This is a genomic window from Amycolatopsis cynarae, assembly GCF_026802195.1.
In the GTDB taxonomy this organism is placed as follows: Bacteria; Actinomycetota; Actinomycetes; order Mycobacteriales; family Pseudonocardiaceae; genus Amycolatopsis_E; species Amycolatopsis_E rhizosphaerae.
On record NZ_CP113836.1, the window covers coordinates 4464560 to 4921128 of the forward strand.

The 456569-nt window shown below is 70.8% G+C and carries 417 protein-coding genes, 8 tRNA genes, 5 pseudogenes, 3 CRISPR repeat arrays and 1 riboswitch (2 of these 434 running past the window's edge); of the genes and pseudogenes, 163 read left to right on the top strand and 267 right to left on the bottom strand.

The genetic code is table 11. The annotated features are described in order from the left end of the window. On the bottom strand, positions 1 to 627 hold the 5' end (the start) of the coding sequence (locus ORV05_RS21310) for an RHS repeat-associated core domain-containing protein (protein WP_268753783.1). Its footprint begins 9081 nt before the window's first position; the window shows 627 of its 9708 coding nt (coding positions 1–627); the start codon lies at positions 625 to 627; its stop codon lies off the left edge, out of view. Between the two features lie 254 nt (positions 628 to 881). On the opposite strand from ORV05_RS21310, the gene ORV05_RS21315 reads away from it, so the two are divergent. Both ORV05_RS21315 and ORV05_RS21320 read left to right on the top strand, forming a co-directional pair. After that, positions 882 to 2114, top strand: coding sequence for an acetyl-CoA acetyltransferase (locus tag ORV05_RS21315; protein WP_268753784.1), 1233 nt, complete (start codon positions 882 to 884; stop codon positions 2112 to 2114). 148 nt (positions 2115 to 2262) lie between these two features. Next, positions 2263 to 2853 (top strand): TetR/AcrR family transcriptional regulator, encoded by a 591-nt coding sequence (locus ORV05_RS21320; RefSeq protein ID WP_268753785.1) that lies wholly within the window; start codon positions 2263 to 2265, stop codon positions 2851 to 2853. A 7-nt stretch (positions 2854 to 2860) separates the two neighbouring features. Here ORV05_RS21320 and ORV05_RS21325 read toward each other — a convergent pair whose 3' ends face one another. Further along, a complete protein-coding gene (locus tag ORV05_RS21325) occupies positions 2861 to 4021 on the bottom strand; it encodes an SMI1/KNR4 family protein (protein ID WP_268753786.1) in 1161 nt (386 codons plus the stop codon). Positions 4022 to 4158: 137 nt separating this feature from the next. Here ORV05_RS21325 and ORV05_RS21330 point away from each other — a divergent pair, with 137 nt between their 5' ends. From ORV05_RS21330 to ORV05_RS21345, 4 genes are all read left to right on the top strand, one after another. Beyond that, entirely contained in the window at positions 4159 to 5136 is a 978-nt protein-coding gene (locus ORV05_RS21330; protein WP_268753787.1) for an amidohydrolase family protein, read from the top strand. Between the two features lie 14 nt (positions 5137 to 5150). Further along, a complete protein-coding gene (locus ORV05_RS21335; RefSeq protein WP_268753788.1) occupies positions 5151 to 5900 on the top strand; it encodes an SDR family NAD(P)-dependent oxidoreductase in 750 nt (249 codons plus the stop codon). A 64-nt stretch (positions 5901 to 5964) separates the two neighbouring features. Continuing rightward, entirely contained in the window at positions 5965 to 6819 is an 855-nt protein-coding gene (locus tag ORV05_RS21340; RefSeq protein WP_268753789.1) for an SDR family NAD(P)-dependent oxidoreductase, read from the top strand. Positions 6820 to 6939: 120 nt separating this feature from the next. Further along, positions 6940 to 8427 (top strand): SDR family NAD(P)-dependent oxidoreductase, encoded by a 1488-nt coding sequence (locus tag ORV05_RS21345; protein WP_268753790.1) that lies wholly within the window; start codon positions 6940 to 6942, stop codon positions 8425 to 8427. A 93-nt stretch (positions 8428 to 8520) separates the two neighbouring features. Here ORV05_RS21345 and ORV05_RS21350 read toward each other — a convergent pair whose 3' ends face one another. The 9 genes from ORV05_RS21350 to ORV05_RS21390 all read right to left on the bottom strand — a co-directional run bounded on the left by ORV05_RS21350 (position 8521) and on the right by ORV05_RS21390 (position 18239). Then, a complete protein-coding gene (locus ORV05_RS21350; RefSeq protein ID WP_268753791.1) occupies positions 8521 to 9366 on the bottom strand; it encodes an SDR family NAD(P)-dependent oxidoreductase in 846 nt (281 codons plus the stop codon). After that, complete coding sequence (locus ORV05_RS21355; protein WP_268753792.1) at positions 9338 to 10129, bottom strand: SDR family NAD(P)-dependent oxidoreductase; 792 nt, start codon at positions 10127 to 10129, stop codon at positions 9338 to 9340. The genes ORV05_RS21350 and ORV05_RS21355 overlap by 29 nt, the downstream gene beginning before the upstream one ends. Before the next feature lie 3 nt (positions 10130 to 10132). Beyond that, complete coding sequence (locus ORV05_RS21360) at positions 10133 to 11101, bottom strand: ketoacyl-ACP synthase III (RefSeq protein ID WP_268753793.1); 969 nt, start codon at positions 11099 to 11101, stop codon at positions 10133 to 10135. Next, a complete protein-coding gene (locus tag ORV05_RS21365) occupies positions 11095 to 12132 on the bottom strand; it encodes a ketoacyl-ACP synthase III (protein ID WP_268753794.1) in 1038 nt (345 codons plus the stop codon). Before ORV05_RS21365 ends, ORV05_RS21360 begins: the two co-directional genes overlap by 7 nt. Further along, on the bottom strand, positions 12129 to 13757 hold the full coding sequence (locus ORV05_RS21370; protein WP_268759846.1) for a CoA-transferase: 1629 nt from the start codon (positions 13755 to 13757) through the stop codon (positions 12129 to 12131). Before ORV05_RS21370 ends, ORV05_RS21365 begins: the two co-directional genes overlap by 4 nt. Before the next feature lie 215 nt (positions 13758 to 13972). Beyond that, positions 13973 to 15259, bottom strand: coding sequence for a beta-ketoacyl-[acyl-carrier-protein] synthase family protein (locus ORV05_RS21375; RefSeq protein ID WP_268753795.1), 1287 nt, complete (start codon positions 15257 to 15259; stop codon positions 13973 to 13975). Between the two features lie 29 nt (positions 15260 to 15288). Then, on the bottom strand, positions 15289 to 16083 hold the full coding sequence (locus tag ORV05_RS21380; protein WP_268753796.1) for an enoyl-CoA hydratase/isomerase family protein: 795 nt from the start codon (positions 16081 to 16083) through the stop codon (positions 15289 to 15291). Positions 16084 to 16169: 86 nt separating this feature from the next. Then, on the bottom strand, positions 16170 to 16811 hold the full coding sequence (locus ORV05_RS21385; protein ID WP_268753797.1) for a response regulator transcription factor: 642 nt from the start codon (positions 16809 to 16811) through the stop codon (positions 16170 to 16172). Between the two features lie 573 nt (positions 16812 to 17384). Continuing rightward, positions 17385 to 18239: a hypothetical protein gene (locus tag ORV05_RS21390; protein ID WP_268753798.1), complete on the bottom strand. Its 855-nt coding sequence runs from the start codon at positions 18237 to 18239 to the stop codon at positions 17385 to 17387. Positions 18240 to 18514: 275 nt separating this feature from the next. Here ORV05_RS21390 and ORV05_RS21395 point away from each other — a divergent pair, with 275 nt between their 5' ends. From ORV05_RS21395 to ORV05_RS21415, 5 genes are all read left to right on the top strand, one after another. Next, on the top strand, positions 18515 to 19279 hold the full coding sequence (locus ORV05_RS21395; RefSeq protein ID WP_268753799.1) for a crotonase/enoyl-CoA hydratase family protein: 765 nt from the start codon (positions 18515 to 18517) through the stop codon (positions 19277 to 19279). Positions 19280 to 19288: 9 nt separating this feature from the next. Further along, on the top strand, positions 19289 to 20140 hold the full coding sequence (locus ORV05_RS21400) for an acyl-CoA thioesterase (RefSeq protein ID WP_268753800.1): 852 nt from the start codon (positions 19289 to 19291) through the stop codon (positions 20138 to 20140). A gap of 2 nt (positions 20141 to 20142) precedes the next feature. Further along, positions 20143 to 21237 carry a CaiB/BaiF CoA transferase family protein gene (locus ORV05_RS21405; RefSeq protein ID WP_268753801.1) on the top strand — a complete coding sequence of 365 codons (1095 nt, stop codon included), beginning with the start codon at positions 20143 to 20145 and terminating at the stop codon, positions 21235 to 21237. Between the two features lie 238 nt (positions 21238 to 21475). Further along, positions 21476 to 22441: a pirin family protein gene (locus ORV05_RS21410; protein ID WP_268753802.1), complete on the top strand. Its 966-nt coding sequence runs from the start codon at positions 21476 to 21478 to the stop codon at positions 22439 to 22441. A gap of 89 nt (positions 22442 to 22530) precedes the next feature. Then, the gene (locus tag ORV05_RS21415; protein WP_268753803.1) at positions 22531 to 24267 is read left to right on the top strand and encodes a pyruvate dehydrogenase; all 1737 of its coding nucleotides are present in this window, start codon (positions 22531 to 22533) and stop codon (positions 24265 to 24267) included. On the opposite strand, the gene ORV05_RS21420 is transcribed toward ORV05_RS21415, so the two are convergent. Beyond that, positions 24244 to 24843, bottom strand: coding sequence for a TetR/AcrR family transcriptional regulator (locus ORV05_RS21420; RefSeq protein ID WP_268753804.1), 600 nt, complete (start codon positions 24841 to 24843; stop codon positions 24244 to 24246). The genes ORV05_RS21415 and ORV05_RS21420 overlap by 24 nt on opposite strands. Positions 24844 to 24951: 108 nt before the next feature. On the opposite strand from ORV05_RS21420, the gene ORV05_RS21425 reads away from it, so the two are divergent. Beyond that, a complete protein-coding gene (locus tag ORV05_RS21425; RefSeq protein WP_268753805.1) occupies positions 24952 to 26946 on the top strand; it encodes a fatty acid desaturase in 1995 nt (664 codons plus the stop codon). Here ORV05_RS21425 and ORV05_RS21430 read toward each other — a convergent pair. Continuing rightward, entirely contained in the window at positions 26934 to 27842 is a 909-nt protein-coding gene (locus ORV05_RS21430; RefSeq protein WP_268753806.1) for a LysR family transcriptional regulator, read from the bottom strand. The genes ORV05_RS21425 and ORV05_RS21430 overlap by 13 nt on opposite strands. A 70-nt stretch (positions 27843 to 27912) precedes the next feature. Here ORV05_RS21430 and ORV05_RS21435 point away from each other — a divergent pair, with 70 nt between their 5' ends. Then, positions 27913 to 28632 (top strand): SDR family oxidoreductase, encoded by a 720-nt coding sequence (locus ORV05_RS21435; RefSeq protein WP_268753807.1) that lies wholly within the window; start codon positions 27913 to 27915, stop codon positions 28630 to 28632. A gap of 155 nt (positions 28633 to 28787) precedes the next feature. Here ORV05_RS21435 and ORV05_RS21440 read toward each other — a convergent pair whose 3' ends face one another. Continuing rightward, positions 28788 to 29432, bottom strand: a complete 645-nt coding sequence (locus ORV05_RS21440; protein ID WP_268753808.1) for a TetR/AcrR family transcriptional regulator — start codon at positions 29430 to 29432, stop codon at positions 28788 to 28790. Positions 29433 to 29556: 124 nt separating this feature from the next. Here ORV05_RS21440 and ORV05_RS21445 point away from each other — a divergent pair, with 124 nt between their 5' ends. Then, entirely contained in the window at positions 29557 to 30441 is an 885-nt protein-coding gene (locus tag ORV05_RS21445) for a YwqG family protein (RefSeq protein WP_268753809.1), read from the top strand. 22 nt (positions 30442 to 30463) lie between these two features. On the opposite strand, the gene ORV05_RS21450 is transcribed toward ORV05_RS21445, so the two are convergent. Next, the gene (locus ORV05_RS21450; protein ID WP_268753810.1) at positions 30464 to 31792 is read right to left on the bottom strand and encodes a nicotinate phosphoribosyltransferase; all 1329 of its coding nucleotides are present in this window, start codon (positions 31790 to 31792) and stop codon (positions 30464 to 30466) included. A 126-nt stretch (positions 31793 to 31918) separates the two neighbouring features. Here ORV05_RS21450 and rtcA point away from each other — a divergent pair, with 126 nt between their 5' ends. The 4 genes from rtcA to ORV05_RS21470 all read left to right on the top strand — a co-directional run bounded on the left by rtcA (position 31919) and on the right by ORV05_RS21470 (position 35703). Then, positions 31919 to 32983, top strand: a complete 1065-nt coding sequence (gene rtcA, locus ORV05_RS21455; RefSeq protein WP_268753811.1) for an RNA 3'-terminal phosphate cyclase — start codon at positions 31919 to 31921, stop codon at positions 32981 to 32983. A gap of 48 nt (positions 32984 to 33031) precedes the next feature. After that, a complete protein-coding gene (locus ORV05_RS21460) occupies positions 33032 to 33934 on the top strand; it encodes an ADP-ribosylglycohydrolase family protein (protein ID WP_268753812.1) in 903 nt (300 codons plus the stop codon). A 50-nt stretch (positions 33935 to 33984) separates the two neighbouring features. After that, positions 33985 to 34917, top strand: coding sequence for a MerR family transcriptional regulator (locus ORV05_RS21465; RefSeq protein WP_268753813.1), 933 nt, complete (start codon positions 33985 to 33987; stop codon positions 34915 to 34917). Between the two features lie 156 nt (positions 34918 to 35073). Beyond that, positions 35074 to 35703, top strand: a complete 630-nt coding sequence (locus ORV05_RS21470) for a LysE/ArgO family amino acid transporter (RefSeq protein ID WP_268753814.1) — start codon at positions 35074 to 35076, stop codon at positions 35701 to 35703. 10 nt (positions 35704 to 35713) lie between these two features. Here ORV05_RS21470 and ORV05_RS21475 read toward each other — a convergent pair whose 3' ends face one another. The 3 genes from ORV05_RS21475 to ORV05_RS21485 form a co-directional block, all read right to left on the bottom strand. Further along, entirely contained in the window at positions 35714 to 36253 is a 540-nt protein-coding gene (locus ORV05_RS21475; protein ID WP_268753815.1) for a GNAT family N-acetyltransferase, read from the bottom strand. 73 nt (positions 36254 to 36326) lie between these two features. Next, the gene (locus ORV05_RS21480; protein ID WP_268753816.1) at positions 36327 to 38264 is read right to left on the bottom strand and encodes a S9 family peptidase; all 1938 of its coding nucleotides are present in this window, start codon (positions 38262 to 38264) and stop codon (positions 36327 to 36329) included. Positions 38265 to 38304: 40 nt separating this feature from the next. Next, a complete protein-coding gene (locus ORV05_RS21485) occupies positions 38305 to 39279 on the bottom strand; it encodes a TerC family protein (protein ID WP_268753817.1) in 975 nt (324 codons plus the stop codon). Positions 39280 to 39535: 256 nt separating this feature from the next. Here ORV05_RS21485 and ORV05_RS21490 point away from each other — a divergent pair, with 256 nt between their 5' ends. The 4 genes from ORV05_RS21490 to ORV05_RS21505 all read left to right on the top strand — a co-directional run bounded on the left by ORV05_RS21490 (position 39536) and on the right by ORV05_RS21505 (position 44584). Next, a complete protein-coding gene (locus ORV05_RS21490) occupies positions 39536 to 42391 on the top strand; it encodes an alpha/beta fold hydrolase (protein WP_268753818.1) in 2856 nt (951 codons plus the stop codon). Further along, the gene (locus ORV05_RS21495) at positions 42388 to 43344 is read left to right on the top strand and encodes an ABC transporter permease (RefSeq protein ID WP_268753819.1); all 957 of its coding nucleotides are present in this window, start codon (positions 42388 to 42390) and stop codon (positions 43342 to 43344) included. The genes ORV05_RS21490 and ORV05_RS21495 overlap by 4 nt, the downstream gene beginning before the upstream one ends. Positions 43345 to 43369: 25 nt before the next feature. Further along, the gene (locus ORV05_RS21500; RefSeq protein WP_268753820.1) at positions 43370 to 44131 is read left to right on the top strand and encodes an enoyl-CoA hydratase/isomerase family protein; all 762 of its coding nucleotides are present in this window, start codon (positions 43370 to 43372) and stop codon (positions 44129 to 44131) included. Positions 44132 to 44194: 63 nt separating this feature from the next. Next, the gene (locus tag ORV05_RS21505) at positions 44195 to 44584 is read left to right on the top strand and encodes a VOC family protein (RefSeq protein WP_268753821.1); all 390 of its coding nucleotides are present in this window, start codon (positions 44195 to 44197) and stop codon (positions 44582 to 44584) included. 67 nt (positions 44585 to 44651) lie between these two features. Here ORV05_RS21505 and uvrB read toward each other — a convergent pair whose 3' ends face one another. From uvrB to ORV05_RS21520, 3 genes are all read right to left on the bottom strand, one after another. After that, positions 44652 to 46811 carry an excinuclease ABC subunit UvrB gene (gene uvrB, locus ORV05_RS21510; RefSeq protein WP_326938075.1) on the bottom strand — a complete coding sequence of 720 codons (2160 nt, stop codon included), beginning with the start codon at positions 46809 to 46811 and terminating at the stop codon, positions 44652 to 44654. Between the two features lie 64 nt (positions 46812 to 46875). After that, the gene (locus tag ORV05_RS21515; RefSeq protein WP_268753822.1) at positions 46876 to 47133 is read right to left on the bottom strand and encodes a hypothetical protein; all 258 of its coding nucleotides are present in this window, start codon (positions 47131 to 47133) and stop codon (positions 46876 to 46878) included. A 187-nt stretch (positions 47134 to 47320) separates the two neighbouring features. After that, positions 47321 to 48580 carry a PucR family transcriptional regulator gene (locus ORV05_RS21520; RefSeq protein WP_268753823.1) on the bottom strand — a complete coding sequence of 420 codons (1260 nt, stop codon included), beginning with the start codon at positions 48578 to 48580 and terminating at the stop codon, positions 47321 to 47323. A 59-nt stretch (positions 48581 to 48639) separates the two neighbouring features. On the opposite strand from ORV05_RS21520, the gene ORV05_RS21525 reads away from it, so the two are divergent. Together ORV05_RS21525 and ORV05_RS21530 are read left to right on the top strand one after the other, a co-directional pair. Beyond that, positions 48640 to 49167, top strand: a complete 528-nt coding sequence (locus ORV05_RS21525; protein ID WP_268753824.1) for a DUF402 domain-containing protein — start codon at positions 48640 to 48642, stop codon at positions 49165 to 49167. A 59-nt stretch (positions 49168 to 49226) separates the two neighbouring features. Next, entirely contained in the window at positions 49227 to 50024 is a 798-nt protein-coding gene (locus ORV05_RS21530; RefSeq protein WP_268753825.1) for a methyltransferase domain-containing protein, read from the top strand. 45 nt (positions 50025 to 50069) lie between these two features. On the opposite strand, the gene coaE is transcribed toward ORV05_RS21530, so the two are convergent. Continuing rightward, on the bottom strand, positions 50070 to 51254 hold the full coding sequence (gene coaE, locus ORV05_RS21535) for a dephospho-CoA kinase (protein ID WP_268753826.1): 1185 nt from the start codon (positions 51252 to 51254) through the stop codon (positions 50070 to 50072). 168 nt (positions 51255 to 51422) lie between these two features. Between coaE and ORV05_RS21540 the strand changes: the two genes are divergently transcribed. Next, positions 51423 to 51635, top strand: a complete 213-nt coding sequence (locus tag ORV05_RS21540; RefSeq protein WP_144586140.1) for a hypothetical protein — start codon at positions 51423 to 51425, stop codon at positions 51633 to 51635. 63 nt (positions 51636 to 51698) lie between these two features. On the opposite strand, the gene ORV05_RS21545 is transcribed toward ORV05_RS21540, so the two are convergent. The 4 genes from ORV05_RS21545 to ORV05_RS21560 form a co-directional block, all read right to left on the bottom strand. After that, the gene (locus ORV05_RS21545) at positions 51699 to 52838 is read right to left on the bottom strand and encodes a S1 family peptidase (RefSeq protein WP_268753827.1); all 1140 of its coding nucleotides are present in this window, start codon (positions 52836 to 52838) and stop codon (positions 51699 to 51701) included. 184 nt (positions 52839 to 53022) lie between these two features. Then, positions 53023 to 54186, bottom strand: a complete 1164-nt coding sequence (locus tag ORV05_RS21550; protein ID WP_268759848.1) for an LCP family protein — start codon at positions 54184 to 54186, stop codon at positions 53023 to 53025. Positions 54187 to 54347: 161 nt separating this feature from the next. Next, positions 54348 to 55217 (bottom strand): SMP-30/gluconolactonase/LRE family protein, encoded by an 870-nt coding sequence (locus tag ORV05_RS21555; RefSeq protein WP_326938076.1) that lies wholly within the window; start codon positions 55215 to 55217, stop codon positions 54348 to 54350. 2 nt (positions 55218 to 55219) lie between these two features. Further along, positions 55220 to 55945, bottom strand: coding sequence for a FadR/GntR family transcriptional regulator (locus ORV05_RS21560; protein WP_268753828.1), 726 nt, complete (start codon positions 55943 to 55945; stop codon positions 55220 to 55222). Between the two features lie 160 nt (positions 55946 to 56105). Here ORV05_RS21560 and ORV05_RS21565 point away from each other — a divergent pair, with 160 nt between their 5' ends. Genes ORV05_RS21565 through ORV05_RS21580 form a run of 4 tightly spaced genes read left to right on the top strand, consistent with a single transcriptional unit; the run spans position 56106 to position 60290 of the window. Next, complete coding sequence (locus tag ORV05_RS21565) at positions 56106 to 57200, top strand: sugar ABC transporter substrate-binding protein (RefSeq protein WP_268753829.1); 1095 nt, start codon at positions 56106 to 56108, stop codon at positions 57198 to 57200. Positions 57201 to 57205: 5 nt separating this feature from the next. Beyond that, positions 57206 to 58234, top strand: coding sequence for an ABC transporter permease (locus ORV05_RS21570; protein WP_268753830.1), 1029 nt, complete (start codon positions 57206 to 57208; stop codon positions 58232 to 58234). After that, complete coding sequence (locus tag ORV05_RS21575; RefSeq protein WP_268753831.1) at positions 58231 to 59064, top strand: ATP-binding cassette domain-containing protein; 834 nt, start codon at positions 58231 to 58233, stop codon at positions 59062 to 59064. The genes ORV05_RS21570 and ORV05_RS21575 overlap by 4 nt, the downstream gene beginning before the upstream one ends. Positions 59065 to 59099: 35 nt before the next feature. Beyond that, positions 59100 to 60290 carry an aldose epimerase family protein gene (locus ORV05_RS21580; protein ID WP_268753832.1) on the top strand — a complete coding sequence of 397 codons (1191 nt, stop codon included), beginning with the start codon at positions 59100 to 59102 and terminating at the stop codon, positions 60288 to 60290. A 64-nt stretch (positions 60291 to 60354) separates the two neighbouring features. Here ORV05_RS21580 and ORV05_RS21585 read toward each other — a convergent pair whose 3' ends face one another. The 3 genes from ORV05_RS21585 to ORV05_RS21595 form a co-directional block, all read right to left on the bottom strand. Beyond that, entirely contained in the window at positions 60355 to 61569 is a 1215-nt protein-coding gene (locus ORV05_RS21585) for an MFS transporter (RefSeq protein WP_268753833.1), read from the bottom strand. Continuing rightward, positions 61553 to 62425, bottom strand: coding sequence for an EamA family transporter (locus ORV05_RS21590; protein WP_268753834.1), 873 nt, complete (start codon positions 62423 to 62425; stop codon positions 61553 to 61555). The genes ORV05_RS21585 and ORV05_RS21590 overlap by 17 nt, the downstream gene beginning before the upstream one ends. Positions 62426 to 62587: 162 nt before the next feature. Next, positions 62588 to 63250, bottom strand: a complete 663-nt coding sequence (locus ORV05_RS21595; protein ID WP_268753835.1) for a mycothiol-dependent nitroreductase Rv2466c family protein — start codon at positions 63248 to 63250, stop codon at positions 62588 to 62590. A gap of 78 nt (positions 63251 to 63328) precedes the next feature. Here ORV05_RS21595 and ORV05_RS21600 point away from each other — a divergent pair, with 78 nt between their 5' ends. Beyond that, positions 63329 to 64231, top strand: a complete 903-nt coding sequence (locus tag ORV05_RS21600; protein ID WP_268753836.1) for a LysR family transcriptional regulator — start codon at positions 63329 to 63331, stop codon at positions 64229 to 64231. On the opposite strand, the gene ORV05_RS21605 is transcribed toward ORV05_RS21600, so the two are convergent. From ORV05_RS21605 to ORV05_RS21645, 9 genes are all read right to left on the bottom strand, one after another. Further along, positions 64228 to 64857: a pyridoxamine 5'-phosphate oxidase family protein gene (locus ORV05_RS21605; protein WP_268753837.1), complete on the bottom strand. Its 630-nt coding sequence runs from the start codon at positions 64855 to 64857 to the stop codon at positions 64228 to 64230. The genes ORV05_RS21600 and ORV05_RS21605 overlap by 4 nt on opposite strands. Positions 64858 to 64925: 68 nt before the next feature. After that, a complete protein-coding gene (locus ORV05_RS21610; protein ID WP_268753838.1) occupies positions 64926 to 65096 on the bottom strand; it encodes a hypothetical protein in 171 nt (56 codons plus the stop codon). Then, positions 65077 to 65376 (bottom strand): DUF3140 domain-containing protein, encoded by a 300-nt coding sequence (locus ORV05_RS21615; protein ID WP_268759850.1) that lies wholly within the window; start codon positions 65374 to 65376, stop codon positions 65077 to 65079. The genes ORV05_RS21610 and ORV05_RS21615 overlap by 20 nt, the downstream gene beginning before the upstream one ends. Positions 65377 to 65444: 68 nt before the next feature. After that, positions 65445 to 65708: a DUF3618 domain-containing protein gene (locus tag ORV05_RS21620; RefSeq protein ID WP_268753839.1), complete on the bottom strand. Its 264-nt coding sequence runs from the start codon at positions 65706 to 65708 to the stop codon at positions 65445 to 65447. After that, complete coding sequence (locus tag ORV05_RS21625) at positions 65695 to 66126, bottom strand: phage holin family protein (protein ID WP_268753840.1); 432 nt, start codon at positions 66124 to 66126, stop codon at positions 65695 to 65697. Before ORV05_RS21625 ends, ORV05_RS21620 begins: the two co-directional genes overlap by 14 nt. Positions 66127 to 66234: 108 nt before the next feature. Next, on the bottom strand, positions 66235 to 68010 hold the full coding sequence (gene ctaD / locus ORV05_RS21630; protein WP_268753841.1) for an aa3-type cytochrome oxidase subunit I: 1776 nt from the start codon (positions 68008 to 68010) through the stop codon (positions 66235 to 66237). A 127-nt stretch (positions 68011 to 68137) separates the two neighbouring features. Beyond that, entirely contained in the window at positions 68138 to 68857 is a 720-nt protein-coding gene (locus ORV05_RS21635) for a metallophosphoesterase family protein (RefSeq protein WP_268753842.1), read from the bottom strand. Further along, positions 68854 to 69111 carry a BON domain-containing protein gene (locus ORV05_RS21640; RefSeq protein WP_268753843.1) on the bottom strand — a complete coding sequence of 86 codons (258 nt, stop codon included), beginning with the start codon at positions 69109 to 69111 and terminating at the stop codon, positions 68854 to 68856. The genes ORV05_RS21635 and ORV05_RS21640 overlap by 4 nt, the downstream gene beginning before the upstream one ends. Further along, positions 69108 to 69701 carry a nucleotidyltransferase family protein gene (locus ORV05_RS21645; protein WP_268753844.1) on the bottom strand — a complete coding sequence of 198 codons (594 nt, stop codon included), beginning with the start codon at positions 69699 to 69701 and terminating at the stop codon, positions 69108 to 69110. The genes ORV05_RS21640 and ORV05_RS21645 overlap by 4 nt, the downstream gene beginning before the upstream one ends. A 124-nt stretch (positions 69702 to 69825) precedes the next feature. Between ORV05_RS21645 and ORV05_RS21650 the strand changes: the two genes are divergently transcribed. Both ORV05_RS21650 and ORV05_RS21655 read left to right on the top strand, forming a co-directional pair. Next, entirely contained in the window at positions 69826 to 70197 is a 372-nt protein-coding gene (locus ORV05_RS21650) for an ATP-binding protein (protein WP_144591486.1), read from the top strand. Between the two features lie 203 nt (positions 70198 to 70400). Further along, positions 70401 to 70781 (top strand): STAS domain-containing protein, encoded by a 381-nt coding sequence (locus ORV05_RS21655; RefSeq protein ID WP_268753845.1) that lies wholly within the window; start codon positions 70401 to 70403, stop codon positions 70779 to 70781. Between the two features lie 127 nt (positions 70782 to 70908). Here ORV05_RS21655 and ORV05_RS21660 read toward each other — a convergent pair whose 3' ends face one another. From ORV05_RS21660 to ORV05_RS21715, 12 genes are all read right to left on the bottom strand, one after another. Beyond that, the gene (locus ORV05_RS21660) at positions 70909 to 72171 is read right to left on the bottom strand and encodes a UDP-glucose dehydrogenase family protein (protein WP_268753846.1); all 1263 of its coding nucleotides are present in this window, start codon (positions 72169 to 72171) and stop codon (positions 70909 to 70911) included. Beyond that, complete coding sequence (locus tag ORV05_RS21665) at positions 72164 to 73105, bottom strand: glycosyltransferase family 9 protein (RefSeq protein WP_407652526.1); 942 nt, start codon at positions 73103 to 73105, stop codon at positions 72164 to 72166. The genes ORV05_RS21660 and ORV05_RS21665 overlap by 8 nt, the downstream gene beginning before the upstream one ends. Continuing rightward, positions 73102 to 73788, bottom strand: a complete 687-nt coding sequence (locus ORV05_RS21670) for an SDR family oxidoreductase (RefSeq protein WP_268753847.1) — start codon at positions 73786 to 73788, stop codon at positions 73102 to 73104. Before ORV05_RS21670 ends, ORV05_RS21665 begins: the two co-directional genes overlap by 4 nt. After that, complete coding sequence (rfaE2, locus tag ORV05_RS21675; protein ID WP_268753848.1) at positions 73781 to 75160, bottom strand: D-glycero-beta-D-manno-heptose 1-phosphate adenylyltransferase; 1380 nt, start codon at positions 75158 to 75160, stop codon at positions 73781 to 73783. Before rfaE2 ends, ORV05_RS21670 begins: the two co-directional genes overlap by 8 nt. Then, the gene (locus tag ORV05_RS21680; protein WP_268753849.1) at positions 75157 to 75720 is read right to left on the bottom strand and encodes a D-sedoheptulose-7-phosphate isomerase; all 564 of its coding nucleotides are present in this window, start codon (positions 75718 to 75720) and stop codon (positions 75157 to 75159) included. Before ORV05_RS21680 ends, rfaE2 begins: the two co-directional genes overlap by 4 nt. Continuing rightward, positions 75717 to 76727 carry a glycosyltransferase family 9 protein gene (locus ORV05_RS21685; RefSeq protein ID WP_268753850.1) on the bottom strand — a complete coding sequence of 337 codons (1011 nt, stop codon included), beginning with the start codon at positions 76725 to 76727 and terminating at the stop codon, positions 75717 to 75719. Before ORV05_RS21685 ends, ORV05_RS21680 begins: the two co-directional genes overlap by 4 nt. After that, positions 76721 to 78205: an HAD-IIIA family hydrolase gene (locus ORV05_RS21690; RefSeq protein ID WP_268753851.1), complete on the bottom strand. Its 1485-nt coding sequence runs from the start codon at positions 78203 to 78205 to the stop codon at positions 76721 to 76723. The genes ORV05_RS21685 and ORV05_RS21690 overlap by 7 nt, the downstream gene beginning before the upstream one ends. After that, positions 78202 to 79824, bottom strand: coding sequence for a carbamoyltransferase family protein (locus ORV05_RS21695; RefSeq protein WP_268759852.1), 1623 nt, complete (start codon positions 79822 to 79824; stop codon positions 78202 to 78204). Before ORV05_RS21695 ends, ORV05_RS21690 begins: the two co-directional genes overlap by 4 nt. Positions 79825 to 79869: 45 nt before the next feature. Then, positions 79870 to 80823, bottom strand: a complete 954-nt coding sequence (locus ORV05_RS21700) for an NAD-dependent epimerase/dehydratase family protein (RefSeq protein WP_268753852.1) — start codon at positions 80821 to 80823, stop codon at positions 79870 to 79872. 202 nt (positions 80824 to 81025) lie between these two features. Beyond that, entirely contained in the window at positions 81026 to 82246 is a 1221-nt protein-coding gene (locus tag ORV05_RS21705) for a glycosyltransferase (protein ID WP_268753853.1), read from the bottom strand. 22 nt (positions 82247 to 82268) lie between these two features. Continuing rightward, positions 82269 to 83234: a glycosyltransferase gene (locus ORV05_RS21710; protein WP_268753854.1), complete on the bottom strand. Its 966-nt coding sequence runs from the start codon at positions 83232 to 83234 to the stop codon at positions 82269 to 82271. A gap of 60 nt (positions 83235 to 83294) precedes the next feature. Continuing rightward, positions 83295 to 83723 (bottom strand): DUF4383 domain-containing protein, encoded by a 429-nt coding sequence (locus tag ORV05_RS21715; protein ID WP_268753855.1) that lies wholly within the window; start codon positions 83721 to 83723, stop codon positions 83295 to 83297. 145 nt (positions 83724 to 83868) lie between these two features. On the opposite strand from ORV05_RS21715, the gene ORV05_RS21720 reads away from it, so the two are divergent. The 3 genes from ORV05_RS21720 (at position 83869) to ORV05_RS21730 (ending at position 87518) form a co-directional block, all read left to right on the top strand. Then, a complete protein-coding gene (locus ORV05_RS21720; protein ID WP_268753856.1) occupies positions 83869 to 84657 on the top strand; it encodes a SigB/SigF/SigG family RNA polymerase sigma factor in 789 nt (262 codons plus the stop codon). Between the two features lie 93 nt (positions 84658 to 84750). Next, positions 84751 to 87288 (top strand): ATP-dependent Clp protease ATP-binding subunit, encoded by a 2538-nt coding sequence (locus tag ORV05_RS21725; protein WP_268753857.1) that lies wholly within the window; start codon positions 84751 to 84753, stop codon positions 87286 to 87288. Further along, positions 87285 to 87518 (top strand): DUF6480 family protein, encoded by a 234-nt coding sequence (locus ORV05_RS21730; RefSeq protein WP_268753858.1) that lies wholly within the window; start codon positions 87285 to 87287, stop codon positions 87516 to 87518. The genes ORV05_RS21725 and ORV05_RS21730 overlap by 4 nt, the downstream gene beginning before the upstream one ends. Positions 87519 to 87570: 52 nt before the next feature. Here the strand turns inward: ORV05_RS21730 and ORV05_RS21735 are convergent, their stop codons facing one another. Both ORV05_RS21735 and ORV05_RS21740 read right to left on the bottom strand, forming a co-directional pair. Beyond that, the gene (locus ORV05_RS21735; protein WP_268753859.1) at positions 87571 to 88413 is read right to left on the bottom strand and encodes an SCO6745 family protein; all 843 of its coding nucleotides are present in this window, start codon (positions 88411 to 88413) and stop codon (positions 87571 to 87573) included. Continuing rightward, positions 88410 to 88910 carry a PaaI family thioesterase gene (locus ORV05_RS21740; protein WP_268753860.1) on the bottom strand — a complete coding sequence of 167 codons (501 nt, stop codon included), beginning with the start codon at positions 88908 to 88910 and terminating at the stop codon, positions 88410 to 88412. The genes ORV05_RS21735 and ORV05_RS21740 overlap by 4 nt, the downstream gene beginning before the upstream one ends. Before the next feature lie 76 nt (positions 88911 to 88986). Between ORV05_RS21740 and ORV05_RS21745 the strand changes: the two genes are divergently transcribed. From ORV05_RS21745 to ORV05_RS21755, 3 genes are read left to right on the top strand one after another with little or no spacing between them, the layout of a single operon-like run. After that, positions 88987 to 89583 carry a TetR/AcrR family transcriptional regulator gene (locus ORV05_RS21745; RefSeq protein WP_268753861.1) on the top strand — a complete coding sequence of 199 codons (597 nt, stop codon included), beginning with the start codon at positions 88987 to 88989 and terminating at the stop codon, positions 89581 to 89583. A gap of 46 nt (positions 89584 to 89629) precedes the next feature. After that, positions 89630 to 90364: an HAD family hydrolase gene (locus ORV05_RS21750; protein ID WP_268753862.1), complete on the top strand. Its 735-nt coding sequence runs from the start codon at positions 89630 to 89632 to the stop codon at positions 90362 to 90364. Continuing rightward, the gene (locus ORV05_RS21755; protein ID WP_268753863.1) at positions 90361 to 92745 is read left to right on the top strand and encodes a glycoside hydrolase family 65 protein; all 2385 of its coding nucleotides are present in this window, start codon (positions 90361 to 90363) and stop codon (positions 92743 to 92745) included. The genes ORV05_RS21750 and ORV05_RS21755 overlap by 4 nt, the downstream gene beginning before the upstream one ends. 13 nt (positions 92746 to 92758) lie before the next feature. On the opposite strand, the gene ORV05_RS21760 is transcribed toward ORV05_RS21755, so the two are convergent. Continuing rightward, the gene (locus ORV05_RS21760) at positions 92759 to 92950 is read right to left on the bottom strand and encodes a hypothetical protein (protein ID WP_268753864.1); all 192 of its coding nucleotides are present in this window, start codon (positions 92948 to 92950) and stop codon (positions 92759 to 92761) included. Positions 92951 to 92981: 31 nt separating this feature from the next. Then, positions 92982 to 93758, bottom strand: coding sequence for an Fpg/Nei family DNA glycosylase (locus ORV05_RS21765; protein ID WP_268753865.1), 777 nt, complete (start codon positions 93756 to 93758; stop codon positions 92982 to 92984). Between the two features lie 136 nt (positions 93759 to 93894). Between ORV05_RS21765 and ORV05_RS21770 the strand changes: the two genes are divergently transcribed. Then, on the top strand, positions 93895 to 94296 hold the full coding sequence (locus tag ORV05_RS21770; RefSeq protein ID WP_268753866.1) for a nitroreductase family deazaflavin-dependent oxidoreductase: 402 nt from the start codon (positions 93895 to 93897) through the stop codon (positions 94294 to 94296). Here ORV05_RS21770 and ORV05_RS21775 read toward each other — a convergent pair. The 4 genes from ORV05_RS21775 to ORV05_RS21790 all read right to left on the bottom strand — a co-directional run bounded on the left by ORV05_RS21775 (position 94268) and on the right by ORV05_RS21790 (position 98561). After that, positions 94268 to 95308: an LLM class F420-dependent oxidoreductase gene (locus ORV05_RS21775; RefSeq protein WP_268759853.1), complete on the bottom strand. Its 1041-nt coding sequence runs from the start codon at positions 95306 to 95308 to the stop codon at positions 94268 to 94270. The two genes, ORV05_RS21770 and ORV05_RS21775, sit on opposite strands and share 29 nt — an antisense overlap. A gap of 138 nt (positions 95309 to 95446) precedes the next feature. Beyond that, positions 95447 to 96271 carry a sugar phosphate isomerase/epimerase family protein gene (locus tag ORV05_RS21780; protein WP_407652527.1) on the bottom strand — a complete coding sequence of 275 codons (825 nt, stop codon included), beginning with the start codon at positions 96269 to 96271 and terminating at the stop codon, positions 95447 to 95449. Beyond that, positions 96271 to 97416 carry a dihydrodipicolinate synthase family protein gene (locus ORV05_RS21785; RefSeq protein WP_268753867.1) on the bottom strand — a complete coding sequence of 382 codons (1146 nt, stop codon included), beginning with the start codon at positions 97414 to 97416 and terminating at the stop codon, positions 96271 to 96273. Before ORV05_RS21785 ends, ORV05_RS21780 begins: the two co-directional genes overlap by 1 nt. Beyond that, positions 97413 to 98561, bottom strand: a complete 1149-nt coding sequence (locus ORV05_RS21790; RefSeq protein ID WP_268753868.1) for a Gfo/Idh/MocA family protein — start codon at positions 98559 to 98561, stop codon at positions 97413 to 97415. The genes ORV05_RS21785 and ORV05_RS21790 overlap by 4 nt, the downstream gene beginning before the upstream one ends. Before the next feature lie 89 nt (positions 98562 to 98650). Between ORV05_RS21790 and ORV05_RS21795 the strand changes: the two genes are divergently transcribed. After that, a complete protein-coding gene (locus ORV05_RS21795; RefSeq protein WP_268753869.1) occupies positions 98651 to 99670 on the top strand; it encodes a LacI family DNA-binding transcriptional regulator in 1020 nt (339 codons plus the stop codon). A 47-nt stretch (positions 99671 to 99717) separates the two neighbouring features. Here the strand turns inward: ORV05_RS21795 and ORV05_RS21800 are convergent, their stop codons facing one another. The 7 genes from ORV05_RS21800 to ORV05_RS21830 form a co-directional block, all read right to left on the bottom strand. Further along, positions 99718 to 100827, bottom strand: a complete 1110-nt coding sequence (locus tag ORV05_RS21800) for a Gfo/Idh/MocA family oxidoreductase (protein ID WP_268753870.1) — start codon at positions 100825 to 100827, stop codon at positions 99718 to 99720. A gap of 2 nt (positions 100828 to 100829) precedes the next feature. Beyond that, the gene (locus ORV05_RS21805) at positions 100830 to 101399 is read right to left on the bottom strand and encodes a hypothetical protein (RefSeq protein WP_268753871.1); all 570 of its coding nucleotides are present in this window, start codon (positions 101397 to 101399) and stop codon (positions 100830 to 100832) included. Between the two features lie 4 nt (positions 101400 to 101403). After that, on the bottom strand, positions 101404 to 102252 hold the full coding sequence (locus ORV05_RS21810) for a carbohydrate ABC transporter permease (RefSeq protein ID WP_268753872.1): 849 nt from the start codon (positions 102250 to 102252) through the stop codon (positions 101404 to 101406). Positions 102253 to 102461: 209 nt separating this feature from the next. Continuing rightward, entirely contained in the window at positions 102462 to 103418 is a 957-nt protein-coding gene (locus ORV05_RS21815; protein ID WP_268753873.1) for a carbohydrate ABC transporter permease, read from the bottom strand. After that, positions 103415 to 104683: a Gfo/Idh/MocA family protein gene (locus tag ORV05_RS21820; protein ID WP_268753874.1), complete on the bottom strand. Its 1269-nt coding sequence runs from the start codon at positions 104681 to 104683 to the stop codon at positions 103415 to 103417. The genes ORV05_RS21815 and ORV05_RS21820 overlap by 4 nt, the downstream gene beginning before the upstream one ends. Further along, the gene (locus tag ORV05_RS21825; RefSeq protein WP_268753875.1) at positions 104680 to 105606 is read right to left on the bottom strand and encodes an alpha/beta hydrolase; all 927 of its coding nucleotides are present in this window, start codon (positions 105604 to 105606) and stop codon (positions 104680 to 104682) included. The genes ORV05_RS21820 and ORV05_RS21825 overlap by 4 nt, the downstream gene beginning before the upstream one ends. Before the next feature lie 18 nt (positions 105607 to 105624). Continuing rightward, positions 105625 to 106908, bottom strand: a complete 1284-nt coding sequence (locus ORV05_RS21830; RefSeq protein WP_268753876.1) for an ABC transporter substrate-binding protein — start codon at positions 106906 to 106908, stop codon at positions 105625 to 105627. A gap of 414 nt (positions 106909 to 107322) precedes the next feature. Here ORV05_RS21830 and ORV05_RS21835 point away from each other — a divergent pair, with 414 nt between their 5' ends. Beyond that, positions 107323 to 110046, top strand: a complete 2724-nt coding sequence (locus ORV05_RS21835) for an exo-rhamnogalacturonan lyase family protein (protein WP_268753877.1) — start codon at positions 107323 to 107325, stop codon at positions 110044 to 110046. 108 nt (positions 110047 to 110154) lie between these two features. On the opposite strand, the gene ORV05_RS21840 is transcribed toward ORV05_RS21835, so the two are convergent. Beyond that, positions 110155 to 111771, bottom strand: coding sequence for a DUF885 domain-containing protein (locus tag ORV05_RS21840; RefSeq protein ID WP_407652790.1), 1617 nt, complete (start codon positions 111769 to 111771; stop codon positions 110155 to 110157). Continuing rightward, positions 111771 to 113435, bottom strand: a complete 1665-nt coding sequence (locus tag ORV05_RS21845) for a DUF885 domain-containing protein (RefSeq protein ID WP_268753879.1) — start codon at positions 113433 to 113435, stop codon at positions 111771 to 111773. The genes ORV05_RS21840 and ORV05_RS21845 overlap by 1 nt, the downstream gene beginning before the upstream one ends. Before the next feature lie 125 nt (positions 113436 to 113560). Between ORV05_RS21845 and ORV05_RS21850 the strand changes: the two genes are divergently transcribed. Next, positions 113561 to 114547 (top strand): AsnC family protein, encoded by a 987-nt coding sequence (locus ORV05_RS21850; protein ID WP_268753880.1) that lies wholly within the window; start codon positions 113561 to 113563, stop codon positions 114545 to 114547. 189 nt (positions 114548 to 114736) lie between these two features. Here the strand turns inward: ORV05_RS21850 and ORV05_RS21855 are convergent, their stop codons facing one another. From ORV05_RS21855 to ORV05_RS21895, 9 genes are all read right to left on the bottom strand, one after another. Then, complete coding sequence (locus ORV05_RS21855; RefSeq protein ID WP_268753881.1) at positions 114737 to 115663, bottom strand: RluA family pseudouridine synthase; 927 nt, start codon at positions 115661 to 115663, stop codon at positions 114737 to 114739. Then, positions 115660 to 116235 carry a signal peptidase II gene (gene lspA / locus ORV05_RS21860; RefSeq protein WP_407652791.1) on the bottom strand — a complete coding sequence of 192 codons (576 nt, stop codon included), beginning with the start codon at positions 116233 to 116235 and terminating at the stop codon, positions 115660 to 115662. Before lspA ends, ORV05_RS21855 begins: the two co-directional genes overlap by 4 nt. A gap of 26 nt (positions 116236 to 116261) precedes the next feature. Then, the gene (locus tag ORV05_RS21865) at positions 116262 to 117602 is read right to left on the bottom strand and encodes an aminotransferase class V-fold PLP-dependent enzyme (protein ID WP_407652528.1); all 1341 of its coding nucleotides are present in this window, start codon (positions 117600 to 117602) and stop codon (positions 116262 to 116264) included. A 32-nt stretch (positions 117603 to 117634) separates the two neighbouring features. Beyond that, positions 117635 to 117749: riboswitch (SAM riboswitch) on the bottom strand. Between the two features lie 63 nt (positions 117750 to 117812). Then, complete coding sequence (locus ORV05_RS21870) at positions 117813 to 119291, bottom strand: potassium/proton antiporter (RefSeq protein WP_268753883.1); 1479 nt, start codon at positions 119289 to 119291, stop codon at positions 117813 to 117815. A 107-nt stretch (positions 119292 to 119398) separates the two neighbouring features. Next, positions 119399 to 119665, bottom strand: a complete 267-nt coding sequence (locus tag ORV05_RS21875; RefSeq protein ID WP_268753884.1) for a DUF167 domain-containing protein — start codon at positions 119663 to 119665, stop codon at positions 119399 to 119401. Continuing rightward, on the bottom strand, positions 119665 to 120354 hold the full coding sequence (locus ORV05_RS21880; protein ID WP_268753885.1) for an ArsR/SmtB family transcription factor: 690 nt from the start codon (positions 120352 to 120354) through the stop codon (positions 119665 to 119667). Before ORV05_RS21880 ends, ORV05_RS21875 begins: the two co-directional genes overlap by 1 nt. An 81-nt stretch (positions 120355 to 120435) precedes the next feature. Continuing rightward, positions 120436 to 122034, bottom strand: coding sequence for a penicillin-binding transpeptidase domain-containing protein (locus ORV05_RS21885; protein ID WP_268753886.1), 1599 nt, complete (start codon positions 122032 to 122034; stop codon positions 120436 to 120438). 58 nt (positions 122035 to 122092) lie between these two features. Then, positions 122093 to 125287 carry an isoleucine--tRNA ligase gene (gene ileS, locus ORV05_RS21890; protein WP_268753887.1) on the bottom strand — a complete coding sequence of 1065 codons (3195 nt, stop codon included), beginning with the start codon at positions 125285 to 125287 and terminating at the stop codon, positions 122093 to 122095. A gap of 243 nt (positions 125288 to 125530) precedes the next feature. Further along, the gene (locus ORV05_RS21895) at positions 125531 to 126859 is read right to left on the bottom strand and encodes an MFS transporter (RefSeq protein ID WP_268753888.1); all 1329 of its coding nucleotides are present in this window, start codon (positions 126857 to 126859) and stop codon (positions 125531 to 125533) included. A 64-nt stretch (positions 126860 to 126923) separates the two neighbouring features. On the opposite strand from ORV05_RS21895, the gene ORV05_RS21900 reads away from it, so the two are divergent. Next, positions 126924 to 127679, top strand: coding sequence for an ArsR/SmtB family transcription factor (locus tag ORV05_RS21900; protein WP_268753889.1), 756 nt, complete (start codon positions 126924 to 126926; stop codon positions 127677 to 127679). A gap of 12 nt (positions 127680 to 127691) precedes the next feature. Here the strand turns inward: ORV05_RS21900 and ORV05_RS21905 are convergent, their stop codons facing one another. The 8 genes from ORV05_RS21905 to ORV05_RS21940 form a co-directional block, all read right to left on the bottom strand. Then, positions 127692 to 128330, bottom strand: a complete 639-nt coding sequence (locus ORV05_RS21905; RefSeq protein ID WP_268753890.1) for a hypothetical protein — start codon at positions 128328 to 128330, stop codon at positions 127692 to 127694. Positions 128331 to 128432: 102 nt separating this feature from the next. Then, positions 128433 to 129260 carry a DivIVA-like cell division protein Wag31 gene (gene wag31 / locus ORV05_RS21910; protein WP_268753891.1) on the bottom strand — a complete coding sequence of 276 codons (828 nt, stop codon included), beginning with the start codon at positions 129258 to 129260 and terminating at the stop codon, positions 128433 to 128435. Between the two features lie 51 nt (positions 129261 to 129311). Continuing rightward, a complete protein-coding gene (locus tag ORV05_RS21915) occupies positions 129312 to 129596 on the bottom strand; it encodes a YggT family protein (RefSeq protein ID WP_407652529.1) in 285 nt (94 codons plus the stop codon). 177 nt (positions 129597 to 129773) lie between these two features. After that, positions 129774 to 130376, bottom strand: a complete 603-nt coding sequence (locus ORV05_RS21920; RefSeq protein ID WP_144586969.1) for a cell division protein SepF — start codon at positions 130374 to 130376, stop codon at positions 129774 to 129776. Between the two features lie 65 nt (positions 130377 to 130441). Next, entirely contained in the window at positions 130442 to 131191 is a 750-nt protein-coding gene (locus ORV05_RS21925) for a YggS family pyridoxal phosphate-dependent enzyme (protein WP_268753892.1), read from the bottom strand. Positions 131192 to 131337: 146 nt separating this feature from the next. Next, positions 131338 to 132045: a peptidoglycan editing factor PgeF gene (pgeF, locus tag ORV05_RS21930; protein WP_268753893.1), complete on the bottom strand. Its 708-nt coding sequence runs from the start codon at positions 132043 to 132045 to the stop codon at positions 131338 to 131340. Positions 132046 to 132086: 41 nt separating this feature from the next. Next, positions 132087 to 133358, bottom strand: coding sequence for a cell division protein FtsZ (gene ftsZ / locus ORV05_RS21935; RefSeq protein ID WP_268753894.1), 1272 nt, complete (start codon positions 133356 to 133358; stop codon positions 132087 to 132089). Between the two features lie 275 nt (positions 133359 to 133633). Next, the gene (locus ORV05_RS21940; protein ID WP_268753895.1) at positions 133634 to 134140 is read right to left on the bottom strand and encodes a DinB family protein; all 507 of its coding nucleotides are present in this window, start codon (positions 134138 to 134140) and stop codon (positions 133634 to 133636) included. 58 nt (positions 134141 to 134198) lie between these two features. On the opposite strand from ORV05_RS21940, the gene ORV05_RS21945 reads away from it, so the two are divergent. Beyond that, on the top strand, positions 134199 to 134633 hold the full coding sequence (locus ORV05_RS21945; RefSeq protein WP_268753896.1) for an OsmC family peroxiredoxin: 435 nt from the start codon (positions 134199 to 134201) through the stop codon (positions 134631 to 134633). A gap of 58 nt (positions 134634 to 134691) precedes the next feature. On the opposite strand, the gene ORV05_RS21950 is transcribed toward ORV05_RS21945, so the two are convergent. The 8 genes from ORV05_RS21950 to ORV05_RS21985 form a co-directional block, all read right to left on the bottom strand. Continuing rightward, positions 134692 to 135474, bottom strand: a complete 783-nt coding sequence (locus ORV05_RS21950; protein ID WP_268753898.1) for a cell division protein FtsQ/DivIB — start codon at positions 135472 to 135474, stop codon at positions 134692 to 134694. Between the two features lie 13 nt (positions 135475 to 135487). Then, positions 135488 to 136894 (bottom strand): UDP-N-acetylmuramate--L-alanine ligase, encoded by a 1407-nt coding sequence (gene murC, locus ORV05_RS21955; RefSeq protein WP_268753899.1) that lies wholly within the window; start codon positions 136892 to 136894, stop codon positions 135488 to 135490. Beyond that, complete coding sequence (gene murG / locus ORV05_RS21960) at positions 136891 to 137913, bottom strand: undecaprenyldiphospho-muramoylpentapeptide beta-N-acetylglucosaminyltransferase (RefSeq protein ID WP_268759857.1); 1023 nt, start codon at positions 137911 to 137913, stop codon at positions 136891 to 136893. The genes murC and murG overlap by 4 nt, the downstream gene beginning before the upstream one ends. A 74-nt stretch (positions 137914 to 137987) precedes the next feature. Further along, a complete protein-coding gene (ftsW, locus tag ORV05_RS21965) occupies positions 137988 to 139415 on the bottom strand; it encodes a putative lipid II flippase FtsW (protein ID WP_268753900.1) in 1428 nt (475 codons plus the stop codon). A 70-nt stretch (positions 139416 to 139485) separates the two neighbouring features. After that, the gene (murD, locus tag ORV05_RS21970; RefSeq protein ID WP_268753901.1) at positions 139486 to 140880 is read right to left on the bottom strand and encodes a UDP-N-acetylmuramoyl-L-alanine--D-glutamate ligase; all 1395 of its coding nucleotides are present in this window, start codon (positions 140878 to 140880) and stop codon (positions 139486 to 139488) included. 3 nt (positions 140881 to 140883) lie between these two features. Beyond that, on the bottom strand, positions 140884 to 141963 hold the full coding sequence (mraY, locus tag ORV05_RS21975; RefSeq protein WP_268753903.1) for a phospho-N-acetylmuramoyl-pentapeptide-transferase: 1080 nt from the start codon (positions 141961 to 141963) through the stop codon (positions 140884 to 140886). Further along, positions 141960 to 143465, bottom strand: a complete 1506-nt coding sequence (locus ORV05_RS21980) for a UDP-N-acetylmuramoyl-tripeptide--D-alanyl-D-alanine ligase (protein ID WP_268753904.1) — start codon at positions 143463 to 143465, stop codon at positions 141960 to 141962. Before ORV05_RS21980 ends, mraY begins: the two co-directional genes overlap by 4 nt. 4 nt (positions 143466 to 143469) lie before the next feature. Beyond that, entirely contained in the window at positions 143470 to 145014 is a 1545-nt protein-coding gene (locus tag ORV05_RS21985) for a UDP-N-acetylmuramoyl-L-alanyl-D-glutamate--2,6-diaminopimelate ligase (protein ID WP_268759858.1), read from the bottom strand. Between the two features lie 325 nt (positions 145015 to 145339). Between ORV05_RS21985 and ORV05_RS21990 the strand changes: the two genes are divergently transcribed. Next, positions 145340 to 146866, top strand: a complete 1527-nt coding sequence (locus ORV05_RS21990) for a tetratricopeptide repeat protein (protein ID WP_268753905.1) — start codon at positions 145340 to 145342, stop codon at positions 146864 to 146866. Between the two features lie 10 nt (positions 146867 to 146876). On the opposite strand, the gene ORV05_RS21995 is transcribed toward ORV05_RS21990, so the two are convergent. From ORV05_RS21995 to ORV05_RS22030, 8 genes are all read right to left on the bottom strand, one after another. Beyond that, positions 146877 to 148772 carry a peptidoglycan D,D-transpeptidase FtsI family protein gene (locus ORV05_RS21995; RefSeq protein ID WP_268753906.1) on the bottom strand — a complete coding sequence of 632 codons (1896 nt, stop codon included), beginning with the start codon at positions 148770 to 148772 and terminating at the stop codon, positions 146877 to 146879. Further along, positions 148772 to 149524 (bottom strand): hypothetical protein, encoded by a 753-nt coding sequence (locus ORV05_RS22000; protein ID WP_268753907.1) that lies wholly within the window; start codon positions 149522 to 149524, stop codon positions 148772 to 148774. The genes ORV05_RS21995 and ORV05_RS22000 overlap by 1 nt, the downstream gene beginning before the upstream one ends. 78 nt (positions 149525 to 149602) lie before the next feature. Further along, positions 149603 to 150553, bottom strand: a complete 951-nt coding sequence (gene rsmH / locus ORV05_RS22005; protein WP_268753908.1) for a 16S rRNA (cytosine(1402)-N(4))-methyltransferase RsmH — start codon at positions 150551 to 150553, stop codon at positions 149603 to 149605. A gap of 178 nt (positions 150554 to 150731) precedes the next feature. Further along, positions 150732 to 151163, bottom strand: a complete 432-nt coding sequence (gene mraZ, locus ORV05_RS22010; protein WP_268759859.1) for a division/cell wall cluster transcriptional repressor MraZ — start codon at positions 151161 to 151163, stop codon at positions 150732 to 150734. A gap of 265 nt (positions 151164 to 151428) precedes the next feature. Beyond that, the gene (locus tag ORV05_RS22015) at positions 151429 to 152190 is read right to left on the bottom strand and encodes an ESX secretion-associated protein EspG (protein WP_268753909.1); all 762 of its coding nucleotides are present in this window, start codon (positions 152188 to 152190) and stop codon (positions 151429 to 151431) included. Beyond that, positions 152187 to 152744 carry a PE-PGRS family protein gene (locus ORV05_RS22020; protein ID WP_268753910.1) on the bottom strand — a complete coding sequence of 186 codons (558 nt, stop codon included), beginning with the start codon at positions 152742 to 152744 and terminating at the stop codon, positions 152187 to 152189. Before ORV05_RS22020 ends, ORV05_RS22015 begins: the two co-directional genes overlap by 4 nt. Further along, a complete protein-coding gene (locus ORV05_RS22025) occupies positions 152744 to 153316 on the bottom strand; it encodes a DUF3558 family protein (RefSeq protein ID WP_268753911.1) in 573 nt (190 codons plus the stop codon). The genes ORV05_RS22020 and ORV05_RS22025 overlap by 1 nt, the downstream gene beginning before the upstream one ends. Beyond that, on the bottom strand, positions 153306 to 153644 hold the full coding sequence (locus tag ORV05_RS22030; protein ID WP_268753912.1) for a hypothetical protein: 339 nt from the start codon (positions 153642 to 153644) through the stop codon (positions 153306 to 153308). The genes ORV05_RS22025 and ORV05_RS22030 overlap by 11 nt, the downstream gene beginning before the upstream one ends. A 288-nt stretch (positions 153645 to 153932) precedes the next feature. Here ORV05_RS22030 and ORV05_RS22035 point away from each other — a divergent pair, with 288 nt between their 5' ends. From ORV05_RS22035 to ORV05_RS22045, 3 genes are read left to right on the top strand one after another with little or no spacing between them, the layout of a single operon-like run. After that, positions 153933 to 155003, top strand: a complete 1071-nt coding sequence (locus ORV05_RS22035) for an AAA family ATPase (protein WP_268753913.1) — start codon at positions 153933 to 153935, stop codon at positions 155001 to 155003. A 5-nt stretch (positions 155004 to 155008) separates the two neighbouring features. After that, positions 155009 to 156280, top strand: a complete 1272-nt coding sequence (locus ORV05_RS22040) for a DUF58 domain-containing protein (protein WP_268753914.1) — start codon at positions 155009 to 155011, stop codon at positions 156278 to 156280. Further along, positions 156277 to 158757: a transglutaminase TgpA family protein gene (locus ORV05_RS22045; RefSeq protein WP_268753915.1), complete on the top strand. Its 2481-nt coding sequence runs from the start codon at positions 156277 to 156279 to the stop codon at positions 158755 to 158757. The genes ORV05_RS22040 and ORV05_RS22045 overlap by 4 nt, the downstream gene beginning before the upstream one ends. A gap of 90 nt (positions 158758 to 158847) precedes the next feature. Here ORV05_RS22045 and ORV05_RS22050 read toward each other — a convergent pair whose 3' ends face one another. The 3 genes from ORV05_RS22050 to ORV05_RS22060 all read right to left on the bottom strand — a co-directional run bounded on the left by ORV05_RS22050 (position 158848) and on the right by ORV05_RS22060 (position 161430). Continuing rightward, positions 158848 to 159231: a DUF3040 domain-containing protein gene (locus ORV05_RS22050; protein ID WP_268753916.1), complete on the bottom strand. Its 384-nt coding sequence runs from the start codon at positions 159229 to 159231 to the stop codon at positions 158848 to 158850. 116 nt (positions 159232 to 159347) lie between these two features. Next, positions 159348 to 160646, bottom strand: coding sequence for a DNA polymerase IV (gene dinB, locus ORV05_RS22055; RefSeq protein ID WP_268753917.1), 1299 nt, complete (start codon positions 160644 to 160646; stop codon positions 159348 to 159350). Positions 160647 to 160683: 37 nt separating this feature from the next. Further along, positions 160684 to 161430, bottom strand: a complete 747-nt coding sequence (locus tag ORV05_RS22060) for a methyltransferase domain-containing protein (RefSeq protein ID WP_268753918.1) — start codon at positions 161428 to 161430, stop codon at positions 160684 to 160686. 142 nt (positions 161431 to 161572) lie between these two features. Between ORV05_RS22060 and ORV05_RS22065 the strand changes: the two genes are divergently transcribed. The 4 genes from ORV05_RS22065 (at position 161573) to ORV05_RS22080 (ending at position 165326) form a co-directional block, all read left to right on the top strand. Continuing rightward, complete coding sequence (locus ORV05_RS22065) at positions 161573 to 162451, top strand: ParA family protein (protein ID WP_268753919.1); 879 nt, start codon at positions 161573 to 161575, stop codon at positions 162449 to 162451. Beyond that, entirely contained in the window at positions 162451 to 163251 is an 801-nt protein-coding gene (locus tag ORV05_RS22070) for a DNA-formamidopyrimidine glycosylase family protein (RefSeq protein WP_268753920.1), read from the top strand. The genes ORV05_RS22065 and ORV05_RS22070 overlap by 1 nt, the downstream gene beginning before the upstream one ends. A 422-nt stretch (positions 163252 to 163673) precedes the next feature. Next, positions 163674 to 164231 carry a GNAT family N-acetyltransferase gene (locus tag ORV05_RS22075; RefSeq protein ID WP_268753921.1) on the top strand — a complete coding sequence of 186 codons (558 nt, stop codon included), beginning with the start codon at positions 163674 to 163676 and terminating at the stop codon, positions 164229 to 164231. A gap of 63 nt (positions 164232 to 164294) precedes the next feature. Then, positions 164295 to 165326, top strand: a complete 1032-nt coding sequence (locus ORV05_RS22080; protein ID WP_268753922.1) for a quinone-dependent dihydroorotate dehydrogenase — start codon at positions 164295 to 164297, stop codon at positions 165324 to 165326. 106 nt (positions 165327 to 165432) lie between these two features. Here ORV05_RS22080 and ORV05_RS22085 read toward each other — a convergent pair whose 3' ends face one another. From ORV05_RS22085 to ORV05_RS22120, 8 genes are all read right to left on the bottom strand, one after another. Continuing rightward, positions 165433 to 167088 (bottom strand): allophanate hydrolase-related protein, encoded by a 1656-nt coding sequence (locus ORV05_RS22085; protein WP_268753923.1) that lies wholly within the window; start codon positions 167086 to 167088, stop codon positions 165433 to 165435. Between the two features lie 133 nt (positions 167089 to 167221). Continuing rightward, complete coding sequence (gene pspM, locus ORV05_RS22090) at positions 167222 to 168139, bottom strand: phage shock envelope stress response protein PspM (protein WP_268753925.1); 918 nt, start codon at positions 168137 to 168139, stop codon at positions 167222 to 167224. 12 nt (positions 168140 to 168151) lie between these two features. Continuing rightward, positions 168152 to 168991 carry a PspA/IM30 family protein gene (locus tag ORV05_RS22095; protein ID WP_268753926.1) on the bottom strand — a complete coding sequence of 280 codons (840 nt, stop codon included), beginning with the start codon at positions 168989 to 168991 and terminating at the stop codon, positions 168152 to 168154. Positions 168992 to 169272: 281 nt separating this feature from the next. Further along, positions 169273 to 169722 (bottom strand): helix-turn-helix domain-containing protein, encoded by a 450-nt coding sequence (locus ORV05_RS22100; protein WP_268753927.1) that lies wholly within the window; start codon positions 169720 to 169722, stop codon positions 169273 to 169275. A gap of 157 nt (positions 169723 to 169879) precedes the next feature. After that, positions 169880 to 170374 carry a CinA family protein gene (locus ORV05_RS22105; protein WP_268753929.1) on the bottom strand — a complete coding sequence of 165 codons (495 nt, stop codon included), beginning with the start codon at positions 170372 to 170374 and terminating at the stop codon, positions 169880 to 169882. Next, positions 170371 to 171003, bottom strand: coding sequence for a CDP-diacylglycerol--glycerol-3-phosphate 3-phosphatidyltransferase (gene pgsA / locus ORV05_RS22110; RefSeq protein WP_268753930.1), 633 nt, complete (start codon positions 171001 to 171003; stop codon positions 170371 to 170373). Before pgsA ends, ORV05_RS22105 begins: the two co-directional genes overlap by 4 nt. Beyond that, positions 171003 to 172442, bottom strand: a complete 1440-nt coding sequence (gene rimO / locus ORV05_RS22115) for a 30S ribosomal protein S12 methylthiotransferase RimO (protein WP_268753931.1) — start codon at positions 172440 to 172442, stop codon at positions 171003 to 171005. Before rimO ends, pgsA begins: the two co-directional genes overlap by 1 nt. A 4-nt stretch (positions 172443 to 172446) precedes the next feature. Further along, positions 172447 to 176289 (bottom strand): AAA family ATPase, encoded by a 3843-nt coding sequence (locus tag ORV05_RS22120; protein ID WP_268753932.1) that lies wholly within the window; start codon positions 176287 to 176289, stop codon positions 172447 to 172449. 105 nt (positions 176290 to 176394) lie between these two features. Between ORV05_RS22120 and ORV05_RS22125 the strand changes: the two genes are divergently transcribed. Further along, a complete protein-coding gene (locus ORV05_RS22125) occupies positions 176395 to 176907 on the top strand; it encodes an amino-acid N-acetyltransferase (protein ID WP_268753933.1) in 513 nt (170 codons plus the stop codon). A 78-nt stretch (positions 176908 to 176985) separates the two neighbouring features. Continuing rightward, positions 176986 to 177594: a hypothetical protein gene (locus tag ORV05_RS22130; RefSeq protein ID WP_268753935.1), complete on the top strand. Its 609-nt coding sequence runs from the start codon at positions 176986 to 176988 to the stop codon at positions 177592 to 177594. Between the two features lie 95 nt (positions 177595 to 177689). Here ORV05_RS22130 and ORV05_RS22135 read toward each other — a convergent pair whose 3' ends face one another. Beyond that, positions 177690 to 180290 (bottom strand): FtsK/SpoIIIE family DNA translocase, encoded by a 2601-nt coding sequence (locus ORV05_RS22135; RefSeq protein ID WP_268753936.1) that lies wholly within the window; start codon positions 180288 to 180290, stop codon positions 177690 to 177692. A gap of 129 nt (positions 180291 to 180419) precedes the next feature. On the opposite strand from ORV05_RS22135, the gene ORV05_RS22140 reads away from it, so the two are divergent. Then, positions 180420 to 181229: a lysophospholipid acyltransferase family protein gene (locus ORV05_RS22140; RefSeq protein WP_268753937.1), complete on the top strand. Its 810-nt coding sequence runs from the start codon at positions 180420 to 180422 to the stop codon at positions 181227 to 181229. Positions 181230 to 181375: 146 nt separating this feature from the next. Here the strand turns inward: ORV05_RS22140 and ORV05_RS22145 are convergent, their stop codons facing one another. The 6 genes from ORV05_RS22145 to thyX all read right to left on the bottom strand — a co-directional run bounded on the left by ORV05_RS22145 (position 181376) and on the right by thyX (position 188418). Beyond that, complete coding sequence (locus tag ORV05_RS22145) at positions 181376 to 183082, bottom strand: ribonuclease J (protein ID WP_268753938.1); 1707 nt, start codon at positions 183080 to 183082, stop codon at positions 181376 to 181378. 64 nt (positions 183083 to 183146) lie between these two features. Then, positions 183147 to 184160: a 4-hydroxy-tetrahydrodipicolinate synthase gene (dapA, locus tag ORV05_RS22150; protein WP_268753939.1), complete on the bottom strand. Its 1014-nt coding sequence runs from the start codon at positions 184158 to 184160 to the stop codon at positions 183147 to 183149. Between the two features lie 132 nt (positions 184161 to 184292). Next, entirely contained in the window at positions 184293 to 185780 is a 1488-nt protein-coding gene (locus ORV05_RS22155; protein WP_268753941.1) for a serine/threonine-protein kinase, read from the bottom strand. 88 nt (positions 185781 to 185868) lie between these two features. After that, complete coding sequence (locus tag ORV05_RS22160) at positions 185869 to 187107, bottom strand: Nramp family divalent metal transporter (RefSeq protein ID WP_268753942.1); 1239 nt, start codon at positions 187105 to 187107, stop codon at positions 185869 to 185871. Between the two features lie 172 nt (positions 187108 to 187279). Continuing rightward, complete coding sequence (locus ORV05_RS22165) at positions 187280 to 187669, bottom strand: ACT domain-containing protein (protein WP_268753943.1); 390 nt, start codon at positions 187667 to 187669, stop codon at positions 187280 to 187282. Continuing rightward, a complete protein-coding gene (gene thyX / locus ORV05_RS22170; RefSeq protein ID WP_268753944.1) occupies positions 187666 to 188418 on the bottom strand; it encodes an FAD-dependent thymidylate synthase in 753 nt (250 codons plus the stop codon). The genes ORV05_RS22165 and thyX overlap by 4 nt, the downstream gene beginning before the upstream one ends. A 122-nt stretch (positions 188419 to 188540) precedes the next feature. Here thyX and ORV05_RS22175 point away from each other — a divergent pair, with 122 nt between their 5' ends. Further along, positions 188541 to 189086 (top strand): toxin-antitoxin system HicB family antitoxin, encoded by a 546-nt coding sequence (locus ORV05_RS22175; protein WP_268753945.1) that lies wholly within the window; start codon positions 188541 to 188543, stop codon positions 189084 to 189086. Beyond that, positions 189083 to 190006 (top strand): DUF4097 family beta strand repeat-containing protein, encoded by a 924-nt coding sequence (locus ORV05_RS22180; protein WP_268753946.1) that lies wholly within the window; start codon positions 189083 to 189085, stop codon positions 190004 to 190006. The genes ORV05_RS22175 and ORV05_RS22180 overlap by 4 nt, the downstream gene beginning before the upstream one ends. A gap of 22 nt (positions 190007 to 190028) precedes the next feature. Here the strand turns inward: ORV05_RS22180 and ORV05_RS22185 are convergent, their stop codons facing one another. Next, positions 190029 to 191252: a winged helix-turn-helix domain-containing protein gene (locus ORV05_RS22185; RefSeq protein ID WP_268753947.1), complete on the bottom strand. Its 1224-nt coding sequence runs from the start codon at positions 191250 to 191252 to the stop codon at positions 190029 to 190031. A 50-nt stretch (positions 191253 to 191302) separates the two neighbouring features. On the opposite strand from ORV05_RS22185, the gene ORV05_RS22190 reads away from it, so the two are divergent. Next, on the top strand, positions 191303 to 191860 hold the full coding sequence (locus ORV05_RS22190) for a GNAT family N-acetyltransferase (protein WP_268753948.1): 558 nt from the start codon (positions 191303 to 191305) through the stop codon (positions 191858 to 191860). A 324-nt stretch (positions 191861 to 192184) separates the two neighbouring features. Here the strand turns inward: ORV05_RS22190 and ORV05_RS22195 are convergent. Next, a pseudogene (locus ORV05_RS22195) lies at positions 192185 to 193009 on the bottom strand (glycosyltransferase family 87 protein); the annotation flags it as partial. A gap of 111 nt (positions 193010 to 193120) precedes the next feature. Beyond that, positions 193121 to 193651: a GtrA family protein gene (locus ORV05_RS22200; RefSeq protein ID WP_268753949.1), complete on the bottom strand. Its 531-nt coding sequence runs from the start codon at positions 193649 to 193651 to the stop codon at positions 193121 to 193123. A 135-nt stretch (positions 193652 to 193786) separates the two neighbouring features. Here ORV05_RS22200 and ORV05_RS22205 point away from each other — a divergent pair, with 135 nt between their 5' ends. After that, positions 193787 to 194308, top strand: coding sequence for a YqaA family protein (locus ORV05_RS22205; protein ID WP_268753950.1), 522 nt, complete (start codon positions 193787 to 193789; stop codon positions 194306 to 194308). 28 nt (positions 194309 to 194336) lie between these two features. Here ORV05_RS22205 and ORV05_RS22210 read toward each other — a convergent pair whose 3' ends face one another. From ORV05_RS22210 to ORV05_RS22265, 12 genes are all read right to left on the bottom strand, one after another. Continuing rightward, positions 194337 to 194789, bottom strand: a complete 453-nt coding sequence (locus tag ORV05_RS22210) for a hypothetical protein (RefSeq protein ID WP_268753951.1) — start codon at positions 194787 to 194789, stop codon at positions 194337 to 194339. Further along, positions 194786 to 195550: a 4-hydroxy-tetrahydrodipicolinate reductase gene (gene dapB, locus ORV05_RS22215; protein ID WP_268753952.1), complete on the bottom strand. Its 765-nt coding sequence runs from the start codon at positions 195548 to 195550 to the stop codon at positions 194786 to 194788. The genes ORV05_RS22210 and dapB overlap by 4 nt, the downstream gene beginning before the upstream one ends. Next, positions 195547 to 196896: a M16 family metallopeptidase gene (locus tag ORV05_RS22220; protein WP_268753953.1), complete on the bottom strand. Its 1350-nt coding sequence runs from the start codon at positions 196894 to 196896 to the stop codon at positions 195547 to 195549. Before ORV05_RS22220 ends, dapB begins: the two co-directional genes overlap by 4 nt. A gap of 93 nt (positions 196897 to 196989) precedes the next feature. Further along, positions 196990 to 199266, bottom strand: coding sequence for a polyribonucleotide nucleotidyltransferase (locus ORV05_RS22225; RefSeq protein WP_268753954.1), 2277 nt, complete (start codon positions 199264 to 199266; stop codon positions 196990 to 196992). Between the two features lie 227 nt (positions 199267 to 199493). Beyond that, a complete protein-coding gene (gene rpsO / locus ORV05_RS22230) occupies positions 199494 to 199763 on the bottom strand; it encodes a 30S ribosomal protein S15 (protein WP_144589395.1) in 270 nt (89 codons plus the stop codon). 124 nt (positions 199764 to 199887) lie between these two features. Then, on the bottom strand, positions 199888 to 200409 hold the full coding sequence (gene thpR / locus ORV05_RS22235) for an RNA 2',3'-cyclic phosphodiesterase (protein ID WP_268753956.1): 522 nt from the start codon (positions 200407 to 200409) through the stop codon (positions 199888 to 199890). Between the two features lie 2 nt (positions 200410 to 200411). Next, complete coding sequence (locus ORV05_RS22240; RefSeq protein WP_268753957.1) at positions 200412 to 200891, bottom strand: helix-turn-helix domain-containing protein; 480 nt, start codon at positions 200889 to 200891, stop codon at positions 200412 to 200414. 196 nt (positions 200892 to 201087) lie between these two features. Next, the gene (locus ORV05_RS22245) at positions 201088 to 202053 is read right to left on the bottom strand and encodes a bifunctional riboflavin kinase/FAD synthetase (protein ID WP_268753958.1); all 966 of its coding nucleotides are present in this window, start codon (positions 202051 to 202053) and stop codon (positions 201088 to 201090) included. 194 nt (positions 202054 to 202247) lie between these two features. Next, positions 202248 to 203090, bottom strand: coding sequence for a tRNA pseudouridine(55) synthase TruB (gene truB / locus ORV05_RS22250; protein ID WP_268759860.1), 843 nt, complete (start codon positions 203088 to 203090; stop codon positions 202248 to 202250). 103 nt (positions 203091 to 203193) lie between these two features. Then, the gene (locus ORV05_RS22255; protein WP_268759861.1) at positions 203194 to 204510 is read right to left on the bottom strand and encodes an MFS transporter; all 1317 of its coding nucleotides are present in this window, start codon (positions 204508 to 204510) and stop codon (positions 203194 to 203196) included. Positions 204511 to 204952: 442 nt separating this feature from the next. Next, entirely contained in the window at positions 204953 to 206263 is a 1311-nt protein-coding gene (locus tag ORV05_RS22260; protein WP_268753959.1) for an MATE family efflux transporter, read from the bottom strand. A gap of 34 nt (positions 206264 to 206297) precedes the next feature. Then, the gene (locus ORV05_RS22265; RefSeq protein ID WP_268753960.1) at positions 206298 to 207278 is read right to left on the bottom strand and encodes a DHH family phosphoesterase; all 981 of its coding nucleotides are present in this window, start codon (positions 207276 to 207278) and stop codon (positions 206298 to 206300) included. A gap of 24 nt (positions 207279 to 207302) precedes the next feature. Between ORV05_RS22265 and ORV05_RS22270 the strand changes: the two genes are divergently transcribed. Then, complete coding sequence (locus ORV05_RS22270; protein ID WP_268753961.1) at positions 207303 to 208334, top strand: TRM11 family SAM-dependent methyltransferase; 1032 nt, start codon at positions 207303 to 207305, stop codon at positions 208332 to 208334. Between the two features lie 60 nt (positions 208335 to 208394). Here the strand turns inward: ORV05_RS22270 and rbfA are convergent, their stop codons facing one another. The 6 genes from rbfA to rimP form a co-directional block, all read right to left on the bottom strand. Further along, entirely contained in the window at positions 208395 to 208853 is a 459-nt protein-coding gene (gene rbfA / locus ORV05_RS22275) for a 30S ribosome-binding factor RbfA (protein WP_268753962.1), read from the bottom strand. A 20-nt stretch (positions 208854 to 208873) separates the two neighbouring features. Next, positions 208874 to 209167: a DUF503 domain-containing protein gene (locus ORV05_RS22280; RefSeq protein WP_144592195.1), complete on the bottom strand. Its 294-nt coding sequence runs from the start codon at positions 209165 to 209167 to the stop codon at positions 208874 to 208876. Positions 209168 to 209230: 63 nt separating this feature from the next. After that, positions 209231 to 212221 (bottom strand): translation initiation factor IF-2, encoded by a 2991-nt coding sequence (gene infB / locus ORV05_RS22285; protein WP_268753963.1) that lies wholly within the window; start codon positions 212219 to 212221, stop codon positions 209231 to 209233. Positions 212222 to 212338: 117 nt separating this feature from the next. Beyond that, positions 212339 to 212677, bottom strand: a complete 339-nt coding sequence (locus tag ORV05_RS22290) for a YlxR family protein (protein ID WP_268753964.1) — start codon at positions 212675 to 212677, stop codon at positions 212339 to 212341. A 23-nt stretch (positions 212678 to 212700) separates the two neighbouring features. Continuing rightward, positions 212701 to 213726 (bottom strand): transcription termination factor NusA, encoded by a 1026-nt coding sequence (gene nusA / locus ORV05_RS22295; protein WP_268753965.1) that lies wholly within the window; start codon positions 213724 to 213726, stop codon positions 212701 to 212703. Next, positions 213723 to 214277, bottom strand: coding sequence for a ribosome maturation factor RimP (rimP, locus tag ORV05_RS22300; RefSeq protein ID WP_144593137.1), 555 nt, complete (start codon positions 214275 to 214277; stop codon positions 213723 to 213725). The genes nusA and rimP overlap by 4 nt, the downstream gene beginning before the upstream one ends. A 107-nt stretch (positions 214278 to 214384) precedes the next feature. On the opposite strand from rimP, the gene ORV05_RS22305 reads away from it, so the two are divergent. Continuing rightward, positions 214385 to 215317 (top strand): ferritin-like domain-containing protein, encoded by a 933-nt coding sequence (locus tag ORV05_RS22305; RefSeq protein WP_268753966.1) that lies wholly within the window; start codon positions 214385 to 214387, stop codon positions 215315 to 215317. An 86-nt stretch (positions 215318 to 215403) separates the two neighbouring features. On the opposite strand, the gene ORV05_RS22310 is transcribed toward ORV05_RS22305, so the two are convergent. From ORV05_RS22310 to ORV05_RS22320, 3 genes are read right to left on the bottom strand one after another with little or no spacing between them, the layout of a single operon-like run. Next, positions 215404 to 216036, bottom strand: a complete 633-nt coding sequence (locus ORV05_RS22310; RefSeq protein WP_268753968.1) for a hypothetical protein — start codon at positions 216034 to 216036, stop codon at positions 215404 to 215406. Positions 216037 to 216069: 33 nt separating this feature from the next. Then, positions 216070 to 217083, bottom strand: coding sequence for an aminotransferase class V-fold PLP-dependent enzyme (locus ORV05_RS22315; protein ID WP_268753969.1), 1014 nt, complete (start codon positions 217081 to 217083; stop codon positions 216070 to 216072). Positions 217084 to 217092: 9 nt separating this feature from the next. Beyond that, positions 217093 to 217698, bottom strand: a complete 606-nt coding sequence (locus ORV05_RS22320; protein ID WP_268753970.1) for a TetR/AcrR family transcriptional regulator — start codon at positions 217696 to 217698, stop codon at positions 217093 to 217095. A 60-nt stretch (positions 217699 to 217758) separates the two neighbouring features. On the opposite strand from ORV05_RS22320, the gene ORV05_RS22325 reads away from it, so the two are divergent. Next, positions 217759 to 218862 (top strand): Gfo/Idh/MocA family protein, encoded by a 1104-nt coding sequence (locus tag ORV05_RS22325; RefSeq protein ID WP_268753971.1) that lies wholly within the window; start codon positions 217759 to 217761, stop codon positions 218860 to 218862. On the opposite strand, the gene ORV05_RS22330 is transcribed toward ORV05_RS22325, so the two are convergent. Next, positions 218780 to 220285: an ArnT family glycosyltransferase gene (locus ORV05_RS22330; RefSeq protein WP_268753972.1), complete on the bottom strand. Its 1506-nt coding sequence runs from the start codon at positions 220283 to 220285 to the stop codon at positions 218780 to 218782. The genes ORV05_RS22325 and ORV05_RS22330 overlap by 83 nt on opposite strands. A gap of 289 nt (positions 220286 to 220574) precedes the next feature. Here ORV05_RS22330 and ORV05_RS22335 point away from each other — a divergent pair, with 289 nt between their 5' ends. Further along, complete coding sequence (locus tag ORV05_RS22335; RefSeq protein WP_268753973.1) at positions 220575 to 221333, top strand: rhomboid-like protein; 759 nt, start codon at positions 220575 to 220577, stop codon at positions 221331 to 221333. Positions 221334 to 221344: 11 nt separating this feature from the next. Then, positions 221345 to 222118, top strand: coding sequence for a tyrosine-protein phosphatase (locus ORV05_RS22340; RefSeq protein WP_268753974.1), 774 nt, complete (start codon positions 221345 to 221347; stop codon positions 222116 to 222118). Positions 222119 to 222121: 3 nt separating this feature from the next. On the opposite strand, the gene ORV05_RS22345 is transcribed toward ORV05_RS22340, so the two are convergent. The 3 genes from ORV05_RS22345 to cysD form a co-directional block, all read right to left on the bottom strand. Further along, the gene (locus ORV05_RS22345; RefSeq protein ID WP_268753975.1) at positions 222122 to 222634 is read right to left on the bottom strand and encodes a pyridoxamine 5'-phosphate oxidase family protein; all 513 of its coding nucleotides are present in this window, start codon (positions 222632 to 222634) and stop codon (positions 222122 to 222124) included. Between the two features lie 5 nt (positions 222635 to 222639). After that, positions 222640 to 224493 (bottom strand): adenylyl-sulfate kinase, encoded by a 1854-nt coding sequence (gene cysC / locus ORV05_RS22350; RefSeq protein ID WP_268753976.1) that lies wholly within the window; start codon positions 224491 to 224493, stop codon positions 222640 to 222642. 62 nt (positions 224494 to 224555) lie between these two features. Further along, a complete protein-coding gene (cysD, locus tag ORV05_RS22355; protein WP_268753977.1) occupies positions 224556 to 225467 on the bottom strand; it encodes a sulfate adenylyltransferase subunit CysD in 912 nt (303 codons plus the stop codon). A 59-nt stretch (positions 225468 to 225526) separates the two neighbouring features. On the opposite strand from cysD, the gene ORV05_RS22360 reads away from it, so the two are divergent. Beyond that, entirely contained in the window at positions 225527 to 226000 is a 474-nt protein-coding gene (locus tag ORV05_RS22360) for a nuclear transport factor 2 family protein (RefSeq protein WP_268753978.1), read from the top strand. A 124-nt stretch (positions 226001 to 226124) separates the two neighbouring features. Here the strand turns inward: ORV05_RS22360 and ORV05_RS22365 are convergent, their stop codons facing one another. Further along, on the bottom strand, positions 226125 to 227012 hold the full coding sequence (locus ORV05_RS22365) for a helix-turn-helix domain-containing protein (RefSeq protein ID WP_268753979.1): 888 nt from the start codon (positions 227010 to 227012) through the stop codon (positions 226125 to 226127). 81 nt (positions 227013 to 227093) lie between these two features. On the opposite strand from ORV05_RS22365, the gene ORV05_RS22370 reads away from it, so the two are divergent. The 3 genes from ORV05_RS22370 to ORV05_RS22380 all read left to right on the top strand — a co-directional run bounded on the left by ORV05_RS22370 (position 227094) and on the right by ORV05_RS22380 (position 230321). Continuing rightward, a complete protein-coding gene (locus ORV05_RS22370) occupies positions 227094 to 228257 on the top strand; it encodes a hypothetical protein (RefSeq protein ID WP_268753980.1) in 1164 nt (387 codons plus the stop codon). Further along, entirely contained in the window at positions 228257 to 229033 is a 777-nt protein-coding gene (locus tag ORV05_RS22375; RefSeq protein WP_268753981.1) for an SDR family oxidoreductase, read from the top strand. Before ORV05_RS22370 ends, ORV05_RS22375 begins: the two co-directional genes overlap by 1 nt. A gap of 118 nt (positions 229034 to 229151) precedes the next feature. After that, a complete protein-coding gene (locus tag ORV05_RS22380; RefSeq protein ID WP_268753982.1) occupies positions 229152 to 230321 on the top strand; it encodes a sulfotransferase family protein in 1170 nt (389 codons plus the stop codon). Positions 230322 to 230324: 3 nt separating this feature from the next. On the opposite strand, the gene ORV05_RS22385 is transcribed toward ORV05_RS22380, so the two are convergent. Beyond that, positions 230325 to 231872, bottom strand: a complete 1548-nt coding sequence (locus ORV05_RS22385; RefSeq protein ID WP_268753983.1) for an FAD-dependent monooxygenase — start codon at positions 231870 to 231872, stop codon at positions 230325 to 230327. A gap of 72 nt (positions 231873 to 231944) precedes the next feature. Between ORV05_RS22385 and ORV05_RS22390 the strand changes: the two genes are divergently transcribed. Further along, on the top strand, positions 231945 to 232670 hold the full coding sequence (locus ORV05_RS22390; RefSeq protein WP_268753984.1) for a TetR/AcrR family transcriptional regulator: 726 nt from the start codon (positions 231945 to 231947) through the stop codon (positions 232668 to 232670). Positions 232671 to 232914: 244 nt separating this feature from the next. Here ORV05_RS22390 and ORV05_RS22395 read toward each other — a convergent pair whose 3' ends face one another. Beyond that, on the bottom strand, positions 232915 to 233805 hold the full coding sequence (locus ORV05_RS22395) for a LysR family transcriptional regulator (protein WP_268753985.1): 891 nt from the start codon (positions 233803 to 233805) through the stop codon (positions 232915 to 232917). Positions 233806 to 233905: 100 nt separating this feature from the next. Between ORV05_RS22395 and ORV05_RS22400 the strand changes: the two genes are divergently transcribed. Together ORV05_RS22400 and ORV05_RS22405 are read left to right on the top strand one after the other, a co-directional pair. Then, entirely contained in the window at positions 233906 to 234757 is an 852-nt protein-coding gene (locus ORV05_RS22400) for an alpha/beta fold hydrolase (RefSeq protein WP_268753986.1), read from the top strand. Then, positions 234754 to 235536, top strand: coding sequence for a 2-keto-4-pentenoate hydratase (locus ORV05_RS22405; RefSeq protein WP_268753987.1), 783 nt, complete (start codon positions 234754 to 234756; stop codon positions 235534 to 235536). The genes ORV05_RS22400 and ORV05_RS22405 overlap by 4 nt, the downstream gene beginning before the upstream one ends. Before the next feature lie 324 nt (positions 235537 to 235860). On the opposite strand, the gene ORV05_RS22410 is transcribed toward ORV05_RS22405, so the two are convergent. After that, positions 235861 to 236757, bottom strand: a complete 897-nt coding sequence (locus tag ORV05_RS22410) for a LysR family transcriptional regulator (protein WP_268753988.1) — start codon at positions 236755 to 236757, stop codon at positions 235861 to 235863. 142 nt (positions 236758 to 236899) lie between these two features. Here ORV05_RS22410 and ORV05_RS22415 point away from each other — a divergent pair, with 142 nt between their 5' ends. The 3 genes from ORV05_RS22415 (at position 236900) to ORV05_RS22425 (ending at position 239751) form a co-directional block, all read left to right on the top strand. Beyond that, on the top strand, positions 236900 to 237799 hold the full coding sequence (locus ORV05_RS22415) for an SDR family oxidoreductase (protein WP_268753989.1): 900 nt from the start codon (positions 236900 to 236902) through the stop codon (positions 237797 to 237799). A 17-nt stretch (positions 237800 to 237816) separates the two neighbouring features. Next, entirely contained in the window at positions 237817 to 238548 is a 732-nt protein-coding gene (locus ORV05_RS22420) for an SDR family oxidoreductase (protein ID WP_268753990.1), read from the top strand. Positions 238549 to 238710: 162 nt separating this feature from the next. Then, positions 238711 to 239751: an AI-2E family transporter gene (locus tag ORV05_RS22425; protein WP_268753991.1), complete on the top strand. Its 1041-nt coding sequence runs from the start codon at positions 238711 to 238713 to the stop codon at positions 239749 to 239751. A 19-nt stretch (positions 239752 to 239770) separates the two neighbouring features. Here ORV05_RS22425 and ORV05_RS22430 read toward each other — a convergent pair whose 3' ends face one another. The 3 genes from ORV05_RS22430 to ORV05_RS22440 are packed head-to-tail and all read right to left on the bottom strand — an operon-like array spanning position 239771 to position 242639. Beyond that, a complete protein-coding gene (locus ORV05_RS22430) occupies positions 239771 to 240568 on the bottom strand; it encodes an ABC transporter ATP-binding protein (RefSeq protein ID WP_268753992.1) in 798 nt (265 codons plus the stop codon). Beyond that, entirely contained in the window at positions 240565 to 241617 is a 1053-nt protein-coding gene (locus ORV05_RS22435) for a FecCD family ABC transporter permease (RefSeq protein ID WP_268753993.1), read from the bottom strand. The genes ORV05_RS22430 and ORV05_RS22435 overlap by 4 nt, the downstream gene beginning before the upstream one ends. After that, positions 241614 to 242639 carry a FecCD family ABC transporter permease gene (locus ORV05_RS22440; protein ID WP_268753994.1) on the bottom strand — a complete coding sequence of 342 codons (1026 nt, stop codon included), beginning with the start codon at positions 242637 to 242639 and terminating at the stop codon, positions 241614 to 241616. Before ORV05_RS22440 ends, ORV05_RS22435 begins: the two co-directional genes overlap by 4 nt. Before the next feature lie 95 nt (positions 242640 to 242734). On the opposite strand from ORV05_RS22440, the gene ORV05_RS22445 reads away from it, so the two are divergent. Further along, positions 242735 to 243709 carry an ABC transporter substrate-binding protein gene (locus ORV05_RS22445; RefSeq protein ID WP_268753995.1) on the top strand — a complete coding sequence of 325 codons (975 nt, stop codon included), beginning with the start codon at positions 242735 to 242737 and terminating at the stop codon, positions 243707 to 243709. On the opposite strand, the gene ORV05_RS22450 is transcribed toward ORV05_RS22445, so the two are convergent. Then, positions 243699 to 245429: a homocysteine S-methyltransferase family protein gene (locus ORV05_RS22450; protein ID WP_268753996.1), complete on the bottom strand. Its 1731-nt coding sequence runs from the start codon at positions 245427 to 245429 to the stop codon at positions 243699 to 243701. The genes ORV05_RS22445 and ORV05_RS22450 overlap by 11 nt on opposite strands. 235 nt (positions 245430 to 245664) lie before the next feature. Between ORV05_RS22450 and ORV05_RS22455 the strand changes: the two genes are divergently transcribed. The 3 genes from ORV05_RS22455 to ORV05_RS22465 all read left to right on the top strand — a co-directional run bounded on the left by ORV05_RS22455 (position 245665) and on the right by ORV05_RS22465 (position 249149). After that, positions 245665 to 245738: transfer RNA gene (locus ORV05_RS22455), tRNA-Ile, on the top strand. 104 nt (positions 245739 to 245842) lie between these two features. After that, positions 245843 to 247117 (top strand): site-specific integrase, encoded by a 1275-nt coding sequence (locus ORV05_RS22460; protein ID WP_268753998.1) that lies wholly within the window; start codon positions 245843 to 245845, stop codon positions 247115 to 247117. Positions 247118 to 247293: 176 nt separating this feature from the next. Next, positions 247294 to 248415: a CRISPR direct-repeat array (repeat unit 37 nt; unit sequence GCAGCGCTGGCTCTCCGGAGCCAGCGAGGATCGCAAC). A 185-nt stretch (positions 248416 to 248600) separates the two neighbouring features. Further along, complete coding sequence (locus ORV05_RS22465; RefSeq protein ID WP_268753999.1) at positions 248601 to 249149, top strand: NUDIX domain-containing protein; 549 nt, start codon at positions 248601 to 248603, stop codon at positions 249147 to 249149. Here the strand turns inward: ORV05_RS22465 and ORV05_RS22470 are convergent. Then, a complete protein-coding gene (locus tag ORV05_RS22470) occupies positions 249135 to 250265 on the bottom strand; it encodes a tetratricopeptide repeat protein (protein ID WP_268754000.1) in 1131 nt (376 codons plus the stop codon). The genes ORV05_RS22465 and ORV05_RS22470 overlap by 15 nt on opposite strands. A gap of 165 nt (positions 250266 to 250430) precedes the next feature. After that, positions 250431 to 250820: a helix-turn-helix domain-containing protein gene (locus ORV05_RS22475; protein ID WP_268754001.1), complete on the bottom strand. Its 390-nt coding sequence runs from the start codon at positions 250818 to 250820 to the stop codon at positions 250431 to 250433. Positions 250821 to 250989: 169 nt separating this feature from the next. On the opposite strand from ORV05_RS22475, the gene ORV05_RS22480 reads away from it, so the two are divergent. From ORV05_RS22480 to ORV05_RS22500, 5 genes are read left to right on the top strand one after another with little or no spacing between them, the layout of a single operon-like run. Continuing rightward, entirely contained in the window at positions 250990 to 251268 is a 279-nt protein-coding gene (locus ORV05_RS22480) for a helix-turn-helix domain-containing protein (protein WP_268754002.1), read from the top strand. Continuing rightward, a complete protein-coding gene (locus ORV05_RS22485; RefSeq protein ID WP_268754003.1) occupies positions 251265 to 251585 on the top strand; it encodes a WhiB family transcriptional regulator in 321 nt (106 codons plus the stop codon). The genes ORV05_RS22480 and ORV05_RS22485 overlap by 4 nt, the downstream gene beginning before the upstream one ends. Beyond that, positions 251585 to 251914, top strand: a complete 330-nt coding sequence (locus ORV05_RS22490) for a hypothetical protein (protein WP_268754004.1) — start codon at positions 251585 to 251587, stop codon at positions 251912 to 251914. The genes ORV05_RS22485 and ORV05_RS22490 overlap by 1 nt, the downstream gene beginning before the upstream one ends. Further along, the gene (locus ORV05_RS22495; protein ID WP_268754005.1) at positions 251911 to 252633 is read left to right on the top strand and encodes a hypothetical protein; all 723 of its coding nucleotides are present in this window, start codon (positions 251911 to 251913) and stop codon (positions 252631 to 252633) included. Before ORV05_RS22490 ends, ORV05_RS22495 begins: the two co-directional genes overlap by 4 nt. After that, on the top strand, positions 252630 to 254726 hold the full coding sequence (locus ORV05_RS22500; RefSeq protein ID WP_268754006.1) for an FtsK/SpoIIIE domain-containing protein: 2097 nt from the start codon (positions 252630 to 252632) through the stop codon (positions 254724 to 254726). Before ORV05_RS22495 ends, ORV05_RS22500 begins: the two co-directional genes overlap by 4 nt. 143 nt (positions 254727 to 254869) lie before the next feature. On the opposite strand, the gene ORV05_RS22505 is transcribed toward ORV05_RS22500, so the two are convergent. Both ORV05_RS22505 and ORV05_RS36375 read right to left on the bottom strand, forming a co-directional pair. After that, positions 254870 to 255223: a winged helix-turn-helix domain-containing protein gene (locus ORV05_RS22505; RefSeq protein WP_268754007.1), complete on the bottom strand. Its 354-nt coding sequence runs from the start codon at positions 255221 to 255223 to the stop codon at positions 254870 to 254872. Then, complete coding sequence (locus ORV05_RS36375) at positions 255220 to 255573, bottom strand: hypothetical protein (protein ID WP_326938077.1); 354 nt, start codon at positions 255571 to 255573, stop codon at positions 255220 to 255222. The genes ORV05_RS22505 and ORV05_RS36375 overlap by 4 nt, the downstream gene beginning before the upstream one ends. A 214-nt stretch (positions 255574 to 255787) precedes the next feature. Between ORV05_RS36375 and ORV05_RS22515 the strand changes: the two genes are divergently transcribed. Then, positions 255788 to 256936 (top strand): tetratricopeptide repeat protein, encoded by a 1149-nt coding sequence (locus ORV05_RS22515; RefSeq protein WP_268754008.1) that lies wholly within the window; start codon positions 255788 to 255790, stop codon positions 256934 to 256936. Between the two features lie 26 nt (positions 256937 to 256962). Further along, a CRISPR array of direct repeats spans positions 256963 to 258686; the repeat unit is 37 nt; unit sequence GTTGCGATCCTCGCTGGCTCCGGAGAGCCAGCGCTGC. A gap of 131 nt (positions 258687 to 258817) precedes the next feature. Here the strand turns inward: ORV05_RS22515 and cas2 are convergent. Genes cas2 through cas5c form a run of 6 tightly spaced genes read right to left on the bottom strand, consistent with a single transcriptional unit; the run spans position 258818 to position 264076 of the window. Further along, complete coding sequence (cas2, locus tag ORV05_RS22520; RefSeq protein WP_268754009.1) at positions 258818 to 259108, bottom strand: CRISPR-associated endonuclease Cas2; 291 nt, start codon at positions 259106 to 259108, stop codon at positions 258818 to 258820. Further along, positions 259108 to 260124 (bottom strand): type I-C CRISPR-associated endonuclease Cas1c, encoded by a 1017-nt coding sequence (gene cas1c, locus ORV05_RS22525; RefSeq protein WP_268754010.1) that lies wholly within the window; start codon positions 260122 to 260124, stop codon positions 259108 to 259110. Before cas1c ends, cas2 begins: the two co-directional genes overlap by 1 nt. Continuing rightward, a complete protein-coding gene (gene cas4 / locus ORV05_RS22530) occupies positions 260117 to 260758 on the bottom strand; it encodes a CRISPR-associated protein Cas4 (RefSeq protein ID WP_268754011.1) in 642 nt (213 codons plus the stop codon). The genes cas1c and cas4 overlap by 8 nt, the downstream gene beginning before the upstream one ends. 8 nt (positions 260759 to 260766) lie before the next feature. Further along, positions 260767 to 261654, bottom strand: coding sequence for a type I-C CRISPR-associated protein Cas7/Csd2 (cas7c, locus tag ORV05_RS22535; protein WP_268754012.1), 888 nt, complete (start codon positions 261652 to 261654; stop codon positions 260767 to 260769). Continuing rightward, positions 261651 to 263414: a type I-C CRISPR-associated protein Cas8c/Csd1 gene (gene cas8c, locus ORV05_RS22540; protein WP_268754013.1), complete on the bottom strand. Its 1764-nt coding sequence runs from the start codon at positions 263412 to 263414 to the stop codon at positions 261651 to 261653. Before cas8c ends, cas7c begins: the two co-directional genes overlap by 4 nt. Then, the gene (gene cas5c, locus ORV05_RS22545; protein WP_268754014.1) at positions 263414 to 264076 is read right to left on the bottom strand and encodes a type I-C CRISPR-associated protein Cas5c; all 663 of its coding nucleotides are present in this window, start codon (positions 264074 to 264076) and stop codon (positions 263414 to 263416) included. Before cas5c ends, cas8c begins: the two co-directional genes overlap by 1 nt. A gap of 431 nt (positions 264077 to 264507) precedes the next feature. On the opposite strand from cas5c, the gene ORV05_RS22550 reads away from it, so the two are divergent. Further along, positions 264508 to 264807: a hypothetical protein gene (locus ORV05_RS22550; RefSeq protein WP_268754015.1), complete on the top strand. Its 300-nt coding sequence runs from the start codon at positions 264508 to 264510 to the stop codon at positions 264805 to 264807. A 17-nt stretch (positions 264808 to 264824) separates the two neighbouring features. On the opposite strand, the gene cas3 is transcribed toward ORV05_RS22550, so the two are convergent. The 4 genes from cas3 to ORV05_RS22570 all read right to left on the bottom strand — a co-directional run bounded on the left by cas3 (position 264825) and on the right by ORV05_RS22570 (position 275570). Next, on the bottom strand, positions 264825 to 267014 hold the full coding sequence (cas3, locus tag ORV05_RS22555) for a CRISPR-associated helicase Cas3' (RefSeq protein ID WP_268754016.1): 2190 nt from the start codon (positions 267012 to 267014) through the stop codon (positions 264825 to 264827). 399 nt (positions 267015 to 267413) lie between these two features. Beyond that, positions 267414 to 269540: direct repeats of the CRISPR family, unit length 37 nt; unit sequence GTTGCGATCCTCGCTGGCTCCGGAGAGCCAGCGCTGC. Positions 269541 to 270801: 1261 nt separating this feature from the next. Further along, complete coding sequence (locus ORV05_RS22560) at positions 270802 to 271284, bottom strand: hypothetical protein (RefSeq protein ID WP_268754017.1); 483 nt, start codon at positions 271282 to 271284, stop codon at positions 270802 to 270804. 1 nt (position 271285) lies between these two features. After that, positions 271286 to 271828: a polymorphic toxin-type HINT domain-containing protein gene (locus tag ORV05_RS22565; RefSeq protein WP_268759862.1), complete on the bottom strand. Its 543-nt coding sequence runs from the start codon at positions 271826 to 271828 to the stop codon at positions 271286 to 271288. Further along, positions 271728 to 275570 carry an RHS repeat domain-containing protein gene (locus ORV05_RS22570; protein ID WP_268754018.1) on the bottom strand — a complete coding sequence of 1281 codons (3843 nt, stop codon included), beginning with the start codon at positions 275568 to 275570 and terminating at the stop codon, positions 271728 to 271730. The genes ORV05_RS22565 and ORV05_RS22570 overlap by 101 nt, the downstream gene beginning before the upstream one ends. Here ORV05_RS22570 and ORV05_RS22575 point away from each other — a divergent pair. The 3 genes and pseudogenes from ORV05_RS22575 (at position 275555) to ORV05_RS22585 (ending at position 279303) form a co-directional block, all read left to right on the top strand. After that, positions 275555 to 276052: a tyrosine-type recombinase/integrase gene (locus ORV05_RS22575; protein ID WP_268754019.1), complete on the top strand. Its 498-nt coding sequence runs from the start codon at positions 275555 to 275557 to the stop codon at positions 276050 to 276052. The genes ORV05_RS22570 and ORV05_RS22575 overlap by 16 nt on opposite strands. A 343-nt stretch (positions 276053 to 276395) precedes the next feature. Further along, the gene (locus ORV05_RS22580; protein ID WP_268754020.1) at positions 276396 to 277478 is read left to right on the top strand and encodes a hypothetical protein; all 1083 of its coding nucleotides are present in this window, start codon (positions 276396 to 276398) and stop codon (positions 277476 to 277478) included. Positions 277479 to 278090: 612 nt separating this feature from the next. After that, a pseudogene (locus tag ORV05_RS22585) lies at positions 278091 to 279303 on the top strand (IS256 family transposase). A 164-nt stretch (positions 279304 to 279467) separates the two neighbouring features. Here the strand turns inward: ORV05_RS22585 and ORV05_RS22590 are convergent. After that, positions 279468 to 280067: a TetR/AcrR family transcriptional regulator gene (locus ORV05_RS22590; protein ID WP_268754021.1), complete on the bottom strand. Its 600-nt coding sequence runs from the start codon at positions 280065 to 280067 to the stop codon at positions 279468 to 279470. Between the two features lie 127 nt (positions 280068 to 280194). Between ORV05_RS22590 and ORV05_RS22595 the strand changes: the two genes are divergently transcribed. Both ORV05_RS22595 and ORV05_RS22600 read left to right on the top strand, forming a co-directional pair. Beyond that, a complete protein-coding gene (locus ORV05_RS22595; RefSeq protein ID WP_268754022.1) occupies positions 280195 to 281055 on the top strand; it encodes an alpha/beta fold hydrolase in 861 nt (286 codons plus the stop codon). A 233-nt stretch (positions 281056 to 281288) separates the two neighbouring features. Beyond that, the gene (locus tag ORV05_RS22600; protein WP_268759863.1) at positions 281289 to 281531 is read left to right on the top strand and encodes a hypothetical protein; all 243 of its coding nucleotides are present in this window, start codon (positions 281289 to 281291) and stop codon (positions 281529 to 281531) included. A 299-nt stretch (positions 281532 to 281830) separates the two neighbouring features. Here ORV05_RS22600 and ORV05_RS22605 read toward each other — a convergent pair. Together ORV05_RS22605 and ORV05_RS22610 are read right to left on the bottom strand one after the other, a co-directional pair. Beyond that, positions 281831 to 282650: pseudogene (locus tag ORV05_RS22605) on the bottom strand (IS5 family transposase). Positions 282651 to 282873: 223 nt separating this feature from the next. Beyond that, positions 282874 to 283341: a MarR family winged helix-turn-helix transcriptional regulator gene (locus ORV05_RS22610; RefSeq protein ID WP_268754023.1), complete on the bottom strand. Its 468-nt coding sequence runs from the start codon at positions 283339 to 283341 to the stop codon at positions 282874 to 282876. Between the two features lie 117 nt (positions 283342 to 283458). Between ORV05_RS22610 and ORV05_RS22615 the strand changes: the two genes are divergently transcribed. Next, entirely contained in the window at positions 283459 to 284334 is an 876-nt protein-coding gene (locus tag ORV05_RS22615) for a DODA-type extradiol aromatic ring-opening family dioxygenase (RefSeq protein WP_268754024.1), read from the top strand. Positions 284335 to 284408: 74 nt separating this feature from the next. Beyond that, the gene (locus tag ORV05_RS22620; protein ID WP_268754025.1) at positions 284409 to 285044 is read left to right on the top strand and encodes an FMN-dependent NADH-azoreductase; all 636 of its coding nucleotides are present in this window, start codon (positions 284409 to 284411) and stop codon (positions 285042 to 285044) included. Positions 285045 to 285147: 103 nt separating this feature from the next. On the opposite strand, the gene ORV05_RS22625 is transcribed toward ORV05_RS22620, so the two are convergent. Next, positions 285148 to 285294 (bottom strand): hypothetical protein, encoded by a 147-nt coding sequence (locus ORV05_RS22625; RefSeq protein WP_268754026.1) that lies wholly within the window; start codon positions 285292 to 285294, stop codon positions 285148 to 285150. A gap of 264 nt (positions 285295 to 285558) precedes the next feature. Further along, on the bottom strand, positions 285559 to 286401 hold the full coding sequence (locus ORV05_RS22630; RefSeq protein WP_268754027.1) for a TIGR03620 family F420-dependent LLM class oxidoreductase: 843 nt from the start codon (positions 286399 to 286401) through the stop codon (positions 285559 to 285561). A gap of 99 nt (positions 286402 to 286500) precedes the next feature. Between ORV05_RS22630 and ORV05_RS22635 the strand changes: the two genes are divergently transcribed. Next, a complete protein-coding gene (locus ORV05_RS22635) occupies positions 286501 to 287379 on the top strand; it encodes a LysR family transcriptional regulator (protein ID WP_268754028.1) in 879 nt (292 codons plus the stop codon). 414 nt (positions 287380 to 287793) lie between these two features. On the opposite strand, the gene ORV05_RS22640 is transcribed toward ORV05_RS22635, so the two are convergent. Further along, a complete protein-coding gene (locus tag ORV05_RS22640) occupies positions 287794 to 288168 on the bottom strand; it encodes a hypothetical protein (RefSeq protein ID WP_268754029.1) in 375 nt (124 codons plus the stop codon). 272 nt (positions 288169 to 288440) lie between these two features. Here ORV05_RS22640 and ORV05_RS22645 point away from each other — a divergent pair, with 272 nt between their 5' ends. The 7 genes from ORV05_RS22645 (at position 288441) to ORV05_RS22675 (ending at position 297815) form a co-directional block, all read left to right on the top strand. Further along, on the top strand, positions 288441 to 289250 hold the full coding sequence (locus tag ORV05_RS22645; protein ID WP_268754030.1) for a hypothetical protein: 810 nt from the start codon (positions 288441 to 288443) through the stop codon (positions 289248 to 289250). A gap of 263 nt (positions 289251 to 289513) precedes the next feature. After that, positions 289514 to 294700, top strand: a complete 5187-nt coding sequence (locus ORV05_RS22650) for an AAA domain-containing protein (RefSeq protein ID WP_268754031.1) — start codon at positions 289514 to 289516, stop codon at positions 294698 to 294700. 340 nt (positions 294701 to 295040) lie between these two features. After that, the gene (locus ORV05_RS22655) at positions 295041 to 295748 is read left to right on the top strand and encodes a hypothetical protein (protein WP_268754032.1); all 708 of its coding nucleotides are present in this window, start codon (positions 295041 to 295043) and stop codon (positions 295746 to 295748) included. A 39-nt stretch (positions 295749 to 295787) separates the two neighbouring features. Beyond that, positions 295788 to 296102: a type VII secretion target gene (locus ORV05_RS22660; protein ID WP_268754033.1), complete on the top strand. Its 315-nt coding sequence runs from the start codon at positions 295788 to 295790 to the stop codon at positions 296100 to 296102. A 22-nt stretch (positions 296103 to 296124) separates the two neighbouring features. Further along, a complete protein-coding gene (locus ORV05_RS22665) occupies positions 296125 to 296871 on the top strand; it encodes a hypothetical protein (protein WP_268754034.1) in 747 nt (248 codons plus the stop codon). Beyond that, positions 296868 to 297323, top strand: coding sequence for a hypothetical protein (locus tag ORV05_RS22670; RefSeq protein ID WP_268754035.1), 456 nt, complete (start codon positions 296868 to 296870; stop codon positions 297321 to 297323). The genes ORV05_RS22665 and ORV05_RS22670 overlap by 4 nt, the downstream gene beginning before the upstream one ends. A 96-nt stretch (positions 297324 to 297419) precedes the next feature. Continuing rightward, the gene (locus tag ORV05_RS22675; RefSeq protein ID WP_268754036.1) at positions 297420 to 297815 is read left to right on the top strand and encodes a hypothetical protein; all 396 of its coding nucleotides are present in this window, start codon (positions 297420 to 297422) and stop codon (positions 297813 to 297815) included. A 249-nt stretch (positions 297816 to 298064) separates the two neighbouring features. Here ORV05_RS22675 and ORV05_RS22680 read toward each other — a convergent pair whose 3' ends face one another. Then, positions 298065 to 298295, bottom strand: a complete 231-nt coding sequence (locus tag ORV05_RS22680; RefSeq protein WP_268754037.1) for a hypothetical protein — start codon at positions 298293 to 298295, stop codon at positions 298065 to 298067. Between the two features lie 140 nt (positions 298296 to 298435). Here ORV05_RS22680 and ORV05_RS22685 point away from each other — a divergent pair, with 140 nt between their 5' ends. Together ORV05_RS22685 and ORV05_RS22690 are read left to right on the top strand one after the other, a co-directional pair. Then, on the top strand, positions 298436 to 299689 hold the full coding sequence (locus ORV05_RS22685; protein ID WP_268754038.1) for a sensor histidine kinase: 1254 nt from the start codon (positions 298436 to 298438) through the stop codon (positions 299687 to 299689). Next, complete coding sequence (locus ORV05_RS22690) at positions 299677 to 300339, top strand: response regulator (protein ID WP_268754039.1); 663 nt, start codon at positions 299677 to 299679, stop codon at positions 300337 to 300339. Before ORV05_RS22685 ends, ORV05_RS22690 begins: the two co-directional genes overlap by 13 nt. A 53-nt stretch (positions 300340 to 300392) precedes the next feature. Here ORV05_RS22690 and ORV05_RS22695 read toward each other — a convergent pair whose 3' ends face one another. After that, positions 300393 to 301211 (bottom strand): CPBP family intramembrane glutamic endopeptidase, encoded by an 819-nt coding sequence (locus ORV05_RS22695; protein ID WP_268754040.1) that lies wholly within the window; start codon positions 301209 to 301211, stop codon positions 300393 to 300395. Here ORV05_RS22695 and ORV05_RS22700 point away from each other — a divergent pair. Then, the gene (locus ORV05_RS22700) at positions 301210 to 301491 is read left to right on the top strand and encodes a DUF6959 family protein (RefSeq protein WP_268754041.1); all 282 of its coding nucleotides are present in this window, start codon (positions 301210 to 301212) and stop codon (positions 301489 to 301491) included. The genes ORV05_RS22695 and ORV05_RS22700 overlap by 2 nt on opposite strands. 322 nt (positions 301492 to 301813) lie before the next feature. On the opposite strand, the gene ORV05_RS22705 is transcribed toward ORV05_RS22700, so the two are convergent. The 5 genes and pseudogenes from ORV05_RS22705 to ORV05_RS22730 form a co-directional block, all read right to left on the bottom strand. After that, complete coding sequence (locus ORV05_RS22705) at positions 301814 to 302233, bottom strand: hypothetical protein (protein WP_268754042.1); 420 nt, start codon at positions 302231 to 302233, stop codon at positions 301814 to 301816. 617 nt (positions 302234 to 302850) lie between these two features. Further along, complete coding sequence (locus ORV05_RS22710) at positions 302851 to 303507, bottom strand: VC0807 family protein (protein ID WP_268754043.1); 657 nt, start codon at positions 303505 to 303507, stop codon at positions 302851 to 302853. Then, the gene (locus ORV05_RS22715) at positions 303504 to 304049 is read right to left on the bottom strand and encodes a TetR family transcriptional regulator (RefSeq protein ID WP_268754044.1); all 546 of its coding nucleotides are present in this window, start codon (positions 304047 to 304049) and stop codon (positions 303504 to 303506) included. The genes ORV05_RS22710 and ORV05_RS22715 overlap by 4 nt, the downstream gene beginning before the upstream one ends. 211 nt (positions 304050 to 304260) lie before the next feature. Continuing rightward, positions 304261 to 304452 (bottom strand): annotated as a pseudogene (locus tag ORV05_RS22720) (hypothetical protein); the annotation flags it as partial. A gap of 527 nt (positions 304453 to 304979) precedes the next feature. Continuing rightward, positions 304980 to 305759, bottom strand: a complete 780-nt coding sequence (locus tag ORV05_RS22730; RefSeq protein ID WP_268754045.1) for a hypothetical protein — start codon at positions 305757 to 305759, stop codon at positions 304980 to 304982. Positions 305760 to 306176: 417 nt separating this feature from the next. Here ORV05_RS22730 and ORV05_RS22735 point away from each other — a divergent pair, with 417 nt between their 5' ends. Continuing rightward, positions 306177 to 307001, top strand: coding sequence for a DUF72 domain-containing protein (locus ORV05_RS22735; protein ID WP_268754046.1), 825 nt, complete (start codon positions 306177 to 306179; stop codon positions 306999 to 307001). A 22-nt stretch (positions 307002 to 307023) separates the two neighbouring features. Here ORV05_RS22735 and ORV05_RS22740 read toward each other — a convergent pair whose 3' ends face one another. Further along, positions 307024 to 307317: a GNAT family N-acetyltransferase gene (locus ORV05_RS22740; RefSeq protein ID WP_268754047.1), complete on the bottom strand. Its 294-nt coding sequence runs from the start codon at positions 307315 to 307317 to the stop codon at positions 307024 to 307026. A gap of 183 nt (positions 307318 to 307500) precedes the next feature. Here ORV05_RS22740 and ORV05_RS22745 point away from each other — a divergent pair, with 183 nt between their 5' ends. Beyond that, a complete protein-coding gene (locus ORV05_RS22745; RefSeq protein ID WP_268754048.1) occupies positions 307501 to 308190 on the top strand; it encodes an MFS transporter in 690 nt (229 codons plus the stop codon). A 305-nt stretch (positions 308191 to 308495) separates the two neighbouring features. Here ORV05_RS22745 and ORV05_RS22750 read toward each other — a convergent pair whose 3' ends face one another. Then, positions 308496 to 309443, bottom strand: coding sequence for an AraC family transcriptional regulator (locus tag ORV05_RS22750; protein ID WP_268754049.1), 948 nt, complete (start codon positions 309441 to 309443; stop codon positions 308496 to 308498). A gap of 86 nt (positions 309444 to 309529) precedes the next feature. On the opposite strand from ORV05_RS22750, the gene ORV05_RS22755 reads away from it, so the two are divergent. After that, positions 309530 to 310510, top strand: coding sequence for an NADP-dependent oxidoreductase (locus ORV05_RS22755; protein WP_268754050.1), 981 nt, complete (start codon positions 309530 to 309532; stop codon positions 310508 to 310510). Positions 310511 to 310710: 200 nt separating this feature from the next. Here ORV05_RS22755 and ORV05_RS22760 read toward each other — a convergent pair. From ORV05_RS22760 to ORV05_RS22810, 11 genes are all read right to left on the bottom strand, one after another. Beyond that, positions 310711 to 310784, bottom strand: a tRNA-Arg gene (locus tag ORV05_RS22760). A 73-nt stretch (positions 310785 to 310857) separates the two neighbouring features. Further along, a tRNA-Leu gene (locus tag ORV05_RS22765) sits at positions 310858 to 310931 on the bottom strand. Positions 310932 to 310964: 33 nt separating this feature from the next. Beyond that, positions 310965 to 311040 (bottom strand) — tRNA-Thr (locus ORV05_RS22770). 11 nt (positions 311041 to 311051) lie between these two features. After that, positions 311052 to 311125: transfer RNA gene (locus ORV05_RS22775), tRNA-Leu, on the bottom strand. A gap of 74 nt (positions 311126 to 311199) precedes the next feature. Beyond that, a tRNA-Arg gene (locus ORV05_RS22780) sits at positions 311200 to 311273 on the bottom strand. A gap of 5 nt (positions 311274 to 311278) precedes the next feature. Beyond that, positions 311279 to 311362 (bottom strand) — tRNA-Tyr (locus tag ORV05_RS22785). Between the two features lie 147 nt (positions 311363 to 311509). Beyond that, positions 311510 to 311579, bottom strand: a tRNA-Trp gene (locus tag ORV05_RS22790). A gap of 268 nt (positions 311580 to 311847) precedes the next feature. Beyond that, positions 311848 to 312504, bottom strand: coding sequence for a GNAT family N-acetyltransferase (locus tag ORV05_RS22795; RefSeq protein ID WP_268754051.1), 657 nt, complete (start codon positions 312502 to 312504; stop codon positions 311848 to 311850). 15 nt (positions 312505 to 312519) lie between these two features. Then, positions 312520 to 313473: an alcohol dehydrogenase catalytic domain-containing protein gene (locus ORV05_RS22800; RefSeq protein ID WP_268754052.1), complete on the bottom strand. Its 954-nt coding sequence runs from the start codon at positions 313471 to 313473 to the stop codon at positions 312520 to 312522. Positions 313474 to 313491: 18 nt separating this feature from the next. After that, positions 313492 to 314205: a hypothetical protein gene (locus tag ORV05_RS22805; protein WP_268754053.1), complete on the bottom strand. Its 714-nt coding sequence runs from the start codon at positions 314203 to 314205 to the stop codon at positions 313492 to 313494. Positions 314206 to 314245: 40 nt separating this feature from the next. Beyond that, positions 314246 to 315841, bottom strand: a complete 1596-nt coding sequence (locus ORV05_RS22810) for a carboxylesterase/lipase family protein (protein ID WP_268754054.1) — start codon at positions 315839 to 315841, stop codon at positions 314246 to 314248. Between the two features lie 140 nt (positions 315842 to 315981). Between ORV05_RS22810 and ORV05_RS22815 the strand changes: the two genes are divergently transcribed. From ORV05_RS22815 to ORV05_RS22825, 3 genes are all read left to right on the top strand, one after another. After that, positions 315982 to 317217, top strand: coding sequence for a sensor histidine kinase (locus ORV05_RS22815; protein ID WP_268754055.1), 1236 nt, complete (start codon positions 315982 to 315984; stop codon positions 317215 to 317217). Further along, the gene (locus ORV05_RS22820) at positions 317214 to 317912 is read left to right on the top strand and encodes a response regulator transcription factor (RefSeq protein ID WP_268754056.1); all 699 of its coding nucleotides are present in this window, start codon (positions 317214 to 317216) and stop codon (positions 317910 to 317912) included. The genes ORV05_RS22815 and ORV05_RS22820 overlap by 4 nt, the downstream gene beginning before the upstream one ends. A gap of 85 nt (positions 317913 to 317997) precedes the next feature. Next, a complete protein-coding gene (locus ORV05_RS22825; RefSeq protein WP_268754057.1) occupies positions 317998 to 318618 on the top strand; it encodes a hypothetical protein in 621 nt (206 codons plus the stop codon). Positions 318619 to 318666: 48 nt separating this feature from the next. Here the strand turns inward: ORV05_RS22825 and ORV05_RS22830 are convergent, their stop codons facing one another. Both ORV05_RS22830 and ORV05_RS22835 read right to left on the bottom strand, forming a co-directional pair. Then, positions 318667 to 319272: a hypothetical protein gene (locus ORV05_RS22830; protein ID WP_268754058.1), complete on the bottom strand. Its 606-nt coding sequence runs from the start codon at positions 319270 to 319272 to the stop codon at positions 318667 to 318669. A gap of 185 nt (positions 319273 to 319457) precedes the next feature. Further along, positions 319458 to 320288 carry a DUF4190 domain-containing protein gene (locus tag ORV05_RS22835; protein ID WP_268754059.1) on the bottom strand — a complete coding sequence of 277 codons (831 nt, stop codon included), beginning with the start codon at positions 320286 to 320288 and terminating at the stop codon, positions 319458 to 319460. Positions 320289 to 320544: 256 nt separating this feature from the next. Between ORV05_RS22835 and ORV05_RS22840 the strand changes: the two genes are divergently transcribed. Beyond that, the gene (locus tag ORV05_RS22840) at positions 320545 to 320994 is read left to right on the top strand and encodes a DUF4232 domain-containing protein (RefSeq protein ID WP_268754060.1); all 450 of its coding nucleotides are present in this window, start codon (positions 320545 to 320547) and stop codon (positions 320992 to 320994) included. Between the two features lie 266 nt (positions 320995 to 321260). Here ORV05_RS22840 and ORV05_RS22845 read toward each other — a convergent pair whose 3' ends face one another. Continuing rightward, complete coding sequence (locus ORV05_RS22845; protein WP_268754061.1) at positions 321261 to 321959, bottom strand: hypothetical protein; 699 nt, start codon at positions 321957 to 321959, stop codon at positions 321261 to 321263. 283 nt (positions 321960 to 322242) lie between these two features. On the opposite strand from ORV05_RS22845, the gene ORV05_RS22850 reads away from it, so the two are divergent. The 3 genes from ORV05_RS22850 (at position 322243) to ORV05_RS22860 (ending at position 325930) form a co-directional block, all read left to right on the top strand. Then, the gene (locus ORV05_RS22850) at positions 322243 to 323412 is read left to right on the top strand and encodes a GyrI-like domain-containing protein (protein ID WP_268754062.1); all 1170 of its coding nucleotides are present in this window, start codon (positions 322243 to 322245) and stop codon (positions 323410 to 323412) included. A gap of 625 nt (positions 323413 to 324037) precedes the next feature. After that, positions 324038 to 325294: a serine hydrolase domain-containing protein gene (locus ORV05_RS22855; protein WP_268754063.1), complete on the top strand. Its 1257-nt coding sequence runs from the start codon at positions 324038 to 324040 to the stop codon at positions 325292 to 325294. A 33-nt stretch (positions 325295 to 325327) separates the two neighbouring features. After that, complete coding sequence (locus ORV05_RS22860) at positions 325328 to 325930, top strand: VanZ family protein (RefSeq protein ID WP_268754064.1); 603 nt, start codon at positions 325328 to 325330, stop codon at positions 325928 to 325930. Positions 325931 to 325998: 68 nt separating this feature from the next. On the opposite strand, the gene ORV05_RS22865 is transcribed toward ORV05_RS22860, so the two are convergent. Next, positions 325999 to 326949, bottom strand: a complete 951-nt coding sequence (locus ORV05_RS22865; RefSeq protein ID WP_268754065.1) for a GNAT family N-acetyltransferase — start codon at positions 326947 to 326949, stop codon at positions 325999 to 326001. A gap of 170 nt (positions 326950 to 327119) precedes the next feature. Further along, positions 327120 to 327800, bottom strand: coding sequence for a TetR/AcrR family transcriptional regulator (locus ORV05_RS22870; protein ID WP_268754066.1), 681 nt, complete (start codon positions 327798 to 327800; stop codon positions 327120 to 327122). A gap of 68 nt (positions 327801 to 327868) precedes the next feature. Here ORV05_RS22870 and ORV05_RS22875 point away from each other — a divergent pair, with 68 nt between their 5' ends. Together ORV05_RS22875 and ORV05_RS22880 are read left to right on the top strand one after the other, a co-directional pair. Then, on the top strand, positions 327869 to 328975 hold the full coding sequence (locus tag ORV05_RS22875) for an FAD-dependent oxidoreductase (RefSeq protein ID WP_268754067.1): 1107 nt from the start codon (positions 327869 to 327871) through the stop codon (positions 328973 to 328975). 347 nt (positions 328976 to 329322) lie between these two features. Then, positions 329323 to 330924 (top strand): helix-turn-helix transcriptional regulator, encoded by a 1602-nt coding sequence (locus ORV05_RS22880; RefSeq protein WP_268754068.1) that lies wholly within the window; start codon positions 329323 to 329325, stop codon positions 330922 to 330924. A gap of 54 nt (positions 330925 to 330978) precedes the next feature. Here ORV05_RS22880 and ORV05_RS22885 read toward each other — a convergent pair whose 3' ends face one another. Beyond that, the gene (locus ORV05_RS22885) at positions 330979 to 332130 is read right to left on the bottom strand and encodes a Dyp-type peroxidase (protein WP_268754069.1); all 1152 of its coding nucleotides are present in this window, start codon (positions 332128 to 332130) and stop codon (positions 330979 to 330981) included. A 61-nt stretch (positions 332131 to 332191) separates the two neighbouring features. On the opposite strand from ORV05_RS22885, the gene ORV05_RS22890 reads away from it, so the two are divergent. Then, complete coding sequence (locus tag ORV05_RS22890) at positions 332192 to 333547, top strand: right-handed parallel beta-helix repeat-containing protein (RefSeq protein ID WP_268754070.1); 1356 nt, start codon at positions 332192 to 332194, stop codon at positions 333545 to 333547. 7 nt (positions 333548 to 333554) lie between these two features. Here ORV05_RS22890 and ORV05_RS22895 read toward each other — a convergent pair whose 3' ends face one another. Further along, positions 333555 to 334334: a hypothetical protein gene (locus tag ORV05_RS22895; RefSeq protein WP_268754071.1), complete on the bottom strand. Its 780-nt coding sequence runs from the start codon at positions 334332 to 334334 to the stop codon at positions 333555 to 333557. Positions 334335 to 334580: 246 nt separating this feature from the next. On the opposite strand from ORV05_RS22895, the gene ORV05_RS22900 reads away from it, so the two are divergent. Next, complete coding sequence (locus ORV05_RS22900) at positions 334581 to 337022, top strand: SdrD B-like domain-containing protein (RefSeq protein WP_268754072.1); 2442 nt, start codon at positions 334581 to 334583, stop codon at positions 337020 to 337022. Positions 337023 to 337122: 100 nt separating this feature from the next. Here ORV05_RS22900 and ORV05_RS22905 read toward each other — a convergent pair whose 3' ends face one another. Then, entirely contained in the window at positions 337123 to 337638 is a 516-nt protein-coding gene (locus ORV05_RS22905; protein ID WP_268754073.1) for a hypothetical protein, read from the bottom strand. Beyond that, the gene (locus ORV05_RS22910) at positions 337635 to 337925 is read right to left on the bottom strand and encodes a hypothetical protein (protein WP_268754074.1); all 291 of its coding nucleotides are present in this window, start codon (positions 337923 to 337925) and stop codon (positions 337635 to 337637) included. The genes ORV05_RS22905 and ORV05_RS22910 overlap by 4 nt, the downstream gene beginning before the upstream one ends. A 61-nt stretch (positions 337926 to 337986) precedes the next feature. Here ORV05_RS22910 and ORV05_RS22915 point away from each other — a divergent pair, with 61 nt between their 5' ends. After that, positions 337987 to 338883, top strand: a complete 897-nt coding sequence (locus tag ORV05_RS22915) for an SDR family oxidoreductase (RefSeq protein WP_268754075.1) — start codon at positions 337987 to 337989, stop codon at positions 338881 to 338883. Between the two features lie 105 nt (positions 338884 to 338988). Here the strand turns inward: ORV05_RS22915 and ORV05_RS22920 are convergent, their stop codons facing one another. Further along, positions 338989 to 339747 (bottom strand): S1 family peptidase, encoded by a 759-nt coding sequence (locus tag ORV05_RS22920; RefSeq protein ID WP_268754076.1) that lies wholly within the window; start codon positions 339745 to 339747, stop codon positions 338989 to 338991. A 191-nt stretch (positions 339748 to 339938) separates the two neighbouring features. On the opposite strand from ORV05_RS22920, the gene ORV05_RS22925 reads away from it, so the two are divergent. Both ORV05_RS22925 and ORV05_RS22930 read left to right on the top strand, forming a co-directional pair. Further along, a complete protein-coding gene (locus ORV05_RS22925) occupies positions 339939 to 340487 on the top strand; it encodes a SigE family RNA polymerase sigma factor (RefSeq protein ID WP_268754077.1) in 549 nt (182 codons plus the stop codon). Beyond that, on the top strand, positions 340477 to 341331 hold the full coding sequence (locus tag ORV05_RS22930; RefSeq protein ID WP_268754078.1) for a hypothetical protein: 855 nt from the start codon (positions 340477 to 340479) through the stop codon (positions 341329 to 341331). The genes ORV05_RS22925 and ORV05_RS22930 overlap by 11 nt, the downstream gene beginning before the upstream one ends. 21 nt (positions 341332 to 341352) lie before the next feature. Here the strand turns inward: ORV05_RS22930 and ORV05_RS22935 are convergent, their stop codons facing one another. Continuing rightward, on the bottom strand, positions 341353 to 341637 hold the full coding sequence (locus ORV05_RS22935; RefSeq protein ID WP_268754079.1) for a hypothetical protein: 285 nt from the start codon (positions 341635 to 341637) through the stop codon (positions 341353 to 341355). Positions 341638 to 341779: 142 nt separating this feature from the next. Then, on the bottom strand, positions 341780 to 342247 hold the full coding sequence (locus ORV05_RS22940) for a MarR family winged helix-turn-helix transcriptional regulator (protein ID WP_268754080.1): 468 nt from the start codon (positions 342245 to 342247) through the stop codon (positions 341780 to 341782). A 76-nt stretch (positions 342248 to 342323) separates the two neighbouring features. On the opposite strand from ORV05_RS22940, the gene ORV05_RS22945 reads away from it, so the two are divergent. Continuing rightward, positions 342324 to 343175, top strand: coding sequence for an SDR family oxidoreductase (locus ORV05_RS22945; RefSeq protein ID WP_268754081.1), 852 nt, complete (start codon positions 342324 to 342326; stop codon positions 343173 to 343175). Positions 343176 to 343185: 10 nt separating this feature from the next. Here ORV05_RS22945 and ORV05_RS22950 read toward each other — a convergent pair whose 3' ends face one another. Continuing rightward, the gene (locus ORV05_RS22950; RefSeq protein ID WP_268754082.1) at positions 343186 to 344046 is read right to left on the bottom strand and encodes an ATP-grasp domain-containing protein; all 861 of its coding nucleotides are present in this window, start codon (positions 344044 to 344046) and stop codon (positions 343186 to 343188) included. Between the two features lie 83 nt (positions 344047 to 344129). On the opposite strand from ORV05_RS22950, the gene ORV05_RS22955 reads away from it, so the two are divergent. Continuing rightward, a complete protein-coding gene (locus ORV05_RS22955; protein ID WP_268754084.1) occupies positions 344130 to 345128 on the top strand; it encodes a hypothetical protein in 999 nt (332 codons plus the stop codon). 34 nt (positions 345129 to 345162) lie between these two features. On the opposite strand, the gene rho is transcribed toward ORV05_RS22955, so the two are convergent. From rho to ORV05_RS22970, 3 genes are all read right to left on the bottom strand, one after another. Then, positions 345163 to 346230: a transcription termination factor Rho gene (gene rho / locus ORV05_RS22960; protein WP_268754085.1), complete on the bottom strand. Its 1068-nt coding sequence runs from the start codon at positions 346228 to 346230 to the stop codon at positions 345163 to 345165. Positions 346231 to 346528: 298 nt separating this feature from the next. After that, positions 346529 to 347281 (bottom strand): hypothetical protein, encoded by a 753-nt coding sequence (locus ORV05_RS22965; protein ID WP_268754086.1) that lies wholly within the window; start codon positions 347279 to 347281, stop codon positions 346529 to 346531. After that, complete coding sequence (locus ORV05_RS22970; protein WP_268754087.1) at positions 347278 to 347589, bottom strand: PadR family transcriptional regulator; 312 nt, start codon at positions 347587 to 347589, stop codon at positions 347278 to 347280. Before ORV05_RS22970 ends, ORV05_RS22965 begins: the two co-directional genes overlap by 4 nt. Before the next feature lie 51 nt (positions 347590 to 347640). Here ORV05_RS22970 and ORV05_RS22975 point away from each other — a divergent pair, with 51 nt between their 5' ends. Together ORV05_RS22975 and ORV05_RS22980 are read left to right on the top strand one after the other, a co-directional pair. Next, on the top strand, positions 347641 to 348876 hold the full coding sequence (locus tag ORV05_RS22975; protein WP_268754088.1) for an alpha/beta hydrolase family protein: 1236 nt from the start codon (positions 347641 to 347643) through the stop codon (positions 348874 to 348876). A gap of 30 nt (positions 348877 to 348906) precedes the next feature. After that, complete coding sequence (locus ORV05_RS22980) at positions 348907 to 349770, top strand: alpha/beta fold hydrolase (protein WP_268754089.1); 864 nt, start codon at positions 348907 to 348909, stop codon at positions 349768 to 349770. A gap of 4 nt (positions 349771 to 349774) precedes the next feature. Here the strand turns inward: ORV05_RS22980 and ORV05_RS22985 are convergent, their stop codons facing one another. After that, the gene (locus ORV05_RS22985) at positions 349775 to 351265 is read right to left on the bottom strand and encodes a hypothetical protein (RefSeq protein WP_268754090.1); all 1491 of its coding nucleotides are present in this window, start codon (positions 351263 to 351265) and stop codon (positions 349775 to 349777) included. A 143-nt stretch (positions 351266 to 351408) separates the two neighbouring features. Here ORV05_RS22985 and ORV05_RS22990 point away from each other — a divergent pair, with 143 nt between their 5' ends. Beyond that, complete coding sequence (locus ORV05_RS22990; protein ID WP_268754091.1) at positions 351409 to 352353, top strand: glycoside hydrolase family protein; 945 nt, start codon at positions 351409 to 351411, stop codon at positions 352351 to 352353. Positions 352354 to 352401: 48 nt separating this feature from the next. Here the strand turns inward: ORV05_RS22990 and ORV05_RS22995 are convergent, their stop codons facing one another. The 4 genes from ORV05_RS22995 to ORV05_RS23010 all read right to left on the bottom strand — a co-directional run bounded on the left by ORV05_RS22995 (position 352402) and on the right by ORV05_RS23010 (position 356741). Beyond that, complete coding sequence (locus tag ORV05_RS22995) at positions 352402 to 354180, bottom strand: ABC transporter ATP-binding protein (RefSeq protein WP_268754092.1); 1779 nt, start codon at positions 354178 to 354180, stop codon at positions 352402 to 352404. A gap of 8 nt (positions 354181 to 354188) precedes the next feature. After that, on the bottom strand, positions 354189 to 355151 hold the full coding sequence (locus ORV05_RS23000) for a dimethylarginine dimethylaminohydrolase family protein (protein WP_268754093.1): 963 nt from the start codon (positions 355149 to 355151) through the stop codon (positions 354189 to 354191). A 13-nt stretch (positions 355152 to 355164) separates the two neighbouring features. Continuing rightward, positions 355165 to 355866 (bottom strand): phosphatidylserine decarboxylase, encoded by a 702-nt coding sequence (locus ORV05_RS23005; RefSeq protein WP_268754094.1) that lies wholly within the window; start codon positions 355864 to 355866, stop codon positions 355165 to 355167. 419 nt (positions 355867 to 356285) lie between these two features. Continuing rightward, positions 356286 to 356741 carry a MerR family transcriptional regulator gene (locus tag ORV05_RS23010; protein ID WP_268754095.1) on the bottom strand — a complete coding sequence of 152 codons (456 nt, stop codon included), beginning with the start codon at positions 356739 to 356741 and terminating at the stop codon, positions 356286 to 356288. Positions 356742 to 356766: 25 nt separating this feature from the next. Here ORV05_RS23010 and ORV05_RS23015 point away from each other — a divergent pair, with 25 nt between their 5' ends. The 5 genes from ORV05_RS23015 to ORV05_RS23035 all read left to right on the top strand — a co-directional run bounded on the left by ORV05_RS23015 (position 356767) and on the right by ORV05_RS23035 (position 362892). Next, complete coding sequence (locus tag ORV05_RS23015) at positions 356767 to 358215, top strand: MFS transporter (RefSeq protein ID WP_268754096.1); 1449 nt, start codon at positions 356767 to 356769, stop codon at positions 358213 to 358215. A gap of 39 nt (positions 358216 to 358254) precedes the next feature. Beyond that, positions 358255 to 358686, top strand: a complete 432-nt coding sequence (locus ORV05_RS23020) for a Fur family transcriptional regulator (protein WP_268754097.1) — start codon at positions 358255 to 358257, stop codon at positions 358684 to 358686. 31 nt (positions 358687 to 358717) lie between these two features. Further along, on the top strand, positions 358718 to 360949 hold the full coding sequence (katG, locus tag ORV05_RS23025; RefSeq protein ID WP_268754098.1) for a catalase/peroxidase HPI: 2232 nt from the start codon (positions 358718 to 358720) through the stop codon (positions 360947 to 360949). Positions 360950 to 361068: 119 nt separating this feature from the next. Further along, positions 361069 to 362175, top strand: a complete 1107-nt coding sequence (locus ORV05_RS23030; RefSeq protein ID WP_268754099.1) for a hypothetical protein — start codon at positions 361069 to 361071, stop codon at positions 362173 to 362175. A gap of 249 nt (positions 362176 to 362424) precedes the next feature. Beyond that, positions 362425 to 362892, top strand: coding sequence for an NlpC/P60 family protein (locus ORV05_RS23035; RefSeq protein ID WP_268754100.1), 468 nt, complete (start codon positions 362425 to 362427; stop codon positions 362890 to 362892). Between the two features lie 3 nt (positions 362893 to 362895). On the opposite strand, the gene ORV05_RS23040 is transcribed toward ORV05_RS23035, so the two are convergent. Beyond that, positions 362896 to 363294 carry an SRPBCC family protein gene (locus ORV05_RS23040; protein WP_268754101.1) on the bottom strand — a complete coding sequence of 133 codons (399 nt, stop codon included), beginning with the start codon at positions 363292 to 363294 and terminating at the stop codon, positions 362896 to 362898. Positions 363295 to 363423: 129 nt separating this feature from the next. Here ORV05_RS23040 and ORV05_RS23045 point away from each other — a divergent pair, with 129 nt between their 5' ends. Both ORV05_RS23045 and ORV05_RS23050 read left to right on the top strand, forming a co-directional pair. Then, positions 363424 to 364575 (top strand): glycosyltransferase, encoded by a 1152-nt coding sequence (locus tag ORV05_RS23045; RefSeq protein WP_268754102.1) that lies wholly within the window; start codon positions 363424 to 363426, stop codon positions 364573 to 364575. Continuing rightward, complete coding sequence (locus ORV05_RS23050) at positions 364572 to 365066, top strand: hypothetical protein (protein WP_268754103.1); 495 nt, start codon at positions 364572 to 364574, stop codon at positions 365064 to 365066. Before ORV05_RS23045 ends, ORV05_RS23050 begins: the two co-directional genes overlap by 4 nt. On the opposite strand, the pseudogene ORV05_RS23055 reads toward ORV05_RS23050, so the two are convergent. After that, a pseudogene (locus ORV05_RS23055) lies at positions 365038 to 366677 on the bottom strand (APC family permease). The gene ORV05_RS23050 and the pseudogene ORV05_RS23055 sit on opposite strands and share 29 nt — an antisense overlap. 194 nt (positions 366678 to 366871) lie before the next feature. Here ORV05_RS23055 and ORV05_RS23065 point away from each other — a divergent pair. Next, entirely contained in the window at positions 366872 to 367039 is a 168-nt protein-coding gene (locus ORV05_RS23065) for a hypothetical protein (RefSeq protein ID WP_268754106.1), read from the top strand. A gap of 55 nt (positions 367040 to 367094) precedes the next feature. Here the strand turns inward: ORV05_RS23065 and ORV05_RS23070 are convergent, their stop codons facing one another. Continuing rightward, complete coding sequence (locus tag ORV05_RS23070) at positions 367095 to 367568, bottom strand: RrF2 family transcriptional regulator (protein WP_268754107.1); 474 nt, start codon at positions 367566 to 367568, stop codon at positions 367095 to 367097. A gap of 87 nt (positions 367569 to 367655) precedes the next feature. Between ORV05_RS23070 and ORV05_RS23075 the strand changes: the two genes are divergently transcribed. Continuing rightward, a complete protein-coding gene (locus ORV05_RS23075; protein ID WP_268754108.1) occupies positions 367656 to 368396 on the top strand; it encodes an SDR family oxidoreductase in 741 nt (246 codons plus the stop codon). 170 nt (positions 368397 to 368566) lie between these two features. Continuing rightward, entirely contained in the window at positions 368567 to 369280 is a 714-nt protein-coding gene (locus ORV05_RS23080; protein WP_268754109.1) for a VIT1/CCC1 transporter family protein, read from the top strand. A 259-nt stretch (positions 369281 to 369539) separates the two neighbouring features. Here the strand turns inward: ORV05_RS23080 and ORV05_RS23085 are convergent, their stop codons facing one another. The 7 genes from ORV05_RS23085 to ORV05_RS23115 form a co-directional block, all read right to left on the bottom strand. Then, positions 369540 to 369929 carry a VOC family protein gene (locus ORV05_RS23085; protein ID WP_268754110.1) on the bottom strand — a complete coding sequence of 130 codons (390 nt, stop codon included), beginning with the start codon at positions 369927 to 369929 and terminating at the stop codon, positions 369540 to 369542. Further along, positions 369926 to 370273: an ArsR/SmtB family transcription factor gene (locus tag ORV05_RS23090; RefSeq protein WP_268754111.1), complete on the bottom strand. Its 348-nt coding sequence runs from the start codon at positions 370271 to 370273 to the stop codon at positions 369926 to 369928. The genes ORV05_RS23085 and ORV05_RS23090 overlap by 4 nt, the downstream gene beginning before the upstream one ends. A 21-nt stretch (positions 370274 to 370294) precedes the next feature. Continuing rightward, on the bottom strand, positions 370295 to 371446 hold the full coding sequence (locus ORV05_RS23095) for a cation:proton antiporter (RefSeq protein ID WP_268754113.1): 1152 nt from the start codon (positions 371444 to 371446) through the stop codon (positions 370295 to 370297). Between the two features lie 37 nt (positions 371447 to 371483). Further along, positions 371484 to 371723 carry a hypothetical protein gene (locus tag ORV05_RS23100; RefSeq protein WP_268754114.1) on the bottom strand — a complete coding sequence of 80 codons (240 nt, stop codon included), beginning with the start codon at positions 371721 to 371723 and terminating at the stop codon, positions 371484 to 371486. Between the two features lie 133 nt (positions 371724 to 371856). Continuing rightward, complete coding sequence (locus ORV05_RS23105) at positions 371857 to 373026, bottom strand: alkaline phosphatase family protein (protein ID WP_268754115.1); 1170 nt, start codon at positions 373024 to 373026, stop codon at positions 371857 to 371859. Between the two features lie 223 nt (positions 373027 to 373249). Beyond that, a complete protein-coding gene (locus tag ORV05_RS23110; RefSeq protein WP_268754116.1) occupies positions 373250 to 375607 on the bottom strand; it encodes an alkaline phosphatase family protein in 2358 nt (785 codons plus the stop codon). A gap of 215 nt (positions 375608 to 375822) precedes the next feature. Next, positions 375823 to 377319: a phospholipase D-like domain-containing protein gene (locus ORV05_RS23115; RefSeq protein ID WP_268754117.1), complete on the bottom strand. Its 1497-nt coding sequence runs from the start codon at positions 377317 to 377319 to the stop codon at positions 375823 to 375825. 24 nt (positions 377320 to 377343) lie between these two features. Between ORV05_RS23115 and ORV05_RS23120 the strand changes: the two genes are divergently transcribed. Continuing rightward, entirely contained in the window at positions 377344 to 377529 is a 186-nt protein-coding gene (locus ORV05_RS23120) for a hypothetical protein (RefSeq protein WP_268754118.1), read from the top strand. Here the strand turns inward: ORV05_RS23120 and ORV05_RS23125 are convergent. Genes ORV05_RS23125 through ORV05_RS23140 form a run of 4 tightly spaced genes read right to left on the bottom strand, consistent with a single transcriptional unit; the run spans position 377493 to position 381397 of the window. After that, positions 377493 to 378161 (bottom strand): response regulator transcription factor, encoded by a 669-nt coding sequence (locus ORV05_RS23125; protein ID WP_268754119.1) that lies wholly within the window; start codon positions 378159 to 378161, stop codon positions 377493 to 377495. The genes ORV05_RS23120 and ORV05_RS23125 overlap by 37 nt on opposite strands. Positions 378162 to 378165: 4 nt before the next feature. Continuing rightward, a complete protein-coding gene (locus ORV05_RS23130) occupies positions 378166 to 379323 on the bottom strand; it encodes a sensor histidine kinase (protein WP_268754120.1) in 1158 nt (385 codons plus the stop codon). A 14-nt stretch (positions 379324 to 379337) separates the two neighbouring features. Further along, entirely contained in the window at positions 379338 to 380921 is a 1584-nt protein-coding gene (locus tag ORV05_RS23135; protein ID WP_268754121.1) for a multicopper oxidase family protein, read from the bottom strand. Beyond that, a complete protein-coding gene (locus ORV05_RS23140; RefSeq protein ID WP_268754122.1) occupies positions 380918 to 381397 on the bottom strand; it encodes a COX15/CtaA family protein in 480 nt (159 codons plus the stop codon). The genes ORV05_RS23135 and ORV05_RS23140 overlap by 4 nt, the downstream gene beginning before the upstream one ends. Positions 381398 to 381608: 211 nt before the next feature. Between ORV05_RS23140 and ORV05_RS23145 the strand changes: the two genes are divergently transcribed. Genes ORV05_RS23145 through ORV05_RS23155 form a run of 3 tightly spaced genes read left to right on the top strand, consistent with a single transcriptional unit; the run spans position 381609 to position 383998 of the window. Beyond that, complete coding sequence (locus ORV05_RS23145) at positions 381609 to 382100, top strand: hypothetical protein (RefSeq protein WP_268754123.1); 492 nt, start codon at positions 381609 to 381611, stop codon at positions 382098 to 382100. Positions 382101 to 382136: 36 nt separating this feature from the next. Beyond that, positions 382137 to 383375: a sensor histidine kinase gene (locus ORV05_RS23150; RefSeq protein ID WP_268754124.1), complete on the top strand. Its 1239-nt coding sequence runs from the start codon at positions 382137 to 382139 to the stop codon at positions 383373 to 383375. Beyond that, positions 383372 to 383998 (top strand): response regulator, encoded by a 627-nt coding sequence (locus tag ORV05_RS23155; protein ID WP_268754126.1) that lies wholly within the window; start codon positions 383372 to 383374, stop codon positions 383996 to 383998. Before ORV05_RS23150 ends, ORV05_RS23155 begins: the two co-directional genes overlap by 4 nt. Before the next feature lie 175 nt (positions 383999 to 384173). Here ORV05_RS23155 and ORV05_RS23160 read toward each other — a convergent pair whose 3' ends face one another. After that, positions 384174 to 385136: an N-acetylmuramoyl-L-alanine amidase family protein gene (locus ORV05_RS23160; RefSeq protein ID WP_268754127.1), complete on the bottom strand. Its 963-nt coding sequence runs from the start codon at positions 385134 to 385136 to the stop codon at positions 384174 to 384176. Between the two features lie 352 nt (positions 385137 to 385488). Between ORV05_RS23160 and ORV05_RS23165 the strand changes: the two genes are divergently transcribed. The 4 genes from ORV05_RS23165 to ORV05_RS23180 are packed head-to-tail and all read left to right on the top strand — an operon-like array spanning position 385489 to position 392234. Further along, entirely contained in the window at positions 385489 to 389241 is a 3753-nt protein-coding gene (locus ORV05_RS23165; RefSeq protein WP_268754128.1) for a CHAT domain-containing protein, read from the top strand. A 52-nt stretch (positions 389242 to 389293) separates the two neighbouring features. Then, positions 389294 to 390901, top strand: coding sequence for an Hsp70 family protein (locus tag ORV05_RS23170; RefSeq protein WP_268754129.1), 1608 nt, complete (start codon positions 389294 to 389296; stop codon positions 390899 to 390901). A gap of 10 nt (positions 390902 to 390911) precedes the next feature. After that, positions 390912 to 391571, top strand: coding sequence for a hypothetical protein (locus ORV05_RS23175; RefSeq protein ID WP_268754130.1), 660 nt, complete (start codon positions 390912 to 390914; stop codon positions 391569 to 391571). Between the two features lie 3 nt (positions 391572 to 391574). Continuing rightward, positions 391575 to 392234 (top strand): RES family NAD+ phosphorylase, encoded by a 660-nt coding sequence (locus ORV05_RS23180; protein WP_268754131.1) that lies wholly within the window; start codon positions 391575 to 391577, stop codon positions 392232 to 392234. Positions 392235 to 392268: 34 nt separating this feature from the next. On the opposite strand, the gene ORV05_RS23185 is transcribed toward ORV05_RS23180, so the two are convergent. The 10 genes from ORV05_RS23185 to grpE form a co-directional block, all read right to left on the bottom strand. After that, a complete protein-coding gene (locus ORV05_RS23185) occupies positions 392269 to 392898 on the bottom strand; it encodes a flavin reductase family protein (RefSeq protein WP_268754132.1) in 630 nt (209 codons plus the stop codon). 138 nt (positions 392899 to 393036) lie between these two features. Beyond that, on the bottom strand, positions 393037 to 393654 hold the full coding sequence (locus ORV05_RS23190) for a vWA domain-containing protein (RefSeq protein ID WP_268754133.1): 618 nt from the start codon (positions 393652 to 393654) through the stop codon (positions 393037 to 393039). A gap of 9 nt (positions 393655 to 393663) precedes the next feature. Further along, positions 393664 to 395199: an Hsp70 family protein gene (locus ORV05_RS23195; protein ID WP_268754134.1), complete on the bottom strand. Its 1536-nt coding sequence runs from the start codon at positions 395197 to 395199 to the stop codon at positions 393664 to 393666. After that, the gene (locus ORV05_RS23200; protein ID WP_268754135.1) at positions 395184 to 395372 is read right to left on the bottom strand and encodes a hypothetical protein; all 189 of its coding nucleotides are present in this window, start codon (positions 395370 to 395372) and stop codon (positions 395184 to 395186) included. The genes ORV05_RS23195 and ORV05_RS23200 overlap by 16 nt, the downstream gene beginning before the upstream one ends. Further along, positions 395369 to 396982 carry a TRAFAC clade GTPase domain-containing protein gene (locus ORV05_RS23205; RefSeq protein WP_268754136.1) on the bottom strand — a complete coding sequence of 538 codons (1614 nt, stop codon included), beginning with the start codon at positions 396980 to 396982 and terminating at the stop codon, positions 395369 to 395371. Before ORV05_RS23205 ends, ORV05_RS23200 begins: the two co-directional genes overlap by 4 nt. A 3-nt stretch (positions 396983 to 396985) precedes the next feature. Continuing rightward, a complete protein-coding gene (locus ORV05_RS23210; RefSeq protein ID WP_268754137.1) occupies positions 396986 to 399436 on the bottom strand; it encodes a GAP1-N2 domain-containing protein in 2451 nt (816 codons plus the stop codon). Next, complete coding sequence (locus ORV05_RS23215) at positions 399433 to 400623, bottom strand: zinc ribbon domain-containing protein (RefSeq protein WP_268754138.1); 1191 nt, start codon at positions 400621 to 400623, stop codon at positions 399433 to 399435. Before ORV05_RS23215 ends, ORV05_RS23210 begins: the two co-directional genes overlap by 4 nt. Next, entirely contained in the window at positions 400623 to 403295 is a 2673-nt protein-coding gene (locus tag ORV05_RS23220; RefSeq protein WP_268754139.1) for a hypothetical protein, read from the bottom strand. Before ORV05_RS23220 ends, ORV05_RS23215 begins: the two co-directional genes overlap by 1 nt. Positions 403296 to 403297: 2 nt before the next feature. Beyond that, a complete protein-coding gene (locus ORV05_RS23225) occupies positions 403298 to 404971 on the bottom strand; it encodes an Hsp70 family protein (RefSeq protein WP_268754140.1) in 1674 nt (557 codons plus the stop codon). Continuing rightward, positions 404964 to 405605, bottom strand: coding sequence for a nucleotide exchange factor GrpE (gene grpE / locus ORV05_RS23230; RefSeq protein ID WP_268754141.1), 642 nt, complete (start codon positions 405603 to 405605; stop codon positions 404964 to 404966). Before grpE ends, ORV05_RS23225 begins: the two co-directional genes overlap by 8 nt. A 272-nt stretch (positions 405606 to 405877) precedes the next feature. Between grpE and ORV05_RS23235 the strand changes: the two genes are divergently transcribed. After that, the gene (locus ORV05_RS23235) at positions 405878 to 406762 is read left to right on the top strand and encodes a helix-turn-helix transcriptional regulator (RefSeq protein ID WP_268754142.1); all 885 of its coding nucleotides are present in this window, start codon (positions 405878 to 405880) and stop codon (positions 406760 to 406762) included. A gap of 47 nt (positions 406763 to 406809) precedes the next feature. On the opposite strand, the gene ORV05_RS23240 is transcribed toward ORV05_RS23235, so the two are convergent. From ORV05_RS23240 to ORV05_RS23250, 3 genes are all read right to left on the bottom strand, one after another. Further along, positions 406810 to 408078 (bottom strand): helix-turn-helix domain-containing protein, encoded by a 1269-nt coding sequence (locus tag ORV05_RS23240; RefSeq protein WP_268754143.1) that lies wholly within the window; start codon positions 408076 to 408078, stop codon positions 406810 to 406812. Beyond that, positions 408075 to 409067, bottom strand: a complete 993-nt coding sequence (locus tag ORV05_RS23245) for a TIR domain-containing protein (protein ID WP_268754144.1) — start codon at positions 409065 to 409067, stop codon at positions 408075 to 408077. Before ORV05_RS23245 ends, ORV05_RS23240 begins: the two co-directional genes overlap by 4 nt. A gap of 117 nt (positions 409068 to 409184) precedes the next feature. Further along, on the bottom strand, positions 409185 to 409778 hold the full coding sequence (locus tag ORV05_RS23250) for an NUDIX domain-containing protein (RefSeq protein WP_268754145.1): 594 nt from the start codon (positions 409776 to 409778) through the stop codon (positions 409185 to 409187). A 426-nt stretch (positions 409779 to 410204) separates the two neighbouring features. Here ORV05_RS23250 and ORV05_RS23255 point away from each other — a divergent pair, with 426 nt between their 5' ends. Continuing rightward, the gene (locus tag ORV05_RS23255) at positions 410205 to 411308 is read left to right on the top strand and encodes an ISAs1 family transposase (RefSeq protein WP_268754146.1); all 1104 of its coding nucleotides are present in this window, start codon (positions 410205 to 410207) and stop codon (positions 411306 to 411308) included. Between the two features lie 256 nt (positions 411309 to 411564). Here ORV05_RS23255 and ORV05_RS23260 read toward each other — a convergent pair whose 3' ends face one another. The 3 genes from ORV05_RS23260 to ORV05_RS23270 are packed head-to-tail and all read right to left on the bottom strand — an operon-like array spanning position 411565 to position 414468. After that, positions 411565 to 412332 (bottom strand): MBL fold metallo-hydrolase, encoded by a 768-nt coding sequence (locus tag ORV05_RS23260; RefSeq protein ID WP_268754147.1) that lies wholly within the window; start codon positions 412330 to 412332, stop codon positions 411565 to 411567. Next, entirely contained in the window at positions 412329 to 413648 is a 1320-nt protein-coding gene (locus ORV05_RS23265; protein ID WP_268754148.1) for a glycosyltransferase 87 family protein, read from the bottom strand. The genes ORV05_RS23260 and ORV05_RS23265 overlap by 4 nt, the downstream gene beginning before the upstream one ends. 34 nt (positions 413649 to 413682) lie before the next feature. Continuing rightward, a complete protein-coding gene (locus tag ORV05_RS23270) occupies positions 413683 to 414468 on the bottom strand; it encodes an alpha/beta fold hydrolase (protein ID WP_268754149.1) in 786 nt (261 codons plus the stop codon). 145 nt (positions 414469 to 414613) lie between these two features. Between ORV05_RS23270 and ORV05_RS23275 the strand changes: the two genes are divergently transcribed. The 3 genes from ORV05_RS23275 to ORV05_RS23285 all read left to right on the top strand — a co-directional run bounded on the left by ORV05_RS23275 (position 414614) and on the right by ORV05_RS23285 (position 417378). Then, the gene (locus ORV05_RS23275) at positions 414614 to 415465 is read left to right on the top strand and encodes a helix-turn-helix transcriptional regulator (protein WP_326938078.1); all 852 of its coding nucleotides are present in this window, start codon (positions 414614 to 414616) and stop codon (positions 415463 to 415465) included. A 168-nt stretch (positions 415466 to 415633) separates the two neighbouring features. Then, complete coding sequence (locus tag ORV05_RS23280; protein ID WP_268754150.1) at positions 415634 to 416167, top strand: PadR family transcriptional regulator; 534 nt, start codon at positions 415634 to 415636, stop codon at positions 416165 to 416167. Beyond that, a complete protein-coding gene (locus tag ORV05_RS23285; protein ID WP_268754151.1) occupies positions 416164 to 417378 on the top strand; it encodes a cytochrome P450 in 1215 nt (404 codons plus the stop codon). The genes ORV05_RS23280 and ORV05_RS23285 overlap by 4 nt, the downstream gene beginning before the upstream one ends. On the opposite strand, the gene ORV05_RS23290 is transcribed toward ORV05_RS23285, so the two are convergent. Further along, positions 417379 to 418128, bottom strand: a complete 750-nt coding sequence (locus ORV05_RS23290) for an MBL fold metallo-hydrolase (RefSeq protein WP_268754152.1) — start codon at positions 418126 to 418128, stop codon at positions 417379 to 417381. Positions 418129 to 418259: 131 nt separating this feature from the next. Continuing rightward, on the bottom strand, positions 418260 to 420179 hold the full coding sequence (locus ORV05_RS23295) for a glycoside hydrolase family 3 protein (RefSeq protein ID WP_268754153.1): 1920 nt from the start codon (positions 420177 to 420179) through the stop codon (positions 418260 to 418262). 532 nt (positions 420180 to 420711) lie between these two features. Between ORV05_RS23295 and ORV05_RS23300 the strand changes: the two genes are divergently transcribed. Further along, on the top strand, positions 420712 to 422370 hold the full coding sequence (locus tag ORV05_RS23300; RefSeq protein WP_268754154.1) for an L-lactate permease: 1659 nt from the start codon (positions 420712 to 420714) through the stop codon (positions 422368 to 422370). 4 nt (positions 422371 to 422374) lie between these two features. On the opposite strand, the gene ORV05_RS23305 is transcribed toward ORV05_RS23300, so the two are convergent. Then, positions 422375 to 422722 (bottom strand): Rieske (2Fe-2S) protein, encoded by a 348-nt coding sequence (locus ORV05_RS23305; protein ID WP_268754155.1) that lies wholly within the window; start codon positions 422720 to 422722, stop codon positions 422375 to 422377. A gap of 135 nt (positions 422723 to 422857) precedes the next feature. Between ORV05_RS23305 and ORV05_RS23310 the strand changes: the two genes are divergently transcribed. After that, positions 422858 to 424900 carry a S9 family peptidase gene (locus tag ORV05_RS23310; RefSeq protein ID WP_268754156.1) on the top strand — a complete coding sequence of 681 codons (2043 nt, stop codon included), beginning with the start codon at positions 422858 to 422860 and terminating at the stop codon, positions 424898 to 424900. A 75-nt stretch (positions 424901 to 424975) separates the two neighbouring features. Beyond that, a complete protein-coding gene (locus ORV05_RS23315) occupies positions 424976 to 425605 on the top strand; it encodes a TetR/AcrR family transcriptional regulator (RefSeq protein ID WP_268754157.1) in 630 nt (209 codons plus the stop codon). 61 nt (positions 425606 to 425666) lie between these two features. Here the strand turns inward: ORV05_RS23315 and ORV05_RS23320 are convergent, their stop codons facing one another. The 3 genes from ORV05_RS23320 to ORV05_RS23330 all read right to left on the bottom strand — a co-directional run bounded on the left by ORV05_RS23320 (position 425667) and on the right by ORV05_RS23330 (position 428960). After that, on the bottom strand, positions 425667 to 427634 hold the full coding sequence (locus ORV05_RS23320) for a hypothetical protein (RefSeq protein WP_268754158.1): 1968 nt from the start codon (positions 427632 to 427634) through the stop codon (positions 425667 to 425669). A gap of 2 nt (positions 427635 to 427636) precedes the next feature. Then, positions 427637 to 428053, bottom strand: coding sequence for a hypothetical protein (locus tag ORV05_RS23325; protein WP_268754159.1), 417 nt, complete (start codon positions 428051 to 428053; stop codon positions 427637 to 427639). Positions 428054 to 428408: 355 nt separating this feature from the next. Next, a complete protein-coding gene (locus ORV05_RS23330) occupies positions 428409 to 428960 on the bottom strand; it encodes a TetR-like C-terminal domain-containing protein (RefSeq protein WP_268754160.1) in 552 nt (183 codons plus the stop codon). Positions 428961 to 429039: 79 nt separating this feature from the next. Here ORV05_RS23330 and ORV05_RS23335 point away from each other — a divergent pair, with 79 nt between their 5' ends. Beyond that, a complete protein-coding gene (locus ORV05_RS23335) occupies positions 429040 to 430278 on the top strand; it encodes an MFS transporter (RefSeq protein ID WP_268754161.1) in 1239 nt (412 codons plus the stop codon). A 22-nt stretch (positions 430279 to 430300) separates the two neighbouring features. On the opposite strand, the gene ORV05_RS23340 is transcribed toward ORV05_RS23335, so the two are convergent. Both ORV05_RS23340 and ORV05_RS23345 read right to left on the bottom strand, forming a co-directional pair. Next, positions 430301 to 430495 carry a 4-coumarate--CoA ligase family protein gene (locus tag ORV05_RS23340; RefSeq protein ID WP_144591106.1) on the bottom strand — a complete coding sequence of 65 codons (195 nt, stop codon included), beginning with the start codon at positions 430493 to 430495 and terminating at the stop codon, positions 430301 to 430303. A 328-nt stretch (positions 430496 to 430823) separates the two neighbouring features. Beyond that, on the bottom strand, positions 430824 to 433427 hold the full coding sequence (locus ORV05_RS23345; RefSeq protein ID WP_268754162.1) for a LuxR C-terminal-related transcriptional regulator: 2604 nt from the start codon (positions 433425 to 433427) through the stop codon (positions 430824 to 430826). A 558-nt stretch (positions 433428 to 433985) separates the two neighbouring features. Between ORV05_RS23345 and ORV05_RS23350 the strand changes: the two genes are divergently transcribed. The 3 genes from ORV05_RS23350 (at position 433986) to ORV05_RS23360 (ending at position 437905) form a co-directional block, all read left to right on the top strand. Next, on the top strand, positions 433986 to 435392 hold the full coding sequence (locus ORV05_RS23350) for a polysaccharide biosynthesis tyrosine autokinase (RefSeq protein ID WP_268754163.1): 1407 nt from the start codon (positions 433986 to 433988) through the stop codon (positions 435390 to 435392). Between the two features lie 373 nt (positions 435393 to 435765). Next, positions 435766 to 436971 carry a DegT/DnrJ/EryC1/StrS family aminotransferase gene (locus ORV05_RS23355; protein WP_268754164.1) on the top strand — a complete coding sequence of 402 codons (1206 nt, stop codon included), beginning with the start codon at positions 435766 to 435768 and terminating at the stop codon, positions 436969 to 436971. Positions 436972 to 437164: 193 nt separating this feature from the next. Then, a complete protein-coding gene (locus tag ORV05_RS23360; protein ID WP_268754165.1) occupies positions 437165 to 437905 on the top strand; it encodes a GAF and ANTAR domain-containing protein in 741 nt (246 codons plus the stop codon). Between the two features lie 11 nt (positions 437906 to 437916). On the opposite strand, the gene ORV05_RS23365 is transcribed toward ORV05_RS23360, so the two are convergent. Both ORV05_RS23365 and ORV05_RS23370 read right to left on the bottom strand, forming a co-directional pair. Then, positions 437917 to 439080, bottom strand: coding sequence for a beta-ketoacyl synthase N-terminal-like domain-containing protein (locus ORV05_RS23365; protein ID WP_268754166.1), 1164 nt, complete (start codon positions 439078 to 439080; stop codon positions 437917 to 437919). Between the two features lie 111 nt (positions 439081 to 439191). Then, a complete protein-coding gene (locus ORV05_RS23370; protein WP_268754167.1) occupies positions 439192 to 439623 on the bottom strand; it encodes a DUF6431 domain-containing protein in 432 nt (143 codons plus the stop codon). Between the two features lie 112 nt (positions 439624 to 439735). On the opposite strand from ORV05_RS23370, the gene ORV05_RS23375 reads away from it, so the two are divergent. Together ORV05_RS23375 and ORV05_RS23380 are read left to right on the top strand one after the other, a co-directional pair. After that, positions 439736 to 442510 (top strand): sensor domain-containing protein, encoded by a 2775-nt coding sequence (locus ORV05_RS23375; protein WP_268754168.1) that lies wholly within the window; start codon positions 439736 to 439738, stop codon positions 442508 to 442510. Between the two features lie 268 nt (positions 442511 to 442778). Continuing rightward, entirely contained in the window at positions 442779 to 443387 is a 609-nt protein-coding gene (locus ORV05_RS23380) for a hypothetical protein (protein ID WP_268754169.1), read from the top strand. A gap of 15 nt (positions 443388 to 443402) precedes the next feature. Here the strand turns inward: ORV05_RS23380 and ORV05_RS23385 are convergent, their stop codons facing one another. Both ORV05_RS23385 and ORV05_RS23390 read right to left on the bottom strand, forming a co-directional pair. Continuing rightward, positions 443403 to 444158 (bottom strand): response regulator transcription factor, encoded by a 756-nt coding sequence (locus tag ORV05_RS23385; RefSeq protein ID WP_268754170.1) that lies wholly within the window; start codon positions 444156 to 444158, stop codon positions 443403 to 443405. Continuing rightward, positions 444155 to 445222 carry a sensor histidine kinase gene (locus ORV05_RS23390; protein WP_268754171.1) on the bottom strand — a complete coding sequence of 356 codons (1068 nt, stop codon included), beginning with the start codon at positions 445220 to 445222 and terminating at the stop codon, positions 444155 to 444157. Before ORV05_RS23390 ends, ORV05_RS23385 begins: the two co-directional genes overlap by 4 nt. Positions 445223 to 445414: 192 nt before the next feature. Here ORV05_RS23390 and ORV05_RS23395 point away from each other — a divergent pair, with 192 nt between their 5' ends. After that, positions 445415 to 446173 (top strand): matrixin family metalloprotease, encoded by a 759-nt coding sequence (locus tag ORV05_RS23395; RefSeq protein ID WP_268754172.1) that lies wholly within the window; start codon positions 445415 to 445417, stop codon positions 446171 to 446173. Between the two features lie 87 nt (positions 446174 to 446260). Continuing rightward, the gene (locus ORV05_RS23400; RefSeq protein WP_268754173.1) at positions 446261 to 447781 is read left to right on the top strand and encodes an MDR family MFS transporter; all 1521 of its coding nucleotides are present in this window, start codon (positions 446261 to 446263) and stop codon (positions 447779 to 447781) included. A 6-nt stretch (positions 447782 to 447787) separates the two neighbouring features. Here ORV05_RS23400 and ORV05_RS23405 read toward each other — a convergent pair whose 3' ends face one another. Together ORV05_RS23405 and ORV05_RS23410 are read right to left on the bottom strand one after the other, a co-directional pair. Continuing rightward, positions 447788 to 448021 carry a dodecin gene (locus ORV05_RS23405; RefSeq protein WP_268754174.1) on the bottom strand — a complete coding sequence of 78 codons (234 nt, stop codon included), beginning with the start codon at positions 448019 to 448021 and terminating at the stop codon, positions 447788 to 447790. 135 nt (positions 448022 to 448156) lie between these two features. Then, positions 448157 to 449545 (bottom strand): OFA family MFS transporter, encoded by a 1389-nt coding sequence (locus ORV05_RS23410; RefSeq protein ID WP_268754175.1) that lies wholly within the window; start codon positions 449543 to 449545, stop codon positions 448157 to 448159. Between the two features lie 262 nt (positions 449546 to 449807). Between ORV05_RS23410 and ORV05_RS23415 the strand changes: the two genes are divergently transcribed. After that, positions 449808 to 450431: a class I SAM-dependent methyltransferase gene (locus ORV05_RS23415; RefSeq protein WP_268754176.1), complete on the top strand. Its 624-nt coding sequence runs from the start codon at positions 449808 to 449810 to the stop codon at positions 450429 to 450431. A 6-nt stretch (positions 450432 to 450437) separates the two neighbouring features. Here ORV05_RS23415 and ORV05_RS23420 read toward each other — a convergent pair whose 3' ends face one another. Both ORV05_RS23420 and ORV05_RS23425 read right to left on the bottom strand, forming a co-directional pair. Next, positions 450438 to 451217 carry an HpcH/HpaI aldolase/citrate lyase family protein gene (locus ORV05_RS23420; protein ID WP_268754177.1) on the bottom strand — a complete coding sequence of 260 codons (780 nt, stop codon included), beginning with the start codon at positions 451215 to 451217 and terminating at the stop codon, positions 450438 to 450440. Further along, positions 451214 to 452047, bottom strand: a complete 834-nt coding sequence (locus ORV05_RS23425) for a hypothetical protein (RefSeq protein WP_268754178.1) — start codon at positions 452045 to 452047, stop codon at positions 451214 to 451216. The genes ORV05_RS23420 and ORV05_RS23425 overlap by 4 nt, the downstream gene beginning before the upstream one ends. 124 nt (positions 452048 to 452171) lie before the next feature. On the opposite strand from ORV05_RS23425, the gene ORV05_RS23430 reads away from it, so the two are divergent. Next, the gene (locus ORV05_RS23430) at positions 452172 to 453338 is read left to right on the top strand and encodes an acyl-CoA dehydrogenase family protein (RefSeq protein WP_268754179.1); all 1167 of its coding nucleotides are present in this window, start codon (positions 452172 to 452174) and stop codon (positions 453336 to 453338) included. Then, complete coding sequence (locus ORV05_RS23435) at positions 453338 to 454069, top strand: GntR family transcriptional regulator (RefSeq protein WP_268754180.1); 732 nt, start codon at positions 453338 to 453340, stop codon at positions 454067 to 454069. The genes ORV05_RS23430 and ORV05_RS23435 overlap by 1 nt, the downstream gene beginning before the upstream one ends. 2 nt (positions 454070 to 454071) lie before the next feature. Here ORV05_RS23435 and ORV05_RS23440 read toward each other — a convergent pair whose 3' ends face one another. The 3 genes from ORV05_RS23440 to ORV05_RS23455 are packed head-to-tail and all read right to left on the bottom strand — an operon-like array spanning position 454072 to position 455204. Next, on the bottom strand, positions 454072 to 454359 hold the full coding sequence (locus ORV05_RS23440; protein ID WP_326938079.1) for a DUF202 domain-containing protein: 288 nt from the start codon (positions 454357 to 454359) through the stop codon (positions 454072 to 454074). Next, positions 454356 to 454718, bottom strand: a complete 363-nt coding sequence (locus tag ORV05_RS23450) for a YidH family protein (RefSeq protein ID WP_407652535.1) — start codon at positions 454716 to 454718, stop codon at positions 454356 to 454358. Before ORV05_RS23450 ends, ORV05_RS23440 begins: the two co-directional genes overlap by 4 nt. Positions 454719 to 454772: 54 nt before the next feature. Continuing rightward, positions 454773 to 455204, bottom strand: coding sequence for a low affinity iron permease family protein (locus tag ORV05_RS23455; RefSeq protein WP_268754181.1), 432 nt, complete (start codon positions 455202 to 455204; stop codon positions 454773 to 454775). Positions 455205 to 455313: 109 nt separating this feature from the next. On the opposite strand from ORV05_RS23455, the gene ORV05_RS23460 reads away from it, so the two are divergent. Next, complete coding sequence (locus ORV05_RS23460; protein WP_268754182.1) at positions 455314 to 455862, top strand: hemerythrin domain-containing protein; 549 nt, start codon at positions 455314 to 455316, stop codon at positions 455860 to 455862. On the opposite strand, the gene ORV05_RS23465 is transcribed toward ORV05_RS23460, so the two are convergent. Beyond that, positions 455863 to 456216 (bottom strand): hypothetical protein, encoded by a 354-nt coding sequence (locus tag ORV05_RS23465; RefSeq protein ID WP_268754183.1) that lies wholly within the window; start codon positions 456214 to 456216, stop codon positions 455863 to 455865. 123 nt (positions 456217 to 456339) lie between these two features. Further along, on the bottom strand, positions 456340 to 456569 hold the 3' portion of the coding sequence (nrfD, locus tag ORV05_RS23470) for an NrfD/PsrC family molybdoenzyme membrane anchor subunit (RefSeq protein WP_268754184.1). It continues 763 nt past the right edge of the window; 230 of the gene's 993 nt are visible here — the last part of the coding sequence; the start codon falls outside the window, past its right edge — the gene reads right to left on this strand; it ends in the stop codon at positions 456340 to 456342.

Sequence of the window (456569 nt, forward strand, 5' to 3'; positions counted from 1 at the left end):
GGACAGCCCGAAGGACACCTGACGGCCGCCGCCCGTGCTGACCGCGGCCAGTTCGCCGCGATCGGCACGGGGCGCGAACCGCAGGCCGACCGAGTCCGCGGTGTTGCGCCAGCCGTCGGCGTCCGCGGTGAGCCGGGTGTCGATGGGCGCCCAGCCGTCCGGGGTGCGGTAGTTGACCGGCACCGAGGAGAACTCGGTGGTCTCGGTCCCGTCGGTGTTGGTGTAGGTGCGGTCGTAGGCGTCGCGGGCCTCGGGGATCTCCTTGCTGGTCGCGGCGTCGAAACCGTGCCGGGGAACCTCGGGTGCCGCGGCGAGTTCCGCGCTGTTCTGCGCGGTGTTCCAGGTCAGCGCCGGATAGGCGCTCCTGAGCGAGGCGGGCACGGTGCGGTTCTTCCCGCTGCCCTCGACATGGCTGCCGCCGCCCGCGGCGGTGCCCCAGCGCTGCCCCGGTCCGTGCGCGGCGCCGCCGCGCCCGTCCGGGCCCGCGCTGCCGGGCAGGCCCACGATCGCGTCGCCCGCCGTGCCTGCCAGCAGGGCCACCGTGAGCCCCAGCGCCACCAGCTTCGCGGGCCAGGACGCCCACAGCAGTCCCAGGATCCCGAGCCTTCGCGTGTTCCGCCGCCCCATGGCCCCCGCCTTCGTTTCAAGATCAAACGGGGTGAACCTACGTCGCGAACCTTTAAGTTCACTTCTCGCCGGCTTTGGACGCGCTTTGCTGGAACATCCTATGTGGACCGCCACACCGCCGGGCGTGCGCGTTTCCCCCTCATCCCCTCGAGATGACGGCGCACACCGCGCCGCCGTCGCGGGTTGTCAAAGTCCCCGCCGCGCGCGACACTGTACGTACGTTTATACAGTTACCATAAGCGGGAGGTCGGGCCGTGCGCGAACCGGTCTACGTGCTGGGCGGGAGCCAGACGGACTTCGCCAGGAACTGGTCCAAGGACAGCGACAACGCGCTCTACGAGATGCTCGAGGAGGCCGTCGCCGGTTGCCTCGACGCCACCGGAGTGGCCCCGGAGAAGGTGGAGACCGCCCACGTGGCGAACTTCGGGGCGGAACTGTTCGCCGCCCAGGCCCACCTCGGCGCCATGGTGCCCATGCTGCAGCCGTCGTGGTCTTCCCTGCCCACCAGCCGGCACGAGGCCGCGTGCGCGTCCGGGAGCACGGCGGTCCTCGCGGCGATGGCCGAGATCGAAGCGGGCCGCTACGACCTGGCGCTGGTCGCCGGGCTCGAACTGATGCGCAACGTGCACAGTGAGCAGGCCGCTCGGCACCTCGGCAGCGCCGCGTGGACCCGGGAGGAGACCGGCGACGACGTCCTTCCCTGGCCCGGCCTGTTCGACCGCATCGCCGGGGAGGTGGAGCGCCGCCACGGGCTCGACCGGGCTTACCTCACCCGCATCGCGGAGATCAACCGCGCCAACGCCCGGCGCAACCCGCTCGCCCAGACCCGGGCCTGGACCAACGACGCGGCGCAGTTCGGCGACGACGAGGTGGTCAATCCCGTGGTGGCGGGCCGTATCCGCAAGAGCGACTGCGGCCGGATCACCGACGGCGCCGCGGTGGTGCTGCTGGCGAGCCGCCGGTTCGCCGAGCAGTGGGCACGGCGCCGGTCCGCCCCGCAGGCCGGGGTCATCCGGGGCTGGGGCCACCGCACCGCACCGCTCCCGCTGGCCGCGAAGCTCGCCCTCAGCGCGGACGGCGGGCACCTGTTTCCCAACGTGCGCCAGGCGATCACCGACGCCTACCGCCGCGCCGGGATCGACGGCCCGCGCGAACTCGACGTGATCGAGACCCACGACTGCTTCACCGTCAACGAGTACGTCGCACTCGAACACTTCGGGCTGACCGAGCCCGGGCGCGCCTGGGAAGCCGTCGAGGACGGGCGGATCGAGTTCGGCGGGAGCCTCCCGGTCAACCCCTCCGGCGGCCTGATCGGGGCGGGCCATCCGGTGGGCGCGACCGGGGTGCGCATGCTGCTCGACGCCCACCGCCAGGTCACCGGCACCGCGGGCGGGTACCAGGTCGACGGGGCGCGCACCGCAGCCACCCTCAACATCGGCGGCAGTTGCAGCACCGCGGTGAGTTTCGTGGTCGGCGCGGCGGACTGAAGCGGGGGTGGCGCACCGCCGCCTCGGCGATATGAACGCTCATAGACCCGCTCGGCTATCGTGGAGGCCGTCACCGACCAGCGCGCGCCACGCGCCATCGACCGCCGACGGGGTGAGAATGCCGGGGAGGACCAGGGCTCGGGCACGAGTGGCATCGGATCGGCATCCCCGTGAACGGCTTCAGGAGGCGGGCACCCGGCTGTTCCACGAGCGGGGTTTCCACGCCACTTCGGTCCGGGACATCACCGAGGCCTGCGGGCTGACCTCCGGCTCGCTGTACAACCACTTCGAGTCGAAAGAGGACGTCCTCTACTCGATCATCATGGAGGCCCACGCCGCGCTCGACCGCAACCTCGACGCGGTGCCCGCCGACGCGCCCCCGGCGCAGCGGCTGCGCGGCCTGGTGGAGGTGTTCGTCCTGCATCACACGAGGCTGAGCCGGGAGGCGACGGTCGGCGACGAGTGGCGCGCGCTGGACGAGGACCACCGCAAGGAGGTCCGGGAGAACCGGCTGCGGGTGCGGGCCCGCTTCGAGGACGTCCTGCGCGCCGGTGTCGCCTCGGGCGAGTTCGTCCTCCCCGCACTGCCGGACGGCGATCCCGCCCGTATCGCCGCGATGGCGTTTCTGGACATGTCCTTCCGGGTCGCGGGCTGGTTCCACGCCGAGGGCCCATTGTCGGACACCGAGTTCTCCCGTTTCTACGCCGAACTGATCGTGCGGTCCGTCCTCGCCCACTGACCGGACTTCAGGCACCTCCTCTCTTGGTCGCCAGCAGTTCGCGGCCCCGTTCGGGGGTGAGGGCAGCGGCCAGGACCGGGTCGGCGAGCAGCGCGACCGGGGCGACGTGGTCGGCCGTGCGGGGCCGCCAACGGGGCATCGCCTCCCGGATCGCCGTCCAGAGCGCGTCGGTGTCGTCCGCGTGCGCGGCACGGGCACGGCGGATCGGTTCGTCGAACTCCGGATTGCCGTAGACGAAGCCCTGCCCGGCCACGCGGAACCGGGGCTCGTGCTCGGAGAACATTGCCGTGATCTCCGGTCGCTCACCGATCATCGCCGCGTCGAGCACGGAGAAGGAAGGGGCCTCGTGGAGGTGCTCGTGGAACAGGTACGGCAGGAACTCCTCGGTGAACAGCGGGTCCGCGAGGAAACCGTCGGGCTGGAACGACGGGTGCAGCAACTGCCCCAGCAGCTGCCGGGCCTCGTCTCCAAGCCCGAGGAACAACAGGATCTGAGCGCGAAGCACGGTGGCCCGCACCCGCCCGAAGTCCTCGGCCCGCTCCAGAACCGCGGCGGCGTCGTCGGTGTTCCCGGCGAGCACGTCCAGCCGCGCCTGCTCGACCCGGGCGTCCCACGAGTCCCGGGTCTCGCCCTCGGGCCGGCGCAACTGGTGGAACTCGGCGTACAGGTCCTCCATCAGCTCGGTGAACGAGGCGAACCGCTCCGGCGGCTCGGCCCGCCACGAGAACAGGCTGTATGCGGCCCACTCCCCGGCCTCGTCGACGTCACCGGGGTCGAGGAACAGGATGCCGGCGTCGGCGTCGGCGGAAAGCAGTAAACCGCGGGTGAAACGGTTGCCGTTGTCCGGATCGGGATTGTCCTCCTCCCACAGGTCCTCCCAGTCCTCCCAGTACGGCTCGTGATCACGCAGCCAGCCGAGGTCGGACGTGTCCCGCATCCGGAACACGAAGCCGCCCGCGTCGCGCCAGCCGTTCGTGGTCAGCAGGAACTCCCGGTACGAGGGGGGCAGGCGCACGCCGAGCCGCGCCTCGGCCGCGGCAACCTCGTCCTCGGTCGCCGGTGCGAACCCGAGCCAGCGGTCACGCAGCACCGCGGAGTCGAGTTCGTCCGGTTCGGCCGCGCTGATCCACTCCTCGCTCCACCGGGTCAGCCATGGTTTCCAGTCCATGAGGCCAAGATGCCGCAAGGGTCCGACAAAACGGTGAGCGGGACGCGATCGCCCTCTCGTGCGCTGGCGTCGCGCCGGACGAGCCAGTAACCTACTCACGTACTGTATGAACGCTCGTACAGATTCGGGGTGGGGACATGGCGGCGGAAGCGGGCCCCCGGCCGGTCATCGACATGGCCGGGATGCTGCTCGACCGGGAGTGCTGGGAGGCCTACCTGCTCGGCTTCGCCGAGACCGCCGAAGACTACTTCCGCGTGTTCGGCCCGCGGCTGTCCCGCATGGCGGGGCTGGACCCCCGCGAATTCGCCGCACTGGCCCGCCGCGATCCCCAGGACGCGGTCACCTGGCTGCTCTCCGGCGGCGCCTTCGATCTCGACCTCGACGCCTACGCCGCCCGGCTGGCCGGTGAGGGCGTGCGCCACCAGGTCCTGCTGAGCAACTACCGTCCGCTGCGCGGCGGCGGCGTGGTCAACGACCGGGTCGCCGAGTTCGTGGCCAAACACCCCACGCTGTTCGAGGGCTGGGGTTGCGTGGATCTGTCCGATCCGGACGGTGCGATCGCGGAGATCCGGCGCTGCGCGGGACAACTGGGTATGCGGGGCGCGGCCGTGTCGCATTTCCTCACCGCCGCCGATCCGCTGTCCGAGGGAGCCCACGCCTTCTACGACGTCCTCGAAGAACTGGGCCTGCCGCTGTGGGTCCACACCGGCCACAACCTGTCCTCCCGGCTGCGGATGGACTGGTGCACCTGGCGGGAACTCGACGCGATCGCCGTCCGCCACCCCGGCCTGGTCCTGGTGGCCGGGCACGGCGGCTGGCCCTGGATCCCCGAGATGATGGCCCTGTGCCAGCGGCACCCCAACGTGTACCTGGAGTTCTCCACCTACCGCCCGCACCAGATGAAGCAGCCGGGATCGGGCTGGGAACCGCTGTTCGCCCACGGCACCTCCACCGTCCGCCACAAGATCCTCTTCGGCGGCCTGGAATGGATCCACGGCCGGACCACCGGGCAACTGGCCGCCGAGGCCGCCGAGTTCGACATCGACGAGCGCTGCCGCGAGGCCTGGCTCTACGGCAACGCGGCGAGACTGCTCGGCTGGGAAGAACCGAGCTGAACGGGGGCACGCCGATGGGATCCTCTTTGGACGGCCGGGTCGCGCTGGTGACCGGCGCCGGACGGGGCATCGGCGCGGCGATCGCCACCCGGCTGGCCGCCGACGGTGCCGCCGTGGCCGTCAACGACCTCGACGCGGCCACCGCACAGGCCACAGTGGACCGAATCCGCGAAGGCGGGGGCGGCGCCGTCGCGGTCCCCGGAGACATCGGCGAACCGTCCCTCGCCGGGCGGATCGTCGAGGGCACCGTCGGCGAACTGGGCGCGCTCGACGTGCTGGTGAACAACGCGGGCATCCTGCACCGCGTTCCCTTTCGCGAGTACACCGCCGGACAGTGGCATCGCATCCTCGCGGTCAACCTCAGCGCGCCGTTCTTCCTCGCGCAGGCCGCGGTGGACCACCTCGCCGCCTCCGGCCACGGCGCGATCGTCAACATCTGCTCGGTGGCGGTGACCGGCTTCTTCCGCCAGATCGGCTACGACGCCTCGAAGGGCGGTCTCCTCACGCTCACCCGGTCGCTGGCGGTCGAGCTGGGGCGCGAAGGCATTCGCGCCAACGCGGTCGCCCCCGGTTTCGTGGACACCGAGATCGCCGAAACCGGAGACCTGGCGAAGGTGCGCAACAAGACGGTGGCCACCCTCCCCCTGCCCCGGGCGGGACAGCCCCACGAGGTGGCGGACGCGGTCGCGTGGCTCGCCTCCGACGAGTCCCGCTACGTCACCGGCCAGCTCGTGCACGTCGACGGCGGCTGGTTCCGGCACTAGTTCCGGCACTGAGAACACCGAACACCGAACACCGAACACCGGCACAGGAAAGGAGAACGACGCGATGAACAGCAGTCCAGCGGCACGCCTGGCGGGCCGGGTCGCGCTGGTCACCGGGGCGGCCTCGGGGATCGGGGCCGCCACCGCACGCCGGCTGAGCGCCGAAGGAGCATCCGTCGTCCTCGCCGACATCGACGCCGACGGCGCGAAGAAGGTGGCCGAGGAGATCACCGCGGCGGGCGGCGAAGCGACCGGGATGGCCTGCGACCAGACCGACCTCGGCCAGGTGGAGGACCTGTTCTCCCCGGCATCACCGCTGCGGGACCGCCTGGACATCTGCGTGGCCAACGCCGGGTGGGGCCGGTTCGGTCCCTTCCTGGAGATCCCGCTGCCGGTGTGGCGGAAGACCTTCGACGTCAACGTGACGGGCACGTTCTCGGTGTGCCAGGCAGCGGCCCGGCACATGGTGTCCCTCGGTCGTGGCGGGTCCATTGTGGTCACCTCCTCGTGCGGGGCGGTGAACCCGGTGGCGCTGTTCGCCGCGTACTGCTCGGCGAAGGCGGCGCTGAGCATGATGGTCACGGTGATGGCCTACGAGCTCGGCCAGTACGACATCCGCGCCAACGCCGTGCTGCCCGGCGTGACCGAAACCGCGATGACCAACGCGATGCTCGCCGACGGCGGGAAGGCCTACACCGAAGCGGAATCACCGCTGGGGCGCAACGGCAGGCCGGAAGACATCGCGGCCGCGGTGGCGTTCCTCGCCGGGGACGACGCGGCGTTCGTCACCGGCGCCAACCTGCTGGTCGACGGCGGGGCGACCGCCTTCTCCCCCGGCTGGTTCGGCACCGACTTCCGACGGCGGCACGAAACGGCCTGGATGCCGCGCCACGCGCAGTGGAGCCCGGGCCCGGCCTGACCCGGTACCGGCGGTCACCATCGGCCCCGCCACTGGGTACCCGCGGGCCGATGGCAGGCCGGGAAGAGCCCCCTACCGTGGGGAAGGGACAACACCTTCACAGGGAAACGGGGCCGTTCCATGACCAAGCCGGTATCCCCCTCGCTGCGGCCGTGCGCGTCGCGGGCCGAAGTGGACGCGCCGCACGACACCGCCGGGGAGTGCCTGCGGGAACTGGTGTCCGGCATCGGGTTCACGCTCGACGCCGGTCGCAACGGTACGAGTGATTCCGCGTTCTGCGCCCTGCAACTGGGAAACGCGCTCTACGGCGCTCCCGCGCCACCCGCCGCACTCGACCGGGCGCGGGTGCGGGAAGTGGCGGACCGCATGGCGGCGCGGGGCGGCGGGCGCATGGTGCTGGTCACCGATTTCACCACCGTGCCCGCCGGCACCGCCGATCCCGGGGACGCCGCCCGGCAGGCGGCGGACCTGCACTGGTGGCGGCAGTGGGCCGCCAGGGCCGCCCGGCACGGCGTGCGGATGAACGTGATCAAGCTGGGCTACTCGCCGTTCCTGGGCCACGCGCTGCCCGAACAGGCCCGATCCGACCTGTTCGCCCACCAGATCGTGCGGCGCCCCGTGGTGGCGGCCGACCTTCGCAACGCGCTCACGCTGCTGCTCAGCGCGGGTCTGGACACCATGGTCGGCGAGGTCCTGCCGCTCGACGGCGGGCTGGAGACGACGCTCGTGTCCGCCGCGCCCGCGGGTTCGGTCCGCGCGGACGACTCCACGATCCCGCCCGAGGAGCCCTGGTCGCTGGCCGGGCGCACGGTGCTCGTCGCGGGCGCCAGCAGCGGGATCGGGGCCGCCACCGCCGTCGAACTCGCGCGCCGCGGCGCCGATCTCGTGCTGGCCGCCCGCCGCGAAGCCGAACTGGAGGCGACGGCCGAACAGGCGCGGGCCGTCTCCGGAAGTCGCGTGTGGACGGTCCGGGCCGACCTCGGGGTGCCGGGAGCTGCGGGCGAGCTCGCCGACATCGCGGTCCGCGCGGCGGGCGCGGTGCACGATCTCGTCTACACGGCGGGAGTCCTCGTCCGCGACGATCCGCGCACGGACCTGCCCGGGCCGCGGGAGCGGGCCTTCCGGGTCAACGCACTGTCCTATGCGGACCTCGCGGAAGCGCTGGCTTCGCAATGGGCGCGCAACGCGCACCGCGGATCCATCGTGGGCGTCTCGTCGTCGAGCGCCACCATCGCGCTGGTGCCCGGGCTGTACAGCTACAGTTCGAGCAAGGCGGCGATGGAGCAGCTCAGCCTGCATCTGGCGGCGACCTTCGCCCGCTACCGTATCCGGGTCAACGCGGTGATCCCCGGGTTCGTCGACACGCCGATGGCGGCGACCGCGGACCCGGCCTTCGTGCGCACCTCGATGAGCCGCGTGCCGGTGGGCCGGTCGTCGGCCCCCGAAGACCTCGCCGCCGCCATCGCGTACCTGGTGAGCCCCGGGTCGAGCCTGCTCAGCGGCGCCAGGATCCGGGTGTGCGGCGGGATCGCCACGCTCGGCCCGCTGCCGGACCGGCAGCCCCAGCACCCACCCGCCGAGCCCGCCGCGGCTCACTCCGGCCGGTAGGCAGCGAGCCGTGAAGGGTCCCTTCACAGCCATATCGGCTGTGAAGGGACCCTTCACGCGAACCCGCAGCCCCAGGAACGTGGGACACGCCGGTCAGGCGCTGCCGCCGTCGACGGAGAACGCCTCGCCGGTGATGGCGCGGGCGCCGTCACTGAGCAGGAAGGCGGTCAGGTCGGCCACCTCGTCCGGTTCCACGAGCCGCCGCAGGTTCGTGTTGCGCACAGCGCTGCGCCAGTAACGCTCCCAGGTGAGCTCCGGTGTCCCGCCGAACCTGCGCATACTGGCCACGAAACTGCCGCCCAGTTGCCGTTCGTCGCGCAGCATGCCGGTGTCGGTCAGGCCGGGACACACCGCGTTGACCCGCACCTGGTACGGCCCGGTCTCCATGGCGAGGCACCGGACGAGCCCGTTGACCCCCCATTTCGACGCCGAGTACGCCGAGGTCGCGGGGGACCCCCGCTTGCCGGCGGAGCTGGAGACGAGCACGATCGCCCCCGACCGGCGCCGCATCATGCCGGGCACCACCACCCGGCAGAACCGGAAGGCTCCGTTGAGGTTGGTGTCGACGGTGGCCATCCACGACCGTTCGGTCTGCTCGCACAGGAAGGTCTGGCCGGTCGCGGTCGCCGCGCTGTTCACCGCGAGCGCGACCGGGCCGAAGCGGTCCTCGATGCCGTCGACCGCGGTGGACAGGCGGTCCAGGTCCCGTACGTCGGCGCTGAAGTAGCAGGCCCGCCCGCCCGCCGCGTCGATCTCCTTCGCCACGGTGCGCAGCCGTTCGAGGTTGCGCCCGATCAGCCCGACGGGGACGCCCGCACCGGCCAGCCGCAGCGCGATGCTGCGCCCGATGCCGCTGCCCGCCCCCGTGACCACGGCCGCCCCGTCGGGGAACCGGCCGGAGAGCCACCTTCTAGTCGATTCGTCCGGGAAATCCGCCACCGTGCACCTCCAGCACCGTTCCGGTCAGGTATTCGTTGTCGATCGCGTGCACGATCGCGGCCGCGACCTCGTGCTCGGCCGCGAACCGGCCCAGCGGGACATGCCGGCGCAGCCGTTCCAGGTAGGCGGCGTGCCGGGGCCGGCTCGCGCACTTGGCGCGCAGGGCCTCCCCGTCCACCACCCCGGGCGCGACGCACACCACGCGGATGCCGTACTCGCCGAGTTCCAGCGCCCAGCTGCGGGTGAGGGAGACGACCCCCGCCTTCGCCGCCGAGTAGGCGGACTGCCCCCACGAGCCGGGCCAGGTGGAGCTGGCGACGGTGACCAGCACTCCCCCGGTTCCCTGCCGCGCGAACGCCTTCGCGGCGGCGCGCCCGACGAGGAACGTGCCGGTCAGGCACAGGTCGACGATGTCACGCCACTCCTGTTCGGGATGGGTCCGCCAGTCCTGTCCGTCCTCTTCGGGCGGTACCAGGAGCCGGCGTGACAGGTTGCGCCCCGCGGTGTGGACGCAGGCCGTGAGCGGGGTGCCGTCCAGCCGGGCGAACAGTTCCGCGACGCTGCTCGCCGAGGTGACGTCGACCGGCAGGGTCCGCAGTGGACACCCCTCCCGTTGCGCCGACCGGGCCAGTTCGTCCAGCCGCCGCGACGGCCGGGCGGCGGCCACCACCGGCCTCCCCGCCCCGGCCAGCTCCCGGGCCGTGGCCAGGCCGATCCCGCCGCTGCCGCCCACGACGAGCGTGACACCGTCTCCGGAGGACACGGCTCACCCGACCCGGTAGAGCATGGCGCCGTAGTACCACCCGGCCCCGATGGCCGGGCTGAGCACCAGGTCACCGGGCCGGAACCGGCCCGCACCCCGTTCCTCGGCCAGCACGATCGGGATCGAGGCGCTGGAGGTGTTGCCGCGCTCCTGGAAGTTCACCACGAACTTCCCCGCGGGCACGCCGAGCGCCTCCCGGACCCGGTTGTGCACCACGTCCGTGCCGGGATGCGGCACCACCCAGTCCACTGTGTCCATGTCGAGACCGTTGCGCCGCAACAGTTCGCCGCTGACCTCGACGATGCTCGACACGGCGTGCTCCGGCAGGTCCTTCTGGCTGCGCACCCATCCGTGCGGCGCCGGGGCGGACACCACCTTCGCTCGTTCCCCGTCACTGCGCAGCACCAGGTCGATCAGGCCGGGATTCTCCGGACGCTTCGACAGCACCACGGCACCGGCCGCGTCCCCGCAGACCAGTTCCCCCTTGCTGCCGGGACGCGCTCGGCGGCTGAACTGCTCGGAGCAGACGACGAGCGCGTGCCGGGTGTGCGGCAGCGTGTTCAGGTGCGCCGCGGCGATGCCCGTGGCGTGGATGAATCCCGTGCAGGCGCCCGAAACGTCGAACGCCAGCGTGCGCGGGCAGCCGAGCAGCGCCGCCGTCTCCGGCGCGTGCTCGGGGACGAACGGCGGCACCGTCCAGCTGGCCAGCACCACCAGGTCGAGTTCCGCCGGGGCGAGCCCGGCGTCGGCGACCGCGAGCCTGCCCGCTTCGGCGCCCATGTACGGGATGGTTTCGTTCTCGCTGCTGCGATGCCGGGCGCGCACCGAGACGGTGCCCAGTACGGAGGCGTCGATCGGGTTGTCGCCGCCGCGGGAGAAGTCCTCGTTGACGATCCGGTCCCGGGGGTAGTAGAGCCCGAACCCGGTCAGCGCCACCCCGGTGGCGGCCCACGGACTACGCTGGTTCAGCATGCGCGGATGTCCCTTTCCGCCCGCTCGCCGGGCAGTCCGTAGTGGAAGATCATCGCGCCCCAGCTGAACCCCCGGCCGACGCTCATCGCCAGAATCCGGTCGCCCCGGCGGACCCGTCCGTTGTGGACGTTCTCGGACAGGCACCCCGGCACGCTGACGCTGGAGGTGTTGCCCCGGCGGTCGATGTTGACCAGCACCCGTTCCCGCGGCGGATCGAGCAGCCCGACCACCTCGTTGATCATGTTGATGTTGCCCTGGTGCGGGATGACCCAGTCCAGTTCGTCCCAGCCGCGGCCCGCGCGGCGCAGTGCCTCCCAGCTCGCTTCGGCGAGGAAACCGGCGCCGATCGCCCCGACCACCTTCCCCTTCATCATCATCTTGTCCTCGTCGTCGATGTCGAAGGCGTCGAAGTGCTCGGCGTCCGACCGCAGGACCACGGCGTCCAGACCGGACGGTCCGTCTTGCCGCCGCCACACCGCGGCGGCGGCCCCGCCGCCGAACAGCGCCGCGTTGCGGTAACGGAAGTTCAGGATGGGCAACGGGTTTTCCGCGCAGACCACGAGCACGGTGCCGACGTCGAGGCTGCTGAGCAGCCCCTGCGCCACGGTGCTGGCATGCAGGAAACCCACGCAGGCCACCCCGGTCACGTCGAAACCGAAGGCGCGGTCCGCGCCGAGCCGTTTCTGCAGGGGCAGCGCGAGGTCGGAGTAGCGGTTGCCCGCCGTGGTCGGGTTGACCCGCGGACGGGCGGTCGCCGTGGTGGCCACGATGACGTCGATGTCGTCCGCGGTCACGTGTGCGTCCTTCATCGCCAGTGTGGCGGCCCGCTCCGCCATGTCCACGTGGTGCCTGCCCGGTGGCGGCCAGTGCCGCGCCCCCACCCCGGTGTGGCGGCGGATCCAGGCATCGTCGATCCCGAGCGCGGGGTGCTCGGTCTCGAAGTAGCGGTTGGTCACCGGGTCGCCGGGGAAGTCGTGGCCGACTCCGGCGAGCACGACCGGCGCCGGTCGGGCCGCGGCGGTGGGGATCATCGATAGACTCCTTCCGGATCGAACTCGCGCAGCGTGCCGATCTCCTTGTCGCTGAAGGGTTTTTCCGGTTCCACCGGGGTGTCGAGCACGGGCCAGCGGGTCCGCTCGCGCAGCGTGGTGATCGGGTCGGCCGCCGGATCCCCGGCCGGCGGGAGCCAGCTCCTCAGGACGAATGGTTCGTCCGCTCCCCCGCGCGCCAGCCGCCCGTACTGGGTCGCCACCGTGTGCACGTTGTGCCCGGGGCAGGTGGCGAAGGCCACGCGCGGCACGAACCGCCGCGGTGACGCCGCCGCGACCACCAGCGTGTCCAGGTGGCTGGCGAAGTCGTTGGCCCCGCCCGAACCCACCAGGAAGGCACCGTCGGCGGTCCGGCTGCTGTTGATCCGCCCGCCCGCGTCGATCTCGCCCGCGGACAGCACGGCCAGTGCCCGGCCGCGGCCGCCGGAAGCCAGCGCGCCCAGTACCTCCAGCGTCCCGGCGTGGTCCCGGCAGCGCGCCGCATGCCGTTGGGAGAACAGGAAAACGTCACCGGGCGCGGCCTGCAGGTCGACCAGGCCGAGTTCGGCGTGCAGCTGCACGGGGCAGCCCCGCTCCCGCAGTTGCGCCGCGGCCAGCCACGCGGCGAGGTGCGAGGTGCCGATCCCGGCCAGGATCGCGCGGTACCCGCGTTCGAGCACACGGTCCACAATGGCCCGTGCGGCCAGCAGCACGTGCCGCTCCCGCCACGTCGGTTCCCCGCCCGCCGGATGGCTGGCGGGGAACCGGCCGTCGCGCAGCCGCGCCAGCCGGTCCCCGCCGAGGCGGCGCATCATCGCGTCCTGGCCCGGCACCTCGGTGACCCAGCGGCGGTACCAGTCCTCGCGCCCCTCCGGCGTGGCACACGCCCGCGCCAGGTCCACCAGGAAGTCGTAGTCGTCGAGGTAGCCCTCGAACCGGCCTTCCGGCCAGGGCGGCAGGCCCTGGGGATGCGCCCCGTACGGGCAGGGGGCGAGCGCGAGCACCCGGTCCGCCGGGATCGACACCCCGCCGCGCGGCGGGGTGTCCACGACCATTTCGACCGTGGCGACCACGCCCACCCGCGCGGCCATCGCCCCCCACCAGCCCTCGCCTACCGGGCCGTTGAGGTAGAGATTGCCCTGCCGGTCGGCGAAAGTGGCGTGCAGCAGCGTGACGTCCGGGCACAGCGCCGGGATCACCACCGCACCCCGCCCCGCCCCGGTGAGCCGACGGCTGCGCCCGTGCTTTTCGTGCAGGGCCTCGAGATCCGTCCCCACCAGCGACGTGGTCACCGCGACCGGGTTCCCGCCCGCCCCCGCGATCAGCCGCTGCAGCAGGGTCAGCAGGCTCCACTCCTCGACGGTGAACGGATCTCCCTGCGGCAGGCGGGAATAGAGCGGGTTGGGACGCGACGACGGATAGGTGTCCCCGGCGAACCCCGTGATCGCGTGCCGCACCAGCCCCGCCATCGTCCAGGCGTGCAGGTTGGCGTGGAAGGCGTTGCTGCTCACCGTGAACGAGGCCCGCCCCGCCAGCGTCCGCGCGGCGACGCGGAGCAGCGCGTTGGGCCGCGACATCGTCGACGCCACGTGCACCGTCATCCCGTCCCGCAGGTGGTCCCGGCACATCCTTGACAAGTGCTGATAGAAGCGCGGCCGGTCGGCTCGCCTGACCGGGGCTCCGCCAGTGTCGATCACGCCGCCTCCAGTGCCTTGCGGGACACCCGCACCCGGTCGGCCAGCGTGACCGGGGGCTCCGCCAGTGTCGATCACGCCGCCTCCAGTGCCTTGCGGGACACCCGCACCCGGTCGGCCAGCGTGACCGGGGGCTCCGCCAGTGTCGATCACGCCGCCTCCAGGGTCATCGCCGAGCTCTGGCTACCGATGGCGAACGACAGCGACATCGCGTGCCGCAGTCCGGTGGGCCGCGCCCCCTCCTGCACGTGGTCGTGATCGCACTCGGGGTCGACCTCGACGCAGTTCGCGGTGGGGGCGAGGCACTGGTGGTGCAGCATCAGCGCGGTCGCGGCGCAGTTGAGCACGCCCGACCCGCCCAGCAGATGCCCGAAGATCGGTTTGATCGAACCCAGCGGCGGCCAGGCGGACACCCGGTCGCCGAACACCTGCGGCATGGCCCGGCTTTCCGCCAGGTCGTTGTACCGCGTCGCGGTGCCGTGCCCGCACAGGTAGCCGAGCGCTTCGGGTCTCAGGCCCGACGCGGCCAGCGTCCGCGCGATCATGGCGGCCGTGGTGCGGCCGGACAGGTCCATCCGCGTGGCGTGCCCGGCCTCGCTCAGGCTCGTCACCGCCCCCACCCGCGCGTACGGGTCGCGTCCGCGGCGGCGCGCGTGCCCGGCCGTCTCCAGCACCAGCGCGACCGCCCCTTCGCCGAAGGCGAACCCGTCACGGCGACGGTCGTACGGCTTGATCGTGGTACGCGGATCGCCTTCGGCCCGCGACAGCACCCGCGAGGTCGGCGACGAGTAGAGCCGCAGCATCTCGGGCACGAACGGCGCCTCGTACCCGACCGCGACCACCACATCGCCGCTGCCGGCGCGAAGCAGTTCCGCCCCCAGCCCGATCGCCTGGTGCCCGCCCACGCACGCGTTGCTCAGCGTCGTCACCATGCCACGGGCCCCCAGCCGGATCGCGCTCAGCGCGGCCGGGGTTCCCGGCAGGGAAGCGAAAATCGCCTCCTCCACGTCGATCGGCGGATACCGCGGGTCCGGCACGCGGCCGGCACAGGTCTGCGACCACCATTCGATGGGCCCCCGTGAGCAGGAGCCGATCACCGCGAGCCGGTCCGGATCGACGTCGCCGGGCCGCACCCCGGCGTCGGCGCACGCCTGCTCGACCGCGGCGAGCACCATCAGGATGTCCCGGCTGTACCGCTTGGCGTGGTTGTCGGGCAGATCGGGCAGGTGCCGCCGGTGGTCGAAGCCGGTCACCCGCGCCCCCGCCCGGCAGCGGCCCGCCGCTCCCGGGCCACCGCGGAGTTCGTCGGGCAGCGTCCGCACCTGCGAATCCCCCGCCGCCAGCACCCGCCAGGCCTCGTCCTTGCCGGTGGCCCCGGGCAGGAGGAAGCCCAGCCCGCTGATGACCACGTCCGTCGAAGCACCGTTTCCGTGCATGCTCAGTCCCTCTCCTGGCGCGGCCCGGCTCAGCGGCCGCTGAACCGGGGCCGGCGCCGTTGCAGTACGGCCCGGGTCCCCTCGACGCTGTCGTGCACTTCCGCCCAGCACCGCCGGTGGAACTGGTTCTGCAGGCGCAGGGCCTGCCGTGCGGGCACGCTTTCGCACCGTTCCCTGAGTTCCTTGAACAGCGCGATGGCGCGGGTCGGCCCCTCGGCCAGTTCCTGCGCCAGTGCGGCGGCCGTGGCCGCCACGGCCTCGTCGTCGGGCGCGACCCGGTGCAGCAGTCCCAGACGCAGCGCCTCGGGCGCTTCGACCAGACGGCCGGTCAGGTACAGCTCGGTGGCGCGGTCGGCGCCGACGACCCGGCTCAGCATGGCGAAGATGCCGGAATGCCCCACGCGGATCAGCCCGCAGCCCAGCCGGGTGCCGGGGCCGCCCACCCGCAGATCGGCGGCACAGGCCAGTTCCGTGCCTGGCCCGACCGCGACTCCGGAAACCGCCGCGATCACCGGCTTTCCGGCGGCGAGAATCTCTTCGCAGACCCGGAGGTAGAACGCGTCCCCGGTCTCCCGGCAGGCCGGGAGCAGGCTGTCGTCGCCGTTGAGATGGCGCTCCAGCGCGTCGAGATCATCCCCCGAGCAGAAAGCCCGTTCGGTCCCGCCGAGCACGATCGCCCGGACCGAACGAGCCCGCGCGGCCTCGGTGACGTGGCAAAGCAGTTCGTGCCCGGTGGCGTAGTCCAGGCTGTTGCGCTGTTCGGGCCGGAAGAGCGTGATCGTCCGAACGGCACCGTCGTCGCTGACCAGCACGGGCTCTGCCATGGGTTCCCTCTCCTCTTTCACACCGCGTCGATGTTTTCCATTCAACGGGTGATCCCGGGGCGGGAACAGTTCGCGGCGGTACCCTTTCAGCCCCCCGCCGGGTACTGGTGGTACCCCGGCGAAGCGCTTGCACCGCGGTGAAGACCGAGCTTGCGGAACAAATCCCGACGACTTTTCACCGAATGCTTCTGGAGCACCCTGCTCACGTAGTTCTTGACCGTCTGCGGCGCGAGGTGGAGCTCCTCGGCGATTTCCTCGTTGGACAACCGGTCGAGCATGAGCCCGAGGATTTCCTTTTCACGCCGCGTGAATCCTCCGTGACATTCCGGACGCGGCAGCCGGGACGGAGACTTTCTGCTGCCGAGCACCCACGATCGGTGACCGTCCACTGCGGACCGGATCACGTCCACGATCTCCCGGCAGCTGGCCGAGGTGTCCACGAAACTGTCCGCACCGGCGTTGACCGCGGCGGCCACCGAAGCGGGCCCGCTGTCCGGGCTCATCACGATGACCGAGGTGGGGACGGGATTTCTCTTCACCAGCCGGCACAGTTCGGCGGCGGCGGGCACCTTTTCCATTTCCAGCCCGGTGACCAGAAGATCCGGTCTGCGCCCGTGCATCTGTCTGAGCGCTTCGCCGGGCGAGTCGGCCTCGCCGACGACCTCGATCCCGGGAAGCTTCGCCAACAGCGAGCGCAACGCGTAGCGCACCAGGGACTGTTCGTCCACGATCACCACGGTGGCCACCCCTGGTGGCCGGCCGGCCTGGCCTCGTAGTTCCCTACCCGAAGTTCCGGCCTCACGCGCGTGCGGCATGGCAGCCACCGACATGACGAATCGCCCTCCCACTCCTCGCTCCTGCTCGATCGGCTCGCGGGCGTCACCGCGGCAGCTTTGCCGGTGACAGCTCCGAAACCACGGTCCCCACAGTGCGCCCCGCCGCGATCGGCAGACGCTGATCCCGGGGACGTCCTCGTTCCCCGTGCCCAGGTTCCCCGTTCTCCGCGCGGCAGACAAGTCGCTTCCGTGGAGACCGTTCCCGGAGGTGCCCGGAAGCTCGGAATTCGAATCCGCTGGATCGAGCCAGCGAAACGCGCCCCCGGCGGCCACCCCGGGGCAGCCGTCCGTCGCGAGCCGGGAATTTTCCTTACTGATAAAGGGCTTTCTCACGAGACCGGGGAAATCACCCCGCTCAAGGAAGGCGCTTTTCACCGGAAACGAGAGCGGGAAGCTCGGCCGTCACGGGGGCTTCTTCCACCAGGAGCGGGCGGGCGCGAACTCCCTCCACTGTAGACGTTCGCGCTATCCGCCCGCCCGTACCCCCGTGATCGCGAAGCGCTCCACGTCCGCCACGTGGCCACCGGTGGACACCGCGATGGTGAGCACGGTGCCGGGCGGGGCGGTGAACCCCACGGTGACCGCCCAGGGGGCCTGTTGGCCGCCCGCCGGGACCCCGCCGCGCTCACCGGCCAGCCCCCGCGGTTCGCGAACCTGCACGCGGAGGCTTTCGTCGACCCCGGTGATGGCGCCCCCGACGGTGACCGGCGAGGTCACCGTCGTGCCGTAACCGGGCCGGGTCACCGTCAAGGTGGTGTCCTCCGTGCCGACCACCTCCCAGGGCGCGTCGCCGCCGGTGCCCAGCTTCGCCAGGTGGACCACCGCCGCCGTGGCGGGGTTCCCGTTCGGCAGCCGGTAGCCGACCCCGACCCAGGCCTCGGTCCCGGCGGTGCGGCGGCCGGTGATCTGGTCGATCCCGGCGAAGCCGAGGTAGCCCTGGGCGAAGGACTGCGCGGTCAGCGCCGGGTCGAGGTGCCACGGCTGGTGCCCGCCCTGCCGGTAGGAGGCCTGCCACGCCGCGGCGTCGGCCGCCCCGGAGAACGGCCACAGCGGCTGGTAGGCGAACGCGGGCGCGGCCGTCGAAGGCGTCGTGACCGTAGAGGGCACAGACGGCACCACGGTCGGCACCACCGTCGGCACCACGGTCGGCACCGGCACCGTGGTGGCGGGCCCGGTGGCGTTCTGCCCATCCCCGCGAGGCCACAGCGTCACGGCTGCGACGGCGCCCGCGACGACCACCGCGACCGCCGCCGCGGCCCCGATGATCCGGCGGCGTCTCGCCGGTTCGTCGCGGGGAGCCGGATCCTTCTGCTCTGTCATGGCTTCATCACCTCGCTCCCACCCTCCAGGTGCCGAGCCGTGACCCCGCAGAGACGGAAGTCCCCGTTTTCTCCGCCGAAAGCCCCCACAGGGTGCGGGCGTTGGCCGTGAAGGGTCCCTTCACAGCCGATTCGACCGTGAGGGGACCCTTCACGGCTCGCTCCAGCCCCGGGGTCGGCCTCCTCGCACAGCCGAAGAGATCACGAAGCCATTGACCGATGGCCCCGGATAGATTAGTGATGCTAAGGGCTTTCCCGGGCAAAGGAGCTACTGCGATGGCGGACGACGTTCTGGTCGACGAGCGCGACCGGATCCTGGTGATCACGATCAACCGGCCCGCCGCGCGCAACGCCATCGACGCGTCCGTGACCCGCGGCGTGGCCGCGGCGCTGGACCTGCTCGACGAGCGCAAGGACCTGTCGCTGGGCATCCTCACCGGGGCCGGTGGCACGTTCTCCGCCGGAATGGACCTCAAGGCCTTCCTGCGGGGCGAGCAGTGCTCGCTGCCGGGCCGCGGTCTCGCCGGGATGACCGAGCGGCCCCCGGCGAAACCGATGATCGCGGCGGTGGAGGGATACGCGCTGGCCGGGGGCTGCGAACTGGTGCTGGCCTGCGATCTGGTGGTGGCCGCCTCCGACGCCCGGTTCGGCATCCCCGAGGTCAAGCGGGGCCTGGTGGCCGCGGCGGGCGGCCTGCTCCGGCTGCCGCGCCGGATCCCGCAGCAGCTGGCCATGGAATACGCCCTGACCGGCGACTTCTTCTCCGCCGCCGACGCGCACCGCTACGGACTGGTCAACCGGCTCACGCAGCCGGGTGAGGCACTGGCGGGCGCGCTCGAGCTCGCCGGGCGGATCACCGCGAACGCCCCGCTGGCGATCCAGGCGACCAAGGAGGTCATCACCCGCTCGGCCGAGTGGCCCGCGGGTGAGGCGTTCGCCCGGCAGCAGGAGGTGGCCGGCCCGGTGTTCACCTCGGCGGACGCCCGCGAAGGTGCCCGGGCGTTCGCCGAAAAACGCGCGCCGGTGTGGCGCGGCGAGTAAAGGATGCCGATGTCCTCTTCTGTCGATGCGGCGCCGTCCGAGGCGCCGGGCCTGCTGCCCCTGCTCGACGTGCTCGACCTCGAACCCGTCGAACTCGACATCTACCGCAGCCGCCGTGCCGGCGAGCCGGGGTTCCGGCTCTTCGGCGGCGAGGTGTGCGCCCAGGCCCTGGTCGCCGCCGAGCGGACCACGGCCCCGGAATGCCGCCCGCACTCCCTGCACGCCTACTTCCTGCGCCCCGGCGACACGGGGGTCAAGGTGGTGTTCCGGGTGGACCGGCTGCAGGAGGGGCGCACCTTCCGGCGCCGCAGGGTGACCGCGATCCAGCACGGCGAGCCGATCCTGTGCCTGGAAGCCTCGTTCACCACCGACCGGTCCGGCACCGACCACCAAGTGAGCGCGCCGGTGGCCCCGGCCCCCGAGGACTGCGAGCCGTTCCTGTGGCGCTTCCCGGCGGGCTGGCCGCTCCAGCCGGGGGACGTGTTCGACGTCCGGCCCGCGACCACCGAAACCCGGGCGCACCGGCGGCTGCTCGAAGACCTGTGGTTCCGGCCACTGGGCGAAGACACCGAAGGCCGGGTGAGCCCGGCCGCGGTGCTGACCTACTTCAGCGACCTGACCTTCGTTTCGGCGCTGCTGCGGCCCACCGGCCGCACCGACGTCGACCACATGACCTCGCTCGACCACGTGCTGTGGTTCCACAACGAGGTCAGGCTCGACGACTGGCTGTACTTCACGAAGAACAGCCCGGCCGTGGGTACCCTGCGGGGCCTGGCCGAAGGCCGGATCTTCCACCGCGACGGGACGATCATCGCCACCGTCGCCCAGGAGGGTCTCATCCATGCGAAGCGGGAGTCCTGAACATGCCGGGTCCGTTGACGGGGTTGCGAGTGGTCGAGCTGGCGGGGATCGGTCCCGGTCCCCACGCGGCGATGGTGCTCGCCGATCTGGGCGCCGAGGTCGTCCGGGTGGAGCGGCCCAGCAAGGGGTTCGACCCGACCGGTGACCACGCCGACCACCTGCTGCGCAACCGCCGCTCGGTCGCCGCGGATCTCAAGTCCGGCGAGGGCCGCGAGCTCGTCCTGCGCCTGGTGGCGAAGGCCGACGTGCTGCTGGAGGGCTACCGGCCCGGGGTCGCCGAACGGCTCGGCGTGGGACCCCGGGAATGCCTCGACCGCAATCCGGGCCTGGTCTACGGCCGGATGACCGGCTGGGGCCAGGAAGGCCCGCTCGCCGACCGGGCCGGGCACGACATCAACTACATCTCCCTCACCGGCGCGCTGCACGCGATCGGGCGGTCCGGGGAGCGGCCGGTGCCACCGCTGAACCTGGTCGGCGACTTCGGCGGCGGGTCGATGCTGCTGGTGGCCGGGGTGCTCGCGGCGCTGTGGGAGCGGCAGCGATCCGGCCGGGGCCAGGTTGTGGACGCCGCGATGGTCGACGGCGCGAGCGTGCTGCTGCAGATGATGTGGGCGTTCCGCGGCGCCGGGAGCTGGAGCGACCGCCGGGGCGTGAACCTGCTGGACGGCGGTGCGCCCTACTACGACACCTACACCTGCGCGGACGGCCGCTGGATCGCCGTCGGCGCGCTCGAGCCGCAGTTCTACGCCGCGTTCCTGGCGGGGCTGGGCCTGGACGGCGAGGACCTGCCCGACCAGGGCGACCGGTCCGGCTGGCCGATCCTGCGGGCCCGGTTCACCGAGGTGATCGTGAGCCGGACCCGGGACGAGTGGGCGAAGATCTTCGACGGCACGGACGCCTGCGTGACCCCGGTGCTGTCCTTCGACGAGGTCGCCTCCCACCCGCACATGTCCGCCCGCGAGTCCGTCATCACCCTCGACGGCGTGACCCAGGCCGCTCCCGCACCCCGGTTCTCCCGCACCCCGGCGGCCCGGCCCACCTCCCCGCGCCCCGCCGGTGCCGACACCGAGGCCGTCCTCGCCGACTGGAACGCCTGACCCGGCACCTCCGGTGGCTCCGGCAGAGTCGCTGGGTGATGTGGGCGTGTCCCACGCTGGTGCGCTTGGGTCAACGTCTGCCGTGAAGGGTCCCTTCACAGTCGATCCGACCATTAGGGACCCTTCACGGCTTTCCCCGGAACGTTCGTGTGCGTCTCCCCCTGCCCGGGAATGCGCGCGGGCCGGGTAACGTTTTGCGTGGAAGATGTTGAGCGTCGAACTACCCGAGGAGATCGCGATGCCAGCCATCACCGCCGACGTCCTGACCCTGCCGCGAGTCGCCGAACCCGACCCCACCGCCGCCGAGCGCCCGGTGCGCGCGGTTACCACCGCGCCCACCGGCTACGAGGGCGAGGGCTTCCCGGTGCGCCGCGCCTTCGCGGGCGTCTCCAGCGCGGTGCTCGACCCGTTCATCCACATGGACCAGATGGGCGAGGTCGAGTACGCGCCCGGCGAGCCGAAGGGCACGCCGTGGCATCCGCACCGAGGGTTCGAGACCGTGACCTACATGCTCGACGGCGTGTTCGAACACGCCGACTCCCACGGTGGCGGCGGGTTGATCACCAACGGCGACACGCAGTGGATGACCGCGGGTTCCGGGATTTTGCACATCGAGAAGCCGCCGGAGCACCTGGTGGTCTCCGGTGGGCTGTTCCACGGTGTGCAACTGTGGGTCAACCTTCCCCGGGCGAGCAAGTTCACCGCGCCCCGCTACCAGGACATCCGGGCCAAGCAGGCGAAACTGCTGTCCTCCTCCGACGGGGGCGCGCTGCTGCGGGTGATCGCGGGCGAACTCGGCGGCCACGAGGGTCCCGGTTCGACCTACACCCCGATCACGCTGGTCCACGCGACGGTCAGCCCCGGCGCCCGGCTGCGGGTGCCCTGGCGTGCGGACTTCAACGCGCTGGGCTACGTGCTGGCGGGCACCGGCACGGTCGGCGCCGACGACCGTCCGATCCACAAAGGACAGCTCGCGGTGTTCGGTGCCGGAGGCGCGCTGACCTTCGCCGCCGCCACCCGCCAGCCGGTGGCCGAACCGGACCTCGAGGTGCTGCTCCTCGGCGGCCTGCCGATCCGTGAACCGGTGGTGCAGTACGGCCCGTTCGTGATGAACACGCGCGAAGAGGTCGTCAAGGCCTTCGAGGACTACCAGGCCGGACGCTTCGGCGTGATCCCCGCCGAACACCTCCCCCACACCGACTGAGCGCACGGCGGGAAATCCCCGCACTGCGGCCCGGCCGTGCCGCCACCACAATCGACACGAGGTGATCGCGATCGGAGGGGAGGCGGGGGATGGCGCGCACGGTCGCCGAGCAGTTCGTGCAGGTCCTCGTGCAGGCCGGGGTTTCGCGGATCTACGGGGTGGTGGGCGACAGCCTCAACCCGGTCGTCGACGCGATCCGCCGCACCCGCGGCATCGAGTGGGTGCACGTGCGCAACGAGGAGGCGGGGGCGTTCGCGGCCGCCGCGGAGGCCCAGTTGACCGGGCGGCTCGCGGTGTGCGCGGGCAGTTGCGGCCCCGGCAACACGCATCTGGTGCAGGGCCTCTACGACGCACACCGCTCGGGAGTGCCGGTGCTGGCGCTGGCCTCGCACATCCCGTCCAGCCAGATCGGCACCGGCTTCTTCCAGGAAACCCATCCGGAGCGGCTGTTCGTGGACTGCAGCGGCTACTGCGAGCAGATCATCGACGCCGGTCAGATGCCGCGCGTGCTGCGCGTCGCCATCCAGCGCGCGCTCTCCGGCGGCGGGGTCTCGGTGCTCGTCCTGCCGGGCGACATCGCCCACCGGGAGGCGGGCAATCCCACGGGTACCGGCGATTTCGTGACCGAACGGGGCACCCTCGTCCCGCCGGAGAGCCAGGTCGGCGCGCTCGCCGGGGCGCTCAACAGCGCCCGTACCGTCATGCTGTTCTGCGGGGCGGGGGTCGCCGGTGCCCACGAGGAGGTGCTGCGGCTGGCCGGACGACTCTGCGCACCGGTCGGGCATTCCTTGCGGGGCAAGGAATGGATCCAGTTCGGCAATCCCTACGACGTGGGCATGAGCGGCCTGCTCGGTTACGGTGCCTGCTACCGGGCGATGCACGAGGCGGAACTACTGGTACTCCTGGGGACCGATTTCCCCTACGATGCCTTCCTCCCGCAGGCCCGCACCGTCCAGATCGACCACGACGCGAGCCGGCTGGGCCGTCGCACGCCGCTCGTGCTCGGGGTGCACGGGGACGTGCGGGAAACCCTGCGCGCGGTGCTTCCCCTGGTGGAACAGAAATCGGATCGCACCTTCCTCGACGGGATGCTCACCGAACACCTGCGTTCGCTGGAGGGCGTGGTGGACGCCTACACCCGCAACGTCGAGCGGCACGTGCCCATTCACCCCGAATACGTCGCCGACGTTCTCGACCAGCTTGCCACCGACGATGCGGTGTTCACTGTGGACACCGGGATGTGCAACGTGTGGGCGGCCCGCTACCTCACCCCCAACGGCAGGCGCCGGGTGATCGGCTCGTTCCTGCACGGCAGCATGGCCAACGCGCTGCCGCACGCGATCGGCGCCCAGTTCGCCTTTCCCGGCCGCCAGGTGATCTCGATGTCCGGCGACGGCGGCCTGGGCATGCTGCTGGGCGAACTGCTCACCGTCCGCCTGCACGACCTGCCGATCAAGATCGTCACCTTCGACAACTCCTCGCTGGGCATGGTCAAACTCGAAATGCTGGTGGACGGGCTGCCCGACTACCAGACCGACCACCGCGCGGTGGACTACGCGGCGATCGCGCGCGCCGCCGGGCTGCACGCGCTGCGGGTGACCGATCCCGCCGACGTGCACGAGGCGCTCGCCGAGGCGCTGGCGCACCCGGGACCTTCGCTGGTCGATGTCGTCACCGATCCGAACGCCCTGTCGATCCCGCCGCACATCACCACCGCGCAGTTGAGGGGTTTCGCGCTGGCGGCGGGCAAGGTGGTGCTCACCGGCGGGGTGGGCAGGATGATCGAACTGGCGCGGTCGAACCTACGGAACATCCCCCGCCGCTGAGGAGACCGGGGGCGCCTGAAGTGCCCCGCGCACGACCCAGGTGGCCTGTGCGACCGCGTGTTCTATCGGCCCCGAGGGCTGGGTGAGGTGGCTCAGCGTGAGCCGGACGACCACTTCGACGAGGGTGGCCAGGCAGTCCGGCGACAGGCCCGCGTCCGCGTAGAGCGTGCGGGCGTGGACGAGCACGGTTTCCACCGCGCGCGCGAGCACCGGCTCCGGGTTGGTGGTGAGCAGGGGGAGCAGATCCTGCTCCCCCACGTGGGGGGCGGCGAGCACGGCTTTGAGCAGTGGGTCGTCGGCCGCGGCTCGCAGTACGTAATCGACCGCCGCCCCGATGCCCGCGGCCGCGTCGGCCCCGTGGGCGTGCAGGTGTTCGACGACGCCGGTGAGGAAGCGATCGGCGTGCCTGCCGATGATGGCCTTGGCCAGCACGTCCCTGGCCCCGATCTCCTTGTACACCATCTGCCTGCTGACCCCGACGCGGCGGGCGAGCTGCGACATGGTGACCCGGTCCCAGCCGTGGTTGCAGATCAGCTCCACACCGGCGTCCAGGATCCGTTCACGGAGCGTGCCCATGGGCGCCAGCGTACAGCGACCGGACGGCCGGGCAAGGTGGTTGACAATCAAGGCTGTTTTGTCAACCATTACTCCGGTTGGCCGCACGCGATCGGACAAGGTGGTTTGATGGGCGTACCAGTGCTGAGCGAGCCGGAATCCCTGGCTGTGCGCCGGGGCGTCCCGGACCCCGGAGTGGCGCTGCCCCGCGTCAGCCTCCCGACGACCGCGCTGTTCGGCGCCTCCCTCACCGGGTGGGCCGTGGCGACCTGGCTGGTGCTCGGCACCTCGGCCGCTCCCTGGCTGACGATCCCGCTGCACACGCTGGTCACCTTCACCATGTTCACCGTGCTCCACGAGGCGAGCCACCACGCGGCAGGCCGGGCGCGGCACGTCAACAGCGTGCTGGGCAGGCTCGCGATGCCCTTCGTCGCCTGCTACGCGGGATTCGGCATGATCCGGTACCTGCACCTGGAACACCACCGCAACACCAACGAAGCGCTCGACGCCGATCCGGACGCCTGGACCAGTCACGGCCCGTGGTGGCAGTGGCCGTTGCGCTGGCTGACCATCGACTTCTGGTACGCGCGTTTCTATCTGCGCAGGGCCCGTCGCCGCCCCCCGGCGGAGGTTGCCGAGGCGTTCTCCGCGCTGGTCCTCACCACGGTGGGCGTGACCTTCGCGATCGCCACCGGGCACCTGTGGCAGCTCGCGGTGATCTACCTGATCCCGCAACGCCTCGGGCTCGGCGTGCTCGCCTGGTGGTTCGACTGGCTGCCGCACCACGGCCTGCCGGAAACCGCCGCGCAGAACCGTTTCCGCGCCACGCGGATGCGCGTCGGGCTGGAGTGGCTGCTGACTCCGGTGCTGCTGTACCAGAACTACCACCTGGTGCACCACCTGCACCCGGCGATCCCGTTCTACCGCTACCTGCAGGCCTGGCGCCGCAACGAAGAGGCCTATTTGGACCGTGAGGTGCCGATCTCCACCGCGTGGGGGCGGGAGCTGACCCCCTCCGAATACCGCGCGTGGCGGCGGATCACCGGTTCCTACCAGCCGGGCGCGACCGGTGACCGGATGACCTTCCACGAGCTCAAGGTCGCCGAGGTGCGCCCGCTGACCGCGGACAGCGTTTCGATCGGCTTCACCGTGCCCGCGGAACTGGCCGCGCACTTCCGGTTCACCCCCGGCCAGCACGTGACCGTGCGGAAGGTGCTCGACGGCCGGGAGATCCGCCGGACCTACTCGCTGTGCACCGCCGCCACCTCGGAGGTGGTCCGGATCGCGGTGAAGCGGGTGCCCGGCGGCGTGATGTCGGATTTCCTGACCACCGGGCTGCGGGCGGGTGACCGACTCGAGGTGCTGCCGCCCGCGGGCCGGTTCACGCTCGAAGGAGCGCCGGGACGCCACTACGGCGCCATCGCCGCGGGCAGCGGCATCACCCCCGTCATCTCGATGCTGAGCACCGTGCTCACCGTCCACGGCACCGCGCGGTTCACGCTGCTCTACGGGAACCGCTCGGCGGAGACGACGATGTTCTCCGACGAACTGAGCATGCTCGCGCGGCGGTTCGAGGGGCGCCTGCGGATCCTGCACTTCCGGAGCGAACCCGGCGGTGAGACCAGTACCGGTACCGGCTTCGAGGAGTACATGCCGGGCCGGATCGACTCCGCCCGGCTCTCCACACTCGTGTCCGATCGGCTGTCCGATGTGGACAGCTGGTACCTGTGCGGACCGCAGGAGCTGGTCGAGAACGCCCGTGAAGTGCTTCGGGGGAAACAGCACACCAGCATCCACTTCGAACTGTTCCACGCCACCGCCCGGCCGCCCATCGCCGCCACGGCCACCCCCTGCATGATCACCGCGACGGTGCGGGGCACCCTGGCGACGGCGTCGGGCACCGGCGCCGAGTCCGTGCTGGAATCGCTGTTGAGGGCCGATGTGGACGTTCCCTACGGCTGCCTCGGCGGCGCCTGCGGCACCTGCCGGGCCAAGCTGCTCCAGGGCCGGGGTGAGCACGAGCAGAACCACGCACTGTCCGAAGAGGACCTCGCCGACGGTTACGTGCTCACCTGCCAGCTCCGCCCCGCCAGTGCCCGGCTCGACCTCGACTACGACGCCTGATCGAGCCGGGCGCGGACGTGGTCGGGCAGCACGCAGATCGTTTCGCTCAGCAGGTCGGCGAAGGCCGCGGTGAGCGCATCCGGCCTGCTCCGGGTGTAGGCGGCGAGCCTGCGGGTCACCGGCGGATCGGGACGCACCACGTGACCGTCGAACTGCGGCGGTAGCAGGTTCGCCGGCACCAGCGCGGGCCCGATCCCCGCCTCGGCCAACAGGGGTGCCGCCGCGGTCTGCTCCGTGCGGATGGCCACCCTGGGCTGGAAACCGGCCTGGGCGCAGGCCGCGTCGAGGACCTCGGCGAGCCCGTTGCCCGGGGCGTAGTGCACCCAGCCCCTCCCGGCCAGCTCGCGCAGGGCGAACCGGGGCGCGGGCGGCGGACCGGTGGCGGGCAGGACCACGACGAACTCCTCCACCCCGAGTTCCCGGATCGGCCCCGTCCACTGGTCCGGGACCGGCCCGACGGCCAGATCCGCCTCCCCCGCCAGCATCGCTTCGGCCAGTTCGGCGGTGTGCCGGTGTTCGTGCAGCCGCACCTGGATCTCCGGATGGCGCCGGCGCCAGGCCCGCAGCACCGGGGGCAGCACCCCGAGCGTGACCGAGTAGACGGTGGCCACCTCCAGTTCCCCGGCTTCGAGGCCGCCCGCCTGCCGGGCCGCGCAGCGCGCGCGCTCGGCGTCGGCCAGCGCGGCCTGGGCGTGCGGCAGCATCGCCCGCCCCATGGGCGTGAGGCGGACCGCGCGCGGCAGGCGTTCCAGGAGCGGACCGCCGACGGCGTGTTCGAGCGCGCGGATCTGGTGCGACAGTGCGGGCTGCGTCACGTGCAGCACCTCGGCCGCCCGAGTGAACGACCCCTCGGCCACGACGGTGACGAGGTACTCCAGCTGCCGCAAGGTTGTCATGAGCATAGTTTATGACATCGCCAAGAAACTTCACTTGGACTTATCGGCTTGCGGGCCGGAGGCTCGGGTCATGACTCTTTCCCTGACCGGCCGGCGCCTGATCATCATTGGCGCCGGCTCCCACACCGGCCGCCTGCTCGCCCGCACCGCCGCCGCCGAGGGCGCCGAACTCGTGCTCGCCGGGCCGGATCCGCGCAAGCTCGAATGGACCGCGGGCGAGATCTCCTCCCCCGTCACGGTGGCCCCGGTCGACCTCGCCGACGAGGAGTCGATCGCCGGGCTCGCCGCCAAGGCGGGCCGGTTCGACCACCTGATCTCCACCGCCGCGATGCCCGCCAACGGCCCCGTGGCCGAACTCGACCTCACCGCGGTGCAGCGCGCCTTCTCCGCCAAGGTGATCGGGCCGCTGCTGCTCGCCAAGCATCTCGCCGGGCAGGTGGCCGAGAACGGCTCGTTCACGTTCTTCTCCGGGGTCGCCGCCTGGCGACCGTCACCCGGCCGCGCGGTCATGGCGACCGCCAACGGCGCACTGGCCTTCCTGGTGGAGGCGCTGGCCGTGGAGCTGGCACCGGTGCGGGTCAACGCGATCTCGCCCGGGATCGTCGACTCCGGCGCCTGGGACAAACTGGGGGCGGACAAGCAGGAGTTCCTGCGCGCCACCGCGGCGAAGAACCCGGCGCGGCGCGTCGGCAGCACCGAAGACCTGGTGCGCGCCGTGCTGTTCGCGCTCACCAGCCCGTTCGTCACCGGAACCGTGCTGCACGTCGACGGCGGCGGCCGCCTCGTGTGACGCAGCGGGCACCCTCGCCGGCGGCTCGGCCGGTGTTCGGTCGCTGACGTGAGGGGTCCCCTCACGGTCGTAACGGCTGCGAGGGGACCCCTCACGGGAAAGCGGGCCAGGCCCTGGTGCTGGCCCGGATCCTCGCGCGGAACTGAGCGCGCGTATCAGCGGGGATCGAGTCCGAGCAGCCGGGCGACGAGGGCGATCTGGTCGGCATAGTGACGCACGAACTCCGGGGAGCCGGGATCGGCTCCGCAGACGCCCTCGATGACGTGCGGCAACGTGGTGGTCGCCATCGCGGCGGCCATCAGCATGATCGTCAGACAGGCCGGGTCCACTTCGGACGGCAGATGCCCCGCCGCCTGCAGGGCGCGGATCTCGTCGACGCTGCCCCGCATCCGCTGCGAACGGGGCGCCTGGTCGGGGTCGGTCTCCGGACCGGCGTACTCCAGACCGCTCCACGCCAGCAACCGCACGCCCTCGGGATTGTCCAGCGCCTCCAGCACATACCGGCGGAGTTGCTCCGGCAGGGGCGTGCCGGGTGGCACCAGTTCGCTTTCCCGCTGCCGCCAGCCTTCCGATATGGCGCGGTAGAGACCTTCCTTGCCGTCGAAGTAGTAGGAGATCAGCTGCTGGTTGACGCCGGCCCTGGCCGCGATCGCGCTGATCCGGGCGCCCGCGTAGCCGTGCGCGGCGAACTCGGCCGTCGCCGCGTCCAGGATGAGCTTGCGGGTGCGCTCCGGATCGCGCTGCCGCTCCTGCGGCTTCGGCGAGCGGCGTGGCTTCGACCGGGCCTTCTGCGAAGACACGACGTCACTATACACACGGCTGCCAGTGGCAACCGTGCACTTGAATCAGCCAAACGAACGGTCAATACACCGTGGTGACCGGCCCGCCGGATCATCGCGGTCCGGCCATGGAATTCTTCGCCCCGTGTCGACTCGCGAGCAACTGGAGCGGATCGCCCGCTCCCACCTTCCCGAAGCCGTCGCCGAGCGGTGGATCGCCCTGATCCGGCCCACGCTCCGGCTGCGCCCGGCGGGCCCGGAAGAGGCACCCGCCGGCCGTCTCGGCGGCGTCCCCGCCGTTCCCGGCGATTTCGCCTGGCCGGAATGGCCGGGCCAGGGGCCGTTGAACCTGGTGGCCTCGATCGACTGCGGCCGGCTTCCCGCCGGTTGCCTCGATCCCGCGCTGCCGTCCGCCGGAACCCTGCTGTTCTTCTACTTCGACGAAGGAAACCGGACGAGTCAGGAAGAATTCGTCCCCCCGGTGGGGACCTGGGATCCGGAGACCCTCGCCGGCGCCCGGGTCGTCCACGTCCCCGCCGGGGTACCCGTCGCGGTCCGCGGACTACCCGGCGGTGTCGACCCGTACCAGGAAGTACCGCTCGCGGCGGAGGCCACGGTCACCGGTCCGGACTTCTCGCACCCGGTCTTCCGTGACGCCTGCCGCGACCTGCCCGAAAAGGACCGCGCCTTTCTGGACGACTGGTCCAACGGCGAGGCCTTCGGTGATGCCTTGGATGAGCGGTTTCAGCCACCGATGCATCAACTCGGCGGCTACGCTTTCCCGATCCAGAACCCGGTCGAAACCGAGGTCGGCTTCGCCCATGTCCCCGAGAACAGTGGCGACAGAGCCCAGCGCTGGAAAGCGGCCGAAGAAGAGGGAAAACGCTGGGTGCTGCTGGCGCAGATCGACTCCGATCCCGCCGCGGGCATGATGTGGGGCGACGCGGGGATGCTCTACTGGCTGATCCGGCGCGAAGACCTCGCCGCGGGCGATTTCCCGGCCGCCTCCTTCACCTGGCAATGCTCATAGCGCACACAGGCTCGTCACGGTCTCACTCACCCGGCGGCGGGAGTGTGCGGAGTGTCCGGGCCAGTAGGTCGTCCAGCCGTGCGGATCGCCGAACGGGGACGGGTTCGGGGTCGCGCAGCCGCAGCGCGGCTTCGGGGAGCCAGGCCAGGTCGTGCTCGAAACGTGTGCGGGCATCGAAGAGTTCGTGCCCGCTCCCCACTCGTTCACCGGCCCACATGACCCTGGTGAGCAGCGGCCGGTAGCCCTCGAGCGGCGGCTCGGTGCGCAGGGCGAGCACGTCCGGCTCGCCGGGCTCGCCGCGGTACACCTGTTTCGGACCGGGAAGGGTGGCCTTGCCCGGCGAGCGTTTCATGAGCGGTCTGCCCGCGTACTCGACGAGTTTGTAGGCGGTGTCCAGGGAGGGCGCGTCGGCGGAGACCCCCATTTTCGTGCCCACGCCATAGGAATCGATGGGGGCGCCCGCCGCGGTGAGCCGGGCGATGGCATGCTCGTCGAGCCCGCCGCTGGCCATGATCCGCGCGTCCGGCAGGCCCTCGTCGTCCAGGATCTTCCTGGCCGCACGGGACAGGGCGTCGAGATCGCCGGAGTCCAGCCGCACCCCGACGCGTTCGCCCGGCAGATCCAGCGTCTTCGCGACGTCGGCGGCCGTCAGCACACCGGCCGGGGTGTCGTAGGTGTCCACAAGGAACACCGCCGCTTCCGGAAAGTCCTCGGCGAAGGCGCGAAACGCCTCCCGTTCGCCGGCGAAAGCCTGGACGTAGGAATGCGCCATCGTGCCGACCGGACGCAGCCCGAACCGGGCCGCGGACGCCACGTGGCTCGTGCCCGCGAAACCCACCATCGCCGACAACCGGGCGGCGGCGAAGGCGGCGTTCACCCCGTGGGTGCGGCGGGCCGAGAAGTCCACCAGTTCGGCTCCGCCCGCGGCGATCCGGCACCGGGCCGCCTTGGTGGCCACGGCGGTGGAAAAGGTCACGAAGTTCAGCAGCGCGGTTTCCATCAGCTGGGCCTGCGGCAGCGGCGCGGTGACCTCCAGCAGCGGCTCGTCCGGAAACACCGCGCTGCCCTCCGGAATCGCCCACACGTCACCGTCGAAAACCAGGTTCGCCAAGGCGTCGAGGTCATCGTCCGGCAGCCGGAGTTCCTCGCGCAGATAGTCCAGTTCCTCGTCGTCGAAGTGGAACCGCGCCAGGAAGTCGAGGCAGTCGGCGAGTCCGGCGCACACCAGGAATCCGCGATCGCGCGGGAGCGCCCTGGCGAACAGGCTGAACGTCGCGGGCCCGGTCATCCCGCGCCGCAGATAACTCGCCGCCATCCGGATCTCGTAAAGATCGGTGTGCAGCCCCGTCATACCGCACCCTCCCCGCTTTCGTCGAGCCTTGCAGCCCGCCCCCGGCGGCCGGAGGAGGACTTGGTCCCCGAACGGGGACCCCAAGGGCCCCTGACAGCTCCGGGCCGGGCGCGCACCATCGAGGCCATGGACGACCAACCCGTTGTCCGGGTCGACGGATCTCTGCACGCCGGGAGCGGGAGCATCGTTCGCCAGGCCGTCGCCTACGCCGCGCTGACCGGCCACGCCGTGCGCCTCACCCAGGCGCGCGCCCGGCGCCGCCCACCGGGCCTGCGCCCGCAGCACGTGCGCGCCGTCGAAGCTCTCCGCGATCTCGTCGGCGGAACCCTCGACGGTGCCGCCGTCGGCTCGACCACCGTCGGGTTCTCGCCGGATCGCCGCTCTCCCCAGGGTCGCTACCGCTGGGACATCGGGTCCGCGGGCTCGGCCACCGCGCTGGCGCTGGCGGTGCTGCCGGTCCTCGCCCGCCGCGGGCGGGGCGTCGAGGCGGAGATCCGCGGCGGCCTGTTCCAGGACTTCGCCCCCTCGATCTTCCACCTCCAGCATGTCGTGCTGCCCCTGCTGGCCCGGATGGGCGTGGACGCGCGCCTCGACCTGGTGCGGCCCGGTTATCTCCCGGCCGGGGACGGCGTCCTCCGGCTCACCGTCTCGCGGGCCCCACAGCGCCTGCACGCGATCACGCTCGATCATCCCGGGCCGGTCCGGTCGGTGTGGGGCATCGCGCTGTCGTCCCATTTGGACGAACGGCAGGTGTCGGCCCGGATGGCGCGCGCCGCCCGCGCCGTAGCCGCCGCGCACGGGTTCGACGCCACGATCGACGAGCGCAGCGAAACCACCGCCACGCATGCCGGGGCGGCCCTCGCGCTGTTCGCCGACCGCGACCGCGGCATACGGCTCGGCGCGGACAGCGTCGGCGCCCCGCACCGGCGGGCCGAGACGATCGGTACGAGAACCGCCCGCCACCTGCTCGCCGAAGTCGACGGCGGCGCCACCCTCGACCGGTTCGCCGCCGACCAGGTGATCCCCTTCGCGGCCCTGGCCGACGGCGACACCCTGTTCCGGGTGCGATCGGTCACCGCGCACCTGACCACCGGTCTCTGGCTGGCGTCGCTGTTCCTCGATGTCCGGGCGGACCTGGCGAACGGCCGGGTCCTCGTCCACGGCAGCGGCCATGAAGACCGGTTTCCGTAGTCCCGCCACTGCCGGAACCACCTGTTCCTGTGCCATGCTGACGAGCACATGACCACCGACCGCCGCGCTCGCGCCCTGGACTCGCTCCACGGCCTCGCCCTCGGGGATGCACTCGGTTCCCAGTTCTTCGTTCCCACCAACCGCACGGCGCTGGAACTGCGACGCCCGCCGCCCGCGCCCTGGCAGTGGACCGACGACGCCGAGATGGCCTGCTCGGTCGTCGCCGTCCTGCTGCGGCACGACCGCATCGATCAGGACGCGCTGGCGGCCGCCTTCGCCGCCCATCACGACTTCGACCGGGGCTACGGGCCCGCGATGAACCGGCTGCTGCGGCTGATCCGCCAGGGCGGTGCCTGGCGCGAGCTGTCCCGCGAACTGTTCGACGGCCAGGGCTCGTGGGGTAACGGGGCCGCCATGCGGGTCGCCCCGGTCGGCGCCTGGTTCGCCGACGACCCCGAGGAGGCCGCCCGCCAGGCGGCGCTGTCGGCCGAGGTCACGCACGCCCACCCCGAAGCCGTCGCCGGTGCGGTCGCCGTGGCCGTCGCCACCGCCCTCGCGGCCGGTAGCGCCCCGCCCGGGCCGCGCGAGTTCCTCGACACGGTGCTGCGGATGACACCGCCCGGCCGGGTCCGCCACGGAGTGTGGGCGGCCCGCGGCCTGGCGCACGTCCCCTCGGCGAAGATCGCGGTGCACCAGCTCGGCAACGGCCGCCACACCAGCGCCTGGGACACCGTCCCCTATGCGCTCTGGGCCGCCGCCCGCCATCTGGACGACTACGAACAGGCCATCTGGACCACCGCCAGTACCGGTGGTGACGTGGACACCACCTGCGCCATCGTCGGCGGCATCGTCGCCGCTCGCGTCGGCCGGGCCGGGCTGCCCGCCCACTGGCGATCCGCCTGCGAACCGCTGCCCGGCTGGGCCGGGGCCACCGGCGCCCCGCGTTCCTGAGTGGGCCGCGGGCTTGCCCCTCCCCCAAGGGGAGGTGGGAGGGTGACGCCATGGACGGCGCCCCGTGGTATTCGATCGGAGATCTGGCCCGGCGCACGGGGCTGACCGTCAAGGCGATCCGGTTCTACTCCGACCGCGGGATCGTGCCGGCGGCCGGGCGCAGCCCCGCCGGCCACCGCCGCTACGACCTCGCTGCCGTCGCACGCCTGGATCTCGTGCGGACCCTGCGGGAGCTGGGGCTGGACCTGGCCACGATCCGCAAGGTGGTGGACCGGGAGATCTCGCTGCCCGAAGTCGCGGCAGCGCACGCCGAAGCCCTGGCCGTGCAGATCCGGCTGCTGCGCCTGCGGCGCTCGGTCCTCGTGGCGGTCGCCTCTCGCGAATCCACATCACAGGAGATGAAACTCATGCACCAGTTGGCCAAGCTCTCCGAGGACGAACGCCGGCACCTGATCGAGGACTTCCTCCGCTCCACCTTCGGCGGCCTTGACGACGCCGCCTTCACGGGAATCACGCGGTCGATGACGCCCGAGCTGCCCGACGACCCCGAGGCCGGGCAGGTTCAGGCGTGGCTCGAACTGGCCGAGTTGTCCCAGGACCGCGGCTTCCGCGACAGCATGCGGCGCCTGGCCGAGCACCACACCGCCGAGTGCGCCACCGGCGCCACCCCGGTCCCGGGTCCCGACCTCATCGCGATGGTCCGTGACGAATCCCGGGCGGCCCTCGCGGCCGGTCTGTCCCCTGACTCGCCGGAGGCCGGTCCGGTCGTGACCGCCGTCACGACCCGGTACGCCCGGATCCTGGACCGTCCCGACGACAGGGAGTTGCGGCGCCGGCTGCTGGCCCGGGTCGGGGACGCGAACGATCCCCGGCGGGAGCGCTACCTCCGGCTGCTGGCGGTGGTCAACGGCTGGGCTGCCCCGGAGAGTCCGGCTCCGGCGCTCGGCTGGTTCCTCCGGGCACTGCGCGCCCACCCGCGCTGAGCCCGCGCGGCATTAATCGCTTGTCCGTGGGGAATCTCCCGGCGATGATCGCACCATGACTGCGATCCTCTCCCCGACTGTGGTGCCGTCCCGTGCTGTTTCCGTTACGGGCCAGCAACAGTCGACCGTTCCGGGGAGGCCCGTCAGGCCGCTGGCGTGACCGCCGTCGTCCTCGCGGGGCTGCTGGCCGGTTACGGCATCGCGATCCCGGTCGGCGCCATCGGTGCCTATCTCGTCGGGTTGACCGCGCGGACCTCGCTGCGCGTCGGCGCGGCCGCGGCTCTGGGCATCGCGACCGTGGACGGCGTCTACGCCCTGGTGGCCATGTTCGGCGGCGGCCCGCTCGCCGAGATGATCGCCCCCGTCGCGGGCGTGCTGCGGTGGATCGCGGCCGGTGTGCTGCTCGCGGTGGCGGTCCAGGTCCTCCACAGTGGACTGCGCCGGTACCGGGCTTCGGCGGCACAGGCACCCCCGCGCCCCGAAGACGCACCGAGTCCGGCCCGGGCGTATGCGGCCTTCCTGGCGATGACCCTGCTCAACCCCACCACGATCATCTACTTCGTCGCGGTGGTCCTGGGCGGCCAGGCCCGGGTCGCGGACACCTGGACGGAGCGCTCGGCCTTCGTGACCGCAGCGTTCCTCGCGTCGGCGAGCTGGCAGCTCCTCCTGGCCGGTGGCGGCACCTTACTGGGCCGGGTGCTCACCGGGCGGCGCGGTCAACTGGGCACGGCGCTCCTCTCCGGCTCGGTGATCGCCTTCCTCGCCGTGCACACCCTGTGGAGCTGAGCCCGGAGTCCTATTCGGACTTCCGAAGCGAACGGGAGTAACGGATCTTGGGGGCCGGGCGGTCACCGATCCCGGCGTCCTTGACGACCTCGTCGGGGCGCCAGCCGCGGGCTTCGTAGAACCGGCGCGCCCGCTCGTTGCCCGCCAGCACCCACAGGACCGCGTGCTCGAACCCGTGTGCCACCAGGTGGTCCAGGGCGGCGCGATGCGCGGCGGAACCGGCACCGCGGCCCCAGCCCGCCGGATCGGCGTAGAGCGCGGTCAGTTCCCCCGTGCGGAGGCCGGGACGCCGGTCACCTTCGTCGCGCGCTCGCGTGACGCCCGAGTAGGCCCCGATCCGGGAATCCGTGCCGACCGCCACGAACAGCGCGGCGGGCTCGGCGAGGTCACGCACGGTCTCCGCCCACCGGACCGCCCTGGCGCCGGTGTCTATCGCGGCGAGGGTGGACTCGGCGATGAGACCGCGATAGGCGTGCCGCCACGCGTCCACGTTGATCTCGGCGATCCGGTCGGCGTCGGCCGCCACCGCGGCCCGCACGGTCCATTCCATGCCCCGATTCTCCCCCGGCGCGGCAACGGGTTTTTCCCGCGCGCACGAGGCCGATCGTGCGCGCGGGAAACCGTCACAGGTGGCGCGACCACCATTCGAGCACGGCCTCGAACCGCTGAACCCGGTGCCGGGGCCGCCCGGAGCGGCTCAGCTCGTGTCCTTCGCCCGGGAAGAGCAGCATCTCGACCGGGGTGCCGTTGTGCTTGAGCGCCACGAACATCCGCTGCGCCTGCTCGATCGGGCACCGCCAGTCCTGCTCGGAATGGGCGATGAGGAACGGGATGCGGATTCGGCCCGCGTGGCTGAGCGGGCTGCGGTCCAGCTGGGCCGTCAGGTCGTCGCCGATGTAGGCGTCGACGAAGTTCCAGCCGATGTCCGAGCTGCCCACCATGGAATCCCACGCGTTGACCGCGCGCTCGCTCCACGCGGCGCGGAACCGCTCGCCGTGGTGGGCGGCCAGCCAGCCGGTCATGAACCCGCCGTAGGAGCCACCCATCACCCCGACCCGGGAGGCGTCGAGACCGGGATCTTCGAGCGCGGCGTCGAGCAGCGCCAGCAGATCGTCGGCGTCCACCGTGCCGAGGGCGTGCACGATGGCCCGGCCGTGGCTTTCGCCGTACCCGGCGGACCCGCGCGGATTGCCCATCACCACCGCGTAACCGGCCGAGGCGTAGACCTGGACCTCGTCGAACAGTCCCCAGTCGTAGGCCGCGAACGGACCCCCGTGCACCACGAGCAGCACGGGATGCGGGCCCTCGCCCTCCGGGCGGAGCAGCCAGCCGTGCACCCCGTAGCCGTCCGGAGCGGTCGCCGTCAGTTCTTCGACCGGCCGGAGTCCCTGGTCGCGCAGGGGTTTCGACCAGTCCGTGAGCACGCGCTGGGTTCCGTCGGCGATCAGCACCAGTTCACCGGCGCTGCCGGGGGTGGCCACCACGGCGGCGACGCGCTCGCCGTCGACAGTGAAGGCGCGCACCGCGGCCCGCTCCCCGGCCACCGGCCGCAGCTTCTCCAGCGGCGCCGCCTCGGCCTCGGCGGGCACCGCGCGCAACTCGACCGCGCCCCGGTTCAGCACGGCCACCAGCACCTCGTCCCCCACCAGCACGGGGGCACCGGCGGCCGCGGCGCAGTGCACCGTTTCGGCGTCGGTCAGCCGCCGCGGCACCGCCGGTTCCCGGTCGTCGCGCAGCGTCGCCGTCCAGAGGCCCGGGTTGCGGGCCTCGGCACCCGGCCAGGTGAACTCGGCGCCCACGAACCAGATCCGGCCGTCGGGGGACACCCCTGCCCTGTCCACGCTGCCCGCGGTGCGCACGGCGAGCCACGGCTCGCCCCCATCCGCGGGAACCGCGTACAGATCGGTTTCCTCGCTCTCGGCCGCGCCCCAGTCCCGGAGCGCGACGACCAGGACGGTCTCGCCGTCGGGCAGCCAGACCGGGGCGCCGACATCGACGCGGTCGTCGGTCAGCGGGACCGGGTCCACCGCCGGATCTTCGGTGGTGTCCACGACGAACAGCCGTTCCCGGCGGTCGCCGAGGAAGCCGATGTCGTCGATCCGGTAGTCGAAACGCGTGATCCGCCGGGGGGCCTCCTCGGCCGGTTCGAGCCTTTCGCCGCCCTCGGTGGGAAAGCCGTACCGGCCGGGCTCCGGCACCCGCGCGGTGAAGGCGATCCGGCGGGAGTCCGGCGCCCACACCGGCGCGCCGGCGCCGAGCGGCAGCGCGGTGAGCCGCCGCGCGTCGCCGCCGCCTGCCGGTATCACGTGCAACTGCGGACGGTCCTTCGCCGTCTCCGCGCGCAGGAACGCCACCCAGCGGCCGTCCGGGGAGATGGCCGGGGCGCTGTCGCGCTCCCCGTGGGTCCAGCGGCTCACCTCACCGTCGAGACCGGCGCGCCACAGCACGCCGCGGTAGGCGTTGCCCTCCAGGTGGGGAGTCGACAACCCGGCGAGCAGCAGGTCCCCGTGCAGGGCCGGCATCCCGGGTACGGCCAGGTGTTCGAGGTCGGTTGGACGCATTCCCCGAACCTAGCAGGTCATTAGCCTTGCTAAAAAGATTTCAGGAGGCCGCCGGCGAATGCTCCGCGACCGCCGCGTCCCGGCGCACCTTGAGCAGGCTCGCCACCGTGGTCAGCGTCAGCACGCCCACGATCACCCCGAGCGAGACCCAGTTGTTGATGTCCAGCCAGTCCGGGACCACGTGGTACTCGTGCAGCGCGTGCAACACCAGTTTCGCGCCGATGAACGCGAGGATCACCGCCAGCCCGTAGGACAGGTACACCAGCTTGTTCACCAGGCCGCCGAGCAGGAAGTACAGCTGCCGAAGGCCCATCAGCGCGAAGGCGTTGGCGGTGAAGACCAGGAAGGCCTCCTGGGTGATGCCGAAGATCGCCGGGATGGAGTCGACCGCGAACAGCAGGTCCGCGCTGCCGATCGCGATGATCACCAGGAACATCGGGGTCATCATCCGCCTGCCCCCGCGGCGGACGAACATCCGGTGCCCGTCGTAGGAGTCGCTGACCGGGTACAGCCTGCGAGCCCACCGCGTGACCGCGTTCTCCCGGTATTCCTCGTGCTCGTCGTTGCCGCGCAGCATGCTCACGGCCGTCCACAGCAACACCCCGCCGAAGAGGAAGAAAACCCACACAAACTGTGCGATCAGCGCGGCGCCGACGGCGATGAACACGCTGCGCATGGCCAGCGCGAGCAGGATGCCCACCAGCAGCACCCGGTGCTGGTGGATGGCGGGCACCTTGAACGAGGCCATGATGATCATGAAGATGAACAGGTTGTCCACCGACAGCGAGTACTCGGTCAGGTAGCCGGTGAAGAACTCCACCCCCGGGTCGTGCCCGGCGAAGATCCACACGCCCGCCCCGAAAAGGATCGCGCAGAAGACGTAGAACGCCACCCAGCGGAGAGCCTCCCTGGCGGTCACCTCGTGCGGTTTGCGGTCCACGATCACCAGGTCGATGGCGATCAGGACGAGCAGACCGGCGACGGTCGAAGCCCACAGCCACAGGGGGACGGTCATTTACGCACAACCTCCGGATAGCGCGCACAGCAGCTAGCCGGAGGTCTCTTCCGCAGGGTGACCACCCTGCCGACGGTGCCGGGGGTCCCGAAAGACCGCCGTGCTGACGACACCGCCGCGAAGGAATACTCCCCTCCACGTCTATCCACCATCATCACCGATGTCCGATTCGATGGCCAGCTTAGGTAACCCTTATCACCCAGGTGGCGTCCTGGGCGCCGGACGGTTCTCAGGAAACGTCACCTACCGTCATGGGGTGCCCCGCATCCCGCTCCCGCGCACCCGCCGTGGCCGCTGGCTCGCCCTGGCCGCCGTGGTGCTCGTCCTCGCCGCGGCCGGTCTGGTCTGGGCCCGCTCCGGCAGGCAGTCCCCGCCCGTGGCGACCAGGGACGCCGTCGTGGCCGTCCCGGCCGCGCCCGGCTCGGCCGAGCAGGTGCGCCTGGACACCACGCTCTACCTGCCCGCGCGCACCCCGGCCCCGGCGGTGCTGCTGCCGCACGGATTCGGCGCGGACAAGACCAGCGTGGCCGGGCCCGCCCAGGAACTGGCCCGCCGCGGGTTCGTCGTGCTCACCTATTCGGCGCGCGGCTTCGGCCGCAGCACCGGGCAGATCGGGCTCGACGACCCAGATCTCGAGGTGGCCGACGCCCGCGCGCTGATCGACCGCCTCGCCGCCATGCCCGAGGTCCGGCAGGACGCCCCGGGCGACCCGAGGGTCGGCGTCGCCGGGGCCTCCTACGGCGGCGCGCTCGCACTCCTGCTCGCCGGCTACGACAAGCGCGTCGACGCGATCGCCCCCGAGATCACCTACAACGATCTGGCCCAGGGCCTGATCCCGAACTCCGCGGCGGCCGCGGCGCCGCAGGCGGCCACTCCGGCCGCCGGTGCCTTCGGCGGCGACGGGGTGTTCAAACGCTCCTGGGCCGGGCTGCTGTTCTCGGCCGGTTCTCCTGGCTCCGGCGCCGGTGGCCTCGGCAGCGAGGCACCCGAACCGGGACAGCAGTCCGGCGGCACCGGGCAGACCGGTGCGAGCGGGTCCTCGACGGCCGCGGGGGCCGCGCCGCCCGCCTCCGCCCAGCAGCCCCCGGCGCCGTCCACGCTGTGCGGCCGGTTCACCGCCGAGATCTGCCAGGCCTACACCGAGCTCGCCACCACCGGGCAGGCGAGCACGCACACCATCGACCTGCTGCGCCGCGTCTCCCCCGCCTCGGTCACCGGCCGGATCACCGTGCCCACGCTGCTCGTGCAGGGCGAGAACGACACCCTGTTCGGCCTCGACCAGTCCGACGCGAACGCCCGCCAGATCGCCGCGGCGGGCGGCAAGGTGCAGCAGATCTGGTACGCGGGCGGCCACGACGGCGGCTCGCCGGGCCCCCAGCTCCGTGCCAAGATCGCGGACTGGCTGTGGTTCCAGCTCACCGGGGAGGGCACCAACCCGGTCGGCGGCTTCTTCTACGACGTGCAGGGCTCGCTGCGCGCCTCCGGCGCCCCCTCGGTCCGGGTCGTCGAAGCCGGTGGGTATCCGGGCCTGTCCGGCGGCGGCACGGACCGGCAGCAGGTGGCGCTGTCCGGCGGGCCGCAGAACATCGTCAACCCGCCCGGCGGGACCCCGGCGGCCATCAGCGGGATGCCCGGGCTGAACGGCCTGGCCGGCTCTTCCCGGGTCACCGGGCTGTTCGGGATCGACCTCCCCGGCCAGTCGGCCCGGTTCACCTCGGCCCCGCTGGACAAGCAGCTGCTGGTCGCCGGGTCACCGACGGTCCGGCTGCGCCTCTCGGGGAACAACCCCGGCGCGACCCTGTTCGTGAAGCTCTACGACGTCAACCCGGACGGCACGCGCACCCTGCCGTCCAACGCCGTCGCCCCGATCCGGGTCGCACTGCCCAGCGGCGGCAGCCCGGTCGAGGTCACGGTGACCCTGCCGGGCGTGGTGCGCCCGGTGGAGTCCGGGCACTCGCTGCAACTCGTGGTCGCCACCACCGACCAGGCCTATGCGACCCCGGTGGCCCCGGCCGCCTACCAGGTCGCGCTGGACGGCGGCCTGTCCGTGCCGACGATCCCCGGGACGGCCGTCGGCGCCGGGTGGCCGACGGGCAGCCTGCTGGCCCTCGCCGGGATCCTGGCCGCGGCGGCCGTGATCGCGCTGGCCGCGGCGGTGCGCCGCCGTCGCCGCATCCGGCGGCCCGAACCCGGGCTGGCCGCGGTGCCGCTGGTGATCAGCGGCCTCACCAAGTCCTATCCCGGCGGGCTCACCGCGGTGAACGGACTGTCCTTCCGCGTCGAGCGCGGCCAGGTGCTGGGCCTGCTCGGTCCCAACGGCGCGGGCAAGACCACCACGCTGCGGATGCTGATGGGCCTGATCACGCCCACCGCGGGCGAGATCAGGGTGTTCGGGCACCTCGTCGGCCCCGGCGCCCCGGTGCTGTCGCGCATCGGGTCCTTTGTAGAGGGTTCCGGTTTCCTGCCGCACCTGTCGGGCACCGCGAACCTGCGGCTGTACTGGGACGCCACCGGGCGCCCGCGCGAGAAGGCCCATTTCACCGAGGCGCTGGAAATCGCGGGCCTCGGCGACGCGGTGCACCGCAAGGTCCGCACGTACAGCCAGGGCATGCGGCAGCGCCTGGCGATCGCGCAGGCGATGCTCGGCCTGCCGGAGCTGCTCGTGCTCGACGAACCGACCAACGGGCTCGACCCGCCCCAGATCCACCAGATGCGCGAGGTGCTGCGGCGCTACGCGGCCACCGGCCGCACCGTCGTGGTGTCGAGCCACCTGCTGGCGGAGGTCGAGCAGACCTGCTCGCACGTGGTCGTCATGCACCGCGGGAGGCTGGTCGCCTCCGGCGAGGTGGCCGACATCGCCGCCGCGGGCGGCGAGGCGACCTTCCGGGTGGACGACGCGGAAGCGGCGGCGGCGGCCCTGCGCGCGGCCGGCGGCGTGTCGCAGGTGGACGTCGACGGCGATCTGGTGCACGCGGACCTGGACGGCCTGCCGCGGGCGGAGGCGGTCGCGGCGCTGGTCAGGGCCGGGATCGCGGTGGAACAGGCGGGCCCGCGGCGGCGGCTGGAAGACGCCTTCCTCCGCCTCGTCGAGACGAAGGACGAACTGACATGAGCGCAGGCCAGGCCCCGAACGGCGGGGCCGCCGGGCACGGTGTGCACACCGATCCGGCGGCGCTGGACGAACTGACCGAAGCGGCGCGGCACGAGCACGACGAGGTGGGGCCGGATGGCGCGGTGGCGGGCTACCGCGCCATCCGGACGCTCCGGCTGTCGGTGGAGCTGCGGCGCCAGCTGCGACGGCGGCGCACCCAGTTGGTGCTCGGCTTCGTGATGGTGCTGCCGTTCATCCTCGTGCTGGCGTTCCAGGTCGGGCAGTCCAGCCCGAACCGCCGCTCGGGCGGGTTCGTCGACCTCGCCACCGCGAGTGCGCCGAACTTCGTGGTGCTGGCGCTGTTCGTGGCGGGCGGCTTCCTGCTGCCCACGATCGTCGCGCTGTTCTTCGGCGACACCGTGGCGAGCGAGGCCTCGTGGTCGAGCCTGAAGTACCTGCTGGCGATCCCGGTGCCGCGGCACCGGGTGCTGCGGCAGAAGGCGGTCGCGTCGGGACTGCTGTCGCTGGGGGCGCTGGTGCTGCTGCCCCTGGTGTCCCTGGCGGTCGGCCTGCTGTGGTACGGGGCGGGCGACGCGATCAGCCCGACCGGGGACGCGATCCCGTTCGACCGGAGCCTGCTCGTGCTGGCCGCGGCGATCGGCTACCTCGTGATCCAGCTGGCCTGGGTGGCGGCGCTCGCGCTGCTGCTGAGCGTGTCGACCGACGCCCCGCTGGGCGCGGTCGGCGGGGCGGTGCTGGCGGCGATCCTGTCGCAGATCCTGGACCAGATCACCGCGCTGGGCAGTCTGCGCAACTACCTGCCGACGCACTACGCCTACGCGTGGATGGACCTGATCGCCACCGACGTCGACTGGACGAACATCGCGGCGGGCGTGCTGTCCGCGGTCGCCTACGCGACCGTGCTCGGCCTGCTGGCCGCCCGCCGGTTCGCCGTCAAGGACATCACCAGCTGAAACGTTCACCACCTACAGTGGAACCGTGTCACCGATTGCCGTGGAGGACGACGGCCCCGTCGCAGTGCTGAGGATGCGGTGCGGCCCGGCGAACCTGCTGGACGAGACGGTGTGCCGGGAACTGGCGGCGCGAGTCGACGGCCTCTCGGCAGGCGGGCACCGGGCCGTGGTGCTGACCGGACGGCCGGAGGTGTTCTCGGCCGGGTTCGATCTGCGGCGGCTGCGGGCCGGAGGCGCACCCTACGTCCGCCGGTTCCTCCCCGCGCTGTCGGACGCACTGCTGGCGCTGTTCGGGTTCCCCGGCCCCGTCGTCGCGGCCGTCAGCGGGGACGCGCTGTCCGGCGGCGCGGTGCTCGCCGCCGCCTGCGACCGCCGCGTGATGAGCGCGGAGCGCGGCCGGTTCGGGCTGACCGACCTGGCCGCGGGCCTGCCGTTTCCCCTGGTCGCGATGGAAATCCTGCGATGCGCCTACGGCAGTCGCCGCCTGCCGGAGCTCGTACTGGCCGGAAGGCCCTGCGCGGGCCCCTCGGCACTGGCCCTCGGCCTGGTCGACGGACTCGCCGCGGACACCGAGGTGCTGCCCCGCTCGGTCGAGATCGCCACCCGGCTGGCGGCGGTGCCCCCGCGCGCGTTCACGCATACCAAGGCGCAACTGCACCGGCCGTTCGACGAGCGGATCGGCGAGCACCGGGCGGCCGACGACGCGTACGTGGAAATGCTCTGGGCGGCTCCGGAAACCCACGCGGCGATCGATGCCTACCTGCGGCGGGCCGGAGAACCGGGCTGAGCGATCCGGGCCCACGGCGGTAAAATTCCCGCATCACTCTTCCTTGCACCGCAGGAGGCGCCGATGCCTCGTCCGGTCCACTTCGAGATCCACGCGACCGATCCGGAGCGTGCGATCACGTTCTACACCACGGTTTTCGACTGGACGTTCGAACGCTGGGACAACGCCCCGTACTGGCTCATCAGTACCGGGGACGGGCCGGGAATCGACGGTGGACTCGTGCCACGGCAGGGACCGCCACCGGACGAGGACGCCCCGCTCAACGCCTACCCCAGCACGATCGAGGTCGACGACCTGGACACCATCGTCCGGCACGTACGGCAAGCCGGGGGGAAGGTCGTGGTGCCCCGGTGCGCGATCCCCCGTATCGGGTGGCTGGCCTACTGTACCGACACCGAGGGCAACCTCTTCGGCCTCCTCCAACCCGACGAAAACGCCACCCGAGTCCCCTGAGTCCCACGCCCGGCGGGCCCTTCCGGAGCGGCACGCGGCCGTGGCACCGCCGGCCGTGGGACCCGGGCTATTTGAGCCCGGCGGCGTCCATGCCGCGGAGTTCCTTCTTGAGGTCGGCGATCTCGTCGCGCAGGCGGGCGGCCAGTTCGAACTGCAGGTCGCGGGCGGCCTGCATCATCTGGTCGGTCATGGACTGGATCAGATCCGCCAGTTCCGCCCGTGGCATGGACGAGACGTCGCGATCGACCAGCACGCCGGAGCTCCGGCCACCGCCACCCTGCTCGGGCTTCTTGCCCCGGGAGACATTGCGGCCCGAACCGCCGACCTCGATCTCCCGCTCGGAATCCTCCGCCTCCGAGTAGACCCGGTCGAGGATGTCGGCGATCTTCTTCCGCAGCGGCTGCGGGTCGAGGCCCCGCTCGGTGTTGTAGGCGACCTGCTTGGCGCGCCGCCGGTTGGTCTCGTCGATCGCGTACCGCATCGAGTCGGTGATCTTGTCCGCGTACATGTGGACCTCACCGGAGACGTTCCGGGCGGCCCGGCCGATCGTCTGGATCAGCGAGGTGCCGCTGCGGAGGAAGCCCTCCTTGTCCGCGTCGAGGATGGCCACCAGCGACACCTCGGGCAGGTCGAGCCCCTCCCGCAGCAGGTTGATGCCGATCAGCACGTCGAAATCGCCCGAACGCAGCTGCCGCAGCAGCTCGACCCGGCGCAGGGTGTCCACCTCGGAGTGCAGGTACCGGACCCGGATGCCGAGTTCGAGCAGGTAGTCGGTGAGGTCCTCGGCCATCTTCTTGGTCAGGGTGGTGACCAGGACCCGCTCGTCGCGGTCGGCGCGCGCCCGGATCTCGTGCACCAGATCGTCGATCTGCCCCTCGGTGGGCTTGACGATCACCTCCGGGTCCACCAGCCCGGTCGGCCGGATGACCTGCTCGACGAACTCGCCCCCGGTCTGCCCCATCTCGTACGGGCCGGGTGTGGCCGACAGGTACACCGTCTGGCCGATCCGGTCGCTGAATTCCTCCCAGGTCAGCGGCCGGTTGTCCAGTGCGCTGGGCAGCCGGAACCCGTGTTCCACCAGGGTGCGCTTGCGGGAGGCGTCGCCCTCGTACATGCCGCCGATCTGGGGCACCGTCACATGCGACTCGTCGATGACCAGCAGGAAGTCTTCGGGGAAGTAGTCGATCAGGGTGGCCGGTGCCGAGCCCGCGGGCCGTCCGTCGACGTGCCGCGAGTAGTTCTCGATCCCCGAGCAGAACCCGACCTGCCGCATCATCTCGATGTCGTAGCTGGTGCGCATGCGAAGCCGCTGAGCCTCCAGCAGCTTGCCCTGCTTCTCCAGCTTGGCCAGTTGCCCGGCCAGTTCGGCCTCGATGCCGGCGATGGCCTTCTCCATCCGCTCCGGCCCCGCCACGTAGTGGGTGGCCGGGAAGATCCGTACCTCGTCGACCTCCCGCACGATCTCGCCGGTCAGCGGGTGCAGGTAGTAGAGCTTGTCGATCTCGTCGCCGAAGAACTCGACGCGGATCGCCAGCTCCTCGTAAGCCGGAATAATCTCGACGGTGTCCCCGCGGACGCGGAAGGTGCCGCGGGCGAAGGCGATATCGTTGCGGGTGTACTGCACGTCGACGAGCGCGCGGAGGAACACGTCGCGCTCGACCTCGGTGCCCACCTCGAGCTTGGCTGAGCGGTCGAGGTAGGACTGCGGGGTACCGAGGCCGTAGATGCAGGACACCGAGGCGACCACGATGACGTCCCGGCGGGACAGCAGGTTCATGGTCGCGGAGTGCCGCAGCCGCTCCACGTCGTCGTTGATCGACGAGTCCTTCTCGATGTAGGTGTCGGTCTGCGGAACGTAGGCTTCCGGCTGGTAATAATCGTAGTAACTGACGAAGTACTCGACCGCGTTGTGCGGGAACAGTTCGCGCAGTTCGTTGGCCAGCTGCGCGGCCAGCGTCTTGTTCGGCGCCATCACCAGCGTGGGCCGCTGCACGCGCTCGATCAGCCAGGCCGTGGTGGCGGACTTGCCGGTACCGGTGGCCCCGAGCAGCACGACGTCCTTTTCGCCCGCCCTGAGCCGCCGCTCCAGCTCGTCGATCGCGGCGGGCTGGTCACCGGCGGGCCGGTAATCGCTGACGACCCGGAACCGGCCGTCCGAGCGCGGGATCTCGGAGACCGGGCGGAACTCGGACTGGGCGAGCACGGGGTGTTCGGTTGCGAAAGCCACGGCACCAGCCTAGGCCCGCCCACCGACATTTTCCGGCGGCCCGGCAGCGGTCCGGCGCAGGAGTTCAGCGCAACCGGCGGCAGGCGCGGCGGGCGGAGCGGGTCAGGCAGGCCTCGCAGGGCATCCCGCCGATGCGGTCGAGCACCTCGACATCGCCCGGCACGAGCAGTTCGCCGCACAGGGCGACGAGGTGCTCGGGGATGGGCCCGAACTCGGGGATCGGCACGATGTGGCACACGCGTTTGCACTCTCCGACCACACCTCGGCGGAGGCGGACGACCGCCACGACTTCGGTCGGCTCGGCGTGGATGACGTTCCCCATGCGTGAAGCCTAAACCGGAATAATCGTGGAATCTTCGTGCCGGGAACCCAATGATCACTCGGTCGGCTGGTGCCAAGGACCGAAACGGTCTCGACTTTGACTATCGGAGGCCCCACCATGGACCGACCGTCACGGCCCTCGCCGCCGGATGACCCGGCTGGCCGGATCGGCCGTCCACCCGTACGGGTTAGCGCGTGAGGAGGACCGCCCCGCCGAGCCGGTGGCACAGCTTGAGCGCGAGCTCGATGTCCAGCCTGCTCTCGGCCACCGGCCTGCCGAGGATCTCCTCCGCCTTGCGGACGCGGTACTGCACCGAGTTCTTGTGCATGGTCAGCCTGCCCGCCGCCGCCGTGTAGCTGCTGCCGGTGGCCAGGAAGACGCGCAGCGTCTCGCGAAGCCGTTCGTGCTGCTCGTCGCCGGTGGCCAGCTCGCCGAGCGTTTCGGCGACCCAGGTGCGGGCCGCGGCCAGGTCGGAGGTCATCAGCGCGATCGCGCCCACGTCGCGGAAGGTCAGGACGCGCCCGCAGTGCTCCCCGGCCGCGGTGGCCAGCGCGTGCACGCGCATCGCCTGGCGGTGGCTGCGGCGGAACCCGTCGACGCCCTCCCCCGGCTCGCCCAGCACGAGCCGCACCGCGGGATCGGCCTTGGCGAGCACCCGCTCGACGTGCTCCTCGCCGGGCAGCGCCGGAGCCGACAGCGGGAACCACACCCAGGCGCACAGCTCGTCGACCGGCACGAACAGCGGTTCCCCCGCGGTGGGCAGGTCGGCGGCGATTTCGCCCGCCACCAGTTCCAGGCTGCCCAGCGCGTTGCCGTGGGCGGGGTCGAGCCCGTGCCAGACGATCACGGCCAGGTGCGTGCCGCGCAACCGGTAGCCGATCGCGGCCTCCGTGGCGTCGAGTTCGGCGCCGCCGCCCTCCAGCAGGGATCGCACGCGGGCGGCGCGCATGGCGCTGCGGTTGAGCAGCCACCGGTCGCGTTCCTCCTGGTAGGCCGACACCACCTGCTGGGTTACCCGGTCGATGAAGGTGAAGGTGATGGTCAGCGCCTTGCCGAGCGCGGCGCCGAGCAGGACCGGATCCGGCATCAGCTCCGGTGCCACGGCGATGGCGTGGTTGAGGATCGCGGTCTGGCCGAGGTAGTAGGCGCGGATCAGGTCGATGACCGGGATACCGCGCTGCGCGAGGCGGCGCGCGTACTCCATCGCCGCGGCCGGCGCCTCCACCCGCGCGGGGTCGATGCCGTGCTGGAAGATCCGCAGAGCGGTGTCTATGTTCTGGTACAGGCTCGCCGAAAGGAGGCTGACCACACTCTCGTCGTCGTGCACGAGGTTGGGCAGCTCGCGGGCGTACAGCTTCACCAGGTCGCCGGTCAGCTCCGCGGTCCGCGCACTGAGGCGGGCGGCGAGGCGGGCGATGTTGTCGGTGACGACCGCTTCGTCCAGCACGCGATCACCCTACCCGCGTGACACTCGTTTTCGGCCTGTAAACCGGCGAAGATGACCCCATGACAGAGCACGCGGAAGCGATCCATCCGCCGAAGATCGAAACCTTCGACCTGGCTGCCGGAACCAACACCGATCCGAAGGGGAACGTCCGGGAGGTCGAGGAATACCGCGTCACCGATTTCGGCCTGTACCTCGCGCGCCCCGCGCCCGGGCGGGCCCAGTTCCACTACCTGGAGTCGTGGTTGCTGCCCGGGCTCGGCCTGCGGCTGACCGATTTCTGGTTCTCCCCGGGACACGAGCTCGACCAGGACTTCTACCTCGACGTGGTGACCGTGGAAGCGGACGGGACCACCTGGCGCACCACCGACTGGTATCTGGACCTGATCACGCGCGAAGGCCGGGGCCTCGAGGTGCTCGACACCGACGAGTTGCTCGCCGCTTCGTCGGCCGGCCTGATCAGCCCGGCCGAGGCACGGCATGCCCTGGAAGTCACCTACGACACCGTCGAGGGCCTGGCATCGCACGGGTACAAGCTGCACGAGTGGCTGTCCACGATGGACATCGAACTCACTTGGCGCCGCCACTGATTTCTCACAATATGAGATTGCGCTCCCGAAATGCGGGATGACCGAGTAGTGTCACGGCCATGGCCCGCTACACGCATGGACACCACGAAGCGGTGCTGCGCTCGCACGCCGTCCGCACGGCCGAAGACTCCGCCGCCTACCTCCTGCCGCACCTGCGCCCGGGGATGGCGCTCCTCGACGTCGGGTCCGGCCCGGGCACGATCACCGCGGATCTCGCCGCCCTGGTGACGCCGGGCGAGGTGACCGCGCTCGAACCCACCCGCGAGGCGCTCGCGCTCGCCGAACGCACCGCGGCGGAGCGAGGTGCGCGGAACATGCGTTTCGACACCGGGGACGTGCACTCGCTCCCCCACCCCGATGGCCGGTTCGACGTCGTGCACGCCCACCAGGTGCTGCAGCACGTGCACGATCCCGTGCTCGCCCTGCGGGAGATGCGGCGGGTGCGCACTCCGGACGGTGTGGTGGCCGCCCGCGACGCCGACTACGCGGCGATGACCTGGTATCCCGAGATCCCCGCCCTCGACGAGTGGCTGTCGGTGTACCGGCGCACCGCGCGGCACAACGGCGGCGAACCGGACGCCGGGCGGCGCCTGCTGTCGTGGGCACGGAAAGCCGGTTTCACCGACATCACCGCCAGCGCCTCGGTGTGGTGCTACGCCACCGCCGAGGAACGGGCGTGGTGGGGCGGGCTGTGGGCCGACCGGATCCTCGAATCGGCCATCGCCGGGCAGGCCGTGTCCTACGGCTACGCCACCCATGCCGACCTGAAGCGGATTTCCGAGGGCTGGCGTGAGTGGAGCGAGGCACCCGACGGCTGGTTCTCCGTCCTGCACGGCGAAATCCTCTGCCGGGGCTGACCCCGTCCGTCCCCCGCCCCCGGGGCCGCGGCCGGTGCTCGTGCCTCAGACCGTCCAGCCGGTCTCCGCGGCCCAGGCTTCCGCCCGTTCGAAGGCGGCGTTGACCCAGCCCTGCTTCTCGGTGGCGTAACCGGCGCCGTTTCCGTCGTTCGCGTGGGCCTCGGCGAGCTTCCGCTTCACCGCGGCATAGGCGTTCCGCTCCGCGGGGCTGGCCCGCAGCCAGGCCGGGAACAACAGGGCAAGCCGCCACGCGGGCGTCTGGAGCGTGCGCACGTGCAGGTTCACCTGCCTGCCCGGATCCGCGCCGAAGTGGAACCGCTTCACCCACGGTTCCGCCCCGCCCTGCGGGTCGTCGAACCACTCGCCTTCGGCCCGGGGGAACCCGGCGTCGGACAGGGCGGCGGCGAGCGCGTCCGCGTCCTCCACTGTGGACACAGTGAGCTGGAGGTCCAGCAGGTCCTTGGCGGGCAGCCCGGGCACCGAGGTCGAGCCGATGTGGTCGGCGCGCACGGCGCGCTCCCCCGCCGCCATCCGGATCCGCGCCAGCGCGCGCTCCGCCTGCACCGGCCACGCGGGGTCGTAGCGCACGACGACCGGCGATTTCGGCGGGCGGGGACGGCGCAGCCGGATGTTGGCCTCGAACGGGACGAGCCGGTCCGCCCACAGCCGGTCCACCTCGGCCAGCACGAGGTCCGGCGTGCCGCCGTTGTCGAGCCACACGTCGGCCGCGGCACGGCGCTGCTCTTCGCTCGCCTGCGCGGCGATCCGCGCCCGCGCGTCGTCCTCGCTCATCCCGCGGATTTCCACCAGCCGCCGGATCCGCGTTTCCACCGGGGCGTCGACCACCAGTACCAGGTGGTAGGCGGCGCCGAGGCGGCCCTCCACCAGCAGCGGGACGTCGTGCACCACGATCGCGTCCGGCGGGGCCGCCGCCATCAGCTCCGCGGTCCGCGCACCGATCAGCGGGTGCAGGATGCCGTTGAGCCGCTGCCGGGACGTCTCGTCGGCGAACGCGCGCGCGGCCAGCGCGGGACGGTCCAGCGTTCCTTCCGCGGTCAGGATCTCCGGCCCGAACGCCTCGGCGAGCGCGGCGAGCCCCGGGGTGCCCGGCTCCACCACCTCCCGGGCCAGTGCGTCGGCGTCGATCAGCACCGCCCCGTGTTCGGCGAGCCTGGTCGCGACCGTCGATTTGCCGGCACCGATCCCGCCGGTGAGTCCCACGCGCAGCATGGCCGCATTCAACCAGGCCCGGCCAGGCCCGCACCCCACCGCCGTCTCGCGCACGCGCCGCAGCGCGCCGTAATCGAACCGATACGGCTGACACGCCGCTTCGCCTACGACGATCCTGTGCCGCCGTTGGTACGGTCGCGGCGGGAAAGTCGTCCAAACGGAGGAACGATGCCCGCGAGCAAGCACGTCGGGAAGCACCGGCTCGGTACGCCGGGGCTGGTGCACTGCGTCCAGCATCGCCCGGTGGCCCTGGCGCTGGAGGATTACCGGCGTACCTGGCTCACCGCGCTCCTCGTGCCCGCCAAACACAGCCTGGCCGGGCTGCGCCGCCGCGCCGCCATGGCCGCGCACGAACGCGCCTGGATCCCGGCCACCACCTGACGACGCGAGGGCGGGGCTCCCGGCGCCTGCGTGCCGGGAGCCCCGCCGTCTTTCGCGTCCGGCTCAGCCCGTGACCAGGGTCAGGCCGTAGGCGGAGAGGATCTCGTTCACCGGCTGGAAGAACGTGGTGCCGCCGGAGGTGCAGTCACCGGAGCCCCCCGAGGTGACCCCCTGGGCCTGGCTGCCGCTGACCCACGAACCGCCCGAGTCGCCGGGCTCGGCGCAGGCGTTGGTCTGGGTGAGCCCGCTGACCGTGCCTTCCGAGTAGTTCACCGTCTGGTTCTTGGCCTGGATGGTGCCGCAGTGCCAGCCGGAGGTGGATCCCGACCGGCACACCGAGGCGCCGACCGCGGCCGCGGTCGAGCCGGTGACGGTCACGTCGCCGTTGCCGTAACCATCCACAGTGGACGTGGGTGTCCAGCTCGAGTCCGTCTGGACATAGGAGTAGTCGTTGCCGGGGAAGGACGAGGCGGCGAAGGTGCCCATCGAGGAGCCGTCCGGCCCGGTCACCGAGTCGCCCGCGCTGCCGCAGTGGCCCGCGGAGACGAACCCGCCCTCGACCGAAAAGCCCACCGAACAGCGGGCCGCGTCGTTGATGTAGTAGGCGTCACCGCCGATGACGTCCCCGGACAGGAGCCGGGGAGCCGCGGTGGTGGTGTCCACCCGCACCGGGCCGGCCGCCCTGGCCTGGTCGAGGAAGCGCTGCACGGCCGGGTTCGCCGCCGCGCCCTGGCGGACGGTGACGACGACGGTGTTGGCCCGTTCGTCGACGTACCAGCCGGTGACCTCCTTGGGGGCGGAACGGCCCGCGAAGGCGTCGATCGCGGCCTTGGCCGCGTCGAGCGCGGCCTCGGTGCGGGCCACCGTGACCGCCTCCGCCCCGGCCTCCCGCACGGCGGCCGTCTTGGCCGCGTCGGTGACGGCGACGGCGAGCCTGCCGGTGGCGGCGTCGTACCAGGAACCGCCGAAAGCGGCCCCGGCCGCGGCCCGCGCGGCCGGTTCCACCGCGGTCGCTTCGGCCTCGTGGCGAAGCCGGTCCTGGACCTGCGCAGCGGTCAGGCCGAAGTCCCGCTGCATTGCGGTGAGCACGGGCTGGGTGGCGAGCGGAGCGGCGGTAGCGGCGGGGGCGAGGCAGACCGCCATGACCGCACCGGCCACCAGGCCGGCCACTCCGGTCGCCCGGGCAAGTTTGGTTCGCTTCATCGGATCGCTCTCTTCGTCGGGGAGCAGGGACCGGGTCGCGCGACCACGCCCCGAGTCTCGCGCCCGTCACCCCGTTCCCGAAACCCGGCGAAAGTAGGTTGGTTAATAACCCATCTTTCGTCGGAAAGCGCTTACGACAGGACCGTCACCCCCGCCGCAGGGGCTGGGGCCAACACCCGAGCCGTCAGTTCACGCAGTCGGAGAGGTCGGTGTCGGACGCGCTGGAGATCAGGGAGCTCACCGTGGAGGTGGGTGGTTCACCGCTTTCCGCCGCCCGTGCCACGGCAGGTGCCGAGGAGGTGGCCGAGGACGAGGAAGACGAGGACGAGGACGACGGGGACGAGGCCGCGGCCCCGGGGCCGCCGAGCAGGGCGCGCAGGAAAGCCTGTACCTGCACCGGGTCCACCTTCACCGCGTCGCCGTCGTAGCGAGTCTGCAGGCTCAGCGACTGCACCGGGATGGTCTTGAAGGTGATCCCCCCGGCGGCGAGCGTGCGCATCTGCTGGGCGAACCGCAGGATGTCCCAGCCCTGGTCCAGCAGCACCGACTGCTGGACCGCGGTGACCAGCGCGCTCAGCTTCACCGGATTGGCCAGCGTGCCCGCGTCGAGCACCATCTTCGCCGCGCCGGACAGGAAGGCCTGCTGCCGGGCGATCCGGTCGAGGTCACCGGCGGGCAGCCCGTGGCGCTGCCGCACGAATGCCAGCGCCTGCGCCCCGGACAGGACCTGCCTGCCCGCGGGGAAGTTCGCACCGGAGTAGGTGTCCCGCACCGGCGCCTTCAGGCAGACCGGCACGCCGCCCACGGCCAGGCTGAGCTGGTAGAACCCGGCCAGGTTCACCGCCGCGTAGTGATTGATCCTCAGCCCGGTGAACTGCTGGACGGTCTTGATCGCCACCCTGGCACCGGCCTGGTCCGCCAGCCGTTCGCGTTCGGCGCCGGTCACGCCACGCGCGGTCAGCCGGCCCCATTCCGCGTTCCTGCCGTAGCTGTACGCGGAGTTGATCTTGTGTTTGCCGTAGTTCCCGGCGATCTCGACATAGGAGTCGCGGGGAAGGGACACCGCCGTCGCCTCACCCCCGCCCTCGGGGATGTGCACGACGATCATCGTGTCGGTGGTGTCACCGCCGTCGGAGGCGTCCCCGGCATGTAGCAGGTCGAGCAGGTCCTGCGGCAGCGGGTTGCCCTGGACGTCGGTGCGGCTGTCGATCCCGACGAGCAGGATGTTCTGCTCCGGCACCGAGACCGACTCGGTCTCCGGCGGGAGCTGCGCCGACGGTTCGATCACGTCCGCGGTGGCCATCCCGGTGGACAGCCGCTCCAGTTGCGTCCAGCCGTACCCCGTCATGCCGAGCACCAGCACCGACGCCAGCCCGAGCACGGTGCACGCGACAGGTTTCCAGCGCACGCCGGCCCTCCCCCAGGTTCACCCGATCCAGTGAGTCCATCATCCAGATCTTTTCTGACAGTTTCCTGTGAACCCGGAAATTCCCTGCCGTGAACTTCGGATCACCGATCGGCCGGGGCGGCGAACGGGAGCACGGGAAGGCCGCGGACGCCGGGACGGTACCGGAACAGCGCCCCGGCCTCGGGCTCCGCGCCGCCGGGCACGCCCTGCCGGGAGGTGGTGATGTACAGCTCGTTCAGATCCGGGCCGCCGAACGTGCAGGCGGTGACGTGGCGGGCGGGCAGGGGCACCTTCTCTTCGAGCCGTCCGCCCGGGGTGTAGCAGCCGACGGCCGACCCGCCCCACAGCGCGATCCACAACCGTCCGTCCGCGTCGACCGTCATCCCGTCCGGGGCCCCGCCGCCGGCGGGGAGGCGCAGCAGGGTGCGACGGCCGGTCAGTCCGCGAGCCGGGTCGTAGTCGAAGGCATCGACCCGGTGGGTCGGGCTGTCGATGTAGTAGGCGGTGCCCCCGTCGGGGCTGAACGCGAAACCGTTGGAGACGGTGACACCGGTGAGCACCGTCGTGACCGTGCCGTCCGGATCGAGGCGGTAGAGGCTGCCCGCGCCGGTCCGCTCGTCGTAGGCCATCGATCCACAGTAGAACCGGCCGTCCGGATCGCAGCCGCCCTCGTTCATCCGCACCCCCGGCTCACCGAAGACCTCGACGAGCGGACGGACGTGCGCCAGCGACGGGTCCGCGATCGCGAAGCCGCGTTCGACCGCGAGCAGCGCGCGGCCGTCCGTGCAGGGCCGGACCACCGCCGCGACCTCCCCGACGTGGCTGCGGCGCACCCGCTGCGTGGCGGGGTCGAGTTCGAGCACGTCGCCCGCCAGCATGTCGACCCAGCGCAGTCCGGGCCAGCCCGCGTACCACACGGGCCCTTCCCCGTGCTGGGCAACGGGTTCCGTGATCTGCTCCACTGTGGACACGGTTATTCCCCCACCATTTCGCGAACCGCCTGCGTCGTGGTCTCGATGAGCCGTTTCATTGCGCGGAACGCGGCGACCGGCCGGTGCCCGCGGACGGCGACGAGCACCGCGTGGTGCAGCGGCAGGGTGGCGGCGACGCCGCCGGGCGCGTGGGAACTCGCCTCGAGTCCGTGGTGCAGGCTCGCCTCCAGCAGCCGTCCGAGCTGTTCGATCAGCTGGTTCCCACTGGCGCGCAACAGGATCAGGTGGAACGCGAGATCGGCCGCGACGAACTCCTCCTCCGCGCCGGGCAGCTTCGGTGCGTGGGACTCCATTCGGGCGTAAGCGCTTTCCAGCACCGCGAGCTGCTCGTCGGTGGCCCGCTCCGCCGCCAGCTTCGCCGCGCCCGGCTCGACCATCAGCCGCAACTCCAGCAGATCGCCGAGGAAACCGGCCCTGCCGAGCTGACCGTGCCAGGTGAGAACCTCGCGGTCCATCAGGTTCCACTGCTCGCGCGGCAGCACTCGAGTGCCCAGCCGAGGCCGGGCTTCCACCAAGCCCTTGGCGGCCAGGGCCTTCACCGCCTCCCGCACCCCGCCGCGGCTGACCCTGAGCTGCGCGGCGAGTTCTGTCTCGTTGGGCAACTGGCTGCCGTCGGACAACTCGCCCGAAACGATGCGCCGGCCCAGCCACTCCACGACCCGCCCGTGGATGGTGCGATGCCTGCCGAGTGGCCCCTCCTGCGTCATACCCACGGACTATACGGCCGCTCCGGCGCTGGGCGGCACCGGAGCCGGAGGGAGGAGGTGCGCGATCAAGCCTTGACTGAATCGACGAATCATCCAATGATTCAGGCACGCTGAAGCGCCCTGACCCGAGTTCCCCGCCGACGTGGATGGGTGGTTGACCATGAGCGAACAGTCCCCGGCCTCACGCAGGACCCTGCTGAAGGTTTTCGGAGCCGGTGGCGGTGCGGTGGCCGCGAGCGCCCTGCTGGCCGCCTGCAACGGAGTCCAGAACAAGACCGGCACCGGCGGTGCCGGAGCGTTTCCCGCCACCGGAGCGTGGCGGTTCGTCTTCATCAACCATGTCACGACCAACTCGTTCTTCGTGCCCACGAAGAACGGCATGGCCGACGCGGCGAAGCTGCTCGGCCTGCCCGAACCGCAGTGGACCGGCTCGGCCGAAGGCAACGTCGCCGAGATGGCTTCGGCGTTCTCCACCGCGATCAACGGCAACGCGGACGGCATCGCGATCGCGCTGACCGACAGCAACGCCTTCGTCGACCCGACGAAACGCGCACTGGCCAAGGGGATCCCGGTGGTGGCCTACAACGCGACCGCGCCGGGGAACTACCCGCTGACCTACGTCGGCCAGGACCTCTACCAGTCCGGGTACCTGATGGGGCGGCGCATCGCCGCCGACGTCACCTCCGGCACCATCCTGGTCGGCATCTCCCAGCCCGGCGGCAACAACGTGCAGCCCCGGCTCGACGGCATCGTCGCGGCGCTCAAGCAGGCGGCCCCCGCGGTCACCGTGCTGCCCATCAACACCGGTGCCGAGCAGGCGAACGAACTCAACGCGATCACCGCCGCCTACGACGGGCACCCCGACGCCAAGGGGATCTACGCGGTGGACGCCGGAAGCACCGCCTCCATCGCCCAGCTCATCGCCACCCGGAACCTGCAGGGCAAGGTGCACGCCGGCGGGTACGACACACTTACGGACACCCTCAAGGGCGTCGGCTCCGGGGCACTGGACTTCACCATCGACCAGTCCGCCTACCTGCAGGGTTTCCTGACCGTGCTCTACCTCTACCTGTTCCGGCTGTCCGGGACGCTGGTGTCTCCCCCGGCCACCGACACCGGCCTCACGTTCGTCACGAAGGACAACGTGGGCCCGTACCTGTCGGCCGACAGCCGCTTCGAGGGCGGGCCGAAGGCGGATCTGGTCCCGATGCCGGCGTCGATCCCGCTGCCCGCCGCGACCACGCTCACGCGGTGACGGGGATGGCCACGACGGAAACGCCAGCCGTCCCGGCCGCCACCGCGGCCCGCGGCGGGTTCCTGCCGGGACTGATCCGGGTCCGGGAGTTGAGCATCCTGCTGGTGACGGCCGCCGCGGTGGTCTACTTCGCCCTCACCAGCGGGCCGGGGTTCGCCACCTCGGAGAACTACCACACCATCGCCCAGTACGTGGCGCCCTGGGCGATCGTGGGCGCGGGCGAGGTGCTGGTGCTGATCTGCGGGCAGATCGACCTGTCCGCAGGGTTCGTGTTCACGCTGGCCCCGTTCGTGCTGGTGCTGTTCGCCAACAACGGCTGGCCGCTGTGGGCCGCGCTGATCGGCGCGGTCGCGGTCGGCACCGGGATCGGGGTGGTGAACGGGTTGATCCACACGTGGTTCGGGCTGTCGTCGTTCATCACCACGCTCGGCATGGCCTTCCTCCTGTGGGGCCTGTCGCTGATCGTTTCGGGCGGTTCGCCGGTGAGCGCGCCGCACGACGGGGTGATGGCCGTGTTCGGCGGCTGGGGCTGGTCGGAGTTCCTGTGGGCGCTCGTGGTGGTGGCCGTCATGCAGGTGGTGCTGTCCACCACCCGGTTCGGCGTGGCCACGCGCGCGACCGGCGGAAACCCGGTCGGCGCCGCGGAATCCGGCATCCGCACCAGCCGGGTCAAGGTGATCTGCTTCGCGATCACCGGGGGGCTGGCGGGATTCGCCGGGATCCTGCAGGGCACCCGGGTCGGCTCCTACGACCCGACCAACGGCGGGTTCAACACGATGTTCTACGCGGTGGCGGCCGCGGTCATCGGCGGGACCGCCCTGCTCGGCGGTTCCGGCACGGTGATCGGTGCGTTCCTCGGCGCCTTGCTGCTGGGCCTGGTGTACGACGGGTTCAACCTCACCGGCATCAGCGCGAACGCGTTCTACGTGGTGCTCGGTGTCGCGATCCTGGTGGCCGCGCTGCTGAACGTGTACCTCACCCTGCTGCGGAAACGACTGGGCTCCCCGAACCCGGGTCAACGGAGGCGGTCATGAGCGACACTGGCGAAGCCCCTACCCAGGACCGCCGACCGGGCGCGGGTGCCCCGCACAACACCGAGGCGGTCATGAGCGACACACCTCCCTTGATCGCGGCGGAGCACGTGAGCAAGCGGTTCGGTCCGGTGCAGGCGCTGCGGGACGTCAACCTTTCCGTGCGGCGCGGCGAGATCCTGGGCCTCATCGGCGACAACGGGGCCGGAAAGTCCACTTTGCTCAAGATCCTCACCGGCTACCACCGGCCGGACGGCGGGCGGTTGCTGTTCGAGGGCGAACCCGTACTGCTGAAGTCCGTGACGCATGCCCGCTCGCTCGGTATCGAAACGGTGTTCCAGGATCTCGCGCTGGTCAACGATCTTCCGGTGTACCTCAACCTGCACCTGAACAAGGAGCTGGTGCACCGCCCGCTGCCCTTCCTGCGCCGCAGGGAAATGAAGCGCCGGGCGCGGGAGGCGCTGGACGCGATCGGGATCAGCATCCCGTCGGTGACGGCCGAGGTGGGCCAGCTCTCCGGCGGGCAGCGGCAGGCGATCGCGGTGGCGCGGTCGGTGTACTCGCACGGCGCGAAACTGCTGCTGCTCGACGAACCGCTCGCGGCGATGGGCGCCAAGGAGGGCGGGCTGATCCTGCGGCTGCTGGCGCAGCTCAAACAGCGGGGCGATCTCGCCATCATCCTCATCGCCCACAACTACAGCCAGGTCGTGGACGTCTGCGACCGGGTAAACCTGTTGCAGCACGGGGAAATCACCTTCGACCAGCGGTCGGAGGACACCTCCGTGGCCGAACTGCTCGAACTCGTGCACGCGGAATACCGTCTCAACGGCTGAATCGCCGTCCTCGAACAACCGGGAGGTGCCTGATCATGCGAGGGAAAATCGCGTTCGCGGTGGGCGTGCTGACCGCGGCGACAGTAGGGTTGTCCGGCGTGACCTCTTCCGCCGCACCGGGATCCGCGGCCTCGCCGCCGACCATCAGCAAGGAGTACTTCGGGCAGGCCGACGGCACCGCCGTCTACCGCTACACCCTGGGCAATGCCAGGGGCATGCGGGTGCGGATCCTCAGCTACGGCGGGATCATCCAGACCCTGGAGGTACCCGACCGGCACGGCCACCGGGCCAACGTGGTGCTGGGTTTCCCGACCCTGGCCGACTACGTCGCGAAGAACAGCCCGGCCGCCGGGGGCGGGGTGTACTTCGGCGCGCTCGTCGGCCGCTACGCCAACCGCATCGCCAAGGGCACCTTCACCCTCGACGGGCGGACCTACCACCTTCCGGTCAACAACAACGGCAACAGCCTGCACGGCGGCACCTCGGGCTTCGACCAGAAGGTGTGGGGCGCCGAGGAGGTCCCGGCGATCTCCGGGCGGGGTACGGCGGGGCTGCGGCTGAGCCTGACCAGTCCCGACGGGGACCAGGGCTATCCGGGCACGTTGCGCGCGACGGTGACCTACACGCTGGACAACGAGAACCGGCTGTCGATCGACTACCGGGCCACCACGGACAAGCCCACGGTCGTCAACCTCACCAACCACACGTACTGGAACCTCGCCGGGGAGGGCTCGGGCACGGTGTACGACCAGCGGCTGCAGCTCGACGCCGGGCGCTACACCCCCACCGACGCCACGCAGATCCCGACCGGTGAACTGGCCCCGGTGCAGGGCACCCCGTTCGACTTCCGCGCGCCGGTCCCGATCGGGGCGAGGATCAGCGACAACGATCCCCAGCTGCTCACCGGCCAGGGCTACGACCACAACTGGGTGCTGGACTCGGGCGGCGGACCGGTGCCCACCGTGGCGGCGCGCGCGACCGACCCGGGCAGCGGCCGCTCGCTGACCGTGTCGACCACCGAGCCGGGGATCCAGTTCTACTCGGGCAACTTCCTCACCGGCACCCTCGTGGGCACGGGCGGGAAGATCTACCGCCAGAGCGCCGGTTTCGCATTGGAGACCCAGCACTTCCCCGACTCGCCGAACCACCCGGAGTTCCCCAGCACCGTGCTGCGGCCCGGGCAGACCTACCACTCCACCACCGTCTACACCCTCGGCACCGACTGAGCCCTGGCCGTGGCCGTGAGGGGATCCCTCACGGCCACGTCCTGTGTCAGGCCCCCGGCCGGCGTCAGCCGCTGGTGGCCGGCTCCTCCTCGGGGATGGGGCTTGAGGTCTTGCGGCGAGTGCCGAGCGTGACGAGCACCGACGCCGCCGTCAGTGCGATCCCGAACCAGATGACGGCTCCGACACCGAGACTGTCGGCGACCAGTCCGCCGAAGAGCGCCCCGAGCGCGATGGACGTGTTGTATCCCAGCGTGTTGATCGACATCGCGGCTTCGAACGTGTCGGGGGCGGCGGCGAGCGTGATGGTGATCTGGCACAGGTTCGCGGCCCCGAACGAGGCTCCCCAGACGGCCAGGCAGACGATCGAACCGGCCTGAGTGTGGCCGAGCGTGAGCAGCAACAGCAAGGACCCGGCGAGCCCGGCGCAGGCGGCGATGAAGCTGCCCCGCAGGTTCTTGGTGACGGTGTGACTGGCGATGAAGTTTCCGATCGCGCCGCCGAGTCCGTAAACGATCAGCGACAAGGCCACATACGCGGGCGTGGCGGAGGAGTTCTTCTCCAGCCAAGGACGCACGAACGTGTAGGCCCCGAAATGACCGAGCACGTACAGCACCACGGTGATCATCACAACGCGCAGCCGCACGTTCACCAGCGGGAGCTTGAAGACCTCCCGGGCCGAAACCGCGTTCTGCGACGGCAACGACGGTATCAGCGCGGCAACCGCAAGGCACACCAGCGCGCTGAGGCCGCTCCAGATGACGAACGTGGTTCGCCAACTGGTCAGGTTTCCGAGATAGGTCCCCAGCGGCATGCCCGCCACCGTGGCGATCGAGATGCCGGACAGGGCGATGGCGGCCGCTCTGCTGCTGTGGCGTTCGGGTACCAGCCGCATCGCCATGCTCACGCCGATCGCCCAGAAGACCCCGTTGGCGAATCCCATGACGAGCCGCGCGGTCAGCACCAGCGGGTAATTCGGCGAGACGCCGGTGATCAGGTTTCCCAGTGCCAAGATCGCCAGGAGTCCGGACAGGAGTACACGCCGGTTCACGCGCCTGGTCCAGGCCACGATGAACGGTACGCCCAACCCGGCCGAGACCCCGTACAAGGTGACCATCAGCCCGGCGGCGCCCACCGAGATGCCGAGGCTGTCGCCGACCGGAGTGAGCAGACCGACCGGCATCAGCTCGGTTGTGACGAAGGTGAACAAGCTTGCCGTGATGACGGCAACACCCAGCCATGACCGCGCGGTCGAGTGCGGGTGTTCATCGCGTGTGATCATTTTGTCTCTCTGTCGCGTGCTCAGGGCTTGGCATTGCCGGGACCAGCTCGCCGGGGCGGCTTGCTCGTCCGTCGGGCTGCCGGATTTGCGCGATCACCACGGCGCCGATGATCACGAGGATTCCGGCAAGCTGCGTGATCGACAGGGTCTCGTGCCGGAACAGGTATCCGAGGATCGTCGCGACGACCGGACTGCCCAGGGCGAGGAAGGAAACCGCCGTCGCAGGCAACCGCGCTATCCCGCGGAACCAGATCGCATAACTGATGAGGGCGCCCAGCGAGATGAGGTAGCCGAACCCGAGGATGTTGGCGCCGTTGAGTTTGTCCGGCAACCCTTCGACGGCCAGCGTGAAGGGCAACGACACTCCTCCGCCTGCGGTGAGTTGCCAGCCGGTGAAGGGAAGCAGCCCCACACCGTCCGGGCGTCCCCACAGTTTGGTCAGCGTGATGCCGGTGGCCATGCAGACCGCCGCGGTCACCGCGGCCAGGACACCGGGCACGTCCACGGTCGCCGTTCCCTTGAACACGAGCAACACCACACCGACCACGCCGAGGACGCACGCCAGCAGATGCACTGGCCGGACCCTGTCCCCGAGGAACAGCGCCGCCAGGATCAGGACGACCATCGGCTGGACCGCCATGATCATGGCTGCCACTCCCCCCGGCAGGCGGTAGGCGGCGACAAACAGCAGGAAGTTGAACGCGCCGATGTTGAGCGTCCCGAGTACCAGGGCGCGCCATAGCCAGATTCCGGTCGGCAGGACGCGGGCGAAGGCCAGCAGGATCAGGCCCGCGGGAAGCGCCCGCACGGTGGTGGCCAGCAGCGGGCGATCCGGCGGCAGCAGCTCGGTGGTCACCAGGTAGGTGCTTCCCCAGATCGCCGGGGCCACTGCCGTCACGCCCGTGGTCAGGAATGGACGGCTTCCCTTCACCGCGCACCACGCTTCTTGCCGGAACGACCGGCGCAACCCGTCCTGTCTGCGTTCACGTTCACTCATTACTCCCTGGACGGAGGTGCGCTATTCGAAAAGGGCTTCGCGGGTACGGGCACGTTTGAGTTCGAAGAAGCCATCGGTGCCCGCCACGGCGAGGACGCCGTCCCAGAGGCGTCCCGCAGCCTCGCCGCGCGGGCTGGGAGAGACCACCGGGCCGAAGAACGCGACGAGCTCGCCGTCGGTACCGGGAACGTGGATCACGGGAGTGCCCACCTCGGTACCGACGGGGTCCAGACCGGCGTGGTGGCTGGCGCGCAGCGCCTCGTCGTAGCCGGTGTCGTCCGCCGCCTCGGCGAGTCCGGCCGGCAAACCGGCATCGGCCAGGGCGGCGAGCACCATGTCCCGGCCCAAGCCGGCCTTCTGGTGATGGATCCGGGTTCCCATCGCCAGGTAGAGCGCCCTCAGCACCCCGGGACCGTGCTGCTGCTCGGCCGCGATGCAGACACGCACCGGCCCCCAGCCCTCGACCATGCCCCGCCGGTACTTCTCCGGCACTTCCCGTCCGTCGTTGAGCACCGACAGGCTCATCACGTGAAAACGCACTTCGACGGGTCGCACCCGTTCGACCTCCAGCAGCCAGCGGGAGGTGATCCACGCCCACGGGCAGCGCGGGTCGAACCACAGGTCCGCGGTGGTGGCCGCGCTGCCCACCCCGCCGGAAACCGTTTGCGCTTGCGGAATTCCCATGTCCTCAGTCTCACCAGAAACGATCAATGAGTCCAATACATAGTTGTCATTTCATCGATCGAGATTCATCATTGATCCATGGAGCTTCAGCAGATGCGTTACGTCGTCGAGGTCGCCGAGACGAACAGCTTCACCCGCGCCGCCGAACGATGCCGGGTCGTGCAGTCCGCCCTGAGCCACCAGATCGCGCGCCTGGAACGGGAACTGGGCGCGAAGCTGTTCGAACGCACCAGCCGCCGGGTTCGACTCACCCCGGCCGGGGCGGCGTTCCTCCCCGCCGCGCGACAGTGCCTGGATGCCGCCGACCGCGCCGCCGCCGAGGTGGCCGCGGCCGTGGGCGAGGTACGCGGACGACTGGCCGTGGGACTGATCCCCACCGTCGCCGCGGTCGACATCCCGGGCGCACTGCGCGACTTCCGGCAGCGATACCCGGCGGTGCGCATCAGCCTGCGCGTGGGCGCCAGCGAGAACCTCGTCGAGCAGGTCAAGCAAGGAGCCATCGAGGTGGCGTTCCTCGGGCTGCCGACCACGGCGCGCCCCGAAGGCGTCGCGGCCCACGAGCTCGGACGCGACCGGCTCGTCGCCGTGGTCGCGCAGGACCATCCCCTCGCCGCCGAACCAGCGGTCACCCTGCGCAGGCTTGCCACCGAGGTGTTCGTGGACCTCCCGGCCGGGACGGCCGGACGCATTCAGTCCGACCTGGCCTTCTCGGCCGCCGGTCTCAGCCGTGACGTCGCCTTCGAAGTGACCACCGCGGACTACATCGCTCGACTGGTCGCGCCGGGACTCGCCGTCGCGATGCTCCCGTCCGCGTACGTGCCTCAGCTCACCGGCGCGTCCGTGACCACGATCGAGGTCACGGACGCGCCGGCGCGGGTCGAACACGTCGCCTGGAGCCGCGTCAACCTCACGCCTGCGGGGAAAGCCTTCCTCGGCATTCTCGGCATCCCCACTACGGGATCAGCTGTCGAGACCGGTTAGCCGTACAGGTGGTCGGCGTAGGAAGGGCCGTAGTACCGCTCGAGTTCTTCGAGGGAATCCTCGGGGCGTTCGAGAGCCTTCGCGATCTTGGCCCGGGTGGGGAGCGCCTCGGGGCGCCAGGTCTCCGGCCGCCACAGTTTCGAGCGCAGGAACGCCTTGGCGCAGTGGTGGAAGACCTGCTCGACCTCCACCAGGAGCGCCAGCGGCGGGCGGTGCCCCTCCACCGCCATCGCGTCGAAGAACGGCGCGTCCCGGATCAGGCGGGCGCGGCCGTTGACGCGCAGCGTGTCCCCCCGTCCGGGAATGAAGTAGAGCAGCCCGACGTGCGGATTGGCCAGCACGTTGCGCAGCCCGTCGATGCGACGGTTGCCGGGCCGGTCGGGGATGGCGATGGTGGTGTCGTCGAGTACGAGCGTGAACCCGGCGGGATCGCCCTTCGGCGAGACGTCGCAGGCGCCGTCGGCGCCGGCCGTCGCGATCAGGCAGAACGGCGATTCCGCCAGCCACTGCCGGTCCATCTCGTGCAGCCGGGGGCGTTCCTTCCGGAGCGCGGACGGCTTCGGCGCCCCCACTATCTCCCGGAGTTCGTCCTCGGACCCGACCTCAACCACCCCATCCAACTCCACGCCCCCACCCTAAAGCCTGTTCGAAGTGGTTTGCGTGGCGGTGCGGGTCGGACTCGGGCCGGGTGGGGTCAGGCCGGGGGGCCTGCGAGCGGAACGTCGGGATCGTCGTCGGCGGGGGGCTCGGGGTCACGCCATTCCTCGGCGCGGCTCGACCGGTTGCCCCGGATGGTGCCCTCCAGTTCGTGCTTGAGCTCCTCGTCCTCGCGGGGAGAATGCTTGTCACTTCCGCGCTGCTGCATCACGCACCTCTTTCAGCGGGTCATGGCCCAGCGACATCAGGCGGTGACGCCAGTTTTCCTGCCCCGCCTTCGGTTCCGGTTCCTCCCCGCGCTCGGCGTGGATCCGGTCCACCACCCGGCGCATGGTCCGCTCGTCGTCGGCGGTCAGGTCGCCCCGGCGTTTCTGCAGGATCTCCAGCACGTGCTGCCCGGTGGGCGTGCCCGAACGGTCGGGCAGTTCCTCCGTGTCCTGGTGTGCCGAACGCGTGCGCAACCACTCGCTCAGTTCGCGGGAGGACATGTTCACCAGCCGGTGGAACTCCTCCCACAGCCCGGTGTCCACCTCCACATGCCGTGACACTCCTCGTCTCACCTCCAGCCGGACCAGTACCGTGCGCGGGCAGGCTTCGCCGGGATCCGGCTCCTGTTCAGGACCTGCCGGATGACCAGCACCGTCACCATGCCCACCATCACGCCGATGCTCGTGGCGAGCGCGAAGCGCTGGGTGGTGCGGGCGGTGTCGGTGACCTTCTCCGCCAGTGCCTGCGTCGTCTGGCCGAGTTCCTGCCGCGTCAGCTCCAGGTCGAGCCGCGCCTCTTCCACGTCGCGCGGGAAGGTCTCACGATCGGCCATGGCGGCGGCTCCCTTCGCGGATCACCTGCATGTCCTTGGCCATGCCCTCCACGGCCTCCCTCGGCAGCGGCGGGATCGCCGACTTCAACTGGCTGCCGCCCACCAGCAGCGCGATACCGCCGACGAGGACCAGGAATCCGCCGATGATCAGCGCGGCGGCCCAGCCGGGCAGGACCAGCGCCACCGCCAGCACGGCGGCGGCGACGAGGGTGGCGCCTCCCAGCAGGGCGATGACACCCGCGGCACCGGCGACCCCGGCGCCGACCCCGGCGCGGCGCCCCTTCGCCTTCAGCTCCGCCGTGGCCAGCCGCAGCTCGTCACGGACCAGCCGGCGCATCTGGTCCGACAGGTCCTGGACCAGCTGGGCGATGGAGCGATCTTCCACGGGTGCCGGGCTTCGTCCTGTTTGCGCAGTCATCGTCGCCTCCTCCGCGTCGGTTCGGGAGACGGCTACCCGGCGGAGGGTGCCTTAACCACGGGAGCCTCGATCACGGGGCCCAGTCACGGGCACCGGGCCCCGGAATGCTCAGGCATGGCCGCCGCCGTGCGGTGTGCTGGCGTCGGCGGCCTTCTCCGACAGCGTTTCCCTCGCCTGGGCGTGGGGCACGGCCTTACCGGTGAACGTGATGTGTCCCTGGGCGCGCAGGCGCTCCACCAGGTGCGGGTAGTGCATCTCGAAGGCGGGCCGCTCGGACCGGACCCGCGGCAGTTCCAGGAAGTTGTGCCGCGGCGGCGGGCAGGTGGTGGCCCATTCCAGCGAGTTGCCGAAGCCCCACGGGTCGTCGACCTCGACCGGTTCGCCGAAGCGGTAGCTACGCACCACGTTGTAGATGAACGGCAGCATCGAGGCACCCAGGATGAACGCCCCGATGGTGGAGATCGTGTTCAGCAGGGTGAACCCGTCGGTGGAGAGGTAGTCGGCGTAGCGGCGGGGCATGCCCATGTCACCCAGCCAGTGCTGCACCAGGAACGTGGTGTGGAACCCGATGAACGTGGTCCAGAAGTGGAACTTGCCGAGCCGCTCGTCGAGCATCCGGCCGGTCATCTTCGGGAACCAGAAGTACACGCCGGCGAAGGTGGCGAACACGATCGTGCCGAACAGCACGTAGTGGAAGTGGGCGACCACGAAGTAGGTGTCGGTGATGTGCCAGTCCAGCGGGGGCGACGCGAGCAGCACCCCGGTCAGCCCGCCGAGCAGGAAGGTCACCATGAACCCGACCGACCACAGCATCGGGGTCTCGAAGGTGATCTGCCCCTTCCACATGGTGCCGATCCAGTTGAAGAACTTGATCCCCGTGGGCACCGCGATGAGGAAGGTCAGCATCGAGAAGAACGGCAGCAGCACGGCACCGGTGGCGAACATGTGGTGCGCCCACACCGCGAAGGACAGCGCGGTGATCCCGAGGGTCGCGAAGACCATCAGTCGGTAGCCGAACAGCGGTTTGCGGGAGAACACCGGCACGATCTCGGTGACGATGCCGAAGTAGGGCAGCGCGATGATGTAGACCTCGGGGTGCCCGAAGAACCAGAACAGGTGCTGCCACAGGATCGCCCCGCCGTTGGCCGGGTCGAGGGCGTGGGCGCCGATGATCCGGTCGGCGCCCAGCGCGAACAGGGCCGCGGTGAGGATCGGGAACACCGCGAGGATCAGGACGCTGGTGAACAGGATGTTCCAGGTGAAGATCGGCATCCGCCACATGGTCATGCCCGGGCAGCGCAGGCACACGATCGTGGTGATCATGTTGACGGCGCCGATGATGGTGCCGACACCGGCGATACCCAGGCCGAAGATCCACAGGTTCCCGCCGATCCCCGGCGTGTGCATCGCGTCCGACAGCGGTACGTAGGCGGTCCAGCCGAAGTCGGGAGCGCCGCCCGGCGTGATGAACGAGCTCATCGTGATCGTGGCACCGAACAGGTACAGCCAGTACGACAGGGCGTTGAGCCGGGGGAACGCGACGTCGGGCGAACCGATCTGCAGCGGCAGCACGAGGTTGGCGAACGCGAACACGTTCGGCGTGGCGTACAGCAGCAGCATGATCGTGCCGTGCATGGTGAACAGCTGGTTGTACTGCTCGTTCGACAGGAACTGCAGGCCGGGCCGGGCCAGTTCGGCCCGCATCAGCAGGGCGAGCACCCCGCCGATGATGAAGAACGCCAGCGAGGTCACCAGGTACATCGCGCCGATGACCTTGTGGTCGGTGGTGCGCGCCAGGCGCACCAGGGCGTTGCCCCGCCGGTGGCGGACCGGGAGTTCGTACCGGTTGCCCACCACTACGGGGCGGGCGCGCAGTTCGGTCATCTCATCCCTCGCCTTCGTCGCGCACGGTGCCCGGTCGGCTTACCCACCGTCCTGCAGAACCCAAACTCGTTTCAAGGCCCCATTCTCACGCCGACGGGGTGGAACCGCACGTCGGAGCGGAAGACGATCAGCTTCCGGGGACGAGGCCGTAGCTGGCGAACGCGCTGCGGATGACCGGCTGGGCAACGTTGCGCACCCGCACTCCGCCCGGGGTCACGCCCTGTTCGCAGCCGAAATGCGCGTGCCCGTGGATCGCCAGGTCCACCCCGCATTCGTCGATCACCTCACCCAGTTGATAACACCCGAGAAACGGGTAGATCTCGGGCGGTTCGCCCCGGAGGGTCTCCGGAATGGGTGAATAGTGGGTGAGCGCGATGCGCACGTCGGCGTCGAGTGAGGCAAGTGCCTCCCGCAGCCGTTCGGCTCGCTCGATCGTGTGACTGACAAAGGCCTTCATTTCCCGCTCGCCGAAATTGCTGGCGCATTTCCCGGCGAATCCGCCGCCGAACCCCTTCACCCCGGCGATGCCGAGCCGCCGCCCGTCCACCTCGAGGGTGACCGCGTCGCCCTCGAGCACGCGAATGCCGTGGTCCCCCAGGAGTTTGGCGATGTCGTCGGCCTGGTCGCCGTGGTGGTCGTGGTTGCCGAGGACGGCGACCACGGGCGCGTCCAGGCCGCCGAACTCGGCCGCGGCGACCCGGGCCTCGTCCAGGGCACCGTGCCGGGTGAGATCACCGGCCAGCAGCAGGACGTCGGCGTGCTCCCCCAGGTGTTCCAGCGCGGGCCGCAGCGAGCCCGCCGCGTCCTGGCCCAGATGCACGTCGCCGACGGCGGCGATCCTGATCACCGCAGTTCCTCCCGCCTCGACGGCTCCCGGGTGTCGGCCACCCGCACGTCGTTGCGCACCTCCACCTGCGGGAGGAGCTCGTGCAGGACCCGTTCGAGATCACCGCGCCGCTCTTCGGTGGCGACCTCTCCGGAGAGGTGGACGCGCGAGCCGCGGACGTTGACGCGGATCCCGAGTTCGGCGGTCCGCGGATCCTCGGCCAGCGCCCGCCGCACGTGGGCGACCAGGTACTGGGGCGCGTCGGTTCCGGTCATGTCCGATTCCCTTCGGCGGTGTCGGGAGCACCGACGCCGGCGGCGGTCACCTCGGCCACCGACAGCCCCTCGACAAGGGTGAGAAACGCCTGCGCGTAAGGTGATCCGGCGGTCTCGGCGGCCACCCGGTCCCAGTCGATCTGCTCGCGCAACCCGCGCGCGATCGGCAGCAGCGGGGTGAAGTCGCAGCGGTGGGCGGTGAGCACCAGGAGTTTGTCGACCATCAGGTCGGTGGCGTCGAGCACCGGGGCCAGCGCGGGCCCGATCCGCAGCGGTTCCGCGCGCGCCAGCAGTTCCGCCATGTTGCCGCGGTAGTTGGGCCGGAAGATCAGGTCGACGAGCACGTTTCCGTCGTAGACCTTCCGCAGCCAGTTCTCCGGCGGGTCTTCCGGGCGCATGCCCGCCGCGACCAGTGCCCTGGTCGCGGTTTCCACGTCCTGTTCCAACAGGAAGATGTCGACGTCGTGCTCGGAGGGCGGCCCGCCCCGGGCGTAGACCGCCAGACCGCCCGCGACCGCGAATTCCACTTCCTCGGCCGACAGCGTGGTGACGACCTTGGTCAGCGTGCGAAGCAGCGCGCGCTCATCCATAACGGGCGGGTACCCTGCCGCCCGGCCCCGAAACGGGGTCTACATCGGACAGTGCCCGGTGTTTCCCCCTCCGTGGCCACGGGTATCAGACCGCCGTCAGGATCAGTCGCAGGGAGAGAACCGGATGCGCACTCGCGCGGAGATAACACTGGCCCGGGCACCCGAGGCCGCTCGTCATGCGCGCCGGTTCGTCGAAGGGGTCTGCGCCGTCTGGCGGCTCGGCGCGCTGACCAGCGACGCCGAGACGGTGGCCAGCGAACTGGTGGAAAACACCTTGCAGCACACCGAATCCCGGCCGCACCTGCGGCTCGAGCTCGGTTTGGCAGGCGAGCTCACCGTCTCCGTCTCCGACGACAATCCCGGCCACGCGCGGATCAGGAAGCCCGACCGCCGCGGGGGTTTCGGACTGCGACTGGTCGAGAAAACGGCGGCGGATTGGGGGTGTACGACCACCGGCGCCCGGGGGAAAACCGTGTGGGCGAAGCTAATCGCTTGAATTGCGTTCAGCATTACCGGTGGTAGCAGGCAGTTAACCCGCTCTTGCCTTGCGTGCAACCCGGTCACGGCCGTACGGTCGAGAACGTAGCGGTTGAGAAACCAGCCGTGCCGGGAGAGTGATTTCCGCACTCGACCGGCGGGGAGCATCTGCCAGACGGCGAACGCTCTTCCCCCTCGACACACCGACAGATCGGAAGAGCCGTGCACACTATCAGCGACGTCCGCATCGAAATCTCGCGGCGGCGGGACGGCATCGCGCTGGCCCGCACGGCCGGTGAACTCGACGCTCTCGGTGCCCCCGTCCTGCGAGCGTGCCTCAACGAACGCATCAGTACCGATCGCAGTTTCGTACTCGACCTCGACGAGGTCACCTTCCTCGGCTCCGCCGGCCTGGAAGTCCTGCTCGACGCGCAGGACAGCGCGGCCCGCCACCGGGTGCCCTGGGCGCTGGTGGGCAACAGCCGTCCGGTGGCTCGCCCATTACGGGTGACTGGCCTCGCCGCCCGCCTCCCGCTGTCACCCAGCGTCCCCGCCGCGATCCTGAGACTCACCGCCACCAGTTCGGTCGTCGGCATTCGTTAAAGCGTGTATCAACCTGGCTTGGGCAAGCCGACAGCGTGGCGCAAGCGGCTCCGCCGCTTCGAAACCGCGACCCCGCGCTGGCCCTCACCGACTTCGATACACACCCTTTAGTCTCTGGTTCCGTTCGTTACCGCCCGCCCAGCGGCAGACAGGTCAGCCCGCAGGACCGCAGCTTCACCGGATCCAGCAGCCGCCGCGTGTCGATGACGGCGTCCCCTTCCGCCAGTCCCGCGAGCTGCGCCCAGTCCAGCGCGGTGAACTCGGGCCACTCGGTCAGCACGACGATCGCCGCCGCCCCCTTCGCGACCAGGCTCGGGTCGTCCACCGCCTGCACCGGCGCCACCTGGGGGCTCGCGGCGGGCACCGCCGGGTCGTAGCCGGTCAGCACCGCCCCCTCGGCGGCCAGCCGCCGCGCCACCGCCAGTGCCGGTGAATCCCGCAGATCCGAGGTCCCGGCCTTGAAGGTCAGGCCGAGCAGGCCGAGGCGAACCCCGTCGAGACCGCCGGCGCCCACCACCTCGCGGACCTTGTCCGCCACCCGTCCCGGTTGCCGCTCGTTCACCGCGACCGCGGCGCGCAGCAGCGCGGGATCCACGCCGAGCTCGGCGGCCGAACGGGCCAGCTCCGCGGTGTCCTTGGGCAGGCACGAACCGCCCCAGCCGGGGCCGGGATCGAGGCAGGCGGGCCCGATCCGCGCGTCCAGTCCCATCACCCGGGTCACGGCGCCGACGTCCGCGCCCGCCTGCTCGCACAGCTCCGACAGCACGTTCACATAGGACAGCCGCAGCGCGAGATAGGCGTTGCTCGCATACTTGGCCAGCTCCGCGCTCGCCGGGCCGGTGCGCACGACAGGGGCGCCGAGTCCGGCGTAGAGCGCGGCGGTGCGCCGCGCGGCCGCGCCGTCGTCGCTGCCGATCACCACCCGTCCGGGGTGGAGGAAGTCCCCCACGGCGTGCCCTTCCCGGAGGAACTCCGGATTGCTCACCACCGGATGGTCCGGCCAGGCACGGGCGAGCCTGTCCGCCGTCCCGATCGGGACAGTCGACTTGACGACCAGCACGGTACCGGGGCGCAGCACCGGCCGTAGCGCGTCCACGGCACTGTCGAAGCCACTCAGATCCGCCTGGCCGCCTTCCCCCATCGGCGTGGGCACACAGACGAACACGAACTCCGCGGAGGCCAGCTCGCGGTGGTCGGTGGTGTAGCGCGGGCCGGACACCAGCTCCGCCAGGCCCGGTTCGGCGATCGGCACCTCGCCCCGGCGGAGCCGGGCGACCTTCGACTCGTCGATGTCCACACAGGTCACCGAATGGCCGAGCCGGGCGAGGCAGGCCGCGGTGGTCAGCCCCACGTAACCCGCGCCGAGCACCCCGATCGCGTGGCTAGGCATGCGGCACCTCCTGCCGCACCAGCTCGGCGGCCTCCAGCACGTCGGCCGGGGTGATCCGGAGCAGGCCCGGGCCGGGCGCGTCGGCGAAGGGGTCGCCGGGGCATCCGGACCACAGCACCGCGTGGCGGTCTCCGGTGTCCGGCGGCGGGCCCCAGCGCGACGGCGACACCGGACCGAAGAGCAGCACCGACGGGGTGCGGTAGGCGGTGGCCAGATGCCCCACGCCGGTGTCGCCGCAGACCACCAGCGCCGCGTCCGCGACCAGCGCCGCGAGCGCGGCCAGGCCGGTCCGCCCCGCCAGCACCGCGTCCGGGCCCAGACCGGCCCGCCTCGCGACGGAACCGGCGAGTTCGCGTTCGGCGGCGCTGCCGGTCACCACGACGCGACGGCCCCGCGCCGCCAGAGCACCGGCGACCTCGGCGAACCGCGCCGCGGGCCAGCGGCGGGCGCCGAAGGCCGCACCGGGATGCACCACCACCGCGCCCGGGGCCGGGCTGGGCACGGCGGGCCGGGCGAGCGCGAGGTCGTCCGGATCGGCCGCGATGCCGTGGTGGGCGAGCAGGCGGCACCAGCGCCGTGCCTCCCGCATCCGGGGTTCCCACGCCGGTCCGTGGACAGCCGGATGGTCCGGATGGCGGTGGGTGAGCAGCCGCGACGGCCGGGTGCGCAGCAGGTCGGTGATGCTTTCCGGACCGCTGCCGTGCAGGTTGACCGCGACCGAGGGCGGCTCGCCCGCCCACGCCAGCTCCCCGAGACCGCCCGTGGGCAACACCTCGTCCACCGCGCCGGTGAGCGAGGCCAGTTCCCCCAGCGCGCCGGGCGCGGCCAGCACGATCCGCGCGCCGCCGAAGGCGGCCCGCAGCCCCCGCAGCGCGGGCACCGCCACCAGCAGGTCGCCCACGCCCAGCGCCCGCAGCACCAGGACGGTGGTCACGGCCAGGAGCCCTCCTCCGAGGAGGCCACCACCATCTCGCGCACCTCGCACCCGGGAGGCTGGGACAGGGCGAACAGCACCGCCTCCGCCACGTCCTCCGGCCGGTTGAGCTTGGCGTCCGGCGGCGGTTTGTACTGCTCGTCCCGGCTGTCGAAGAAGGCGGTGTGCATACCGCCGGGCACCAGCAGGGTCACCCCGACCTGCCCCGCGGTTTCCGCCGCCAGTGCCCGGGTGAACCCGACCACCCCCCATTTCGAGGCGCAGTAGGCGGTGGCGTCGCCGACCGCCCTGATCCCCAGCGTGGAGGCGACGGTGACCATCGTGCCGCGCGAGCGCCTGAGGAACGGCAGCGCGGCCCGCACCACGGCCGCGGTACCCAGCAGGTTCACCCGCACCACCCGCTCCCAGTCCGCTGTGGACACTCCGTCGAGCGGTCCGGGGAAATCGATCCCGGCCGCGGTGAACACGGCGTCGAGCCCGCCCTCGGCCTCGGCCAGCCCGGTCACCGCCCGTTCCGTGGCGGCCGTGTCGGTGAGGTCGGCCACGGTGTGCCGCACCCCGTCGGCGGGACGGTTGCGGTCGAGCACCAGCGGCCTGCCCCCGGCCCCGGCCACGGCCCGCACGACCGCCGCGCCGAGCCCGGAGGCCCCGCCGGTGACCAGCACCCTGCCCGGATCATCCATTGTGGACTCCCTCCAGAATCCGCGTCGTCGAGTAGCCCTCGACGATCGGCACGAACACGATTTCCCCGCCGTGCCGCCGCACCACCTCGGCCTCGGGCAGCTCGGTCCCGGCGTAGTCGCCGCCCTTCACCCAGACGTCCGGGGCGAGCAGGTCCAGCAGCGCGGCGGGCGAAGGCTCGTCGAACACCGCCACCGCGTCCACCGGCGCCAGCGCCGACAGCACCTGGACCCGGTCGGCCGCGGGCACCACCGGGCGGGCGGGGCCCTTGAGCCGCCGCACCGAGGCATCGGAATTGACGCACACGATCAGGGCATCGCCGAGGGCCCGCGCCTGCCGCAGCAACGAGATATGCCCGGGGTGCAGCAGGTCGAAGCAGCCGCCGGTGGCCACGACCCGGCCGCCCCGCCGCCGCACCCGTTCGGCGAGCTCCAGCGCTACCGGAGCGCGCCGGGGCTCGCGGTAGGCGGGTTCCGGCACCGGCACCGGTTCCGACACCGCCGTGGCCGCGCCCGCCGCGACGAAGCGCGCGGCGGCCTCGACCGCCTCCCGCACCGCCTCGGCCGGATCCGCGCCTTCGCCCAGCGCGGCCGCCACCGCCCCGGCGAACCGGTCACCCGCGCCGCAGGTGTCGGGCCGCAGGCCGGCGGGCATCCGCGCGGAGGGCGGCACCCCGAAGGACCGCACCCCCTCGGCGCCCGCCAGCACCGCGCCGCGCGAACCGAGCGTGACCGCCACCTCGGCGCCCCACTCGGCGCGCAGCGCGGCCGCGACCTCCGCCGGCTCCCCGTGCCCGCCGGCGAAGCGCGCCGCCTCGGCCTCGTTCGGGGTGACCAGGCGGGCCCCCGGCACGGGGCGGCCGCCGCGCGGATGCGGATCCCACACCACCGGAACCCTCGTGGCCGCCTCCGCAATCAGCCGCCGCAGCCCCGGATGGCCCACCACGCCGCGCCCGTAGTCGGCGACCAGGACCGCCGAAGCCCGGCTCAGCGCCGAAGCCACCCGTTCCCCGACCGGCCCGTCCGCCACCCGACCGCCCCCGCGGTCCAGCCGCACCACCGGCTGCCCGCCCGCGCGGACGCGGGTCTTGCAGGGGGTTTCCCCCCGCAGCGGTAACGCGCACAACTCGACCTCGCCGTCGAGCAGGCCCGCCAGCCGTACCCCGGCCTCGTCCCGGCCGAGCGCGGTGACGAGCACGACCTCGCCCACCGTGCGCGCCGCCAGCCGCGCGGCCAGCCCCGCTCCCCCGGGCCGCTGCCACTGCCCCGCCACGTCCACCACGGGCACCGGCGCCTCCGGGCAGAGCCGGTCGGCGGTGCCCTCGACGTCCACGTCGAGCACGGCATCGCCGATCACGACCAGTGCCGGCCTCACGAGGCGACCCCCAGCGCCTCGTCCAGGGCCGCGCACAGCGCGTGCACCACCGCCAGATGTGCCTCCTGCACCGTGCCGGTGTGGGGCGCGTCCACCGCGATCACGTCGTCGCACACCGCGGCGAGCGCGTTGGGCAGCGGACCGGTCAGCGCCCAGGTGGTCAGCCCGGCCTTCTGGGCGATCTTGGCCGCGGCGCACACGTTCTGGCTGCGCCCGCTGGTCGACAGGGCGACCAGCACGTCCCCCGGTCTGCCGTGGGCGCGCACCTGGCGGGCGAACACCTCGTGCTCGCCGTAGTCGTTCACGATCGCCGTCGCCGCCGACGTGTCGGCGTGCAGGGCGATGGCCGACAGCGGCTGCCGGTCGTTGACGAACCGCCCGACCAGCTCACCGGTCAGGTGCTGCGCCTCGGCAGCGCTCCCGCCGTTGCCGCAGGCCAGCAGCCTGCCGCCCCCGTCGAGCACCCCGGCGAGGTGACGGCCCCAGCTCTCGATCTTCGGGACCTGTGCGCCCAGCCTTTCCAGCACGGCGGTCAGGGCTGAAAACCGCTCTTCGATCACGCTGCACCTCCCACTTTCACCACCGCCTGGCACACTTCGTCGGGCAGCACCCCGGCCAGGCAGGGATGGCCAGGCACCGGGCAGGTACGGGCACGGGTACCGCGGCAGGGCGCCTCCTGGTCGCCGAGCAGCACGACCGGCACGCCGTAGGGTGCCCACCGGGCGGCGGGCACCACGGGCGCGAACAGCGACACCACCGGCGTGCCGACGGCCGCCGCCAGATGCGCGGGACCGGTGTTCGGCGCGACCAGCACGCGCGCGCCCGCCAGTACCGCGGCCAGTTCACGGAATCCGGTCCGGCCCCCGAGGTCGAGGGCGGCACCGCCGGAGACCTCGGCGGTCAGCGCGGCCTCGGCGGCGCTGCCGGTGACCACCACGCGGTAGCCCTCGGCGGCGAGCATCCGCACCGCCTCCGCGCACCGGTGCGCGGGCCACTGCCGGGCCGGGACGGACGCGGCCGGGTGGACCACCACGTATCCCGGCTCGCCGACCAGCCCCGACACGTCGGGCAGCGGCCCGCGCACGGCGAGCCTGCCGTCGTCGCCCGGCGGCAGGCGGAACCCGGCGGCTTCGGCCAGCGACAGCGCCCGCTCCGCCTCCGGCGGATCGCCGTCGATCCGGTGCCGCAGGTCGAGCAGCGAACCGGGGTAGTCCTCGCTGATCGCGCCGATCCACGGCACGCCGCACTGGCGCAGCAGCAGCGCCAGTGGCAGCGGCGACTGGTGGAACGACGTGCTGATCAGCGCCAGGTCGAACGCCTGGGCGGCGATCCGGCCGGTCAGCGCGGCCAGGTGCGCGGCGGTGACCGGCGGGGGTTGCGGGTCGATCCACGGGGCACACCACTCGATCACCCGGTCGACCCCGGGCAGCAGCCCGGCCGCGACCCGGCCGTGCGGGCCGGCGAGCAGGGTCACCGAGTCCGCGCCCGCGGCCACCGCCCGCACGCACGGGCCGGTGAGCAGCACGTCACCCGCGTTGTCCAGCCGCGCCACCAGTGCCTTCACCATGCCCGCTCCCCCAGTGCCAGTCCGGTCGCCTCGTCGAGGTCCCGGGCGAGGTACGGGGCCCGCTCGATCTCTTCCGGGCGGGTCCGCGCGGTGGGCACCAGGATGGCCTTCGCACCCGCGGCCAGCGCGGCTTCCACGTCGGCGCCGATGTCCCCGATCACCACGCACCGCCGCGGGTCCGCGCCCAGCGCGCGGGCGGCCCGCTCGATCAGCCCCGGCCGCGGTTTGCGGCAGGCACAGCCGTCCGCCTCGCCGTGCAGGCAGACCTGCCAGGTGTCGAACGGCCCGAGCAGCTCGTCCACGCGGGCGTTCACCTCGGCCAGCTGCCGTTCGGTGATCAGCCCGCGGGCCACCCCGGACTGGTTGCTCACCACCCCGATCGGCACCCCCGCCGCCCGCAACCGCCGCAGTCCCCGCTCCGCACCTGGCATCGGGCGCACCAGCTTCGGATCCGACAGGTAGGGCTCGTCGACGATCAGCGTGTCGTCCCGGTCGAACAGCACCGCGTCCGGACCGCTCGGCGGGCGGCGGGCGGCGAGCTCGCCCTTGGCCCGGGCCCAGCAGGCCGCGGGCGGGATCAGCGCACTGGTCACCGCCATGCGCGCCATCTCCTCGGGCGTGCGGGGGCCGGGCAGGGTGCGGCGGAGTGCGAACTCCGCGGTCAGCGCCAGCCACACCGCGCCCGCCCTCGTCGCCGCGCGTCCCCTGCCGCGCAGCGCCAGTCCGAGCGCCGCCAGTCCCGATGCCGTGGACACCGCGTGCCAGGGCAGCCGTCCCGGACCGGCTTCGGTCAGCTGGCGCCACGCGTTGCCGAACTTCCGCCGCAGCAGCGCGTCGTCGGCGTTGCCGCGCTGGGCGCGGACGCTGGCGAAGAAGCCGGACCGCCGTGCGGGGTGCACGCTGATCCGGGCCCCCCGCACCAGCTCCATGCCCGCCATCCGCACGCGCAGCGCGAGATCCGCGTCTTCCCGGTAGGCACGCGGAAAGCGCTCGTCGAAACCGCCCACCGCGACCAGCGCGGCGCGGCGGTAGGCCATGTCGGCGGTGATCCAGCGCGCGGCCGCCAGTCCCGCCGTGCCGCGTTCGTCGTCGGACGGGCGGCGCCCGCCGGGGGGCGGGGGCACCACGATGCGGCCCTGTGAACCGCCGACCCGGCCCGGCAGGCCGTCCAGATCGGCGGCCAGGCGCGCGGGCCAGTCCGGCGGAGTGCGCACGTCGTCGTCCAGGAAGGCGATCCACTCGCCGCGTGCGGCGCGCCAGCCGGTGTTGCGGGCCGCGGCGGGACCGCGCCCGCCGGAGACCAGCACGCGCACGGGCGCCGAAAGCGGGGGAAGCCGCAGGGGCGGGCCGGAGCGGCGGTCGTCCACCACGATGATCTCCACGGGCGCGGGCCCCTCCCCGGAGTCCACACCGGACAGCAGGGTGACCAGCGACGGCCGTCCGGTCGTCGGGATCACCACCGAATACCGCGGCGTCACCGCGGCCTCCGCACCACGAACGGGCCGATGGCCAGCAGGTCGATCGGGCTGGCGCCGAAACACTCCAGTGCGTCACGGGGATCGTCGACCATCGGGCGGCCCGCCGTGTTGAAGCTCGTGTTCACCACCACCGGCACTCCGGTCCGCGCTTCGAACTCCCCCAGCATCCTCGCCAGCAACGGTTCCCGCGCCGCGTCGACGGTCTGGATCCGGGCGGTACCGTCCACATGCGTCACCGCGGGGATCCTCGGCCGCCAAGCCTCGGCCACCTCGTGCACGAAAAGCATGTAGGGACTGGGAATCGGGCCGCGCCGGAAGATCTCCGGCGCCCGCTCGAGGGGCACCATCGGCGCCACGGGCCGGAACTGCTCACGGCCCTTGACGTCGTTGAGCCGCTCGAGGTTTTCCGCGTGCCCCGGATGCGCCAGCAGCGACCGGTGGCCCAGCGCGCGCGGGCCGTATTCGGCCCTTCCCTGGAACCACGCCACGATTTCGTCGGCGGCGAGGGATTCGGCCACGGTGGCGGCCAGATCGCGCGGCCGCTCGTAGGGCACCTTCGCGCGTTCCAGCCAGACCTGTATCTCCTCATCGGAAAAGCCGCGCCCGAGGTCCACTCCGGACAGCCGCTGGGCGGGCTCGCCGAACTCCGCGGCCAGGTGCAGTGCCGCGCCCAGCGCGGTACCCGCGTCCCCGGCCGCCGGCTGCACCCAGATCTCCTCGAACGGTCCCTCCGCGAACAGCCGCGTGTTGGCCACGCAGTTGAGTGCGGTGCCCCCGGCCATGACCAGCCTGCGCTGCCCGGTCTGCTCGTGCAGCCAGCCCGCCAGTTCCAGCAGCACCCCTTCGACGAGCCGCTGCACACTGGCCGCCAGATCCGCGTGTTCGGGCAGCAACTCTGCGGTGCGGCGTGGCGCGTAGTCCTCCCACGTCACGGGGTCCGTGCGGAAACCGCCGTCCCCGGTGGTGGCCACGCGACCGGCGAGGCCGGGCAGAAACCGCGGCTCGCCGTAGGAGGCCAGCGCCATCACCTTGTACTCGTCGCTGGAGCGCGCGAACCCGAGGTGCTCGGTGACCTCCTCGTAGAGCAGCCCCAGGGAATGCGGCAGCCTCTGCGCGGCGAGCTCGACCAGTTTGCCGTCCCGGTACTCACCGGCCAAAAAGGACAGACGCTCGCCCCGGCCGTCGGCCACCAGCACGGCGGTGTCGCCGAACGGTGCGGCCAGTCCGGCCGAAGCCGCATGCGCGACGTGGTGGCGGACGAACCGCACGACGCCGGGATCCAGGCCCGGCAGCGCGGTGCGGAGAAAGTGCGGGGCCCGCTGGGCGTAGAGGGTGCGCAGCTCTTCCCAATCCGCGTCGTGCCCGGCGAGCCCCGGTTCGACGAAGGCGGGATCGTAGGAGTAGCCGACCAGGTCGAGATCCGCGGGCGAGAGCCCGGCCTGCGCCAGGCACCATCGCGCCGCCTGCTCCGGCAGTTCCCAGGTGGAAAACGGCACCGGGCGCTTGCCGTGCTTGCGCCTGCTGAACCGCTCCTCCTCGGCGGCGGCGACCACCCGGCCGTCCACCACGAGGGCGGCCGCCGGATCGTGGAAAACCCCGTTGATCCCGAGAATCCGCATGGTCACCTCCACTTCTTCCGCTACCGCTACCCTGGGCAGTGATGTCTAAACGGGACTGAAACGGGCCGAGAACCACGCCACCGTCCTGGCCAGGCCGTCGTCGAGGCCGACTTCCGGACACCAGCCCAGTTTCCGTTGGGCCAGCGTGATATCCGGGCACCGACGGCGCGGATCGTCCTGCGGGCTCGGCAGATACGTCATCGGCGAACCGCTCCCGGTCACGCTGCGGATTTTCCCGGCCAGTTCCCGTAACGAGATTTCTTCGGGGTTGCCGATGTTGACCGGACCGGCCATACCGGACTCCGCCAGTGCGCGCAGTCCACGCACGGTGTCGTCGACATAACAGAGTGAGCGGGTCTGCGTGCCGTCCCCGGTGATCGTCATCGGGGCACCGGTCAGCGCCTGGTGGATCAGCGTGGGCACGGCCCTGCCGTCGTGGGCGCGCATGCCGGGACCGTAGGTGTTGAAGATCCGGGCGATCGCGGTGTCCGTGCCGTGCACGCGGCGATGGGCCTCGGTGAGTGCCTCGGCGTAACGCTTCGCTTCGTCGTAGACACTCCGCGGCCCGACCGGATTCACGTGTCCCCAGTAGGTTTCCCGCTGGGGATGGCGGAGCGGATCGCCGTAGACCTCACTGGTGGACGCGAGCACGAACCGGGCGTTGCCCGCCCTGGCCAGTTCCAGTGCGTGCTCGGTGCCGAAAGCCCCGGCCCGCAAGGTTTCCAGCGGCAACCGGTGGTAGTCGGGCGGGGAGGCGGGACTGGCCAGGTGCAGCACCAGGTCGGCCTGCCCGGTGACCGGCAGTCCCCGGCTCGCGTCGGCCTCGATCCACCGGAAGCCCGGGCGGCCGAGCAGCCCGGCGAGGGCCGGGACTTCGCCGGTGCAAAGGTTGTCCACACAGGTCACCGAGATCCCGTCGTCCAGCAGAGACGCGCACAGGTGCGAGCCGAGGAACCCGGCTCCCCCGGTGACGACGGCATGCGTGAACGTTTTTCCCATGATCTCTCGCTTACCCGTCGTCGGTACCGGCAAACCGAGCGGAGGTACTTCTTCTCCTCCTTCTTCTCCCGTCCTATGAGGACCGGGCGCGAACCAGAACCGTGAGGGGTCCCCTCACGGTCGCATTTCCTGTGAGGGGACCCCTCACGGCAGGGTCCGGCCCGGTGCGGAAGGAGAATCACGCCGCGGAGCGGGCGGCGCTTCAGGCCTGCCCGGCGGCGGCGTGCGAGGAGGCGGGCGCCTCGGCCAGCGCCTTTTCGTAGACCCGCAGGATGTCGGTGGCGATGCGGTCCCAGGAGTAGCGCGAGCGCGCGCGGTCCATCCCGGCGACGCCGTAGGCCTCCCGGACCGCCGGATCGTCCAGCAGGCGGCGGAGGGTGGTGGCGAGCACGTCGGGCCGCTGGGGCGGCACCAGTTCGCCGGTGACGCCGTCGACCACGGTGTCGGTCAGCCCGCCCACGGCGGCCGCGACGACCGGGATGCCGGAAGCCATCGCCTCTAGCGGCACGATGCCGAACGGCTCGTACCACGGGGTGCACAGCACCAGGTCGGCCGAGCGCAGGAGCTCCGGCATCTCCGCGCGGCCCACCTGCCCGAGCAGGTGCACGCGGTCGCCCACGCCGCAGCGCCGCGAGAGTTCCCGCAGGCGGCGGGCCTCGGGATCGTCGGCGAGCCTGCCCTGCCCCGGCCCGCCCGCGATGACGAGTTCGGTGTCCGGCACCCCGGCCAGCGCGGCGATCGCGGTCGCGAAACCCTTGCGCGGCACCAGGCGGCCGACGCTGACGATCCGGTGCGGCGCGCCCCGCGGCGCCTTCGGCCCCTCCGCGGTGAACCGGGTCAGGTCCACCCCGCACGGCACCACGGACATCCGGGGGCGAGGCAGGCCGAGCCGGGCCAGCTCGAACACCTCGTCCGAGCAGGTGGCGGCCACGCGTGTGGCGCTCTTGCCGATCAGGCGCTCCAGCTGCACCCGTTCCGGCGGGCTGGTGTCGGCCGCGCCCTGGTACCGGCGCTTGACCACCCCGAGAGCATGAAAGGTCTGGACCACAGGCAGGTTGATCTCCCGGGCGGCGAGCGTCGAGGCGAGTCCGGACATCCAGAAGTGCGCGTGCACCACGTCCGGCTGCTCGCGGCGCCACTCGTCGGCGAGGAACCGGCCGAAGTCCGCCATATGCGGCAGCAGCTCGTCCTTCGGCAGGCGTTCCGGCGGCCCCGCGGGCACGTGCACCACCTGGTAGCCGCCCCGGGTACGGACCCGCTCGCGCTGGTGCCGGTCGTCCCGTCTGGTGTAGACGGTGACCTCGTGTCCCTGGCGGCACAGTGCCGAGGACAGCTCGGCCACGTGCACGTTCTGGCCCCCCGCGTCGACTTCGCCGAGCGTCGCCAGTGGATTGGCGTGTTCGGAAACCATCGAGATCTTCATGCACTACCTCCCGATGTCGGCCTCACCCGGTGGTGACCCGGTCCAGCAGGTCGTCCCAGTTGCGGAGGAAGGCGTCCAGACCGTAGTGGGCCAGCGCGAACTCCCGTGCGTACTTCCCCATCCGGTGGGCGAGCTCCGGTTCGGCCATCAGTTCACGGATCCCCCGGGTCAGCTCCGCGACGTCGGCGGAGACGAACCCGGCCTCTCGCGGCACGGCGCGGGTGACCTCGGTGCCGGCGACCGCGACCATCGGCATCCCCAGGTGCATCGCCTCGAGCAGCGAGAGGCCGAGGGAGGTCCATCGGGGGGTGTGCAGGTACAGGCGGCACCGCCCGAGTGCGGTGTGGAGGTCCGGATGCGGCAGGTCGCCGCGCGCCCGCACCCGCTCGCCCAGGGCGAGCTTGTCCACGCCCATGCCGAACACGTCCAGCGGCGCCGCCTCGGCGAACGCGGGCAGCAGGTCCGTGCCGACCGCCCGGCCCCGCCGCACCGGCTCGTTGATCACCACCGCGGCCCGCGGCTCCTCGCCGGTGTACCGCTCGCCGGGATCCACCACCCCGTGTTCGATGACGGTGGTGGGCGCCTTCCCCGAATCCCACATCAGCCGGTTGAAGTGCGTGACGTGCACCAGGGTGATGTGGTCGTGGCCGCAGAGGAAGTGCCGGGTGCGCGGCACGTCGCCGGCCGGAGTGTTGTGCTCCACGAACACGGCGGGCACGTCCCGCCCGGCCCGCAGTCCCGTCCAGCGCCGGAGGAGGTCGATCTCCTCGCGCCGCTGCAGCACGACCACGTCGGCACCGGCCTCGCGGAGCTCGTCGGGCGTCAGTTCGCGAGCCTGCCCCGGCCAGTGCCGTCCGGCCCGGCCCAGCCCCCACGGGCCGCCCGCGGGCAGCTTCGGCAGAAGGTACTCGTGACGGCCTCGCACGAAGGCACCGGTCCACGAACCGTGAACGTGCCAGACAAGCACACGGAGCCGCTTTTCGTTCACCCACCTCATGTTCGAGTCATTCACCGACAGCGAAGGAGTTAAACACCGTGAGCAGCACTGCTACTCCTTGTGACCGGAGCTCACACGATCAGGGGTGGTTCGCTGCGGCCACAGCCCCATCGCCAACCCCGCGACGGCGGTCAGCCCGTGCAGGGTGTCGTCCTCCCAGCCCAGCGCGGCGACTCCGTACTCCAGATTCTCGGTCTCACCGGTGCCAGTGGACAGTACTCCGTAGACGGTCAACCCGGCCATGCCGAAGAACAGCACGAGCCCGAGCACCTGGGCGTAGATCCGGCGACGGGCGCACCCCAGCGCGACCAGCCCGATCGCGGTGCGCACCAGATCCAGGATCGGATCGGTGTGCAGGCCCAGAAACCTCTGCCCGCCCGCGAAGAACCCTCCGATGCCCAGTGCGAGGTAGACCACCCCGATCACCAGGGACAGCATCTGTGCGACCGCCGCGTCGCGCTGGCCGCTTTGCCCGGCCATACCCGCACCTCCTGGTCGATTCCGGTTGCCCGTCACCGGGTTCCCCCGCGTGTGTCGGGCGAACCAGGTGTGAAGAACCGGTCACCGGGGTAGCCAGGACCATGCGACCTGACGACCGAATCGCGACCGCGCGGAGCAGCCGACGGTGAGCGAGTCACGGACCGCCGAGACCGTCGCCGACACGGGAACCGAAGAAGTCTCGAAGTTCGTCCAGCTGGCCGCCACCGAACCCGGTGACCCGCGGCGGGAACGCCTGCGCACCGAACTGGTCACCGAATACCTGTCCGTGGCCGAGCACATCGCGCGCCGCTTCAGCGGCCGCGGCGAGTCCTACGACGATCTGGTGCAGGTCGCGCGGGTGGGCCTGATCAACGCGGTGGACCGCTTCGAACCCGACCGCGGTACCGATTTCCTGTCCTTCGCGGTGCCCACGATCATGGGCGAGGTGCGCCGCCACTTCCGTGACGCGAGCTGGTCGGTGCGCGTGCCGCGACGGCTGAAGGAACTGCACCTGCAGATCGGCCAGGTCAGCGGCGAACTCGGCCAGCGCCTGGGCCGCGCCCCCACCCCCACCGAGATCGCCCGTGCCCTGGGCCTGAGCGTCGACGAGGTCAGCGAGGGCCTGCAGGCGGGCAACGCCTACTACGCGATTTCGGTGGACAAACCCGCCGGCGAGGAAAGCGAATCCGCTTCACTGGCCGACACACTGGGCGAAGAGGACAGCGGCATCGAATCGGTGGAGAACCACGAAGCGCTGCAACCGCTGCTGCGCGAGCTCCCCCAGCGGGAACGCACGATCCTCATGCTGCGCTTCTTCGGGAACATGACCCAGACCCAGATCGCCAAGCGCGTGGGCATCTCGCAGATGCACGTGTCCCGGCTGCTCGCGCAAACCCTCCAGCACCTGCGGGACAAGCTCACCGAGGAGCCCTGAAGCGCCGTTTCACCGTCGTGACCGACGGGTAGCCGACCACCGAACCCCGCGGCCGGTGGTGCACGGCCGGCACACCCAGGACCAGGAGTCTTCATGACCGGTTTCTTCCCCGGCGGCGCCGGGGGGTCCAGCCCGTTCGACCAGTTCCTGGCGCAGTTCTTCGGCCAGTCCCTGCCCGAACGCCGTCCGCATCCGGTGGACATCACGCGGCTGCTGACCAACCAGGCCCGCGAGCTCATCTCGGACGCGGCGACGAAGGCGGCCGAACAGGGCCGCACCGACGTGGACACCGAGCATCTGCTCTGGGCGGCCGCGCAGATGCCGGCGACCCGTCAGCTGATGGAGAACTCGGGGGCGAAACCGCAGGAAATCGCCGAGGAGATCGACCGGCTGGGCGGCGGCGAAGGCGGCCGCCCGAGCACTCCGAGCACCCCGGCCACGCTCGCGCCCGGCGCCAAGCGGGCGCTGCTCGACGCGCACAACATCGCCCGCAGTCTCGGCTCGTCCTACATCGGGCCGCAGCACCTGCTGCTGGCGCTCGCGGTGAACCCGCAGTCGGAGGCGGGCCGCATCCTGGCGCGGTCCGGCGCCACCCCCGAGTCGCTGCAGGGCCCGCCCGCGGAGCGGGGTGCCGCGCAGGGCACGCAGCGGCAGCGCACCGACACCCCGACGCTGGACCAGTACGGCCGCGACCTGACCGCACTGGCCCGCGAAGGCGGCATCGACCCGGTCGTCGGCAGGGACGAGGAGATCGAGCAGACCATCGAGGTGCTTTCCCGCCGTACCAAGAACAATCCGGTGCTGATCGGGGAGGCCGGGGTCGGCAAGACGGCCATCGTGGAGGGGCTGGCGCAGCGGATCGCCGACGGCGACGTCCCCGACACCCTGACCGGCCGCCGCGTGATCCAGCTCGACCTGACCGGCATGGTGGCCGGCACCCGCTACCGCGGCGACTTCGAGGAACGGATGACGCACCTGCTGGAGGAGATCCGATCGCATTCCGCCGACCTCATCGTGTTCATCGACGAACTGCACACCGTGGTCGGCGCGGGCGCCTCGGAGGGCTCGCTGGGCGCGGGCAACATGCTGAAACCGGCGTTGGCCCGCGGTGAACTGCACGTGGTCGGCGCGACCACACTGGACGAGTACCGGCAGCACATCGAGCACGACCCGGCACTGGAACGCCGGTTCCAGCCGATCCTGGTGCCCGAACCGACCGTCGACGACACCGTCGCCATCCTGCACGGGCTGCGCGACCGCTACGAGGCGCACCACCAGGTCCGGTTCACCGACGAGGCGCTGGTGGCGGCGGCCGACCTGTCCGACCGGTACCTGACCGACCGGTACCTGCCGGACAAGGCGATCGACCTGATCGACCAGGCCGGGGCCAGGGTGCGGCTGCGCTCGGGACGGCGGCCCAGCGGCGTCCGGGATCTGGAAAACCGGCTGGAACAACTCACGCGGGACAAGGACCAGGCGGTGGCCGAAGAGGATTTCGAGCGGGCTTCCCGGCTGCGCGACCAGATCGCCGGGCTGCGCGAGCGCCTGCGCGAGGCGAACACGAACGAGCGGCCCTCGGGGGCGCTGGAGGTGACCGCCGAGGACATCGCGGAGGTGGTCTCGCGGCTCACCGGGGTGCCGGTCAGCCAGCTCACCGAGGCCGAACGCGACCGGTTGCTGCGGCTCGAAGAACACCTGCACGGCCGGGTCATCGGGCAGGACGAGGCGGTGGCCGCGGTAGCCGAGGCGGTGCGCCGCTCCCGCGCCGGACTGTCCGAACCGAACCGTCCCTTCGGGAGCTTCCTGTTCCTCGGCCCCACTGGCGTGGGCAAGACCGAACTCGCGCGGGCACTGGCGGAGGCGCTGTTCGGCGACGAGGACCGGATGATCCGGATCGACATGTCCGAGTACGGCGAGCGGCACACCGTGTCCCGCCTCATCGGCGCTCCTCCCGGCTACGTCGGCTACGAGGAGGCCGGCCAGCTCACCGAGGCGGTGCGGCGGCGGCCCTATTCCGTGGTGCTGTTCGACGAGGTGGAGAAGGCGCACCCGGAGATCTTCAACGTGCTGCTGCAGGTGCTCGACGACGGGCGGCTGACCGACGGCCGGGGGCGCACGGTGAACTTCACCAACACCGTGCTGATCATGACCAGCAACATCGGGTCCGAGCTGATCGTCAGCGGCACGCAGGGCGCGCTCGGGTTCGCGCCGGCCCGCGAGGCCGACACCGAACAGCCGCTGCGGGAGCGGCTGCTGCGGCGGCTGCGGGAACAGTTCCGGCCCGAGTTCCTCAACCGGATCGACGAGATCATCGTGTTCCGCAAGCTCGACGCCCGGCAACTGGAGCAGATCACCGAACTACTGCTGGAGCACACGCGGCGGCGCGCGCACGCCCAGGACGTCACGATCGAGTTCACCCCCGAAGCGGTGAGCTGGCTGGCGCGCGCGGGATACCAGCCGGAGTTCGGTGCCCGGCCGATGCGCCGCACCATCCAGCGCGAGCTGGACAACCGGCTGTCCACCATGATGCTGCGCGGCGATGTCGGACCGGGGTCGAGCGTGCGGGTCTCAGCCGGGGAAGAGGGACTCACCTTCGACGTGTCGGCCGGGGCGGGGAGGGGGCTGCCGTGACCACTCCCCCGCCCGACCCCGACCCCGGCCGCACGCCCGGTCTCGAGCCCGGCGGCGGCGTCAGCCCGGGTGACACCCCGCCCGAGTCGGGCCAGACCTCGGGGGTTTCCCATCGGGAACCCACCGCGCCGAAGGTGATCCCGGTCGCCACGATCGTGGTCTCCATCCTGCTGGCCCTCGTCGTCGCGGCTCTGATCATCGGCCTGGCCGTCGGCTGGCTGCGCGTCTGATACGACCGCGAGGGGCCCCCTCACGGCACGGCGGGGGCCGACACGGCCGCCCTCACGGGGCGGGGGCGCCGACCGGGTTGGGCAGGGGCACCGCGCCGGGGACCAGACGCCGGGCGAACGGGCGGAGGAAGTCTTCCAGCCAGGCGAGTTCGGCCGTCGTCGCGCCGCCATACGCGGCTTCGGAGAGTTCGTCGGTCCGTCGTTCGATGTGCTCGCGCAGCCGCGCCCCCTCGCCGGTCAGTGCCCCTTCCGCAGTGACCAGGCCCCGGGCGGCGAGGCGGTCCTGCGCGGCGGACCACTCCTCGTCGGTCCAGCCGCGGTTGGGCGCGGTGAGTCCGCGGCTGCCGTCGGCCGCGTCGCGCAGGACGTGCGCTTCCAGCCCGCCGATGCCCTCGGAAACCAGGGTCACGACGTGCCCGTCCCCGCGGTGCTCGCGCAGCGCCGTGGCGCCCTGCCACACCGCGGCGAGCGGGTCGTCCGGCCACGGCAGGACGGCGTTGGCCCGGCCCAGCGCGCGCCCGTCCCAGTCGCCCGTCTCCACGATCCGGCGCAGGAGCGCCGCCGCCTCGGCCGTCCGCGCCTGCTCGCCGAACTCGGGCACACGAGTGTGCAGCGCGGTGACCGCGCCGGTCAGCCGGGCGGCCAGCGCCCGGTCCGGGGAGACCTGGGCCCAGACCGACGGCAGCGAGCGGGCCAGGAACGACGGCGCGAAGTTGTGGAACACCGCCGTCACCGCTCCGAGGCTCGCCTCGCCCAGTGGGGCGGCACGGGTGGCCACATAGCCGCGCCAGAAACCACGCAGGCCCGCGGCTTCGTGCGCGGCCTTCGCCTCCGGCGTGAAGTAGGTGACGTCGTGCAGGGTCTCCAGCACGGCCCACAGCGAACGCACGCTCATGGCTGGATCACCAGGCAGGTGCTGGAGGCGGTGGCGAGCAGGACGTCGTTCTCGTCGCGCAGCTCCCCTTCGGCGAAGGCGATGCGGGAGCCGCTCTTCACGACGCGGCCCCGTGCGCGGATCTCGCCCGAGGCCGTGGTGATGGCCCGGATGAAGTTGATCTTCAGTTCGACCGAGGTGTAGCCGACTCCGGCGGGCAGTGTCGAGTGGACCGCGCAGGCCACGGCCGAGTCGAGCATGGTGGCCGCGACACCCCCGTGCACCGTGCCGATCGGGTTGTACAGCGACTCGTCCGGCGAGGCGGCGAAGACCACCTCGCCTTCGCGCACGCTCTCGACGCGCATGCCCAGGTGGGAGGAGATGGGCGCGCCGGGAATCCGGCCCTCGGCGATCGCGGTGAGGTAGTCCAGGCCGGTCATCGTCCGCGCCAGTTCGGCGCTGGGCAACGGATCCTGCCAGCTGATCGTTTTCTGCCGCACCGCGTGTTCGACCGTCACGGGTCACTCCTTCTATGACGACTGTCCTAACCGCGAGCATTGACTATGACGGTCGTCCTAGTCAAGACTGGGCCGCGTGACCGGACCCAGCACTCGGGAGCGCATGATCGGCACCGCCATGCGGCTGTTCCGCCGCGAGGGCTACACGGCGACGTCCTGGCGGCGACTCGTGGACGAGGCGGGCACCCCGTGGGGCTCGGCCTACCACCACTTCCCCGGCGGCAAGGAGGAACTGGGCGTCGCCGCGGTGGAATTCGGCGCCGAGTACGTGCTGACCACCTTGCACCGCGCGTTCGAGCGGCACGAGTCGGTGGCGGACGCGGTGGCCTGGTGGTACCGCAAGGCCGGGCAGGCACTGGCCGCCGACGGCTACCGCGACGGCTGCCCGATCGCCACGCTCACCCTGGAGACGGCCAACGCCTCCCCCCGCCTGACCGCGGCCTGCGCGAAGGCGTTCCACCGCTGGCACACCGAGGTGACGGAGCAGTTGTGTCAGCGCGGTTACGCGGCCGATGACGCCGAAGACCTCTCCCTGGCCATCATGAACAACCTGCAGGGCGCCCTCCTCCTGTCACGGATCCGCCGCGACACGGCCCCGCTGTCCGCGGCGGCCCGTCACGTCGCGATCCTGCTGGCCGCCGCCCCCATCAACCCTTCACCGGGCGCCGTATAGGGCGTTATACGTGCGCCGGAGCCCGTTCGCAGGTACCGTGCGTGGCATGATCGGGTTGCCCGACGGAATCTCCGCCTGCCTGTTCGATCTCGACGGCGTACTGACCGGGACGGCGTCGCTGCACCGTGAAGCCTGGAAACAGACCTTCGACGCGTTTCTGCGCGTTCGGGACGGCGAGCGCTTCCTTCCGTTCACCGACGAGGACTACGCCGAGTACGTGGACGGCCTTCCCCGCGCCGACGGGGTCCGCAAGTTCCTGGCCTCCCGGGGGATCAGCCTGCCGGAGGGCGAGCCCACCGACCCGGTGGACGCCCCCACCGTCAACGGCATCGGCAAGCGCAAGAACGAACTGGTCCTGCGGATCATGGCCGAGCGCGGGGTCCGGCCGTACCCGGGTTCGGTCCGTTTCCTGGAGGCCGCCCGCGAGGCCGGCCTGTCGATCGCGGTGGTCACCTCCTCCGCCAACGGGGCCGCGGTACTCGACGCGGCGGGCCTGAGCGGCTTCGTCCAGGCCCGCATCGACGGGATCGTGATCCAGCGCGATCATCTGCGCGGCAAGCCCGCGCCCGACTCCTTCCTCGCGGGAGCCAAGGCACTGGGGGTGGCGCCGGAGCGGGCCGCCGTGTTCGAGGACGCCCTGGCCGGCGTGGAGGCGGGCCGGGCGGGCGGCTTCGGCTGCGTGGTCGGGGTCGACCGCGCGAACCAGGCCGGGCAGCTGCGCGCGCACGGCGCCGACATCGTGGTCGAGGATCTGGCCGAACTACTGGGGGAAAAGCCATGAGCATGCCGGTTCGCGGGTACGAATGCGCGCCGTGGGAACTGCGCTGGCGCGGCCTGGCCGTCGACCAGCTGCAGCGGACGGAGTCGGCTTTCGCGCTGTCCAACGGGCACGTCGGCATCCGCGGCACGCTGGAGGAGGGCGAGCCACGCGGCCTGCCCGGCACCTACCTCAACGGCTTCTACGAGGAGCACGAACTGCCCTACGCCGAGGGAGGCTACGGCTATCCCGAAGCGGGGCAGACCATCGTCAACGTGACCGACGGCAAGATCATCCGGCTGCTGGTCGAGGACGAGCCCTTCGACATGCGCTACGGGGTGGCCACCGTGCACGAGCGCGTGCTGGACTTCCGCCGCGGCACACTGACCAGGCTCACCGAATGGGAATCGCCCACCGGCCGCCGGGTCCGGGTCCGCACCCAGCGGCTGGTGTCGTTCACCCAGCGCGCCGTGGTGGCCCTGCGCTACGAGGTGGAGCCGCTGGACGACGACATGCAACTGGTGCTGCAGTCGGACCTGCTGGCCAACGAACCCATCGAGCGGGACACCAAGGACCCGCGCGTGGCCGCCGCGCTGGAGGCCCCGCTGCGCGCGGAATTCTCCCTCGCGGAGGACTACCGCGCCGTGCTGGTGCACCAGACGAAGCGGTCCGGGCTGCGGATGGCGGCCGCGATGGACCACCAGATCGAGGCCCCCGACGGCCTGCGCACCGGGATCACCGCCGAGGACGATCTGGCCCGGCTCACCGTCGCGGTGGACGTGCCGCGCGGGAAACGCCTGCGGCTGACCAAGTTCCTCGCCTACGGCTGGTCGCAGCAGCGGTCGATCCCGGCGCTGCGGGCCCAGGTCGACGCGGCGCTGGCCGGGGCGCTGCAGACCGGCTGGGACGGACTGCTCGCCGAGCAGCACGCCTTCCTTGACGACTTCTGGGCGACCGGCGACGTCGAGGTCGACGGCGATCCCGAACTGCAGCAGGCCGTCCGGTTCGCGCTGTTCCACCTCCTCCAGGCCGGGGCCCGAGGGGAGAGCCGCGCGATCCCCGGCAAGGGACTGACCGGCCCCGGCTACGACGGGCACGCCTTCTGGGACACCGAAACCTTCGTCCTGCCGGTGCTGACCTACACGGTGCCCGAGGCGGCCCGCGACGCCCTGCGCTGGCGTCATTCCACATTGGACAAGGCGAAGGACAGGGCCGGGCAGCTGGGGCTGCGCGGGGCGGCCTTCCCGTGGCGGTCCATCAACGGCGCCGAATGCTCGGCCTACTGGCCCGCGGGCACGGCCGCCTTCCACGTCAGCGCCGACATCGCCGAGGCCACCGCCCGCTACCTTGCCGTCACCGGGGACCGCGAGTTCGAACGCCAGGCGGGCACCGAAATCCTCGTCGAAACCGCCCGGCTGTGGGCCTCACTGGGGCATTTCGATTCGCACGGCCGGTTCCGGATCGACGGGGTGACCGGCCCGGACGAGTATTCGGCGGTGGCGGACAACAACGTCTACACCAACCTGATGGCGCACCGGAACCTGCGGGAGGCAGCCGCCTCGTGCGAGCGCATGCCGGAGGTGGCCTCGGCGCTCGGCGTCACCGAGGCCGAAGCGGGCACCTGGCGGGAAGCGGCGGACCGGATCTACGTCCCCTACGACGACGAACGCGGCGTGCACCCGCAGTCGGAGGGTTTCACCCAGCATCTCGACTGGGACTTCGCCGCCACCCCGCCGGACGCCTACCCGCTGCTGCTCAACTACCCGTACTTCGACCTCTACCGCAAGCAGGTGGTGAAGCAGGCGGATCTCGTGCTGGCCATGCACATGTGCGGCGACTCGTTCACCCCGGAAGAGAAGGCGCGCAATTTCGCCTATTACGAGGCGAGGACCGTGCGCGACTCCTCGCTGTCGGCGGGCACGCAGGCGGTGATCGCCGCCGAGGTGGGGCATCTGGACCTCGCCTACGACTACCTCGGCGAAGCCGCGCTGACCGACCTGCACGACGTGCATCGCAATGTCCGCAATGGACTGCACATGGCGTCGCTGGCGGGCGCCTGGCACGGCGTGGTCGCCGGTTTCGGCGGGATGCGGGACCACGAGGGCGAGCTCAGCTTCGCCCCCAGGCTCCCGTCCGCACTGGCCAGGATCGAGTTCCGGATGTGCCTGCGGGGCAGCAGGTTCGCGGTGGAGATCCACGCCGACCGGGCGAGCTACCGGCTGCTGTCCGGCAAGTCGGTGGAGATCAGCCACCACGGCACCCCGTGCACCGTGACCGAGGTGCCCGTCACCCTGCCGATCCCGCCGATCGATCCCGGCCCGCCGCCCACTCAGCCGGCGGGCCGCGCCCCGGCCCGGCGCCATCCCGCGCACCTGCGGACGGCGGCCCCGGCACCCCAGCCCTGAGGAAGAACGCGGCTCAGTCGGGAGGCTCGGGGATCGCGGCTTCCTGTGGCGTCTCGCCGCGGCCGGGCGGCTCGACCTCGTCCCGGTTGGGCGGCTCGTCGACGTCCTTGGTGTTCTCCAGGCCCAGATCGGGGTGGTGCAGCCGGGGGAAGTCCGGGGGCAGCGGCGGCTCGGGGGTGACGGGGCGCTTCTTCTTCTCGCTCATGCCCCCGGCATAGGCGCCTTCGCGGGATTCGTCAACCGGGCTGGCACTGCGGGCACCACACGGTGCCCCGGCCGCCCAGCCGCGCGTGGCTCAGCGTCGCCCCGCAACGGGGGCACGAGCCCGACGGCTCGTCGCGGCGGCCGGTCAGCCACGACGGACGGGGCGGGACGCACCCGGCCTTCACCGAGGTCCGCAGCACCGAGCGCATCGTGCCGTGCAGCCGCCGGAAGTCCCCGGGTTCCAGGGTCGCGACCGAGCGGCGCGGGTTGAGCCGGGCCTGCCAGAGGATCTCGTCGGAGAGGAGGTTGCCCAGCCCGCTCAGCACCGCCTGGTCCACCAGCGCGGCCTTGAGCTGCCGTCGCGCCGGGAGCAGTTCCGGCAGTTGCCGCTGCGACACCTCCAGCGCGTCCGGCCCGTTCCCGGCGAGCAGCCGCGCCAGTGCGGCCTCGTCGGCCGCGAGGCGTAGTCCCTGGAGCTTGCGCATGTCGCGGTAGCGCAGCTCTCCGTCGTCGAAGACGAAGACCACCCGATCATGGGGATGCGGCTCGCCGTCCTCCCAGCGCAGCGACCCGGTCATGCCGAAGTGGAACAGCATGGTCTGGTTCCGTCCCGCCACCGGGGCGAGCAGCCATTTGCCGAGACGGCGGGGAGGGCCGAACCGTTGCCCGATCAGGGTCTCCCGTACCCGGTCCGGGGTGACGTCGCGCAGGACCTGCGCGTCCCGGACCACGACATCGCGGATGGGGCGGTCCACGGCGTGTCCGGCAAGCACGCGGCGGAACCCTTCCACATCGGGCAGTTCCGGCACGCCCCGTACGTACCCCGCCCCTACGCGTCCAACCCTGCGCCGGTGGCTGTGAAGGGTCCCTTCACGGCTCACCCCTTACGGTCATCATAATTCACCGCGTGTTGATTTCCGCCGGGCGGACGGGCAGGCTGACGGCATGGTGCTTTCGCGAAAAGTGGCCCGGTTCAACCGGGTGGCCACCAACCGGGCGACCAGGCTGATCACCGGCAGGATGCCCGGATTCGGCACGATCGTGCATCGCGGGCGGCGCTCGGGGCGCGTCTACCGGACCCCCGTCAACGTCTTCGGCACGCCCACCGGGTACGTCGTCGCCCTCACCTACGGGCCGGGCAGCGACTGGGTGCGCAACGTGCTGGCGGCCGGGGGCTGCGAGCTCGAAACCCGGGGCCACACCGAGGAACTGACCGCCCCGCGCGTCGTGCACGACGAGGCGCGGTCGGCCATGCCGTTCGTGCCGCGCCAGGTCCTGGGCCTGGCGCGGGTGACGGACTTCCTCTACGTGGACCGGGTCAGTCCAGCATCTCGCGCAACTGGCTGACCACCTCGACGCGGCGCTCCACGCCCGGCTCGAGCAGGGTCGCCTGCAGCGTGGTCACCCCGGCCTCGGCATAGGCCGCGAGCCGCTCCTTGACGTAGCTCGCCGGGCCGATCAGCGTGATCGCCTTGAGCAGGTCCTCGGGCACCGCGGCCGCGGCCTCGTCCTTCTTGCCGTCCAGGTACAGGTCCTGGATCTTCTTGGCCTCGGCCTCGTAGCCGTAGCGGCAGGCCAGGTCGTTGTAGAAGTTCTTGCCGCGCGCACCCATGCCGCCGACGTAGAGCGCCACCATCGGGCGGATCCAGTCGATCATGTGGCCGACGTCCTCGCCGATCGCGACCGGGGCGCCCACCACCACGTCGAGCTCACCCAGCGAGGGGTCGCGCTTGGCCTTGCCCTCGGCGAGCGAGGCACCCCAGATGGAATCGGCCTTCTCCGGGTGGAAGAAGATCGGCTCCCAGCCCTCGGCGATCTCGGCGGTCATCGCCACGTTCTTCGGGCCGAGCGAGGCCAGCACGATCGGGATGCGCTCCCGCACCGGCTGGTTGATCAGCTTCAGCGGCTTGCCCAGTCCGGTGCCCTTGTCTGCGGGCAGCGGGATCTGGTAGTAGCGGCCCTCGTGGACGACTCGCTCGCGGCGCCACACCTGGCGGCAGATGTCCACGATCTCCCGGGTCCGGCCCAGCGGCGCGTCGTAGCGCACCCCGTGGAAGCCCTCGATCACCTGGGGGCCCGAGGCGCCCATCCCGAGGGTGAACCGGCCGCCGGAGACGAAGTCGAGCCCGGCCGCGGTCATCGCGGTGAGGGTGGGCGTGCGGGTGTAGATCTGCAGGATGCCCGAGGCGAGCTCGACCCGTTCGGTCCTGGCGGCGAGGTAGCCCAGCTGGCTGACCGCGTCGAACGAGTAGGCCTCCGGCACGAACACGATGTCCAGCCCGGCCTTTTCGAGCTCGACGATGTCCGCCACGCTCTCCGCGAAACCTCCGGCGTAGGAGATCTGGGTGCCGATCCGCATCATTGCCGCCTTCCCACAGGTGAGCGCCCGCTTAGTCGATGCTCACCCTACACGGATGCAGCGCACATCGCGCACCCCAGCCGGTCCGTCCATCAAAGGCTGCCGAACCCAGCCGGTCGCCCCTGAACCCCACGGGCGTCACACCACCAGTTCGAGGTACCGCTGTTTCATGGTCGCCAGCACCTCGTCGCCCGGCGTGGCCCACACCTCGGCGTTGAACAGCTCCACCTCGATGTCGCCGGTGTACCCCGCCGCGAGCACCGCCTCGGTGAACGGCCGGAAGTCCACGTGGCCCTCGCCCATCATCCCCCGCCCGAGCAGCACGTCCGCGGGCAGCGGGGTGAGGAAGTCGCACACCTGGTAGCTGGCGATCCGGTCCCCCGCGCGGGCGATCTGGCCGATCGCCTCGGGATCCCACCACAGGTGGAAGGTGTCCACGACCACCCCGACCTGGCCGGCGGGGAACCGCTCCGCCCAGTCCAGCGCCTGCCGCAGCGTGGACAGCACCGCGCGGTCCGCGCAGTACATCGGGTGCAGCGGCTCCAGCGCCAGCCGCACCCCACGCTCCCCGGCGTACGGGGCCAGCTCTCCCAGCGCGTCGAGTACCCGGGCGCGCGCCCCGGGCAGGTCCTTCGAACCGGCGGGCAGGCCGCCCACCACCATCACCAGGCAGGGCGCGCCCAGCGCGGCCGCCTCGTCGATCGCGCGCCGGTTGTCCGCGAGCGCTTCGGCCCGTGCGCCGGGCTCTTCCGCGGTGAGGAAACCCCCGCGGCACAAGGAGGACACGCGCAGTCCCGCGTCGGCGACGAGCTTGGCCGCCGCGGCCAGGCCGGTCTCGGCGACCGGCTCGCGCCACAGGCCGATCGAGCCGAGCCCGGCCCGCACGCAGCCGTCGACCGCCTCGGCCAGCGACCAGTGCTTCGTGGTCATCTGGTTGAGCGACAGCCGTTCCAGGCCGGACATCACGCCACCCCCGCCACGGTCAGGAAGGCCCGCATGCGGTCCGCGGCCAGTTCCGGGTCGGGCAGCAGGCCGAGCGCGTCGGCCATGCGGTAGGCCTGCGCGAGGTGCACCACCGACCGGCCACTGGCCAGCCCGCCGACCATGGTGAACCCCGGCTGGTGCCCCGACAGCCAGGCGAGGAAGGCGATCCCGGTCTTGTAGTAGTAGGTCGGCGCGGCGAACAGGTGGCGCGCCAGCGGCACGGTCGGTTCCAGCACCTCCCGGTAGCCCGCGAGATCCCCGGCGTCGAGCGCCTGCAGCGCCGCCGACGCGGCGGGCGCGATGGCGGCGAACACCCCCAGCAGGGCGTCGCTGTGCCCTTCCTCGTCGCCCCGGATGAGTGCGGGGTAGTTGAAGTCGTCACCGGTGTACAGGCGCACTCCGGCGGGCAGGGCGCGCCGCAGCCGCACCTCGTGCGCGGCGTCGAGCAGCGACACCTTCACACCGTCCACTTTGGCCGCGTGTTCGGTGACCAGTGCGACAAACGATTCGGTGGCGGCGTCCAGCCCGGCCGAGCCCCAGTACCCTTCCAGCGCCGGGTCGAACATCGGGCCGAGCCAGTGCAGGATGACCGGTGCGGAGACCTGGCCGAGCACCCTGCCGTACACGGCGTGGTAGTCGCCGGGCCCGGCGGCCACGGCGGCGAGCTGCCTGCTGGCCATCAGGATCACCCGTGCGCCCGCGTCCTCGACCACCGCGACCTGCTCCAGGTAGGCGTGCACCACCTCGTCCACTGTGGACGCCTCGGGCGCATGGTCGGTGCCCGCCCCGGCCGCGATCCGGCCGCCGCACGCCCGGGCCTCGGCGGCCGAACGGCGGATCAGTTCCCGGGTGGCCGCCCAGTCCAGCCCCATCCCGCGCTGGGCGGTGTCCATCGCTTCGGCCACGCCGAGACCGTAGGAGCACAGGTGGCGGCGGAAGGCGAGGGTGGACTCCCAGTCGACGGCCGCGGGCGCGCCGGGGGTGTTCTCGCCGAACCGGTCGGCGACGACGTGCGCGGCCGCGTAGGCGATCCGGGCGGACGGAGGCGTGGCCGGTCTGGCCCACGCCCGGGGCGTGCCCGGGGTGTGCTCGGTGAAAGTGCCGTCCGGCTGGGGAATCTTCACGGCCGCAGCTCCGCCAGCGCCACCCGGGAGCCCGAAGCGGACGACCGGAGCCCGGCGTCGGCGAGCCGGATGCCCCGCGCACCGGCCAGGAAGTCGTACGGGTGCGGGCCGTCCTCGACGACATGGCGCACGAACTGCTCCCACTGCGCCTTGAACCCGTTGTCGAACTCCTCGTTGTCCGGCACCTCCTGCCACTGGGCGCGGAAGTCGTAGGCGGCGGGCAGGTCCGGGTTCCACACCGGTTTCGGGGTGGCCGACCGGTGCTGCACGCGGCAGTTGCGCAGGCCGGCCACCGCGCTGCCCTCGGTACCGTCCACCTGGAACTCGACCAGCTCGTCCCGGTTCACCCGCACGCACCAGGAGGAGTTGATCTGCGCGATGACCCCGCCGTCGAGTTCGAAGATGCCGTAGGCGGAGTCGTCCGCGGTGGCGTCGTACGGCTTCCCCTGCTCGTCCCAGCGCCTCGGGATGTGCGTGACCGCCTTGGCGGTGACCGCCTCCACCCGGCCGAAGAGGTTTTCCAGCACGTAGTTCCAGTGGCAGAACATGTCGACGACGATGCCGCCGCCGTCCTCGGCACGGTAGTTCCACGACGGGCGCTGCGCGGGCTGCCAGTCGCCCTCGAACACCCAGTAGCCGAATTCGCCGCGCACGGAAAGGATCCGGCCGAAGAACCCGCCGTCGATCAGCCGTTTCAGCTTGAGCAGGCCCGGCAGGTACAGCTTGTCGTGCACCACCCCGTGTTTCACCCCGGCCGCGGTGGCGCGGCGAGCCAGTTCGAGCGCCTCTTCGACGGTCTCGGAGACGGGTTTTTCGGTGTAGATGTGCTTGCCCGCCTCGATCGCGGCGAGAATCGACTTCTGCCGGACCCGGGTCAGCTGCGCGTCGAAGTAGACGTCGACCCCGGGGTCGGCCAGGGTGGCCGCCAGGTCCGTCGAAATCCGCTCGATGCCGTGGCGGCGCGCGATTTCGGCGAGCTTCGCCTCGCTGCGGCCGACGAGCACGGGCTCGAGTTCGACCCTGCTGCCGTCCGACAGCGTGACGCCGCCCTGCTCCCGGATCGCCAGCACGGACCGCACCAGGTGCTGGCGGTAGCCCATGCGGCCGGTGACACCGTTCATCGCGATGCCGAGCCGTTTCGTCATCCCAACCTCATTTCTTGGAAAGCGCTTTCCACACTACCTTGCGCGTTTCTGGTGGCAAAGAGCACGAACGGATCGCGTACGCTGCACCCGTGATCAGTGATGTGACGCTGTCCGACGTGGCAAGGGCCGCGGGAGTTTCCCTCGCGACCGCTTCCCGCGTCCTCAACGGCAGCACCCGCACCGTCGGCGCCGCGCTCCGCCAACGCGTGCTGGACACCGCGGAAAAGCTGAACTACGCCCCGAACGCGGCCGCACAGGCCATGGTGCGCGGCCATCTGAACGTGGTCGGCGTGGTGGTGCACGACATCACCGACCCCTATTTCTCGGCGGTCGCCTCGGGTGTGATGCTCGCCGCGGAGGAGGCCGGGCTCGTGGTCGCGCTGTCCAGTACGCGGCACCGCCCCGAACGGGAAGCCGAATACGTCGCGGCATTCCGGCGGCAGCGGGCCCGCGCGGTCGTCCTGATCGGCAGCAGGACCACCGACCGGTCCTCGCTCGAGGAGCTCCGCGCCGAGATCGAGCGGTTCGAGGCCGGTGGCGGACGGGTGGCGGCGGTCAGCCAGCGCAGGCTGAACGTGGACACCGTGGTGATCGAGAACCGCGCCGGGGCGCAGGCGCTGGCCGAGGCGCTGGTGGGGCTGCGGTACCGCCGGTTCGCCGTGCTCGCCGGACCCTCCACTGTGGTCACCGCGAAGGACCGGCTGGCCGGTATCCGGGCCGGGCTGGCACGGCACCGTGTGCCGTTGGCGGAGGACAACGTCGTCCACGGGGACTTCACCCGCGACGGCGGCTATCGCGCGATGGAGGAGTTGCTGTCCCGCAAGAACGACGTCCAGTGCGTGGTGGCGGTGAACGACGTGATGGCCGTCGGCGCGATGGCGGCCCTGCGCGACCGCGGATTCCCGTTGCCGGAAAGGATGGCGGTGGCCGGATTCGACGACATAGCGACGCTGCGCGACGTCACGCCCCGGCTCACCACGGTGCGCATCGACCTGCAGGGCGTGGGCGAGACCGCGATGCGGCTGCTGCTCGACGAGCCCGCGGGGGCGCCCCGCGTGCGCCGTACCCGCGGCGAGGTGATCCTGCGGGAAAGCACGCCGCGCCGCTGAAACCCCGGCCACCCGGCCGTGAGGGGTCCCCTCACGGCACAGCCGCTTCACGGCAGCCACCCGGCCCAGGGGGCGCCCAGCTCGCGGAAGGTCGCCAGCCGCTCGGCGGCCTGGGCGAGCACCGCCTCGATCCCCGGCAGGCCGACCCACTCGCCCTCGCGCCGCACGAAGCGGCCGGGGATCCGTGCGGGCTCCGGCGCGAGCCGGACCGCCTCCAGCACCCGCATGAACGCGCCCGCATCGTCCAGAGCGGACCGCAGCGGCACCGCCGGATCGTCCAAATGCGACAGCAGGTTCTCCAGCGGCGAGATCCGCGGGAACCGGGTCGTCACACCGTCGACGGTGAGCAGGTCCTCGGTGTAGGCGAGCTCGGCCCGGCCGCGGCTTCCGTGCACCACGACCACCGGCTCGGCCTCCTCCACCGCGCACAGCGTCACCGCGACCACGATCACGGTGCCGTGGCGGGTGCGCAGGCGCAGGCAGGAGGTGTCGTCGGCCTCGATGTCCCGGCAGCGCCACAGTTCCAGCTCACACGAGACCACGTCCTCGACGCCGGTGCTGCCGTCCACCGCCAGCGCGGTGGCGACGGCATGCGCGAACGGATTGGTCAGCGCGCCGTCCACCACCGGCTGCCCGTCCAGCGTGCGGCGGCCCGCCCAGGCCGCCCGCCGGTAGTAGGCGTCCGTGCGCGACCAGGCGCCTCGGACCCCGATGCCCCGCAGGTGGCCCAGCTCCCCGTCCCGCACCAGGGCGGCCAGCCGCGCGACCGCCTCGGAACCGAGGCTCTGGAAACCCAGCTGGCACACCAGTCCCCGATCGCGGACGGTCTTGCGCAGTGCCTGCCACTGCGCCAGCGCCGGCACCGGGGGCTTCTCCAGCAGCAGGTGCGCGCCGGCGTCCAGCACCGCACGGGCCAGCCGGTCGTGGGTGGGAATCGGGGTCGCGACGATGCCCACGTCCGGCCGCGTCTCGGCCAGCAGCGCGGGCAGATCGGCCCGCACCGGCCGGTCCCCCACCAGCTCCCGCCCCTCCGCGTCCAGTTCGGCGATCTCGCACACCCCGGCCAGTTCCACGCGCCCGGCCCGTTCCAGTTCCGCGAGCTGACGCAGGTATCCCCGGCCGTAGCCGGACGCGCCGGCCAGCACCACCCTCCGCACCGCTACCGCCGTCCCGTCACGGCCACCGCGGCGAGCACCAGCAACCCGGGTGCGATGAGCACGAAGGCCGGTGCCTGCACGACCACCACGACGAGCACCGCCACCGCGACGGCGATCATCAGGCTGCCGCGCCAGTCCCGCACCGTCTCCTCGGCTCCGGCCGGAACCAGCTCCCGCCACCGCCGTCCCGGCGCCCACGACACCGCCGCGCGCAGGCCCGCCACGACCAGCCCGGCCAGCACCGCGCCCAGCAGCCAGCCGAAGGGCCTGCCGCCGGGAAGCCCGCCCAGCACCGCCAGCACGTCCAGCCCGCCGGCCGCGAGCAGGCCCAGCGGAAGCAGCACGGCGAACGGATCCCGCAGCGCCGAACCGAACAACCGCAGGTACCGGCGCAGCGACGGGGTGCGCTCGGCGCGCACCAGATCCCGCAGCAGCACCGAAGCGGCGGCCGCCGCGGCCGGCGCGGTCAGCAGCGGCAGCGACGTCACGCACACGAACACCCCGATCAGCAGCACCTCCGCCGCGAGCGCCAGCGGGCGCACGCGCGGGGGGTGCCCCACGGCCTTGGTCACCGTCTCATCCCTTCAGTCCGGAGGTCGCGGCCCCGTCCACCAGGAACCGCTGGAAGGCCAGGAAGAACAACCCGATCGGCACCAGCGCCAGCACCGACATGGCGAACATCGGCCCGAACGCCGACTGCGTCGTCTGGTCCACAAAGGTCTGCAGGGCCAGCGGAAGGGTGAAAGTGGACGGATCGTTGAGATAGATGAGCTGGGTGAAGAAGTCGTTCCAGGTCCAGATGAAGGTGAAGATCGCGGTGGTGATCATGGCAGGCCGCAGCAGCGGGGCGACCACGTAGCGGAAGGTCCGCAACGGCCCGCACCCGTCGATCGTGGCCGCCTCGTCGAGTTCGCGGGGCAGCCCGCGGACGAACTGCACCATGAGGAAGACGAAGAACGCGTCGGTGGCCAGGAACTTCGGCAGGATCAGCGGCCAGAACGTGTTCACCATCCCCAGCTTCTGGAAGATGATGTACTGCGGGATCAGCACGACGTGCTGAGGCAGCATGATCGTGGAGATCATGAACCCGAACATCGGTCCCCTGCCCCGGAAATGCAGCCGCCCGAAGGCATACCCGGCCAGTGAGCACGAGATCACGTTGCCTGCCACCGCACCCACGGAAACCAGCAGCGAGTTCAGGAAGTAGTGCCAGACGCCGTACCCGGCGACACCGGAAAACACTTCGGCGTAGTTGCCGCCCGTCGGATGCCGGGGCAGCAGGGCCAGAGTGGACACCACCTCCACGGCCGGTTTGAACGACGTGGAGATCAGCCACACGATCGGATACAGCAGCACCAGCAGGATCGCGATCATCAGGATGTGCCACAGCACCGGCCTGCCGCGACGGACGCCGATCGCCGTCATCTCTCCTCCAGTAATTTGCGGGACACCCGCACCCGGTCGGACCGATAACCCGCTGCGCGATTGTCGGTCATCGGTCCTCCAACAATCTGCGGGACACCCGCACCCGGTCGGACCGATAACCCGCTGCGCGATTGTCGGTCATCTCTCCTCCAGTAATTTGCGGGACACCCGCACCCGGTCGGACCGATAACCCGCTGCGCGATTGTCGGTCATCGGTCCTCCCCTCCGTAGAAGACCCACCGGCGCGAGCTCCGGAACACCAGCACCGTGATGGCACCGACCGCGAGCAACAGCACCCACGCCATCGCCGAGGCGTAGCCCATCCGGAAGTCGGTGAACCCGCGCTGGTACAGGTACAGCGTGTACAGCAGCGTCGAATCGCTCGGGCCGCCGCGCCCGCTGCTGACCACGAACGCGCCGGTGAACGCCTGGAACGCGTGGATGGTCTCCAGCACCAGGTTGAACAGCAGCACCGGCGAAAGCATCGGCAAGGTGATCGAGAAGAACCGGCGGGCCGCACCCGCGCCGTCGAGTTCCGCCGCCTCGTACAGTTCCCTGGGCACCTGTTTGAGTCCCGCCAGGAAGATCACCATCGGTGCGCCGAACTGCCAGACCGCCAGCGCGACCACGGTCAGCAGGGCGTACTGCGGCTGGTCCACCCAGCCGCCGGTGTGGATGCCCAGCGCCGACAGCAGGCGATCGGCCGTCCCGTCCGTGGCGAACATCGCCCGCCACACCAGCGCGACGCTCACGCTCGCGCCCAGCAGCGACGGTGCGTAGAAGGCCGAACGGTACAGCCCGGTGCCCCGGCGCGCGCGGTTCAGCAGCATCGCCACCGCCAGTGCGAGCGCGAGTTTCAACGGCACCGACAGCACCACGTAGCGGACGGTCACCCCCACCGCGTGCCAGAACCGGTCGTCGGCGGTGAACAGGGTGACGTAGTTGCCGAACCCGATCCAGTTCGGCGGATCGAACAGGTCGTAGTCGGTGAACGACAGGTACAGCGAAGCGAGCATCGGGCCGATGGTCAGCAGCGCCACCCCGATCATCCACGGGGTCAGGAACACGTAGGCGGCCCCCTGCCGCCGCGTCCGCTTCCGGCGGGCGGCGGGTGTCGCGGCACGCCGGTCCGGTGGCGCCGCCGGGCTCAGCACGGACTGGGTCATCCTCGTCTCCCCTCGGGTGCGGCGACCGGTTCACCGGTGATCCGCCGCAGTGCCGCGGCGGCGTCCACGACCCCGCCGGTGGCGATGCTTTCGTTGGCGCACAGGCCGATCACGGCCGAGCGGATGCCGTCGCGCAGCCCGGCCGCCCGGCCGAGGGGGTCCGCGGCCGGTTCGTCGAGTACGTCGGCGAGCAGCCGAACGTCCCCTCCGCCGTGCGCACCGTCGACCGGCGGCAGCTCCACCCGGTACGGCCGGTTCCACTGTGGACGCACGGTGACGGTGGAGACCGGCGGCGGGATGTCCGGAGAGCCGGAAAGCCGGGCGGCCGCCTGTGCGCTGCCCGGACGGGCCCACTCGCTTTCCTGCACCACGAGTTCGAGCCTGCCCCCGGCACCGTTGAACGAGACCCGGTAGCCCTCCCACGGCGAGTAGGCGGTGAGGTGGTAGGTCAGGCTCGCCCCGGTGCGGAACCGGGCCACCACCGCAACATCGTCCTCTATGGATACTCCCGGATCGAAGGGGCTCAGGTCGCGGCGGTAGCCGCCGGGCGCGCCACCGTAGAGCCGCTCCAGCCGGGGTGAATCGGTGAGCTCCAGTGCGAACCGGCCGTCCCCGGTACCCGGCCGGTAGTGGAACAGGCGGCCTTCGGCGAAGACCCGGACCGGTTCGGCGTCGAGCCACCATGAGACCAGGTCGAAGTGGTGCGCCGACTTGTGCACCAGCAGGCCGCCCGAACGGCGCTTGTCCCGGTGCCAGCGCCGGAAGTAGTCGGCCCCGTGGTGGGTGTCCAGGCACCATTCGAAGTGGACGGATCCGATCTCGCCGATCACGCCGGAAGCCAGCAGTTCCTTGACCTTGGCGTGCACCGGGTTGTAGCGGTAGTTGAAGCCGACGCGGACCCGGCCCGCGCTCGCCCGCTCGGCCAGGAAGATGCGCCGCAGATCCTCCGCCGTGGTGGCCAGTGGCTTCTCCACCACGACGTCGCAGCCCGCCCCCAACGCCGCCACCACATACCCGGCATGGGTGGAGTCCGGCGTGCACACGACCACGGTCTCCGGCCGCACCCGGCGCAGCACGTCCGGGAAATCCCCGGCCGGATACTCCGGAACCGGCGGATACCCGGCCTCGGTGAGCCACTCGTTGTGCACCCGCATCCGCTGCCCCGTGGTGTCGCAGAACGCGGCGAGGCGGCCGCGGGCGGCCAGCCCGCGGACCCACAACTCGGCGCGGGAGCCCAGGCCCACCACCAGCGCCCCGCCCGTCACCCCGCCAGCCTTTCCGCCAGCGTCCGCACGTAGAAGTCCGTGACACGGCGGGAAACGGCAGCGTCGGGCACCACCGCGTCGAACCCGTGGAACGTCCCCGGCACGTCCTCGAGGATCACCTCGACCCCGGCCGCGGACAGCCGGTTCGCGTACTCGATCGCCTCGTCGCGCAGTGGATCCAGCTCCGCGACCACGATCATCGCCGGGGGCAGGCCGGACAGGTCCTCCGCCCGGGCGGGCGCGGCGTAGGCGTCGGGAGTCCGCCCCGCCAGGTAGGTCCGCCACATCACCACGTTCGACCGCGCGTCGAACACGGGAGCCGGCACGGTCTCCCTCGCCGAGGCGGTGGCACACCGGTCGTCCAGCACCGGATAGACGAGCAACTGGAAGGCCAGTGGCGGACCGCCCCGGTCACGCGCCTTCAACGCCACCCCGGCGGCCAGGCAACCGCCGGCGCTCGCCCCCGCGATCGCGATCCGGGCCGGATCCACGCCGAGATCGCCGGCGTGGGCGGCCACCCAGTCCAGCGCCGCCACGGAATCGTCGAGCCCGGCCGGGCACGGATGCTCCGGGGCCAGCCGGTAGTCGACGTTGACCACGAGGGCGCCGGCCTCGTCGCTGATCCGCGCGCACAGCGCGTCCGTGGCGTCGAGGTCACCGAGGATGAAGGCCCCGCCGTGCAGCCAGACCACCGCGGGGATCCCGTCGCGGCCGCGCGGCCGGTACAGCCGTACCGGTACCGGTACGTCGCCGTCGAGCCTCCGCTCGGTCACCTCCAGCCGGTCGCGCCCGGGGTAGGCCGGGCGCGCGGCGTGCCGCTCGCGGTTGAGCGCGCGCGCCGCGGCGGGATCGGCGAGGTTGCCCGGCGGCAGATCCACTGCCGCCGCGGCGAGTTCGGGATCCAGGAGGACGGAGTAGGTCATCGGTTTCGGCTCCTGTCGCTACTGACTCAACGACTGCTGGGCGGACTGCACGACCCGTGCCGCGCCGTCGGCGACACCGACCCGGCCGAAGATCACGTCGTCGTAGGTGCGCTGGAAGTCCCGTTTGACCGCGGCCGATCCGCTCGGCCACAGCCCGGTGGCCGAGCCGATCCGCCCGGCGACGGACTTCTCGTAGTCGCACACCGCCTTGTCGCCGCCCTGCGCCGCCCCGCAGACCGCGTCGCGGGTCTGGGTGTTGGGCGGCAGGCCCCTGGTGGTGCCGAGGATCCGGCCCGCGTCGGGGTCGTTGGTGAGGAAGTCCAGCAGCTTCACCGCGGCGTCCTTGTGCGCGGACCGCTGGGTCACCGCGAAGGTCACCGGCGGCATCGCGGCCATGCCGGACTCCGCACCGTCACTGGGCAGCGAGGCCGCCTTGACACCGGGACCGAAGGAGGACAGGTAGGCGGTCAGGCTGGAGTCGTAGTTGATTTCCGAGGCCGACTTCTTCGTCACCATGCCCGAGTTCTGCATGGAACCGTCCATTTTGGTCGTCGCGGCCGGTGCGGTCGCCGCACCGCGCTGGCGGAGACCGCCGGTGAGGTTCCAGAACTGCTCGAGGTCGGCCGCGGTGAAACCCACCTTGCCGTCGTCGGTGTAGAGCTTCTTGCCGTTCTGGTGCAGCCAGACCTCGAACCAGTCGATCGCCCAGCCGAAGTCGGTGGTGCCCGCGGTGCCGGTGGCGCCGATCCTGGCCATCGCGTCGCCGAACTGCTGCCAGGTCCAGCCCTGCCCGGCGGCGGGCGCGCTCACCCCGGCCTTGGCGAAGGCGTCCGGGTCGTAGGCCAGCATCTGCGTGGTCTGCCCGCCCGGGATCGCGTACTGCCTGCCGTCGATCTTGCCCCCGGCGAGCAGGGCGGGCGGCACGCTCGCGGTGGCGAGCTGCTTGCCCAGGTAGGAGTCGAGCTCGGCCAGCGCGTGCCGATGTTCGTATTCGCCCAGGGTGGCGCGGTCCAGCTGGATCAGGTCCGGCGCGGCACCGCCCGCCACCTGCGTGGACAGCTTCTGGAAATAGGCGTCGTAGGCGGCGTACTCGGTGTCGACCTTGATGCCGGGGTTTTTCTCCATGAACTTCTGCACGGCCGCCTTCGTGGCGTTCGCCCGGTCCTGGTTGCCCCACCAGACGAACCGGATGGTCGTGTCGCCGCCACTGCCGCTGCCACAGGCCGCCAGCGCGCCGGCGGAGGCCAGCGCGATCACCGCGACGAGGCCTCTCACCGCCATCCGGGAGAGCCGTCCGCTCATCGCTTTCTCCTTCCAGGGCGGCCGTCCCGAGGCCGGCTACCGGATCTTCGTTGAATCGGTTCAAGACACCGTAGGTGGCCGCCATCACGTCGTCAACCCTTGTCGGCAACACTACGCAAAGTAGCTGCCTGACCTGCGGGAACACGCTTTCCCGCCACGCCTCGCAGGCAGCCTCCGGTCCGCCGAGGGTAACCACAGGATCCCGGGTTTGGAAAGCGCTTTCCACAACCACTCTCCGAGGTCGGGGCGCACGGGGTACGCACTTGACAAGGTTCTCGAGGGAGGGATTGAATCGCTTCACTGCCGCCCGTCGACCCCGCGGCAGTCCTCGCGTCCGACCGTTCGTTCTCCCTTCCCGCCCCGGATCCGGGGCGGGTGAATTCGGTGTGCGCCCGATCCGCCCGGAGGCCAAAGATGTCCCCGAAATCCCCCTTGAGCAGGCGCGGCTTCCTCGGCGGCATGTCCGCCGCGGCCGCCGCCGCGGCACTTTCCCAGCTCGGCCAGGCGACCGCCGCCGCCGAGGACGGCAAGGTCCCCCCGGCCGCTCCCGGCCCCGTCGATCTGCACTGGCTCGACGGCACCCCCGCCGCCAGCACGGGCAGCGCGTTCGGTGTGCCCTGGCCGAAGGGCACGCTGGCGAAGGAAACCACCCTCAGCCTCGTCGCCGCCGATGGAACAGCCGTTCCGGTCCAGTCCTGGCCGCTCGCCTTCTGGCCCGACGGTTCGGTGAAGTGGTCCGGGCACGCCGTCTCTTCCCGCCCGCGCGCGGACAGCTTCCGGCTCCAGGCGGGCACTCCCGCCGCGCCCGCGGTGCCGGTCACCGTGCAGCGCTCCGACACGGAGGTCACGCTCTCCAACGGCACCGTCGAGGTCCGCGTCGCCACCGGCGGTCCCGTGGTGATCCGCGCGCTGAGCCGGGGTTCGCGGCTCACCGCGCAGGACGGCACGCTCGTGCTCCTGCTCCAGGACCAGCCCGACGATGCCGCCGACAGCGCTTCGCCGCGCCGCGAGGAGTGGGTGGGCATTGTGGAGGACGTGGAGGTCGAGCAATCCGGGCCGGTCCGCGCGGTGCTGAAGGTGACCGGGCGCTACCGGCGCGACCGCGGCCAGGACAAGGGCGGGCCAGCGATCCTGCCGTGGACGCTGCGGATCTACCTCGCCGAGGGTGGCGAATCGATCCGGCTGGTGCACAGTTTCCTTTGGGACGCCGACGAAAACCACACCTTCGTGCGGGGGCTGGGACTGCGGCTGTCCGTCCCCATGACCGACGAGCCGCACAACCGGCACCTGCGCTTCGGCACCGCCTCGGGCGGGGTGTGGGGCGAACCGGTGCGCGTGCTGACCGGGTTGCGGCGCGACCCGGGAGCCGCCGTGCGCAAGGCGCAGATCGACGGCACCGCCACCCCGCCCGTCGCCCAGTGGAGCCAGCAGGTCCGCGACGGCTACCAGCAGCTCGCGCTGTGGAACGATTTCACGCTGTTCCAGGAATCGGCACGCCATTTCGCGGTCTGGAAACGCACCGGCGGCACCGCCTGCTGGCTCAAGCACGCCGGACGCGGCGACCGGGCGGCGGGCTTCGGCTACGCCGGCGGTGTCAGCGGCGGACTGGGCTTCGGCATGCGGGACTTCTGGCAGCGGTTCCCCCGTTCCCTCGACGTCCGGAACGCGGCCGCCGGCATCGCCACCGTGACCCTGTGGTCGTACTCGCCGCTCGCCCCGGCCATGGACCTGCGGACCTACGACTCGGTCGCGCACGGGCTGAACCTGTCCTATGAGGACGTCCAGGACGGGTTCGCCACTCCGCAGGGCATGGTGCGTTCGACGGAGATGACATTGTGGGCGATGGCTTCGACACCGTCACGGGACACCGTCGCGGCGCTCTCGGCCACGCAGACCGCACCCCCGCAGATCGTGGCCGCCCCGCAGACCTACCACGGCGCCGGCGTGTTCGGCCGGTGGAGCCTTCCCGACCGCGGCACTCCCGCCCGCGCCAGGCTCGAGGACTCGATCGCGCAGGACGTGGCCTTCTACGCGGGGCAGGTCGATCAGCGCGAGTGGTACGGCTTCTGGAACTACGGCGACATCATGCACACCTACGACGCCGACCGCCACGAATGGCGTTACGACGTGGGCGGGTACGCCTGGGACAACGCCGAACTGGGCAGCGACGCTATGCTGTGGTACGCGTTCCTGCGCTCGGGAGACCCCCGCGCCTTCCGGCTCGCGAGAGCGATGACGCAACACGTGTCCGAAGTGGACACCCACCATAGTGGTCGCTTCGCGGGTCTCGGCTCGCGGCACGCGGTGGTGCACTGGGGCGACGGCGCCAAGGAAGCGCGCGTGGGAGAGTCGTTCACCAAGCGGTTCTGCTACTACCTCACCGCCGACGAGTTGCTCGGCGAGCTGATCCGGTCGTCCCTGCGGGCCGACGAAACGCTGCGCACCATCGACCCGCTGCGCGAGGTGCTGCCGCCGCAGACCGTCGCCCCCGCGCGGGTGCGCATCGGCCCGGACTGGTACGCGCTGGTGAGCAACTGGATGACCGAATGGGAGCGCACCGGCGATCCGCGGTGGCGCGACCGCATCGTCACCGGCATGCGCGACATCGCCGCCTTCCCGGCCGGGCTGTTCACCGGCGAGGCGGGCGGGGCGGTGGGCTTCGATCCCGCGACCGGGCACCTGGTCAACCTCGGCAAGGGCGATTTCGACGGCGGGTACAACCTGGCGATGGCGTTCCTGGGCGAGCAGATCCTCTGGGAGGCGCTCGACCTGGTCGACGTGCCCGATTTCCGGCAGACCTACCTGGACTTCGCGCGCTACGTCCAGGCCCCCTCGGCGGACAAGATCGCGCGCTACGGCCGCGACTTCAACCCGGGAGTGTTCAAGACGATCTACTCGCGCGTCACGGCCTGGGCCGGGGAACAGTTGAACGACCCGGTGCTGCGCAAGCGGGGCTGGGACCAGTTCACCTCCGACCCCGCCGGTCAGCCCTGGCCCGCGCCGGTGCAGGCGGGCGGCACCGCCGTCGCGAGCGCGGTGCAGGAGATCCCGAAGGGCGACTTCGCCACCAACGACGCCGCGCAACGCACCCTGGCGATCATCTCACTGCTGGCGATCGCCCCCCAGGAAGCACCCTGACACGCTCCCCTTCCGGAGTGCTCGAGCGGGGCCTGTCTGCTCCGAATCATTCGAAGCAAACAGGCCCCGCTGCACGCACGGCCGAGCCGCTGCGCGAGGCGAGAGGTGTCAGGACTGGCTGCGCGTCCAGGTTTCGACCACGGTGCCGAGGACGGACAGCGGCAGGTTGCCCCCGCCGAGCACGACGTCGTGGAAGTCCCGGATGTCGAACTTCCCGCCCAGCGCCCGTTCCGCCTCGCCCCGGATCCGCTGGATCTCCAGGCGCCCCACCATGTACGACAGCGCCTGGCCCGGGCAACCCGCGTAGCGGTCGATCTCGGCCTCGATCTCCATCGGGGCCATCGGCGTGTGGTCGGTGAGGTAGTCCACCGCCTGCTGACGGCTCCAGCCCAGGGCGTGCAGACCGGTGTCGACCACCAGGCGGCCCGCCCGCATCGAGTCCTGGGTCAGCATGCCCAGCCTGGCCAGATCGGAGGTGTACAGGCCCATCTCGTCGGCGAGCCGTTCCGCGTAGAGGCCCCAGCCTTCGACGAAGGCGTTGACGTCGGCGATGCGGCGCAGCAGCGGGAGCCCGGACAGCCCCTGGGCGAGCGAGATCTGGAAGTGGTGCCCCGGCACGGCTTCGTGGTAGGCGATGGCCTCGGCCGTGTGCCGGAATCGTTGTTCCGCCTGGAAGGTGTTGGCATAGTAGGTGCCGGGGCGCGACCCGTCCAGCGCGGGTTCGATGTAGTACGCGATGGTGCCGCCGTCGGCGTCGCTCTCCGGCACGGCCCTGACTTCGCACCGCTGCTCCGGCACGGTGCGGAACCAGCGGGGGGCCATCTCCTCGGCCCGACGGATCGCCGTCCTCGCCGAGGCGAGCAGTTCTTCACCGCTGGTCCAGCGCAGCGCCGGGTCTGTCCGCAGCCGGTGGAAGATCTCCGGCAGTTCACTGGTGCCGAACACCCGCGAGCCGAGTTCCCGGTACTCTTCCGCCAGCGATTCGATCAGCTCCAGGCCGGTGTCGTGCAGTTCCCGTGCGCCGCGGCCGGTAGTGGTGTGCACCCGGATCAGGCCCTGGTAGCGCTGCTCACCCCCGGGCTGCCAGCACAGTCCCGCCCGTTCCGCGGGCAGGGCCCGCGGTTTCACCTCCGTGGCCAGGAAGTCCCGGTAGCGGCGCAGCGCCTGGTAGACCATGCCGGTGAGCAGCCGATCCCGCTCGTCCGCGAACCCGGGCACGTCGGCGTCGAGCCGCAACGGGCCCGCCGCCCGGTCGGCCAGAAAGCGGTCGAAATAGGCGATGCCCATGTCCACCAGGAAGCCCGGCGGCACCAGTTCCCCGCGCTGCCGCTCGATCACGTGGTCCACAAAGGACGGCAGCGCGGCCAGCCGGGCGAGGAAGCCCCGGGCCCGGTCCGGATCGGTCGGTTTCGCCAGCGGGAGTTCCAGCAGCACGCGCTGCACGGGCGCGTCGAAGGAATCGCTGACCAGGAACTCGGGCAGCCGCGCGTCGAGCAGGTCGACCGCCGCCTGGGCCTGCTGGATCACCACCTGCCGCGTCACCGCGTCGCCCTCGGCCCCGGCCGCGCGCTCCGCCAGTTCCCGGTAGCGGGCCCGCAGCCGCCGCTCGGCCTCCGGGCCGAGGTCCGGCAGCCGGTCGTGCTCGCCGGGCAGCCCGAGGACGGACGCACGCACCGGGTTCGCTTCGAAGGCGAGCCCGAGGAGCTCCTCGGCGAGCTCGTCGATCACGAAGCCACGCTCCGCACCCAGTCCTCGACCACGGCGTCGAGCACCGACATCGGCAGGGCGCCACCGCCGAGCACCACGTCGTGGAAGGCGCGGATGTCGAACTTCTCGCCGAGCGCGTCGGCGGCCTTCCGCCGGATCCGCAGGATTTCCAGGCGCCCCACCATGTAGGACAGCGCCTGCCCCGGATAGGCGATGTAGCGGTCGACCTCGGACTCGATCTCCACCTTCGGCATCGGTGTGTGCTCGGTGAGGTAGTCCACGGCCTGCTGCCTGCTCCAGCCCTTGGCGTGCAGCCCGGTGTCGACCACCAGCCTGCCCGCGCGCATCGAGTCCACGGTGAGCATGCCCAGCAGGGCGAGGTCGCCGGAGTACAGGCCCATCTCGTGCGCGAGGCGCTCGGTGTAGAGCCCCCACCCCTCGGTGTAGGCGTTGAACTCGCCGATCCGGTGCAGCAGCGGGAGATCGGTCAGCCCGAGCTGGGTGGACAGCTGGAAGTGGTGCCCGGGAATGGCCTCGTGGAAGGCGATCACCTCGGCGGTGTGCCGGAACCGTTCGGAGACCTGGTGGGTGTTGGCGAAGTAGGTGCCGGGCCGGGATCCGTCCATGGCGGGCGGCAGGTAGTAGGCGGCGGACGCGCCCGGTGCCTCGGCGGCCGGGACCGGCTCCACCACCCACGAATGCGGCGGAATGCGGCCGAACCAGCGCGGCGCGGCCTCGGCGGCGCGCTCGATCGCCGACCGTGCCGTGTCCAGCAACTCGTCGGCGTCCTTCCAGCGCAGTTCGGGATCGGTGCGCAGGCGCTCGAAGATCTCCGGCAGTGCGCTGGTGCCGAAGACCCGCGAGCCGATCTCGGCGTACTCCCGGGCGAGGTCGTCGATGAGGCGCAGCCCGGTCTCGTGCAGTTCTTCGGGGGTCCGGTCGGTCGTGGTGTGTGCGCGCGCCGCGGCGGCGTACATCTCCTCGCCCCCGGGCAGCCAGCACAGCCCCGGCTTGTCCAGCGGGCGGCCGTGCGGCGCGATCTCGCGTTCCAGGACGTCGCGGTAGGCGGCGAAGGCCGGGCGGACCACGTGCTCGACCAGTTCGGCACGCCGGGCGGTGAGCTCCTCGGACGGCAGGACCTGGCGCAGCAGCGGGTCGGCGGCGGGATCTGCGGCACCCGCGAGATAGCGGTCCAGGTGCGCGATCGCGGCGGCCACCAGATGCGCCACGGGTACCCGCCCGGCGGCCACTCCGGCGCGATGACGGTCGGCGGCCTGCTCCAGGTGCCGCGGGATCGCGGCGAGCCGTCCGAGCTGCCGCTCGGCCTGCTCGGGGGTGGTCACGCCGACCATCGGCAGGATCGTCAGCAGACTGACCGCGGGCGCGATGAACAGGTCGGTCACGGTGTACTCGGCGGAGTGCGTGGCGAGCCGGTCGAGGATGCCGCGCGCCTGGGCCACCAGTACGTCGCGGGTCACCCGGTCCTGCGCCGTTTCCGGCTCCAGCTCCTCGGCCCGGCGGACGAACTCCTGCAGCGTCGCGCGCTGCTCCTCCTCCGCGGCTTCGGTGAGCTCGGCGAGCCCCTCCCGGTCGGAGTCGATCCCCAGCACGGCGGGCCACAACGGTTCGGCGTCGAAAAGCGCTTCCACGAACTCGTCGGCCAGTTCGGCAACCTCGGTCATGGCGCCAGCCTAGAGCGCGGGACGGCCTTGCCGCCGGGGTTTTCCCCGGGCCGCGGCGGTTCGCCACGCCCCAGCGGGCACCACATGAGTCCCGCGCCCGGGGGCACGCGGTAGCGTTCCGGGTTGTGGCCGTGACCGATCCCGTGGATGCCCGCCTGCTCGCCGCGCTGGCCGACCTGGGCAAGGCCGCCGTACACGAACTCGCGGCCCGGGTCGGGATGGACCCGCGCGAGGTCGCCTACCGGCTCGTCGCGCTCTCCGGCAGTGGGTTGCCGCTGCTGGTGGGCGTGGAAAGCGATCCGAACGGCCTGCGCGCGGCGCTCGCGGGCGGCTGGTCCCGGCCCGGGCAGCCCCCTCCCCCCGCCCCGGCTCCCACGCCGCCTCCCACCCCCGCTCCCGGGCCAGGGGTGGCGGGAGTGCCGTCGGGCGCCTATGGCGTGCCTTCCGGGGTTTACGGCGTGCCCTCGGGCCGCTATCCGGCGCACGGGGCCGGGCAACCGGTGCAGGGCGTGCCGTCGGGCCGCTACCCCGCTCCCCTGCCCGCACGGCCACCGGCACCGCAGGCGCCACCCGCCGTCCAGCGTCCGCAGCCACCCGCCCCCCTCGACCCGGTGATCAGCACCTGGGGCCCGCCGCAGACCGCGTCCTGGGCCCGCGGTGACCAGCGCGCCGCCCCGTCCGGCCCGGTGCGGCGGACGGGCCGGATCGGCGAGGCGCTGAACACCCAGGGTCTCGAGGGTGAGCAGCTGTCGGTGCAGTTGCTGGAGGTGCAGGATCCGGCGGACTTCCTGTTCGCCGCCGCGGGCTACCGGCTGGAGGAGGGCGAGCGGGCCATCGTGGTGCACACCGAGATCACCAACCGCGGCGCCATCCCGTTCGTGTCCCTGCCGGACAACTACCTCGAACTGCTCACCGCCGAGGGCAGGGCGATCACGAAGGCCCCGGTCTCCCTGACCTCCCGGCCGCCGCACAAGATCGGGGTGCAGCCGGGCGAGACCGCCGGGGGGCACACCGTCTACGTGGTCCCCGAAGCCACCCGCGTGGTCTCGCTGCGCTGGAGCCCCCGCCCCGAACCCGACGAGCGCACGCTCACCTGGTCCCTGGACGACTGACCCCCGGCCGGGGCCGTGGCGAGAGCCGTGAAGGGCCCCTTCACGGCCAACGGCCGTACGTCGTCCCAGTGTTGGGTGCCCTGAAGGTGGCCTTGAGGGTCATAAACGCCCTCAACGCCACCTTGGGGCAGGTCCCGCTTGGAGGAACGCCGCCCCTGTCCGGCCGCTGCCGGCCAACGGCCGTACGGGTCAGGAGTCGGCGCGGAGGATGTCCAGTGCGTGCTTGAGGTCGTCCGGGTAGTCGGCCTCGAACTGCACCCACCGCCCGTCGGCGGGGTGCGCGAAGCCGAGGGTGCGGGCGTGCAGCCACTGCCTCGACAGGCCGAGCCTGCGCGACAGCACGGGATCGGCGCCGTAGGTGAGGTCGCCCACGCAGGGATGCCGCACCGCGGCGAAGTGCACCCGGATCTGGTGGGTGCGGCCGGTCTCCAGCTTGATGGCCACCAGCGAGGCCGCGCGGAACGCTTCGACCACCTCGTAGTGCGTGACGCTGGGACGGCCCCCCGCGACCACGGCGAACTTGTAGTCGTGGCGGGGATGGCGGTCGATCGGCGCGTCGATGGTGCCGCGGGTCGGGTCCGGATGGCCCTGCACGACGGCGTGGTAGCCCTTGTCCACGGTGCGTTCCTTGAACGCGCGCTTGAGCACGGTGTAGGCGTGCTCGCTCTTGGCCACCACCATCACCCCGGTGGTCCCGGCGTCCAGCCGGTGCACCACGCCCTGCCGCTCCGCGGCACCGGAGGTGGAGATGCGCAGCCCGGCGGCGGCCAGCCCGCCGACCACGGTGGGCCCGGTCCAGCCCGGGCTGGGGTGCACCGCCACGCCGACCGGCTTGGACACCACCACGATGTCGTCGTCGTCGTGGAGGATGCGCAGGCCCTCGACGGGCTCCGCGACCACCTGGACGTGGTTCTCCGGCTCCGGCAGCGTGACCTCGAGCAGCCCGCCCGCGGTCAGCCGGTCGGACTTGCCCGCCGGGTGCCCGTCGAGCAGCACCTCACCGGCTTCGGCGAGTTCGGCCACCACCGTCCGGGACAGCCCCAGCAGCTTGGCGAGCCCGGCGTCCACGCGCATCCCGTCGAGCCCGTCGGGGACGGGCAGCATCCGCGCCGTCATTTGCGGCCCCGGACGGTTCCGTCGTAGTCGCGGCCCAGCACCGACAGCAGCACGATCAGGGCGCCGCCCACGCAGATGCACGAATCCGCCACGTTGAACACCGGGAAGGCCTCGGCGTTGGGGGCGAACACGGAGATGAAGTCGACCACGTGCCCGCGCAGCGGGCCCGGCGCGCGGAAGAGGCGGTCGATCAGGTTGCCCAGTGCGCCGGCGAGCACCAGGCCGAGCCCGACCGCCCAGCCCGCCGAGCGCAGGCGACCGGCGAACCAGATGAGGGTGCCCACCACGGCGATCGCCACCAGCGCCAGCACCCAGGTCATCCCGGTGGCCATGGAGAAGGCCGCACCGGGGTTACGGACGAGCTGGAGGTAGACCAGGCCGCCGAGGAGCTTCACCGGCTCCCGTCCCTCCAAATTGGACACGACGAGGACCTTGGTGAGGATGTCGAGCGCGACCGCCGCAAGGGCGACGGCGGCGAGCAGACCCACCCGCCGCTTCGGCGCCTGCGGGGCCGGTTCCTCCCCGGAGCTGGTCTCGGGCTGCGATCGGTTTTCGGTGCTCACCCGGACCATTGTCCACGCCGGGCCGTCCGCCCTGCTCACCCGGCCAGGAACGGGGGCAGCGGGCGCGGGTCCGGCACGGGCGCCCAGCGCCCGGCGGGGCGGCCGTAGGTCCAGCGGGCACCCCGCGCGACGATCTGCCGCAGCGCCAGCACCAGCCGGTCGATGTGCTCTTCGGTGGTGCCCAGGCCCAGGCTCACCCGCACCGCCTGCGCGCCCTGCCCGGCCAGCCTGCGGGTGGCGATGTGCGCGCAGAACGCGCCGTCCCGCACACCGATGCCGTATTCGGCCGACAGCACCGCCGACAGCCAGCCCGGTTCGAAGCCGTCGAGGGTGAAGCTCACGGTACCGGTCCGGTCACTCTCGTCGTCGAACAACCGCAGTTCGGCCAGCCCCGGCACGGCGGCCAGCCCGGCCCGCAGGCGCTCCAGCAGCGCGTGCTCGTGCGCCTCCAACGCGTCCCAGTGCGCCCCGAGCTGCTCGCAGGCGACCGCGAGGGCATGGACGCCGACGATGTTGGGTGAACCGGCCTCGTGCCGTTCCGGGCCGGTGTGCCAGGTGACGCCGACCCCGGTCTCGTGCCGGGTGACGGCCTTGGTGGCGCCGCCACCGGCCAGATACGGCGTGGCGGCGCGCAGCCAGTCGGCGCGGCCGATCAGGGCGCCCGCCCCGAACGGCGCGTACAGCTTGTGGCCCGACAGCACGACGTAGTCGACGTCGAGGCCGGTCAGCGAGATCGGGCGGTGCGGGGCGAGCTGCGCCGCGTCCAGTGCGGTGCGGGCGCCGTGCCGCCGGGCGACCGCGGCGATCTCGGCCACCGGCAGGGTTTCCCCGGTCACGTTCGACGCGCCGGTCAGCACCACCAGCCGCGGCCCGGCCGGGCAGCCCGCCAGCGCCCGCTCCACCGCGGCGACGGCCGCGAGCCGGGTGCGTGGCGCCGGGATGCGGACCACGTTCGGGCCGCGCCACGGCAGCAGCGCCGCATGGTGCTCGGTGTCGAACAGCACCACCGAGGTGTGCCGGGGCAGGGCGCGCGCCAACAGGTTCAGGGCGTCGGTGGTGTTGCGGGTGAAGATCACGGTGTCCCGGTCGCGCGCGCCGGCGAACTTCCGCAGCACCTCCCGTGCCCGCTCATAGACCCTTGTGGACACTTGCGAGGCGAAACCGGCGCCGCGGTGGGCACTGGCGTACCACGGCAGGAAGGCGTCCACGGCGTCGCGGACCGCGGCCAGGCACGGCGCGCTGGCCGCGTGGTCGAGATTGGCGTAGCCGGTCTCTCCCCCGGTCACCAGCGGGACGCGGGTGCCCAGCACGGCCGGGATGTCCTGCCGGACACGGATTTCGGTGCTGTCGATGGTGCTGCCGACGGTGAGCGTCACGACGTCTCCTGGACGACCCAGGGACCCCGGGGGGTCCGCGCTTGCCCGCCGCACCGCGCGGCGGACCAGGTCCTCACCCGGGGCACCCCACCGCGGTAGGAGGGTTGCCGGCCAGCGAGCCGGGGCTTCGCGCTGGCACTCATGACCTGTGGGCAGCCTAGCCGAATGGGCCGGGACGAGGCGACCGGCGACCGGATGGTGGGACGGCGGTCAGCGGCCCGATTCGCCGCGCCAGCGCGCCAGCGGGCCCGCCCGGTCCACCGCGCGCAGCCGCCGCTCGGCGGTTTCGAGCGCCGATTCGGTGGCCACCACCAGCAACTGGTCGCCCTCCTGCAGCCGGGTGGTCCGCTGCGGGGTGAAGCTCTTCCCGTCGCGCACGATCAGGCTCAGCGACGCCCCCGCGGGCAGGCGCAGCTCGGTGAGGTAGACGCCGTGCAGCCGGGATCCCCGCTGGATGCGGACCTGCAGCAGCGCCGCCTGGAGCTCGTCCAACGCCGCGGAGTCCACCTCGATCTCCTTCGGCTCGGTCTCGGCGGACAGGCCGAGCACCCCCGCCAGCCTGCTCAGCGTCGTGCCCTGCACCAGGGTGAGCACGACGACCAGCACGAACACCGCGTCCACCAGCCGCTCCGCGTCCGGCAGGCCGAGGGCGAGCGGGATCATGGCGAGCACGATGGGCACCGCCCCGCGCAGTCCCGCCCAGGACAGGAACACCTGCTCCCGCCAGGGAACGCGGAACGGCAGTTGCGACACCAGCACCGACAGCGGCCGGGCGAGCAGCAGCACCACCGCGCCCGCCACCAGGCCCGGCACCACCGCGTACAGCAGGCGTTCCGGGGTGGCAAACAGGCCGAGCAGCACGAACAGCCCGATCTGCGCGAGCCAGCCCATGCCCTCGGCGAAGGACACCGTGTCGGAACGGTGCGGCAGGCGGGCGTTGCCCAGGATCAGCGCGGCGACGTAGGTGGCGAGCAGTCCCGACGCGTGGGCGAACTGGCCGCAGGCGTAGGCGACCACGCACATCGCGACCGTCGCGAGTGGATAGAGACCGGTGGCGGGCAATGCGGCGCGCCGCAGGGCCCACGCCCCCAGCCAGCCCAGTGCCGCCCCCACCGCGAGACCGGCCAGTAGTTCGTAGACCACCAGCAGGGGCAGCGTCCAGTCCAGCCGCGAACCCTCGGCGAGCACGACCACGGCGATGTAGGCCGGGGCGTCGTTGAGGCCGGACTCGATCTCCAGCGCGCCCACCAGCCGCCGCCGGATGCCGAGCGTGCGCAGCACCGAGAACACGGCGGCCGAGTCGGTGGAGGCGAGCACGGCACCCCACAGCAGAGCCATGCGCCAGTCCAGGCCCAGCAGCCAGTGCAGTGCCGCCCCGGTGATCGCCACGCTCAACCCAACGGCCACAGTGGACAGAGCGATTCCCTGCGCCAGCGCGGGTTTGACCGACGACCAGCGTGTGGTCAGGCCGCCTTCGGTGAGGATCAGCACCAGTGCGGCGAGTCCGAGCGACTGGGTCAGCGTGGGATCGGTGAGCTGGATACCGAAACCGGCCTTGCCGAGCAGCACCCCGAGCAGCAGGTAGAGCAGCAGCGAGGGAAGGCCGACCCGGGTGGAGAGCCGGACCGCGAGCACGGAGGCCAGCAACACGGCCGCGCCCAGCCCCAGCACGACCGGAAGTTCCGCCACCGCACCTCCCCTGCCGACCCGCCTCCCTTCAAGGATAAGGGTTCGGCAATACGTCCCGGATTCGGCCCGGGCGCGCCGGAAAGACCGCCATCGGCCGTCCGAAGTGGTCAGCTCCGGCGAAGGGAGTCCAGCAGCTCACCCAGTCCGGGCGGCGCGTCGGCCAGTTCGATCAGCTTCTCGCGCGCGCGTTCACCGCGTACCACCACGATGTCGCGGCTGCGCACGCCCAAGGCCTTGGCCAGCACCTTGCACACCGCCTCGTTGGCCTTGCCCTCCACCGCGGGTGCCTTCACCGACACGATCAGCGCACCGCCGTGTTCCCCGCCGACCGCATCCCGTTTCGCACCCGGTTTCACGCGGATCGTGAAGCGCATCAGGCGGTCACCGCCCCGGCGAGCACCGTTTCCCCGACACCGAGGCGGGCGAACGGCCCGGTCCGGCGGAGGACGATCGCGCGGTGCGGTTTCCGGTCCAGCCAGCCCTCGGCCACGGCGTGGCCGAGCAGCGCCGCTCCCAGCGCCCCGCCGAAGTGCTCACGGCGCTCTGTCCAATCCAGACACTCCCGCAGCAGCGGCCGGTCCCGGGGCGCGGGCACCGGCACGCCCAGCTCCGCCAGCACCTCGCGCCCCCGCGCGGTCAGCGTCAACCCGGAAGCGAGATCGACCAGCCCAGTGCGCAGCATGCCGTCGCGGACGGCCACCCCCAGTGCACCGGCGAGATGGTCGTAGCAGGTGCGCGCGAACGACAGCCTGCGCGCCCGCACCGACTCGCGCAGGCCCTGCACCGGCCTTCGTTCGGCGTGCTGCGCCAGCTGCTCGATGAGCTCGGCCACCTGCGGGTCGGTGATCCGCACGTAGCTGTGCCGTCCCTGGCGGGCCCCCGTGACGAAACCGGCGTCCCGCAACCGCGTGACGTGCTCGCTCGCCGTGGACGGACTGATCCCGGCCGCCTTGGCCAGCTCCCCCACGGTCCAGGCGCGGCCGTCGAGCAGGGCCAGGCACATCGTGGCCCTGCTCTGGTCGGCGAGCACGGCGGCGACCTCGGCCAGGGCGAGGGTGTTCATGCTCTTACCGTAGGGCAGCTTTGTTTCGGCCGTCGCCGACACGGTGCGCTTGTGGGCACTGCGGTGGGCCTGGCCGGGGATTCAGCCGAGCCGGGACAGGAAGGACGCCGAGGCCGCCACCGCCGGTTTGGACGAGTTGGTGCCCAGCAGCAGCACCGCGAACGCGACATCGTCCCGGTAACCGGCGAACCAGCCGTTCGCGCCGCTGCCGTCGCCGAACTGCGCCGTCCCCGTCTTGCCGAAAACCCGGCCACTGCCCTGAAGGGCGGTGGCCGTGCCGTTCGTGACGACCTCGCGCATCATCGACCGCAGCGCGCCGACGACGGCGTCCGGCGGCCCCTGGTAACCGGTGTTGACCGTGGTGGCGCGGTCGTGCCACAGCTTCGGCGTGACCGCCTTGCCCGCGGCCACGGTGGCCGCCATCAGTGCCAGCCCGAGCGGGCTGGCCTGCACGGTGCCCTGGCCGATGGCGTCCTCGACCTGGGCGGCGGAGTCCCGCGCCGCGACCACCTTGCCCAGTTCGGTGTCGATCCCGGGAATGGTGAAGTCGGCGTTGAGGCCGAACTGGTCCGCCGCGCGGGCCAGTGCGTCGGCGGACAGCCCCGAGGCCAGCTGGGCGAAGGTGGTGTTGCAGGAATGCGCGAAGGCCGAGTGCAGCGGCAGCGGGGCGAAGGAGAACTCGTCGTCGTTGGGGATCCTCCGCTGCCCGATCTGGGCGCTGCCGGGGCAGGGCAGGACGGTGTCCGCGGTGGCCGCGCCCCGTTCCAGTGCCGCGGCCGCGGTGACGATCTTGAAGGTGGATCCGGGCGCGTAGAGCCCGCTGAGCGCGGTGGGGGCACCCCCGGCCGCACCGTTCTGCGCGACGGCGAGGAGATCTCCGGTGGAGGGCTGGATCGCCACCAGCATCGCCGGGGCACCCTGGGCGTCCACGGCGGCCTGCGCGGCGGCCTGGACGGCGGTGCTCAGCGTCGAGACCAGCGGCCCCTGGACCGGTTGTCCCTCGCTGTACAGGGTTTTTTCGGTGCCGTCCGCCTGCTCGAGCAGCACGGCCCAGCCCTGGGCCGCCTCCCCGGCGACCCGGGCCATCCCGGGGGCCAGCAGGGGCGCGACGGCGGCGCCGTTGGGCTTGGCCCCGTCGGACTGCCAGGTCAGCAACGGTTTGCCGTCGCGGTCGGCCACCGCGGTGCCCCCGCCCGAGGAGTGCACCGCGAACCGCTCGCCGGGGCCGAGTTCCGGATGGATCAACGACGGGACGAAATGCACCTTCCAGCCGTCCCCGGCGCGGACCAGCGACAGGGTGCTGTCGTAGGTCCACACCCGGGACGAGCCGAGCGTCCAGCTCACCTTGAAGGTGGCGCTGCTGCCGGAAACCTGCCGCAGCGTGATCTTGACGGCGGTCCCGCCGAGCGCGGAGGAGGCGGCCTGCAACGCGACGGCAGCGCCACCGGGATCGTCGGTCAGCGCCCCGGCCGCCCCGGTGTCGTTTCCGGCCCACGCCCGCAGGAAGGCGGCCGCGACCTCGGACGGGTCGGCCGCGGCGGTGGTGGCCCGGACGTCCGTGGTGCCACCGGCCGCATCGCCGCTCCCGCCGCCGCGCAGCACGAGCACCGCGGCCACCATGATGGCGACCACGGCGATCGCGCCGCCGGCGAGAACCGTTTTCCGGACCACCGGACGCATGATCAACCCCCCAGTCGTTCACCGGGGATATCGATCATGCTGTCCGGTTCGTTACGGTTCAGGCCGCCTTGGCCACCCGCACCGAGACCTTCACCCCGTCGCCGACGGTCCCCTCGGAACCGCCTTCCACCGCGCCGTAGGCGACCGAGACCGCGAGGGTCTCCCCGGCCACGAACTTCTCGTGCGGCTGCACCGCCTCGACCACGTCGGCCGGGGCGTCCACGGTCAGCTCGATGCGGTCGGCCACCTCCAGCCCGGCCTCGCGGCGGGCCTGCTGCACCACGCGCACCAGGTCGCGCGCGAGCCCTTCGGCGGCCAGTTCGGCGGTGACCTCGGTGTCCAGCAGGACCAGCCCGGAGCCCTCCGGCAGCTCGGCCGCCGCCGTCGCGCCCTTGACGTCCTTGGCCACCAGGCGCCGCTCGTACTCGCTGTCGAGCAGTTCGATCCCGGCCGCGACCACGGCGCCCTCCGGCGAGGTCGTCCATTCCCCCGCCTTCACCGCCTTGATCACCTTCTGCACGTCCCGGCCGAGCCGCGGCCCGGCGGCCCGCGCGTTGACCGCGACCTCGAAGGCGCCGTGCGCGGCGACGTCGGTGCTCAGCTCGACCGCCTTGACGTTGACCTCGTCGGCGATCAGGTCGGCGAACGGGCGCAGCGCCTCGGCGTCGCCTGCCGCCACCAGCAGCCGTGCCAGCGGCAGCCGCACGCGGAGCTTGTTCGCCTTGCGCAGCGACAGCGCCGACGAGCACACCTGGCGGACCCGGTCCATGGCCCGCACGAGGGGGGCGTCCGCGGGCAGTTCGTCGACCGTGGGCCAGTCGGTCAGGTGCACCGAGCGCTCACCGGTCAGCCCCCGCCACACCGCTTCGGTGGTCAGCGGCAGCAGCGGCGCCACCGTCCGGCAGGTCACCTCCAGCACGGTGTGCAGAGTGTCGACCGCGTCCCGTTCCCCGGCCCAGAACCGCTCGCGGGAACGGCGCACGTACCAGTTCGTCAGGACCTCGAGGAAGTCACGGACAGTGGTGCACGCGCCCGCGATGTCGCAGACGTCCAGTGCGGCCCCGACGTCGGTGACCAGCTCGTTGGTCTTGGCCAGGATGTAGCGGTCGAGCAGGTGCTTCGAGTCGGTCCGCCAGCGGCCCTCGACCCCCTCGGCATTGGCGTAGAGCGCGAGGAAGTAGTACGAGTTCCACAGCGGCAGCACCGCCTGGCGCACCGCGTCGCGGATGCCCTTGTCGGTGACGACGAGGTTGCCGCCGCGCAGGATCGGGCTCGCCATCAGGTACCAGCGCATGGCGTCGGAACCGTCGCGGTCGAACACCTCGTTGACGTCCGGGTAGTTCCGCAGCGACTTGGACATCTTCTGGCCGTCGGAGCCCAGCACGATGCCGTGCGAGACGCACATGCGGAACGCCGGACGGTCGAACAGCGCGGTGGCCAGCACGTGCAGCAGGTAGAACCAGCCGCGGGTCTGTCCGATGTACTCGACGATGAAGTCGCTCGGGTAGTGGTGCTCGAACCATTCCGCGTTCTCGAACGGGTAGTGCACCTGGGCGTAGGGCATCGACCCCGAGTCGAACCACACGTCGAACACGTCGGGGATGCGGCGCATCGTGGACTTCCCGCTCGGGTCGTCCGGATTGGGCCGGGTCAGCTCGTCGATGTAGGGCCGGTGCAGGTCCGTCGGCCGCACGCCGAAGTCCCGTTCCAGCTCGTCCAGCGAGCCGTACACGTCGATCCGCGGGTAGGCCGGGTCATCCGAGATCCACACCGGGATCGGCGTGCCCCAGTAGCGGTTGCGGGAGACCGACCAGTCCCTGGCGTTCTCCAGCCACTTCCCGAACTGGCCGTCCTTGACGTGCTCGGGGTACCAGGTGATCTGCTGGTTCAGCTCGACCATGCGGTCGCGGAACTCGGTCACCTTGACGAACCACGACGACACCGCGCGGTAGATCAGCGGGTTGCGGCAGCGCCAGCAGTGCGGGTACGAGTGCTCGTAGGTCTCGTGCCGCAGCAGCACCGCGCCCTGCTGTGCCGCCGAGCCCGTGCCGTTCTTGAGGTCGCGGATGATGTCGGGGTTGGCTTCGAACACCTGGCGGCCCTGGTAGTCCGGGACGGTGGCATCGAAGCGCCCCTTGGCGTCCACCGGGGTGACCGGGGTGATGCCCGCCGCGTCCGCCGCGGCCTTGTCGTCCTCGCCGTAGGCGGGCGCCATGTGCACGACGCCGGTGCCGTCGCCGGTGGTGACGAAGTCCGCCAGCAGGATCCGGTGCGAGTTCTCGGCGCCGACGAAGTACGGGAACGGCGGATCGTAGGACAGCCCCGCCAGCGCGGCACCCTTGTAGCGGGCGACGACCTTCGGCTCCTCGCCCAGTTCGCGCGCGTACGCCGGGACACGGGCCTCGGCGAGCACGAAACGCCGCCCCGGCTGGGTTTCCGGCTCCACCACCACGTAGTCCACGTCCGGGTGCACCGCGGCGGCCTGGTTGGAGGGCAGGGTCCACGGCGTGGTGGTCCAGATCAGCAGGTGTGCGCCGACCAGGCCGGGGTGGGCCTCGCTGCCGTGCAGGCGGAACCCGACGGTGACCGCCGGGTCCTGCCTGCTGGCGTAGACGTCCTCGTCCATCCGCAGTTCGTGGTTGGACAGCGGCGTCTCGTCCCGCCAGCAGTAGGGCAGCACCCGGTAGCCCTCGTAGACCAGGCCCTTGTCCCACAACTGCTTGAAGGCCCAGATCACCGATTCCATATAGGACAGATCGAGGGTCTTGTAGTCGTGCTCGAAGTCCACCCACCGTGCCTGGCGCGTGACGTAGTCCTGCCACTCGCCGGTGTAGCGCAGCACCGATTCGCGGCAGGCCCGGTTGAACTCGGCGATGCCCATGTCGTCGATCTGCGACTTGTCGGTGATGCCCAGCTGCCGCTCGGCCTCCAGCTCCGCGGGCAGGCCGTGGGTGTCCCAGCCGAACCGGCGTTCCACGTGCTTGCCGCGCATGGTCTGGTAGCGCGGCACGATGTCCTTGACGTAGCCGGTGAGCAGGTGGCCGTAGTGCGGCAGGCCGTTGGCGAAGGGCGGGCCGTCGTAGAACACGTACTCGTTGGCCCCGTGCGCGCCCGGGTCACGGGCGTCGATGGTGGCCTGGAAGGTCCGGTCGGACTCCCAGTACTCGAGCACCCGCTTTTCGAGGGCGGGAAAGGACGGCTGGGACTCCACCTGGCCCGGCGTCTGCCCGCCCAGCTGAGCCTTCGGGTACATCGGCGTTCTCCTCGCGGTTTTCGTCGCTCTCGCACGGATCCTGTGATCCCCACGGGGACGAGACGCGCCGGCGGGCACGTTCCGCGGTACCACCCCGCTTGCCCACCCGGAGGTGGGCCGCTCATTGGACGGCTGTCACGGGCCGCACCCGTCCGGTTCTACTGAGGCGCCCCGCCCTCGGCGGGTACCCGTTCTTCCGGAGGCTCCCCGGTGATGGCCGGATCGACGCCGTAGGCCTCCAGGCTATCGCACCGTGCGAACGGTCAGCGCGATGGCCGCCACCCACACCGCCGCTCCGAGGAGTCCTGCGGTGTGCAGACCGGACACGAAGGCCGCCGGGTGGGCGGGTTCTCCCGCCACGGCGCCGAACACGGCGGTGCCGATCGCGCCGAAGGCCTGCCGTGCGGTGTTGTTGACCCCGCTGGCGGCCCCCGCGTACTCCCCCGGTGCCCCGCCCACCGCCGCCGCGACCACCGCCGCGGTCAGCAGGCCCATGCCGAGGCCGAGGCCGAACCAGGTGGGCAGCACGGTCAGGTACCCACTGTCCGGCGAGACCCGCAGCAGGTTGAGCAGGGCGACGGCGCCCAGCGCCAGGCCCGCGATCATCAAGGGCCGCGGCCCGAACTTCCCGGTGAGCCGCCCGGTCACCGGGGCCATCAGCGACAGCGGGAGGAAGCCGGGCAGCAGGCGTACGGCGGCGGACAGCGGCGGGTAGCCGAGCACCCCCTGCAGGTAGAGGGTGAGCACGAGGATCATGCCCAGCCCGACGAAGTTCATCGCCCCGGCCACCAGGTTCGCGCCGGTGAACTGCCGCGAGCGCACCAGGGCGGGCGGCAGCATCGGGTCCGCGGCCCGGCGCTCGGCGAGCACGAAGGCCGTCGCCGAAACCACCGCGAGCACCGCGGCGGCCACCGCGCCCTGGATCACCGCGTACACCAGTGCGGCCAGTGCGACCGCCCCGGTCACCGCGCCCGCGAAGTCGGGGCGGCGGCCGGGCTCCCGCGACTCGGGCACTACACGCAGCGTGGCCGCGATCGCCACCGCGACCAGCGGCACGTTGAGCCAGAACAGCACACGCCAGCTCCAGGCGGCCACCAGCAGCCCGCCCAGCACGGGCCCGCCGGCCAGTGCCAGCGCCGAGACACCCGCCCACACACCCAGTGCCCGCGCCTGCTCGCGCCGCCGCGGGTAGGCGCGGGTGATCACGGCCAGGGTGCCGGGCAGCAGCAGCGCGGCCCCGAGCCCCTGCAGAAGGCGGAAGGAGACGAGCACCGGTCCGGAGGGGGCCAGCGCACAGCCCGCGGACGCGGCACCGAACAGCGCGAACCCGCCGACCACGACCCGCCGGTGCCCCACGACGTCCCCGAGCGCGCCCCCGGAGAGCAGGAACGCGGCGAGCACGACCGCGTAGCCCGCCACGATCCACTGCAGGGTCGGCAGGTCCGCGCCGAGACGGGCACCGATGGTGGGCAGGGCCACGTTCACGACGGTGACGTCGAGCTGGACCAGGAACATGCCCGCGCACATGGTGAGCAGGAGGGCAGTGCGCGTGGTGGTGGTCTGCCGGATCATGCCCCCAGCACACCGCGGGAAAACTTCCAGCGGGACGGAAGTGTCGCGGGGGCATCCTGGAGGCATGACGGGTGGAGACGCCGATATCGCCGCCACGGCCGCACTGTTCGCCGATCCGGCCCGGGTGCGGGTACTGGCCGCGCTCGCGGACGGCCGGTCGCTGGCCGCCTCGGTGCTGGCGGGGGAAGCCGGGCTGTCCGCACAGGGCACGAGCGCGCATCTGGCGAAACTGCGGGAAGCGGGCCTGGTCACCGTCGAGCGGTCCGGCAGGCACCGGTTCTACCGCCTGGCCGGACCGGAGGTCGCCGAGGTGATGGAGACGCTCGCGCGGTTCGCCCCGCCGCAGCCGGTGCGCTCGCTCAGGGCGGGCACGCGCGCCCAGGCGCTCCGCTTCGCCCGCACCTGCTACGACCATCTGGCGGGACGGCTGGGTGTCGCGGTCACCTCGGCACTGCTGGAGGCCGGGGCGCTCGCGGCCACCGACGGTGTCCGGTCCACCCGGCGGCGGGAGGGCGATCGTCTTTCCGCCCCGCTCGCGGCGCATCCCTACACGCTCGGTCCCGAGGCGCAGCCGGTGTTCAGGTCGCTCGGCGTGGACGTCGACGCGGTGCGACGGCGGAAACGGCCCCTGCTGCGGTTCTGCCTCGACTGGTCCGAGCAACGCCACCACCTCGCCGGAGGCCTCGGGGCGGAACTCGCGGTGGCGATGGAGCGGCTGGGCTGGATCGAGCGGCGCGCACCCGGGCACCGGGCGGTGCGCCTGACGGATCGGGGCGCCCTCGAACTGGACGCCCGTTTCGGTGTCACGCTCGCCGCGTGACCCTTCCGTTCGTCAGGAGGCGGGCTCGGTGCGGTGAGCGGCGATGAGCCGGGCGTCGGGGGTGCAGCGGGCACACGGGGTGAAGCCCAGTTCCCGTGCTTCCTTGACCACCAAGGGAATCGTGGCTCGGGCCTCGAGCCAGGCACAGTCGGGGAAGTGGTACCGCGGGTACTCGTCGACCACGACCACCTCGGTCTCCAGCCGGGCCACCACCTGCGCGTCCTCCGGGGCCGTCGGCTCCTCACCGGGCCCCCCGGCCGACTCGCCAGGCCCGCCGCGCTCGGCGGCATCGCTGCCCTCGGCCTCGGCACCCTCGCCACCGGGCGGGCTCACCTCGGTGACTTCGGTGACCTCACCGGCCTCGCCGATCTCGGTGGCCTCAGTGGCCTCAGTGGCGTCACCGGCCTCCTCACCGAGCCTCAGCGTCCGGGTGGGAGCGGACTTGTCCGGCCCCACCCCGTCCCCGCCGGCCTCTTCGGTCTCCGGCCGGCGACGGCGGCGGCGCCGACGCAGGTAGTCCACCACCAGGAACAGCCCTGCCAGCACCGACAGCCCGATGGACACCCAGGCCCACAGCGCGTTCGCGGTGATCAGTGCCGCGATCAGCAACCCCAGCGCGGCCAGGACCAGGATGAGCACGATGTAGAGCACGGTGCATTACAGCACGGGCAACCCCTCGGGCGGTCCCGACCCTCCGCACAGGAGCGCCGGAACCGCTACCCGGCGCGACCCGCGGGCCGCGCCTGGGCGGGGTCAGCCCGCCTCGGCGCGCGGCCCGAAGGAGTAGCCCTGTCCGCCGCCCGAGCCGGAGCCCGAACCGCCGGAGGTCGCCGACGCCGGGGCCGCGGAGCCGCGGTCGTCGAGTTCCCGCAGCTGGGATTCGAGGAAGCCCCGCAGCCGCGTGCGGTACTCCCGCTCGATCGTCCGCAGCTCCTCGATCTTCTTGCCCAGCGTGGTCTTCTCGCCGTTGAGGTTGTTCATGGTCTCGGTGTACTTGCGCTGCGCCTCGCGTTCCATCGAGGTCGCCTTGTCGCGCGCCTGACGCTCCAGGGTCTCGGCCCTGGTCCTCGCGTCGTTGAGCATCGTTTCGGCACGCGTGCGCGCCTCGTTCACCATCGAATCCGACTTGGCCCGCGCGTCGGAGAGCAGTTGCTCCGACTTGGCGCGCGCCTCGGCCAGCATGCCGTCGGACTCGGTCTTGGCCTCGGCGGTGAGCCGGTCGGCCATCTCCTGGGCCAGGCCCAGCACCTTGGCGGCCTGCACGTTGGGCTCGCCCGCGTCCATCGCGTGCGACTGGGTCTGCTCCACGGGCGACGGCGGCGGCACCGGGGCCAGGCGCCGCGGGGCCTCCTCACGCACCGCGCCGGCGCGAGCGGCTTCGAGATCGCCCCGGGTGCTCTCCAGTTCGGCATCGAGCTGCTCGACCTGCTGACGCAGCTCGTTGTTGTCCTCGATCAGCCGTGCCAGCTCGGTCTCCACCAGGTCGAGGAATGCATCCACCTCGTCCTCGTTGTAGCCCCGCTTGCCGATGGGTGGCTTGCTGAACGCGACGTTATGCACGTCAGCGGGGGTCAACGACATCAGATCACCTCACGCACTCCATGGCCTGCTCCGACTTCCCGGATTCCCCGATCATCCGGGATATGCCAGTTGCATCAGGAAGGACACAACCAACAGCAGCACCATAATCGATAAGTCCAGTCCGGCGCCGCCAATCCGAACCATCGGAATGATCCGCCGGACTAGCCGGACCGGTGGGTCGGTCACTGTGTAGATGGTCTCGAGCGTCACCGCAACCCCGCCGGCGGGCCGCCATTCGCGCGCGAAGAAACGGACGAGTTCGACCACGACACGCACTGTGAGCAGCAGCCAGAAGACGAACAGCACGTAGTAGACGGCCAGCCGGAAGACATCCACGACACCCACTCTGCCACACGCTCGGCGTGGCCCGGACATCCCTCGGGTCCGGTGTGTCCGGGTGCCGTAATCCAACTGTGATTTATCCAACTGTCTCACCCGAATGGAGTAGCGTCTCACCGTGAGTCAGCAGGCAATTACACTCGACCGTGCACTGAGGGCGTCCGAACGTCACGTTCAGTGACGAAGGAAGAGGCCGCCCTCCGCGATCCGACGACGGTCCTCGGCGGTCACTTCGATATCCGGCGGCGACAGCAGGAAGACCTTGTTGGTCACCTTGTCCATCGAACCCCGCAGCGCGAAGGCCAGCCCGGCCGAGAAATCCACCAGCCGCTTGGCGTCGGCGTTGTCCATCTCGGTCAGGTTGATGATCACCGGCACGCCCTCGCGGTAGGCCTCCCCGATGGCCCGCGCGTCCAGAAAGCTGGTGGGGTGCAGGGTCGTGATCCGGCTCAACGGGTCTCGCTGCGCCGCACGCGCCGCCTCCGGTACCGGGCGCAGCCGCGCGACGGGCTCGGGCTGCCGGTCCACGGCCAGCGCCCCGTGCACCGTGGGCTCGCGGGACGGCCGTGAGCGGACCGCCTCGTCCTCGTATTCGGCAGCGCGGTAGCGTCGCCGTGAGCGCGCCGGCGGATCTTCCTCGTCATAACCTTCGTAGCCGTCCTCGGCGTACTCCCGCCGGTAGTCACCGGCCCCCTCATAGCCGTCGTAGGATTCGTAGCCGTCCCCGTCGGCCGGGATCATGCCGAAGTATGCCTTCAGCTTCTGCAGCGCACTCATGCCTCTCCCTGCCGCTCCCTCACCCTGCTCACCCGGCCATAATGGAGCCCCTCCGGGTGATCTCGCTAGGGCGAGGCTAAACCGCGCCCGCCGAGCAGCGCGGTTCCGACACGCACACAGGTCGCCCCCCGGGCGATCGCCTGCTCCAGATCACCGCTCATACCAGCGGAAACCTCCGACGCACCGGGATGGTCGCGCCGCAGCCGCCCGGCGACTTCAGCCAGGCGGGCGAAGGCCTCGGCCGGATCGGCGCCCAGCGGCGCGACGGCCATCACGCCCCGCAGGTCCAGCCCCCCGGCCCCGGCGATGTACCCGGCGAGGGCGTCCAGTTCGGACAACGGGCAGCCGCCGCGGGCGGGATCGGCGTCGAGACTGGCCTGGATCAACACGGCCAGCGGCGGCCTCCCCTGCGCCCGCACCGCTTTGGCCAGCGCGTCGGCGAGCCGGATCGAGTCCACCGACTGCACCTCGTGGGCCCACCGCACCACCGACCGTGCCTTGTTCCGCTGCAACCGGCCGACCATATGCCAGCGCACCCGGGCCTCCGGCCGCAGCTTCGCGACCTCTTCGGCCTTCGGGCCTGCCTCCTGATCCCGGTTCTCCGCGAAATCGGTCAGTCCCAGATCGGTGAGCAGCGCGACGTCGGAGGCCGGGAACGTCTTCGTCACCGCGAGCAGGCGCACTTCGTCCCGGCGGCGCCCGGCAGCGGCACACGCCCGCTCGATCCGGGCCTCGACCGCGGCCAGCGCCTCCGCCAGTTCCGCCTTCCGCTCCTCACCACCCACGCAGGCGGCGGCTTCGCCATGATCGCTCATGCGACCTCCAGTGTCCTGCGGGGCACCCGCACCCGGTCGGCCCGCATGAGCGGCGGCTTCGCCATGATCGCTCATGCGACCACCAGTGTCCTGCGGGGCACCCGCACCCGGTCGGCCCGCATGAGCGGCGGCTTCGCCATGATCGCTCATGCGGCCTCCGTCTCCGTCCAGGTGACCGCCGCGATCCGGCCGGTGGTGCCTTCCCGCCGGTAGCTGAACAGGCTGGGCTCCTCGGCGGTGCACCGCGGGTCCACGCCGATCCTGCCCACGCCCGCCTCGGCGAGCTGACGCCACAACCCGGCACGCAGGTCCAGACCGGGCGTGCCCCTGCGGGTCCGGCTGGCACTGCCCGGCAGGTGCTTCTCCACGTCAGCGGCCATCTCGGCCGGGACCTCATAGCATTCGCCGCAGATGGACGGCCCCAGCAGCGCCTCGATGCGACCGGGCTCGGCACCCAGTTCGGTCATCGCCTTCACCGTCGCCGGAAGGATGCCGATCCGCGCCCCGACCCGGCCCGCGTGGGCCGCCGCGACGACCCCGGCCTCCGGATCGCCCAGCAGCACCGGCACGCAGTCCGCCACCAGCACCGCCACGGCCACCCCGGGGGTCGCCGTGACGAGCGCGTCGGTGGCCTCGGCCGGGCCCCGTTCGGTGCCGTCCACGACGGTCACCGTGCGCCCGTGCACCTGCTCCATCCACGCGATCCGGTCCAGCCCCAGCTCCCCGGCGAGCCGTTTCCGGTTCGCCGCCACGGCCCGGGGATCGTCCCCGACGTGATCACCAAGGTTGAACGACGCGAACTTCCCCGTCGACACCCCGCCGTCGCGGGTCGTCACCACTCGCCTGACACGCACCCCTTCACCTTCCCACGCCGCCGGACGGCCGGTGGCGCGGGTCAGCGGCGCATGAAGGGCGGGACGTCCACCTCGTCGTCGGTGGGGTCGTCGGTGACCGGGACGGCACGGCTGGGCAGGGCGCCCGGTGTGGTGCGGGAACCGGGGTAGCTGCGGCTGCCCGGGCCCGGCTGCGGCAGGGACGGCGTCTGCGATGCCGGGTAGCTCGGGGCCGGGCTGCGCGGCGGGGTCACCGGCGGGAACGCGTTCGAGGCGGGCGGGGGCGGCGTCGACGGCGTGGGCGCGGTGCGCACCTGGCCCGCCTCGGCCGAGGCCGTGGTGGACCGGGAACCGACCGTCGGCGGCTCCAGCTTCTTGTGGGTGGGGGCGCCGGCGTCGAACCCGGCGGCGATCACGGTCACCCGCACCTCGTCGCCGAGCGAGTCGTCGATGATCGTCCCGAAGATGATGTTGGCGTCCGGGTGGGCCGACTCCTGCACCAGCGAGGCGGCCTCATTGATCTCGAACAGACCGAGGTCCGAGCCGCCCGCGATGGACAGCAGCGCGCCGTGCGCGCCCTCCATCGAAGCCTCGAGCAGCGGGGAGTTGATCGCCTTCTCCGCGGCCTGCACGGCCCGGCCCTCACCACGGGCCGAACCGATGCCCATCAGCGCGCTGCCCGCCCCCGACATCACGCTCTTCACGTCGGCGAAGTCGAGGTTGATCAGACCCGGGGTGGTGATCAGATCGGTGATGCCCTGCACACCGGAGAGCAGCACCTCGTCGGCGGAGCGGAAGGCGTCCATCAGGCTCACCCCGATGTCGCCGAGCTGCAGCAGCCGGTCGTTGGGAATGACGATCAGCGTGTCGCACTCGTTGCGCAGCGCCTGGATGCCGTCCTCGGCCTGCTTGCCGCGACGCTTGCCCTCGAAGGTGAACGGCCGGGTGACCACGCCTATGGTCAGCGCGCCGAGCTTGCGGGCGATCGAGGCCACCACCGGCGCCCCGCCGGTGCCGGTGCCGCCGCCCTCACCCGCGGTCACGAAGACCATGTCGGCGCCCTTGAGCACCTCCTCGATCTCCTCGCGGTGGTCCTCGGCCGCCTTGTGCCCCACCTCGGGATTGGCCCCGGCGCCGAGACCGCGGGTCAGCTCGCGGCCGATGTCGAGCTTGACATCGGCGTCGGACATCAGCAGTGCCTGCGCGTCGGTGTTCACCGCGATGAACTCGACACCCTTGAGGCCGACCTCGATCATGCGGTTCACGGCGTTCACGCCGCCACCGCCGATGCCGACGACCTTGATCACCGCGAGGTAGTTGTGCGGGGGCGTCATCGGGTCCGCCTTCCTGATCGTAAGTACTCGTACCGCTCGCCAGAAACCGACACGGCCGACACGGGGCACCAGCCAAAACCCTCAACCTAAACTCAAGGCTTAGAGTTATGTCAACTTCCAGCTTGGTGCAGGACGGTAGGGATCAGGCACGCCGGAATCCAGCAGCCACGCCGCGTGTCGCCGAGCCCGGTGCAAAATCACCGGGCGGCACAGCGGAACACACGGCGGAACCGGCCCGTGCGGCGGTCCTGGCGGTCACCACTTTCCCGCGAAGATCACTCTCCGGTCAAGCCGTCGGTCATTTCCCGCAACAGATCCAGGTGCCCGGCGTGCCGCGCGGTCTCTTCGATCAGGTGGATCAGCACCCAGCGGAGGTTGATCGTGCCGCCGCGGAAGGGGACCTCGTCCTCCAGCGCGAGCTTCGCGGTGATCTCCCGGCTCCGTTCGCACTGGCGCTCGTACCCGGCCAGCAGTTCGCTCATCGGCTTGCCCAGGGCGAGGCGGAACTCGGCATCGCGATCCTCCTCCAGCGCGTCCTTCCAGGAATCGGGCCGCCCGTCGAGTACCACGCCGAACCAGTACTCCTCGACGTAGGTGAGATGCTGCAGGAGACCGGCGACCGTGGTGAGTTCGCTCGGCACCAGGCTGCGGCGCGCCTGCTCGTCGGACAGGCCCCCGCACTTCCACGTGACGGTGCCGCGCAGGTAGTCGAGGAAGGCGGTCAGCTGCTCCCGCTGCCCGCCGGAGAACGCGGGCTCAACCCGCTTGGGTGCGTCGGTCATGGCCCGGAGTCTGCCATCGTGGTACGACAGCCGGCCCGATTTCCCGCCAGGAGGAGCCATGACGATCCGCACCGCGACGACCCGCTGGACGGGCGATCTGCGCAGCGGCACCGGCCACGTCACGTTCGTCTCGTCGGGCGCCGGAGAGTTCGACGTGACCTTCCCGTCGCGCACCGAGAGCCCCGACGGGAAGACCAGTCCCGAAGAGCTGATCGCCGCCGCGCACTCGTCCTGCCTGGCGATGAACCTCTCCGGGGTACTGGCCAAGGAAAACCTGGTCGCCGACGCGATCGACGTCCGGGCGGAGGTCACCCTCGGCCCGGCCACCGGTGGCGGCCTGGAGATCAGCGGCATCGCGATCACCCTCCGCGCCACCGTCGACGGGGTCGACGCGGACGCCTTCGCCGAACTGGCCAAGACCGCCGAACGCACCTGCCCCGTCAGCAAGGCCCTCGCCGGCACCACCATCACCCTCGACGCCGCCCTGGCCTGAAACGCCGCGATTCCGCGTCGCCGTGAGGGGTCCCCCTCCCGGCACTGGAGCCTCGGGGTCAGGAGATGGTGGGCAGTTCGGGGCTGGCCACGTCGTAGGTCTTGCCTTCGCGGGTGAGCAGGACGGCCAGCACCTTCGCCTTGCGGTCGGGGTCCTCCGCGCTCCCCCAGCGCACCACCTTCCCGTTGGCGAGGGTGAACTCCACACCCCCCGGCGTCTTCGCCCGCACCGTGGCGACCTGGGTCTTCAGCTCGGGCGGCAAGGACCGCAGCACGGCGGTCACCGAGCGCGTCACCGGATCGTCCGGCGCGACGCGGGCCAGGCTCAGCTCGGGCAGCTTGTCCGGCCGGTTCTTGACCGTCTTGTAGTCCAGCCCGGTCCCGTCCACCAGGTGCACCCCGTCGGCGGCGGCGAAGAAGGCGACCGGATCGCGTTCGGTGACGGTGATCAGGACCGTGGACGGCCACGACCGGCTCACCTCCACCGAGGCCACACCGGGCAGCTGGGCGACCCGTCCGGCGATCTCCCCGGTGTTCAGCAGCAGCATCGGGGCCCGGTCCGGCACTTGGGCGGCGGCCCTGATCTGGTCCACGGGAACGGCGGCCGCCCCGCTCACCTCGACGGTGCGCACCCCGAACAGCGAGGTGAAGCACACCACGTACGCGAGGGCGAGCACGGTGACCACGGTCAGCAGCGCCACCCACCGGCGCCGCAGCGCACGGCGACGCAACGCGGCCCTGGTCTTCGGACGAGCGGGCTGGGGAGGGCGCCTCCGGTCGGGCCGCCCGGTGCCGCGCCGCGTGGCCGGTCCGCGCCGCTGCCCGCGCTCCCGCGTGACCATCAGGCCGCCGCCCTCACCGGAGGGCGTCCTCGCCGGAGCGCCGGTCGAGCTCGGCGAGGATCTCGGGGCCGAGCTGGGTGACGTCGCCCGCGCCCATGGTGACCACCAGGTCGCCGGGTTTGACCAGGTCCGCCACCAGCGGCACCACCCGGTCGAACGCGGGCTCGTAGTGCACCCCGGCACCGGCGACGCGGTCGGCGATCAGCGCGCCGGTCACCCCCGGCTCCGGTTCCTCCCGTGCCCCGTAGACGTCGAGCACGACCACCTCGTCGGCCAGCCCGAGGGCGCGGGCGAACTCCGTGGCGAAGGTCCTGGTGCGCGAGTACAGGTGCGGCTGGAACACCACGAGCACGCGGCCGCTGCCCGCGGCCTGGCGCACCGCCCGCAGCTGGGCGGCCACCTCGGTCGGGTGGTGGGCGTAGTCGTCGTACACCCGCACGTCACCGGAGCGACCCTTGAACTCGAAGCGGCGGCGCACCCCGCCGAAGGCCGCCAGGCCCTCGACGAGCCCGTCGACCGGGGCGCCGAGTTCGGCTCCGGCCAGCAGCGCGGCCACCGCGTTGAGCGCCATGTGCTCGCCGGGCACCGCGACCCGCACGTCCAGTTCCTGGCCGAGCAGCGAAATCCGCACCAGCCCGCCGGTCTCGGCAGGCCGGTAGTCGAGCACGCGCGCGTCCCGCTCGCCGGTCACGGAGCGGCCGTAGCGGACCACGCGCGTGCCCGCGGCCTCCGCCTCGGCGCCCAGCGCGTCCGCCGCGGGGTCGTCGCCGCACACGATCAGCAGGCCGCCCGGCCGGATCCGCCGCGCGAACGCGGAGAACACCGCCGCGTAGGCCTCGGGGGTGCCGTGGTGGTCGAGGTGATCCGGCTCGACGTTGGTCACCACCGCCACGGACGGCGAGTAGGTGAGGAACGAGCCGTCGCTCTCGTCGGCCTCGGCGACGAAGATGCCGCCCTCGCCGTGGTGGGCGTTGGCGCCGGATTCGTTGAGATCCCCGCCGATGGCGAAGGACGGGTCCAGCCGGCAGTGCTGGAGCGCGACGGTGAGCATCGACGTGGTGGAGGTCTTGCCGTGGGTTCCGGCGATGCAGGCCACCCGGTGCCCCTCCATCAGCAGCGCCAGCGCCTGCGCCCGGTGCAGCACCGGGATCCCGCGCTCGCGTGCCGCGGCCAGTTCGGGGTTGCTGTCCTTGATCGCGGTGGAGACCACCACCGCCGACGGGTCGCCGAGGTTCTCCGCCCGCTGCCCGATCTCGATGCGCGCGCCCTGCGCCCGCAGCGAGAGGAAGGCCCGGGAATCCTTGGCGTCGGAGCCCGAGATCCGCGCGCCGCGGGCGAGCAGGATCCGCGCGATCCCGCTCATGCCCGCCCCGCCGATGCCGATCAGGTGGGCCCGGCCCAGCTGTTCCGGAACGCTCATTTCGCCGCCTCCAGCACGATCCTGGCCAGCACCTCGTCGGCTTCGCGGTGGCCGAGACCGACCTGCGCGGCGCTCATCTTCGCGATCCGGTCCGGATCGGTGACCAGGGGGATGACCAGTTCGGCCACCTTCGCCGCGGTGAGGTCCGCGTCGTCGATCAGCAGGGCCGCGCCCGCGTCCACCGCGGGCCGGGCGTTGACCGCCTGCTCGCCGTTCCCGTGCGGGAGCGGGACGAACACCGCGGGCAGGCCCACCGCCGACACCTCCGCCGCGGTCATCGCGCCCGACCGGCACAGCACCAGGTCGGCCGCCGCGTAGGCGAGGTCCATCCGCTCCAGGTAGGGCACCGGGACGTACGGCGGCCGGCCCGGGAACTCCTGCACGGCCAGGGTGTTCTTCGGGCCGTGGGCGTGCAGCACGCCCACCCCGGCGTCGGCGAAGTCCTTCGCCGCGCCCGAAACGGCGGTGTTGATCGAGCGCGCGCCCTGGGAGCCGCCGAACACCAGCAGCGTCGGCGCGTCCGGGTCCAGCCCGAAGTGCTTCCGGGCCTGCGCCCGCAGCGCGGCGCGGTCCAGCGAGGTGATCGACCGCCGCAGCGGGATCCCCACCACCTCCGCGTTCGGCAGCGGCGTCCCGGGCACCGCGACCGCGACCCGGCTGGCGAACCGGGCGCCGACCCGGTTGGCCACCCCCGGGGACTGGTTGGCCTCGTGCACCACGATCGGCACCCGCCCGCGCGCGGCCAGGTACGCCGGCAGGGAAACGTAACCGCCGAAGCCGACGACCACGTCGGCCCCGACCCGGTCGAGCACCTCCCGCGCCCGCTTCACCGCGTCCCGCACCTTCAACGGCAGCCGCAGCAGCTCCGTGGTGGGTTTGCGCGGCAGCGGCACCGGCGGGATCAGTTCCAGCGCGTACCCGCGCGCCGGCACCAACTCGTTCTCCAGCCCGCGCGCCGTGCCCAGCGCGATGACCGTGGCGTCGGGCCGCAGCCGCTTCACCGCGTCGGCCAGCGCCATCGCGGGTTCGATATGTCCGGCGGTGCCGCCCCCCGCCACCACGACGGTGGGGGCTCGTCCGGTTACGGCCTGGCTCACGTGGTCCCTCTCCGTGTCGAACGTCTACCGTAGTCCGGCGCCGCGCGGCGGCGCTCCGCTGGCTGGGCGGAGCGGGTGCCCCGTGCGGACGGCCGTGCCCGCTTCGGCGTCGCCACGCGCCCGCCGGAACGCCGCCTGGTGGGCGGCCGGTACACCTCGGGTGCGGGAAGCCGCAGCAGACGACCGAATTTACCCGGTCCCTGGGAGCGCAGCGCCGCGACGGACTCCGGCTCGTGCCGGGCCGCGTTGGCCAGCAGCCCCATCAGGAACATGGTGACCCAGATCGAGGTGCCGCCCGCCGAGATCAGCGGCAGCGTGACCCCGGTGACCGGCAGCAGGCCGACCACGTAGCCGATGTTGATGCCCGCCTGGGACACCGTGAACACGGTGAGCGTGCCGGCCACGATCCGGATCCAGGGGTCCAGATTACGGGTGGCGATGCGCAGGCCCACGATGGCCAGGCCGATGAACAGCCCGATCACCACGATGCAGCCGATGAAGCCCAGTTCCTCGCCGATCACGGCGAAGATGAAGTCGTTCTGCACGTTGGGCAGATAGGCCCATTTGGACGGTCCCTGGCCCAGGCCCTTGCCGAACAGGCCCCCGTCGGCCAGCGCGTACTTCGCCTGCGTGGCCTGGTAGGCCGCGCCGCTGGTGTCGGAGCCGGGCGAGAGGAACGACAGCACGCGCGACTGCCGGTACCCGGCGGTCAGCGCCAGCGTCACCGCCCCGGCCACCCCGCCCGCGAACAGCACCGCGAACAGCCGTTTCGGCGCGCCGGCGAACCACAGCAGCGAGGCCAGCACCACGCCGAGGGTGATCGTTCCGGACAGGTTCGGCTGCGCCATCACCAGCGCGAAGATCACCAGCGCGACCGGCACCACGGGGACCAGCAGATGCCGCCACTGGTGCAGCATCGCGTACTTGGTGACCAGGACATGGGCGCCCCACAGCGCGAGCGCGACCTTGGTGAACTCGACGGGCTGCACGGAGAAGCCGCCCAGCACGAACCACCGCTGTGCCCCGCCGCCCGACGAACCGAGCGGGGTGAGCACCAGTGCCAGCATGAGCAGGCAGACCAGCACCGCGGTCGAGGACAGCGCCCGGGTGCGCCGCAGGGGCAGCCGCAGGCCGATCCAGAACACCACCGCCCCGGTGACCACGAACACCAGGTGCTTTTTGAACAGCGAGTACACGCCGGAGCCGGTGGCCGGGTCGACCGAGGCGACCGACGAGGCCGAGAGCACCATCACCACGCCGATCGAGGTGAGCAGGCCGGTCAGCGCCAGCACCAGGTGGAAGTCCGCCAGCGGGCGGGACAGCCACGCGGTCAGCGCGGAGTAGACCCCGGCGGCACGGCCGTCCTGCCGCTTGCGCCGGGGCCTGCGTTGGCTCGTTCCGGTCTTGTCCTCAACCGCGGTCACTCGCGTGGTCTCCCTGCCCGGTCACCGGCGCCGCCCGGCGCGCTGCCTGCCCGCGGTGAGGCTCAGGCGCTCAGGCACCGGCCTGCCCCTCCGCTCCGGAGAGCGCTCTCACCGCTTCGGCGAAGGCGTCACCGCGGTGGGCGTAGTCCCGGAACATGTCCAGCGAAGCCGCGGCCGGAGCCAGCAGCACGACGTCGCCAGGGCGCGCCAGTTGCCGCGCCGCCTCCACCGCCGCTCTCATGGGCTCATCGTCACCCGAAGCGACGCGCCGCACGGGGACATTCGGCGCGTGTCGCGCGAGAGCGCCCGCGAACACCTCGGCGTCCACGCCCAGCAGTACCGCACCGCGCAGGCGGGGACCCACCACGGCGACCAGGTCCTCCACCGACGCGCCCTTGAGCTGTCCCCCGGCCACCCACACCACGTCCGGGTGGGCGAGCAGGGAACCGGCCGCGGCATGCGGGTTGGTGGCCTTGGAATCGTCTATGTAGCGCACCCCGCCCGCATCGCCCACCTCGACCGCGCGGTGCGCACCGGGCCGGAAGGCACGCAGCCCATCACCGACCGCGGCGGTGGGCACGCCGTAGGCGCGGGCCAGCGCGGCGGCGGCCAGCGCGTTGGCGAGGTTGTGCGGGCCCGCCGGGCGGACCTCGGGCGCCGAGCACAGCTCCTCGGCGTGCCGGGCCGGGTCGTCGACGAAGGCCCGGTCGATCAGCAGGTCCTCGACCAGGCCGAGTTCGCCCTGGTGCGGAGTGTCCAGGCGGAAGCCGATGCGGCGGGCACCGCGGGGCGCGTGGTCCTCGGCGAGCTTCGCCGACCACGGGTCGTCGGCGTTGTGCACCACGGTCGCGGCATGGGCGTGGATCCTGCCCTTGTCGGCGGCGTAGGCCTCGAGGCTGCCGTGCCAGTCCAGGTGGTCCTCGGCGACGTTGAGCACCACCGACGCGTGCGGCGCGAGGGTGCTCGACCAGTGCAGCTGGAAGCTGGACAGCTCCACGGCCAGGCAGTCGTACCCGGCCTGGACCGCGTCGAGCACGGGGAAACCGACATTGCCGCATGCGATGGCGTGCACGCCGGCGGCACGCAGGATCGACTCCAGCATCCCGACCGTGGTGGTCTTGCCGTTGGTCCCGGTCACCGCGAGCCAGGTGGGCGGGTGCTCCCGCGTCCGCCCGACCCGCCAGGCCAGTTCGACGTCGCCGATCACTTCGATGCCCGCGCGCGCGGCGGCGGTCAGCAGGGGCGAGGAGGGCCGCCAGCCGGGGCTGGTGACCACCAGACCGGTGCCCTCCGGCGGCTCGGCCAGCCCGGGCACGAGGGTGGCGCCCAGTCCCTCCAGCTCGGCGAGCCGGGCGGCGTCGCCGTCGGTGACGGTGACGTGCGCGCCCAGCGCGAGCAGCGCGGGCACCGCCGAGCGGCCGGTGACCCCGGCCCCGGCCACCAGGACGTTCGTTCCGGCGAACACCGGCTAGCCTCCCGCGCCCAGTTGTTCGCTGTAGAACAGCCCGAGGCCGAACATGCAGCAGATGGCGGCCAGCAGCCAGAACCGGATGATCACCGTGGTTTCCGCCCACCCGGCCAGTTCGAAGTGGTGGTGGAACGGGGCCATCCGGAACAGCCGCCGCCGCGTGGTCCGGAACACCGCGATCTGCAGCACCACCGAGATCATCTCGACCATGAACAGGCCGCCGATGACGATGGCCAGCAGTTCGGTGCGGGTGGTGATGGACAGGCCGGCGACCAGACCGCCCAGCGCGAGCGAGCCGGTGTCCCCCATGAAGATCTTGGCGGGCGCGGCGTTCCACCACAGGAACCCGCAGCAGGCGCCGGTGGCGGCCGCGGCCACCACGGCCAGGTCCAGCGGGTCCCGCACGTCGTAGCAGGCGGGCTGCGGGCTGACCACGCAGGCCAGGCGCGCCTGCCAGAAGGAGATCACCACGTAGGTGGCCAGCACCATGGCGGAGGTGCCGCCCGCCAGGCCGTCGAGGCCGTCGGTGAAGTTCACCGCGTTCGACCAGCCGGAGATCACGATGTAGCAGAACACCACGAACAGCACGGACGGGAAGGTGATCAGCGCGATGTCACGGACGTAGGAGAGGTTGCGCGAGGCCGGGGTAAGCCCGGTCCGGTCGGCGAACTGCAGCGCCAGCACGCCGAAGGCGACCGCCACCACCAGCTGGCCGACGAGCTTCGCGGTCTTGTTCAGGCCGAGGTTGCGCTGCTTGCGGATCTTGATGAAGTCGTCGAGGAAACCGACCACGCCCAGGCCCACGGCCAGAAACAGCACCAGCAGCCCGGACGCCGAGGGCGCGTCCCTCCCGGAGGCGAGCCAGTTCACCAGGTGCGCGGTGAAATAGCCGACCACCATCGCGACGATGATCGCCACCCCGCCCATGGTCGGAGTGCCGCGCTTGGACTTGTGGCCCTGGGGGCCTTCCTCGCGGATCTCCTGACCGAAACCCTGCCGGGAGAAGACCCGGATCAGGTACGGCGTGAGCAGAATGGAGACCAGGAGACCAATCGCCGCCGCGATCAGAATGCTGATCACGCAACACCATCCTTACCGTTCGAAGTGCCCGAGGAGTCCCGGCCGGAGGCGCGGTCCTCGATCAGGGCGTCGGCCACCCGCCACAGCCCGGCGACCTTGGAAGCCTTGACCAGCACGACGTCACCGGGGCTCAGCTCGGCACGGAGGAGGGCGATGGCGCCCTCGGTGTCGGGCACCAGAACCGACTCCTCACCCCAGGAGCCCTCGTGACTGGCTCCCTGGTGCATCGCGGCGGCCTGGTCACCGACCACCACGAGCCTGCTGATGTTGAGCCGGACCGCGAGCCGGCCGATCTCGTCGTGCGCCCTCACGCTATCGGCACCCAGTTCGCCCATGACACCGAGGACCGCCCAAGATCGACGGCCCCTGCTCATCGAGGCCAGTGCCTTGAGCGCGGCACGCACCGATTCGGGGTTGGCGTTGTAGGAGTCGTTGAGCACGGTCACCCCGTCGGGCAGGGTGGTGACCTCCATCCGCCGCGCCGAACGGCGTTCCACAGTGGACAGGCGTGCGGCCACTTCGGACACCGTGGAGCCGAGTTCCAACGCGACCGCGGCGGCCGCGAGCGCGTTGCCGACGTGGTGCTCGCCGTGCAGCGGAAGAGTCACCTGCGCCTGCCCCTCGGCGGTCACCAGGCGGAAGGAAGCGCGTGCGTGCTCGTCGAGGGTGATGTCCTCGGCCCGGACGTCGGCGCCGGGGTGCTCACCGACCCGCACCACCCTGGCGCGGGTGCGGGACGCCATCGCCGCGACGAGCGGATCGTCCGCGTTGAGCACGGCGAGCCCGTCCTCCGGAAGCGCTTCGACGAGCTCGCCCTTGGTCTGCGCGATGCCCTCGCGGGAACCGAACTCCCCCACATGGGCGCTGCCGACGTTGAGCACCACGCCGATCCGGGGCGGGGCGATCGCGGCCAGCTCCGCGATGTGGCCGGGCCCGCGCGCGGACATCTCGAGCACGAGGTGCCGGGTGGTCTCGTCGGCCCGCAGCGCGGTCCACGGATGGCCCAGCTCGTTGTTGAACGAACCGGGCGGCGCCACCGTGGGCCCGAGCGGTTCCAGCAGCTGCGCGATCAGGTCCTTGGTCGAGGTCTTGCCGGACGAACCGGTCACCCCGACCACGGTGAGCCCGTGCGAGGCCAGTTCGGTCACCACGTGGCGGGCCAGCTTCCCCAGCGCGGCCAGCACCGCCGCGCCGGTGCCGTCGCGGTCCCCGGCCAGCGCGACCGACCGCTCGTGCGCCTGCCCGGGCGGCAACGGTGGCGCGAGCACCGCGGGCGCGTCGACAGGCCTGCCCGCCAGCACCCCGGCCGCCCCCGCCTGGACCGCCTGCGCGGCGAAGTCGTGCCCGTCGGCCTTCTCCCCGGGCAGCGCCACGAACAGGCCGCCGGGGGTGAGCTCACGCGAGTCGAATTCCACGCTGCCGGTGACCACCGGGCTGCCGTCGGTGCGGTGCAGCCGCCCGCCGACGATCCCGGCGATGTCCGCCAGACTGAGCGAGATCAAGTGCTTACTCCTGTTGTCCTTCGAGCCGGCGCCGGATGGCGGCGGCCAGCTCGTCACGGTCGGAGAAGGGATGCACCACACCGGCGACCTCCTGGCCGGTTTCGTGTCCCTTCCCCGCGATCAGCACCACATCCCCCGGGCCGGCGAACCCGACCGCCTGGACGATCGCCGCGCGCCGGTCCCCGATTTCGAGCACCCGTCCCCCGGTACCCGCCGAGCGCGCCCCCGCCAGCATCGCGGCGCGGATGGCCGCCGGATCCTCCGACCGGGGGTTGTCGTCGGTGACGATCAGCACGTCGCTGCGCCGCGCCGCGGCCTCGCCCATCAGCGGGCGCTTGCCGCTGTCGCGGTCGCCGCCGCAGCCCAGCACCGTGATGATCCGTCCCTCGGTGCGGGCCCGCAGCGCGTCCAGTGCCTCGGCGACGGCCGCGGGCTTGTGCGCATAGTCCACCACAGCGGCGAAGTCCTGGCCGAGGTAGACCCGTTCCATCCGCCCGGGGACCTCGACCGCGGCCAGTCCCGCGACGATGTCGTCCATGCCGACCCCGGCGGCGTCCAGCATCGCGGCCGCCAGCAGGGCGTTGGCGACGTTGAAGGTGCCCGGCAGGGGCAGCGTCGCCCGTGCCGAACGCCCGCGCGGGCCGTGCAGGGTGAACGCCTGCTCCCCGGTCGGGGTGCTCGACAGCTCGCTCACCGTCCAGGCGGCCTCGGCCCCGGCCTCGGTGGACACGGTGACCGTGTGCGGGGTGACCAGCGCCTGTCCCCAGGCACTGTCCACCACCACGATCTCGGTGGTGGAACGGCCGTCGAACAGCAGGGACTTGGCGGCGAAGTACTCCTCCATGTCCCGGTGGAAGTCCAGGTGGTCCTGCGAGAGGTTGGTGAACGCGCCGACGGCGAACCGGGTGCCGTTGACCCGGCCCAGTGCGAGCGCGTGGCTCGACACCTCCATCGGCACGTGGGTCACGCCCTGTTCCGCCATCACCGCGAGCAGCGCCTGCAGGTCCGGGGCTTCGGGCGTGGTGAAGGCGCTGGCCAGCCGCTCCCCCGCGATCCGGGTCTCCACGGTGCCGATCAGGCCGGTGGTGTGGCCCGCGGCACGCAGCCCGGACTCGACCAGGTAGGAGGTGGTGGTCTTGCCGGAGGTCCCGGTCACGCCGAGCACCGCCAGCCGCAGCGAGGGCTCGCCGTAGATCCACGCGGCGACCGAGCCGAGCACGGCGCGGGGATCGGGGTGCACCAGGACCGGGACGGCGGCGTCGCGCACCGCGGGCCGCTCGGCGCCTTCGGCGTCGGTGAGCACGGCGGCCGCGCCGGCGGCGAGCGCCTCGGCGGCGAAGTCCGCACCGTGCACCCGCGCCCCGGGCAGCGCGGCGAACAGGTCGCCCGGCAAGACGTGCTGGGCGCGCAGTGTGGCACCGGTGACGGCGACTTCGGCGCTCTCGGCGGCCTCCCCGGCCTCGGCGGGCAGGATCAGCCGGGCATCGGCGCGGGCGGCCAGGGTGGTGAGCCCGACCGGCTCGATCCGCGCGGGGCGTGGAGGCGCGATCGCGGCCTTGACCGGGTTTTCCGGGACCGGCCGCGGCGTCGTCGTGCTGCCGTGGTTGTTCCCGTGGTTGTTGACCGACACGCCCGGAAGGTTACCGACGGCACGGCAGGCCGCGGCGAGCCGGTGCGCCTTGCGCACCGATCGCCACCGGCGGGAAGGACACCCATACCGCACCCCGCCGCACCTCGCACTTCTGCCGCCGGGCCGCGGGTTCGGCTGGTCCCGGCCGGGCCCGGTGAGCAGGTGCGGCACCCGGGTGGGTGACCGGGCGCTACGGTTCGATCACGCGGACCGGCTGTCGTGAGGGGAAGGGGATCGGCTCTGCATGAACACGTCTGTCGTGGAGGCCCTGCACCGGTGGGACGCGGGCGATCGCCGTGGTGGCGAACAGGCATTACGGGTGCTCACGGGGTCCACCGATGCGGAGGTCGCCTCGGCGGCGGGCCTGGGACTGGCCCTTCGGCAGCTCCTCACCGCTCCGGAGGACGCGGTCACCACGTGCCGCCGCGTGCTGGAGGGCACGCCATCGGGTGATCTGCCGCGGATCCTGCTGGTGCTGGGCTGGGCGAACCTGGCACTGGATGCCCCGGAGGCCGCGTCGAACCCGCTGCGGCTCGCCGCCGGAAGCCAGGGCGACGTGGCCGGACCTGCCGCGCTGCTGTGCGGATTCGTGTCCTTTCTGCTCGACGACGCCCGGGCCGGGCTCGGGGCATGGCACCGGGCGCTGAGCGCGGGCGGCCACGAGCTCCCGGAACTGCTGCGAAACCTGGACTTCACCGAGGACGTGGCGGCTCAGGTGCGTGACGACAGCGTCTGGTCCCCCCTCGAATGGGGCCGGATCCTGCTGGATCCCGGCGCGCCCCCGGTGCTGCCGGGGTTGCTGAGGCGCTGGAACGCGGACCACGGCTTCTGGGCGGCACTGGCGTTGCACGCGCTGAACGCCGGTCTGGGAAACCGGCCGGCGGCCCGTCGCGCGGCCGAACAGGCGGTGGCGCTGGATCATCCGCGCCTCGCCGCGTCGGCCTGGCTGGCCCTGGCCGAGTCACTGGTCCAGTCGCAGGAGCGCGCCGCGGCCATGGATGCCTTACGCCAGGCCGTCCGGACCGCCCGTGCGGACCCGCTCCCGATCCCGCAGTTGTCCGACTTGTTCGCCGCCCCGGGCGCCGAGCCTCGTGCCGATGTGATCACCAGGGCGACAACCCTTCTCGGTGTGCTGCAGCGAGAAGCGGGCGACCTCGAGGCAGCCCTGGCGACCCTGGCCGGCGTCGCGGAAAGCGAAGACCCGGATGCGATCCTCGCGCACGCCCAGACCCTGCGCTTGACCGGTCACCACCAAGCGGCCCGCGCCGCGTTGTTGAAACTGGCCGGGCTCGGCACGGAACACGCCACCGCCGCCCGGTACGACCTGGGTGTGCTGGCCTACCGGGACGGCGACGACGACTCGGCGCGCGAATGGTGGCTGCGGGTCGCCGACAGCGACGACCCGCAGCGGGCGCACGACGCGAGGAACAACCTCGGCCTCCTCGCGAAGCGGCGCCGGGACCTGCCCGAGGCTCTGCGCTGGTTCGGGCGCATCGCCGAGTCCGGGCACGGCGACGCTCCTCTCGCGGCGGCGCATCTCGGCGAACTGTGCTACCAGCTGGGCGACAAGCCCGCGGCGCTGAGGTGGTACCGGCACGCCCTCGAGCGGACCGGCGATCCGGAACTCGTCGCGGAGGCCGCCTGCCGGGCAGGCGAGATCCTGCTCGACCGGGGCGAGCGAACGGCCGCCCGGCCGCTGCTCGAACGCGCCGTCGCGACGGGGGACGCGACCTTCGCCGGGCAAGCCGCCTCCCTGCTGGACCGGAGGTGAACCGGCCGGATCAGCTGTCGGCGACGAGGCGGATGTACGGGCTCGGCTCGGGCGACAGCGGGATCTGGTAGCGCTGGGTGAGGTAGGAAGCGATGTCGTGGAACAGCGGTGCCGCGGAGTGGCCCACCGGCAGCGTGGTGTCGGGCGCGTCGAGCCGGATCCCGACGACGAACCGCGGGTTGTCGGCGGGCAGGATCCCGGCGAAGGTGATGTTGTACAGCGTGTCGCTGTAGGCCTTGGTGACCGGGTTGACCTGCTGGCCGGTGCCGGTCTTGCCGGAGATCTGGTAGCCCTCCAGCGCGGCGGTGGGCGCGGTGCCGCTGTTGCCGCCCTTGCCGCTCTGCGTGACCGCGCGCAGCATATCCCGCACCGTCTTCGCCGTCTCCGGGCTGGCCACCCGCTCCGTGGCGGGCGCGGGCTCGGGGATCACCGTGCCGTCCGGTTTGACCTCCTGCTTGACGATGCGGGGCTGCACGCGCAGTCCGTCGTTGGCGATCGCCTGGTACATCCCGGCCATCTGCACCACCGTCATGGAAAGCCCCTGGCCGATCGGGAGGTTGCCGAAGGTGCTGCCGGTCCAGCTGGACTTCGGCGGCACGGAGCCGCGGCTCTCGCCGGGCAGTCCCATCCCGGTGTCCTGGCCGATGCCGAACCGCTTGAGGTAGTCCACGTACTTGTCCGGACCCACCTTCTGGGCGAGCAGCAGCGTGCCCACGTTCGACGACTTCGCGAAGATCCCGGCCGTGGTGTAGTCGACGGTGCCGTGCACCCACGCGTCGTGCACCGTCGCGTCGGCCACCTTGAGCGAGCCCGGCACCTCGTTCGCCGCGTCGGGTGTGGTGAGCCCGAGGTCGATGGCCGCGGTCGCGGTGACGACCTTGTTCACCGAGCCCGGTTCGTAGGGCGTGGTCACCGCCTGGTCGTTCATCAGTTCGGGGGTGTAGGTGCCCCTGTCGTTCGGGTTGAACGTCCGGTCGTCGGCCAGCGCGTAGATCTCCCCGGTCCTGGCGTCCATGACCACCGCGCTGCCGCCCTTGGCGTGCGAACGGGCGACGTAGTCGGCGAGCTGGCGCTGCACCATGTACTGCACGTCCGAATCCAGGGTCAGCACCAGGTCGTTGCCCGGGACGGCGGGCTGCACGTCCCGTTCGGTGCCCGGGATGATCGTGTTGCTGCCCTGCGCGGTGTCGGCGACCCTCTGGCCGGCCTGCCCGGCGAGGTCGTCGTCACGGGTCATCTCGAGCCCGGCGATGCCGTGCAGGTTGTGCTTGGAGACGTCCTGGTCCTCGGTGCGCCAGTTCGCCAGGCCGACCACGTTGGAGGCCAGGTCGTCGCCCGGGTACTCGCGGGCGGCCTGCTTCTCGGTCGCGATCTCGGGGAACTCCTTGCGGATCTCGTCGGCCACCGACGGTTCCACGTCCTTCGCCAGGTAGGTGAAGGCCCGGTCGCTGTTGAAGGCGTCGAGCAGGTCCTTCTCGGTGACCTTTCCGGCGAGCTTTCCCGCGATGAACCTGGCCGCGGCCGCCGCCCTGGTCGCGAAGTTCTGCCCCTGCCCGGGGTTGCGCTGCGCGTACTCCTCCCAGGTGCGGCGCATCTGCCTCGGGTTGACCGACAGGGCCCGGGTTTCCACGCTGAAGGCCAGTTCCACCCCGTTGCGGTCCAGAATGGACCCCCGTTGCGCCGGGACGGTGATGGTGGTGGTGCGCTGGCTTTCCGCCTTGGCCGACAGCTCTTCGGCCTGGAACCCCTGGACGAACACGAGCCGGAGTCCGGCGATGACCAGCACCGCGACCAGCACCACCCGCACCGCCACGTAGCGGCCCTTGCCTGTGGCCACGCTCGGCCTTCCCGCCACCTTCCGCACCCGTGCGCGGTAGGCGCGGCGCCGTGCCTCCCGGCCCGTCATCACTGCCCTCCCGTCTGCGGCGGCGCGACCACCGACTGCTGCGCGTCGCCCTGCGCCACGTCCCCTTCGATGGGCGCGGCGTTCGTCGTGGGCGACGGGGTCTGGGTCTGCCCGGCGGGCTGCCCCTGATCGGGCTGTCCCTGCCCCGGTCCGGTTGGCTGGGTCTGGCCGGGCGGCTGGGTCTGGGCGGGCGGCGGCGGCGGGGTCGTCACCGGGGCGGTGGCCTTGTGCGGGTCGCCGACCACGCCGATCGAGCCGTCGGGGCGGACCATCAGGTGGGCGGGGTCGTCGGCGGGCACCATGCCCAGCGCCTTGGCCCGCTCGGCCAGTGAGGAGGGCGAGCCCGCCTGGCCCACCGCGCGTTGCAGCCGCTCGGACTGCTCGGCCAGGTTCGCGTTCTCCTCGCGGATCTGCTCCAGGCGGTAGGAGTCGGCGATGGCCTGGGTGGACAGCAGCAGCGTGGTGGCGATCCCGGCGGCCAGCAGCACCATCACCAGCAGCACGAAGGAGGCCCGGGATTTCGGCAGGCCCAGCCGGAAGCCGCGCTGCCGGGCCGGGGCCGCGGCCTTCCCGGCCCCGGTCCCGGTTTTGGTGGCCTTGCGGGAGCCCTCGGCGCGCTGCGCACGGCGGGCGTACGCGCGCTCGGCGGCCGTGCTGCGCTGACCTGCGGTACGGGTGCGCTCGGCGCGCCGGGTTTCACGCGGGGTGGCTTCGCCCGGGGTGTTCCGGGGGGACCGGGCGGGCGCTGTCATGGCGCGTCCTCCTGATTCTCGCCGCGGCTCCCGGTCGAGGGCGGCCGCGCGGGGCGGGGCGGGCAGTGAGCGCGCTGATCACGCGCTCGCTTCCTTGATGCGTTCGGCGGCGCGCAGGCGGACCGAGGCGGCGCGGGGGTTGTGTTCGACCTCGTCCTCGCCGGCCTTCTCCGCACCGCGGGTCAGCAGTTTGAGCTCCGGCCCGTGCCCGGGCAGCTCCACCGGCAGCCCCGGCGGGGTGCGCGAGGTCGCCAGCGCGGCCAGTGCCTGCTTGACGATCCGGTCCTCCAGGGACTGGTAGGACTCGACCACGATGCGGCCGCCGACCGACAGGGCCGCCAGCGCGGCCGGGATGGCCCGGCGCAGCACCTCCAGTTCGCCGTTGACCTCGATCCGCAGGGCCTGGAACGTCCGTTTGGCCGGGTGTCCCCCGGTCCGCCTGCTGGCCGCGGGCACCGCGTCGTAGAGCAGCCGCACCAGGCGCTCGCTGCGGGTGAAGGGTTCCTTGTCCCGCTCGGCCACGATCGCCTTGACGATCCGCTGGGCGAAGCGCTCCTCGCCGTAGTCGCGCAGGATCCGCACCAGCTCACCCGGGGGGTAGGTGTTGAGGACGTCGGCGGCGGTGGGCCCGCTGGTCGGGTCCATCCGCATGTCGAGCGGAGCGTCCCTGGCGTAGGCGAAACCGCGGTCTTCCACGTCGAGCTGCATCGACGAGACACCGAGGTCGAACAGCACGCCATCCACAGTGGACAGCCCGAGATCGTCGAGGACCCGCGGGATGCGGTCGTACACCGCGTGCACGAACTCGACGCGGTCGCCGTGGCGGGCCAGCCGCTCCCGGGACCGGGCCAGCGCCTCGGGATCCCGGTCCAGCGCGATCAGCCGCAGCTGCGGATGCGCGGACAGCAGCGCGTCCGAGTGCCCGCCCAGCCCGACCGTCGCGTCGATCAGCACGGCCGGGCGCCCGGTCAGCGCCGGTGCGAACAGCTCGAGTACCCGCGCCAGCAGCACGGGCACGTGTTCCGCCATCGAAAAACCCCCTCAAACAAGCTCGGATGCCGTCAGGTCCCCGCCCGCCCGCCACGAACCTGGTGCCGGGGAAGGTGCACCAGGGCCGCTGAGCGGACAGAGGCCTCACGGCATCCGAGTCCAGCCATACTCACCGGAACCCACGCCCCCCGACGGCGTGAGTGCCGTCCGGGCGCCTCTAGAAGACGCCCGGCAGTACCTCCTCCTGCGCCTTCGCGTAGCTGTCCTCGTGCTCCTCCAGGTAGGTCTGCCACGCCTGCGCGTCCCAGATCTCCAGCCTGGTGATGGCACCGATGACCACGCACTCCTTGCTCAGCCCGGCGTACCGGCGCAGTTCCGGCGCGATCGGGATGCGCCCCTGCCCGTCCGGGCGTTGCTCGTCCGTTCCGGCGAACAGGTAGCGCTGGTATGCCCGCACCGCTTCGTTGGTGAACGGTGCGTCGGCGACCTTGCGGGCCATCTGCTCGAACTCCGCGCGCGGGAAGACATAAAGGCAATGATCTTGCCCCTTGGTGACCATCAGCCCACCTGCCAGCGCGTCCCGGAACTTGGCGGGCAGCGTGAGCCGCCCCTTGTCGTCCAGCTTGGGGGTATGGGTGCCGAGGAACACCGGCCCCACCTCCCCGGGGCCTCCCTTCCGCCCCACTGCGCACCACCGTACCCCACTTTTCACCACAGTCAACGCCGACAGTGTCCACTTCCGAGCGAACTCGCGACTGTTTTCGCAGGTGAGAACCGGTGGGGTCGGGTGGGGGGCGCGAAGGCCACAGCGCCGGTCCTCCCCGTGACGAGGGGTCCGGAAGGGCCCCGGGGGGCCGGAAACGGCGCTCGAGAGGCACCGGGTGGAGGAAGGTGGGGAGGCTGCTTCCTGGGGATTAGGGGCGGGGATCGGCGGCGAACTCGGCCAGCCTGCCGGCGACCCTGGCGGCGTCGGCGGGCAGCAGACTCACCCAGTCCCGGCCGCCGCGGCCCGGTTCCACGGTGCCGAAGTAGGTGCCGACGTCGGTGCGGAACCAGCTCACCCCGCCCACCCGGCGCAGCCGCGAACCCTCGCGAACCCTCACCGAGAACTGCCCGGCGCCGGACACCGGCCTGGCCTGGATCGCCAGCACCTCGCGGAGCTGCCGTTCGCAGGCCGCCGACCCGGCCCCGGCGCCCGCACTGAACACGGGATCGGCCAGCGACGCGCCGAGCACCTCGGCGGGCAGGCTGATGCCGAAGCCGGGGCCGGGCTCCCACGGCGCCAGCAGGCCCACGATCGACGAGAAGACCTCACCGTCCCGCAGCGAAGACAGCCCGATGGTCCGGCTCGGCTGCGCGGCGAGCACTCCGCGCTTCCCCGCGATCGCGGCCACCGCGCGCAGCGGGGTCTCGTCGCCCAGGGCGGGCAGTGCCTCGCATTCGACGTACATCCGCGCCTCGGCCAGTTCCGTCAGCCGCTCCCGCAGCACCGGATCCGGCCGCCCGCCCGCGGCCAGGCCCCGGGCGGCGAGGTTGGCGTAGACCGTCTCGCGGATTTCGTCCCGTTCCCGCGCGGTCGCCCCGACACCGGGCACCGAAAGCGGCGGTGGCGGCGGGCAGCGGAAATCCAGGTCCTGCCACAGGATGTCGAACGCCGAGGCGGACACCTCGATCAAGAGGCCCCCCGCGCCGGCCGCGCCTCGAACCCGACGGCGGGCACCGCGGCGCGCAGTGCGGCGTCCCGGCTGTTCATCACGTCCACGGCCTTGAGCCGGGCAGCCTCGGCCTCGGCGCGGCGCTCGTCCATCGCGTCCGACAGCCCGAGCAGCGCCAGCACGTCCCCGCTGCCCACCGCTTCGCGGATCATCGCGCCCGGGTCGTAGCCCACCGGGGGCGGCATCTCGGCCCTCGCCCTCGCGGCGATGCCCGCCTGCTCGGTGACCGCGGCGGCGAGCCTGGACGAGGTGTCCCCCGCCCGCCGGGACCAGTCCGCCGCCCGGGCGAGGGTGGCCCGCACCGCATCCCCCGCCTGCCCTTCCCAGTGCTCCCTGCTGAGCCCGGCCACCTGGCTCAGCACGCCCGCCGACTGCCGCAGGCGCTCGGCCAGACCGGCCCAGGCTGCGCCCAGCTCGCCCGCCGCGGCCGGGTCGTTACCCGCGCCGACCTCGGCCGCCATCGCCTCGTGGGTGTAGGACTCGTAGCGCCGCACCGGCTCGGGTATCGGTTCCATCACCGCTCCTCGGGCAGTTTCGGTTCGATCAGCTGCGCCACCGTGGCGGCCCGCTGGCAGGCCAGCCTGGTGTCCCGGAAGTTCGTGTTGGTGATGTCCACCTGCGCCGTGGCCTTCCCGCCCGCCGCCAGCAGCACCGCGCAGGTCCCGTCGCCGGATCCCGGCACCTTGATCGCCGCATGCCCGCCGACGGTCGTTTTGGTGCCCCCCGACGGGTGCAGATCGGTCAGGGCCGCCGTCTCGTCCAGGGTCACGGTGAGGCCGAAGGTGCCCGGCTCGGTCCAGTCACAGGCACGGGCGGAACCGATGGTCTTCGCCCGGCCCGCCGACGTCAGCCCGGCGGCCGACCGCTCGGCCGGGGTCATCAGCTCGCACGGCGACAGCGCGGCGACACCGGTCAGCGACGCGGTGACCGGCGGGACGACCGGGCTCGTGCCCTGGCTCGGGCTCTGGCCGGCGCCCGGGGCCGCCGCGGGGGAAGCCTTGGCGCCGCACCCGGCGAGCAGGCAGCCCGTGAGCAGGCCGCACGCGAGCAGTACCGGCAGCGCGGCCCGCCCCCGCTCAGCCGCCATGGCAGTCGACACCGGCGGCGGCCTCGTCGTCGGCGTCGGAGTAGCGCTTGAGCGCCTTGGTGATGTCCGAGCGCACCTTGTCCAGCTCCTGCCCGAAGCGGATCAGCTGGTCGGCCGCGGAGCCTGGTCCGTCGATGCCGTAGCGCGCCATGAAGGCGCCGATCTCCTCGGCGTAGCCGCCGCCCAGCGGGACGATGCGGCCCAGCACCCTGGCCTCCCGCACCATCTCGCCCACCACGTCCTGCAGCTGCGTGATCTGCTGGAACGCCTGCGCCGCGAGGTCCGGGGACACCGCGAACGCGCCCGCGCCCACCTGCGTGTCGGTCATCGCGCCTCTCCGTAGCGGCCTGCCTCCGCACCGCAGCATACGGGCTCCCGCGCGCAGGATCCATCCTTGATACGGCGGGCGCGACGCGCGAGGGTTCTCTCACCGGGCCGGCGGGAGTTTGACACACTTGGGCCGGGCCGGGCGGTGCTGGGAGCTGCCGGACCCGGCTGTGAGACGCTTCGGCGCCACTGGCATTAACCACTGCAGTGCCACCGCACTACTTTTTCCGGGGGCGTGCGGTCGCACCCGCGTTCGAGCATGCAAAGGGCTTCGGCACCAGGAGGACGAGTGACGTCGAGGACACAGCCCGTGACGCCCGGCGAGGCGGCATCCGGTCAGCTGCCGTACTACCCGCCGGGGGCGGCCGGACACGCGGGGCGGGGCGCCGTCTCCCTCGACGAGCTGCGCGACACGACGCGGCGGATCGCCGCGAACGTGGAACGCGTGCTCGTCGGCAAACCCGAGGTGGTGCGCATCGCACTGGTCACGCTGCTGGCCGAGGGCCACCTGCTGGTGGAGGACGTGCCGGGGGTGGGCAAGACCTCGCTGGCCAAGGCACTGGCGCGCTCCATCGACTGCACGGTCAGCCGGATCCAGTTCACCCCCGACCTGCTGCCCAGCGACGTCACCGGCGTGTCCATCTACAACCGCCAGACCGGCGGCTTCGAGTTCCGTCCCGGGCCGGTCTTCGCCAACATCGTGGTGGGCGACGAGATCAACCGGGCCTCGCCGAAGACCCAGTCGGCGCTGCTGGAGTGCATGGAGGAAAAGCAGGTCACGGTCGACACCGCGACCTACCGGCTCGACGATCCCTTCATGGTGATCGCCACGCAGAACCCGATCGAGATGGAGGGCACCTACGCCCTGCCCGAGGCCCAGCGCGACCGCTTCACCGCGCGCGTCTCGATCGGCTACCCGGACCAGCAGGCCGAGCTGGCGATGGTCGACGAGCACGCCGGCCACAACCCCCTGGCCGACCTCAAGCCGGTCTCCGACGGCGACACGGTGAGCCGTCTGGTCCAGACCGTGCGCAACGTCCACTTCGCCCCCGAGGTGCGCCGCTACGCGGTCGAGCTGGCCGCGACCACCCGCCAGATGCCGGAGATCCGGCTCGGCGCGTCGCCGCGGGCGACCCTGCAGCTGGTGCGCGCGGCCCGCGCGCAGGCAGCGCTTTCCGGCCGGGACTACGTGGTCCCGGACGACCTGCACGCGGTCGCGATCCCGGTGCTGGCGCACCGGCTGGTCCTGACCACCGAGGCCCACGCCGCCCGCCGTTCCGCCGCCGACCTCGTGCGGTCGGTGCTGCACCGGGTTCCGGTGCCGCAGGGCGGGCCCGCGGCCGGCCAGGGCCACCGGTAGGCGTCATGCTGCGGTCGCTGTCGGGACTGACCACGCGAGGCCGCTGCCTGCTCGCCGCCGGTGCGGCGGCCGCCGTCTGCGCGGTGGTGCTCAACGAGCGGGACCTGCTGCGGGTCGCGGTGTTCGTGGTGGGCTTGCCCCTGCTGGTGGCGGTGTTCCTCGCGGCCGCGAGGGTGCGGATCGGCGCGAGCCGGAAGCTGCTGCCGGACCGCATCGCGGCGGGCACCACCGGCGAGGTCGAACTCGCCCTGTGGCGCAACGGGAAACTGCCCGCGGGCGAGGTGCTGCTGGAGGACGGCGTGCCCTATGCGCTGGGCTCGCGGCCCCGGTTCGTGGTCGAGCGGCTGCCCGCCGGGCGCGCCGTCGCGCTGCGCTACCCGATCCAGCCGATGCTGCGCGGCATCCAGCAGGTGGGCCCGCTGCGCGCCACCCTGACCGACCCGTTCGGCCTGTGCGAGTTCGACCGCGAGCTGATCGGGCATTCCCGGCTGGTCGTGGTGCCCCGGGTGGTCGAGCTGTGGGGCCTGCCCGGCGGTGCCGGGCTCGGCGCCGGCGACGACGGGAGCGTGCGGCTGCACACCGGGCAGGGCGAGACCGACGTGATCGTCCGGCAGTACCGGCAGGGCGACGACCTGCGCAAGGTGCACTGGCGCTCCACGGCGCGGCGGGACGAGATCATGGTCCGGGTCGAGGAACGGCCGTGGCGCGGCGGCACCACGGTGCTGCTCGACCACCGTGCGGCCGCCCACCACGGGACCGGGGCGGCGGCCAGCCTGGAGTGGGCGATCTCCTTCGCCGCCAGCGTCTGCCTGCACATGCGGCGCGCCGGTCACCGGATCCGGCTGGTCACCGAGCACGGGAAGGTGCTCGCCGACGCGCCGGGGCACGAAGGCGACAGCAGCACCATCGACAACGTCGTCCTGGACGCGCTCGCCGTGCTGCAGCCCGCGCACCAGCGTGACCTCACCACCGGGCACGACCCGGCCGAAGGGCAGGAGCTGATCGCCATCCTGGGTACGGTGAGCAACGAGGCCGTCAGCGAACTGGCGCGATTTCGTCCCCGGAGCAGCCGCAGCCTCGCGGTGCTGCTCGACACGCCGACCTTCACCGGCACGGGCGGGGAACGGACCCCGGCCACCGAGGAGTCCGCGGCGCTGCTGCGGGCCGCGGGCTGGGGCGTGGTGATCGCCGATCCCACCTCCACCATGCCGCAGGTGTGGGCCGAGCTGTGCCGCACCACCGCGGGCCGCGGTGTCCTGCTGGGCGGTGGCCGATGACCGCCACCCTGCCCGAGGCCGGCGCCCAGCCGCCCGCGCCGCCGGAACTGCACACGCCGGAGAAGCGGTACGCGCAGCGGCCCCCGGCCTGGCGCAGCTCGATCCTCGCCCCGCTCACCGCCGGGCTGGCCACGCTGTGCGCCTCCACCTCGCTCACCGGGGTCGTCGGCGGGGCCGGCTGGCTGGCCTACGTGGCCGTGGTGGTGGTCCTGGTCGCGTCCACGGGCCTCGCCCTGCGCTCGATCCGCACCCCGATCCCGCTGGTCGGCCTGGCCCAGCTCGTCGTGCTGCTGCTGATGATCACCGGGGTGTTCACCCGCAACGGGATACTGGGGATCATCCCGGGCCCGGCCGCCTTCGGCGAGCTGGACCACGTGCTGACCACGGCGTTCGAGCAGATCCGCACCGCGCTGCCGCCGGTCGAGGCGACCTCCCCGATCCTGTGCCTGGTCACCATCGCGATCGGCATGGTCGCGGTGCTGGTGGACACCCTCGCGGTGGCGGCCTCCGCCCCCGCCGCCACCGGTCTGGTCCTGCTGTGCGTCTACGCCGTGCCGGCGTCGCTGTCGGACGAGATGCTGCCGTGGTGGACGTTCCTGCTGGGCGCTTCGGCCTTCGCCGCGCTGCTCGCCGTGGACGGCAACCACCGGCACCGCCGCTGGCGCAACCGGGACGCGCCGGGGCTCGGCGGTTCCCCCGCCACGGCTTCGGCCCCGGTCGCGGTGGTGGCACTGGCGCTGGTGATGGGGCTGGTCGCGGGTGCGACGATCACCGCGGTGGGCACCGTGGGCAGGTTGCCCGGCAGCGGCCACGACGGACAGTCCGGCGGGTCCGGCGGGCTCGGCGTCAACCCGTTCACCTCGTTGCGCGGCATGCTCGACCAGGGCACCGCGGTGGACCTGTTCCGCGTGCGCGGCCTGGGCAACGACAAGCGGCTGCTGCGCGCGTTCACCCTCGACACCTACCACCCCAACCAGGGCTGGAGCCTGCCGGACGGGCCGATGCCCGCCGGGTTCCCGGCCGAGGGGAACCTGCCCGCCGCCACCGGCGACAACGGCACCGGGGAGTCCCGCCAGATCCGGATCGAACCGGTCAACTGGGTGGATGTGTGGCTGCCGACCTACGGCGCGCTGCGCGGCCTGCAGGGCATGGGCCCCGGCTGGTACTACGACCCCGTCAGCGGGGCGGTGTTCACCGAACGCAAGCAGCACGTGCCCGCCTACACCGAGGTCGCCTCGCTGGCCGAGCCGACCAAGGACCAGCTCGAAGCGGTCAGGCTGGCGCCTTCGGACATCCCGGCGGCCTACACCGGGATCAGCGGGGTCGACCCGCGCGTGGTCGCGCTGACCCAGCAGATCACCGCCCATGCCGGGACCACCTTCGACAAGGCCACCGCGCTCTGGCGCTACTTCACCGCGGAAAACGGTTTCACCTACGACACGTCGACCGCGGCGGCCGCGGATTCGGACGCACTGGCCGACTTCCTGCTCAACGGCAAGCGCGGGTTCTGCGAGCAGTTCGCCTCCGCGATGGCGGTCATGCTGCGCGTGCTCGGGATCCCGTCGCGCGTCGCGGTCGGCTTCACCACCGGGGTACCCCAGGGCGACTACCGGACGATCACCTCGCAGGACGCCCACGCCTGGGTCGAGGTCTACTTCGGCAAGCTCGGCTGGGTCGGTTTCGACCCGACCCCGCGGTCCGACGGCCGCGGCTACGTCCCGCCGTACCTGCAGTCGAGCAGCCCGGCGAACGACTCGTCGGCGAAGGACAAGCAGGAGGTGCCGAGCGTGTCCACCACGCACGCGGCACCGACCGGCGCCCCGACCACGCAGCAGAACGGCTCCGGGAACAACGGGCAGCAGGCCGGCGGTAACGGCGGCAGCTGGACCGGGTGGGGCGTGCTGGCTCTGGTGCTGCTGGCGATCGCACTGACCGTCGGGACCCTGCTCGCGGCCCGTCTCGCGCGGGGCAGGCTGCGCTGGCTACCGCTGGTCGCGGCGGGCGCGTGGCTGCTCGCGGTGCTGCTGGCGGCGTGGCTGATCCACTGGACGCTGGCGCTGGTCCTGCTGGTGCTCATGCTGGCCGGGCTGGCCCCGGCCGTCCTACGGGAGCTCCAGCGGCGGCGGAGACGGCGGGCGATCAACGCGCGGGAACCGGGCGCGGCGGACGCCGCCTGGGCCGAACTGCTCGACGAATGCACGGACCGCGGGGTGCCCCTCTCGTCTTCGGACACGGTGCGGGCGGCGGCGAAGAAGGTGGCCCACCAGCACCACCTGGACGAGACCGGTCAAGACCACCTGCGGACGGTGGTCGCCGTCGTCGAACGGTCCTGGTACGCCGAGGAAGGCAGCCGGACCGACGCGGAATTCACGGCCGCGTTCGAGGGTGTGCGGGAGAGCCTGCGCCGCAACGCGCCGATGTCCTGGCGGGGGCGGTTGTTCCCGCGTTCGGTGCTGCGGCGGCGGGGCGGGCGGTAGCGCCCGGGAACAGCAGGGCGGCAAAAACGGCCGGCTCCCGGCCCGTGAGGGCGGGAGCCGGCCGCGTTCGTCTCGATCGCGGCGGGAAGACTACTGGTCTTCGAACCGCTGCCGGAAGCGTTCTTCCATGCGCTGGGTGAAGGAGCTCTTCGACTTCACCCCCGCGCGGCCGCCCCGGGCCTCACCCGCGGGATGGCGGCCCGACATCATCGCCAGCACCACCCCCAGGAACATCACCAGGAAGCCGAACACGCTGGCCAGCGGCACCTGCGCGATCCACAGCGCCTTGACCATCACGCCCACCACCAGCAGCGCGACCCCGACTACGAACAGCGCGATCCCCTGGATTCGCCGGCGACGGGCGGGCCGGTGGAAACGGGCACCGCGCACCGTAGACGCGAACTTGGGGTCCTCGGCATAGAGCTCGCGCTCGATCTGGTCGAGCAGCCGCTGCTCATGCTCGGAGAGTGGCATCTTTCCTCCTCCGGCACAGCTGTCGCGGGCGCCGGGCCGCGCAACGTCCTGGACCCTATACAGCACACCCCGATCGGGGTGCCACTGTCCAGGATACGAGTCCCGCGCCCGCGCGACTACCCGATCCCGGAGTTACCCGTACCGCCACCGTGATCAGAGGAGCGCCGTGGCGCTCTGACCGGTCCCCCGGGCAGCAGGGAAGCCGGCCGCACGGCCGCCGAACCGAACTTCGACCGCGCCACGTCCGCGGCGACCTCCGCTTCACGCCATCGTGGCTCGGCGCGCTCGAAGCTGAGCTGTTCGGGCTCACCGGCCCCGGCCAGCCCTTCCACGCGCACCCCGATGAGCCTGACCTCGGCACCCGCGACCGCCTCCGCGAGCAGGGCCACCGCGGTCGTGTGGATCACGCGCGCCACGTCCGTGGCCGGGGACAGGGTGCGGGCCCTGGTGATCGTCTTGAAGTCGGCGAAGCGCACCTTGATCGACACCGTGCGGCCGCGGAGCTGTTTCGCCCGCAGGCTCGCCGCCACCCGCTCGGACAGGCGCAGCAACTCCCGTTCCAGCACCGCGGGGTCGCGCTGGTCGGTGTCGAAGGTGCGTTCCGCCCCGATCGACTTGTCCGGCGCGTCCACCACCACGCCCCGCTCGTCCCGTCCGTTGGCCAGGGCGTGCAGATGTTCGGCGGCGGCCGCACCGACCGCCCGGCGCAGCCGCTGCGGCGGGGTGGCGGCGATCTGGGCGACCGTGCCCAGCCCGAGCCGCCGCAGGCTCTCCTCGGTGCGCTTGCCCACCCCCCACAGCGCCGAGATCGGCAGCGGATGCAGGAACTGCAGGGTCTGCGCGACCGGCACCACCACCACACCGTCCGGTTTGGCCATCCCGGAGGCGAGCTTGGCGACGAACTTGACGCCCGCGACCCCGACGGAGCAGGTGATGCCGTGCTCGTCCCGCACGCGCCGCCGGACGAGCTCCGCCACCTCCGCCGGGGTGGCGCGCAGGCGCCGCAGCGCCCCGCTGACATCCAGGAAGGCCTCGTCCAGGCTCAGCGGTTCGACCAGCGGGGTCAGCTCGCGGAAGATCGCCATGACCCCGCGGGAGACCTCGCCGTAGAGCCCGTGCGTCGGCGGAATGAACACCGCGTGCGGGCAGAGCCTGCGCGCCACCGCGACCGGCATCGCGGCGCGCACCCCGAACTCCCGGGCCGGGTAGTTGGCCGAGGTGACCACCGAACGCGGCCCCGCCCCGGCGACGATCACCGGTTTGTCCGCCAGCTCCGGCCTGGTGCGCAGCTCGACCGCGGCGAAGAAGGCATCCATGTCGACGTGCAGCAGACCGCAACCGGTGTCGTCCGGCGTGTGGTGCGCGGAGACCCGGAAGCGTTCGTGCCCGGCGGGCAGGCCGGCGTTTCGTCCCATCGGCGGTGAGCCTAACCGCCCCCACCGACAGTTCCGCTCACTCCGCCCGGCGGGCCAGGACGTGCAGGCGGGTGGCGATGTCGCGCAACGTCGGGACGCCGCACGCCGCCGCCTCGAACCCGGCGAGCTCGTCCCCGGTGAACTCGGCGGCCTCGGCCTCCCCGAGCGAGTCGGACACCACGCCATCGCCCTGCAGCAGCGCGACCCGCAGTCCCGCGGCCTCCAGCAGCGCGGTGAGCCCCGCGGTGTCGAACCGGCGCAGGAGCGTCTCGCCCTCGCCCGACAGCACCCCGTCCGCCCCGGTCAGCAGCCGCCGGGCCTCCCCCAGCCGGCCGGCCAGCGCGCGATGCAGCACGGCCGCGTACCGGTTGGCGGCCAGTACCGACACGGCACCGGCGGCCGACACCGTGCGGGCCAGCACCGCGGCCACCGCCGCGGGGTCGTCGACGATCTCCAGCAGCCCGTGCGCGAGCACGAGATCGGCCGATGCGGGGGGCACCCGGGCGGGCAGGGCGTCGGTGTCGTCGGCCACCACGGTGATCCGGCCGGAGACCTCCCGCTCCGCCGCGCGGCGGCGCAGCGTGGCCAGCGCGTTCTGGTTGGGCTCGACCACGGTCACCACGCAGCCCGCGGCCGCCAGCGGTACCGCCCAGACGCCGGTCCCGCCGCCCACGTCCACCACGTGCGGCTCGGCCGTCCCCCGCGCCCGGATCCGGGCGAGCTCGTCCTCCAGGACCCGCCAGACCGCGCTCGAGCCCCGTGCCGCCCCGATCTCCGTTCGCATGGTGGGACAGCGTAGTAAGCCCCAGGCCCGGGCGCGTGACGGCACCCGGCAGATCCGTCACGCCCCGTCACCCGCCCGCGGTACCGCACCCGAGAAAGGCAGCGCGCACGGGGGGACTGGACCCTCGGGCTACCCTCGGAGCGTGCACACGGTCGCCGTACTCAGCCTCAAGGGAGGCGTCGGCAAAACCACGGTCGCGCTCGGTATCGCCTCGGCGGCCATGCGCCGGGGAACCCTGACCCTGGTGGCCGACCTCGACCCGCAGGGCAACGCCACGGCCTCGCTGGACCCGCCCTACACCGAAGCCACGCTCGCCGACGTGCTGGAAAACCCGCACCGTTCGGTGCTGGCCCGCGCGATCGCCCCCAGCGTGTGGAGCGAGGACGTCGAGGTGCTGGTCGGCTCCGAGGATCTGGAACTGCTCAACGAACCCGGGCCCGACGAACGGCGCCTGGAGAGCCTGTCCCGGGCGCTGGACGAGCTGGACGAGGCCCCGCCCCGGGGGCGGCCCTACGAGCTGGTGATCCTGGACTGCCCGCCCTCGCTGGGCAGGCTGACGATGTCGGCACTGGTCGCCGCGGACGCCGCGCTGCTGGTCACCGAGCCGACCATGTACGCCGTGGCGGGGGCCCAGCGCGCGCTGGAGGCCATCGAACGGATCCGCACCGAGCACAACCCCGATCTGCGGGCCGCGGGCGTGCTGGTGAACCGGCTGCGGCCGCGTTCCCACGAGCACCAGTTCCGCATCGCCGAGCTGCGCGAGTCCTTCGGCACGCTGGTCATGCCGACCGCGATCCCGGACCGGCTCGCGGTCCAGCAGGCGCAGGGCGCGTGCAGCCCGATCCACGAATGGCATTCACCGGGTGCGCAGGAGATCGCGCTGACCTTCAACATGGTGCTGGCCAAGATCCTGCGCTCCAACCGGGCCGGGCGGCACCGCATGGACTCCGGCCCCGAGGCCGCCTCCGGTGCGGTGCCGGACGTGGAGACCACCGGGCCGATCACCGCGATCCGCTCCTGATGCCCGAGGGTGACACGGTCTTCCTGGCGGGCAAGCAGCTCGCCGGGGCCCTGTCGGGTCGGACGCTGTCCCGCACGGACTTCCGGCATCCCGCGCTGGCCACGGCCGACCTCGCCGGGCACACCGTGCTCACCGTGGTCACCGTCGGCAAGCACCTGTTCACCCGGTTTTCCGGCGAGCTGAGCCTGCACAGCCATCTGAAGATGGACGGGGCATGGGAGATCTACCGTGCCGGGGCGCGCTGGCGGCATCCGGCGCACCAGGCCCGGGTGATCCTCGACGCGGGTGAGGTCCAGGCCGTCGGCTTCCGGCTGCACGACCTCGCGCTGGTACCCACCGCGGAGGAGTCCCGGTTCACCGGGCACCTCGGCCCCGACCTTCTCGATCCACAGTGGACGGACGAACACGCGCGGCGGGCCGCCGCCGCGCTGGCCGCCGAGCCGGACCGGGAGCTCGGGCTGGCCCTGCTGGACCAGCGGATCATGGCCGGGGTCGGGAACCTGTACAAGATCGAGATCTGTTTCCTGCTCGGGGTCACCCCGTGGACACCGGTGTCGGCGGTGGACCCGGCGCAGGTGGTGCCGCTGGCCCGGAAGCTGTTGCTCGCCAACGCGTGGCGGCACGAGCAGAGCACCACCGGCGAGCTCGCGCGGGGCCGCCGCAACTGGGTCTACGAGCGGAGCCGCACCGGCTGCTTCCGCTGCGGCGGACCGGTCCGGGTGGGCACCCAGGGTGACGACGTGCGGCGGCGGCCCACCTGGTACTGCCCGCGCTGCCAGCGGGGCCCGGCCCCCGCGTGAGGTGGGCCACGGGCGTTCCGCCGGGCGCGAAAAGATGTTGCCGGGCCCCGGATTCTTGCCTAGCGTGGCGGTTACACGGGAAAGGAGGTGGTCCGAAGTTGAAGAACTACAGGACTCGTGAGGTGGCTGTCCGCTAGCGGACCGAGCTGCACCCGCTTCGTGGCGGCGCTCCCCGGAACGTGAGCCCACCGCGGAGTTCGCGCCTCCCGCCGCGACCCGGTCGCGCGGAGTCGCGTCTGGACAGTACTGGCCTGAGAGCGAATACCAGGCAGTCACCTACCCCCGGTGCCCCGAGAGTGGTCCGGCTCGGGCCGCTCGCGGCTGACGACGCGGGCGGAGCCGCACCGGGGGTCCCTAACACTTCGGTGTTTCCTTCGGATTACTCCACCCGGAGCAGGGCCTGAAGGTCTACTCTGCACGATGTGCTTCAGCCCACATATCCGATCAAGACGGCTCGGCTGATCCTGCGTCCGTTCACTCCGGACGATCTCGCGGCCTTCCACGCCGTGTACACCCACCCCGACGTGACCCGGTTCCTCGACGGCGAACCCCGCACGCGCACCGAAAGCGCGGCGCTGCTCGCCACGAAGGTGCAGGGCACCGCGCTCACCCGGCCGGGACAGACCCTGGCCATCGCCATCGAACTCGTCGAAACCGGGGAGCTCATCGGCGATCTGACCCTGCAGTGGGTCGACGGGGAGGCGGGCAACGGCGAGGTCGCCATCGCACTGCACCCCCGGCACCAGGGCAGCGGCTACGCGGCCGAGGCCCTCACCGAACTGATGCGGCTCGGGTTCGAAGACCTCGGGCTGCACCGGATGTTCGGCCGGTGCGACGCCCGCAACGTCGCCTCCGCCTCGCTGATGGAGGCGCTGGGCCTGCGCCGCGAAGCCCATCTGCGGGAGAACGAGCGGATCCGGGGCGAATGGCGGGACGAACTCGTCTACGCCATCCTGGCCACCGAATGGCGTCGGCGGTGACCGGGCCGACAGGCGGGCGCGGTCCGCTGCGCCCGCGTCCGCGGCCTGAGCGAAGATGAACGGGTGCTGTACGAGAAGCTGATCCGCCCCGTGCTCTACCGGCTGGGCTCCAACGACCCCGAAGTGGTGCACGAGCGCACGATGCGTGTGCTGGGCCGGGCGGGTGGTGCCGCCGCCCCGCTGCGCCGCTACTTCGCCGTGGACGACCCGGTGACGGTGTTCGGGCTGGGTTTCCCGAACCGGGTCGGCCTGGCGGCCGGGATGGACAAGGACGGCCGCGCGCTGGCCGCCTGGCCCGCGCTGGGCTTCGGTTTCGTCGAGGTGGGCACGGTCACGCGGCTCGCGCAGCCGGGCAATCCGAGGCCCCGTCTGTTCACGCTGCCCCGCAGCGAGGCCGTGATCAACCGGATGGGCTTCAACAACGCGGGCGCCGAGGCACTGGCGCGGAGGCTGGCGTCCCACGGGAAGCCGGGCGTGCCGCTCGGGGTGAGCATCGGAAAGTCCAAAGTAGTCCCGCTTGAGGAGGCCGTGGCCGACTACCAGGCCTCGCTGCGGACCCTCTACCCGTACGCGGACTACTTCGCGGTGAACGTCAGCTCCCCCAACACGCCGGGCCTGCGCACCCTGCAGGACAAGTCCGCGCTGGCCGAACTGCTCGCCACGCTGCAGGACACCTCCCGTGAACTCGCCGGGGAACGCCGGCCCACCCCGCTGCTGGTCAAGGTGGCACCCGACCTCACCGACCCGGCGCTGGCCGAACTGCTCGAAGTCTGCGAAACCCACGGCGTTTCCGGCATCATCGCCACGAACACCACGCTGTCCCGGGAAGGGGTCGACGTTCGCGAGCGGGCGCTGGCGGCCGAAACCGGGGGGCTGTCCGGGCGCCCCCTGACCGCACGCGCCCGCGACGTGGTGCGGTTCGTGCATACCGAGACCGGTGGGAAGCTGCCGATCATCGGGGTCGGCGGTGTCCTGAGTGGACAGGACGCGCAGCGGCTGCTGGACGCCGGGGCCAGCCTGGTCCAGCTCTACACCGGACTGGTCCTCAAGGGACCGGGCCTGGTCCGGCGGATCAACCGCACCCTCGCCGCCTGAGAGGACGCACGGCAGGTGCCCCCGGGCACCTGCCGTGAAGGGTCCCCTCCACGGTCGATTCGACCGAGGGACCCTTCACGGCTCGCGCCAGCCCGGGCTGCGCGGCTCAGGAGGCGAGGGTGTAGTGGCGGGTCGCGGTGAGGTGGCGCAGGTAGGCCCGCCAGCCGCCGAAGGCGGTGATGTCGCGGGCTTGCCCGGCGAGACCGGCCGCGCACTGGAACCCGATGGCCGTGCTGCCGTCCTCGAGTTCGATCTCGCCCAGCGTCATCGGCCCGGGCAGCCCGGCCAGGAAACGCCCGAGCGCCGCGGGCGAGAGAGTCCACCGCTCCCCTTCGATCGCGGCCCCGTCGGCGGCGGGCAGGATGCCGGGTTTCGGCGGGACGACCGGCAAGGCGACCATCCGGTACCGGGCCGCGGTGCGCACGTCACCGCGGAACCGGGCGCCCAGCGCGGTCAACTGTCCGTTGAGCGGCTGGCCGCGCAGGTGTGCCCCGAACACCACGAGGTCGATTCCCGTTGGCGGGTAAGGCGTTCCGATCTGTTCCCCGCCGAGGAAGGCGGCCACGTCGAGAGCGATCTGGTCGTCGAAGGCCCGCGTGATCACGCTGACCCCGAACGGGGTGCCGCCCGCGTGCCCGGCGGGGACCGCCACGGCGGCCAGGTCGAGCAGGTTCACGAAGTTCCCGGCCAGGGCCGCCTGCCCCGGCACGGCCGGCAGCAGCAGGGCGTCAAATCCGTCCAGCACCCGGGCGGCCTCACGCCGGTACTCCGCCAGCCGCGCCTGCTCGGCCGCCAGGCGGTACGCCGGGATCTCCTTCGCCGCGAGGACGGCCCTCGCCACCGCCGGGCCGACGCTGGGTTCCCGCGCCACGAACTCCCCGATCGCCGCGTGCCGCTCGGCGGCCAGCGGCCCGTCCTGGAGCAGCTTCGCCGCCACCAGGAACGGCGTGATGTCCACCGGGACGACCTCGGCGCCCCACGCCAGGAGGTCCGCCACGATCCGGTCGAAGCCCGCGCGCGCCGGGCCGGACAGGGGCGTCAGGCCCTCCGCACCCGGCACGGCGATCCTCGCCCGCTCCCCCGCGGCGAGCCGGACCGACTCCGGCCACGCCCGGCTCAGCGGATCCCCGGTGTCGGGCCCGGTCATCGCGGCCAGTGCGCGCAGCCCCTCGGCCAGGTTCGGGGAAAACACCGTGAGGCAGTCGTAGGGCCGCATCGATGGGACGGCACCGGTCGTGGGCACCAGGCCCAGCGTCGGCTTGAGTCCGAAGACCCCGCTGGCCGGGGCGGAACCGGCCGTGCCGGTGCCGACGGCCAGTCCCGCCAGGCCCAGGCCCACCACTTCCTCCGCCGCACCCGGACCACACGGGCGGCCGGTCCCCCACGGGCCGTCGAACTCCTCCAGGCTCGTCTTGCCGAGCACCACCGCGCCCGCCGCGGTCAGCCGCTGGATCGCGACCGCACTGACGTCCGGGGTGTAGGCGTAGGCGGGACAGCCCGCGGTGGTCGGCAGCCCGGCGACATCGATGCTGTCCTTGACGGCGACGAGCAGGCCCGCCAGGGGCAGCACGTCACCGGCACGGACGCGCTCGTCGACCGCTTTGGCGTCGACGAGCACCTCTTCCACGGGGCGGAGGGTGATCCAGAGATCCGGGCGGTCGGCCTCGGCGATCCGGTCGAAGGCGGCAAGGACCTGCCGGTGTGCGCTCACCGGTGCCGGGGGTAGGGGCTCGGGTTCAGGGGGCAGGGGCAGCGTGTCCATCCCACCGACGGTAAGCACCCCATATTCCGCTCACCAGCCCTCTCACGTTACGCACAGGTCTCACTCGAGAACCGAACGCAGCCCCCTCGCGCGGCTGGAACCCGTCACGGCTCGCCCCGGGCCCGGTGGCGGGTCAGGAGAGTTCGTGCAGGGCGATGGCGAGGCCGGCGAGCCGGTCGGTGGCGTCGGTGAGCGCGTCCTTGGAACTGGTGAGGCCGGAACCGCTGGCCGCCACGGCACGGCCTGCCGCCGCGACGAGCGTGCCGTAGTCGTCCAGTCCCTCGTCGAGCTGCTCCCGCAGGGTGCCGACGGCCGTGGCGAGCGCCTTGCGTTCCCCGGCCGGGGCGGCGGCCTGCGCACGCTCGATCGCCTCGATGCGGGCGGCGAGGGCGCGCAGTGCCTTGGCGGCCTTCGCGGCGGTCTCGCGTGCGTCCTCGACCGACTCGTCCGGCACCGAGGAGGAGGCGGTCAGCTGGCGCAGCAGCTCGGCGAGCGAGGATTCGCCCTCGGCCAGCCGTTCCATCGGCTCACGGGCGGCCGAACGGGGCGAGGGCAGCGGCGGTGGCGCCGTGCTCGCCGGCAGCTCGACCCGGCTCAGCCGGTACAGGTGCAGGCCCGACCGCACGCCCAGCGCGCCGAACACGATCGCCCCCACGATCCCCTCCGCGGCGGCGCCGAGCCCGCCCGCGCCGATCAGGCCCACGCCCAGGGCGAAGGCGTACAGCCCGCTCAGGAGGGTCAGCACGATCCACAGCGTCAGCAGGCGGGAAGTGCGGCGCTTGCGCCGCTGGAGTTTCGCGGCCGGTTCGTTCCAGCGCGCCCACCGGGCGCGGACCTCGGCGAAAACCGGCACATCGGCCATCGAAGGGGGCCGCGGTGGCGCGGGCCGTCGCAGCGGGTTCGGCGCGGAGCCCGCCGCTCCCGGCGTCCGGTCCGCCGGGAAGTACCGCTGGAACGCCTCCTGTGCCCGTTGCGCGTAGTCGGGCAGCCGCTCGATATGCCTTTCGAGCTTCTCCCCGAACTGGCCGAAGTCGCGCCTGCCCGACCCCATCACGACCTCCGGTCAGGCCTGGTTCTTCTGCTGCTCGGCCTGCACGCGCTGCTGGATTTCGCGCTGGATGTCGGCGGCCGAGCTGGCCGGCTTCGCCGCCTCGGCGCCATCGGTCACCTGCGCCACCGGCCCGCCCTTGAGGGAGGCGCGGATCTGCTCCAGCCGCGAGTGCCCGGCCAGCTGCGTGGTGGCCGCCTGGACCTCCATCATCCGGCCCTGCACGGAGTTCTGCGCCAGCTCGGCCTGGCCCAGCGCGGTGGTGTAGCGGCGCTCGATCTTCTCGCGCACCTCGTCCAGCGAAGGGGTGTTGCCCGGCGCCGCCAGCTCCGACATCTGGTTGAGCGAGGCCGAGACCTTCTCCTGCATCTTGGCCTGCTCCAGCTGCGAAAGCAGCTTGGTCCGCTCGGCCAGCTTCTGCTGCAGCATCGTGGCGTTGCGCTCCACGGCCTGCTTGGCCTGGGCCGCCGCCTGCAGGGACTGGTCGTGCAGGGTCTTGAGGTCCTCGATGCTCTGCTCGGCGGTGACCAGCTGGGTGGCGAAGGCCTCGGCGGCGTTCTCGTACTGGGTGGCCTTCTCGTTGTCCCCCTTGGCACGCGCCTCGTCGGCCAGCACCAGGGCCTGCCGGGCCGAGGCCTGCAGCTTCTCCACCTCGCCGAGCTGCCGGTTGAGCTTCATCTCCAGCTGGCGCTGGTTCCCGATCACTGCCGCGGCCTGCTGGGAGAGCGCCTGGTGGTTACGCTGCGCCTCCTCGATGGCCTGCTGGATCTGCACCTTCGGGTCGGCGTGCTCGTCGATCTTCGACGAGAACGCCGCCATGAGGTACTTCCAGGCCTTTACGAACGGGTTGGCCATCTGCTCCGCCTGCCTTCTTACGTCCCACTGTCCAAGTTTTCCCGAAGATCATGTGGGGCGTCGCTCTCCCCTGCCCGAGCAACGACCCGACCTCGGCGTGGGTTCCATCGTGTCAGGTCACCGCCCCGTGATCCAGGCGACCCCGGGGGATTTCAGGGACGACCCTGATCGTCACCGGATCGTCATCACCTTCCCCCGCCTGCCGCCGGATGTGGCGAAGGCCACCGTCGGCGCCGGGCGGGCGGTGACGGTGGCCTTCCGGAGCTGGCCCTGGGCCCAGGTCAGGCCGCGACCATCTTCGGTGCGCTGATCGTGGTGCGCAGGGCAGGCCCCCTGCGCTGGGTGGAAACCCGCAGGTCCGCCATTTCGTTGCCGAGCACGCCGTCCACCAGGTGGCCGCCTTCGAGGTGGCCTGCGGGCTCCCGGCGCTCGGACCGGTCGGCGCGCTCCTCCTGACGCTCCGCCTCGGCGGGCATCGGCGCGACGTCGACGTGGTCGAGCGCGGAGATGTCGGCCGCCACGTTGTGCAGCAGTTCGGCGAGCGGCAGTTCGAGTGCCTCGCAGATGGACGCCAGCAGCTCGCTCGACGCTTCCTTCTGCCCCCGCTCGACCTCGGACAGGTAACCGAGGCTCACCTTGGCGGCGCGGGAGATGTCGCGCAGCGTGCGACGCTGGTTGGTGCGGGCATGACGGAGCCGATCACCGATCGCCTCACGCAACAGCACGGTCATCACGCGCCTCCCTTCCTGATACCGACCACGTTACCCAGACCGAGCCCTTCGGCGCAGCGGTTGACACGGCCGTACGCCAAGGGCGAACGCCTGGGCGAAGCCCGTTGTTCCCGCGCTGTTTCCCCGGCGGCCCCGTCCATGGCCTGGTCAGGGGGCCTCAGGGGGCCGCCAGAGGGCCGAGCGCGGCGCCCAGCAGCTCCAGCGCGGCCCGCACCGAATTGGTCCGGACCGAGGCGCGGCCGCCCTCGAACCGGTGGGTGCGGACCCGGCACGACCCGGCACCGGCCAGCGCGATGTGCACCGTTCCGGGCGTCACTCCGTCCTGCGGGTCGGGTCCGGCGACCCCGGTCAGGCCCAGGCCCCAGTCCGCCCCGCAGCGTTCCCGCGCCCCCGCCGCGAGCTGGGCGGCCACCTCGGGGTGCACCGCGCCGTGCTCGGCCAGCAGGGCCTCGTCCACCCCGGCCAGCTTGGCCTTGAGATCGGTGGCGTAGACCACCAGACCGCCCCGGACCACCGCACTGGCGCCCGGCACCTCGGTCAGCGTCGCGCAGACCAGGCCGGCGGTCAGCGATTCGGCCGTGGCGACGGTCTCGCCGCGCTCGGTGAGCCGGGCGATCAGCGGGCGGGCGAGGGCCGCTTCTTCTCCCGTCACTCCCCCGGCACCGCCCGTAGTCCCGCGGCCCGCAGCCGGAGCGCGCGCAGGACGTAGTCGGCCCCGGTCACCACGGTGAGCACCAGCGCGAGCCCCATCAGGATCCAGCGTAGTGCCGTCAGCCCGTCGGGCAGCGGCAGCAGATAGGCCACGATCGCCGCGATCTGGGACAGGGTCTTGGCCTTGCCCCCGCGGCTGGCCGCGATCACCCCGAACCGGATCACCCAGAACCGCAGGAGGGTGACCCCGAGCTCCCGGACCGCTATGACGATCGTCACCCACCAGGGCAGCTCGGCGAGCACGCTCAGCCCGACCAGCGCCGCGCCGGTCAGCGCCTTGTCCGCGATCGGGTCGGCGATCTTGCCGAGATCGGTGATCAGCCCGTAGCGGCGGGCCACCCAGCCGTCGACCTGGTCGGTCAGCGAGGCGAGGGCGAACAGCGCCGTGGCGACCGCGCGCCAGGTGGTGTCGTGCCCGCCGCCGGCGAACAGGGCGACGACGAACACCGGCACCAGCACCAGGCGGGCCAGCGTCAGGAGGTTGGCGACGTTGATGTTGGACACGCGTCTGCGCGGCAGGCCACCGGCGCCTTCGCCGGTGGCCGCGGTCTCGTCGGCGCCCGCACTCATCAGTCCGCGTCCGGCCGGACGATGAGGTCCACGCCTTCGCTGTCGACCACGCGGCAGCGGACCAGCTGCCCCACCTCGAGCCCGTCGCCGTCGAGCACCACGCAGGCACCGTCGACCTCGGGCGCCTGGTGGGCCGCCCGTCCCACCACCTCGTCGTCGGTCTCGTCGATGAGCACGTCGACCACTTCGCCGACGCGTTCCTCGGCGCGCTGCGCGGTGAGCTCCTCGACCAGGGCGGAGATCTTCGCGACCCGCTCGGTCACCAGCTCGGGGTCCACCTTGCCGTCGAAGGTCTCGGCCTCCGTGCCGTCTTCGTCGGAGTAGCCGAACACCCCGACCGCGTCGAGGCGGGCCGCGGTGAGGAAGCGTTCCAGCTCGGCGACGTCGTCCTCGGTCTCACCCGGGAAGCCGACGATGACGTTGGTGCGGATGCCCGCGGCGGGCGAATACCCGCGGATCTGGCCGATCAGCTCCAGGAACGAGCCGGTGGAACCGAACCGGCGCATGCGCCGCAGCACGGACTCGCTGGAGTGCTGGAACGACAGGTCGAAGTAGTCGGCGACACCCGGCGTGGTGGCGATGACCCGGACCAGGTCCGGCCGGGTTTCCGCGGGCTGCAAGTAGGACACCCGCACCCGCTCGATGCCCTCGACGGCGGCCAGCCGCGGCAGCAGCCGCTCCAGCGCCCGGGTGCCGCCCTCGGCACGGGGAAGGTCCTTGCCGTAGGAGGTCGAGTTCTCGCTGACCAGGTAGAGCTCCTTGACCCCGGAGGCGGCCAGCCATTCGGCCTCGGCCACGACCTCGTCGGGGTGGCGGGAGACGAACGAACCCCGGAACGACGGGATGGCGCAGAACGAGCAGCGGCGGTCGCACCCGGAGGCGATCTTCAGCGCCGCCACCGGGGAGGAGTCCAGCCGCCTGCGCAGCACGCGCGGCCCCCAGCCCGCCTGCTCCCCCGCGCCGGTCTCGCCATGGCCGGGCACCGTGACCGCGGCGGCCGCGGCCGGACGCTGGACCGGGCTGATCGGCAGGAGGGTGCGCCGGTCCGAGGGCACGTGCGAGGCGATCCGGTGCCCGGACACGATCGCGCCCAGCTTCTCCGCCAGGTCCGGGTAGTGGTCGAACCCGAGCACCGCGTCGGCCTCAGGCAGGCTCTCGGCCAGCTCCGCGCCGTACCGCTCGGCCATGCAGCCGACCGCCACCACCTTCGCGCCGGTGTCCGCCGCCGCCAGCAGGGTGTCCACCGAATCCTTCTTCGCCGATTCGACGAAACCGCACGTGTTGACCACGATCACGTCGGAGGACTCCGGATCGTCGGTCAGCTCCCAGCCCCCGGCCGCGAGGCGGCCGGCCAGCTCCTCGGAATCCACCTCGTTGCGGGCACAACCGAGGGTCAGCAGCGAGACGCGTCGAGCGGCGGTCGAATCGGTGGAAGACACCCAATCAGGGTAGCTGCCGGGGCAGGTCGGCCATCGTCAGCAGGGTCAACTCCTCGTCGGCGAGGCCCTCCAGGTCCACTTCCGGCCCCGCCAGGCGCAACGCCTGCGCGCCGATCGCCTGCTCCAGCAGCCCTCGCGCGGACCGGCCGTTGGCGAAGCCCTCGCCCCGGTCGATGCCCGCCATCATCGCGGGCAGCGCCTCGGCGAGGTCCGGTGCCAGGCGGTAGCCCTGCTTGGTGGCCATCGCGGTGAAGATCGCGGCGAGCTCGGAGTCGGTGTAGTCCGGGAAATCCACGGTGCCGCCGAACCGGGAGCGCAGCCCGGCGTTGCTGTCGAGGAAGCGGTCCATGTCCCCGGGGTAGCCCGCCGCGATGACGATCATGTCCTCGCGGTGGTTCTCCATCTGCACCAGCAGTTCCGCCACGGCCTCCTTGCCGAAGTCGGCGCCGTTGGCGTAGCCCTGGACCAGGTTGTAGGCCTCGTCGATGAACAGCACCCCGCCCACGGCGCGCTCGCACACCTCGCGCGTTTTCGGCGCGGTCTGCCCGATGTACTCGCCCACCAGGTCCGGACGGGCCACCTCCACCAGGTGCCCGGACGGCAGTACCCCGAGTTCGCGGTAGAGCTGCCCCATCAGCCGGGCCACCGTGGTCTTCGCGGTACCGGGATTGCCGGTGAACACCAGGTGGCGGCTGCGCGCCCCCACCGGCAGCCCCGCCGTCCGGCGCCGGGCGTCGAGCCGGGTTTCGGCGACCAGCGCGCGCACGCGCTGCTTGACCGGTTCGAGGCCGATCATGCCGTCCAGCTCGCCCATCAGCTCTTCGAGGCTGCGGCGCGGACCCGCGTCGTCGGCCACCGCCACGCCCGACTCGGTGGGCAGGTCGGCCGCGGTGAGCAGGGCCAGCGCGGCGGAATCGGCCTGCGGCGCGCTCGCCAGCCTGCTGGACTGCTTGCCGATCGTGGTTTCCAGCAGCCCCCGTGCCGAGCGCCCGTTGGCGAAGCCGCGGCCGCGCGGGATGCGCCGGACCGCCTCCGGCAGGGCCCGCTCCATGTCCGGGTCGAGCCGGTACCCCTGTTTCTCGGCCATGACCTTGAAGATCGCGGCGAGCTCGCCGTTGTCGTAGTCGGGGAACTCGACGCGGCCGGCGAAGCGCGAGCGCAGCCCGGGGTTGGACTCCATGAACTCGTCCATCTCCCTGGGGTAGCCGGCCACGATCACCAGCATGTCGTCGCGGTGGTTTTCCATCTGCACCAGCAGTTCCGCGACGGCCTCCTTGCCGAAGTCGTTCTCGGCGTCCTGGACGAGGTTGTAGGCCTCGTCGATGAACAGCACCCCGCCGACCGCGCGCTCGCACACGTCCCGGGTCTTCGGCGCGGTCATCCCGATGGCCTCGCCCACCAGATCGGGGCGGGCCACCTCCACCAGGTGTCCCGAGGGCAGCACGCCGAGCTCCCGGTAGATCTGCCCCATCAGCCGGGCCACCGTGGTCTTCGCGGTGCCCGGATTGCCGGTGAACACCAGATGCCTGCTGCGCGTGGCGACCTTCATCCCCGCCTCGCGGCGCTGCGCGTCCACCTTGGTCTCGTCCACGAGCGCGCGGACCCGCCGCTTGACCGGGGACAACCCGATCATTTCGTCCAAATCGGACAGCAGGTCGGCCAGTCCGCGCCGCGGACCCGCGTCGTCGGACTGGCCCACCCCGGCCTCGCGCGGCAGGTCGGCGGCGACCAGCAGGGCCAGCGCGTCCGGTTCGGACGGTGCCTCGGTCGCGATCCGCGTGGACTGCCTGCTGATGGTGGCCTCCAGCAGGCCGCGCGCCGAACGCCCGTTGGCGAAGCCGCGGCCCCTCGGGATCCGCCGGATCGCCTCCGGCAGCGCCTGGACGAGGTCCGGTGCGAGCCGATAACCCTGCTGCTTGGCGATCAGCTCGAAGATCGCGGCGAGCTCTTCGTTGGTGTAGTCGGGGAAGTCCACCCGGCCGGCGAACCGCGAGCGCAGGCCCGGGTTCGCCTCCAGGAACTCGTCCATCTCCTTGGGATAGCCCGCCGCGAACACCACGAAGTCCTCGCGGTGGTTTTCCATCTGCACCAGCAGTTCCGCCACGGCTTCCCGGCCGTGGTCGCTCTCGCCGTCCTGCACGACGTTGTAGGCCTCGTCGATGAACAGCACGCCGCCCATCGCCTGCTGGCACACCTCGCGCGTCTTGCCCGCGGTCTTCCCGATCCACTCCGACACCAGGTCGGGGCGGCCTGCCTCGATCACATGGCCCTTGGGCAGCACGCCGAGCGCGTGGTAGATCTTGGCGACCAGCCGGGCCACGGTGGTCTTGGCCGTGCCCGGGTTTCCCGTGAAGACCAGATGCCTGCTGCGCGAGGCCACCTTCATCCCGGCGGCCCGCCGCTGGGCGTCCACGTCCATTTCCGCCACCAGCGCCCGCACCCGCTGTTTCACCGCGCCGAGCCCGATCATCGCGTCGAGTTCGGCCAGCAACTCCTCGACCGGCTGCCCCTGTTCGCGGCGCGCGACGGCCAGTTGCTCCACGTCCGGCAGATCGACCTGCGGCCGGTCCCCCACCACCGCACCGCGCCCGATGGCGCTGGTGATGGCGGCGCCGACCAGTGCCTCGACCTCCCGCGCGTCGGCGGTCCGCAGCTCGCCCACCAGCGTGCCGAGCCGTTCACGGGCGCCAGGGGACACCACGGCATTGCGTTCGGCCAGCAGGACGTCGAGCAGCATGGTCGCGGCCGCGGGCTCGCTGAGGTCCGGCATCCGGTAGCCGATCACGCGCGCGCCGAGGCGCGACGACTCGGCGGTCAGCCTGTCCAGGACCTTTTCCCCGCCGCTGAGCACCACCAGGCGGCAGCTGTTCTGGTCGTGGGCCAACTCGTCGAGGAGCTTCGCCACGCCCGCCGCGTCCCCTTCGAGCAGCACATCCAGTTCCTCGATGAAGAACAGGCCGGGGCTCGCGTCCCGCTCGACCGCTTCCATTTCGGAGCGCAGCATGGCGTTCACGGTCTGCCCGGCCCGCTCGGCGCGCTGCACCAGTTCCGGTCCCGACCAGGTGGTGATGGCGTTGAAGGTGAGGTTGCGGGCCTTGAGCTCGTCCCGCACCGCCCGCCACAGGCGGCGGTGCCCGCTGCGCGCGGGGCCGGTGAACAGCAGCAGCGGGTTCGGCTCCGGCACGGCGGGCGGCGGGGCCGCCACCTGCTGCTCCTCCGGCGGATGGCGGGTGCCCTCGGCCCACTGCACGATCCGGATCACCTTGTCCAGATACGCCAGGGCGGATTCGGGCCCGCTGACGAATCCCGACCCGTTGGGCAGCACGGCGTAGGCCACCGCCGGTGGTACGGACCTCGGGGCCTGCTGCGGCAACGGCGGCGGGACCGGGACCGGTCCGGACGGCGGTGACTGCGGCAGCGGCGGCGGCACCGCGATCGGCCCCGACGGCGGTGATTGCTGCGGCAGCGGCGGCGGCACCGGCTGCGGCGAGGGGAACGGGCCCGACCGGGGTAGCGGCGGCGGGACCGGGGCCTGAGGCATCGGGGCCTGCTGGGCCGGCGGCACCGGGGCCTGCGGTGCCGGAGCCTGGGGCATCGGGGCCTGCGGCATCGGCGGCATCGGCGGTTGCGGCATCGGGACCGGCTGCACGACGCGCCCGCCGGCCCGCCACTGCGGATCCATCGGCGGCGCGCCGAACTGCCACGGGCCGGGCGGACGCTGCCACTGCCACCCGAGCCCCGGCACCAGCAGCCACAACACCCCGTCCGGACTCGCCAGCGTCGTGGTCCGCCCCATCGATGCCTGACGCTCGGCCTCCCAGAACGGATCCCATCCCGCGCGCGTCAACTCGCCCCCCACTCCGTCGGAAATCCGCTTCGCAGCATACGAGCCGCGGCCTGCGTGGTGGAACCCACCGCGACAGCGCGGGCACGCGCCGGATACGGTCGGCGGGTGCCGCACGATGACCCTGCCCCGGTCGTGGTCCGCCGCGCCCGGATCGCCGACGTCCGCAAGATCAAAGCCCTGGTCGACGCGGACGCCGGGCGCGTGCTGCTGGAGAAGGAACTCGTCACGCTCTACGAGGACATGCAGGAGTTCTGGGTCGCCGACTCCGGCGGCGAAATCCTCGGCTGCGGCGCCCTGCACGTGCTGTGGGAGGACCTGGCGGAGATCCGCACGGTCGCGGTCGACCGGGCGGCGCGCAGCCGCGGCATCGGGCACGCGCTGGTCGGCAGGCTCGTCGAGCACGCCACGGAACTGGGGTTGCGGCGCATCTTCGTGCTGACCTTCGAAACGCGGTTCTTCGCCCGGCACGGGTTCCGGGAGATCCACGGCACGCCCGTGCCGCAGCCGGTCTACGATGAGATGCGCCGATCCATCGACCCCGGCGTCGCCGAATTCCTGGAACTTCCCTATGCCAAACCGAACACACTCGGCAACACCCGGATGCTCCTCGAACTCTGAACCGGCGGTCCATTGTGGAGGAGGGGCAACCCCTGCCCGGCCCCGCACGTCCATCTCAGTGAGAGTTGGGAGAAATGCATGATCCGGGGGTATCGCAAGTGGATCGCCGGCGCGCTGGGCGCCGCCGCGCTGACCGTCCCGTCCGCGGCGGCCGCGGCCCAGCCCGTGACCGTGGTGCCGGGCTGCGAAAAGGGCTGTGATGTCGCGTTCTCGCAGCAGTTGCCGGGCGGGAAACGCGTGGAGGGGCTGAGCACGGGCACTTACAGCGTGCTCGCGCTCTGGCGGGGGAACACCCTGCTCGACCACGTGCAGGTCCACGGGCGCGACGGCTACGCGTACGAATTCGTGCAGAGCGCCACCTGCTCGAGCACCCGCTGTTCGGTCGGCTACGTGTACGGGGCGCATTCGGGGGCCGTCGCGTCGGTGGCGGTGAGCGACCGGCTCACGGTCACGGACACGGTCGAGGGCGCCTCCACGGGCACCGTGACCCGCGATCTCAACGGTGACGGGCAGCCCGACGCCGCCGTCCAGCAGAGCACCTTCGTGCCGAACTTCGCGCAGGCGCCGCAGTACTGGGAGACCTACGTCGAGCGCAACGGCAAGTTCGCGCGGACCGGCTGCACGGCCGACAACGCGCCCGCACCCGTCCGCCTCGCCACCGGTCACTGCACCGGCCCCATCGCCTGATCGGCCGGTTCGTCCACCTGCGGCGAGCCGTGAAGGGTCCCTTCACCGTCGAATCGACCCTGAAGGGACCCTTCACGGTCTAATGCCGCGGCCCGCTACTCGCCGTCCGCGTCCGGCCCGGGCACGGGCCCGCCGCCGCGGATCAGGTACAGGACACCGTCCAGTTCGTCCGGCTTCACCAGCACGTCGCGCGCCTTCGAGCCCTCCGACGGCCCCACCACGCCGCGGCTTTCCAGCAGGTCCATCAGCCGTCCCGCCTTGGCGAAACCCACCCGCAGCTTGCGCTGCAACATGGACGTGGAACCGAACTGCGAGGTCACCACCAGTTCGGCCGCCTGCAGCAGCACATCCAGATCGTCCCCGATGTCCGGGTCGATCTCCTTGGCCTCGCCGGGTTTGGCGACGGTGACCCCGTCCTGGTACTCCGGCTGCGCCTGCTCCTTGGTGTAGTCGACGATCGCGGCGATCTCGTCGTCACCGACGTAGGCGCCCTGGATGCGGATCGGCTTGCCCGCCCCCATCGGCAGGTACAGCCCGTCGCCCATGCCGATCAGCTTCTCCGCCCCCGGCTGGTCCAGGATGACCCGCGAGTCGGTCAGCGAAGACGTGGCGAACGCCAGCCGGGACGGGACGTTGGTCTTGATCAGGCCGGTGACCACGTCCACCGAGGGCCGCTGGGTGGCCAGCACCAGGTGGATCCCGGCGGCGCGCGCCTTCTGCGTGATCCGGACGATCGCGTCCTCCACGTCCCGGGGCGCGGTCATCATCAGGTCGGCGAGCTCGTCGACGATCGCCATGATGTAGGGGTACGGGCGGTACTCCCGTTCGCTGCCGGGGGGCGTGGTGATTTCGCCGGAACGCACCTTCCGGTTGAAGTCGTCGATGTGCCGGACCCGGTGGGCCTGCATGTCCTGGTACCGCTGTTCCATCTCCTCCACCAGCCAGGCCAGCGCCGCGGCGGCCTTCTTCGGCTGGGTGATGATCGGCGTGATCAGGTGCGGAATGCCCTCGTAGGGGGTCAGTTCGACCATCTTCGGGTCGATCAGGATCATCCGGCACTCGTCGGGCGTGGCACGCGCGAGCAGCGACACCAGCATCGAGTTGACGAAACTGGACTTACCGGAGCCGGTGGATCCGGCCACCAGCAGGTGCGGCATCTTCGTCAGGTTCGCGGTGACGAAATGCCCCTCAATGTCCTTGCCCAGCCCGATGACCATCGGGTGGTTGTCCTTGGCGGCCTTCGGCGACCGCAGCACGTCGCCGAGCCGGACCATCTCGCGGTCGGAGTTGGGCACCTCGATGCCGACCGCGGACTTGCCGGGGATCGGCGCGAGCAGCCGCACGTTGTCGGTGGCCACCGCGTAGGCGATGTTCTTGGTCAGCGCGGTGATCTTCTCGACCTTCACGCCCGGGCCGAGTTCGACCTCGTACCGCGTCACCGTCGGGCCGCGGGTGAACCCGGTGACCTGGGCGTCCACATTGAACTGTTCGAGCACGCCGCTGATCGCCTCGATCATGGCGTCGTTGGCCTTGCTGCGCGTCTTGGGCGCGTCGCCGAGCTGCAGCAGCTCCGGTGACGGGAGCTGGTAATCGCCCTCGACGGTGCGGGTGACCGAAAGCGGCGGCTCGGGTTTCCCGGCCTTCTCGCTCTTCTCGATCTTCTCGGTCTTCTGCGCCTTCGATCCCGCGGAGGGCACGGACTCCACGGGTTTGGCCGCCGGCTTCGGCTTGGCTGGCCGCATCGGCACCGCCGGTTCGGCCAGCGCGGCCTCGAGGTCCAGCTGCTCCCCCGCGCCGTCACCGGAACCGGCCTGGCGGCGCCGCGCGGGCCTGCGCAGGCGCACCGGTTTGGTGTCGGTCTCGGTGATCTCGTCGCCCTGCCCGGCCAGCTCTTCCCGCTCGGCCACCAGGCGGTCGATCTCCTCCGGATCCAGGCCCCACTCCCGCAGGACGCGGGGGATGTCGCGGACCCGGGTGGCGGTGAAGACCAGCACGCCGTAGCCGAGCGCCAGGATGAGCAGCGGCGCGGCGACCCAGCTGGTCACGCCCTGGGCCAGCAGGCCGCCGGAGAAGGCGCCCAGCGCGCCGCCCGCGTACATCCTGTCGTCGTTGCTCTCCGGAAGCCTGCTGAACAGGTGCAGCAGGCCCAGCACGGCGAACATCACCAGCAGGGTGCCGATCACCATCCGCGGCCGCGCCTCCGGCCGCGGCTCCGAGCGCATCAGCGAGATCGCGATCACGAACAGCACCAGCGGCAGCGTGACCGCGCCCGCACCGAAGATCGTCCTCGTGGCGAGTTCGAGGTAGCCGCCGACCGGGCCGGCCGCCCGCCACCAGACCCCCACCGCGATGATCAGGGCGAGCGCGATCAGGCCGAGCGCCAGGCCGTCACGGCGGTGCTCCGGCTCCAGTTCCCGGGTGCGGCCGACGGTGCGCGCGAGCGTGCCCGTGCCCTTCGCCACCAGCGTCCAGCCGCCGCGGACCGCCTTGCCCACGGTGCCGCCGGAGGAGCGGCGCGCCGGGGCACGGCGGGCCGGTGCGGAACGGGGCTTGCGCGCCGGAGCCGACTTGCGCGCCGGAGCCGGTTTCCGCGCCGATGAGGACTTGCGCGCCGTGCTCGTCTTGCGCGCCGGCTGTTTCGTCCCGCCGGCGCGTTTCGTCGCGTTCCGCCTGGTGGTCGCCGACCCGCTTGCCATGGCTCCTACGTTAACGGGCGAAGCCCAGCAGCCCCGTGCGCCACTCGCGGCACCGCGCCAACTTTCGCCACAACCGCGGGTTCCGATAGGCCATACCGGTGAAGATCGGCGTCTGACATGCTCTTGGCCATGTTCACGCTGCACCACGACGAGCGAGGGCTGCCCCGTCGCAGGCCCCCGGCGATCTGGCGGACCCTCTCGGCACTGGACACCGGGCTGGTCCACCTGGTGGGCCGGCTGCGGGTGACCGGCGGCATCCCGGCGAAGCTACGCGGGCGCCCCCTGCTGATGGCCGCGAACCACATCGGGGTGTTCGACGCGCTGGTGCTCATCGCGGCGTGCAAGCAGCTCGGGATCGCGCCCCGGTTCCTGCTCGCGGGCGGCCTGCTGGACGCGCCGGTGCTGGGCCCGGCGCTGCGGGCGAGCGGGCACCTGCGAGTCGACCGGGGCAAGGCCACGGCGGTCGAGCAGTTCGCCGACGCGGTGGCCGCCATGCGCACCACGCCGAGCCCGATCATCGTCTACCCCGAGGGGCGCATCAGCCACGATCCGGGGCTGTGGCCGGAACGCGGCAAGACCGGGGCGGCGCGGCTGGCGCTGGCCGCGGACGTGCCGGTGATCCCGATCAGCCAGTGGGGCGCGCACGAGGCGGTGTACTGGGGCACCGAGAAGGTGGAGGGTCCGGCCGACCTGCTGCCGCTGGCCCGCTCGGGGCTCACCGCGCCCCTGCGCCGTCCGACGTTCAGGGTGCATTTCGGTGCCCCGGTGGATCTGTCCGACGTCGAGCCGGGGCGTCCGGGCGCGGGGGTCCGGGCGCACGCGAAGATCATGCGGGCGATCACCGACGGCCTGATCCCGCTGCGCCGCGACGAACTCGACAAGCCGCGCTTCCACGACCCGACGCGCCCCACCGACACCCTCAGCCCCTGGCGCCCCTGAGGTGCCGTGAGGGGTCCCCTCACGGCCGTGGCTGGGCGGGCCGTGAAGGGTCCCTTCACAGCCAACGCCCGTACGGACTTTCCCGGGGCCCTGCGCAAACAGGGCCGTGAGGGGTTCCTCACGGCCCTGGGCGGTCTGGACGGCGGTTACACTGGGATGACGGTGGGGACGATCATCGGGCGGCGCCGGTAGGTCTCGGCGACCCAGCGGCCCACCACGCGTCGCACCGCCTGCGCGATGCGGTGGCTCTCGGTGATCCCCTCGGCTTCGGTTCGCGAAAGCTCCATCTCGACCAGTGGAACAACCGCATCGAGGGCCTTGGGGTCGTCGGAAAAACCGCGTCCGGACACCGTCGGGGTGCTCACCGCGCGCCCGGTGGTCGAGTCCACCGCCACCGTGATCGCGATGAACCCGCCCTCGCCGAGGACCAGCCGGTCGGACAATGTCGACTCGCCGACATCGCCGACGGACAGCCCGTCGACGTAGACGTGCCCGACCTCGACGCGGCCGGTGGTGCGGGCCCGGCCGTCGACCAGGTCCACCACCACACCGTCCTCCGCGAGCACCACGTTCTCCGGTGCCACGCCCGTGCGCACCGCCAGCTCGCCGTTGGCCCGCAGGTGCCGCCATTCGCCGTGCACCGGCATCACGTTGCTCGGCCGGATCGCGTTGTACAGGAACAGCAGCTCGCCCGCCGAGGAGTGCCCGGAGACGTGGACCTTCGCGTTGCCCTGGTGCACCACGTGGGCGCCGAGCCGCACCAGGCCGTTGACCACGCCGAACACCGCCGTCTCGTTGCCCGGGATGAGCGAACTGGCCAGCACCACGGTGTCCCCGGCGCGGATCGAGATCTGCCGGTGCTCACCGCGCGCCATCCGCGACAGCGCCGACAGCGGCTCGCCCTGCGAACCCGTCGAGACGAACAGCACCTTCGTCTCCGGCAGCGTGACCGCCTGGTCCAGGTCGATCAGCAGCCCCTCCGGGATGGCCAGCAGCCCCAGGTCCGCCGCGATCCCCATGTTGCGCACCATCGACCGGCCGACGAACGCCACGCGGCGGCCGTGCCGCTGCGCGGCGTCGAGCACCTGCTGGACGCGGTGCACGTGGCTGGCGAAGCAGGCCACGATCACACGCTGGGTGACGCGGCCGATCACGTCGTCGAGCACCGGGCCGATGTCCCGCTCGGGCGTGACGAAACCGGGCACCTCGGCGTTCGTGGAGTCGATGCACAGCAGGTCGACGCCCTCGTCGCCCAGCCGCGAGAATCCGGCCAGGTCGGTGAGCCGTCCGTCGAGCGGCAACTGGTCGAGCTTGATGTCACCGGTGTGCAGCACGACCCCGGCCGGGGTGCGGATCGCCACCGCCAGCGCGTCCGGGATGGAGTGGTTGACCGCGAAGAACTCCAGGTCGAACGCGCCCACCCGGCGGCGCTCCCCTTCGGTCACCTCCACCAGCTTCGGCCGCTGCCGGTGCTCGCGGCACTTCGCGTCGAGCAGCGCCAGGGTGAACCGCGAGCCGTAGACCGGCAGGTCCGGGCGCAGGCGCAGCAGGAACGGCACCGCGCCGATGTGGTCCTCGTGCCCGTGGGTGAGCACGAGGGCGTCGATGTCCTCGAGCCGGTCCTCGATCGCCCGGAAGTCGGGCAGGATCAGGTCGACCCCGGGCTGTGCGTCCTCGGGGAACAGCACCCCGCAGTCGACGATGAGCAGCCTGCCGTCGTACTCGAAGACGGTCATGTTCCGCCCGACCTCGCCGATCCCGCCGAGGGCGACGACCCGGAGGCCGCCGTCCGGCAGCGGGGGCGGCGGGGTGAGGGGCCCCGGTCCTGTGGGTTGCGGGGATCGCCCGTTCATCGTGTTCCCCCCTGTGCGCGCCCGGCGGCCTCGTGCGGGGCCGCCGCGCCCTTGTGTAACACCGTCACCTATGAATGGTCCCAACGCTGGTATGAGTGGTCGGCGTGACGTAGGCCGCCGCCGAGTCCGCTTGCGCGACCCTCGCACTGTGCCAGTCCGCCGCGGGCGAGTCGTCAAGGGGGACCCCCGCCTGGATCAGGTCACCGGCGATGGCCTCCACCTGCTCCGCGGTCGCCGGCACGATCGGCAGCCTCGGGCCGCCGACGTCGTGCCCGCGCAGCCGGAGCCCGGTCTTGGCGAACACCACGCCGCCGACCCGGGACATCGCCCGGTACACCGGAAGCATGCCACGGTGGTTGGTGCGCGCGGTGGAGGTGTCGCCGTTTTCGTAGGCGTCGATCATGGCGCGGATGCGGCCCGCCACCACGTGCCCGATCACGCTGACCACCCCGGCCGCGCCGACCGAGAGCCACGGCAGGTTCAGCGCATCGTCGCCGGAGTAGTAGGCCAGCTGCGTGTTCGCGATCACCTCGCTGCCGGCGAGCAGATCGCCCTTGGCGTCCTTGACGGCGAGGATGCGGGGGTGCTCGGCGAGCCGCAGCAGCGTGTCGACCTCGATCGGCACGATCGAGCGCGGCGGGATGTCGTAGAGCATCACGGGCAGTTCGGTGGCGTCGGCGACCGTGGTGAAGTGCGCGTACAGCCCCGCCTGCGGTGGCCGGGAGTAGTACGGCGTGACCACCAGCAGGCCGTGCGCCCCGGCCTTTTCCGCCTGCCGCGCCAGTTCCACGCTGTGCGCGGTGTCGTAGGTGCCCGCTCCGGCGACGACCGTCGCGCGATCCCCGACCGCCTCCACCACGGCGCGGATCAGGGCGGACTTCTCGGCGTCGGAGGTGGTGGGGCTCTCGCCGGTGGTGCCGTTGACGACGAGACCGTCGTTGCCCAGCTCCACCAGGTGCGCGGCGAGCTCCTGCGCCCGCTTCAGATCCAGCGCACCCTCGCTGTCGAACGGGGTGACCATGGCGGTGAGCACGCGCCCGAACGGCCTGCCGGGAGCTGCGGAAGGTGGGGTGGACATGGTGTCGACGGTACCTCCTCGGCGTACGGATCTCCGCGCCCACCTGGCGAAACGGCATGATCAGCAGGCAGCACACCCGCCGGGCCGGAGAATCGTCGGTGGCACCTCGCGGCCACCGGAACTTCTGTTGTGCTACTTCAGTGCGGCGGCCACCCCGCCGGCGAAGGCGGTGTCGTCCCGCTTCGCGAGCAGGCAGTAGATCTTGCGGACCGGGGTATCGGAGTAGTCCGAACTGCTCTGGGTTTCCCACGCCTGCTGGGAAGGAATGAGCGTGCGGTAGGTCAGATCGGTGCGGCGCGCGGCCGGGATGGCATTGGAGTAGAACGTCATCCGGCACTGCGCCTCCGCCCACTCCTGCAGCTTGTCCGGGTACTGCGCCTTGACCGCCTTGGAGTCGTTCGACCCGTAGGCGGCCGCGGCGTCGTAGAACTCGGTGTAGTGCAGGTCGTCGCAGTCGACCCAGTCGCCCTGCCCCAGCACCTTCCCCTGGGTGAGCGGGGTCTTCGTGCAGGTGTAGGAGCCGGTCCGCAGCGCGGGGATCTGCCCCTGTGCTCCGTAGGTGTAGGTCGGCAGCATGGCGGGGTCGGGATCCGGCGTGCCCCAGGCCTTGCCCAGCAGCAGTCCGGTCACCAGCAGCGCCACCGCGAAGAGGGCACCCGTGATGGTCAGTGCCTTGGTCAGTGCCTTGCGCCTGCCCCCCGGTGGCGGGACCGGGCCGGCCAGTGTGGGGGCGGGACCGGTCCAGACACTCGCCTGCCCGGCGGGCGGAGTGGGCGGCGCCTCCACGGTTGCGGCCATGCCGAGCAGCTGGTCCGCCTGCGCGGCCGAGACCCGGCCCTCCGGGCTGGCCACCAGCAGGCCCATGATCGCCGAGGCGAGCGGGCCGCGCGTGCGCGTCAGGTACGGGATCTCGTGCAGGATCGCGTGCAGCGTGGCCGCGGTGGTCGGGCGTTCGAAGGCCAGCGTCCCCTCCACCGCGAAGAACAGGGTCGCGCCCAGCGACCACAGGTCCGAGGCGGGCACCGCGTCCTTGCCCGCGACGCGTTCCGGCGCCATGAAGGCCGGCGAACCGACGATCATGCCGCTGGTGGTCAGGCGCGGATCGTCGATGGCCTGCGCGATGCCGAAGTCGGTGAGCTTCACGCGCCCGTTCGGCGCGACCATGATGTTGCCGGGCTTGACATCGCGGTGCACGATCCCGGCGGCGTGCGCCGCCTGCAGCGCACCGAGGACCTGCCGCCCGATCGCGGCGACCTGCGCGGGCGGCAACGGGCCGTGCGCCCGCACCAGCTCGGCCAGCGTCGGCGCCTCGACCAGCTCCATCACGATGAACGTGCCGCCCTGTTCGGAAATCACGTCGAACACCGTCACCACCGCGGGATCGTTGAGCCGCCCGCCGGTGCGCACCTCCCGCAGGACACGCTCGCCGAACGTGGCGCCTTCGGCGCCGTCCGGCAGCCGCAGTTCCTTGATCGCCACCGGGCGCCCGATCACCCGGTCCTCGGCACGCCACACCACGCCCATCCCGCCGCGGCCGAGCTCGGCCCGCAGCACGTACCGCCCGGCGATCGTCCTGGGCGCGGGAGTGCTCGCCTGCTGGGTGGTCTGGTCTGAGGTCACGGGGAGGGGCCTTCCTGGTGCACGGAGGAGGAGGGAATGCTAATCCGACCTCTCCGACCTCGGGGGCGGCCCTTCGGTTCCCCGGTGCTCAGCCGGCCACCGTGAGGTAGAGCAACACGATGTTCAGCACGACGATCACCGCCGCGATCAGCCAGGCCACCAGCGCGGTGGCACGGTGGTTGACCTGTTCCCCCATCAGCCCGGGATCGCTGGTCAGCCGGACCAGCGGGATGAGCGCGAACGGGATGCCGAACGAGAGCACCACCTGTGACACCACCAGCGCCCACGACGGGTCCGCGCCCAGCGCCAGCACCACGACCGCGGGGACGAGGGTGATCAGCCGCCGCAGCAGGATGGGGATGCGGCGGCGCAGCAGGCCCTGCATGATCATGGCACCGGCGTAGGCGCCGACCGAGGTCGAGGCCAGTCCCGAGGCCAGCAGGCCGACCGCGAACAGCAGGGCCACCCCGGTGCCCAGCGTCTGGCTCACCGCCGCGTGCGCTCCGGCGATCGAGTCCACCCCGGACCGTCCCTGCAGGTTCACCGCCGCGAGCAGCAGCATCGACAGGTTGACCGCGCCCGCCAGCAGCATCGCCAGCCCGACGTCGAACCGGGTGGCGCGCAGCAGGCCGGTGAGCCTGCGGCCGCGCGCGTGCCCGTGCCGGTCCCGGGCGAGCCCGGAGTGCAGGTAGACGGCGTGCGGCATCACGGTCGCCCCGAGCATCGCGGCGGCGATGAGCACGCTGCCGGGGCCCTGGAAGCGCGGCACGAACCCGTTGAAGACGCCCTGCGCGGACGGCGGTTCGAAGAACGCACTGGCCAGAAAGCCCAGCGCGATGATCGCCAGCAGCCCGGTGACGGCGCGTTCGAAGGGGCGCTGCCCTCGTTTGTCCTGCAGGACCAGCAGGCCCATCGACACCACGCCGGTGACCACGCCACCGGCCAGCAGCGGCAGCCCGAACAGCAGGTTGAGCGCGATCGCCCCACCGACGACCTCGGCCAGGTCGGTGGCGATGGCGACCAGTTCGGCCTGCGCCCAGTAGGCCAGCCTGCCGCCGCGCGGCAGGCGGTCGCGCACCGCCTCCGGCAGCGACAGCCCGGTGACCAGGCCGAGTTTCGCGGACAGGTACTGCACGAGGCCCGCCATCAGGTTGGCCACCAGGACGACCCAGACGAGCAGGTAGCCGAAGCGGGCACCGGCGCTGACGTTGGAGGCGACGTTGCCGGGGTCGACGTAGGCGATCGCAGCGACGAACGCGGGCCCGAGCAGCACGGATCCGGCCCGTACCCGGGCCAGGGCCGGGCGAACGGTTTCCGCCAGCGCCACCAGACCACCTCCGTACCGAGTCGGACACCTGACCAAAATCAGATTTTAGGTGCACCGAACTTCGAAGTACAGCCTTGCCGTAACAGGAGTTGTTGTGGCCTTGCCTACCCGCCCTCGCCACTCCTTATGCCGTCCGGTGTCCCAGGCGGGACACCAGCGCCGGCGAGTGGGGTCAGTGGACCTCGTGGCCGGCGGCGCGCAGCGCCTCGACGGCGCGGGCGAGGTCGGCCTGCTTCACCAGGACGTGATCGGTGTCGAAAGTGGACAGTGTGAACAGCGCGACCCCGGCCGCGGCCAGCTCACTGGCCAGGGCCGCGATGATCCCGGTGAGAGTGAAGGCCAGCGGCCCGCGCACGGTCAGCAGCCGCCAGCCGGACTCGATCTCGGCCCCGGCGAGGGCCAGCTCCACCGGGGAGATCACCGACACCTCGTCCGCCGTCCTCGTCACCGACACCAGGCCGTCCCCGCCGGGGGTGAGGAGATCCGGCGGGACCACCGCGTCCCCCGCCAGCTTGGCGACCGCGTACTCGCCGGGACGGACATCGATGGCGAGGCGCTTCACCCCTCGAGCACCTTGGGGCTCGACGCGACCTCCGTGCCGTCGGGCAGCGTGGAGATCGTGAAGTCGGCGAACACGTTCGCGGCGGCCTTCTGCAGCTGGCGCAGGCATTCCACGGCCAGCGCGCGGATCTCCACGTCCGCGTGCTCGGTGGCCCGCATGGCGATGAAGTGCCGCCAGGCCCGGTAGTTGCCGGTGACCACGATGCGCGTCTCGGTGGCGTTCGGCAGCACGGACCGGGCCGCCTGGCGGGCCTGCTTGCGGCGCAGGGTCGCGCTCGGCGCGTCGGCGAACTTGTCCTCGAGACCGGCCAGCAGGGCGTTGTAGGCGTCGACGCTGGCCTGCGCGGCGGCCAGGAACTTCTCGTGCAGTTCCGGATCCCCGGCGATCACGTCCGGCTCGACGAAGGCGGCGTCGCGCTCGGGTACGTACCGCTGGGACAGTTGTGAGTACGAGAAGTGCCGGTGCCGGATCAGCTCGTGCGTCAGGGAGCGCGAAATGCCGCTGATGTAGAAGCTGACGGAGCCGTGCTCGAGCACCGACAGGTGCCCGACCTCGATGATGTGGTCGATGTAGCCGGCGTTCGTGGCCGTCTTCGGATTCGGCTTCGTCCAGGACTGGTAGCACGCCCGGCCCGCGAACTCGGCGAGCGCCTCCCCGCCGTCGGCGTCGGTGGACCACGGCACGCCCTCCGGCGGGAAGAACTCCGTCTTCGCGATCAACTGGACTTTCGGTGACACCGTCTCGGCCACGTCCCCACTCCTTCACTGCTGACCGGAGCAGCGTAACCGGGGGGACCGACAGGACCGGTCACCGTCCCCGCGCACCATCGTGGCGGCTTGACTGACACCATTCATGACGTCATATTGGTGTCATGGACTTGACCCCCTACATCAGCCGGTTGCGCGACGACCTCGCCGCCACCGCCTCGGCGGGCGACGACCAGACCCGGCGCACCGCCGCCGTGCTCTCCGCCGCATTGGAGCCGGCGGTGCGGCTCGCCCTGATGAACGCGCTCGCCGACCTTGCCGCCGAAGTGACCACGCAGCTGCCCGGGCACGTGGTGGACGTCCGGCTCGACGGCCGTGATGTCCGCGTCGTGGTCACCGGGGCCGGCGGGCCGGGGCACGACCGGGGACCGACACCGCCGCCGCCTCCTCCCCCGCCGCCCCCGCCGCCGATGGGCGAGGGTGGCGACAGCATCGCCCGGATGACGCTGCGCATGGTCGAGCAGATCAAGGGCCAGGCGGAGCAGGCGGCCGCCGCCCAGGGCGTCTCGCTGAACACGTTCATCTCCCAGGCCGTCCAGGGCGCCCTGCGCGGCGGGCACTTCCCCGGCGGCGCCGGCGGCCAGGGCAAACCCGGTGAGCACGGCGAGCAGGGTGGCGGTTCCCACCTGCACGGCTGGGTGCGGGGGTGAGCGAGCCCGTGACCGAGCAGCCGGACAGCCCGATCCGCACCCAGACGTTCCCCGTGCACGGACCCCTCGAGCTGGACGTGAACCTCACCAACGGCCGCGTCGAGATCCAGCTGACCGCTGACGAGGCCGAAGCCTCCGAGACCTTCGTCGAGGTCCGGCACCAGCCCGACTCCGCCGCGCCCTGGAGCGAGGGCGTGTCGAACCTGCTGAGCTGGGTCAGCGAACGGTTCGGTGACCAGCTGGGCAGCGAACTGCGGTCCACTCCGGCCGAGGCCCTGCGCCACACCCGGATCGAACTGACCGGAAACCGGCTCGTCGTGCGCGCACCCAAGGCTTTGCCGCTGCGCAACATCCCGCTCGCGGTCACCCTCCGCGCCGCCGCGGGCAGCCACGTCTCGGTGCGCTCCGGTTCCGCGAACGTGACCGTCACCGGCGCCTGCGGGCGCGCCGACATCATGACCGGCACCGGGGAGGTCCGGCTCGACCGGGCCGAGGGGGCCGCGGTCGTGCGCACCGGCTCGGGCGCCATCCGGCTGGGCCCGGTGCCGTCGGGACTCCAGTTGCACACCAGCAGCGGGGACGTCGAGGTTTCCTCCCTGGCCGGCTCGGCCACCGTGGGCACCGGGACCGGCGACGTGTGGCTGGGCACCTGTTCCGGGGAGATCCTCGCCCGCAGCGGCAGCGGGGACCTCTCGGTCGCCGACGCCGCCGAGGGCTGCATCGACCTGATCAGCGGATCCGGGGAGATCCGGATCGGCGTGCGGCCCGGTGTGGCCGCCGAGATCGACCTGACCTCCAACTCCGGCAAGGTGAACAGCGAGCTCGACGTGACCGCCGAACCGCCCGGTGGCGAGGTGCCCCTGCACATCACCGCCCGCAGCGGCTCCGGCGACGCCGTCGTCACCCGCGCCGTCCGGTGAGCGAACCGCGGTGGCCGCCGGATCAGGCGGCGGCCACCGCCCGGCTCAGCACCGGGGCGAGTTCTCCCCGCGTGCCCACCGCCACCCCGGACAAGCCGAGCCAGTCCGCCATCAACGCCAGTTCCGCGGCCAGCTCCTCCGCCACCCGCGGCACGTCCGCGCCGGGTTCGGCGAACGCCCCGGGCACGCGCAGCACGCCCGCCTCCCGGTCGGCCTTGAGGTCGACGCGGGCCACCAGCACTCCGTCCAGCAGGAACGGGTACACGTAGTAGCCGTGGACCCGTTTCGCCTCGGGCACGTAGATCTCGATGCGGTAGCGGAAGTCGAACAGCCGCTCGGTGCGGGCCCGCTCCCAGATCAGGGGATCGAACGGGCACAGCAGGGCACGTCCGGTGATCCGGCGCGGGGCCCTGGCCTCGGCGTGGCGGTACGCGGGAGCCCGCCAGGTCCGCACGCGGACCGGTTCCAGTACCCCCTCTTCCACCAGCGTGGCGACGGCCTGATGGCTCACCTCGGGACCGAGCCGGTAGTAGTCGCGCAGGTCCGGTTCGGTCGCCACGCCCAGTGCCGAGGCGGAACGGGCGATCAGCTCCCGCGCCCCCTCCTCCGGCGTGACCTCCCGGTTGAGGATCTCCGGCGGGACGACCCGCTCGGTGAGGTCGTAGAGCCGTTCGAACGAGCGGCGAGTCCCGGTGCTCAGCTGTCCGATGCCGAACAGGTACTCGCAGATCTTCTTCACGTCGGAGCGGTCCCACCACGGCCCCTGCCGCCGCTGCGACTCCCCCACCACCTCGCGCTCGATGCGGCCCGCGCCGACCGGGCCGAGCTCGGTCACCACGGCGAGGATGTCCTCCACGAGCGCCGGGGAACGCCGCAGGATGGGTTCGTAGTGCCGCCACCAGCCCGCCCGCTTGGCGCGGGAGCGCAGCAGCGGCCAGTCCTCCACCGGGATCAGGCTCGCTTCGTGGGCCCACGTCTCCACCAGCAGCCGCGGCCTGCGGGTGCTGTGCGCCCAGGCCGCCTCGTCCACCAGTGTCCGGTCGTACGCGCCCAGCCGCGAGAACAGCGGCGCGTAGTGCGCGCGGACCGCCACGTTCACCGAGTCGAGCTGGAGCAGCCGGACCCGGGAGAGCACCTGACGCAACTGCCGCCGGGTGACGGCGGCGGGCCGGGGCCGGTCGAACCCCTGGGCGGCCAGCGCCATCCGCCGCGCCACCCCTGCACTGATCGTTTCCACCGCGCCCATGCTGCCAGCACCCACCGACAGAACGGCGGGAAAGCGGTAGGTTGCGGCACATGAGGACCGCCGAAGTCCGCGTCGCCGCGGCCGGGGACGCCGCGGAGATCGCCCGCATCCAGCGCCTCACCTGGCGCACCGCCTATGCCGGCCTGCTGGGGGAACGGGCACTCGCCGAACTGGACTCCACCGCCGAGCGGCGCTGGGCCGAGGCCATCGCGTTTCCGGGCACCACGGTGCACGTCGCCGTCGAAGGCGACACCACCGTCGGGTTCTGCGTGGCCGGGCTCGCACCGCACGAGGAGGTGGCCAGCGCCTCGGGCACGCTGCCGGGCGACGCCGACCGCACCGGCCTGATCGCCACCCTGCTGGTCGAGCCCCGCTGGGGGCGGCGCGGCCACGGCGGCCGCCTGCTCGCGGCGGCCGCCGAGGGACTGCGCCTGCGGGGCGCGGAGCGCGGGATCAGCTGGGTGGCCGAGTCCGACTCGGCGTCACTGGGCTTCTTCCGGCATGCGGGCTGGCGTCCCGACGGCACTGTGCGCACCCTCGACACCGGCGAGCGCCGGCTGCGTGAAGTCCGGCTCACGGGCGGGCTCGAGCTCCGGCTCGTGCCCTGAGCGGGGCCGCCTGCCGCGGAACCAGCGCACCGTCATCACGACCAGGAACAGCACCGCGAGCAACTGGTAGCTGCTGCCCACGACCTTCTGCGGGAAACTCCAGATCTCGTACTCCAGCGGCACCCAGTAATGCGGGGCGAGCCAGAGGATCACCACGGCCACCCAGCCGGCGAACAGCAGCCAGAACCGGTGCCGCTGGTACCCCATCACCAGGATCAAGGCCGCGGTGGGCAGCGCCAGTATCCAGTGGTGCGACCACGAAATCGGCGACACGAGCAGCACTCCGGCCGCGTTCACCCCGAGCGCGAGGGCGAGGTTGCCGTCGTCGAGCGCGCGCTTGGTGCCCAGCCAGGCCATCACCAGCACGGCGAGCACCCCCAGCCCGCCCGCCACGGTCAGCGTGTGGCCGCCGAGGCCCAGTTTCTCCAGGCTCGCCGTCACCGACTCGTTCGCGTGGATCGGGCCGATGTTCATGCCGGTCGCGTGGAAGACGCGGTCGGTCCAGTACTTGACGGAGTCACTGGGCGCGAGCACGAACGCGATCGCGGTCATCACCAGGAAGCTGACGAAGCTGGTGATCACCGCGCGGAAGTCGCGGCGCAGCAGGAAAAGCAGCACGAATCCGGCCGGGGTCAGCTTGATCGCCGCCGCGATGCCGATGAGCGCACCCCGCGGCCAGCGCGGGTTGGGGTGGAGGCAGTCCAGCGCCACCAGCATCATCAGCAGGACGTTGATCTGGCCCCAGAAGATCGTGTTGGCGACCGGGTGCGCGACGACCAGCACACAGGCACCCGCGACCACCATCCACGGCTTCGCGAGCAGCCCGCGCAGCTCCGGCGAGGACTTGCGGTAGGCGAGCAGGATCGGGAACAGCGCCAGGCAGGTCACCGCGGTGAGCAGCGGGTACCCGATGTGCGGCGGGACGATCGCCAGTGGAACGAACACGATCGCCGAGAACGGCGGGTACGTGTAGGGCAGCGGCCCGCCGATCGTGGACACGGGCAGTTGCGTGTAGATCGAATGCCCCTTGAGCAGGGTGTCCGCGCCGAGCCGGTACACGTCGACGTCGGTGGGCCACTTCCGGATGCCGTGCGCGTAGTAGGCGAGCGCACCGAACAGCACCACGGCCAGCAGCAACTCGAAACTCACGCGCGCGCGATCGGCGGCACTCCCGTATCTCAGGGTCGAGATGACAGATCTCAAAACGTTTCTCCCAGGTCCCGGCCAAGAGACGGACCGCGGATACAGACGCGGCTGCCCCTATCTTGGTTGCCTGCGCACCAGCCTCGTCGAGCGGGTCCCCTCTGTGGGCGCGGTCCGTGAACCGCCGAACACGAACCAGCGCAGTACGCAGTACATGAATACCGCCTCGCCGGTACCGGCCAGCACCCGGGACAGGTGATATTCCAGGCCGAGCGCCGCCAGCCCGCTGGACGCACCGAGGATGAACGCGAGGTAGTTGACGCCCACGGCGATCGCGTACCGCAGGGCCTGCCCCGAGACGGGCGCGTGCGACCGGAAGTTGAACACCCGGTTCAGTACGAAGCTCAGCCCGAACCCGCCCAGGTAGCCCGCGGTGACGGCGATGGGCAGGGGCAGCCCGAGTACCCCGCGGCCCAGGGTCAGCAGCGCGAGGTCCACGCTGAAGGTGAAGCCGTTGATGAGCGCGAACCCGACGAAGTTCGGCGCTATCACGGTGGCCAATCCGAAGGGCAGCCGGCGCACGATTCCCGCGCAGAAGCCGGCGAAGAGGTTCGCAGTGGTGTCGCCGGTGTCGCCGTTGTGCCGCACCGCGCCAGGTTTCCACCGGCAAGTGGCCGGGAGGTGACCAGTGGGTGGTCGGCAGGAAGCGGAAGAGTAGGGCTAACCCCAATGCCCCCAGTGCCCCGAACCGATACCGTCATCACAACGGTTTGGGGAGGCGCGATGCTCGGCTGGTTCTGCCTGACGCTCGGGGTGGCGTTCGGCTCCGCGCTCCTGCCCCTGATCAGTGTCGAGGTGTTCGTCGTCGGCCTGATGGCCACCGAGCCGACGGCGCGGTGGTTCCTCGTCGGGGCCGCGGTGGCCATCGGCCAGGTCGCCGGGAAACTGCTGTACTACCTCGCCGCGCGCGGCTCGATCCGGCTCCCGCCCTGGCTGCACGACCGCCTGCACCGGCAACGCCCGCCGACGCGGTGGCGGCAGCGCTGGCACGAGCGCACCAAGGGCCTGCGCGTCAGGCTCGACGCCCTGCGGGAACGCTGTCACCGGCATCCGCACTGGATGACCGGGACCTACGGGGTCAGTTCGGTGGTGGGGGTGCCGCCGTTCATGGCGACCACGGTGCTGGCGGGCCTGGTGGCCATGCCGCTGGTCACCTTCATCGCCGCCGGGCTGGCCGGCCGCTTCGTCCGCTACAGCGTGCTCGCGTCCTTTCCGGCCCTGTTCTCGTCCTGGCTGCACTGGTGAGTGCGCCCAGCGGGCCGGGAAAGACGGGCTACTTCGCGTGCTCGGCGGCCTCGAGGTCGAGGGCCTTGCGCATCGCGGCGCGGGCGCGACGGCGGTCACCGGCGAGGTCGTAGGCATGGGCCAGCCGGTACCACCGCCGCCAGTCCCCGGGGTGCTCCTCCAGTTCGGCGCGGCGTTGCTCGAACCACGCGTCGGCGGCGTCACGGTCCACCCGGCCGGAGGGCCGCCGCGGCAGGTCCGAGACGTCGGGCAGCCCGCCCTCCTCGTCCAGCCGCCGCGACAGGTGCTGGATGCGCAGGCCGGACCGCCAGGTGGCGATGATCATCCACACCCCGAGCAGCGGCAGCACCAGCACGGCCACGCCCAGGGCGATCCCGGCCGCGCTGCCGGTCCTCACCAGCTGGACGGCCCGGTCGGCGAGCAGCACCAGGTAGACCACGAGAGCCGCGGTCATCACCAGGGCGACGTTGCGGGCCTTCACAGGTCGAGCACGTTCTCCAGGCCCACGGTGAGGCCCGGTCGCCGGAGTACTTCCCGCACGCCGACGAGCACGCCGGGCATGAACGAGACACGGTCCAGGGAATCGTGGCGGACGGTGAGGGTCTCCCCGGGAGCGCCGAAGAGGATCTCCTCGTGCGCGACGAGCCCCGGCAGCCGCACCGAATGCACCCGCACGTCCTCGACGAGCGCACCGCGGGCCCCGTCGAGTTCGCTGGTGGTCGCGTCGGCACCCGGTTTGAGCCCCGCCTCCCGCCGGGCCTGGCCGATCAGCGCCGCGGTGTGCGCGGCGGTGCCGGAGGGGGCGTCGGCCTTGCGGTTGTGGTGCAGTTCGACGATCTCGACGGACTCGTAGTAGCGCGCCGCCTGGACGGCGAAACGCATCGCGAGCACCGCGCCGAGCGCGAAGTTCGGGGCGATCAGCACGCCGAGCCCCGGCTGGGGCCGCAGCCACTCGCGCAGCGTGTCCAGCCGCTCCCCGGTGAAGCCCGTCGTGCCCACCACGGCGTGGATGCCGTGCTCGGTGGCGAAACGCAGGTTGTCCATCACCACGTTCGGCCGCGTGAAGTCGACGACCACCTCGGCGCCGGCGTCGGTGAGCTCGGACAGCGCGCCGCCCGAGCCGATCGCGGCGGCGAGGGTCATGTCCGGCGCGGCCGTCACGGCCTTCACCACCTGGGTGCCCATCTGCCCGTGGGCGCCGAGCACCCCCACCCTGATCGGGTCGTTTTCGCCGCGGGTCATGAAGCGATCACCTCGTGCAGATCGGCAGGCAGGTCGTCGTCATGAGCGTACGGCCCGACCACCGCGCCCGCGGACACCCCACCCGGGGCGCGGAAGAGGGTGCGAGCCAGGTCATACACCTGTTCCGTGGTAACCGCTTCGATCCGCGCGACCGTCTCGTCGACGCTTTCGTACAGCCCGAAGTTGAGCTCCTGCTTGCCGATCCGCGACATGCGGGAGGCCGTGTCCTCCAGGCCGAGCACCAGCCCGCCCCGGAGCTGCCCCTTGGCGCGCGCCACTTCGGCGTCGGTGAACCCATCCTTGCCGACCTGCCCGAGCAGATCGCGGAGCACGTTCGCCACCTCGCCGAGCTTGTCCGGCTGGCAGCCCGCGTACACCGACAGATGCCCGGTATCGGCGTAACCGGACACCGACGAGTAGACCTGGTAGGCCAGGCCGCGCCGCTCGCGGATCTCCTGGAACAGCCGGGAACTCATCCCGCCGCCCAGCGCGGCGTTGAGCACGTTGAGCGCGTAACGCCGCTCGTCGTGCCGGGACGGTGCGCGCATCCCGAGCATCACGTGCGCCTGCTCGGTGTCGTCGGTGTGCAGCACGAGCCTGCGTTCGGCGGTGATCCTCGCCCGGCCGCGCCGCGGCGCCACCGGGGTGTCCGAACCGGACAGCCGGTCCCGCAAAGCCTTGCGCACCAGGCGGAGCACCTGGGCGTGCTCGATGTTGCCCGCCACCGCGAGGACCATTCGCGGCAGGCGGTAGCGGCGGCGGTAGAAGCCCCGCAGCGCGGCGGGCAACATCCCGGTGATCGACTCTTCGGTGCCCAGCACCGGTTTCGCCAGGGGATGGCCCGCGAGCACGGTGCTGACGAAGGTCTCGTGCAGCAGGTCTTCCGGGTCCTCGTCGCGCATCGCGATCTCGTCGAGGACCACGCTGCGCTCGGTGTCCACATCGGAATCCGTGCACAGTGCCTCGAACACCACGTCGGTGACCAGGTCCATGGCCAGCGGCAGGTCCTCGTCGAGGACCTGGGCGTAGTAGCAGGTGTGTTCCTTGGCGGTGAACGCGTTGAGCTCGCCGCCGACCGCGTCGATCTCCTCGGCGATCTGCGTCGCGCTGCGGTGCGTGGTGCCCTTGAACAGCAGGTGTTCCAGGTAGTGCGCGGCCCCGGCCACGCTCTCCGGCTCGTCGCGGGAGCCGATGCCCACCCAGAGGCCGACCGTGGCGGAGCGCACTCCCGGCACCTGTTCGGTGATCACGCGGAGGCCGCCCGGCAGGACCGTCCGCCGGACGGAGGTGTCCAGGGTGCGCGTGCTGCCCACCGGCTGCTCGTACCCCGGTATCTGTCGCGCCATGTGTTCCTTTAGCGAATGTCGTGGATCGGATGGCCGGCAGCCGCGAACGGCCCGTCCGAGGCGAAGCTCGGACGGGCCGTCGGGACTACCGGATCACTGAGCGGTGTCGGACTTCTCCGCCCCGGCCTCGCCCTGCTTCTCGGCGGTCTCGCCCTTCTCGGCGGTCTCTTCCTCGTCCTTGACCAGGACCAGGCTGATCTTGCCGCGGTTGTCGATGTCGGCGATCTCGACGCGGAGCTTGTCGCCCACGTTGACCACGTCCTCGACCTTGCCGATGCGCTTGCCGTTACCCAGCTTCGAGATGTGGATCAGGCCGTCCTTGCCCGGCAGCAGCGAGACGAACGCGCCGAACGCGGCCGTCTTCACCACGGTACCGAGGAACCGCTCGCCCACCTTCGGCAGCTGCGGGTTGGCGATGGCGTTGATCTTGCTGATCGCCGCCTCCGCCGACGGGCCGTCGGCCGCGCCCACGTAGATCGTGCCGTCGTCCTCGATGGAGATGTCGGCGCCGGTCTCCTCGGTGATCGAGTTGATCATCTTGCCCTTCGGCCCGATGACCTCGCCGATCTTGTCGACCGGGATCTTCACGCTGGTCACGCGCGGCGCGTACGGGCTCATCTCGTCGGGGCCGTCGATGGCCTCGGCGATCACCTCGAGGATGGTCAGGCGGGCGTCCTTGGCCTGCTTCAGCGCGGCCGCCAGCACCTCGCTCGGGATGCCGTCGAGCTTGGTGTCCAGCTGCAGCGCGGTGATGAAGTCCTTGGTGCCCGCGACCTTGAAGTCCATGTCGCCGAAGGCGTCCTCGGCACCGAGGATGTCGGTCAGCGCGACGTACTCGGTCTTGCCGTCGACCTGGTCGGACACCAGGCCCATCGCGATGCCCGCCACCGGCGCCTTCAGCGGCACACCGGCGTTGTACAGCGCCATGGTCGAGGCGCACACCGACCCCATCGAGGTGGAGCCGTTGGAGCCCAGCGCCTCCGACACCTGGCGGATCGCGTAGGGGAACTCGTCCCGCTTGGGCAGCACCGGCACCAGCGCGCGCTCGGCGAGCATGCCGTGCCCGATCTCCCGCCGCTTCGGCGAACCGACACGGCCGGTCTCGCCGGTGGAGAACGGCGGGAAGTTGTAGTGGTGCAGGTAGCGCTTGGTGGTCTCCGGGGACAGCGAGTCGATCTGCTGCTCCATGCGCAGCATGTTCAGCGTGGTGACACCCAGGATCTGGGTCTCGCCGCGCTCGAACAGCGCCGAACCGTGCGCCCGGGGCACCACGCTCACCTCGGCGGACAGCTGCCGGATGTCGGTCAGGCCACGGCCGTCGATGCGGACCTTGTCGCGCAGGATGCGCTGGCGGATCAGCTTCTTGGTCAGCGCGCGGAACGCGGCACCGATCTCCTTGTCCCGGTTTTCGAAGGCCTCGCCCTCGCCGAGGCCGACCTTGGCCACCACGGCGGCCTTGACCTCGTCGATGGTGTTTTCGCGCTCCTGCTTGCCCGCGATGGTGAGCGCACGGGCCAGGTCGTCGGTCGCGATCGCGGCGACCGCGTCGAAGGCGTCGGGCTCGTAGGCCGGGAACAGCGGGAACTCGCCGGTCGGCTTGGCGGCCACCTCGGCGAGGCGCTGCTGCGCCTCGCACAGCACCCGGATGAACGGCTTGGCCGCGTCCAGGCCCTCGGCCACGGTCTGCTCGTCGGGCGCCTTCGCGCCGCCGGCGATCAGGTCCAGGGTGTGCTCGGTGCCCTCCGCCTCGACCATCATGATCGCGACGTCGGACTCGCCCTCACCGACCACGCGGCCGGCGACCACCATGTTGAAGGTGGCCTTCTCCAGCTGAGCCCAGGTCGGGAACGCCACCCACTGGCCCTCGATCAGCGCGACGCGCACGCCGCCGATCGGGCCGGAGAACGGCAGGCCGCCGATCTGGGTGGAGGCCGAAGCCGCGTTGATCGCCAGCACGTCGTACGGGTCGTCCGGGTGCAGGCTCTGCACCGTGACCACGATCTGGATCTCGTTGCGCAGCCCGTCGGCGAACGACGGCCGCAGCGGCCGGTCGATCAGGCGGCAGGTCAGGATCGCGTCGGTGGAGGGACGGCCCTCGCGGCGGAAGAACGCACCCGGGATCCGGCCCGCGGCGTACATCCGCTCCTCGACGTCCACCGTCAGCGGGAAGAAGTCGAAGTGCTCCTTCGGCTGCTTGGAGGCGGTGGTCGCCGACAGCAGCATGGTCTCTTCGTCCAGGTAGGCCACGACGGCCCCGGCGGCCTGCCGGGCCAGCCTGCCCGTCTCGAAGCGGATCGTGCGGGTGCCGAACTTGCCGTTGTCGATGACGGCTTCGGTTTCGTGCACCGTGAATCCGCCTGCGTCGGTCATCTGTTGAACTCTCCTCGTTCGTATGGCGACATCTGCGCCCCGCCCGTGCGGGGCATCGCGCGAGGAACGAGGCCGGTCTTCGATCGAAGCCCCCGGGACCACTCCCGGACGCCACTACCGAGGACCGGCGAAGAAGTCCTCGCGCTCGGTCGCCTGCCTCTTTGTTGCTTGCTTCTTCTTATGGACCGAGGGGGAGCGACCGGGTGGTCACTCCCCCTCGGGCGATGTCATCGGCGGAGGCCGAGTCGCTGGATCAGCGACCGATACCGTTCGATGTCCACCTTCATCACGTAGTTGAGCAGCCGGCGACGACGGCCGACCAGCAGCAGCAGCCCGCGACGCGAGTGGTGGTCGTGCTTGTGCACCTTGAGGTGCTCGGTGAGGCCGACGATCCGCTTCGTCAGCAGGGCGACCTGGGCCTCGGGGGATCCGGTGTCCGAGTCGTGCAGGCCGTACTCGGAGAGGATCGACTTCTTCTCGTCGGTGGACAGCGCCACTGTGGGTGTTCTCCTTGCTCTGTCTGTGCCGTGCGGCCCGGACGCGCTTCTCGCGCCGGGTGAGTCGGTCACGGCCGCCACGGACTGCAGCCGGACCCAGTACTCCAGGGTATCAGGCAGGTACTCACCCGGCCTGCCGGGACACGAGCGGAAACCGCTCGACTACGGAATACTGCGCGCCCTGGGGAGTGCGGTCGCTGCGCATGAGCACCGCCTCGGCGGGTTCCCACGGCTCGCTCGCGAAGCCCGACAAGCCGTGCGCCAGTTCCCGCGGCACCATGCGCTTGGTGCGCGCCACGGTCAGATGCGGCAGGTAGGGCCGCTCTTCCTGCTCCGCACCGGCCGCCGCGGCCAGTTCGGCGAGGCCTTCGCTGTAGACCCCGACGTAGAGCACGTGGGAGAAGGAACCGGCGCCTTCGAGCCGCACCAGGGGCGCCGCCCGGCCCGCCAGTGCCGTGCGCAGCCACCCCGCCCGCGAGGCGGGCTCGGCCGGATCGCCGGACTCGCCGTAGAAGCCGAGCGTGATGTGCCACTGTTCGGGCGCCACCCAGCGGATCCCCGGCCCGGCGTCCGGCAGGCCGTCCAGATGGGAGCGCAGGGAGGCGACGATCGCCTCCGGCAGCAGCACAGCGGAAAACAGCAGCATGGTCACCCCTGCAGCCCGGCGCGGCGGAGCAGGTCGGCGATCGCGGGGAACTCCTCGTCGAGCCGTTTGGCCGCCTCGGCGAGGTCCTCGTCCTCGGCGATGTCGCGCAGCGCGGCCAGGACCAGCTGGTCGTCGGTCACCGCGGCGACCGGGATGTTGTCGCGGCCCACCATCGGCCGCGAATCCTTGACGTCCTCGAGCGCGGCCACCAGCGCCGCCTTGTGCCCGGCCGCCACCTCCGGGATGAGGCACTTGCGCTCGAGCATGATCATCCGGGCGAGGACCACCGGGTTGCCGATCTTGGCCCGCCGCCCGCTCATCACCTGGCTCAGCATGGGAGCACTGATCCCGAGCACCTCCGCAAGATAAGCCTGCGACACGTCGAACGCCACCACGAGACGGCGCACCCGGTCGCCGAGCGGTTCCCCGTACCATTCCCGTTGCAGTGCGATGTTGCGCTGGACGATCTTGTGGTCATCCACGGTTGGCTGCTCCCCAAGTCTGCGCGGGCCCTCCGCCCGCGATCGGCCACGCTGAACGGTCCTGGGCGGCTCGCCCACCAGGCCTCCTCACTCCCCGATCGGAGCCGGCTACCACCGGTGCCCCGCATCTTGCCAGGCCGGGCGGGCCGGGCGGGCCGGTTTTGCGGAACCGGTCCCGACCACTTCCGGCCAGTCGTCACCCCTCGGTGAGGCCGAGGATCTCGCGGGTGCGCTTCACGTCGTCGTCGATGCGCTCGACCAGCGCTTCCGGGGTGGAGAAGCGGATCTGGTCGCGCAGCCGGGCGATGAAGTCCAGCGCCACGTGCTGGCCGTAGAAGTCCTCGTCGACGTCGAGCACGAACGCCTCGACCGTGCGTTCCCGCCCGGAGAACGTCGGGTTGGTGCCCACCGAGACCGCGGCGGGCAGCCTCCGTCCGGGATCGGCGGCCCGCACGAACCAGCAGCAGTACACGCCGTCCGCCGGCACCGCGGCGAACCGCGGGGTGGACAGGTTCGCCGTGGGGTAGCCGAGATCGTGGCCACGGCCGTCACCCCGCACAACAATGCCTTCCAGCCGGTGCGGCCTGCCGAGCGCCTCCGCGGCCGCTTCGACGTCCCCGGCGTCGATGCAGGCGCGCACGTAGGTCGAGGAGAAGGTGATCTCCGGCTTGTCGCCCACGGCCTGCCCGGCGCCCTGCAGTTCGGCCCCGTAGGTGACGAACCCGAACCGGCGGCCGAGCTCCTTCAGCAGGGCCACGTTGCCCGCGGCCTTCGCGCCGAAGGTGAAGTTCTCCCCCACCACCACCGCCGCCGCGTGCAGCCGGTCCACCAGGATCTCGTGCACGAATTCGTGCGCGGGCACGCGCATGAGCTCCGGGGTGAACGGAAGCACCGCGAACACGTCGACGCCGAGTTCCTCGACGAGCTCCGCCTTGCGGCGCAGCGTCGTCAGCTGCGCCGGATGGCTGCCCGGCCGGATCACCTCGGAGGGATGCGGGTCGAAGGTCAGCACCACGCTGGGCAGCCCGCGGGACCGGGCGATCTCCACCGTCTTGCCGATCAGGGCCTGGTGTCCGCGGTGCACCCCGTCGAACACCCCGATCGTGACCACGCACCGTCCCCAGCCGCCGGGGAGATCTTCCAGACCACGCCACCTCTGCACGGAGCCCACCTTAGGGTGTGTATCGAAGTCGGTGAGAGTCAGCGCGGAGTTGCGGTCTCGAAGCGACGGAGCCGCTTGCTCCACGCCGTCAACTGGCACCGCCACCCGCACCGCCACGCAAACCACTGTGATACCGGTCTTGGAGAACGCCGGACGTGGTTCGCGTGGCGGTGCCGCCGCGGGCACCTGCGACCTCAGGCGGGGTCGAGCACGACGATCGAGCGGGCCACACCACCCGCGTCCACCGCCAGCGCGAGCGCCCGGCCGTCCGGCCCGAACACCCCGTAGGTGCCCTCCAGCCCCGAAGCGCGCACCTGCTGTCCATATTGGACGGCCTTCGCGGTGCGGGCGTCCACGTCGTAGCGCGGGAAGGCGGTGGCCACCGCGGAGGACAAGTCGTGCGAGAGCACAGGGTCCGCCTCAAGCTGCTCGAGGGTGCGCGCGGTGGCGAGGGTGAACGGGCCCACGGTGGTGCGGCGCAATGCGGCGAGGTGCCCGCCGACGCCGAGCGCCTTGCCGAGATCGCGGGCGAGCGCGCGGACGTAGGTGCCCGAAGAGCACTCCACCACCGCGTCGAGCTCGATCCGGTCCGCTTCGCGCCGCGTGGCCAGCAGGTCGAAGCGGTAGACGGTGACCCTGCGCGGCGGCAGCGCGACTTCTTCGCCCGCACGGACCCTGGCGTAGGCGCGCTTGCCCGCCACCTTCACCGCGCTCACCGCGCTCGGCACCTGCTCGATCTCACCGGTCAGCGCGGCGATCCCGGCGGCGATCCGCTCGTCGGTGACCGCGGCGAGCGCCTCGGGCCCGGCGGTGGACAACGGCTCGCCCTCGACGTCGTCGGTGGTGGTCGAAGCGCCGAGGGAGAACGTGGCCAGGTACGTCTTGCGGTCCAGCGCCAGGTGGCCGAGCAGCTTGGTGGCCCGCTCGATGCCGAGGACGAGCACACCGGTGGCCATCGGGTCGAGCGTGCCGGCGTGCCCGACCTTGCGCGTCCCCATGATGCGGCGGACCCGCGCGACCACGTCGTGCGAGGTCATCCCCGGCGGCTTGTCGACGACGAGAAGTCCGGGCGGTGGAGGCGTTTTCTGCACGAGACGCAACCTTAAGGCGTGCCGGTGCGGCGGGTGCCGCGCAGGTGGCTCAGGCGGCCTGGGGCGCCGGGGCGGGCTCGGGCACCGCCGCGTCCCACCGGCGGCGCCGGATCCGCACCGGGACCTGCTCGCCGCGGGCCTGCGCCTCGAACAGCGCCAGGCGGGCCCGCCGCCACCACCGCAGCACCTGGCCGGTGCCCAGCGCCAGCACTGCGACCACGGCCAGCAGTGCGAGGCGGAAGTCGCCGCCGGTCGCCTGCAGCAGCACCCCGACGGCCAGCGCGGCGACCGTGGTGGCGAGGAACCCACCCACGTTGACCACACCGGTGGCGGTGCCCACCCGCCGCAGCGGGTTGTAGTCCCTGGCCAGCGCGAACCCGATCATCGACGCCGGTCCGCCCAGGGACAGGAAGGCGAACGCGGGCACCAGCACCGCGACCGGCACCGTGCCCGGCCAGCCCAGCAGCACCGCCCACACCAGTGCGGCCCCGCCGAGGTAGCCGCCCGCCAGCGGCATCCGCAGCCCTGGACGGCGGCCGATGGCCCCGCCGAGCAGGGGACCGCCGAACATCGCCCCGAAGACGAACACCGTGAGCAGGGCGCTCGCCGTGGCCTTGGGCAGCCCTTCGCCCTGCACCAGGTACGGCACCCCCCACAGCAGCGTGAGCACGTTGGGCCCGAACGCGGTGGTGAAATGCACCCAGAAGCCGAGCCGCGTGCCGGGCACGCGCCAGGCGGAGGCGATCTGGCCCAGCAGCGCCCGCCGGTCCACCCGCACCGGTTCGGCGGCGCCGGTGGGCGTGTCCCGCACGCGCAGCGCGACCACGACCGAGTAGACCGCGGTGAGCAGGCCCGCGGCGAGGAAGGTCGGAGTCCAGCCCGGCCCGGCGAGCAGCAGCGTGAGCGGGATGGTCGCGGCGAGGTTGCCGACGAAGCCGACGGCCCCGGTCAGCGACGCGACGACGGCGTACTGGCGGGCCGGGAAGTGGGCGGCGACCAGGCGCAGGACGCTGACGAAGGTCATCGCGTCGCCGAAGCCGAGCACGCCGCGGGCGAGCAGGCCGGGGCCGTAGGAATGCGCCAGCGCCAGCAGGGTCTGGCCGAGGCCGAGGAACAGCAGCGCGGCGATCAGGACGCGGCGCGGGCCGTAGCGGTCGACGAGGACGCCGGTGGGGATCTGCATCGCGGCGTACACGCCGACCTGCAGGACGGTGAAGGTGCCCAGCGCGGCCGCGCCGACGTGGAAGCGGCCGGCGGCTTCCAGGCCCGCCACCCCGAAGGAGGTGCGGTGGAAGACGGAGAGGAGGTAGACGAAGACTGCGGTGGACCAGACGAGCCACGACCGGCGGCTGGCCTTGCCGATCACGGGTGCGTGCTCGGGCGGCACGAAGGGAGGCCTCCTTCGGGATGCGGACGCGGTACGGACACGGGCCCTGGACACGGCAGCCCCGACGTTTGTATCCGCTCGGCAACCGAAATCCTTACCGCCGCAAAGACCGCTGTTGCCGAAATCACGGTTCCACAATCTGTGGCCGGGAACGGGCCGTGAGGGGATCCCTCACAGCCGTTTTCGACCAGGGTCCGGCAAAGTCCGGTCGGCTCGGGTCCGCCGGGTGAGTCCCACGCTCGGGTGCGTGTGTCCCACGCTGGAGCCGGGGCGGGATGCCCTGAAGGTCGCCTTCAGGGTCATCAACGCCCTCAAGGCCACCTTGAGGGCACACCCCCAGCCCGGGAAGGGCCGTTCCCCCATCGAACAACTGCCGTGAGGGGACCCCTCACGGCGACGCGCAGCCCCCGTGGAACGGGCTCTAGCGGACGGCGCCGGGGACGGCCCAGTGGCCGGAGCGCCAGCGGAGGACCACGGCGATCAGCCGCAGCACCATGAACAGCGACAGGCCGGTCCAGATCCCGGCCAGGCCCCAGCCCAGGCCCAGCGACAGCCAGATCACCGGCAGAAAGCCGATTCCGGCGGACAGCAGGGTCGCGGTGCGGAGGAAGGCCGCGTCCCCGGCGCCGAGGAGGACGCCGTCGAGCGCGAACACCACCCCGGCCACCGGCTGCAGAGCGACGAAGAACCACCAGGCGTGCGGGATCTCGGCGAGCACTCCCGCGTCGGAGGTGAACGCGCCGGGCAGCACCGCCGACATCGCCGCGAACACCACCCCCAGCAGGCACCCGAAGACCAGCCCGTAACCGGTCACCTGCGCGGCCACCCCCCGCGCCTGCCGCCCCGAGCCGGAGCCGAGCGCGGCGCCGACGAGGGACTGCGCGGCGATGGCCAGCGAGTCCAGCACCAGCGCGAGGAACATCCACAGCTGCAGCACGATCTGGTGCGCCCCGACGGCCGCGGTCGAGGTGCGGGCCGCGACCGCGGCGGCGGAGAGGAAGCACGCCTGGAAGGCGAGGCTGCGCAGCACCAGGTCCCGGCCGAGGCCGAGTTGCGCGCGCATCACCGCCGGACGCGGCCGCAGCGACACCCGCTCGGCGACCAGTGCCCGCAGGAACAGGCTCGCCGACACGACCTGCGCCACCAGGTTCGCCACCGCCGAGCCTTCCAGCCCCCAGCCCGCCCAGTACACCAGCGCCGGGCACAGCACCGCGGAAATCCCGTTGCCCAGCAACACGAACCGCAGCGGCCGCACCCCGTCCTGCACCCCGCGCAGCCAGCCGTTGCCCGCCATGGTGACCAGGATCAGCGGCGCGCCGAACAGCGCGATCCGCAGCCAGGACACGGCCTGTGCGGCGATCTCGTCGCTGCCGGAGAGTCCCCGCGCGATCGGCCAGGCCAGCAACTGGCCCGCGACCACCAGTACGAGCCCGACCGCCAGCGCCAGCCAGGTCGCCTGCACCCCCTCGGCCACCGCCTCGGCGCGGCGGCCCGCGCCGTGCAGGCGGGCGGTGCGGGCCGTGGTGCCGTAGGACAGGAAGGTCAGCTGGGTCGAGATCTGGGACAGCACGACCCCGCCGAGCGCGAGCCCGGCCAGCGGCAACGCGCCGAGGTGCCCGACGACGGCGGTGTCCACGAGCACGTACAGCGGTTCGGCGGCGAGCACGCCCAGGGCGGGCAGGGCCAGCCCCAGCACGCGCCGGGCGGGCACGCGTTCGACGGTGGTCAGCACCTCCGCAGGTTAGCGGGAGGGACCGACCAAAAACTCACAACAACGGCGCCGAGGCGAGTGCGGCCCGCACCGCGTCGAGGACCTCCTCGGCCGTCCCGTGGCCCGTGCAGCCGGCGGCCAGCCGGTGCCCGCCCCCGCCGAGGCTGCGCGCCGCGACGGACACGTCGATCTTGCCCACGGCCCGCAGCGACACCGTCCACTCCCCTGGCTCCTGTTCCTTGAGCACCGCGGCGACCTCGGCCTCGCTGGTCGAGCGCACCACATCGATCACGCCCTCGACCTCCTCCAGCCGCACCCCGGCGGCCGCTTCCCTGGTCACCACCGCGTGTACGAGCCCGAAGCCCTGCGCGGCCCCCGGTTCCAGGCGTGCGGTGGCGAGCACCTTCGACAGCATCGGCAGCCAGGCGAACGGATGGTCGTCGATCACTTCACGGGCGATGCGATCGGGATCGACGCCCGCTTCGAGCAGCCGTGCCGCCATGCGGTGCGTGGACGGGCGGGCCCGGCGGAATCCCCCGGTATCGGTGACGAGACCGGCGTAGAGCGCCCTGGCCATGGGCTCGTCCAGCGGGACGCCGAGGCCGTCGATGAGCTGGAGGACGAGCACGGCGGTGGCCTCGGCGGCGACGTCGACGATGTGGTGCGTGCCGTAGCGGGTGTTGGAGGCGTGGTGGTCCACCACGAGCACCGCACCGCCGGCGGCCCTCGTGGCCTCGACGCGGTCGGCGAGGGAACCGAGGCGGTCCGGAACCGGCGTGTCCAGGCAGACCAGCAGCTCCGTGGTGGCGGGGACCTGGTCGGCGGGCACCACGAGCCCGCCGACGTCGAGGCCCCGCAGGCTTTCCGGCGTCCGGTCCGGGATCGCGAACGACACTCGCACGGTGGCGCCGCGCAGGCTGAGCGCCCGGCCGAGGGCCAGTGCGCTGCCGAGGGCGTCGGCGTCCGGGCGGACGTGGGCGAGCAGGGTGACGTCAGTGGCGTCGCTCAGGAGGTCGAGCGGCGAAGAAGGGCTCATGGCCGCAAGTTACGCTCTCCTGCGATGTTCGACTACGGGATCCTCCTCTATCCGGCCGCCAACCGGGTCTACGCCGACGCCTCTCCCTCGCTGCTGCGCGCCGAACTGGCGGTGTTCGGCGAGGCCATGAGCACCACGCCGTCCGACCTCGGGGAGCGCCGCATCGGCGGCGTCGGCTACGTGACCTTCTCGACCGCGGAGCGTCTGTCCGAACAGGACGTCGCGCTGCTGTCCAACCTGTCCTCCTGCTACGCCCTGTTCGAGCTGACCGGTGACCTGCTCCGTCCGGTGGACATCGCCGGGCTGGACAAGTTCGACACGGACCTGCTGACCATCCAGAAGTACCCCGGCAAGACAAACGAGCTGTTCACCAAGCTGCTGCTGAACGTGACGCTGCTGTCCGCCTCGGACCCCCTGGCCTTCCTGGAACGGCCGGTGCACGTGCTGGATCCGTTGTGCGGCCGGGGAACCACGCTCAACCAGGCGATGATCTACGGGCTCGACGCGACCGGGTTCGAGCTCGACGGGCGGGACTTCGAGGCCTACGAAAGGTTCATCAAGACCTGGCTGCGCGGAAAGCGGATCAAGCACACCGCCGAGTCCGGGCAGCTGCGGCGCAACAAGGTCAAGCTCGGCCAGCGGCTGGAGATCACGTTCGGGCTGACCAAGGAGCAGTACAAGGCGGGCGAGGCCCGGCGGATCGTCTACTACAACTGCGACACGGTCACCGCCGCCGAACTGCTCAAGGCCGGGTCGGTCGACGTCATCGTGACCGACGCCCCGTACGGCGTGCAGCACGGCAGCCACCGGCCCGAAGACCTTTCGCGCAGTCCCCGGGAGCTGCTCGCCGAAGCCGTGCCCGCCTGGGTGCGGACGCTGCGGTCCGGCGGCGCGCTCGGCATCTCGTGGAACACGCATGTCGCCAAGCGGGAAGAGCTCGCGCACCTCCTCACCGCGGCGGGCCTGCGGGTCCGGGAGGGCGGGCCGTTCGGCGAGTTCGCGCATCGCGTGGACCAGGCGATCCACCGTGACCTGATGGTGGCCGTGAAGCCCTGAGCCGGGCAGCGGCGAGGGCGGAAAACATCGGGCCCCGGCAGTCTCGCCGGGGCCCGGTGCTCACTCGTCCTCTTCGTCCTCGGTCTCTTCCCGCGGAGCGCGGTAAGGATCGGCGTCGCCCGCGTGCTGGGCGCTGGTGGCCCGGCGGGCCACCTCCGCATCGGCCTCGCGGGCCTTCGCGAGCAGATCCTCGATGTGCCGTGCCACATCGGGCACCGTGTCCGCGACGAAGGTCAGGGTCGGGGTGAACCGCACCCCGGTGCCCTGCCCGACCTTGGTGCGCAGCACGCCGCGAGCCGAGGCCAGCGCTGCCGCCGCACCCGCGAAATCCGGGGCGGATTCGAGGTTCTCGCCCAGCACCGTGTAGTACACGGTGGCGTCGTGCAGGTCGGCGGTGACCTTGGTGTCGGTGATGGTCACGTAGTTCAGCCGCGGATCCTTGATGTCGTGCTCGATGGCCGAGGCCACGATCTGCGAGATCCGCTTCGACAGTTTGCGTGCGCGAGCCGGGTCGGCCATCGCACATCCCCTACTTTCTTTCAGTCGTGCGGTCCGAGCAGCCTGCGGTGCGCGGACAGCAGCTCCAGCTCCGGCCGCCCCACCATGAACCGCTCACACTCGTCGAGCACGTCACGGACGTGCTCGCTGTCCGCGGCCACCGCCGCCACCCCGATCAGGGCGCGGCGATGCAGGTCCAGGTGCCCGGCCTCGGCGACGGCCACGTCGAACCGCTTGCGCAGCTCGGCGAGCACCGGCCGCACCACGGACCGCTTCTGCTTCAGCGACCGGACATCGCCCAGCAGCAGGTCGAACTCGAGCGCTCCTACGAACATGACAACTCCCCGGCGAAGCCCGGGGCCGGCCCATGCTGGGCCGGCCCCGGGAGTGATCAGGCGTCAGGCGCGCGGCTTCTCGCGCTGTTCGTAGGTCTCGATCACGTCGCCCACCTTGAGGTCGCCGTAGGAACCGAGGGTGAGACCACATTCGTAGCCTTCCCGGACCTCGACGACATCGTCCTTGAACCGCCGCAGCGAGCTGACCGGCAGGTTCTCGGCGACCACCACGTTGTCCCGGAGCAACCGCGCCCGGGCGTTGCGCCGGATCTCGCCCGAGGTGACCAGGCAACCGGCGATGGTGCCGAACTTCGAGGACTTGAAGACCTCGCGGACATCCGCCTTGCCGAGTTCGACCTCTTCGTACTCCGGCTTGAGCATGCCCTTCAGCGCCTGCTCGATCTCCTCGATCGCCTGGTAGATCACCGTGTAGTACCGGACGTCGACGCCCTCGCGGGTGGCCCGCTCGGTCGCCTTGCCCTGGGCCCGCACGTTGAACCCGAGCACGATCGCGTCGGAGGCCGTGGCCAGGTCGATGTCGCTTTCGGTGACCCCACCGACGCCGCGGTGGACCACGTTGAGCTCGACGTCGGGACCGACGTCCAGCTGCACCAGCGCGGCTTCCAGCGCCTCGACGGTACCCGAGTTGTCACCCTTGATGATCAGGTTGAGGCTCGAGGTCTCCTTCAGCGCGGAGTCCAGGTCCTCCAGGCTGACCCTCTTCCGCCGCGCGGCGTTCATCGCGTTGCGGATGCGGGCCTGCCTGCGCTCGGCGATCTGCCGGGCGACCCGGTCCTCCTCCACCACCAGGAAGGTGTCACCGGCGCCGGGCACCGAGGTGAACCCGATGACCTGCACCGGACGCGAGGGCAGGGCCTCGGTGACGTCCTGGTTGTACTCGTCGACCATGCGGCGCACGCGGCCGTAGGCGTCGCCGGCGACCACCGAGTCGCCGACACGCAGCGTGCCGCGTTGCACCAGCACCGTGGCGACCGGGCCGCGGCCGCGGTCCAGGTGCGCCTCGATCGCGACACCCTGGGCCTCCATGTCCGGGTTGGCCCGCAGGTCCAGCGTCGCGTCCGCGGTCAGCAGGATCGCTTCCAGCAGCTGGTCGATGTTGATGTTCTCCCGCGCGGAGATGTCGACGAACATCGTGTCGCCGCCGTACTCCTCGGCCACCAGCCCGTATTCGGTGAGCTGCTGGCGGATCTTCTGCGGGTTCGCACCTTCCTTGTCGATCTTGTTGACCGCGACCACGATCGGCACCTTGGCCGCCTGGGCGTGGTTGATCGCCTCGACCGTCTGCGGCATGACACCGTCGTCGGCGGCGACCACGATCACCGCGATGTCGGTGGACTGCGCACCACGGGCACGCATGGCGGTGAACGCCTCGTGACCCGGGGTGTCGATGAAGGTGATCAGCCGCTTGTTGCCCTCGAGCTGGGTCTCGACCTGGTAGGCACCGATGTGCTGGGTGATGCCACCGGCCTCGCTCTCGCGGACCTTCGTCTTCCGGATGGTGTCCAGCAGGCGGGTCTTACCGTGGTCGACGTGACCCATGACGGTCACCACCGGCGGCCGGATCTGCAGGTCCTCCTCGTCACCGCTGTCCTCGCCGTAGGTGATGTCGAAGGACTCGAGCAGCTCGCGGTCCTCCTCCTCGGGGCTGACCACCTGGACGGTGTAGTTCATCTCCGAACCGAGCAGCTCGAGGATCTCGTCGGACACCGACTGGGTGGCCGTCACCATCTCGCCGAGGTGGAACAGCACCTGCACCAGCGAAGCCGGGTTCGCGTCGATCTTCTCCGCGAAGTCGGTCAGCGAGGCACCACGCGGCAGGCGGATGGTCTCGCCGCTGCCCTTGGGCAGCCGCACCCCGCCGACGCTGGGCGCCTGCATGTTGTCCATGTACTCCTGGCGCTTCTGCCGCTTCGACTTGCGGCCCTTGCGCGAGGGACCACCGGGACGGCCGAAGGCACCAGCGGTACCGCCACGGCCACCCGGGCCGCCACGACCGCCGCCGCCACCACGGAAGCCGCCGCCACCGCCCGCGGGCGCACCGCCGCCGGCACCACCGGGACGGAAACCACCGCCACCGCCGCCGCCACCGGGGCCGCCGCGGAAACCGCCGCCGCCGCCACCGGGACCGCCACGACCGGCGCCACCGGGACCGCCACGACCCACACCGGCACCGCCGCGGCCGCCACCGGGGCCACCACGGCCGGCGCCACCGGGACCGGCGGGCCGCTGGGTGCGACCGGGCATCATGCCCGGGTTCGGGCGCGGCGGCATGTTGCCGGGGCTGGGGCGGGGACCCGGCCGCGGGGCCGGACGCTCGCCACCGGCGCGCTCGCCACCGGCGCGCTCGCCGCCTGCCGGGCGCTCGCCGCCCGGACGCGGGCCACGGTCACCGGACGGGCCGGGACGCGGGGCCGGGGGACGCGGCACCGGAGCACCGGAGCCGACGCCGAAGGGGTTGTTGCCGACTCGCGGCGTGCGCGGGCCCGGCTTCGGGCCGCCGGGCTTGGGACCCTGCGGCTTGGGGGGCACCACGGAACCGCCCGAGCCCGCCGCCGGGCTCGGCTTCGGGGCCTGCGGCTGCGCCGGGGTGGGCTGTGCCTTCGCGGCCGGGGCCTGCTGCTGCGGCTGAGCCGGCGGAGCCGGCTGAACCGGCGGGGCCTGCTGAGCCTGCGGCTGCGGCTGCGGGGCCTGGGGTTGGGGCCGGGGACCGGGGACCGGACGTGGGCCGGGCTTGGCGCCGGGCACCGCGGCCGGGCGCGGACGCTCCTGCGCAGCCTGCTCCGGGGCCCTCGAGGGCGCCGGAACGGCGCCGTGCCCGTTGCCCGACGGTGCCGGCTTGCGACCGCCGGAACGCCCGCCGGAGCGGCCTTCCTTGGCGGTGAACGCGTCGCGCAACCGGCGGGCCACGGGGGCCTCGACGGTCGACGACGCGGATTTCACGAACTCACCCTGCTCCTTGAGCTTGGCGAGAACTTCTTTACTCGTAACACCGAGCTCTTTCGCGAGCTCGTGTACGCGGGCCTTGCCTGCCACTGCTCTCCTCAACTGGTGAGGCCAGCCAGGCGGTAAGGACCCGCTGACCTCGTCCTATCGTCGCGCGTTCATGGCTTCAGCTTCACGGCTGACTCATGACGGGTCGACCTGCTTCCTTCATTCCGTTCGGGCCGGGGATGGTCCCCCGCCCGTAGTTCCTTCGGCGCACCGCTCGAGGTGCCGCCGCAGGGCCACACCGTCGAGTGTCCCAGAGGCGCGTAACGCCCTGGGAAACGCTCGCCGGCGCTCCGCCTTGGTCAGGCAGTCCGGTTCGGGGTGCAACCACGCACCCCGGCCGGGCAGCCGCCGACGCTCGTCGACGACCAGCCGTCCGTCCTCCGCGACCACTCGCATCAGCTCACCGACCGAAGCCCGCCTCCGGCATCCCACGCACGTCCGGACCGGTGCCTCCCGGTGCCCGGCGCACGCGCCACCCGGATGCGGGCTTCGAACCATCTCCGAGTTTAGCCCCTGGCCTGTCACTCAGACGAACCGGTTGTTGCCGCACGCTGCGTCTCGTCCGGCTCGACGCTCGCCGCATCGCTGCGGATGTCGATGCGCCAGCCGGTCAGCCGCGCGGCGAGCCGGGCGTTCTGGCCTTCCTTGCCGATGGCCAGCGACAGCTGGAAGTCCGGCACGACGACCCGTGCCGTCTTCGTCCGCTCGTCGACCACCTGCACGGATACAACCTTGGCGGGCGAGAGGGCATTCCCGACGAAGCGCGCCGGGTCCTCGGAGTAGTCGATGATGTCGATCTTCTCCCCGGCCAGTTCGCTCATCACGTTGCGCACGCGGGCGCCGACCGGGCCGATGCAGGCGCCCTTGGCGTTGACCCCGGGCACCGTGGACCGGACCGCGATCTTGGACCGGTGGCCCGCCTCGCGGGCCACCGCGGCGATTTCGACCGTGCCGTCGGCGATTTCCGGCACCTCGAGCGCGAACAGCTTGCGCACCAGGTTCGGGTGCGTGCGCGAGAGCGTGATCTGCGGGCCACGGCTGCCGCGCGAGACGCCCACCACGAAGGCCTTGATCCGGCTGCCGTGCTCGTAGGACTCCCCCGGCACCTGCTCGCCCGGGGGCAGCACGCCCTCGGTGTCGCCGACCTGCACCACGACCATGCCGCGCGCGTTGGCCCGCACGTCGCGCTGGATCACGCCGGCGATGATCTCGCCCTCCTTGGCGGAGAACTCGCCGTAGGTCTTCTCGTGCTCCGCGTCGCGCAGGCGCTGCAGGATGACCTGGCGGGCGGTGGTGGCCGCGATCCGGCCGAAGCCTTCGGGGGTGTCGTCCCACTCCTCGGCGACTTCGCCGTTCTCGTCCAGCTTGTAGGCCAGCACCCGGACGTACCCGGACTTGCGGTCGATGTCGATCTTGGCGTGCGGCTGGTGGCCCTCGGTGTGCTTGTAGGCGGTGAGCAGGGCCGTCTCGATGGCCTCGATCACCGTTTCGAAGGGGATGTCCTTGTCCCGCTCGATCGCCCGTAGCGCGGCGATATCCACGTTCACTTCGGCTCCTCCTTCGTCCCGGGTTCTGCCGGCTCCGAGACAGTGTTTCCCAGGTTCTGCAGATCGTCTTCCAGCAGCTTCAGGTCCTCCGCCGGCGGTTGCTTGAACTCGATCTCGATCACGGCCTTCGCGACGTCGGCATAGCGGACCTCGCGAATCCGCCCGGCCACGAGCACCCGCACCGCGTCGGGGCCCGCATAACCTATCCGGCCGACGAATCCCGCCCCCTCGTGCGGGGTGATGCGCACCAAGCGGAACTTCGACCGCCGCCAGTGCCGCTGCCTGGTCAGCGGACGGTCCACCCCGGGCGAGGTCACTTCGAGGGTGTAGGCACCGGCGATGAGGTGTTCGTGCCGGTCCAGCACCGCCGACACCGCCCGGCTGATCTCAGCCACCTCGTCGAGTCCGACGCCGTCGTCGGCGTCGACGACGACCTTGACCAGCTTGCGGCGCCCCGCCTGCTGGACGTCGAGCGCGTCGAGGTCGAAACCCGCGCCGGCGACCGCCTCGGCCACGATGGGCTCGAGCCGCCCGGCGAGTTCTCCTGCCACCTTGGCGCTCTCCTGTTTGCTCTGGTTCTTCTGATGAGGTTCAAGCTTATCTTGTTGGCCCCCGTCACCGCCCGTGGTCACTCCCCCGCCTGGCAGTATGGCCTGTCGTGAGCCCCTGTACCCGCCGCGACGTCCTGCGGATGAGCGCTCTGGCCGCACTCGCCGTCCCGCTCGCCGCCTGCCAGACCGGTTATTCCGACGAGCCGGACCCGCTCGCCCCACTGGCCGAGCAGGCCCGCGCCGACGCCGCCGCCGCCCAGGCGCTGGCCTCCGGCAGCGGCGGCCAGGCCGAACTGGCGCGGCAGGTGGCGACCGCGCGCACCGCGCACGCCCAGGCCCTGCAGACCGAGGTGGACCGGCTCAACCGGCCCAAGAGCAGCGTCCAGGTGCTCGTCCCCGCCGAAACCGGGATGGCCGGGCTCAAGCAGCGGCTCGCCGTCGCTCGGGAACAGGCGGAGAAGGCGGTCGCCGGGCTGCCCCGGTACCGAGCGGGACTGGTCGCCGCGGTGGCGGCGGGCTGTGCGGGTCTCCAGCAACTGGGCGACGTGCTCGGGCCGGGAACGGACCCGGGACAGGTGACGCCGACGGCCTCCCCGGTCCCGGCCGAGGCGGTCGCGCCGCTGCAGCAGGCACTCGACGCCGAGCACGCCGCGGTGTGGATCTATTCGCTGGTGAGCGCGTTCCTGCCCGGCAACTACGAATCGGGCATCAACGACGGCGCCGCGGAGCACCGCCGCAGGCGGGACGCCTGCGTGCGCATGCTGACGGCGGCGGGCGCCACCCCGGACGGCGCCGAGCCCGCCTACCTCACGCCGAAGCCGGTCACCGACGCCGCCTCGGCGAAGAGCGTCGTCGCGACCGCCGAAGCCGACGCCGCGATGGCCTGGCGCGGCGTGCTCGAACGCACCGACGACACCGCCCTGCGCACGGTCGCCCTCAACGCGCTGGTGGGCTCGTCCCGCCGCGGCACCCGCTGGCGCGAGGCCGCCGGCGAAACCCCCAGCGTCGTCGCCCTCGCCGGCTCCACCACCCCGAACTGACCCGCCCCCTCGGCCCGGCCCGGCTGGGCTGGGGCTGGGGCTGGGGCGAGCCATGAAGGGACCCTTCACGGCTCATGCCCGAGGGGTCAGCGGGTGACTTGGGGGGCGAGGTCGAGCGCTTCGGAGGAGAGGCGGGCCAGCTGGGTGTCGTCCTTGTGGCCGTCGAAGAAGTCGGCCAGCACGATGACGACCTTGGTCGCGGACAGCCGCGAAGCGTACTTGCCCGAGGACAGTTTGGGCGCGCCCGAGATCTTCGCCGTGCCGTCGCGCACCAGGTCGGTGACGTTTCCGGTGCCGTCGGTATCCACCAGGGTCTTGAGCTGCTGCGCCTGATCGGCGTCGGGCATGGTGACCACCGCGACCGACACCAGTGCGCGCGCCCCGCCCGCGGTCGTGGTGAACAGCGCCCTCCCGAGCTGCTGGCAGGGGTGCGTGCCGAAGAACTTCTTGATGTCGTCGGTCGACTTGCCCGGACAGTCGGTCGTGGCCACCGGCCCTTCGGCGATGGTGAAGGCGAACGTCTTCGCCGGTCCCTGGGCGACCGGGGCCGGGGCGGCGGGCTCGTGCCGGATGAGCCACCAGATCAGGCCGGACACCACGGCGACGGCGACGAGGCCGAGCCCCTTGAACAGGTAACCGCGCCGGTTCGGGGCGGCAGCGGGGATCCGCGGCAAGGGCGCGGTGTCGCCGCGAGCCGGGGAGAATTGGGCACCAACCACGGAAGAACACCGTACTGGACCCCGGTGACCGGTTCACCCCACCGCGGCCAGAAGCCGATCTACGTCACTGTGCGTGTTGTACAGGTGGCAGCCGACGCGGACCTTGCCCGCGCGGGCACTCACCCTGATCCCGGCCGCGGCCAGGCGGGCTGGATCGGCGTCGAAGGACACGATCGGGCTGTTCCGGGCGGGCAGGCCGAGTCCGGTCCGGATCCGCGCCGCCAGTCCGAGGCAATGCCGGTGCACGGCCTCGCGGTCCAGCGCGGCGAGATACGGCAGCGCGGCCGCCGCCCCGACCTGGGCCAGCCAGACCGGTGAGAGATCGAACCGGCGCGCCCCGGCCGCCAGACGCAGGGGAAGCCCGTACAGCGCGTCCCACGGGTTCTCGCCCGCGTACCACCCCGCGTGGACCGGTTTGCCGCGCTCCAGCGCTCGGGGATGCACGGCGAGCCAGGCGCTGCCGCGCGGGGAGAGCAGCCACTTGTATCCGGCGGCCACCACCCAGTCGGCCCAGTCCAGTGCCAGGGGGAGCCAGCCCGCCGCCTGGGTGACGTCGAGCGCGACGGGCACCCCGGCCGCCTCCGCCGCGGCCCGCACCGCGCCGAGGTCGGCCACGGCCCCGTCCGAGGACTGGACCGCGCTGACGACGACCAGATCGTGCTCCGCCACGGCTTCGGGCAGCAGGTCCAGCGGGACCTCGGTCACGGCCAGTCCCTGGGCGGCGAAGGGGAACGTGACACTGGTGAACTCCCCCGCCGCGGTGAGCACCTTCGCGTCCCGGGGCAGTCCGGCGGCGACGGCCCCCAGCAACTGCGAAACGGAGGCGCCGATCGCGATCCGGTCCGCGGGCACACCGATCAGATCGGCGAACCCCTGCCGGGAGGCGGCCACGGCCTCGTCGAAGTCCGGCGGGGAAGCCGCCCCGGTGCGCCAGCGGGCCACCGCCGCGGCCACCGCGTCGGCGGCCGCCTCCGGCGGGATGCCGATGCTGGGGGTGTTGAGGTAGCCGTGGGGAACGTCGAACCGGGAACCGAAGACTTCGCGCACCCTCCGACGCTAACCGAGGTCCTCGGGCGGGCACGTGGGATTTTCGCGCAGTCCGTCGAGGGCGATACCCAGGGTCCGGCGCCACTGTCCCTCCGGCGCGGGCAGGCCCAGTGTGTGATCCCCCGGCAGCACGCCCGCCAGCAGGAACGCGACGTCCTGCCAGGTGACGTCGGCACGGAAGACCCCCGCGTCCTGCGCGCGGCGGACGAGCGCGCTCAGCCGCTCGCGGACCCGGGCGAGTGGGCCGTCCAGGTTGAGCGGGCAACCGCCGAGCGCGTCGTTGATACCGCAACTGGTGGCCCGGAGGCGGACGTAATCCTCGGCGAAGGTGCGGAAACCGCGCCACGGGTCGGGCTCGGTCATGGCCCGGTCGGCCAGGCCGGTCATCTCGGCGAGCAGGTCGTCCAGCACGGCTTCCAGCAGCGCTTCCCGGGAGGGGAGCCGCCGGTAGAAGGTGCCGATGCCGACACCGGCCCGGCGCGCGATCTCGTGGGCGGTCACGTCCACGCCCACCTCGGCTATCGCGGCACGCGCCGCGTCCACCAGCCGCTGCATGTTCCGGCGGGCGTCCGCCCGCGGGCTGTCCGCCGCCAGTAGCCGTTCGACCGCGCTCATTCGGCTACGCTAGCAAAAAAACGGACTTCATGCGTCCGTTTTCTACTCGGGAGGGCTCTCGTGGGGCAGATCAGAGTGGGTGTCGTCGGGGCGAATCCCGACCGGGGCTGGGCGGCTCGGTCCCACATCCCGGCGCTGCGGGCGCTGCCGGGGTACCGGCTCACCGCGGTGGGCACGAGCAGGCCGGAGACCGCCGAGCGGGCGGCCGCGGTCTTCGGCGCGCCCCACGCCTGCACCGATCCCGCCGATCTGGCCCGCCGGGTCGATCTGGTGGCGGTCACGGTGAAGGTGCCCGCCCACGCGGAACTGGTGCGGGCGGCGCTGTCCGAAGGCCGGGACGTGTACTGCGAATGGCCGCTGGCGCGAACCACAGCCGAGGCCGAAGAACTGGCGAAGGAGGCTCGAGAGGCCGGAGTGCGCACGATCGTCGGCCTGCAGGCCCGCTACTCCCCCGCGCTCATACGCGCCCGCGAACTCCTCGGCACGCTCGGCCGCCTCACGTCGGTGACCGTGCACGCGGCGCGCGGCAAGGGGAACCAGGACGAGGTACCGGCGTGGACGGCCTACACCTACGACTCCGGAGCGGGCGCCGGCCTCCTGGAGGTCTACGGGGGTCACGTGCTCGACGCGGTCGAATACCTGGCCGGTCAGATCACCGAACTGTCGGCACGACTGTCGCTGCAACGGCCGTTCCACCGTACGGACACGGGCGATCCGATCCGCGTGACCGCTCCGGACCACCTCCTGATCCACGGCGCACTGGCCGGTGGCGCGGTGCTGTCGGTCCACGTGCACGACGGCAAGGCCGTCGGTTCGCGAGTCCGGATCGAACTGGCGGGCACCGAAGGCGATCTGACGTTGAGCGCCGACGCCGCCGGAAACCCCCTCGGCGGCCAGTTGCAGATCAGCGCGCTGCGGGGGGTGCCGGTGGAGGTCCCCGAACTGCCCGAGGAAGCGGTCAACGTGGCCGGGCTCTACGCCGCCTTCGCGGCCGGGGAGGACGTTCCCGGCTTCGACGCGGGCGTCCGGCTGCACCGGCTGCTGGACGCGGTGCGGCTCTCCGCGGAGACCGGACGGGCGGTCAGGCCCGGTGCATCCGCTGCCACAGCAGCGGCCACGGCTCCCGCGGCGCCCGGCACAGCCACACCGGGACGTCCTGGTTGACGTTGTCGCGGCGGATCGGCAGGTGCACGGTGGCGACCTGGCGGACCTCCCCGAAGAACCGGCCGAGCTGGGCGGCATCGGAGCCGGTGTAGAGCACCGGCCCGGCGCCCTCGGGTGGTTCGGCGTTGTACCAGGACCCGCGCTCCGGCCCGTACGCCGCGGGCAGTCCCCGTTGCCGTCCGAAGAAGTCGAGCGCGCTGGCCTGCCAGTAGGTGTCGCCCATGACGATCGCGCGCGCCCGGTCTTCCGGTGGCAGGGCGCGGTAGGCCGCGGCGACGGTGTCGGTGAGCTCGGGCCAGCCGTAGCTGCCGCTGGCCACGAAGTCGGTGCTGGTGATCGTCGACAGGGGACGGACCGGCAGCGCGGCGAACACCGCGATCGCGGCGGCGAGCAGGTACGAGGGCCAGGTCGGCACCCAGCGCCACCAGCGGGCGGGGCGCCACCGCTCGATGCGCGCCGCGGAGGCGCCGAACAGCAGCGGGTACAGGCCGGAGACGTAGTAGTAGCGGCCGACGGTGAGCACGAAGATCAGCGCCACCAGCACGGCGGCGACCCCGAGGAACCGGTACCGGGGCGAGCGGAGCAGCTGCCCGGTGCCGTGGCAGGCCAGGAAGGCGCCCACCGGCAGTCCGGCGAACACCACGGCGAGCGGGACGAGCAGGCCGGGACCGCCCATGAACCGGTCGACCTGCTCGGCGACGATGGCCTGCATGTCGAGGTAGGGCCAGCCGTGGCTCGCCTGCCACAACACGGTCGGCGCGGTCAGCGCCGCGGTGACGGCGGCACCGGCCCACAGCAGGGGCCGCCGCAGCAGCTCGCGGGGCCCGGTGACCAGCGCGGCGAGCCCCACCGCGAGCCAGAGGAACACGATCAGGAACTTGACCTGCATGGCGACGGCGGTGGCCAGCCCGGCGAACAGCAGCAGGCGGTCACGCCGGGTCCGGACCCAGCGCACCAGCAGCCAGCAGGTCAGCGTCCACAGCACCGGGTCGAGCAGGTAGGTGGCCAGAAGGTGCCCCGCGCCGAGCAGCTGGACGGAGGTGGCGCAGGCTCCGGCGGCCAGGAGCTGGGCCCGGCGGGCACCGCCGAATTCGCGAGCGAGGAGCGCGGCCAGTACGACGCCGAGGCCGGTCAGCAGCGCCGGCAGCACCCGCAGTGCCACCACCGAGCCGGGGAAGAGCGCGTCCGCCAGGCGGGCCAGTGCGGGCACCAGCCAGGGGTTGTCGGCGTAGCCCCAGGCGAAGTGGTACTTGCCGGAGACCAGGAAGTAGAGCTCGTCCCCGAAATAGCCGAACCGCCCCGACAGGGCCAGCAGCAGCGTCACCGCCGCCGCGGCGACGAGGAGAACCGGTGCCCACGCCGGGGGTGGCACGGCCGGTTCACCGTGGTCCGCGATCGGGGTTTCGGCGGTCTGGGACGGCACGGACTCCACGGCACCTGCCCTCGGGTCGCTGGCGTGGCGGCATCCTAGCCAGCGACGCACCCGGAATGGCCTCGATCGGCCGCTTTTGTGCCGGTGGTGCGCGATTCGCCTGCCCCAGGATGTTGTTGCCGTGAGCCCCCGGGCCCTTCACGGTCGCGTTGCCAGGGCCGGGGCGGGTGACCCCTCACGGTCGCGTTGCCGAGCCCGAGCTCGCCCAGCCGGGGCATTTCTAAGCGGTTTCACAGCTGGCGGATGGTTCGTTATCAGCATGAGACCACAAACTGGCCTCGTGTCCCGTGAAGTGATCACCCGCGACGGCCGCCCGCGCTGGGCGACCCGGCTCGCCGTGCTCCTGCCCTCCCCGGCGAGCACCCCGTTCACCTTCTGGTACCTGGTGCTCCTCCAGGTCACCACCGCGGTGCAGCACCTGGCGGGTCACCGGCTCGCCGCCAAGCTGCTGGCCCTGGCCAGCACCGACGCGCACAACCTGGTGCACCGGCCGGTGCTCAGCCTGATCACCAGCGGGCTGTGGATCGGGGACTCCAGCTGGCTGGCCTACGCGGTGATCTTCACCTTCGCGGTCGCGCCGCTGGAGCGGCGGGTGGGGGCGGGCTGGACGTTCGCCGTGTTCGCCAGCGGGCACATCCTCGCCACCCTGGCCACCGAACTGCCGGTGATGGCGGCGCTGAGCGCGGGCACGCTGCCCGCCGCCGACGCGCGCTGGCTCGACATCGGGGTGAGTTACGGCTTCTTCGCCACCGCCGGGGCGCTCGTGCCCATCGTGGAACGCCGGTTCCGGCGCTGGGTGGCGACCGGGATCTTCGCCTTCATCCTGGTGATCTACCTCACCGACGAACCGGGCTCCCTGCTGTCGATCGTGACCGTCGCCGGGCACCTCATCGCCGCGCTCATCGGGATGCTGGCCTGGAAACCGTGGCTGCGGCGGCGCGGTCTGACCGGCACCCTGCGGCTGAGCCGCCGCCCCGGCGCCCCGCCCACCGACCGGGTTCCCCCGACCGCTCCCTTGGCTGGTTCGATCGCGCCGTGAACTATGGGGGCATGCCATGGCTCGAACTCGAAGGGGCGGTCAACGCCCGTGACGTCGGCGGCCTGCCCACCGTGGACGGTGCGGCGATCGCCGAACGCATCCTGCTGCGCGCGGACAACCTGCAGGGGCTGACCCCCGCGGACATCAAACTGCTGGTCGACGACATCGGGCTGAGCACGGTGGTGGACCTGCGCAGCACTCACGAGGTCGTCTCCGAGGGCCCCGGGCCGCTCAGGGCGGTCGAAGCGGTGCGCCACATGCACCACTCCGTGCTGCCCGAGGCCGGTGAGGCCACCGACGTCACCGCCGACATGCTGTTCGCGCGGCGGCAGCAGGCGCTGGCCCGCTACCCCGAAGACCCGATGTGCGCGCTGTACCTGGGCTATCTCGAGGACCGGCCGGACAGCGTGGTCGGAGCGCTGCGCTCGATCAGCGAGGCCGAGGGCGCCGCTCTGGTGCACTGCGCGGCGGGCAAGGACCGGACCGGCGTCGTGGTGGCCCTGTCCCTGACCGTGGCGGGGGTGCACCGGGACGCGGTGATCGCCGACTACGCGGCCACCGGGCACCGGATCAGCGCGATCCTCACCCGGCTGCGCGCCTCCCCGACCTACGCCGAGGACCTGGCCCGGCGTCCGGACGACGAGGAGCACCGGCCCCGCGAGGCCACCATGGCCGCGTTCCTGGACCAGGTGGACCAGCGTTACGGCGGGGTGCTCGAGTACCTGTCGGCGCACGGCTTCGGCCGCGCGGAAGCGGAGACCCTGCGTGCCCGGTTGCTCGGCTGACCCTCAGGCGCGGGGGTCGCTGAGGAACTCGGCGGTGCTGCCCGCCAGCGGCATCGGGTCCAGGCCGAGCTTGCGGTGGTCCCAGGACCGCGTGCGCTTTGCGTCCACCCGCACCACGACCCGTTTGCGCATCATCATCTCCACCAGCGGCTTGACCTCTTCGCGGTACGGGCCGTTGTAGCGCTCCCACACGCTGACGCCGACCCGCCAGATGTCCTCCGGGTCCTCGCTGATCACGGCCTGCCCTTCGATGGACACACCCCGCAGCTGGTCGTAGGTGTGGCCGTCCTCGATGAGGCAGGTGATGCGGTCGTCGCGGCGGAGGTTGACCACCTTCTGCGACTTGGCCTTGGTCTCGAACCAGATCTGCCCGTCCACCACCGCGTACCACATCGCGACCAGGTGCGGGGTGCCGTCGGGGCCGAGCGTGGCCATCGTGGCGGTCCGGCTTTGTTCGACGAAGGCGGCGATTTCCTCGCCGGTCATGCGGATCTGTGCCCGTTGGTTGACGCCCATGGTGCTCACCTGTCCGACTCGGTCAGGATGGCCAGGATCGACCGGGCCATCGTGGCGGGATCGCCGTCGCCGGGGCGAAGGACGACCTCCGGGCTTTCCGGGGCCTCGTAGGGATCGTCGATCCCGGTGAATCCGCTGATCTGCCCGGCCCTGGCCTTGGCGTACATGCCCTTGGGATCGCGCGCTTCGCACACCGCCAGCGGCGTATCCACGAAGACCTCCACAAAGGACAATCCGGCCTCGGCGTGCGCGGTGCGCACCCGGGCACGGTCCGCCCGGTAAGGACTGATCAGCGACACTACCGCCACGATCCCGGCATCGGCAAACAGCCGGGCCACCTCCCCGACGCGGCGCACGTTCTCCGCCCGGTCCCGTGCGCCGAAGCCGAGATCGGCGTTGAGGCCGTGGCGCAGGTTGTCCCCGTCGAGCAGGTAGGCGGGCCGCCCCGCGGCCACCAGCAGCCGCTCCAGTTCGACCGCCACCGAGGATTTTCCCGACCCGGACAGCCCGGTCAGCCACACCGTCGCGCCCCGGCTGGGCCGCTCGTCGCGGCCGACCGCGGCGGCGTGCCACACCACCCGCGAGCCGGGCAGGCTCGGGCCGGTGATCATGCCGGCCGCCACGGTGTTGTTCGTCGTGTCGTCGACGAGGATGAAGCTGCCGGTGGACCGGTTGCGGCGGTAGGGATCGAACAGCACCGGCCCCCGGGTGCGCAGCCTTACCCGGCCGATCTCGTTGAGCGCCAGCTCCGGGGCCGACTCGTCGCGGTGCAGCGTGTTGATGTCGAGCCGGTACTCCAGCGCCCGGACCTCCGCGGTGGTGGCCCGCGTGGTGTGCCGCAGGGTGTAGGTCGCCCCCGGGGTCAGCGTGGAACGCTCGGAAAACCAGCAGACCATCGCGTCGAACTCGGTGTCGGCGTGCGGGCGGTTGCCGGGGCGGCACAGCAGATCGCCGCGGGCGATGTCGAGTTCGTCGGCCAGTTGCAGGGTCACCGCCTGGGGCGGGAACGCCTCGGCGACGGGTTCGCCGCCCGGCGCCCAGATCGCCCGTACCGTCGAGCGGAACCCCGACGGCAGCACCAGCACCTCGTCACCGGGTTTGAACACCCCGCCCGCCACGGTCCCGGCGTAGCCCCGGAAGTCCTGGCTGTGGCTGCGGATCACGTACTGCACGGGCAGGCGCGCGTCGACGAGGTTGCGGTCGGAGGCGATGTGGACCTGTTCGAGATGGTGCAGCAGCGGGGTGCCCTCGTACCACGGCATGCTGGTGCCGCGGTGCACCACGTTGTCGCCGTGCAGCGCCGAAAGCGGCACGAAGGTCAGGTCGGGCACGTCGAGTTTCATCGCGAAGCGGCGGAAGTCCTCCCGGATCTCCTCGAACCGTTCCTGCGACCAGTCCACCAGGTCCATCTTGTTCACGCACAGCACCAGGTGCGGGATGCCGAGCAGGCTGGACAGGAAGGCGTGCCGCCGCGACTGTTCCAGCACGCCCTTGCGCGCGTCGACGAGGATGAGCGCGAGGTCGGCGGTGGAGGCGCCGGTGACCATGTTGCGGGTGTACTGGGTGTGGCCGGGGGTGTCGGCGATGATGAACTTGCGGCGCGGGGTGGCGAAGTACCGGTGGGCCACGTCGATGGTGATGCCCTGCTCGCGCTCGGCCCGCAGGCCGTCGGTCAGCAGGGCGAGGTTCGGGTAGTCCTCGCCGCGCTCGCGGCTCGCGCGCTCCACGGCGGCGAGCTGGTCCTCGAACAGGGATTTGGAGTCGAACAGCAGGCGGCCGATCAGGGTGGACTTGCCGTCGTCGACGCTGCCGGCGGTGGCCAGGCGCAGAAGTTGCTGAGGAGGATGCGTGAGGGACAAATTTCCCTCCGCGGGCCTCGCGCGTCCGACCGGGTGCGGGTGTCCCGCAAAATGCTGAGCCATCAGAAGTAGCCCTCCTTCTTCCGGTCTTCCATGCCGGCCTCGGAAATGCGGTCGTCGGCGCGGGTGGCGCCGCGCTCGGTGAGCCGGGTGGCGGCCACTTCGGCCACCACCTCCTCGGGCGTTGCGGCCTCCGATTCGACGCAGCCGGTGCAGGTGGCGTCGCCGACGGTGCGGAAGCGAACCGTTGCGGAGTAAGGCTTTTCCCCGTCGAGCAGGGTCAGGAACCTTGTGTGCGCGAGCAGCATTCCGTCGCGCTGCACGACCGGGCGGCGGTGCGCGTAGTAGATCGACGGCAGTTCGATGTCCTCGGCGGCGATATAGGACCAGATGTCGAGCTCGGTCCAGTTCGACAGCGGGAAGACCCGGATGTGCTCGCCCTTGCGGTGCCTGCCGTTGTAGAGGTTCCACAGCTCCGGCCGCTGGTTGCGCGGATCCCACTGCCCGAACTCGTCGCGGAAGCTGAAGACGCGTTCCTTCGCGCGCGCCTTCTCCTCGTCGCGCCGGGCGCCGCCGAACACCGCGTCGAAGCCGTTCTCCCGGATGCAGCGCAGCAGGGTGGTGGTCTGCAGGCGGTTGCGGGAGGCGCGGGGCCCGGTCTCCTCGGCCACGCGGCCCGCGTCGATGTCGTCCTGGACCCGTCCCACCAGCAGCCGGACGCCGAAGGAGGCCGCGGTCCGGTCCCGGAACCCGATCACCTCGTCGAAGTTGTGGCCGGTGTCCACATGCAACACCGGCAGCGGCGGCGGGGCGGGCCAGAAGGCCTTGCGCGCCAGGTGCAGCATCACCACCGAGTCCTTGCCGCCGGAGAACAGCAGCACCGGACGCTCGAAGGTCGCGGCGACCTCACGGAAGACGTGCACCGACTCGGCTTCGAGTGCGGCGAGATGGGACAGCTCATAGGTGCTGGTCACCCGAAGTAAAGTAGAACACGTTCTTGCGGTTGGTCAACGGGCGGAGGATGCTGCCTGCCATGGACCTCGTCGCAGTAGAAGACATCAAACGCGTCAAGTACCGCTACCTCCGCTGCGTGGACCTCAAGCAGTGGGACGAACTGGCCGACGCACTGGCCCCCGAGGCCACGGCCGACTACGGCACGCCGACCTACGGCGAGCCGCTGCGCCTGCGGGGGCGCGAAGCGATCATCGGGTTCCTGCGGGAAAAACTCGGCACGGGCATCATCACCACGCATTCCGCCGGGCAGCCGGAGATCGACATCGACGGCGACACGGCGAAGGGCGTCTGGGCCTTCGAGGACACCGTGCTCTCGCCGGAGCACCAGGTGGTGATCAAGGGGGCCGCGTTCTACGAAGACACCTACCGGCGGTGCGAGGACGGCCGGTGGCGCATCACGCACACCGGCTACACGCGCACCTACGAGCTGATGTACACGCTGAAGGACCTGCCCAGCCTCCGCCTGACCGCGAACCGCTGGGCCACCCCCTGATGCCGTGAGAACCCCGGCGGAGGGGGCTGGGGCGAGCCGTGAAGAGCCCCTTCACGGTCGAATCGACTGTGAAGGGGCCCTTCACGGCCAACGCCCAAGTGATGAGGGTGAGCATCGGCGCGGGTCAGCGGTCGGCGGGGCGGCGGCCGCCGGAGTCGCGGGTGACCGCGTCGGCGGTGGCGACCAGCGCCGCGCCGCGCCGGGCGATTTCGGCGCCGGTGACGGCCTCGCCGACGTACATCGTGAGCACCAGTTCCTGCCGTCCCCTGGCGTCGAAGGTGGGTGCCGCGAGCAGGCTCACCGCGTGCCTGCGCCGGGGATCCAGTTCCGCGCCGAGGTAGACGCGTTCCCCCAGGCTCGTCACCAGTTCGCCGACCAGTTCGCGGACGTGGGCGGGCAGGTCGTCGGCCGCCATCCCGGCCAGCAGGGAGTACAGCCGCCGCCCGCCCGCGGTCTGGCTCTCCACCAGGTACCCGTGCTCCCGGCATTCGGCGACCACCTCGCGCAGCCGCTGTTCGTCCAGTTTCACCGGCACCGCGGGCGGTTTCGCCAGCCAGGCGTCGAAGGCGGCGTCGGAGTCCCACAGCACGTACATCAGCCCCACCGGCGGGGCGAACGGGTAGGCCTGCCCGACCTTCACCGGCGCGGGCCCGGTGCCCTCCAGCAGCAGGATCTGCTCCCCCACCACCGCCGAGGCGGTACACGTGGTGCGGTAGCGCGCGCTGAGTCCTTCCAGGTGGCGGCGGGCGATCTCGCTCACCGCGAAGCCTTCCCGCGCCGCCCGGCCCGCGGCGACGAGTGCGGGACCCAGCCCGTAGGTGACGGTCCGGGGGTCGCGCACGAGGTACCCGCCGGCGACCAGCTCGGTGAGGATGCCCAGGCAGGTCGGCTTGCTCAGGTCCAGCTCGCGAGCCAGCTCGGACAGGCCGAACCGTTGTCCCGGCCGCGCGGCGAGGAAGTCGAGCAGGCGGACGACCCGCTGGGCGGGGGCGGACCGGCGGGCTGGGGGCATTGCCATCTCCTAGAACACGTTCTACTCTAACTCGCATCCGAATGTACCAGCACGGTACATATTTGTACCAAGGGAGGGCCGGTGCTCACGCGACCGTTCGCCGAAGCCGTCGAAGCCGCCGAAAAGATCATCACCGGCGCGCCGCACGTGCGGACCGAGCAGGACCTGATCGAGGGGTACGACTACCTGGCCGGCAGCGTCAAGGCCTGCCTGCACCTGGCCTGGGCCTACGAGCGCGACTTCCCGTTCTTCGTCCAGTCCACCGGCCCCTACAGCAAGATGGGCCTGGACAACCCCGACACGCTGTACTTCCACTCCTTCATCCGCCCGGACGCCGAGTACGTGGTCACCGGGCAGCGCGGCACCACCACCGACCTGAGCTTCCAGGTGCTCAACGGCAACTACTCCCCCGTCGACGTCCCGGACAGCCTCACCGCCTTCGACGACCGGGAGATCGAGATCGGTGAAGACGGCGGTTACGAGATCCGCTTCGGTCCCGGCCCGGCCGGCCCGAACTACTTCACCCTCGGCCCGGATTCGGCGATGCTCGTGGTGCGGGAGGTCTACAGCGACTGGGCCACCGAGCGGCGCGGCACGATCCGCATCCACCGCGCCGACACCGTCGGCCACGCGCCCCCGCCGCCCACGCTGTCCACAATGGAGAAGCGCTACGAGGTGGCGGGCAAGATGCTGCTGTCGCGGCTCAACACCTTCCTCGCCTTCCCCAAGTGGTTCTACCTCGACCTCCCGGTCAACACCCTGACCGAACCGCGGGCCACGCCTGGCGGACTGAGCACGCAGTTCTCCTCAGTGGGGCACTACGACCTCGACGACGAGACGGCCATGATCGTCACGGTGCCGAAGTCCGACGCGCCGTACCAGGGCCTCCAGCTCGGCAGCATGTGGTACATCTCGCTGGACTACATCAACCACCAGACCAGCCTCACCGCCGACCAGGCGCGGGTGGACCCCGACGGGAAGATCCGGTTCGTGATCAGCGAACGCGACCCCGGGGTGGCCAACTGGCTGGAGCGCACCGGCCACCGGCGGGGGTTCGTGCAGATCCGCTGGCAGCGGCTGTCCCGTGAGCTCACCGCCGAGGACGGTCCCGAGGTGGAGCTGGTGCCGGTGTCGGAGCTGGCCGGGCGGCTGCCCTACTACGAGCAGGCCCGGATCACCGCGGAGGAGTTCACCACCCGGATCGCGGCCCGGCAGGCCGCCGTAGCGACGAGGATGCTGGGCTGATGCTGCTCGAAGACAAGGTGGTCGTGGTCTCCGGGATCGGCCCGGGACTGGGCCGGTCGATCGCGCTGCGGAGCGCGCACGCCGGGGCGGACGTGGTGCTCGCCTCCCGGACGGAATCACGGCTGACCGAAGTGGCGAAGGAGATCACCGGGCTCGGCCGCCGCGCGGTGGTGGTGCCCACCGACATCAACGACGAGGCTGACGCACGGCATCTCGTGGCGTCCACAGTGGAGGCTTTCGGCCGGGTGGACGCACTGGTGCACAACGCGTTCGCCATCCCGCCCATCATGGACCTGATGGACGTCGAGCTGGCCGCGGTGCGCGCCGGGTTCGAGACCAACGTGCTGGCGGCGCTGCGGCTGACCAGGATGTTCGTCCCGGCGCTGGCCGAAAGCCGCGGCTCGGTGGTGATGATCAATTCGGCGGTGCTGCGGCATTCGCGGCGCACCTTCGGCGCCTACAAGATGGCGAAGGCGAGTCTGCTGGCACTGGCGCAGAGCCTGGCGACGGAACTGGGCCCGCGCGGGATCCGGGTCAACACCGTGGCGCCCGGCTACATCTGGGCGGACAACCTGAAGTTCTACTTCGCCTACCTGGCCAAGGAACGCGGCATCACCCCGGAGCAGGTCTACGAGGAGACCGCCTCCACCATCGACCTGCGCAAGCTCCCCGAACCCGACGAGATCGCCGACACCGTGGTGTTCCTCAACTCCCCGCTGGCCCGCATCGTCACCGGCCAGTGTCTCGACGTCAACGGCGGCGAATACCACCATTAACCGTTCTTGAAATGGGTTTGCTTGGCGGTGCGGGTGGCGGAACCTGACGTGGTCCCTCGCTGTGGGATCTCCTCCTCAGACCTCGAGCCCGAATAGAACCCCAGAAAGGAAGACTCAGGTGACCGGACGCGACAGCGTGGGGACGCTGGAGGATCTGCACGCCTCGGCGACGCGCTTCACCGGCGGGCTGGACGATTTCGGGGACGACGAGTACCGCGAAGGGCTCGGCGTGCTGCTGGAGTCCTACGCCCGGGACGCGCGGCTCACCCCCTTCGGCAACAAGATCCACCGTGCCTTCCTGAGGGGCGCACTGGTGGCGCGCCTGCTCAGTGAGGCGGCCTGGAAGAACAACCCGGGCTACGCACAGGTGCCGATCGAGCGGCCGGTCTTCGTGACCGGCCTGCCGCGGACCGGCACCACCGCCCTGCACCGGCTGCTCACCGCCGATCCGGCGCACCAGGGGCTGGAGGTCTGGCTCACCGAGGTGCCGCAGCCGCGCCCGCCGCGCGAGACCTGGGCGGACAATCCCGTGTTCCAGCGCATCCAGGCCGGGTACGAGCAGCACCACGTGGAGCACCCGGAATTCCTCGGCGTGCACCATTCCTCGGCCGAGCAGGTCGAGGAATGCTGGCAACTGCTGCGCCAGTCGGCGAAGTCGGTGTCCTACGAATGCCTCGCGCACCTGCCGACCTACTCGGCCTGGCTGAGCAAACAGGACTGGACCGACGCCTACTCCCGGCACCGCCGCAACCTCCAACTGATCGGCATGCCGGATGCGGACCGCCGTTGGGTGCTGAAGAACCCGAGTCATCTCTTCGCGCTGGACGCGCTGCTGGCGGTGTATCCGGACGCGCTGGTCATCCAGACGCACCGGGCGCCGAGGGAGATCGTCGCCTCGGTGTGCAGCCTCAACGAGCAGGCGTCGGCGGGGTGGTCGACCGCCTTCCGGGGCGAGGTGGTGGGCCGCTCCCAGCTGGAACTGTGGGCCCGGGGCGCCGAAAGGTTCCTCGACGACCGGCCGCGCCACGAGCAGGCACAGTTCTGCGACGTCTACTACGACGACTTCGTCGCCGACCCGATCGGCACCCTCGAGGCGGTCTACCGGCACTTCGCGCTGCCGTTCACCGACGAGGCCCGCGCGGCGATGACCGCCTTGCACGCCGAAAGCACCCGTGGTGCGGCCCGCCCGTCCCACCGCTACACCCTGGACGACTTCGGTCTGGTCGCGGAGCAGGTGGACGAGCGGTTCTCGCGCTACCTGGCGGCGCACCCGCGGCTCGCCGGGTGAGCCTCACGGCTTCCCGGTGACGGTGGCCAGGACCCCGCCGAGCGCGGCGGCGGGGTCCGCCACCGGTCCGGGCGAGCGCCAGGCGACGAAACCGTCGGGGCGGACCAGCATCGCCCCGGCCGTCCCGATTCCGGCCGACGCGGCCCAGGCCGCGTCCAGCCGCACCGCGCGCACCTCGAGTCCGCGCTCGACGGAGACCTTGCCCGCGGCGTCGTACCAGTCCTGGCCGTCCGGTCCGGCCAGTACGGCGAAGCGCGAGGCATTGAGGTCCAAAGTGGACACGCGGGCGCCGTCGGCTTCGACCCAGCGGTGCGCCAGGCGCGAGCCGGGTGAGCCGTCCAGCACCGCCGCGAGGTCCTCCGTGGACGGAAGCGGCGCCACGGGCCCGGCGATCGCGGAGGAGTCGTACCGGTAGCCCTGGATCACCAGCGAGGCGTGCCAGGCCCCGGCGGCGGCCCGCTCGGCCACCGCCGTCGGATCCCAGTGCAGGCGCGGGTTTTCCCAGCGCAGCAGCGCCTGCCGGGTGACGAGTTCGGCGACCGCGTGCCGCTCTTCGTGGTAGCTCTCCAGCAACCGCTCCCCCGCCTGCCCGGCGAGCACCATGGCCAGTTTCCACGCCAGGTTGTGCGCGTCGGCGAGCCCGGTGTTGAGCCCGAAGGCACCCAGCGGCGACACCGCGCGCGCCGCGTCGCCCACCAGGAACGCCCGCCCGGCACGGAATCGCCGTGCCAGCCGCACGGTGGCCCGCCATGGCAGGACACTGACGATCTCCACCGGCAGGTCCGCGCCGAGCGCCGTGCGGATCACCTGTGCGCAGCGCTCGGGCTCCCGGTCTTCCTCGGTGGAGTAGCCGGTGTGGAACACCCAGCGGTCCTCCCCCACCGCGAGCAGCATGCCGGGGGCGTCCGGGTGCCGGATCTCGGTCATGGCGGGCATCGCACCGAACCGGCTCGCCAGATCGGCGTGGAACAGGATGTTCAGGGTGGGGGCGCCGATCTCGCCGGGACCGGTGGTGGGAATGCCGAGCGCCTCCCGCACGGCGCTGCGCACGCCGTCGGCGCCGACCAGGTACCGGGTGCGCAGGACACGCCCGTCCGACAGGGTCACCGAGACGCCCTCGTCGTCCTGCTCGACGCCGGTCACCGCGACCCCGTATTCGATCGTGGCGCCGAGTTCGCGTGCGGCGGGGGCGAGGACCGCGTCCAAGCGGTCCTGGGGGTAGTGGCCGCGCGCGACGACCGGGCTGAGCCCGGCCGGGCCCGCCGGGGTGGGCGTCGCCGGGCGGCGGCTCCAGTCGATCTCCGCGGCGGTGCGCGCGTCGGCCTTCCAGGCGACGGCCGAGTGCACGGCGGCCGCGTCGATCCGCTCGCTCAGCCCCACTTCCCGGAAGAACTCCAGGCTGCGCGGGCTGATGCCGAGCGCACGGGGATGCACGGACGGCTCCTCGCGGCGTTCCAGCACCAGCGACGGCACGCCGTGGTGTCCCAGGAACACGGCGGTGGCCAGGCCGACGGTGCCGCCTCCGGCGATCACGACGGGAATCGGTGACATGGGGTCTCCCTCAGTAATCGGGAACGGTGTTCCCGCTATGGGCACACTGTACCCAACAGGTACGCTGTGCCCATGTCCCCCTCGCTGTCGCCTCGCTCACAGCCCGCCACGCTCGTCTGGATGCGGGAGCGCCCCCGCGGCAGCCGGGTCGTGCTCACCGAGGACAAGATCGTGCGGGCGGCCATCGACCTGGCCGACGCCGAAGGCATCGAGGCGCTGTCCATGCGCCGCATCGCCACCGAACTCGGCTCGGGCACCACCTCGCTGTACCGGCACATCCGCGGCAAGGACGAACTGATCGAGCTGATGGTGGACGCGGTGTACGGCGAGGAACCGATCCCCGAGCGCGGCAGCCAGGACTGGCGCGGCGCACTGGCGGACTTCGCCCGCCGCTTCCGCCACTCGCTGCTGCGGCACCCCTGGCTGGTCCAGCAGGCCTCCCAGCGCCCGGCGCTCGGCCCGAACGTGATCGCCCGGTCGGATCACGCCCTCAGCCTGGCCGAAGAAGCCACGCACGACCCGACCACGGCCGGCCTGATCGTCGGCGCGATCACCACCCACGTGCTCGGCTCGGTCTCCGCGGAACTCGCCGAGCTCCAGGCTCAGCGCACCACCGGCATGACCGAGGACGAATGGCGTGAGTCGGTCGGCGGCTACGTGACGCGGATCATCGAGTCCGGCCGGTACCCGCATTTCACACGCAGGGTCCTGGAGGCCGAGGACCCGGACGCGGAAACGCGGTTCGAGTTCGGCCTCAACTGCCTGCTCAGCGGTATCGCCGCCACCCTCACGGCCTGAAGCGCCCTGCGGCGGCTGCGCCGATTGCCGTGAGGGGTCCCCTCACGGCAGCGAACTCCCGGGACAGGGGTGTGCCCTCAAGGTGGCCTTGAGGGCGTTTATGGCTCTGAAGGCGACCTTCAGGGCATCCCGCCCCGGCCCCAGCGTGGGACTCGCCCGACGGAAGGGGCGCCGCGCACCGCCGAGCCGACCGGACTTTGCCGGAGCCCTGGCAAATACGACCGTGAGGGGGCCCCTCACGGGCCTAAGGCACCCAGCTCCGGGAGTGGGAGAGCTTGCGGGCGGCCCGCAGGAACCGCTGGGCCGCCGCGGACAGGGCACCGCTGCGCCAGACCGCCTCGATCACCACGGGGGGCAACTCGTCGGTCAGCTCCAGCGCGGCGTGCGCACCGAGCAGGCGCACCGCGGCGGACCGGCACACCACCGTGAACCCTTCCCCGCCCCGCAACGGGGACTGCCGCAACCCCGGCACCGGATGTTCCCAGGTCTCGAAGGTCTCGCCGGTGCTGTGCAGGGCCGCGACCACGTGATCGTGGTAGGCGGGCGCCAGCTGGCGATTGAGGAAGCAGAACGTTTCGCCGCGCAGGTCGCGCAGGGACACCGCGCTCCGGCCCGCCAGCCGATGCGTCTCCCCGACGACGGCGACCAGCGGTTCCCGGCGCAGCACGAACCGGTCGAGCCCCTCACGCGGCTCGATACTGTGAGAGATCACCACGTCCAGCCGGCGGTCGTGCAGGGCGATCTCGAGCTCCGGCGACCACCCCTCCCGCGCGTCGACCACGACCCCCGGGCATTCAGACGGCACGAACTCCATCAGCGCGGGCACCGTTTCGTAGGCGGTGCTGGCGACGTAACCGAGCCGCACCGGTGCCTGCGGCTGCACCCGCCGCGTCTGCTCCACCATGGCCTCGGCGTCGGCGAGCAGCCGCCGCGCGGACTCGACGAACACCGCGCCCGCCTCGGTCAGCCGGGTCGGCCGCCGCTCGAACAGCGTGACTCCCAGCTCCCGTTCGAGGTTCCGGATCTGACGGCTCAGCGGCGGCTGCGCCATGTGCAGCCGGTCCGCGGCGGCCTGGAAGCCGCCCTCGTCGGCCACCGCCACCACGTAGCGCAACACCCGGAGCTCCATCGACATACCGCAAAGGTATCGGCTGCCGTCGAAGCGAGTATTGGACGGCGATGCGCCGCGCACCGGAGAATCGCCGTCGACAGGCCCGCGCGGGGAGGGGACGCCGGTGGAACATCACGTCGGAGACGTGAACGGGCAGCGCACGCATTGGGTCACCGCTGGGGGTGGTGACCCGGTGGTCCTGCTGCACGGCTGGCCGCAGACCTGGTACGAGTGGCGGCACCTGATCCCGGTGCTCGCCCAGCGGTACCGGGTGATCGCGCCCGACCTGCGCGGCTGGGGGGAGACCGCACGGCCGGCGGGCGGCTACGACGTGGCGACGGTCGCCGCGGACGTGGCCGCCCTGCTGGACCGGCTGGACGCCGGGCGCGTGCACGTGGTCGGCCACGACTGGGGCACCCCGGTCGGCTACCACCTCGCCGCGACCCGCCGGGACCGCGTGGTCTCGTTCACCGCGCTGGAGGCGAGCATCCCGGGCGCCGGCGGTGAAAACCTGCTGAACTTCTCCCAGGCGTGGAACCCGTTGTGGTTCTTCCCGTTCCTGGCCACGCCGGGGCTGCCGGAGCAACTGCTGAGCGGGAAGCAGGAACAGTTCTTCGCCTGGATCCTGGCCCAGATGAGCCGGTCGACCCCCGGCTGCCTGAGCGCCGAGGACATCGCCGTGTACGTCCGGGCCTACCGTGACGACGACGCCGTCCGCTCCACCTGCGCGTACTACGCCAACACCTGGCTGAGCGCCGCCCAGATCCGCGAAGCCGCCGAAGAGCCGCTGAACATCCCCGTGCTGGCCGTCGCCGGGGAACGCTCCCTCGGGCAGAACATGCTGACCTTCGTGCGCCGCCTTGCGCCCGGCGCCGACGGCGTCGTCCTGCCCGGCTGCGGGCACCTCGTCCCTGAGGAAAGGCCGGACGAGCTCGCCGGGCTGCTCACCGAATTCCTCGCTAAGGCCGGGCGATGAAGGGCGGCTGGAACGTCGACCGTGCCGCCGCCGCCCTGCTGGACTGCGAACACGAGGTGCGTGACCGCGGGCCCCTCACCGAGCAGTGGCCCGGGCTCGACGTCCCGACCGCCTACGCCGTCCAGACCGAAACGCTGCGGCGCCGCCTTTCCGGCGGGCAGCGCATCACCGGGATCAAGCTCGGCCTCACGTCGAGGGCGAAACAGCGGGCCATGGGCATCGACACCCCGCTGACCGGCTGGCTCACCGACGCCATGGCACTGGCGGCGGGCGAGCCCGTCCCGCTGCCGCGGTTCATCCACCCCCGGGCCGAGCCGGAAATCGTCCTGGTCATGGGCGAACGCCTGGCGGGCCCGGGCGTGACCCCCGAGGACGCGCTGGCCGCGGTGGCGGAGGTCCGGGCCGGGCTGGAAGTGATCGACAGCCGCTTCCGCCGGTTCCGGTTCACCCTCCCCGACGTGATCGCGGACAACGCTTCCTCGGCGGGCTACGTGCTCGGTTCCGTGGCAAGGGAGCCCGGGGACATCGACGTGAGCGCGGAAACCTGCGTGCTGGAGGCCGACGGCGGGCCCGCCGGTTCCGCCACCGGGGCGGCCGTCCTGGGCAGTCCCGCCGCGGCCCTCGCGCTGGCCGCCAACGACCTGTGCATGCGGGGACAGGCCATCGAGCCCGGCTGGCTCGTCTTCACCGGCGGCCTGCTCGACGCCGTCCCCCTCACCCCCGGCTCCCGCGTCCGCGCCAGATTCGGCTCGCTGGGCGAGCTCACCCTCACGGCCTAGCGTGTGTATCGAAGTCGGTGAGGGCAGCGCGGGGTTGCGGGTCTCGAAGCGGTGGAGCCGCTTGCGCCACGCTGTCGGCTTGCACCACCGCGGGTTCTCAGGCGGTTCCTGGCAGGAACAGCACTGCCAGCGCTTCGTGAATTGGCATTCATGAGGAGGCGATCCCACAGCCAGGAACCGTCTGAGGTTCCGCTACCCGCACCGCTGCCCAAGCCACTTTGATACACGCCTTAGTTGCCGAACTCTGGTTCAGGCCGACCTTTTGCGCGAGATCGTCGCGGTCCCAGTGGCCGGCGCAAGCCGTGCGCCCCGGCCTCGCGGAACCTATCCGCGCAGAGCCGGTCCGGTGAGGAGGGTCTGGGCGTACCTGCGGAACGCGGCCACCAGGCGGCTGCGCTCGTCGGCGCGCGTGACGAGCACGACCTGACTCGGTTCGACGCCCTCGATCGGGATGGTGGTGAGGTCGCGCCGCAGGCCGCCGGTGTGGCTGCCCGCCGCGATGGCCACGGCCTGTCCGGACGCGATGATCTCGAACTTGTCCTCCAGTGCTTCGATGACCGGCCCGTCGGGCGCGAGGCGGCCGCCGGGCCGGGGTTCCAACCGCCAGAAGGCGCTCCGGACCGGGTCGGAATCCGGGAACCTGGGCAGGGGTTCGTCCGCGATGTCGTCCAAGGTGACCGACTCCCTGCCTGCCAGCCGGTGGTCCACCGACACCACCAGCACCCGCGGTTCGGCGTAGAGGACCGTCACGTGCATCCCGTCGGTGGCAAGCGGCAGCCGGGTCACCAGCGCGTCCACCCGGTGACCGGACAGCGCCTCACGCGGTTCGTTCCAGGCCACGTGCACCGCGCGCACGTCGGCGTCCGGATGGCGGCGCCGCAACTCCCTTACGGCCGGGGTGACGATCAGGCCCGGGGTGTAGCCGATGGTGACCCGGCCAGGCTGCGCGGCCGCACGGACGTGCGCCGTGGCCTGGGCGGCCGAGCGCAGCAGCGCCTCGGCCCTGGGCAGGAAGACCTCCCCGGCCTCGGTGAGCCGGGTGCCCTGCGGGTCGCGATCGAGCAGGCGCGCGCCCATCTGGTGTTCGAGACGGCGGATCTGCCTGCTCAACGACGGTTGCGCGACGCGCAGCGCCGCGGCCGCACGCCCGAAATGCCGGTGCTCGGCGACGGCGACGAAGTAGCGAACCAGGCGCAGATCGAGATCCGCCGAGTCGGGCATAGCCGCATCGTACTGCGGTGATGCCTGGATCGAATGGCGCGATGAGGAACGGGACTTGGACGCTCGCCGCCGCGCGGGAGCACGGTGGAATCACCGGCCGGGCAGGCCGGGTCCACCACTTTTTCGAGGAGTACCCCAACCCATGCGTGTGTTCGTCACCGGCGCCACCGGATTCGTCGGGAGCGCCGTCGTCCGCGAGTTGGCGGGCGCCGGGCATCAGGTCCTCGGGCTCGCCCGCTCGGACACCTCCGCCGCGTCGCTGTCCGCTGCCGGGGCCCAGGTGCACCGCGGCGCCCTGGAGGATCTGGACAGTCTGCGGGCCGCCGCGGCGGGCGCCGACGGCGTGATCCACACCGCGTTCGTCCACGACTTCGCCAACTTCGCGGCCGCCGTCGAGACGGACCGGCGCGCCATCGAGACCCTCGGCGAAGTGCTCGCCGGATCCGGACGGCCCTTCGTCATCACGTCCGGCACCACCGGCCTCGTCCACGGCCGTCCCGCGACGGAGGAGAGCACACCCGAGCCGGGGTCGCCCGCGGCGCTCCGATTCGCGTCGGAAGAACTCGCACTGTCCTTCGCTGCACGTGGCGTGCGCGTCTCCGTGGTCCGGCTGCCGCCTTCGGTGCACAGCGAGGCCGACAAGCACGGCTTCGTCACGCAGCTGATCGGCGTCGCCCGGGAGAAGGGTGTTTCGGCCTTTGTGGACGACGGCGCCAACCGCTGGGCCGCCGTGCACCAGCTCGACGCCGCGCACCTGTTCCGGCTGGCCCTGGAGCACGCGGAGGCGGGCAGCCGGTGGCACGGCGTCGGCGACGAGAGTGTGGCGACGCGGGACATCGCCGAGGTCATCGGACGGCAGCTGGACCTGCCGGTGGCCTCCGTTCCGAGCGAGGAGGCGGCCGCCCACTTCGGCTTCCTCGGCGCGGTCTTCTCGCTGGACACCCCGGCGTCGAACGCCTTGACCCGGCAGCGGCTCGGCTGGGAGCCCACCCACCCGGGCCTCCTCGCCGACCTCGAAAAAGACCACTACTTCACCGCTTGACCGAAGGAGAGACGAAATTGTCCCCACGCACCGCCCTGATCACCGGTGGCACCAGCGGAATCGGCAGGGCCAGCGCCGAAGCGCTGCACCGGCGCGGCTACCAGGTGATCGTGACCGGGCAGAACCCCGACACGCTCGCCGTAGCCAGGAAGGAACTCCCGGAAGACATCGTGGTGGTCCGGGCCGACTCCCGGTCACTCGCCGACACCGACCGCGTCGTGGAGGAGATCCGCGACCGCTTCGGTGGGCTCGACGTCCTGTTCCTCAACGCCGGGATCGTGCGGGCCCTGCCGGTCGAAGCGGTCGACGAAGCCACCTTCGACGGCCTGTTCGACGTCAACTTCAAGGGCCAGTTCTTCACCCTGCAGAAGGCTCTTCCCCTGCTGCGCGAAGGCGGATCGGTCCTCTTCACGATCGGTCTCGGCGCCATCCGGGGCGTCCCCGGCGGATCCCTTGCCTCGGCGTCGAAGGGAGCGCTCCTGTCGATGGTGCCCACGCTCGCCCTCGAACTGGCACCCCGGAAAATCCGGGTCAACGCCGTCAGCCCCGGCGCGGTCCGGACCGGGATCTGGGACAAGCACGGATTGCCGCCCGAGGCGCTGGAGGCGATCGCCGACGGCATTCCCCTCGGGAGGTTCGGCACGAGCGAAGAGATCGCCGAGACCGTGGCGTTCCTCGCCTCGGACGCGGCCGCCTTCATCACCGGGGAGAACATCGTGATCGGCGGAGGATCCGGGCTCCGCTCGTAGTTGGCGCGTGCCTTGCGCCGGGAGGGGTCCCTTCACAGTCGATTCGACTGTGAAGGGACCCTTCACGGCTCGCCCCGGCGGCCGTCGAACCGGGCCCAAGGTCACTCGTTGCGGTGACGCTCGCCCCCAGCCTTTCCGCCGCGTTCGACGATCATCGTGGGTATGCCTGATTCCGGGGACGACACCCAGCGACGATCACCATTCCGGGTCGGCCTGATCGGCGCCGCCGGGGTCGCGGTCACCTACGCGCTCGCGCAGATCGTGCTGGCGGCCCAGAGCGTGCTGATCCTGATCGGCGTCGCCGGCTTCGTCGCGGTGGGGCTCGACCCGGCCGTGCGGTGGCTCGCGCGGGTGAAGCTGCCGCGCTGGGCGGCGGTCACCACGGTGTCGCTGGCCGCGGTCGGCGTGTTCGCCGGTTTCCTCACCGCCGCGATCCCGCCGCTGGTCGCCGAGGCAGGCCAGTTCGTCGACCAGCTGCCGCAGCTCGCCCACCAGTTGCAGGACCACAGCTCACTGCTCGGCAGGCTCAACGACCGGTTCCATCTGCAGCAGCGGCTGGAAGCGCTGCTCAGCCAGCACGGATCGGAGCTGGCGCAGGGACTTCTCGGCGCGGGCCGGTTCGTGTTCGACGCGGTCGTGTCCACGCTGACGGTGATCGTGCTGAGCCTGTACTTCCTGGCCGACCTGCCCCGGATCCGGATCGCGCTCTACCGGCTCGTGCCCCGCGCCCGGCGCGCCCGGGCCACCCAGCTCGGCGACGAAATGCTGTCGAAGGTCGGCGCGTTCGTGCTCGGCAACCTGCTCACCTCGCTGATCGCCGGGCTGGCGATCTTCGTGTGGTGCGTGCCGTGGGGCATCCCGTACGCGGTGCTGCTCGCCCTGCTCGTCGCGATCCTCGACCTCATCCCGATCATCGGCTGGACGAGCGCGGGCATCGTGGTCAGCCTCGTCGCGCTGTCGGTGTCGCCCGCGGCCGCGATCGCCACGATCGCCTACATCCTCGTGTACCGGTTCGTCGAGGACTACATCCTCATCCCGAAGGTCATCGGCCGCGTGGTGAAGGTGCCCCCGGTGGTCACGATCGTCGCCACGGTGATCGGCGGCGTACTGCTCGGCCTCGTCGGCATCCTGGTGGCCATCCCCGTCGCGGCCGCGCTGCAACTGCTCATGGAGCAGGTCGTCTACCCCCGCCTGGACCGGTAGGACGGGGTGTTGGGTGTCCTCACGGCACGCGGAGGTGGGCGCTGACCGGGATCACGAGCGGGGTGCCCGCCACCGGGTCGGGCAGGACCTTCGCGGCCAGCCCGAAGACCTCCGCCAGCAGCGGTTCGGTGAGCACGGCGCCCGGCTCGCCCTGCGCCACGATCCGCCCGTCCCGCATCGCGACGAGCGTGTCCGCGTAGCGGGCCGCGAGGTTCAGGTCGTGCAGCACCATCACCACCGTCGTGCCGCGCTCGGCGTGCAGGCGGTAGACCAGGTCGAGCACGTCGACCTGGTGCGCGAGGTCGAGGTAGGTGATCGGCTCGTCGAGCAGCAGCAGCCCGGTTTCCTGCGCCAGCGTCATCGAGATCCAGGCGCGCTGGCGCTGCCCGCCGGAAAGCTGGTCCACCACGCGGTCCGCCAGTTCGTCCATCCCGGTCAGGCGCAGCGCGCGGTCGATCGCCGCCTGGTCGTCGGCCGACCACTGGCGGTACCAGCGCTGGTGCGGGTGACGGCCGCGCGAGACGAGGTCGGCGACGGTGAGGCCCTCCGGCGCGGACGGCGCCTGCGGCAGCAGGCCGACGATCCGGGCGACCTCGCGGGTGGGCAGGCGGTCGATCCGCTTGCCGTCGAGCAGGACGGCGCCCTCGCGGGGTGCGAGCAGCCGGGCCAGCGCGCGCAGCAGGGTGGACTTGCCGCAGCCGTTCGGCCCGATGATCGCGGTGATCGTGCCGTCGAGGACGTCCAGGTCGAGGCCGTCGACCACGACGCGGTCGCCGTAGGCCAGTTTCAGGGCTTGCGCCCGCAATCGCGACGTCACGCTCGCGCCTCCCGACGGCTCCGGACGAACAGGAAGATCAGGTAGGGCGCGCCGAGGATCGCGGTGAGCACCCCGACCGGAAGTCCCGGCAGGACCAGCCGCGTGGCCAGGTCCGCGCCGACCGTGAGCAGCGCCCCGAGCAGCATCGACGTGACCAGCGGTGGTTGCGCGGACCGCACCAGCCGCACCGCGATCTGCGGGGTGGCCAGCGCGACGAAGGCGATCGGCCCGGCCGCGGCGGTCGCGACCGAAGCCAGCGCCGCGGCGAGCAGCAGCAGCGCGCCGCGCGCCCCGTCGACCCGGATGCCGAGGCCGCGCGCCGTCTCGTCGCCGAACCGCAGTCCGCCGATGGTGCGCGCACTCATCAGCGTGGCCGGCACCAGCACGGCCAGGGCGAGCAGCACCGGGCCCACCGAATCCCAGCCCACGTCGGCGAGGTTGCCGACCAGCCAGGTGGTCGCGCGCGCCGCGTCGTTCACGTCGCCCGCGGCGAGCAGCCAGTTCACGATGTTGTAGCCGATGGCCCACAACCCGATGCCGATCAGCACCATGCGGTAGCCGTCGATCCCCCGGCGCCACGACAGCGCGTACAGCAGTACCCCGGCCAGTAGCCCGCCGAGCAGGCCCGCGAGCGGCACGCCGAGGGCGCCCACCCAGCCGCTGACCTGGCCGCGGTATCCGCCTGCCACGATCGCGCCGACCGCGCCCACCCCGGCGCCCCAGGTGATGCCGAGAATGTCGGGGCTGGCCAGCGGGTTGCGGGCGACGGACTGGAAGACCGCCCCGGACAACCCGAGTGCGGCGCCGACCAGGAGACCGGCAAGGGTGCGCGGCAGGCGCAGGTCGAAGATGATCCCGCGTTCGCGGCGGGTTCCGCCGCCGAGCAGGGTCCGCAGCACGTCGAGCACCCCGATGTGCGAACTGCCGAGCCCGATGTTCAGCGCGGCGGCCAGGACCAGCAGCAGCGCCACGAGCGCGGCGATCACGAGCGTCCGCGGCCGCAGCACCCAGGCCACCGGCCCCACGGCGAGTACGCGGCGAGCGGTCACAGCTTGCTCAGCCCCTTTCTGCGCACGAGCACGATGAACACCGGCGCACCGGCCAGCGCCAGCAGAATGCCGACCTCGAAGCTGTCCCCGGTCAGCGCGCGGCCCGCCACGTCCGCGGCCAGCAGCAGGATCGCGCCCAGCAGTGCGGAAAACGGGACCAGCCAGCGGTAGTCGGGGCCGGTGATCGCCCGGGCGAGATGCGGTACGACCAGGCCGAGGAAGGCGATCGGCCCGCAGGCGGCCACGGCGGACCCGGTCAGCAGGGTGATCGCCAGCACGCCGAGCGTGCGGGTGAGCAGCACGCGCTGGCCGAGCGTCCTCGCCACGTCTTCGCCGAGGGCGAGGGTGTTCAAGCCGGTCGTGCCGGCGAGCGCGAGCAGCAGGCCGAGCACGAGGAACGGGGCGATCTGGCCGACCACCGCGTAGTCGCGCCCGGCGATCGAGCCGATGCGCCAGAACCGGTAGACGTCCATACCCCGCTCGTCGCCGAGCACGATGGCCGAGATGAACCCCTGCAGCAGGGCGCTCACCGCCGCCCCGGCCAGCGCGAGCGTCACCGGGGTGGCGCCGCGGCCGCCCACGGCGCCGAGCAGGAAGACGGCGACGCTGGCGAGCAGCGCGCCCGCGAACCCGAACCAGATGAAGCCGTAGAGGTTGGTCACGCCGAGCACCACCACCGCGAACACGACCGCGAACGCGGCGCCGTGCGTGACCCCGAGCAGTCCGGGGTCGGCCAGCGGGTTGCGGGTGTGGCCCTGCATGAGCGCCCCGGCGGCGCCGAGAGCGAGCCCGGCGAGCAGGCCGAGCACGGTGCGCGGCAGGCGCAGGGAACGGACGATGAGGTCGGCTTCGGTGCCCGTGGGGTGGCGCAGCGCGGTCCAGACCTCGCCGGGCGGGAGGGATTTGGCGCCGATCGCCACGCTCGCCGCGCAGATCGCGAGCAGCAGCGCGACGAGCGCGGCCAGTCCGGTGAGCCGGCGTGTCCGGCGGTGGGACACCGCCGCCGTGGCCGTCCGCGTCACGCCATCCCCCTGTGTCCTGCCGCACCGGATCTTCCGGACCGGGCGAACATCATCCTATCCTAGTTAGGTAAGCCTAACCGAAAGAGAGTGGAGCGATGACGAGACTCCGGCGGGTAACACTGGCACTGACCGCGATCGCCTCCCTCACGCTCACCGCCTGCGGTGGCGGGAGTGGCGAACCGGCGGCGACGGGAGCAGCGCAGGCCGGATGGCCCCGCACCATCGAGCACGCGATGGGCTCGACCGTGATCGACTCGCCGCCGAAGACCGTGGCCGCACTCGACTCCAGTTACGTCGACGCCGCCCTCGCGCTCGAAACCACCGTCGTGGCCTACACCAAGTACCGCAACTACGACAAACTGCCCGGCTACCTCGGAGACGACCGCAAATATGCCGACGGCGCCAAGGAAATCGGGCCGCTGCAGAGCCCGGACGTCGAGCAGCTCTACGACATCAAGCCCGACCTGATCGTCTCGGCGAAGGTGCGGCACGAGAAGTACTACGACCAGTTCGCCAAGGTCGCGCCGACCGTGTTCAGCCAGACCACCGGCGCGTCCTGGAAGGACAACATCCGGCTGCTGGCCAGGGCGCTGGGCAAGGAAGCGCTGGCCGAACAGAAGATCGGCGCCTACGAGCAGCGCGCGAAGCGCATCGGGGACGAGATCAAGGCGAAGCTGGGCACGCAGCCCACGGTGTCGGTGGTGCGGTTCGTCGAGGGCGAACCGACCGTGCGGCTCTACAGCAGCGCGTCGTTCCCCGGTGTCGTGATGGCCGACACCGGACTGGCCCGGCCCGCCGGGCAGCCCGACACGCGGAGCAAGATCTCGGTGGACCTCAGCCAGGAGGACATCGCCAAGCTCGACGCGGACCGGGTCTTCGTCGCGTCCTATGAGGACGAAACGAAGAACGCCGAGAACCCGAAGGCGCGGTTCGAATCGAACCCGTTGTGGGGCACGCTCAAGGGCAAGGTCGCCGACGTCGACGACACCACGTGGTTCACCTCGGTGAGCCTGCAGGGCGCGCAGGCCATGCTGACCGATCTGGCGAACCAGTTCGGCGTCACGCCCTGAGCAGGGAGCGCGGCATTCCGCCGCGAGCCCGGATCACCACGCCCTGCACCGTCTCACGGGCCCGCGCGACCAGATCGGCGGCCAGCGCCAGCCCGGTCTCCGGGCCGTGAGCGGTGTTTTCCAGCGCGGCCAGCGCGGCGCGCGGAATCGTCACGTCGGGCACCTCGTGGGTGAGGTACTCGGCCTCGGCGTAACCGGTCAGCGGGGAGACGGTCACCAGCACCGGGATGTCCTCTTCGGACAGTTCGGCGAGCATCCCAGTCAGCCGGTCCAGTTCGTAGACCGGCCTGGTGACGAGGAAGTGCGCGCCCGCGGCGATCTTGGCCCGGGTGCGGGCCAGTTCCGCGTCCACGTCGTGCGCGCCCGGGTTGAAGCGGGCGCCGATGTGGAACGACGTCCGGATGGCGAGGGTGTGGCCGTTGTGGTCGCGCCCCGCGTTGAGCCCGGCGAGCAGTTCGATGAGGCCGAGGGAATCGACCTCCCAGCCGCCGCGGGGATACTCGCCCCGGGGCGGCGGGGCGCCGGTCTCGCACACGAGGGTCCGGAGCCCGGCGGCGTGCGCGCCGAGCAGGTCGGCCTGGAGGGTGGCGATCGCCCTGTCCCAGGCCGCGACGGTGGCGACCGTCTCGATCCCGGCCTTGCGCTCCCACTCCAGTGCCTCGTTGACGGACAGCGCCGGTCCGACGAAGAGGAGGTCGGCCTCGTGCAGACCCGTCACGTCGTCCGTCTCGCCGGTGAACTCGGCGGCCACCACGAAATCCTTCTCGGCCAGATGGCGGGCGAGCACGCCGTGCCGCGGCACGGCGACGGTGCGGCGCACCGGTTGCGTGCGGACCGGCTCGGCGGGCCGGAGGTCGGCGAGCGCGAGAGTCAGGGCACGCAGGTGTGCCGGTGTGGTACCGCAGCAGCCGCCGACGATCGAGGCGCCCTGCTCGACGTAACGGCGGCCGTACCGAGCGAAGTACTCTCCGTCCACAATGTACTCGAAGCGGGCGCCGCGGCGGCGGGGAAGCCCGGCGTTGGGCTGGGCGCTGACCGGAAGCACGGTGTGGCGGCGGAAATCCTCGACGATGGCGAGCATGTGCTGGGGCCCCGCGGTGCAGTTGGCGCCGAGCGCCGCGACGGGCATGCCTTCCAGGGCCCGCGCCACCTCCCCCACCGTCTCGCCGCCGAGCGTCTCACCGGCCTCCGTGAAGGTCGCCTGCGCGAGAATGGGCACGTCGGCCAGGGATGCCGCGACCTCTACCGCCTCGACCAGTTCGTCGAGGTAGCCGAAGGTCTCGAGCACCAGCAGGTCCACCCCGCCGTCGGCGAGCGCCCGCACCTGCTCACCGATCACCTCGGCCCGCTCACCGGCCCGCACGCTGCCGCGCTGGCCCACACTCGCCGCGGGCGACACGGACCCGCCCACGAACACCGGCCGCCCAGCCCCGCGCCGCGCCTGCCGGGCGAGGCGGACCCCCGCGAGGTTGACGTCCCGCACCGCCGCGGAACACCCCTGCCCGGCCAACCGCAACCGGTTGGCGCCGAACGTGTTGGTCAGCAGGATGTCGGCCCCCGCCGCGACATAGGCCTCGTGGACCATGCTGACCAGCTCGGGATTGGACAGGTTCAGCTCGGACAGGGCCCGGTCCAGCGAGTTGCCCGCGGCGTGGAGCATCGTGCCCATCGCCCCGTCACACACCAGCACCCGGTCCCGCACACTCTTGGCGAAGTCCATAGCCCCTCTCCGGCCGCGTCCAGGAACCCGTCGCACGACCTGGGCCGGGTCGCCGATCGCGGCAGGCGCCGCCGCTGCACTCACCGTATTCGGGTGAGCACACACTGCGCGAGGGTCCTATCGGGCGCTACCCTTCACCCATCCGCACCAACCGCCCGGTCCTCCGGTCCCAGTGACCGGTGCGGTATGTTGACCTGCACCTCAAGAGGCAGCCCGCTCACCGCGAGCACCCTCGGGGCCGGTAGCTCAGTTGGTTAGAGCAGGGGACTCATAATCCCTTGGCCGCGGGTTCGAGCCCCGCCCGGCCCACCCGGGTTGACCTGGGGTTATGTCGAGTTTCAAGATCGTTTATTTCGAGCTTGTCCATGGCTTTGTCCATTGACGGCTCTCACGCCCCGGCGCACCCTGGCGTCATGAGCCAGTCCAGCGAGGCCGAGAGCCGCCGGCGCGGCAACATCCGCCAGCGCGGCAACTCGTTGCAGGTCCGGGTCTATGCAGGCGTGGACCCGGTGACCGGGAAACCCAGCTATCTCACCGAGACGGTCAAGGGCACGGACCGGGCGGCGAAGAAGCGCGCCGAGAAGGCCATGACCAAGCTCCTCGCCCAGGCCGACCAGCAGCGCTCCGCCAGCACTTCCGTGTCCCTGGGGTACGCCATCGACGAATGGCTGCGCAATACCGATATCCAGGCGACAACACGACACGGCTATGTCGGGTACATCGAGCGCACCATCCGGCCCGCACTCGGCGATGTCCCGGTGAACAAGCTGAGTGCGCGCATACTGGAAACGCTCTACGGCCAACTTCGCCGATGCAGGACCCGCTGCGATGGAAAGCCCTTCATCGAACACAAGACCGAAGACGACCACGATTGTAAGGAAGCCGAGTGCAGGCCGCACAAATGCAAGCCCATGGCTTCCTCATCGGTGAGGCAGATTCACTCGATCCTCAACGGGGTTCTCAGCGCGGCCGTACGGTGGGAGTGGATCAGCTCCAACCCCGCGAAAGTCGCCCAGCGCCCGCGGCAGACCCCGCCACAACCCAATCCCCCCACATCAGCGCAGGCGGCAAAGCTCGTCGAAAAGGCGTTCTCGCTGGACGAGGATTGGGGCACACTCGTCTGGCTCGCCATGACCACGGGCATGCGGCGTGGCGAAATCTGCGCCCTCCGCTGGGCACGTATCGACCTGGACAAAGGCATCCTCGAAGTCCGCAAGAGCTACACCACGCTGCGCGGCGTCGGCCGGGAAAAAGACACCAAGACCCACCAGATGCGGCGCATCGCTCTCGACACCGAGACCACCGTCCTGCTCCGCGAACACAAGAAGCGCTGTCAAGCTGTGTTCAAAGAGCTCGGCCGGGAGTGGGACGAAGAGTCGTACGTCTTCACCGCCTCAGGCGGCAAGGTAACGGAGCCGTACCCGCCGGATGCCGTGTCGAGCCGCTACAAGAAGATGGCAACCCGGCTCGGCATCAAGACCCACATCCACGCGCTACGCCACTTCTCGGCGACTGAGCTGCTCACGGCTGGAGTCGACCTGCGGACGGTCGCCGGTCGGCTTGGGCACGGCGGCGGTGGGGCCACGACTCTCCGCGTCTACGCTGCCTGGGTCGCCGCTGCCGATCAGAAGGCCGCCGACATCCTCGGCTCTCGGATGCCGAAGCGCCAGGACCGCGGCAACGGCTGACAACCTGGCGGGCCGGGGTCGTCCCCGGTGCCGAGCGATCGGAGCGTCCTTCGGAACCCCAAGCGTGGGCCGAAACGCCGGGAGGTTCCGAAGTGACCAACGGCGTGTCATCCCACAATCCGAGATCGACGCTATCGTTTGCACCGAGCAACGGCCATTGCCCGAGCTCATCCAGGGCAGCGCTGGCTCTCCGGAGCCAGCGAGGATCGCAACCACATTCGCGCGGCGTTGCGGGTGGGCACGTCGGAAGCAGCGCTGGCTCTCCGGAGCCAGCGAGGATCGCAACAGCCCCATAGGGTCGAGCGCGACGTGAAATGCTCGTGCAGCGCTGGCTCTCCGGAGCCAGCGAGGATCGCAACGCTGGTTGGCGGGCTGTCTTCGGCTGCTGGTGCTGGCAGCGCTGGCTCTCCGGAGCCAGCGAGGATCGCAACGCTGGTTGGCGGGCTGTCTTCGGCTGCTGGTGCTGGCAGCGCTGGCTCTCCGGAGCCAGCGAGGATCGCAACGGTTAGCGCCTCCTCTGCTCGCCTCAGCGAGTCGCAGCGCTGGCTCTCCGGAGCCAGCGAGGATCGCAACACGATGCGCCCAGTGCGAGTGCGGGCGGATTCCATGGCAGCGCTGGCTCTCCGGAGCCAGCGAGGATCGCAACGCTGGTTGGCGGGCTGTCTTCGGCTGCTGGTGCTGGCAGCGCTGGCTCTCCGGAGCCAGCGAGGATCGCAACGGTTAGCGCCTCCTCTGCTCGCCTCAGCGAGTCGCAGCGCTGGCTCTCCGGAGCCAGCGAGGATCGCAACACGATGCGCCCAGTGCGAGTGCGGGCGGATTCCATGGCAGCGCTGGCTCTCCGGAGCCAGCGAGGATCGCAACCCTTTGAGAACGGCAAATATTCGTTCGTGAAGCGGGGCAGCGCTGGCTCTCCGGAGCCAGCGAGGATCGCAACAACAAGCCCTACGTGGGCAACATCGCCGACGAAAAGCAGCGCTGGCTCTCCGGAGCCAGCGAGGATCGCAACACCGCGGTGGTTGACGCCAGCGGTAACGCGACGATGCAGCGCTGGCTCTCCGGAGCCAGCGAGGATCGCAACCCGCACCTGGCCGCCGGTCCCGCGGGGCGAGGCGTGCAGCGCTGGCTCTCCGGAGCCAGCGAGGATCGCAACACCAGGGTGGACAGCAGCGCCTTGGACTCCGGGTGAAAGCAGCGCTGGCTCTCCGGAGCCAGCGAGGATCGCAACATGCCTTGGCCGATCCGGATGCGGGCGATCTCGGCTGCAGCGCTGGCTCTCCGGAGCCAGCGAGGATCGCAACGTCGATGGACACGCGGGCCTGTTCGCGGCGCTGGCAGCGCTGGCTCTCCAGAGCCAGCGCTGCTCCACCATCCGACCCGAGCACAGCGGGAAGAGCAACCCCTGTCACCACTTCGATGACGCCAGTGAGATCGATCGCAAGATCGAACCTGACGGCCGTGCCGAACCAGCCGTACGCTGCTCGGCGTGGCTGACGAGCATGGGTCGTGGCAGACGTTCGGTGAACGGCTGGTCTACGACAACAGGTGGGTCAAGGTCGGGCTGACGGACGTCCAGGCGCCGAACGGGGAGCGTTGGGAGTACCACGTGGTGCACCTGGCGCGGATCGCGATCGCGCTGATCGTGAACGACCGGGACGAGGCGTTGATGCTGTGGCGGTACCGGTTCGCGACCGAGCAGTGGGGGTATGAACTGCTCGGCGGCATGGTGGACGACGGCGAAGAAGCCGCGATCACGGCCGCGCGCGAGGCGGCTGAGGAGAGTGGTTGGGAGCCGGTGGGGGCGCCGGAGCATCTGGTGAGCTTCGAGCCGTTGCCGGGGCAGGTGACGGCGCCGATGGACATCTACCTGTGGCGAGAGGCGAAGCACATCGGCGACCCGACCGACACTGAGGAGGTCGGCCGGGTCGAGTGGGTGCCGCTGTCGCGGGTGACCGAGCTGGCGCAGCGGCAGGAGTTGCTCGGGTCGGGCACGCTGGTCGCGCTGCTGTACTACCTGGCTTCACGCAACGCCTGAGGTGTTGCCTGGCAGGATCAAGGTGCTAAGCCGTCGGAGTTGGCGGTCGGACTTGATCTGGGACGCGACCCGCCGGGCCTGTTGGGCGTAGTGCCGGGCCGCGTCGCGGTCTCCCGCGGCCGCGTGGGCGAAGGCGAGATCGACGAGAGTGCCGACTCTGGCGCGGGTGAACTCGCCGGGCACGCGGGCGAGCACGTCGGTGAGATGGTCGATCGCGGCGGGTTCACCGAGTTTGGCGAGGGCGTTGCCGCGCCAGCGGTCGAGGTTCGAGCCGCCGAGGAAGATGAACGGCAGGGCCGGGTCCTGGGGGTTCTCGGGGAGTAGCGCGTTCGCGGCGTCGAAGGCGCGCAGGGCCTCGTCGCGTTGTCCGGTTGCGGCGAGGCCTTCGCCGTGGGCGGCGGCGAGCCAGGACCGGAGCAGGGGTGAAGCCACACCCTCGGCGATGGCGCGGGCGTGCGCGAGTTGCCGGGCGGCCTGTTCGACCTCACCGAGGTCGACGAGGACGAACGCCTGTTCCGCGGTGGCGTGCGCGAGCAACGGGGCTGAGCCTGCCTCGCGAGCTGCGGCTTTGGCACGTTCGTAGTGGTCCCAGGCCTGGCTGTACGCGTTGCGGTCGAGAGCGTTCCAGCCCGCAAGCGTGGACACCTCGGTCAGAACGCCGGCCAGTGGCCCGCGATGCCCGGCGATCATGCTGTAGCGGAGCAGGTCTTCGATCTGCTTGATGTTGCTGTGCAGTTGCTCGAACAGGCTGATCGCGCCGAACCGCCGGTCCACGTGCCGGGCGTTGTCGACTTGTTGCCGGAACACCTCGACAGTCGTGGTGTCGATCGTGCGCGCCAGCCTCAGCCGGGCGCGAAGCTCGTTGCTCTGGTCATCTTCCTCGGCGGGAAAGCCGAGTTCCTCGTTGGTGCGGCCGTAGATCTCCCGGAACAGCCGCCGGTAGGGTTCGGAGACCTGTTCGTGCCCGTTCTCCCACACGGAGAGTTTCGTCTTCAGGCTGGTCTCGGTCATGACCGGGATATCGAGCGAGTGCGCGCGCTGCCGAAGCAGCCGGATCACTTCCCCGGCCTTGTAGCCGAGCTGCTTTCGAGCGGCTTGGAGCTGTGTCACAACCATCAGCGCACCCTCCCCAGATAACAGCGCTGACCTGCGAGGTTAATGGCAGTTAATGGAATTGACGTTAACCGGAGCCACCTGCGGAAAGGGCGTTCGCTGCCGTTTCCTTGAGGCATGAACAGAAACCAAGTACCGGCGGCGACCGGGATAGGCGCATGGCGGCGCCTACCGGATCTCGCGGTGACCGGAGGCGCGCAACAGGGTCGCCAGGTTCGCGGTGATCACGTCGAGGCGGTCGGTGATGTCGCCGAGCCGGTCCTCGATCCCGCTCAGTCGCGCGGTGATCTCGTCGATCACCTCGTCACCGGTTTCCCCTGGTGCGAGCGGCTTACGTCCGCGCAGCACGGCGGCGAGGTGACCGGGGTGCCAGCCCAACGCGAGGGACAGCGCTTCCAGAGTGCGGGCGCTTCGTCGGCGTTCGACGGTGTGGTGCTGGATCTCCCGCACGATCGCCTGCGAGACGCCGGAGCGTTCGGCGAGTTCCCGCTGCTTCCAGCCGAGCTCGGCGACGCGCTCGTTGATGGCCTTCGAGACCGCCACCCAATTCTCTGTCACCTATTCCTCCGTGCTCCGCCGTGGAGTCGAGGTTAGCGCCTGATCGCTTTCCGCGGCGCGAGTAGCACGCAGCGTCGCAGGTTCGAACCTTTCACATGCCCATTTCAAGCTGAAATCAGCTCACAAATGAGCTGATATTGGAAATTCCCCAACTTTAAGGAAATCCACCATGAGTACCCCTGTGCCCAATGCCGGGAAGCCGACGTTCTACACGGTCAAAGAGGCCGCGCGCATTCTGCGCGTGGACGCCGCCACCCTCTACCGCGCGATCCGCGATGACGCGTTCCCCGCGGTCCGGGTCCGCACCCGCTACGTCGTCCCGGCGGCCGCCCTGGAGAAGCTGATCAGCGAGGCCGCCGAGTCGAGTGGCTGCGTGGACGTCGCGCGCATCGCCGCCGAGCACCGCACCGCTCGGGACATCGCCCGACTGTCCGGAGGTGCGGCGTGAACCCCGACGACTACGCCGAGATCGCCAAGCGGCTGGACCGCCTCGCCCCCGTGCCGGACGACGTGCTGGCCGAGCTGGTCAGCAGGGACGGGCTGTGCTTCTGGGCGTTCGACCGCGAGGACATGCCCGCCCTACCGGACCGCGCGCTGGCCGCCTGGACCTGCGCGGGCTGTCCCGTCATCGACCAGTGCTTGGAACTCGAACTTCGAACCGGTGGAGCCGACACGCTCGGCGTGTGGGGCGCTCTGGCCGAGACCGACCGGCAGTCCGTGCACCGGATCTGGCAGTGGCGACGCGCGAAAGGAGGCGAGCAGTGATGGCGATCAACCTGACGCCGACGGAGATCCTGGTCGGGGCCGGTGGACTTCTCGTGCTGGTGTGGATGTGGCGCTCCGGGGCTCGCCGGGCGCGACGCGCCGCCGATGCGGCGCGGTCGAGTGTGCGGGTGGTCTCGCTCGCCGGGCGGGTGCTGCTCACGACGGCGGGCATGGTCGGAGCGCAGTGGCTCATCGTCACGCACACCTCGGACCTCACCTTGCGGCTCGTCACTCTCGCCCTACCCGACATGATCGCCGCCTACGTCCTCATCCGGGCGTTGACGGTGACCGAGTTGGGCACCACGCGGAGGCGGGGTGACCGTCGATGATCCGGCGACGGGAAGGGGTGGCTGCCGCCGGGCAGCCACCCGTCCGGCGGCTCGCACGAGAGGCCGCCGAGGCGGCCGAGGTGCGCTCCTACCAGACCGACCCGGACGTGATCGCGCTGCGGGTCGAGCGGGTGCGCGCCGAAGTGGACCGGTTGTGCTGGACCGGGATAGGGCTCGGGCTCGCGTTCACCATGGCCAACGTTCAGCACTTCGCCGCCGGGGACGCCGCAGCCTGGTCACTGCCCTGGCTGACGGCATGGCTGCTCGACCCCACGGTTTCGCTGGTACTGCTGGCGATCCTGCGCGCGGAGCAGGTCACGGCCCGCTGGCAGGTCCGAACAGGACCGTGGGTGCGGTGCGCGAAGTGGCTCGCGCTCACCGCGACGTACGTCATGAACACCTGGTCCTCCTACGCGACCGGTTCACTGGCCGGGGTGGTGCTGCACTCCGTGCCGCCGCTGCTGGTGTTCGCCGCCGCCGAGGCGGTCACCGACCTTCGCGACAAGCTCACCCAGGCCGCCACGGTCGCCGGCCGCGTTCATGAACCACCGAAACCGCGAACCCTGTTCGCGGACTACCTCGCTGACGCGCGAGCCGCGTGGACGCCCGGCGTCACCATCAACCCAGCCTGGATCAGGAAGGTCACGTCCTGCTCGCGCGGTCTGTCCTCGAAGCTCGCCGCCGCTCTCTCCGCCGAAGTGCAGGAGGAACGCTCATGAACGTCGATGAACAGGCGGTGGAGAAGGCCGCGCCCGTGTACGACGCCGAACTGGTCGACGACACCCTTCCGCAGCCTCGCCGCCGCACCCGCCGTCAGCGACTCGCCCGCTGGTGGACGCGCTCACCTCGCGTGCCGCGTGCTCTGAAGGACGGGGCCTACGCCCGGCAGGTGGCGAAGGACATGATCGCCGCAGTGCTGCGGCTCCCCTGGCGCTACCTCCGTGCCGTGGTGCGCGGATTCCTCGCCGCGTTCCGCTGGTGGCGTCGCTGGGTGACCGTTCACGACTACCGCGACGCCGCCGAGCACCAGGAAAAGCTGGCGGACAAGTTCATCCAAATCCGTGAACTGACCCTGTTCCGCTGGCGTGTGACCGGCGCTGTGGCTGCTTCCGCGGTCGTCGTCGGCACAGTCCTCGTTGTCCTGTGGGGCAGTCGTCCCCTGTGGATCGCTGCGGCGGTCATCTCGGCAGCGCTGGCGATCCTGGGCAGGCGTAAGGACGGCAGCCCCGGGCGTAAACCGGCGCTGGCGGGACCTCGCACCCTGGCGTGGACCATGGACCCGCAGGTCCTGGTGGACGCCTTCCGGGACGCGAAGCTGATCGGCAAGGACGAAACCCTGCGGCTCGTCGAGCGTGCCCTGCGGGTCGGTGACGGCTGGGCGGTCACGGTCGATCTCCCCGCCACCCGCAAGGCGGCGGACGTGATCAAGAACCGGGAAGCGCTCGCGTCGGCGCTGGCCGTGGACGAGGTGCAACTGATCGTCGAACGGGTGCGCGGCAACAGCGGGCACGCGGGGCGGGTGGCGCTGTGGGTTGCCGACGAAGACCCCTACGCCGCCCCTCCCCTGCGCACCCCGCTGCTCGACGTCGAACGGTGGGACGCGTGGCGGCCCGTGCCGTTCGGGCGCGACGCCCGAAACCGACGCATCGACCTGCCGCTGGTGTGGACGTCGCTGTTGATTGGAGCGATTCCCCGTCAGGGCAAGACGTTCGCCGCCCGGCTCGCCACCGCCGGCCTCATCCTCGACGCCTGGACGCGGCTCTACGTCGCCGACTTCAAGGCCGGGAAGGACTGGGACGCCGCCGCCCGGGTCGCGCACCGGTTCATGTCCGGCGACGAGCCGGAACACGTCCTCGCGCTCATGGACTGGCTGGTCGAGCTCGTCGGCGAGGTCCAGGGCCGCTACCGGCGGATGCGCGACCTCGACGACGAGACGTGCCCGGAATCGAAGATCACCCCAGCCATCTCACGCGACACCAGCCTGAACATGCCGATCACCGCGATCATCATCGACGAGGTCCAGGTGCCGTTGGAGGACCGAACTCCCGTTGAGGTGCAAGGGAAAAAGCTCACCGCGGGCGAGTACATCGGCGAGTTGCTCACGTGGCTGGCAAAGAAGGGACCGGCCGCCGGGATCGTGCTGATCCTCGCGACCCAGCGCCCCGACTCGAAGACCATCCCCTCCGGGCTGCGCGCCGTGCTCGGGTCGCGGTTCGCGCTGCGGGTGATGGACTGGCGCGACAGCAACATCGTGCTCGGCGAGCAGATGAACACCCGAGGCTACGACAGCAGCCGACTGCTCCCCACGCACAAGGGCGTCGGCATCCTCCGCCCGGACGGCGACACTGAGGCGCTCGCGGTGACCGTGCGGACCTACTACATGCCCAACGACGACTGGAACACCCTCTGCCAACGGGGCCGGGCTCTGCGGGAAGCCGCCGGAACCCTCACCGGGCACGCTGCTGGGGATGCCGTCACCCCGATGCTCGACCAGGCCGCCGTGGCTCGCGTCATCGGCGCCGGACAACCGGCCGCCGAACCTTCGGTCGAGTTGCCGGAACCGCTCGCGTCGGTGGTCCACTACCTCGGGGACGATCTCGACGTGCGCGAGTTCATTCCGACGGCCGAACTGGTCGAGGCGCTGGGCGTCGAACCTACCGCCTTCGGGAAGCAGATGGGCGACCTCGGCTGCCGCCCCGACCGACGCCGCGTGGCCGGTGACGAAGGCGAAGTCCGGCAGATCCGGGGCTACCTCACGGCCGACATCCATGCCGCCGCCGAGGGGTGGAGAGCCAACCGCGGCTCGTCCTGACCCGTCACAACCCGTCCCAGCGACCCGTCACGCCGTCCCACTTGGCGTGACGGGTCGTTCTACCGCCTGACCAGCAGAAACAACGCCTGGGACAGGTGGGACGGGAGGCTGCGCACCCGTCCCACCTGTCCGAAAACATGCCCTCACAGGGCTCTCTGAGGAACCTTTTCGTCAGCTGTCCCAAGTTCTGCCGGGTTCGCGCTCGACGGGCAGGCCTCGGATTCACGCAGCGGCCTCACATAGGTCCCCTTCGAACGAATCGTGACCAGGAGACCGCAACTGCGGAGCAGCCGCGTCGCGTGCCGAGCCGTCCCCAAAGACACCCCGAACTGCTCGGCCAACCGCCGCTCCGAGGGCAACGGCGTGTTCGGCGCCAGGACACCGAGGCCGATCAGTCGCGCGAGATAGTCCGCCAAGTGCTTGTAGAGGTAGCCCGGCGGGCAAGCCGCAGGATCGAACGACGTGACCTGCGAAGCCTCCGTGGACACCGCTTTCACCGCCTTTCCCCCGAACCGCTGGCAAGCGCGGCGAGCAACTCCGCCAGTTCCTCCACCCGCGCACCGATCGCCCGAACCGCCGATTCGATCACCGTGAGCCGCTCAGCGACCGGGTCCGGCGCCTGACTCAACGCCCCGACACGGCGGGGTGCCCTGCTCAAGCAACCCTCGCACGGCATTCCGGTCACCCGGTCCAGCAGTTCCAACTCCCCCGGGCCGAACTCCGCGCCGCAACAAGCCGTCAACCTCATCGAGCCAGGCACCTCCTCCGGCACCGGCACGATGTGCGCTACACGGGCTCGCAGCCCCCGGTCGGCCGACACCGGCCGCGCCAGCAGCAATCGCGTCATACCGCCACACCTCCCTTCACTCACCCGCCTTCCAACTGGTCCAGCAGCGAATAGACGGGCTCAACGGAATCGCCACTGGACAGGCGTTGTGATCAGCCATAATGACTGTGCAACACTTGATATCAGCTTGTTCATCAGCTCATTGGTTGGGAAGGACAAGCGGGGGCCAATACCGGGCCATATCACGGCAGGACGCGGCGAGGAGGAGCTGAACGTGTCGCAACGCCAGCACGGACGACCGGCACGCACCGTGCTCGAACAGAAAATCTGGGATCGAGGCGAAACCCTCGCCGAGTTCGTCGAATACGCCGAACGATTCGCCCGGGAAACCGGGGAACGCGGAACGCTCAGCGAGCGCAATCTGAAACGCCTCGTTGCTGGCCGGAAACCTGACGGCACCTCCGCCACACGGCCCCGCCCCGCGACAGTGCGACTCCTCGAACGGATCTTCGAGACCGAGATCGACCGACTACTGGCACCGCTACACGACACCGACGAGGAGGCCGAGAACGAGCTGCGTCAGATGCTGAACCTCGTCCGTCGCATCGACGACTCCGTGTTGGCAGTGTTGCACGACCAGCTCAACGCGCTGCGCCGCCTGGACCGCCAGTTCGGCGCGGTCACCCACAACGAGGTCGTCGCGAAGTGTCGGCAGATCGCGCAGCTCTTCACACACAGCCTGGCGCCCGGCACTCGCGCTCCCCTGGCCGCTCTCCTCTCGGAAATCAGCACACTCGCCGGCTGGCAAGCCCTCGACATGGGCCGACCATCCGAAGCGTGGCAACACTACGAACAAGCCAAGTCAGCCGGGCGCGAATCCGGCCTTCCCGCCTATGAAGCGCATGCGACAGCCGAACAGGCCTTCGTCCTGCTCGATCTCGACGACAACGCCGCCGCCGTCAACCTGCTCGAACAAGCAAGGCGACAAGCAGAGGCAACAGCCAGCCGAGCCCTACGAGCCTGGCTCGCCGCCGCCCACGGTGAAGGCCTGGCCGCCAACCAGCAAGGCTCGACCGCTCTGCACACCTTCGACCAAGCGGCGAACCTCCTACCCTCCGAGCCGCCCGGAGACGGCCCCTTCGTCGCGCTCGACCCCACCCACCTCACACGCTGGCGAGGCCACGCACTCGCCCGATCCGGGAATCCCCAAGCCACGGACGTGTTGACCTCGGCGCTCCGGGAGCTCGACCCCACCTTCACACGCGCTGAAACCGGCCTGCGTATCGACCTCGCGACAGCGCTGCACGCGCAAGACGAACCCGCGGCGGCGGCGATTCACGCCGAGCGCGCTCGATCGCTCGCCGCTGCCGTCGGGTCGGTGCGGCAACAACGCCGCCTGGCCCAGCTCGCACGACGGGTCTGAGCGAGCAAGGCGAGGTCCAACCTTCGGTTGTGATCCTCGCTGGCTCCGGAGAGCCAGCGCTGCACCGACACCGCGCAGCGCCCCCGGCTCGGCGTGCCCCTTGTTGCGATCCTCGCTGACTCCGGAGAGCCAGCGCTGCCCACCTGGTCAGGAGTCGGCGCGTACGGCAGATCGACGTTGCGATCCTCGCTGGCTCCGGAGAGCCAGCGCTGCGCCTCGGCCTCAGGCTTGGTGCGGTGGCGGGTGGTGTTGCGATCCTCGCTGGCTCCGGAGAGCCAGCGCTGCCGCCAGTCGCCCAAGCCCTTGAGGTCGGCGATGTGGTTGCGATCCTCGCTGGCTCCGGAGAGCCAGCGCTGCTCGGCGAGCTTCTCGCCGATCGAACCGCCCGGCTCAACGTTGCGATCCTCGCTGGCTCCGGAGAGCCAGCGCTGCCGCGCGAGCGTGGCGTGGTCTTCCGCCGACCTCGAGTGGTTGCGATCCTCGCTGGCTCCGGAGAGCCAGCGCTGCTTGCTGACCAGTACAGTCCCGCCGACCTTGTAGGCGTTGCGATCCTCGCTGGCTCCGGAGAGCCAGCGCTGCCGAGCACTTCGGGGTGTGGGGAGGCTTCGCGGAGCGGGTTGCGATCCTCGCTGGCTCCGGAGAGCCAGCGCTGCCGTCAAGGCGATCGCGATAGCGCTCGCCGAGAGCCGCGGTTGCGATCCTCGCTGGCTCCGGAGAGCCAGCGCTGCCTTCGCACGCCAGGCAGTGACCCCGTTGCGGGACAGGTTGCGATCCTCGCTGGCTCCGGAGAGCCAGCGCTGCGGGGCGGAGATCATCGCGGCCGAGGGCGAGGATGTCGTTGCGATCCTCGCTGGCTCCGGAGAGCCAGCGCTGCGCTGAGGTCGCCGCGCTCCGCGAGCAGCTGGCAGACGTTGCGATCCTCGCTGGCTCCGGAGAGCCAGCGCTGCCTGGGCGCCAGCGCCGATCACCAGCCTGGAGACGCTGGAGTTGCGATCCTCGCTGGCTCCGGAGAGCCAGCGCTGCAGTCTTCTCCTGGATGTAGTTGCGGTCCAGCACGGTGTTGCGATCCTCGCTGGCTCCGGAGAGCCAGCGCTGCCCCGCTGCAGGCCAGCGCGATGTACCGCGTCGAGGAGTTGCGATCCTCGCTGGCTCCGGAGAGCCAGCGCTGCCGGCGGGGGGTCCACAGCGGCCCCGGGCGCGGTGACGTTGCGATCCTCGCTGGCTCCGGAGAGCCAGCGCTGCACCAGGTCATATCGCTTCCTACGAGCTGGGGGTCATGTTGCGATCCTCGCTGGCTCCGGAGAGCCAGCGCTGCCTGGGCTGGGAACACCCAGACCCTCGGCTCGTGGATGTTGCGATCCTCGCTGGCTCCGGAGAGCCAGCGCTGCCCCGTGCCCCGCAGGCGCAGCAACCGCTCCACGTCGTTGCGATCCTCGCTGGCTCCGGAGAGCCAGCGCTGCGTGCCCGACACCGACGTCGACGCGACCGTGGAACCGTTGCGATCCTCGCTGGCTCCGGAGAGCCAGCGCTGCTAGGGCATCCACGCACTCCAGCGGCTTCAAACCGCGGTTGCGATCCTCGCTGGCTCCGGAGAGCCAGCGCTGCCTCCGGCGCGGCGCCGTCGTGGTGCAGGTAGCCGAAAGTTGCGATCCTCGCTGGCTCCGGAGAGCCAGCGCTGCCCCTGGTGGCGATGCGGACGTGCACCGCGCCGGGGTTGCGATCCTCGCTGGCTCCGGAGAGCCAGCGCTGCCCTGCCTGAACAGGGGGTTCTCCTCCCAATCAACGGAACGAGAGTCAGAAATCTCAGTATTCGAGATGACACGCCGCGCCGCGGTTAGGAACCTCTCGGCGTTTCGGGCAACGCCTGGGGTTCCGAACCGGTCAGAAGATCCAGGCTTCGCGGTGAGCGGCATCGACGGCAGCGCCCAGGTGCTCGGCCTTGTGGAAGGTTCCGTAGTCGAGTTGGTAGATCCGCACCGAGTCCGTGTCGGAGTCGATCACCTCGCGGAGCCGGGCCTCAAGCCGCAGACGTTCGGGCGGCTCGCAGACGACCTCGAACACGGACTTCTGAACTCGGTGTCCGATGCCCTCGCAGATTTTGGCGACTCTTCGGAGCCTGCGCTGCCCTTCTGGAGTTGTGGTGTCGACATCGTAGGTGATGAGCAGTTCCATCAGTTGACCGTCCAGGGCAGGTAGGCATCGCTGTCGCCGCGGAGGTGCCGCGCAAGCAGGCGGGCCTGGACCAGTGGCAGTAGGGCGGCATGGATTTCCCGGTCAAGGCTGGCGTGGTGCCAGGTTCGTTCCCGCGCTTTGGTCCATTGTTCCAGGAAGAACTTTCGGCCCTCTTCGGTCAACTGGACGGCTCCACCCGGGAGTTCCTCGGTGTGCCGGTGCGTGAGTTGCTTTCGGTTGACCAGTGTCAGTACCAATCGGTCTACCAGGAGTGGGCGAAGTTCCTCCATCAGATCCAGCGCCAGGGCCGGTTTACCGGAGCGGATCCCATGAAGATAGCCGAGAAAAGGATCCAGACCTACTTGTTCCAACGCGCCGTGAACGGCGACTCGGAGCATGCCGTAGCCGAAGGACAGCAAACAGTTGACTGGATCAGTGGGTGGTCTCCGGCTTCGGCCGGTCGCGACTCCGGGTGCCAGTTCGTCAAGGCCTTGGAAGTAGTCCCGTGCCGCTCGGCCTTCGATCCCCAGAACTTCACTCAGGTGTCGCGCTTGGCCCAATTCAGTAAGTGCTTGGGCATGCCGCTCTGCCATTTCCCGAAGCCGCGCTTGCCGAGGGGCAGAAGTGTCGCGCGCGGCGCGCAAAAGAAGTTGCCGGTAGTTGTGCAGCTTGCCCGCCACGAACGACGAGGCCAGCGCGAGGCGCTTCGCGGGATCTTCGAAGGCGCGAAACTGCCCAAGTCGTGCGAGCGGGTTACCGGTCTGGGCTCCGCTGGTTCGTGCGAGGAATCGGCCGTTGCGAGTAACCCAGGTGACCGACCGGCCGTCGGAGGCGCAACGGTGCATAAGGTCGTCAGAGACGGCGACTCCGTTCCAGGCCACGATGTGATCCAGTCGGACCAGTGGCAGAAGGTGCCGTCCAGGCCGATCCGGGTGGGCTATGCGCAGTGCGTCCCCGTCCAGGTGCAGGCTTGTGCCAGGGGTAGTGACGTAGAGCGTGCGCAGCAGTTCAGTCATTCCACTCAGCCTCGGGTTTCGGCACGAACAGACTGGTCAGCGCTGCAGGAGGGGCTTCCGGCAGGCAACCAGGCTGTAGCGAGCAACGCCTGCAGCGCTTGTCGTTGACCGGCTCCGGTAGTCGGTCACCCTCCAGCAGAGCACGGACCAGCTCCGCGGTTTCCCGGACACGAGCTTCCAAGTCCTCGTCCACCATGACGTCATGACGCTTGCGGTCACGGCCGGAGAACACAATGCCATACGGCACGGGTGCGCCGAACATCTCGCGCAGGCACAGCACTTGGGCAGCAACCTGCAGGTCAGCGGGCCCGCCTGGCCGGTAGCCGCCGGATTTGTGTTCTACAGGCTTCGGGCCATCCCTGTCGAACTGCACGGTGTCGCACACGCCGTGCAGACCCAGCATCTGACTCCATACCGGCAAGGAATGCCAGACTCGCTGACCGCGCCGGTCCTGGCCCGCGCCGCCGCGATCGACGGCGGCGTGGGCCAGGTCGCCTCGCACAGTGTCGACGTTGCTTTCGAAGTAACCGTCGACGTGGATGAGCGCTGCTTGGCGTGGGCAGTAGGCGTGGTGTTCCAGAGCCGAGATGGGAATGCTGCGTTGCTCGGCGAGCCCCCTGGTGTCTCGGTCCACTGGTTCGCTCAGCTGATGAGTTTGGTGAGGGTTACTCCAGCGGGAAGCCCGTCGTCTTCGACTGAGACCACGTAGTCACTGAAGGAACGCGGAGGCTGCTCGCTGCCCGGCTGAGTCCTTTCGACGCTGACCCGTTCGGTCAGCTTGTGAGCAGGCGCAGCACCGAAAGCGTTGGGGTGACTGAACACGAACAGTCCTCGCGGAGTGAGACGGCCGCGCGTGGCGGACCGGTCGTGATCGAACATCATTTCAAGGCTGCGGTAGAGCAGTTCGAGGTCCTTGGTGTCGACACCGGTCTGCTGCCCTCGGTTCGCCGAGTAGTACAGCTCGACCTTGTACAGGCCGTAGGGGACAGTCCACTTGCCACCCATCTCCGTGGTCTCACCCTTGTCAATGTCATCCTGTTTGGTCTGGGTGACACGGGTGATGGCGTGGTCCATGGGGAACACCGGATCGATGCTACGGGCCATGCTTACCTGCAGGGGACCGCGCACCTGACCCAGCGCACCTGTCTTGCCTACCGAAAGGACCGCTCCGAACAGGCGGATGTCGGCGTAGTGGTCGCACAGCCAGGCGCGGGCCTGTCCGGCCTGCTCCGCAGTGATCTTGCTGCCCAGTTTGAGACCGGTCGCCTCGTACGAGGCCTCAAGGCGGGGGTTGAGAGCATACCCGGCCTGGACGAAGATCCCGTATCGCGGGTCATCGCCGGCCGCAAGCGCCATGGTGTCCCGAATCTTGCGCTTGAGCGCCACATCGGTGACGAGTCCCTGGCCTGACTCGTCATCGGTGCGCGGGCGGTTCCCCGCGTCGGGGTCCCCATTGGGGTTGCCGTCGGTGACGTCGAACAGGAACACCATGTCGTGGCGGACGGCCGGGTCCAGGTGCGGCGCGGTCATGCGGGGATCTCCTCAGTGGTGGGCTTGGCTTCGCCGAGCGCGGCGAAGCGATGTGCGCGTTGGTGGTGGTAGCCGAGCAGGAACAGGGACTGTTGTTTCAAGCTCGCCCGAGCCGGGATGGCCTCGGCGGGCAGCAATTCGAACAAGCTGTCCAGCGTCTTCTCGTGGTTGACCGCCGCTCCCCGACGGTTTCCGCGGAGCTTGCGGAGCCATGCCTTGGCGTCCTTGCGGCCGTTGACCAGAGCGGCGCGCGGGTTGGTGATGGCGCCAGCGAAGTAGCGGTCAGCGTAAGTGGTGTTCAACTTTCCGCCACTGGCGTCGTACTGCAGCGCTTCCAAGGCAGCGAAGATCCGGCCCGAAACATAGGCCGGGTCGGTGTTGTTCGGGTCGAGCCCGGGCATCACGTTCTCCTTCATCAGGGGGGATCGCATCAATGCCAGCCGAATGAGAGACGCCCGCGGAGTGTCGAGACGCCCATCGGTCTGCACGCGGTGCACCAGGTGCGCGAGCAATGATGGCGGCAGCGGAGTGCCTCGCATCGCCGCTCGAAGCAGGTCACGTTGCACGTTGTCGGGGCGGTCCGCACCCTTCGCGCCGATCGGCGCGTACCGCTTCTCCCTACGCAACCACCGACCAGTAACAAGGACGAACCTCTGGAGAGAATGATATTCGTTCTCTTGACGGAACAGCGGCGTCATCTGATGGTCGGCGAACCAGGCTACGATGTGCGCCCTCAGCTCCCCGAGGGGCATTTCCAGCCAGTCACGCACCATCACCCGGGCGACATTTCCTCCGACTGTGAGAGCGCAGAACATAGCTTCGTCCAGCTCGTCGTCCTCAAAACGCCCTCGGCGTGGAGAAGCCAGCAAGGCGTTGACGTCCTCCGGGGCCGCATCGAACACGGGCAGCATCGGGTTCGAGGGCACGTCTTCCGTTGTCCACCAAGCTAACCTGCTGTCCTGGCCACCATATGACGTGGAATACGAGGAACTCAAGACATGTCCCAGGCCAGCCGATACGGCTTCTCCGCAGGAGATACAGATCGGGGAACAGCCGAGCTGGGTTGTCAGGTCGTAGCCAAAGACTCGTTCGTTGATGCTGACGAGAGCAGCATCGTTGCTGGCACCTGGTACCAGGCGACCTGGCACCTTACCTGGCACGGTTTCCAGCAACGGCCGGATCTTTCCGCAGACAAGGCACAACCCCTGCCCGTTGCCACCCTTTCGCTGGGCGACTTCGCCAGACCAGAATGGCACCACAGACGGGGCACGGTATGCGGGGACACGGCCCCCGCTGTCATCGACCACAGTGATGAGCACGCCTTGCTTAGCAGTGCAGCTGTCATCTCTGGGCAGGGAAGTCAACCCTCCCGAACGGTAGAAGGCCGCTACGGCTTGGGCCACCGAGTCATCACGTCCCTCCGGGCTTTCGGCCCACCTGTAAATGAGGTCGACGAAGGCCTGATGACATTGCGCAACCCGCTCCGGCCTGGTGTCCGCATCCGACCACCCCAACACGTACTGCACGTCGTCAGCCGCCAGGTTGGGCGCGACGCCGACAGTCCGGACTGTCGCGGGGACGACATGATCGGCGCCACGCGGTTTGCCTTTGATGTCGTTTGTTAGCAGGGACTCCACTTGTGCACTAAGAAGCTTTCCCTGTTGGTCGATACGTAGCTCCCACTGGAACTGACGGCTGCGATGGAAAGGTTTGGCTTCAGGGTCGCGGCTGGCGTACTCGACAAGTCGCTGCAGCAGCATCAGGCGACCCCCGCACCCGGGATGCCCTGCACGGGCACATGCAGGACGCCGGCTTCCAGCCGCGCTGTGAACCAGGTGAACGACGGCGGCGTGGTCGAATGGTCCACCGAGTGCAGCATAATCCCCAAGTCCTCAGTTCGACGCAAGGTTTCCTTGTCGTCAGGTTCACCGAAAAACGCGGAGAACTCACGGGTACCGAGGTAGGGTTGGGAGAAGCAACTCCCCCGGCTCACCCGACGACGGAACTGGTCCCGGTAAGCCGCTTCGGGCTTGTTCGCATGCTTCTTCAGTTCGACGTGCGCATGAATCCGGTAGGCAACGTCCCGCAGGCAAACCGCGTTACGCTGGACTCGGTTCGCTGCGGTGTCGATGCGACGGCGCCCGCTCACCGCATCCGCGAGCGAGGCAAGGTCCGTTGTCTCGTTACGGCGAAGCGTGAACTGCTTGATCTCGTTGAGCACCTCGATGGCAAGAACTCGCCAACGGAATTCAGGCTTCCAGTAGATCGACTCCAGTAAACCGATCGCCGCGGACGGAGTCATCACCGGATACGACACCCGTTCCACCTTCAGCTCCGGCCGTGTGAACAACGCCGCCTCTCCCCAAACCTGCACCACGAGCGGGGGTGCTCCCGATGGGGAGCGAGGCAGATCCAAACTCACCACACTGTCTCCTTGTCGAGGTCACCCTCATCGATGCCCGAGTAGGCAGAGGTCTCGTTGGCCAGCTTTCTGCCCTCCGCTGCGACGGAGAGCAGAAAGCGCCTTCAAGGTGCCCAGCCCTACTCCAATGGCACAGACACGAAACGTTTCGATCCTCGCTGCCCCCAGAAGACCAGCGCCTGCGGCGAGCCCTTCCCGGACTCACGCAAGAAGACCATAGCAGGTTCGTTTCGTGTCTACTACCAATGGAGAGAGTGCAGGGCACCCCAGAAGCAAGCCCTTGCAGGAATGCCGCTAAGATCACTCCTCACTCGGAGCCGAGGTGAGCCTCTGCCAGTCATGGCTCGCCACGAAGGCACCCGGTGCACTGCCTGATCAGCACAAAGTCTGAGCGTTCTGGGGAAACCGCGCTGGAAAGGACCTTGTCGAGCATGAGCAACTCCCGAAGTTCGCATGCGGGGATCGATCTCCGCATGGCGCTTATCCTGTTTGCCTCTCTTGCCGTCGCGATAGCCGCTGGCGTACTCACCTTCATCGCCGGCACCCATTGGGCGCTCGCAGTCCTCTCGGGAGGAGGGTCTTTCGCGGCCACGTGTGTCTTCCTCGACTGGCTGATCGCGTCTACCACCGCTCAGATCCCAGCCCTGACTGAAAAGAGCCCGCGAGAATACCACATCACCAGTGACCAGCAGGTTTCCCATGTACCCGGACAGGAGAAGCGGCGAGGCTAACGGCTGAAGGTCCAAACTCACCACACTGTCTCCTTGCCAAGGTCACCCTCATCAATGCCCAACTGCGGGTCGTAGTCGCCGACCCACTCCCAGATGCTGCGGGAACCCGCAACCAATGGTCGGCACAATGCAGCGACTGCCGGGTCCTCGGCCACGACTCGTGGAATCGACACCGAATAGGTGCGCAGCTCACGGAAGGCATCGCGCAACGGGCCTTCCCCGGCGCGTACCTGTGCCATCAGCTCCAACACTCGCGCAGTCTCCCGGTAACCGGGCACCACTACGGTCACCTGGTCTTCGTCGATCATACGGAAGGCCAGTTTTCGATTGCGTTGCCCGGTTACTGCGTCCTTCTCCGGCCCCTCGGCCACGGCCAAGAAATCCAGCTTCCGACGACTTTCTTGGATCGTGGCACCACGCTCCGCCTGATCGACGTTAAGTCCCGCATACAGCGCTTGGTAGTACTCGGCTAACACCGTCGTGTCGTCGGGCGCTGCGCGCTCCGGCCCGAAGTAGGCCATGGTCTTTGCTACGCCAGCGCGATAGAAATTGGGAACAGGACAGTCGGCCGCGTCGAACACCACAACCCGGCCTCGTTCCTGCCGTTTCCCTTCGCGATTGGCTCGCCCGGCCGCCTGCTGGAGAGACTCGGCGGGAGCCAGCGCCCGAAACACGGTCGGAAAGTCTATGTCCACACCCGCCTCGATCAACTGGGTCGACACCAGAACCACAGGTTGATCGGCGTCAAGCAACGACTTAACCTTGCCAAGAACTTCCTGTCGATGGGCCGGGCACATGCGGGTCGACAGGTGGAAGACCTCAGCCTTCGCTCGCTGCTCGGCGACCAACCGGTACAGTCGCCGGGCGTGCGCCACGGTGTTGACCACGGCCAGTGCTTGCCGTTCGCCGACAATCTCGTCAGCGACCTGCTCCAGGCTGGGCTGAGGACTCAACCGCCACTCGTACCGGACCCGGCGAAAACGGTCGAAGAGGGTGACGGGATCGTCGACAAGCGGTCTTACGGGAAGACTTTTCCAAACCGACAGGTGCTCGAAGGCCGGTTGAGTCGCCGAGGCCAGCAAGACTGTTGTCTTGAAGTGCTGGGACAGCACTTTCAGCCCGTCAAGGATGGGCACCAGCAGCGCTATCGGAAGTGCTTGCACTTCATCCAGCACGATCACCGAGTTCGCCAGCCGATGGAGCTTCCGGGATCGCGCTGGCATACGACCGAACAGCGAGTCGAACAGCTGAACGGTCGTGGTCACGATGAACGGCGAGTCCCAGTTCTCGGCCGCCAACCGGAGCCGATTGCCATCGAGGTCGGTGTTGGAGTGATGTTCCAGGACCACGTCCTCACCCAGCAATCGCCGGTACACCCCAGCGTTCTGCTCCGTGATAGTGGTGAAGGGCACCGCCACGATCACCCTGGACTTACCGTGTACCGCGGCGTGACGCAAGGCGAACGCCGCGCTCGTCAGCGTCTTTCCCGAACCGGTAGGTGCCGGTAACCGATATACACCGGGCTCTCCCGCTGCGCGACGGACAACCGACTCGTACAGATCCGCTCGTATACTGTCTACCGGTGAGGGCTCCCTGTCATCGAGCATGGCAGCTCGGTTGGCCTCAAATCGTCGTACCAACTCGTTCATGGCAGACGGTGCGGCGACACGGGGGCCAGGAAGGTCGTCGAAATGCGCGCCTGTATCCAAGTGGTCAGCATCGACCAGGGCCGAGAACACCATCCGGATTCCCATATCGGCCAGGGAAGTATCTTCAAGCCAGGTTTCGGGGAACAGCTGTGGTCCCTGCCGGAGTTTGTGTGCCTCCGGCACAACCTCGAAGAACCGTTCGAGAACATCAGCGTCGGAAGGACCACGGCTCACCCGCTTGGTGTCCCTCACGCGGCCCAGGCCACCGTGATGCCCCAGGACCGCAAGAGCCGCTGCACCCACTCGTGGAAACAGCAGTTCAGCGCCCAGAGACTTGTGGTCTTCCCCCACGGCCTTGCCCGTGTCAGCGACCTCGACAAGCTTCTTCTGCCACGTGCACGAAGCCTTACCCGCATCATGCACGAGCCCCAAAGCGGCGGCGAGGTCTCCGAGCCCGAACGGGTCGGCAAACTGCCTGGCCAACTCGGCAGTAGCACGAACATGATCAGCCAATGGGTGCCATCGACCGCTGCGCCGGCTAGCACTGTGCGCCCACATCAAAACCCCTCACGTCGTCCCTCCCCGGGAAGGCAACGGCAAGCTACACCCGGCCACCGACAAAACTGAGCCACCACCGATCACCGTTCGTGCTACTTCTGACGCCTGGCGGGGGCGGATCGTTACAGCCCCTACGCGCGCGGGCCGGTCGGCAAATCTGGACCGGCCTCGTGACCGCAGCGGCATTGCCCCCAGCGCTGGCTCCCAAAGAGCCAGCGCTGGGGGCGTGAGCTGGTGCGGTCACGATCACGATGGCGGTGTGATCTTTGCTGGTGTCGGAAAGCCAACCCTGTCGCGGAGTCCTACCTTCTCGATCCACGGCGTATCGGTTTGCGATCCTCACTGGCGGAGAGCCAGCGCTGCTTTCGAGCAGTGCCACGACGACCCGGCGGTGCTGTCGTTGCGATCCTCGCTGGCTCCGGAGAGCCAGCGCTGCTACCGAAAACGGCGGCGCACAAACTCCTCACGCTCGTTGCGATCCTCGCTGGCTCCGGAGAGCCAGCGCTGCCCGGTAGATCCGCGGCGAGGGGGCATCGTCGAGCCAGTTGCGATCCTCGCTGGCTCCGGAGAGCCAGCGCTGCAATCCGCCGCCCACGGCGGCCCCGGGTGCGCTGACGTTGCGATCCTCGCTGGCTCCGGAGAGCCAGCGCTGCCGCCGAGATTGAGCGCGACGTTTTCAGTCACGGTGGTTGCGATCCTCGCTGGCTCCGGAGAGCCAGCGCTGCTAGGCGCAGTCAGTCATGCCCTCGAAGCGGGTGCCGGAGTTGCGATCCTCGCTGGCTCCGGAGAGCCAGCGCTGCCCCGCCGTCCATGAAAGCCGAGTAGAGCTCGGCCATGCGGTTGCGATCCTCGCTGGCTCCGGAGAGCCAGCGCTGCCAGGATGTCGCCGGTACCGCTGGTCAGCACGGCGGTTGCGATCCTCGCTGGCTCCGGAGAGCCAGCGCTGCGTCCTCGCCGTAGCGGGCCACATCCACCCCGAGCGTGTTGCGATCCTCGCTGGCTCCGGAGAGCCAGCGCTGCCCTCTCAGGTCAGGGGCCACGTCACGCCGCCGAGGGTTGCGATCCTCGCTGGCTCCGGAGAGCCAGCGCTGCAGCCAGCGGGGCGGCCCAGCAATCCAAGCACACACGGTTGCGATCCTCGCTGGCTCCGGAGAGCCAGCGCTGCTGGCAGGCCGGATCGTTGTGCTGCCGCTGGTCAACATGTTGCGATCCTCGCTGGCTCCGGAGAGCCAGCGCTGCCCGATCGAGCTGGGCGACTTCGAGGTCGGCGTGATGGAGTTGCGATCCTCGCTGGCTCCGGAGAGCCAGCGCTGCCCGTCGCTGGCTCGCCATCAGCCTCAAGCGCATGCGAGTTGCGATCCTCGCTGGCTCCGGAGAGCCAGCGCTGCATCACCGAACCAGACAGCACCCCAGCCAGCTGGGCGTTGCGATCCTCGCTGGCTCCGGAGAGCCAGCGCTGCGTGCGCTCGGCGATCTCGCTCCCGGCGCCGGATATCCAGTTGCGATCCTCGCTGGCTCCGGAGAGCCAGCGCTGCACCAAGCCATGCTTGCATCATCAAGTTGATCGCCACGGTTGCGATCCTCGCTGGCTCCGGAGAGCCAGCGCTGCCGCCCAGCTCAAGGTCGGTCGTGGGCGACGCCCTGAGTTGCGATCCTCGCTGGCTCCGGAGAGCCAGCGCTGCGTGCCGGCGATCCACAATTTCGAAACGATGGAGGAGGTTGCGATCCTCGCTGGCTCCGGAGAGCCAGCGCTGCGAAGGTGCCAGCTCCGACTAGCTGAGTTGACGGATGTTGCGATCCTCGCTGGCTCCGGAGAGCCAGCGCTGCGTCACCGTCGTCGGGGACGTGTTGCGCTGCCAAAAGTGTTGCGATCCTCGCTGGCTCCGGAGAGCCAGCGCTGCGCGGAAAACAACCCGGAGGGATTCCGTCTCGGTTGGGTTGTTGCGATCCTCGCTGGCTCCGGAGAGCCAGCGCTGCCCCGCCTCGACGGCCGCTTTCGTGCTCCCGACGTAGTTGCGATCCTCGCTGGCTCCGGAGAGCCAGCGCTGCCCCGGGGGCTTTTTCATGCCTGGAGGTACCCCCGTGTTGCGATCCTCGCTGGCTCCGGAGAGCCAGCGCTGCGCGGGTGTCCGTGCCCGTGATGGCGACATCCATGTAGGTTGCGATCCTCGCTGGCTCCGGAGAGCCAGCGCTGCGCGGCGCCCTGCGTCTTCATACCGAGCTCTGTGGAGTTGCGATCCTCGCTGGCTCCGGAGAGCCAGCGCTGCCTGGGAGGGCCCGCACCTGGTCGCCGGAGAGCCAGCGCTGCCGGCTACGCAACCTGGACCTACTGACCCACAACAGTTGCGATCCTCGCTGGCTCCGGAGAGCCAGCGCTGCCGGGATCAACGGCATCAGCGCGCGGGCGACCTGCCCGTTGCGATCCTCGCTGGCTCCGGAGAGCCAGCGCTGCCGTGATCTCGTCGGAGTAGGCAATGCCGGAGATACGGGTTGCGATCCTCGCTGGCTCCGGAGAGCCAGCGCTGCCCTGCATGACCAGGAAAGACCCGGCTGAGGGGATTCGAAGGATACAACCAATCTCATATCCCGAGATGACACGCCGTCCGCCAGTTCGGAACCTCCCGGCATGTCGGGCAACGCCTGGGGTTCCGAACCTGCCCGATCGCCGAAGCCCAGGACATGCCATAGCCGGATGCGCCAGAGGACGCCGGCCGCAGACGCACCCCCGTGAGCGCCCGAGCGGCACAACTCTTACGAGGCTCGCTCCGAGGTAGCTTGACACCTTGTCCATGAATCTGTCCATGAACTGCGGTCGACTCATGCCGCACGAGCGGTCTTCGATTCAACTGTCGCCACTCGTACCTGGCGGTTCTACTCCTGCAGTGTGATTTAGGACACTCATAATCCCTTGGCCGCGGGTTCGAGCCCCGCCCGGCCCACCCGGGTTGACCTGGGGAAACAGCTTTCCCGTGATCCTCGAAGTGGATCTTTGGGTGCGAGTCGCGATCCTGGGTGCACTCAAGGCAAGCAGAGTACCTCGTAGTCCCATCCAGCCGACGCGGCAAGCTCCGCTTCAGGTACGGAACGCTCAGCGACTTCCTCCAACACGGCTTTCTGAACCGCCCGGTTTCCAGATCAGGCCACCAGCCTGCTGGCGGGCCTCCTGGCAACTACCCGAACCACACCGGCCGACGACGAACTCCCGACGGGTCACAACATTGGACGATCACCTCCCGATCGTCTTGCCTGATCAGCGTCTTTAATTGTCCAGCTGGTTCACCCTCACCCAGCGAGCCATCGACCCCGACCCGGCATTTCACCGCGCTGCCCGTCCGGGGTTGGTGGCTCCGGTCCTGTGGGCGGCATAGCCGCCGCTGGTTTCGGCCCTATGGGCGGCGGCGCGACGGCCGGGAGTGGCTACGGCAGGCGTCGGGGCCGGTGGTTCGCTGCAGGCCGGCAATCGGCCGGTGTCGGCGCCGGTGAAAGCATGTGCCCATCCCGCCGGAACTTCACCTGGCGCGTCAGGCTGGAAACACTTTTACCCGCGACAGTCCCGCGAGCGCACGGCGCGCGATATCGTAACTTTCTGAGTTCTCCGGAACGAGCGTCGACATTTTCAGAAAGAACGCATCGCCGCCAGGCATCCTGCGCGACCGGCTCGGATCAACCGGGCGGTTCCGGAGTGGCTGCGCTACAAGCGTTTCGCCAAGAACACCGCCGCCCGCCTCGTCGCCCACTGTGCCCGCTCGCTCCCGCCCGAACTCGTCGAACTCGCCGGATGTTCGCCCTATTCAAATGCTGGCTTGAGCCACACCGAAGAGAGCTCGCCATCCCGCCGACCCAATAGGACACCTTCAGCAATCTCAAAAAGGTCAACGTCACGTCCGCGAGCCGCAGAGACTACAACCCAACCACTTTGCCGATCATACTCAGTAATCCAGGAGCCAACAGGGGTGATCGCTACAGATACACCCTCCGTATAATTAAGATCTGGATCGACAAGGACTATACTCGGCGCATATACCGGCGATACCACCTTAGCGTCGACCCACTGGCCCTTCGGATGAAGGCCCCATGCGAACAGAAGCTGCCTCGATGCTACGCCGAACTCCAATTGCAGAGTTCCGATAGAAAGACTGGATACGCCCGCGTCTCCGATGCGTTCGTGCAGGTCATATCGATTGGCGACGTTGAACCTAAAGCCGTATTCCGATTCCGAGTAGATGAGCGTCCCACGCACAGGAGCGCCGGGTTCGGGAAAGATCAGCATGTCATCCTCCCGATACGAAGTTGAAGTGAAGCATTGTGTTCGTCTCTGTATTAACCACAAGTTCCCAGGTTCCAGTCGATCCCCTAAAGGTACCAGGCGTATCCCATCGGAGCGCGCCAGGCACGCCGCCCGGATCGAGAACCGGCGTGCTTCCATCCATGACCTCTTGAATCGTCAATGGCGAGTTCATATAGGGGCGCGCCATCCGCCCATCTTTCAGGTAATCGCCAAGATGGTTAGCAACCGTCTGCGTCATCTTAATGTTCTCCGGGTCCACACTGGACGCCATCGCTGTGATGTCGCAACCCGGCCCGCCTGCATTGTGAACCAACACCGGCGTATTTCCTGCGATCACGTAATAGGTGTGAACAGTTTCGATGGTGAGGTTGTAGGTGCGGATTGTTGTCGCGTACCGATGCAGCGCCCGCACAGTGACATGACCATTACCCAAGGTGTCCAGCAGTTGCCCGGGGGCGAGGTCGGCGGCGGCGGCCCAGGCGTGGGTGGTGGCGTCCCAGAACAGGTGGTGAGCGGTTGAGGTGATCGCCTTGGGGCCGTCGGGCGTGTCGACGGTGACGTCGACGAAGTCTCGGTCGGTGTCGGTGATGTGGATGGCCGTGACTTTGTGGGCCTGCTCTTGGGCTGTCGGGCTCCGAGTTGGTTATCGTGTCGCCGACTTTAACCTGATCGATGCGTTTTGGCTCACCGTTGGCCATGAGCACGGGTGTGTCGCCGTTGAAGCTGTTCCTGGCGCAATTCGCGGCAGCATCCGCGGCGGCACTTTCCGCACGCTCACCCTCAAGGAATGCGTTGGCCCCTTCTATGGCTCCATCCACGACCACTTTTCCAGCGTTGAGTTCACCATAGACGGGAATCACCCAGCCAGCTGTGGTCACGATTCCATTGAGGCAGTCAACAAAGTTGAATTTGTTGATGCACGAATTTTGAATGTCCTCCACTCCGGACGCCTTATACAGAAAGTGTCCGACAGAGCCGAGGAAATTCATAAACCCGTTTCCGGCAGATTCTTCGGCCGAGGGGTTAAGGCCGACGAGTGGGTGTGGTTCCTCGTTCGCGCGCCGGAGAACTGCCTCCCTCTTGGCCTTTTCGACCCAATAGTCACCTGGCATGCTGTTAGTCCAGTTGACAAAGGAGTATGGGTTAGCAGCGATGCTGGACGCCCAGCTCCGGGCGATCCCGGCGTTGTATGCCCGGGCGTAGTCGGAGTCTCCCCCGATCCAGGCGGCATGGCCGTCAATCTGGACGATCAGGCCGCTGGGGTCGCTGAAGCTGAGGGGGTTGTCGGCACTGTAGGTGTAGCCGTTGCCGGTTTGCGGGTTGGAGAGGGTCAGCAGCGGGTCGACGGAGATGAACCGGCCGGTGGTGGGGTCATATTTCCGGGCGCCCACATCGGTCAGGCCGGTGTTGCCGTCTTGCGGTTTGTTGAGAAAGCCGTGCTGATCCGGCCAGGCGCTGAGGGTGGTTGTGCCATTGGCGGTGGTGGTAATGGTGCCCAGCGGGTTTCCGTAGGGGTCGAGGCTGCGCCGGGTGACCGAACCGGTCCCGGTGTCGACGGGAAATGCGTAGTCGACCTGCATGCTGCCGTGCGGATCACCGGCGAGGAAGGTGGGGTTCGCTCCCCCGACACGTTCGGCGATGGTCTGCCCGTTGATGGCGTAGAAACGGGTACCGATGATCGTCTGGCTCGTGTTGTTGTAGGTCAGTTCCTCCATCGGGAGGAACAGGGTGGTGGACCCAGGATCGTGGCGGACGAGTTGGTTGCCGTCGGCGTCGTAGACGTAGGAGGTAGCGCCGGCCGGGGTGGTGTCCGTCGCGAGATAGTTTTCGGCATCCCAGGTCAGAGTCTGGTTGCCTGCGGGCAGCGTACGGGTCAGGGTGTTGCCGACGGCGTCATAGGTGTAGCTGGTGCCGCTGTTCCCGGCGGGCCCGGTGGTCGCGGTCGAGGTCAGCGCGCTGGACTGCGCCGCCCCCGCCGCGGGATAGGTGTAAGTGGTGGTCGTGTCACCGCCAGTGGCACCGGGCAGGGCGTGCTGGGTCTGGGTAGTGCGCAGACCGGTGGCGTTGAAGGTCCAGGACAACCAGTACGGAGCCGTACCCCCGACATTGCTCGCACTGGGCGCACCCGCACAGTTGTCGGTCGCCGTCCAGGCCTGCGACAACCGGTCCAGCGCGCCGTAGCTGTAACACTGCGTCTGCGTGGGGCCGCCTGCCGCGCCCTGCACATCGACGCTACGGGTCGGGTTACCGACGGGGTCGTAGCTGTAGGTGATGTCGTCCAGTTGTGGCGTGGCGGTCTGGGCGGAGAAGTTGACGTGTGTCAACCGCCGTGTCTGGTCATCGAGGCTATAGGTGAGCGAGGAACCCGCACCGGGATCGCCCAATGTGTACTGGGCAGGTTCGTTGTAGGGGGTGTATCTGCTGGCCGCGACGTAGGCGTTGTAGCCATCGACAGCCGAAATGTTTCCCAGCGAGTCGTAGTGTGTGTTGACCCATTCACCGGGCAAGCCCCCGGCCGTTACGGGCAGGACCTGGGCGATACGACCGGCATCGATGAACGCAAACTTGGTGGTGTAGTTGCCGGCGAGCCCGGTCTCGGAAGCCGGCAACTGGACGGTTTGGCTGGTGGGGTTGCCCTGCCCGTCGTATGCCCCGTAACCGACGAGGTAGTTGCCTTGTGGCGTGTACCGGGTCGAAGAGGTCAGCTTGCCCTTCTGGATGGTGTCATACACCCAGGACGCGAGTTTGGTACCACTGGTGGAACCCGAGTATTCGGCGCTTTTGCGGCCGAGGTTGTCGTAGGTGTAAGCCAGTGTCTGGCCCCGCGCGTCGGTCGAGGTGCTCAGCTGCCCGGCGAGATCGTAGGTGTAGCTCGTGGTACCGGTGCCCGGGTCGGTCGCCTGGATCTTGCGTCCCAGCATGTCGTAGGTACTGGTCCAGACGTTGCCATCCGCGTCAGTGATCTTGTTGACCTGGCCGAGCGGGGTGTAGGCCTGCAGGGTCGCCTGATAGGTACCGCCGGTCACCACACTGCCGTTCACCGTGGGTTGCGCGGTGTAGTGGCGGGTTTCGGTGGTGTGGCCGCGGATGTCGGTGAGCGTGCTGGTCGTGACCCCGCCGGTGGGCGGGATGACGGTGGTGCGGTCTCCGCCGTAAACGGTCTTGGTGTGCCAAGTGAGAGTGAGGCCGTTGTAGGCGGCCGAGTCGATGGCACGCCCGGCCGCGTCGAAGGTGGTGATCGTGCGGCTGTTTACCGTTTGCGGGTCGACGGAGATCAGGGTGGTGGACGGGGCGCCGTCGGTGTTGTACCGGTCGTTGGAAGCGGTTAACCAACCGTGGGAGTCGTAGAAATTGTCGGACACCGCGCGTCCGCCGCCCTCGGCGGCGGTCTGGGTCTGCTTGAGCTGTCCCAGTGCGTCGTAGATCTTGACAGACGTGACGTAGGTGCTCATCGACGAGGTGCGCACCAGTGTGTTGGTGGTCACCGCTTCGGGGGCCGTCGCCGAGGCCGGATCGCTGGCCGCCATGGAATGCCCGGGTAACCAGACCGCGGTCAAGCGGCCGAGGGCGTCGTAGGTGGCGTCGGTGCGATGCGTGGCGATATCGATGGTGGAGGTGGTCAGGCCGCGGGCCGGATCGAGATTGACGGTCGCGGTCTGGTTGAGGGAGTTGGTGGTGACGGTTTGGGTGAGGTTGCCGCTGTCGGCCGGGGTGTAGGCCAGCGAGGTGGTGCGATTGAGCGCGTCGGTGACGGTCAGGGGTCGCCCGGAGGCGTCGAAGGTGCCGGTACCCGTGGTGGCGAAGGTGAGGGTTCCGTTGTTGTTCGCGGTGGCGCTGTCGGTCCGGGTCGCATCTCCCGCGCCCGTGACCGTGCCGAGGGTGGTCTGACCGTCGTAGAAGGTCCGTGCGTCGGTCAGGATCGGGGTGGGAGTGGTGCCTGGTGCGGGGCAGACCTGCTGGGAGGTGATGGTTTCGGACACCTTGTTCCGAATCCACGAGTTCAGGTTCTCCGCGTAGGACGTGCTGGTGCAGATGTCCGGCACGCCGTCGCCCGATTCGGTTTGCCGCACGACCCGGCCGACACTGTCGTAGACGGGAACGGTGGTCGCGGTGCGGACGCCACCGGCCGCCAGGTCGGTGAGGCTGCGCGTCTTACTCGGGGCGAGAATCGCAGCGATCAGCGGCGGAAGACCGGTGCGGCTCCGGGTCGGGTGTCGCGGTTGTCGCGACCACTGCGCCCTCCGCTGGGCGCGTGTCGACCTGGACAAAGGCATCCTCGAAGTCCGCAAGAGCTACACCACGCTGCGCGGCGTTGGCCGGGAAAAGGACACCAAGACCCACCAGATGCGGCGCATCGCTCTCGACACCGAGACCACCGTCCTACTCCGCGAGCACAAGAAGCGCTGCCAAGCCGTGTTCAAGGAACTCGACGTGGGACGAAGAGTCGTACGTCTTCACCGGCTCAGGCCGCAACGTCTTGAAGCCCTACCCACCGGACGCCGTGTCCAGCCGCTACAAGAAGATGGCAACCCGACTCGGCATCAACACCCACATACACGCGCTTCGCCACTTCTCGGCGACTGAGCTGCTCACGGCTGGAGTCGACCTGCGGACGGTCGCCGGTCGGCTCGGGCATGGCGGCGGTGGGGCTACGACTCTCCGCGTCTACGCTGCCTGGGGCGCCGCTGCCGATCAGAAGGCCGCCGAGATCCTCGGCTCTCGGATGCCGAAGCGGCAGGCCCACGGCTGACAACCTGGCGGGCCGGGGTCGCCCCCGATGCCGAGCGATCGGAGCGTCCTTCGGAACCCCAAGCGTGGGCCGAAACGCCGGGAGGTTCCGAAGTGACCAACGGCGTGTCATCCCGCAATCCGAGATCGGCGCTATCGTTTGCACCGAGCAACGGCCATTGCCCGAGCTCATCCAGGGCAGCGCTGGCTCGCCGGAGCCAGCGAGGATCGCAACCGTTTACCACAGTGCGGCGTACAGCGCCATCCGATCCGCTCTCCCCTGTGAACCACCTCATGAAGCGATCGGCGGACTGGGACAATCCGGCGGTTTCGCGGAGAGGAAACGCAGGCAGTACTCTGCACGAGTGCCTGATCAGCGCGAGGACGGCGCAGCGCAACGACCTTTGGGACTGGACGATGTCGCTGTCATGGTGGCCGAGCTACATGACGTGCGCGGCAACCAACAATTCTCTGTGAAGAGCCGGGAGCTGAGCGACCAGTTCGCCTACCTGGCCGGGGTACACCCGGAGTGGTTCGCCCCGTTTCAGGAAACCGTACTCACCGAGTTGGAGCTGCTCGAAGGGTTCGGCCCGAGTTTCGCCGACCAGTGCGTGCTGCTGCACGGGGCGCCCGACCGCTGCATCGACCGTCTCATGTCGGTGCCACAGGACCGCTGGAGCGACATCGGGGTCGACTGGGCGCTGGCCGCCATCGGTACACCGGCTGCCCTGGATGCGGTCGCCTGGCATGTGCGCAACGGCGGCGACCGCCACAAGTACGAGACGTGTGGCATCTGGATCCCGCCGACCGGGCCTGCGCAGTACCGGTTCACGCCGCACCGGCGGGCGGTCTTTCTACACCCGGCGGCCACCATGGCCGAAGTGTCCCAAGCGACCCACCCTGTCGGGCTGCCGGTGCACGCGGTCGCTCGGGACCCAGATCGGACTCCCATCGCGTGGCACTACCTCACGCTCCGTCTCGCCGAGGTGCCGGGCCTTCCCGACTGGCCGACGGAGCGGGTACACCTCGTCGGCCCGCGCCACGAGTGCGAGTGGTCGCTCACCGCCCGCTTCGACGAACATGGCCGGTACCACAACGAACAGGTTGTCGCTGACGCCGAAGAGTTCGGCGAGAACGATGAGGACAACCCCGACACGCTGCTTCCGGACGACGAGGGTGACCTGCTCGGCTGGGCGGAGCTGCGGCCGTACGACGCGGGCCTCGAGTACCGCAACGGCCATATCGAGCTAACGCCCGGCGTGGTGGGTACCGCAGGAGGGCCGCCGTTTGGCATCTACGCCAGCCCGACCTGCGACTCCTGCGGCCGACTGATGTTCCATGTCGTATCCGTCGAGCACCATGTGCGCGCCTACGGCGATGGCCGGCGCAGCCTGTACATATGTGAGGTTTGCCGGAGCGTGACGTGCAACGCGACCGGCTGGAACTAACACCAACCGGACATCACTTCGCGCCGCCCGCGTCCAGCGCAGCCAACACACCTCGCGGGTCCGGCGTCGAGACCACGTCGCCCAGGCCGATCCCGGCGATGTCGAGAGTCGCAGGCTAAGTGCGTGAGGACCAACGCGCGGAAATACAGCGCAGAGAATGTCTGAGTCGCTGCGTGGCAGGTGGTGTCGACAAACGATCGTTTGACGACAGGTGTCGCACACACTCAACAAACCCGGACAATCCAGGACACCAGAGCGGCGCCGAAGCGCTGGCTCTCCGGAGCCAGCGAGAATCGCAACAACGTGGACGATGGTTTCGCATTCCGGCCGCAAGAGCAGCGCTGGCTCGCGAAAGCCAGCGCTGCTCCACCATCCGCCCTGAGCGCAGCGGCAAGAGCAAGCCCCTGTCACCTCCTCAATGACGCCAGTGAGATCGATCGCAAGATCGAACCGGGACTGTCTCGGTAACGGTGTTTCCAGCCTGACGCGCCGGACGGAGGTCCGGAGGGATGGGCACTGTGAGTGATGACCTCTGATGCTGTGAGCACAGAGCGGAAGAAGATCAACAAGTCGGGACGATCGTTGTCGCCGGAGCGGGCCGCCGCCGCGGAGATGGGGGCGTTGGCCTGGGAGAAGGGTCTGGATCTGACCGGCCCGGACGGCCTGTTGAAGCTGTTCACCAAGAACGTGTTGGAAACAGCGTTGAACGAGGAAATGACCACGCATCTCGGGCACGAGAAAAACCGTGCCGAGAGCGGTCGCGAGTCGAGGAATGTGCGGAACGGGTCACGGGTGAAGACGGTGATCTCGGACGCGATCGGCGGTATCGAGATCACGGTCCCGCGGGACCGGGAGGGAACCTTCGAACCGGAGATCGTGAAGAAGCCGCAGCGACGTCTGGGCAGCGTGAATGAGGTTGCGCTGTCGCTGTATGCGAAAGGATTGACCACCGGGGAAATCTCGGCACATTTCTCCGATATCTACGGCGCGTCGATCTCGAAGGACACGATCTCCCGGATCACCGATGCGGTGATCGGGGAGATGGAGGAATGGCGTAACCGTCCCCTGGACGCGGTGTATGCCGCGGTGTTCGTGGACACGATCGTGGTGAAGGTGCGTGACGGGCAGGTCGCCAACCAGCCCGTCTACGCGGCCATCGGTGTCACGCTGGACGGGCGCAAGGACGTCCTGGGCCTGTGGGCGGGCACCGGTGGCGAGGGCGCCAAGTTCTGACTCTCGGTCCTGATGGACCTGAAGAACCGTGGCGTGAACGACGTGTTCTTCCTCGTCTGCGACGGCCTGAAGGGGTTGCCGGACTCGGTAACGGCGGTGTGGCCGCAAAACCATTGTCCAGACCTGCATCATCCACTTGATCCGCAACACGTTCCGGCTCGTTCCCCGGCAACATTGGGATGCGATCAAGAAAGACATCAAATCGATCTACACGGCGCCCAATCAGGATGCGGCGCTCGCCGCTCTCGATGATCTGGAGGAAAAATGGGGCAAGAAATGCCGGGCGGTGATCCGGCTGTGGCGCAACGCGTGGGAGGAGTTCATTCCGTTCCTTTCCTACGATGCGGAGATCCGGAAAGTGTTGTGTTCGACCAACGCGATCGAATCCTTGAACGCGCGCTACCGGCGGGCGGTCCGCGCGCGAGGGCATTTCCCCACCGGGCAGGCCGCGATGAAGTGCCTGTACCTTGTGACCCGCAGCCTGGACCCGACCGGGGCCGGGCGCGCCCGATGGGCGATGCGCACGAAACCCGTGCTGAACGCGCTCGCCGTCACCTTCGGTGACCGCTGGCCGGCCGCCGAAACCTACTGATCAACAACGCTGGAAACACCGTTGCTGAGACGGACCCGGGCGCCGGGCGGCCAATCACTCAAGGCCATGCCCGGCACCCCTGGGTGCGAACACCTACCGAGCACGGTAAGGATGACCTCTGACGCTGTGAGCGCGGGCGTGCGCTGACTGAGGGTTGCTCGCCATCAGTGCCCCGCCGGTTGCGTGCCGGTGATCAGCGCGGTCAACCCGATCAGGCCGTCGGTGATGTCGTGCTCGTCGGGCGCCTGCTCGGGATCAAGGGCCCACTGCATCAGCAGGCCCGTCATCAGGCCCATCTGGATGGCGCCGACCGTCTGCGCGGCAGTGCCGCCGAGGGCGTCCTCGGGGATGCCGAGCAGGTTCGCGGCCAGCCCACTGCGGCCTTCACGCAGCCCCTTGGCCATCAGCTCGCGGATGGCAGGGTTGCGTTCGGCCTGTACGGCCGCCTCGATCGAGGTCAGCCACAACCGGCGGTTGTTGGTGTGCGCGAGGATCACCTGCCGCCAGAACGCCTCGTACCGTTCGCGCGGTGATGCGTCGGTGGTCAGCGCGGCCATCACGGCCTGGCCGATCTCGGCGCCCCATTGCTCCATGGCCTGCATCAACGCTTCGGTGAGCAGCGCCTCCCGCGAGCCGAAGTGGTAGCCGATGGCGGCGTGGTTGACGCCGGCAGCCGCGGCGATGTCGCGGACGGTGCTGCCGGCCCAGCCCTTGTCCTTGAGGCACTGCAGTGCGCCAGCGAGGAGATCTTCGCGGTTTCCCATGGCGACGATGTTATCCGGCCGGTCTAGCCGATCGGTTTATCCATCTGGATTGACCATTTGGATAAAACCTTGCTACGGTCTCCTCATCAACCCCGAGCCCACGGCTCGACAACCCGAGGAGCCCGCCATGACCAAGACCATCACCCCCGAGACCATCAGCGTCCCGCGCCTGGTCACCTCCGTCGACGGCACCCAGATCAGCTACCAGACCATCGGCAGCGGCCCCGGCGTCATCGTGATCGGCGGCGGTTTCCGCCAGGCGCAGGACTATTTGCCGCTGGCCCGCGCCCTGGCCACCTCCTGCACGGTGCACGTCATGGACCGCCGTGGGCGCGGCGCCAGCGGCGCGCAGGGCGCGGACTACGACTTCGCCAAGGAGGTTGAAGACCTGCTCGCCGTCCAGGCCGCCACCGGCGCCCGCTGGGCGTTCGGCCACAGCTACGGCGGCCGCGTGGCGCTGGAGGCCGCCCGGGTGTCCACCGTGTTCGAGCGGATCGCGCTCTACGAGCCTGCCATGGCCACCGAACCCGAACTCACCGACTGGATTCCCGCCTACCGCGATCGGCTGGCCGTCGGCGACGCGTACGGCGCATTCGCCTGCTTCATCAAGGGCGGGGGTGTCGCGCCCCGCGCGATCACCACACTGCCGGTCTGGTACCTGCGCCTGGTGCTGCGGTTCGCCTTCACCGGGGACAGCCGCGCGTGCGCCCCACAGTTGATCGCGGCCCACCTGGCCGAAGCCGAGACCGCCGCCGCCGACCCCGGTCGCCCCGCGGCGTTCGCTGACGTCACCGTCCCGACACTGCTGCTGCGCGGTGCCCGCAGCGCACCAGGGACCACCGTCCCGACCGAGGCACTGTGCGGCGTCCTAACCAACGCCACCTTGGAAACCCTCGACAAGCTCCAGCACTTCGGCCCCGAGGGCAAGACCGCGCCCATCGTCGCCGAACGCGTGATCGCCTTCCTGCTCGCCGACCAAACCAGGTAGGCCTGAAACTCCCGAAGTTGACCCGAGTCGCAAAGTAGGTTGTCAGCTTCCCCCGCACGGCAAGACCTGCGAATTGCTGCACAACCACTGGCCGTGCCCAGAACCTGTGGAAAATGGGAGCTGTGAGTGCGAGTGTTGTCGACCCGCTCGCGGGGATGCGACGCCAGACCGGGCGGGGGGCGGCCCTGATGGATGTCGACGTGATCATCGTGAGCGCCGGCCCGACCGGCTTGATGCTGGCTGGCAAGCTGCGCCTGGCCGGAGTGCGGCTGCTCGTGCTGGAGCGGCAGCCGCGCCTGCGAGAGACCCCGAAGACCAGCGGTTTCTCCGGGCAGATCCTGGAACTGCACTCGGCGCCGAGATCCGCCGCGGACACGAGGTGGCCGGGGTCAGTGATGACGAGCCGGGGTGGCCGTGGATGTGCGCGGCCCAGGTGGGCCGTATCAGGTGACCGCTTGATACGTCGTCGGGTGTGACGGCGGGCGCAGCCGCGACAGCGCCGGCATCCCGTTCCCCGGCACCAACTAGCCGGAGGTCATCCGGCTCGGCCGAGTCACCGCGTCCGACTCGGTAACCGTGCTCGACAACGGCGCCTCGACGTGACCGGGCCGGGCAGGACTCGGGCGGGCACTACCCGGACCGATCGCGGTGTGTTCGCGTTCGGGCGACTCGCCTCCGGGTGCCTGCATGCTCCATGGCGATCAACGACTGGTGGGCTGGCGACGATGCCGAGCGGTTCTGGATGGGGATCACCGACCGCGACGATTTAGAACTCCTAACACAATGAGTGGATCTTGTGTCGGCGCCAGCAGATGAGGCTGCATCCGAGGGTGAGGAAGGCTTCGTGGATGTCGCCGCGAATCTCCCATCGGATGCGGAGGCGTCGGAACCAGTGCAGCAGTGCGAAGCACTGCTCGGCCACCCACCGGTAGACGCCCAGTCCGGAACCGTGCCGGGTTCCCCAGCGGGCGATCACCGGCTGGATTCCCTTGGCGTGGAGCAGCTTGCGGTACTTGTCGTGGTCGTAGGCGCGGTCGGCGAACACCACGTCGGGCCGCCGTCGTGGGCGGCCGCGTTTGCCGCGGACGGGTGGGATGGCCTCGATCAGCGGCATCAGCTGGGTGACGTCATGCCGGTTACCGCCGGTCAGCCTCACCGCCAGCGGGATACCACCGCCGTCGGTGATCACATGATGCTTGGACCCGGTACGGCCGCCCTCGACCGGGCTCGGACCGCTTTTGGGCCACCCTTCGCCGCCCGCACAGGCGACCCGTCCACCGCCGCACGCGACCAATCGATCAACCCCGACGCGTTGAGCCTGGCCAACAGCACCTCGTGCAGCCGCTGCCACACCCCGGCTTCCTGCCAATCCCGCAGCCGACGCCAGCAGGTCATCCCCGAGCCGTAGCCCATCTCCTGCGGCAGAACTCCCACGGAATACCCGTGTACAGCACGAACAAGATGCCGCACAACGCCTTCCGATCGTCCAGGCGCTTACGCCCGGGATGCCGCAACCGCCGCTCAACCCTGGGCAACAACGGCTCGACCAACCCCCACAACCCGTCCTCAACGTCCCACGGCCGACGCCGGGCCACCACAACCTCCTGCCAGAAGATCAACAGCCACACCACCAAGATCATTCTATTAGGACCTCTTACACCAGTCGCGCCGCAATTCGCCGCAGGGCGGATGTGGCCAGGCTTGCGGAGGAACTGATCGGTCTGCGCAGCGCGGTATCCACCACTGCCTGGACCCACTGGCCCGCGGCCACCATCCCGTCGAGGCTGCGAGCGCTCAGGGGCGATTCCGCCGCTCGCGTCACCCGCCCTCGATGGCACGGGTGACGCGTCGGCTGATCTCACCCAACTGCCGCTGCTGCGCTTTGGTCAGCGCGCCGAACACCAGTCGCTGGACCTCGTCGACGTGCCCGGGAGCGGTGGCGACGACTTTGTCCCACCCGGCCTCGGTCAGCTCCGCCAGTGTGTAGCGACCGTCCGCGGGATCGGGCGTCCGGCGTACCCAGCCCTGTTTCTCGAGCTTGGCGACCACCTGCGACAGGCGTGGCAGTGAGGCCTCGGCCTGCGTGGCCAGCTCCCCCATCCGCATCATCCGTCCCGGCGTCATCGACAGCGTCGACAGCACCAGATAGTCGAAGTGGCTGATGCCCGCGTCCCGGCGCATCTGGGTGTCGAGCGCGCTGGGCAGGCGGAGGATCAGGCCGACGAGCGCCCGCCAGGTGTGCTGCTGCTCGTCGTTCAGCCAGCGCGGGTCCTGAGCACCTTCCACGACCCGAGCCTAGCTTCACGCCTGAAGTGAGCCCACCCCGCGCGCACTTGAAGGTTGAACTGACCAGCCCTAGGCTGTCACTTAAACCTTGAAGTAACTCCCGATCCGAGGCCCATCATGACCAAGTCCAGTGACGACCTCCTGTCTCCCGTGCAGCCCGCCCACGCCTACGAACAACTGCTCGCACGGGTGCCACCCCAGGCCCGCGCCCAGCGGAGGTGGGAACCGGTGGACGGACCACTGCCCGCCCTCTTCGTCAGCCACGGCTCCCCCATGACGCTCGACGACCCGCGCTGGCTCGACGACCTGTTCACCTGGGGACAGTCCATGCCGAAGCCCAAGGCCATCGTCGTGGTGTCCGCGCACTGGGAAGACGCGCCGATCGCGCTTTCCGCGTCGGCGGCCGGCACGCCGCTGTTCTACGACTTCAGCGGCTTCCACCCGCGCTACTACACCCTCGAGTACGCCACGCCCGACGCCACCGAGTTGGCCCACCGCGTGGCGGGCACGCTGAGCCGCACCGAACCTGTCCACCAGTTCGTCAACCGCGGCCTCGACCACGGCGCCTTCATTCCCCTGATGGCGATGTACCCGGCCGCCGACGTACCCGTCATCCAACTGTCCATGCCGAGCCTCGCCCCCGATGCCCTGCTCGCACTCGGCCGGCGACTGCGCCCGCTACGCGAAGAAGGCATCCTCGTCATCGGCTCCGGCTTCATGACCCACAGCTTCGCCGCCCTGCGGAACCCCGCCCTCGCCGGGCACACCAGAGCCTTCGACGAATGGGCGATCGACGCACTGCACCGCGGCGACGTCGACACCCTCACCGACTACCGCACGAAGGCACCCGGCGTGCAGATCGCCCACCCCACCGCCGACCACTACGTGCCACTGTTGCTCACCGTCGGCGCCGCCACGGACCTCACCAGCACCACCTCCGCCATCAACCGCATCCACCTCGGCAACTCGCTCCGGTCGGTCCGGATCGACTGAGCCATCCCCTTACATTTAAAGCTTTAAGTCAACTTGCTATGATCAGTTAAAGCTTTAAGCCAGAGAGGATGACCATGACTCTGTTCCGCCTGGACGCCAGCATCAGCCCGGAGGGCTCGGCAACCCGGGAGATCAGCGACGTCGTCGAACAGGAGTGGCTCGCGGCCCGCCCCGGCGACACGATCACAAGACGCGACATCGGTTTCGATGTCCTCCCCGCCGACGCGTGGGGCACCGCCGTCAGCGCCCGCGACCTCGCTCATGCCGACCAGTCCCCGCGACAGCAGGAGGCCGTCGCGCTGGCCGCGACGCTGGTCGACGAACTGCTCGCCGCGGACGCGTTCCTGTTCGCGGTGCCGCTGTACAACTACGGCGTTTCCCAGCATTTCAAGACCTACTGTGACCTGGTGTGGACCGACCCGCGCGCGCACGGCCGGCGGTTCCTCGATGGCAAGAAGGCAGTGCTGGCCACGGCCCGTGGCGGGGCGTACGGCCCCGGCACGCCGCGCGACGGCTGGGACCACGCGACGCCGTTCCTGCGCCGCATTCTCGAAGACGTGTGGGGCGTGGAACTGACCGTGATCGCGCGCGAGTTCACGCTCGTGGGCGTGCTACCGCAATTCGACGACTTCAAGGACATGGCTTCGGCGATGCATGCCGAGGCGCTCGCGGCGGCCCGGGACGCGGGCAAGGAGCTCGGAGCACAGTAGGACATGTTCCCTCGCCGGATGGCCCGTTGACGCTTGATCGCGTCGGCGGGCCGCCGAGCGTGCGACAGGTTGCCCCGGTGCGGCTTGCTGTGGCGTCGAGAGGTCAGACGCGGAGCAGGTCGGCCGAGACGGCCCAGAGGCGCTTGGCGGGGTACATCGGGCGCACCATTCGGCCGGCGATGGAAAGCGCTTGATCGAGCACAAGACCGAAGACGACCACGACGGCAAGGAAGCCGAGTGCGGGCCGCACAAATGCAACCTCATCGGTGCGGCAGATTCACTCGATCCTCAACGGGGTTCTCAGCGCGGCCGCACGGTGGGAGTGGAGCAGTTCCAACCCCGCGAAAGTCGCCCAACGGCCGGCGCGGTGGTACAGGTCCGGAGCTGGACCAGCCCGGCCAGCGTCGTCCGTCACGGTGCCGAAACTGGAACCGTCCCGAGGATGGCCGCGCTGGAAGACTCAGCGAGTCGCCCCTGAGACGACGAACCGGTAGCTGCCCGAACCGACCATGTGCTATGCCCGCAGCGTCTCCGGTTCGCGCACTGCTGCGGCGATCGCGCGCAGAACACCGATCGGGTCTTCACCCACCGCGTGCAGGCCGACGTGGTTCGCTCCCGCCGCGATCTCCGCGCGGATGCCTGTCGCGATGGCCGTCGCGTCGCCATGGAGCACGAGCGCGTCGATCAACCGGTCGCTGAACGGGTCGGTGAGGTCGCGGTCGGTGTAGCCGATCCGCCGGAGATTGCCGGCATAGTTGGCGATACCGAGGATGGGGCGCAGCCCGGCCCGGCCGGTCTCCCGGGCCCGGTCGACGTCAGTGTCCAGCAGCACGCCGTGGCCGGGCGCCACCAGCTTGTCCGGTCCCAAGGCTTCCCGGGCGCGGCGAGTGTGTTCGGGCGTCACCTGGAGCGTGAGTGTGCCCGCGGCGCGCTCGGCTGCCAGCCGGAGCATCTTGGGGCCGAGTGCGGCCAGTAGCACGCTCTCGGCGGGGACGCCGGCCGCGGTCAGGGTGTCCAGGTAGCTCGCGATCTTCGCCACCGGCGACGTGTACCCGGTGTTGATTTCCCGGTGGCCGGCGCCGATGCCGATGAGCAGCCGTTCGGCGTGCTTGTTCGCGATCCGGTGGTAGGAGTCCGCGACGGTACCCGCGTCGGCCTCCCACACGTTGAGCACACTGGTGCCCACCACGATCCGGTTCGTGGCGTCGAGCAGCCGCTCTGCCGCGAGGAGATCGGCGGTCGGCGACGCCGCCAGCCAGATCGCGCTGTAGCCGGCTTCCTCCAGTGCGACGGCGTCCGTCGCGGTCGCGTCGGCGGCGGTCAGGTAGGCGCCGAGCGGCCCGAGTTCGATGGTCATGATCACGACTACAGCACCGGCCGGCCACGCGAACCAGCGCCAAGCCGTATGTGCTGCGATAAGCTGATCTTATCGTTGGTCCAGTCCCAGGTAGGAACCATGGAGTTACGGGCGCTGCGCTATTTCGTCGCCGTCGCCGACGAGCTGCACTTCGGCCGGGCCGCCGAGCGGCTGCACATCGCCCAGCCCGCGGTCAGCCAGCAGATCGCCCGGCTGGAGCGGGAACTCGGGGTCCGGCTCCTCGACCGGTCGCCCCGGCGGGTCCGGCTGACCGCGGCCGGGCGGCGGGTGCTCGATGCGGCGCGCAGCACGCTCGCCGCGGCCAACCAGGTGCAGATAGCGGCGAAGCAAATCCCGACGGTTGTGCGCATCGGCACTGCCGCCGGCATGACCGCTCGTCTGGAACGCGGTATCGACGCTCTGCGCGAGGGGGCGCCGGAGTTCGACGTGGTGCTGGTCGATCTGCCGGTCGAGGCCCGGCTCAACGCTCTCCGGCAGGGTGACCTCGACCTGGCGCTGACCCGTGGGGTGGGCTCCGTACCAGGGTTGACGGTGTTGCCGGCTTGGCAGGAGAACTTGCTGGCGGTGGTGTCAAAGCATCATCCGGCCGCCGACGGGAGTGCCGTCAGCCTGGCCGAACTGGCCGGCGACACGCTGCGCTTGCCCGCGCGGGAGCACGACCCTCCGTTGCACGACGCCATGGGCCTGGCGCTGCGCGAAACCGGGCTGTGTCCGCGGACAGGCAGGCCGACCGGCACGCTCCAGGACACGATCGTCGAAGTCGGCTCGGATTCGCGGAGCTGGACGGTGCTGCCCGCCGATCAGGTCGCCGAGATCCACTCCACCCGCGTTCGGGCGATCCCGCTCGAACCGGCGATCACGATCGCCGGTAGCGTCGTCATCGCGGAAGACGCGGGTAGCGCAGCCGAGTGTGCGGTAACGGCCTTCCGCGACGAGGGGATCCGACACCGTCCATAAGAGACGAGGTCAACGTCGGCGCGCGCCCGTCACGCACGCACTCACCCGGGAATCGCAGATCCCGCGCAACGCTCTCACCCGGAGCGACACCGTTCTGAAGAACGAGTTCACCGAACTGGTCGAGGTACGTGGCGCGACCCGGGACGTCGATGTCCGGCTCCACGTTGAGATCACGCACGCTCAGATCAGGACCAAGCTCCCCGCCCAGGCCCCTTAAGAGCTCAACCGGCACTTCGGTCCCACTCGGGTAAGCGATCGACGCAGGGCAATGCAGTGCCGAAACGCGCCCGGCTATGTCGGGCGCATCGTGCGCAAAGCCGACGGCGTACCACGGCCGCAGGAAGCGAAGGCGAGTTCTCGCTCCACAGTCACAGCCCTCACCAGCCAGTACGGCCGATATCACTCACGGTGTGGCTATCGCAGCACGCGCGCCAACCCGGACCGCAGCACAACAGCGATGAACACCAGTAAGAGCGTGAAGATCAACGCGGAAAGATCGATCGGGGTCCCCGCGGAGAGCTGGATGAGGATCTCGCTGACGACTGCGATCCCGGCCAGAACGAACGCGGTGGTGCGGGTGTGCCGTGCTGATCGACAATCAGGAAACCGCGCGAGCGCCCACCGGGTTCGCAACAACAGCGCTGCCAGAGTCATCAGTACGCCCGCGCAGAACCACGTCTGGAACACGAATGGAGTCAGGATGACCGGGTCCCGACTGTCGACCAGCATTTCGGCCAATCGGGGACCAAAGAGAATGAACGCCACGATGGCCAGATTCAGTACGGCCATGATCAGGCAATACGACCGGACCTGCGCGATTTGCCGTTGCCGTGGATCCCTGTCGATCCGCCGGGAACTACTTGGCTGTCCAGCCACCCGGGGCCATCCTTTCAGCCACCACAGTCGGCCAGCTCCCGTCGGCGAATGATCCATCCATTGTGCACAGCTGATCCAGCTTTGCCCGCTTCTCCTGGAGTGCGTTGTCCAGGACGGTGCTGAAGGTTGCCACCGCGCCAAGGTAGGCGACACAGGCGGCACCCAACGCGATCAGTGCAGGAGGTGTGGCCACTCCGGTGCACACGCCGGCGATGCAAGCCCCCACCGCCGCGAGCACCGAGCAGGCCGTCAACCAGTACAACCAACTGGCGGAGCAGAACCGGCAGATCTACGACCAGTATCACCAGACGAGCAGCACGGTCCAACAAGGCATCAAGATTGACTACGGTCAGTTGCCCGACGCGCAGGATGCGCAGGTCAGCGGCAACACCAGCAATACTGATTACAGCAGCAGTCCTCGACAGTCGGTGACGGATAGCGGTGGTGGTCCGAGCCACTACCGGGCACCAGCAGCGAGTGCCTACTCGCCACCAGCCGCGGCCCCGCACACGACCGTCGGTTCGGTTATGCCGAGCTACCCGACGTCATCAGCGCCCTCCTACAACAACTCGACCAGCACCTCCGGCTACATCCCACCGAGTAGCAGCAATGCCAGCAATCAGTCGAACTCGTTCAGTCCCACTAGCGGTTTCGGTCCTACTGGTGGTTTCGGCCCCATGGGCGGCGGCGCGGCAGCCGGGAGTGGCTACGGCGCGGGCGGTGGCGTCGGGGCCGGTGGTTCGCTGCAGCCCGGCAACCAAGTCGGTGCCGGCGCCGGTGAAAGCATGTACGGGGCGAGGCCTGGTGCCGCCGGTACCGCAGCTGGGGCGGCGGGTGCCTCGGGACGTCCGGGCATGCCCGGCGGCATGGGCGGGGCGCACGGCAAAGGCGAGGGCGGTGACGAGGAGCACGAAACCAAGTACCTCCTCGACGAGGATGGCGACGAAATCTTCGGAACCGACGAGAAGACCGCGCCGCCGGTGATCGGACTGTAGGTCGACGTCGTGCCGAAGCTCCAGCAGGTACAGTCCGCCTGCCACTGCCTTCAGCAGGTCGCACTCATTGATACGGCGGCGGTGCCGACGAAGGTGAAGGTCGCCGCCCCGGCCTGATAGGGCTCGGCAGCCGGCAGGAGCCGCGACACGAACTCGAGCGCGTGCGCGCCTTACCCCGCCGGTGACACTTCGTCGCCCTGAGGCACAACGAGAGGTACTCCGCATCCTGGACGGCCGCGGAGCGGGTCGCTCTTCCTCACAACTTGGTAACCCTCGGTAATACTCCGGCCGCGCCGATCGACGTACCGCTTGATCACCATCGGACACGTGCAGGGAACAAGTTAGGTCGCATGAACAACCCGGTCGTCGAACAGGCCCGTAACCTGTTCGAGTTCCTGTTGCGAGCCCAAGAACTGAAGGCCGCGGTTCATCGCGTCGCCGATGTCGACGCGTACAAGCGAGACGGGTTGGTGCTCTGGCTCTCCGATCTGCCGGAACACCCCGCCGTGGCACTCGCCCCGGAGGCAGGGGCGGCGCCGGACGACCCGTTACTGACGATCGGCCGCATACCCCGCCTGGACCCACCCGCGCCGGGAGCGGAACTCAGCACGTGGCTCACCGGTCCCTTCGATGATCCGTCACGGCCACCGACCCTGCGCGAAGCGATCACGACCGACGCGGACGGCTCGCCAACTGAGGGCGGCGGGCTCTCGCTCGCGGAACACCCACAGATCCGGGACGCCTACGAGACCTGGGCAGGCGAGTGGCGTGCGTGGGCGGGCCAGGAGCTGCGCGACCGCCAGGCCCGGGCCGTCTACAACGAGCTGTTCAGCGCGTTCTTGAAGGCCAAGGACAGTCCCGAAGACCTGGAGCTGGTGGCCGGGACGGGACTGCTGGCGTGGTCCCCGCAGGACCATCCGGTCGTGCGCAGGCACCTGTTCTCCAGTCCCCTGACCATACACTTCGACGACGAGACGGCACAGTTGTCGATCGTTCCCGCCGAATCACCGGAGCCGTTCAGGGTCGAGTTGGACATGCTCGACCCCGGCCTGCTCAAGGCGAACGAGCACATCAACGAAATCCGGGCCAGCCTCCGGGAACTGCAGGCTCATCCGCTCGACGCGAGCGAGCTGAACCCCCTGGCCCGCCGGCTGGTGCATGCCCTGGACGGGGACGGGGTCTACCACGACGACACCGACGAGCTTCCCGATCCGGGGACCGGAGCGCGAGGTGCGTTCGCCCCGGCGGTGATCCTGCGCAAACGCTCGCAACGGGGACTGGTCGAGATTTTCCGCACGATCGTCGCGCAGCTCGCCGAGGCGGAGGCCGTGCCGGACGGCGTGATCCCGCTCATCGACGCCGACCACCTGCCGAAGGCGGAAACGGCGACCGAGGCCGGCGCGCTGGTCCAGGTCGACGGGACGGCGTTCCTGCCGATGCCGGTCAACGACAAGCAGCGGCAGATCATCGAAGCTGTCGACACGAAGGCCCAGGTGCTCGTCCAGGGCCCACCCGGCACCGGCAAGACCTACACGGCCGCGGCGCTGATTTCCCACCTGCTCGCGCAGGGCAAGCGCGTGCTCGTCACCGCGCAGACGGACCGTGCGCTGCGGGAGGTGCGGGACAAGCTGCCCGCCGCGATCCAGCCGCTGTCGGTGGCCGTCGTGGGAACGTCACGCGAGGACATGGCCGACCTGAAGACCGCCGTACAGACCATCTCGACGGCGGCACACGAGCACGACTCCGACGAGAACGCTCGCGTCATCGAAGGCTGCCTTGGCGAGATCGACCGGCTCCGGCGCGAGCGAGCCGAGCTGTACCACGAGATCGTGGCCGTGCGTGAGCGCGAGGTGCGCCAGGAAGAACATGCCGGATACCGCGGAACGCTTGCCGCGATCGCCCAGCAGGTGCGGACGGAAGCGGACCGGTACGGGTGGCTAGCGGACCACACGGCTGTCGGCGGTGACGATCTGCCGCCGCTGCGGACCGCCGAGATCATCGAGTGGCGCGGTTACCTGCTCGACGACGCGCTGGCCGCGGACGAGTCCGAGGCGCGAATGCGTTTGCCCGAGCCTGCCATGGTGCCGGACCCAGACGTTTTCGCGGATCTGGTCGCGGCGGAGCGCAGCGCGGCGGCGGACGGAACGCGGTACGAATCGCTGAAGGAGCATTCCGCGTTCGACGCCGTGCTCCGGCTGCCCGCCGCGCAACGCCAGGACCTGCAACGGCGGCTCCACGAACTCGCGGACGAGGCCGACACACTCGCGAGCAGGCGCGAGGACTGGATGGACACGGCGTTGCGCGATGTCCGCTCCGGGCGGGCCGCCGGCTGGCAGGCCCGGGGCGACCAGATCGGGACGTTGATCGAGCAGTGCGCCGGTCCCGTCGACCGGCTCGGGCTGTTGACGCAGGTCGAGATGCCCGAGGCCGACAGTGCCCGCCTGGCGGCGCTCGCGCGCGAAGTCCACCGTCACCTGGACAAAGGCGGCAAGATCAAGACTGCCGCCGACGGCACGCCGAAACTCGGCACTTTCGCCCCGAAAGTGCTCAAGCAGGCACAGCCGCTTTTCGACGCGGTGCGCGTGGACGGCCTGCCGCCGACGAACCCGGCGCAACTCGACGCGGTCACCACCTGGGTGGAGGCCGTCAGGGTGCTGACGGCACTGGACCGCGCGTGGCCGGAGGACGTGCACATCCCCGCCGAAGACACCTTGCAGGAGCGCCTGCAGTGGCACCGCACCGAACTGGAACAACTGAACCGCGTCCTCCGGCTCGCCACCGAACTGGAGGCCGAGGAAGAGCGTTTGGCGCAGCTGCGCCTTCCTGCGCCCGACTGGAACGATCTGCAGGCGGTCCGCACGTACGCCACGCTCGTCGACGCCGCGACGGCCGAGGAAGCACACAGCGCGGCAAGCGAACCGCTGAGCCAACTGCAGAACATGCTCGCCGAGGCCGCGCGCTGGGCCCACGCCGCACCCTGCGTGGAACGTCTGCGCGCCGCGGTCGAACAGCGCGACCACGACGAGTACGGCGCGGCACACGGCAGATTCTCACGGTTGTGCCAGGTGCGCGAACTGTGCCAGCGCCGCGACGGTCTCGGAAAGCGCCTGGCGGGTGCGGCACCGGAGCTGTTCCGGGCCATCGCGTCGGCCCCGGCGGAGGGTGCATGGGCCGATCGTCTCGGATGGTTCGCCGAGGCGTGGACCTGGGCGGCGACGCGTGCGTGGGTCCAGGCTCAGGAAGCCAAGGACGTCAACGTCTTGCAGGCGCGGATCACCCGTATCGAAGACCGGATTCACCAGCAGGTGGAACTGCTGGCGTCGCGCCGCGCCTGGGACCACGCGGCCTCACCCGAGCGCATCGGCGGCTCGGCACGTGCCGACCTGACTCAGTACGCGCAACTGGTGCAGCGGGGCGGCAAGCTCACAGGCAAGTACGCGGCGCAGCAGAAGGCGGCGATCCGCGCCGCCATGGACCGCTGCCGCCCTTCGGTGCCGGTGTGGATCATGCCGCTGTACCGGATCGCGGAGCAGCTGCGGATCCGGCCGGGCATGTTCGATGTCGTGATCGTCGACGAAGCCTCACAGGCTGGGCTGGAAGCCACCTTCCTGCAGTACCTCGCGCCGAAGATCGTGGTAATCGGCGACGACAAGCAGGTTTCACCCACCGCGGTGGGTGTCGATCAGCAGCAGTTACGCGACCTCGCGGGCCAGTACATCCCGAACGACCGGTACCGCGAGTCGTGGCAGGACCCGACGCGCAGCCTGTTCGACGAGGCGAAAATGCGCTACGGCGGACTGATCACGCTGACCGAACACCGCCGCTGCGTTCCGGAGATCATCGGGTTTTCGAACCGGATCGCCTATGAGCCGGAAGGTATCCGGCTCATTCCCGTCCGGCAGTACGGTGCGGACCGGCTGGACCCCGTCAAGGCGGTGTATCTGCCGGACGGTTACCAGCGCGGCGGTGCCAGCAAAATCAACCCGGTCGAGGCGGAGGCCATCGTCGACCAGATCGAGGAGTGCCTCGCCGATCCGGCCTACTCCGGCCGCACCTTTGGCGTGATCTCCCTGCTCGGACAGACTCAGGCCAAGTACATCGAGAACCTGCTGTTGGAGCGCATCGGCAAGCGGGAGTGGACCGAGCGGGACCTGCGCTGCGGCGACGCCCCCGATTTCCAGGGCTCCGAACGCGACGTCATGTTCCTGTCCATGGTCGCCGCACCGGAACCCGGCCAGCGCCTGGCCTCGCTCACCCGGGACCTGTTCGTGCAGCGGTACAACGTGGCCGTCTCCCGCGCCAAGGACCAGGTGTGGGTGTTCCACTCGATCGACCGGCAGACGCTGCACAACCCGGAAGACATGCGCTTCCAGTTGCTGGACTACTGCTACGGCGTCATCAACCGCGGCCGCTCGGAAGAGGAGGGAGCGACCGGCGAGCTGGTGCCGGAGGACGAGCGCGTGTCACCGTTCGACTCCCTGTTCGAGCAGCGGGTGTACAACCGCATCATCGACCGCGGCTACACGGTGATCCCGCAGCACGCGGCGGCCGGTTACCTGATCGACTTGGTGGTGATCGGCGGGCACGCGCGCCTGGCCGTCGAGTGCGACGGCGACCACTGGCACGGCCCGGACAAGTACGACGAAGACCTCGCGCGTCAGCGGGACCTCGAACGATGCGGCTGGCGGTTCTTCCGGATCCGCGAGTCGGCCTTCTACGTCGATCCTGCCGCCGCCCTCGCCGGGCTGTGGGCCGCCTTGCGGGACCTGGACATTCATCCGGCCGGCGGGCTAACGGAACCAGCGGTGACGGCCTTGTCCGAACCTGTGTCGGCAACACCCCAAGCGGCTGGCCCGGAATTCGCCTCGGGCTCGCCGGCCGAGCAACCGGAGATACCGGAACCAACCGCAGCAGCACCGCACCCCGCCGCAGGCCGCACTCTGGAGAAGTACCAGGAGTTCACCGGATCAGTGACGCCGGTAGCTGAAGCGACACGTGAGCAACTGATCACGGGGCTCCGCGCCATCGTCGAGATGGAAGGCCCGATACTCGGCGACCGGCTCCACGCGGTGTACGTACGGGCCTCCGGGGGCCATCGGGTCGGGAAACAGATTGCCAGCACGCTCAACTCGGCGATCAGCGCGGCAGTCCGGGCGGGTGTGCTGGTTCGCGACAACCCGCTCAGCCAGGCGGGTGTAAAGCCACAGACCTACCGGTTGCCGGAGCGACCGGAGGTGCGTATCCGTGAACGTGGCCCGCGCTCGTTGGACCATGTGCCGCCCTCCGAGCTGGCGGCCTTGATGGCGATGGTCGCCGACGATCGTCCAGGGGACAGCGATGAGGAGATTGTTCGCCACACAGCACAGTTGCTCGGCGTCGGCCGGTTGACCCAGCAGGCACGCGAGTTGCTCGAGCGTGCCCGGAGCCTCGTAGCCGAGTCCTGGCATTGACCTTGGGTGCGAGTTTGGGTGCGAACTGAGGTCGAACATTGCCCCGTTCGCACCCAACGGAGATCTGCAGCCGCCCATCGTCCCTGGTAGTCGCTCTGCTCCTCTTCGGCCGGAGCCCTCATAATCCCTTGGCCGCGGGTTCGAGCCCCGCCCGGCCCACCCGTGAACTGACCAGCTGGTTCACTGCGCCAATGGTGTCATTGTGCGAACCACGGGTCGGGTTTCGCAGTCCCGCACTGCAGGCGCTGGGGGCCCGTACTGGCTGGACGTGTACCACGTCATTACTGAAAGTGCTCAAGTCGCTGCGGGTGTGGGTGCAGGTGCACTACGGTCAGCCATCGTGGACGATCAGCGGTGGGGTTTCGAGGAAGCCGAGGATTGGGAGTACGAGAAACTGAGCGGGAGGCCGCCTCCGGATCCTGTCGAAGAGCCGACGGAAACGCTGGTCGGAGAGGACCCTGACCGCGTGGTCGCCGTCGTGGTGTCGCCGCAGGCAGCGGTCGCGCGGGTGCGGTTGACGCCGGAATGGCGAAGCCGGGTGGACCCGCGTGGGTTGCATAGCAACGTGCTCGTGGCGGCGAACACGGCGACGATGCGCGCTCTCGCCTTCAACGTCGAACGGATGGATAGCACAGCCGCAGCGGTACCTGCTGCGCCGAACCCGCCGCCGGCTGGCCTCGATCAATCACCATTGACCCTACGGGACGTGCAGCGGCTGCTTGACGCGGTTTCCGCGGAGCTGGATCAGTTCACCGAGCGGATGTCCGCGGTGATGGACCACCCGGTGCACGTGCAGAGCGCAGGAGAACACGTGCACGGCTCCGCGCAGCGCGGTCAGGTGCTGTCGCTCGACATCGATGCCGGCTGGGCAGGGCAGGCGCGGCACACCGAGATCGAGAACGAACTGCTTGAGGTACTGCGTGCCATGCGTGATACGAGTGCCCCGCAGCAGCTGGCTGCTGGGCCGAGCGGCAATGCGATTTCGGAATTGATGGACTTGGCCGCTGATCCGCAGCGGCTGATGCGGCGACTCGGTTTACCGGACTGACCGAAGCTCGTCGGCTCAACGCCAGGGGAAAGGTGAGACATGGTGGACATCAAGACCGCGGTCGACGCACTGCGGTCCGACGCAGGCGTGTGGGATGGCGCCGCCCAGGATGTCGACGGGCCGCGACAGGCGATCGGCTCGCTGGGACTGACCGGCCACGACGTCTCGATGTATGGCGTGGACAAGGGAATCGACACCACCTACGCCGGGGCTCAAAGCGCGCTGCAGAACATGTTGCAGCAGGCGGGCGAGAACTTTCGCGACCTTGCCGGGTCGTTGCGGCACGCCGCTGGCATGTACGACCAGACCGAGGCCGACCACCAGCAGCGCATCAAACGCGCTGCCGGGCAGTGACGAAAGAGACCGGTGATATGCCGTGACGAGCCCCGCCATTCAGCAGGTCAACGACAAACTGCGTGAGCTCGACCAGAAGATCAACGACTTCTTCAACAAGGTCAACGACGTACTGAGCTGGGTCCCGGGCTTCCTGTCCGACCTCATCCAGCCAATCGAGAATGGACTGGAATCGCTCCGGCAGAAGGTGAAGGAGTTCTTCGATCGGGTCAACCACCTGATTGACCAGCCAGGCAGCCCGACCCGGTTACATGAAGTGGCCGCGGATTGGGTCAACATGGTCGGGAACACCGTCGGCGACATCGCCGGACGGATCAGCCTCGACAAGCTGCAAACCAATCTCGACTGGGAGGGCCGCGGCGCCGAGGCCTACAAGACGGCAGTGCCCGCGCAGGTCAGCGGCCTGAACTCCGTGAAGGACCTGGCCAACCAGCTGCGCGGCTCACTGGACAACCTCGGCAACGGAATCGAATCGTTCTGGACGGCCATCGTCATCGCCCTGGTCACCTTTGTGGTCGGTGCTGTCGGCGCGATCATTGCGGCTTGCACGGTAGTCGGCATCCCTGCCGCGATCGCAGCGATCTTGGGGGCGGCCGGTGTCTCCATCGGACTGGTCGCGACCGCGATTCTGTCGCTGCAGTCCCTGACCAACACCATCTCCAGCGAGCAGAACACCATCGCCCAGAAGGTGCACGACCTCGGCGACCAATGGGCCAAGTCCAATACCGGCGCCATGCAGGCCAAAACCGACTGGCATGTGGCGCAATGACGCCAGACCTCGCTGGCACAGGCCGGATCGCCGCCATGTCGTTGAGCGTGAGCCTCATCGCGATCATTGTGTTCATCGGGCTGGGCTTCGCGGCACCCACCGGCACCCATCCTTTCTTCTATTTCGGATTGGCTTTTTTCGGTGGTGGGGCAATTAGTCTGCTCTTCGGCGGAATCGGCGTTGTTTTCGCGCGCGACCGTACCCCTAGCTCCCCGTCTCTGGACTCGCAGTTTTTCGGCGGGGTTCGCACGATGATGATGGCGATGTGGCTGTGCGCGTTGGTGATGGACGGCCTGGGCACCTTGATCGTGCGGGCCATTGCGGGCGGCAGGGGTGGTACCACCCCGCTGAGCACCGGTGTGCTGGTCATCGCGTTCACCGTTGCGACCGTCACCGTGATCTGCGCTGGGGTGACGGCCGTGGTCATGCGCCGCCGGCTCCGCCGGGGCTGAGCCGTGCCCCGTCATCGCGGCCGAGACAATCGCCCGATCGATCCGGCGCGGGCACGTCGTATTCACGAACTCGCGATCCCACTGGGGCTGGGATCGTTGACGCTGGCTGCCGCCCTCGTGGGCGTTGTTGTGTACCTCGCGCTGACCTGGGTGCCGAAGGTGCCGCTGCTAGCGATGACCGCGGGGACCCACGGGGCGATGGCACTCATCGCGATGTGCTCCGGCGTCGTCACGATCTCGATGTGTATCGCCGTCTCGGCCTGCCAGCTCGAACTCGGATCGGCCAACGCGATCCGCCGGAACCTGCTCGTGCTCTGGAACCTGAGCGTCCTCATGGCATGCCTCGGCTGGCTCGGGCTGGGGACCGGCCCTGGTCTGGCGCACGTACCGATCGGTGCGCCAGTGATCGTTGTGAGCGTGCTTGTGCCCACCGTCCTGGTCCTCTGCAACGGCACTGTCACCGTCTTGGCAATCCGACTTCTGCGGAGCTAGAAATGGTCTAAGCAATAGCAGGCACACGCCCTGTTTCCGATGGAGAAGGAACACCGTCGACGGGTGATTCCGTTCCTCCACCGCCGCTTCGTCGCCCCTCGGCCCGAACTGCGACGAAGCGGCGGTGGCCCTGTCGCGTGTGGTACGAAGTCGGCGACCTGACCAGCCTGGTCGCCTGACCCAATAACGAATCTCTACCGGCCGGCACGGTGCAGGCAGACGCTGGCCGTACGCACGTGACGCCGGCGCTCAATCGCGCCGGTGCCTGTAATGGTGCACGACGAGGGCCGTGCCGAACACCATTGTCAGCAGCCCGAAGCCGATCCCGACGAGGACGTTGGGGATCGAGGCCGACGTCACCACGTTGGCAACGCCGCTGATCACGAGCAGCAGCCACAGCACGGGGCGCACGTAACCGCGTTCGGCGGTGGTGTTCTTGCCGGTCATTGCATGCTCCTTGGTGGACGTGCTGTTCGTCATGCCTGAACACTACGAATCCACTACAGTCGGCCGCGATCCAGCGAGCGCTACAGCTCAGGTACGGCAGGCTGTACCAATACGCCCACTGCCTGGCGACCGCCCGCGCGCGTGCCCTATCGTCGCCGCTACAGGAGGTGCGGATGGCGAGCCAGGCAAATCGTGGCCGCTGGGACGTTCTCGCCCGAGTCCGGATCGCACTCGACGCGCTCGATCACCTCGTCGGTGGCCTTGGTACCTCGGTGCTCGCTCTGGCGACGCTGTTCTTCCTGCTCGGCACCGCGGTGTTGAGTCTGGTCGGCGTCGGCATGGTGCTGGCGCCCACCACACTGCGGATGCTGCGCGTGGTCGCCGACCGGGAACGCGCGCGGCTGTCCCGCAGAGGGCCGGAGATCATCGGCCCGGAGCCGCTGCCGGACACGCTGCACGCCGCCCTGCGGGATTCCACCGTGTGGCGGGAACTGGGCTGGGTCGCCTGTCACGCGACCCTCGGTCTGGTACTCGGGCTGGCCTCGCTGACGCTGCCGCTCGACATCGTGCACGACACCTCCTTTCCGCTGTGGTGGAAGGCGGTGGAGGGCACGTCGTCCGCCAGCTCGTCGTTCGCGTTCTGGACGGTGGACGACTGGCCCGGAGCGCTCCTCGTCGGCCTGACCGGCCTGGCGACGATCGTCGTCACGGTCGTGGTCATGCCCGGCCTGGACTGGCTGCAGGCGTGGCCGGGAACCAAGCTGCTGGCGCCCGACCGGGGGACCGATCTCGCGCTGCGCGTCGTCCAGCTGACCGCCACCCGCGCGGCCGCGCTGGACGCCCACGCCACCGAGCTGCGGCGGATCGAACGGTCGCTGCACGACGGGACACAGAACCGGCTCGTCGCCGCCAACGTGCTGCTCGGCGCCGCTCAACGCGCGCTGGCGCGCGACCCGGCCAGCGCCAAGCAGATACTCGACCGCGCCCAGGACGCCACCGAACGGGCACTGGCCGAACTGCGCGGAGTGGTGCGCAGTATTCTCCCGCCGGTGCTGACCGAACGCAGCCTTCCCGACGCCCTCAGCGCGTTGGCAGCGGACTGCCCCGTTGCCTGCAGCATCGACGCCGACGTCCCCGACCGGCAGGCCGTCTCCGTCGAGGCCACCGCCTACTTCGTGGTGGCCGAGGCGCTCACGAACATCGCCAAACACAGCAACGCCGAACACGCCACCATCCAGCTCCGCCGCCGGGACGACCGGTTGTGCGTCGACATCACCGACGACGGCCGAGGCGGCGCCGACGAGCGCATCGGATCCGGGATCGCCGGCATCCGGCGCCGGGTCGAGGCGCATGACGGCACGTTCGCGCTGAGCAGCCCGGCCGGCGGCCCCACTGTTCTGACTGTGAGCCTGCCATGCGCCTCGTGATTGCCGAGGACGACTCGCTGCTGCGCGAGGGCCTCGCGTTGCTGCTGCGTGCCGAGGGCGTCGACGTGGTGGCCACCGTGGCCAACGCCGAGGATTTCCTCGCCGCCGTTGACGAGCACAAGCCCGACACGGCCATTGTGGACGTTCGCATGCCGCCGACGCACACCGACGAGGGCATCGTCGCCGCCGTCGAGGCCAGGCGCAGGCAGCCCGGTCTCTCCGTGCTCGTGCTGTCGGCGTACGTCGAGCAGGCCTTCGCCACGGAACTGTTCACCAACGGCGGTACCCGGCTCGGCTACCTGCTCAAGGAGCGCGTCGGCCGGGTCGAGGAGTTCCTGGACGCGCTGCACCGCGTTGCCGGCGGCGGCACGGCCATCGACCCCGAAGTCGTCACGCAGCTGCTGGTCCGGACCCGGCCCGACAAGCGCCTGGAACGGCTGAGCGCAAGGGAACGCGACGTGCTAGCGCTGATGGCCGAAGGCCTGGGCAACACGGCCATCGCCGAACGACTCGTCGTCACCGAAGGCACCGTGCACAAGCACATCCGGAGCGTCTTCGCCAAGCTGGACCTGGCCCCGACCGACCGTTCGGACCGGCGCGTCACCGCCGTGCTGCACTACCTCAAGGACGTCGACCGCCGCAACACCTGACCGGCCTTTCCCTTTGCTGCTGGGAAAGACCGGCCAAGGGCCGCGGCGGTGGATCAAGCGGCGACGCTTGTCTCGACGGACGGCGGGTAGCCGAGGCGACCTCGGGTCGCGACCAACAGCACGATCGTCACGACGACGGAGCCGATCAGCAACGCGTGCATCCCGTCCCTGCTGGTCAGCTGCGGGAACATCTGCGACCCGACGACCGAGAAGAAGTTGTTGACGCTGGTGTGCGCCAGCATGGCCAGCGGCAGGCTCTCGCCGGTGCGGTTGAACACCCAGGTCATCACGAAGCTGAGCGCGGTGGCGGAGACGACGAACTCAACGGGCGTAAGCAGGTCCACGTGAGGCCAGCCGCCCCACTCGGTCAGGAACAGCGGGAGGTGCCATATGCCCCACAGCACACCGAGAATGAGGGTGCCGACGACCGGACCGTACCGACGCTGCATGCGGGGCAGCGCGAAGTCGCGCCAGCCGGGCTCCTCCGCGAGGCCGGTCGTGACCATCTGGAGCACCAGAGCCGGCAGGTAGGCCAGGAGCGTGACCACCGGCGGCAGTCGGAAGTCGCCGTCGGTCAACGGAAGCGTGGCGATGATAAGCACAGCGGGCACGCTGATCAGCACCGCGAGGTACCAACGCCAACTGACGCCGAACTTGACCAGCCGTCCGGTCCAGACGCGCAACCCCGCCCTGCCGTCGGCGGCCGCGGTCACCAGGAACGCGGACAGGATCGGGCCGAGATAGGCGCCGGGCAGCATGCCGGCGAGCTGTGAAGTGCCGAGCAGGGACGGGAAGCGGAAGTGCCAGATCCCCAGCCCGTTCTCGGACAGGATGTAGGGCGTCCACGCGCTCCAGCTCAGCAGGTTGGCCATGGCGAAGAACCAGACCAACGGCCGCCTGTGGATCTGGCCGCGCAGTCCGGTGTGGTCGGACCTGCTGTCGACGCGCGCCTGGCTGTGCCACGTCCATGACGCCGATCGAGTTCCGGCAGCAGATCCAAACCGCATCGCCACCCTCGACGACACACACGTCGACCATGAACTCATCGACCAAGCTCAGGACCTGGCCGACGAGCTAACCGGACCGCTCACGCACTACCAAGCGACACTGCAACGACACGACATCCCGCTGCCGTACAACCCTAAAAACTGACCCGGGGCTCCGCCCTGGACCCGGCACCGCTTCGGAGATCAGGTAACGGCAGGTCCGGTGACCTCCTCACGGCGCGCCCAAGGGCAGCCAGACCGGGTGGCACCGGGCAAGGGCGCTTCGCGGCCTCCGGCAAACCCTTGACCGGCACCACCCCGGCCCGGCAGGGATGAACCCGCGCCGCGAGGAGATCACCTCAGCGCGAAACGCGCAGGACAGTGGCCAGTTCACACTCCGCTGCTAGGCCAACCTCCGGAGACCTTTCTGGCCGCGGTGCGCTGTGGTGTGTGACGGCGACCGCAGCATGATGAGGTTGCGACCTTCTTCAGTCCCAGCAGTTGAAGAGCGCTTCCCCGAGGGTGCTGGGCCGCCAGTAGGTGATGTCTTTTGACGAGACATGGGGCCAGGCCGCGGCATCAAACGAGCCGTCAAGCTCGGACTTGGTGAGCACCTGAAACCCCGGCAGCAGCCCTGCCACCACAGCCAGCAGTTCAGGGGCATCGACAAATGTCAGCTGGTCTGACCGCCTGCCCCCACTGACGAAATCGATGGCCGGGGGCTCGGCAATGGCCAGCACGGCCGAGTCGCGCGTGCAGGCGACGGCGAGCGTGTGATCGCGATAGGCGATAACTCCGAGGTGGAAATTGGGTGTCACGTCATTGGCGACGTGGAACTCGATCACCCTGCCGCCAGTGCTGCGGGCAGCTGCGTAACAGGCGCGCTTGAAGTTGACGACGTCCGTCACGCGGTGAAAATACCCGTACGGGTCACTGCCCCGACGCGTCGAATCATTCAAACCTCGATGGCTGTCAGGACTCGTACCCATCGCCGCGCATGGGCAGCGGTATCTACTCAGCCCCAGCGGACGGCTCCGCGTGCCGCTTTACTGCCGCTAATCGACGAGAAGACACCGGAAACCGCCCGAACCAACCGGCGTTGGCAGCCGGAAAGAGGCCAGGTCACCGGCAATAACCGGAACTACCCGGCCTCTTCAGGAGAAGTTGATCTTCTATCCAAAGGTTCTGGGTTCGAGCCCCAGGCACCCCACACGAGTTGACCTGCAGGTTTGGCCAGTTTCAAGATCACCGCTTCCGGGCTTGCCCCTTGACGGCTCTCGCCGCTCCGTCGCACCCTGGCGTCATGAGCCAGTCCACGTGGGTGATCGCTACCACGCCTACCACTAGGCGGGGCATGATCGGCCTCTGGTCAGATCGGGGCGTCAGCGCATAGCGTGTCCCGGCTGCCAGCAGACGCATCGACGCGACACCCTCGTGCGCCAGCGCGTAGCAGCGCCATCATCTTGGTTCCCCTTCGGCTTGCCGGACACGTCCTGACCCGACTACGGCTCTTACCGTGGTCCGGTCACCCCGAACGGATCGGCGCGTAGAGCGCGGATCGTGGGTTGTAGAGCCCGGCGCGGTGGTAGTAGATGTTGGTGATCACCTGAAGTGCGACAAACAGCACGGCGTACTGCGCGCCGTTGAGCCCCGGCACCGCATTGACCGGCATGGTGTAGGCCATAACGAAGCGAAGCGCCGCATCCGCGATTGTCGCGACACCCCAGATGACACTGGCGACGCGCCAGACACGGCGGAAACCAGGCAGGCGATCCCACAGATAGTCCCAGGAATCGCCGGCCGGGCCGACGCGCCCTTCCAGCAATGCGCGGGCAAAGTAGAACACCACGGGTCGAGTGCGCCTGGTGCTGACCAGCAGCCAAAGGCCGGCGATCCCGGTCATCCAGCCGTCCTTGGCCAGCAGGAATCGGGGCGAGCCACTGATCAACGCCGCCCCGGCGGACAGCACCGTCATACCGACCATGAACGCCCCGAGACCGTCCAGCCGCCGATGCCGCACGATCTGGGCCAGCGTGGTCAGGCCGGGCACCACCGCACTGGTCAGCAACGCGAGGAAGACGCCCACGCCGAGGCTGTGCAGCAGGTAGTACAGACCGATGGGTGCCGCCGTATCCAGCAGCATCATCAGCCCGGCGCGACCCCGCCGGGCGGGCGCATTCACCGGGCGCTCCTGGTGGCGAGATCGAAGGCGGTGACCAATTCGCCGGCGCAGGCCGCCAGATCGAGGTCCGGATGCGACTCCAGTAGCATGGGCAACCCGTCCAGGCTGCGTCGGATGCTCGCCGCCATGATTCGGGGTTCGAACTGGCGGAATTCTCCGTCGCGTTGCCCATCGCGCAGGATCCGCTCGATGGGGTCGAGCGCCACCAGTTCATGTTCGGCCGGGTCGTAGGATACCGCGCCGTTGAGGAAGCAGCTGAGTAGCGCTTTCATTTCGGTGCGATGACGTGCGATGAACTCGACCTGCCCCTCGATGTAGGCCCGCAACGCGCCCGACGCCGTGGACTGTTCGGCCATCCGCTCCGCCATGAACCGGCCCATCGTGCCGTACACCTCGGCGATGACCTGCTCAATCAACTCCTGCTTGCCGGCGAAGTAGTACGAGATCAGCCGGGTGCTGGACAAGCCGGCCCGCTCAGCGATCCGCACGAACGACGCCTCTCCGTACCCCAGCGCGGCGATGGTGTCGATCGTGGCCGCCACGATCTGAGCGCGACGAGCCGTCGCCGTGAACGACCTATCCTGCTCACCCCTTACCTGCACAAGTAAACTATACCTCGCTCAGGTAAGTCGTGTCGCCGACTTCGGCCACCCGGTCCGACACACGAGGCCGGATGATCGAAGGTGTAACCAGGCGTTCAGCACCGAGCACGTCATCGGCGCCCCTTCCAGCGCGGCAACTCACGAGCGCCGCCAGAACGATTTTGACCAGCTCGGGCAGGAAACCACCCTCACCGGTCAGTGCCAAACCACCCTCGTCCACTCTGGACATCGCCTGATCCAGCAAACCAGCATCGATCATCTCGTTGATCGTCTGACGCGCTGGAGACACCGTGGCCACAAAACGAAAGGCGTCGTGAGCGTCGCCAGACCAACTGGCGGCCAACTGCGCACCAGTCTGCTCAACCTCAGCGAGGGTCACCTCAGTCTGCTCGACATGTGCCTCAAGCGATTCCGCTGTGCCTCGTAAAACCGAGAAGTCCAGCGTCAACTCTTCCACACGCCCCAACAGCGTCCGATCGCCATCCGGCACAGCGAGGGTAACCGACCACGCTAAGCCACGACGCCAACTTCAGCGAACCCGACCGGCAGCCTCGAAAGCACTGACCCGCGCCCAGAGGCGGGCCGCGTTCAGTGCCGCTACTGACTATGGGCTGACGCAAGGGAGACGTGGGCCGAGCCGACCGCGGCGCAAGCAAACAACTGCGAACCGGGCGCTGACCTGCCCGCAGGAACATGCGGAACTCGGACGCAGAGAGGCAACTCTGCACCCCTCGAGGTCAACCCGTCGGCCTGCAACGCCGCCAACCCGGTAACAGCCGAGTCGCCGTTCATCGGAAACCACCAACCGTTATGCGGCGGGTGCCCACTGGGCGGATGGTGATCTCAGGGCGTTGTCGAGGTATAACCCTGTTACGATAGCCAGTCTGCGGGAAGAGCCGCTTCCAGACGTTGCTTGGTCAACACCGTCAGAACCTCGCCGGTCAACGGGTGGAGACAGTACTTCACCACCTCACCGTGGCGCTCGGGCGCTGGGCAGATCATGACGGCCAACATCTGGATCGCGCGCAGTGGTTCTTCGACATCGGGTAAGGCAACTTTGACGAATGGAACCGTCCTGATCAGCTTCCATGCTGATTCAACCGCCATCTTTATGTCTGCGTCGTCGATGGGTAGGCGGGCACCGTGATCGCGTCTCACGATGATCACGTTCGCGATACGGCCCGGGATTTGGTCGATCTGGTGCTGAAACACGGCCAGCACGTTCGCGAAAGCAGCAAGAAGGTCACACCAGAAATGATCCAGGAGTGCCCGACGGCGCTGGTCGCGATGGTCAGCATCCAACGACTTGTCCAGTTCGTTGACCACATTGCGGCCGAGAACGTTCGCGATCGCCTCGATCTGCCCGGTGACCACTGGGTGAAGTGCGAGCCAGTCAATGATGTCGGCGAGCCCGGAATCAGTCGCCGATTCCTTCGCAGACTTGGTGGAAACCTGCCCCTTCTGCTTTCGCGAAGCATTTGATTTGTTCCATTTCGCGTCAATGCCGTTCCGAAACGCGGCGCGCTTGACACCGGTGGGCTCAAGCGCAAGCTCAAGGCAGCCTGGCCACCTGTGCAAAGTTCCGGCACATAACTTGCACCTGCATTCATGTCGTTTGGCGTGAGCGCAACCATAATTGTGGGCGTTCATCGCTGGTGCTCCCCGTCCATGAACACCGCGAGTGCGACCGGTTGTCCCGCCCTATCGCCCCCGAGGCTTGCGGTCAATATCAACGCCGGTCAACGTTACAGACCCGACCTGCCTGGAGAAACACTGCCATCCCGGTGAATCCAGCCGCCGAACAGACCAAGGAATGGTGTCGCTGTTACCGTCGGCATCCGGTCCGATCCCGCATCGGGCGGCGTACTTCCCTCCCTCAGCAGACGTGGTCGATGGGCCGGCCACCCAAGCGAACCGGCGCGAGAGACCTCTCAACTGCCCCGCAAGGCGTTCGGGCTGCTGCGGAAGCAAGGCGGGCTGTGAGTGAAAACGGTTGCCCGGGTAGTAGTTTTCACTCACTACCGACGGGAGGCGGGTGGAGTGGCACGTCTTCATGTTGGCTGCGCGATGTGGACCCACAAGGCGTGGCCCGGGCGGTTCCTGCCGCAGTCACTGCCGGCCAAGGAGCGCCTGCGGGCCTACGCTGGCTGGTGCAACGCGGTCGAGGGCAACACCACCTTCTACGCGACCCCCGCCCGAAACACCGTCGAGGCTTGGGCGCAGCAGATCGACCCCGGTTTCCGGTTCGTGGTCAAGCTGCCCAAGGTCGTCACGCACGAGCGCCGGTTCGTCGGTGTCGAGGCCGAGATGCGGGCGTTCCTGAAGGCGATCGAACCCCTGGGCGAACGGGCGGTCCTGTGGACCCAGTTGCCCAGCTCCTTCGGCCCTTCGGATGTCGACGCCCTCGGCCGTTTCCTGCGCCGGCTGCCCACCGACCGTCAACGCGCCGTGGAGGTGCGCCACGCTGGGTTCTTCACCAATGCCGGCTCGACGTCACTGCTGGAGCGGGCACTCGCCGCCGCGGACGCCGAGTGGGTGCCGTTCGACACCACGGTCTTCTTCCAGAACCCGCCGACCAGTGAGGCCGAGCAGGACGCGTGGGCCAAGAAACCGCGACTGCCGCGGCGGACACGGGCGCTGACCGACCGACCGATCGTCCGTTACCTTGGCCGGGACTCGGTCGAGGAGACCGTCGAGGGCTGGCGGCCGTGGACCAGGGTGGTCGCCCGCTGGTTGCGCGAGGGCCGGTCGCCAACGGTCTTCGTGCACACCCCAGACAACAACGACGCGCCGGCGCTCGCCCGCCGCTTTCATGATGACGTGCGGGCACTGGTGCCCGTCCTCGACACGCTGCCCGAGCCGGAAAACCTCAGGCCCGCGACGCTGTTCTGAGCAATGTCACGATCGGGCCCCTTCACCTCGACCTGAACGACATTGCGGCGTACTGGTCTGACGACAACTCGAACACTCGTACTCTCCGGCCGCAGGTGGGATTGACGGTCTCCCGGACCGGATGCATCCCCAGCTTGGCCGCGATCCGCTCGGAGGCGTCGTTGCCCACTTGAATGATGCTGACGATCCGCTCCAGCCCCCGCTCTTCGAACCCGAACCGGACAGCGGCCACAGCAGCCTCGGTGGCCAAGCCCTGCCCCCAGTGGGCACGTCCCAGCCGCCAGCCGACCTCAACCGCCGGCAGTACCTCCGGCAAGAAGCCGGGCACCGTGGCGGGTGCGCTCCCCGACGGCCAGTTCGTACGCGCCCTCCGCGTGTTTGACCTCGTCAACACCGTCGATCTCAGCCCCGCGGTCGACCCGGAACCGGCATACCGGCCGAACCTGAAAACAGTCCCGCAACGGTCCGGGTGACCCGGGGCACGTTATACCGTGTGCGCATGTACGTGACGCCGCAGCCGCCCCCCGCCGCCCGCCCCTGGTGGCTGGTGCTCGGGCCGGGTTTCGCCGCACTCATCGGGCTCTTCCTGCTGACCGTGGCCCACCCTTTCGGCGGGGCCTTTGCTGCTGAGGTGCAGCGCGACCTGCGCCTCAGCAGCCAGGCAGTCCTGTTCGAAGTCCTCGTCACGTATGTGCTCGCGGCCGCCCTCGGCGCGGTCCTCGGGCTACTGCTCGGCGGCCGTGTCCCGACCGGGCTCGCGGTGCCCGCGATCTGCCTGATGCTGCTGGGCACACTGGCGCTCACGCTCAGCCCCAACGGCCTGTTCGTCGGGCTCGGCCGGGCGCTGACCGGCTTAGGCGCGGGCGTGACGATCGGCGTGACCGTCGCACTGATCCGTACGCAGCCCCGGCAGCGGGGCGCCGCCTTCGGCGTCTTTGGCGCGCTCGGCCTCCTTGCCCTGGTGGTCGCACCATTCCTCGGCAAGCTGGTCGCGGATGTGCTGAGCTGGCGCATCTGCCAGCTGATCGCGCTGCCGTTCCTGTTCCTCGCGCTGCTGTTGAGCGCGATCTGCGGAATCATCGCGATGTCGTCGGCGAAGCGGCCGGTGCCGTCGCCGATGCCGTACGCCGCGCCATATCCGCCACAGCCCCAGTACCAGCCACAGCCGGGTTACGAGCCGCCCAAGTAATTGTCGTCTCTCGATCAACCCGAGGGTGGTGGTGCCGAACATCGCGCCGATCAGCGTGCGGGTGCCGCACGCGAGCAGGGTGACCAGTCGGATCTGCGGATAGCCGGTACCGCCGTGGTTACCCCGCTGTTCACGGAACCGGGCCAGCACCCGGGGGTTGTCCGGCACGGTCAGTATTCGCGCCTTTTCCAATCCAACCAGCTTGTCGGCCCGATGCGCTGGCCCACTCGGTCATCGAATACAGGACTTTGTTACACATCGCTATCTGAATGCCCTTCGATGAGCCTTGGCACAGGAACAGCCGGTCAAGGGATTGCCGACGGGCGGCCGTCGTCGCGCGCCGCGGTGCGGTATCGCCCGGGAGTCACACCGTGGGAACGGGCGAAAGCCCTGCTGAAGGCGGGGACCGACAGATAGCCGACCGCTGCGGCTACGGACTCGACCGGGTCCTGCGTCCTGCGTAGGCGGACCGCGGCCAGGTCCATACGCCACTGCGTCAGGTAGGCGGCGGGGCTCTGTCCGATGGCTGCCGAGAACCGACGGGACAGGGTCGCCCGGGAGACGTCGAGAGCGAAGGCCAGCCTGGTCGTGGTCCATGGCCGTGCGGGCTCGGCGTGCAGATGTTCCATCGCGCTGTGCACGAGCGGGTCTCCCAGCACTCCGAGCCAGGTGCCGCGCTGTCCGGACTGGGTGGGCAGCCAGGCCCGCACGAGTTGTACGAGCAGGACGTCGACCAGGCTGTTCAGCACCGCCCTCCCCGCCAGCCGCGGGTGGCTCAGTTCTCGCCCGAGCATCCGGACGGTGTCGTCGAAACCGGCCTCGCCCTGGTCCCCGCGGATGTGCACCACCGACGGCAGCGTGCCGAGGATCTGGGTGCGCACGGTGTGGTCGCAGTCGTAGCTGATGGTCAGGATGCGGGTGCGGGCGGGCTGCGCCCCGAGGCGGATCACCTCGCCCGCTTCGAACGCCCGAGCCACCACCGCCGGATCGGCTACCGGGGTACCTGTCCCTGGCGCACTGCCGAGCACGTGCGACGGCCCGCCTGGCATGAGCACCACATCTCCCGCCGCCAGCTCCAGCCACTGTGGTGACGAGTCTTCGAGACCGAGCCAGGCGCTGCCGGCGGTGACCGCATACAGAACCGCCGTGCTACAGCCTGCCACCGGGACCGACCAACTCCCGCCCGCCTCCAGGCACGCGCCGACCGTGCCCCGCACGCCGGAGATTTCCAGCACGTCCGCAACGAGATCCATGCGGCCATGCTAGATGAGGCAAATGAGCAAGAAAGTTGAGTATTCCAAGCATCGACTGCTCATGAGTTGCTCCATACGGTGAATTCATGACAGCCAACACCATGCGGGCGCTCGTCGCGACCGGCTACGGAGATCCCGAGCAACTCACGATCGCCGAACTGCCTGTGCCGCGCCCCGGCCCCGGCCAGATCCTGGTGAAGATCGCCGCCTCGACGATCAACCCCACCGACCTGCGCGTCGTCGCCGGCGGCTTCCGCGACCTGGTCGAACTGCAGTTCCCCTACACACTCGGCAACGAGTTCGCGGGCACCGTCACCGAAGCCGGGCCGGGCGTCACCCGCTTCCGCGTGGGCGAGGAAATCTTCGGCATGGCCTTGCCCCGCCAGCTGCGCCTCGCCGCCGACCCCGTACGACCGTCACTGAGCACCGGTGCCCTCGCCGACTACGCGGTCTTCGAGGCGGACACGCCCGCGCTGGACCACCGCCCGGCCGCCCTCGGCGCGGAGCAGGCCGCGTCCCTGCCGATCGCGGGCGGCACCACGCTGGCGCTCATGGACACCGCGAAGATCCACCCCGGCGAGTCCGTCCTCGTCATCGGCGCCACCGGCGCGGTCGGCCTGACCCTGATCCCGGTCCTGACCACCGCCGGCGCCGAGATCACGGCGACCGCCCGCACCACCGAGGCCACCGACCTGCTACACAGCCTCGGCGCCCACCATACGGTCGGCTACGACGACTACCCCACCGGCTTCGACGTCGTCCTCAACCTCGCACTCTTCGCCGACGGCCTGCCCGCGGCGGCACGCAGCCTGCGCCCCGGCGGCCGGCTGATCTCGATCATCTTCCCGCCTCCGGAGCCCCGGCATCTGGAACGCGACGACGTGGAGCTGGCTTTCGTGATGCATACGGGTGACGAGGCCAACGGCGCGCGGGCCGTCGCCGAAGCCGCGACCGCGGGCCGGCTCTCCACGCCGATCGCCCGCCGGTACTCACTCGACGACGGCGTCGAAGCGGCGATCGACTATGCCCGCCTGCACCCGCTCGGCAAGATCGTCGTCACCGTCTGAGCGGCGGAACCGCGCCGGGTTTTGCCGCTGCCTCGCCCGCGGTGAAGATCACGTGGCCGTGGGGTATGCGCGGGCTGGCCGGCATCGGCCCGAAGCGCGGGGATCTGCACAGCGGAGCAGGACATCGACGGAAACCCACCCGGGAGTCGAGCCCGGTTGACTACCACGGCTTTGCAGGTCGCGCCACGACCCTCGTGAAGTGGGCCGCCGGGGACTCGAACCCCGAACCTGCCGAGTAGGAGTCGGCGGCTCTGAGCAATTGAGCTAACGACCCAGGTCACCGCCGTTGGCGGGGCGGTGCGGAGGATGCAGGATTCGAACCTGCTCGGCCAGCCCTCCAAGATGCGTGCCCCCACCAGGATTCGAACCTGGACTGTCCGCGATCTGAGCGCGGTGCCTCTCCCAGTTGGGCTACAGGGGCGTCGCCGCCACCCAGGCGAGCCGGGCGGGGCGGTGGAGCCGCACCTGGGAATCGAACCCAGTGCCTCCCGCTTACGAGACAGGTGCTCGACCAGGTGAGCTTGTGCGGCAATCGATCGCGTGCGGCTCCGGGGAGTCGAACCCCGACTGGACTGGTTCTCGACCAGGTGCCTCTGCCAGTTGGGCTAGAGCCGCGAGACGGTCACCCGGCGCTCCCGCCGCGGTGACGTTCGAAGTCGTGCGCGGTGGCTCCCCAGAGCACCGGCCAGTACCCCTGCCAGGACTCGAACCTGGGACCTCCGCATTCGTAGTGCGGCGCTCTGTCCTGCTGAGCTACGGGGGCATGAGTGGTGAAGGAGGGAGTCGAACCCCCTGTGTCACGAGGACGCCCGGTTTACCGCCGGGTGGGGCTCCTACAGCCCCATCTTCACCGGTGGGTCCGGCCGCGCGGTGGCGACCGGACCCGGTGCTCGCTCTGGCCGCCGGTGCGGCGGCCAGAGCGAGCCTGGGAAATGTCTTGCTCCGCTGTGTAGATGTCAATGAACTGCACCGGCCCATCGCGAAATGGGCGGCGTGAAGCACCGGCGGGAGGAGTCGAACCCCCGGAAAACGGTTTTGGAGACCGCCGCGCCACCGCTGGCTCGCCGATAGGAGTTAATTGTTTTTCAGGGTGCGCTAAACAGAGAAAGCCGCCCGGATCGGTTTCCCGATGGGCGGCTCCCTCAACCTGACGAGTTCTCTGTCATGGTGGGGAGCCCGCGCCGCCCAGAAGGCTCTCTTCCAGCCAGGAGAGTGACTTCTGGAGGCCGTCGTTCGACGAACAGACGACAGCGATCGTCGCGGCCAGATACTGGCGTCGCGCCCCTCGCTTCCGCATGTTCGTCATGATTGCCCCTTCGTTCGCTGATGTGCATTCATCATGGCTCACCAGACCTGTCCACGTCAATCGGGTTTTGCGGAAAAGTCGAACGCATGCTTGTTCGACCCGATTGGCTCGCCATTTTCCGGGTGCCGGGGCCGTTCTGGTCACGGGCCCCGAGCCGCAACAACTCGAACACCCGCACTCGCCGGCCGCAGGTGGGATTGACGGTCTCCCGGACCGGTTGCATCCCCAGCTTGGCCGCGATCCGCCCGGAGGCGTCGTTGCCCACTTGAATGATGCTGACGATCCGCTCCAGCCCCCGCTCTTCGAACCCGAACCGGACAGCGGCCACAGCAGCCTCGGTGGCCAAGCCCTGCCCCCAGTGGGCACGTCCCAGCCGCCAGCCGACCTCAACCGCCGGCAGTACCTCCGGCAAGAAGCCGGGCACCGAAAGGCCGGTGAACCCGGCCAGCTCGCCAGTGGACCGGATCTCCACGGCGAACAGGCCGAAGCCCTGTGACTCCCACTCGCTCTCCCACGCCTGGACCCCGTCAAGAGTCTGCTGTTCGTCACGGACGCTGCCGTCACGGATCCACCGCATGACCTCGGGGTCGGCATTGATGGCAGCCATGGGCGCCACGTCTTCCTCGTGCCAGCGACGCAGGATCAGACGGGGAGTCTCAAGCATGACCATCCGATCATTCTGGATCACGAACTGACCAAAGCGTCACGGCAGCAGGATGACCTTGCCGAACTTGCCCGGGCCGGCCAGGCGGGCGTAGGCGTCCGCGAACCGGTCGAGCGGGAAGGCCGTGTCGACGGGTACCCGCAGCCGGCCCTGCGCCAGCAGAGGCACCACGGACGTCCGTACGGTGGCGGCGAGGAGCGCCTTTTCGGCGTGTGAGCGCCCGCGGATGGTGGTGCCGATCAGTTGGGCACGGGCGAGCATGAGGTCGAACATGCGCAGCGGCGCCGTGGTGCCGGCCTGGACTCCGACGATGAGGATCTTGCCCCGGCTGCGGAGCAGAGGCAGTCGCTGCAGGCAGTCCTCACCGCCGACCAGTTCCACGATCACGTCGTAGGGCGCGTGCGCGGCCTCCTGGTCGGGAGTCACTACGTCCACCCGGCCATCCGGCATGAGTGCCCGCACGCGATTGTGGAGTTCGGGCCGACGCACGCTGGCCACAGTGTGCGCCCCGGAGACCGCGGCGACCTGCACCATGGCCGTGCCCACCCCGCCCGCCGCGCCAGTGACCAGCACCCGGTCGCCGGCGCGGACCCCCGCCTGGGTGACCAGGGTGTCCCAGGCGGTGCTGAACGCCTCGGGAAAGCCGCCGGCCTCCTCCCACGGCACGCCCTCCGGCACGGGCAGGAGGAGATCGGCGGGAACCGTGATCCGCTCGGCGTGCCCGCCGCCGCCGATCAGTGCCATCACCCGGTCCCCGGGCACAACCCCGGTGACACCGGGTCCGACCCGCTCGACCTCGCCGGCGACCTCCAGGCCAGGCACGTCGGCCGGCCATCCCGGGGGCGCCGGGTAATTCCCTCGTGCCTGCTGCAGGTCAGCGGCATTGAGCCCGGCGGCCCGCACGCGGACCACCACGGCCCCTGGTCCCGCGACCGGCTCTGGACGCTGCTCCAGCCGGAAGGTGCCGTGGGCATCGATCATGACGGTGTGCATGAGCGCAATGTATGCCTGTTATTTCCACGCCTCAGGTGCTTCGATGCCACCGGTCGGTGTCGAGCGGCGTGACAATACCGCGGTCAGGCCCAGGAACCAGATCATGCCCAGGTACCGGCCGACGGGGAGCAAGGGCGTGGCGGCTTTCCACAGCAGGGAAAGCATCGACAGCGCCGACAGGGTAGCCACGGCGAGGCCGAGCCAGTTGAGCCACGGGGGCAGGCTGGTGGCCGCGCGGGCGGCGGCCGCGACGGCGCCGACCAGGATTCCCGTGGTGGCAACCTGCCCGGCGGCGCCGGTGATGAAGATCAGGTCCATGACGGCCCGGTAGACGGGCAAGTCGTTCCCGGTGGCGGGAAGCGACAGAATCCACTGGACGCTCGCGGAGAGCAGCAGGAACGCGGCGGCCACGGTGCCGGCGGTGCGCGCCAGCGCGGCATGGGCGCCGCGACCGATGCGGTGTGCGTAGTCGGCGGCGAAGCCCGCGAAGACCAGCAGCGCCAGTGCGCTCATGGCTTGGCAAAAGGCCGCGACAGGAACGGTTCCGTGACCGGCGGTGGCCAGGTAGCGGGCAACCTCCGCATCGGTGGAGTACGGCGTGACCACGGAAGCGCCCCTGGTCTGCCCCAGGAAGCCCGGCAGCACCAGTGAAGCGACGAAGAACAACACGTAGCATGCCGCGGCCAACGCACCGGTCCGGTCGCGCGACGAGATCTTGGTTTCTCTGGGCACAGCTCTCCTCGATTCTTGCTTTGTTGTCCGCAGTGGACAGTCATCGGTCTACGGTCCGCCAGAAGAGACAGTGATGCTCGGTCAGGAAGTCGACCTGCCGCGTGCCCTCCGAGGACAGGAACGGAATCGGCGCTCCCGGACGGTATTCGGGCCATTCGCCGCGGTCAGGATCGCCAGTCCTGGCGAAGGTGGTCCAGTAGGTGATCAACGTGCGGGACAGCGCGAGCTGGGCCGGGCTGGACGGAGCCGGACGGGGCCCGGCGAAGCTCCCGTCGAACAGGTAGGGCAACTCCGCGCCGTGTGCGGCCCCCATCGGGAAGGTCCCGATGCGCCCGCCGTCGTCCTGCCCGAACTCGTAGGCGTAGACCGGCGCATACCGGGCGGCGGCGGTGTCGGCGGGCGGTGCTCCGCAGGCGCCCAGCTTTGCTCCCCAGTCGGTCAGCACGGTCGCCAGCGCGATGCCCGGCGTCGGATACCGGTCCGCGGGGTATTCGGAGAGCACCCTGTCCGCGTCGGCGCCGAACACGTGCCGGAGGATCGCCGGGTAGCTTGCCAGGGTCACCGGCCGCCCCTGGGCGTCGTTGTCCAGCGCGACGAAGGGGCGCATTTCGTCGCGAGTCACGCCTTGGACCAGCGGGATACCCGCGGCCGCACCGCTGCGCAGGGCGTCGAGCGGCTGTGCGGGCAGAACCGGGGTGCCCGCCACCGGTGTCCACGGCATGTCCCGCAGCCGTCCGGTGGAACCGAAGGCCTCCTCGTCCTCCACTCCGACGAGGTCGGCGGCCGGCTTCTCGCGCAGGCACGTGGCGACGTCGGCGGAGACAGCGCAGCCGAGGCGGGCCGCGGTTTCCGCGCCGCGTTCCTCGGCGTCCGCTTTGGACACGAAGGAGTTTCCACACGGCCCGCTCTGCACGATCGCCTTGTCGAACAGGCCGTGAGCGCGCGGCGAGGCGAGTTGGGCACACACGCTGAACGCTCCCGCGGACTGGCCGAACAGCGTGACGTTGCGGGCGTCGCCGCCGAAGGCTTCGATGTTGTCCCGGACCCAGCGCAGGGCCATCTGCTGGTCGGCCAGTCCGTAGTTGCCGGACCAGACATCGCCTCCGCCCAGGTCGCGGTGAGCCAGGAAGCCCAGTGCACCCAGCCGGTAGTTCACCGTGACCACCACGACCCGGCCGGTGACGGCCAGCCTGGCCGGGTCGTAGTCGCTGCCGGCCCCGGTGACGAACCCGCCGCCGGGGATCCAGACCATGACCGGAAGATGCGCGTCGTCTTCCGCGGCCGGAGTCGTGACGTCGAGATACAGGCAGTCCTCGCTTCCGGTGACCACCCGCTGGGCCGGCGGCCCCTGGCTGAGCTGGGGACAGCGGTTTCCGGGCTCCGTGGCGTCCCGCACGCCTCGCCAGTGCGTGACCGGCGCGGGAGCCCGCCACCGGCGGTCACCCACCGGCGGTGCGGCGAACGGAATGCCGGAAAACGTCCGGTGATCGCCGGAGACGACACCCCGCAGCGCGCCGTCCCGGACCTCGACGAGATCCGGCCCGTGCGCCCCGCTCGTCGCCTGAGCGGAACTGGCCAGCAGCGCGGCGGCGGCCGACACCACCAGGGCTCGTCGTGTCCATGCGGAAGCGGTCATGCCAGGCATGGTGCTCACTCGGGAGGGTCGGCCGCGTCGCGTCGCGGAAGTATCTCGGCGTACTCCGGGCGTTGTACTCCCCCGGGCGTATCGGCGAATGCGCTTCAGGGACGACGCACCCGTGAAGCACGGCGAGGAGGATGAACCGGGTGGGACGCCGCCGCGAGATCGCTGTGCCCGACGCGGACTCCGAGACCGGAAGACGAATCGGGCCTGCCCGCTCCCTGCCGCACCGCGGCGACGTGCTGCTCGCAGCGGTTGTCATGGCGGTCAGCGTGGCCGCGGCCACGGAACTCGCGACGTACCACCGGCTGGCGTGGGCACCGGGAAGTCTTGTCGCCGCGGCCGCTGGCGCCGCCGTTGCCTGGTGGCGGGTCAGGCCGACCGCGGCCCTGCTGGCGGCGTTCCTGATGTATGTGGCCGACACGGTGCTCGGCGTGATGCCGGTGCCGGTGTTCTTCCCGCTGCTCATCACCTTCGTCGCCGCGGTCGTCTCCGGGGATCGGCGGGTGGCCCATGCGGTGCTGGTTGCCGGATACCTCGTGGCCGTCGGCGTTCCGGTACCGGGCTGGCATGCGCCGACGGTGACGTCCGCGGCCGGCCTGGCCGCATGGTTTCTGGTGCTGGCCGCGGGTGCGGAGATCGTCCGGGCTCGACGGCAGGCCCGCCGCGCGCGGGCGGCCGAGCTGGCCACCGAAGCCCAGGCCCGCCAGGAGCAGGCCCTGCGGCGTGCCGGGGAGGAACGCCTGCGGATCGCGCGCGATCTGCACGATGTGCTGGCCCATCAGCTGGCGCTGATCACGGTCCAGGCCAATGTCGGCCTCACGCTGTTGCCCCGCGATCCGCGCGCTACCGAGCAGGCCTTGACCGCGATCAAGGACGCGGGGAACTCCGCCCTGGGCGAGCTGCGCAGCGTGCTCGACACCCTCCGCGCGTCCGACGACGCGCTGACGCCACATCGCCCCAGCCCCCGGATCTCCCGCAGCGGCGACCTCGCGGAGTTGTTCGAAGGGGCGCGTGCGGCGGGCCTGGGCATCGAGGCGCACACCGACGGCGCCCTGCCACCACTGCCCACCCCCGTGGACCAGGCCGCGTACCGGATCATTCAGGAGGCGGTCACCAACGCGATCCGGCACGCGGGCGCCGGCACCAGCATCGCGGTACGCCTGGCGTGCCGCACCGGCCGGCTGGAGCTGACCGTGACCGACGACGGCGCGGGGTCTCCGATCACCCAGGCGCCCGGCGGCCGCAACGGGCTGCCCGGCATGCGCGAGCGCGCCATCGCTCTCGGCGGGACGTTTACCGCAGGGCCCCTGCCCGGCCGTGGATACCGGGTCGTCGCGGCTCTGCCGATCCGGGAGGATGCGGCATCGTGACCGCACACCAGCCGACCGCCGCGCCCATCCGCGTCGTGCTCGCCGATGACCAGGCACTGCTGCGCGCGGGAGTGCGGGTGCTGCTGGAGACCCAGCCTGACCTCACCGTGGTCGGCGAGGCCGAGGACGGCGAGGCCGCCGTCGCCCTCGTGACCCGGCTGCTGCCGGACGTGGTCCTGATGGACATCCGCATGCCCGGCCTCGACGGGCTGGCCGCGGCGCGCCGCATCACCGCCGATCCGGCACTGTCCGGCACCCATGTCGTCATCCTGACCACGTTCGACCTCGACGAGTACGTGTTCGAGGCGCTGCGGCTGGGGGCAGCCGGTTTCCTGGTCAAGAACAGCGAACCGGACGAACTCGTGCGTGGGGTGCGCGCCGCCGCGGCCGGGGACGCGTTGCTGGCGCCCGGAGTCACCCGCAGGCTGATCGCCGAGTACGCCCGGCGCGCCAAACCGGCGCACGCCGCGGCCGCCGGCCTCGCCGCGCTCACCGAACGGGAACGAGAAGTGCTGGTGCTGGTGGGACTGGGCCTGTCCAACGACGAGATCGCCGCCCGGCTGGTCGTCAGCCCGTTGACGGTGAAGACCCACGTGTCCCGCACCATGACCAAACTCGCTGTGCGCGACCGGGTGGGGCTGGTCGTGCTCGCCTACGAAACCGGCCTCGTGCGCCCGGGCTGGGTCGCGGGCTGACCGCCCTGCCTACTCCCGGGAGAGTACTCAGGAAGCCTTCCCGCGGGCGACGCCTCCACCCGCCCGGCATCCGCATCATGACCGCATGGCCCCGCTCCTGACCGCCACGACGGCCCCGCGACGAAGCCGGGGAACCCGGCGGATCACCCTCATCGCGCACCTGGTGTCCTCCCTCGGCTGGCTGGGACTGGACATGGTGCTGCTCACCCTGGGCACCCACGCCGCCACACATTCCGGCGACCGTCACACCGACTACCTCACGGTGCGACTGTTGCTGAACACCCTGCTCCTGCCCTTGAGCCTGTCCTCGATCGGTACCGGGCTGCTCCTGATGCGCCTCGGGCCATGGCTGTTCCGGCGCGACCACTGGGCAACCGCGAAACTGGTGATCAGTACGGCGGCAGCGGCGGCAGCCTGGCTGGCACTGCGCCCCCAGGCCGACCAGGCCGTCGCCGCCACCGCGCGCCCGGGCGATCCCGGGTCGTTGTTCGCCACCCTCCACTCGCCGGGGCCGACACTGATCATCGCCCCCACCGTGGCCTGCGCCCTCTACCTCACCGCCACCGTGCTCGGCGTGGTCAAACCCGGCCGTGGCCGCCGCCGACGACGGCTCAATCGTGTTTCGCAGCGCGACGCAGCAGGTAACGAATCAGGACATGACGCGAGCCCTTCACGGAATCACTCTCATCAAGAGAGGCAATCATGAGTTGACGATCATGGGGGCCAGCGAGGATCCGTTATCTCCTGATCCCCGTTATTCCGGGCGCGGCCGTCCAGGCTGCCGTTGGCCATGTCGTCCGAGTGCAGGACGGATCCCCCGACGGACAGCGATTCCGCTACGGCCGCGGGGATTGGTTGACTCCAGTGCGGGTTGCCCGGTCAGGGACAGGTTCCTGGCGAAGCCAACGCGTTCGACAAGTATTACCGGGCAGTTCGGCGCCATCGAGTCGCCGGCCGCCATACAGCCCTTGATGTACTCGATGGTCTTGTCCAATACAAGCTGCCGCAGGGCGGGACTCGCCTGATACTTCACGAAAAAGGTCACCGGTTTTGACGCATCGACCTCTGTCGCGACGGTTGCCTCGCCCGAGAAGTCGAGATTGGCCGACGCACGGCCGCGCAGTTCGTACACCGCGGGATACATCAGGACCCTGCGCGGGTGAGGATCTCCCATGCTGGTCGCCGGTAAGTCGGCATCGCCGAGGCGAGCGGTGTCGAAGGTCGGAACGGTGGTCTGGAGCACCACCGGTACCAGCAGCGGATCGATGACGCGCCAGCGGGTCAACACGCCATACCGGTCGGGTGCGCGCCGCAACCGCAACTCCGCGTCACCAATGCGACCCGGCAGCGAGTAGTCCACTGGTGATGCGTGCCTTCGCCGAGCGAAGGCCGTCGAACATCCTCGGGCGATTGGTCGTTGACCACCGCGGCCACGCCGAAACCCACGAGGAGCAGCTCGACCGCACCACCCGCCGCGATCACGACTTTTCTGCGACGCACAAGTCACCCTTCCTCACAATCGGCGAGACGATGCTCCTGACGGTGTCAGCCGCCGGTGGGGACGGACAGGTCGGCATCCGGGCGGAGCACGGAACCGGTCGACGGTGCGCCGCGCTGGATGAAGCAGAAAACGGTATGGACACCAAGGCCCCAGGTCTCGCGGTCGGCGTAGAACATGCCAATCTTGTCAGTCGGTGCGACCAGCGAACTGTCCACGTTCTTGCTGGTGATCGACCTGCACTGGGTGGTGGCGTCGGTGGTGAACCTGCCCTCGCCCGGATAGGGGCCGGCCGGCTCCTCGAAGGCCCCCACGACCTGCGTGTCGTGCGCCTCGCCGCAGGCCGTCAGCTTGGCGAGGACCGGCGTCGAGCCGGGGTAGTCAAGGCATTCGCCCACCTTCATCGTGCAGATGTTGACGTAGCCTGCCTGCGGCGTCGCGCACCCGGGGACAGCGGAACTCCGCGCGTCCGGATGGCTGCCCGAAGAGGCGACGGTAAGAACCACTGCGCCGATCCAGGCTCCGGCGGCAACCAGGCCCCCGATCGCCAGACCCCGGCCCGGTCGCTTCCCCTGGCCGGTCCGGGAGAGCGCGACCATGCCGAAGACGATCGACAGCAGCGCGCCACCGATCAGGCCGAACGCGCCACCGCCCAGGCCGAGCAGGCCACAGCCCAGGCCGAGCACGAGCGAGGCGATCGCGAAGCCGCTCGTCTCGTGCTGTTGCGGGTAGGCCGGTGGATATCCGTACGGGTGGCCGAACGACTGCATGGGAGTGATGGCCTGCGTGGGCGGCTGCGGCGTGGGAAACGGTCCCGGCGCGGGGCTGCCCGTGCCGTTCCAGCCTTGCGGCGTGCCGGGGCCGCCTGGTTGCACCATCCTCGCTCCTCTGGTCAAGGCAGCGCCCACATCTCGCGACCGTGCCTGGTATCCGACGCTAGTCACGGATCATGAGAATTCGATGACACCACGGAAGTCGCACCGCGCCGTTCGGACGGAAGCGCATCGAGCCGTCGAGTAACTTCGGCGCATGATGATCCGTCGCCTTGGCCTGCTGTTCGCTGGGACGGCCTTGGTTGCCGCTTGTTCCGGCCCCGCCCCGGCTCCACTCCCCGCCACGCCCACCGGGTCCCCGGTGAGCACGCCCATGGCCTGTCCGGCTCCCGGAATCAGGATCACCTCGGGCGAGGTGGACACCGCGATGGGCCTGCGAGCGCTCGGGATCCTCCTGACCAACTGCGGCACCCGCGACTACACCGCCAACGGCTATCCGGTGGTTCGGGTGCTGGACGCGGATCGGAAGCCACTGGAAGTCACGGTCGGCAACGGTTCGATGCCGGTCAGCGCACCGGACAGCTACGACGTCCAACCCGTGCCCGTGACGCTCCGGCCCGGCGCCCAGGCGACGGCGCGGGTGCTCTGGCGCAACACCGTGACGGACTCGACAGTGCCGGCGACGGAAGGCCGGTATCTGGAGGTTGCCCCCGCGGCGGGGTACCCGGCCCAGCTCGTCGAACCGCGCGGCGGGATCGACCTCGGCAACACCGGCCGGCTGGCCGTCAACCCGTGGGCGGTCCGCTCCTGACCTCTGTCTCCCCGATCACCCGGAGCACAGGCGCTGGGATGGTCCCGTGCGGTGGCGGGTATGGGATGAAGTTGGAATGACACCCGGGCGGCAGCGGGAGCCTGAACCACACCGAGTCGATCGATGACTATTTTTCCCAAGAGGACAGGGCACATCTGCCGGAGCGGTGGTTGAGATCTGTGGATCGGCCGTTGATCGACCAGCGCGTTCACGAGGCATTCGGCGGATGTCGCACACATCGAAATCCCAACACCGGGCGCGGATCGTCACCGAGCCGGCCGGTGGGGACGTCGGTTGGTCCGGCCAGTGCGGTTCCGCCCGGTCTGGAACTTCGGCAAGGGTTTCCGGAGGCCGAGCCACGCCGCCAGCGCGAACAGCCCGGCCAACAGGAAGGCGGCGGCGCCGAGCAGGATCGCGCCGACCGTCAGCGCGCCGGGGTCCAGTTCATCCGCCGGATGCGTCGCCACGATGCCGGCCGGGTCCTCGACCACGTCGATGGTCTGGCCGGCGTCCATCCGGCCCGCCACGGAGAGGGCGTCGTCCAGCATGGTGCCGTCCGGTCGGCGCAGGCGAGCGGTGCAGGCGTGGCCGCCCTTGACCCGGTGGCATTCGGAGGACACCGCTGTTGCGGTGAACCTGGTGCCGTGCACGGCCAGGTAGCCGGCGGACGTCACCGACACGGATGCGATGTACAGGCAAGTGATCAGGAACGCCGGGAACAACAGCCAGACCCGCCCGGACATGATGATGGCCGCGCTGGCGACCAACGCGGCGAGCAGCAGGCCGAGCACGAACCCCGCCGCAGTGGCCACCGTGCTGCGGCTGACGACCCCCACCGCCATGCCGGCGCCGAGCACCACCACCGCCAGCCAGCCTACGGCGACGCGCAGCGCGACTACGCGCCCGCTGGGCGGCGGCTTCGGCCCGTCGGAACCCTTTGCTGCCACGGGTTTCTTGGCTGGCATGCACCGATCATGGCACGTCGGTGCACTGTTCCGCAGGCGTTTGGCGCACCCGGTGGCGATGCATCGTTCCGGCGTCGCCGAGCGTGCATCCCGCGCGTGCAGCCCGCGCCGGCCATGTTCCGGACCCGATGCCGACGGGCTTCGCGTGACGACGGCATGTCGGACAATTCCGGTTCAGAGGCACGAAACGCCGGAGAACTGTCCACTTCGCACACCCCGTCGCAACCGCCCGCACCCCAGGGCAGCTCTTCCACCACCCTTATTCTAGTGCTAGAATACCTGGGTGCCTTCAGCGCTGACCGATGGTGAGTTGACGGTGCTCGGCCTACTCGTCGAGCAGCCGCGCCACGGGTACGAATTGGAAAGGGTCATCGAGGAGCGGGGAGTGCGTGCCTGGACAACGCTCGGCTTCTCCTCCATCTACTACATCCTCGACAAGCTCGCCAAGCGTGGCTTGATCGAAACAACCAGCGCTCCATCGGGCGGCAAGTCGCGCGCCACCTTCGGTGTCACGACACTGGGCCGCGAACTGTGCGCTGCCGCCACGCGCGACGCGCTGGCGACACTGACGCCCGCCAGGGCACGCGTCCTGATCGCGATGGCCAACAGTCCCGGCTTGCCGGATGCGGACGTGGTGGCCGGACTGACCGGCCGCCTGGAAGCGTTGCGAAAACAGCTCGCGGAGGTCCAGGCGACCCGTTCCCGGCAGGAACCCCTGCCCGCGTCCGCCTCCGCGATCTTCGACTACAGCGAGGCCATGCTCGCGGCCGACACCGCCTGGACCGAGGCCACATTGGCCACACTCACAAAGGAACTTGCGATGGACAAGTACGACGTCAAAAAGCACCATCACGATCTCTACGCACCGCCGTCGAAGGAGTTCACCGTCGTCGAGGTGCCCGAGTTGCGGTACATCGCGGTCGACGGCCGAGGTGATCCGAACACCTCCCCTGCCTACGCGAACGCGGTCGAAGCCTTGTACGGGGTGGCGTATGCGCTGAAGTTCGCCAGCAAGAAGACCCTCGGCCGAGACTTCGTAGTCGGCCCGTTGGAGGGCCTGTGGCGAGCGGACGACCCCAGCGTATTCCTCACGCGGCGCAAGGAAAACTGGGAGTGGACCATGATGATCAGCCAGCCGGACTGGATCACCGAGGACATGGTCCGGACCGCCATCGACGAGGCCACAAGGAAGAATGCCGCGAAGAAGAAGGAGAACGCCGCACTCGGAGACGTCCGGCTGCGCACCATCGTCGAAGGGACCTGCGTCCAGATCCTGCACATCGGCTCCTATGACGACGAAACTCCCACGCTGGACCGTCTCCACAACCGGTATCTCCCCGACAACGGGCTCACCTTCAACGGCGACCATCACGAGATCTACCTCAGCGACGCGCGTCGAACAGCACCCGCCAAACTGAAAACCATCCTGAGGCAGCCCGTCAAGCCCGCATAGCGGCTCCTGGACCGGCGGGTGGTGAGTCAGTTCCTCCATCGGACGGCTCCGAAGTCGTGGGCGCATCGGATCTTCCACGTTGGGCGGATGGCGGAAGAGCTTCAAGAACTCCGGCAGCACACGCTTCTTCGCGAAGCCGACTGAGAGAGTTCGTACGATGTCTTCAGCCAATGGAAGATATGCGGCACGCGGGAGCCACCTGAGCAGTACAGGCACAGCTGTCCCATAGTTCATGCGCCGACGGGCGAGCTCTCCGACGCTCTCGACTTGGAAGCCGAGACCAGCCAGCTCTTCCAGCAGTCCGGCCGCACTCTCCGCATAGAGCCGTCGGCGTTGGATCACCTGTGGGTCACTTTCGATCGCCGATCGCGCAGCAGGATCGTTCAGCGCCTTTTCAGCGGCCTGCGCATGAGACATCCGCCCAGAATTGGAGCGGTCCGTCGGCTGAGCAGCGAGATGTTGGCTCTCGGCGTTCTTCACCTCCCCTCTGGTACAGCCGGGTCAAACCCGTCAGGGATGCACGCGCCGTGTATCGCGGGCGTATCGAAAATCGGATACGCCGCCGCAACAGCCTTCCGTCTTCAGTGGCGGCGTGAACCAGGGCAATCAGGAAGGGACCGTGAGCATGGACTCGGATTCCGTACGTGGTGTCGACCGGCGGCGGCTGCTCGGGTGGGGCGGGTTGGCGGCCGCCGGTGTGGTGGCCGGTGGGGCGCTGGCGGGCACCCGGCTCGCGCACGCCGCCCCGGCCAGCACGGACGCCGACGCACCGCACGACCGGCTCCCGCCGGACACCCTGCCCGGCGGAGCCTACGACCGGTACGTGGCGGAGCTGGCCGCCGAGGGCAGGTTCTCCGGCGTGGTGCTGCTGTCCCACCGGGGCCGGACCGTGCTGTCCCGCAGCTACGGCATGGCCGACCGGGAGAAGGGGATCCCCAACCACGAGGGCACCGCGTTCAACCTCGCCTCGGCGGGCAAGCCGTTCGGCGCGGTGGCCATCCTGCAGCTGGCGCAGCAGGGCAAGGTGAGCCTGTCGGACACGGTGGGCACCTACCTGACGGGCTACGCCAAGGACATCGCCGAACAGGTGACCATCCATCACGTGCTTTCCGGCACCTCCGGGATGGACACCCCGGACGAAGACGTGCAACGCATCTTCCAGAGCCGGGAAGAGGTGCACGAGTACTACGAGCAGTGGGCCCGGCAGGCGAAGCTGGTGGCCGCCCCCGGCACTCCCAGCCACCACGCCGGCTCCGAGGTCGCCATCCGCGCACAGATCGTGGAGGCCGTGACCGGCACGACGTACTGGGACTACGTCCAGGAAAACATCTTCGGGCGCTGCGGCATGACCGGCACCGCGTTCTACACCAGGCCCCAATGGCTCACGGACGAGCACATCGCGCACCCGTACATGCGGCTGGCCGACGGCAGCCAGGTGGACGCGGTCCGCAATCTGGACAAGGGCAGCCCGAGCCTGTACGCACCGGGCAAGAACCCGGGCCGCTGCTTCATCGCCGCCCCCGGGGACAGCGGCTTCGCCACCGCGCCGGATCTGGTCCGGTTCGCGCACGCGCTGGGCGACGGCACGGTGCTGGACCGGCCCTACGCCGAGTTGCTCACCGGGGCCAAGATCCCCCACGGCAGTGCCCAGGACGGCCAGCCGGCCCCCGCCTATCCGTCGTTCGGGGCCTACACGATGCCGGTCCACATCGTCAACGGCCAGTGGGTGTTCGGGCGCGGCGGTGGTAACCCCGGTGTCGGCGCCAACTGGAACATCTACCCGTACACCGGCTGGGTCGGCGTCATCCTCGGTAACAGTGACGACCTGCCGCTGCAGGAGATGAGCGAGCGGGAGATCCAGGCCGTCACCGGCCGGGGCTGACGTGCGGGCCGACCGCAAGACACAGGAGGCGGCGTGCTCAAGGGGTGGCACGGCTGGTTCGGCACGTTCACCGGCGTGGCGGCCCTCACGGTGGCCGCACTGCCGCTGGCCGCGCTGACGGTATGGGCTCTGGCACGCCCACGCGGTCGCGGCACCGGCGCCACGACCGCGTGGGCATGGCGCACGTCGCTCGCCGAGGTCGGCATGGTCTACGGGACGGTGCCGTGGGTGTGGATGACCCTGTTGCCGGGCAGCCGGGCCGGTGCCGTCCCCGGCCGGGTGAGCCTGGTGCCGCTGCGGGACCTGCTCGCGATCCTCACCGACGCGCCGCCGCTGACGGCGACGGTCCAGATCGTCGGCAACCTGCTGGTGTTCGCGGCACTGGGGTTCCTCGCCCCGCTGCGGTTCGCGGCGCTGGCGTCGGTACCGCGGATCCTGGCGCTCGCGGCGGGCTGCTCGGTCCTGGTCGAGACCGCGCAGTACGTCCTCCAACTGGACCGGGTGTCCTCTGTGGACGACGTACTGCTCAACACCGCGGGGGCCGGGCTCGCCGCGCTGGCCTCGCGCCGCTGGTGGCGCGCTGCGGCCCTCGCGTCGTCGGCCCGGCCCCAATCGGCCCCGGTACCGGGGCGCTAAACCAGGTCCGCTGTCCCGAAGGTGGTGTCGATCCCTCCGCGCGAGCGGTGCGGCCGAGGTAGTACCCGTTATCGAACAGGGCTTTTGACGAGCGGGGCGTCCCGCGACAACTCCCGGAACCCGACGCTGTAATACAGCCCGCGCGCTTCGGGATGCCCCGGCGCACCGAGGCAGGCGACCGTCGCGTGAGTCGCTCCGGCCGCCCGCGCCCGATGCATTCCGTGCAGGAGCATCGCTCGGGCCAACCCACGGCGCCGGTAGCCCGGATGCGTCCCGACCGGCTCGAACTCGGCGGTCTTGTTCGCTTCGTCGAGCCACAGGATCGCCGAGGACGCCATCGTCCCGTCCGGCGCCTCCACCAGGACGTGCAGATCGCCGCGATAGGCCTCCGTTCGCCGGACACCCTGGTAGGCCTCGGCGGAGTACGTCGAGGGAGCCCAGGCGTCCAGATGGGCCTGGACCGCGGCCTCCGGCCCGGCCTCGTCGGCGGTGCGGAACCGGAATCCGTCCGGCAGTACCGGCTCTTCCACCTCGGTGAGATCCCGCTCGTTGAGCTGGGTCCAGGATCCGGTTTCGCCGAGCGCGGCCTGGTCGGTCTCATAGCCGTGCGCCGCCCATCGCTTCAGTGCGAATTCGTCGGCGGCACTCGGCAGCACCGTGCGCTCGACGTTCCCCGCCGTGGCGTCGTACCAGTCGATCACCTCGTCGACCAGCCCGGCGTGGCCGGGATGGACCTGGTACGCCAGGTAGGCGCCGGTGACGTCCTTCACCGACCCGTCGCCGCGCCGCACCCGGCGCGGAAGCTGGGCCCAGCCCCATGCCACCAGATCCCCGCCGGAAAACCACAGTCGGCGCCGCCAGCTCGCGCCTTCACCGGCATGCCCCTTGCCCCAGTTCCAGGCCAGCTCACCGAACGACGCGTCGCTGTTCACCAGGTCCGGGCAGAGGGCGGTGACGCGCTGCGCCAGCCCCTGCATGAGCCGCACGTCCGCGGCGGTCACCAGCTCGGCGTTCGTCATGGTGCGCCACTGTGGCAGGACTCCGGCCAAGCCGCCAAACCGTTTTTCCGGCGACCGTTCGTCGAGTGCGCCGCCGTAATCCTTGGTTCCGGGAAGGTACGCGCGTCAGTTTTCGCACCATGGCGAGGTTGCGTCTTCTCGCCTCGCCGGTCTGGTGCCTCAGCCGCGCGTCATCGTGAGATGCGGGCTTCGATGCCGTCGAGCAGGAAGTCGAGGCCGGTACGGAAGGTTTCGTCGGCGTCCAGGTGGGCGGCGTCGCGGACGACCGTGGCCAGCGCGGGGAACCGGCCAGTGGCGAAGGTCCGCTCCAGATAGGGCCCGAAGGCGACCTGCCACTGCCGCTTGTCCATCCCGGTGGCCCGCTCGGCTCGCCGCTCGGCGATCTCCCGCCGCACCGCGCCGATCACGTAGGCATCGACCGCCTCGACCACCGGCATCACGATGTCCAGGTCGACGCCGTCCATCGCGGCCAGCACGGCCTCCCCCCTGGCCAGCGCGTTCGGCCCGAGCTGGGGCCGCCCACCGATCAGGTCGGCGAGCCATTCGTGGCGGTGAACGGCTTGCCGGGTGGTTTCGGCCAGGGAGCGCAGGACCTCTCGCCAACCGGCTCCGGCCGGCCGGATCTCGGCGTAGACCGCGTCGACCATCAGGTCGAGCAACTCGTCCTTGGTGGCGATGTAGCCGTACAGCCGCATCGGCCCGACCTCCAGGACAGCGGCGACCTTGCGCAGCGACACCGCTTCCAGGCCGTGCGCGTCGGCCAGCCGGATCGCCGCTCGCAGGATCCGCTCCCGGCTCAGCGGGGCCGGTACCGGTCGATCCGGTGGCTCCGGCCGCTCCCACACCAACATGCCCCTGACAATACATCGCCTGCCGCGATACGGTGTATCGAGCAATGTGGTGTATCGAAGGGGGAACCATGACCATCGCCATCGTCGGAGCCGGACTGGGCGGCCTGACCCTCGCCCGGCTGCTGCACATCAACGGCATCGACGCCGTCGTGTACGAGCGTGAATCGTCGCGCGACGCGCGCGGCCAGGGCGGCATGCTCGACATCCACTCCGGCCAGCGCGCGCTGCGCGAGGCCGGCCTGCTCGACCAGTTCCACGCGATCGCTCGTGGCGAGGGCCAGGACATGCGCCTTCTCGAGCCGGATGGCACCCTGCTGCTCCGGGAGGACACACCCGACGACGCCCCGCTCGACCGGCCCGAGGTCGACCGCGCCGATCTGCGCAACCTGCTGCTGGATTCCCTCCCCGAAGACGCGGTGCGCTGGGGGCACGCGTTCGAATCCGCCGACAACGGCCTGCTGCACTTCGCCGACGGCAGCAGTGCGACGTACGACCTGCTGGTCGGCGCCGACGGCGCCAACTCCCGGGTCCGCGCGCTGCTCACCGACGCCTGCCCGGCGCATATCGGCCAGAACGTCGTCGAGGTCGGCATTCCCGACATCGACCGCACGCATCCCGACCTCGCGGCGATGGTCGGGCGCGGCAACTACTGGGTGCTCGGCGACGGAATATCCCTGGCGGCGCAGCGCAACGGCGACGGCCGCGTTCGCATCGGCCTCAGCTTCTACAACACCGCCGAGGACTGGTTCGCCACCAGCGGGATCCCGTTCGACGACCCCGCCGCCGCCAGGGCGCGGCTGATCGACCTGCTCCCCGGGTTCCACCCACGGTTCACCGCGCTGATCGCGGCCTGCGACAACACGGTCGTGCCGCGGTCGATCTACGCTCTCCCGGCCGGCCTGACCTGGCCGTCCACACCGGACGTCACCTTGCTCGGCGACGCCGCGCACCTGATGCCACCCGTCGGCCAGGGCGCCAACATGGCGCTGCTCGACGGCGCCCTGCTCGGTCTCGCGCTGGCCGCGCACCCGGACGACTTCCCCACCGCCGTCAAGGAATACGAACGCGAGATGTTCGAACGCACCAGCGCTGCCGCCCGGAAGTCCGCGGCCATGAAGAAACTGCTGATGTCGCCGGACGCCGCCCGGAAGATGCTCGCCTTCTTCCAAGGCTGACGGTCACCGGACACGACCAGGCCGCCGGCCGCCGCACCCATACCCGGCGGGAGGTGGTCGACACCCCGTAATCGAACCGGAAAAGGAACTCCCCATGACCTTGGTCCAGCGAATCCGCTTTCCGTGACACCGCGCCCATGACGACGATACGATGATCGGCGGATTCTTTTCGCCTGGTGGAGACTCCCTTTCGCCATTGACAAATACTCTTGGTATCAAGTCCCGACGCACCACAGCGAACGCTTCTACCCGATTGGGTGATGTTTTCCGGAACCACCCACGCGGCGCGCCGGTGCCTCATACTTGTGAGTGAGATCTGTCGGTTTGGTCCGGGGAGGGCGGAGGCGGTGCCGCACAGCGCTCAACCCGCTCACCTGGCCGATCTGGCGCAGGCGCTGACCAGGGCGGCCGAGGATCGCGACTGGGCCGCGCTCGAAGCCCTCTGCGACCGGCACATCCTGGCGATGGAGGGCGAACTCGCCGCTCGGCTGCTTTTCGTGCTGGGCTTGGTGCCCGAGGCCGAGTTGCGCGCGCGCCCGCGCCTGATGATCTCGTGGATCAACGCCTACCACGCGGCGAGCGCACCGGACATCGGCGAACTCCGGCCCTACCTGCGCCACTACATGGACCTCGGCACCCGGCTCGCGGCGAACATGGACATAGCCGGCGAGACGTCGCTGGCGACACTCGTCACGGTCGGCACTGCCGCGATGATCGCGTTGCGCGACCAGGGGAAGTGCGCCGAGGCCGAGGACCTGGGACAGCGCCTCACCGCCCGCGCGGCGCAGCTCAGCCCGTTGCCCGGAGTCGACGTGGTACCGCGCCCGGGCTGGCTTGCCCTGCAACGAGGTCTGACGCGGTCGCTGATGGACGACTTCCCGGCCGCGGTCGAGTTGTACCGCCAGGCCTACGACCAGGCGACGGTGGAACCGGCGACGGCGGCCACGGCCCTCAACGCGACCGCGAACCTCGCAATGATCTACGCGCACCTCGGGCACGGTGCCCTCGCACGGCGGTGGCTTGACCGGATGCGTGGCTTCGCGTCGCCGTCCCGGCGGGTCCGGTTCCTGCTCACCGTGGGCGGGACGATCGCCGAGGGCTGGGACGCGCTCGACCGCTACGACGAGGCGGGCCTCGCGGACCGCCTGGCGGCGACCGGGGACGGCACCCAACAGCTGGAAGTCTGGCCCTTCGTCGCGGCGCTGGTATCGGGGCACGGGCTGTATCTCGGCGATCCGGCGGCATCGCTGGTCCATCTCGGCACGCTGCGGCTCAGTCACGCGCCCGCACTGGTCGATCAGGGCACCGCCGTCCGCGTGATGCGACGGGCCCACGTGGAACTGCTGATCGCCACCGGCCAGGCCACCCGCGCACTCCGGATGATCAAGGAAACGGAGCCGCAGGCGTCCTGGCTGGCGCTGCCCGCCACCCGGCTCCGCCTGCTCAACGGCGAATACGAAGCGGTCCGCGCGATGGCCTCGCGCACGTCCTGGCATGAAACCACATCACGCCGCGACGCCCGCCAGATGCTGCTCCTCAAGGCGATCGCCGCGCTGCGCATGGGCGACCGGGAAGAAGCCCGCCGCTCGGTGGAGCTGCTCAGCCGCCTGCGCTCACCCGAGGAAGTCCTCTCGCTCGCCTCACTGTCGCCCGCGGATCGCGACGACTTGTTCCGCCTGGCCGACATTCCCGTGAGCGACGAGGCGGCACAGCGGTTGGCGCTGGCCAGGCCGGTGTTCCCGGAACGCGTCCACCTGGTCGAACTGACCAACCGCGAGCGTGCGGTACTCACCGAACTGGAGGCGGGCGGGACCCTCGCGCAGGTCGCACGCACGCTCGTCGTGTCCGTCAACACCGTCCGCACGCAGGTGAAAAGCGTCTACCGCAAGCTGGGCGCGTCCAGCCGCGAAGACGCGCTGATGCGAGCCTACGAACTCGGAGTGCTCTGACCGTGACGGCATCGCCGGATCCCGGCCGGACACTGTCCACTGTGCTCGATCGGATCAGGGGAACAGCGTGGCGCCGAGCGGGTGCTGCCGGTCGAAACCGGGGAGTATCAGGAAGGTCGCGCTGGCGGTGGTGGTGGTGAACCGCAGCAGCGCGTCGGAACCGTCCATATGCGCCAGGGTGTTGGTGAAGGTGCGCAGCTCGTTCTGGAAGCTCATGAAGAGCAGGCCGGGTGTGGGTTCATCCGTGCTGTAGGAGCGGCGCAGCATGAGGCCGACACCGACCACGCTGGAGTGCGCTCTGCGGACGTGGGCGTCCGCCGGGATGAGGTAGCGTCCGTCCGGCGTTTTGGCACCGAGGTCCGGGTCCGAGGTGATGGTGCCGCCGGAGAGGGGGATTCCGGTGGCCCGGCTCCGGCCGAAGACCGCCTCCTGTTCGGCGACGGAAAGCCGGGCGAACCGCGCGACGTCGAGTTCCATGCGTCGCAGTGCGGCGATGGTACCGCCCGCCACCGGCGTGGGCCCGGCCAGCCACAGGTCTCGCTGTTCCTGGACGGTCGTGTGTGGACCGACGATGCCGTCGACGAAACCGACCAGGTTTCGTGGCGCGGAAAGGCCCCGATCCACGGGAACGTTCGCGCCACGGCGGGCGGACTGCCGCCAGCGTTCGCGTATCCGTCCGCCGGCCTGGTCCAGGAGCGCGGCAGCGGCGACCGGTACCACCAAGGGATCGCTTGCGCAGATCTGGATCAGCAGGTCACCACCGCGCGCCTGCGGGTCAATCCGCTCTCGGGAGAATTCCGGGAGGTCCGCCGCGCCGGGCAGGGCAGGATCGACCCCGCGTACCAGCCGGGGGCCCACCCCGATCGTGACGGTGAGATCGCCCGGCGGCAGACCGAGCAGCCGGGCATCGGTCCCCGCGGTGAGCGCGAGGACGGCCTCGCCGAGTTCGGCCAGCAACGGACCGGCAGGCACGGCGTCCGCCAGGTCGGCCACCACGGCTAGCAGGTTGGGCTGGGCCGGTTGCGGGAGGGTGATGCCCGCCTGATGCCAGCCTGTCGCTGACACCGGAGTGGCCGCCGCCGGGGTATCGAGCCGGACCGGCTGCGGGGAACCCGGTTCGCACCCGGCGGTGAGGCCGGCGGCCATCACGGCGCCGGTGACACCGAAAAAAGCGCGGCGCGACGGGTGATGGTCTGCTGGGCGCATGATGTGGAGAATGCCATATCCGCCCTACCGAAGACGAAGAAAACCATGCCAAAATGGAATCATGCCTCGTTTCCCTCTTCGCGCGATGCTCGCGTTGCTGGGCACCCTGACCGTCGTCCTGACCGGCTGCGACAGTGGCAGTGGCAATGAGACCGACGGCTCGGGCCAGGGCCGGCGGCCGGCCGGTGAGCACGTGACGATCCGGGTGCCGTCCGACGCCCCGACGATTTCGGCCGCGGTGTCCCTCGCGCGGCCCGGTGACCTCGTGCTGGTCGCCCCGGGCGTGTACCACGAGTCGGTGAAGATCGGCACGGCGCAGATCACCCTTCGCGGCGAGTCCCGGGACAAGGTCGTCATCGACGGGCGGTTGCAGCAGCCGAACGGTGTCGTCGTCGTCGCACCGGGAGTGGCCGTGGAAAACCTGACCGTGGAAAACAATACGCAGAACGGCGTCCTGGTCACCGGTTCGGCGGCGGCCGCCGCCGGAGCGCCGGGGCGGACCGGAGGCTACGACACCGGCAACGAACCCGTCACCTTCGTGCGGTCGTTCCTGGTCTCCCACGTGACCGCGACCCGCAACGGGCTCTACGGCATTTACGCGTTCTCCGCGCAGGATGGCGTCATCGAGCACACGTACACGTCGGGTTCGGCCGATTCGGGGATCTACGTCGGACAGTGCAAGCCGTGCGGCATCGTCGTGCGGGACAACATCGCCGAACTCAACGCGGTCGGTTACGAGGGCACCAATGCCAGTGGCGACCTGTACGTGGTGGGAAACCGTTTCGCCGGTAACCGGGTCGGACTCACCACGAATTCCGACCACCAGGAGAAGCTGATCCCGCAGCAGGGCGCCGTCGTCGCCGGGAACCTGATCGCGGAAAACCAGCAGGCACCGACTCCCGAACAGGCCGACGGAGGGTGGGGCATCGGCGTCGGCATCGACGGCGGCAGCGACAACCGGTTCGTCCGCAACCGGATCACCGGCAATGTCAACGCCGGACTGCTGATCACCGCGACCGTCGACATACCGCCGCAGGGCAACCAGATCGTCGACAACACCTTCGCCGCCAACGGCATCGACGTCGGCTGGACTTTCCCCGGAGCCACGCAAGGACGAGGTAACTGCCTGCAAGGCAACGACCTGCGCGCGACGGTGCCCGATCGACTCGCGGCGATCGCGTCCTGCCCGGTTTCCGACCGGTCCCCCGTGCCGTCCGGCACCTGGACCATGCCGACGGCACCTCGCGGTATCCCGTTCACCGACGTGGCCGCCCCCGCCGCACAGCCACAGTTCCCGAATGCCACCACCACCGGCGCCACCGCTGTTCCGGCCGTTCCGGCGTTTCCGGACACCGCGGGCATCCCGCTGCCGTCGGCGTCACTCCTCGCCGAGGGCGCATTGGTCCAGACTTCCTGACTGGCCCCTAGCGTCCCGGGGTGGCGCCTGGTATCGGCGGCGGTGGAACGTAGTTCTGGGTGTCGAAATCGATGACCACCGGTTGCGGCTCGGAAGCCACGGCGGCCTGGACCCGGTACAGGGTGCCGTCCGGGCCGATCCAGTAGCGCACGGTGCCCGCGCTACCGGGCTTGCCGGTGGCGTCCGGCCCGGTCATGACGTCCACCGGATGGCCGCGCACTTGGTCCAGTCCAGTCCAGGCGGCGCCGTTCTGGGGCAGTAGCTGGGCGTTGTCCGGCCGGTCGCTCCCGAGACCGAGCGCGATGGCCAGCGCCGTGTCCAGCGCGCTGCCGGACGCTTGCCGCGGACGGCTGTACCAGTCCGTGCCGGGCGGCAAAGCCGGTGCTTGCGGCGGGGTGTCCGCCATCGGGTGGACCAGCACGGTGGTGGCCGTCCAGGCGATCAGCCCGTCGCTGGACGTGTCGCGCCCGGTGCCGTGCACCACGCCATAGCCGAGTTTGGCCCGGTAGTCGATGGACCCGGTGACGACCAGCCCGCCACCGGTACCCGGCACGGTGATCGTCACCGCGCGGCCTCCCGCCTGGTAGTTGCGAAACCTCGCGATGGCCAGCCGGTTCGCCTCCTCCGGCGTGAGCGTGCGTGGACCGGCAGGGCCGGAACCGTTGCCAGCGAACAGGAACGCGACGGCTGCGACGACCGCGACACCGACGGCGGCCCCCACCCACCGTGGCCGCAGCCACCGGCGCGTGCCCGTCGCGCGCCGCCGGAGACCTCGCCGTACTCTCATGCTCCGCACGCGGCCCGACGCTAACAGACCCACCGATTCACCCCCAAAATCACCCGATTCCGATGCCTAAGCGGTACCGCTTTCTGGTTGTCTATGGCGGTTCGGGATGTCTTTCACGGCTGGTATCACTGGGGCAGGGATCGGATGTTCAGTTCGAGGCGTGTGTCTTGCTCACCTGGCAGAAGAACAGCGAGGGCCGCGGGCCGTGCGGCCGGGAAACACGGGGGCCGGCTGGCGCGGGTCGGGATGTCCGGTCTGCTGCTGGTGGGTAGCGCCCTGGGCCCGATGGCGGGGGCGGCGGGTGCTTCCACGACCGACGGCACCCTGACGGTCCAGGTGCTGCGGGATTTCTTCGGCACCGGCGTCATCAACACGGCGATGGATGTGCCGCAGCGGGGCATGAAGGTCGATGTTTCCGACCCTGCGGGCCATCACGTCACCGGCACCACGGACGCCACCGGAAAGGTCGTGGTGTCGGGGTCGACCGTGCTGACCGGCGGCCAGTACCGCGTCGATGTCACGGTTCCGGCCTCCTACAGCGACTATCTGCGGGCCGCACCCGCCTCGACGGCGGCGAACCACTTCGACAGCTTCACCACGTTCGTGGACGTCTCCGGCGGCAAGAACGCCTCGGTGATCACCGGGGTCTGGAACGCGGCCGACTACACGCTGCCGGACTCCCGGTATTTCGTGCCGGTCCAGAACGGCGCGGGCGGGAAGGACACCCGGGCGCTGGTGGCGTTCGGCCGGAACACCCGGCGTGTGTGTCCCGACGATGTGGCCTGCCCGGCCGTGCTCGCCACGCAGTCCCAGGTGGGCACCACCTACGGGCTGGCCTACGACAAGAACCGGCGGCGGCTGTTCCAGAGCGCGTTCGCCCGGCGGTACACCCTCTACGGGCCGCACGGCGGTAACGCGATCTACACCGTGCCCGCCGACGGCCGGGGCGCGCCGGCCCTGTTCGCGAAGGTGCCGTTCGCCGTGGTCACGCCGCACGACACCGCCAACCTGATCAAGGACGCCGGGTTCACCGACGCACCGGGCAAGGAAAGCATCGGCGGCCTGGCACTGTCGGAGGACGGTTCGACACTGTACGCGGTGAACCTGCTGACCCGGACCCTGGTGAGTTTCGACGCGAGGGGGGCCACCGCGCGTGGGCCCGAGGCAACGGTGCCGATTCCGGACCCGGGCTGCGCTGCGCCCACCGACTGGCGGCCGTTCGCACTGGCCGCGCACGACAACACCCTCTACGTCGGCGGCGTATGCAGCGCGGAAAGCACCCAGAACCGCGCGGATCTGAAGGCCGTGGTCTACACCTTCGACGGCAGGCGGTTCACCACCGCCCTGACCCACCCGCTCACCGCCGAACGCGGTCACGTCTTCCCCTACCCGGGCGACGGCGACAAGAACAACCACTGGAACCCGTGGAACACCAGGCTGTCGGACTGGGACAGCTTCCGCCTGGGCAACACCACTACCTTCGTCGACCCGCAGCCGGAACTCTCCGGCCTCGCCTTCGCACGGGACGGCTCGATGATCCTCGGTTTCCACGACCGGTTCATGGACGTGGTCAGTGCGGGCGGCCTGGATCCCCGGCCGGGCAACGACACGGCGGAAGCCGGTATGTCCGGTGGGGACATCACCATGGCGTGCGCCAATCCCGACGGGGGTTACTGGTGGGAAGGCACCGGAAAATGCCCCAACCACGCGAACCCCGGCAACGACGGCGGCGAGGACAGCGGCGTCGTGGAGTACTTCCCGGGCGACTTCCTCGCGAAGCACGGCACCCCCGCGCCGCACCAGGAAACCGCGCTGGGGGCGGTGGCCTACATTCCGCAGCAGCAATTCGTCGTCAGCACGGAGTTCGACCCGGCGGTCGACGTCACCACCTCCGGAACCGGCTACTACGACATCACGACCGGCGAGGGGCCCGGTAACGACCCCGCCGCCAACGCCTACCAGTTCGTCTCCCCCAACCAGAACGGGTTCGGCAAGGCGGGCGGGCTCGGCGACATCGCCTACGAGGCGGCGAACGCGCCGATCCAGATCGGCAACGTGGTCTGGTTCGACGGGGACCACAACGGGATCCAGGACCCCGGTCAGGTGCCGCTGCCGAAGGCGACGATCAACCTGTTGGACGCCAACGGAAAACGGGTCGCCACGACGAAGACCGACGCCGCGGGCGAGTACTACTTCGGTGGGGTCGGCGCCGCCTACGAACTCACCCCGGGCGCCAAGTACACGGTGCAGTTCGACGTGTGTACCGCGGACACCAGCAAGGTGCCGGGGCAGCCGCCCGCCACCGAGTTGCGGTTCACGCTGCCGGTGGCCGGTGACGACCGGGCGCACGACTCCAATGTGATCCCTCCGGCCACCGGTGAGCTGTGCAACGGATACGCGCCCGTCACCGCACCGTCCACCCCGGGCGGGGTCGATCACACGATCGACGCCGGCGTCTACCTTCCGGCACCACCGACGTCGACACCACCGGCATCCGTACCGCCGACGTCCCTGCCGCCGACGGCCGCGGTGCCCGGCAATCCGGCCCCGGTCAACACGCGCGCCGGTTCGCTGGCCTACACCGGAATTCCCGGCCTGCCGGAGACGGTCATCCTCGGCATCCTGCTCCTCGGCGCGGGCGCGGCACTCGCGTTCGCGAGCCGGACACGTCGCGCCAGGAGGCACTGAAGACGGCACTGAACAACAGGTGGTGCGCCCGCCTGCGATCCCCAGCGACCGCAGGCGGGCGCACCGCACCCCGGACGGCTCAGGGCACCTCTTCCTGGGTTCAGTGCTTTTCGGTATCCCCCAGGGATCGCCTCCTGGCGGCCGCACCGGCCCTGATCCGCCTGGTCGCGCCGGACTCGGCCAGCAGAGCGAGAATATCCCGGTCTTCGGAGGACCCGGCAAGACGTAATTGCAGCCAGGGTGACCAGGTTTCGAATCGCAGGTCACCTCGCTCCTCCTCGGGAGAGCCCAGCAGTACGGCTTCCAGGAAGTTGAGCTCGCGAGCCCGCCTGAGCGCGAAATCCCGGTCCTCTTCCGCCGGCAACAGGCAAGACCAGTCCTCGCGCTCCTCGGCGGGAACACGCTCCAGCATCCGGACAACAAGCGATGAGGCAACCGCTCGATCTTCCTCGAGCGCAATGGCCTCACGGAGTTGCGGCCAGCAGTGTTCGACTTCGGCGGCCCGCACATACAGGTTCCAGCGTGCGTGCTCGTCAGCCGGATCAGTCGCCTCGTCGCCAAGCTTGCCTTCGATCTCGGCGATGATGACACGAAGACCGGAAGGCATCACGGTCATCCAGAATTCTTTTCCCGATCACCGAGTCGCGCGAATGCGGCGGCCCGCACGTTTTCCGACGGATCACGCGACAATCGTTGCAGAGTATTTTTCGACGATTTTTTGTTCAGGGCGGCACTCAGGCGAACCGTCACATCCCGCCAGGCGCTGTCCCGACCGGCACCGAACTCCGCCGCCGACTCGATCATCGCCGCGGTCCCATCTCCCAGCGCGCCATACGGTTCAGCATAGGGATGACAGTGACTGACTTCAGCGGTAAGGTGACGTCGGCGACTGACGTCAGTCACCGACATCAATCCTGGAACCAGGCGCCCGGCCCGAGGGCGGTGCGCCGAAGGAGATCACCTCATGCGCGTTTTCGTCACCGGAGCCTCCGGATGGATCGGCTCCGCCGTGGTCGGCGAACTGCTCACCGCCGGCCATGAGGTCACCGGGCTGGCCAGGTCCGACGCGTCCGCCGCGGCCCTCGAAGCGAAGGGCGCCCGCGTCCGCCGCGGCGACCTCGACGACCTCGACGGCATCCGCCTCGGCGCACAGGAAGCCGAGGCCGTCATCCACCTCGCGAACAAGCACGACTTCGCCGACATGGCCGCCACGAACGCGGCCGAACGAGCCGCCGTGCAGACCATCGGCGACGCGCTCGCAGGCACCGGCCGCCCGTTCCTGGTCGCCTCGGGCGTCGCCGCCCTCACCCAGGGCCGGCCCGCCACCGAAAACGATGCTTCCCCCAACCACGGCCCGGACGCACCGCGGGGCGGAAGCGAGAACCTGGCGCTCGAGTTCGTCGACCGCGGCGTCCACAGCGTGAGCCTGCGCTTCGCGCCGACCGTGCACGGCACCGGCGACCACGGGTTCATCGCGGTCCTCGCCGCGATCGCCCGCGAGAAGGGCGTCTCCGGCTACCCGGGTGACGGCACCAACCGGTGGGCCGCCGTGCACCGGGCCGACGCCGCCCGCATGGTCGCCCTCGGCCTCCAGAAGGCTCCGGCGGGCGCACGCCTGCACGCCGTCGCGGAAGTAGGCGTCCCGACCCGGGAGATCGCGCAGGCGATCGGCCGCGCGTTCGACCTCCCCGTCGCCTCGATCGCTTCGGACGACGTCGGGGAGCACTTCGGGTGGATCGGCACCTTCTTCGCCATGGACCTCACGGCGACCAGCATCGCAACGCGGGAAATCCTCGGCTGGACTCCCACCGGACCGGGCCTGATCGAAGACCTCGACGCGGGCGCCTACTCGGCGAACTGACAAGCTGGGGCAGATTCGCGGCGACTCACAGGAGCCGGATCTGCGAAATATCGGGGCAGCGGGGCATCGCCCACGGTCTGCCGTGGGCGATGCCTGCCGTTCCGCTCAGTGCCCGATGGTCTGCCCGATCCAGGTCGCGACGACATCCACGCGGGATGTGGTCTCCAACTGGTCATGCGGGCAGTCAGGGCCGTCGCTCTCCACCGAGACGAGTTCGCCCGCGCGCGGGCCGTCCGGGCGGAAGTACGGCGCACCCGAATCGTAGGTGCAGGCACTGGTGTCCGCGGACGGCGCCAGCCCGTGCACGCCGACCGTCGTGGCGTCGATGCTGCCCACCGCGACGGTACCCAGGTTCAGGTGCGTCGAAGGCGCCGGATTGACCGAAGACGTGGCTCCCCAGCCCGCGATCTCCAGCGCCTCGCCCGACATCGGTGCCGTGGTGCCGATCCGCACCGGGTCGATGCCGTGGACCGGTTTCGCGAGCTTGACCAGCGCGATGTCGTTGACCGCGGACTGGCGCACGTCGACGACCGACAGCGCCTGCCCGTGAGTGTCGGCGTCGTCCACCGTGCCGACGCGGGCCGTCGTCTTGTACTGCGGAGGTCCGCTGACCGGGTTGCGGTTGACGTCGTGGAAGCAGTGGCCCGCCGTGATCACCCACTGGGGGGCGACGAGCGCGCCGCTGCAGCCGCTGTTGTACACACTGCCGTCCGGCCGCGGGATGTCGGTCATGGTGAGTTTGACGTTGAAGGGGAACGCGCCCGACGGGGCGGGGGTTCCGTTGGCCACCGCACCCGCCGTGGCCGGCGACAGCGCAGCCGCCGCCCCCATTGCCGCCGCCACGGTGAGCAGTCGTCTTACCATGGCCGTCGAAAACACAGTCGAATCTCCTCGCTGTTGGTGTCGTGAAGACCGGCGGCACCCGGGGCGCCGCCGATGATCAAGACGCATGCAGGGAGCGTCCGGTTGCGGTCCGGACCACGCCCGGTGATCTTGGGCAGAAAAAGGCGCGGGGTGCGGTAAACCCCGCCCGCGCGGCCGGCGTTTACCCCGGTGTGTTCATTGATCAGGATCGAGGCGCCTGGCCCGGCGCCGACTTCGAACGGTTCGTCCTCGGCCGGTCGACGGCATTGCTCGGCATCGCCGTGCTGCTGGTAGGCGACCGCGGGCACGCCGAAGACCTCTTGCAGACCGCGTTGTTGCGCGCTTCCCTGCGCTGGCGGGCAGCGCGCGAACAACCCGACGCGTACGTGCGGCGCGTGCTGGTCAACCTTGCCCGCGATCGCTGGCGGAGGTCTCGGCGCCGGGTGGCCGAGCAGTCCCTGGACGACACGACCCCGGGCCCGGCCGACCGCCGGGATCCGGCCGACCTCGTCGCCGACCGGACCGCGATCCGGCAGGCACTGGCCGGTCTGCCGCGGCGGCAACGCGAAGTGGTGGTGCTGCGGTTCTTCGCCGATCTGTCGGTGGCGGACACGGCCGAGACCCTCGGCACGTCGGAAGGCACGGTCAAGGCACATACCAACCGGGCGCTGGCCCGGCTGCGGCAGGAACTGGGTGAGCCGGAAACAGGAAGGATCACGGAGGAAAACCATGCTCGATGACAACGGGTTCGACCACGCTCTGGGCGACCGGGTTCGCACCGCCCTGCGGGCCGAGGTGGGGGACGTGACGGCACCGCCGACGCTGCTCGCCGACCTGCGCAGGCAGCACACCCGTCGCCGGGTCGCCCGGCGGATCACGTTCTTCGCCACCCCGGTGGTGGCCGCGGCCATCGCGGTCGCCGGTGTGCTGACGGTTTCGGATCTCGGCACGTCCCCCAGCACGTCCCCCGGCACGTCCCCCATGGCGGCCGCGCCGGTGAACGCCGCCTACGTGAAGGAACAAACGACCAAGGCACTGGACAAAGAAGCGCACGACGTGCTGTACGAGCGGGGGACCGATACCAGCGGAGGCAAATACGGCAAACCCGGCCAGCGCACCGTCTACGAACGGTGGTACTCCGCCGACCGCAGCGCCTTCCGGGTGCGGGTCACCGTCGACGGCACCGTCGTCGAGGACGAAAGCCACGGCCCGGACGGCGGTGTTTACGTCGATTTCCGGAACCGCACCTGGCGTGCGACGTCGCCGTCCCTCCAGGGTGGCCAGATCCTGGCCGAGGAGGTCATGACGCCGGGGGAGATCCAGCAGCACCTGGCGGACGGCAGCCTGAAGGTGGTCGGTCCGGGCGGAACGGTCAACGGCCGCCCGACGATCCTGCTGCACCGCGACCCGGGCAAGGCCGAGGTGCCGGTCGATCTGTGGGTGGACGAAACGAGCTACCTGCCCGTGCAGTTCCGTTACCAGCAGGATGACTCGTTCCCGTTCGCCATGACCTTGCTGCCGCCCACGAACGACAATCTGGCGCTGCTGCGCACCGTCGCCCCGCAGGGCTTCCACCAGCAATAAGGACCGGGAAGGGCTTTCCGCTCATCCGGTGCCGATCGGTCCGCCCCGGCCCTCCCCACCGTGGACTCGCTCCGCGTGGGGAGGGCCGGGCGCGTCGACCTTCACCCACGACGGCAGCGCCCGCAGTTCTCGCAGGTCGTTTTCCCGCAGGCGGCAGTTGATCAGCCTGATCTCCCGCAGCCTGGGAAGTTCCTTCAGTACCGCGAAGTCCTCGATCCTCAGCGCATTCGCGATCCAGATCCGTTCCATCCCGGGGGCGGCCAGGTCGGAGAACCTGACGACCTCGTGCGGCACGGTCGGCGGCATGGCCAGCAGCTTCCAGATCGTCCGGCACCCTGGCCTGCACATCAAGACGGCGCAAGCCGGGAAGCTCCCTGAGGAAACCAAGGTTCTCCGGCTTACCTTGAAATCGTCGACCTCCGTCAAGGCACCCCTCAGCCGGTCGGAATCACTCCCCGGCGAGCGCCCGCACGCGGCGTTCCCGCACGGTCTCCGCCAAGGGCGTGTCGTCCAGGCACGCTTCCAGCAGTCTGGTCGTCGAGGGCAGGTCCAGCCCGTCCAGCCGGTCGCGCAACCAGTCGCGGAACGTTTCCTTGCGCTCGCGCGCGGCGCGGGCGAGTTCCCGTCCCTGCGGGCTGCAGGAGATCTCGATCCGGCGGCGGTCGTCGCTGGCGGACTCCCGCCGCAGCAGCCCCGAAGCGACCATCCGGTCCACCAGCCTGCTGGGATGCCCCCCTTCCGCGATCAGGAGGGTACCCAGTTCGCCCAGGGACAGCGGGCCGTACCGGTCGAGCAGCTGCAGCGCCTCGGCCTGGCTCGCCGTGATCCCGAGCGGCCGGAGCAGGTCGTTGATCCGCCGGTCCGTCTCCCGGGCCACTGCCTTGAGCAGCAGGCCGAAGTCCTCGATCGCGTCCACCTCCCCATAATAAGTGCTTCGCGAACATGTGCTGTGTGATATGTTCGCACAGCACAGAAATTCTGGGAGGTCACCGATGTCGAACCCCGTCCCCACCGTCGTCGTCACCGGCGCCAACAGCCGCACCGGGCGCGACCTGGTCCCCCGGCTCACCGGCTCCGGCGTGCGCGTCGTCGCACTCGTCCGGACGCCGGAGGACCTCGCCGCCGATGAGGTGATCGCGGACTGGACCCGCTCGCCGCGAGCCGCCGAGGCCCTCGCGGAGGCGTCCGCCGTCGTCCACCTCAGCGGGGTGTTCGCCGCCCCCGACTGGGACGGCTATCAGGCCGGTAACGTCGCCACGACGCGCCGCGTGGCCGAGGCGATCGGCCCCGCCGCCCGGCTCGTCTACCTGTCCTATGTGGGCGCGGATCCCGCCGCGGACAACTGGTACCTGAAGTCGAAGGGCCAGGCCGAAGACCTGCTGCGCAGCGTCCGCGACAGCGTGATCTTCCGCATCCACCCGATCGTCCGCGGAGGGGACGCCCCCAGTCCGTTCGAAACGATGTTCCGGCAGACCGGCCCGGATTCCCCGGTCCGGGTCATCGGTGCGGGCACCCAGCGGTTCCGCCCGGTCCACGCCACCGACGTCGTCACCGCGCTCGTCAACGCCGTCCGCGGCGTCGGCGAGGCCGGTACCTACGACCTCGTCGGCCCCAGCGAATTCCCGGTCACGGACCTGATCGAGAGGATCAACGGGCGCACCGTGCCGGTCGAGCGCATTCCGGTCGAGGCGACCGCGGGCCTGCCGTGGCCACCCGCCACCGTCGCGGACCTGCTCGCGAACCCGGTCTCACCGTCCGATCCGGACAGTGCGGGCCGGATCTTCGCACTGAACCTCACCCGGCCCGAAGTGACCTGGCCGATCACCGGGCCGTCCCGCTCGTGATCGCGCCTCCTCAGATCCGCTCGTCCGTTCGCCCGCCGCGCACCACGCCGATCAGCTCCTCCGGCGGGAGCGTGCGCGGGCGATCGCTGACCTGCCCGTCACCGAGTTCCACCAACCGCCACACGCCGTCTTCGCGCAACACGAAGTCGGCGGTGACGAACGGCAGGCGCAGTCCGGCGATCAGGGGCCCGGCCGCGGTGAGATCGAGTTCGCTGCCGGGCATCTCGGGTGCGGTATCGGGATGGGGGCCCCTCACCCGGCACACCCCGTCCACCCACCAGGTGCGCACCTCGGTGGAAACGAAACGCTCGAAACGACGGAGGACGAATCCCCCGGCCACGTCCTCGCGCAGTTCACGGAACCGGGTCGCCACCGCCCACGCGGAATCCGTGTCCGCCACCTCCGGCACGAAAGCGGCTTCGTGCCAGTAGTGCTTCATCGATTTGGTGTAGTCACGCAGCACCGCCGGCCCGGCGCCGAGTTCGCGGCAGGCCTTCTCGAAACCCGCACGATCGCCGCCCACTGTCCACACCGACTCCGGGGTCACCGACGCCAGGCGGGAATACCAGCCGGGCAGTTCGTGCGCCTGCCGGTACTGTTCCGCGCTGGTGCGCAGGGTGACACCCCTTCGCCCGAGCGCTTCGGCGAAAGCCGCGTACTGCTCGCTGCGCAGCATCCAACCGCGATAGATCGCCTCGCCACTCCCCCGCACCCGCGAGACCGCCCGGTCGGCGCCGCCCGGCGTGGTCAGCGCGTCGTGGTCGACCAGCGCCACCTCCATCCCGGCCTCGCGGGCGGCCGCCGCCTCCGCGGCGAAATGGTCATCGGCACGGCGAGGACGCAGTACGTCGGCGGGAACGAGAAGGATCACGCGGACATCGTGCCAGTCCTCACCTCGCCCGCCGGGTGAAAAACCTCGGACACGGTCCGGTCACGAAGTGAAACATTCACGGGATGGACGGAGATCTCTCCGCTGTGTCACGATCTTGGCTTTTCGTCCTGCTCGCGGTGTGCCTCACCGCCTGCTCTTCTCCGGGTAACAGTGCGGCCCCCTTCCTGCACGGCAACGTCCCCCCGTCGCCCCCGGCGGCCCCGCCGGTCCTGACCCCCGAACAAGCGCTGGGCGACCTCACCACCATCGACTACTGCAGCCTCGTCGACCTCGGCGAGGCCTCCGGCGCCGGGGCGACCCACATCGGCCCCGTCGTCTCGTCACCCAACAAATGCATCGCTTTCACCACGGTGAGCGGACGCGCCACGGCCATCGTGGTGGGTCAGCTCGCGGGCAAGAAGGCCGACCCGGACCGCGCACCCGACGTCACCGCGGACAAACTGGACCAGGGACTGCGGATCCAGATCGCCGAATACGGTTCCGACAAAGCATGCCGGCGCTACCTGACCTTCGCCGATGGCACGCACCTGATGGTCGATGTCGGATTCACCGACAACGACTCCGGGACCGTGGACCAGCGCGCAGCGCTGTGCACGGTCGAAAAGGCCGTCTTCGCCGGGCTCGTCACCGACATCACGGCCCGGAAGGCGACCCACCTCACCTTCCCCGCCAACTCGCTGGGCACGGTCGACCCCTGCCCGCTCCTGCCCGACCCGCACGTCCTGCCCGGCGGGCTGGCCGAAGACCTCGAAATCATCCCGGTGCCCAGTCACCACCGCTGCACCTGGCTCGACCTCGTCCACAGGACCGACGTCGAGTTCAGCTTCGACTACGGCAGGCTGCCGACCGGCACGAAGACCACCATCGCCGGCCTCCCCTCGGTGACCGAACCCCACACCCTCAGCTGCAAGATCACCACCGACGTCGGCGCCAGCCCCGTCCCCCGGCTGCACCAGCTCGCATCGCTCTACGTTCGGGTCCCGGATCGGGGAAGCGACGCGTGCGCCGCCGCGATGACCCTGGCCACGGCGGCCTGGCCGAAACTCCCTACGAACGTGTAACCCCGAGATCCTCGCCACCCGCCGGGCGCGAGCCTCATGCGGCCATTGTCGCGGGCGTGCGCAGCGACGCCGACACCCTCGCGACGAACTCCGCGTTCGACTTCGTGGTGCGGACCTGGTCGAGGAACTGCTCCGCCGCGCGTTTCGGATCCTGGCCCGCCAGTGCGCGCCGCACCTCGGTCATCACGGTCAGTTCGGCGGAGGACAGCAGGAGCTCATCGCGGCGGGTGCCGGAGGCGAGCACGTCGACGGCCGGGTAGACGCGGTGGTCGGCGAGGGTGCGGTCGAGACGCAGTTCCGAGTTGCCGGTGCTCTTCAGCTCCTCGAAGAACACCGTGTCCGCCAAGGAACCGGTGCCGACGAGCGCGGTGGCGATGATGGTGAGCGAGCCGCCGCCTTCGATGTTGCGGGCGGCGCCCAGGATCTTCTTCATGGGCTGCAGTGCGCCGGCGTCGACACCGCCGGACAGGACGCGGCCCGACGGGCGGGCGGCCAGGTTGTAGGCGCGGGCGAGGCGGGTCAGCGAATCGAGCAGCAGCACGACGTCGCGGCCTGATTCCACCAGCCGCTTGGCGCGTTCCAGTGCCAGTTCGGCCACCGCCGTGTGCTCGGCGGGCTTGCGGTCGAAGGTCGAGGCGATCACCTCGCCGTGCACCGTGCGGCGCATGTCGGTGACCTCCTCCGGCCGCTCGTCGGCCAGCAGCACCATGAGGTGCGCGCGCGGGTGGTTCACCGCGACGGAGCGCGCGATCGCCTGCAGCACCAGGGTTTTGCCGGTGCGCGGCGGCGCGACGACGAGCGCTCGCTGCCCCTTGCCGACCGGCGCGACGAGGTCGAGCACCCGCGTGGTGAGTTCGTGACGGCCGGTTTCCAGCACGAGCCGTTCACTGGGGTGCACGGGCGTGAGCGCGGCGAACTCCGGACGCCCGCGAACGGGCGGGGCACCGTTGACCGACACCAGTTCTCCGCCCTCCACCACGATCTCGTCACCGCGGCGCAGGTCGTGCGCGCTGACGAGTCCAAAAGGGACAGTGACGCCACCGGGGATGTAGCCGAGCGTGGCGGACTTGCCGCGGATATCGAGAATTCCTTGGTAGGACATGGTTGTGACTCCTGGGAGCAAGGGTGATCGACGCATGTGCCGAGCACCGGGAACGAGAAAATCCGAACCGCTTCAGACGAAGCGAGGAAGAGAAAGTCCGGCCGGGCGGCTGAGCCGACATCCGGGTGACTTGTTCGCACTATAACGAAGGCCCGGGTGTCCCGCAAGCTCGCGTGTTCGTTCCGCCAGATCCCGCGGGGCCTTCACCGCGCTGCCACGAAGAACAACGTTCCCGACGCGAAGAAGTCGGTGTGCGCGCGATCGACGCCGTGGTCGTCGAGGTGGAGGAGGTGGATGCTCAGCACCGCGGAATGCGGCGCAGATCCTGACCGAGGATGAGCAGCGGCGCGGCGAGGACGGCCAGCCCGCAGGACAGCAGCACCGTGCCGCCCTGGACGGTGGTGGCGAGGGTCTGCGTGGCCGCGAGCGCCAGTCCCGTTCCGGCGAACAGCAGCGCGAGGCGCAACCGGCGCGTGCTCGGCACGACGGCGATCCGGCCCAGGCGCGCCGTGAACAGGCACAGGTGGATCCCGGCGAAGGCGAGGGTCGCCCAGTAGTAGCCGAGCATCAGGATATGGACGCCGTTGCCGGGGTGGTCGATCAGGCCGCTGTGGGCGATCACGAACAGGGCGGCCACCGCGAGGACGGGTAGGGTGAGGGTGCGCGCCGCCACGGCGGCCAGGCGCGTGAACACGGCCGGCCGCAAGGAGGGCACGGGCGCGGAGAGCGCCAGCCCGGCCACGACCGGCAGCAGCCACACACTGGCCGCGGGGTGGTCGACGGGCGCGGTCAGCGGGGTGGGGTCGGCGGCGCGCAGTAACCCCGCGGCGGTCGTGATCACCGCGACCAGTGCGGTGGCCAGCACACGACTGGTCTGCCCCGCGATCGTTTCGGGCCAGTCGCTCGGGCTCAGCCACAGTTTCACGGCCCCGGCGGCCGTGTCGAACCACGAGCGCGGCCCGGCCAGTCGCGCCTCGTGGGCGATCTCGCTCCCCCAGCACTGCCGGATCGCGGGCGGGTAGAGCCGGACCAGGAGCTCGGGCACGTTCATGCCGGGGCGCCCCCCAGTGCGCGAAGACCTGCCTTGGCGACCCGGGACATCTGTTCGAGTTCCGCACGCAGCGCTTCCCGCCCGGCCGGAGTGATCCGCACTGTGCGGTGCCGCTCCTGCGCGGCGGATGGCTCGCCCGCGGGTTCGATCAACTGCCGTGCCTCCAGCCGGGCGAGCGCGCCGTACAGGCTGCCCGGGCCGAGGCGGGTGCCGGTCAGCGCCTCGATCGCGGTGTTGATCGCATACCCGTGCAGCGGACCCCCCGCGAGCGCGGTGAGCACCAGCATCTGCGCGTCCTTGCTGTGCATGCCACCACCATACTACTTGTCACGTAGTACGCGATGTGTACTATCGCCGTCGTGGACGAAGTCACGTCAGCCCCTCGGAAGAAGCACCCCTGGCTGCGCCGCGCGAGCAGGGTCCTGCTCGCACTCGTGGTCCTGATCGGCGGCTACGTGGGCTATGTCGCGTTCCGCGCGGCACAGCCGGTCACCCTGCCCGCCCCGGCCGGCCCCTACGCGGTCGGACGGACCATCCTCGACCTGACCGACGGCACCCGCACCGATCCGCTCGCCCCGCGACCAGGCATGCCGCGGGAGTTGTCCGTCTGGCTGTGGTACCCCGCCTCGCCGGGCCCCGGCGCGCAACCTGCGCCCTACACTCCGGGCGCTTGGGCCGGATTGCACCTGGGCAGCCTGCCCGGGCTGGGCGAGACCGGCTTCGGCAACGTCCACGACCATGCCTTCGCCGACGTTCCCGCCGCCCCCGGCCGGTTTCCCGTCGCAGTACTGGAACCGGGGATGGGCTTCGCCGCACCGCAATACACCGCGCTGGCGGAAAACCTGGCCAGCCACGGATATCTGGTCGCCGGGGTCACCCCCACCTACAGCGCGAACCTGACCGTCCTCAACGGACGAGCCGTAGCCGCGACGGAGGCCGGGAACCCGCCCGAGTCCGGCGCCGACGACCTGCACGCCGCCCAGGCCCAGACCACGGGAGACCGGCTTGTCGGCATCTGGGCGGCGGACGCCTCCTTCACCGCCGCCCGGATCTCCGCCTTGGACCGCGAAACCGGCCTGTTCGCCGGGCATGTCGACGCCGCAACGACCGTCTACCTCGGCCATTCCTTCGGCGGCGCGGCCGCGCTGGAGGCGTGCCGCTCCGACGCGCACTGCGCGGGCGCGGCCGACCTCGACGGTACCCAGTACGGGACGGTCGTCCACTCCGGACTCGCCAAACCGATGCTGCTCATCGGCAGCGAGCAATCCTGCGTCACCGGAACCTGCCAACCGGCGAGCCCCGGCGACCGGTCCGACCGCGACACCGCCCGTGCCCTGCTCACCGCCAGCACCGCGCCCACCTGGTGCTACCGGATCAACGGAGCCGAACACTTCGACTTCAGCGACTACGGCCTCTACTACCTCGCCGCACCGATCCGGTCCCAGCTCGCACTCGGTCCCATCGACGGCACCGACGCGCTCACCATCACCACCGCGTACCTGACCGCGTTCCTCGACCACGTGAGCCGGGGCCTGCCCGAACCGCTGCTGACCGGTCCTCCGCCCTATCCTCAGGTCGAACCCCAGCCGCGATGAGTTTCCGCCCTGCGAGGGGTCTCTACTGACATGATGACGACGCATGTGCTCCAGACCGGCGAGGCGAGCATCACCTACGACGTGGACGGCCCGCTGCCCACCACGGACGGGCGCCCGCCGCTGTTCATGATCGGCCAGCCGATGGAGGCCACCGGCTTCCGCACGCTGGCATCCCACTTCCCCGACCGCACCGTGGTCACCTACGACCCGCGCGGCCTCGGCCGCAGCACGCGGCAGGACGGCAGGACCGACAACGTGCCGGTGGTCCAGGCTCGCGACGTGCACGAGGTGATCGAGGCGCTCGGCGTGGGCCCGGTCGAAATGTTCGCCAGCAGCGGCGGCGCGGTGACGGCGCTCGCGCTCGTCGCGGCGTACCCGGACGACGTGACCACCCTGGTGGCCCACGAACCGCCGGTCATTCCGGTGCTTCCGGACGCCGAGGCGGCCGAGCGCGCCCGCGCGGACGTCCGGGAAGCCTACGAGGCCAAGGGGTTCGGCGCCGGGATGGCGGCGTTCATCGCGATGACGTCGTGGCGCGGTGAGTACACCGAGGACTACTTCGCCCAGCCCCCGGCGGATCCCGCCCAGTTCGGCTTGCCCACCGGGGACGACGGCTCCCGCGACGACCCGCTGCTTTCCGACCGGTCCTGGGCGGTCAGCGGCTATCACCCCGACATCGCGGCTCTCACCGCGGCGCCGACGCGGGTCGTGATCGGCGTGGGCGAGGAGTCCCTGGAGGTCTTCACCGGACGCACATCGATCGCCCTCGCCGCACTGCTCGGGCCGCAGCCGGTCGTGTTCCCGAGCCACCACGGCGGCTTCGCCGGCGGGGACTCCCCTTACGCGGGCAAGCCCGAAGCCTTCGCCCGCACTCTGCGCGACGTCCTCGGCTGAGCGTTCACCGGGGTGGTCCTTGGCGTGGTCCTTGGCCTGGCAGACCGATCGCCGGGGTGGCCGTTTCGCCGGTCGCGGTGCGGGCCCGGGCACGCACGAGGGCGGGTACGAGCACGATGCCCAGTGACAGTGCGGTGACGTCGAGGAGGTAGCCGGCCAGCCACACGTGTTTGGCGAGTTCGAAGTACCCGTCGCCGAGCACGGTCATCGCGGCGACGCCGAGCGCGCTGGCCGCGGCGATTCCGGGGACGAGGCCGTACCGCCCCCGGCGCCGCACCAGCGCCACCACCCCGGCGGCCATGCCGATCAGGACCAGCAGCGAGGGCCACCCCGGCAGGCTCACCTCGGCCGCCCAGTGCTGGAGCACGCCCGCACCGAAGCCCACGCCGTTGTCGGCCGCCGCGGTGGACACCGGCGGCGTGCTCGCCGGTGTCCACGGCTGGTCCGGCAGGTAGGTCAGGCCGCGGTCGTAGGTGGCCTCCATGGCGATCCCGGTCACCCGCGCCAGCACCGCGGGCCGTTCGAACAGCATGGTCCAGACCTTGTTCCTGATTCCGTGCGGGTCGCTCCTCACCACCTCGCCGCCCGCCTGCGCGTCCGGCCCTTTCGGGAAGTAACCGTCGCCCGCTTTGTCCTGCGCGGCGGCGGGCAGGCCGAGGGCGGGCGCGCTGCCCGGCAGGTCGACCAGGGCGAGGGTGTAGACCACATTGACCGCATTGGCCTCGGCGAAGTGGCGGTCCTGCCAGGCCAGGCTCGCGCGGACCGGCACGATGGCCTCCAGCGCGAGCATGACGGCGAGCGCGGGCCCGATGAGCCGGGCGGTCCACCACCGGCCGTGGCCAAGGCGGGCGCCGGTGACCGCGCAGACGAGCACCGCCATCACGAGCAGCGGCAGGAACCCGATCTTCGCCAGTCCCGCGACCACCCCGCCCGCGCCCACCAGAACCAGCGCGGCCAACCGTGCCACGCCGTCCTCGACCCTCGTCGCGGCGATGACCGCCACACCGCACAACATCGTGTACGCGCCGAACAGCCCGGCGGGCTCGCCGAAGGTCGACAGGAAGAACCGTGCGAAGGGGGGTTCCAGCAGCGGCGCCGCCGGTGGGAGCAGGAAAAGCAGCCGTCGCGATCCGTGCGCCTGCACCGCCCACGCGGCGAGCAGGGTGACCAGGAAGACCAGCAGGACATAGGTCCAGCCGAGGGTGGTCAGGCTGAACGGCCCGTGCCCGCCCGCGGCGGCCTTGAGGATGGTTCCGGCACTCGAAGGCTGGGGATCGGCGCAGGGCGCGCCGCGGTCGAAGTCCAGCACCACCCCGCCCCGCCAGTTCGCGGTGTGGGTCGGCGTGGCCGGGACGAGCCCGGCGCCGCAGAACAACCGGTACCCGTCACCGTTGTCCCCCGCACCCCGCGGCGTCCCGCCGAGCAAACCCAGCGTGAACGCCAATCCCAGTGCGACCGCCACCGCGGCCGCCATCGCCACCCCCACCCGCTTCACGATGATCAGCCTAGGAGGTCCCATCACACTGCCGGGTGATACCCACCCGCACTGCGCAATCCCGGTGATTCCGGCTTGTTGGCAAGCGGTTGCCCCCGCCGTGCGGGAAGATCGGGACGCGACCTCAGGAGAGGGTGATCGCGATGCGGGTGAACAGACGGACGGCGCTCCTCGGCGGTCTGGCGCTGGGCATCACCGGGGCCGGGGCGGCGAACGGCCTCACCCCCGCCGGGGCGGCCACCACGGGAAACGACGTCGCGGTCGGCACCTTCGTCAGGATCTACGACCCGAGCGTCGGCGAAAACCGGCAGTGGTACCTCAACGACCACACCTTCATCAAGGACACCGGCGGCACCTGGCACGTCTTCGGCATCACCCACCCGGAACCGGCCGATCCGGAGAACGAGATCCAGTTCGCCCACGCCACCGCACCCCAGTTGCACGGCCCGTGGACGAAACAGCCGTTCGCGCTCACCGTGGACCGCGCCTACGGCGAGACGCACCTGTGGGCACCGCACGTCATCCGCGTCGGCGACACCTACCAGATGTTCTACTGCGGTGGCGGTCCGGACCACACCAGGTCCGCGATCAACCGGGCCACCTCGAAGGATCTGTTCCACTGGACCCGCGATCCCGGCGGCAGCCTGTTCACCGACGGCTACGACGCCCGCGACCCGTACGTCATCCGCATCGGCGGCCGCTGGGTGCTGTACTACACGGGCACCACCGAGCCCGCCGGCGGCGGGCACGCGGTGCTCTACCGCACCAGTGACGACCTCCGGAACTGGAGCCCCCGGGCCGCGGCCTACGTCTCCCCCGAATCGGGCACCTGGGGCGGCCCCACCGAATCGCCGTTCGTGGTCCGGCACGGCCATTACTGGTACCTGTTCACCGGGCCGCGCCTGGGCTACGCGGGCACCGACGTCTACCGCAGCGAAGACCCGTTCCGCTTCGAGAACGCGAACCTCACGGGTCATTTCGCCGCACACGCCGCGGAGGTCGTGCGGGACGGCGGCCGCTGGTACGTCTCGCACGCGGGCTGGGGCCAGGGCGGGCTCTACCTCGCACCGCTCACCTGGCTGCGCTGAAACCACATCGGTCCACTGAGGACAGATCGCGGGAGGAACGCGGGCCGCTCAAGGGATGTCGCGCCCGGCCTCCTGGCCGGTGCCGCCGCCGACCGAGGCGAGTTCCCGGTACAGCCGGTCCCCGCGGATCAACTCGTCGTGCAGGCCGATCGACCGGACACGGCCGTTCGCCAGCAGCACCACCTGGTCGGCGGTGGCCGCGACCGAGAGCCGGTGGGTGGCCGCGATCACGGTGCGCGTTCTGGCCTGGTGCGCGACCGAGTCGAGCAGGGTGCGTTCACTGACGGCATCGAGCTGGGAGGTCGCCTCGTCCAGGAGGAGGACGTCCGCACCCCGCAGCAGCGCCCGCGCCACCGCGAGCCGCTGCCGCTGACCGCCCGAGATGGCCACCCCCCGCTCACCGACCACGGTGTCCAGCCCGTCCGGCAGCCGGGCCACCCAGTCGTCGAGCGCGACCGCCCGGAGCGCGCCGCCCAGATCCGCGTGTTCCGGGTCGGGCACGCCGTAGAGCGCGGCGGCCCGGATCGTGTCACCGAGCAGCGGGGCCTCCTGCTGCACGTAGGCCAGGCGATGGCGCAACTCGGCCCGATCCAGGTCACGCAGGTCACGGCCCTCGAGGGTGATGCGTCCCCGCTCCACGTCGGCGAAGCGCTCGATAAGGCTGAGGATCGTGGTCTTCCCGGATCCGGAGGGCCCGGCGAGCACCGTCAGCCCCACCCCCATCCCGACCGTCACGTCCCGGAGGACGGGCACCCCGCGGTAGCCGAACCAGACGCCCTCGAACCGCACGTCCGCCGGGCCGCCTCCCGCTGACGCCCGGGGCGGCCCGGCGTGCGTCGTGACCGGCTCGGGCGGCAGGGTGCGCACCTCCTCGATGCGTTTGACCGCGGCCAGGCCCGCGGACAGCGCGGCGGCCGCCACGGTGGTCGTCTCGATCGGATCGCGCAGGAAGATGACGTAGAGCAGGAAGGCCACGAGGTCCGGTAACCCCAGGTCACCGGAGGCGACGCGGGCCGCACCGACGGCGAGCACCACGAGGAAGGTCACGTCCACCGCGATCATGGCCACCACTTCGAGGATCGCGCGTGCCCTGGCCGCACGGACCCCGGCCCGGTACGCCGAGTCGGCCTCCTGACCGATCAGGCGGTCTTCGAGGTCCTCGGTGCCCGATGCCTTGACCGTGCGGAAGGCGATCAGTGCCCGCTGCAGACCGGAGAGCATCCCGGCGACGCGGGCCTGCGCGTCCTCCGTGGCCCGCGACAGCCAGCGGAACGACCACCGTTCCGCGACCGTTGTCACCGTCAGCATGCCCACGACCAGCAGGAACATCGGCTGGTCCACGGTGGCCATGAGGACCAGCGCCGCGACGACGGTCAGCGGCGAGGCGGCGGCGTGGACGAGCGAGCCCGCGATGTCCTCTTCGAGCAGGGTCGTGTCGCTGCCGAGCCGGGACAGGAAATCGCCGACCGCACCCCGCTCGACGACACCGACTTCGGCGTGCAGAACCCGTCCGACGAGCCCGCGCCGCACCCCCCTCACGACGTGCTGCCCGGTTCTTTCCAGGAGGAACGTGGACAGTCCCACCAGCACCAGGCCGACGGCCGCCACCCCGGCGAGCATCAGCGCGGGACCGAGCACGCTCCGGTGCGCCTCCAGTTGGTCGAGCACCCAGCGTGCCGCGAGAGGCTGGATCAGCGCTGCCGCGTTGGCCGCCAGGTCGAGGGCCAGCAACCCCACGAGCACGACGCGGATACCCCGGGTGTAGCCCCACAGGGACCTGACGGGTCCGCGCCCGCTCGTGGAGATCGCCGGCCGATCCGCGGACATCGTGCCGTTCACACCAGCCGGAAGTCGTAGGAGTGCCGGTTGAGGTGCAGGACCATGCACGACAGCAGCGCCCCGCCCTTGAGGTACTCACTGAGGTTGATCAGTGTGACCTCGAAGGCGTGCGAGGCGGCGATGTCTTCCAGCCGCCGGTTCTTGGCCACCTCGGACTGGTAGTCCTCCGTGCCCGCCTTCAACTCGTGCACATGGGAGGCGTTCACGAGCGTGTTGTGCAGGCGCACGGAGTTGCAGATGCCGGACAGGCAGAGGTCGGGGCTGACGTCGATGATATCGGTGTAGCGCTCGAGCTCCTTGACTTCGGCACGGTCGTACATCTCCGTGCAGACCAGCGTCTCCTCGCGGGTGAGTGGGAACACCGTGCAGTCGAGGTGGTACAGATAGGGGTCGGTGAGTTCCAGCGGCACTATGGTCATGTCGAACCGGCGCCGCATCCACTCGTAGGTCTCGGCCTCCGACCTGAGGCCGTACCCGCCCACGTAGACGTTGTCGTAGAGGTGTTTGAGTTCCGCCTCGCCCTCGAATTTGGCCGGGGGCACGTAGGTGCGGTAGTTCGCCTGCTCGAAAAACCGCAGGCCCACCTCCGTCTCACCCCTCCGGGGCTCGGAGGTGAAATTGGAGAGGACGACGACGTCCTTTTTGTCCAGGTGTTCCAGCACGATTCCCAGGTTCGCAGTGAACACGAGATCCTGCAGCCCTTCGATTCTGGGGGTCGGCAGGACGTAGACCAGGGCGCCACCCGCGAGGTAACGGTACAGTTCGAGGAACTGCACCATCGCCTTCTTGCGCTCCGGCGCACGATCCTGGTCGGGCAATTCCTGCATCCACGCGTTGTTCGCCACGTCGGTGCGGTAGGAGAAGGGCGCGTTCACCAGAAATGCCGGGCATTCGAGCTGGCTGGGATTGACCGGGTCGGCGGGATTTTTCGTCTGGGCAGCGTTGACGGACGAGCTCATCGGGGTTGCTCTTTCAGAGTTGACCGGACTGGGACAGGGGGTGGATTTCGTCGATGGCCACGATCGGATCGACGCCGGCTTCGACGTGTTCGCGCGGCGACACGAGTGCCGTGAACCGGTGGCGCGCCGACAGCGGCACGATGAGGTCCACCTGGGATCCGTACCTGATCTGCGAGAACCGTTCGCCCTGCTGGCAGGGCTGGTTCTGCTTGAGGGTGAACGGGGTGATCGCGTCGACGTCGTAGTCGGCGACCTGGAGCACGTAGTAGGGAATACCGAGGGCGGGTACGTCGATCCGGTTCACCATGCGCTGGTTGTGGTGCAGGTAACCGGCCCGCTCGTGCGGGATGCGCAGGTTCTCCATGATGTCCTGTTCGAGGTCCAGCATGGGGTGGTTCTCGGTGTCCAGCGGATCGAACTCCCGATAGGACAGAAATCCCGAGTACGGCACCCGGTTGACATGCACGTCGAAGAACGTCATGAAAATACCGACGACGAGGCTCGCCCTGTCGTAGAAGGGGTCGCGGATCGCTTCCTGGAGGGAGTACGAGCGGCCCTTCACGTCGAGGATGGCCTCGTCCGGTTCGACCACGCTCGCGTAGAGCACCACGCCGTCGGCCGGTGCGAAGAAGAGCCCCGGGTCGACGAAGGCACTTCTGGCGGGATCTCGGAAGAAATGGTACTGGGACAGCCAGGAAACAGATTTTTCCTGCAACGGGCGAACTTCCGATTTCACCCAGTCGGCTAGCTTTCTGGTCAATTTCCGACTCCGCATGTGATCTCTTGGGCCGACGGCCTCCCCGATCGCCGGCCCCGTTTCGGGGCGTTCGGATAAATGACACGCTTACACTCGAATACGGATGGTAGTGCCACGAGATGTTGTCCGAACGTGATGTGTACTTCGAGCCGTCCTCCTTCCTTCTCGTTGTCCGAGATTAGCCGGACGGTCACCGGCATAAACGCCGCGATTCGAGCCGGGCGGACATTCTTTCGCCCGTGATTCATTCCACGGTCCGGCCGTGGGTCTCGTGAATTGTGGACGGACGCCGCGGCGGACCGGGACGATGTCGGGTGCCGTGAAGGTCGCCTTCAGGGTCATAAACGCCCTCAAGGTCACCTTGAGGGCAACCGAATTCAGTCGGTCTCCGCCGGGCGCCGCGGTGCCCAGAGCCGGTCGGCGTCGCCCGCGGCGAGGCGGCCCCGGTAGACGTCGATCTTGTGGTCGATGAGCTGCAGGTTCTCCTGGAGTTCGGCGAGCTTGGCGAGCACCTCGGCGCGGTGGGCTTCCAGGAGGGCGAGCCGGTCCTGCTCGTTGCCGTACCCGGCCGAGACCAGTTCGGCGTAGCGCCGGATGGTCCTGATGGGCATGCCAGTGGCGCGCAGCCTGGTGCAGACGGTGATCCACTCGAGGTCGAGCCGGCGGTAGCGCCGACGGCCGGCGTGGTTGCGGCCGACGGGGCTGACGACCAGGCCGGCGCGTTCGTAGTAGCGGAGGGCGTGGACGCTGACCCCGGTGCGGCGGGCGGCCTCGGCGATGGTCAGGCCCGTTTCGGCGCGCTCGGGCGCCACCGGCGGTTTGACTTCGAGCACGCTCTAAATCCTAGCGTCGCCGCCCATGAGTTCTTCAACGCTGCGCGAGACCCCGGACGGCGAGCTCGGCCGCCGCCGGTTCCTGGTGCTCGCGATCTGCTGCGCCAGCATGGTGGTCGTGGTCATGGACATCTCCATCGTCAACGTCGCACTGCCCGCGATCCGCCGTGACTTCGGCGCCCCGGTTTCCGGTCTGCAATGGACGGTCGATGCCTATACCTTGGTAATGTCCGCTTTCCTGGTGCTCGCGGGGTCCACTGCGGACCGTGTCGGACGGCGCCGGGTCTTCCAGACCGGCCTCGCCGTCTTCGGGCTCGGTTCACTGCTGTGCGGCCTGGCACCGGGCCTCGGCTGGCTGATCGCGGCGCGGGCGCTGCAGGCCGTCGGGGGCACGATGCTCAACCCAGTGGCGATGGCCATCGTGGCCACCACGTTCCCCGAACCCGCCGAGCGGGCCAGGGCCATCGGCGTGTTCGGCTCGGTCACCGGCCTGTCGCTGGCACTGGGCCCGATCGTCGGGGGCGCGCTGGTCGACGGGTTCGGCTGGCACACCGTGTTCCTGGTCAACGTGCCGATCGTGGCCGCCGCGCTCGTGGCCACCGCGCGGTTCGTGCCCGAGTCCCGCGCGGCGAGGGCACGCCGGTTCGACCCGGTGGGCCAGTTGCTGGTGGTCCTGGTGCTGGGTGGCGCGGTCGCCGCGATCATCGAGTCCGAGCGGCTGGGCTGGACCTCCCCGGTGATCCTCGGTCTGTTCGCCATCGCCGTGCTGGGGGTGCTGGGCATCCTCCGTTACGAACCGCGCCGCGCCGACCCGCTGCTGGAGCTGCGCCTGTTCCGCAGCGTGCCGTTCAGCGCGGCGATCGTGATGGCGCTGTGCGCCTTGTGCGCCTTCGGCGCGTTCCTGTTCGTGACCACCCAGTACCTGCAGGACGTGCGCGGGCTGCCCGCGCTGGCGACCGGGCTGTGCCTGCTTCCGGTCGGCCTTCTGGTCGTGCTGCTGTCCCCGCGCACGGGCCGGCTGGTCGGCACGAGCGGCCCCCGCCTGCCGCTGGCGGTTTCCGGGAGCGCGCTGCTGGTGGGCGGCGCGGCGTCGCTATGGCTCACCCCGGCCACCCCGCTGCCCGTCGTGCTCGCGATCTTCGTCCCCTTCGGCGTGTTCATGGGCACGGTGAACCCGCCGATCACCGCGACGGCCGTCTCCGGGATGCCGCGCTCGATGGCCGGGGTGGCCGCCTCGCTGGCCTCCACCGGACGGCAGATCGGCACCACGCTGGGAGTCGCGATCGCCGGCACGATCGGGGGATTTCGCGACGGGACGGCCCTCACCGCGTCGGGTGACGGCGTGGGGTGGCTCCTGCTCGGCCTCGGCGCCGCCCTCCTGGTCCTGGGGCTGGTCAGCACCGGTCGCCGCGCGCTGGTCACGGCCGGGCGCGCGGCCGCGGTGTTCGAAGAGGCGGACCGGGCCGCCCAGTAAAACTTGATTCATTCCAGATTTTGCGGCAGACTGCCGGGCGTGCCCACGACACCGGACTTCGAGCGCCTGTTGCGCGGGGCCGCCCTGCGGGTGACGCGGCCGCGGGTGGCGGTGCTGTCCGCCGTGCACGGCCACCCGCACGCCGACACGGACTCGATCCTCGGCGCCGTGCGGGAAACCCTCGGTGGGGTGTCCCATCAGGCCGTCTACGACATCCTGCGCGCACTGACCGCCGCGGGGCTCCTGCGACGGATCGAACCGCCCGGTTCGGTGGCCCGCTACGAGGCACGGGTCGGGGACAACCACCACCACCTGGTGTGCCGGTCGTGCGGGGTCATCGCCGACGTCGACTGCGCCGTGGGCACCGCACCCTGCCTGACCGCGTCCGACGACCACGGTTTCGCCATCGACGAGGCCGAGGTCATCTACTGGGGCCTGTGCCCCGCCTGCAACACCGCATCCAGTTCCTGAACCCGTGCTCCACTTCCCGGAAAGGATTTCCGTGTCTGACAGTCCTGACGCCGTTGTCGGCGAGATGAACGACGAAACCGCGGGCGGCTGCCCCGTCCCGGCCGGGCGCTTCCGCCACCCGACCGGGGGCGCGGGCAACCGCGACTGGTGGCCGAACCAGCTCAACCTGAAGATCCTGCGGAAGCACCCGCCCGCGGCCAATCCGATGGGCGGGGACTTCGACTACGCGGCCGAGTTCGGCAGCCTCGACCTCGACGCACTGGCCAGGGACGTCGACGAGGTGCTGACCACGTCGCAGGAGTGGTGGCCCGCCGACTTCGGCCACTACGGCCCGCTGATCATCCGCATGGCGTGGCACAGCGCGGGCACGTACCGCATCCACGACGGCCGTGGCGGCGCGGGCGCGGGCATGCAGCGGTTCGCACCGCTGAACAGCTGGCCCGACAACGCCAACCTCGACAAGGCACGCCGTCTGCTCTGGCCGGTGAAGAAGAAGTACGGCCGCAAGATCTCGTGGGCCGACCTGATGATCTTCGCGGGCAACCGCGCGCTGGAAACCATGGGCTTCAAGACCTTCGGCTTCGCCGGCGGGCGCGCGGACGTCTGGGAACCGGACGAGGACGTCTACTGGGGCCCGGAAACCACCTGGCTCGGAGACGAGCGCTACAGCGGCGACCGGCAGCTGGAGAACCCGCTCGCGGCCGTCCAAATGGGACTGATCTACGTCAACCCCGAGGGCCCCAACGGCGTCCCGGACCCGCTCGCCGCGGCCCGCGACATCCGGGAAACCTTCCGGCGCATGGCGATGAACGACGAGGAGACCGTCGCGCTCATCGCGGGCGGCCACACCTTCGGCAAGACCCACGGCGCGGCGAACCCGGACGCCCACGTCGGCCCCGAACCCGAAGGCGCCCCCCTGGAGGAGCAGGGCCTCGGCTGGAAGAACAGCTTCGGCAGCGGCAAGGGCGCCGACGCGATCACCAGCGGCCTCGAAGTCACCTGGACGGCCACGCCGACCAAGTGGGGCAACGGTTTCTTCGAGAACCTGTTCGGCTACGAGTGGGAGCTGACCAAGAGCCCCGCCGGGGCCCACCAGTGGCGGCCGAAGGACGGCGCGGGGGCCAACACCGTGCCCGACCCCGAGACCGGTGAGCTGACGCGCGCGCCGTCGATGCTGACCACCGACCTCGCGCTCCGCTTCGACCCGGTCTACGAGCAGATCTCGCGGCGCTTCCTGGAAAACCCGGACCAGTTCGCGGACGCCTTCGCCCGCGCCTGGTTCAAGCTGACCCACCGCGACATGGGCCCGCGCAGCCGTTACCTCGGACCGCTGGTCCCGCAGGAGACGCTGGTCTGGCAGGACCCGGTCCCCGAGGTGGACCACGAGCTGATCGGCGCCGAGGAGATCGCCGCGCTCAAGGGCCGGCTCCTCGCCTCGGGCCTTTCGGTCTCCCAGCTCGTGTCGACGGCTTGGGCGTCGGCCTCGACGTTCCGCGGCAGCGACAAGCGCGGCGGCGCGAACGGGGCGCGCATCCGCCTCGAACCCCAGCGGAGCTGGGAGGTCAACGAGCCCGACAAGCTGGCGGTGGTGCTGCGCACCCTGGAAGGGATCCAGGAGTCCTTCAACGCCTCCCAGACCGGCGGTAAGCGGGTTTCGCTGGCCGACCTCATCGTGCTCGGCGGGTGCGCCGCGGTCGAGCAGGCCGCCAGGAACGCGGGCTTCGACGTGACCGTGCCCTTCACGCCGGGACGGGCGGACGCGTCGCAGGAAGAGACCGACGTGGAGTCCTTCGCCGCGCTCGAACCGGTCGCCGACGGATTCCGCAACTACCGCGGGAAGGGCAGCAAGCTGCCCTCCGAGTACCTCCTGGTCGACCGCGCGAACCTGCTGAACCTGAGCGCGCCCGAGATGACCGTCCTGGTGGGCGGCCTGCGCGCCCTGGGTGCGAACCACCAGCAGTCCAAGCTGGGTGTCTTCACCGCCGCACCGGAGTCGCTGACCAACGACTTCTTCGTGAACCTGCTGGACATGGACACCACGTGGACGGCGGCTTCCGAGGACGCGGAGACGTTCGAGGGCCGCGACGGCACGGGTGCGGTCAAGTGGACCGGCAGCCGCGTCGACCTCGTCTTCGGCTCGAACTCCGAGCTGCGGGCAGTCGCGGAGGTCTACGCCAGCGACGACGCGCGGGAGAAGTTCGTGCACGACTTCGTCGCCGCGTGGGACAAGGTGATGAACCTCGACCGGTTCGACCTCGCCTGATCCCCGAGCCCGGGTCCCGTGAGGGGGCCCCTCACGGTCGAATCGACTGTGAAGGGCCCCCTCACGGCCTGGGCAGCGCGAATGTGGACAACCGTGGTGCCCCGCCGTAGCGTGGGATTGTGGTTGATCATGGCCGCGACGACGACGTACGAAGACATCGCCGGGCGCGCAACGCCTCTTTCGCTCTCTGCCTCGTTCTCGCCCTCGCCGGCCTCCTCTGGACCAGCCTGGTGATCGTCGCCCTGATCACCGGCAGTGACCCGCCGTCGGTAACGCTCTTCAGCGTTTCGGCCGTGGTGGTCGGCACGCTGGCCGTGCTCGCCGTCAAGGCCGGGATCCACGCGGTCCGCCGGAACCGGGAGCTCCAGCGGCGGCGGCGCACACTGGCCGCGGCGGCCGCGGCCGGAAAGACGGCTCCCCCACCGGCCGCGTGGGTGCCTCCCGGTCCCGGCGAAACCGGCGCGGGGGACGTGGACCTGACCGCCGGGCTCCGGCGCCTGCGCCTGCGCGTCTGGCGCGGGACGGGCGTCTTCGCCGTTTTCGTCGCACTGCTGGGGGGTGCCGTCGCGCAGGAGGTCCGGCTTTCCCATGACGCGGACGACCTTCTGCACCACGGCGTCTGGGTCACGGGATCGGTCACCGACGTCTCCTGGCCGTCCAGGGGAGAGTGGTCGATCAAGGTGGACTACCCGGTGCGCGGAGAGCCGCGAACCGCGAAGATCGTGCTCGACACGAAACGGCCGTTTCAGTTGTACCAGGACGTGGTCGTCGTCTACGACGCCACCGATCCCGCCCGGGTCCGCACCCCCGAGGACGAGAACACCGACAAGGGCCAGCTGAGCCTTTTCGTCGCACCGCTGCTCGTGGGGCTGGGGGGAACCCCTTTCTCCGGCCTGTACGCGATGGGCTGGTTCCGGCGGTACCGGGCGGCACGGCGGACCGGGTGGCATTCCGCCGGGGTCTTCGTCGGAGCCGACGGCCGGACGCTGACCGCGACCTATCCGGGAGGAAGCGAGATCCAGCTGCGCCATGCCACCACGTACGCCCTTGATGCCGTCTCCGCCAACGGAAAACAGCAGGGATGGGTCGCGGGCGAACGCTCGGCGATGACCGTGCTGTTCGCGCACGGCGACCGGCCTGTCGAACTCGTCCCGGTGCGCGCCGAGGGCCCGCTGGCCTACCCCCTCGTCCCCTTACGGCGTCGCCGACCCCGCCGCCGACGGTGACCCCGGCGCGACGCGCAAAGGCCCATCCCCGTTCCCTGCCGGTGAAGAGCGACTGTTCGCACGTGATCCGCTACGGCATTTCGCTGATCTGTGTCAAATGACACTCCGATAGTGACTTTTGTAGTTTCTTTTTCGTAATCTTCTCGCGCTCTTGCGGTGACCTGCGGCCTTCCCCGATCGGCCGCGGCCGCGAGGTGCCGCCCCGGGGTTCCCCGAAAACCCCGGGCGGCGCACGCGAAAGGAATTCCCGTGGGAACTCGTCTGTTCCGCGCGGCGGTCACGAGCGCGATGACGGTCCTCGCGCTCGCGGCGGCCGCCGGACCCGCACTGGCCGCCACCCCGGCCGCCCCCGCCGCCTCGATCGCAGGCTCGAACCTCGGCGCGTCCGCACTGCGCGCCGCGCTGACCCAGCAGGGCAAGCCCTACGTCTGGGGCGCCGCCGGGCCCGGCGCCTACGACTGCTCCGGTCTGGTGCAGTGGGCGTTCAAGCAGACCGGCCGCGCCCTGCCGCACAACGCGGCGATGCAGTCCGCCCTCGGCGCCCCCGTGGCACCGTCCCAGCTGCGGCCCGGCGACCTCGTCTTCTTCTACAGCCCGGTCAGCCACGTGGGGATCTACGTGGGCGACGGCAAGATCCTGCACGCCAGCACCACCGGGCAGCCGGTCAAGATCTCGTCGATGAAGGGCATGCCCTTCCACAACGCCCGCCGGCTCTGAGCGTCACCGGGTTTCCAAGGTCTTCTTCACGATCCCGGTGCCCTCGGCCATCGCCTCGCCGGTGGATCCGGCGAGCGAGTCCGGCAGCAGGTCGGCGATCCACACGAACCGGGACCGGCCGCCGCCTTCGTCGAACACCTGCGCCGAGGCGCTGTGGTGGGCGTACGGGCCGTCGATGACCGTCCAGGCGATGCGGCGCGCCTCGTCGTCGACGGCGATGATGCGCTCCCGCAGCACGGCCCCGCTGCCGAAGGTGACGATCCTCAGGTCGTCGCCTTCGCGGCGGGTGTCCACGACGAAACCGGGTACCAGGCGCTCGTGGAGCGCGTCCCAGTCCCGCAGGGCGGACCACACCTCCTCCGGGCTCGCCTCGATCGCGATTTCACGGCGGATGGACGCCATCGACTGCCTCCTGTCTTTGGAACCTGTCCCCCCAGCCTGCCCCGGCGGCCGCCGTGCCGTCTTGAACATGCTTGCGATGTCCGAGATGGACGGTTGAGCGGCCCGTGACGGCCGGGTAGCCTCGCGTGGATGCGTCTGCTGATCTCCGCCGGGGGCGGGTACAGCCATATCGCGCCGTTGCTGCCGCTCGCCGTCGGCGCCAGGGATTCGGGGCACGACGTGGTGTTCGTGACCGGGCCGGGCGCGGTCGGGCACGCCGAGGCCGCGGGACTGCCCACGGCCGCGGTGGGGCCCGCGCCGACCGGCTCGTTCGACCGCGAGAAGCATCTGGCACGCACCGCGGGACTGTCTCCCGAACAGCGTCTGGCATACGTGGTCGGTGTGATGGCCGAACTCGGCGCGGGCGAACGGATCGACGACATGCTGGCCTTTTTCCGGCAGTGGCGGCCGGATCTGGTGCTCGCCGGTGTGGCCGAGTTCGCGGCGGTGACGGCCGCGGCGGTGCTGGGCGTGCCCTACGCCGTGCACGCCATCGGCCCGCCGAAATCCGCCGCGGTCATGGCGGGGGGCCGGCGGATCGTCGCGGAGATCGCCCGGCGCCACGGCCTCGACCGGTTTCCGGACCACGATTCGGTGCCCTACCTGGACATCTGGCCCGAATCACTGACCCCGGCGGGGATCGAGTGGGACCATCCCCTCCGCTGGCCGGTGCGCCCCGAAGGCATCCTGCCCGCGCCCGGCGAACCCGCGACCGGACTCCAGGGCCTGCCGCACCCGAAATCGGTCTACGTCACCGCAGGCACTTCGCACAACACGCGACCAGGACTGCTGGAGGCCATGATCGCCGGAGTCCGCGGTGAGCGGGTGAACGCGGTGGTCACGATCGGCCGCGACGGCGACCGCGAACATTTCGGCCCCCAGCCGGACTCGGTGCGACTCGAGCATTACGTGCCCCAGTCCCGGCTCCTGCCGTCGGTGGACGCGGTGGTCTGCCACGCCGGGGCCGGCACCGTCCTCGGTGCCCTCGCGCACGGCCTGCCCCTGGTGCTGACACCGGCGGCCACGGACCAGTTCGACATCGCCGACCAGGTCGTGCGCGCCCGCGCCGGTGTGCGCGCCGAATCCACCGCCGAAGAAATCCGGGACGCACTCCGCACCGTGCTGGCCGATCCGTCCTATCGGGACTCCGCGGCCGCGCTGGCGCGAGAGATCGCCGCCATGCCCCCGCCTTCCGCCGCCCTCGGCCGCCTCGAAACGCTGACGAGGAAGACCAAGGCGTGACCATCATCCGCCCGATCCCCGTTCTCGCCGCACCCATGGCCGTCGCCGCACTGGCGTTCCTTCTCGTCGGCGTTGCGCTCTGCACCGAAATGGCGGACCAAATGCCCAACCGAGCGGGAACCGTCTACTCAATCGCCGCCGGGGTGGCTGTCATCGCGTTCAGTGTCCTCCTCGGCGCTACGGTTCGCGCCTACTTCCGGCCCATCGCCGCCGATCACGGCACCATCCGGGTGCCCTCGGTGCTGACCACCCGCGCCATCCCGGTCAGTGAGGTGACCGAATGGCGTTGGCGGGTGTCGGACGGTCCCATCGTCGGGGGCGTGCTGGGTATGGTCTGCCCCGAATTCACCACCGCCGACGGCCGCACCATCCGTGGCACCCACCACGTCTGCCGTCCCCACAGCCGGCGCTGGACCGAAGCCCGCGACGCCATGGCCAAGATCCTGCCCGGCCACCCCGGTCCTAAGCCGCCCGGACGTGCGGCTGGGTAGCGATGTAGGCCTGCGCCCGGTGGTCCGGCAGCCGCACCGCGCGAGCCCAGAAGTAGATCAGCAGGCTGAACGCGGTGACGACGCCGATGTCCCACCAGAGCGGCAGGTGCCCCTGCGCACCGCAACCGGCCGCGCTCGCGGGACCGGTGCTGCAGAAGCCGCCCTGCCAGGAGATGACGCCCATCCCGACGAGGTACACCGGCAGCCACTGCGCCGAACGCCATTCCAGCGCGGGGGTGCGCGGGTTCAGCTTGAGCCCGGAGGCCAGGCCCAGCAGCACGTAGCCGAGCACGATCGCCACCCCCAGGCGCCACAGGGTGTCCCAGCCCGCCCAGTAGATGATCAGGTTGGCCACGACGAACGCCAGTGGTGAGAAGAACCCGCCCGCGGGCAGGCGGAACGGCCGGTGCCGCTGCGCGTCCTGCAACCGCAGGGCCCCGAAGGCCAGCGGGGCCCCGGCGTACATCAGCACGCTGGCGGAGGTGACGAAACCGACCAGTTTCTGCCACGTCGGGAACGGGAGGAACACCACCAGCCCGATGAGGAACGCGAACACCAGCCCGAACCAGGGCACCCCCCGGCGCGTGGTGCGCTCGAACACCATCGGCACGTAACCGTTGCGGGACAACCCGTAGGACACCCGCGAAGTCGCCGTGACGTAGATCAGGCCCGTTCCACTGGGCGAAACGACGGCGTCGATGTAGAGGACCGTCGCCAGCCAGCCGAGCCCCACCGAGGTGGCCAGGCCCGCGAACGGTCCGGCCTTCGCCGGGAAGGCGAGGTTTCCCCAGCCGTGCGCGAAGGCGTCCGCGGGCAGGGCCGCGATGAACACGATCTGCAGCATCAGGTAGATGAGCGCGCCCACGAAGATCGACCCGAGCACCGCGATGGGGATGTTCCGGGAGGGGTTGCGGCTTTCCCCGGCGAGCTGGTCGGCCTGCTCGAAGCCCAGCAGGGCGAAGATGACCCCGCTGGTACTGACGGCCGAAAGCACCCCGGCCGCGCCGAACGGCGCGAAACCGCCGATGCCGAAGTTGCCACCGTGGAACTGGGTGGCCGCCAGCACCACCATGGTGAGCACCGGGACCCCGACCTTCCACCAGGTGGCCGCGCTGTTGGTGTGGGCGAGCCAGCGCACCCCCAGGAAGTTGACGAAGACGAAGAGGGCCATCAGCAGCACGGCGATCCCGTACCCGAGCGCGGTCAACTGGTTCTTGCCGTATTGGAGCCCGGGCAGGTACACGCTCGCATAGTTCAGCGCGGCCATGACCTCGATGGGCGCCACGGTGACGGCTGCAGCCACGAGAACCAGCCGAACGACGCGCCCGCCACGCTGCCGAACGCGTAGTGCGGGAACCGGCCGGTCCCGCCCGCGACCGGGTAGGTCCCGCCCAGTTCGGCGTGCACCAGCGCCAGGATGATGATGGCGACCGCGCCGATGAGCCAGGAGATGATCGCCGCGGTTCCGGCCGCCTCCGCCGCGTAGAGCGCACCGAACAGCCACCCGGAACCGATGATCGACCCCTCGGAGGTCCAGATCAGGCCGATCAGGCCGATATGCCGTTTCAGGCCGACGTCTTCTACCGGGGAAGCCCTGGTCTCACTGGTCATCACGCACCGCCTTCTGCTGAGGCCAGCCAGTGCGTCGTGTCGCCGCTCACGACGATAACTCCGATCCTGCGGCCGCACCGCCCCTCGATTGAGGGATCCTGGCTTGCCGTGGACATCGAACGCATGTTCTACTGCTGGGGCCGGGCTCGGTGGGGGAAGCACCGGGCCCGGCCATTGGCGAAGGAGGAGGGCACATGGGGTGGAAGATCCAGCACCGGCATCGCGAGCAGCAGCTGCCGTTCCCCGGCAGGGCCGAGGCACGGACCTACGCCGAACAGCACGGCGGGCTCGACCGCTGGTACCTGGTCCCCGCCCAGCACGAGCGGACGGGCACCCGGGAGGCCGCGCCGCGCTCCGCGTGATCTCTCCGATTCCCCGGCCCGACGGCTTGGCCTGACAGCCTCGGCCAGGGGGCCGCTACGAGGTGCCGGCCAGCCGGCGCCGGGTCCGAGCCGGAGCCGAGGGCGGCAGTGCGGCGATGATCTCGGCGAGTGAGGTCGCCGCGAGGCTGCGCCGCCAGGCTTCCTGCGCCTCGGCCATCTTCGCGGCGAGGATGCACGGATTCCGGCACTCGTCCGCGGGCAGTGCCCCCCGTCCCCGTTGCCGGATCTCACGGCACTCGTACGGCGAAGATGTGCCGTCGACCGCCTCCACGATCTGCAGGAGCGTGATCTCGGAAGCCGGCCGGGCGAGCCGGAACCCCCCTCGCGGGCCCGTCGTCGCGCTCAGCACACCGGCCCTGACGAGCGCCTGCAACTGCTTGGCGAGAGAGGCCGCCGGCAGGTCGAAGTACTGGGCCAGCTGTGCCGCCGAGGCAGTGGCTCCCGGCTCGAGCTGCGCCAGCGACGTGGCGCAGTGCAACAGCCATTCCGTACTTACAGGCAGCTTCATCGCTTCATCTTATCCAAGATATTGAGGATCTTTTTAGTCCGAGATATGCTCCCGCAAGTCAGCGCTCGAAGCAGAGGAGACAACACGATGAGAATCGCCGTAGCCGGCGCCACCGGGAACATCGGCAGCCTCACCGTCGCCGCCCTGACCGAGGCGGGACACGACGTGGTGCGCATCAGCCGCTCGCTCGGCGTGGACCTGTCGACCGGCGACGGCGTCGACGACGCCTTGACCGGTGTCGAGGCCGTCATCGACGCCACGAGCAGCACCGCCACCGATCGGGACGAGGCGGTGGCGCAGTTCGGTACCGCCACCCGGAACCTGCTCGCCGCCGAGGAGCGCGCCGGGGTTCGACACCACGTTCTGCTCTCGATCGTGGGGATCGCTCGCGTCGAGGGCAACGCGCACTACGCCGGCAAGCGGGAGCAGGAGCGCCTCGTGACGGAGGGCCCGGTGCCCTGGACGATCGTTCCGGCCACGCAGTTCCACGACTTCGCCGCGATGGTGGCGAGCTGGACCGAGCAGGACGGAGTCGCCACGATCGCACCACTGCTCGTGCAGCCGATCGCCCCCGCCGACGTGGCGGCCGTGCTCGCCGAGATCGCCACCGGAGCACCCCAGGGCCGTTACCGTGACGTCGCCGGCCCGGAGCCGCAGGACCTGGTGGACATGGCCCGGCGCACCAACGAGGCGCATGGCCACCCGGTCAAGCTCGTGCCGACCTGGTCGTCCCTGTTCGGCCCGGCGATGGCCGGCGAGGTGCTCCTGCCCGGCGAGGGCGCCCGCATCATGCCGACCACCTTCGACGAGTGGCTCGCCACGCAGTGATTGAGCACCGGGACCCCCGACGCCATCAACCCGCCCAGCACGAGCGGACGGGCAAGCGGGAGGCCACCCTGCCGTCGGGCCGGACGGCGAAGTGACCTTCTTCCCTACCTGACCGCGACCTGCCCGCCCTACGGTCCGAACCGTACGAACGGGACGGCCAGGAGCGTGGCGTGAGCTTTTTCGAAATGATGAACCCGCATGCGGAGACGCATCGGGCGGAGCACGCCGGCTGGCTGCGCGCCGCCGTCCTGGGCGCCAACGACGGGCTCGTGTCCACGGCGAGCCTGATGGTCGGGGTGGCCGCGAGCGGTACCGGCACCAGTGCCATCGTCACGGCGGGCATCGCGGGGCTGGCGGCGGGGTCACTGGCCATGGCCGCCGGGGAGTACGTGTCCGTCAGCTCCCAGGTCGACGTGGAACGGGCCGACCGGCTGAAGGAAGAACGCGAACTCGCCGAAGACCCCGAGGCCGAACTGGCGGAACTCGCCGGCATCTACCGGGAGCGGGGGGTTCCGGCGGACCTGGCCATGCAGGTCGCCGTCGCGCTGCACGAGACCGACCCGCTGGCCGCGCACCTGCGGGACGAGCTGGGCCACAGCGAGGTGACCACCGCGCGGCCGCTGCAGGCCGCCCTGGCCTCGGCCGCCAGCTTCCTCATCGGCGGGCTGCTGCCGTTTTTGGGCCTGCTGGCGCCGGGCGTGACGGCGAAACTGTGGGCGATCTTCGGGGTGACCCTGCTCGGGCTGGCCGTCGCCGGAGTGCTCGGTGCGCGCATCGCCGGGACCACCGTGCTCCGCCCCGCCCTGCGCGTGCTGATCGGCGGCGGGCTCGCGATGCTGATCACCGCGGGCGTGGGCCAGCTGGCCCACGTTTCAGGGGTCTAGCTCAGGTTCGTAAGGCGGTGGAGCCGCTGGCCGTGAAGGGTCCCTTCACAGCAGTGTTCGGCCCTAGGTTGTGTTTCATAAGCGGCGGAGCCGCTTGCTCTGGGTCGTCAGCTTGCACCGCTGCGGGTTCTGAGGTGGTTCCTGGCGAGGACAGCGCCGCCGTGGTGAATTGGCATTCATGAGAAGGCGATCCCGGAGCCAGGGACCGCCTCAGGTTCCGCCACCCGCACCGCCACGCAGGCCACTTCTAAAACAGGCTCTAGCCCGCCTGGTGGGTGATCTGGATGAGGTTGCCGCAGGTGTCGTCAAGCACGGCGGTCGTCACCGGCCCCATGTCCACGGGTTCCTGGGTGAACCGCACGCCGAGGCCGCGGAGCCGCTCGTGCTCGGCCTTGACGTCGTCGACCGCGAACGAGGTGTACGGGATGCCGTCGGCGACGAGCGCTTCCTTGAACGGCTTCACCGCCGGATGGGCGCTGGGTTCGAGCACCAGTTCGGTGCCGTCCGGGTCCTGGGGGGACACCACGGTCAGCCAGCGGTGCTCACCCAGCGGGATGTCGTGCTTCTTCACGAAACCCAGCACCTCGGTGTAGAACCGCAGTGCCCTGTCCTGGTCGTCGACGGGCACGCTCGCCAGATTGATCCTCATGCCGGTCCCCTCCTGCCGTCCGCGCCGGCGCCACTGCCGGTGCTGCCGCCGTCATCCTTGCCGCGCTGGCCGAGCCACCGCTCGACGATCGGTTCGAGCGGTTCGGTGTTGATGTAGTGGAACTTGTACCGGCCCTCGCGCCTGGTCTCGACCAGGCCCGCGGCCTCGAGCACGTCGAGGTGCTGCGAGATCGCCTGCCGCGACGAAGCGAGCCCGTGCCGGGTGATCAGCCGGGAGCAGATCTCGAAGAGCGTCTGCCCGTTCCGGTCGGTCAGCTCGTCGAGGATCGTCCGGCGCGTGGGATCGGCCAAGGCCTTGAAGACGTCTCCCACGCGACTCACCATAGGCAAGCAGTTACTTGCCTGTCAACGGGGAGACTCACCCTCCGTTCGCGCCTGCCTGCGCTGCGCGGCGCGGGCGGCCAGCCCGGTCACCATGACGCTGATCAGCGCGGCGGCCAGGACGGCACCGCTCTCCCCCGGCGTGAGCAGGTGCTCGCGGGTGCCGATGGTCACCGCCGCGATCGGCACGCCCAGCTGGGCACTCGCGAGCACCGCCAGGGCGAGGGGCTGCCGCGCCAGGACCGCGGCCGCGTGCACCAGCACCGCGCCCGCGGCCAGCAGGCCCGCCAGCCCGAGCAGTTTAGGTTCCACGGCCAGCGGGCGCAGGTCCAGCGAGGCACCCAGCCAGACGAAGAACACCGGGCCGAGGAACCCGTCGGTGACGGCGAAGAGCTGCCGGGCCAGGCGGCGCGGCTCCCCCTCCGCGGCCAGGGCCAGGCCGCTGACGAACCCGGCGAGCATCACCGAGATCCCGACCGCCTGCGCCAGCCCGCCCAGGACGAACAGCAGGATCAGCTGCGAGCGCAGTTCGAGGCCGAATCCGCGGACGATGCTGATCCGCTGCACCCGGGCGAGCAGGCCCCGGGCCCGCAACCACCGCACCCCGAGGAAACCGGCCGCTCCCGCGGCCAGCACCGCCAGCGCCCCCAGCGCGGCGGTCCCGGCCCGCCCGGGGTCCATCACCAGCGGGACCGCCACGATGCACACCGTGTCGGCCAGCGCGACCTGCACGATCGTGGCGACCACCGGGGTGCTGCGCAGCCCGGACTCGTCGATCGCCGGCATCACCAGCGCCGCCGAACTGGACGCCATCAGCACCGCGTAGAGCTCGCCGTGCCCCGTCCCGGTCAGGTACGCGACCCCGAACCCGGCGGGAACCGCGAGGATCCCGGCGAGCCCGGCCAGCCCCGCCCCGCGCCGCAGCCCACTGCGCAGCGCCGGGTGGCGCAACGGGACGTGGCTGCCCGCCACCAGCATGATCAACGCGAAGCCCACGGTGGCCAGGAAGGACAGGACCGGCTCCTCCGGCCGCACCCAGCCGAAGCCGGTGCGGCCGATCACCACACCGGCCAGCACCTCCCCGACCGCCACCGGGACCCGGGCGCGGGCGGGTGCGGCGAGCAGCGGACCGGCCAGCCCGACGGCCAGCACGACGGCAAGGCCGAACAGACTCATGCCGGAACCTTACGAGGCGGAACCGGCCCGGCCAGGCTCAGACCTCTTCCAAGGCCTCCCCGATCCCGGCCATCGCCCGGGACCAGTGCTGGTCGGACAGCAGGTGACCGGCCCCGATCACCGCGGCGACCGGCCATTCCACCACTCCGAACGCGGCCAGCAGGCCCAGCCCCGCGAAGTACGCGAGCCGGTCCGGGGGCGGCACGTGCACGACCCCCACCACCGGCAGCGTGATGCTAGGACCGATCCCTCCGGGACTCCCACTGTCTGTCGCCATGACCCCGAATACCACCCCCCGGCCGACTTCATGCGGCCCCGGCCCCGGCGGCCGAAAGCCGTGAAGGGCCCATTCACGGTCGGATCGACTGCGAAGGGGCCCTTCACGGGACAAACGGGACGGAAATCCTGGGTCAGTTCTCGAACAGTTCGGTCAGGGTGCCGGAGGTCCGCGGCGAGCAGGTGTTGGCCAGGCAGCCGAGGTGCCACATCCGCTCGAGGGTGGCGAGCACGGTGTAGTGGTCGGCCGGCTTGCCCGAACTCTGGTGCGGGCCGGCGTGCGAGTTGATCACGACCAGGGGCGCGTCACCGCCGCCGAGGACGGCACCGTTGGCGCCGACCGGGCTGCCGGGGCCACCCGAGAAGCCCGAGTAGTCGTTTTCGTCCCAGGCGATGACGATCTTGGAGTCGGAGTGCTTCCAGGTCTCGGAGTCCATGATCTTGGTGACCGTGTCGTGCAGGAAGCGGTCACCCAGCTGGATGGCACCGTGGTCCAGACCGCTGTCCGGGTAACCGCACTGCGGCAGGCCGATCAGCGCGGCGCTGCTCGGCGAGACGCCGTGCATGTCGTGGCACTGGTCCGGGCTGATCCAGACGAAGTTGGGCACGGTGTTCTTCGCCAGGTCGCGGTCGAGGTTGCCCTCCATCGGCACCACGTTGCTCAGGCGCGGGTTCCCGGGCGAGTTGATGTCCGAGAAGTACATGAAGGGGTTGTGCTTCTGCGCGTACAGCTTCACCGTGGTGCCGTTGATCGTCGGCGCGTACTCGCCCTCGAAGCCGGTCTGCGGCATCGACTGCAGGTACGCCTTCCACGACAGGCCGCGCGACTCCAGTTCGTCCACCAGGTTGCGGCCGGAGAACATGTGCGGCTTCGCGCTCGCGCTGGCCAGCTCGGCCGGGGTGAGCGAGGCGCCCGAGGTGGCGTCGCCCGAGTCCGGCACGAACTCCTCCGGGGCGCAGGTGACGTTCGCACCCGCCTTGCAGTCGTCAAAGATGCCCTGGAAGTCGCCGGAGAACATGGCGAGGTAGTTGGGCAGGCTGGGGTGGGTGACCCCGTGGAAGTTGGTCGCCACGTTGTAGCGGGCGGCGAGCTGGTTGGTGTAAGGCGCGTCGGCGGTGTTGCCGAGCACCTGGGACTCACCGTGGTTCTCCATCATGATGTAGAACACGTGCGAGGGGGTGCCCTCGTCCCGGCCGCCGGGTTCCGCGCTCGCCATCGTCGTTCCGGCGACGACACCCGCCGCCGTGACGGCCGCCGCCACCGCGGCCGCCGAAATCTTCCATTTTCTCGCAGACCAGCCCATGCCATATCTCCAGTCGGATCGGGAACGCACGTAGCCTGGCAACACCGACCGGCGGAATCCATGGTGGACAGTTGAATACTGGAGGAACCAACGGCGAACGACCGTCCACTTGATACGGTGAAAGCGGACGAAACCGGTCCATTGCAACAGAAATCGCCAAGGTGGCTTCCTGACAAAAAGGTGTGACGGCCGGAAAATCCCGGCCGTCACACCTTTTTCCCACTCAGCGAGCGGACAGCTGGTGCGCCTGACGGAGCAGCGCCTCGGCCCGCGCCTGTTCCGAGCGCAGCACACCGAAGTCCGGCGCCTGCCCGGCGGCCGCCCGGGACAGCTGTTCCTTGAGCACGGCGGCGAGTTCGTCCCGCTCCTCCGCCAGCCGGGTGAGGCGGCGCTGCTCCTGCTGGTAGGCCCGATCGTCACCGGCCGACCCGCCCGCCAGCGCGGCGGTGTCGGCGATCAGGGTGTCGGTGGCGAACGCGCCGACGCTGGAATTCAGCTGCTGGTACACCGCGGCCAGTCGTTCGGTCGCCTTCAGTGACGGCGACGGCGAGGCCAGCACCTGGCTGATCACCCGCCCGTCGGTCTGGTAGTCGTCGCTCAGCCGCGCCAGGTGCAGCAGCGTCGGGCGCAGGTCGGTTTCCTCCACCCAGGTGCCCACGGTACTGGCCTCGGGCACCGTGTGCGTCGAGTTCGGGTCGTGGGCTTCGTTGCCCCCGGCGGGATCCGGGCCGTCGACGCCCCGCGCCGCCACGCCGGGGCCGACGATGCCCGCCCAGGTGATGTCGATGTTCGGGGTGTAGTACCCGTGGTTCCACGCGTACCGGCCGAGCACGCTCACGTTCGGGCCGGAGGTCGAAAAGTAAAAGTCCGGTTTCGGGAACAGGGTGTACGTGGGTGTGCGCAGCGGATCGGCGTTGGACATGTGCAGGATCCGCTGCTCCACCGCGCCCGCCTGGTAGTCGACGACCTTCTCCCCCGCGACGCCCCGGTACGGGTCGTCGGCGGTCATCGCCGCGGTGTCGCGTTCCAGCTGGCGCACCGCGGGGTCGTCCGCCCTGGGCTGCCCCTGCACGTAGATCGAGGCGCCCTGCGGCTCTATGTCGAACCTGGTGCCGCTGCTCGCGGATCCCGCCAGCAGGCCGTTGATGTTCGCGGCCAGCTCGCCGACCTGCCCCGTGGCATAGTGGCACGGCGTGGCGACGCCGTCGCAGCCGGCGGGCGTGGGCTGGACCGCCCGTCCCACGTTGGCCCCGGCGAACTGGTCGTTCTCCTCCGAGCTGATCAGGAACACCGTGTTCTTCGGCGTGATGCCGTCCCTGCCGAGGCGGTCGAAGAACTTCGCGAACGCGTCGTCGTAGGCCTTGGCGTTGGCGGCGTAGCAGCTGTCACCGGGTGCCAGGGCGTATCCGGTGGCCACGGCACTTTCGGTGGTACAGCCGGAGGTGCCGGGCTTGCGCTCATGCAGGTCCGAAATGTACCCGTAGGTCACCGGGATCCCGCTTTCTTGCAGGGTGGCGAGGTAGGCCAGCGACTGGGACGCGGTCGGGTTGAAGCCCGGGAAGCCCGGTTTGCCCGTGTTGGCGTTGGTGATCGCCGTCCCGTCGAGGTCGGTGAGCTCTCCTGTGGCGTCGGTGACCGGGTAGCCGTTGCGCGTCAGCGACGGGGTGCCCGCCCCGATCCGCGGCGCGACGTACTTCGCCCCGAACAACGCCTGATAACCGGTGTACCCGCCGGGTTCGGTCGGCAGCGCGTCGGCGACGGCGCTCGGCGACGGGGCGGACTGCCCGTACTTCACGGCCGTGGCACCGGAGCAGACGGTGTCCCCCTGCGCACAGTGCACGGCGACACCGACGTAGTCCGCGGTCTCCGCGTTCTTGTAGGGCGAGGAGTCCGCCGTGTACTGGGCCACTTCGGGCGAGTTCGCGCCGAACACGGTGGGCAGGTCCAGCTTGGTGTTCTCCAGCACCATGTTCGCCGTGGAGAAGTCGCCGACCGAGCAGCCCGCGCGGGTGAACGGGACCCAGGGGGCCGGCGTCTGCCTGCCGCCTTCGCCGGACCTGCGCCCGTTTCCGTCCGAGTAGGCCATGGTGGGCGTTGTGTCGTGACCGGACGCCGGGCTCGTCGCGGTGTCGTAGACCGGGTCGGTCCAGTACGCGAAGGATCCGGCGGGATCGGTGGTGCCGTCGGGGTTGTACGTGCGATAGGAGTTCGACACGGGCTGGCCGTGACGATCGCCGTAGAGGCCTGTGTAGAGGGTGAGGCTGTCGTCGGCCGTGTGGGCGATCATCGGCGTGTGCACGTTGGACAAAACGGTCCCGTTGGACTTCAGGAAGTCCAGCAGATGCGGCATGCGCTCCAGATCGGACGGGACATTCGGGTTGTCCCGGAAGAAATGGACGTTGTCGAACACGATGCTGATCACGTGCTGCACGCCGTTGCCCAGCCGGCAGGTGCCCGGCGACGATGCCGGGCCCACCGCCGACGCACCGGCGGAACCGGTGACGGCACCCGCCACGACCACCGCCGCGGTGGCGACCAGCGCGGCCGTGCGGCGGAGCCGTCTTCCCGACTTCACTTCCATGGTCAACCCCTTGGGAGAGTTCTCTGGCAAAAGATCACGACAAGGATGGTGTGACGCTAACCCGCGGGCGGGGATACCAGAAGACTTCAGGGTGACTTCCCGATAACGGAAGCGGTGTCCTCAATGGCCTGGAGCACCTGTTCGGCCGCCGTCACTGCACCGTTCGGCGGCAGGGAAAAGCGGGCTTCCGCCGGGGACGGCGGAAGCCCGCGATCTCAGGCGACGTTGACGGCGGTGTCGTCGAGAACGAACGAGGTCTGCTTGGTGTAGTCCTCGCTGCCGGTGAACTTCAGCGTGACGCTCTGCCCCGCGTAGGCCGAGAGGTCGAAGGTGTGCTGGGTGTAGCCACTGGCGGCGTCGAGGTTGGAGTAGGAGGCCAGGGTGCCGAGGACCGTGCCGGAGCCGTCGAGCACCTGCACGGTCAGCGTGTCATAGGCCGTGGTCGTACTGGTTTCGGCCGTGTCGACGTGCAGCCAGAAGGCGAACTGGTAGGTCGTGCAGCCGCTGGGCAGCGTGACCGGCTGGGCCAGCGTGTCGGTGTGGGTGGCGCCGTAGCCGTCCAGCCACGCGTCCCACGAGCCGCCGTGCGGGGGTTCGGAGCTGCTGTTGCTGACCACGCTCGACGAAGCCGACCACGGCGAAGCGCTGCCGGTCTCGAAACCGGCGTTTCCGAGCAGCTGCGCGGAGGTGCATCCGGTGCCACCGCCGGTACCGCCGCCGGTTCCGCCGCTGCCGGTCGAGCCGAAGTCGGCGTTGAACGCGGACTCGATGCCGCTCACCACCCCGGCGTCGCTGACGATCAGGCCCAGTTCCCGGTTGTGGTTGAGCGAGTTGTCGGAGAAGTTCTCCGAGCCCTGGAACACCTTCGCGGTCGAGGTGCCGTAGTCGGCCACGATCGCCTTGGCATGGATGTAGTAACCGGTGCTTGAGGTGTAGGTCTTGATCTGGCCGCCCGCCGCGACGACCTGGTTGAGCTGCGTCGTGTAGGAAGAGTTCCGGTTCTCGGCGACCACGCGGACGGCGACCCCGCGCTGCGCGTCGGCGACGATCGCGTTGACGAGGGCGGTGTCGCCGAACTCCTCCTCTTCCACGTCCAGGCTGTGCTGCGCGCCGTTGATCAGGTTCAGCAGCTGAGTCTGGGAGTCGGTGGGTGACCAGACCAGGTCGTCCCCGTCCGAAGGGGTGATCGAGGTCTGGGCGAAGTCCGCGTTGAACACCGCCTCGATCGCCGCGACATCGTTCGAGTCGGTGTCGAAGACCCCGTAGTCGCGCGAGGTCGAATAGTAGGTCGAGTCCAGGTTCCCGGTGCTGATGTAGGACTCGGCACCGTCGACGGTGATCGTCTTCTGGTGGGTGTAGGTGAAGGCCGAAGAGGAGTACTCGACGGACACCCCGCCCGCCTGCAGTGCGCTGTAGGCCGCACCGTTGACGGAAGTGTGCTGCGCGTCGAGGATCACGCGGACCTTCACCCCGGCCTTCTGCCGGTTGACCAGGTCGGTGGTCACGGTGGTGTCCCGCAACTCGTACATCGTCACGTCGACTGACTTCGTGGCCGAGTTGATGAAGTTGTAGATAGCGCTTTCTCCCTGGTCCGGGAGGGTCAGCAGGGTGTAGGCGCCGGCGGCGTGGGCGGTCGCGGGCGCGATCACCCCGGCGGCCACCGCCACGCAGGCGGCGAGGGCGATCCGGAGACGGCGGGGAACGGTGCTCATTCAGGCTCCTGGCGAAGTGGTCGTATGAGCTGGACACTGATCGTCGCCAAGAACCACCGCGGAAAAGAACACACCAACGTATGGAGTGTTGGTGAACAATCGTCGCATCACGGGGATTTTTCCGGCAAGCCGGGTGAATTCGGCCACTTCGGATGCTCCACTGTGGACGGCGATCAGACCGAGGGGGTCTTCACCAGCCCGGACCGGTAGGCGAACACGACGAGCTGGGCACGGTCCCGCGCCCCCACCTTCACCATCGCCCGCGAGACGTGCGTCCGGGCGGTGGCGACGCTGATCACGAGTTCGCGGGCGATGTCGTCGTTGGTGAGCCCGTGCGCGGCCAGCGCGGTGACCTCGCGTTCCCGGTCGGTCAGCCGTCCGGCCAGCGCCGCGTCCACCGGCTCGCGGCGCGGCCCGGCGGTGAACTCCGCGATGAGGCGACGGGTCACGCTCGGCGAGAGCAGCGCGTCGCCGGCCGCGACCACGCCGACCGCACGGCGCAGTTCGGCGGGCTCCACGTCCTTGAGCAGGAACCCGCTGGCCCCGGCCCGCAACGCGGCGAACACGTACTCGTCCACTTCGAAGGTGGTCAGCACGAGCACGCGCACCCCGGCGAGCCGCTCGTCACCGCAGATCTCCCGCGTGGCCGCGATGCCGTCGAGCACCGGCATCCGGATGTCCATCAGGATCACGTCCGGCCGGGTGCGCCGCGCCAGCCCGACCGCGGCCCGCCCGTCCCCGGCCTCCCCCACGACTTCGAACTCCCCGGTGCCCTCCAGCAGCGACCGGAAACCGGCCCGCACCAGGGCCTGGTCGTCGGCGAGCGCCAGCCGGACGGTCATCGCTTCACTCTCCCAGCGGTAGGCGGGCGCGCACCGCGAATCCGCACCCGGGGGCCGGAACCGGTCCCGCCTCGAAACTACCGCCGGCCGCCCGCGCCCGTTCCCGCATCCCGATCATGCCGTGGCCGCCGTCCGGTACCTCCCCGGCCGCCGTGCCCTTGCCGTCGTCGACGACTTCCACCAGCACCGCCGCGTTTTCGCGCCACAGCCGCACCGTCACCGAGGCCGCCTCCGCGTGCCGCAACACGTTCGTCAGTGCCTCCTGGACGATGCGGTAAACCGCCAGCCCCACGGCGGCGGGAACCGCCGCTCCCGCGATGTCCTCGTCCAGAGTTACCTCCAGGCCCGCGGAGCGGGCCGTCTCGACCAGTCCGGTCAGCTGGTCCAGCCCGGGTTGCGGTTCCACCGGATCCGCGGGCGCGCGGTCGCGCAGGGCCCGCACGGTGCTGCGCAGCTCGGCCATCGCCTCCCTGGTGGCCGCCCGGATCGTGGTCAGTGCCGGACGCGCCCCGCCCGTCTCGCGATCCAGCGCGTCCAGGCCCGCCGCGGCCTGCACGCCGATGAGGGTCACGGTGTGCGCGAGCACGTCGTGCAGTTCCCGGGCGATCGCGAGCCGTTCCTCGATCAGGCGGCGCTCGCCCTCGGCCCGTGCCTCGAAGGTGATCCGCCGCAGCTGCTCCTCGGCGGCCAGGCGCCGGGATCGTGCCGCGTCGGCCACGGTCAGCACCGCCGTCATGCCGATCTCCGCGGCGAAGACGGCCGCGAGGTTGATCCGCTCGACATGCGGCGGAAGCAGCGGAAGGCTCGCCACGACCACCATCAGCACCGCGCCGAACAGCAACTCCGCGCGGCTGCGCCCAGAAGCCACCAGCAGGTAGCAGGCCACCATCATCGGCGTGGCGACCGCGAGCCCCGGGTAGCCGAGCACGTGGTAGAGCACGCACAGCGCGGTCGTACCCACGGCCACCCCGCGGGTCCATCGGCGCCGCGCGAGCAGCAGCGCCGCCGCGCCCACCGTGATCGCGTAGGCGCCCGCGGGCGGCGCCGGGAACGGATGTGCCGCGCGCAGTTCGGCCGCCACCCCGGCCAGCCCGGCCAGCGCCGCGGTGGCCGCCAGCGCGGCGTCGCCTGCGAAGAGCCGGGCCGGAGAGCCTGTTCCCATTCGCCCCTCCCTGTTCAGACCACGGTCACGGTGGCCATCATGGCCATGTCCTCGTGCTCGAGGTTGTGGCAGTGCAGCACGAAGCGTCCGCGATAGCCGGTGAACCGGACGATCACCTCGGCGGCCTCGGCGGGTTGCAGGTCGAGCGTGTCCTTCCAGCCCGCGTCGTAGGGACCCGGCGCCGCACCGTTGCGGGACAGTACCTGGAACTGGGCCAGATGCAGGTGCACGGGATGGTGGAAGTCGGTGACGAACCGCCAGATCTCCGTCGCCCCGAGCCGCGGTGTCACCAGTGGCCGGGCGGGATCGAAGAGCTCCCCGTTGATCCGCCACTCCCCTCCCCGGCTCTGGAAGCGGAAGTCGCGGGTGACCTCGGCCAGCGCCGGATCGAGGCCGGGCGACTCGGAAAGCCGGTCCGGGATCCGGCTGTCGTCGTGCACCGGACCGGTCACCCGGAACCGCAGGACCGCACCGGTGCCGCCAGAGCCGAACGCGTTGCGCACCGTGATTTCGTCACCCGCGCGGTACCGGGAGAAGTCGACGACCACGTCGAAGCGCTCGGCCGGGGCGATCTCCAGTGCGTCGTGCGCCACCGGGCGGGGTAGCAGACCGCCGTCCGAGCCGATCTGGACCAGGCCGCCGCCCCCCGGCGGCGGCGGGTCGAGGACCAGCCGGTAGCGGCGCGCGTTGGAGGCGTTGAGCAGGCGGAACCGGTAACGGCATGCGGACACCTCGAGCACCGGCCACGGTGCGCCGTTGACCAGCACCACGTCGCCCAGCACACCGTCCATAAAGGACGACTGAACGCCGGGGGTGGCCAGCAGGGTGGGATCGAGGGCGGGGTAACGGAAGGAACCGTCCTCGCCGAAGGACCGGTCGCAGATCATCAGCGGGATGTCCCGGTCCCCGCGCGGCAGGCCGAGCGCGTCCTCCTCGTCGTCGTGCACCAGGTGGAACCCGGCCAGCCCCCGCCAGACGTCCGGCGCGGTGAAGCCCATGCGGTGGTCGTGGTACCACAGCGTCGCGGCGCGCTGGTCCATCGGATAGTCGTAGTCGCGGTAGCCCACGCTCGTCGCCGCCAGCGGATCGTGCGGCATGCCCGGCATGCCCGGTATCCCCGCCATCGCCCCCGTGCCCGCGGGGTACACCAGGTCGGTGGGGAAGCCGTCGGACGCCGCGGGCACGTGCCCGCCGTGCAGGTGGTTGACCGTGGGCACCGGCAGTTCGTTGCGGCGGCGCACCACGGTGCGCCGCCCGCGGCGCGACACGAGGGTCGGCCCAGGGAAAAGCCCTTCGGCGCCCCAGATCTCGGTGCGCGTTCCCGGCACGATCTCCGGATGGGCGACGCGGTCGGTGAGGTCGTGGAAGTCCGCGTCCGGGTAGTCCGGATGCCGCGCGGGAGCGGGCACCGGCGGGATCGGCAACGGGACCCGGAAGGGCGTGGGCAGCGGAAGAAGGCTCGGCAGCAGGCTGCCCGGTTCCCGGGTACTGCCCAGAGTGGGCACGGCGAACCCGGCCACACCCGCGGCGGCGGCACCGGCGGCCAGGCCGAGGAGGCGGCGGCGGCTGAGCGCCCACCGCGGGGCGGCGCCGGTCATCGCCCGGTTCCCGCTGCGCGGCGCCCGAAGGGGCGGTCCTGCGGCTGGTGCGTGCACACCCACAGCGCGAGCCAGCAGGCCAGGCCGATGACCGTCACCCCGAGCGGGATGTGCAGGCCGAGGACCCGGCGGAAGCCCAGCGCGATCTGTGCCACGATGGCCGCGCTCAGCACGACCGAGGCCAGGGCGAGCGAGCCGGGGCCACGGCAGGCCCGCCAGGCGGCCACGGCCACGACGATGTCCACAAAGGACAGGACGCCGACCGAGGTCGCGTTGAGCTGGTGCAGGTTCAGCATCGGGTAGGCACCCGACAGGAAACGGCCCGCCAGTACCGCCTGCAGCACGGCGTCGAAAGCCAGCAGGCACAGCGTGCCGCGGAACAGCCACCACAGCAGCCGACCGCGGGGTTTCCGCGATTCGTCCCGTGGCGGCGCGCCCTCCCGCCGCTCGTCGATGGTGCCGGTCTCGGTCGGCATGCCGGTCCCCCTGTCGTTGAAGGTTTCTCGCGGCGAACAGCTTCGCCCGGTAAGCGGGCCCGGCACGTCCCCCGCACGACGGCTCCTGCGCTACGGGGGACCCGGTAGGGGTCGACGCCCGACTACGGCAGCCGCCGTAGGCGGACCGCTCTCCACCGATCGGTTGACTCGGGAATCAGCCGCGCGGTCGCCGAAGGGGACCGTGCGGTTCATGCGCACGCGGAGCCCGGGGCGGGACGCTGAAGCCACCACGACCACCGACCCTCTGGGGGAAGCCATGAACACCACCCGGCCCGGCGAAACGCACCTCGGCCAGCCCGGCGTGCAGCGCGCGTTCCGCGCCGTCAAACTCCTCATCGGCACCTACACCGCGGTCAGCGTGCTCACGCTCGTCGCCATCGTGGCGCTGCGCGGCCACGCCTCCGTGGTGAACGACGCGGTCTGGATCCGGGGCACCCTCGTGCTCGTGAGCTCCCTGCTCACGATGGCCTTCGCCCTGCGCGCGGCCCGCGGCTCCCGCGCCGCGTACCTGCGGTTGCGGATCGTCTCCGCGGTCATGGTGCTCGCCATCGCCGTGATCGTCGCCGTGCCCGGTCCCTTCCCGGTGTGGATGAAGATCGAGCAGGGCGGGTGCGGACTCGTGCTGGCCGGGGTCGTCGCCATCGTCTACGGAAAACGCCTTCGCGCGGTCTTCGCCCGGTGATCCGGGCTAGATTGCCTGAGGGGAGGTGAACCGCCGATGAGTGCTTCTCAGCCCGACCTGGAGCGGCGGTGGTACCCGGTGGTCACCATCGGGCCGTACCTGCTGCTGGCGGTCCTTGCCGCGTTCACCGTCGTGATGAAGCGCGCGCAGGGCGCCTCCCCGGCCGGTGACCTCGCCCTGTGCGGGCTGGCCGCCGCGTGGATGCTGTGGATGTTCACGCTGCACCCGGCGTGGCGGGACCGCCCGGCGGTGATGGCCACGTTCTTCACCGTGCTGATCGGCATCATCGCGGTGCTGGTGGTGCGGGCCCCGTGGTTCGGCTGTTTCACCCCCGCCGCCTACCTCTACGCGTTCCGGGTCCTGCACTGGCCGTGGCGGCTGGCCGGGGTGGCCGCCGTGGCGGTCGTCGCGGGCACCGCACAGGCGGCCGCGGTGGACAAGACCACCGCCGCCGGGCTGCTCGGCTACGGGGGCATCCTCGCCGTCAACGCGCTGCCCATGTGCGGTTTCGCCTGGTTCGTGTGGCGGAGCACGCAGTGGAACGACCAACGCGACCGGGCGCTGGCCGAGGTGCGCGAGGCCAACCGCAGGCTGGAGGTCTCGCTGGCCGAGAACGCGGCCCTGCACCAGCGGCTGCTGTCGCAGGCGAGGGAGGCGGGTGTGCTCGACGAGCGGCAACGGATGGCGCGGGAAATCCACGACACCCTCGCCCAGGGCCTCACCGGCATCATCACCCAGTTGCAGGCCGCCGAACAGGCCGGTCCCCACCGGGCGGAAGGACGCAGGCACCTCGATGCCGCGACGAAACTGGCCAGGGAAAGCCTCGTCGAAGCTCGGCGCTCGGTGCACGCCCTGCGCCCCGAGCCGCTCAGCCAGGCGGGGCTGGGCGAAGCGCTGGCCGCCGTCGTACGGAACTGGTCGGCACGGCACGGGATCGCAGCCGAGGCCGGCACGACCGGCACCGTGCGGCCGATACCGCCCGCGGCCGAGGACGCGCTCCTGCGCGCCGCGCAGGAGGCCCTGGCCAACGTGGCCCGGCATGCGGAAGCCGGCCGGGTGGGTGTCACGTTGTCCTTTTTGGATAGCGAGGTGGCGCTGGACGTGCGGGACGACGGCAGGGGCTTCGACCCGGCGGCGCCCGCCGCCGGGTTCGGCCTGCTCGCGATGCGGCAGCGGATCGAAGGGCTGTCCGGAACGGTGCGGATCGAATCGGAACTCGGCGCGGGCACGGCGATCTCCGCACGCGTCCCGCTCGCCAAGGAGGTGATGGCGTGATCAGGCTGCTGATCGCCGACGACCACCCGGTGGTCCGGGACGGGCTGAGCGGTATGTTCGCGGCCGACCCCGAGTTCGAGGTGCTGGGCGAAGCCGCCGACGGCGCCGAAGCCGTCCGGCTCGCCCATGCCCTGCGGCCGGACGTGATCCTGATGGACCTGCGCATGCCGGGAATGGACGGGGTGGCCGCGATCGGCGAGCTCGCCCGGCGGGGCAACGACGCCCGGATACTGGTCCTGACCACCTACGACACCGACGGTTACGTGCTGCCGGCGATCGAGGCCGGGGCGACCGGCTACCTGCTCAAGGACGCGCCCCGCGACGAACTGCTGCGGGCCGTGCGCGCGGCGGCGCAGGGCCAGTCCGTGCTCTCCCCCGCGGTCGCCGCCCTGCTGATGAACCGCGTCCGCGCCCCCGGCCCCGAACCCCTGAGCCCGCGCGAACGCGAAGTCCTCGCGCTGGTGGCGGACGGGAAGACCAACCGGGAGGCCGCCGCCTGCCTGTTCCTCAGCGAAGCCACGGTGAAAAGCCATCTGCTCAACATCTACGCCAAACTGGAGGTCGGCGACCGCGCCTCCGCGGTCGCCGAGGCCTTCCGCCGGGGCCTGCTCACTCCGCGCTGACCCGCCCCGGGCCTTCTCCCGGCTCGCCGAGGTCTCGCTACCCCGGCCGCCCGTTCCAGTAGAGGGTCCCCGGGGGTTCGAGGAACTTCCGGTCATCGTGCTCCTGCCGAAGCCGACCGTCAAAGCGCCCTCACGGCAACGCACGGCCCCTCCCCGGACCGAACGTCGCCGGGGATCAGCGGGTGGTCAGGGCAGCCTCGACGGCGCGGGCGATGCCGGTCGCGATGGCGGCCTGCCCCGCCGGGTCCGCGGCCGTCGCCGCATCGCGCGGGTTGCTGAGGAACAGGGGTTCGACCAGCGCACCGGGCATCCCGCTCGGCTCGTCGACCCAGCCCGGGGAAGCGGGCCCGAGCAGCATCAGATGCCCGTACGCCTCCCCCGCGGGGGTGATCTGCCCGCCGCCGGTCGCGGTGTCGTCCCCGATCCCCCGATCGGGGACCGGGCGGCCCGCCTCGGCCAGCGCCGCGAGGATGTTCTGCTGCAGCAGGGTCGCGAGCCTCTGGTTGGCCTGTGCGAAGGGCCGTCCGGTGTTGTACAGCGTGGTCGCGCCCCGGACGCTCGAGTCGGAGTAGGAGTCGAAGTGGACCGAGACGAGGGCTGCCGCGCCGGAGCGGTTGGCGCACCGCAGCCTGCCCTCCATGTCGGTGTGCTTGCCCCTGGTCGAGAATCCCTGGCCGTCGAGGTCGGCGGCGGCCAGCGGGAGGATCGACGTGTCCGTGGTGCGCGAGAGCACCACCCGGAACCCGTGCTGCCGCAACTGGGCCGCGGCGTCCAGCACCACCGGCAGCGTCAGGTCCTTTTCCGCGCCCTGGGAGCCGATGGCGCCGGGATCGGGCCCGCCGTGCCCCGCGTCGAGGAACACCGTCGTCCCCCGGTCGCCCGTCGTCGGCGGGAAGACCACGCACGCGCCGGGAGCGAATTCGCCGGACGAGAGCGGCGCGGGGGTCGCCGGTGCGCTGGACGGCTTCACGGCCACGGGAACCGGCGGAGCCGGAGCCGGGGCCGGAGGGTGATGGGCGGGCTGGCGCATCACCACCACCGTCGTGGCCACGCCGGCGGCGGCCAGCGCGAAGCACGGGGGAACCCACCACCACAGCCGCTTCGCCCGGCGGGTCGCGGGTGGCTCCTCGGCGGTCATCACGCCACCCCGGTGCTGCTCCGTCCGGGCACGCGACGACGGAGACACGTGCTCGTGACGGCCCATGGGGACAACTCCTTCGCGGGGGAGCTCGGGATTTCAGTCTCACGCCGGAGGACGGGAACTTCGCGGCGGAAACCCCATCGGGCGACCGTGCTCCACCTGACGGTGGACGCGGGAAAACCCCGGTACGCAACGGAATCACCGCCCCCGCGGGTTTCCTCGGCGGCCAAGGGATCCAGGAACACGGCCGCGGCGTCGTAGCGGTGTTCCTTCCCGGAGGTGAGAGCATGCTGTCCGCGACGTCTTGCGGTCACTTCGCGCCCGGGCACGCGCGGATAGAGTCGAACCGATGAGCCAGGACCGGATCGCGGGGCTGGGGGCCGAACTCGAGCGGGCGGTCGAGTGCGACGACGCGGAGGCGATCATCGAGGCCGGTGAGTGCCTGCTGCGGATCCTGCCCTCCGGCGACCCCCGCCGCGCCATCCCGCTGTACTACGCGGGTCTCGCCCGTGCCGTGCGTTTCGACGGTCCCGGGGGCGGCGCGGGCAAGGACCGCAGACGCGCCACCGCCTACCTGCGGGAAGCCCGGCGCCTGCTGCCCCGTGACCATCCCTGGCGGCCCCACGCCACCCTGCTCGCCGGGCTGCTGCTGTCCCACCGCCTGCTGCAGCGGTCCGATGGCGGTACCCGGCACCTGCCCGAGGCGATCGCGGCGCTGGAGGCCGCGCTGGACACCGTCGGCGAGGACCAGCCGGAGCTGCGCCTTCTGGTGCGCTACCGCCTCGCCATGCTGCTGGCGAAACGCTACCTCCTGTGCGGCGGGACGGAGGAGGACCGGGTGCGGAGCCTGGCCGAACTGACCGCGCTCGCCGAAGACCCGGCCGTGGACCGCGAGACCACCGACATCTGCAGGATCTTCGCCTCCCAGTTGGGCTTCCTCGCCGGGCTCCCGCCCGAACTCCGCTCCGGCGAGGTCACCGCCGAGCAGGTGGAACACCTGCACTGGCGGCTTCCGGCGACGCGGCCCGAAGCCGTGACGGAAGCGATGCGGCAACTCGAAGCCGTCTCCGGCGACACCATCGGAAGAACCGGCGTACCCAGCCCCCTGCCGATGCTCAGGGCACTGACGCGGATGCAGAAGTCCCTGGCGGACAAGAAGAACCTGTCCCCCGAGGAACTGGACGACGCGATCACGCTGATCGGCGAGGCGGCCGCGCAGGAAGAGCCGGGCACACCCGACGCGGCCGTCATCGCCGCCTTCGGTGCCGCCCTGCGGCGCGAACGGGCGCGGCGCGGCGGCGAGGATTCCGGCGCCCAGACCGCCGAAGAGCTCGCCACGCTGCTCGAAACCCTGGGTGAGCATCCGCTGCGCCCGGCGATCGAAGCCGTGCACACCGCCATCACCGCCGAGGGCAGCCTGCCCCACCAGCCGGAGGATCTCACGGCCCTGACCGGACGGCTCGAACGCTTCCTCACGAACATGCCCGAGGATCACCCGGTGCGGGTGAGGATGCTCATGCGGTTCGCGTCCGCGCTCGTCTTCCAGGCCGGGATCACGCGGTCCGCCGAGCAACTGGACCGGGTCCGCACGCTGGTACAGGACGCGCACGACCGCGGCACCCTGGACGAGGGCAGCCTGCCGATCACCACGTTCATCCTCAGCTGGGTCGACGGGATGCAGGGCACCCTCGAAACGGACGCCGACCGGCTGAACTCGGCCCTCGACCGGATGCGCGAAGCGGCGAATGTGCTGCCGGACGGACACGAGCTGCGGTCGCTCCTGGGCGTCGCGGTCGGCTCGCTGCTGTCGCAGCGCTATCTGGCGACCGGGAACCTGGAGGACATCGACGCGATGTCCTACTACGCCGGCCGGCTCCCGGCGGACCTGCCCGCCGACCGGCAGTGGATTCCCCGCCAGCTGGCCGCGATGACGAAGTTCGCGCGCAACCAGAACAAGCTCACCCCGCAGCTGATCGACGAGCTGATCGCCGAGTTCGAAGAGGCCGACCGGCTGGCCCCGGACGAGCAGCGGCGGTGGACCGGCGGCGGCCGCCTGGCGGCCTTCCTGCGCCTGCTCCGCGGCGCGGTCACCGACGAAGGCGCCCGGTTCCCCACCTCCGGGAGAGAACTGGCCGAATTCCGGGCCGCCGCCGAGATGATCGCCCACCAGGAACCCGCACTGCTCGACCGGAGCGGCGACGAGGGCATGGCGCTGGTCGGCGCGGCCTTCGCCGCCCGCGACCGGCGGCAGCTCGACCGGGGCATCACCCTGCTGGCCCGCCGCGCGGCCGGTCCGTCGCTCGCCGCGTTCGAGCGGCTGCGGGTGCTGGTCGCCCTCGGCAACGCCTTCCGCATGCGTCACCTGCTCACGGGCAGCCCGCGCGATCTCGACAACGCCGTCTCCCGCTTGGAAGAGGCCCGCCTGCTGGCCCTGCGGGAGCCCGCGGTACCGGACTCGGCGGTGATCTTCAACGCGCTGGGCGACGCCTACTTCGCGCGCGCAGATCCCCATCGGCGGGACGCGCGGCGCGCGGTCACCGCGGGCCTGGACGGCCTGCGCCTGCGCACCCAGGAAGTCCTGCTGCAGTCCGGGGCCGGGCGCGGCCTGACCGCCGCGCGCTCCGCGGAGGGCGAATCGGCCCAGGTGACCCGGTGGTGCCTGGCCGCGGGCGAGCCCGAGGCGGCGGTGCGGGCCCTCGAACTGGGCCGGGCCATGGTGCTGCATTCGGCCACTGTGGACGCTGGAATTCCCTTGCTGCTCAGGGAGAACGGTCATCACGACCTGGCGGGCGAGTGGGAGGACGAAACCCGGGAGTCGCCCTGGGACGTGACGGGCGGCGACGCCCTGCCGCTCGACTCGGCGGCGCTCGAGGTGCCCAGCGATCTGCGCCGCCGGGTCCTGCTCGCCCTGGAACACACCGAGGCGGAGCGGGGCATCCTCCTTCCCCCCGACCCGGCCGCGATCGCGACGGCGCTGGACCGGGCCGGTGCCGGGGCGCTGGTGTACCTGCTGCCGCGCGACGACCACGGCGACGGACTGGCGGTGCTGGTGTGCGCGCACGGGGAGATCCGGCACCTGCCGCTGCCCGGGCTGGGCGCCGAGCCCGGCGGGCCGCTGGAGAATTTCGAGCGGGCACAACGGGAAGTGCAGCGCGATGAAGGCGCGTGGCCGGACTGGGAGGCCGCGGCGGGGGAACTCGGCGCGTGGGCGTGGGAAACGGCGATGGGCCCGGTGCTCGCCGAGTTCGGAGCCGGGGTGCCCAGGCGGCCCCCGCGGCTGGTCCTCGTCCCGGTGGGACGGCTCGGGGTGGTGCCCTGGCACGCGGCGTACCGGCCGGTCCCCGAGGGTGTGCGCTACGCCTGCCAGGACGCGATCCTGTGCTACGCCTCGTCCGCCCGCCAGTTCACCGACAGCGTCGGGCGGGAAACCCGGCCGTGGCCGGAAAATCCGGCGCTGATCGAGGTCGCGGGCAGCGATCTCGTCTGGGCCGCCGAGGAAATGGAGGAGATCCGGCGGCACTGCTATCCCGGCTGCGTCCACCTCGGGAGCGACCCCACGGAGGTGATCACGCCGGAACGGGTACTGGCGCTGCTGCCCGGAGCGGGCGGTCCGGGTGCCTCCGTGCTCCATTTCGGTTGCCACGCCAGGCGGACCGACCCGCCGATCGACTCCTACCTCAGCCTGGACGGGGAAGCGAAACTCCCGGTCCGCGACATCCTGCGCCAGGCCCACGCCCGGCCAGCCGGGGCCGCGGGCGGGCTGGTGGTGCTGGCGACCTGCGTCAGCGATCTCACCGAGGACGCGCACGACGAGGCGCTCACCCTGGCCACCGCCTTCCTCGCCGCGGGCGCGGCCGGGGTTCTGGGTGCCCGGTGGCCGGTGCGGGACGTGCCGACCGGACTGTTCATGATCATGTTCCATCACTACCTCAACTCCGGATATCCCGATCCGGCCACCGCGCTGCGCGCCACCCAGCTGTGGATGCTCAACCCGCGGCGGCGCCTGCCGCCCGGTGTCGGCGGCCTGCTCGCCGACGAACTCGGCACCCATCCGCTCGACGCCCCCGTGAACTGGGCCGCGTTCACCTACCAGGGCCAGTAGGCCGGTAAGGGAGTGGGCTCCGATACGAACTCCAGAGAAAGGCAGACCAGTCATGTCCCCGGACACGCCCTTCGGGATCGACCTCGGCACCACGCACTCCTGCATCGCCTACCTCGACGAGGCGGGCAAGCCGGTGATCGCCCAGAGCGCCATCGGCGAGGACACCACCCCGTCGGTGGTCTACTTCGAAGCCGCGGGAAAGGTCACGGTGGGCACCGCGGCCAGGGACGCCGCCCTGCTGGCACCGCACCTCGTGGCGCAGTTGACCAAGCGCATGATGGGCCGCCGCAAGACCGCGGGCACTTACCACGGCAAGGAGTACGCGCCCGAAGAGATCTCCGCGCTCATCCTCACCGAACTCGCCAGGGCCACCCGGGAAGGCACCGGTCTCACCGTGCGGGACGTGGTGATCACGGTGCCCGCCTACTTCGGGGTCGCGGAGAAGGAGGCGACCCGCCGCGCCGGGGAGATCGCCGGGTTCACCGTGCTCGACGTGCTGGCCGAACCGGTCGCCGCCGCCCTGCACTACCAGGCCGTCACCGGCGGGGAAGGCACCCGCCACGCGCTGGTGTGCGATCTCGGTGGCGGAACCTACGACACCACGGTGATCCGGATCGAAGGGGACGACATCCGGGTCGTGTGCACCGACGGCGACGCCGCGCTCGGCGGCGCCGACTTCGACGCCCGCGTCCGCGACCACCTGCTCGCGGTGTTCGCCGAACAGCATCCGCGCCTGGACCCCACCGCCGACGAACCGTTCATGCAGGATCTGCAGACCACCGCCGAACAGCTGAAGAAGGAACTGAGCCGCGCCCAGTCCCGGCGCACCGACCTGCGCTTCGCCGGGGCCGTGGCGCGCGTGGAACTGACCAGGGAGAAGCTGGAAGAGCTCACCGCCGACCTGCTGGACCGCATGGTGGAGATCACCGCGCGGACCGTGGACCTGGCCCGCCGCAAGGGAGTCGACCGGTTCGACGAGGTCCTGCTGGTCGGCGGCATGTCGAAGATGCCCGCCGTCTCGGCCCGGATCACCGACCGGCTCGGGCTGCACCCCCGCCACCACGAACCCGATCTCGCGGTGGCGAAGGGCGCCGCGCTGTTCGCGCTGCTGAACCGCGCGCGCTCGGGCCCCGCGGACGCGGTCGCCGACCGGCTGAACCTGCCCGCCGAGGAGGTGAGGTCGCTGGCCGCCAAGAAGGTCACGACCGTGCTGCCGCGGGCGTTCGGGGTCAAGGCCATCGACCCTCGCGACCCGCTGGCGAGGACCAACCCGCTGGCCGCCCGGACGATGATCGCGCACCTGCTGCCCGCCAACACCCCGCTGCCCGCCGACAGCGGGCCCTATCCTTTCGGCGTGGCCACGGACAACCAGCGCATGGTGGAGATCGAGGTCTGGGAACAGACCAGCCCGCACGAATCCGAGGAACTCGCCGACAACGCGCTCATCGGCCGCGGGCTGCTGCGCAACCTGCCGCCCCGGCCCGCGGGTTCCCCGTTCGAGGTCACGTTCTTCATGTCGGAAACGGGAAAGCTGACCGTGCGCGCCGAGGAACCCTCCTCCGGCGCGCAGGTCCGGTTCGACCTGCAGATCGGTGGTATGGACCAGGCGGCGGTGGACGCGGCGCGCGCCGGGATCGCCCGGCACACGGTGCGGGGCTGAGGAGGCGCGGATGGGCACCAGGGAGGCGCTGGACGCGCTGGTACGGGCCTGGGACGACGTGCGGTCCCGGCTGAGCGCGGAGGAACTGGCGCAGGTGGAGGGCATGGTCCGGGAACTGGCCGCGGAGGGCCTTCCCGCGGCGCTGACCAAGCGGTCGGCCGACCTGGCCCGGTACCTGGCGCGGCGGCTGCCCGCCGACCATCCCGTGCGCCGCGCGCTGGCGGACGGCGGCACGCGCCTGACCGGCCCGGCACGGGAGGCGCGGGAGCTCACCGGCTGGTTCGCCACCCGTGACTCCCTGCGGTCCGCCCTGCTCGGGAACCGGACGCCGACCGCGGAGGAGGTGCGGCGGGAAGCCACCCACTGGCTCCTCGCGGCGGAAGCTTTGTCCGAAGCCGAAGTCCGCGCGCGCGGCTGGGACCCCGCGGGCGAGGACCTCATCCGGCTCGATCGGGACGACGGCGGCAGCCAGTGGCCCGCCTTCCAGTTCGGCCCCGGCATCATCGGCCGGATCAACCGCATCCTGGACGCGGCGGGCGACCCCTGGGGCGCGGCCGACTGGTGGCTGGGCGAACACGCCCGGCTCGGAGAAGCCCCGGTGCGGTTGATCGGACGGGTCGACGACGAGGTCCTGACCGAAGCCGCCCTCGACGAGCGAGCGGAGGACTGAGCCATGCCCGACTACGACCCGCCCGCCGAGTTCGACGGCACACCCCACCGGTTCCTGCTGCCTCCCGACAGCCTGCTGTGGCACGTCCACCCGAAGACCCGCAAGGCCACCGAGTTCACCCCGTACCGCCCCGGCCGCCGCCACGCGGGCCGCTTCGACGGCACGGAGGAGGACCCCTACCCCGCCTACAACGCGGCCCGCAGCGCCCCCGCCGCGCTCGCGGACGTGCTACTCGGCAGCATTCCCTCTCCCACCAAGGGTTTCCGCACGCTCCGGCGGGTCGGCGTGGCCGGCCTGCGGCTGAGCCTCGTCCTCACGGCGGTCGAGCTGAGCCTGGTCACCCTCTGCGACGCGACCGACCTCAACGCCGTCGCCCAGGACGTGTGGCTGATCCGCGCCGAAGACAGCGACCTGCCGCGAGTGCGGCGCTGGGCGAGTTGGGTGCGCAAGCAGGCGCCGTGGGCGGAGGGCTTCCTCTGGCCGCCCAAACGGGACCCGGGCAGGCACTGCGTCGTGCTGTTCGGCGACCGCTGCGACTCGGGGGTGTTCCAGCCGAACGCCCAGCACGAGGTGGACCTCGACGACGAGTTCGGCGCGGCCTACCTCAACGGCATGCTCGCCGAGTACCGCGTCTGGATCGCCCCACCCCGCCCGCCACGCTAGGGCCTGGGTACTGCCGCGCTGGGGGTGCGTCTCGTCAGCTCGGGGAGAGCACGCTGGTGCTGGTGGGTGTCTCCGACCGGAAGCTGTGCCCGAGCTGCGGTCCCAGCCCGAAGTAGTGGCGGAAGTTGTAGATCAGCGGACTCCACCGCGCCGGGTCGACGTGCTGCGTTCCCGGGACGATCAGCTCGGGCGCGCAGTGCACCCGCAGCACCTTGGCCTCAATGATCAGGAAGTCGCCGCCGGCGTCGGACCGGACGGCGGCCGCGCGGGCCTCGAGCTGGATGGGGCACTCGGCGAGGCGTGGCGGCCGGACCAGTTCGGCGGGCTCCGGCCGGAAACCGGCGGCGGCGAACTTGTCCGGCTCGTACCGGAACCGGTCGCGCTTGGGCTCGGGTACCGGGTCGGCACCGGTCAGCGGCGCCAGCCGTTCCACCGCGGCCCACTGGGCGGGGCCAGGCAGGTTGATCACCAGCTCCGGACGGGCGGTGAGGTTGCGTGCACCCTGGCCGGTGGGAGCCAGCCCGAGCACCACCACCTCCCCCAGTGCCCAGGCCGAAGACATCGGCGTGATGTTCGCGGATCCATCCGCGTTTTCGGTGGTCAGCAGCGCGACCGGGGTGCCGAAATACAGGACGCTCGGCGTGATGGCGATGTGTTCGATCACGGTCGCCAGGCTAGGCACGGCACGTTTCGGCGGGGGCCGAACAGTCCGGCGGGCGCTCCGCGGAGTGTCCTCAACGGACGATGCGCCGGAATGGGGGACACAAGCGCCGGAAGGTGGGACACGGGAGCGGGCAGAGGGTCAGGGGCGGCGGCGGGTGAGGCCGCGGGCCATGGAAGCGATGCCGGGGGTGATGCCCCGCTCGTCGGTGATCAGCCGCTCGCTGTCCTGCGTGCCGGGGCAGGCCAGCTCGCCCAGGGCCTCGGCCGCCCCCCGGCCGAGGCCCCGCACCACGATCCGGACCCCCATCGCGCACAGCTCCCGCGCCAGGGCGCGGGCACGGCGGCGGTCGCCGAGGTCCCCGTCACCGAAGATGCACACCACGCGGTCCCCGCGCATCCCGCCGAACAGCTTCTTCGCCACTTCGAGCGCGGGCACGACGTTCGTGCCGCCGCTGCCGATCCGCCCGCGCAGGCCGTCGAGCACCTTGTCCCGCGGCGCGTCCGGCGGCACGTACCGTTCGATCGAACTGTGCCACAGCACGATTCCGCACCGGTAGTAGTTCTCCCAGGCCTGGCTGAGGAATTCCTCCCCGCCCTGCAGCGCCTTCTTCAGCGGTTTGCCCTGCATGGAACCGCTCACGTCGATGCACAGCAGCACGGTGCCGCCGTAGCGCTCCTGCAGCGCGGCCAGATGCGGTCCCGGCGGGGACTGGGTGAGCCCGATGCCGTCGAAGTTCCTGCGCAGCCACGAAGTCATTGCCGCCCCTCACTGCCGGATGGTCAGCCCGCGCAACGCCCCGTCGAGCGTGCGGGTGGACTCGGCGTCGAGCACACCGTCCATATAGGCCGAAAGTTCCAGTTTCGTCCCGCTGCCGGGCTCCACCGCGGTCACGCTGAGCAGCCCGTCCGCGCTGACGCGCGAGGTGATCTCGATCGGTGATCCCGCGGGCAGCGGCGGGATTCCGGCCAGTTCGCCGTCGAGCACCCGCCGGTTGTCCTCGACCTCCTCGGAGGGCACGTCTCCCGCCTGCTCGAAGACCTGGACGCGCACCCGGTCCTGACCGTCCACAATGGTGCAGAACGTGGTGGTCGCGGCGGCGGGGAGCGGATCGTCGCGGTGCACGGTGTGCATCACGATGCGGCGCCGTCCCGCAGGGTCGTGGCTGTCGTCGACCAGGATGCCGAAGCTGCGCGGCACCACCGAGGCGGTGGCCTGCCTGCTCGCGCCGGAGGGGTCCCCGGCGAGCTGGTGCGCCCGCAGCGCGGCGCCGTAGGCCACCGCGAAGTCCGGCTCCGCGAGCCTGGGCACCACACGCAGCCGGGTGCGCAGCGCCTCGGCCACGGCGGGCATCTTCGACGAGCCGCCGACGAGGATCACCTGCCCGACCCGGGGCACTCCCCTGGCGCGCGCGCCGGCCAGCGCCCGGTCCACGATCGCCATAGTCCGGCCCAGCAGATCAGCCCCGAGCCCCTCCAGGGTCTTCCTGTCAAACGGGACGGTCACGCTGGTCCCGCCGCGGCGCAGGACCACGGGCCTGCTGGTCTTGCTGCTCAGTTCCCGCTTGGCCGTTTCCGCGACCCTGCCCACGTCCTGGAGAAACGCGTCATCGGCGTAGAAGTCCTCCTCGCCCGCCGCGTGGGCGAAACTTTCCAGCAGGAAACCGGTGATCCGCTCGTCCCAGTCCGCCCCGCCGAGCCTGCTGTCGCCGTCGGTGGCGATCACCTTCGCACCGGTGCCGTCGGCCCTGAGCACGGTGGTGTCGAAGGTGCCGCCGCCGAGGTCGTAGACCAGGATCGCCCCGCCGGGGTCCGCCGTCGCGCGGTAGTGCAGCGCCGCCGCGACGGGCTCGGCCAGCAGCTCCAGCACCTCGATCCCGGCGAGCCGGGCCGCCTGGTAGGTGGCTTCCCGTTCGCGCAGGCCGAAATACGCGGGCACGGTGATCACCGCCCGCACCGGCTCCTCCCCCGCGCCGAGCTGGGCCCGTGCGTCCTCGACCAGGGTGCGCAGGATCAGGGCGGACACCGATTCCGGGGTGTGCCGGACCCCGTGGAACAGCAGCTCGAACTCCGTGCCCATCCGCCGTTTGATCAGCGCCACCGTGTTGTCCGGATCGATCGCGGCGGCCTCGCGCGCGGCCGAACCGACCCGCACCACCCCGGGGGATTCGAACGACACCACCGAAGGCGTGACGCGCTCGCCCAGCCGGTTGGGCAGGATCACCGGGTTTCCCCGCTCCTCCACCGTCGCGACGGCGGAGTACGTGGTGCCGAGGTCTATGCCGAGGATCACCAGAGGTGCCATCCCATCGCCGTCCACGTGTCCCGGACCTGCTGCGCCCGCGCCAGCAACCACGGCCAGGCACCCGGCACCAGCCGGAGCACCCCGCAGGCGAACAGCACGAACAGCACCACCAGGACGAGCAGCAGCAGACCCCGGCAGACGCGGTGCGCCGGTGGCAGACTCGTCGCGCTCATACCGTTTCCTCGACTTCCCGCGAGCCGTCACGCCCACTCTGTTCGGGCAGCATCACCGCTCCCGCGCCCGCGGCCAGCCAGGCGAGGGGGTTCGCCGGGGAGAATCCGCTCCCGGCCCGTTTCCCGGCCACCGAGGCCACCACGAAGTAGCGCACCTCGCCGAAATCACGCTCCGCGGAGAGCACGAGGTTGTCCAGACCGGCGCGCACGAGCCAGTCCCGGCCGTCTCCGGGGGCCGGAGCCGCGTCCCCGGACACCCCGTCGAGCAGGTCGGCCTTGACGATGGTCATGGCCAGTTTCCGTTTCCGGGTCCGCACGCCGTAGTCCCGCAGGCGCTGGGCGGTCACGTGGTACACGCGCTCGGGATCCTCGACGGCCGGATTCGCGCGGGCCAGCACCTCCGCCGTACCGGCCTGGTCGCGCACCCACGGCACGGAGAACGGGTCCACCACGAACACCAGTCCCTGGGCGTGGTCGAGGAATTCCAGCATGCTGTTGTCGTCGCGGTCGGCGTAGAACTCACCGGCGGCGTCGAACAGGTGCAGCAGCGCGCTGCGGCGGCCCTGGTCGTAGCGCACGGTGAGCGCGGTGGGCAGCTCGCCCGCCGGGGTCTTCACCGTGTCCCCGCCGCTGGTGATGATCGCCGCGCCGTGGTCGAAGGCCGCCTTGCTGTCGTCGTCGACGAAACCGAGCGTGCCGCCCGCCGCCGCCACCGCGTCGCGCAGGGCGACCAGCCCGGCGTAGACCAGCCTGGTCTTGCCCGCCGAAACCGGCCCGAACACCGGAATCCGGATGTCGGTGAGTACCGCGGCCCCGTCCCGGAGCCGCAGTTTGCAGCGCGGGCACTGCGGGGAGGCGATCCGCGCCATCCGCAGGACCGTGGTCGGCAGCCTGCGCCCGCAGTCGCACCGGCGCCACACCGCACCCAGCCGTCCGGGCCGGATGTCCCGGTGCAGCCGCCCGCAGCCGGGGCAGGCGAAGGCGGGCAGGGAGTCCACGTGGTAGCAGCGCGGGCAGCTGCCGCTGGCGCCGCGCAGGCGCCGCACGAGCTGGTCGGTGCCGCGCAGGAAACCGGCGGTGAGCACCCACGGAACCCAGAGCGCGAACAGCACCAGCGCGCCCGCCGCCAGAACGGCCGCGCCCGCGGCGAACGCGCCAAGGCTCACCGAGAGCCACAGTGGACAGACGACGACCAGGCCCGGAATCCAGCCGTAGCCGCGGTAACGGAAGAGGGTTCCGACCTTGGCCCAGCCCCGCCACACCGCGCCGCGGATCTCCCGCCACACCTGGCCGAGATCGGTCCGCGCCTGCGCCGCGAAATAGACCGGCCACGCCCGGTCCCGGCCGAACGCGCCGGAGTGGCGGAGTTCGGGCAATCCCGCCTTCCCCTTCTCGACGCGCCGGGGCGTGATGACCTCCGGGGCGGCCAGACCCCGGGTCACCAGGGTGCGGGCGGCGACCACCAGCGCGAGCAGCACGCCGCACACCGCGAGCGCGGGCAGGACGATGATCAGTGCCGGTACCAGCAGCCAGAGGAACCCGGCCACCGCGAGCCACAGCGCTACGTAGATCCCGACCAGCGCGGCCGCTATCCCCAGCAGATAGACCATGGCTCACCTTCCCCGGGTCCAGCGGCCGAACAACTTACCGGACTTCGGCGGGTTTTCGGCCTTCTGCTCACGTTTCTCCCGCGCACGCTTGGCGCGCTCGGTCTGACCGGACAGCACGGCGCGGCGGCGGGTGAACTCGTGCCAGTCCTCGGTCACCTCGGCACCCAGCGTGCGCAGATGGCGGCCCGCGCCGCCCACCCGCTCCGCGTCCGTGGTGCGCGCCCAGGTCCGGAGCTTCTTTTCGAACGGCACGGCCACCGCGTCGGAGCACTGTCCTATCGCGACATACGCCAGCGCGGCCGCGGCCTCGCCGCGCGAATCCCGCGCGTGCCAGGCCAGGGGCAGCTCACGGGCCAGCACGGCGAGCAGGACTTCGTCACCGGCCTCCACGATCGCCACCGCGTCGGGGAACGGCAGGCCGAGCAGCGCGGCGGTGAACTGCTCCCCGCGGGCCGACAGGACCGGCCCGCCGACCCGCGGCGGCACCGGGATCCGGGACGGGTCCGGCCGCGACGGCGTGCCCACGGCGGCGAACCAGTGCTGGAGCGCCTGATCCTGCCGGGCGAACTCGGCCAGGTCCGGCATCCGCGCGAGCACGCCGCGGGACGCCAGCAGGCGGATCACGTCGAGTTCGTCGGCGGAGAGGGCCCGCGACACCAGCCTTCCCGCCGCGCCGCCGATCTCCTTGGCGTGCCAATCCGCGGTGAATTCGCCGGGCGGGACCGTCAGCAGGTACCGCTTCAGCTCCTCCAGTGCCGGCTCGGCGAAGGAGAACAGCGCGCGCCAGAGCAGCACCGGATAGTCCTCCGCCGGGGCGCGAAGGATGGCATAGACCATTTCGATGGTGTCGCGCCGGGTCGCCGGTCCGCCCTTCTCGACGGCCGCGGCGGTGGTGGTGGCATCGATCATCGTCGCCGGATCCGTGACCCCGGGCAGCAGCAGGCGCCACCACCGCTCGCGGATGTCCGCGACGGTCCGGTGCTCCTCCGGGGAGCCCCGCCTCTCCAGCGAGACGGCCAGCGCCGACCGGAGCAGGACGAGAAGTTCCGCCCCGCAGGACCAGGTGCCCGGGTCGATCTGCTCCCGGGGATGCGCGGCCCACCACCGCACGAACCGGTCCGCGCCGCCCGGGAACTCCGCCGGGCGCGGTACCACGCCGAAGCGCGTGACCGTGCGCAGCAGCGCGTCCATCCGCTCGGGCGCGGCCACCTCGGCCGCCGCTTCGGCCAGATCCCGCAGCGACGCCGCCTCGTCGGCGGCGATGCGGCCCCCCGTGCACGGTTCCAGCTCGGCCACGAACAGGGCGCGCCGCACCCGGGCGGTCAGCGCGGCATCGAGCACGTCCTCGCGCAGCGAACGCACGGCCTCGTCGAGCCTGCGCAGTTCCGTCAGCTCCAGCCGGAACGGCAGCACCGACTCCAGCACCGCCGCCACCGGGATGTCCTCAATGGACCGCTCTATCCGGTCCGCCAGCCAGGCGGCCAGTCCCCTCGCCTCGGCCGCGTCGCGGGGCCGCCTGCCGAGGGTCACCACCTCGGCGGCGAGCCGGTCCGCCGAGGCGGCCCGTGCCTGGCCGCCGCCCGCGAACTGGTGCGCCAGCTCGATCGCGTCCACCACATCGTAGGGGTCTTCGCGCAGGAACCGCGCGACCCAATGCCGCGCCGACTCGGTCGGCTCCACCTCGGAACGGCGCCCGGTCGCCAGGTTGAACACGCAGAAGCCGTGGTCGCGCTCCGGCTCGGCGAGCTGCCCCGCCCACTCGGTGTGCAGCGCGAGCACGTCGTGCTGGCTGGCCCGCGGATTCGTGGCGAACACGCGGAAACCGACCCGCAGCGCCCGCGCCTGGGGCAGCAGCAGCGTCCCGGCCGCGATCCAGGCGAGCACCGGCTCCGGGTCGTCGGCGACGAAGACCACCCGCCGTCCGTCGTCACTGTGCAGCCGGTCGAACGCGGAGTGCACCGCGAGCAGCCAGTCCTCGCCGCCGGGCCGCCCGAGGACCCACTCGCGGACGGAGTCCACACTCCACGGTCCCGCGTCCGGCTCGGCGGGCAGCGGGGCGCATTCCGTGCCCGGTGCCGGTTCCTCCGACCAGAACGGCGCGCCCCACAGCTGGGCCGGGCGGGTGAAGCCGTACGCCTCGGGATCGGCGGTGGTGATGGCGTGGGTGAACTGGTTGCCCTCGCGGACCCCGTTGGCCTCGGCCCCGAGATACACCCCGCGCGCCGTCACGTACAGCCCGTCGTAGAGGTGCGTCAGCGACGGCGGGTACTCCTCCACCGGGCGCTGCTGCCGCATCCACGCCACCGGTGCTTCGTACAGTGAAGTCCTTTGCACCAGCGACATTTCTTCGTGCCCGGTCCCGGCCGAGACGGCCTGGAACTGGAAGCCGGCGCCCCCGCGCAGGCCCTGCCCCGGCAGGCAGTCGGTGTAGTACAGCGTCCGGAACCCGCTCATGCGATTCTCCGTGAGACGACCTTGAACAGCCCGAGCAGCCACAGCAGCGGCTCGTCGACCCGGAACGGCCGCACCCCGCCGACGTCGACCCGGTTCGCCGAGTAGTCCGGTTCGGCCCCGAGCGAGGACACCGCGAAGTACCGGAAGGTCTTGTAGTGCGCGCGCAGGTGCGCGTCGATGTCGTCGGCGTCGAGCTCGGCCAGCAGGGCACGCAGGTGCTCGTCGGTGTCGCGCCCGTGCGCCTCGTCGTAGCAGGGCCCGGGTTCGGGCGCCCGCAGCAGCGGGTGCCCGTCACCGAGCATCGGGAAGAAGGCGTCGATCTTGGAGAACACCACGGCGACCGGCACGGAGATCTTGCGCCGGGCGCTGACCGCGTGGCTGGTGCGCAGCAGCTCCGTGATCCGGGTCAGCACGTTGATCGGCGGTTCGGTGTCGCGGCGGCTCGCGTCCGGCACCTTGATCCGGTCGTGCGCGCCCTTGAGCTGGAACGGGTCGAGCAGCACGATCAGCGCGTCCGCCGAGGTGAGGTAGGCCTGGGCGTTGACGAACTCCTGGGTCGTCATGTCCTCACCCGCGGCGTCGTAGAACGACAGCGTCGTGGTGCTGTGCACCTCGCGGCCCAGACTGCGTTTCGGCTGCCGCCACTGCAGGACCAGCGGCACCTTGATACCGCCCGCGGCGCTCGCGGTGGATTCGAACAGCCTCCGGTCGGTGAACAGCGCCTGCTCGTAGTCGGCCAGCCAGTCGCTCACCGAGCCGGTGCCGCCCTGCTGGTCCCCGGCGAACCAGATGTCGGCGGCGAACCGGCGGCGGATGTTGTGCCGCAGTTCGTGGGCCAGCACGGTGGTGTAGACCGTCTTGCCCGCGTTCTTGCCGCCCACCATGCCGATCAGCGGGCTGCGGCTGTCGGAGAAGTTCGCCGGCAGCGGCGTGTGGCAGACCGGGCAGGCGCGGATGCCGGTGCTGCTCCCGCAGTCCGGGCACGGTGCCAGCCTGCCCCGGTGGGAGGCCGGGCGCGGGAAGGTCGGCCAGGACGGCGAGGCGTAGCCGGTGAGCCGCTTGCGGTCCTCGTCGACGGATTTGGTGCACTGCGGTTTGCCCGGCGAGGGCCGGCCGGTGCACTGGAAGTGCAGCGTCCACAGATCGACACGGTGGTAGCAGTACGGGCAGGCTGCGTTGGCGGGCATCAGGGCACCTTCAGCTGGGTGACGGGGGGATCGGTGAGCCGGACCGAGTCGTCGCCGGGAAAGCAACGCACCCAGAACGGCCGTTTCAGTCGGGGCAGTTCGGCGACGAGTTCGACGTCTTCGCCGGGGCGCACCGCGGGCTCCGCGCGCAGCAGCACCTGCCCGTCGCCGGGCCCGCGCGGCATGACCCGGCCGGGGGCGGCGACCACCAGCACCGGGCAGCGCGGCAGCGGCTGGTCGCTGCTCAGCCGCACCCGCACGGTTCCCCCGCCGACCAGCGGTTTCCGCGTCATGGACACCTGGTAGCGCAGGGCGGGCGCGCTACCGGGGACGACCAGCCGCACCCCGGCCGAGGTGCTTTCGCCGCCGGCGCCGGGCAGAACCGTGCGCACCACCACCTCGGCCTCACCCGGTCCACAGTGGACGCGGCAGCCGCCGCCGGACCGGTACTGCTGGCGGGTCAGCCGCTGCCGCCCGGACTCCCCGGCCGCCTTCCAGCGGACGTCGGCGATGCCCGTGTCCTCGGGCCACTCCCACGACAGCGCCAGCTCGTCTCCGAACCGCTGGTACCGCAGGCCGCGTACGTCGAGCGCGACGGCCAGGGCCGCGTCGTGCCCGCGCAGGGCACCGCCGGACACGAGCGTGAACGTCACGTAGTGGAAAAGGCCGGTCGGCACCGCGGCGGTGAGCACCTGCCAGCCGTCGCGTTCGGACCGTCCGCCGGTGACCTCCTCGCCGTAGCCCGCGAGCGCGGACGAAGGCACCAGCTCGCCGAACTCCCACGCGCACGGCAGCGGCGACCGCCGCACGACGACCTCGGCGTCGGCCTGCTGCTGCCAGCTGATCTCGACGCGGGGCCCGGCTCCGCCGGGAACCGGGGCGAGGGTGAGCGCCCGCACCGGCCTCGGGCGGGCCCGTGTGGAGGTCTTTTCCACCACGGGACGGGAAAGGGCCTCACCGCCGTCCGGGCGGCGATAGCGGGCGGTCAAGGTATAGACCACTTCCGCGCCGTCGGTCACCCCCGGGTCGCGGAACAGCGTCCGCGCCGATTCGGCGATCACCGGCCCGTCACCGCGCTGGACGCGCACCCCCACCGCGTCCGGATGCACGCTCCAGCGGCCCTCCACCGCTCCGTTCTCCACGGTGAGCCGCACATCGCGCACCTCGGGCAGCGATTCGGCGGTGACCCCCGCGGCCCGGGACCAGACCCCGCCGCCCGACGCGGCGAACACCGCGTACCCGAGCGGGACCGCGGCCGGTGGGGTCCGGTCCAGCGTCACCGTGCCGTCCCCGATCCCGTCCCCACCGCCCTGGGAGGCCACGACGACCGTGCCGTCATCCGGGTCGGCCGGAATCCGCCCCTCCCGGCGCACCACGCGGTAGCGCGTGTCCTCGCCGTGGGTGGGCGCGGCGCGCCAGGACACCCGCACCCCGCCGGCCTCGGCCGCGGCGGCCACCCCGAGCACCGGTTCCGGCGGGATGCGCCGGATCTGCGCGGCGAGCTCCTCGTCGTCCCCCGCGAGCGCGACCGCCTGCCGCAGCCGGTGCAGCGCGTCGGCCTCGGCGCCTTCCCGCAACGCGCGTTGCGCTCCCTCGCGCAGCTCGCGCACCTTCGCAAGCTGCCGCTCGACGATTGCCGTCGCCGCCGCCGCGTCCTCGGTGCCCGTAACCCCCGCCAGCGCCTGCTGGGCGGCGACCAGCCTGCCCTGCTCGAGCAGTTCGCGGATCTGGTCCAGCCCGGTGACCCTGGCGGCGCGCCCCGTCTCGTTGAGTACGCCGAACACCGCCTGGCACGCCTCGTCCCGGTCGAGCTTCGCCCGCACCAGCCTGCCCAGCAGCGCACTGGCGGGCACCCCCTGCGCGTGATCGCGCCGCACCTCGTCGAGCAGGTGGTAGAGCGCCAGCTTCTCCAGGTCCACCCCGTCCCTGGCGGCGGTGGCGAGGATACCGAGCGCCTGCCGGGCAGGCTGGTTGCCCGAGCGGCGGTCTTCCCGCAGCGCCGCCGCCCGCACCGCCTCACCGGTCAGGCTCAGCGGCGCGGGCGGGCGCGCGCTGAAGCCGTCGAGGATCCGGAAACCGCCGATCTCCCCGTGCAGCAGCTCCACCACGCTCGCGGCCTCCGCCTCCACCAGCTGCTCGGCCAGGATCCGGTAGGTCGCGTCGATCAGGCCGCTCGCCTTCGGCAGATCCCGCGGCGCGCTGCGGGTGATCCCCGCGGTGGCCAGCGCCTCGTCGACCTCGTTCGGCGACAGCACGGCGTAGGCCGCCCGCACCGTCGCCTCCAGCTGCCCCGGCGTGATCAGGCCCAGTTCCCCGAAGTTGGCGCGCAGGGTCTTCGCCAGTTCGTCGATCTGCCCCTGCCGGGCACCGGCGCGCCGCTTGGCGTACTCGCGCCACCACGCGGCCGTGCCCAGCCTGTCGCCATGCTGCCGCCGCAGGCCCTCGTCGGCGCGAAGGAAGGCCTTGTAGATCCGCTGCGCGTACCCGGGGCGGGTGATGCCCTTGTTCCACTTCGACCGGACCTCGGTGAGCCGCCGCGCGACCTCCGCGTCGGACATGGCCAGATCGATGGCGTACCGGGACACCAGATCGTCCGGCAGTTCGCGGCCCGACCACCGCCGCAACGGCTTGACGACCGTCTCCTCGTAGGCCTTGGCGTCGAAGGGAACCATGGTCAGCTCGACACGGTGAGCGCGGAAACCCGGTTCGTGGCCTCGACAACCTCCTCGCTGGACAGCACGCTCACCCGCACCTGGATGTGCAGGCTCTTCCCGGTGGAGGGTTCGGTGGCGTCCACGGTGAGCAGGCCCTCGTTGTCCACGGTCATCTCGATGTGCACGGGAGAACCGATCGGCAGCGGGGGCAGCCCGTCGATCACACCGGCGCCGTCGGTGAGCGGCTTGTTCTCGTCCAGTTCCCGTCCCGCACGGGCACCGGACTGCTCGTACAGCTCGATGTCGATCGAGCGCTGGCCCTCGGCGACGGTCTCCGCCTCGAGTGTGCGGACCCCCGTGGGCAGTGTGTCGTTGGCGGCCACCAGGTGCTCGACGTAGAAGCGCGGAGGCTGGTCCTGCCAGTCCGGTGCCGAGGTGTCCTGCAGCTTGACGCCGAAGGCCTTGGGCAGCACGTTGCGGGTTTCCTTCTCCGCCAGGCTGCGCAGCTGCTTCGCGGAGATCCCGTGCCGGGCCGCGACCTCGTCCACCACCTCGGCCGCGCGCGATTCGGCCTCCGCCTCGGAAACGGCCTGTCCGCGGGCCTCTTCCTGTTCCTTGTGGACGACGCGGCCGAGCGCGTAGAGCGCCGCACCCCTGGCGACGGCCAGGTGCGGATCGTGCAGGCGGGGTTCCCAGCCGAACTCCTCCTTGAGGCGCCGCGCCACCGCGGGCATGCTCGTGGAGCCGCCGACCAGCAGCACTTCGTCGATCGTGGTGCCCGGCCGCTTGGCCTCCAGCGTCTCCAGCGTGCGGCGCACGATGTCGATCGTCTGGTCCAGCAGGTCCCGGGTCAGCCGCTCGAACTGCTCCCGCGTCACTTCGACGCGCGCCGCGGCACCCGCCCCGCGCAGCGCCACCGGGCGCGAATCCACTTTGGACAGCTGCTTCTTGGTGTTCTCCGCGATGGTGGCCAGCGAGCTGACGAACTCGCCGTCCTCCTCGACGTCGGTCCCGGGCGGCACCTGCGCGGTGAACTCGGCCAGCAGGTGCTGCTCCAGGCGCTCGTCCCAGTCGGCCCCGCCCAGCCGGTCGTGGCCGTCGGTGCACACCACCTCGATCTCGGTCTCCGACACCTTGATGACCGTGGTGTCGAAGGTGCCGCCGCCGAGGTCGTAGACGAGGATCGTCCTGTCCTGGGCGCCCGTGGTCGCCTCGTAGTGCAACGCCGCCGCCACCGGCTCCGGGATGATGCCGATCACGTCCAGCCCGGCGATCTTCCCGGCGTTGCGGGTCGCGTCGCGTTCGAGCATCCCGAAGTAGGCGGGCACCGTGATGACCGCGCTGGTCACCTCGCCTCCGGTGTAGGCCGCCGCGTCCTGCGCGAGCTGCTTGAGGATCAGCGCCGAGATCGCCTCGGGGGTGTAGGTCTCGCCGTCGAACTCGCGGACCGACTTCGTGCCCATCTCGCGCTTGATCAGCCTGACCACCCGGTCGGGCTCGGTGACCGCGGATTCCTTGGCCACCGAACCGACCACCACGTTGCTCTCGTTCTCGAAGTACACCACCGAAGGGATGGTCTCGAGGTTGTCGGTGTTGCGGCACACCGTGGGCCGGCCCGTCTCGTCCACGTACGCGATCGCCGAGTAGGTCGTGCCAAGGTCGATGCCGAAGACCCTGCTCTTCCGGTCAGACATCCGTGTTCCCTCCGGTTTCCGCGTTCTGCTGCTGCTCTTCGCTCGAGGCGGGCTGTGTGGTCTGCGGGGTCCAGCGCCGGACGTGCACGCGGGCGGGCACGGTGACCCGGCCGGTGGCGGTGTCGCGGTACCCGTCCGCGACGACCTCGGCGAGCGTGCCGTCCTCCTCGGGCGTGGCGGCCTCGACGACCTTGGCCGCACGGTGCTCGCGCGGGGAGAACGCCGTGCCCGGCTCGGGCCGCACGGGCACGCTCCCGCACCGCTCCAGCGCCAGCTCCACGCTCAGCGCGAAGGATTCGAGCAGTTTCGCCGCCTGGTCCGCGTCGAGCGGTCCGGGCAGGGTGCGTGCCTGGTGCAGCAGATCGGCGCGCAGATGCTGCAGGTCGGTGACCACCGGCCGCAGCAGCACCGCGTCGGCCCCGGCCCGCAGGCGCTCGACCTCCGCGTGCAGTTGGTCGATGACCCGCTCCCGTGCCTGCGCCCTCGCGTGATGGGCCTGGATCTGCTCGGTCAGCCCGGCGATCGCGTCGGCCAGTTCCCGCGTTCCCCTCGGTTCCTGCGGTTCCTGCGGTTGTCCGTTTCCGGGTTCGGCGGGAGAGTCCGTCGCCGCGCCGTCCACCACCGCGTCACCCACGACACCAGCTCCTCGGTTCTTCTGTTGTGCGTTCGCCACTGTTTGTGATCTAGACGTCACCGCGTTCCGGATGGTTCCCGGGTTTTCGCTCCCGAAGGGAACGGCGACAGGATGCGGCCACCGGACGGTTCCCGCCCTTGGCGCGAGCGCCCGGCTCTGGTAGCGACCGTAACGGGGGCGGACCGCGGGTTCCGCCGGTTTCCCGTTGCCCGGCCGCACAGGCGACGGGAAACGTGGCGCCTCCCGCCCCGCGGCTGCCGCATGCTGAAGGCATGGCCGAGCCACCTGGAATCCGGCCGCTGGCGGGCCTGGTCAGTCCCGCCGCGGAAGCGCTGTTCCTGCGACTGACCCGGAACCCCGCCGAACAACCGGGAAGCGGGGACCAGCGCGCACTGAACGAACTGCTCGGCCTCGGGCTCCTGCGCCGCCACGGCGACCGGGTCCGCGGTGCGGGCCAGGCGGCCGCGCTGCGGTCGGTGCTCGAACGGCGGCAGCGGGAGGTTTTCGAGGCGCAGCAACGCATCCTCGACGGCTGGAGCCGTCTCGCCGCGCTGCTGCCCGCCGCGGGCGAGCCGGGGGAACCGGACGGGGTCGACACGCTGACCGGGCACGCCGAGGTGCACGCGCACGCCGCCGAGCTGGCCGCTTCGGCGAAACACCGGTTGCGGGCCACCGGTTCCCTCCTCGACGCCGCGGGCTGGACCGCCCGGCCGGTCCTTCCCGAGATCCGGTTGCTCGTCGAATCGGAGGAGGCCGAAAGCGCTTTCCCCGCGGGTGAAGTGCGGCTGCGCCCCAGCGTGCCGGTCTCCCTGCTGCACGCCGACGACAGCGTCGCGCTGATCGCACTGGAGAAATCCGCCGACACCGCGCTGCTGGTGTGGGCCCCGGGCCTGCTGGCCGTGTTCGCCTGCTGGTTCGACCTGCTCTGGGACGATCCGGCGACCATCCGGCCGGAGGCCGGGCCGCGGGGCGAGCTCACCGGATTCCAGCGCCGCGTGCTCGAACTGATGGCCACCGGCGGGGACGAGACGATCGCCCGGCGGCTGAAGGTCAGCACCACGACCGTGCGGCGGCACATCAAGGTCATCTACACGGCGCTGGGCGTGGACAACCGGTTCGCGGCCGGGGTGGCCGCCGTCCGGCGAGGCTGGCTGTGAACCGGTCTGTGAACTCGGCGGTGAGTTCGGCGGTGGGGGCGGCCCGGTCAGGACCAGGCCTGCGGCGCCCGCAGCGCCGCCAGCAGCCGCTGCCGCAGCTCGCGCGCCGGCTGATGGGTGTGCCACCGCGCCAGCACGCGGGTCAGTTCCCGGAGATCGTGCCGGATGGTGGCCGAGTCCAGTGCCGTGACCTCGTCGAGCACCAGGTTCATCAGCGCACACGCCCGGTCGAGTTCCCCGGCGGCACAATGGGCCAGCGCCGCGCGCGTGACGTAGCGGCCCCGCGCCCGGTGCGAGCCGGGCGCGAACCGGGTGATCCCGCTGTCGAGGATCTCCGCCGCCTCGTCCGGCCTGCCCAGGTCGTAGGCGCACCAGCCGCCGATCAGACTCGCGAGGTCCGGGGTGTTCGTGCTGCCCAGCGCCAGCACCACCGGGTCCGTCTCGGCCGCCGCGAGCAGCGCCACGGACCGGTCCAGCGCCCGCAGGCACGCGTCGTGATCCCCGGCGAGCGCGTGCCCCTGCGCCTCCCGCTGCGCGGCGAGGCCCCGCACCCGGTCGGTCGCGTGCTCGGCCTGCTGAGCCCGCTGGGCGAACGTGATGGTGGACAGCGCGTCGTCGTGGTACAGCGCCACGTCGGCGCGGCGCACCAGCGCGTACGGCTCGAGGGTGGCGTCACCGCCGAGCCCGGCGAGCCGCACGGCCACGTCGGTCCACCACAGGGCCATCCGGTCGTCACCGGCCTCCTGCGTCATCCACCCGGCGTATTCCGCGTACCGGGCGGCCAGTCGCCACAGGGCCGGGCGTTCCGACGCGGCCGCGGTCGCGGCCAGCGCCCGCAGGGTCTGCGCGTCGGCGATGAGCCCCGGCAGCACCGCGGCGGGCCCGGCGACCTGCCCCAGTGCGCGGGCGGAGGCGAACCGCAGCCGGAAGGCGTCGAGCAGCGCGGGTGTTCCGGTGGCCGCCCCGGGCACCCCGAAGGTCATGCGCGACAGCCCTTCGGCGGCGCTCCCGTCACCGGGAGCGAAGAACCCGGCGCCTCCGGGACCCACCCCGACACTCCACACCGGACCGTCCACATCGGAGGGTTCCGGTTCTTCGCCGCCGGGGCCGCCGGGCCCGACGAGCCGGACCAGGGCACCGCCCGCGCCTACCGCGGCGTCGCACAGCCGGGCCAGCTGCGCGCTCGGCGGCTTCTGCCCGGACTCCACCTTGCTCAGATGTCCCTTGCTGTAGTGGACCTGCTGCGCGAGCGCGGCCAGGGACAGGCCGGCCTCTTCCCGGAGCCGGCGCAGTGTCGCACCGAAACCGGCGCTCATGGCGACTCCCCTCGCACGGCCCGGCGTTCGGCGTAGGCCTTGGCGAGCACCGGCACCTCGTCGAACAGCTTGTCCACCAGCCGCGCCACATCCTGCCGGTCCGCCCGTTCCACCAGCTGCAGTGTCTGGAGCCCGGCCAGCTTCCGGATGTCGGCGGGCAGTTCGTCCGGGTCCAGCCGGGACCGCACCCCGAGGATCACCGGGACCACGCACACCCCGTGCGCCAGCGCCTCGGCGATCTCCCGCCGCACCCAGTCGCCGCCCTGGTCCAGGAGACGGCCGCCGCGCTCGTCGTAGGAGGCGTCCCAGCGCGCGCCGATCACCGACAGCATGACCTTCACGCCGCGGGCGTTGCGGAGCAGCACCTCGGCGAAATCTTCGCCCGCGCGCAGGCTCCGGTGGTCCCGGAACACCGCGTCGTCGCCGAGCCGTCTCCGCAGTTCCTCGTCCAGCAGGAACACTTCGAGGGTGCCGCCCGCGGTGCGGTAGTTGAGGAACACCAGCGGCAGGCCCGCCCGTTCCGCCTCGGCCACCCGCACCCGGTACGGCGCCAGCAGCTCCGTCAGGCGGTGCACCCCGTCGGCGTCGTCAAGGCGGGCGGACAGCCTGGGCACCGGGCGCAGCACGTCCGCCGGGCAGCGGTCGCGGAACAGCAGCAGCGTCTCGCGCGGGAAGTCCAGATCCGACGTCCAGCGCAGCCCCTGCACACCGGGAACGTCGTCCGGGGTCACGGCGGCCCTGTCCTCCCCCGGCTCCAGGTGCGCCACGAGCAGCTCCGAAGTCGTGCGGACCGCGGACAGGACCCGGCCTTCGAGGCGGGCGGGCGTCAGCACACGCAGCCCCGCCGAGGTGAACAACCGAGGATCGGGCAGAAGCGCTTCGAGCAGCGCCGTCTCCTCGTGTGGTGACAAGGGGAGCGCGGCGCTCTCGGCAGGGGGATGCACATGCCACAGCAGGCTGTCCGGCGGGATCACCTGGCGAGTGGCCATGCCCAGCACTCCTCCCGTTCGTCGCCGGGGCCGCACGGCGAACCTCCCGGAGGGACACCGGGCAGCAGGAGGAAAACCGCGATTGTCGCCCCAGGACGGAAACGTTTCCCGTCCACTCTAGCAAGAAAACGGAAAACCCCGCCCCGTTTCGCGCAGCGCCATGCTGAGCACCGCGTGGGCGCTGCCCGCGTGCGGCATGCGGCCGGAAACGACGAGTTCGAGCGTTTCGGCGAAGGAGCGGCGGCACACCGTCAGATCGGCCTCCCCCTGCCCGAGCGCCGGGGTGTGCATCGTCAGGCCGGTGGCGAGGAAAATACGCTCGGTGTGGTTGCTCAGGCTGTCCGCGCCGTGGATGAGGCCGAGCTGCTCCCACTTCGCGGCGTGCAGGCCGGTTTCCTCGGCGAGCTCGCGCTGCGCGGCGTGCAGGGGATCCGGGTCGCACGGGTCGACCCCGCCGCCCGGCAGCCGCCATTGCACCGAACCGTGCGTGTAGATCCATTGCCTGGTCAGGAAGACGTGCCGCGACTCGTCCATCGCCAGCACGGTGACCGAACCCGGCGCGACCACATGGGCGTACACGTCCCGCCCGCCGTCCGGGCGGATCACCGCGTCCTGCCGCACCTCGAACCAGGGGTTCTTGTGCACCACCCGGGTGCCGAGACGCTGCCACGCGGCCCGGTCCGACCGGGCACCCTCACCCTCAGGTCCCACAGCGCCAGCGTAACCGAGCGCGAGACCCCACGCACACGACCACTTCCTGCCTTTCCAACACTGTCCACAGTAGACCCATTCGCAGCGGCGGCGGTCCGCTGGGGGGCCGGGGCGGGATGCCCTGAAGGTCGCCTTCAGGGTCATAAACGCCCTCAAGGCCACCTTGAGGGCACGCCCCCGGTCCCGCGAGTGCCGCTCCCCCGTCGAACGACTGCCGTGAGGGGTCCCCTCACGGTCGTATGTGCCAGGGTCCCGGCAAAGTCGTGTTGGGCCTGGTTGCAGGGCAGGCACGGTCTCTAGTTGATCATGTGGTTTGTCGAAGACCCTTGATCATGCGAGAGAGCCGTGCCTGCCGTTGCATCATGCCCCACCGTTGCTGGTTTTGATCGTCTGACCCCTGACGGGTCTGTTCCAGAGCCTGTGCAGGTGTGGGATCTGGCTGATCACCTGGATGTGGTGCCGGACCCGCGCAAACCCCGCGGTGTGCGCCATACGCTGCGCTCGATCCTGCTGATCGCCGCAGCGGCAGTGTGCGCGGGATGCCGTTCCTTTACCGCGATCGGCGAATGGGCCGCCGACGCCGCGCAAGCGGACCTGGCGCGGCTGGGAGCCCGCCACGACCGCAAAGCCAACCGACTGGTGGCACCGGACGAGGCCACCCTGCGGCGCACCCTGCAACAAGTCGACGGCGAGGCAGTGGACGCCGCGATCGGCGCCTGGCTGCAGGAACGCCTGGCCCAGCAACCCCAGCCCCAGAACAAGCGCCCCGCGATCGCGGTGGACGGCAAAACCGTGCGCGGCGGCCGCCGCCATGACGGCCGCCCGGTGCATCTTCTGGCCGCCTTCGACCGCGACAGCGGCACCGTGCTGGCCCAAGCCCAGCTACCCGGCAAAGACAGCGAAGTCGCCTGGTTCGCCCCACTACTGGACCGCATCGACCTCACAGGCGCCATCATCACCGCCGACGCCCTGCACACCACCGCCCACCACGCCCGCTACCTCACCGAACGCGGCGCCGACTACCTCTTCCCCGTCAAAGGCAACCGCCGCTACCTGCTGGACAAACTCATCCCCCTGCCCTGGACCACCACCCCCGCACACACAGACACCTGCACCGGGCACGGCCGCCACGAACGCCGCACCATCCAGGTCCTACCCACCCCAGAAGGCATCCGCTTCCCCCACGCCCGCCAAGTCTGGCGCCTACACCGCCACACCACCCACACCAACGGCCGCACCCACACCGAAACAGTCCTGGGCATCACCAGCCTGACCGACACACCAACCCAACTAGCCACCCACATCCGCGATCACTGGGGCATCGAAAACAGACTGCACTGGGTCCGCGACGTCACCTACGGCGAAGACACCTCCCGCATCCGCACCGGCACCGCACCCCGCGTCATGGCCAGCCTGCGCAACCTCGCCATCAGCACACACCGCCTCAACGGCGCCACCAACATCGCCGCCGCACTACGCCACACCGCCCGCAACCACAACCGACCACTCACCCTCCTCCACCTCCCCTAACACGACTTTGCCGGAACCCTGGTCGTATGTGCTGTGAGGGGACCCCTCACGGGAAAGAACGCCAAGATCCCGGCACAAGCCCGCTGCCCTGCTCATCCAGACCGAACGAGGAATTCAGGCCACCGAAGGTGGGACACAAACGCACAAGGGTGGGACTCGCGCGGCGAAGCGACACGACTTTGCCGGAGCCCCCAGCCGAATAGACCCGGGGACCCTTCACGGCAACGCGCAGCCGGACCCGCAGCCGCCGACAGGGTCAGGGCAGGGTGAAGACGCTGCGGGGGGCCGCGTAGTCGACGGGGCCCGCGAAGCGCGCCGAAGCCCGCGACACCGCTTCCTCCGGGGTGAGGAACGGACCGACGTGCGTGACGATCAAGCGCCCGGCACCGGCCGCGGCGGCCGTCTCACCGGCCTCCTCGGGCGTGTGGTGCACCGGGTCCTCCCCGGCGGGCACCTCCGGCCAGTCGGCCTCGCACAGCAGCGCGCCGCACCCTCCGGCCAGGGCGGTCAGGTTCGCGCAGGGCCCGGTGTCGCCCGAGTAGACCAGTGACGCCGTATCCGAGCTGATCCGGACAGCGAAGGCGGGCATGCCGTGGGACACCGCCCGCGTGGTCAGGCTCAGCCCGCCGACCTCGGCCGTGTGCCCGTCGTGCAGTTCCGTGACGGCGAAGGCGGACTCGATGGGGCTGCGGACCGCCGAGTTGGTCAGGAAGTGCGCCAGCCGGTCGGCGATGCCCGGCGGCCCGAACAGCGGGATCGGCGCCGCCGGCGTCAGGTCCGCATAGCGCGCGCCGTAGTAGGCGGTGAGCAGGTCGGCGGCGTGATCGGCGTGCAGGTGCGAGATCCAGATCGCGTCCAGCTCGTCCAGCCGCGTGTACCGCCGCAGCTCCCCCAGCGTGCCCGTCCCCGCGTCCAGCCAGATCCGGGCGCCTCCACCCTCGACGAGATAACCGGAGCAGGGATTGCCCGCCTCCGGATACGGGGTCGCGGAGCCGAGGACGGTCAGCCGGAGCGGGTCGGTCATCCCGGGAGCTTATCCGGCTCCTTGGCCGGGGACTCCTCTCGCGTTCCGGGCATGGCCAGGGGCCGCACGGCGAGCCGGATCAGCACGGCCACCGCGATCAGCACGTAGGACGAGCCCAGCAGATGCTGCCACCACGTCCAGTGGAGCTCCAGATCGTGCGTCTGCGGCAGGAAACCGTGCGGGCCTGCCGCGAAGACCACGGCCATGAGGACCGCCGCGGCCCGGACGGCCGTACCGCCGCGGCGGGCGACGTCGAATGCCACCACCGCGGCGGGCAGCACCCACACCCAGTGGTGCGACCAGCTGACCGGCGACGCGAGCAGCCCACCGGTGGCGATCAGCAGCAGCGCGGTCACCGGGTCGCCCGCCCGGTGCGCGCGCCGCGCGCCCACCACGGCCAGTGCCATCGCCGCCGCGGCCAGGACCAGCCACAGCAGAGAACGCCCCGGCCCGGCCGGGAGCAGGCGCACCAGGATCGCCTGGATGTTCTGGTTGAACGCGTACGCGGCGCCGCCGATCCGGCTCGGGTCGAACAGGGTGGACGTCCAGTACTCGACGCTGTCCCCCGGCGCGAGCGCGAACGCCAGCAGACCGCAGGCGGCGAACGCGGCCACGCTCACCGCGGCCGCGCGGTACTGCCGCCGCACGAGGAAGAAGACCACGAAGACCGCGGGGGTCAGTTTGACGGCCGCCGCGACGCCCACCAGCACGCCCCGCGGCCACCAGGTCCGCGGCAGCAGGCAGTCCGCGGCGACCAGGACCATCAGGATCAGGTTGATCTGTCCGAAGGAGACGGTCTGCCGGACCGGTTCGAAGGCGAACCACAGCACGGACACGCCCAGCGCCGTGGCCAGCGCGACCTTCCCCCGGCCGTGACGCCTGCCCGCCACGATCAGCGCGGTCAGCACGATCGAGGCCGCGGAGACCAGGCACATCACGGCCTTGGCGACATGCCAGGGCAGCCAGGACACCGGGGCGAACACGATCGCCGCGAACGGTGGGTAGGTGAACGGCAGCGGCCCGCCCGGCACGAGGAGACCGAATTCGGGAGCGTAGAGGCTGATCCCCTTCAGCCACGCCGTACCGCCGGTCCGGTAGACGTGCAGGTCCAGTGCCCCGCCCACGATGCAGGCCAGCACGGCCATCGGCACGAGGGTCGCGACGAGCGCGGCGGGCACGCTCCGGCGGTACCGGGCCGCCTCCGCGGTGTCCGGGCCGATCCGCGCCCAGCGCGCCGCCCATCGACCGACCGAGACCGAACCCAGCACCGCGCCTCCCCAAGTTGTCACCGCACCGACGGCGGCACCGCGGGCCATTCTGGCACCCGCCCCCGGTGCCGCCTCCGAGTGGTCAAAAAGTAACGAAGTCGCCGACGATCTTGACGAACTCGTCCGGCTTTTCGAAGAAGGCCACGTGCCCGGTGTCCATTTCGGCGTAGCTGCTGCCGTGGATCGCCTCGTGCAGCGCCCGGCTGTTGGCGACGGGGACGGTGAGGTCCTGGGCGCAGCCGAGCACCAGTGTGGGCGCCTCGATGCGGGGCAGCAGTTCCCGGATGTCCACGCGCCGGTCCAGATCGACGTGCCGGAGCGTGCCGGGCGTGGGCGGCATGTTCGGGATCAGCGCGTCCACCTCCGCGCGCCCGATCGCGTTGAGGAAGCCGTGGCTGAACCCGGTGATGGTGACCAGGCGCCCGAACGCCTCGGCGTCGGCCGCCGCCAGGCTCTCCCAGGTCTTCAGCAGGTTGCGCAGGTACTCGTCGCCGTCGGTCCAGGCCCAGCCCGCCACCACGATCAGCCGCCGGACGAGGTCCGGGCGGAGCGCGGCCACGGCGCAGACCACGGTGGCGCCCATCGAGAACCCGAGCAGGTCCACCGGGCCGGTGCCCGCGTCCTCGATCACCGCGATCACCTGCCCGGCCAGGCCCTCGACGGTCAGTGGCCCGCCCCCGTCGGTGGTCTCGCCGGAGCCGGAGAGATCGGGGGTGAGGACGGTGTGGCGCCCGGCGAAGCGGGGAGCCACCTGCCCCCAGGTCAGCGCGGCGCCGAGGGAACCGGTGCCGTGCACCAGCACCAGCGCCGGGCCCGACCCCGTGCGTTCGTAGCGGACCCGCGCGCCGGCGACGGAAACGGTGGGCATGGGGAAGTCCTTTCTCGAAGTTCGTCCGGGGCCGCTCGGCCCGTGATCCACTCTGCGACGGGTGCGGCGGCGGCGGGAGAGACCCGCCGGACAGTGGGATCGGCGATCCCTGGTTCGCGTGCCCGCGGCCCGGGAGAATGGCGCCATGACGATCAACCGCCGCGAACTGGCCGACTTCCTGCGCCGCAGCAGGCACCGGGTGCGGCCGCAGGACGTGGGCCTGCCCGCCGGGCCCCGGCGCCGCACTCCGGGGCTGCGCCGGGAGGAGGTCGTCACGCTGGCCGGTATGTCCACCGACTACTACATCCGGCTGGAGCAGGGCCGGGGACCGCAGCCCTCCCCGCAACTGCTCGCCGCGCTCGCCCAAGCACTGCGGCTGAGCGCCGACGAGCGCGATCACCTCTACCTGCTCGCCGGCCACCAGCCGCCCCCGGCCGCCAGGGACCGCGAGCACGTCGCCCCCGGCCTGCTGCATCTGCTCGACCAGCTTCCGGCCACCCCCGCCCAGGTCCTCGGCGATCTCGGCGACGTGCTGGCCCAGAACGAGGTGGCCGCCGCCCTGCTCGGCGGGGTGTGCACGGTGTCGGAGAACGGCCGCAACGTGGTGTGGCGCTGGTTCACCGATCCCGCCGTCCGCGCGGCCTACCCGGAGGAGGAGCACGAGTACCAGAGCCGCCTGCACGTCGCCGACCTCCGGGCGGCCGTCGCGCGCCGCGGCCAGGACGCCACCGCCGAGCGCCTCGTCGCCCGGCTGACGGCGGCGAGCGAGGAGTTCGCGGCGCTGTGGGAGCGGCACGAGGTGGCGGTGCGGCGGCACAACCGCGTCCGCATCCTGCACGCGCTGATCGGCCCGGTGGATCTCGACTGCCAGACGCTGTTCGCCCCGGAAGGCGATCAGCGACTGGTCCTCTACACGCCCCCGCCGGGCAGCGACACCGCCGACCGGCTGGCGCTGCTGCGTGTGGTCGGCACCGGGCAGTTCACTTCCGCGGGCTGACGGCGTGTTGGCCCTCAAGGTCGCCTTGAGGGCACGCCTCTGACACGGACAGCGTGACCCTTCACGGCAGCGCGCGGTCCGGAAAGCGCGCTTTGACGGTTTCTTTCCCCCGAATGCCGTCGACCTTCTCGTTGCTTGGTCACCGAAACCTAGGTTACGGTGACTTAGGTGTGGACCGAGGTGCTCCTCCTGGCCAAGCTGGCCCAGCGTCCGTGCCACGGCTACGAACTCCGCCGGGAGATCGAAGAGTCGACGGGACGGACCCTGTCCAACAATTCGCTGTATCCCACGTTGCGCCGTTTCGCCGACGCGGGCGCGGTGATCCGCAGCGCGGAAGAGCAGGAAGGCAAACCGCCCCGGCACGTCTACGAGATCACCGCGGTGGGCCGGGAACTCCTGCACGACATGCTGGCCGAACTGCCGGACGAGCTGGCCGCCGACGAGTCCGAATTCCTGGCCCGGCTGGCGAACTTCCACCGGCTCGGCCCGCCCGAACGGCTCCGGGTGCTCGACGCGCGTGATCGCGCGCTCGACCGGATCGGGATCCGGATCGCCAAGCTCGCCTCCGCACAGGAGGAAACCTGGAGCCGCCTGGTGCTGGACCGGGTACTCCACCAGGTGACCGAGGAACGCGCTTGGCTGGCCGGCCTCCGCGCCGCCGCGACCGAAACGCAAGCACGACCGGAAGGGGAAACCCGATGACCACCGCGACTCCCGCTCCGCAGCTGCCCTTCGACCGTCCGAGCGTCCTCGAAATCGCCCCGCTTTACCGCGTGCTGCGCCGGGAAGGACCGGTGGTGCGCGTGAAGACCCCGGCCGGTGACCCGGCCTGGCTGGTGACGGCGTTCCGCCAGGCCAGGGAGATCTTCTCCGATCCCCGGTTCGGCCGCTCCCATCCGGACCCGGACTCGGCGCCGAGGATGTCCTCCGCGGCCATCCTCGGCGGGCCCAGCGGCGACCACGAAACCGAGGCACGGGACCACGCCCGGCTGCGCCGGATGCTGGTGCCCGCCTTCTCCGCCAAGCGGATGCGCCTGCTGGGAGACCGCATCCAGGAGCTGACCGACGGGCGCCTCGACGCGATGCGGGAGGCGCACGACGCCGCCCCCGGCGAACCGGTCGACCTGCACGAACTGCTGTCGTTCCCCCTGCCGGTGCTGGTGATCTGCGAACTGCTCGGCGTGCCCTACGCCGAGCACACCTACTTCCGCGGGCTTTCCGACCGCGTGGGGCGGCTCGACAGCGGCGACGACGCCGAGCGCGCCATGGACGAGTTCTCCGCCTACATGGGCGGGCTCGCCGCCGAAAAGCGGAAGAACCCGGCCGCGGACGTGGTCTCGGACATGGTCGCCGCCCAGGCCGAGGACCCGGACTTCACCGACGACGACCTCGCTCGCCTGGCCGCCGGACTGCTGTTCGCCGGGCACGAAACCACCTCGAACCGGATCGACCTCGGCGTGCTGTTCCTGCTCACCGACCCCGCCAGGGCCGACCGGTTCGCCGCGGACCCGGAAGGGCTGGCCCAGCCGACGGTGGAGGAGATCCTGCGCCTGTCCTCCCCCGGCGGCCTCGGTCTGCTGCGGTACGCGCGCGAAGACGTCGAGATCGGCGGCGTCACCATCAACCGGGGCGACGCCGTGGTCGTCTCGGTCGCCGCCGCGAACCGGGACGACAGCGTCTTCGACGAGCCCGACGCGTTCGACCCGGGGCGCAAGCCCAACACCCACGTCGCGTTCGGGCACGGCGGGTACTTCTGCATCGGCGCGAGCCTGGCCCGCACCGAGCTCCGGATCGTGTTCGCCTCGCTGTTCCGCCGGTTCCCCGGGTTGCGCCTGGCCGCCGACGTGAACGAACTCGGCGTGCGCGCCCACCGCGTCACCGGCGGGGTGGACCGGGTACCGGTCCTCTGGTGATCAGGCGCGCTCCCGCGCCCGGGCGACCGCCTCACGCACCGGACCCCGGTGCAGCGGCCCGTGCCCGGGAAGCAGGAGGTCGGCGTCGAGCGCGGCGAGGGCGTCCAGCGAGGCCCCGGCCAGTGTGTTGTCGTGGCTGAAGAAGGGCATCAGCAGTTGCGGGCCCGCGGCCGGGGAGGTCGGGTGTCCGGTGACGAGCGCGTCCCCGGACACCACCGCGCCGAGTTCGGGCAGGTGGTAGGCGCTGTGCCCGGAGGTGTGGCCGGGGGTGGGCACCGGCACCGGGCGCCCGGGCAGGTCCAGCGGGCCCGGTGCGGGAAACGGCCGCGCGTCCGGCAGTTTCACGTGCCTGAGCGCACCGGCCCGCAGGATGGACAGCGCCCACCCCGGGAAGCCGGGGCGCCACAGGCGGCCCAGCACGTCCGCCGGGCCCGCGGACTGCCGGTATTCGCCGCGGGCGTGGTGCACCTCCCGCTCGCTGAGGTACACGGGGAACCGGGCGCGGCCGAGCAGCCCGGACAGGCCGCCGACATGGTCGATGTGGGCGTGGGTGACCAGCACCGCCTCGACCTGCTCGATCCGGTACCCGATGCCCTCCAGCGCGGCCTCGACGGCGCCCGCGTCGCCGGGGTAGCCGGCGTCGATCAGGGTCACCGCGTCGCCGTCGGTGAGCACCACCCAGTTCACCGCGGTCCCCGCGACCAGGTACGCGCTGTCGGCCACGCGCGTCACCACCGGCCTGCTAGCCATTCTCTCGCCTTCCCTCGCGTGCCCAGGGCGCGATCGTAAACCGCCCGCCCCTGTCGTACCCCTTGTGCAGCGGGGCCTGTTCGCTTCGAATGATTCGCAGCGAACAGGCCCCGCTCGAACACTCGCCCCGGTCAGCGCCGGGTGGTGAGGCCGTAGCCGTAGGGGAACAGCGGGTCGTACCCGGGGTCGCCGACGTTGACCGGCTCCTGGGCGGCGCTGCGCGGCCAGCTCACCGGCAGCTTCCCGCCGAACGGGGTGCGGCCGAAGAGCACGTCCGCCACCCCGGACCCCTCACTGCCGGGCAGCCACGACATCACGAAGGCGTCCATCTTGGACAGTTCATCGGTGATGATCTGGGGCCGTCCCGCCACATCGAGCACCACGCAGGTCCGGATCGTGCCGCACACCCGGTCGATGTTCGCCCGGTCCGCGGCCGAGATCTCCAGTGTGTGCCCGTTGTTGCCGACATCGCCCATGCCTTCGGCGTAGGGCGTTTCGCCGATCACCACGATGCCCACGTCCGCCCCGGCCATCGGCGCCGACGCGTCCGGGCTGTAGGTGACGTTCGCCGCCTGCGCGCGGATGCCCTGCAGGATCGTGGTGCCGGGGAAGGCGCCGTTGCCGGACTGCCCCTGCCAGGTCACCGTCCAGCCGCCGGCCTGGTTGCCGAGGTCGTCGGCGTTCACCCCCGCCACGTAGAGGTGCTGGGACGGTTTCAGGGGCAGCGCACCCCCGGAGTTCTTCAGCAGCACCTGCGATTCCGCGACCGCTCGCCGGGCCACGGCACGGTGGGTGGCCGAGCCGACGGTGCCCAGGTTCGTCCGGTCGGTGTAGGGGTGTTCGAACAGGCCGAGCTCGAACTTCGCCTTGAGGATGCGACTCACCGCGTCGTCGATCCGGGCCGTGCTCACGCGACCGGCGTTCACCTCGGCGAGGAGGGTCTGCTCGAACTGCGCGGCGCTGTAGGGCTCCATGAACATGTCGATCCCGGCGTTGACCGCGGTGCGGACCTGCGTGGCGTAGTCGCCGGGCAGCTGGTGGATCGCCTCCCAGTCGCTGATCACGAACCCGTCGAAACCGATCTTCTGCTTGAGCACCGAGGTGATCAGTTCCCGGTCGGCGCTCATCTTGACCGGTGTGCTGCCCGGCCGGTCGGTCCACTGCACGCTCGAAAAGGACGGCATCACGCTGCCGATGTGGTGCTGCCGGACGGCGGTGACGTACGGCGCGAGGTCGACGCGCTGGAAGTGCGGCCAGTCGGTGATGGTCACGCCCTGGTCGATGGTGTACGTCCCGGTCGTGGAGGTGCCGTAGGTGGTGTCGCCGTCGCCCGCATAGTGCTTGGCGGTCGCCAGCACGTGGTCGGGCCGGGCCAGGTCCTCCGGGCTCGTGCCCTGGAACCCGTCGATCGCGGTTTCCATGGCGGACACCAGGGCCGGGTCCTCGCCGAAGCTTTCGTAGGTGCGGCCCCACCGCTCGTCGCGCGTCACACACACGCACGGTGCGAAGACCCACTGCGGTCCGGTGGCCCGGGTTTCGGTGGCCGTGACGTGTTCGACCTCGCGCACCAGCGCGGGATCGCGGGTCGCCCCGAGCCCGATGTCGTGCGGGAAGACCGTCGCGCCGACGAGGTTGTTGTCCCCGTGCACGGAGTCGATGCCGTACAGCAGGGGGATGTGCAGCCGGGTCGCGAGCGCGTGCGACTGGTAGCCGTCCACCATGTCGGCCCACGCCTGCGGGGTGTTGGGGGTGGGGGTGGACCCGCCGCCGGACAGCAGGGACCCCAGTGCGAGATCGGTGATCTGGCCCTGGTTCCCGTCGACCGCGCCGCGCTCGGCCTGCGTCATCTGGCCGACCTTCTCCGCCAGTGTCATGCGGCCGAGCAGGTCCGAAACCCGGTGCGCGACCGGCGTTCGCGCGTCGAGGTAGGCCGGGGCGGCGACCTGCGCGGCGGCGGGTGCGGCGGCCGCCGCCGCCACGAGCGCGGCCGCGAGGCCGGGGAGCGTGGCGCGGCGGAATCTCCTGCCGCGCCGGGAAAAGGCGGTGCTCACGTGATCCTCCTACGGGGACGGGGGCAGCACCGGCCGCGGCCGGACCGGATGTCCGGCCGGCCGGGGGCGGTACCGCGGGATCAGGGACGCGGGTGAGGCGGGACGAGAGGTGGGGGAAGCGGCGCTGCCGGGACAGGCACGCCACGCGGGACCCCCTCGAGAGGCGGCGGCTGCGGCCCCCCGGTCCGGGGTGCCGCGAGGGTGGTTCTCGGCATCGAGATTCCCTTCACGCTCCACGACGAGCAACGCTGCGCAATGTTGCGGGACACAACATATTCGCTCGGGTCCCGTCGCGGAAGAGGCCGGACGGCGCATACCCTCGAAAGGTCCAGTCCAGCCGGCCCTCACCCGTCCGGTTGACGTGGCCCCCCGGCGGGCTTACCGTTCCCGTGGACAGATCGTGGTTTTCCGCCACCGGATCCGCCGTCCGGACGCACAGTCACCGGAGACTGGGAGGACGCGCATGACCACTCCCCGTTCACGTCCGAACGCTCCCCGGCCGGACTTTCCGCGCCTTCCCGCGAGGTGAGCCGTGTACCGGCAGATCCTCGATCCCGTCGCGGGCTCGCTGCTGTGGTCCTCGCTCGTCGCGGCCCTGCCCCTGGTCGTGCTGTTCGTGCTGCTGGGCCTGGTCCGGATGACGGCCTGGCTCGCCGCGCTGATCTCCCTGGCGGTCTCGCTGCTGGTGGCGATCTTCGTCTACCCGATGCCCGCCGGTCCCGCCTTCCTCTCCGCCGCGGAAGGCGCCGCCTTCGGGTTCTTCCCGATCCTGTGGATCGTGATCAACGCGCTGTGGATCTACCGCATGACCGTCCACACCGGACACTTCGACGTGCTGCGCCGCTCCTTCGCCAGGGTCAGCGACGACCAGCGGATCCAGGGCGTGATCATCGCCTTCTCCTTCGGCGCCCTGCTCGAGGCGCTGGCCGGATTCGGCACTCCCGTCGCCATCACCAGCGTCATGCTCATCGCGCTGGGCTTCCGGCCGCTCAAGGCGGCCGGGGTCGCGCTGGTGGCGAACACCGCTCCGGTGGCCTTCGGCGCACTCGCCGTGCCGATCACGACGCTCGCCACGGTCACCGGGCTGCCGCTGCACTCGCTGTCGTCGATGGTCGGCAGGCAGACCCCGCTCCTCGGCGTGTTCGTGCCGCTCGCGCTGGTGTTCATCATCGACGGCCGCCGCGGCGTCCGGCAGACCTGGCCTGCCGCGATGGTGTGCGGCCTGGTGTTCGCCCTCGCCCAGTTCGCCACCTCGAACTACGTCAGCGCCCCGCTGACCGACATCGTCGCGTCACTGCTGTCGGCCGGGGCGGTGGTGCTCTTCCTGCGGGTCTGGCGTCCCGCCGAGTCCTACGCCGAGGCCGGCAGCCCGGTGCCCACCGGGCCGGTGTCCCCGGGGGCCGCCACGACCGCCACCACGACCGGCACGGACGGCGAGCGCGGCGCGGACACCGGTGCCGAGGTGTTCCGCGCCTACGCCCCGTATTTGATCATCATCGCGGTGTTCGCGCTCGCCCAGATCCCCGCGATCCGGGACGCGCTGGGCAGCGTGACCAGGACCTTCGCCTGGCCGGGCCTGCACATCCAGTCCCCCTCCGGCAAACCGTCCACCCTGCCGAACTTCAAGTTCGACTGGCTCGCCTCCGCGGGCACCCTGCTGGTCATCGCTGGGCTGCTGAGCATCCCGGTGATCCGGATCCGGCCGGGGCAGGCCCTGCGCACCTACGGGCAGACCTACCGGTACCTGGCCGCCGCGATCGTCACCGTGATGGCGGTGCTGGCGCTGGCGTACGTGATGAACGCGAGCGGGCAGACCGCGACGCTGGGCACGTGGATGGCCGGGGCAGGCGGGATCTTCGCGCTGATCTCCCCGATCCTCGGCTGGCTCGGGGTGGCCGTCACCGGTTCGGACACCTCGTCGAACTCCCTGTTCGGCGCGCTGCAGGTGGTGGCGGCCCAGAAGGCGGGACTGGATTCCGTGCTGCTGGCCGCCGCGAACTCCTCCGGCGGCGTGCTCGGCAAGATGATCAGCCCGCAGAACCTCGCCATCGCGGCCGCCGCGGTCGGCATGTCCGGCCGGGAGGGCGAACTGTTCCGGCGCGTCTTCGGCTGGAGCCTGCTCTTCGTCGCCGTGATGTGTCTCCTGGTGCTGCTGCAGTCCACCCCGGTGCTGTCCTGGATGGTGCCCTGACCGCTTACCGGGGGAGCCGGCGCAGCCGGATCCACACCCAGCCGTCCCGCTCCTGCACGGGGTAAACGCGCAGGTCACGGACCTGGCAGGCCAGGGAGGGCGGCAACAGGGCACGCGGACTGCGGTTTTCACCGGTGCGGGCGTCGTAGGTGTAGTGGTGGTGGGGGCAGGAGATCTCGTCTCCGGTGACGGGCGCGCCGTCGAGGGGCCGGTTCTCGTGCGGGCAGCGCGGGGCCACCGCGATCGCCCGGCCGTCGGCCGTGCGGCCGAGGAGCACGGGCCGCCCCCGGACCTCCACCCGGGACAGCACACCCGTCACGTCCTCGCTGCGTACCGTTCGCTCCCACGCCATATCAGCGGTGTTCCACCTGCCCTCCGCCCGGTGACGCCCCGAGCGTACCCCCGGGGGCAGCACCGCCGAACATGCTCCACAGTGGACAATCGGCGAAACCGCCCGTCGCCGCCCCGCGGGTGGTAAGAAGACCTCATGATCAGCGATGCTCCGCACGAGGACGAGAACCCGTTCTCCGACCTGGACGCCTACGCGGCCCTGCCCCGCACCTCGGGCCTGTGGCTGTCCCCCGACGGCCGCCGCGTGGTCGTCGGCCTGTCCACCCCCGACCCGAAGAAGAACCGCTACACCACGGCTCTGTGGGAGGTCGACCCCGAGGGGAACCGCCCGGCGCGCCGCTTGACCCGCAGCACGCAGGGCGAGTCCGGTGCCGCGTTCACCCCGGAGGGCGACCTGCTGTTCGTCTCGTCCAGACCGGACCAGACGAGCGAAGAGGCGCCCGAAACCGGGGCGCTGTGGCTGCAGCCCGCCACCGGCGGGGACGCCCGCGTCATCGCCGCCCCACCGGGCGGGGTGCGGGACGTCGTGGTGGCGGCCACGGCGGGCACCATCGTGTTCGGTTCGGGGGTCCTGCCCGCCGCGGGCGGCCTCGCCGAGGACGAGGAACTGCGCAAACAGCGCAAGGAGGCCGGGGTGTCGGCGATCCTGCACGAGGAGTACCCAGTGCGGTACTGGGACCACGATCTCGGCCCCGACCGCACCCGCCTGCTGACCGCCCCGGGGACGCCCGCCGGGGAGGAGGCGGCGGACTGGAAGGACCTCACCGGCCACGTCGGCCGGGCTCTCGGGGACGAGTCCTCCTGGCACCTCTCCCCCGACGGCACCACGGTAGCCGCGTCGTGGACCGTCGCCGAGGCCCGCGGCTCGCAGCGGCAGACGCTCGTCGCCCTCGACGTGGCGGGCGGGACGCGGCGCGTCCTGGCCGACGACTCCGAGCACGAGTACGAGTCCCCGCGCATCTCGCCCGACGGCACGCAGGTCGCCGTCGTCGTGCGCAAGCGCTCCACCCCGCACGACCCCGGCGACGCCTGGCTGGGCCTCGTCCCGCTGGCGGGCGGGCCGGTCACCCCGCTCGCGGCGGAATGGGACCGCTGGCCGATGGCCCCGTGCTGGACTCCCGACGGCTCGGCCCTGGTCGTGATCGCGGACGACGAAGGCCACTCCCCGCTGTGGCGGATCGAGGTCGCCACCGGGAAGATCACGCGCCTGACCGCGGACGGCTCCTTCACCGACCCGGCCGTCTCCCCGGACGGGCAGTGGGTGTACGCGCTGCGCTCGGCCCTGGACAGCCCGCCAGCCCCGGTGCGGGTCGCGCTGGACGGGACGGGCAACCTGGAGGCGTTGCCGTCACCGTCCGCCGCGCCCGCGCTGCCGGGCAGGCTGACCGAGGTCACGGCCACCGCCGGGGACGGCACGCCGCTGCGCGCCTGGCTGGCGCTGCCCGGCGACGCCGGTCCCGCCAACCCCGCGCCGCTGCTGCTGTGGATCCACGGCGGCCCGCTGCATTCGTGGAGCGCGTGGTCCTGGCGGTGGAACCCGTGGCTCGCGGTGGCGCAGGGCTACGCGGTGCTGATGCCCGACCCGGCGCTGTCCACCGGGTACGGCCTGGAGTTCATCCGCCGGGGCTGGGGCGCCTGGGGCGAGGCCCCGTTCACCGATCTGATGACCATCACCGATGCCGCAGAGGCCCGCGACGACATCGACGCCGCCCGTACCGCGGCGATGGGCGGCTCGTTCGGCGGCTACATGGCCAACTGGGTGGCCGGGCACACCGGGCGGTTCTCCGCCATCGTCACGCACGCCTCGTTGTGGGGCCTGGAGCCGTTCGGCGCCTCCACCGACGGAGCGCACTACTGGCGCCGCGAACTCACGCCCGCAATGGCCGAGGCCAACTCCCCCGACCGGTTCGCCGACGCGATCACCACGCCGATGCTGGTGATCCACGGTGACAAGGACTACCGCGTGCCGATCGGGGAGGCGCTGCGCCTGTGGTGGGACCTGCTGTCGCGGGCGGACACCGAGGATTCGGCGACCCCGCACAAGTTCCTCTACTTCCCGGACGAGAACCACTGGATCCTCGGCCCCCGGCACGCGAAACTGTGGTACTCCACGGTTTTCGCCTTCCTTGCCCAGCACGTGCTCGGCAAGCCCTGGCAGCGTCCCGAACTCCTCGGCTGAGGTGGCCGGAGAAGCCGGGCGGGCCCGCCCGCCCGGCTTCTACAATCGCCCCGGCACAGTGGAACGGAGAACGGCATGGCGGGCAGGGCGAGCGGCGGCGGCACCGCCTGGCAATGGAGCCGCACGGCGGAAACCAGGCAGACCCTGCTCGACTCCGCCCGTGCGGTGTTCGGCGAGCACGGTTACGCCGAGGCGAGCGTGGCCGAGGTGGTGCGGCGCGCCCAGTCCAGCGTGGGCAGTCTCTACCACCACTTCGGCGGTAAGGCCGAGCTTTACCTCGCACTGTGGGAGGAGCACCAAGGGGTTCTGGAACGCAGCGCGACGGCGGCCGTGTCGGGCGCGCGAGCACGCGGTGAGGAAGACCCGCTCGCCCTGCTGATCGCCGGTGCCCGCGCCTACCTGGAAGCGTCGTGGCAGCAGCGTGACCTGGTGCGGCTGTTCATGAACGACGACGGGCCGCCGGGGTTCGACCTGCTGCGCCGCACCCGGGGCCGCGAGTGGGTCCGGCAGAACGCCGTCCTGCTCGGCGCCGGTGCCGACCCGGTGGACCGGCTCACCGTCTCGGTGATCACGGCGATCATCGGCGAGGCGGGGCGGGAGATCGCCGCCTGCGCCGGTAAGCGCAAGGCTGCCACGATCACCGAAGCCGCGGTCGGCCTCATCCGCAAACTCGACCCCCTGACGGCAGCGGCCGCAAAGCCGTGAAGGGTCCCTTCACAGTCGAATCGACGGTGAAGGGACCCTTCACGGCAAAACGGGGAGAGCGCTACTTCTTCTTCTTCTCGTCGTTCTTCTTCCAGAGGCCGATCACGGGCGGCGCGACGACCTTCTCGCCCTGGAACAGTTCGGGATCGCCCTCGATGTAGTCGGCGACCCGGTGTTCCTTGTCGTCCTCGCCCTTGCCGCGTCCGCCGTGGGGCATGCCCGCGCCCGACATGCCTGGCGCACCGGCCCGGCCGGCCGCACCCGCCGCGCCAGCGCCCGCGGCGGCGGCCCGCCCCGCCGCGGCCTCTTCGGCGGCCATCGCGCCGGAGGCCGCGCCCGCGGAGAGCCTGCCCGCGGCGCTGCCGCTCGCGGAGCTCCCGCCGGCGGCGCCGAGCCCGCCGACCCCGCCCAGACCGGCGGCGCCGCCCTTGATCCCGGGCCCACCGACACCACCGATACCACCGGCACCACTACCGCCTGTACCGCCCGTGCCACCGGCGCCGGTGAACGTGGTTCCGGTGAGGGGCGGGATGTCCGGGGTCGGGAACGACGAAGTGGGCAGGCCGCCGCCGCCGAGGCGGCTGGCGATGCTGTCGCCGTTGACCCCGCCGTTGTAGCCGATGGACGGGATCGAAGGCATCGAGCCTGAGCCGCCGGTAGAGCCGCCGCCACTGCCCGTCGGCAGGGTGACTCCCGAGGGCGAGGTGAAATCGGGCATCGACGGCGGGGTCCACTTCGATCCCGAACCCGCGCCGGTCCCGGCGTAGCCCGCGCCGGTCCCGGCGTAGCCCGCGCCCGCGCCCGCCGTCCCGGATGGAAGGTCCACATTGGGCAGTCCGGGCGCCGAAAAGCCCTTGCCGGAGCCGCCTTCGGTACCCGGGATCTGGTAGGAACCACCGGACGCCGAGCCCGCCCCGCCACCGAAACCGGCGCCCGAGCCCACGTTCGCGCCCCCGGGGAAACCCGAACCCGTGTCCAGGGAAGGAATCCCCCCGGCGCCAGCGGCACCAGCGCCAACGGCACCAGCACCGGCGGCAGCGGCGGGCAGGACCGGGGTGTCCGGAGTGGCCGGGATAGCCGGCGTGGCCGGAGTAGCCTGGACGCGCTGCATCATCTGCTCGCCCTGCAGCATCGGCGTGCTCGCACCACCGGCACCGCCGGCACCACCGGCACCCGCCGCGCCGCCGCCCGAGACCGAAGCCGCCCTGGTCTGCGCCAGTGCCGGCGGGGCCGGGAATTCGGGCGTCGCGACCGCCGAGCCGATCTCCTGGTCGAACTGCGTCATGATCTGCGCCGCATGCTCACGGGCGACCCGCTGCGCCTGCATGACCTGGAGGTCCTGCGACACCCGAACCGCGTACTCGACCGGGCTGGTGCACTGCATCAACTGCGCGTTGGCGGCCCGCACGTCGAACTGCACGGGCGGGTTGGCCGCCATCTTCCGCTGGGTCTCGTTGAGGACCTGCGAGTGGATCTCCTGCTGCCGCCCGGTGAGCGTGGCGCCCTGCGCGGTCTGGCCGAGCCATTTCCCGATCTCCGACAGGTGTTTCCGCGCGGCGTCCCCGCCGGCGCCCTGCCAGTTCGCCTCGCTGGCCTCCACGGCGTCGGAGAGCGTCTTCTGGTGCTGCGTGAGCTCGTTGCCGACCCGGATCCATTCCTCCGAGGACTCGGCCACGGTGGCCGAGTTCGCGTTCTCCATGATCGCCTGCTGCATCTGCTCGTGCGAGGCGTTGGCCCAGTCGGTGGTGGGCGGCGTGCCGGGCTGCCGCAGGTCCAGCCCGTCGCCGAGGCCCTTCCGCGCCTCGTCGATGCGCTGCAGGTAGACCTTCTGGATCAGCTCGTTACGCAGGCGCGGGTCCACGGCCTTGCCCAGCCAGCCGTGGGCGATCTCGTAGTCGACCAGCTTGGTCACCTGGTCGCGGATCTGGTCGCCCGAGGAGGTATCCCAGCTCGAGGCTTCCTGGTAGTACGGCGAGGACTGGTCCGTGGTGACGTCGTAGTAAGGACTGTCCTGAGTGGACGTTGTCACGGTCAGACCTCCGTACGCAACTGGGTGAGGGTGTGCTGGGTTTCCTCGTCGCGGGACCGGTAGTTCCGCTTGGCGAGCTTGATCGCCTCGATGTAGTCCGGGAGCTCGGCGCGCGCGTGCTGCAGCTGCGTCAGCAGACCCCGCTCGTCGGTGCCGGTGCTCAGCATGTGGTTCGACACCCACTGCGCGGTGGCCGTGGTGCTCATCGGCGGCGCCTCACCCAGCCGTTGCAGGGCCGACCACCGGGCGTTGAGGGTGTCCACCACCCCCTCCAGCGCCTGGATCATCTGATCACCGGTGGTCTCGTCGACGGCGAAACCACCGCTGGCGGCGAGCACTTTGAGCTGCGCGCCGCTGAGCGCCGGCCGCGCGCGTGTGGTGGCCAACGCGCGAATTTGGGGCTGTGCATCCTCGCTCATCAGCTGGAAAGACCTCTCCGGGATTTCGGGTGAACGTCCGGAGCCCACCGCTGCCCGCGACCGGCGGCCACGATGGCGACCGCGGCCACCGCCAGGCGCGCGGACAGGCGAGCCTCCTCGGTGCCGCGCCAGCCTACCGGTGGTACACCGGCACGGACACCGGCACACGGGCAGGGAAGGCGACGGTGTCCGCAAGGGAAGAAGGGTTGCCCGAAAGGGAAAAGCCGATGCACACCTGCCCCCCGAGGCCTCGTCTACCGGTTTGCTCCGCTCGAACCAGTCAACCACGACGAGGGCAACGTTGTTCCCCTCCTCTGTTGCCGAACGGTGAAGCCGGGGCGAATTCCCGGGCGCCTCACCGCAGCAGCGCGTCCACCAGCTCCCGCGCCCAGCCCGGCTCGGCAGGGTGTTCGGTGAACACGGCCCGGTAGTACAGCGGGCCGAGCAGCGCGTCGGCGGCCCGGCCCACCTCCGGCGGGTCACCGCCGCGCTCGCGTTCGCGATCGAGCATCGCGGCGAGCTGGGCGTGGCGGTCGGCCGCGCAGGCGCAGCCGCCCTGCGTCCCCGAACCGACAGCGGCGCGCATGAGCGCCAGCACGTCCGGATCGGTGAGATCGGCGGCCACGTCGGTGGTCCAGCGGACGAGGTCCTCCCGCAGCGAACCGGTGTCCGGCACCACGATGTCCCCGCTGAACCGGCTGGTCGCCACGTCGGCGAGGAGATCGGCGAGCGAACCCCACCGCCGGTAGAGGGTGGTCGGGTGCACTCCGGCCCGCCCGGCGACGACGGGCAGGGTGAGCGCTTCCGCGGGTTCGGTGGCCGCCAGGAGTTCCCGCACCGCGCGGTGGACGGCGGCCCGGATGCGGGAAGAACGGCCGCCGGGCCTGGTGTTGGTAGTGACCGGCATGCGCAACATTATCGCACTGATCGCTGCGTTTAGGTATGCTGCCACTAAAGCATTGATCACTGCATTAAGAGGAGTGCGTGTGACCGAGTCATCCTCGGCGTCATCTCCGGTCGGTGTCCTCCCCGCCACCGCCGGCCCGAGACGCCTTCCCCGCGCCGCCGCCTTCGGGGGAATCGCGGCGATCGTCGTCCTGTTCCTGGCCGCCTCCAGCGCCCCGTCGCCCCTCTATGTGGTCTACCAGCGCCAGTGGGGCTTCTCGGCGACCACGCTCACCGCCGTGTTCGCGGTGTACGTGCTCGGGCTGATCGCCGCACTGCTCGTGCTCGGCTCGCTGTCCGACCACATCGGCCGGCGACCGGTGCTGGCCGCCGCCCTGTTGCTGGAAGCGCTTTCCCTGCTGCTGTTCCTGACCGCGGGCGGCGTCGGGACACTGTTCCTGGCCCGGGCCCTGCAGGGCATCGCCACCGGGGCGGCGACCACCACGCTCGGCGCCACCCTGGTCGACCTCGCCCCGCCGCACGCGCCGGCACGGGCGGGGGTGGTCAACGGGGTCGCCCCGATCAGCGGGCTCGCGCTCGGGGCGCTCGGCTGCGGCGCACTGGTGCAGTACGGGCCCGCCCCGACGCATCTGGTCTTCGCCCTGCTCCTGGCGGGCATGCTGGTGGCCGCCCTCGTCGTCGTGCTGCTGCCGGAAACCTCGCCCCGGCGGGCCGGCGCGGCCGCGTCGCTGGCTCCCCGGCTGGGCATCCCTGCCCGCCTCCGGGGCGACGTGCTGGTCATCGTGCCGATCCTGGTGGCGGGCTGGGCGCTCGGCGGGCTCTACCTCTCGCTCGGCCCGTCGGTGGCCGCGACACTGTTCGGCCTCCACAACCACCTCGCCGGGGGCCTGGTCGTGACGGTGCTGTGCGGGACCGGTGCCATTACCGCGTTCGCGCTGCGGCGCGTGCCCGCCCTGCGCCTGCTGCGGCCCGCCTCGCTGCTGCTCGCCACGGGTACGGCCGTGACGCTGGCCGGGATGGCCGGCGCGGGACTCGCCGCGGGGATCGCCGGGACCGTCATCGCCGGTGTCGGGTTCGGCGCCTCGTCCCTGGCCACCTTCGGCACGCTGGCGCGGCTCGCGGGCCCCGCCGAGCGGGGCGAGTTGTTCGCGGTGGCCTACACCATCGCGTACCTGGCCTTCAGCCTGCCCGCCGTGGCCGCGGGCCTCGCCACGACCGCGACCGGGCTGCGGCCGACGGCGATCGTCTACAGCCTGGCCGTCATCGTCCTCGCCCTGGCGGCCCTCGCCGCCAGGGAACTCCGCCGCTCCCGCGCCTGACGCACCGGGCGCGACGGGGGGATCAGCCGAGGCGCGGCCGCCGGGGCTCCGGCACCTGGCCCGCCTCGGTCTGCTTCGCGGCCAGGACCAGGCACCGCTCGCAGGGCATCCCGGCGGGCCGCGTGAGCAGTTCGGCGTCGGCGGGCGGGATCTGGAAACCGCAGCACGCGGTCAGCAGGGGCACCCGGCCCAGGGGCACCCGGAAGACGTGGGCCATGCGGCGGGTCTCCCCGCCGACGTGCGGTCGCGGGCGCGCCAGGAAAAGTGCGCCCGGAAAGGAAGGGCTATCGTATTCCCCGCCGGCGGGCACGGCGGTCGTTCGCGCGGGTTCGGACACGGATTCTCCCCACTCCCAAGGAATAACTCCGCTCTTCGCCGGAATTCGACGACTAACCATGAATACAATGCCGCCCGCGAACCGGAAACTCGAGTCGAAACATTCCCCCGTGTCGAGTGAAATGTGCCCCGAACCTACTGGCGGGTCAGGGAAATGAGCGCACCCTGGCGCGACGGGGCGCGGTATTCACCCCGCGTACGGCGACGGTTCAGAGCAGTCCCCGCTGCCGCGCCATGATCACCGCCTCACGCCGTGAGGTGACGCCCAGCTTGCGATACACATTGCGCAGATGCGTCTTCACGGTGTTCACCGAAACGTACAGGGTCGCGGCGATTTCCTCGATCGTGGCGAGCGAAGGCAGCTCGCGCAGGAGCTGGACCTCGCGCGGGGTCAGCTCGGCGGTGTCGGCCGGTCGTGCCGCGGCCGGGATCGCCTCGACCAGTTCCGCCACGAACTGGTCGAGGCGGCCGAGCCTGCCGATCTGCGGCACCAGGAGCTTGCGGATCTCGGGGCCCGCGTCGTAGAACGGGCGGAACGCCCGCCGCGGCCCGGCCAGCTCCAACGCGGCGCGAAGCGCCCGATCGGCGGCGCGGGCGTCCCCCGCGCGGTGGGCCAGCAGGGTGGTGAGCAGATAGGCCTCGATCCGGGTGGACACCACGTGGCAGCGGACCTCACCCTGGTTGATCTTCTCCAGCTGGGCCCGCGCCGAGGCCACCCGGCCGTAGTGGAAGTGCATGCGGGCCCGCAGCAGCTGGACGTCGCCCGAATCCCCCAGCCAGGTCGACGCGCGACGCTCGACCTCCGCGGCCCAGTCCGCACGGCCGAGCCGCAGGGCCATGCGCTGCTCCACCGGCGCCTCGTAGGCCACCAGTGCGGGCTGCACCGGTTCGGTGCGCCCCACCGTGGACCAGTGCCGGCGCAGCCGCACCAGCGCCGCATGGGGGTCATCGCCGTACTCGAACTCGATGACCTCCCGCACCGACAGGGCGCACATCTCCACCGTGCGGTCGTTGTTGGGCCCGAGCAGCTCGATGCCACGCGCCGCCATCGCCCTGGCCTTCTCCGCCTCGAGGAACTGGTAGGCCGCCCAGGCGGCGATGGTGTACGGGAAGCAGCAGGCCGCCCGCAGCGCCGGTCCGTGCTGCCCGGCGAACTCCAGCGCCTGCTCGGCCAGGGTCCGCATGCGCGGGAAGTCCCCGTTGGCGGTGGCGACGCCGGACAGCTGGCTCAGGCAGTGCAGCACGGCGAACGGGTAGTCGTGCGCCGTCGCCATCCGCATGGCCTGCTCGAGATCGCGGGCGGCGCCCTCGTGACGGCCCAGCCAGAAGAACGCCGTGCCGCGGTTGACCAGGGCGAGCACCAGCAGATCGGTGCCCGACATGCGGGGCAGCCGTTCGTCCAGTTCGGTCATCGCGGGCACCACATGCCCGGTCAGCCTCGCCCAGTGGGTGCGCACGATCACCTCCAGGTCACGCACGCGCGGGTCGTCGCAGGCCTCCAGTGCCTCGGTCAGCCCGGCCAGCCGCAGCTCGGCCCCGGTCCGCTCGCCCCCGGTCAGCTCCAGCAGCACCAGCACCAGCCCGACCTGGGGCCGCCCGGCGGCCGAGGCGGGCAGCGTGTCCGCCAGATCCCGCAGCAGCGCGAGATCGCCGCGCAGCACCAGGCTGGGGCCGAATTCGCTGACCACGCGCGCGGAGAGTTCGGTGTCGGCGGCGGGGACGGCGTTGCGGGCCGCGGCCACCGCGTCCCCCGCGTCGGCGAACCAGTGCCCGGCGATCGCGTGCAGCTTCCCGTAGCTGGACGGCGCGTGCCGGCGCAGGTGGGCGCGCAGGTAGGCGCGGACGAACGGGTGCAGGCGGTACTGTTCCTCGCCGGTCCTCGACACCAGCCCGTCGAACCGTTCGAGCCCCTCCAGCACCGCGGGCGCGTCCTCCCGGCCGGACAGCGCGGCGGCCAGTCCCGCCCCGAACTCCTCGCACACCGACGTGGCTCGCAGGATCTGCAGTTCGGGCTCGGTCAGCCCGGACAGGACCTCGCTGTCGAGGTAGTCCGTCACCGTGCGGTCGGTGGAAACCAGCACCTCCAGCGCGCCGGCGCCGTCGCCGGTCTCCCCCAGTGCCAGTGCCGCCAGCCGGACCGCAGCGGGCCAGCCCTCGCTGATCGCCATCAGCCGGTCGAGTTCCGCGCCGGAGGCCCGCACGCCCAGCCGGGACACGGCGCGCTCGGCCTGGTCCCGGGCGAACGCGAGGTCCGCGGCGCGGATCTCGCGGACCCGCCCGGCCACGCGCAGCCGGTGCAGTTCGAGCGCGGGCTCGCGGCGCCCGGACAGCACCAGCCGCAACTGCCGGGGCATCAGGCGCAGCACCATGGTGAGCACGTGCTGCGCCTCGGGATGGCGAAGGTGGTGGATGTCGTCGAGCACGAGCCAGACGCGGTCGTGCTGGCGGTCCACTATCTCGGCCAGCTGCGCCACCAGAGCGCTTTCGCTGATCCGTTGCTGTGGAAGGCTTTCCCCGTTGCCCGCGGTGACCGCGCGACTCACCGCGGCGAGGATGCCGAGGGAGAGGGACGTGGGATCGTCGTCGGATTCGTCGATGTTCATCCAGGCCACGTATCCGGGCGCGGAAACCCGCCGCATTTCCCGGACCCAGCCCGAAAGCAGGGTGGTCTTGCCGTAACCGGCGGGCGCGGTGAGCACGGTCACCAACGGGTCGTCGGTATCGGTCCCGGGAGACGGCAACATGCCCTGCGGTCGCGGGCGGACCACGACTTCGCGAGGCGGCAGCGGCACCGTGATTTTCGGCGCGGGCACGACTGGTTTGATCGCCGGTCTCCTTCCGGGCAGCACGATGAATCAGGCTATGAGAACTTCACGCGCCCGCTGGCCGACCCAGTACTGAAACGGCCAGTTCGCCCCAATCGAGTGAGCGCACAACCCGTATTTCACCGCGCAGCACAGGGATAAACGCGCTTGCCTCCGTCTGGATGGCTCTCCTCACCCCTGTGAGCTAGCACGCGAAGGGTGTTCTGCCACAAGGATCCTCGTTCACCCCGGCCGGAGGAGCCGGAGCGCGGGCCGCTGGGACACGATTCAAAGATCGATACGGCAGTTGCATTTTTCCGCCTGCCCCATCAGACCCGCGGGCCGCGCCGGTTCGCGAGAACGGCCGGCGGCCGCCCCGTGCCCCCAAAGCGGCGGCCGCCGGTCTCTCTATTTTCTCCTTGCCCTGACACGAATCCGGACACGTCCTCGATCCGGTGACAACGGGGCGGCCCCGCCGGAGGCGTGCCAGACTCGTCCCGGCCCGGCGGCGAATCCCGCCGGGCGCAACGGAGACCCGAACCAGGACTACGAGCGGCCGGAGGTGCCGTGAGCCTGTACTACTGCCGGCGCGTGGCACGGAAGCGCTGGCGCATCATCTTCTTCGGACTGCTGCTCGGCGTGGCCGCCGCGGCCACCGTCACGCGCGTCGTGGCACCCGAATACTCGGCGCAGGCAACGCTCTACCTTTCCTCCCCCGGGGAAACGGACGGTAGCGCCGGGAGCGTCGGCGGTGAGCGGCTGCGCAACTCCTTCGCCTGGCTGGCGGGCGGGCAGCATCTGGCGCAGGCGGTCGTCGACCAGCTCGGTCTCCACGAGCCGGCCTCGGCCGTTTCGGCGAAGCTCCAGTCGTCGAGCAGGCCCGGCACCAGTCTGGTCTCGATCACGGCCACGGACGCCACTCCCCAGGGCGCGAAGACCCTCGCCGACGCCGCCGCGGGGGCGCTCACGCGCCTGGTGACCCAGTTGCAGACCTCCCCGCCGGTCACCGCGTCGGTCATCGAACCGGCCGCGGTGCCCACCCGCGCCACGCAGCCACGGCCACTGCTCGACTTCGGGCTGGGGGTGCTGCTCGGGCTGCTCGCCGGTGCGCTCGCCGCGCTCGTGCGCGAGGCGCTGGACCGGCGGATCACCGAGGCCGGGGAACTGACCCGGCTGACCGGCGCGCCGAACCTGGCCACGGTCCCCCACGACCCCGCCGCGCCCGAGCCTCCGTCCTTCGCCGGCCCAGGGCGAACCGGCCCCGCCGAATCCTTCCGCACGCTGCGGACGGCGCTGTCCCTGGTCGACGTGGACCGGCCCCGCAAGGCGATCCTGGTGACCGGCGCGCTGCCGGGATCGGGCCGTACGACGACCCTGTGCGGCCTGGCCGTCGCCCTCGGCCGGACCGGACGGCGGGTCGTGCTGGTGGAGACCGACCTGCGGCATCCGCACGCCCTCGACCATCTCGGCGTCGGCGGCGGCGAGGTGGGCCTGACCAGCGTGCTCACCGGCCAGGTCGCGCTGGAACAGGCCCTGCGCACCTGGAGCGGATCGGCCGTGTTCGACGTGCTGCCCGCCGGACCGCTCCCGCCGGATCCGGCCAGGCTGCTCGCTTCGCGGCGCATGGCGGACCTGCTCGCCGAGCTGCGCCGCCGCTACGACACGGTGCTGCTGGACGCGCCCGAGGTGCCCGCGGGGGCCGACGCCGCCGTGCTGGGCGCGGCGTGCGACGGTGGCCTGCTCGTGGTCGCCCACGGCCGGACCACCCGGCACCAGGTGAAGACCGCACTCCTCGCGCTCGCGGCGGGCCGCGTCCGGCTGTTCGGCACCGTGCTCACCATGGCGCCCCTGCCTCCCGGGCAGACTCCCGTGCGCATTCCGGAGCAGGCACCCGAGCCGTCGGTGGGCCGGATCACCGGGACCGTCCCGCTCGACGTGATTGCCTCGGCCCCGAAGTCGCGCACCCATTCCTGAGATCCCGAGTAATTGTCAGTCTGCCGAAAACCGGTTCACATGTGTTCCTGCGCCGGAATGCGCGAGATCCACAACCGGAACGGGTGATGTCACGGTTTCCGCTTCGGCGCCACGCACGCCCGGTGATATCTTCCAACGGCACCTTCGAGCCGCGCGGATCACCGGCGCATTCCACCGAGGCGCGCCGGGAAAAACGCGCAGAACTCATTGTTGGGGGCAAGCAGCACGGGAAGCACCTGCGATCCGAGTCCCCATCGCCGGCGGCGGACCGGGCCACGGCCACCTCTTCGCCTCCCGCGGCCCCCGCCCCGCCCGACCGGGCTCAAGATGATCCACAATGGACTGAGCCGAACGCGGCCAAGGGAGGAAGCTCATGACCGCACTCGCCATCGACGGGGGCCCTCCGGTCCGGACCACCCCGCTGCCCGCCTGGCCGTCCTTCGACGCGGCCCAGATCGCCGCGGCAGGCGACGTGCTGGCCTCGGGTCAGGTGAACTACTGGACCGGCGGGCACGGCCGCGCCTTCGAGCGCGAGTTCGCCGCGGCCGTGGGCGCGCTGTACGCGGTCGCGCTTTCCAGCGGCACGGTGGCACTGGAACTGGCGCTGGCCGCCCTCGGCGTGGGGCCCGGCGACGAGGTCATCGTGCCCGCGGCGACCTTCATCGGCACCGCCTCCGCGGTGGTGCGCTGCGGAGCGAAACCGGTGGTGGCCGATGTGGACCTGCACACCCTGTGCGTGACAAGGGAAACGGTGGAACCGGCGATCTCGCCGCGCACCAAGGCACTGATCGTCGTCCACCTCGCCGGGCATCCCGCGGAGCTGAACCCGCTGCTGCAGCTGGCGAAGGAACACGACCTCCGCGTGGTCGAGGACTGCGCGCAGGCCCACGGCGCCCGGTACTTCGGGCAACCGGTGGGCAGCTTCGGCGACATCGCGGCCTGGTCTTTCCGCCACGACAAGGTCATCACGACCGCGGGCGAGGGGGGCGCGATCACCACCTCCCACCTCGCCCTGTGGCGGTACTGCTGGGAATTCAAGGACCACGGCAAGAACGTCGCGACGGTGCAGCAGGCCCAGCAGGGCCGGGGATTCCGCTGGCTCCACGACAATTTCGGCACCAACGCCAAGATGACGGAGGTCCAGGCCGCGGTGGGGAGGCTGCAGCTGGGCAGGCTCGACGAGTGGGTCAAGCAGCGTCAGATGAACGCGGCGATCCTGCTCGACGCCCTGCGCGACCTGCCCTCGGTCCGCGCGGAGGACCCGCCCGCCCACGTCGAACACGCCTATCAGCGCTTTCATGCCTTCGTGAAGCCGGAACAGCTGGCCCGCGGCTGGGATCGCGACCGGATCGTGGAGGCCATCATCGCCGAGGGCGTGCCGTGCGGCCCGGGCGGTTGCGCGGAAATCTACCGGGAACGCGCCTTCTCACGCTTCGAGGATGCACCCACCTTCCTGCCCGCCGCGGCCGAAATCGGCCGCACCGCCTTCACTCTGCCGATTCACCCCGCCCTCACCACCGAGCACATGATCGAGGTGGCGAAGGCGGCGGTGAAAGTGTTGTGCGCGGCCACCCGTTGACGTGGTCCACACCTCACCTGAACGGGTTTTCCCGGACGGCGACCCCGCGAATAGCCGCACCGCGGCCCCGGTTCCTCACCCGCACTTGGTGAACTCCTCCGCCACTGGTTTTCCGTGGCCGGGCGCCGGGGATAGCTAGTTCGCACCGCACCAGTCACGGGCGTGCCGGGCATTGTGGGAGGAACAAGAAACCATGCATCGCGAAGTCGAACTCGCCGCGGCTTTCCTGGATCTGTCGCGCTTTTCCGACCGCGGATTCGATGAGGCGCGCTATGCCGACCTGCTGGCCCGACGGTGCGCCGGACTGCTCGACGTCGACGCGGCAGGCGTTCTGCTCACCGGCGCGGGCGGTCAGCTCTCGGCGGTGGCCGCCTCCGCCGAAACGGTACAACTGCTGCAACTGGTCCAGCTCCGCTTTCAGGACGGTCCCGGCATCGCCAGCTTTCGCACCGGAAATCCCGTGCACGCGGCCGATCTGCGCGCGGGCACCCGGTGGGACACCTTCCGCTCCGCCACCCTCAACGCCGGGTTCGCCGCGGTGCACGCGCTTCCGCTGCGGCTCAACGAGGAAAGCCTCGGTTCCCTCACCCTGTTCCGCCGTGTGCCCGGGGAACTCACCCTCGAGGACGTCAAGATGGGCGAGGCGCTGGCGGCCTTCGCCACCGCCACCCTGCTGGCGCAGCGGGCGGTGGAGAAGGCGGAAACCCTCGCCGGGCAGTTGCAGACCGCGTTGCACACCCGCATCGTCATCGAACAGGCCAAGGGCATTCTCGCCGAGCGGCACGGCCTGGGCACCGAAGGCGCTTTCGAACTGATGCGGGCCTACGCCCGCCACGATCGGCGCCGCCTCGACGAGGTCGCCCGCGCCATCATCGACCGCTCCCCCAGCGTGGCCCGGCTGCTGGGCCGGGCACCCGAGTCGACGGCGGGATGACGCGGCGGCGCTCACGCCGCCGGACCCAGCACCACGGCCGAGTTGTGCCCGCCCATCCCCAGCGAGGTCTTGAGGGTCAGCCCACCGGACAGCGCGGTGGGCCCCGACAGCAGCCGGGGATGTGCGGGCGCGACCGCCGGTGGCGCCGGGATCACCCCGTGCTCGTACGCCAGCGCGGTGGCCACGATCTCCACCGCACTGGCGGCACCCTGGCAGTGCGAAACGAGCGGTTTGACCGAGTAGATCCCGGCGTCGCCGCCCAGGAACTCGGCCAGCATCGCCGCCTCCGCCCGGTCGCACTGGGCCGTCCCGGGCCCGTGGGCGTGCAGGTAGGCCACCGCGGAGCCCGGGACCCCGGCATCGGCCAGCGCCACGCGCACACACTCCCGCACTGCGGTGAGCGCCGGGTCGATCGAGGTGACGTGGTAGGCGTCGTGCGTCATGGCCCCGCCGTGGGCCACGACGTAGGGCCGCCCGCCACCCTCGCCCCGGGACAGCACGAACGAGGCCGCGGCCTCCCCCATGGTGAATCCCCGGCTGCCCTCCTGGAACGGGCGGCAGGCGTCGAGCGGCTCGGCGTCGGTGACCGCGACGCCGAGCCGGACGAAGGCCCGCACGTGTTCCGGGCCCGCCGACAGATCGGTGGCGACCACGACCACGTCGTCGGCGATGCCCGCATCCAGCCACGCCTGCGCGGTGAGCAGGCCCGCGTTGCCGGAGGCGCACATGGCGGAAACCTGCAGGGCCGGGCCGCGGAACCCGAACTCCTGCATCAGCAGCGAAACCGGGGTGGAGGGCATCAGGTAGAGGTAGTCCCTGACCGGCAGCGACCCGCCGTGCGCCAGGTAGAAGTCCCGCAGGAGATCCACTTCACCGAGTACCGCGGCGTGCACCAGGCCCACGCGGCGCGGCCGCCAGCCGCGGCCGGTCGCGTCCTCCACCGCCTCCCGCACCGCCGCCCGAAGGGCGCGGGCGAACCGGGTCGGGCCGTCGCCCGCGCGACCGCCGTCGGGCACCAGCGCCACCCAGCCGGGCTCGCCGGGATTCGTCCCGTATCCGGGCACGCGCCGGGCGGCGGGCTGCCCCGACCGCAGCCCCTCCCACAGCGAGGCGCTGCCCCAGCCGTATCCGGTGACGGCGCCGACTCCGACGATGGTGCTTCTGTGCCCGGGCATTGGTCCTCGCTCCTCGAAACGACGCGGCGGTGTGGGAACGCCACACGTCCTACCGGGCGGAGCATCCGCGCGGAGCGCCTCGGCGGCCGGGGGTGGGACGGTCTCGTGTTGTCAGCCCACGTAGACAGCCGAAAGGACCCTTGCCGATACCGCGGAATGGCCCCTGGAAGTAGCCCATCCGGGGTAGTGATCGGGCAGGCGGAACCAGTCGCGCACGGTCGGCGCGGGTATCCGCAGCCGGGCCGCCACGGCGCGGTGGCCGTGCCCGGCGGACCGGCCCGCCAGCGCCTGCTTGACGACCGGGGCGGCGTAGGCGCGGCGGGGCAGCACCCAGTCCGGCAGCACCACGTGCGTGCTCCCGCAGCCGCGGCAGCGCAGGCGCCGCGGGCGCAGCAGCCGGGCGGGCGCGCGGGCGAAGCGGACGGTGCGCACCCGGGCGTAGCCCCATGGGCGCAGCGGGCCGTGGCAGCCGGGGCAGCGCAGCCGCCCTTCTCGCAGCCAGGTGAGGACCGGTGACCGGTTCGTGGACCGAGTGATCAGCACGTAGGCTCCTTTCCAGGGCGGCCGCACGCCGCTCCGCGGATACACCCGATCGAGGGGTATCGCCGGACTTCCCTGGGGCCGAGGCGCGCCGATCAGGGAGGCGAACCCTTCGATGCGATCGGAGCAGGACATGGGTAGTGAGGTCAGCGACTCCGGGCGCCTCGTCGCCGGCACCGACCTCGGCTCCGACCTTGTCACGGACCTGGCGCTGACCGAAAGCCACGGGTCGGGCTGGCGGCTGGACCTGGCCACCGGCGCGGCGGTGTGGACGCCCGGCATCGCGGAGCTGGTGGGAGCCCCCGGGACGGACGAGGACGCCATCGGCGAGCACCTGCGCGACGCGGTCAAACCCCTGGTCGACCTCGCTCGGTCGGGACAGCGTGACGAATTCGAGGTGATCCGCCGCATCGACCTGCCCGGCGGCGGCGCCCGGTGGACGCACTTCCGGGCCCGCAGGTTCGGGCACGGCGCCCGGCAGGGCCTGGTCGGGGTGGCCACCGACGTCACCCACCAGCAGGAATCCCAGCGGGCCCTGGCCGACCTCGCCGACCGCTACCGGCTGCTGGTCGACCTGAGCCCGGACGGGCTCGTGGTGCACCAGGACGGCCGGCTGGTCTACGTCAACCCGGCCACCATGCGGTTCGTCGGCGCCACCTCCACCGAGCAGTTGCTCGGCCGGTCGATCCTCGACTTCGTGCACCCGGACTCGGTGCCCGAACTGCTGCGCCGGATCGGATCGCTGTCCCGGCCCGGGGCCGTCACGGCCCCGGCCGAAGCCGTCCTCCTCCGGTTCGACGGGGGCACCTTCCGGGTGGAGTCGGTCTCGGTGCTCACGACCTGGGAAGGGCGCCCGGCCTATCAGGTCATCATGCGGGACCTCAGCGCCCAGCGCGCGGCGGAAGCCGCCTTGCGCAACCAGGCGGCGCTGGTCACCCACGTCAGTGACGCGATCATCGCGACGGACCAGGACTGGGTGGTGATCAGCGTCAACCCCGCCGCGGAAACGATCTTCGGCCCGGCCGCCTGCCACGCCTCCGGCCGACCGATCGAAGAGCTCATCGGCACCCCGCTCGACGTGCCGGAGGTACTGGCCGAGGGTGGCTGCCTGCTCACCGTGCACCGCACCGACGGCGACCCGCGCTACCTGCGGATCTCCGCCGCCAGGATGGACACCGGCTACGTGCTCGTCTGCGCGGACGAGACCGCGCGGCGACTCGCCGAGCAGTACTTCACCACGGTGGTCGCCGCCCTCGAGGAGGGGGTCGTGGTACTCGGCCGCGACGGCCGCGTCGAGTCGGCCAACCCGGCGGTGTCACGGATCCTCGACGCGCCCATCGAGGACATCCTCTCCCCCGACCCCAGCTCCTTCGAACTGTACGACGGAACCGGGATGCGCATCCCGGACGGCGAGTTCCCGATCGCCGTCACGCGCCGCACCGGCGAACCGCAGAACGGCCAGATCGTGCGCGTGAAGCGGCACGGCCGCGGCGACGTGTGGCTCTCGGTCAGCAGCCGCCCGCTCAATCCCGAAACCGGCCCCCCGTATGCGGTGGTCGCCTCCTTCAACGACAACACCGAACGCAGGCAGATCGGCGAACGGCTGCTGTACGAGGCCACGCACGACGCGCTCACCGGACTGGCGAACCGGACGCTGATCGTACGGCGGCTGACCGAGGCACTGCGCGAACCCGGCCGGACCGACACCCTCGCCGTGCTGTTCGTCGACCTCGACAAGTTCAAGGTGATCAACGACTCGCTCGGGCACGGCATCGGCGACGAGGTGCTGCGGGTGGTCGGAAAGCGCTTACGGGGCGGGGTCCGCCGGGCCGATCTCGTCGGCAGGCTGGGCGGGGACGAGTTCGCCGTGGTCAACTTCCACGTCCGGAGCCCGGAAGACGTCCGGGCACTGGCGAAGCACCTGCGCGCGAGCCTGGCCGCCCCGATCACGGTCAGCGGGCGTGAACTGCACATCGACGCGAGCATCGGGATCGTGGTCGCGGATCCGTCGGACACCCGCCGGGCCGAGGACCTGATCCGCGACGCGGATGTCGCGATGTACCAAGCGAAAACCACCGGGCCGGGCCGCTACGAATTCTTCGACGTGGCACTGCGGGAACGGCTGCAGCGCAGGCTTCGCCTGGAACAGGACCTGCGCCGCGCGGTGCTGAACGAGGAACTGTGGGTCGCCTACCAGCCGGTGGTGGAACTGGCCACCGGACGCACCGTCGGGGTCGAGGCGCTGCTGCGGTGGAACCAGCCGGTCCTGGGCGTGATCTCCCCGGTCGAATTCATCCCGCTGGCCGAAGAAAGCGATCTCATCAACAAGATCGGCATCCAGACACTGCAGACGACCACGCGCGACATGGCCAAGCGGCGCCGGGAACTGGGGCTCGACCTCCAGGTCGCGGTGAACCTTTCCGCGCGCCAGCTCGACGATCCCGATCTCCTCGTCACGGTGGAACGCGCGCTCCACCGCGCGATGCTGCCGCCCGAAGCGCTGTGCCTGGAGATCACCGAAACGACGCTGATGCGCGACCCGGCCGGGGCGGCGATGAAACTGCAGGCATTGCGGCGGCTGGGCGTGAGCCTCGCCATCGACGATTTCGGAACAGGCTACGCCTCGCTCGCGCAGTTGCTGCGGCTGCCACTGGACGTGCTCAAAATCGATCAGTCCTTCGTGCGAGAGCTCGGCCATTCACGCGAGGCCGAGGGCATCGTGGGCGGCATCGTCGCTATGGCGCATTCGGTGGGCCTCATCGTGATCGCCGAAGGTGTGGAAACAGCGCGTCAGGCCAAGATTCTGCGCCGCCTCGGCTGCGACCAGGCACAGGGCTACTACTTCGGCCGTCCGGAGTCGACCAAGAGCTGGCTGCCGCCCGCCGCATGACTGTCCCGATAGGACAGTCCAGGGCACACAATCCCTTCACCGCCGTTTCGTTCACGCGATAGTGCCTCGTTTCACGCTTTCACCGCGTGTCGCGGCGTTCCGTTTTGACAGTCCAAACGGAACTGATGGAAGCTGCCCCTGCTCATCCGGACGACAGGCCCGGCGGCGTTTCGCCCCCGGATCCCAGTAAGCGGGGTCGCGGGAGCGCGCCGGGTTCCGCCAGTCACGGGCAGCGCACCATGCCGTTTCTCGAAAGAGGTGATCCGTGTTGAACAACTCCGTTCGCGCGGCCGTGGCCGGAACTCTGGTCACCGCCGGCTTGCTCAGCGGCACCGCGGGTGTCGCGGAAGCCCAGACACCCGCGCGGGCCGAGAGAGTGCAGGCGCCGGCCGTGCCCGTGCTGTGCTCCACAGTGGACCAGCTGGAAGGGCTGCTGAACACCCTGGCGGGCACCGCCGACCCCGCGGTGATCGATGCCACGCTCGCGCAGGTGATCACCCTGCTCCAGCAGCTGCCCTCGCCCGTGGTCCCGCCCGCACTGCTGCCCGTCTACCAGTGGCTGGTGGGCAACCTGCAGATCCTGCGCTCACTGGTCGCCACACTGCCGCTGCCCCTGGTGACCGGCATCGTCAACGACCTCGCCCGGCACCTGGCCGCCGCACTGGAGAGCGTGGCCTGCACCCCGGACACCAGCCCATCCCCGACGACCACGACCACCGCCCCGAGCACCACGACGACCAACCCGGTCCTGCCGGTCCTGCCGGTACCGACGGCACCGCCGGTCACGACCGGGCCGACCACCACGACCACGGAACCGGCCACGCCCACCACCACGAGCGCACCGGGTCTCGGCGGGCTCCTCGGCCTCGGCGGCTGAGCAGTGCGGGTGTGGTCACCGCCGGTGCCGTGGGTCACCGCCGGTGACCACACCCGCCCCCGGAGTGCCGGCACCCGCCACATAGCGGTACCCCACTCCCCGGACGGCGCGGATCGGCGAATTCGCGCTGTCCCAGCCCAGCTTCCGGCGCAGCCGCAGCACCGCGAACTTCACCCGCTCCGGGCCGATGCCCGACGGGTCGTCCCAGGCGTGCGCGAGCAACTGCGTCGCCGACAGCACGGCCCCGCGGTGCCGGACCAGGGTGCGCAACAGCCGGAACTCGATGTTGGTCAGCTCGGCCGTGCGCGGCCCGGCAGGCGAAGCCACCGACACCAGCCGGGTCCGGCCGTCGATCCGCACCACCCCGTCGTCGAAATCGTCACCCCACGATCCCGGGGGGCGGCGCGGTGCACCGGCGCGGCGCAGTAGCGCCTCCGCCCGCGCCAGAAGTTCTTCGTTCGCAAAGGGTTTCGTCACGTAGTCGTCGGCGCCCGCGCGCAGCCCGCGCACCTTGTCGGTCTGCCCGGCATGCGCCGAGAGCACCAGCACCGGTATCTCGCCCAGGTCCCGGATGTGCTCCAGCACCGTCCAGCCGTCCAGCAACGGCAGTTCGATGTCGAGCACCACCAGGTCCGGACGCTGCTCGCGGACCAGCCGCAGCCCCGAACGCCCGTCCGCGGCCCCGCAGAAGGCATACCCGGCCCGTTCGAACAGCAGCCTGAGCGCGAAGGTGATGTCGGGCTCGTCCTCGATCGCCAGCACCTTTTTCACGACCGGCCCTTCCCGTCGCGATGGTCGGTGGGAAGCACGATCCGCACGGTCGTGCCCACGTCGAGCACGCTGATCAGCTCGAGCGTGCCACCGTGCGACTCCACCAGTTCCTTCGACACCGCCAGGCCGAGCCCGCTGCCCGAGATCCCGGCGAGTACCGCGTTGGATCCCCGTTCGAAACCGCGGGTGATCCGGTCCAGTTCCTCGGCCGGGATGCCCATCCCCGAGTCGGCGACCTCGATCGTCCACCGGTCTTCGGTGTAGGCGGCCTCCACCCGGACGCGGCTGTTGGCGGCCCCGTACTTCACGGCGTTGCCGAGCACGTTGCCCAGCACCTGGTGCAGCCGTGCCGGGTCGCCCGCGATCGGTGGCCCCGCCGAGGTCACGCACCGCAGTTCGATGCCGCGCTCGGCGGACTCCGGGCCACGGTCGACCACCGCGGCCCGGACCAGCGAGGGCACGTCCACCTCCACGAATCGCAGCGGTAACCGCCTGCTCTCCAGCCTGGCGAGCAGCAGGAGATCGTCGACCAGGCGCAGCAGCCGCTCGGCGTTGCGGTTGATCGCCTCGGCCGCCGAACGCTGATCCACGCTCAGCGGGCCGAGCCGTGCGTCCGCGAGCAACTCGGCGAAGCTGAGCAACGCCGTCAACGGCGTGTGAAACTCGTGCGCCACCGTGGCGAGCAGGTGGTTCTGCTGTGCCGCCGGGCAAGGCGGCTCGGTGAACAGCCACAGCGCACCCAGTTCGCTGTCCGCGCCGGGCAGCGGTTCCCGTGTGGAGACCACCCGGTTCGCCCCGAGATCGAGGACCTCCGAGCCCTGGCCGCGTTCCCGGACCGCCGCGAGCCGCCGGTAGGCGCTCTCCTCGTCCCGGCAGCGCGCCGCGATCGCCTTCAGCGCCGCGTCTTCCGGCGCGCCCCGCCACTGCCGGACCCCGGTGCCGGACAGCTCCCCGAAGGTGCCGTTGGCGAACACCAGGCATCCCCGGCGGTCGATGACCAGCGCTGCGGCGGGTGCCGCGGCCGCAGCCGCGGCACCGGTGTCGTGATCGCTCGGTCCCGGCACGGGCGCTCTCCCTCGGTGATCCCTGACAGAGCCCGACCGTACGGCCCTTCCGTCACCACATCCGCACGGCGCGGCTACCGAACGGCACCCCAGCGGCACACCGGACAGCACCGGGTCACCTCGAAGCTGGAGACCAGGCGCCGAGCCTCCGTGAGCCCGAAATCCCCTTTGCCCGCCCAGGAAGGACGGATGATGCCGCGCAAGACGCTGCCACTGCTCCTGGCGATCGCGCTGTGCGCGTTCGCGACGGGCCTGCACGCCTCGCGGGGTGTGCGGATCGTGGTGGTGGCCGAGGCGATCCTCGCCGGAACACCGGCCTCCGCGGCACTGGCGGGCTTCGACACCACGGATGCCTGCACCGACCCGGCCTACGTCCTCGCACCCTGGCATCTGACCGGCCCCTACCAGTGGTACTACAACCCCGCGGGCGCGCCGCCCGAGGTCGCCGACACCGCCCTGCCCACGATCCAGACCGCAACGCAGACCGTGCTGGCCGGGCACAACCGGTGCGGCCTTCCCGCCGCGCTCGGCACCTCGCAGCGCTACCTCGGCACCACCACCCGCACCGCCGGGATCAGCCCGTCCGGGGCGTGCACCGGCGACGACGGCTACAGCGTGACCAGCTGGGGCCGGCTCCCGCCCTCGTACCTGGCCTACACCTGCGTGTACTACAACGCTTCGACCGGTGCGGTGCTGTCGTCCGACCTGATGATCGACAACAGCGTGCACCACTGGTTCACCACCCCGCCCGCCGCCTGCCTCGGCGCCTACGACCTGCAGAGCGTGGCGACCCACGAGCGCGGGCACACGGCCGGGCTCGCCCACGTCGACCAGTCGCGGCACGCGACGGAGACGATGAGCGCGGCCACCCGGCCGTGCGACACCACGGAACGGCTCCTGGCACTGGGCGACCTGACCGGCCTCAAGAAGCTGTATTCCCCCTCCGGCTGACCCCCGCCGATCCCGGGGCCGGGAATGATTCGCCTGGCGAACGAGTTGCTGCCCTTCGGTGAGGCCGACGGCAAAAGGGGGCAACGGGTGACAACGGTCCAGGGAGTCGGACTCCGCTCGGAACGCGGACCGGTACTGGCTTCGATCATGCTCAGTACCGGGCTGGTGGCGCTCGATTCGACCATCCTCGCCACGGCGGTGCCCTCGATCGTGCGGGACCTCGGCGGGTTCTCCCAGTTCCCGTGGCTGTTTTCGGTCTACCTGCTCACCCAGGCGGTCACCGTGCCGCTGTACGGGAAGTTCGCCGACTCGTTCGGGCGCAAACCGCTGATGGTGTTCGGCATCGTGGTGTTCCTGATCGGCTCGGTGCTGTGCGGCGCGGCGTGGAGCATGCCCACGCTGATCCTCGCGCGAGCGGTGCAGGGCATCGGCGCCGGCGCCGTCCAGCCCATGAGCATCACCATGGTGGGCGACCTGTACACGGTCGAGGAACGCGCCCGCGTCCAGGGCTATGTCGCGAGCGTGTGGGGCATCGCCTCCGTGGTCGGCCCCACCCTCGGCGGGCTGTTCTCGCAGTATTCGTCCTGGCGGCTGATCTTCTTCGTCAATCTTCCGCTCGGCGCGGTCGCCCTGTGGATGCTCGCCCGGCACTTCACCGAAAACGTGCCCCGCCGCCCGCACCGCGTGGACTACCTTGGCGCCGCCCTGCTCACCGCCGGTTTCACGCTGGTCATCCTCGGGCTGCTCGAAGGCGGCGTCGCCTGGCCGTGGGGGTCCGCGCCGAGCGTGGTGATCTTCGTCCTGGCCGCGGTGGCCCTGATCGCGTTCTTCTTCGCCGAGCGCCGGGCCACCGAACCCGTGCTCCCGTTGTGGGTGTTCGGGCGCCGCGTCCTGGCCGGCGGCAACCTCGTCGCGCTCACCGTCGGTGCCCTGACCATCGGCCTCAGTTCCTACCTGCCGACCTACGTCGAAGGGGTGCTCGGCACCGACGCCGTGGTCGCCGGGTTCGCCCTCGCCGCCCTCACCCTCGGCTGGCCGCTTTCCGCCAGTTTCGCCGGACGGCTCTACCTGCGCATCGGCTTCCGCGACACCGCGCTGATCGGCGGCGGGCTCGTGCTGACCGGCGCCGTACTGACCGCCACCCTGCTCGGTGCGCACACTCCGGTGCCCGTCGTCGCGGGCGCGGCGTTCGTGCTCGGCGCCGGACTGGGCCTGTTCTCCAGCCCCACACTGGTGGCCGTGCAGTCGGTGGTCGGCTGGGCCCGGCGCGGCGTGGTGACGGGGACGAACATGTTCAGCCGCTCGCTCGGCAGCGCGGTGGGGGTCGCGGTCTTCGGCGCCATCGCCAATGCCACCCTGGCCGACCGCTTCGCTCACCCGCCGGCACCGGTCGCCGGCCGACTCCCGGACGGCGTCGACGCGACCAGTCTCGTCCTCGGCGGGCACGCCCAGGCGCAAGCGCCCGCGGTGGCCGGATACGTCCGCGACTCCCTGGCGGCGGCGACGCACCACGTCTTCGTGAGCCTGGTGGTCGTGGCCGTGCTCGGCACCGCGGCGCTGCTGCTCATCCCCCGGCGCACCCAGCCGCTGTCCTTCGACGGGGACTGACCCGGCTCATCCGGGTTCTTCGGACTCTCCGGATTCCTCGAGGCGGAAACCGACCTTCATGCCCACCTGGAAGTGCCCCACGGCACCGTTCTCCAGGTGGCCCCGGATCTCGGTGACCTCGAACCAGTCGAGCTCGCGCAGGGTCCGCGCGGCGCGCTCGATCCCGCCGCGGATCGCGTCTTCGATGCTCTCGCCGGAAGAGCCCACGATCTCGGTGACGCGATAGGTGTGACCGGCCATTGTCGAACCTCCTTGAGTCGCTCCTCCTTCGGCGGGCGCCTTCTGGTCATTGTCGGGCCGTCTCTCCCGTCCCGCTCGCGGCGTCCACCGGGAAGGGCGTGGCCGTGAACGGAGCGACCGCCGCCACGCCCCGCCTCAGCCGGCGAGGGCGGTTCCGCCCAGTTCCCCGGCGACCGCTTCGGACCGCCGGTCGCGGCGGCGACCCGGCTGCCGCAGGAACAGGCTCAGCACCGCGGCGAGCAGCGCGGCGCCCCCGGCGAGCAGGTAGGCGCCCGTGTACCCCCACGAAACCACCACGGCCGCGGCCACCCCGCCGCCCCCGATCCCGCCGACCAGCTTCGAGCTGTAGACGATTCCGTAGTTCGTCGCGTTGTGGTTCTCCCCGAAGTAGTCCGGTACCAGGGTGGCGAACAGCGGGTAGAACGCGCCGCTGCCGAAACCGGTGAGGAAGGCGGCCGCCATGAACAACCACAGATTCCGCGTGTTGCCCGCGTAGAGCACACCGAACTGGGCGACGGCGGCGATCACCAGCACGATGGTCAACGTCCGCCGGCGGCCGATGGCATCGGAGACCCAGCCGACCAGCGCCCGGCCGGTACCGTTCACAATGGACAGAACGCCCGCCGCGGAGGCCGCGACGAACGGACCGAAATGGCTCTGCTTGGCGAAGGGCACCTCGAAGTTGATCCCGAACAGCGAAACCATGCCGATGATCACCATGCAGCACCACATGAGCGGGAGCATGCCGCTGCGGATCGCCTCCATCGGAGAGAACTGCCGCACCGCGGGCGGGTTCCGGTGCAGGCTGCGCACCGCGGTGCGCCGGCCCGCGACGGCCCATTTCACCGGATCGATATGCCCGGGCCACCAGTTCTTCGGCGGGTCCTTGAAGAAGAATCCGCAGCCCGCCACCACGACCAGCATGTACACCCCGATGACGTCGAGGATCACCGAGTAATTGCGCGGGGTCATCAGGTAGGAGAACACGTAGATGATCGGCACCACGCCGTAGGCGAAGGCGCCGTTGACGAAACCGACACGCGCCCCGCGCTTTTCCGGATACCACTTGCCGACCATGTTGATACAGGTCGCGTAGACCAGGCCGGCGCCGATGCCGCCGAGGACGGAATACCCGATGAAGCCGAGCGCGAGATTACCGACCTGGGCCAGGGTGAAATAGCCGATGCCGCAGCACAGGGCGCCGGCCAGCATCGCCGCCCGGGCGGAGAAGACCCCCTTCTCCCGCAACCGTCCGGCGGGAAAGGCGACGCCCGCCTGGAATACCGCCCAGATACTGGCGAGCCAGAAAGCGTCGGTCAGTGTCCAGCCGTACTGCTCTTCCAGGGTCTCCTCGACCGCGCCCCAGCCGTATTCGAAGGAACTCACCGCGAACATGGCCACCCAGGGCAGCCACATCATCCATGCCCGCGACCTGCCCAGCAGACGTTGCGGGCTCTCCCCCATTCGGTAGGTCCGTCCGTTCCCGTCGGTGATCTCTTTGTAGGTTTTCGGGCTGTTGTCCATGAGAGCCTCTTTCGACGCTGAAGCGGTTCTCTGGTTGATGGACTTCCTCGTGCTTCCGGCGTTCGGCACCTGCCGGGACCAACATCAACCCACACTGAACACTGTAGGCTGTATACCGTATGGCATGCCTTCTATGGATACGCCGTTCTCCGGGCGATGTCCAGACCGTGGCCACGGCCCCTCGCCGGAGGTTCACCGGAACGCCGCAGCGGTTATCCTGCGGCTGCCGCCACCACCGAGCAGCCACCGGAACGAGGACGTCGTGAAGCATCCCGTGTTCGCCAGGGTCTACCCCCGGCTCGCCGCCTGGGCCGAAACGGCGGGCGCTGCGGAACACCGCCGGGAACTGCTCGCCGGTGCCACCGGCCGCGTGATCGAAATCGGCGCCGGGCACGGAGCGAACTTCCCGCACTATCCCGCCACGGTGACCGAGGTGCTGGCGGTCGAACCGGAGCCGACCCTGCGGGCACAGGCTGAACGGGCGGCACGATCCGCCCCGATACCGGTGACCGTCGCCGAGGGAACGGCCGAGGCGCTACCCGCCGCCGACTCCTCGTTCGACGTCGCGGTCACGTCGCTGGTGCTGTGTTCGGTGCGGGACGTGCCCACGGCGCTGAGGGAGATCCGGCGCGTGCTGCGCGGGGACGGAGAACTGCGGTTCTACGAACACATCCGCTCCCATGACCGGCGTTTCGCGCGGTACCAGCGGTTCGTCGACGTGCTGTGGCCCCGTTTCTCCGGTGGCTGCCACCTGGTGCGCCCGACCGACGAGACGATCGCCGAGTCCGGCTTCACCGTGACCGAGGCACGCTACCTCCGCTTCCCGGCACCGGCGGTCCCGATGTCACCGCACGTGCTCGGCACGGCGCGGATCACCGGCCACTGAACTCCGTCATCCCCGCGCGAGCAGCCGTCGCGCGCGTTCGAGCACCGGCCGGTCCACCATCTGTCCATCCACAGTAGACACCGAATCGGCGGCGCCGACCACGCGCCTCGCCCAGTCCAGCTCCGCGTCGGTGGGCGCGAAACCCCGCGCCACCACGTCGATCTGCTTCGGATGGACACAGAGCTTCCCGCCGAAGCCGAGCCTTCGCGCGTGCTCGACGTCCGCCTCGAGCACGGCGGTTCCGGTGAGGTCGGTGGTCACCCCGTCCAGGGGCGGCGCGAGGCCGGCGGCCGCGCTGGCGATCACCAGCCGCGAGCGCGCGTAAGCCATCGCAAGGGTGTCCTCGTGGCGGACACCGAGTTCGGTGGCCAGGTCGACGCTGCCGAACGCGACCCGGACGACGTTGCCCGCGCGGCAGACCGCCGCGGCGTCTTCGATCCCGGAAGCGGTTTCCACCAGCGGGATCACCGGAAGGCCGAGCGCGGCGATGACCCGCGGATCCTCGGCCTTCGGCAGCATCACCGGGCACCGGTGCGCTCTGGCGACCTCCAGATCGTCCTCGTACCAGGGAGTGCCCGGCGGGTTGATCCGCACCACGGCCTCGCCACCACCCGACAGCCATGCGGCGACGGCGGCTCGTGCCTCGCTCTTGTCCGCTTCGGCGACCGCGTCTTCCAGATCCAGGATCACCGCGCCGGCCCCGGAGGCCGCGGCCTTGCCGAAGCGTTCCGGACGGTGGCCCGGCACGAACAGAACCGTGACGGCCTGAGCGAGCGCGCTGGTCACGCGAACCCCACTTCGGCCGTGGCGTGTCGGTCTTCACGAGCGGTGGCGACCCGCAGACCTGCCCCGTCCAGGCCCGGGGATCCCAGCAGCCGCAGGTGCTCCCCGGCGAAAACCGGCTTGCGCAGCCGGAACGCGACCGACCGCACCGGCCGCTCGCGGACCAGTTCCAGCATGAGCAACACCAGCAGCGGGCCGTGCACGACCAGTCCCGGATAGCCTTCCACGTCCCGCACGTACGGCTCGTCGTAGTGGATGCGGTGCGCGTTCGCGGTCAGCGCGCTGAACCGGAAGAGCAGGCGGGTGTCCGGCCTCAGCTCCAGTTGCCACCGCTCGTCGGCCGCGGGAGCTTCGGCGGTGCTCGTGGTCAGCATCGCCTTGCGGCGCTCGTCCTCGCCGGAGCGGTAGACGACATCCTGGTCCTCCACGAGCCGCAGCCGCCCGCCCTGGCTGATCTCGTGGCGCACGGTCACGAACACCATCTCGCCGGTGCTGCCCTGTTTGACCGTGACCTCGCCCAGCCGGCTCACCCGCTCGGCCTCGACGCCGAGTTCGAGCGGCTCCCGCACCTTCAGCCTGCCCCCGGCGATCATCCGGCGCCGGTCCGGGATCGGCGGGAGGAAGTGGCCCTCGCGGGGGTGGCCGTCCTCGCCGAGTTCGCGCTGCAAGGGCCAGTCGAGGAAGTACAGCCAGTGCCACAGCGGCGGCAGCGGTCCCGCCGGGATCGGCTGGTCGAGCACCGCCGACATCGCGGCGACCGGTCCGGGCAGCATGTCGTCGACGGTGGTGACCGGTTCCGGCCGCCAGGACTCCAGATGCTCACCCAGCGCCATGTCGCTCCCTCGATTCGGCCGTACAAAGGTCCCGGACAGTCTTGTTCGCACCGGTACCGATCGTCAAGTTTCCTTCTGCGGCAAGGTGTTGACCACGGATGTCCCATGGCCGTACAAATACCCGATGGGCACCCTCGACAGCCTCTCCGCGCATGAGCGGCTCATGGTCGAAACGATCCGCGACTGGGTCGACGAAAAGGTCCGGCCGGTGGTGCGGGAACTGGAGCACGCCGACACCTACCCCGAGCGGCTGATCGACGAAATGAAGGCGCTGGGCATCTTCGGCCTGGCCGTGCCCGAGGAGTTCGGCGGCACCGCGGTGTCCACGCCGTGTTACGTGCTCATCACCGAGGAGCTGGCGCGCGGCTGGATGAGCCTGGCCGGGGCGATGGGCGGACATACCGTCGTGGTGAAACTCCTGGTGCGCTTCGGCACCGAGGAGCAGAAGCGGCGGTACCTGCCCGCGATGGCCACTGGCGAGGTCCGTGCCACGATGGCGCTCACCGAACCGGGCGGCGGCTCGGACCTGCAGGCGCTGCGCACCGTGGCCCGCCGGGACGGCGACGGTTACGTGGTCGACGGCGCCAAGACGTGGATCACGAACTCGCGGCGCTCGCGCCTGATCGCCCTGCTGTGCAAGACCGATCCGGAAGCGCGACCGCGGCACCGCGGCATCTCGATCCTGCTCGCCGAACACGGCCCCGGCCTGACCGTCTCGCGTGATCTGCCGAAGCTCGGCTACAAGGGCGTGGAAAGCTGTGAGCTCGTCTTCGACGGCTATCGCGCCCCGGCCGACGCCGTGCTCGGCGGGGCCGAAGGACACGGGTTCGCGCAGATGATGGCGGGCTTGGAGACCGGGAGGCTGCAGGTGGCCGCCCGCGCGCTCGGGGTGGGGCGCGCGGCGTTCGAGGACGCCCTGAAGTACGCGCAGGAGCGGGAGGCGTTCGGCAAGCCGATCTGGCAGCACCAGTCGATCGGCAACTATCTCGCCTCGATGGCGACCTCACTGACCGCCGCACGCCAGCTCACGCTGCACGCCGCCCGCGAGGCCGACGCGGGGCGGCGGGTGGACATGGAAGCAGGCATGGCCAAGCTCTTCGCCTCCGAAACCGCCATGCAGATCGCGCTGGACGCGGTGCGCATCCACGGCGGGTACGGCTATTCGACCGAGTTCGACGTGGAGCGCTACTTCCGGGACGCACCGCTGATGATCGTCGGGGAAGGCACCAACGAGATCCAGCGCGGTGTGATCGCCCGCCAGCTGGTCAGCCGCGGCGGTCTGGAAGTCTGATGCGGGAGAGCGCCTACCTGCGACTGGCCCGGGAACTGCGGGAAGCCATCCTGCGCCACGAGTTCCCCGACGGGGTGCGCCTGCCCACGGAGGCGGAACTCGCCGGACGGCACGGGGTGAGCCGCCAGACGGTGCGGCGGGCCTTCCAGGACCTCGTCGCCGACGGGATCGTCCATCGCGTACCGGGGCGCGGCACGTTCGCCGCCCCCGCCTCCGAGCGCTACCTGCGGCAGTTCGGGTCGATCGAGGATCTGATGGGCCTGTCACTGGACACGAGCATGCACCTGGTGACGCCGCTGCACCGCAGGATCGACGTGGACGCGGCCGGGCGGCTGCAGCTGCCCGCCGACGGCGTGCACCAGCTGGCCTTCCTCCGAGTGCACGAGAACGTCCCGTTCTGCCTGACCACGGTGTTCCTGCCGCCCGCGATCGGGAAACTACTCGAAGCGGTGCCGGAGGTATCGGCTCCGGGCGCGCACAGCAGCGCGACCGTCATCGGCCTGCTGGAGGGCAGGCTGAAGGATCCGATCGTGGAGGCCGAGCAGAGCGTCACCGTCGGGCATGCCTCAGCGGAGGTTGCCGAATGCCTCGGCTGCGCCACGGATCACGCACTGCTCCGCATCGACCGGCTCTATCTTTCCTCGGCGGGCGTACCGGTCGAGCTCGCGATCAGCCACTTCCTTCCTGAGCACTACTCCTACCGTGTCCGGCTGCGGCGGCACCCGTCCTGACGTCACCGGATGACCAGTTGGCACGTGGTGAGCAACCCGGCCGCCACCAGGGTCGCGGTGACCAGGAGCAGTTGCCGCCGTGGCGCGATGCCGCTCCGCACGGTGCGCGAGGTGAGCGCGGCGAACAGCGCGGTCAGGAAGGTGAAGCCCCCGGCGGCCAGTTCCAGCGGGGCGCGGACGACCGCGCCATGGCGCACCAGCAGCACGGTCAGCACGGCCGCGCCGAGGGCCGTGCGGTGCCAGGCCAGTGCGGTCCGCTCGGGTTGCAGGCCGGGATCACGGGGAGTCACAGCGGCCTGATCAGCACGACGAGCAGTACGACGAGGCCGGCCGCCGCCGCCACCCAGCCGATGACGAACGGCAGGCGGGTCGCCGGCAGTGGCTTCTGGGTGCGCATCGCCCACTGCACCCGGGCCCATCTCCGGTAGGAGAAGGCCGACAGCAGTGTGCCCGACAGGGCCAGCAGGGCGGCCAGGCCGGTTCGCAGCCCGGCGATGGTGAACGGCGGGACCAGTTGGGCCAGCACGATCGCACCGCCCACGAGGGCCAGGCCGGTCCGCAGCCAGGCCAGGAAGGTGCGCTCGTTCGCCAGGGTGAACCGGTAGTCGGGGTCCTCCCCCTCGTCGTACCACCGCCGGGGCATCCGCATGGCTGTGCACGCTAGCGGCCGCTGACCTGTCCTGCCCGGCGCCACCGGCGGAACTCACTCGTCGCCCTGAACGTACCCCCGGTTCCGGACCCGGTGCTGGTAGGCCTGGATATGCCGTTCCGGAGCTTCTTCGAGACCGATCAGTTCGAGGATCTCATCGGGGTCGTCGAGCTTCATGCGGCGCGCCAGTGCCGACAGCACCCGGCTCTGGACGTCGAGCTTGGCCTGCATCGCCCTGCTGTCCCGGTTCTGCGCGGATTGGATGACGAACACCATCAGGAACGTCACGATCGAGGTGACCGAATTCAGGATGAGCTGATAGGGCTGGTTGTCCAGGCTGCCTTCGACGTAGAGCAATCCGGCGGACCAGGCCACCACGAGCAGGGTCGCGACGGCGATGACCGGTCCCGACCCCGCCCAGGCGGTCACCTTCGTGACGACGCGGCTGCCGAGGGTGCTGCGGTCGGGCGCGTGCTGGTGGTTCATTCGCCGGGTGTACCCGGGCAGGCTACGGCGGAACCGTGTGGGACGGCCTCGCCGCGGGTACTCCCAGCCCTGCGTCGGGACGACGGAGGACGACGAGGAGGAGGACAGAGTGGCGCAGCAGAAGGATGTCGTGGCCCTGCTCAGGCAGCAGCATCAGGAGATCCGCAGGCTGTTCGGCGAGCTGGAGACGGCGACCGGCACGGAACGGACCGAGAGTTTCCGCAACCTGGTGCGCCTGCTGTCGGTGCACGAAACCGCGGAAGAGGAACTGGTCCACCCCGAGGTGCGCAAGCTACCTGGCGGGGACAAGGTGGTGGAGGCGCGCCTGGGCGAGGAACGCCGGGCCAAGGAGTTGCTGGCCACCCTGGACGATATGGGCCCCGAGGCGGAAGGCTTCGACACGCTGCTCCGCGAACTGCGTGAAGATGTGCTCGCCCACGCCGCGCACGAAGAACGCCAGGAGTTCCCCATGCTACACAAGGGGGTCGACGAGAAGCGCCGGATCGCCATGGCCGACACCGTCCGCGCCGCCGAGGCGATCGCTCCGACACACCCTCACCCCGGGGTGGAAGGCGCCGCGGCCAACGTGGTGCTGGGCACGCCGGTGGCGATCATGGACCGGGTGCGCGACGCGATCCGCAAGGCGGTCGGGGGCTGATCAGTCGCTGAGGGCGTCGAGCGACCAGGCCGCCAGCAGAGCGGCTTCCAGGGCCGCGTCGAGCAGGTAGGTCCTGGGGATCCGGCCCGAGGGGGCGTAGCGCAGGTCGATGGCGAGCAGCGCGGCGGCGGTGCCGAGGCCCAGCCGCCGCGCCAGCCTCCGCCCTTCCTTTGTTTCGGCTGCGGAGAACTGTGCCCAGCCCACGGCGACGAGCAGCCCGGCGACGGTCTGCTGTAGCCAGCGGTCGGCCTTGCGCCCGAAGACCCGCTCGAAGCTGCGGCGGCCGATCAGGGGCCAGAGCCCGCCGACGAGGTTGAAGGTGCCGTGCGTGCGGGTGAGCAGTGCGCTGGCCATCGTCGTTCCCTCGTTTCTGTCTCCTCGGCGACAAGGGCTGTCGGGCAGGGTTTTTCCCGCGTGCCCTGGCCGAGCCGGCAAAGGTGTTGCGCCGGGGAGATCGATTATCGATTCGCGCCTCCGCTACCCGGTGCCCCCCGCCGGTGCCCGGTCGTCTCCTCGGACGGGGATGCCCGCGTCGACCCGTTCCCGCTGCGGCACCACCACGTACTTTGGGTCCTTTGTGGACGCCACTCCGGCTTCGAAGACGGCGAAGCGCTGCAGGGCGCTACCGGCCAGCAGCGCCAGCCCGGACGCGACGGCAGCGGTCCGGCTTCGGCGGGCGAGAACGGTGCCTGCCGCACCCCCGGCAG

Bases quoted from the DNA above. Each gene is read 5' to 3' on its own strand.
- ORV05_RS21325 (WP_268753786.1), bottom strand. From the start codon at position 4,021: ATGGACTGGAAACCATGGCTGACCCGGTGGAGCGAGGAGTGGATCAGC.
- ORV05_RS21330 (WP_268753787.1), top strand. From the start codon at position 4,159: ATGGCGGCGGAAGCGGGCCCCCGGCCGGTCATCGACATGGCCGGGATG.
- ORV05_RS21335 (WP_268753788.1), top strand. From the start codon at position 5,151: ATGGGATCCTCTTTGGACGGCCGGGTCGCGCTGGTGACCGGCGCCGGA.
- ORV05_RS21340 (WP_268753789.1), top strand. From the start codon at position 5,965: ATGAACAGCAGTCCAGCGGCACGCCTGGCGGGCCGGGTCGCGCTGGTC.
- ORV05_RS21345 (WP_268753790.1), top strand. From the start codon at position 6,940: ATGACCAAGCCGGTATCCCCCTCGCTGCGGCCGTGCGCGTCGCGGGCC.
- ORV05_RS21360 (WP_268753793.1), bottom strand. From the start codon at position 11,101: ATGCTGAACCAGCGTAGTCCGTGGGCCGCCACCGGGGTGGCGCTGACC.
- ORV05_RS21365 (WP_268753794.1), bottom strand. From the start codon at position 12,132: ATGATCCCCACCGCCGCGGCCCGACCGGCGCCGGTCGTGCTCGCCGGA.
- ORV05_RS21370 (WP_268759846.1), bottom strand. From the start codon at position 13,757: ATGTGCCGGGACCACCTGCGGGACGGGATGACGGTGCACGTGGCGTCG.
- ORV05_RS21375 (WP_268753795.1), bottom strand. From the start codon at position 15,259: ATGCACGGAAACGGTGCTTCGACGGACGTGGTCATCAGCGGGCTGGGC.
- ORV05_RS21380 (WP_268753796.1), bottom strand. From the start codon at position 16,083: ATGGCAGAGCCCGTGCTGGTCAGCGACGACGGTGCCGTTCGGACGATC.
- ORV05_RS21390 (WP_268753798.1), bottom strand. From the start codon at position 18,239: ATGACAGAGCAGAAGGATCCGGCTCCCCGCGACGAACCGGCGAGACGC.
- ORV05_RS21395 (WP_268753799.1), top strand. From the start codon at position 18,515: ATGGCGGACGACGTTCTGGTCGACGAGCGCGACCGGATCCTGGTGATC.
- ORV05_RS21400 (WP_268753800.1), top strand. From the start codon at position 19,289: ATGTCCTCTTCTGTCGATGCGGCGCCGTCCGAGGCGCCGGGCCTGCTG.
- ORV05_RS21405 (WP_268753801.1), top strand. From the start codon at position 20,143: ATGCCGGGTCCGTTGACGGGGTTGCGAGTGGTCGAGCTGGCGGGGATC.
- ORV05_RS21410 (WP_268753802.1), top strand. From the start codon at position 21,476: ATGCCAGCCATCACCGCCGACGTCCTGACCCTGCCGCGAGTCGCCGAA.
- ORV05_RS21415 (WP_268753803.1), top strand. From the start codon at position 22,531: ATGGCGCGCACGGTCGCCGAGCAGTTCGTGCAGGTCCTCGTGCAGGCC.
- ORV05_RS21420 (WP_268753804.1), bottom strand. From the start codon at position 24,843: ATGGGCACGCTCCGTGAACGGATCCTGGACGCCGGTGTGGAGCTGATC.
- ORV05_RS21425 (WP_268753805.1), top strand. From the start codon at position 24,952: ATGGGCGTACCAGTGCTGAGCGAGCCGGAATCCCTGGCTGTGCGCCGG.
- ORV05_RS21430 (WP_268753806.1), bottom strand. From the start codon at position 27,842: ATGACAACCTTGCGGCAGCTGGAGTACCTCGTCACCGTCGTGGCCGAG.
- ORV05_RS21435 (WP_268753807.1), top strand. From the start codon at position 27,913: ATGACTCTTTCCCTGACCGGCCGGCGCCTGATCATCATTGGCGCCGGC.
- ORV05_RS21450 (WP_268753810.1), bottom strand. From the start codon at position 31,792: ATGACGGGGCTGCACACCGATCTTTACGAGATCCGGATGGCGGCGAGT.
- rtcA (WP_268753811.1), top strand. From the start codon at position 31,919: ATGGACGACCAACCCGTTGTCCGGGTCGACGGATCTCTGCACGCCGGG.
- ORV05_RS21460 (WP_268753812.1), top strand. From the start codon at position 33,032: ATGACCACCGACCGCCGCGCTCGCGCCCTGGACTCGCTCCACGGCCTC.
- ORV05_RS21465 (WP_268753813.1), top strand. From the start codon at position 33,985: ATGGACGGCGCCCCGTGGTATTCGATCGGAGATCTGGCCCGGCGCACG.
- ORV05_RS21475 (WP_268753815.1), bottom strand. From the start codon at position 36,253: ATGGAATGGACCGTGCGGGCCGCGGTGGCGGCCGACGCCGACCGGATC.
- ORV05_RS21480 (WP_268753816.1), bottom strand. From the start codon at position 38,264: ATGCGTCCAACCGACCTCGAACACCTGGCCGTACCCGGGATGCCGGCC.
- ORV05_RS21485 (WP_268753817.1), bottom strand. From the start codon at position 39,279: ATGACCGTCCCCCTGTGGCTGTGGGCTTCGACCGTCGCCGGTCTGCTC.
- ORV05_RS21495 (WP_268753819.1), top strand. From the start codon at position 42,388: ATGAGCGCAGGCCAGGCCCCGAACGGCGGGGCCGCCGGGCACGGTGTG.
- ORV05_RS21505 (WP_268753821.1), top strand. From the start codon at position 44,195: ATGCCTCGTCCGGTCCACTTCGAGATCCACGCGACCGATCCGGAGCGT.
- ORV05_RS21515 (WP_268753822.1), bottom strand. From the start codon at position 47,133: ATGGGGAACGTCATCCACGCCGAGCCGACCGAAGTCGTGGCGGTCGTC.
- ORV05_RS21525 (WP_268753824.1), top strand. From the start codon at position 48,640: ATGACAGAGCACGCGGAAGCGATCCATCCGCCGAAGATCGAAACCTTC.
- ORV05_RS21530 (WP_268753825.1), top strand. From the start codon at position 49,227: ATGGCCCGCTACACGCATGGACACCACGAAGCGGTGCTGCGCTCGCAC.
- coaE (WP_268753826.1), bottom strand. From the start codon at position 51,254: ATGCTGCGCGTGGGACTCACCGGCGGGATCGGTGCCGGCAAATCGACG.
- ORV05_RS21540 (WP_144586140.1), top strand. From the start codon at position 51,423: ATGCCCGCGAGCAAGCACGTCGGGAAGCACCGGCTCGGTACGCCGGGG.
- ORV05_RS21545 (WP_268753827.1), bottom strand. From the start codon at position 52,838: ATGAAGCGAACCAAACTTGCCCGGGCGACCGGAGTGGCCGGCCTGGTG.
- ORV05_RS21550 (WP_268759848.1), bottom strand. From the start codon at position 54,186: ATGACGGGGTACGGCTGGACGCAACTGGAGCGGCTGTCCACCGGGATG.
- ORV05_RS21560 (WP_268753828.1), bottom strand. From the start codon at position 55,945: ATGACGCAGGAGGGGCCACTCGGCAGGCATCGCACCATCCACGGGCGG.
- ORV05_RS21565 (WP_268753829.1), top strand. From the start codon at position 56,106: ATGAGCGAACAGTCCCCGGCCTCACGCAGGACCCTGCTGAAGGTTTTC.
- ORV05_RS21570 (WP_268753830.1), top strand. From the start codon at position 57,206: ATGGCCACGACGGAAACGCCAGCCGTCCCGGCCGCCACCGCGGCCCGC.
- ORV05_RS21575 (WP_268753831.1), top strand. From the start codon at position 58,231: ATGAGCGACACTGGCGAAGCCCCTACCCAGGACCGCCGACCGGGCGCG.
- ORV05_RS21580 (WP_268753832.1), top strand. From the start codon at position 59,100: ATGCGAGGGAAAATCGCGTTCGCGGTGGGCGTGCTGACCGCGGCGACA.
- ORV05_RS21585 (WP_268753833.1), bottom strand. From the start codon at position 61,569: ATGATCACACGCGATGAACACCCGCACTCGACCGCGCGGTCATGGCTG.
- ORV05_RS21595 (WP_268753835.1), bottom strand. From the start codon at position 63,250: ATGGGAATTCCGCAAGCGCAAACGGTTTCCGGCGGGGTGGGCAGCGCG.
- ORV05_RS21600 (WP_268753836.1), top strand. From the start codon at position 63,329: ATGGAGCTTCAGCAGATGCGTTACGTCGTCGAGGTCGCCGAGACGAAC.
- ORV05_RS21610 (WP_268753838.1), bottom strand. From the start codon at position 65,096: ATGCAGCAGCGCGGAAGTGACAAGCATTCTCCCCGCGAGGACGAGGAG.
- ORV05_RS21615 (WP_268759850.1), bottom strand. From the start codon at position 65,376: ATGTCCTCCCGCGAACTGAGCGAGTGGTTGCGCACGCGTTCGGCACAC.
- ORV05_RS21620 (WP_268753839.1), bottom strand. From the start codon at position 65,708: ATGGCCGATCGTGAGACCTTCCCGCGCGACGTGGAAGAGGCGCGGCTC.
- ORV05_RS21625 (WP_268753840.1), bottom strand. From the start codon at position 66,126: ATGACTGCGCAAACAGGACGAAGCCCGGCACCCGTGGAAGATCGCTCC.
- ctaD (WP_268753841.1), bottom strand. From the start codon at position 68,010: ATGACCGAACTGCGCGCCCGCCCCGTAGTGGTGGGCAACCGGTACGAA.
- ORV05_RS21640 (WP_268753843.1), bottom strand. From the start codon at position 69,111: ATGACCGGAACCGACGCGCCCCAGTACCTGGTCGCCCACGTGCGGCGG.
- ORV05_RS21645 (WP_268753844.1), bottom strand. From the start codon at position 69,701: ATGGATGAGCGCGCGCTGCTTCGCACGCTGACCAAGGTCGTCACCACG.
- ORV05_RS21650 (WP_144591486.1), top strand. From the start codon at position 69,826: ATGCGCACTCGCGCGGAGATAACACTGGCCCGGGCACCCGAGGCCGCT.
- ORV05_RS21660 (WP_268753846.1), bottom strand. From the start codon at position 72,171: ATGCCTAGCCACGCGATCGGGGTGCTCGGCGCGGGTTACGTGGGGCTG.
- ORV05_RS21670 (WP_268753847.1), bottom strand. From the start codon at position 73,788: ATGGATGATCCGGGCAGGGTGCTGGTCACCGGCGGGGCCTCCGGGCTC.
- ORV05_RS21685 (WP_268753850.1), bottom strand. From the start codon at position 76,727: ATGGTGAAGGCACTGGTGGCGCGGCTGGACAACGCGGGTGACGTGCTG.
- ORV05_RS21695 (WP_268759852.1), bottom strand. From the start codon at position 79,824: ATGCGGATTCTCGGGATCAACGGGGTTTTCCACGATCCGGCGGCCGCC.
- ORV05_RS21700 (WP_268753852.1), bottom strand. From the start codon at position 80,823: ATGGGAAAAACGTTCACGCATGCCGTCGTCACCGGGGGAGCCGGGTTC.
- ORV05_RS21705 (WP_268753853.1), bottom strand. From the start codon at position 82,246: ATGAAGATCTCGATGGTTTCCGAACACGCCAATCCACTGGCGACGCTC.
- ORV05_RS21715 (WP_268753855.1), bottom strand. From the start codon at position 83,723: ATGGCCGGGCAAAGCGGCCAGCGCGACGCGGCGGTCGCACAGATGCTG.
- ORV05_RS21725 (WP_268753857.1), top strand. From the start codon at position 84,751: ATGACCGGTTTCTTCCCCGGCGGCGCCGGGGGGTCCAGCCCGTTCGAC.
- ORV05_RS21735 (WP_268753859.1), bottom strand. From the start codon at position 88,413: ATGAGCGTGCGTTCGCTGTGGGCCGTGCTGGAGACCCTGCACGACGTC.
- ORV05_RS21750 (WP_268753862.1), top strand. From the start codon at position 89,630: ATGATCGGGTTGCCCGACGGAATCTCCGCCTGCCTGTTCGATCTCGAC.
- ORV05_RS21755 (WP_268753863.1), top strand. From the start codon at position 90,361: ATGAGCATGCCGGTTCGCGGGTACGAATGCGCGCCGTGGGAACTGCGC.
- ORV05_RS21760 (WP_268753864.1), bottom strand. From the start codon at position 92,950: ATGAGCGAGAAGAAGAAGCGCCCCGTCACCCCCGAGCCGCCGCTGCCC.
- ORV05_RS21770 (WP_268753866.1), top strand. From the start codon at position 93,895: ATGGTGCTTTCGCGAAAAGTGGCCCGGTTCAACCGGGTGGCCACCAAC.
- ORV05_RS21775 (WP_268759853.1), bottom strand. From the start codon at position 95,308: ATGCGGATCGGCACCCAGATCTCCTACGCCGGAGGTTTCGCGGAGAGC.
- ORV05_RS21780 (WP_407652527.1), bottom strand. From the start codon at position 96,271: ATGTCCGGCCTGGAACGGCTGTCGCTCAACCAGATGACCACGAAGCAC.
- ORV05_RS21790 (WP_268753868.1), bottom strand. From the start codon at position 98,561: ATGACGAAACGGCTCGGCATCGCGATGAACGGTGTCACCGGCCGCATG.
- ORV05_RS21810 (WP_268753872.1), bottom strand. From the start codon at position 102,252: ATGACGGCGATCGGCGTCCGTCGCGGCAGGCCGGTGCTGTGGCACATC.
- ORV05_RS21815 (WP_268753873.1), bottom strand. From the start codon at position 103,418: ATGACCCAGTCCGTGCTGAGCCCGGCGGCGCCACCGGACCGGCGTGCC.
- ORV05_RS21825 (WP_268753875.1), bottom strand. From the start codon at position 105,606: ATGACCTACTCCGTCCTCCTGGATCCCGAACTCGCCGCGGCGGCAGTG.
- ORV05_RS21830 (WP_268753876.1), bottom strand. From the start codon at position 106,908: ATGAGCGGACGGCTCTCCCGGATGGCGGTGAGAGGCCTCGTCGCGGTG.
- ORV05_RS21835 (WP_268753877.1), top strand. From the start codon at position 107,323: ATGTCCCCGAAATCCCCCTTGAGCAGGCGCGGCTTCCTCGGCGGCATG.
- ORV05_RS21845 (WP_268753879.1), bottom strand. From the start codon at position 113,435: ATGACCGAGGTTGCCGAACTGGCCGACGAGTTCGTGGAAGCGCTTTTC.
- ORV05_RS21855 (WP_268753881.1), bottom strand. From the start codon at position 115,663: ATGACGGCGCGGATGCTGCCCGTCCCCGACGGGCTCGACGGGATGCGC.
- lspA (WP_407652791.1), bottom strand. From the start codon at position 116,235: ATGGTCCGGGTGAGCACCGAAAACCGATCGCAGCCCGAGACCAGCTCC.
- ORV05_RS21875 (WP_268753884.1), bottom strand. From the start codon at position 119,665: ATGCGCTTCACGATCCGCGTGAAACCGGGTGCGAAACGGGATGCGGTC.
- ORV05_RS21880 (WP_268753885.1), bottom strand. From the start codon at position 120,354: ATGAACACCCTCGCCCTGGCCGAGGTCGCCGCCGTGCTCGCCGACCAG.
- ORV05_RS21885 (WP_268753886.1), bottom strand. From the start codon at position 122,034: ATGCGTCCGGTGGTCCGGAAAACGGTTCTCGCCGGCGGCGCGATCGCC.
- ileS (WP_268753887.1), bottom strand. From the start codon at position 125,287: ATGTACCCGAAGGCTCAGCTGGGCGGGCAGACGCCGGGCCAGGTGGAG.
- ORV05_RS21895 (WP_268753888.1), bottom strand. From the start codon at position 126,859: ATGATCCGGCAGACCACCACCACGCGCACTGCCCTCCTGCTCACCATG.
- ORV05_RS21900 (WP_268753889.1), top strand. From the start codon at position 126,924: ATGACGGGTGGAGACGCCGATATCGCCGCCACGGCCGCACTGTTCGCC.
- wag31 (WP_268753891.1), bottom strand. From the start codon at position 129,260: ATGTCGTTGACCCCCGCTGACGTGCATAACGTCGCGTTCAGCAAGCCA.
- ORV05_RS21920 (WP_144586969.1), bottom strand. From the start codon at position 130,376: ATGAGTGCGCTGCAGAAGCTGAAGGCATACTTCGGCATGATCCCGGCC.
- ORV05_RS21925 (WP_268753892.1), bottom strand. From the start codon at position 131,191: ATGAGCGATCATGGCGAAGCCGCCGCCTGCGTGGGTGGTGAGGAGCGG.
- ftsZ (WP_268753894.1), bottom strand. From the start codon at position 133,358: ATGACGCCCCCGCACAACTACCTCGCGGTGATCAAGGTCGTCGGCATC.
- ORV05_RS21940 (WP_268753895.1), bottom strand. From the start codon at position 134,140: ATGACCGACGCACCCAAGCGGGTTGAGCCCGCGTTCTCCGGCGGGCAG.
- ORV05_RS21945 (WP_268753896.1), top strand. From the start codon at position 134,199: ATGACGATCCGCACCGCGACGACCCGCTGGACGGGCGATCTGCGCAGC.
- ORV05_RS21950 (WP_268753898.1), bottom strand. From the start codon at position 135,474: ATGGTCACGCGGGAGCGCGGGCAGCGGCGCGGACCGGCCACGCGGCGC.
- murC (WP_268753899.1), bottom strand. From the start codon at position 136,894: ATGAGCGTTCCGGAACAGCTGGGCCGGGCCCACCTGATCGGCATCGGC.
- murG (WP_268759857.1), bottom strand. From the start codon at position 137,913: ATGGCGCTGGCCGACGCGGTGAAGCGGCTGCGGCCCGACGCCACGGTC.
- ORV05_RS21990 (WP_268753905.1), top strand. From the start codon at position 145,340: ATGAACACGTCTGTCGTGGAGGCCCTGCACCGGTGGGACGCGGGCGAT.
- ORV05_RS21995 (WP_268753906.1), bottom strand. From the start codon at position 148,772: ATGACGGGCCGGGAGGCACGGCGCCGCGCCTACCGCGCACGGGTGCGG.
- ORV05_RS22000 (WP_268753907.1), bottom strand. From the start codon at position 149,524: ATGACAGCGCCCGCCCGGTCCCCCCGGAACACCCCGGGCGAAGCCACC.
- rsmH (WP_268753908.1), bottom strand. From the start codon at position 150,553: ATGGCGGAACACGTGCCCGTGCTGCTGGCGCGGGTACTCGAGCTGTTC.
- ORV05_RS22020 (WP_268753910.1), bottom strand. From the start codon at position 152,744: ATGGAACCGATACCCGAGCCGGTGCGGCGCTACGAGTCCTACACCCAC.
- ORV05_RS22025 (WP_268753911.1), bottom strand. From the start codon at position 153,316: ATGGCGGCTGAGCGGGGGCGGGCCGCGCTGCCGGTACTGCTCGCGTGC.
- ORV05_RS22030 (WP_268753912.1), bottom strand. From the start codon at position 153,644: ATGACCGACACGCAGGTGGGCGCGGGCGCGTTCGCGGTGTCCCCGGAC.
- ORV05_RS22040 (WP_268753914.1), top strand. From the start codon at position 155,009: ATGCTGCGGTCGCTGTCGGGACTGACCACGCGAGGCCGCTGCCTGCTC.
- ORV05_RS22045 (WP_268753915.1), top strand. From the start codon at position 156,277: ATGACCGCCACCCTGCCCGAGGCCGGCGCCCAGCCGCCCGCGCCGCCG.
- ORV05_RS22050 (WP_268753916.1), bottom strand. From the start codon at position 159,231: ATGCCACTCTCCGAGCATGAGCAGCGGCTGCTCGACCAGATCGAGCGC.
- dinB (WP_268753917.1), bottom strand. From the start codon at position 160,646: ATGGGACGAAACGCCGGCCTGCCCGCCGGGCACGAACGCTTCCGGGTC.
- ORV05_RS22060 (WP_268753918.1), bottom strand. From the start codon at position 161,430: ATGCGAACGGAGATCGGGGCGGCACGGGGCTCGAGCGCGGTCTGGCGG.
- ORV05_RS22070 (WP_268753920.1), top strand. From the start codon at position 162,451: ATGCCCGAGGGTGACACGGTCTTCCTGGCGGGCAAGCAGCTCGCCGGG.
- ORV05_RS22085 (WP_268753923.1), bottom strand. From the start codon at position 167,088: ATGGACACGCTGCCCCTGCCCCCTGAACCCGAGCCCCTACCCCCGGCA.
- pspM (WP_268753925.1), bottom strand. From the start codon at position 168,139: ATGGGGTCGGGCAGGCGCGACTTCGGCCAGTTCGGGGAGAAGCTCGAA.
- ORV05_RS22095 (WP_268753926.1), bottom strand. From the start codon at position 168,991: ATGGCCAACCCGTTCGTAAAGGCCTGGAAGTACCTCATGGCGGCGTTC.
- ORV05_RS22100 (WP_268753927.1), bottom strand. From the start codon at position 169,722: ATGACCGTGCTGTTGCGTGAGGCGATCGGTGATCGGCTCCGTCATGCC.
- pgsA (WP_268753930.1), bottom strand. From the start codon at position 171,003: ATGAGTGCGGGCGCCGACGAGACCGCGGCCACCGGCGAAGGCGCCGGT.
- ORV05_RS22130 (WP_268753935.1), top strand. From the start codon at position 176,986: ATGATCCGGGGGTATCGCAAGTGGATCGCCGGCGCGCTGGGCGCCGCC.
- ORV05_RS22135 (WP_268753936.1), bottom strand. From the start codon at position 180,290: ATGGCAAGCGGGTCGGCGACCACCAGGCGGAACGCGACGAAACGCGCC.
- ORV05_RS22140 (WP_268753937.1), top strand. From the start codon at position 180,420: ATGTTCACGCTGCACCACGACGAGCGAGGGCTGCCCCGTCGCAGGCCC.
- ORV05_RS22145 (WP_268753938.1), bottom strand. From the start codon at position 183,082: ATGAACGGGCGATCCCCGCAACCCACAGGACCGGGGCCCCTCACCCCG.
- dapA (WP_268753939.1), bottom strand. From the start codon at position 184,160: ATGTCCACCCCACCTTCCGCAGCTCCCGGCAGGCCGTTCGGGCGCGTG.
- ORV05_RS22175 (WP_268753945.1), top strand. From the start codon at position 188,541: ATGGACTTGACCCCCTACATCAGCCGGTTGCGCGACGACCTCGCCGCC.
- ORV05_RS22185 (WP_268753947.1), bottom strand. From the start codon at position 191,252: ATGGGCGCGGTGGAAACGATCAGTGCAGGGGTGGCGCGGCGGATGGCG.
- ORV05_RS22190 (WP_268753948.1), top strand. From the start codon at position 191,303: ATGAGGACCGCCGAAGTCCGCGTCGCCGCGGCCGGGGACGCCGCGGAG.
- ORV05_RS22205 (WP_268753950.1), top strand. From the start codon at position 193,787: ATGCTCGGCTGGTTCTGCCTGACGCTCGGGGTGGCGTTCGGCTCCGCG.
- dapB (WP_268753952.1), bottom strand. From the start codon at position 195,550: ATGACCCGCGGCGAAAACGACCCGATCAGGGTGGGGGTGCTCGGCGCC.
- ORV05_RS22220 (WP_268753953.1), bottom strand. From the start codon at position 196,896: ATGGCGCGACAGATACCGGGGTACGAGCAGCCGGTGGGCAGCACGCGC.
- ORV05_RS22225 (WP_268753954.1), bottom strand. From the start codon at position 199,266: ATGACCGACGCAGGCGGATTCACGGTGCACGAAACCGAAGCCGTCATC.
- thpR (WP_268753956.1), bottom strand. From the start codon at position 200,409: ATGCTGCTGTTTTCCGCTGTGCTGCTGCCGGAGGCGATCGTCGCCTCC.
- truB (WP_268759860.1), bottom strand. From the start codon at position 203,090: ATGACCTCGCACGACGTGGTCGCGCGGGTCCGCCGCATCATGGGGACG.
- ORV05_RS22265 (WP_268753960.1), bottom strand. From the start codon at position 207,278: ATGAGCCCTTCTTCGCCGCTCGACCTCCTGAGCGACGCCACTGACGTC.
- ORV05_RS22270 (WP_268753961.1), top strand. From the start codon at position 207,303: ATGTTCGACTACGGGATCCTCCTCTATCCGGCCGCCAACCGGGTCTAC.
- rbfA (WP_268753962.1), bottom strand. From the start codon at position 208,853: ATGGCCGACCCGGCTCGCGCACGCAAACTGTCGAAGCGGATCTCGCAG.
- ORV05_RS22280 (WP_144592195.1), bottom strand. From the start codon at position 209,167: ATGTTCGTAGGAGCGCTCGAGTTCGACCTGCTGCTGGGCGATGTCCGG.
- ORV05_RS22290 (WP_268753964.1), bottom strand. From the start codon at position 212,677: ATGGTTCGAAGCCCGCATCCGGGTGGCGCGTGCGCCGGGCACCGGGAG.
- ORV05_RS22320 (WP_268753970.1), bottom strand. From the start codon at position 217,698: ATGAGCGCGGTCGAACGGCTACTGGCGGCGGACAGCCCGCGGGCGGAC.
- ORV05_RS22340 (WP_268753974.1), top strand. From the start codon at position 221,345: ATGCCATGGCTCGAACTCGAAGGGGCGGTCAACGCCCGTGACGTCGGC.
- ORV05_RS22345 (WP_268753975.1), bottom strand. From the start codon at position 222,634: ATGGGCGTCAACCAACGGGCACAGATCCGCATGACCGGCGAGGAAATC.
- ORV05_RS22360 (WP_268753978.1), top strand. From the start codon at position 225,527: ATGGACCTCGTCGCAGTAGAAGACATCAAACGCGTCAAGTACCGCTAC.
- ORV05_RS22365 (WP_268753979.1), bottom strand. From the start codon at position 227,012: ATGCCCCCAGCCCGCCGGTCCGCCCCCGCCCAGCGGGTCGTCCGCCTG.
- ORV05_RS22375 (WP_268753981.1), top strand. From the start codon at position 228,257: ATGCTGCTCGAAGACAAGGTGGTCGTGGTCTCCGGGATCGGCCCGGGA.
- ORV05_RS22385 (WP_268753983.1), bottom strand. From the start codon at position 231,872: ATGTCACCGATTCCCGTCGTGATCGCCGGAGGCGGCACCGTCGGCCTG.
- ORV05_RS22390 (WP_268753984.1), top strand. From the start codon at position 231,945: ATGTCCCCCTCGCTGTCGCCTCGCTCACAGCCCGCCACGCTCGTCTGG.
- ORV05_RS22395 (WP_268753985.1), bottom strand. From the start codon at position 233,805: ATGTCGATGGAGCTCCGGGTGTTGCGCTACGTGGTGGCGGTGGCCGAC.
- ORV05_RS22405 (WP_268753987.1), top strand. From the start codon at position 234,754: ATGAAGGGCGGCTGGAACGTCGACCGTGCCGCCGCCGCCCTGCTGGAC.
- ORV05_RS22410 (WP_268753988.1), bottom strand. From the start codon at position 236,757: ATGCCCGACTCGGCGGATCTCGATCTGCGCCTGGTTCGCTACTTCGTC.
- ORV05_RS22415 (WP_268753989.1), top strand. From the start codon at position 236,900: ATGCGTGTGTTCGTCACCGGCGCCACCGGATTCGTCGGGAGCGCCGTC.
- ORV05_RS22425 (WP_268753991.1), top strand. From the start codon at position 238,711: ATGCCTGATTCCGGGGACGACACCCAGCGACGATCACCATTCCGGGTC.
- ORV05_RS22445 (WP_268753995.1), top strand. From the start codon at position 242,735: ATGACGAGACTCCGGCGGGTAACACTGGCACTGACCGCGATCGCCTCC.
- ORV05_RS22450 (WP_268753996.1), bottom strand. From the start codon at position 245,429: ATGGACTTCGCCAAGAGTGTGCGGGACCGGGTGCTGGTGTGTGACGGG.
- ORV05_RS22460 (WP_268753998.1), top strand. From the start codon at position 245,843: ATGAGCCAGTCCAGCGAGGCCGAGAGCCGCCGGCGCGGCAACATCCGC.
- ORV05_RS22470 (WP_268754000.1), bottom strand. From the start codon at position 250,265: ATGGTTGTGACACAGCTCCAAGCCGCTCGAAAGCAGCTCGGCTACAAG.
- ORV05_RS22480 (WP_268754002.1), top strand. From the start codon at position 250,990: ATGAGTACCCCTGTGCCCAATGCCGGGAAGCCGACGTTCTACACGGTC.
- ORV05_RS22490 (WP_268754004.1), top strand. From the start codon at position 251,585: ATGGCGATCAACCTGACGCCGACGGAGATCCTGGTCGGGGCCGGTGGA.
- ORV05_RS22495 (WP_268754005.1), top strand. From the start codon at position 251,911: ATGATCCGGCGACGGGAAGGGGTGGCTGCCGCCGGGCAGCCACCCGTC.
- ORV05_RS22500 (WP_268754006.1), top strand. From the start codon at position 252,630: ATGAACGTCGATGAACAGGCGGTGGAGAAGGCCGCGCCCGTGTACGAC.
- ORV05_RS36375 (WP_326938077.1), bottom strand. From the start codon at position 255,573: ATGACGCGATTGCTGCTGGCGCGGCCGGTGTCGGCCGACCGGGGGCTG.
- cas2 (WP_268754009.1), bottom strand. From the start codon at position 259,108: ATGGAACTGCTCATCACCTACGATGTCGACACCACAACTCCAGAAGGG.
- cas1c (WP_268754010.1), bottom strand. From the start codon at position 260,124: ATGACTGAACTGCTGCGCACGCTCTACGTCACTACCCCTGGCACAAGC.
- cas7c (WP_268754012.1), bottom strand. From the start codon at position 261,654: ATGACCGCGCCGCACCTGGACCCGGCCGTCCGCCACGACATGGTGTTC.
- cas8c (WP_268754013.1), bottom strand. From the start codon at position 263,414: ATGCTGCTGCAGCGACTTGTCGAGTACGCCAGCCGCGACCCTGAAGCC.
- ORV05_RS22550 (WP_268754015.1), top strand. From the start codon at position 264,508: ATGAGCAACTCCCGAAGTTCGCATGCGGGGATCGATCTCCGCATGGCG.
- cas3 (WP_268754016.1), bottom strand. From the start codon at position 267,014: ATGTGGGCGCACAGTGCTAGCCGGCGCAGCGGTCGATGGCACCCATTG.
- ORV05_RS22560 (WP_268754017.1), bottom strand. From the start codon at position 271,284: ATGCTGATCTTTCCCGAACCCGGCGCTCCTGTGCGTGGGACGCTCATC.
- ORV05_RS22590 (WP_268754021.1), bottom strand. From the start codon at position 280,067: ATGGGAAACCGCGAAGATCTCCTCGCTGGCGCACTGCAGTGCCTCAAG.
- ORV05_RS22595 (WP_268754022.1), top strand. From the start codon at position 280,195: ATGACCAAGACCATCACCCCCGAGACCATCAGCGTCCCGCGCCTGGTC.
- ORV05_RS22600 (WP_268759863.1), top strand. From the start codon at position 281,289: ATGCTGGCTGGCAAGCTGCGCCTGGCCGGAGTGCGGCTGCTCGTGCTG.
- ORV05_RS22615 (WP_268754024.1), top strand. From the start codon at position 283,459: ATGACCAAGTCCAGTGACGACCTCCTGTCTCCCGTGCAGCCCGCCCAC.
- ORV05_RS22620 (WP_268754025.1), top strand. From the start codon at position 284,409: ATGACTCTGTTCCGCCTGGACGCCAGCATCAGCCCGGAGGGCTCGGCA.
- ORV05_RS22630 (WP_268754027.1), bottom strand. From the start codon at position 286,401: ATGACCATCGAACTCGGGCCGCTCGGCGCCTACCTGACCGCCGCCGAC.
- ORV05_RS22635 (WP_268754028.1), top strand. From the start codon at position 286,501: ATGGAGTTACGGGCGCTGCGCTATTTCGTCGCCGTCGCCGACGAGCTG.
- ORV05_RS22640 (WP_268754029.1), bottom strand. From the start codon at position 288,168: ATGGCCGTACTGAATCTGGCCATCGTGGCGTTCATTCTCTTTGGTCCC.
- ORV05_RS22660 (WP_268754033.1), top strand. From the start codon at position 295,788: ATGGTGGACATCAAGACCGCGGTCGACGCACTGCGGTCCGACGCAGGC.
- ORV05_RS22670 (WP_268754035.1), top strand. From the start codon at position 296,868: ATGACGCCAGACCTCGCTGGCACAGGCCGGATCGCCGCCATGTCGTTG.
- ORV05_RS22680 (WP_268754037.1), bottom strand. From the start codon at position 298,295: ATGACGAACAGCACGTCCACCAAGGAGCATGCAATGACCGGCAAGAAC.
- ORV05_RS22685 (WP_268754038.1), top strand. From the start codon at position 298,436: ATGGCGAGCCAGGCAAATCGTGGCCGCTGGGACGTTCTCGCCCGAGTC.
- ORV05_RS22690 (WP_268754039.1), top strand. From the start codon at position 299,677: ATGCGCCTCGTGATTGCCGAGGACGACTCGCTGCTGCGCGAGGGCCTC.
- ORV05_RS22700 (WP_268754041.1), top strand. From the start codon at position 301,210: ATGGCGAAGAACCAGACCAACGGCCGCCTGTGGATCTGGCCGCGCAGT.
- ORV05_RS22695 (WP_268754040.1), bottom strand. From the start codon at position 301,211: ATGGCCAACCTGCTGAGCTGGAGCGCGTGGACGCCCTACATCCTGTCC.
- ORV05_RS22730 (WP_268754045.1), bottom strand. From the start codon at position 305,759: ATGAACGCCCACAATTATGGTTGCGCTCACGCCAAACGACATGAATGC.
- ORV05_RS22735 (WP_268754046.1), top strand. From the start codon at position 306,177: ATGTGGACCCACAAGGCGTGGCCCGGGCGGTTCCTGCCGCAGTCACTG.
- ORV05_RS22745 (WP_268754048.1), top strand. From the start codon at position 307,501: ATGTACGTGACGCCGCAGCCGCCCCCCGCCGCCCGCCCCTGGTGGCTG.
- ORV05_RS22750 (WP_268754049.1), bottom strand. From the start codon at position 309,443: ATGGATCTCGTTGCGGACGTGCTGGAAATCTCCGGCGTGCGGGGCACG.
- ORV05_RS22755 (WP_268754050.1), top strand. From the start codon at position 309,530: ATGACAGCCAACACCATGCGGGCGCTCGTCGCGACCGGCTACGGAGAT.
- ORV05_RS22800 (WP_268754052.1), bottom strand. From the start codon at position 313,473: ATGCACACCGTCATGATCGATGCCCACGGCACCTTCCGGCTGGAGCAG.
- ORV05_RS22810 (WP_268754054.1), bottom strand. From the start codon at position 315,841: ATGACCGCTTCCGCATGGACACGACGAGCCCTGGTGGTGTCGGCCGCC.
- ORV05_RS22815 (WP_268754055.1), top strand. From the start codon at position 315,982: ATGAACCGGGTGGGACGCCGCCGCGAGATCGCTGTGCCCGACGCGGAC.
- ORV05_RS22825 (WP_268754057.1), top strand. From the start codon at position 317,998: ATGGCCCCGCTCCTGACCGCCACGACGGCCCCGCGACGAAGCCGGGGA.
- ORV05_RS22835 (WP_268754059.1), bottom strand. From the start codon at position 320,288: ATGGTGCAACCAGGCGGCCCCGGCACGCCGCAAGGCTGGAACGGCACG.
- ORV05_RS22845 (WP_268754061.1), bottom strand. From the start codon at position 321,959: ATGCCAGCCAAGAAACCCGTGGCAGCAAAGGGTTCCGACGGGCCGAAG.
- ORV05_RS22855 (WP_268754063.1), top strand. From the start codon at position 324,038: ATGGACTCGGATTCCGTACGTGGTGTCGACCGGCGGCGGCTGCTCGGG.
- ORV05_RS22865 (WP_268754065.1), bottom strand. From the start codon at position 326,949: ATGACGAACGCCGAGCTGGTGACCGCCGCGGACGTGCGGCTCATGCAG.
- ORV05_RS22870 (WP_268754066.1), bottom strand. From the start codon at position 327,800: ATGTTGGTGTGGGAGCGGCCGGAGCCACCGGATCGACCGGTACCGGCC.
- ORV05_RS22875 (WP_268754067.1), top strand. From the start codon at position 327,869: ATGACCATCGCCATCGTCGGAGCCGGACTGGGCGGCCTGACCCTCGCC.
- ORV05_RS22885 (WP_268754069.1), bottom strand. From the start codon at position 332,130: ATGCGCCCAGCAGACCATCACCCGTCGCGCCGCGCTTTTTTCGGTGTC.
- ORV05_RS22890 (WP_268754070.1), top strand. From the start codon at position 332,192: ATGCCTCGTTTCCCTCTTCGCGCGATGCTCGCGTTGCTGGGCACCCTG.
- ORV05_RS22895 (WP_268754071.1), bottom strand. From the start codon at position 334,334: ATGAGAGTACGGCGAGGTCTCCGGCGGCGCGCGACGGGCACGCGCCGG.
- ORV05_RS22900 (WP_268754072.1), top strand. From the start codon at position 334,581: ATGTCCGGTCTGCTGCTGGTGGGTAGCGCCCTGGGCCCGATGGCGGGG.
- ORV05_RS22905 (WP_268754073.1), bottom strand. From the start codon at position 337,638: ATGACCGTGATGCCTTCCGGTCTTCGTGTCATCATCGCCGAGATCGAA.
- ORV05_RS22915 (WP_268754075.1), top strand. From the start codon at position 337,987: ATGCGCGTTTTCGTCACCGGAGCCTCCGGATGGATCGGCTCCGCCGTG.
- ORV05_RS22920 (WP_268754076.1), bottom strand. From the start codon at position 339,747: ATGGTAAGACGACTGCTCACCGTGGCGGCGGCAATGGGGGCGGCGGCT.
- ORV05_RS22930 (WP_268754078.1), top strand. From the start codon at position 340,477: ATGCTCGATGACAACGGGTTCGACCACGCTCTGGGCGACCGGGTTCGC.
- ORV05_RS22935 (WP_268754079.1), bottom strand. From the start codon at position 341,637: ATGCCGCCGACCGTGCCGCACGAGGTCGTCAGGTTCTCCGACCTGGCC.
- ORV05_RS22945 (WP_268754081.1), top strand. From the start codon at position 342,324: ATGTCGAACCCCGTCCCCACCGTCGTCGTCACCGGCGCCAACAGCCGC.
- ORV05_RS22955 (WP_268754084.1), top strand. From the start codon at position 344,130: ATGGACGGAGATCTCTCCGCTGTGTCACGATCTTGGCTTTTCGTCCTG.
- rho (WP_268754085.1), bottom strand. From the start codon at position 346,230: ATGTCCTACCAAGGAATTCTCGATATCCGCGGCAAGTCCGCCACGCTC.
- ORV05_RS22965 (WP_268754086.1), bottom strand. From the start codon at position 347,281: ATGAACGTGCCCGAGCTCCTGGTCCGGCTCTACCCGCCCGCGATCCGG.
- ORV05_RS22970 (WP_268754087.1), bottom strand. From the start codon at position 347,589: ATGCACAGCAAGGACGCGCAGATGCTGGTGCTCACCGCGCTCGCGGGG.
- ORV05_RS22980 (WP_268754089.1), top strand. From the start codon at position 348,907: ATGATGACGACGCATGTGCTCCAGACCGGCGAGGCGAGCATCACCTAC.
- ORV05_RS22990 (WP_268754091.1), top strand. From the start codon at position 351,409: ATGCGGGTGAACAGACGGACGGCGCTCCTCGGCGGTCTGGCGCTGGGC.
- ORV05_RS22995 (WP_268754092.1), bottom strand. From the start codon at position 354,180: ATGTCCGCGGATCGGCCGGCGATCTCCACGAGCGGGCGCGGACCCGTC.
- ORV05_RS23000 (WP_268754093.1), bottom strand. From the start codon at position 355,151: ATGAGCTCGTCCGTCAACGCTGCCCAGACGAAAAATCCCGCCGACCCG.
- ORV05_RS23015 (WP_268754096.1), top strand. From the start codon at position 356,767: ATGAGTTCTTCAACGCTGCGCGAGACCCCGGACGGCGAGCTCGGCCGC.
- ORV05_RS23040 (WP_268754101.1), bottom strand. From the start codon at position 363,294: ATGGCGTCCATCCGCCGTGAAATCGCGATCGAGGCGAGCCCGGAGGAG.
- ORV05_RS23045 (WP_268754102.1), top strand. From the start codon at position 363,424: ATGCGTCTGCTGATCTCCGCCGGGGGCGGGTACAGCCATATCGCGCCG.
- ORV05_RS23065 (WP_268754106.1), top strand. From the start codon at position 366,872: ATGGGGTGGAAGATCCAGCACCGGCATCGCGAGCAGCAGCTGCCGTTC.
- ORV05_RS23070 (WP_268754107.1), bottom strand. From the start codon at position 367,568: ATGAAGCTGCCTGTAAGTACGGAATGGCTGTTGCACTGCGCCACGTCG.
- ORV05_RS23075 (WP_268754108.1), top strand. From the start codon at position 367,656: ATGAGAATCGCCGTAGCCGGCGCCACCGGGAACATCGGCAGCCTCACC.
- ORV05_RS23085 (WP_268754110.1), bottom strand. From the start codon at position 369,929: ATGAGGATCAATCTGGCGAGCGTGCCCGTCGACGACCAGGACAGGGCA.
- ORV05_RS23090 (WP_268754111.1), bottom strand. From the start codon at position 370,273: ATGGTGAGTCGCGTGGGAGACGTCTTCAAGGCCTTGGCCGATCCCACG.
- ORV05_RS23095 (WP_268754113.1), bottom strand. From the start codon at position 371,446: ATGAGTCTGTTCGGCCTTGCCGTCGTGCTGGCCGTCGGGCTGGCCGGT.
- ORV05_RS23100 (WP_268754114.1), bottom strand. From the start codon at position 371,723: ATGGCGACAGACAGTGGGAGTCCCGGAGGGATCGGTCCTAGCATCACG.
- ORV05_RS23105 (WP_268754115.1), bottom strand. From the start codon at position 373,026: ATGGGCTGGTCTGCGAGAAAATGGAAGATTTCGGCGGCCGCGGTGGCG.
- ORV05_RS23110 (WP_268754116.1), bottom strand. From the start codon at position 375,607: ATGGAAGTGAAGTCGGGAAGACGGCTCCGCCGCACGGCCGCGCTGGTC.
- ORV05_RS23115 (WP_268754117.1), bottom strand. From the start codon at position 377,319: ATGAGCACCGTTCCCCGCCGTCTCCGGATCGCCCTCGCCGCCTGCGTG.
- ORV05_RS23120 (WP_268754118.1), top strand. From the start codon at position 377,344: ATGAGCTGGACACTGATCGTCGCCAAGAACCACCGCGGAAAAGAACAC.
- ORV05_RS23125 (WP_268754119.1), bottom strand. From the start codon at position 378,161: ATGACCGTCCGGCTGGCGCTCGCCGACGACCAGGCCCTGGTGCGGGCC.
- ORV05_RS23130 (WP_268754120.1), bottom strand. From the start codon at position 379,323: ATGGGAACAGGCTCTCCGGCCCGGCTCTTCGCAGGCGACGCCGCGCTG.
- ORV05_RS23135 (WP_268754121.1), bottom strand. From the start codon at position 380,921: ATGACCGGCGCCGCCCCGCGGTGGGCGCTCAGCCGCCGCCGCCTCCTC.
- ORV05_RS23140 (WP_268754122.1), bottom strand. From the start codon at position 381,397: ATGCCGACCGAGACCGGCACCATCGACGAGCGGCGGGAGGGCGCGCCG.
- ORV05_RS23145 (WP_268754123.1), top strand. From the start codon at position 381,609: ATGCGCACGCGGAGCCCGGGGCGGGACGCTGAAGCCACCACGACCACC.
- ORV05_RS23150 (WP_268754124.1), top strand. From the start codon at position 382,137: ATGAGTGCTTCTCAGCCCGACCTGGAGCGGCGGTGGTACCCGGTGGTC.
- ORV05_RS23160 (WP_268754127.1), bottom strand. From the start codon at position 385,136: ATGACCGCCGAGGAGCCACCCGCGACCCGCCGGGCGAAGCGGCTGTGG.
- ORV05_RS23165 (WP_268754128.1), top strand. From the start codon at position 385,489: ATGAGCCAGGACCGGATCGCGGGGCTGGGGGCCGAACTCGAGCGGGCG.
- ORV05_RS23170 (WP_268754129.1), top strand. From the start codon at position 389,294: ATGTCCCCGGACACGCCCTTCGGGATCGACCTCGGCACCACGCACTCC.
- ORV05_RS23175 (WP_268754130.1), top strand. From the start codon at position 390,912: ATGGGCACCAGGGAGGCGCTGGACGCGCTGGTACGGGCCTGGGACGAC.
- ORV05_RS23180 (WP_268754131.1), top strand. From the start codon at position 391,575: ATGCCCGACTACGACCCGCCCGCCGAGTTCGACGGCACACCCCACCGG.
- ORV05_RS23190 (WP_268754133.1), bottom strand. From the start codon at position 393,654: ATGACTTCGTGGCTGCGCAGGAACTTCGACGGCATCGGGCTCACCCAG.
- ORV05_RS23195 (WP_268754134.1), bottom strand. From the start codon at position 395,199: ATGGCACCTCTGGTGATCCTCGGCATAGACCTCGGCACCACGTACTCC.
- ORV05_RS23200 (WP_268754135.1), bottom strand. From the start codon at position 395,372: ATGAGCGCGACGAGTCTGCCACCGGCGCACCGCGTCTGCCGGGGTCTG.
- ORV05_RS23205 (WP_268754136.1), bottom strand. From the start codon at position 396,982: ATGGTCTATCTGCTGGGGATAGCGGCCGCGCTGGTCGGGATCTACGTA.
- ORV05_RS23210 (WP_268754137.1), bottom strand. From the start codon at position 399,436: ATGAGCGGGTTCCGGACGCTGTACTACACCGACTGCCTGCCGGGGCAG.
- ORV05_RS23215 (WP_268754138.1), bottom strand. From the start codon at position 400,623: ATGCCCGCCAACGCAGCCTGCCCGTACTGCTACCACCGTGTCGATCTG.
- ORV05_RS23220 (WP_268754139.1), bottom strand. From the start codon at position 403,295: ATGGTTCCCTTCGACGCCAAGGCCTACGAGGAGACGGTCGTCAAGCCG.
- ORV05_RS23225 (WP_268754140.1), bottom strand. From the start codon at position 404,971: ATGTCTGACCGGAAGAGCAGGGTCTTCGGCATCGACCTTGGCACGACC.
- ORV05_RS23235 (WP_268754142.1), top strand. From the start codon at position 405,878: ATGGCCGAGCCACCTGGAATCCGGCCGCTGGCGGGCCTGGTCAGTCCC.
- ORV05_RS23240 (WP_268754143.1), bottom strand. From the start codon at position 408,078: ATGAGCGCCGGTTTCGGTGCGACACTGCGCCGGCTCCGGGAAGAGGCC.
- ORV05_RS23245 (WP_268754144.1), bottom strand. From the start codon at position 409,067: ATGGCCACTCGCCAGGTGATCCCGCCGGACAGCCTGCTGTGGCATGTG.
- ORV05_RS23260 (WP_268754147.1), bottom strand. From the start codon at position 412,332: ATGACCGACCCGCTCCGGCTGACCGTCCTCGGCTCCGCGACCCCGTAT.
- ORV05_RS23265 (WP_268754148.1), bottom strand. From the start codon at position 413,648: ATGGCCCGCGGTGCCGCCGTCGGTGCGGTGACAACTTGGGGAGGCGCG.
- ORV05_RS23270 (WP_268754149.1), bottom strand. From the start codon at position 414,468: ATGCCCACCGTTTCCGTCGCCGGCGCGCGGGTCCGCTACGAACGCACG.
- ORV05_RS23275 (WP_326938078.1), top strand. From the start codon at position 414,614: ATGACGATCAACCGCCGCGAACTGGCCGACTTCCTGCGCCGCAGCAGG.
- ORV05_RS23285 (WP_268754151.1), top strand. From the start codon at position 416,164: ATGACCACCGCGACTCCCGCTCCGCAGCTGCCCTTCGACCGTCCGAGC.
- ORV05_RS23290 (WP_268754152.1), bottom strand. From the start codon at position 418,128: ATGGCTAGCAGGCCGGTGGTGACGCGCGTGGCCGACAGCGCGTACCTG.
- ORV05_RS23305 (WP_268754155.1), bottom strand. From the start codon at position 422,722: ATGGCGTGGGAGCGAACGGTACGCAGCGAGGACGTGACGGGTGTGCTG.
- ORV05_RS23310 (WP_268754156.1), top strand. From the start codon at position 422,858: ATGATCAGCGATGCTCCGCACGAGGACGAGAACCCGTTCTCCGACCTG.
- ORV05_RS23315 (WP_268754157.1), top strand. From the start codon at position 424,976: ATGGCGGGCAGGGCGAGCGGCGGCGGCACCGCCTGGCAATGGAGCCGC.
- ORV05_RS23325 (WP_268754159.1), bottom strand. From the start codon at position 428,053: ATGAGCGAGGATGCACAGCCCCAAATTCGCGCGTTGGCCACCACACGC.
- ORV05_RS23330 (WP_268754160.1), bottom strand. From the start codon at position 428,960: ATGCCGGTCACTACCAACACCAGGCCCGGCGGCCGTTCTTCCCGCATC.
- ORV05_RS23340 (WP_144591106.1), bottom strand. From the start codon at position 430,495: ATGGCCCACGTCTTCCGGGTGCCCCTGGGCCGGGTGCCCCTGCTGACC.
- ORV05_RS23355 (WP_268754164.1), top strand. From the start codon at position 435,766: ATGACCGCACTCGCCATCGACGGGGGCCCTCCGGTCCGGACCACCCCG.
- ORV05_RS23360 (WP_268754165.1), top strand. From the start codon at position 437,165: ATGCATCGCGAAGTCGAACTCGCCGCGGCTTTCCTGGATCTGTCGCGC.
- ORV05_RS23365 (WP_268754166.1), bottom strand. From the start codon at position 439,080: ATGCCCGGGCACAGAAGCACCATCGTCGGAGTCGGCGCCGTCACCGGA.
- ORV05_RS23375 (WP_268754168.1), top strand. From the start codon at position 439,736: ATGCGATCGGAGCAGGACATGGGTAGTGAGGTCAGCGACTCCGGGCGC.
- ORV05_RS23395 (WP_268754172.1), top strand. From the start codon at position 445,415: ATGCCGCGCAAGACGCTGCCACTGCTCCTGGCGATCGCGCTGTGCGCG.
- ORV05_RS23405 (WP_268754174.1), bottom strand. From the start codon at position 448,021: ATGGCCGGTCACACCTATCGCGTCACCGAGATCGTGGGCTCTTCCGGC.
- ORV05_RS23410 (WP_268754175.1), bottom strand. From the start codon at position 449,545: ATGGACAACAGCCCGAAAACCTACAAAGAGATCACCGACGGGAACGGA.
- ORV05_RS23425 (WP_268754178.1), bottom strand. From the start codon at position 452,047: ATGGCGCTGGGTGAGCATCTGGAGTCCTGGCGGCCGGAACCGGTCACC.
- ORV05_RS23430 (WP_268754179.1), top strand. From the start codon at position 452,172: ATGGGCACCCTCGACAGCCTCTCCGCGCATGAGCGGCTCATGGTCGAA.
- ORV05_RS23435 (WP_268754180.1), top strand. From the start codon at position 453,338: ATGCGGGAGAGCGCCTACCTGCGACTGGCCCGGGAACTGCGGGAAGCC.
- ORV05_RS23450 (WP_407652535.1), bottom strand. From the start codon at position 454,718: ATGCGGATGCCCCGGCGGTGGTACGACGAGGGGGAGGACCCCGACTAC.
- ORV05_RS23455 (WP_268754181.1), bottom strand. From the start codon at position 455,204: ATGAACCACCAGCACGCGCCCGACCGCAGCACCCTCGGCAGCCGCGTC.
- ORV05_RS23465 (WP_268754183.1), bottom strand. From the start codon at position 456,216: ATGGCCAGCGCACTGCTCACCCGCACGCACGGCACCTTCAACCTCGTC.